At 72.3% G+C, this 451,264-nt stretch carries 440 protein-coding genes, 7 tRNA genes, 3 pseudogenes and 1 riboswitch (2 of these 451 running past the window's edge); of the genes and pseudogenes, 203 read left to right on the forward strand and 247 right to left on the reverse strand.

The annotated features are described in order from the left end of the window. From SJY14_RS13110 to SJY14_RS13120, 3 genes are all read right to left on the reverse strand, one after another. A protein-coding gene (locus SJY14_RS13110) for a sugar ABC transporter substrate-binding protein (RefSeq protein ID WP_255364182.1) crosses the window boundary here: on the reverse strand, window positions 1-1,259 show its 5' portion. The gene continues 106 nt to the left of window position 1, outside the view; only the first 1,259 of its 1,365 coding nucleotides appear in the window; its start codon is at window positions 1,257-1,259; its stop codon lies off the left edge, out of view. 132 nt (window positions 1,260-1,391) lie between these two features. Further along, the gene (locus tag SJY14_RS13115; protein ID WP_071255225.1) at window positions 1,392-2,540 is read right to left on the reverse strand and encodes a Gfo/Idh/MocA family protein; all 1,149 of its coding nucleotides are present in this window, start codon (window positions 2,538-2,540) and stop codon (window positions 1,392-1,394) included. Then, window positions 2,537-3,280 carry a sugar phosphate isomerase/epimerase gene (locus SJY14_RS13120; protein ID WP_143048581.1) on the reverse strand — a complete coding sequence of 248 codons (744 nt, stop codon included), beginning with the start codon at window positions 3,278-3,280 and terminating at the stop codon, window positions 2,537-2,539. The genes SJY14_RS13115 and SJY14_RS13120 overlap by 4 nt, the downstream gene beginning before the upstream one ends. Window positions 3,281-3,497: 217 nt before the next feature. Here SJY14_RS13120 and SJY14_RS13125 point away from each other — a divergent pair, with 217 nt between their 5' ends. Together SJY14_RS13125 and SJY14_RS13130 are read left to right on the forward strand one after the other, a co-directional pair. Beyond that, window positions 3,498-4,688 (forward strand): ROK family transcriptional regulator, encoded by a 1,191-nt coding sequence (locus SJY14_RS13125; protein ID WP_071255224.1) that lies wholly within the window; start codon window positions 3,498-3,500, stop codon window positions 4,686-4,688. Between the two features lie 89 nt (window positions 4,689-4,777). Continuing rightward, entirely contained in the window at window positions 4,778-5,512 is a 735-nt protein-coding gene (locus SJY14_RS13130; protein ID WP_396599092.1) for a YqaJ viral recombinase family protein, read from the forward strand. Here the strand turns inward: SJY14_RS13130 and SJY14_RS13135 are convergent. Next, window positions 5,494-6,135 (reverse strand): Pr6Pr family membrane protein, encoded by a 642-nt coding sequence (locus SJY14_RS13135; RefSeq protein ID WP_396599093.1) that lies wholly within the window; start codon window positions 6,133-6,135, stop codon window positions 5,494-5,496. The genes SJY14_RS13130 and SJY14_RS13135 overlap by 19 nt on opposite strands. 126 nt (window positions 6,136-6,261) lie before the next feature. Here SJY14_RS13135 and SJY14_RS13140 point away from each other — a divergent pair, with 126 nt between their 5' ends. After that, window positions 6,262-7,248 carry an NADP-dependent oxidoreductase gene (locus SJY14_RS13140; protein WP_396599094.1) on the forward strand — a complete coding sequence of 329 codons (987 nt, stop codon included), beginning with the start codon at window positions 6,262-6,264 and terminating at the stop codon, window positions 7,246-7,248. 43 nt (window positions 7,249-7,291) lie between these two features. Here SJY14_RS13140 and SJY14_RS13145 read toward each other — a convergent pair whose 3' ends face one another. From SJY14_RS13145 to SJY14_RS13170, 6 genes are all read right to left on the reverse strand, one after another. Continuing rightward, the gene (locus SJY14_RS13145; RefSeq protein ID WP_396599095.1) at window positions 7,292-7,828 is read right to left on the reverse strand and encodes a GNAT family N-acetyltransferase; all 537 of its coding nucleotides are present in this window, start codon (window positions 7,826-7,828) and stop codon (window positions 7,292-7,294) included. A 124-nt stretch (window positions 7,829-7,952) separates the two neighbouring features. Further along, the gene (gene rplA, locus SJY14_RS13150; RefSeq protein ID WP_043592944.1) at window positions 7,953-8,642 is read right to left on the reverse strand and encodes a 50S ribosomal protein L1; all 690 of its coding nucleotides are present in this window, start codon (window positions 8,640-8,642) and stop codon (window positions 7,953-7,955) included. Between the two features lie 100 nt (window positions 8,643-8,742). Then, window positions 8,743-9,174, reverse strand: a complete 432-nt coding sequence (rplK, locus tag SJY14_RS13155; protein WP_043592945.1) for a 50S ribosomal protein L11 — start codon at window positions 9,172-9,174, stop codon at window positions 8,743-8,745. 106 nt (window positions 9,175-9,280) lie between these two features. Continuing rightward, a complete protein-coding gene (gene nusG, locus SJY14_RS13160; protein WP_071255219.1) occupies window positions 9,281-10,375 on the reverse strand; it encodes a transcription termination/antitermination protein NusG in 1,095 nt (364 codons plus the stop codon). A gap of 95 nt (window positions 10,376-10,470) precedes the next feature. Then, window positions 10,471-10,752 (reverse strand): preprotein translocase subunit SecE, encoded by a 282-nt coding sequence (gene secE / locus SJY14_RS13165; RefSeq protein ID WP_043592949.1) that lies wholly within the window; start codon window positions 10,750-10,752, stop codon window positions 10,471-10,473. Between the two features lie 84 nt (window positions 10,753-10,836). Next, a tRNA-Trp gene (locus SJY14_RS13170) sits at window positions 10,837-10,909 on the reverse strand. A 232-nt stretch (window positions 10,910-11,141) separates the two neighbouring features. Between SJY14_RS13170 and SJY14_RS13175 the strand changes: the two genes are divergently transcribed. The 5 genes from SJY14_RS13175 to SJY14_RS13195 all read left to right on the forward strand — a co-directional run bounded on the left by SJY14_RS13175 (window position 11,142) and on the right by SJY14_RS13195 (window position 16,185). Continuing rightward, window positions 11,142-12,344 (forward strand): pyridoxal phosphate-dependent aminotransferase, encoded by a 1,203-nt coding sequence (locus SJY14_RS13175; protein ID WP_396599096.1) that lies wholly within the window; start codon window positions 11,142-11,144, stop codon window positions 12,342-12,344. Between the two features lie 100 nt (window positions 12,345-12,444). Further along, a complete protein-coding gene (locus tag SJY14_RS13180) occupies window positions 12,445-13,365 on the forward strand; it encodes an ABC transporter ATP-binding protein (protein ID WP_396599097.1) in 921 nt (306 codons plus the stop codon). After that, entirely contained in the window at window positions 13,362-14,171 is an 810-nt protein-coding gene (locus SJY14_RS13185) for an ABC transporter permease (RefSeq protein ID WP_071255217.1), read from the forward strand. The genes SJY14_RS13180 and SJY14_RS13185 overlap by 4 nt, the downstream gene beginning before the upstream one ends. A 74-nt stretch (window positions 14,172-14,245) precedes the next feature. Further along, window positions 14,246-15,463 carry a sensor histidine kinase gene (locus tag SJY14_RS13190; protein WP_396599098.1) on the forward strand — a complete coding sequence of 406 codons (1,218 nt, stop codon included), beginning with the start codon at window positions 14,246-14,248 and terminating at the stop codon, window positions 15,461-15,463. Between the two features lie 80 nt (window positions 15,464-15,543). Then, a complete protein-coding gene (locus SJY14_RS13195; RefSeq protein ID WP_396600279.1) occupies window positions 15,544-16,185 on the forward strand; it encodes a response regulator in 642 nt (213 codons plus the stop codon). A gap of 54 nt (window positions 16,186-16,239) precedes the next feature. Here SJY14_RS13195 and SJY14_RS13200 read toward each other — a convergent pair whose 3' ends face one another. From SJY14_RS13200 to SJY14_RS13210, 3 genes are read right to left on the reverse strand one after another with little or no spacing between them, the layout of a single operon-like run. Continuing rightward, window positions 16,240-17,331, reverse strand: a complete 1,092-nt coding sequence (locus tag SJY14_RS13200; protein WP_396599099.1) for a UDP-N-acetylmuramate dehydrogenase — start codon at window positions 17,329-17,331, stop codon at window positions 16,240-16,242. Next, window positions 17,328-17,759 carry a MaoC family dehydratase gene (locus tag SJY14_RS13205; RefSeq protein WP_396599100.1) on the reverse strand — a complete coding sequence of 144 codons (432 nt, stop codon included), beginning with the start codon at window positions 17,757-17,759 and terminating at the stop codon, window positions 17,328-17,330. Before SJY14_RS13205 ends, SJY14_RS13200 begins: the two co-directional genes overlap by 4 nt. Continuing rightward, a complete protein-coding gene (locus SJY14_RS13210) occupies window positions 17,756-18,214 on the reverse strand; it encodes a MaoC family dehydratase N-terminal domain-containing protein (protein ID WP_043592955.1) in 459 nt (152 codons plus the stop codon). The genes SJY14_RS13205 and SJY14_RS13210 overlap by 4 nt, the downstream gene beginning before the upstream one ends. A 218-nt stretch (window positions 18,215-18,432) precedes the next feature. On the opposite strand from SJY14_RS13210, the pseudogene SJY14_RS13215 reads away from it, so the two are divergent. Together SJY14_RS13215 and SJY14_RS13220 are read left to right on the forward strand one after the other, a co-directional pair. Next, window positions 18,433-18,648, forward strand: a pseudogene (locus SJY14_RS13215) (DUF3072 domain-containing protein); the annotation flags it as partial. A gap of 414 nt (window positions 18,649-19,062) precedes the next feature. After that, window positions 19,063-19,965 carry a UbiA family prenyltransferase gene (locus SJY14_RS13220; protein WP_396599101.1) on the forward strand — a complete coding sequence of 301 codons (903 nt, stop codon included), beginning with the start codon at window positions 19,063-19,065 and terminating at the stop codon, window positions 19,963-19,965. Window positions 19,966-20,062: 97 nt separating this feature from the next. Here the strand turns inward: SJY14_RS13220 and SJY14_RS13225 are convergent, their stop codons facing one another. The 5 genes from SJY14_RS13225 to SJY14_RS13245 form a co-directional block, all read right to left on the reverse strand. After that, a complete protein-coding gene (locus SJY14_RS13225) occupies window positions 20,063-21,226 on the reverse strand; it encodes an FAD-dependent oxidoreductase (RefSeq protein ID WP_396599102.1) in 1,164 nt (387 codons plus the stop codon). Then, window positions 21,213-21,995 carry a class I SAM-dependent methyltransferase gene (locus SJY14_RS13230; protein ID WP_396599103.1) on the reverse strand — a complete coding sequence of 261 codons (783 nt, stop codon included), beginning with the start codon at window positions 21,993-21,995 and terminating at the stop codon, window positions 21,213-21,215. Before SJY14_RS13230 ends, SJY14_RS13225 begins: the two co-directional genes overlap by 14 nt. After that, the gene (locus SJY14_RS13235) at window positions 21,992-23,110 is read right to left on the reverse strand and encodes a type III polyketide synthase (RefSeq protein WP_396599104.1); all 1,119 of its coding nucleotides are present in this window, start codon (window positions 23,108-23,110) and stop codon (window positions 21,992-21,994) included. Before SJY14_RS13235 ends, SJY14_RS13230 begins: the two co-directional genes overlap by 4 nt. 78 nt (window positions 23,111-23,188) lie before the next feature. Beyond that, window positions 23,189-23,262: transfer RNA gene (locus tag SJY14_RS13240), tRNA-Met, on the reverse strand. A 52-nt stretch (window positions 23,263-23,314) separates the two neighbouring features. Then, window positions 23,315-23,386, reverse strand: a tRNA-Thr gene (locus SJY14_RS13245). 126 nt (window positions 23,387-23,512) lie between these two features. Between SJY14_RS13245 and SJY14_RS13250 the strand changes: the two genes are divergently transcribed. Then, window positions 23,513-24,079 (forward strand): 2'-5' RNA ligase family protein, encoded by a 567-nt coding sequence (locus tag SJY14_RS13250; protein WP_396599105.1) that lies wholly within the window; start codon window positions 23,513-23,515, stop codon window positions 24,077-24,079. 20 nt (window positions 24,080-24,099) lie between these two features. Here the strand turns inward: SJY14_RS13250 and SJY14_RS13255 are convergent, their stop codons facing one another. Further along, window positions 24,100-25,044: an aldo/keto reductase gene (locus SJY14_RS13255; RefSeq protein WP_071255211.1), complete on the reverse strand. Its 945-nt coding sequence runs from the start codon at window positions 25,042-25,044 to the stop codon at window positions 24,100-24,102. Between the two features lie 130 nt (window positions 25,045-25,174). Here SJY14_RS13255 and SJY14_RS13260 point away from each other — a divergent pair, with 130 nt between their 5' ends. After that, the gene (locus SJY14_RS13260; RefSeq protein ID WP_396599106.1) at window positions 25,175-26,899 is read left to right on the forward strand and encodes a glycoside hydrolase family 13 protein; all 1,725 of its coding nucleotides are present in this window, start codon (window positions 25,175-25,177) and stop codon (window positions 26,897-26,899) included. Window positions 26,900-26,979: 80 nt separating this feature from the next. Here SJY14_RS13260 and SJY14_RS13265 read toward each other — a convergent pair whose 3' ends face one another. The 3 genes from SJY14_RS13265 to SJY14_RS13275 form a co-directional block, all read right to left on the reverse strand. Further along, window positions 26,980-28,131, reverse strand: coding sequence for a peptidoglycan DD-metalloendopeptidase family protein (locus tag SJY14_RS13265; RefSeq protein ID WP_396599107.1), 1,152 nt, complete (start codon window positions 28,129-28,131; stop codon window positions 26,980-26,982). Window positions 28,132-28,409: 278 nt separating this feature from the next. Then, a complete protein-coding gene (locus SJY14_RS13270) occupies window positions 28,410-29,222 on the reverse strand; it encodes an inositol monophosphatase family protein (protein WP_071255208.1) in 813 nt (270 codons plus the stop codon). A gap of 76 nt (window positions 29,223-29,298) precedes the next feature. Further along, window positions 29,299-29,380: transfer RNA gene (locus SJY14_RS13275), tRNA-Tyr, on the reverse strand. Window positions 29,381-29,739: 359 nt separating this feature from the next. Here SJY14_RS13275 and SJY14_RS13280 point away from each other — a divergent pair. Next, the gene (locus tag SJY14_RS13280; protein ID WP_396599108.1) at window positions 29,740-30,609 is read left to right on the forward strand and encodes a type IV toxin-antitoxin system AbiEi family antitoxin domain-containing protein; all 870 of its coding nucleotides are present in this window, start codon (window positions 29,740-29,742) and stop codon (window positions 30,607-30,609) included. Window positions 30,610-30,826: 217 nt separating this feature from the next. On the opposite strand, the gene cls is transcribed toward SJY14_RS13280, so the two are convergent. From cls to ubiE, 5 genes are all read right to left on the reverse strand, one after another. Beyond that, a complete protein-coding gene (gene cls / locus SJY14_RS13285) occupies window positions 30,827-32,293 on the reverse strand; it encodes a cardiolipin synthase (protein WP_396599109.1) in 1,467 nt (488 codons plus the stop codon). A gap of 33 nt (window positions 32,294-32,326) precedes the next feature. Next, complete coding sequence (locus SJY14_RS13290) at window positions 32,327-32,815, reverse strand: YajQ family cyclic di-GMP-binding protein (RefSeq protein WP_043592964.1); 489 nt, start codon at window positions 32,813-32,815, stop codon at window positions 32,327-32,329. Window positions 32,816-32,920: 105 nt separating this feature from the next. Then, entirely contained in the window at window positions 32,921-34,303 is a 1,383-nt protein-coding gene (locus tag SJY14_RS13295) for a pyridine nucleotide-disulfide oxidoreductase (protein ID WP_396599110.1), read from the reverse strand. A gap of 91 nt (window positions 34,304-34,394) precedes the next feature. Continuing rightward, on the reverse strand, window positions 34,395-35,534 hold the full coding sequence (locus SJY14_RS13300) for a polyprenyl synthetase family protein (RefSeq protein ID WP_071255205.1): 1,140 nt from the start codon (window positions 35,532-35,534) through the stop codon (window positions 34,395-34,397). After that, window positions 35,531-36,271, reverse strand: coding sequence for a bifunctional demethylmenaquinone methyltransferase/2-methoxy-6-polyprenyl-1,4-benzoquinol methylase UbiE (gene ubiE / locus SJY14_RS13305; RefSeq protein ID WP_255364177.1), 741 nt, complete (start codon window positions 36,269-36,271; stop codon window positions 35,531-35,533). The genes SJY14_RS13300 and ubiE overlap by 4 nt, the downstream gene beginning before the upstream one ends. A gap of 52 nt (window positions 36,272-36,323) precedes the next feature. On the opposite strand from ubiE, the gene SJY14_RS13310 reads away from it, so the two are divergent. Both SJY14_RS13310 and SJY14_RS13315 read left to right on the forward strand, forming a co-directional pair. Next, window positions 36,324-37,556 carry an isochorismate synthase MenF gene (locus SJY14_RS13310; RefSeq protein ID WP_396599111.1) on the forward strand — a complete coding sequence of 411 codons (1,233 nt, stop codon included), beginning with the start codon at window positions 36,324-36,326 and terminating at the stop codon, window positions 37,554-37,556. Further along, the gene (locus tag SJY14_RS13315) at window positions 37,553-38,968 is read left to right on the forward strand and encodes an MFS transporter (protein ID WP_396599112.1); all 1,416 of its coding nucleotides are present in this window, start codon (window positions 37,553-37,555) and stop codon (window positions 38,966-38,968) included. Before SJY14_RS13310 ends, SJY14_RS13315 begins: the two co-directional genes overlap by 4 nt. 24 nt (window positions 38,969-38,992) lie before the next feature. On the opposite strand, the gene SJY14_RS13320 is transcribed toward SJY14_RS13315, so the two are convergent. The 3 genes from SJY14_RS13320 to SJY14_RS13330 are packed head-to-tail and all read right to left on the reverse strand — an operon-like array spanning window position 38,993 to window position 42,000. Next, window positions 38,993-39,844, reverse strand: a complete 852-nt coding sequence (locus SJY14_RS13320; protein WP_396599113.1) for a PPK2 family polyphosphate kinase — start codon at window positions 39,842-39,844, stop codon at window positions 38,993-38,995. A 53-nt stretch (window positions 39,845-39,897) separates the two neighbouring features. After that, window positions 39,898-41,640: a 2-succinyl-5-enolpyruvyl-6-hydroxy-3-cyclohexene-1-carboxylic-acid synthase gene (menD, locus tag SJY14_RS13325; protein ID WP_396599114.1), complete on the reverse strand. Its 1,743-nt coding sequence runs from the start codon at window positions 41,638-41,640 to the stop codon at window positions 39,898-39,900. After that, window positions 41,641-42,000, reverse strand: coding sequence for a PLD nuclease N-terminal domain-containing protein (locus SJY14_RS13330; protein WP_071255198.1), 360 nt, complete (start codon window positions 41,998-42,000; stop codon window positions 41,641-41,643). A gap of 177 nt (window positions 42,001-42,177) precedes the next feature. Here SJY14_RS13330 and SJY14_RS13335 point away from each other — a divergent pair, with 177 nt between their 5' ends. After that, a complete protein-coding gene (locus tag SJY14_RS13335; protein WP_071255197.1) occupies window positions 42,178-42,468 on the forward strand; it encodes a DUF4229 domain-containing protein in 291 nt (96 codons plus the stop codon). 63 nt (window positions 42,469-42,531) lie between these two features. On the opposite strand, the gene SJY14_RS13340 is transcribed toward SJY14_RS13335, so the two are convergent. The 4 genes from SJY14_RS13340 to SJY14_RS13355 form a co-directional block, all read right to left on the reverse strand. Further along, complete coding sequence (locus tag SJY14_RS13340) at window positions 42,532-43,488, reverse strand: 1,4-dihydroxy-2-naphthoate polyprenyltransferase (RefSeq protein WP_083396196.1); 957 nt, start codon at window positions 43,486-43,488, stop codon at window positions 42,532-42,534. 28 nt (window positions 43,489-43,516) lie between these two features. After that, entirely contained in the window at window positions 43,517-44,722 is a 1,206-nt protein-coding gene (locus SJY14_RS13345; protein WP_396599115.1) for an AMP-binding protein, read from the reverse strand. Window positions 44,723-44,798: 76 nt separating this feature from the next. Next, the gene (locus SJY14_RS13350; RefSeq protein WP_071255193.1) at window positions 44,799-45,707 is read right to left on the reverse strand and encodes a 1,4-dihydroxy-2-naphthoyl-CoA synthase; all 909 of its coding nucleotides are present in this window, start codon (window positions 45,705-45,707) and stop codon (window positions 44,799-44,801) included. 54 nt (window positions 45,708-45,761) lie between these two features. Then, entirely contained in the window at window positions 45,762-46,196 is a 435-nt protein-coding gene (locus SJY14_RS13355) for a hypothetical protein (protein WP_396599116.1), read from the reverse strand. A 42-nt stretch (window positions 46,197-46,238) separates the two neighbouring features. Between SJY14_RS13355 and SJY14_RS13360 the strand changes: the two genes are divergently transcribed. Continuing rightward, entirely contained in the window at window positions 46,239-47,255 is a 1,017-nt protein-coding gene (locus SJY14_RS13360; protein ID WP_396599117.1) for an o-succinylbenzoate synthase, read from the forward strand. 45 nt (window positions 47,256-47,300) lie between these two features. Here SJY14_RS13360 and ccsB read toward each other — a convergent pair whose 3' ends face one another. Genes ccsB through SJY14_RS13385 form a run of 5 tightly spaced genes read right to left on the reverse strand, consistent with a single transcriptional unit; the run spans window position 47,301 to window position 52,171 of the window. After that, window positions 47,301-48,314 carry a c-type cytochrome biogenesis protein CcsB gene (gene ccsB / locus SJY14_RS13365; protein ID WP_396599118.1) on the reverse strand — a complete coding sequence of 338 codons (1,014 nt, stop codon included), beginning with the start codon at window positions 48,312-48,314 and terminating at the stop codon, window positions 47,301-47,303. Further along, window positions 48,314-50,152: a cytochrome c biogenesis protein ResB gene (locus SJY14_RS13370; protein ID WP_396599119.1), complete on the reverse strand. Its 1,839-nt coding sequence runs from the start codon at window positions 50,150-50,152 to the stop codon at window positions 48,314-48,316. Before SJY14_RS13370 ends, ccsB begins: the two co-directional genes overlap by 1 nt. Next, the gene (locus SJY14_RS13375; RefSeq protein WP_396599120.1) at window positions 50,136-50,900 is read right to left on the reverse strand and encodes a cytochrome c biogenesis CcdA family protein; all 765 of its coding nucleotides are present in this window, start codon (window positions 50,898-50,900) and stop codon (window positions 50,136-50,138) included. The genes SJY14_RS13370 and SJY14_RS13375 overlap by 17 nt, the downstream gene beginning before the upstream one ends. Next, entirely contained in the window at window positions 50,901-51,527 is a 627-nt protein-coding gene (locus SJY14_RS13380; RefSeq protein WP_055971224.1) for a TlpA disulfide reductase family protein, read from the reverse strand. It lies immediately after the preceding gene. After that, complete coding sequence (locus SJY14_RS13385) at window positions 51,524-52,171, reverse strand: histidine phosphatase family protein (RefSeq protein WP_071255185.1); 648 nt, start codon at window positions 52,169-52,171, stop codon at window positions 51,524-51,526. The genes SJY14_RS13380 and SJY14_RS13385 overlap by 4 nt, the downstream gene beginning before the upstream one ends. A gap of 122 nt (window positions 52,172-52,293) precedes the next feature. Here SJY14_RS13385 and aspS point away from each other — a divergent pair, with 122 nt between their 5' ends. Beyond that, window positions 52,294-53,628 carry an aspartate--tRNA(Asn) ligase gene (aspS, locus tag SJY14_RS13390; RefSeq protein WP_396599121.1) on the forward strand — a complete coding sequence of 445 codons (1,335 nt, stop codon included), beginning with the start codon at window positions 52,294-52,296 and terminating at the stop codon, window positions 53,626-53,628. A 78-nt stretch (window positions 53,629-53,706) separates the two neighbouring features. On the opposite strand, the gene SJY14_RS13395 is transcribed toward aspS, so the two are convergent. From SJY14_RS13395 to SJY14_RS13410, 4 genes are all read right to left on the reverse strand, one after another. Then, window positions 53,707-53,973, reverse strand: coding sequence for a glutaredoxin family protein (locus tag SJY14_RS13395; protein ID WP_396599122.1), 267 nt, complete (start codon window positions 53,971-53,973; stop codon window positions 53,707-53,709). Window positions 53,974-54,062: 89 nt separating this feature from the next. Further along, complete coding sequence (locus SJY14_RS13400; protein ID WP_003792170.1) at window positions 54,063-54,161, reverse strand: 30S ribosomal protein bS22; 99 nt, start codon at window positions 54,159-54,161, stop codon at window positions 54,063-54,065. A 106-nt stretch (window positions 54,162-54,267) separates the two neighbouring features. Continuing rightward, entirely contained in the window at window positions 54,268-54,462 is a 195-nt protein-coding gene (locus SJY14_RS13405) for a helix-turn-helix domain-containing protein (protein ID WP_396599123.1), read from the reverse strand. 114 nt (window positions 54,463-54,576) lie between these two features. Next, entirely contained in the window at window positions 54,577-55,113 is a 537-nt protein-coding gene (locus SJY14_RS13410; protein WP_071255178.1) for a helix-turn-helix transcriptional regulator, read from the reverse strand. A gap of 27 nt (window positions 55,114-55,140) precedes the next feature. Between SJY14_RS13410 and SJY14_RS13415 the strand changes: the two genes are divergently transcribed. Both SJY14_RS13415 and SJY14_RS13420 read left to right on the forward strand, forming a co-directional pair. Further along, window positions 55,141-56,598, forward strand: coding sequence for a TrkH family potassium uptake protein (locus tag SJY14_RS13415; protein WP_055971212.1), 1,458 nt, complete (start codon window positions 55,141-55,143; stop codon window positions 56,596-56,598). Beyond that, a complete protein-coding gene (locus SJY14_RS13420) occupies window positions 56,591-57,262 on the forward strand; it encodes a TrkA family potassium uptake protein (protein ID WP_054146335.1) in 672 nt (223 codons plus the stop codon). The genes SJY14_RS13415 and SJY14_RS13420 overlap by 8 nt, the downstream gene beginning before the upstream one ends. 6 nt (window positions 57,263-57,268) lie before the next feature. On the opposite strand, the gene proC is transcribed toward SJY14_RS13420, so the two are convergent. Further along, the gene (gene proC / locus SJY14_RS13425) at window positions 57,269-58,120 is read right to left on the reverse strand and encodes a pyrroline-5-carboxylate reductase (RefSeq protein ID WP_396599124.1); all 852 of its coding nucleotides are present in this window, start codon (window positions 58,118-58,120) and stop codon (window positions 57,269-57,271) included. 47 nt (window positions 58,121-58,167) lie between these two features. Here proC and SJY14_RS13430 point away from each other — a divergent pair, with 47 nt between their 5' ends. Next, the gene (locus SJY14_RS13430; protein ID WP_396599125.1) at window positions 58,168-59,130 is read left to right on the forward strand and encodes a cation diffusion facilitator family transporter; all 963 of its coding nucleotides are present in this window, start codon (window positions 58,168-58,170) and stop codon (window positions 59,128-59,130) included. 70 nt (window positions 59,131-59,200) lie between these two features. Here SJY14_RS13430 and SJY14_RS13435 read toward each other — a convergent pair whose 3' ends face one another. Beyond that, window positions 59,201-59,632 carry a nucleoside deaminase gene (locus tag SJY14_RS13435; RefSeq protein ID WP_043593089.1) on the reverse strand — a complete coding sequence of 144 codons (432 nt, stop codon included), beginning with the start codon at window positions 59,630-59,632 and terminating at the stop codon, window positions 59,201-59,203. 93 nt (window positions 59,633-59,725) lie between these two features. On the opposite strand from SJY14_RS13435, the gene upp reads away from it, so the two are divergent. The 5 genes from upp to SJY14_RS13460 all read left to right on the forward strand — a co-directional run bounded on the left by upp (window position 59,726) and on the right by SJY14_RS13460 (window position 65,238). After that, on the forward strand, window positions 59,726-60,358 hold the full coding sequence (upp, locus tag SJY14_RS13440; protein ID WP_054146332.1) for a uracil phosphoribosyltransferase: 633 nt from the start codon (window positions 59,726-59,728) through the stop codon (window positions 60,356-60,358). 499 nt (window positions 60,359-60,857) lie between these two features. Beyond that, window positions 60,858-61,625, forward strand: a complete 768-nt coding sequence (locus SJY14_RS13445) for a winged helix-turn-helix domain-containing protein (protein ID WP_396599126.1) — start codon at window positions 60,858-60,860, stop codon at window positions 61,623-61,625. Window positions 61,626-61,958: 333 nt separating this feature from the next. Further along, the gene (locus tag SJY14_RS13450) at window positions 61,959-62,411 is read left to right on the forward strand and encodes a MarR family winged helix-turn-helix transcriptional regulator (protein ID WP_071255170.1); all 453 of its coding nucleotides are present in this window, start codon (window positions 61,959-61,961) and stop codon (window positions 62,409-62,411) included. Continuing rightward, window positions 62,408-63,781, forward strand: a complete 1,374-nt coding sequence (locus tag SJY14_RS13455) for a deoxyribodipyrimidine photo-lyase (RefSeq protein ID WP_071255169.1) — start codon at window positions 62,408-62,410, stop codon at window positions 63,779-63,781. The genes SJY14_RS13450 and SJY14_RS13455 overlap by 4 nt, the downstream gene beginning before the upstream one ends. Window positions 63,782-63,807: 26 nt before the next feature. Continuing rightward, on the forward strand, window positions 63,808-65,238 hold the full coding sequence (locus SJY14_RS13460; RefSeq protein ID WP_396599127.1) for a serine hydrolase domain-containing protein: 1,431 nt from the start codon (window positions 63,808-63,810) through the stop codon (window positions 65,236-65,238). A gap of 48 nt (window positions 65,239-65,286) precedes the next feature. On the opposite strand, the gene SJY14_RS13465 is transcribed toward SJY14_RS13460, so the two are convergent. Beyond that, window positions 65,287-66,219, reverse strand: a complete 933-nt coding sequence (locus SJY14_RS13465) for a carbohydrate kinase family protein (protein ID WP_396599128.1) — start codon at window positions 66,217-66,219, stop codon at window positions 65,287-65,289. Window positions 66,220-66,339: 120 nt separating this feature from the next. Next, on the reverse strand, window positions 66,340-66,789 hold the full coding sequence (locus SJY14_RS13470; protein WP_396599129.1) for a DoxX family protein: 450 nt from the start codon (window positions 66,787-66,789) through the stop codon (window positions 66,340-66,342). Window positions 66,790-67,067: 278 nt separating this feature from the next. Between SJY14_RS13470 and SJY14_RS13475 the strand changes: the two genes are divergently transcribed. Both SJY14_RS13475 and SJY14_RS13480 read left to right on the forward strand, forming a co-directional pair. Then, window positions 67,068-67,853 carry an NAD-dependent epimerase/dehydratase family protein gene (locus SJY14_RS13475; RefSeq protein WP_396599130.1) on the forward strand — a complete coding sequence of 262 codons (786 nt, stop codon included), beginning with the start codon at window positions 67,068-67,070 and terminating at the stop codon, window positions 67,851-67,853. A 52-nt stretch (window positions 67,854-67,905) separates the two neighbouring features. Further along, the gene (locus SJY14_RS13480; RefSeq protein ID WP_396599131.1) at window positions 67,906-68,349 is read left to right on the forward strand and encodes a GNAT family N-acetyltransferase; all 444 of its coding nucleotides are present in this window, start codon (window positions 67,906-67,908) and stop codon (window positions 68,347-68,349) included. 119 nt (window positions 68,350-68,468) lie between these two features. On the opposite strand, the gene SJY14_RS13485 is transcribed toward SJY14_RS13480, so the two are convergent. Then, complete coding sequence (locus SJY14_RS13485; protein WP_071255160.1) at window positions 68,469-68,939, reverse strand: Lrp/AsnC family transcriptional regulator; 471 nt, start codon at window positions 68,937-68,939, stop codon at window positions 68,469-68,471. A 169-nt stretch (window positions 68,940-69,108) separates the two neighbouring features. Between SJY14_RS13485 and ald the strand changes: the two genes are divergently transcribed. The 3 genes from ald to SJY14_RS13500 all read left to right on the forward strand — a co-directional run bounded on the left by ald (window position 69,109) and on the right by SJY14_RS13500 (window position 71,797). Continuing rightward, window positions 69,109-70,218 carry an alanine dehydrogenase gene (ald, locus tag SJY14_RS13490; RefSeq protein WP_071255159.1) on the forward strand — a complete coding sequence of 370 codons (1,110 nt, stop codon included), beginning with the start codon at window positions 69,109-69,111 and terminating at the stop codon, window positions 70,216-70,218. A gap of 116 nt (window positions 70,219-70,334) precedes the next feature. Continuing rightward, complete coding sequence (locus SJY14_RS13495) at window positions 70,335-70,898, forward strand: TetR family transcriptional regulator (protein WP_054146322.1); 564 nt, start codon at window positions 70,335-70,337, stop codon at window positions 70,896-70,898. A 101-nt stretch (window positions 70,899-70,999) separates the two neighbouring features. Beyond that, window positions 71,000-71,797, forward strand: coding sequence for a dienelactone hydrolase family protein (locus SJY14_RS13500; protein WP_396599132.1), 798 nt, complete (start codon window positions 71,000-71,002; stop codon window positions 71,795-71,797). A gap of 220 nt (window positions 71,798-72,017) precedes the next feature. Here SJY14_RS13500 and ribH read toward each other — a convergent pair whose 3' ends face one another. From ribH to SJY14_RS13530, 6 genes and pseudogenes are all read right to left on the reverse strand, one after another. Next, on the reverse strand, window positions 72,018-72,518 hold the full coding sequence (gene ribH / locus SJY14_RS13505; RefSeq protein WP_071255157.1) for a 6,7-dimethyl-8-ribityllumazine synthase: 501 nt from the start codon (window positions 72,516-72,518) through the stop codon (window positions 72,018-72,020). Between the two features lie 23 nt (window positions 72,519-72,541). Beyond that, a pseudogene (gene ribB / locus SJY14_RS13510) lies at window positions 72,542-73,204 on the reverse strand (3,4-dihydroxy-2-butanone-4-phosphate synthase); the annotation flags it as partial. Window positions 73,205-73,254: 50 nt separating this feature from the next. Further along, window positions 73,255-73,890 (reverse strand): riboflavin synthase, encoded by a 636-nt coding sequence (locus SJY14_RS13515; protein ID WP_396599133.1) that lies wholly within the window; start codon window positions 73,888-73,890, stop codon window positions 73,255-73,257. A gap of 182 nt (window positions 73,891-74,072) precedes the next feature. Beyond that, window positions 74,073-74,208: riboswitch (FMN riboswitch) on the reverse strand. Between the two features lie 90 nt (window positions 74,209-74,298). Further along, on the reverse strand, window positions 74,299-74,991 hold the full coding sequence (locus SJY14_RS13520; protein ID WP_071255154.1) for a pentapeptide repeat-containing protein: 693 nt from the start codon (window positions 74,989-74,991) through the stop codon (window positions 74,299-74,301). Window positions 74,992-75,059: 68 nt separating this feature from the next. Then, a complete protein-coding gene (locus SJY14_RS13525) occupies window positions 75,060-76,484 on the reverse strand; it encodes an L-serine ammonia-lyase (RefSeq protein WP_396599134.1) in 1,425 nt (474 codons plus the stop codon). A gap of 86 nt (window positions 76,485-76,570) precedes the next feature. Beyond that, window positions 76,571-77,086 carry a MarR family winged helix-turn-helix transcriptional regulator gene (locus tag SJY14_RS13530; RefSeq protein WP_071255151.1) on the reverse strand — a complete coding sequence of 172 codons (516 nt, stop codon included), beginning with the start codon at window positions 77,084-77,086 and terminating at the stop codon, window positions 76,571-76,573. Between the two features lie 88 nt (window positions 77,087-77,174). Here SJY14_RS13530 and SJY14_RS13535 point away from each other — a divergent pair, with 88 nt between their 5' ends. Further along, window positions 77,175-79,352: an MMPL family transporter gene (locus SJY14_RS13535; protein WP_396599135.1), complete on the forward strand. Its 2,178-nt coding sequence runs from the start codon at window positions 77,175-77,177 to the stop codon at window positions 79,350-79,352. On the opposite strand, the gene SJY14_RS13540 is transcribed toward SJY14_RS13535, so the two are convergent. Together SJY14_RS13540 and SJY14_RS13545 are read right to left on the reverse strand one after the other, a co-directional pair. Beyond that, entirely contained in the window at window positions 79,277-79,873 is a 597-nt protein-coding gene (locus tag SJY14_RS13540; RefSeq protein WP_396599136.1) for a thermonuclease family protein, read from the reverse strand. The genes SJY14_RS13535 and SJY14_RS13540 overlap by 76 nt on opposite strands. Next, window positions 79,870-81,228 (reverse strand): MFS transporter, encoded by a 1,359-nt coding sequence (locus SJY14_RS13545; protein ID WP_396600280.1) that lies wholly within the window; start codon window positions 81,226-81,228, stop codon window positions 79,870-79,872. The genes SJY14_RS13540 and SJY14_RS13545 overlap by 4 nt, the downstream gene beginning before the upstream one ends. Window positions 81,229-81,437: 209 nt before the next feature. Between SJY14_RS13545 and SJY14_RS13550 the strand changes: the two genes are divergently transcribed. The 13 genes from SJY14_RS13550 to SJY14_RS13610 all read left to right on the forward strand — a co-directional run bounded on the left by SJY14_RS13550 (window position 81,438) and on the right by SJY14_RS13610 (window position 93,170). Beyond that, on the forward strand, window positions 81,438-81,575 hold the full coding sequence (locus tag SJY14_RS13550) for a hypothetical protein (protein WP_167599047.1): 138 nt from the start codon (window positions 81,438-81,440) through the stop codon (window positions 81,573-81,575). A 184-nt stretch (window positions 81,576-81,759) separates the two neighbouring features. After that, the gene (locus SJY14_RS13555) at window positions 81,760-83,775 is read left to right on the forward strand and encodes a hypothetical protein (RefSeq protein ID WP_396599137.1); all 2,016 of its coding nucleotides are present in this window, start codon (window positions 81,760-81,762) and stop codon (window positions 83,773-83,775) included. Between the two features lie 140 nt (window positions 83,776-83,915). Further along, window positions 83,916-84,902, forward strand: a complete 987-nt coding sequence (locus SJY14_RS13560) for an aldo/keto reductase (protein WP_396599138.1) — start codon at window positions 83,916-83,918, stop codon at window positions 84,900-84,902. A 227-nt stretch (window positions 84,903-85,129) separates the two neighbouring features. Further along, window positions 85,130-85,408: an acylphosphatase gene (locus tag SJY14_RS13565; protein WP_071255142.1), complete on the forward strand. Its 279-nt coding sequence runs from the start codon at window positions 85,130-85,132 to the stop codon at window positions 85,406-85,408. Between the two features lie 374 nt (window positions 85,409-85,782). Continuing rightward, window positions 85,783-86,301, forward strand: coding sequence for a methylated-DNA--[protein]-cysteine S-methyltransferase (locus SJY14_RS13570; protein WP_071255141.1), 519 nt, complete (start codon window positions 85,783-85,785; stop codon window positions 86,299-86,301). Between the two features lies 1 nt (window position 86,302). Next, on the forward strand, window positions 86,303-86,878 hold the full coding sequence (locus SJY14_RS13575; protein WP_396599139.1) for an RNA polymerase sigma factor: 576 nt from the start codon (window positions 86,303-86,305) through the stop codon (window positions 86,876-86,878). Then, complete coding sequence (locus SJY14_RS13580) at window positions 86,875-87,501, forward strand: methylated-DNA--[protein]-cysteine S-methyltransferase (RefSeq protein ID WP_396599140.1); 627 nt, start codon at window positions 86,875-86,877, stop codon at window positions 87,499-87,501. Before SJY14_RS13575 ends, SJY14_RS13580 begins: the two co-directional genes overlap by 4 nt. 50 nt (window positions 87,502-87,551) lie before the next feature. After that, a complete protein-coding gene (locus tag SJY14_RS13585) occupies window positions 87,552-88,211 on the forward strand; it encodes a DNA-3-methyladenine glycosylase I (RefSeq protein ID WP_083396222.1) in 660 nt (219 codons plus the stop codon). Next, window positions 88,208-89,200, forward strand: a complete 993-nt coding sequence (locus SJY14_RS13590; RefSeq protein WP_396599141.1) for a DNA-3-methyladenine glycosylase family protein — start codon at window positions 88,208-88,210, stop codon at window positions 89,198-89,200. The genes SJY14_RS13585 and SJY14_RS13590 overlap by 4 nt, the downstream gene beginning before the upstream one ends. Before the next feature lie 87 nt (window positions 89,201-89,287). Then, the gene (locus tag SJY14_RS13595; protein ID WP_054144909.1) at window positions 89,288-89,662 is read left to right on the forward strand and encodes a hypothetical protein; all 375 of its coding nucleotides are present in this window, start codon (window positions 89,288-89,290) and stop codon (window positions 89,660-89,662) included. A gap of 105 nt (window positions 89,663-89,767) precedes the next feature. Then, complete coding sequence (locus SJY14_RS13600) at window positions 89,768-91,054, forward strand: M18 family aminopeptidase (protein WP_396599142.1); 1,287 nt, start codon at window positions 89,768-89,770, stop codon at window positions 91,052-91,054. Between the two features lie 86 nt (window positions 91,055-91,140). Beyond that, on the forward strand, window positions 91,141-91,872 hold the full coding sequence (locus SJY14_RS13605) for an ABC transporter ATP-binding protein (protein ID WP_396599143.1): 732 nt from the start codon (window positions 91,141-91,143) through the stop codon (window positions 91,870-91,872). Beyond that, on the forward strand, window positions 91,869-93,170 hold the full coding sequence (locus SJY14_RS13610; protein ID WP_396599144.1) for a hypothetical protein: 1,302 nt from the start codon (window positions 91,869-91,871) through the stop codon (window positions 93,168-93,170). The genes SJY14_RS13605 and SJY14_RS13610 overlap by 4 nt, the downstream gene beginning before the upstream one ends. A gap of 12 nt (window positions 93,171-93,182) precedes the next feature. Here the strand turns inward: SJY14_RS13610 and SJY14_RS13615 are convergent, their stop codons facing one another. Further along, entirely contained in the window at window positions 93,183-93,812 is a 630-nt protein-coding gene (locus tag SJY14_RS13615; RefSeq protein WP_396599145.1) for an RBBP9/YdeN family alpha/beta hydrolase, read from the reverse strand. 47 nt (window positions 93,813-93,859) lie between these two features. Between SJY14_RS13615 and SJY14_RS13620 the strand changes: the two genes are divergently transcribed. Then, the gene (locus SJY14_RS13620) at window positions 93,860-94,450 is read left to right on the forward strand and encodes a DUF1990 family protein (protein WP_071255132.1); all 591 of its coding nucleotides are present in this window, start codon (window positions 93,860-93,862) and stop codon (window positions 94,448-94,450) included. A gap of 105 nt (window positions 94,451-94,555) precedes the next feature. After that, complete coding sequence (locus SJY14_RS13625) at window positions 94,556-95,665, forward strand: alpha/beta fold hydrolase (RefSeq protein ID WP_396599146.1); 1,110 nt, start codon at window positions 94,556-94,558, stop codon at window positions 95,663-95,665. Window positions 95,666-95,760: 95 nt separating this feature from the next. Here the strand turns inward: SJY14_RS13625 and SJY14_RS13630 are convergent, their stop codons facing one another. The 3 genes from SJY14_RS13630 to SJY14_RS13640 form a co-directional block, all read right to left on the reverse strand. Beyond that, window positions 95,761-97,041 (reverse strand): Nramp family divalent metal transporter, encoded by a 1,281-nt coding sequence (locus SJY14_RS13630; RefSeq protein WP_396599147.1) that lies wholly within the window; start codon window positions 97,039-97,041, stop codon window positions 95,761-95,763. A 175-nt stretch (window positions 97,042-97,216) separates the two neighbouring features. Then, window positions 97,217-97,936 (reverse strand): hypothetical protein, encoded by a 720-nt coding sequence (locus SJY14_RS13635; RefSeq protein ID WP_071255128.1) that lies wholly within the window; start codon window positions 97,934-97,936, stop codon window positions 97,217-97,219. 107 nt (window positions 97,937-98,043) lie between these two features. Then, on the reverse strand, window positions 98,044-99,570 hold the full coding sequence (locus tag SJY14_RS13640; RefSeq protein WP_396599148.1) for a hypothetical protein: 1,527 nt from the start codon (window positions 99,568-99,570) through the stop codon (window positions 98,044-98,046). 167 nt (window positions 99,571-99,737) lie between these two features. Between SJY14_RS13640 and SJY14_RS13645 the strand changes: the two genes are divergently transcribed. The 4 genes from SJY14_RS13645 (at window position 99,738) to SJY14_RS13660 (ending at window position 103,641) form a co-directional block, all read left to right on the forward strand. After that, the gene (locus SJY14_RS13645) at window positions 99,738-100,646 is read left to right on the forward strand and encodes a CoA ester lyase (RefSeq protein WP_083396192.1); all 909 of its coding nucleotides are present in this window, start codon (window positions 99,738-99,740) and stop codon (window positions 100,644-100,646) included. A gap of 164 nt (window positions 100,647-100,810) precedes the next feature. After that, window positions 100,811-101,485 (forward strand): PadR family transcriptional regulator, encoded by a 675-nt coding sequence (locus SJY14_RS13650; protein ID WP_396599149.1) that lies wholly within the window; start codon window positions 100,811-100,813, stop codon window positions 101,483-101,485. Between the two features lie 214 nt (window positions 101,486-101,699). Beyond that, on the forward strand, window positions 101,700-102,581 hold the full coding sequence (locus SJY14_RS13655) for a DNA/RNA non-specific endonuclease (protein ID WP_396599150.1): 882 nt from the start codon (window positions 101,700-101,702) through the stop codon (window positions 102,579-102,581). An 88-nt stretch (window positions 102,582-102,669) separates the two neighbouring features. Continuing rightward, complete coding sequence (locus SJY14_RS13660) at window positions 102,670-103,641, forward strand: hypothetical protein (protein ID WP_396599151.1); 972 nt, start codon at window positions 102,670-102,672, stop codon at window positions 103,639-103,641. Window positions 103,642-103,678: 37 nt separating this feature from the next. Here the strand turns inward: SJY14_RS13660 and SJY14_RS13665 are convergent, their stop codons facing one another. Further along, the gene (locus tag SJY14_RS13665; RefSeq protein ID WP_043596232.1) at window positions 103,679-104,038 is read right to left on the reverse strand and encodes a hypothetical protein; all 360 of its coding nucleotides are present in this window, start codon (window positions 104,036-104,038) and stop codon (window positions 103,679-103,681) included. Window positions 104,039-104,272: 234 nt separating this feature from the next. Here SJY14_RS13665 and SJY14_RS13670 point away from each other — a divergent pair, with 234 nt between their 5' ends. Continuing rightward, window positions 104,273-105,010 (forward strand): trypsin-like serine protease, encoded by a 738-nt coding sequence (locus SJY14_RS13670; protein ID WP_071255121.1) that lies wholly within the window; start codon window positions 104,273-104,275, stop codon window positions 105,008-105,010. A gap of 165 nt (window positions 105,011-105,175) precedes the next feature. On the opposite strand, the gene SJY14_RS13675 is transcribed toward SJY14_RS13670, so the two are convergent. The 3 genes from SJY14_RS13675 to SJY14_RS13685 all read right to left on the reverse strand — a co-directional run bounded on the left by SJY14_RS13675 (window position 105,176) and on the right by SJY14_RS13685 (window position 107,922). Then, window positions 105,176-105,700: a GNAT family N-acetyltransferase gene (locus SJY14_RS13675; protein WP_396599152.1), complete on the reverse strand. Its 525-nt coding sequence runs from the start codon at window positions 105,698-105,700 to the stop codon at window positions 105,176-105,178. Between the two features lie 40 nt (window positions 105,701-105,740). Then, on the reverse strand, window positions 105,741-107,105 hold the full coding sequence (locus tag SJY14_RS13680; RefSeq protein ID WP_396599153.1) for a peptidoglycan DD-metalloendopeptidase family protein: 1,365 nt from the start codon (window positions 107,103-107,105) through the stop codon (window positions 105,741-105,743). 376 nt (window positions 107,106-107,481) lie between these two features. Then, a complete protein-coding gene (locus SJY14_RS13685; RefSeq protein ID WP_396599154.1) occupies window positions 107,482-107,922 on the reverse strand; it encodes a MarR family winged helix-turn-helix transcriptional regulator in 441 nt (146 codons plus the stop codon). 108 nt (window positions 107,923-108,030) lie between these two features. Here SJY14_RS13685 and SJY14_RS13690 point away from each other — a divergent pair, with 108 nt between their 5' ends. Further along, the gene (locus SJY14_RS13690) at window positions 108,031-109,206 is read left to right on the forward strand and encodes a hypothetical protein (RefSeq protein WP_396599155.1); all 1,176 of its coding nucleotides are present in this window, start codon (window positions 108,031-108,033) and stop codon (window positions 109,204-109,206) included. Between the two features lie 37 nt (window positions 109,207-109,243). Continuing rightward, window positions 109,244-110,521 (forward strand): FAD-binding protein, encoded by a 1,278-nt coding sequence (locus SJY14_RS13695; protein WP_396599156.1) that lies wholly within the window; start codon window positions 109,244-109,246, stop codon window positions 110,519-110,521. 52 nt (window positions 110,522-110,573) lie between these two features. Here the strand turns inward: SJY14_RS13695 and SJY14_RS13700 are convergent, their stop codons facing one another. From SJY14_RS13700 to SJY14_RS13710, 3 genes are read right to left on the reverse strand one after another with little or no spacing between them, the layout of a single operon-like run. Further along, window positions 110,574-111,242, reverse strand: coding sequence for a histidine phosphatase family protein (locus tag SJY14_RS13700; protein WP_396599157.1), 669 nt, complete (start codon window positions 111,240-111,242; stop codon window positions 110,574-110,576). A 41-nt stretch (window positions 111,243-111,283) separates the two neighbouring features. After that, a complete protein-coding gene (locus tag SJY14_RS13705; protein ID WP_396599158.1) occupies window positions 111,284-112,003 on the reverse strand; it encodes a nucleoside/nucleotide kinase family protein in 720 nt (239 codons plus the stop codon). Then, window positions 112,000-112,734 (reverse strand): DedA family protein, encoded by a 735-nt coding sequence (locus SJY14_RS13710; protein ID WP_396599159.1) that lies wholly within the window; start codon window positions 112,732-112,734, stop codon window positions 112,000-112,002. Before SJY14_RS13710 ends, SJY14_RS13705 begins: the two co-directional genes overlap by 4 nt. Before the next feature lie 164 nt (window positions 112,735-112,898). Between SJY14_RS13710 and SJY14_RS13715 the strand changes: the two genes are divergently transcribed. The 4 genes from SJY14_RS13715 to SJY14_RS13730 all read left to right on the forward strand — a co-directional run bounded on the left by SJY14_RS13715 (window position 112,899) and on the right by SJY14_RS13730 (window position 118,507). Beyond that, entirely contained in the window at window positions 112,899-113,861 is a 963-nt protein-coding gene (locus SJY14_RS13715; protein ID WP_043593111.1) for an ABC transporter ATP-binding protein, read from the forward strand. Further along, on the forward strand, window positions 113,858-114,736 hold the full coding sequence (locus SJY14_RS13720; RefSeq protein ID WP_396599160.1) for an ABC transporter permease subunit: 879 nt from the start codon (window positions 113,858-113,860) through the stop codon (window positions 114,734-114,736). Before SJY14_RS13715 ends, SJY14_RS13720 begins: the two co-directional genes overlap by 4 nt. Window positions 114,737-114,864: 128 nt before the next feature. Next, window positions 114,865-116,382 carry a DHA2 family efflux MFS transporter permease subunit gene (locus SJY14_RS13725; RefSeq protein WP_396600281.1) on the forward strand — a complete coding sequence of 506 codons (1,518 nt, stop codon included), beginning with the start codon at window positions 114,865-114,867 and terminating at the stop codon, window positions 116,380-116,382. 640 nt (window positions 116,383-117,022) lie between these two features. After that, on the forward strand, window positions 117,023-118,507 hold the full coding sequence (locus SJY14_RS13730) for an MFS transporter (RefSeq protein WP_071255109.1): 1,485 nt from the start codon (window positions 117,023-117,025) through the stop codon (window positions 118,505-118,507). A gap of 120 nt (window positions 118,508-118,627) precedes the next feature. Here SJY14_RS13730 and SJY14_RS13735 read toward each other — a convergent pair whose 3' ends face one another. Continuing rightward, on the reverse strand, window positions 118,628-119,275 hold the full coding sequence (locus tag SJY14_RS13735; RefSeq protein WP_143048577.1) for a hypothetical protein: 648 nt from the start codon (window positions 119,273-119,275) through the stop codon (window positions 118,628-118,630). A 729-nt stretch (window positions 119,276-120,004) separates the two neighbouring features. Further along, entirely contained in the window at window positions 120,005-120,754 is a 750-nt protein-coding gene (locus SJY14_RS13740) for an NAD(P)H-hydrate epimerase (RefSeq protein WP_255364173.1), read from the reverse strand. A 603-nt stretch (window positions 120,755-121,357) separates the two neighbouring features. Here SJY14_RS13740 and SJY14_RS13745 point away from each other — a divergent pair. Next, window positions 121,358-122,155 (forward strand): alpha/beta fold hydrolase, encoded by a 798-nt coding sequence (locus SJY14_RS13745; protein WP_396599161.1) that lies wholly within the window; start codon window positions 121,358-121,360, stop codon window positions 122,153-122,155. Window positions 122,156-122,332: 177 nt separating this feature from the next. Continuing rightward, window positions 122,333-123,847, forward strand: a complete 1,515-nt coding sequence (locus SJY14_RS13750; RefSeq protein ID WP_396599162.1) for an FAD-dependent oxidoreductase — start codon at window positions 122,333-122,335, stop codon at window positions 123,845-123,847. Here SJY14_RS13750 and SJY14_RS13755 read toward each other — a convergent pair. Beyond that, window positions 123,778-124,542 carry a Pr6Pr family membrane protein gene (locus tag SJY14_RS13755; protein ID WP_396599163.1) on the reverse strand — a complete coding sequence of 255 codons (765 nt, stop codon included), beginning with the start codon at window positions 124,540-124,542 and terminating at the stop codon, window positions 123,778-123,780. The genes SJY14_RS13750 and SJY14_RS13755 overlap by 70 nt on opposite strands. 173 nt (window positions 124,543-124,715) lie before the next feature. Next, window positions 124,716-125,555 carry an aldo/keto reductase gene (locus SJY14_RS13760; RefSeq protein WP_054147010.1) on the reverse strand — a complete coding sequence of 280 codons (840 nt, stop codon included), beginning with the start codon at window positions 125,553-125,555 and terminating at the stop codon, window positions 124,716-124,718. Window positions 125,556-125,887: 332 nt separating this feature from the next. Here SJY14_RS13760 and SJY14_RS13765 point away from each other — a divergent pair, with 332 nt between their 5' ends. Then, a complete protein-coding gene (locus SJY14_RS13765; RefSeq protein WP_043596376.1) occupies window positions 125,888-126,166 on the forward strand; it encodes a hypothetical protein in 279 nt (92 codons plus the stop codon). A 148-nt stretch (window positions 126,167-126,314) separates the two neighbouring features. Here SJY14_RS13765 and SJY14_RS13770 read toward each other — a convergent pair whose 3' ends face one another. The 5 genes from SJY14_RS13770 to SJY14_RS13790 all read right to left on the reverse strand — a co-directional run bounded on the left by SJY14_RS13770 (window position 126,315) and on the right by SJY14_RS13790 (window position 135,490). After that, window positions 126,315-127,007 carry an endonuclease/exonuclease/phosphatase family protein gene (locus SJY14_RS13770; RefSeq protein ID WP_326937849.1) on the reverse strand — a complete coding sequence of 231 codons (693 nt, stop codon included), beginning with the start codon at window positions 127,005-127,007 and terminating at the stop codon, window positions 126,315-126,317. Window positions 127,008-127,119: 112 nt separating this feature from the next. Further along, window positions 127,120-128,835 (reverse strand): Ig-like domain-containing protein, encoded by a 1,716-nt coding sequence (locus tag SJY14_RS13775; protein ID WP_396599164.1) that lies wholly within the window; start codon window positions 128,833-128,835, stop codon window positions 127,120-127,122. A gap of 713 nt (window positions 128,836-129,548) precedes the next feature. After that, window positions 129,549-132,734, reverse strand: coding sequence for a S8 family serine peptidase (locus tag SJY14_RS13780; protein ID WP_396599165.1), 3,186 nt, complete (start codon window positions 132,732-132,734; stop codon window positions 129,549-129,551). A gap of 229 nt (window positions 132,735-132,963) precedes the next feature. After that, window positions 132,964-134,271, reverse strand: coding sequence for an alpha/beta hydrolase (locus SJY14_RS13785; RefSeq protein WP_396599166.1), 1,308 nt, complete (start codon window positions 134,269-134,271; stop codon window positions 132,964-132,966). A gap of 109 nt (window positions 134,272-134,380) precedes the next feature. Then, a complete protein-coding gene (locus SJY14_RS13790) occupies window positions 134,381-135,490 on the reverse strand; it encodes a hypothetical protein (protein ID WP_396599167.1) in 1,110 nt (369 codons plus the stop codon). A 70-nt stretch (window positions 135,491-135,560) separates the two neighbouring features. Between SJY14_RS13790 and SJY14_RS13795 the strand changes: the two genes are divergently transcribed. Beyond that, window positions 135,561-136,967: a mannosyltransferase family protein gene (locus tag SJY14_RS13795; RefSeq protein ID WP_396599168.1), complete on the forward strand. Its 1,407-nt coding sequence runs from the start codon at window positions 135,561-135,563 to the stop codon at window positions 136,965-136,967. 138 nt (window positions 136,968-137,105) lie between these two features. Here SJY14_RS13795 and SJY14_RS13800 read toward each other — a convergent pair whose 3' ends face one another. From SJY14_RS13800 to SJY14_RS13820, 5 genes are read right to left on the reverse strand one after another with little or no spacing between them, the layout of a single operon-like run. Next, window positions 137,106-138,119 carry an LLM class flavin-dependent oxidoreductase gene (locus SJY14_RS13800; protein WP_043595110.1) on the reverse strand — a complete coding sequence of 338 codons (1,014 nt, stop codon included), beginning with the start codon at window positions 138,117-138,119 and terminating at the stop codon, window positions 137,106-137,108. Between the two features lie 50 nt (window positions 138,120-138,169). Next, complete coding sequence (locus tag SJY14_RS13805; protein ID WP_071255088.1) at window positions 138,170-139,291, reverse strand: ThiF family adenylyltransferase; 1,122 nt, start codon at window positions 139,289-139,291, stop codon at window positions 138,170-138,172. Then, window positions 139,288-141,753 (reverse strand): FtsX-like permease family protein, encoded by a 2,466-nt coding sequence (locus tag SJY14_RS13810; RefSeq protein ID WP_396599169.1) that lies wholly within the window; start codon window positions 141,751-141,753, stop codon window positions 139,288-139,290. Before SJY14_RS13810 ends, SJY14_RS13805 begins: the two co-directional genes overlap by 4 nt. Beyond that, window positions 141,713-142,486, reverse strand: coding sequence for an ABC transporter ATP-binding protein (locus SJY14_RS13815; protein WP_396599170.1), 774 nt, complete (start codon window positions 142,484-142,486; stop codon window positions 141,713-141,715). Before SJY14_RS13815 ends, SJY14_RS13810 begins: the two co-directional genes overlap by 41 nt. Then, a complete protein-coding gene (locus SJY14_RS13820) occupies window positions 142,483-143,241 on the reverse strand; it encodes a lysophospholipid acyltransferase family protein (RefSeq protein WP_396599171.1) in 759 nt (252 codons plus the stop codon). The genes SJY14_RS13815 and SJY14_RS13820 overlap by 4 nt, the downstream gene beginning before the upstream one ends. Window positions 143,242-143,746: 505 nt before the next feature. Between SJY14_RS13820 and SJY14_RS13825 the strand changes: the two genes are divergently transcribed. Further along, window positions 143,747-144,325 (forward strand): LuxR C-terminal-related transcriptional regulator, encoded by a 579-nt coding sequence (locus tag SJY14_RS13825; protein ID WP_071255082.1) that lies wholly within the window; start codon window positions 143,747-143,749, stop codon window positions 144,323-144,325. Window positions 144,326-144,471: 146 nt separating this feature from the next. Here SJY14_RS13825 and araA read toward each other — a convergent pair whose 3' ends face one another. The 7 genes from araA to chvE form a co-directional block, all read right to left on the reverse strand. Continuing rightward, entirely contained in the window at window positions 144,472-146,001 is a 1,530-nt protein-coding gene (araA, locus tag SJY14_RS13830; RefSeq protein ID WP_396599172.1) for an L-arabinose isomerase, read from the reverse strand. Further along, a complete protein-coding gene (locus tag SJY14_RS13835; RefSeq protein ID WP_043595113.1) occupies window positions 145,998-146,711 on the reverse strand; it encodes an L-ribulose-5-phosphate 4-epimerase in 714 nt (237 codons plus the stop codon). Before SJY14_RS13835 ends, araA begins: the two co-directional genes overlap by 4 nt. After that, window positions 146,708-148,525, reverse strand: coding sequence for a ribulokinase (gene araB / locus SJY14_RS13840; RefSeq protein ID WP_396599173.1), 1,818 nt, complete (start codon window positions 148,523-148,525; stop codon window positions 146,708-146,710). Before araB ends, SJY14_RS13835 begins: the two co-directional genes overlap by 4 nt. Window positions 148,526-148,617: 92 nt before the next feature. Continuing rightward, window positions 148,618-149,607 (reverse strand): LacI family DNA-binding transcriptional regulator, encoded by a 990-nt coding sequence (locus SJY14_RS13845; RefSeq protein WP_396599174.1) that lies wholly within the window; start codon window positions 149,605-149,607, stop codon window positions 148,618-148,620. A 158-nt stretch (window positions 149,608-149,765) separates the two neighbouring features. Then, on the reverse strand, window positions 149,766-151,034 hold the full coding sequence (gene mmsB / locus SJY14_RS13850) for a multiple monosaccharide ABC transporter permease (protein ID WP_083396187.1): 1,269 nt from the start codon (window positions 151,032-151,034) through the stop codon (window positions 149,766-149,768). Further along, window positions 151,021-152,571 (reverse strand): multiple monosaccharide ABC transporter ATP-binding protein, encoded by a 1,551-nt coding sequence (gene mmsA, locus SJY14_RS13855; protein WP_071255077.1) that lies wholly within the window; start codon window positions 152,569-152,571, stop codon window positions 151,021-151,023. Before mmsA ends, mmsB begins: the two co-directional genes overlap by 14 nt. A gap of 102 nt (window positions 152,572-152,673) precedes the next feature. After that, entirely contained in the window at window positions 152,674-153,828 is a 1,155-nt protein-coding gene (gene chvE / locus SJY14_RS13860; protein ID WP_071255075.1) for a multiple monosaccharide ABC transporter substrate-binding protein, read from the reverse strand. A gap of 469 nt (window positions 153,829-154,297) precedes the next feature. Here chvE and SJY14_RS13865 point away from each other — a divergent pair, with 469 nt between their 5' ends. Then, entirely contained in the window at window positions 154,298-154,615 is a 318-nt protein-coding gene (locus SJY14_RS13865; protein ID WP_054147479.1) for a hypothetical protein, read from the forward strand. 18 nt (window positions 154,616-154,633) lie between these two features. Here the strand turns inward: SJY14_RS13865 and SJY14_RS13870 are convergent, their stop codons facing one another. The 3 genes from SJY14_RS13870 to SJY14_RS13880 all read right to left on the reverse strand — a co-directional run bounded on the left by SJY14_RS13870 (window position 154,634) and on the right by SJY14_RS13880 (window position 158,083). Next, window positions 154,634-155,698, reverse strand: a complete 1,065-nt coding sequence (locus SJY14_RS13870) for an aldose 1-epimerase family protein (RefSeq protein ID WP_396599175.1) — start codon at window positions 155,696-155,698, stop codon at window positions 154,634-154,636. Continuing rightward, on the reverse strand, window positions 155,691-156,947 hold the full coding sequence (locus tag SJY14_RS13875; RefSeq protein WP_396599176.1) for an FAD-binding protein: 1,257 nt from the start codon (window positions 156,945-156,947) through the stop codon (window positions 155,691-155,693). The genes SJY14_RS13870 and SJY14_RS13875 overlap by 8 nt, the downstream gene beginning before the upstream one ends. Before the next feature lie 74 nt (window positions 156,948-157,021). Continuing rightward, the gene (locus SJY14_RS13880) at window positions 157,022-158,083 is read right to left on the reverse strand and encodes an LLM class flavin-dependent oxidoreductase (RefSeq protein WP_071255070.1); all 1,062 of its coding nucleotides are present in this window, start codon (window positions 158,081-158,083) and stop codon (window positions 157,022-157,024) included. Window positions 158,084-158,308: 225 nt separating this feature from the next. Here SJY14_RS13880 and SJY14_RS13885 point away from each other — a divergent pair, with 225 nt between their 5' ends. Next, window positions 158,309-158,788, forward strand: a complete 480-nt coding sequence (locus SJY14_RS13885) for a hypothetical protein (protein ID WP_396599177.1) — start codon at window positions 158,309-158,311, stop codon at window positions 158,786-158,788. 82 nt (window positions 158,789-158,870) lie between these two features. Here SJY14_RS13885 and SJY14_RS13890 read toward each other — a convergent pair whose 3' ends face one another. The 4 genes from SJY14_RS13890 to SJY14_RS13905 form a co-directional block, all read right to left on the reverse strand. After that, window positions 158,871-160,316 carry an NtaA/DmoA family FMN-dependent monooxygenase gene (locus tag SJY14_RS13890; RefSeq protein ID WP_255364172.1) on the reverse strand — a complete coding sequence of 482 codons (1,446 nt, stop codon included), beginning with the start codon at window positions 160,314-160,316 and terminating at the stop codon, window positions 158,871-158,873. A gap of 168 nt (window positions 160,317-160,484) precedes the next feature. After that, window positions 160,485-161,120: a hypothetical protein gene (locus SJY14_RS13895; protein WP_396599178.1), complete on the reverse strand. Its 636-nt coding sequence runs from the start codon at window positions 161,118-161,120 to the stop codon at window positions 160,485-160,487. 5 nt (window positions 161,121-161,125) lie between these two features. Then, window positions 161,126-162,073 (reverse strand): aldo/keto reductase, encoded by a 948-nt coding sequence (locus SJY14_RS13900; RefSeq protein WP_396599179.1) that lies wholly within the window; start codon window positions 162,071-162,073, stop codon window positions 161,126-161,128. Between the two features lie 100 nt (window positions 162,074-162,173). Continuing rightward, a complete protein-coding gene (locus SJY14_RS13905; protein ID WP_396599180.1) occupies window positions 162,174-163,148 on the reverse strand; it encodes a D-isomer specific 2-hydroxyacid dehydrogenase family protein in 975 nt (324 codons plus the stop codon). A 571-nt stretch (window positions 163,149-163,719) separates the two neighbouring features. Here SJY14_RS13905 and SJY14_RS13910 point away from each other — a divergent pair. Then, a complete protein-coding gene (locus SJY14_RS13910; RefSeq protein ID WP_054147535.1) occupies window positions 163,720-164,778 on the forward strand; it encodes a magnesium and cobalt transport protein CorA in 1,059 nt (352 codons plus the stop codon). Between the two features lie 120 nt (window positions 164,779-164,898). On the opposite strand, the gene SJY14_RS13915 is transcribed toward SJY14_RS13910, so the two are convergent. The 3 genes from SJY14_RS13915 to SJY14_RS13925 form a co-directional block, all read right to left on the reverse strand. Then, window positions 164,899-165,339 (reverse strand): OsmC family peroxiredoxin, encoded by a 441-nt coding sequence (locus tag SJY14_RS13915; RefSeq protein WP_054147536.1) that lies wholly within the window; start codon window positions 165,337-165,339, stop codon window positions 164,899-164,901. Window positions 165,340-165,396: 57 nt separating this feature from the next. Beyond that, window positions 165,397-165,957 (reverse strand): MarR family winged helix-turn-helix transcriptional regulator, encoded by a 561-nt coding sequence (locus SJY14_RS13920; protein ID WP_396599181.1) that lies wholly within the window; start codon window positions 165,955-165,957, stop codon window positions 165,397-165,399. A gap of 287 nt (window positions 165,958-166,244) precedes the next feature. Next, window positions 166,245-166,805 (reverse strand): CGNR zinc finger domain-containing protein, encoded by a 561-nt coding sequence (locus SJY14_RS13925; protein ID WP_083396185.1) that lies wholly within the window; start codon window positions 166,803-166,805, stop codon window positions 166,245-166,247. A 92-nt stretch (window positions 166,806-166,897) separates the two neighbouring features. Here SJY14_RS13925 and SJY14_RS13930 point away from each other — a divergent pair, with 92 nt between their 5' ends. Further along, entirely contained in the window at window positions 166,898-168,001 is a 1,104-nt protein-coding gene (locus tag SJY14_RS13930; RefSeq protein ID WP_396599182.1) for a DMT family transporter, read from the forward strand. A 289-nt stretch (window positions 168,002-168,290) separates the two neighbouring features. Continuing rightward, the gene (locus SJY14_RS13935; protein WP_396599183.1) at window positions 168,291-169,841 is read left to right on the forward strand and encodes a serine hydrolase domain-containing protein; all 1,551 of its coding nucleotides are present in this window, start codon (window positions 168,291-168,293) and stop codon (window positions 169,839-169,841) included. Between the two features lie 32 nt (window positions 169,842-169,873). Here the strand turns inward: SJY14_RS13935 and SJY14_RS13940 are convergent, their stop codons facing one another. Both SJY14_RS13940 and SJY14_RS13945 read right to left on the reverse strand, forming a co-directional pair. Beyond that, complete coding sequence (locus SJY14_RS13940; protein WP_396599184.1) at window positions 169,874-170,443, reverse strand: manganese efflux pump MntP family protein; 570 nt, start codon at window positions 170,441-170,443, stop codon at window positions 169,874-169,876. Between the two features lie 205 nt (window positions 170,444-170,648). After that, window positions 170,649-171,578 carry an acetamidase/formamidase family protein gene (locus SJY14_RS13945; RefSeq protein WP_396599185.1) on the reverse strand — a complete coding sequence of 310 codons (930 nt, stop codon included), beginning with the start codon at window positions 171,576-171,578 and terminating at the stop codon, window positions 170,649-170,651. A gap of 274 nt (window positions 171,579-171,852) precedes the next feature. On the opposite strand from SJY14_RS13945, the gene SJY14_RS13950 reads away from it, so the two are divergent. Together SJY14_RS13950 and SJY14_RS13955 are read left to right on the forward strand one after the other, a co-directional pair. After that, a complete protein-coding gene (locus SJY14_RS13950) occupies window positions 171,853-172,386 on the forward strand; it encodes an ArsR/SmtB family transcription factor (RefSeq protein WP_396599186.1) in 534 nt (177 codons plus the stop codon). Then, complete coding sequence (locus SJY14_RS13955) at window positions 172,383-173,684, forward strand: MFS transporter (RefSeq protein WP_396599187.1); 1,302 nt, start codon at window positions 172,383-172,385, stop codon at window positions 173,682-173,684. Before SJY14_RS13950 ends, SJY14_RS13955 begins: the two co-directional genes overlap by 4 nt. Here the strand turns inward: SJY14_RS13955 and SJY14_RS13960 are convergent. Continuing rightward, complete coding sequence (locus tag SJY14_RS13960) at window positions 173,681-174,286, reverse strand: hypothetical protein (RefSeq protein ID WP_396599188.1); 606 nt, start codon at window positions 174,284-174,286, stop codon at window positions 173,681-173,683. The two genes, SJY14_RS13955 and SJY14_RS13960, sit on opposite strands and share 4 nt — an antisense overlap. An 89-nt stretch (window positions 174,287-174,375) precedes the next feature. On the opposite strand from SJY14_RS13960, the gene SJY14_RS13965 reads away from it, so the two are divergent. Next, the gene (locus SJY14_RS13965; protein WP_396599189.1) at window positions 174,376-174,696 is read left to right on the forward strand and encodes a hypothetical protein; all 321 of its coding nucleotides are present in this window, start codon (window positions 174,376-174,378) and stop codon (window positions 174,694-174,696) included. Between the two features lie 26 nt (window positions 174,697-174,722). Here the strand turns inward: SJY14_RS13965 and SJY14_RS13970 are convergent, their stop codons facing one another. The 5 genes from SJY14_RS13970 to SJY14_RS13990 form a co-directional block, all read right to left on the reverse strand. Beyond that, entirely contained in the window at window positions 174,723-176,042 is a 1,320-nt protein-coding gene (locus SJY14_RS13970) for a Y-family DNA polymerase (RefSeq protein ID WP_396599190.1), read from the reverse strand. Then, on the reverse strand, window positions 176,035-176,466 hold the full coding sequence (locus SJY14_RS13975) for a translesion error-prone DNA polymerase V autoproteolytic subunit (RefSeq protein WP_143048573.1): 432 nt from the start codon (window positions 176,464-176,466) through the stop codon (window positions 176,035-176,037). Before SJY14_RS13975 ends, SJY14_RS13970 begins: the two co-directional genes overlap by 8 nt. Window positions 176,467-176,603: 137 nt before the next feature. Then, window positions 176,604-177,071, reverse strand: a complete 468-nt coding sequence (locus SJY14_RS13980) for a MarR family winged helix-turn-helix transcriptional regulator (protein ID WP_396599191.1) — start codon at window positions 177,069-177,071, stop codon at window positions 176,604-176,606. Between the two features lie 46 nt (window positions 177,072-177,117). After that, the gene (locus tag SJY14_RS13985) at window positions 177,118-178,347 is read right to left on the reverse strand and encodes an FAD-dependent monooxygenase (RefSeq protein ID WP_396599192.1); all 1,230 of its coding nucleotides are present in this window, start codon (window positions 178,345-178,347) and stop codon (window positions 177,118-177,120) included. Window positions 178,348-178,467: 120 nt separating this feature from the next. Then, window positions 178,468-179,070 (reverse strand): TetR/AcrR family transcriptional regulator, encoded by a 603-nt coding sequence (locus SJY14_RS13990; RefSeq protein ID WP_396599193.1) that lies wholly within the window; start codon window positions 179,068-179,070, stop codon window positions 178,468-178,470. A 62-nt stretch (window positions 179,071-179,132) separates the two neighbouring features. On the opposite strand from SJY14_RS13990, the gene SJY14_RS13995 reads away from it, so the two are divergent. Then, complete coding sequence (locus tag SJY14_RS13995) at window positions 179,133-179,783, forward strand: NAD(P)-dependent oxidoreductase (protein WP_396599194.1); 651 nt, start codon at window positions 179,133-179,135, stop codon at window positions 179,781-179,783. A 4-nt stretch (window positions 179,784-179,787) separates the two neighbouring features. On the opposite strand, the gene SJY14_RS14000 is transcribed toward SJY14_RS13995, so the two are convergent. Then, window positions 179,788-180,384, reverse strand: coding sequence for a TetR/AcrR family transcriptional regulator (locus tag SJY14_RS14000; protein ID WP_396599195.1), 597 nt, complete (start codon window positions 180,382-180,384; stop codon window positions 179,788-179,790). Between the two features lie 50 nt (window positions 180,385-180,434). Here SJY14_RS14000 and SJY14_RS14005 point away from each other — a divergent pair, with 50 nt between their 5' ends. Continuing rightward, entirely contained in the window at window positions 180,435-180,905 is a 471-nt protein-coding gene (locus SJY14_RS14005; protein WP_071255036.1) for a GNAT family N-acetyltransferase, read from the forward strand. A 282-nt stretch (window positions 180,906-181,187) separates the two neighbouring features. Further along, the gene (locus SJY14_RS14010) at window positions 181,188-182,183 is read left to right on the forward strand and encodes a helix-turn-helix domain-containing protein (RefSeq protein ID WP_396599196.1); all 996 of its coding nucleotides are present in this window, start codon (window positions 181,188-181,190) and stop codon (window positions 182,181-182,183) included. Between the two features lie 117 nt (window positions 182,184-182,300). Here SJY14_RS14010 and SJY14_RS14015 read toward each other — a convergent pair whose 3' ends face one another. Together SJY14_RS14015 and SJY14_RS14020 are read right to left on the reverse strand one after the other, a co-directional pair. Next, complete coding sequence (locus tag SJY14_RS14015; RefSeq protein ID WP_396599197.1) at window positions 182,301-183,677, reverse strand: LCP family protein; 1,377 nt, start codon at window positions 183,675-183,677, stop codon at window positions 182,301-182,303. Between the two features lie 113 nt (window positions 183,678-183,790). Beyond that, window positions 183,791-184,120: a hypothetical protein gene (locus SJY14_RS14020; protein WP_071255033.1), complete on the reverse strand. Its 330-nt coding sequence runs from the start codon at window positions 184,118-184,120 to the stop codon at window positions 183,791-183,793. Window positions 184,121-184,285: 165 nt separating this feature from the next. Between SJY14_RS14020 and SJY14_RS14025 the strand changes: the two genes are divergently transcribed. Beyond that, window positions 184,286-184,570, forward strand: a complete 285-nt coding sequence (locus SJY14_RS14025) for a hypothetical protein (protein ID WP_071255032.1) — start codon at window positions 184,286-184,288, stop codon at window positions 184,568-184,570. 129 nt (window positions 184,571-184,699) lie between these two features. Here the strand turns inward: SJY14_RS14025 and SJY14_RS14030 are convergent, their stop codons facing one another. The 4 genes from SJY14_RS14030 to SJY14_RS14045 are packed head-to-tail and all read right to left on the reverse strand — an operon-like array spanning window position 184,700 to window position 189,157. Further along, the gene (locus SJY14_RS14030) at window positions 184,700-185,536 is read right to left on the reverse strand and encodes a glycosyltransferase family 2 protein (protein WP_396599198.1); all 837 of its coding nucleotides are present in this window, start codon (window positions 185,534-185,536) and stop codon (window positions 184,700-184,702) included. Then, the gene (locus SJY14_RS14035) at window positions 185,533-186,681 is read right to left on the reverse strand and encodes a glycosyltransferase (RefSeq protein WP_396599199.1); all 1,149 of its coding nucleotides are present in this window, start codon (window positions 186,679-186,681) and stop codon (window positions 185,533-185,535) included. Before SJY14_RS14035 ends, SJY14_RS14030 begins: the two co-directional genes overlap by 4 nt. Beyond that, window positions 186,678-187,925, reverse strand: a complete 1,248-nt coding sequence (locus tag SJY14_RS14040) for a glycosyltransferase (RefSeq protein WP_396599200.1) — start codon at window positions 187,923-187,925, stop codon at window positions 186,678-186,680. The genes SJY14_RS14035 and SJY14_RS14040 overlap by 4 nt, the downstream gene beginning before the upstream one ends. Beyond that, complete coding sequence (locus tag SJY14_RS14045) at window positions 187,922-189,157, reverse strand: glycosyltransferase (RefSeq protein ID WP_396599201.1); 1,236 nt, start codon at window positions 189,155-189,157, stop codon at window positions 187,922-187,924. The genes SJY14_RS14040 and SJY14_RS14045 overlap by 4 nt, the downstream gene beginning before the upstream one ends. 208 nt (window positions 189,158-189,365) lie before the next feature. Between SJY14_RS14045 and SJY14_RS14050 the strand changes: the two genes are divergently transcribed. The 8 genes from SJY14_RS14050 to SJY14_RS14085 all read left to right on the forward strand — a co-directional run bounded on the left by SJY14_RS14050 (window position 189,366) and on the right by SJY14_RS14085 (window position 197,711). Beyond that, window positions 189,366-190,313: a WcbI family polysaccharide biosynthesis putative acetyltransferase gene (locus tag SJY14_RS14050; protein WP_396599202.1), complete on the forward strand. Its 948-nt coding sequence runs from the start codon at window positions 189,366-189,368 to the stop codon at window positions 190,311-190,313. Next, window positions 190,310-191,473: a hypothetical protein gene (locus SJY14_RS14055; protein WP_396599203.1), complete on the forward strand. Its 1,164-nt coding sequence runs from the start codon at window positions 190,310-190,312 to the stop codon at window positions 191,471-191,473. Before SJY14_RS14050 ends, SJY14_RS14055 begins: the two co-directional genes overlap by 4 nt. Then, complete coding sequence (locus tag SJY14_RS14060; RefSeq protein WP_396599204.1) at window positions 191,470-193,131, forward strand: glycosyltransferase family 2 protein; 1,662 nt, start codon at window positions 191,470-191,472, stop codon at window positions 193,129-193,131. Before SJY14_RS14055 ends, SJY14_RS14060 begins: the two co-directional genes overlap by 4 nt. 349 nt (window positions 193,132-193,480) lie before the next feature. Further along, window positions 193,481-194,158 carry an Ltp family lipoprotein gene (locus tag SJY14_RS14065; RefSeq protein WP_255364168.1) on the forward strand — a complete coding sequence of 226 codons (678 nt, stop codon included), beginning with the start codon at window positions 193,481-193,483 and terminating at the stop codon, window positions 194,156-194,158. Between the two features lie 242 nt (window positions 194,159-194,400). Then, window positions 194,401-195,192: a DUF805 domain-containing protein gene (locus tag SJY14_RS14070; RefSeq protein ID WP_255364167.1), complete on the forward strand. Its 792-nt coding sequence runs from the start codon at window positions 194,401-194,403 to the stop codon at window positions 195,190-195,192. A gap of 26 nt (window positions 195,193-195,218) precedes the next feature. Next, window positions 195,219-195,575: a hypothetical protein gene (locus SJY14_RS14075; protein ID WP_071255023.1), complete on the forward strand. Its 357-nt coding sequence runs from the start codon at window positions 195,219-195,221 to the stop codon at window positions 195,573-195,575. A gap of 61 nt (window positions 195,576-195,636) precedes the next feature. Further along, complete coding sequence (locus SJY14_RS14080) at window positions 195,637-196,164, forward strand: GNAT family N-acetyltransferase (RefSeq protein WP_071255021.1); 528 nt, start codon at window positions 195,637-195,639, stop codon at window positions 196,162-196,164. Window positions 196,165-197,027: 863 nt separating this feature from the next. Next, window positions 197,028-197,711: a hypothetical protein gene (locus SJY14_RS14085; RefSeq protein ID WP_071255018.1), complete on the forward strand. Its 684-nt coding sequence runs from the start codon at window positions 197,028-197,030 to the stop codon at window positions 197,709-197,711. A 79-nt stretch (window positions 197,712-197,790) separates the two neighbouring features. Here the strand turns inward: SJY14_RS14085 and SJY14_RS14090 are convergent, their stop codons facing one another. Continuing rightward, on the reverse strand, window positions 197,791-198,420 hold the full coding sequence (locus SJY14_RS14090; protein ID WP_396599205.1) for a maleylpyruvate isomerase N-terminal domain-containing protein: 630 nt from the start codon (window positions 198,418-198,420) through the stop codon (window positions 197,791-197,793). 77 nt (window positions 198,421-198,497) lie between these two features. Between SJY14_RS14090 and SJY14_RS14095 the strand changes: the two genes are divergently transcribed. Further along, a complete protein-coding gene (locus tag SJY14_RS14095) occupies window positions 198,498-199,133 on the forward strand; it encodes an SRPBCC family protein (RefSeq protein ID WP_396599206.1) in 636 nt (211 codons plus the stop codon). Next, window positions 199,130-199,813: a DUF4166 domain-containing protein gene (locus SJY14_RS14100; RefSeq protein WP_396599207.1), complete on the forward strand. Its 684-nt coding sequence runs from the start codon at window positions 199,130-199,132 to the stop codon at window positions 199,811-199,813. The genes SJY14_RS14095 and SJY14_RS14100 overlap by 4 nt, the downstream gene beginning before the upstream one ends. A 278-nt stretch (window positions 199,814-200,091) precedes the next feature. Here the strand turns inward: SJY14_RS14100 and SJY14_RS14105 are convergent, their stop codons facing one another. Together SJY14_RS14105 and SJY14_RS14110 are read right to left on the reverse strand one after the other, a co-directional pair. After that, the gene (locus SJY14_RS14105) at window positions 200,092-200,778 is read right to left on the reverse strand and encodes a DUF6518 family protein (protein WP_071255009.1); all 687 of its coding nucleotides are present in this window, start codon (window positions 200,776-200,778) and stop codon (window positions 200,092-200,094) included. Window positions 200,779-200,965: 187 nt separating this feature from the next. Next, window positions 200,966-201,640 (reverse strand): DUF4232 domain-containing protein, encoded by a 675-nt coding sequence (locus tag SJY14_RS14110; protein WP_071255008.1) that lies wholly within the window; start codon window positions 201,638-201,640, stop codon window positions 200,966-200,968. 207 nt (window positions 201,641-201,847) lie between these two features. Between SJY14_RS14110 and SJY14_RS14115 the strand changes: the two genes are divergently transcribed. Then, the gene (locus SJY14_RS14115) at window positions 201,848-203,053 is read left to right on the forward strand and encodes a GDSL-type esterase/lipase family protein (protein ID WP_396599208.1); all 1,206 of its coding nucleotides are present in this window, start codon (window positions 201,848-201,850) and stop codon (window positions 203,051-203,053) included. 90 nt (window positions 203,054-203,143) lie between these two features. Here SJY14_RS14115 and SJY14_RS14120 read toward each other — a convergent pair whose 3' ends face one another. After that, window positions 203,144-203,320 (reverse strand): CsbD family protein, encoded by a 177-nt coding sequence (locus tag SJY14_RS14120; RefSeq protein WP_143048571.1) that lies wholly within the window; start codon window positions 203,318-203,320, stop codon window positions 203,144-203,146. Window positions 203,321-203,511: 191 nt separating this feature from the next. Between SJY14_RS14120 and SJY14_RS14125 the strand changes: the two genes are divergently transcribed. Then, complete coding sequence (locus SJY14_RS14125) at window positions 203,512-204,687, forward strand: LysM domain-containing protein (RefSeq protein WP_396599209.1); 1,176 nt, start codon at window positions 203,512-203,514, stop codon at window positions 204,685-204,687. A 101-nt stretch (window positions 204,688-204,788) separates the two neighbouring features. Then, window positions 204,789-205,475 carry an alpha/beta fold hydrolase gene (locus SJY14_RS14130; protein ID WP_071255302.1) on the forward strand — a complete coding sequence of 229 codons (687 nt, stop codon included), beginning with the start codon at window positions 204,789-204,791 and terminating at the stop codon, window positions 205,473-205,475. A 77-nt stretch (window positions 205,476-205,552) separates the two neighbouring features. On the opposite strand, the gene SJY14_RS14135 is transcribed toward SJY14_RS14130, so the two are convergent. Then, entirely contained in the window at window positions 205,553-207,277 is a 1,725-nt protein-coding gene (locus SJY14_RS14135; protein ID WP_396599210.1) for a RecQ family ATP-dependent DNA helicase, read from the reverse strand. Between the two features lie 204 nt (window positions 207,278-207,481). Between SJY14_RS14135 and SJY14_RS14140 the strand changes: the two genes are divergently transcribed. Next, entirely contained in the window at window positions 207,482-207,679 is a 198-nt protein-coding gene (locus tag SJY14_RS14140) for a hypothetical protein (protein ID WP_054146271.1), read from the forward strand. 60 nt (window positions 207,680-207,739) lie between these two features. Continuing rightward, window positions 207,740-207,982, forward strand: a complete 243-nt coding sequence (locus tag SJY14_RS14145) for a hypothetical protein (protein ID WP_071255002.1) — start codon at window positions 207,740-207,742, stop codon at window positions 207,980-207,982. Between the two features lie 17 nt (window positions 207,983-207,999). Here the strand turns inward: SJY14_RS14145 and SJY14_RS14150 are convergent, their stop codons facing one another. After that, on the reverse strand, window positions 208,000-208,851 hold the full coding sequence (locus SJY14_RS14150) for an alpha/beta fold hydrolase (RefSeq protein ID WP_071255000.1): 852 nt from the start codon (window positions 208,849-208,851) through the stop codon (window positions 208,000-208,002). 50 nt (window positions 208,852-208,901) lie between these two features. Next, window positions 208,902-210,026: an AI-2E family transporter gene (locus tag SJY14_RS14155; RefSeq protein WP_083396178.1), complete on the reverse strand. Its 1,125-nt coding sequence runs from the start codon at window positions 210,024-210,026 to the stop codon at window positions 208,902-208,904. A 173-nt stretch (window positions 210,027-210,199) separates the two neighbouring features. Here SJY14_RS14155 and SJY14_RS14160 point away from each other — a divergent pair, with 173 nt between their 5' ends. Next, window positions 210,200-211,153 carry a manganese catalase family protein gene (locus tag SJY14_RS14160; protein WP_054146268.1) on the forward strand — a complete coding sequence of 318 codons (954 nt, stop codon included), beginning with the start codon at window positions 210,200-210,202 and terminating at the stop codon, window positions 211,151-211,153. A gap of 84 nt (window positions 211,154-211,237) precedes the next feature. Here the strand turns inward: SJY14_RS14160 and SJY14_RS14165 are convergent, their stop codons facing one another. From SJY14_RS14165 to SJY14_RS14185, 5 genes are all read right to left on the reverse strand, one after another. Continuing rightward, the gene (locus SJY14_RS14165) at window positions 211,238-211,837 is read right to left on the reverse strand and encodes a DUF3618 domain-containing protein (RefSeq protein ID WP_071254998.1); all 600 of its coding nucleotides are present in this window, start codon (window positions 211,835-211,837) and stop codon (window positions 211,238-211,240) included. Next, window positions 211,834-212,268, reverse strand: a complete 435-nt coding sequence (locus tag SJY14_RS14170) for a phage holin family protein (protein ID WP_255364166.1) — start codon at window positions 212,266-212,268, stop codon at window positions 211,834-211,836. The genes SJY14_RS14165 and SJY14_RS14170 overlap by 4 nt, the downstream gene beginning before the upstream one ends. Continuing rightward, the gene (locus tag SJY14_RS14175) at window positions 212,265-213,215 is read right to left on the reverse strand and encodes a hypothetical protein (protein WP_071254997.1); all 951 of its coding nucleotides are present in this window, start codon (window positions 213,213-213,215) and stop codon (window positions 212,265-212,267) included. The genes SJY14_RS14170 and SJY14_RS14175 overlap by 4 nt, the downstream gene beginning before the upstream one ends. 238 nt (window positions 213,216-213,453) lie before the next feature. Then, window positions 213,454-213,609 carry a hypothetical protein gene (locus SJY14_RS14180; protein ID WP_157485592.1) on the reverse strand — a complete coding sequence of 52 codons (156 nt, stop codon included), beginning with the start codon at window positions 213,607-213,609 and terminating at the stop codon, window positions 213,454-213,456. A gap of 9 nt (window positions 213,610-213,618) precedes the next feature. Continuing rightward, window positions 213,619-214,071, reverse strand: coding sequence for a VOC family protein (locus SJY14_RS14185; RefSeq protein WP_071254995.1), 453 nt, complete (start codon window positions 214,069-214,071; stop codon window positions 213,619-213,621). Between the two features lie 134 nt (window positions 214,072-214,205). Between SJY14_RS14185 and SJY14_RS14190 the strand changes: the two genes are divergently transcribed. Both SJY14_RS14190 and SJY14_RS14195 read left to right on the forward strand, forming a co-directional pair. After that, on the forward strand, window positions 214,206-214,889 hold the full coding sequence (locus tag SJY14_RS14190; protein WP_255364165.1) for a GAF and ANTAR domain-containing protein: 684 nt from the start codon (window positions 214,206-214,208) through the stop codon (window positions 214,887-214,889). Between the two features lie 43 nt (window positions 214,890-214,932). Then, on the forward strand, window positions 214,933-215,646 hold the full coding sequence (locus SJY14_RS14195) for a GAF and ANTAR domain-containing protein (protein WP_071254994.1): 714 nt from the start codon (window positions 214,933-214,935) through the stop codon (window positions 215,644-215,646). Between the two features lie 256 nt (window positions 215,647-215,902). Here the strand turns inward: SJY14_RS14195 and SJY14_RS14200 are convergent, their stop codons facing one another. Next, a complete protein-coding gene (locus SJY14_RS14200) occupies window positions 215,903-217,498 on the reverse strand; it encodes an exonuclease domain-containing protein (RefSeq protein ID WP_396599211.1) in 1,596 nt (531 codons plus the stop codon). 155 nt (window positions 217,499-217,653) lie between these two features. Here SJY14_RS14200 and SJY14_RS14205 point away from each other — a divergent pair, with 155 nt between their 5' ends. The 7 genes from SJY14_RS14205 to SJY14_RS14235 all read left to right on the forward strand — a co-directional run bounded on the left by SJY14_RS14205 (window position 217,654) and on the right by SJY14_RS14235 (window position 224,781). Next, on the forward strand, window positions 217,654-218,340 hold the full coding sequence (locus tag SJY14_RS14205; RefSeq protein WP_071255296.1) for an MOSC domain-containing protein: 687 nt from the start codon (window positions 217,654-217,656) through the stop codon (window positions 218,338-218,340). Window positions 218,341-218,412: 72 nt separating this feature from the next. Next, window positions 218,413-218,769, forward strand: coding sequence for a PRC-barrel domain-containing protein (locus SJY14_RS14210; RefSeq protein WP_055970943.1), 357 nt, complete (start codon window positions 218,413-218,415; stop codon window positions 218,767-218,769). Window positions 218,770-218,927: 158 nt separating this feature from the next. Continuing rightward, window positions 218,928-219,506, forward strand: coding sequence for a hypothetical protein (locus SJY14_RS14215; RefSeq protein ID WP_083396177.1), 579 nt, complete (start codon window positions 218,928-218,930; stop codon window positions 219,504-219,506). A gap of 121 nt (window positions 219,507-219,627) precedes the next feature. Continuing rightward, on the forward strand, window positions 219,628-220,299 hold the full coding sequence (locus SJY14_RS14220; RefSeq protein WP_071254991.1) for a YcnI family protein: 672 nt from the start codon (window positions 219,628-219,630) through the stop codon (window positions 220,297-220,299). Continuing rightward, entirely contained in the window at window positions 220,296-221,822 is a 1,527-nt protein-coding gene (locus SJY14_RS14225) for a PepSY-associated TM helix domain-containing protein (protein ID WP_396599212.1), read from the forward strand. The genes SJY14_RS14220 and SJY14_RS14225 overlap by 4 nt, the downstream gene beginning before the upstream one ends. Window positions 221,823-222,000: 178 nt before the next feature. Continuing rightward, window positions 222,001-223,515 carry an MFS transporter gene (locus SJY14_RS14230; RefSeq protein ID WP_396599213.1) on the forward strand — a complete coding sequence of 505 codons (1,515 nt, stop codon included), beginning with the start codon at window positions 222,001-222,003 and terminating at the stop codon, window positions 223,513-223,515. 96 nt (window positions 223,516-223,611) lie between these two features. Then, the gene (locus SJY14_RS14235) at window positions 223,612-224,781 is read left to right on the forward strand and encodes an acyltransferase family protein (protein WP_396599214.1); all 1,170 of its coding nucleotides are present in this window, start codon (window positions 223,612-223,614) and stop codon (window positions 224,779-224,781) included. A 27-nt stretch (window positions 224,782-224,808) separates the two neighbouring features. Here the strand turns inward: SJY14_RS14235 and SJY14_RS14240 are convergent, their stop codons facing one another. Next, window positions 224,809-225,411 carry a response regulator gene (locus SJY14_RS14240; protein ID WP_396599215.1) on the reverse strand — a complete coding sequence of 201 codons (603 nt, stop codon included), beginning with the start codon at window positions 225,409-225,411 and terminating at the stop codon, window positions 224,809-224,811. Next, window positions 225,408-226,631 (reverse strand): sensor histidine kinase, encoded by a 1,224-nt coding sequence (locus SJY14_RS14245; protein ID WP_396599216.1) that lies wholly within the window; start codon window positions 226,629-226,631, stop codon window positions 225,408-225,410. Before SJY14_RS14245 ends, SJY14_RS14240 begins: the two co-directional genes overlap by 4 nt. Before the next feature lie 131 nt (window positions 226,632-226,762). Here SJY14_RS14245 and SJY14_RS14250 point away from each other — a divergent pair, with 131 nt between their 5' ends. Together SJY14_RS14250 and SJY14_RS14255 are read left to right on the forward strand one after the other, a co-directional pair. After that, the gene (locus SJY14_RS14250) at window positions 226,763-227,704 is read left to right on the forward strand and encodes an ABC transporter ATP-binding protein (protein ID WP_396599217.1); all 942 of its coding nucleotides are present in this window, start codon (window positions 226,763-226,765) and stop codon (window positions 227,702-227,704) included. Window positions 227,705-227,738: 34 nt separating this feature from the next. Then, window positions 227,739-228,527 (forward strand): ABC transporter permease, encoded by a 789-nt coding sequence (locus tag SJY14_RS14255; protein WP_218141825.1) that lies wholly within the window; start codon window positions 227,739-227,741, stop codon window positions 228,525-228,527. A gap of 70 nt (window positions 228,528-228,597) precedes the next feature. Here SJY14_RS14255 and epsC read toward each other — a convergent pair whose 3' ends face one another. The 6 genes from epsC to SJY14_RS14285 all read right to left on the reverse strand — a co-directional run bounded on the left by epsC (window position 228,598) and on the right by SJY14_RS14285 (window position 235,043). After that, window positions 228,598-229,152, reverse strand: coding sequence for a serine O-acetyltransferase EpsC (gene epsC / locus SJY14_RS14260; protein ID WP_071254984.1), 555 nt, complete (start codon window positions 229,150-229,152; stop codon window positions 228,598-228,600). 1 nt (window position 229,153) lies between these two features. After that, window positions 229,154-230,092, reverse strand: a complete 939-nt coding sequence (gene cysK, locus SJY14_RS14265; RefSeq protein ID WP_071254983.1) for a cysteine synthase A — start codon at window positions 230,090-230,092, stop codon at window positions 229,154-229,156. A 273-nt stretch (window positions 230,093-230,365) separates the two neighbouring features. Further along, a complete protein-coding gene (locus SJY14_RS14270) occupies window positions 230,366-231,388 on the reverse strand; it encodes a hypothetical protein (RefSeq protein WP_071254981.1) in 1,023 nt (340 codons plus the stop codon). Window positions 231,389-231,613: 225 nt separating this feature from the next. Next, window positions 231,614-233,311: an FAD-binding oxidoreductase gene (locus SJY14_RS14275; protein WP_369825287.1), complete on the reverse strand. Its 1,698-nt coding sequence runs from the start codon at window positions 233,309-233,311 to the stop codon at window positions 231,614-231,616. After that, complete coding sequence (locus SJY14_RS14280; RefSeq protein ID WP_396599218.1) at window positions 233,308-234,267, reverse strand: lysophospholipid acyltransferase family protein; 960 nt, start codon at window positions 234,265-234,267, stop codon at window positions 233,308-233,310. Before SJY14_RS14280 ends, SJY14_RS14275 begins: the two co-directional genes overlap by 4 nt. Next, window positions 234,264-235,043, reverse strand: coding sequence for an SDR family NAD(P)-dependent oxidoreductase (locus SJY14_RS14285; protein WP_396599219.1), 780 nt, complete (start codon window positions 235,041-235,043; stop codon window positions 234,264-234,266). Before SJY14_RS14285 ends, SJY14_RS14280 begins: the two co-directional genes overlap by 4 nt. Window positions 235,044-235,141: 98 nt before the next feature. On the opposite strand from SJY14_RS14285, the gene SJY14_RS14290 reads away from it, so the two are divergent. From SJY14_RS14290 to SJY14_RS14305, 4 genes are read left to right on the forward strand one after another with little or no spacing between them, the layout of a single operon-like run. Next, on the forward strand, window positions 235,142-235,963 hold the full coding sequence (locus SJY14_RS14290; protein WP_396599220.1) for a hypothetical protein: 822 nt from the start codon (window positions 235,142-235,144) through the stop codon (window positions 235,961-235,963). Next, window positions 235,960-238,311 (forward strand): SDR family oxidoreductase, encoded by a 2,352-nt coding sequence (locus tag SJY14_RS14295; protein WP_396599221.1) that lies wholly within the window; start codon window positions 235,960-235,962, stop codon window positions 238,309-238,311. The genes SJY14_RS14290 and SJY14_RS14295 overlap by 4 nt, the downstream gene beginning before the upstream one ends. Before the next feature lie 21 nt (window positions 238,312-238,332). After that, on the forward strand, window positions 238,333-239,160 hold the full coding sequence (locus SJY14_RS14300; protein WP_396599222.1) for a ferritin-like domain-containing protein: 828 nt from the start codon (window positions 238,333-238,335) through the stop codon (window positions 239,158-239,160). Further along, complete coding sequence (locus tag SJY14_RS14305; RefSeq protein ID WP_071254971.1) at window positions 239,157-239,504, forward strand: LysR family transcriptional regulator; 348 nt, start codon at window positions 239,157-239,159, stop codon at window positions 239,502-239,504. Before SJY14_RS14300 ends, SJY14_RS14305 begins: the two co-directional genes overlap by 4 nt. 134 nt (window positions 239,505-239,638) lie before the next feature. Here SJY14_RS14305 and SJY14_RS14310 read toward each other — a convergent pair whose 3' ends face one another. From SJY14_RS14310 to SJY14_RS14335, 6 genes are all read right to left on the reverse strand, one after another. After that, window positions 239,639-239,977, reverse strand: a complete 339-nt coding sequence (locus SJY14_RS14310) for a biopolymer transporter Tol (RefSeq protein WP_396599223.1) — start codon at window positions 239,975-239,977, stop codon at window positions 239,639-239,641. A 42-nt stretch (window positions 239,978-240,019) separates the two neighbouring features. After that, window positions 240,020-241,186: an RtcB family protein gene (locus SJY14_RS14315; RefSeq protein WP_396599224.1), complete on the reverse strand. Its 1,167-nt coding sequence runs from the start codon at window positions 241,184-241,186 to the stop codon at window positions 240,020-240,022. 431 nt (window positions 241,187-241,617) lie between these two features. Beyond that, window positions 241,618-242,826 (reverse strand): GAF domain-containing protein, encoded by a 1,209-nt coding sequence (locus SJY14_RS14320; protein WP_396599225.1) that lies wholly within the window; start codon window positions 242,824-242,826, stop codon window positions 241,618-241,620. A 133-nt stretch (window positions 242,827-242,959) separates the two neighbouring features. Continuing rightward, entirely contained in the window at window positions 242,960-243,550 is a 591-nt protein-coding gene (locus tag SJY14_RS14325; RefSeq protein WP_396599226.1) for a hypothetical protein, read from the reverse strand. Between the two features lie 151 nt (window positions 243,551-243,701). Next, the gene (locus SJY14_RS14330) at window positions 243,702-244,268 is read right to left on the reverse strand and encodes a type 1 glutamine amidotransferase domain-containing protein (protein ID WP_071254960.1); all 567 of its coding nucleotides are present in this window, start codon (window positions 244,266-244,268) and stop codon (window positions 243,702-243,704) included. Window positions 244,269-244,407: 139 nt separating this feature from the next. Further along, on the reverse strand, window positions 244,408-245,307 hold the full coding sequence (locus SJY14_RS14335) for a sugar-binding transcriptional regulator (RefSeq protein ID WP_235477807.1): 900 nt from the start codon (window positions 245,305-245,307) through the stop codon (window positions 244,408-244,410). 192 nt (window positions 245,308-245,499) lie between these two features. On the opposite strand from SJY14_RS14335, the gene SJY14_RS14340 reads away from it, so the two are divergent. Both SJY14_RS14340 and SJY14_RS14345 read left to right on the forward strand, forming a co-directional pair. Beyond that, window positions 245,500-247,245 (forward strand): FAD-dependent oxidoreductase, encoded by a 1,746-nt coding sequence (locus tag SJY14_RS14340; RefSeq protein WP_396599227.1) that lies wholly within the window; start codon window positions 245,500-245,502, stop codon window positions 247,243-247,245. Window positions 247,246-247,424: 179 nt separating this feature from the next. Next, window positions 247,425-248,084, forward strand: a complete 660-nt coding sequence (locus tag SJY14_RS14345; protein WP_071254950.1) for a GntR family transcriptional regulator — start codon at window positions 247,425-247,427, stop codon at window positions 248,082-248,084. Window positions 248,085-248,151: 67 nt separating this feature from the next. Here the strand turns inward: SJY14_RS14345 and SJY14_RS14350 are convergent, their stop codons facing one another. The 10 genes from SJY14_RS14350 to hxlB form a co-directional block, all read right to left on the reverse strand. After that, window positions 248,152-249,192, reverse strand: a complete 1,041-nt coding sequence (locus SJY14_RS14350; protein ID WP_396599228.1) for a hemolysin family protein — start codon at window positions 249,190-249,192, stop codon at window positions 248,152-248,154. Continuing rightward, window positions 249,189-250,568, reverse strand: coding sequence for a hemolysin family protein (locus tag SJY14_RS14355; RefSeq protein ID WP_396599229.1), 1,380 nt, complete (start codon window positions 250,566-250,568; stop codon window positions 249,189-249,191). Before SJY14_RS14355 ends, SJY14_RS14350 begins: the two co-directional genes overlap by 4 nt. A gap of 172 nt (window positions 250,569-250,740) precedes the next feature. After that, window positions 250,741-251,517, reverse strand: a complete 777-nt coding sequence (locus tag SJY14_RS14360) for a GntR family transcriptional regulator (protein WP_396599230.1) — start codon at window positions 251,515-251,517, stop codon at window positions 250,741-250,743. Next, window positions 251,498-253,162, reverse strand: a complete 1,665-nt coding sequence (locus tag SJY14_RS14365; RefSeq protein WP_071254941.1) for an ABC transporter ATP-binding protein — start codon at window positions 253,160-253,162, stop codon at window positions 251,498-251,500. Before SJY14_RS14365 ends, SJY14_RS14360 begins: the two co-directional genes overlap by 20 nt. After that, window positions 253,146-255,071: a gamma-glutamyltransferase family protein gene (locus SJY14_RS14370; protein ID WP_396599231.1), complete on the reverse strand. Its 1,926-nt coding sequence runs from the start codon at window positions 255,069-255,071 to the stop codon at window positions 253,146-253,148. The genes SJY14_RS14365 and SJY14_RS14370 overlap by 17 nt, the downstream gene beginning before the upstream one ends. 7 nt (window positions 255,072-255,078) lie before the next feature. Further along, the gene (locus SJY14_RS14375; RefSeq protein WP_396599232.1) at window positions 255,079-255,966 is read right to left on the reverse strand and encodes an ABC transporter permease; all 888 of its coding nucleotides are present in this window, start codon (window positions 255,964-255,966) and stop codon (window positions 255,079-255,081) included. Next, the gene (locus SJY14_RS14380) at window positions 255,963-256,916 is read right to left on the reverse strand and encodes an ABC transporter permease (RefSeq protein WP_396599233.1); all 954 of its coding nucleotides are present in this window, start codon (window positions 256,914-256,916) and stop codon (window positions 255,963-255,965) included. Before SJY14_RS14380 ends, SJY14_RS14375 begins: the two co-directional genes overlap by 4 nt. Before the next feature lie 4 nt (window positions 256,917-256,920). Beyond that, complete coding sequence (locus SJY14_RS14385) at window positions 256,921-258,627, reverse strand: ABC transporter substrate-binding protein (RefSeq protein WP_396599234.1); 1,707 nt, start codon at window positions 258,625-258,627, stop codon at window positions 256,921-256,923. A gap of 225 nt (window positions 258,628-258,852) precedes the next feature. Further along, window positions 258,853-259,611, reverse strand: coding sequence for a hypothetical protein (locus tag SJY14_RS14390; protein WP_396599235.1), 759 nt, complete (start codon window positions 259,609-259,611; stop codon window positions 258,853-258,855). A gap of 357 nt (window positions 259,612-259,968) precedes the next feature. Further along, window positions 259,969-260,598: a 6-phospho-3-hexuloisomerase gene (gene hxlB, locus SJY14_RS14395; RefSeq protein ID WP_055970883.1), complete on the reverse strand. Its 630-nt coding sequence runs from the start codon at window positions 260,596-260,598 to the stop codon at window positions 259,969-259,971. A gap of 191 nt (window positions 260,599-260,789) precedes the next feature. Between hxlB and SJY14_RS14400 the strand changes: the two genes are divergently transcribed. Beyond that, window positions 260,790-262,568: a GAF domain-containing protein gene (locus SJY14_RS14400; protein WP_143048570.1), complete on the forward strand. Its 1,779-nt coding sequence runs from the start codon at window positions 260,790-260,792 to the stop codon at window positions 262,566-262,568. 100 nt (window positions 262,569-262,668) lie between these two features. Here SJY14_RS14400 and SJY14_RS14405 read toward each other — a convergent pair whose 3' ends face one another. Next, window positions 262,669-263,499 (reverse strand): DUF817 domain-containing protein, encoded by an 831-nt coding sequence (locus SJY14_RS14405; RefSeq protein WP_396599236.1) that lies wholly within the window; start codon window positions 263,497-263,499, stop codon window positions 262,669-262,671. Between the two features lie 514 nt (window positions 263,500-264,013). Further along, the gene (locus SJY14_RS14410; RefSeq protein ID WP_071254924.1) at window positions 264,014-264,328 is read right to left on the reverse strand and encodes a hypothetical protein; all 315 of its coding nucleotides are present in this window, start codon (window positions 264,326-264,328) and stop codon (window positions 264,014-264,016) included. Window positions 264,329-264,660: 332 nt separating this feature from the next. Here SJY14_RS14410 and SJY14_RS14415 point away from each other — a divergent pair, with 332 nt between their 5' ends. The 5 genes from SJY14_RS14415 (at window position 264,661) to SJY14_RS14435 (ending at window position 270,463) form a co-directional block, all read left to right on the forward strand. After that, window positions 264,661-265,449, forward strand: coding sequence for a DeoR/GlpR family DNA-binding transcription regulator (locus SJY14_RS14415; RefSeq protein WP_396599237.1), 789 nt, complete (start codon window positions 264,661-264,663; stop codon window positions 265,447-265,449). Window positions 265,450-265,520: 71 nt separating this feature from the next. Next, entirely contained in the window at window positions 265,521-266,489 is a 969-nt protein-coding gene (locus SJY14_RS14420) for a 1-phosphofructokinase family hexose kinase (protein ID WP_396600282.1), read from the forward strand. A gap of 33 nt (window positions 266,490-266,522) precedes the next feature. Continuing rightward, window positions 266,523-268,613, forward strand: coding sequence for a fructose-specific PTS transporter subunit EIIC (locus tag SJY14_RS14425; protein WP_396599238.1), 2,091 nt, complete (start codon window positions 266,523-266,525; stop codon window positions 268,611-268,613). Between the two features lie 146 nt (window positions 268,614-268,759). Then, the gene (locus SJY14_RS14430; RefSeq protein ID WP_071254916.1) at window positions 268,760-269,536 is read left to right on the forward strand and encodes a hypothetical protein; all 777 of its coding nucleotides are present in this window, start codon (window positions 268,760-268,762) and stop codon (window positions 269,534-269,536) included. 156 nt (window positions 269,537-269,692) lie between these two features. Beyond that, window positions 269,693-270,463: a gamma-glutamyl-gamma-aminobutyrate hydrolase family protein gene (locus SJY14_RS14435; RefSeq protein WP_396599239.1), complete on the forward strand. Its 771-nt coding sequence runs from the start codon at window positions 269,693-269,695 to the stop codon at window positions 270,461-270,463. Between the two features lie 67 nt (window positions 270,464-270,530). Here SJY14_RS14435 and SJY14_RS14440 read toward each other — a convergent pair whose 3' ends face one another. From SJY14_RS14440 to SJY14_RS14455, 4 genes are all read right to left on the reverse strand, one after another. After that, a complete protein-coding gene (locus SJY14_RS14440; protein ID WP_396599240.1) occupies window positions 270,531-271,310 on the reverse strand; it encodes an SDR family NAD(P)-dependent oxidoreductase in 780 nt (259 codons plus the stop codon). A gap of 61 nt (window positions 271,311-271,371) precedes the next feature. Then, window positions 271,372-272,148 (reverse strand): DeoR/GlpR family DNA-binding transcription regulator, encoded by a 777-nt coding sequence (locus tag SJY14_RS14445; protein WP_396599241.1) that lies wholly within the window; start codon window positions 272,146-272,148, stop codon window positions 271,372-271,374. 48 nt (window positions 272,149-272,196) lie between these two features. Then, window positions 272,197-273,240 carry a 4-hydroxythreonine-4-phosphate dehydrogenase PdxA gene (gene pdxA, locus SJY14_RS14450; protein ID WP_396599242.1) on the reverse strand — a complete coding sequence of 348 codons (1,044 nt, stop codon included), beginning with the start codon at window positions 273,238-273,240 and terminating at the stop codon, window positions 272,197-272,199. After that, the gene (locus SJY14_RS14455; RefSeq protein WP_396599243.1) at window positions 273,237-274,553 is read right to left on the reverse strand and encodes a four-carbon acid sugar kinase family protein; all 1,317 of its coding nucleotides are present in this window, start codon (window positions 274,551-274,553) and stop codon (window positions 273,237-273,239) included. Before SJY14_RS14455 ends, pdxA begins: the two co-directional genes overlap by 4 nt. Window positions 274,554-274,711: 158 nt before the next feature. On the opposite strand from SJY14_RS14455, the gene SJY14_RS14460 reads away from it, so the two are divergent. From SJY14_RS14460 to SJY14_RS14505, 10 genes are all read left to right on the forward strand, one after another. Next, the gene (locus SJY14_RS14460; protein WP_396599244.1) at window positions 274,712-276,286 is read left to right on the forward strand and encodes an ABC transporter substrate-binding protein; all 1,575 of its coding nucleotides are present in this window, start codon (window positions 274,712-274,714) and stop codon (window positions 276,284-276,286) included. A gap of 2 nt (window positions 276,287-276,288) precedes the next feature. Then, window positions 276,289-277,224, forward strand: a complete 936-nt coding sequence (locus tag SJY14_RS14465; protein ID WP_043594466.1) for an ABC transporter permease — start codon at window positions 276,289-276,291, stop codon at window positions 277,222-277,224. After that, the gene (locus SJY14_RS14470) at window positions 277,221-278,231 is read left to right on the forward strand and encodes an ABC transporter permease (RefSeq protein WP_396599245.1); all 1,011 of its coding nucleotides are present in this window, start codon (window positions 277,221-277,223) and stop codon (window positions 278,229-278,231) included. Before SJY14_RS14465 ends, SJY14_RS14470 begins: the two co-directional genes overlap by 4 nt. Next, window positions 278,228-279,112, forward strand: a complete 885-nt coding sequence (locus SJY14_RS14475) for an ABC transporter ATP-binding protein (RefSeq protein WP_396599246.1) — start codon at window positions 278,228-278,230, stop codon at window positions 279,110-279,112. The genes SJY14_RS14470 and SJY14_RS14475 overlap by 4 nt, the downstream gene beginning before the upstream one ends. Next, complete coding sequence (locus SJY14_RS14480; RefSeq protein WP_396599247.1) at window positions 279,105-279,935, forward strand: ABC transporter ATP-binding protein; 831 nt, start codon at window positions 279,105-279,107, stop codon at window positions 279,933-279,935. The genes SJY14_RS14475 and SJY14_RS14480 overlap by 8 nt, the downstream gene beginning before the upstream one ends. Next, on the forward strand, window positions 279,932-280,888 hold the full coding sequence (locus SJY14_RS14485; protein ID WP_396599248.1) for an aldo/keto reductase: 957 nt from the start codon (window positions 279,932-279,934) through the stop codon (window positions 280,886-280,888). Before SJY14_RS14480 ends, SJY14_RS14485 begins: the two co-directional genes overlap by 4 nt. 57 nt (window positions 280,889-280,945) lie before the next feature. Beyond that, window positions 280,946-281,746, forward strand: a complete 801-nt coding sequence (locus SJY14_RS14490; RefSeq protein WP_396599249.1) for an HpcH/HpaI aldolase/citrate lyase family protein — start codon at window positions 280,946-280,948, stop codon at window positions 281,744-281,746. Continuing rightward, a complete protein-coding gene (locus SJY14_RS14495) occupies window positions 281,743-283,113 on the forward strand; it encodes an exo-alpha-sialidase (protein ID WP_396599250.1) in 1,371 nt (456 codons plus the stop codon). The genes SJY14_RS14490 and SJY14_RS14495 overlap by 4 nt, the downstream gene beginning before the upstream one ends. A 3-nt stretch (window positions 283,114-283,116) precedes the next feature. After that, window positions 283,117-283,824 carry an SDR family NAD(P)-dependent oxidoreductase gene (locus tag SJY14_RS14500; protein ID WP_071254899.1) on the forward strand — a complete coding sequence of 236 codons (708 nt, stop codon included), beginning with the start codon at window positions 283,117-283,119 and terminating at the stop codon, window positions 283,822-283,824. A gap of 215 nt (window positions 283,825-284,039) precedes the next feature. Next, on the forward strand, window positions 284,040-284,312 hold the full coding sequence (locus SJY14_RS14505; RefSeq protein WP_396599251.1) for a hypothetical protein: 273 nt from the start codon (window positions 284,040-284,042) through the stop codon (window positions 284,310-284,312). Between the two features lie 216 nt (window positions 284,313-284,528). Here the strand turns inward: SJY14_RS14505 and SJY14_RS14510 are convergent, their stop codons facing one another. Beyond that, window positions 284,529-285,656, reverse strand: a complete 1,128-nt coding sequence (locus tag SJY14_RS14510; RefSeq protein ID WP_396599252.1) for a Gfo/Idh/MocA family protein — start codon at window positions 285,654-285,656, stop codon at window positions 284,529-284,531. Continuing rightward, a complete protein-coding gene (locus tag SJY14_RS14515; protein ID WP_055970859.1) occupies window positions 285,653-286,456 on the reverse strand; it encodes a sugar phosphate isomerase/epimerase in 804 nt (267 codons plus the stop codon). Before SJY14_RS14515 ends, SJY14_RS14510 begins: the two co-directional genes overlap by 4 nt. A 171-nt stretch (window positions 286,457-286,627) precedes the next feature. Between SJY14_RS14515 and SJY14_RS14520 the strand changes: the two genes are divergently transcribed. After that, the gene (locus tag SJY14_RS14520; protein ID WP_071254891.1) at window positions 286,628-287,908 is read left to right on the forward strand and encodes an MFS transporter; all 1,281 of its coding nucleotides are present in this window, start codon (window positions 286,628-286,630) and stop codon (window positions 287,906-287,908) included. Between the two features lie 42 nt (window positions 287,909-287,950). Next, on the forward strand, window positions 287,951-288,913 hold the full coding sequence (locus SJY14_RS14525) for an endonuclease/exonuclease/phosphatase family protein (protein WP_396599253.1): 963 nt from the start codon (window positions 287,951-287,953) through the stop codon (window positions 288,911-288,913). 409 nt (window positions 288,914-289,322) lie between these two features. Here the strand turns inward: SJY14_RS14525 and SJY14_RS14530 are convergent, their stop codons facing one another. Continuing rightward, window positions 289,323-290,435 (reverse strand): glycosyltransferase family A protein, encoded by a 1,113-nt coding sequence (locus tag SJY14_RS14530; protein ID WP_396599254.1) that lies wholly within the window; start codon window positions 290,433-290,435, stop codon window positions 289,323-289,325. Window positions 290,436-290,577: 142 nt separating this feature from the next. Here SJY14_RS14530 and SJY14_RS14535 point away from each other — a divergent pair, with 142 nt between their 5' ends. Then, complete coding sequence (locus tag SJY14_RS14535) at window positions 290,578-291,699, forward strand: ATP-dependent DNA ligase (RefSeq protein WP_396599255.1); 1,122 nt, start codon at window positions 290,578-290,580, stop codon at window positions 291,697-291,699. A 91-nt stretch (window positions 291,700-291,790) separates the two neighbouring features. Here the strand turns inward: SJY14_RS14535 and ligD are convergent, their stop codons facing one another. Further along, window positions 291,791-292,807 (reverse strand): non-homologous end-joining DNA ligase, encoded by a 1,017-nt coding sequence (gene ligD / locus SJY14_RS14540; RefSeq protein ID WP_396599256.1) that lies wholly within the window; start codon window positions 292,805-292,807, stop codon window positions 291,791-291,793. A 179-nt stretch (window positions 292,808-292,986) separates the two neighbouring features. On the opposite strand from ligD, the gene SJY14_RS14545 reads away from it, so the two are divergent. Then, complete coding sequence (locus SJY14_RS14545; RefSeq protein WP_396599257.1) at window positions 292,987-295,557, forward strand: lamin tail domain-containing protein; 2,571 nt, start codon at window positions 292,987-292,989, stop codon at window positions 295,555-295,557. Between the two features lie 135 nt (window positions 295,558-295,692). On the opposite strand, the gene aztA is transcribed toward SJY14_RS14545, so the two are convergent. Beyond that, window positions 295,693-296,340, reverse strand: a complete 648-nt coding sequence (gene aztA / locus SJY14_RS14550) for a zinc ABC transporter ATP-binding protein AztA (protein WP_396599258.1) — start codon at window positions 296,338-296,340, stop codon at window positions 295,693-295,695. A 51-nt stretch (window positions 296,341-296,391) separates the two neighbouring features. On the opposite strand from aztA, the gene aztB reads away from it, so the two are divergent. The 5 genes from aztB to SJY14_RS14575 all read left to right on the forward strand — a co-directional run bounded on the left by aztB (window position 296,392) and on the right by SJY14_RS14575 (window position 302,160). Further along, window positions 296,392-297,291, forward strand: coding sequence for a zinc ABC transporter permease AztB (aztB, locus tag SJY14_RS14555; RefSeq protein WP_396599259.1), 900 nt, complete (start codon window positions 296,392-296,394; stop codon window positions 297,289-297,291). A 65-nt stretch (window positions 297,292-297,356) separates the two neighbouring features. Beyond that, window positions 297,357-298,625, forward strand: a complete 1,269-nt coding sequence (locus SJY14_RS14560) for an ABC transporter (protein WP_071254867.1) — start codon at window positions 297,357-297,359, stop codon at window positions 298,623-298,625. Continuing rightward, complete coding sequence (gene aztC / locus SJY14_RS14565) at window positions 298,622-299,593, forward strand: zinc ABC transporter substrate-binding protein AztC (protein ID WP_396599260.1); 972 nt, start codon at window positions 298,622-298,624, stop codon at window positions 299,591-299,593. Before SJY14_RS14560 ends, aztC begins: the two co-directional genes overlap by 4 nt. 32 nt (window positions 299,594-299,625) lie before the next feature. Next, entirely contained in the window at window positions 299,626-300,855 is a 1,230-nt protein-coding gene (gene aztD, locus SJY14_RS14570; RefSeq protein WP_396599261.1) for a zinc metallochaperone AztD, read from the forward strand. A gap of 270 nt (window positions 300,856-301,125) precedes the next feature. Next, complete coding sequence (locus SJY14_RS14575) at window positions 301,126-302,160, forward strand: helix-turn-helix transcriptional regulator (RefSeq protein ID WP_071254861.1); 1,035 nt, start codon at window positions 301,126-301,128, stop codon at window positions 302,158-302,160. A gap of 24 nt (window positions 302,161-302,184) precedes the next feature. Here the strand turns inward: SJY14_RS14575 and SJY14_RS14580 are convergent, their stop codons facing one another. The 6 genes from SJY14_RS14580 to SJY14_RS14605 all read right to left on the reverse strand — a co-directional run bounded on the left by SJY14_RS14580 (window position 302,185) and on the right by SJY14_RS14605 (window position 306,000). Next, the gene (locus tag SJY14_RS14580) at window positions 302,185-302,499 is read right to left on the reverse strand and encodes a hypothetical protein (protein ID WP_396599262.1); all 315 of its coding nucleotides are present in this window, start codon (window positions 302,497-302,499) and stop codon (window positions 302,185-302,187) included. Between the two features lie 108 nt (window positions 302,500-302,607). After that, window positions 302,608-303,060, reverse strand: coding sequence for a VOC family protein (locus SJY14_RS14585; RefSeq protein ID WP_396599263.1), 453 nt, complete (start codon window positions 303,058-303,060; stop codon window positions 302,608-302,610). Window positions 303,061-303,142: 82 nt separating this feature from the next. Beyond that, a complete protein-coding gene (locus SJY14_RS14590; protein WP_396599264.1) occupies window positions 303,143-303,442 on the reverse strand; it encodes a DUF1905 domain-containing protein in 300 nt (99 codons plus the stop codon). A gap of 9 nt (window positions 303,443-303,451) precedes the next feature. Continuing rightward, window positions 303,452-304,495 (reverse strand): sensor histidine kinase, encoded by a 1,044-nt coding sequence (locus SJY14_RS14595; protein ID WP_396599265.1) that lies wholly within the window; start codon window positions 304,493-304,495, stop codon window positions 303,452-303,454. Window positions 304,496-304,554: 59 nt separating this feature from the next. After that, window positions 304,555-305,226 (reverse strand): response regulator transcription factor, encoded by a 672-nt coding sequence (locus SJY14_RS14600; protein ID WP_396599266.1) that lies wholly within the window; start codon window positions 305,224-305,226, stop codon window positions 304,555-304,557. Window positions 305,227-305,277: 51 nt separating this feature from the next. Further along, entirely contained in the window at window positions 305,278-306,000 is a 723-nt protein-coding gene (locus SJY14_RS14605) for a phosphatase PAP2 family protein (protein ID WP_396599267.1), read from the reverse strand. A gap of 145 nt (window positions 306,001-306,145) precedes the next feature. On the opposite strand from SJY14_RS14605, the gene SJY14_RS14610 reads away from it, so the two are divergent. The 3 genes from SJY14_RS14610 to SJY14_RS14620 all read left to right on the forward strand — a co-directional run bounded on the left by SJY14_RS14610 (window position 306,146) and on the right by SJY14_RS14620 (window position 307,743). After that, entirely contained in the window at window positions 306,146-306,643 is a 498-nt protein-coding gene (locus tag SJY14_RS14610) for a DUF2231 domain-containing protein (protein WP_055970818.1), read from the forward strand. A gap of 3 nt (window positions 306,644-306,646) precedes the next feature. Next, a complete protein-coding gene (locus SJY14_RS14615; protein ID WP_396599268.1) occupies window positions 306,647-307,378 on the forward strand; it encodes a VIT1/CCC1 transporter family protein in 732 nt (243 codons plus the stop codon). Between the two features lie 65 nt (window positions 307,379-307,443). Beyond that, the gene (locus SJY14_RS14620) at window positions 307,444-307,743 is read left to right on the forward strand and encodes a rhodanese-like domain-containing protein (protein ID WP_396599269.1); all 300 of its coding nucleotides are present in this window, start codon (window positions 307,444-307,446) and stop codon (window positions 307,741-307,743) included. Here the strand turns inward: SJY14_RS14620 and SJY14_RS14625 are convergent. Together SJY14_RS14625 and SJY14_RS14630 are read right to left on the reverse strand one after the other, a co-directional pair. Beyond that, window positions 307,734-308,774, reverse strand: a complete 1,041-nt coding sequence (locus tag SJY14_RS14625; RefSeq protein WP_396599270.1) for a cation diffusion facilitator family transporter — start codon at window positions 308,772-308,774, stop codon at window positions 307,734-307,736. The genes SJY14_RS14620 and SJY14_RS14625 overlap by 10 nt on opposite strands. A gap of 1 nt (window position 308,775) precedes the next feature. Beyond that, on the reverse strand, window positions 308,776-309,129 hold the full coding sequence (locus SJY14_RS14630; RefSeq protein WP_396599271.1) for an ArsR/SmtB family transcription factor: 354 nt from the start codon (window positions 309,127-309,129) through the stop codon (window positions 308,776-308,778). 53 nt (window positions 309,130-309,182) lie between these two features. Between SJY14_RS14630 and SJY14_RS14635 the strand changes: the two genes are divergently transcribed. After that, the gene (locus tag SJY14_RS14635) at window positions 309,183-309,779 is read left to right on the forward strand and encodes a GrpB family protein (RefSeq protein WP_396599272.1); all 597 of its coding nucleotides are present in this window, start codon (window positions 309,183-309,185) and stop codon (window positions 309,777-309,779) included. Window positions 309,780-309,796: 17 nt separating this feature from the next. Here SJY14_RS14635 and SJY14_RS14640 read toward each other — a convergent pair whose 3' ends face one another. Next, window positions 309,797-310,639, reverse strand: coding sequence for a helix-turn-helix transcriptional regulator (locus tag SJY14_RS14640; protein ID WP_396599273.1), 843 nt, complete (start codon window positions 310,637-310,639; stop codon window positions 309,797-309,799). Between the two features lie 102 nt (window positions 310,640-310,741). Here SJY14_RS14640 and SJY14_RS14645 point away from each other — a divergent pair, with 102 nt between their 5' ends. The 4 genes from SJY14_RS14645 (at window position 310,742) to SJY14_RS14660 (ending at window position 313,688) form a co-directional block, all read left to right on the forward strand. Beyond that, window positions 310,742-311,422: an SDR family NAD(P)-dependent oxidoreductase gene (locus tag SJY14_RS14645; protein ID WP_396599274.1), complete on the forward strand. Its 681-nt coding sequence runs from the start codon at window positions 310,742-310,744 to the stop codon at window positions 311,420-311,422. A 163-nt stretch (window positions 311,423-311,585) separates the two neighbouring features. Next, the gene (locus tag SJY14_RS14650) at window positions 311,586-312,338 is read left to right on the forward strand and encodes a hypothetical protein (protein ID WP_396599275.1); all 753 of its coding nucleotides are present in this window, start codon (window positions 311,586-311,588) and stop codon (window positions 312,336-312,338) included. 114 nt (window positions 312,339-312,452) lie between these two features. Continuing rightward, on the forward strand, window positions 312,453-312,923 hold the full coding sequence (locus SJY14_RS14655; RefSeq protein ID WP_396599276.1) for a MarR family winged helix-turn-helix transcriptional regulator: 471 nt from the start codon (window positions 312,453-312,455) through the stop codon (window positions 312,921-312,923). 159 nt (window positions 312,924-313,082) lie between these two features. After that, entirely contained in the window at window positions 313,083-313,688 is a 606-nt protein-coding gene (locus SJY14_RS14660; RefSeq protein WP_396599277.1) for a class I SAM-dependent methyltransferase, read from the forward strand. A 91-nt stretch (window positions 313,689-313,779) separates the two neighbouring features. Here SJY14_RS14660 and SJY14_RS14665 read toward each other — a convergent pair whose 3' ends face one another. Further along, the gene (locus tag SJY14_RS14665; protein ID WP_396599278.1) at window positions 313,780-314,526 is read right to left on the reverse strand and encodes a transcriptional regulator; all 747 of its coding nucleotides are present in this window, start codon (window positions 314,524-314,526) and stop codon (window positions 313,780-313,782) included. 113 nt (window positions 314,527-314,639) lie between these two features. Between SJY14_RS14665 and SJY14_RS14670 the strand changes: the two genes are divergently transcribed. The 6 genes from SJY14_RS14670 to SJY14_RS14695 are packed head-to-tail and all read left to right on the forward strand — an operon-like array spanning window position 314,640 to window position 319,769. Further along, a complete protein-coding gene (locus SJY14_RS14670; RefSeq protein ID WP_396599279.1) occupies window positions 314,640-315,599 on the forward strand; it encodes an ABC transporter substrate-binding protein in 960 nt (319 codons plus the stop codon). After that, entirely contained in the window at window positions 315,600-316,574 is a 975-nt protein-coding gene (locus SJY14_RS14675) for an amino acid ABC transporter permease (protein WP_083396505.1), read from the forward strand. It abuts the gene before it with no gap. After that, entirely contained in the window at window positions 316,571-317,386 is an 816-nt protein-coding gene (locus SJY14_RS14680; protein ID WP_396599280.1) for an amino acid ABC transporter ATP-binding protein, read from the forward strand. The genes SJY14_RS14675 and SJY14_RS14680 overlap by 4 nt, the downstream gene beginning before the upstream one ends. Continuing rightward, window positions 317,383-318,546 (forward strand): aminotransferase class V-fold PLP-dependent enzyme, encoded by a 1,164-nt coding sequence (locus SJY14_RS14685; protein WP_396599281.1) that lies wholly within the window; start codon window positions 317,383-317,385, stop codon window positions 318,544-318,546. The genes SJY14_RS14680 and SJY14_RS14685 overlap by 4 nt, the downstream gene beginning before the upstream one ends. Then, window positions 318,543-318,959 (forward strand): Rid family detoxifying hydrolase, encoded by a 417-nt coding sequence (locus tag SJY14_RS14690; RefSeq protein ID WP_071257107.1) that lies wholly within the window; start codon window positions 318,543-318,545, stop codon window positions 318,957-318,959. Before SJY14_RS14685 ends, SJY14_RS14690 begins: the two co-directional genes overlap by 4 nt. 9 nt (window positions 318,960-318,968) lie before the next feature. Continuing rightward, the gene (locus SJY14_RS14695) at window positions 318,969-319,769 is read left to right on the forward strand and encodes an Fpg/Nei family DNA glycosylase (RefSeq protein WP_396599282.1); all 801 of its coding nucleotides are present in this window, start codon (window positions 318,969-318,971) and stop codon (window positions 319,767-319,769) included. Window positions 319,770-319,816: 47 nt separating this feature from the next. Here the strand turns inward: SJY14_RS14695 and SJY14_RS14700 are convergent, their stop codons facing one another. Then, a complete protein-coding gene (locus tag SJY14_RS14700) occupies window positions 319,817-321,565 on the reverse strand; it encodes a PHP domain-containing protein (RefSeq protein ID WP_396599283.1) in 1,749 nt (582 codons plus the stop codon). A gap of 179 nt (window positions 321,566-321,744) precedes the next feature. Between SJY14_RS14700 and SJY14_RS14705 the strand changes: the two genes are divergently transcribed. Further along, a complete protein-coding gene (locus tag SJY14_RS14705; RefSeq protein WP_396599284.1) occupies window positions 321,745-322,584 on the forward strand; it encodes a hypothetical protein in 840 nt (279 codons plus the stop codon). Window positions 322,585-322,586: 2 nt separating this feature from the next. Here SJY14_RS14705 and SJY14_RS14710 read toward each other — a convergent pair whose 3' ends face one another. After that, window positions 322,587-324,488, reverse strand: coding sequence for an ABC transporter ATP-binding protein (locus SJY14_RS14710; RefSeq protein WP_396599285.1), 1,902 nt, complete (start codon window positions 324,486-324,488; stop codon window positions 322,587-322,589). A gap of 113 nt (window positions 324,489-324,601) precedes the next feature. Here SJY14_RS14710 and SJY14_RS14715 point away from each other — a divergent pair, with 113 nt between their 5' ends. From SJY14_RS14715 to SJY14_RS14725, 3 genes are all read left to right on the forward strand, one after another. After that, window positions 324,602-325,168, forward strand: coding sequence for a GNAT family N-acetyltransferase (locus tag SJY14_RS14715; protein WP_396599286.1), 567 nt, complete (start codon window positions 324,602-324,604; stop codon window positions 325,166-325,168). 116 nt (window positions 325,169-325,284) lie between these two features. After that, on the forward strand, window positions 325,285-325,620 hold the full coding sequence (locus tag SJY14_RS14720) for a PadR family transcriptional regulator (protein WP_071257097.1): 336 nt from the start codon (window positions 325,285-325,287) through the stop codon (window positions 325,618-325,620). Next, on the forward strand, window positions 325,613-326,161 hold the full coding sequence (locus SJY14_RS14725; RefSeq protein WP_071257095.1) for an HAAS signaling domain-containing protein: 549 nt from the start codon (window positions 325,613-325,615) through the stop codon (window positions 326,159-326,161). The genes SJY14_RS14720 and SJY14_RS14725 overlap by 8 nt, the downstream gene beginning before the upstream one ends. A 60-nt stretch (window positions 326,162-326,221) precedes the next feature. Here the strand turns inward: SJY14_RS14725 and SJY14_RS14730 are convergent, their stop codons facing one another. Then, window positions 326,222-326,635 carry an SRPBCC family protein gene (locus SJY14_RS14730; protein WP_396599287.1) on the reverse strand — a complete coding sequence of 138 codons (414 nt, stop codon included), beginning with the start codon at window positions 326,633-326,635 and terminating at the stop codon, window positions 326,222-326,224. Window positions 326,636-326,786: 151 nt separating this feature from the next. Here SJY14_RS14730 and SJY14_RS14735 point away from each other — a divergent pair, with 151 nt between their 5' ends. Next, entirely contained in the window at window positions 326,787-327,710 is a 924-nt protein-coding gene (locus tag SJY14_RS14735; RefSeq protein WP_396599288.1) for a MerR family DNA-binding transcriptional regulator, read from the forward strand. A gap of 52 nt (window positions 327,711-327,762) precedes the next feature. Here the strand turns inward: SJY14_RS14735 and SJY14_RS14740 are convergent, their stop codons facing one another. The 3 genes from SJY14_RS14740 to SJY14_RS14750 all read right to left on the reverse strand — a co-directional run bounded on the left by SJY14_RS14740 (window position 327,763) and on the right by SJY14_RS14750 (window position 328,685). After that, window positions 327,763-328,050, reverse strand: coding sequence for a helix-turn-helix transcriptional regulator (locus SJY14_RS14740; protein WP_055970778.1), 288 nt, complete (start codon window positions 328,048-328,050; stop codon window positions 327,763-327,765). Window positions 328,051-328,139: 89 nt separating this feature from the next. Continuing rightward, window positions 328,140-328,295 carry a zinc transporter permease gene (locus SJY14_RS14745; RefSeq protein ID WP_396599289.1) on the reverse strand — a complete coding sequence of 52 codons (156 nt, stop codon included), beginning with the start codon at window positions 328,293-328,295 and terminating at the stop codon, window positions 328,140-328,142. Between the two features lie 117 nt (window positions 328,296-328,412). Next, window positions 328,413-328,685: a hypothetical protein gene (locus SJY14_RS14750; RefSeq protein ID WP_396599290.1), complete on the reverse strand. Its 273-nt coding sequence runs from the start codon at window positions 328,683-328,685 to the stop codon at window positions 328,413-328,415. Between the two features lie 300 nt (window positions 328,686-328,985). On the opposite strand from SJY14_RS14750, the gene SJY14_RS14755 reads away from it, so the two are divergent. Next, the gene (locus SJY14_RS14755) at window positions 328,986-329,921 is read left to right on the forward strand and encodes a nuclear transport factor 2 family protein (RefSeq protein WP_396599291.1); all 936 of its coding nucleotides are present in this window, start codon (window positions 328,986-328,988) and stop codon (window positions 329,919-329,921) included. Between the two features lie 108 nt (window positions 329,922-330,029). Here the strand turns inward: SJY14_RS14755 and SJY14_RS14760 are convergent, their stop codons facing one another. From SJY14_RS14760 to SJY14_RS14770, 3 genes are all read right to left on the reverse strand, one after another. Next, window positions 330,030-330,629, reverse strand: coding sequence for a fatty acid desaturase (locus tag SJY14_RS14760; RefSeq protein WP_396599292.1), 600 nt, complete (start codon window positions 330,627-330,629; stop codon window positions 330,030-330,032). 149 nt (window positions 330,630-330,778) lie between these two features. Further along, window positions 330,779-331,567: an ANTAR domain-containing protein gene (locus SJY14_RS14765; RefSeq protein ID WP_396599293.1), complete on the reverse strand. Its 789-nt coding sequence runs from the start codon at window positions 331,565-331,567 to the stop codon at window positions 330,779-330,781. Then, window positions 331,564-332,301: a GAF and ANTAR domain-containing protein gene (locus SJY14_RS14770; RefSeq protein ID WP_083396501.1), complete on the reverse strand. Its 738-nt coding sequence runs from the start codon at window positions 332,299-332,301 to the stop codon at window positions 331,564-331,566. The genes SJY14_RS14765 and SJY14_RS14770 overlap by 4 nt, the downstream gene beginning before the upstream one ends. A 957-nt stretch (window positions 332,302-333,258) precedes the next feature. Here SJY14_RS14770 and SJY14_RS14775 point away from each other — a divergent pair. The 4 genes from SJY14_RS14775 to SJY14_RS14790 all read left to right on the forward strand — a co-directional run bounded on the left by SJY14_RS14775 (window position 333,259) and on the right by SJY14_RS14790 (window position 336,300). After that, a complete protein-coding gene (locus tag SJY14_RS14775; protein WP_143048726.1) occupies window positions 333,259-333,504 on the forward strand; it encodes a hypothetical protein in 246 nt (81 codons plus the stop codon). Between the two features lie 72 nt (window positions 333,505-333,576). Beyond that, window positions 333,577-334,071, forward strand: a complete 495-nt coding sequence (locus SJY14_RS14780; protein ID WP_396599294.1) for a hypothetical protein — start codon at window positions 333,577-333,579, stop codon at window positions 334,069-334,071. 162 nt (window positions 334,072-334,233) lie between these two features. Beyond that, a complete protein-coding gene (locus tag SJY14_RS14785; protein ID WP_071257080.1) occupies window positions 334,234-335,559 on the forward strand; it encodes a hemolysin family protein in 1,326 nt (441 codons plus the stop codon). 444 nt (window positions 335,560-336,003) lie between these two features. Further along, complete coding sequence (locus SJY14_RS14790) at window positions 336,004-336,300, forward strand: hypothetical protein (RefSeq protein ID WP_071257077.1); 297 nt, start codon at window positions 336,004-336,006, stop codon at window positions 336,298-336,300. Between the two features lie 188 nt (window positions 336,301-336,488). Here the strand turns inward: SJY14_RS14790 and SJY14_RS14795 are convergent, their stop codons facing one another. Next, the gene (locus tag SJY14_RS14795; protein ID WP_396599295.1) at window positions 336,489-337,646 is read right to left on the reverse strand and encodes a sensor histidine kinase; all 1,158 of its coding nucleotides are present in this window, start codon (window positions 337,644-337,646) and stop codon (window positions 336,489-336,491) included. Between the two features lie 106 nt (window positions 337,647-337,752). Beyond that, window positions 337,753-338,418 (reverse strand): annotated as a pseudogene (locus SJY14_RS14800) (response regulator transcription factor); the annotation flags it as partial. Window positions 338,419-338,505: 87 nt separating this feature from the next. Between SJY14_RS14800 and SJY14_RS14805 the strand changes: the two are divergent. Further along, window positions 338,506-339,189 (forward strand): M15 family metallopeptidase, encoded by a 684-nt coding sequence (locus tag SJY14_RS14805; protein ID WP_396599296.1) that lies wholly within the window; start codon window positions 338,506-338,508, stop codon window positions 339,187-339,189. A 20-nt stretch (window positions 339,190-339,209) separates the two neighbouring features. Here SJY14_RS14805 and SJY14_RS14810 read toward each other — a convergent pair whose 3' ends face one another. From SJY14_RS14810 to SJY14_RS14835, 6 genes are all read right to left on the reverse strand, one after another. Further along, a complete protein-coding gene (locus tag SJY14_RS14810; RefSeq protein WP_396599297.1) occupies window positions 339,210-340,607 on the reverse strand; it encodes an FtsX-like permease family protein in 1,398 nt (465 codons plus the stop codon). Further along, a complete protein-coding gene (locus SJY14_RS14815) occupies window positions 340,604-341,410 on the reverse strand; it encodes an ABC transporter ATP-binding protein (protein WP_396599298.1) in 807 nt (268 codons plus the stop codon). The genes SJY14_RS14810 and SJY14_RS14815 overlap by 4 nt, the downstream gene beginning before the upstream one ends. Before the next feature lie 62 nt (window positions 341,411-341,472). Continuing rightward, the gene (locus tag SJY14_RS14820; protein WP_396599299.1) at window positions 341,473-342,018 is read right to left on the reverse strand and encodes a hypothetical protein; all 546 of its coding nucleotides are present in this window, start codon (window positions 342,016-342,018) and stop codon (window positions 341,473-341,475) included. A 181-nt stretch (window positions 342,019-342,199) separates the two neighbouring features. Then, entirely contained in the window at window positions 342,200-342,853 is a 654-nt protein-coding gene (locus SJY14_RS14825; RefSeq protein WP_071257071.1) for a response regulator transcription factor, read from the reverse strand. Then, window positions 342,850-344,157, reverse strand: a complete 1,308-nt coding sequence (locus tag SJY14_RS14830; RefSeq protein ID WP_083396498.1) for a sensor histidine kinase — start codon at window positions 344,155-344,157, stop codon at window positions 342,850-342,852. Before SJY14_RS14830 ends, SJY14_RS14825 begins: the two co-directional genes overlap by 4 nt. Before the next feature lie 9 nt (window positions 344,158-344,166). Next, on the reverse strand, window positions 344,167-344,868 hold the full coding sequence (locus SJY14_RS14835; RefSeq protein WP_396599300.1) for a DUF998 domain-containing protein: 702 nt from the start codon (window positions 344,866-344,868) through the stop codon (window positions 344,167-344,169). Between the two features lie 171 nt (window positions 344,869-345,039). Between SJY14_RS14835 and SJY14_RS14840 the strand changes: the two genes are divergently transcribed. Both SJY14_RS14840 and SJY14_RS14845 read left to right on the forward strand, forming a co-directional pair. Next, window positions 345,040-345,519, forward strand: coding sequence for a hypothetical protein (locus SJY14_RS14840; RefSeq protein ID WP_071257069.1), 480 nt, complete (start codon window positions 345,040-345,042; stop codon window positions 345,517-345,519). After that, a complete protein-coding gene (locus tag SJY14_RS14845) occupies window positions 345,516-345,755 on the forward strand; it encodes a hypothetical protein (protein WP_396599301.1) in 240 nt (79 codons plus the stop codon). The genes SJY14_RS14840 and SJY14_RS14845 overlap by 4 nt, the downstream gene beginning before the upstream one ends. A gap of 200 nt (window positions 345,756-345,955) precedes the next feature. Here SJY14_RS14845 and SJY14_RS14850 read toward each other — a convergent pair whose 3' ends face one another. Next, the gene (locus tag SJY14_RS14850; protein ID WP_396599302.1) at window positions 345,956-346,855 is read right to left on the reverse strand and encodes an SDR family oxidoreductase; all 900 of its coding nucleotides are present in this window, start codon (window positions 346,853-346,855) and stop codon (window positions 345,956-345,958) included. 145 nt (window positions 346,856-347,000) lie between these two features. Between SJY14_RS14850 and SJY14_RS14855 the strand changes: the two genes are divergently transcribed. Then, window positions 347,001-347,564 (forward strand): TetR/AcrR family transcriptional regulator, encoded by a 564-nt coding sequence (locus tag SJY14_RS14855; RefSeq protein WP_071257066.1) that lies wholly within the window; start codon window positions 347,001-347,003, stop codon window positions 347,562-347,564. Window positions 347,565-347,807: 243 nt separating this feature from the next. Beyond that, window positions 347,808-348,791: an intradiol ring-cleavage dioxygenase gene (locus tag SJY14_RS14860; RefSeq protein ID WP_396599303.1), complete on the forward strand. Its 984-nt coding sequence runs from the start codon at window positions 347,808-347,810 to the stop codon at window positions 348,789-348,791. Between the two features lie 133 nt (window positions 348,792-348,924). Here SJY14_RS14860 and SJY14_RS14865 read toward each other — a convergent pair whose 3' ends face one another. The 3 genes from SJY14_RS14865 to SJY14_RS14875 form a co-directional block, all read right to left on the reverse strand. After that, window positions 348,925-349,794, reverse strand: a complete 870-nt coding sequence (locus SJY14_RS14865) for a family 16 glycosylhydrolase (protein WP_396599304.1) — start codon at window positions 349,792-349,794, stop codon at window positions 348,925-348,927. 140 nt (window positions 349,795-349,934) lie between these two features. Next, window positions 349,935-351,710: a hypothetical protein gene (locus SJY14_RS14870; protein WP_396599305.1), complete on the reverse strand. Its 1,776-nt coding sequence runs from the start codon at window positions 351,708-351,710 to the stop codon at window positions 349,935-349,937. A gap of 188 nt (window positions 351,711-351,898) precedes the next feature. Beyond that, window positions 351,899-353,011, reverse strand: coding sequence for a hypothetical protein (locus SJY14_RS14875; protein ID WP_396599306.1), 1,113 nt, complete (start codon window positions 353,009-353,011; stop codon window positions 351,899-351,901). A gap of 209 nt (window positions 353,012-353,220) precedes the next feature. Here SJY14_RS14875 and SJY14_RS14880 point away from each other — a divergent pair, with 209 nt between their 5' ends. Both SJY14_RS14880 and SJY14_RS14885 read left to right on the forward strand, forming a co-directional pair. Further along, on the forward strand, window positions 353,221-354,501 hold the full coding sequence (locus SJY14_RS14880; RefSeq protein ID WP_396599307.1) for a hypothetical protein: 1,281 nt from the start codon (window positions 353,221-353,223) through the stop codon (window positions 354,499-354,501). A 532-nt stretch (window positions 354,502-355,033) separates the two neighbouring features. Beyond that, window positions 355,034-355,936, forward strand: coding sequence for a hypothetical protein (locus SJY14_RS14885; protein WP_396599308.1), 903 nt, complete (start codon window positions 355,034-355,036; stop codon window positions 355,934-355,936). Window positions 355,937-356,271: 335 nt separating this feature from the next. On the opposite strand, the gene SJY14_RS14890 is transcribed toward SJY14_RS14885, so the two are convergent. Continuing rightward, entirely contained in the window at window positions 356,272-356,841 is a 570-nt protein-coding gene (locus SJY14_RS14890; protein WP_071257059.1) for a GNAT family N-acetyltransferase, read from the reverse strand. Window positions 356,842-357,067: 226 nt separating this feature from the next. Here SJY14_RS14890 and SJY14_RS14895 point away from each other — a divergent pair, with 226 nt between their 5' ends. Further along, window positions 357,068-357,220: a hypothetical protein gene (locus tag SJY14_RS14895; RefSeq protein WP_156155597.1), complete on the forward strand. Its 153-nt coding sequence runs from the start codon at window positions 357,068-357,070 to the stop codon at window positions 357,218-357,220. 100 nt (window positions 357,221-357,320) lie between these two features. Here SJY14_RS14895 and SJY14_RS14900 read toward each other — a convergent pair whose 3' ends face one another. Continuing rightward, window positions 357,321-359,090 (reverse strand): MDR family MFS transporter, encoded by a 1,770-nt coding sequence (locus SJY14_RS14900; RefSeq protein ID WP_071257058.1) that lies wholly within the window; start codon window positions 359,088-359,090, stop codon window positions 357,321-357,323. A gap of 7 nt (window positions 359,091-359,097) precedes the next feature. Beyond that, a complete protein-coding gene (locus tag SJY14_RS14905; protein ID WP_071257057.1) occupies window positions 359,098-359,793 on the reverse strand; it encodes a TetR/AcrR family transcriptional regulator in 696 nt (231 codons plus the stop codon). A 212-nt stretch (window positions 359,794-360,005) separates the two neighbouring features. On the opposite strand from SJY14_RS14905, the gene SJY14_RS14910 reads away from it, so the two are divergent. After that, the gene (locus SJY14_RS14910) at window positions 360,006-360,269 is read left to right on the forward strand and encodes a hypothetical protein (RefSeq protein ID WP_071257056.1); all 264 of its coding nucleotides are present in this window, start codon (window positions 360,006-360,008) and stop codon (window positions 360,267-360,269) included. Between the two features lie 9 nt (window positions 360,270-360,278). Here SJY14_RS14910 and SJY14_RS14915 read toward each other — a convergent pair whose 3' ends face one another. Together SJY14_RS14915 and SJY14_RS14920 are read right to left on the reverse strand one after the other, a co-directional pair. Further along, on the reverse strand, window positions 360,279-360,548 hold the full coding sequence (locus tag SJY14_RS14915; protein WP_143048725.1) for a hypothetical protein: 270 nt from the start codon (window positions 360,546-360,548) through the stop codon (window positions 360,279-360,281). A gap of 97 nt (window positions 360,549-360,645) precedes the next feature. Continuing rightward, on the reverse strand, window positions 360,646-361,134 hold the full coding sequence (locus SJY14_RS14920) for a MarR family winged helix-turn-helix transcriptional regulator (protein WP_071257054.1): 489 nt from the start codon (window positions 361,132-361,134) through the stop codon (window positions 360,646-360,648). A 280-nt stretch (window positions 361,135-361,414) separates the two neighbouring features. On the opposite strand from SJY14_RS14920, the gene SJY14_RS14925 reads away from it, so the two are divergent. Beyond that, window positions 361,415-362,713, forward strand: a complete 1,299-nt coding sequence (locus tag SJY14_RS14925) for an NAD(P)/FAD-dependent oxidoreductase (RefSeq protein WP_071257053.1) — start codon at window positions 361,415-361,417, stop codon at window positions 362,711-362,713. A gap of 296 nt (window positions 362,714-363,009) precedes the next feature. Here SJY14_RS14925 and SJY14_RS14930 read toward each other — a convergent pair whose 3' ends face one another. The 5 genes from SJY14_RS14930 to SJY14_RS14950 all read right to left on the reverse strand — a co-directional run bounded on the left by SJY14_RS14930 (window position 363,010) and on the right by SJY14_RS14950 (window position 368,569). Next, the gene (locus SJY14_RS14930) at window positions 363,010-363,717 is read right to left on the reverse strand and encodes a hypothetical protein (protein WP_396599309.1); all 708 of its coding nucleotides are present in this window, start codon (window positions 363,715-363,717) and stop codon (window positions 363,010-363,012) included. Window positions 363,718-363,802: 85 nt separating this feature from the next. Further along, a complete protein-coding gene (locus SJY14_RS14935) occupies window positions 363,803-364,585 on the reverse strand; it encodes an NADPH-dependent F420 reductase (protein WP_396599310.1) in 783 nt (260 codons plus the stop codon). Between the two features lie 74 nt (window positions 364,586-364,659). After that, window positions 364,660-366,552: a hypothetical protein gene (locus tag SJY14_RS14940; RefSeq protein ID WP_396599311.1), complete on the reverse strand. Its 1,893-nt coding sequence runs from the start codon at window positions 366,550-366,552 to the stop codon at window positions 364,660-364,662. Window positions 366,553-366,651: 99 nt separating this feature from the next. Continuing rightward, window positions 366,652-367,704, reverse strand: coding sequence for a hypothetical protein (locus SJY14_RS14945; protein WP_071255792.1), 1,053 nt, complete (start codon window positions 367,702-367,704; stop codon window positions 366,652-366,654). Window positions 367,705-367,885: 181 nt separating this feature from the next. Then, the gene (locus tag SJY14_RS14950; RefSeq protein WP_071255791.1) at window positions 367,886-368,569 is read right to left on the reverse strand and encodes a TetR/AcrR family transcriptional regulator; all 684 of its coding nucleotides are present in this window, start codon (window positions 368,567-368,569) and stop codon (window positions 367,886-367,888) included. Window positions 368,570-368,941: 372 nt separating this feature from the next. Here SJY14_RS14950 and SJY14_RS14955 point away from each other — a divergent pair, with 372 nt between their 5' ends. From SJY14_RS14955 to SJY14_RS14965, 3 genes are all read left to right on the forward strand, one after another. After that, a complete protein-coding gene (locus tag SJY14_RS14955) occupies window positions 368,942-370,249 on the forward strand; it encodes an ice-binding family protein (RefSeq protein WP_396599312.1) in 1,308 nt (435 codons plus the stop codon). Then, complete coding sequence (locus SJY14_RS14960) at window positions 370,246-370,656, forward strand: hypothetical protein (protein WP_396599313.1); 411 nt, start codon at window positions 370,246-370,248, stop codon at window positions 370,654-370,656. Before SJY14_RS14955 ends, SJY14_RS14960 begins: the two co-directional genes overlap by 4 nt. A gap of 102 nt (window positions 370,657-370,758) precedes the next feature. Then, a complete protein-coding gene (locus tag SJY14_RS14965; RefSeq protein ID WP_071255786.1) occupies window positions 370,759-371,271 on the forward strand; it encodes a MarR family winged helix-turn-helix transcriptional regulator in 513 nt (170 codons plus the stop codon). 24 nt (window positions 371,272-371,295) lie between these two features. Here the strand turns inward: SJY14_RS14965 and SJY14_RS14970 are convergent, their stop codons facing one another. The 4 genes from SJY14_RS14970 to SJY14_RS14985 form a co-directional block, all read right to left on the reverse strand. Then, on the reverse strand, window positions 371,296-372,714 hold the full coding sequence (locus SJY14_RS14970; RefSeq protein WP_083396291.1) for a LamG-like jellyroll fold domain-containing protein: 1,419 nt from the start codon (window positions 372,712-372,714) through the stop codon (window positions 371,296-371,298). Window positions 372,715-372,749: 35 nt separating this feature from the next. Then, on the reverse strand, window positions 372,750-373,355 hold the full coding sequence (locus tag SJY14_RS14975) for a hypothetical protein (RefSeq protein ID WP_396599314.1): 606 nt from the start codon (window positions 373,353-373,355) through the stop codon (window positions 372,750-372,752). 184 nt (window positions 373,356-373,539) lie between these two features. Further along, window positions 373,540-375,216, reverse strand: coding sequence for an AarF/ABC1/UbiB kinase family protein (locus tag SJY14_RS14980; protein ID WP_255364222.1), 1,677 nt, complete (start codon window positions 375,214-375,216; stop codon window positions 373,540-373,542). Window positions 375,217-375,257: 41 nt separating this feature from the next. After that, window positions 375,258-375,800: a PadR family transcriptional regulator gene (locus SJY14_RS14985; protein WP_054147384.1), complete on the reverse strand. Its 543-nt coding sequence runs from the start codon at window positions 375,798-375,800 to the stop codon at window positions 375,258-375,260. Between the two features lie 386 nt (window positions 375,801-376,186). Between SJY14_RS14985 and SJY14_RS14990 the strand changes: the two genes are divergently transcribed. Further along, window positions 376,187-378,481: an Ig-like domain repeat protein gene (locus SJY14_RS14990; RefSeq protein WP_396599315.1), complete on the forward strand. Its 2,295-nt coding sequence runs from the start codon at window positions 376,187-376,189 to the stop codon at window positions 378,479-378,481. A 241-nt stretch (window positions 378,482-378,722) separates the two neighbouring features. On the opposite strand, the gene SJY14_RS14995 is transcribed toward SJY14_RS14990, so the two are convergent. The 4 genes from SJY14_RS14995 to SJY14_RS15010 are packed head-to-tail and all read right to left on the reverse strand — an operon-like array spanning window position 378,723 to window position 384,373. Continuing rightward, entirely contained in the window at window positions 378,723-381,098 is a 2,376-nt protein-coding gene (locus SJY14_RS14995) for a beta-glucosidase (RefSeq protein ID WP_396599316.1), read from the reverse strand. 41 nt (window positions 381,099-381,139) lie between these two features. Further along, window positions 381,140-382,045 carry a carbohydrate ABC transporter permease gene (locus tag SJY14_RS15000; RefSeq protein ID WP_396599317.1) on the reverse strand — a complete coding sequence of 302 codons (906 nt, stop codon included), beginning with the start codon at window positions 382,043-382,045 and terminating at the stop codon, window positions 381,140-381,142. Then, window positions 382,042-383,076 (reverse strand): carbohydrate ABC transporter permease, encoded by a 1,035-nt coding sequence (locus tag SJY14_RS15005; protein ID WP_054147388.1) that lies wholly within the window; start codon window positions 383,074-383,076, stop codon window positions 382,042-382,044. Before SJY14_RS15005 ends, SJY14_RS15000 begins: the two co-directional genes overlap by 4 nt. A 10-nt stretch (window positions 383,077-383,086) precedes the next feature. Beyond that, window positions 383,087-384,373 (reverse strand): ABC transporter substrate-binding protein, encoded by a 1,287-nt coding sequence (locus SJY14_RS15010; protein ID WP_396599318.1) that lies wholly within the window; start codon window positions 384,371-384,373, stop codon window positions 383,087-383,089. Between the two features lie 147 nt (window positions 384,374-384,520). On the opposite strand from SJY14_RS15010, the gene SJY14_RS15015 reads away from it, so the two are divergent. Genes SJY14_RS15015 through SJY14_RS15025 form a run of 3 tightly spaced genes read left to right on the forward strand, consistent with a single transcriptional unit; the run spans window position 384,521 to window position 386,951 of the window. Continuing rightward, window positions 384,521-385,528 (forward strand): LacI family DNA-binding transcriptional regulator, encoded by a 1,008-nt coding sequence (locus SJY14_RS15015; protein WP_396600283.1) that lies wholly within the window; start codon window positions 384,521-384,523, stop codon window positions 385,526-385,528. Window positions 385,529-385,587: 59 nt separating this feature from the next. Continuing rightward, entirely contained in the window at window positions 385,588-386,229 is a 642-nt protein-coding gene (locus tag SJY14_RS15020; protein ID WP_396599319.1) for a hypothetical protein, read from the forward strand. After that, a complete protein-coding gene (locus SJY14_RS15025; RefSeq protein WP_396599320.1) occupies window positions 386,226-386,951 on the forward strand; it encodes a hypothetical protein in 726 nt (241 codons plus the stop codon). The genes SJY14_RS15020 and SJY14_RS15025 overlap by 4 nt, the downstream gene beginning before the upstream one ends. Window positions 386,952-387,257: 306 nt before the next feature. On the opposite strand, the gene SJY14_RS15030 is transcribed toward SJY14_RS15025, so the two are convergent. Together SJY14_RS15030 and SJY14_RS15035 are read right to left on the reverse strand one after the other, a co-directional pair. Next, the gene (locus SJY14_RS15030) at window positions 387,258-388,613 is read right to left on the reverse strand and encodes an SLC13 family permease (protein ID WP_396599321.1); all 1,356 of its coding nucleotides are present in this window, start codon (window positions 388,611-388,613) and stop codon (window positions 387,258-387,260) included. A gap of 112 nt (window positions 388,614-388,725) precedes the next feature. Next, on the reverse strand, window positions 388,726-390,087 hold the full coding sequence (locus SJY14_RS15035; RefSeq protein ID WP_396599322.1) for a homoserine dehydrogenase: 1,362 nt from the start codon (window positions 390,085-390,087) through the stop codon (window positions 388,726-388,728). Between the two features lie 168 nt (window positions 390,088-390,255). Here SJY14_RS15035 and otnK point away from each other — a divergent pair, with 168 nt between their 5' ends. The 3 genes from otnK to SJY14_RS15050 are packed head-to-tail and all read left to right on the forward strand — an operon-like array spanning window position 390,256 to window position 392,989. Then, window positions 390,256-391,518, forward strand: coding sequence for a 3-oxo-tetronate kinase (otnK, locus tag SJY14_RS15040; protein WP_396599323.1), 1,263 nt, complete (start codon window positions 390,256-390,258; stop codon window positions 391,516-391,518). Continuing rightward, window positions 391,515-392,183 carry a class II aldolase/adducin family protein gene (locus SJY14_RS15045; protein WP_396599324.1) on the forward strand — a complete coding sequence of 223 codons (669 nt, stop codon included), beginning with the start codon at window positions 391,515-391,517 and terminating at the stop codon, window positions 392,181-392,183. The genes otnK and SJY14_RS15045 overlap by 4 nt, the downstream gene beginning before the upstream one ends. 20 nt (window positions 392,184-392,203) lie before the next feature. After that, window positions 392,204-392,989, forward strand: coding sequence for a DeoR/GlpR family DNA-binding transcription regulator (locus tag SJY14_RS15050; protein WP_396599325.1), 786 nt, complete (start codon window positions 392,204-392,206; stop codon window positions 392,987-392,989). On the opposite strand, the gene opgC is transcribed toward SJY14_RS15050, so the two are convergent. From opgC to SJY14_RS15075, 5 genes are read right to left on the reverse strand one after another with little or no spacing between them, the layout of a single operon-like run. After that, window positions 392,990-395,536 (reverse strand): OpgC domain-containing protein, encoded by a 2,547-nt coding sequence (opgC, locus tag SJY14_RS15055; protein WP_071255766.1) that lies wholly within the window; start codon window positions 395,534-395,536, stop codon window positions 392,990-392,992. It abuts the gene before it with no gap. After that, window positions 395,524-395,943, reverse strand: coding sequence for an ATP-binding protein (locus tag SJY14_RS15060; protein ID WP_143048621.1), 420 nt, complete (start codon window positions 395,941-395,943; stop codon window positions 395,524-395,526). The genes opgC and SJY14_RS15060 overlap by 13 nt, the downstream gene beginning before the upstream one ends. Then, window positions 395,936-396,268, reverse strand: a complete 333-nt coding sequence (locus tag SJY14_RS15065) for an STAS domain-containing protein (protein ID WP_055977855.1) — start codon at window positions 396,266-396,268, stop codon at window positions 395,936-395,938. The genes SJY14_RS15060 and SJY14_RS15065 overlap by 8 nt, the downstream gene beginning before the upstream one ends. Next, on the reverse strand, window positions 396,265-398,244 hold the full coding sequence (locus SJY14_RS15070) for a glycosyltransferase (protein WP_396600284.1): 1,980 nt from the start codon (window positions 398,242-398,244) through the stop codon (window positions 396,265-396,267). The genes SJY14_RS15065 and SJY14_RS15070 overlap by 4 nt, the downstream gene beginning before the upstream one ends. A gap of 29 nt (window positions 398,245-398,273) precedes the next feature. Further along, window positions 398,274-399,461 carry a PP2C family protein-serine/threonine phosphatase gene (locus SJY14_RS15075; RefSeq protein ID WP_396599326.1) on the reverse strand — a complete coding sequence of 396 codons (1,188 nt, stop codon included), beginning with the start codon at window positions 399,459-399,461 and terminating at the stop codon, window positions 398,274-398,276. Window positions 399,462-399,628: 167 nt separating this feature from the next. On the opposite strand from SJY14_RS15075, the gene SJY14_RS15080 reads away from it, so the two are divergent. Both SJY14_RS15080 and SJY14_RS15085 read left to right on the forward strand, forming a co-directional pair. After that, the gene (locus SJY14_RS15080) at window positions 399,629-399,874 is read left to right on the forward strand and encodes a type II toxin-antitoxin system ParD family antitoxin (RefSeq protein ID WP_396599327.1); all 246 of its coding nucleotides are present in this window, start codon (window positions 399,629-399,631) and stop codon (window positions 399,872-399,874) included. 11 nt (window positions 399,875-399,885) lie between these two features. After that, complete coding sequence (locus tag SJY14_RS15085; RefSeq protein ID WP_396599328.1) at window positions 399,886-400,188, forward strand: type II toxin-antitoxin system RelE/ParE family toxin; 303 nt, start codon at window positions 399,886-399,888, stop codon at window positions 400,186-400,188. Between the two features lie 56 nt (window positions 400,189-400,244). On the opposite strand, the gene SJY14_RS15090 is transcribed toward SJY14_RS15085, so the two are convergent. The 8 genes from SJY14_RS15090 to SJY14_RS15125 all read right to left on the reverse strand — a co-directional run bounded on the left by SJY14_RS15090 (window position 400,245) and on the right by SJY14_RS15125 (window position 404,672). Further along, complete coding sequence (locus tag SJY14_RS15090) at window positions 400,245-400,844, reverse strand: hypothetical protein (RefSeq protein WP_396599329.1); 600 nt, start codon at window positions 400,842-400,844, stop codon at window positions 400,245-400,247. A 77-nt stretch (window positions 400,845-400,921) separates the two neighbouring features. Further along, a complete protein-coding gene (locus SJY14_RS15095; RefSeq protein WP_083396295.1) occupies window positions 400,922-401,314 on the reverse strand; it encodes a hypothetical protein in 393 nt (130 codons plus the stop codon). A 20-nt stretch (window positions 401,315-401,334) separates the two neighbouring features. Further along, on the reverse strand, window positions 401,335-402,423 hold the full coding sequence (locus SJY14_RS15100; RefSeq protein ID WP_396599330.1) for an Asp23/Gls24 family envelope stress response protein: 1,089 nt from the start codon (window positions 402,421-402,423) through the stop codon (window positions 401,335-401,337). 96 nt (window positions 402,424-402,519) lie between these two features. Further along, window positions 402,520-403,122: a hypothetical protein gene (locus tag SJY14_RS15105; protein WP_396599331.1), complete on the reverse strand. Its 603-nt coding sequence runs from the start codon at window positions 403,120-403,122 to the stop codon at window positions 402,520-402,522. Next, window positions 403,119-403,697 carry a hypothetical protein gene (locus tag SJY14_RS15110; protein WP_396599332.1) on the reverse strand — a complete coding sequence of 193 codons (579 nt, stop codon included), beginning with the start codon at window positions 403,695-403,697 and terminating at the stop codon, window positions 403,119-403,121. Before SJY14_RS15110 ends, SJY14_RS15105 begins: the two co-directional genes overlap by 4 nt. Next, a complete protein-coding gene (locus SJY14_RS15115) occupies window positions 403,694-404,047 on the reverse strand; it encodes a hypothetical protein (RefSeq protein WP_071255753.1) in 354 nt (117 codons plus the stop codon). The genes SJY14_RS15110 and SJY14_RS15115 overlap by 4 nt, the downstream gene beginning before the upstream one ends. Then, window positions 404,044-404,232 carry a DUF2273 domain-containing protein gene (locus SJY14_RS15120; protein WP_071255750.1) on the reverse strand — a complete coding sequence of 63 codons (189 nt, stop codon included), beginning with the start codon at window positions 404,230-404,232 and terminating at the stop codon, window positions 404,044-404,046. Before SJY14_RS15120 ends, SJY14_RS15115 begins: the two co-directional genes overlap by 4 nt. Next, window positions 404,229-404,672 (reverse strand): Asp23/Gls24 family envelope stress response protein, encoded by a 444-nt coding sequence (locus SJY14_RS15125; RefSeq protein WP_071255749.1) that lies wholly within the window; start codon window positions 404,670-404,672, stop codon window positions 404,229-404,231. The genes SJY14_RS15120 and SJY14_RS15125 overlap by 4 nt, the downstream gene beginning before the upstream one ends. 178 nt (window positions 404,673-404,850) lie before the next feature. Here SJY14_RS15125 and SJY14_RS15130 point away from each other — a divergent pair, with 178 nt between their 5' ends. From SJY14_RS15130 to SJY14_RS15140, 3 genes are read left to right on the forward strand one after another with little or no spacing between them, the layout of a single operon-like run. Further along, window positions 404,851-405,486 (forward strand): RNA polymerase sigma factor, encoded by a 636-nt coding sequence (locus SJY14_RS15130; protein WP_396599333.1) that lies wholly within the window; start codon window positions 404,851-404,853, stop codon window positions 405,484-405,486. Then, window positions 405,483-406,091 (forward strand): Asp23/Gls24 family envelope stress response protein, encoded by a 609-nt coding sequence (locus SJY14_RS15135; protein WP_396599334.1) that lies wholly within the window; start codon window positions 405,483-405,485, stop codon window positions 406,089-406,091. Before SJY14_RS15130 ends, SJY14_RS15135 begins: the two co-directional genes overlap by 4 nt. Further along, window positions 406,088-406,423 carry a hypothetical protein gene (locus SJY14_RS15140; RefSeq protein WP_396599335.1) on the forward strand — a complete coding sequence of 112 codons (336 nt, stop codon included), beginning with the start codon at window positions 406,088-406,090 and terminating at the stop codon, window positions 406,421-406,423. The genes SJY14_RS15135 and SJY14_RS15140 overlap by 4 nt, the downstream gene beginning before the upstream one ends. A 90-nt stretch (window positions 406,424-406,513) precedes the next feature. Here SJY14_RS15140 and hxlA read toward each other — a convergent pair whose 3' ends face one another. Beyond that, window positions 406,514-407,137 carry a 3-hexulose-6-phosphate synthase gene (gene hxlA / locus SJY14_RS15145; protein WP_043597635.1) on the reverse strand — a complete coding sequence of 208 codons (624 nt, stop codon included), beginning with the start codon at window positions 407,135-407,137 and terminating at the stop codon, window positions 406,514-406,516. 177 nt (window positions 407,138-407,314) lie between these two features. On the opposite strand from hxlA, the gene SJY14_RS15150 reads away from it, so the two are divergent. Beyond that, window positions 407,315-408,166: a LuxR C-terminal-related transcriptional regulator gene (locus SJY14_RS15150; protein ID WP_396599336.1), complete on the forward strand. Its 852-nt coding sequence runs from the start codon at window positions 407,315-407,317 to the stop codon at window positions 408,164-408,166. Window positions 408,167-408,428: 262 nt separating this feature from the next. Here the strand turns inward: SJY14_RS15150 and SJY14_RS15155 are convergent. Then, window positions 408,429-408,501, reverse strand: a tRNA-Arg gene (locus tag SJY14_RS15155). Window positions 408,502-408,588: 87 nt separating this feature from the next. Beyond that, window positions 408,589-408,879 (reverse strand): hypothetical protein, encoded by a 291-nt coding sequence (locus SJY14_RS15160; protein ID WP_396599337.1) that lies wholly within the window; start codon window positions 408,877-408,879, stop codon window positions 408,589-408,591. Between the two features lie 210 nt (window positions 408,880-409,089). Between SJY14_RS15160 and SJY14_RS15165 the strand changes: the two genes are divergently transcribed. The 3 genes from SJY14_RS15165 to SJY14_RS15175 all read left to right on the forward strand — a co-directional run bounded on the left by SJY14_RS15165 (window position 409,090) and on the right by SJY14_RS15175 (window position 412,118). Further along, window positions 409,090-409,677: a helix-turn-helix domain-containing protein gene (locus SJY14_RS15165; protein ID WP_396599338.1), complete on the forward strand. Its 588-nt coding sequence runs from the start codon at window positions 409,090-409,092 to the stop codon at window positions 409,675-409,677. 8 nt (window positions 409,678-409,685) lie between these two features. Then, window positions 409,686-411,185 carry an MFS transporter gene (locus tag SJY14_RS15170; protein WP_396599339.1) on the forward strand — a complete coding sequence of 500 codons (1,500 nt, stop codon included), beginning with the start codon at window positions 409,686-409,688 and terminating at the stop codon, window positions 411,183-411,185. A gap of 72 nt (window positions 411,186-411,257) precedes the next feature. Beyond that, entirely contained in the window at window positions 411,258-412,118 is an 861-nt protein-coding gene (locus SJY14_RS15175; protein WP_396599340.1) for a phosphatase PAP2 family protein, read from the forward strand. A gap of 64 nt (window positions 412,119-412,182) precedes the next feature. On the opposite strand, the gene SJY14_RS15180 is transcribed toward SJY14_RS15175, so the two are convergent. Continuing rightward, entirely contained in the window at window positions 412,183-413,334 is a 1,152-nt protein-coding gene (locus SJY14_RS15180) for a VIT1/CCC1 transporter family protein (RefSeq protein WP_396599341.1), read from the reverse strand. Between the two features lie 66 nt (window positions 413,335-413,400). On the opposite strand from SJY14_RS15180, the gene SJY14_RS15185 reads away from it, so the two are divergent. The 3 genes from SJY14_RS15185 to SJY14_RS15195 all read left to right on the forward strand — a co-directional run bounded on the left by SJY14_RS15185 (window position 413,401) and on the right by SJY14_RS15195 (window position 415,264). Further along, a complete protein-coding gene (locus SJY14_RS15185; RefSeq protein ID WP_396599342.1) occupies window positions 413,401-414,270 on the forward strand; it encodes a DUF429 domain-containing protein in 870 nt (289 codons plus the stop codon). Between the two features lie 110 nt (window positions 414,271-414,380). After that, window positions 414,381-414,893 (forward strand): GNAT family N-acetyltransferase, encoded by a 513-nt coding sequence (locus SJY14_RS15190; protein WP_396599343.1) that lies wholly within the window; start codon window positions 414,381-414,383, stop codon window positions 414,891-414,893. Between the two features lie 11 nt (window positions 414,894-414,904). Further along, window positions 414,905-415,264 carry a hypothetical protein gene (locus tag SJY14_RS15195; RefSeq protein ID WP_396599344.1) on the forward strand — a complete coding sequence of 120 codons (360 nt, stop codon included), beginning with the start codon at window positions 414,905-414,907 and terminating at the stop codon, window positions 415,262-415,264. Between the two features lie 421 nt (window positions 415,265-415,685). Here the strand turns inward: SJY14_RS15195 and SJY14_RS15200 are convergent, their stop codons facing one another. Then, window positions 415,686-416,105: a YchJ family protein gene (locus SJY14_RS15200; protein ID WP_396599345.1), complete on the reverse strand. Its 420-nt coding sequence runs from the start codon at window positions 416,103-416,105 to the stop codon at window positions 415,686-415,688. 719 nt (window positions 416,106-416,824) lie between these two features. Here SJY14_RS15200 and SJY14_RS15205 point away from each other — a divergent pair. The 3 genes from SJY14_RS15205 to SJY14_RS15215 all read left to right on the forward strand — a co-directional run bounded on the left by SJY14_RS15205 (window position 416,825) and on the right by SJY14_RS15215 (window position 419,383). Beyond that, entirely contained in the window at window positions 416,825-417,220 is a 396-nt protein-coding gene (locus SJY14_RS15205; RefSeq protein ID WP_071255731.1) for a hypothetical protein, read from the forward strand. Between the two features lie 172 nt (window positions 417,221-417,392). Then, window positions 417,393-418,259, forward strand: a complete 867-nt coding sequence (locus tag SJY14_RS15210) for a metallophosphoesterase (RefSeq protein WP_396599346.1) — start codon at window positions 417,393-417,395, stop codon at window positions 418,257-418,259. A 107-nt stretch (window positions 418,260-418,366) separates the two neighbouring features. Beyond that, entirely contained in the window at window positions 418,367-419,383 is a 1,017-nt protein-coding gene (locus SJY14_RS15215; RefSeq protein ID WP_071255728.1) for an NAD-dependent epimerase/dehydratase family protein, read from the forward strand. Between the two features lie 103 nt (window positions 419,384-419,486). Here the strand turns inward: SJY14_RS15215 and SJY14_RS15220 are convergent, their stop codons facing one another. Then, window positions 419,487-420,140, reverse strand: a complete 654-nt coding sequence (locus SJY14_RS15220; RefSeq protein WP_071255727.1) for an HAD-IA family hydrolase — start codon at window positions 420,138-420,140, stop codon at window positions 419,487-419,489. A 58-nt stretch (window positions 420,141-420,198) separates the two neighbouring features. Here SJY14_RS15220 and SJY14_RS15225 point away from each other — a divergent pair, with 58 nt between their 5' ends. The 3 genes from SJY14_RS15225 to SJY14_RS15235 all read left to right on the forward strand — a co-directional run bounded on the left by SJY14_RS15225 (window position 420,199) and on the right by SJY14_RS15235 (window position 422,593). Further along, window positions 420,199-420,618 (forward strand): hypothetical protein, encoded by a 420-nt coding sequence (locus tag SJY14_RS15225; RefSeq protein ID WP_071255726.1) that lies wholly within the window; start codon window positions 420,199-420,201, stop codon window positions 420,616-420,618. Window positions 420,619-421,056: 438 nt separating this feature from the next. Continuing rightward, the gene (locus SJY14_RS15230) at window positions 421,057-421,989 is read left to right on the forward strand and encodes an aminodeoxychorismate lyase (protein WP_255364217.1); all 933 of its coding nucleotides are present in this window, start codon (window positions 421,057-421,059) and stop codon (window positions 421,987-421,989) included. Window positions 421,990-422,323: 334 nt separating this feature from the next. Continuing rightward, window positions 422,324-422,593 carry a hypothetical protein gene (locus tag SJY14_RS15235; protein ID WP_071255724.1) on the forward strand — a complete coding sequence of 90 codons (270 nt, stop codon included), beginning with the start codon at window positions 422,324-422,326 and terminating at the stop codon, window positions 422,591-422,593. A 141-nt stretch (window positions 422,594-422,734) separates the two neighbouring features. Here SJY14_RS15235 and glgX read toward each other — a convergent pair whose 3' ends face one another. Next, window positions 422,735-424,792, reverse strand: coding sequence for a glycogen debranching protein GlgX (gene glgX, locus SJY14_RS15240; RefSeq protein WP_071255723.1), 2,058 nt, complete (start codon window positions 424,790-424,792; stop codon window positions 422,735-422,737). A gap of 298 nt (window positions 424,793-425,090) precedes the next feature. On the opposite strand from glgX, the gene SJY14_RS15245 reads away from it, so the two are divergent. Next, complete coding sequence (locus SJY14_RS15245) at window positions 425,091-426,137, forward strand: hypothetical protein (protein WP_071255722.1); 1,047 nt, start codon at window positions 425,091-425,093, stop codon at window positions 426,135-426,137. A 145-nt stretch (window positions 426,138-426,282) separates the two neighbouring features. Here SJY14_RS15245 and SJY14_RS15250 read toward each other — a convergent pair whose 3' ends face one another. From SJY14_RS15250 to SJY14_RS15260, 3 genes are all read right to left on the reverse strand, one after another. Then, window positions 426,283-428,262: an amino acid transporter gene (locus SJY14_RS15250; RefSeq protein ID WP_369825303.1), complete on the reverse strand. Its 1,980-nt coding sequence runs from the start codon at window positions 428,260-428,262 to the stop codon at window positions 426,283-426,285. 131 nt (window positions 428,263-428,393) lie between these two features. Continuing rightward, entirely contained in the window at window positions 428,394-429,161 is a 768-nt protein-coding gene (locus SJY14_RS15255) for a response regulator (protein ID WP_071255821.1), read from the reverse strand. A 5-nt stretch (window positions 429,162-429,166) separates the two neighbouring features. Further along, window positions 429,167-431,740 carry an ATP-binding protein gene (locus tag SJY14_RS15260; RefSeq protein ID WP_071255720.1) on the reverse strand — a complete coding sequence of 858 codons (2,574 nt, stop codon included), beginning with the start codon at window positions 431,738-431,740 and terminating at the stop codon, window positions 429,167-429,169. Between the two features lie 300 nt (window positions 431,741-432,040). Here SJY14_RS15260 and SJY14_RS15265 point away from each other — a divergent pair, with 300 nt between their 5' ends. Further along, window positions 432,041-432,706, forward strand: coding sequence for a TetR family transcriptional regulator (locus tag SJY14_RS15265; protein ID WP_071255719.1), 666 nt, complete (start codon window positions 432,041-432,043; stop codon window positions 432,704-432,706). Between the two features lie 75 nt (window positions 432,707-432,781). Next, window positions 432,782-433,516, forward strand: a complete 735-nt coding sequence (locus SJY14_RS15270) for a phosphotransferase (RefSeq protein WP_255364216.1) — start codon at window positions 432,782-432,784, stop codon at window positions 433,514-433,516. Window positions 433,517-433,595: 79 nt separating this feature from the next. Here SJY14_RS15270 and SJY14_RS15275 read toward each other — a convergent pair whose 3' ends face one another. The 7 genes from SJY14_RS15275 to SJY14_RS15305 all read right to left on the reverse strand — a co-directional run bounded on the left by SJY14_RS15275 (window position 433,596) and on the right by SJY14_RS15305 (window position 440,726). Then, window positions 433,596-434,339: a glycosyltransferase family 2 protein gene (locus SJY14_RS15275; protein WP_071255718.1), complete on the reverse strand. Its 744-nt coding sequence runs from the start codon at window positions 434,337-434,339 to the stop codon at window positions 433,596-433,598. Beyond that, the gene (locus SJY14_RS15280) at window positions 434,336-435,766 is read right to left on the reverse strand and encodes a PIG-L family deacetylase (RefSeq protein WP_071255717.1); all 1,431 of its coding nucleotides are present in this window, start codon (window positions 435,764-435,766) and stop codon (window positions 434,336-434,338) included. Before SJY14_RS15280 ends, SJY14_RS15275 begins: the two co-directional genes overlap by 4 nt. Continuing rightward, complete coding sequence (locus SJY14_RS15285) at window positions 435,760-436,953, reverse strand: acyl-CoA dehydrogenase family protein (protein WP_143048618.1); 1,194 nt, start codon at window positions 436,951-436,953, stop codon at window positions 435,760-435,762. Before SJY14_RS15285 ends, SJY14_RS15280 begins: the two co-directional genes overlap by 7 nt. Before the next feature lie 118 nt (window positions 436,954-437,071). Continuing rightward, window positions 437,072-437,404 (reverse strand): hypothetical protein, encoded by a 333-nt coding sequence (locus SJY14_RS15290; RefSeq protein WP_071255715.1) that lies wholly within the window; start codon window positions 437,402-437,404, stop codon window positions 437,072-437,074. A gap of 166 nt (window positions 437,405-437,570) precedes the next feature. Continuing rightward, window positions 437,571-437,660 (reverse strand) — tRNA-Ser (locus tag SJY14_RS15295). 479 nt (window positions 437,661-438,139) lie between these two features. After that, window positions 438,140-439,504, reverse strand: coding sequence for an LCP family protein (locus SJY14_RS15300; RefSeq protein WP_396599347.1), 1,365 nt, complete (start codon window positions 439,502-439,504; stop codon window positions 438,140-438,142). Between the two features lie 142 nt (window positions 439,505-439,646). Next, window positions 439,647-440,726, reverse strand: coding sequence for a glycoside hydrolase family 6 protein (locus tag SJY14_RS15305; protein ID WP_071255713.1), 1,080 nt, complete (start codon window positions 440,724-440,726; stop codon window positions 439,647-439,649). A gap of 161 nt (window positions 440,727-440,887) precedes the next feature. On the opposite strand from SJY14_RS15305, the gene SJY14_RS15310 reads away from it, so the two are divergent. Continuing rightward, a complete protein-coding gene (locus tag SJY14_RS15310) occupies window positions 440,888-441,304 on the forward strand; it encodes a hypothetical protein (RefSeq protein WP_071255712.1) in 417 nt (138 codons plus the stop codon). Window positions 441,305-441,448: 144 nt separating this feature from the next. Here the strand turns inward: SJY14_RS15310 and SJY14_RS15315 are convergent. The 3 genes from SJY14_RS15315 to serS form a co-directional block, all read right to left on the reverse strand. Then, window positions 441,449-441,536: transfer RNA gene (locus SJY14_RS15315), tRNA-Ser, on the reverse strand. A 149-nt stretch (window positions 441,537-441,685) separates the two neighbouring features. After that, window positions 441,686-442,540 (reverse strand): HAD family hydrolase, encoded by an 855-nt coding sequence (locus SJY14_RS15320; protein ID WP_177174794.1) that lies wholly within the window; start codon window positions 442,538-442,540, stop codon window positions 441,686-441,688. Then, window positions 442,537-443,802, reverse strand: a complete 1,266-nt coding sequence (gene serS / locus SJY14_RS15325; RefSeq protein WP_071255711.1) for a serine--tRNA ligase — start codon at window positions 443,800-443,802, stop codon at window positions 442,537-442,539. The genes SJY14_RS15320 and serS overlap by 4 nt, the downstream gene beginning before the upstream one ends. Before the next feature lie 98 nt (window positions 443,803-443,900). On the opposite strand from serS, the gene SJY14_RS15330 reads away from it, so the two are divergent. Beyond that, a complete protein-coding gene (locus tag SJY14_RS15330; RefSeq protein WP_071255710.1) occupies window positions 443,901-444,926 on the forward strand; it encodes a diacylglycerol kinase family protein in 1,026 nt (341 codons plus the stop codon). Between the two features lie 51 nt (window positions 444,927-444,977). Here the strand turns inward: SJY14_RS15330 and pheA are convergent, their stop codons facing one another. Beyond that, window positions 444,978-445,931, reverse strand: coding sequence for a prephenate dehydratase (gene pheA / locus SJY14_RS15335; protein WP_396599348.1), 954 nt, complete (start codon window positions 445,929-445,931; stop codon window positions 444,978-444,980). A 69-nt stretch (window positions 445,932-446,000) separates the two neighbouring features. Between pheA and pgm the strand changes: the two genes are divergently transcribed. Then, complete coding sequence (gene pgm / locus SJY14_RS15340; protein ID WP_071255707.1) at window positions 446,001-447,620, forward strand: phosphoglucomutase (alpha-D-glucose-1,6-bisphosphate-dependent); 1,620 nt, start codon at window positions 446,001-446,003, stop codon at window positions 447,618-447,620. 81 nt (window positions 447,621-447,701) lie between these two features. Here the strand turns inward: pgm and SJY14_RS15345 are convergent, their stop codons facing one another. Next, complete coding sequence (locus tag SJY14_RS15345) at window positions 447,702-448,511, reverse strand: M15 family metallopeptidase (protein ID WP_396599349.1); 810 nt, start codon at window positions 448,509-448,511, stop codon at window positions 447,702-447,704. Between the two features lie 176 nt (window positions 448,512-448,687). Here SJY14_RS15345 and SJY14_RS15350 point away from each other — a divergent pair, with 176 nt between their 5' ends. Together SJY14_RS15350 and SJY14_RS15355 are read left to right on the forward strand one after the other, a co-directional pair. Continuing rightward, window positions 448,688-450,517 carry an MDR family MFS transporter gene (locus tag SJY14_RS15350; protein ID WP_396599350.1) on the forward strand — a complete coding sequence of 610 codons (1,830 nt, stop codon included), beginning with the start codon at window positions 448,688-448,690 and terminating at the stop codon, window positions 450,515-450,517. Window positions 450,518-450,916: 399 nt separating this feature from the next. Beyond that, on the forward strand, window positions 450,917-451,264 hold the 5' portion of the coding sequence (locus SJY14_RS15355; protein WP_396599351.1) for a MarR family winged helix-turn-helix transcriptional regulator. Its footprint extends 240 nt past the window's final position; 348 of the gene's 588 nt are visible here — the first part of the coding sequence; it begins with the start codon at window positions 450,917-450,919; its stop codon lies beyond the right edge, outside the window.

Raw genomic sequence — 451,264 nt, forward strand, 5'->3', positions numbered from 1 at the left:
GCGGTGCCGACCAAGGTCTCCATCTGTCCCTCGGAGGGGTAGAGGGGCATGGGCTGGGCGTGGTCCTCGAGGATCTCCTGCTTCAGCTTGATCGTGTCGGACTGGAACGCCGGGTCGTCGTAGGCACCGGTCACGACGGGCAGCGAGCTGAACGACTTGTTCAGGTAGACCTGCTCGTCGTCGCTGGTGAGGTGCTTCACGAAGTCGATCGCCGCCTCCTTGTTGTCCGAGTTCTCGAACACGCTGACGTTGATCCCGGCGACGTGGCTCTGGGTGCCCAGCAGTCCGGTGGCGTCGGCGGTCTCCATGGGCACCGGTGCCACCGCGTACCCGGTGAAGTCCCGCGCGGCGAGGTTGGCGTCAGGGGCCTGGTCGAAGAACATCGCGGCTCCACCGTCGGCGAAGGTCGCGGCCATGTCGGAGCCGTTCACGCTCTCGGCATCCGAGGGTGAGACCACCTTGTCGACGGCCATCAGGTCGACCCACTGCTTCACGCCGGTGACGACGCCGTCGTTGCCGAAGTCGGGGTTGCCCTCGTCGTCGTACAGCGAGCCGCCGTTCTGCAGGCCGCGGACGAACGCCTGGTGGGCGTTGTTCGAGATGCTCGACCCGGCCATGGTGACGCCCCACTGGTCGATCGTGCCGTCGCCGTCGGTGTCGACCGTCAGCTTCTTGGCGTCCTCGACGAACTCGTCCCAGGTGGTGGGCGGCGTGGTGATGCCGGCTGCCTCGAACATGGCGGTGTTGTAGTACAGCGAGTACGACAGGCCGTAGATCGGCACCGACGTCGGGGCCTGGCCCTCGGCACCGCCGGTCGCGAAGCTCGACTGGACGAAGCGGTCCTGGCCGCCGATCGCCTCGAGGGCGTCGCCCTCCCACGGCACGAACGCACCGCTGGACTGCAGCGAGACCGCCCAGGTGTTGCCGATGTTGAGGACGTCGGGGCCCTCACCGCTCGAGACGGCGGTGAGGATGCGGTTGTAGAGGTCGGACCACGGGATGACCTCGAGGTCGACCTTGACGCCGGTCTCCTCGGTGTAGCGGTCGATGCTCTCTTGCAGGATCTCGGCGTCCTTCTCGACCGTGGGGGCCTGGTTGCTGGCCCAGTAGGTGATGGTGTCGGCGTCGCCGCTGCCGCCCGAGGCGCTGCAGGCGGTCATCGATCCGACCGAGAGGGCTCCGACCGCGAGGGCGGCGAGCCAACGGAACTTGGTGTGCATGACTTCTCCTGGTGTCTCTTCTTCGAGATTTCTCTTCATCGAGTGAGGGAAGGGATGGTGCAGGGGGTTCGTGGTGCTGTGGTGACTCCGGTGGTGCGGGTGGTGCGCTCGGGGGTGGACGGGTGAGGAGGCGCGGTGCCGGCGTCGAGGAGGCGCCGGCACCGCACCGGGTCAGCCGAGGGTCGGGACCGAGGGGTCCCAGCTCTCGGGCAGTTCGGGTGTCGGCTCGAGGGTCGAGTCGACGCGGACGCTCTCGTCGCGTTCGGCGGACTCGGCGAGCGAGACCATGACGTCGAGGACGTGGAAGGCGAGCTCGCCGGGCACGCGCTCCCGGCGACCCTCGCGGATCGCCTGGGCGAGTTCGGCGACGCCGGTGCCGCGGGTGAAGGTCGAGCCCGTGGCCGCGACGACCGCCGGCTCGTCGGTGCCGGTGTGGACCGTCGTGTCGCCCTCGAACTCGTTCGGGTCGGGGAACACGGCCGTGCCCTCGGTGCCGGCGATCTCGACGAAGCCGGCGCGCGCCAGCTTCGAGTCGAAGCTGAAGACGGCCTGCGCGCTGGCACCGCTCTCGAACTGCAGCAGGGCGCTGACGTGCGTGGGCACCTCGACGGGGAAGACCGTGCCGGCCTTGGGCCCCGAGCCGATGACGCGGCTGTCGCGCGCCTTCGACGCCGTGGCTGTGACCTTCGCGACGGGTCCGAACACCTGCACGAGCGTGGTCAGGTAGTACGGGCCGACGTCGAACATCGGACCGGCACCGTACGCGAAAAGGAACTCCGGGCTCGGGTGCCACGACTCGGGCCCGGGCACCTGGAAGAGCGCGAGACCGGTCAGCGGCGTGCCGATGTCGCCGCGCTTCACGACCCGGAGGCCGGTCTGCAGGCCGGCACCGAGGAAGGTGTCGGGGGCGACCGCCACGCGGACGCCGGCCTCCTTCGCGGCCGCCAGCAGCCGGGCGCCGCTCTCACGGTCGAGCGCGTAGGGCTTCTCGCCCCAGACGTGCTTGCCGGCGGCGACGGCCTGCAGGGCCACGTCGACGTGGGCCGCCGGGATCGTCAGGTTGACGACGATCTCGACGTCGTCGAGGGCGAGCAGCTCGTCGACCGTGCCGCTGGCGGGGACGCCCCACTTCTCGGCCTGGGCCGCCGCGCGGTCCTGGTCGATGTCGGCGATGAAGAGGACCTTCAGGTCGGGGAACTGCGTGAGGTTGCCGAGGTACTGGTCACTGATCACGCCGGCACCGATCACCCCGACGCCGACCGGGCCGGTCTTGCCGTCGGAGGCGACGGCGGGTCGCGAGGCCGTGGTCACGTCGCTCATGCGCGGACCCCCTGGAGGAACTCGAGGCTGTCGGCGAGCGCGGTGAACACATCACCGGCGTGGTCGTCGAGCTCGACGACGGGCGTGGCCTGGCGGGCCGCCTGCAGGATGTCGCGGACGGGCATGGAGCCGCGTCCGACGGCGACCTGCTCGACGTCGTTCTTGTTCTTCGGGCCGTCCTTCACGTGGAGGAACTGCACCTTGTCGCCGAGGCGGGCGAGCAGCTCGGCGGCGTCGACGCCGCCGACCTCGACCCAGTAGGTGTCGATCTCGAGCACGACGTTCGCGGGCAGGGCCGCGGCGAACACCTCGAGGGCGGGGGTGCCGTCGATCAGGTTCTCGAGCTCGAAGGCGTGGTTGTGGTAGCCGATGGTGAGGTCGTGGGCGGCGGCCGCGTCGGCGATCTCACCGAGCTCCTTCGCGATGCCCTCGACGTCCTCGCGGGTGACCCAGCGGGTCTCGTCGATGTGCGGGTCGATGATCGTGCCGACGCCGAGGCGGGTGGCGGCGGCGAAGATCGGCTCGAGGTCCTTGCCGATCAGGCCGACGTGCGCACTGGGCGCCGTGAGCCCGGCGGCGGGCAGGGCCTCGGCGTACTCGTCGACTCGGTCGACGAACGCGTAGGGCTCGACCTGGGTGTAGCCGAGGTCGGCGATGCGCTTCAGGGTGCCGGGCAGGTCGGCGGCGATGGCGTCTCTGACCGTGTAGAGCTGGACCGAGATCGGGCTTGCGGTGGTCACCAGGGGTGTCTCCTCTTCCGAGTGGATGTGCGACGGTGACGGGCACCGTCGGGGACTCTCAGCGGTCGAGCCGTCGACCGGTCACCCCCGGAAGAGTGGCGGTCGGCGTCGACCGAGACTCACCATAGGACCGCTTCTGTCGACCCGCAAGCAAAAGTCGACGTTTTTTCGGCGATGTTCTCTCGGCCGTCGTCGGGGGCTGTGGTTTACTGCTGCCATGTCCGACACGACGCGGTCGTCCGCCCTCGGCAGCACGGGAGCCAGCGAGATCTTCCAGCTGCTCCGCGACGGCGCGCCACGCACCCGGGCCGAGCTCGCGGCGATGACCGGCCTCGCCCGGTCGACCATCGGCCTCCGGCTCGACGTCCTGGCCGAGCTCGGTCTCGTCGGCCCCTACGCCGACGCCGTCTCGACCGGCGGCCGCCCGCCCTCACGCGTGGCCCTCGTCCCCTCGGCCCGCGTCGTCCTGGCCGCCGACTTCGGAGCCGGCCACGTCAACCTCGCCCTGACCGACCTGATGGGCGTCGAGCTGACCAGCGACCGCCGCCTGATCGACATCGCCGACGGTCCCGAGACGACCCTCGGCGGCATGGTCACCGGGGCGGACGCCCTGCTCGACCGGCTCGGTCGCACCCGCGACGACCTGATCGGCATCGGCATCGGCCTGCCCGGCCCCGTGCAGTTCAGCACGGGGCGACCGGTCAACCCGCCGATCATGCCCGGTTGGGACGGCTTCGACGTGCCGGGGTGGGTCAGACGTCACCTCGACGTGCCCGTCCTCGTCGACAACGACGTCAACATCATGGCCCTGGGCGAGCGCAGCCACGCGTGGCCGGGCACCGACCACTTCCTGTTCGTCAAGGTCGCCACCGGCATCGGCTCGGGCATCATCTCGGGCGGCCGCCTGCAGCGAGGCGCCCAGGGCATCGCGGGCGACATCGGCCACGTGCAGATCCCCCGCGGGGCCGGCGTCGTCTGCCACTGCGGCAACGTCGGCTGCCTCGAGGCCGTCGCCTCGGGCCCGGCCCTCGCCCGCTCGCTGCGGGCCCTCGGCCACGACTGCGAGGGGGGCCGCCAGGTCGTCGAGCTCGTCCGCACCGGCAACCTCGACGCGGTGCAGGCCGTGCGGCAGGCGGGTCGCGACCTCGGCGAGGTGCTGACCGCCTGCGTCAACATGATCAACCCCTCGGTCATCGCGATCGGCGGCTCGATGGCGCAGGCCGGCGAGCACCTGCTGGCCGGTGTGCGCGAGGTCGTCTACCAGCGCTCGATGCCGCTCGCGACCGAGCACCTGAGCATCGTGCCGTCCCGGGCGGGCGACCGGGCGGGACTCATGGGGGCGAGCATGCTCGCCATCCACCACGCCCTCTCCCCCGCCGCGATCGACGAGCTCGCCGCCGCCGTCTGAGCACGCACACCCGGCGCGCGCCTCCTGGTCCACGACACGAGGAGGCGCGGGTGTCGTCCCCACGCCCGTCGCGAGGGACAATGGTCACCATGACCGTCGTCCAACCCATGCTCACCCTGTGGGACGACGACGAGCCCGAGACCCCCGCCGCGCCTCCTGCGCACCTGACGCGCGTGCTGGCCGACTCGTCGGACCGCATCGCGTGGCTCCGGGCCCGCAGCCAGGGCATCACGGCCACCGACGTCGCCCGGCTCTCGAGCCCGCGGGCGGTGCAGGCCGTCGTGCTCGACAAGCTCTACGGCAACGGCTTCGGCGGCAACGCCTACACCGACCACGGGCGGGCGCGTGAGCCCGAGATCGCCCGGTGGGTGCTGCAACGACACGGCATCGAGTCCAGCCAGAAGCTCTTCCACGCCGCGGGTCAGCGTCGTCACCTGGCCACCCCCGACGGCGTGACCGTCCGCACCGACGGCACCGTCGAGCTCTGCGAGATCAAGACGACGAAGAAGGCCTGGTCGTCGATCCCCCGCTCGTACCTGCGTCAGGTCGCGTGGCAGCAGTACGTGCTGGGCGCCGAGCGCACCCTCGTGGTGTGGGAGCAGCACACCGACTTCGTGCCCGTGCACGGCGACCCGCAGTGCCGCTGGGTCGAGCGCGACGAGGACGAGATCCACCGCCTCGTGGCCCTCGCGGACCAGGTGCTCGACACGCTCGCGCGGCAGGCGCCGGTCGACCCCTTCGCCCCTGGCGGCCGGGCTTCGGCGCCGCCGCCGCCCGACGCCTACGAGGCCTACGAGCCCCCGCCCTACGACCCGCTGCGCTGAGGCACGGGCCGATCCGGGTCGAGCAGGCGCAGCCGTGACGCCGCCACGACGAGCGCCCCGATCACCGTGACCGAGACGGCGATGCCCGCACACCAGAGGGCCACGACACCCCCGCCGAGGGTCGCCACGTCGAGGAACGGATACGGCACGAAGTCCGCGCCACGGGCCAGCACGACGACCACCCAGACGAGCGGGAAGGCCAAGAACTGCCACACCCGCCGCCAGGGCTGACGGTCGCGGTCGGCGAAGACGATCCAGTCGAGCACCACGTAGAGCGGGATCACCCGGTGGAAGACGTCGCTCGCCCACCCCAGCGTGTAGGGGTCGTCCGAGGGCAACCCGGCCAGCAGCAGGTTGAAGACCAGCCCGGTCAGCGCGACGTAGGTGGTGGCGCCGGCCCGCAGCGCGACCGTCCAGCGGGGCGGCGTCGCGCGACGCAGGACCGTGAACGCGCCGACCAGCAGGGCGACCAGCACGATCAGGTTGCTCTGGATCGTGAAGTACCCGAAGAAGTCGACGAACCGGTACCCCGGGTCGCGCAGGCTGTTCTCCCACTGCGCGACGACGGCGACGAGGACCGCGACCGCAGCCGCGACGCGCAGGACGGCGACCGATGCTCTCATGACCACACCGTACCCATCGTTTCCCGGTCGGTGACACCCGCGAAACACGGGTGACTCATCCGTCCCGTTGACTGGCGTCACCACCGCGCCCGAGCCACGGCGCGCACGAGCCGACAGGGGCTGCCGATGGACACGACGATGCACACGACGATGCGTGCGATGGTGATCGAGCGGACCGGGGGTCCCGAGCAGCTCGTGGCCGCCGACGTGCCCTACCCACGACGGGTCAACGCCGAGGTGCTCGTGCGCGTCGTCGCCGCCGGCGTCAACCGTTTCGACCTCGAGACCCGGGCCGGTCGCGGCGACAGCGACGCCATCCCGGCGTTCCCGGCCGTGCTGGGCCACGACTTCAGCGGCGTCGTCGTCGAGACGCCGTACGCCGCCCATCCGCTCAGTCCGGGCGACGCCGTCTTCGGCATGGCCCCGTGCCCCCGCTCGGGCGGCAGCTACGCCGAGTACATCAGCGTCCCGTCGCTCTCGGTGGCCCGGAAGCCCGCGGCCCTGTCGCACCTCGAGGCCGCCGCGGTGCCCCTCGCGGCGCTCACGGCCTGGGGAATGGTCGTGGACGTCGCCAAGGCCCACGAGGGCCAGCGCCTGCTGATCAACGCCGGCGCGGGCGGAGTGGGCCACTTCGCCGTGCAGTTCGCCTCGTACTTCGGCGCGCACGTCGTCGCGACCGGCTCGCAGGGCAACTCGGCCTGGCTGCGCGAGCTCGGCGCCGCCGAGGTGGTCGACTACGGCGCGGCCGACGTCGACCGGAGCGTCCGCCAGGTCGACGTCGTGATCAACCTGGTCGACGACGACGTCGAGGCCGATCGGTCGCTGAGGCTGCTCCGCCCCGGAGGACTCGCCGTCCACGCACCGCTCGCCTCGGGCGCCGCCTTCGCCGAGAAGGCCGCGCAGGCCGGCATCCGGTCGACCGGGTTCGCCGTCTCCCCCGACGGGGCCACGCTGGCGGTCATCTCACGACTGCTCGACTCGGGAGACGTCCGGGTCTACGTCGACGAGGTCTACGACCTGGCCGACGCCCGCGACGCCCACACGCGCCTCGAACGGTCGCACACCCGCGGCAAGCTCGTGCTGCGCGTCGCCGACGACACCGAGGCCGCCTGACCCGGCCACCGGACGGGGACGCCGTCGACCGGCGTGGGTGCGCCTAGATCCGACGCTCGAGGACGAAGTCCTGCTGCAGGTCGTCGCCGAGGGCGAAGGTCTTCGTCCCGACCCGCACGAGGCCGTGCTTGGCGTAGAAGCGCAGCGCACGCTCGTTCTGCTGGTTGACGCCGAGCCACACCGAGGAGGCGCCGGTCGCGCGGGCTGCCTCGAGGGTCGCGGCCATCAGGGTCGAGGCCGCACCGGTGCCGTGGCCCTGGGGCATGACGTAGAACTTGCTCAGCTCGACGGTCGGTCGGGACGAGACGACCGCCGCGACGTCGGCGTCGTCCGGATCGCCCGCGACCATCATGCTGTAGCCGAGGGCGCCCTGGGCCGTGGGGTCCACGGCCAGCAGGACGATGCGGGTGTCGTCGGCGAGGTACCTCGTGAAGGCCTCCTCCGACAGCACGGTGGTGACGACCCGGGCGATGTCGGCCAGGTCCGACCCGGGCGGGCACGCGAGCGGGAAGGTGACCGCGGCGACCTCGGCGAGCAGGGCGGCGTCGGTCGGAAGGGCGGGGCGCACGGTGACGGTCATCTGCCCATGGTGCCGCACCCGCGCCTCCTCACCCGACCACCGACCGGGTGACGACGACGAAGGCCGCCCCACTCGAGAGTGGGACGGCCTTCGGTCGACGCGAGGTCTTCGAGGTCGGGTGGACTTAGAAGACGTTGATGTCGAGGGGGATGCCGGGACCGAAGGTCGTCGACAGCGTGCCCTTGGTGATGTAGCGGCCCTTGGACGAGGACGGCTTCAGACGGACGACCTCTTCGAGGGCGGCGTCGAGGTTGGTGTTCAGCTGCTCTTCCGAGAAGCCGGCCTTGCCGATGACGAAGTGCACGTTGCTGTGCTTGTCGACACGGAACTCGATCTTTCCGCCCTTGATGTCGTTCACGGCCTGCGCGACGTTGGGGGTCACGGTGCCGGTCTTCGGGTTGGGCATGAGGCCACGGGGGCCGAGCACCTTGCCGAGACGACCGACCTTGCCCATGAGCTCGGGGGTCGAGACGGCCGAGTCGAACGACGTGTAGCCGCCGGCGACCTTCTCGATGAGCTCGTCGCCACCGACCTCGTCGGCTCCGGCCGCGATGGCGGCCTCGGCGGCAGCACCCGTCGCGAAGACGATGACGCGGGCGGTCTTGCCCGTGCCGTGCGGCAGGATGACGGTGCCGCGCACCATCTGGTCGGCCTTGCGGGGGTCGACGCCGAGCTTCAACGCGACCTCGACGGTCGAGTCGAACTTCTTCGAGCCGGTCTCGCGAGCGACGGCGACGGCCTCGCTGGTGCTGTAGAACTTGCCTGCCTCGATCTTCTCGGCAGCGGCGCGGTACGCCTTGGACTTCTGAGCCATGTTGGACCTCTTCGTACTGGGGACGTGGTTGCGAGCCTGGCCGGCTCTCCCACTGATGTCAGGGTCGTGCAGGCGGGTCGCCTGCACGGAGGGGTGCTGCTTAGGCGTCGACCGTGATGCCCATGGAGCGGGCGGTGCCGGCGATGATCTTCGCCGCGGCGTCGATGTCGTTGGCGTTCAGGTCGGCCTGCTTGGTCGTCGCGATCTCGCGCACCTGGTCCATGGTCAGCTTGCCGACCTTGGTGGTGTGCGGGGTACCCGAACCCTTGGCGACGCCGGCAGCCTTCTTGATGAGCTCGGCGGCGGGCGGGGTCTTCAGGATGAACGTGAACGAGCGGTCTTCGTAGACCGTGATCTCGACGGGGACGACGTTGCCGCGCTGCGACTCCGTCGCCGCGTTGTACGCCTTGCAGAACTCCATGATGTTCACGCCGTGCTGACCCAGGGCCGGGCCGATGGGCGGGGCGGGGTTCGCGGCGCCGGCGTTGATCTGAAGCTTGATCAGACCCGTGACCTTCTTTTTCGGTGCCATTGTTCTTTTCCTTCTTGTGGGGTTCGAGCCGATCGCGGTCGCGACCTGCTCTCCCGGTGGCCCGCGGCGCGGACTCCGGTGATCTGAAAACCTGGGGGGTGTGCTGCTAGAGCTTCGTGACCTGGTCGAAGCTGAGCTCGACCGGCGTCTCGCGCTCGAACAGCGAGACCAGCACGGTGAGCTTGCCGCTCTCGGGCTTGATCTCGTTGATCGTACCGGGAAGTCCGGCGAACGACCCCTCTTTGATCGTGATCGTCTCGCCGATCTCGAAGTCGACCTCGGCGGGGATGACCCGCTGGGCCTGCTTGCCGCCCTTGGCACCGCCCTTGGCGGGGGCCGGGGTCGTGTCGACCTGGACGAGGCTCTTCAGCATGTTGAAGGCCTCTTCGAAACGCAGCGGCGTCGGGTTGTGGGCGTTGCCCACGAAGCCGGTGACGCCGGGGGTGTGCCGGACGACGGACCAGCTGTCCTCGTTGAGGTCGAGACGCACGAGCACGTAGCCGGGGATGCGGACGCGGGTGACGAGCTTGCGCTGCCCGTTCTTGATCTCGACCACGTCTTCCATCGGGACCTCTACCTGGTAGATGTAGTCCTCCATGGTCATCGAGACCATGCGGTTCTCGATGTTCTGCTTCACTCGACGCTCGAAGCCGGCGTACGAGTGGATGACGTACCACTTGCCGGGCTTGCCGCGCAGCTCGTAGCGGAAGGCCTCGTAGGGGTCGACCTCGGCGGGCTCGTCGTCCTCGACCTCGGTGGCGGACACGTCGACGTCGACGTCGTCGTGGGCGATCTCGGCGTCGGCGTCCTGGACGGACTGCTCGGCCTCGGCGATGACGGCGTTCGCGGCAGGGGCGTCGCCTTCGTCGGCGGCCTGCTCGGCCTCGGAGTCGGCCTCGTCGTCGGTCGCCTCGACGGCGGCCTCGGCCTCGAAGGCGTCGTCGATGTCGAGGGCGTCGTCGACGATCGCGTCGGCCTCGGGGTCGCGCGCTTCGGCCAGCGTGTCGAGCAGACCGTCGAGGTCGCTCGTGTCGGTCGAACCGGCGTCACCCTCGTCGACGACCGAGAGGGCCTCGGACTCGGCGGGCTCGACGGCGTCCTCGTCGGCGGCCAGCGTGCCGCCCTCTTGGGCCTCTTCGACCTCGGAGGACTGCTCGGCAGCGGTGGCGAGGTCGATGTCGTCGCGCTCGTTGTCAGGCAAGGGTTCTTCTTTCGATCGGGGTTGTCGGGTGCACGTGCTCGGTGGCACGGGACCCGCTCACGTGGTGCTCGGGGAGTCGGCCTGTGGGTGGCGTGTCAGCTGCCGGTGGGGCCGTTGCCGAAGACGTAGCCGACGCCGGTGCCGAAGACCAGGTCGAGCAGGGAGACGAGGGCCATCATGATGACCACGAAGACCAGCACGACGCCGGTGTAGCTCAGCAGCTCTTTGCGGGTCGGGGTGACGACCTTCTTGAGCTCGGCGATCACCTGGCGGATGAACAACGCGATGCGGGCGAAGGGGCTGCGGCGCGTCGCACCGTCGCTCTTCGCCTTCTCGACGACGTCTTCACTGGGGACGTCAACGTCTTTTCTCGCCACTGTTCCGACCTTCCGAGCTCGGCCCGAGGGCCTGTGTCCGTATCTGTGTGTGATCACCGTGTCATGAAGAACACAGCCGGGCTGCAGGGCGGACAGGACTCGAACCTGCAACCTGCGGTTTTGGAGACCGCTGCTCTACCAATTGAGCCACCGCCCTATGGGATCGACGCCGTTCAGATGACCTCTCGGCCGGACCCGGAGGCCCTGCCTCTCGTAGCCGGCTGTTGGTGAACCGGACTGCAGAGGCGCGCTGAAGCTTGGCGCATTCGATCGCCTCGTCAAGTGTAGGCGAAGCGGCGGGCGCGTGCAAAGCCGGGCCGTGCCGCACCCGGCGCCCCTGCCCGGACCGGCCCTGTCCGGCCGGTGGCGCCCCCGCTAGGCTGACCCGCGTGACCCCGACCGTGCGCCGTCTCTCGTCCCGTATCTCGTCGATCGCCGAATCGGCCACGTTGGCCGTCGACGCGAAGGCCAAGTCCCTGCTGGCCCAGGGCCGACCGATCATCAGCTACGGCCCGGGCGAGCCCAACTTCCCCACGCCCGACCACATCGTCGAGGCGGCCGTCGTCGCCGCTCGCGACCCACGCAACCACCGCTACTCGGCGGCGGCCGGCCTGCTCGAGCTGCGCGAGGCGATCGTCGAGAAGACCCTCCGCGACAGCGGCACCACGGTGTCGACGTCGCAGGTGATCGTCACGAACGGTGGCAAGCAGGCCGTCTACCAGGCCTTCCAGGCGCTGCTCGACGACGGCGACGAGGCCCTCCTGCCCGCGCCCTACTGGACGACCTACCCCGAGGCCATCGCCCTGGCCGGCGGCGTGACCGTCGAGGTCTTCGCCGGTGCCGACCAGGGCTACAAGGTCACCGTCGACCAGCTCGAGGCCGCCCGCACCGAGCGCACCAAGGTGTTGCTGTTCTGCTCGCCGTCGAACCCGACCGGCGCGGTCTACTCGCCCGACGAGGTCGAGGCGATCGGTCGATGGGCCCTCGAGGCCGGCGTCTGGGTGATCACCGACGAGATCTACCAGAACCTCACCTACGACGGCGTGACGGCCACCTCGATCACCGAGGCCGTGCCTGAACTGGCCGACCAGGCGATCCTCGTCAACGGCGTCGCCAAGACCTACGCCATGACCGGGTGGCGGGTCGGCTGGATGATCGGCCCGACCGACGTGATCAAGGGTGCCGCGAACCTCCAGTCGCACCTCACCTCGAACGTCTCGAACGTGTCGCAGCGCGCGGCCCTGGCGGCGCTCACCGGCCCACAGGACGAGGTCGAGGCCATGCGCGTCGCCTTCGACGCCCGCCGCGGCACGATCGTGCGCGAGCTCAACCGGATCGACGGCGTCGTCACCCCGACTCCCGAGGGCGCCTTCTACGTCTACCCCGACGTGCAGGGCCTGCTCGGTCGCGAGTGGGGCGGAGTGACGCCCACCACGTCGCTCGAGCTGGCCGACCTCATCCTCGAACAGGCCGACGTCGCCACCGTGCCCGGCGAGGCCTTCGGCCCCAGCGGATACCTCCGCCTGTCGTACGCGCTCGGCGACGACGAGCTGCTCGAGGGTGTCCGTCGCCTGCAGCGCCTGTTCGCCTGACCCCTCCCGCACCACCCCGAGGCCGGGTCCACCGATTGGTGGACCCGGCCTCGACCGGTCGGGCCTGGTGCGCGGGGCCGCCACGGCGCACGCTGGAGCCATGACCCCCGATCCCGTCGTGCGAGTGCACGAGCTCACCAAGACCTACGGCACCGCCACCGCCCTGCACGGCCTCTCGTTCGAGGTGGCCGCAGGCGAGACCCTCGGCCTGCTCGGCCCCAACGGTGCCGGCAAGTCGACCACCATCGAGATCCTCGAGGGCTACCGCGACCGGTCCGGCGGCGACGTGTCGGTCCTGGGCGCCGACCCGCAGCACGGTGGTCTCGACTGGAAGGCACGCCTGGGCATCGTTCTGCAGACGTCCGGCGAACAGGGGACGGCCACGGTGCGCGAGCAGATCGCCCACTTCGCGGGCTTCTACCCGAACCCGCGCGACGTCGACGAGGTCATCTCGGCGGTCGGCCTCGAGGCGAAGGCGGGCGCCCGCATCCGGTCGTTGTCCGGTGGGCAGCGGCGCCGCGTCGACGTGGCGCTGGGTGTCGTGGGTGGTCCCGAGCTGCTCTTCCTCGACGAGCCGACCACGGGCTTCGACCCCGAGGCCCGGCGACAGTTCTGGCAGCTGATCCGGTCGCTGTCGGACGACGGCACGAGCATCGTCCTCACCACGCACTACCTCGACGAGGCGGCCCAGTTGAGCGACCGCGTCGCGGTGATCGCCCAGGGCCGGCTCGTCGCCCAGGGGCGACCCGACGAGCTCGGGGACGAGGAGGCGCGCACGCCTCACGTCACCTGGGTCGACGAGCACGGACGACACGACGTCCGCACCACCGAACCGGGCGCCCTGGTCGCCGACCTGCACGCCCGCGGAGGCGAACCCCGCTCGCTCGAGGTGATCCGGCCGTCGCTGGAGGACGTGTACCTCGGGCTGGTCGCGACCGCCGAGCGGGCCGCGGACGGGAGCCCCGGCGCGACGGGCGCCGGGGACGGGCACCGCGCCTCCTCATCCGGGGTGATCTCGTGAGGACCCTCGCGCTCGGCCTGAGCCGCACCCGGTACGAGGTCCGGGGGTACTTCCGGGCCGGCGACACCGTCTTCTTCACGTTCCTGTTCCCGGTGGTGATGCTCGCGATCTTCTCGACGGCCTTCAGCGCGTCGGGATCGTTCGGCACCCGGCCGGACGGCTCCGAGGTGGGGGCCGCCGCGTTCTACCTTCCGGGCATGATCGCGGCCGGCATCCTGCTCTCGGGCGTGCAGAACCTCGCCGTCGACATCGCCCTCGAGCGCGGCGACGGCACCCTGAAGCGGCTCTCGGGGACTCCCCTGCCGGTCGGGTCGTACTTCGTGGGCAAGTTCGGTCAGGTGCTCGTCACGAGCCTGCTCCAGGTGGCGTTGCTCGTGCTGGTCGCGCGCGTGGTCTTCGGCGTGCCGTTGCCGACCGACGCCGGGTCGTGGCTGACGCTCGCCTGGGTCTACCTGCTCGGCATCGCGACCTCTGCACTGGTCGGCATCGCCCTCTCGCGCGTGCCCCGCAGCGGCAAGAGCGCCACGGCCGTGATCGTCCCGATCACGCTGGTGCTGCAGTTCATCTCGGGTGTCTACCTGCCGTTCACCCAGCTGCCCGACTGGCTGCAGTCGGTTGCCTCGGTCTTCCCGCTGAAATGGCTGGCGCAGGGCATGCGCAGCGTGTTCCTGCCCGACACGTTCTCGGCCGCCGAGACCGGCGGCTCGTGGGACCTGCCCGGCGTCGCCCTCTGGCTGGCGGTCTGGCTCGTCGCCGGCGCCGTCGCCTCACTGCTGACCTTCCGCTGGATCAGGAAGGACACGTGACCCGTGGACGGGCACCGATCCCCGCCGACCGGCCTCGGTCCCGACGACCGGCGCCTGCCGCTAGCGTGAGCGACATGGACGACACCGGCGACCGGGCCGAGACCGGGGTATCCGCCCGGTCGGGCACCGCGATCTCGATGCGCTGGTGGGACGCCGGCCTGGCGGTCACCGTCGTCGTGATGGTCGTGCTCGCCACGGCCTCGTCGAGCGGACGGGTGACGGCGTCGTTCGTCGCCGTCGGCCTGCTGGCGCTCGTGTGGTTCGTCCTCGCCCGGCCCGTAGTCCGTCGCGACGACGACCTCCTGTCGCTCCCGGCCGTCGCGGCGGTGGCCGCCATCGTGGCCGTGGGTGGCCTCGCCGTCGCCGCCACCCCTGAGCTCGCGGTCGTGCAGGCCTTCCTCATGCCGCTGATCTGGACCCTGCTGCCCGGCACCCGGTCCGCGATCGTCGCCAACGTCTGCCTGTGCGTCGCCGTCTCGGTCGGGTTCGTCGTCAGCCTCGGCTGGTCGGCCGAGGCGCTCGCGACGGCCGCCACCAGCGAGGGCCTCTCGCTGGTGTTCAGCATCGCGCTCGGGCTGTGGATCACCACGATCGCCCGCGTCGGGGCCGAGCGCGGCCGCCTGCTCGACGAGCTGCGCGAGGCGCAGGCCGAACTCGCCGCCCGCCACCGTGACGCCGGCACGAGCGCCGAACGCGAACGGCTGGCGCGCGAGATCCACGACACGATCGCGCAGAGCCTGACCGGGGTCGTCATGCTCGCCCAACAGACCCGGGGCGCCCTCGCGGCCGGCGACCTGACGACGACCCGCGAACGGCTCGACGTGATCGAGACCGCCGCCCGCGAGGCCCTCACCGAGGCCCGCACCCTCGTCGCGGCGACCGCGTCCTCCGGCCCGGCCGGCACGGACGTCGCGGCGGCCCTGCGGCGCCTCGGCCAGCGGTTCGAGCGCGAGAGCGGCATCGACGTGACGGTCGACGCCGCCGAGGTCGAGCTGCCCCGCGACCTGCAGGTCGTGCTGGTGCGCTGCACCCAGGAGGCGCTGGCCAACGTCCGCAAGCACAGTGCCTCGACCGCCGCGCGGGTCACGCTCACGGCCACGGCCGGGACGGTGGCGCTGGTCGTCGCCGACGACGGCCGCGGGTTCGACCCGACGGTCGCCTCGACCGGTTTCGGCCTGGACGGTCTGCGCGAGCGGCTCCACCTCTCGGGCGGTCGGCTCGACATCTCGTCCGGTGGCGACGGAACGACCGTCACCGCGCAGGTGCCCCGGGCGGCGGTGACGACCCCGTGACCGGCACCGGTCCCGCCGCCGGGCCCGCGCACGACGGCGCGACGCCGACCGTCGACGGGACGTCGCCGACGGAGTCGCCAATCCACCGCACCCTCGTGGCGGACGACCACCCGATCGTGCGCCAGGGCATCGCCGCGCTCCTCGCGACGACGGACGACTTCGTCGTGGTCGGACAGGCGAGCGACGGCCACGAGGCCGTCGCCCTGGCCGAGTCGCTCGAGCCCGACCTGATCGTGATGGACCTCCGCATGCCGGGCCTCGACGGGGTCGAGGCGACCGAGGCCGTCCTGGCGCGACGCCCGTCCACCCGCGTCGTCGTGCTCACCACCTACGAGTCCGACGACAGCATCCTGCGGGCGATCGAGGTGGGAGCGAGCGGTTACCTGCTCAAGGCCTCACCCGAGGACGAGCTGGTGGCGGGTCTCCGAGCCGTGGCCGCGGGGCAGGTGGCCCTCGCCCCTGCGATGGCGGCCCGACTCGTCGGCCGGGCGCGCACCGGCGGTGAGCCCGCGACGCGCGTGAGTCCGCTGAGTCCCCGCGAGACCGAGGTGCTCGCCCTCGTGGCCGAGGGGTGCTCGAACCGCGAGATCGGACGTCGGCTCTTCGTCGGCGAGGCGACGGTCAAGACGCACCTGCTGCACGTGTTCGAGAAGCTCGGCGTCAACGACCGGACGCGCGCCGTGACGCTGGCCCTCGAGCTCGGCCACCTGCCGCGCGGCTGACGGGACGCGCGGCCGACGTGGCGCCTGGCCGACCTGCCGCGCGCGGCCTCGTCCCTAGAGCGACAGGCCGAGGAGCACGGGCTCGGGGTGCAGCAGCACGCCGAACTCGGACTGGACGCGCTGTTGCACGTAGCGGGCGAGCTCGGCGACCTCGTCGCCCGTGGCGCCGCCACGGTTGGTCAGGGCCAGGGTGTGCTTGGACGAGACGGCGGCTCGAGAGCCGGGCAGTCGAAAGCCCTTGGCGATTCCGGCGTGCTCGATCAGCCAGGCCGCGCTGAGCTTGACCTCGGCGGGCGCCCGGGGTGCCGGGGCCGCCGGCTCCTCGCCGAGCGGCACGACCCGACGCTCGGGTTCGGGGCCGGTCGGCCACCGCGGTGCGTCGGCGGGCAGGCTCGACGCGTCGGCCCGCGACACGATCGGGTTCGTGAAGAACGAGCCGCTGGACGCGGTGTCACGGTCGTCGGGGTCGAGCACCATGCCCTTGGCGGCCCGCAGGGCCAGCACGCTTGACCGCACGTCGGCCACCGACACCCGGGCCCCGAGTTCGACGCCGAGGGCCTTCGCGAGCTGCGGGTACGCGACCTGCTCGCTCGCGCCTCCGTGGTCCGTCAGGGCGAATTCGACCGCCGTGACGACGCCCCGGCGGCCCTGCTTGAAGACGCTCGTGCGATAGCCGAGGTCGAGGTTGGCCGCGGGGATGCGGACGAACTCACCGGAGTCGTCGTCGAGGAAGTCGACGGCCACGAGCGTCGAGGCGACCTCTTGGCCGTAGGCACCGATGTTCTGGATCGGCGAGGCGCCCGTCGAGCCGGGGATGCCGCTCAGCGCCTCGAGCCCCGACCAGCCCTGCTCGACCGTGTACGCGACGAGGTCGTCCCAGGGCTCGCCGGCGGCGACGCGCAGGTGGACGCGGTCGTCGTCGGAGTCGACGCGCTCGACACCGCGCGTGGCCACGCGGACGACCGTGCCGTCGAACGGTTCGTCGGAGGCGACCGTGTTCGAGCCGCCGCCCAGGACGAACCAGGGGTCGTCGCCGAGCGACGCCTCACGGACGGCCGCCAGGAGCTCGTCGGTCGTCGTCGCCTCGACGAGGCGGGCGGGCTCGCCGCCCACCTGCATCGTCGTGAGCTCGGCGAAGGTCGTCACGCCAGCGTCACCACGACCTGGGCCTTGCCCAGCACCGTCTGGCCGCCGGAGGTGACGGTCAGGTCGATGCGCGCCGTGCCGGCCTCGTCGTCGAGCTTGCCCACCTTCGCGACGACGACGATCTCGGCCCCGGCGGTCGGGTCGACCACGACGGGACGCGTGAAGCGCACCTGGTAGTCCGACACCCAGCCGAGCACGCCGGCGTCGTCGCCCGCGCCCTCGAGCCATTCGACGACCGGCTGGACGGCGATGCCCATCGTGAGCATGCCGTGGGCCAGGACGCCGGGCAGACCGACCTCGGCCGCCACGTCGTCGCGGTAGTGGATCGGGTTGAAGTCGCCCGACGCCCCGGCGTACCGCACCAGCGAGTCGCGCGTCAGGGGGTAGGTCTTTTCGGCCACGACCTGGCCGACCTCGAGGGCGCTCATGCGGCGGCCTCGTCGTCGGCGCGGACGACGAGCGTCGACACCGCGGTGACGACGTGTCGCCCCTCGACGTCGCGCATGTCGGAGGACGCCGTGACCATCGCGTTGCCGCCCAGCGTCTTGACGCTCGTGACGGTCAGGGTCGCCGTGAGCTCGTCGCCCGCGACGATCGGACGCGAGAGCGAGAAGCGCTGCTCGCCGTGGACGACGCGGGAGAAGTCGATGCCGGCGTCGGGTTCGGCGAGCAACTGGGCGAGGGTGGCCTCTTGCACGACGACGGCGAAGGTTGGCGGGGCGACGAGGTCGCCGTGGCCGGCCGCGCGGGCCGCCTCGACGTCGAGCGACAGGGGGCTCGTCGAGCCGGTGGCACGGGCGAACTCGCGCACCTTCTCGCGGCCCACGAGGTAGGGCGGGGCCGGCGGGAAGACCCGCCCTTGCAGATCAGGGTTCACGGACACGCGGTCGAGTCTAACCAGCGGGGTACGACGCCCGGCCCGGTGTCGGGGGCACGGCGTACGGTCACGGCATGAGCGACGCGAACATCGACCCCGACATCACCCCCGTCGACCCGGCAGCGGCCGAGTCCGACGAGACGACGACCACCGACACGACGAGCACCGAGCAGACCGACCAGGCCGCCACGGCCCGCGAAGAGAACTCGAACCCCGCACACGGCGAGACCCTCGGCGGGGCCCGCCCCGACGCCGGCAGCACCGCCTCGAAAGACCCCGACGACTGGGTCACGGGCGACGAGCCCATCACCGGCCCGCAGAAGAGCTACCTCGACACCCTCGCCCGCGAGGCCGGCGAAGAGCTGCCCGCGGACATGACCAAGGCCGAGGCCAGCGAGCACATCGACCGCCTCCAGCAGAAGACCGGCCGGGGGGCCTGACGCCCCACCGTCCGCCGAGGCCCGGGCCGTTGCACGAAAGACGGTCCCGGGCCTCTTCCGATCCTCCCCGCGCAGTCGTACACTCCAGTCACGTCTGGGATGGTAACTCGACGTGGGCACCCTCCTCTGGCGCGTGCCGGTACTGATCCACCTGCACCTCGAGCGCCGAGGGTGCGACGGGGTGCATCCGAGTCCTCCCCCGACTCGGGTGCACCTCTTCGCGTCGTCGGACCTGCCGCCCGGGTCCGACCATGGTCGTCCGAGACCGAGACCGGGTCCGGGGCCGAGTCCGGGTCCGGGTCCGGGGCCTAGTCCGGGTCCGGGGCCGAGTCCGGGTCCGGGGCCTGGGCCGAGTCCGGGTCCGGGTCCGACCGTGTCCGGGGCCGACGGGCTCCGCCCGTCTAGGGTGAGCGGATGACCTCCCCCGAGCCCCCGGTCTCCGCCGTCGGCTCCGGACGCCGCGACGGACCGGCCTCGTGGACCGCCGCCCTGCTGGGGTCGACGCACCCGGGGCCGACGCTCGTGGTGACCCTCCTCGCGGTCGTGCTGGGCGCCTCCTCGGGGCTGCCCCTCGGACGTCTCGTGGTGCTCGCCCTCGCGGTGCTGCTGGGTCAGGCCTCGATCGGCTTCGCCAACGACTGGCTCGACGCCGGACGCGACCGCGCCGTGGGGCGCACCGACAAGCCGGTCGCCCAGGGCCGCGTGAGCGTGTCGGCCGTCCGCACCGCCGCGGTGGTCTGCGGAGTCCTGATGCTCGTGCCGTCGTACGCGTTGGGGCCGGCCGCCGGCACGGCGCACCTCGTGCTCGTGGCCTCGGGGTGGGCGTACGACCTCGGTCTGAAACGCACACCGGTCTCGGTGGTGCCGTTCGTCGTCAGCTTCGGCCTGCTGCCCGCCGTCGCCACCCTCGCCGCGGCCCCGCCCGCGCCGCCCGCCGCCTGGGCCGTGGCCGTCGGAGCCGTCTTCGGCGTCGCGATCCACTTCACCAACGTGCTGCCCGATCTCGACGACGACGCGCGCACCGGCATCGCGGGGCTGCCGCACCGCCTCGGACGCACGGTGTCGGGAATCACCGCCTTCGCGGCCCTGGCCGTTGCGGCCGTCCTGCTGCTCTCGGGCCAGCTGGGCGGCGACTCGTCGACGCCGGGCCTCACGGCTGCGGTGGTCGGCACCGTCGTGACCCTCGGCATCGCCGTCGTCGGCGTGCGCCTCGTGCTCGCGGGACGCGTCGACCGGACCCTCTTCCGGCTGATCATGGTCGCGGCCGTGCTGCTCGTGGTGCAGCTCGCCCTCAGCGGCGGCACGATCGTCGCCTGAGACCCACGCGCCGCGGCGGACAGGCAACGGCAGGGGTGGGCAGGGCAGCGGCAGGGGTGGGCAGGGCAGCGGCAGGGGTGGGCAGGGCCCGGACGCGTCAGGCCCAGCGCATCGCGTAGACCGACGCGAGGACGTGCCTGCTCGGGGCCCGCAGCACGGCCCCGAGCGCCAGGTCGCGGGCCCGCGCCGTGCCCCCGCCGGCGGGTCGACCGAGGGCGGTGTTCCACTCGGCCTGACGGGCGGCGCGGACGGCGGCGCGGGCGCGGCCGCCCTCGAAGCGGGCGAACGTCGTCGGCTCGAGCAGCCGCCCTCCCCTCCGCTTCACCGCCGCGGCGATCACGGTCTCGAGCGCGTCTCCGTCGAGCCAGCCGAGGTTCATGCCCTGGCCGCCGATGGGGCTGATCTCGTGGGCCGCATCACCGATCAGCACGACGCGGCCGACGACCGTCCGGATGGCCAGCCGGCGGCGGACGCCGAACGCGCTCGTCATGGTCGAGGTCGTCGGGTCGACGGGCGACCCGGTGCGATCCGACACCAGCCGCGCGACGTCGTCCGCGGTGACCGAGGCGGTCGACCCGTGCACCGACCCGGCGTGGACCACGAACCGTCGCCGACCCGCGGGCAACGGGAACGACTCGACGACCCCGGTGCGCTCGAGGTGGATCACCGCGTCGGGGCCGTGGCCGGTCGTGTCGGCGAAATCGCCCATGACGTAGCGGTCGGGCAGGTCCCGGGCCCTGGTGTCGACGCCCAGGGCGGCGCGGACGGCGCTGCGCGTGCCGTCGGCCCCGACGACGAACCGGGCGGCGACGACCACCGGGCCCTCGTCGTCGACCCCCCGGACGACGACGTCCTCGTCGCGTTGCTCGAGCCCGACGAACCGCACGCCCCGGCGCAAGGCGTCGTCCCGCCGCGCGGCGAGCCCCCTCCGCAGCACGGCCTCGGTGCGGTCCTGCGGCACGGCGGCGACGAACGGCCACCGGGACGACGCCCGGTCGAACGGCACGACGCCCACCGTCCGGGTGCCGCTCCGGGCGATCCCCTTGCGGATGCGGACGGCGCCGGCGAGCAGCTCGTCCGCGAGGCCGAGCCGGTCGAACAGGTCGATCGAGGGCGGATGCACGCCGAGGGCGCGAGAGTGCGCCGGGTCGTCGACCCGCGCCTCCCAGACGACGGCGTCGAGGCCGCGATCCGCCAGCGCGACGGCGAGCATCACCCCGACGGGTCCGCCACCGACGATCAGGACGTCATGCGTCCGCACGGTCGGCACCTCCGGGGGCGTCGGCGCCGGTCTCGCGGACGAGCATCAGACGGTAGGGCCACTGCCGGACGACGCGCCAGCCGTGGGGAGCCACGTCGACCAACTCGCCGGGGGTGAAGCTGCGCCGGATGGACAGCAGTCCGTCGACGTGGACGAACGACCGCCTCCGCCACGGCCAGGTCGCGGCCCGGTAGGCGAGGTACGCCCCGCGGGCCCGCTCGATGTCGGCGTGCAACACGAGACGGGTGGCCAGACGGACGCTGTCGTCGAGCACGGCCGCCCGGGCGTCGTCGTCGAGGTGGTGCAGCACGTGGTTCGAGACGACCACGTCGAAGGTCTCGCCCGCTGCGACGAGCTCGGTGCTCGACGCCCGCCGGAACTCGACCCCGGCCGGGACGGGGCGAGACACGGCGAAGGCGTGGGCTCGGTCGTCGGGGTCGACGGCCACGACCTCGAGAGCGAGGCCGTCGCGGCGGGCCCAGCCGGCCAGGGCACGGGCCAGGTCGCCGCCGCCGGACCCGAGGTCGAGCAGCCGCGTCACCTTCTCGGCGGACAACACCGGGCGCAGGCGGCGGAGGTACACCCGACGCCATCCCGCGACGAGACCGTTCACGACGGGGAAGGCTCGGTAGGTGGCGTCGAGCAGCCCGAGGTCGCAGCCCGGGTCGTCCATCAGCTCGACGAGCTCGACGCCGCGTCGCGAGAGGTCGGGCCACCAGGGCGGCCGCACCGCGATCGACGGAGCCGAGGAGGCGCGGGTCGCGCTCACGAGACCGTGCGTCGCGTCATCAGCGCGGTCTCGACGGTCAGCCCGGGGCCGAACGCCATGGCGCCCACGCGCTGCGACGGGGCGGCGGGCCCGGCCAGCAGCTCGGCGAGGATGAACAGGACGGTCGCGCTGGACATGTTGCCGTAGTCGCGCAGGACGTCGCGCGAGGGCGCCAGGTGGGCGTCCGTCAACCCGAGCTGCTGCTGCACCCGGTCGAGGATGCTGCGCCCGCCCGGATGGACGGCCCAGAGGTCGACGTCGCCGACGTCGACGCCGCCTGCCTCGAAGAGCGGCGCCAGGGCCGAGTCGATGTGCAGCTCGATGATCTGCGGCACGTAGCTGCTGAGCACCATGTCGAAGCCCAGGTCGCCGATCGTCCACGCCATGTCGGTCTCGCCGACCGGGGTGAGCACCGTCTCGAGCACGTCGAGGTCGAGCACGACGGAACCCGACGGCGCCGGGCGGGCGGTCACCACCGCCGCGGCCGCGCCGTCGGCGAACACGGACGAGGCGACGATCGAGTCGGGGTCGTCGGAACTGCGCAGGTGCAGCGTGCAGAGTTCGGCGCAGACGACGAGCACGACCGCCTCCGAGTCGGCGAGGCAGAAGTCCCGTGCCGCGGCGAGGGCCGGGAAGGCGCCGTAGCAGCCCATGAAGCCGAGGTGGTGGCGACGGGTCGACGGTGACAGCCCGAGACCCCGCACGAGCAGGTAGTCGGGCCCGGGCGCGAAGAAGCCGGTGCACGAGACGCTGATCACGTGCGTGACGTCGTCGGGGCCGAGGTCGGGCGCCCCCGCGAGGGCGGCCCGAGCGGCGTCGAGGAAGAGCTCGGGCGACCGGTCCACGTAGACCTGGTTGCGCGCGCCCGTGCCGGGGCGGAGGATCTCGTTCGACGCGGCGTCGTAGAACGTCGGCTCGCCCTCGCGCGGTCGCCGGTCGAGCTCGTCGACGACGGTGTGCCGGGTCTCGATGGCCGAGGCGCCGAACGCGGCGCCGACGATGCGCTGCCCGAGGCGGCCGAGGCCGGGCTGGGTGGCGAAGATCTCGCGGACGTCATCTTGTCGGATGATGGTCGGCGGCACCGCGGTGCCGATGCTGCGGATGCTCACGGCCATGCCTCATCGTAGGCCCGGCGCCTGGGCGCGGCGCACCGACGACGAAGGCCCGAACTCGTGAGAGATCCGGGCCTGCGGTAGCGAGGGCGGGACTTGAACCCGCGACACCACGATTATGAGCCGTGTGCTCTAACCAACTGAGCTACCCCGCCGCAAGCTGCGGGCCCTGCCGGCATCACACCGGGACGGGACCGAGACAGCCAGAGCCCCGAGTCAGGATTGAACTGACGACCCCTTCCTTACCATGGAAGTGCTCTACCACTGAGCTATCGGGGCGTGACCACCAGACGAGCGACCCAGGCCGCTGCCGATTGGCACCAGACAAGGGTAGCAGAGCGAACGGGGTGCTGACGCCACGTGCCGACCCGGCCCGGCGAGGCGCGTCCGGGGCAGGATCGACGGGTGCACAGCCTCGAACTCCTGCTCGACCCGGCCTCCGACGAGGCCGTCCGTGACGAATGGCGCGTGTTGTCCGCGGCGGGTCTCCCGTCGCAGGGCGACCACGCGGGGACGTCGAACGCGCCGCACGTCACCCTGGTGGCACGACCCGGCATCGACCCGGCAGCCGACCCGCGCCTCCTGCCCCTGTCGGCGGCGCTGCCGCTGCCGGCCGAACTCGGCGGGCTGCTGCTGTTCGGCACGCCTCCGCGCGGACTCGTGCTGGTGCGGCCGGTGGTCGTGACCGGCGAGCTGCTGGACCTCCACGCCCGCGTGCACGAGAGCCTGGGAGGCGCGGGGGACGTCCCGCACACCACCCCCGGTCGGTGGACCCCTCACGTCACGCTCGCGTCGCGCCTGACGCCCGACCAGGTGGCCCGTGCCGTCGACGCCCTCGCGGACGCCGACGCCCCGTCGACCCGGACGGTCGTGCTGTCGCGGTTGAGGCGCTGGGACCCGAGCACGGGGACGATCGTGTCGTTGGGACCCGTCACCGGGAGCACGGGTGCGCCGGACGGCGCCGGCCGCTGAGACCGTGGGTCGGACGAGCGTCAGTCGAGCGGACGCGAGACGGCCTCGAGTGACGCCAGATCGCCCTCGGTCAGTTCGACCCGGGCGGCGTCGAGCAGGCCCTCGAGCTGCCGGGGGGTGCGGGCGCTGCCGAGTGCGCCGATGACGTTGTCGCGTGACGCCAGCCAGGCCACGGCGACGGCCCCCGGTTGGACGTCGAGCCGCTCGGCGATCTCGACGACGACCTCGAGGGTGCCCTGGTTCTGCGGGGTGATGTAGCTGAGGGCCCGGCTGCCCCGGGGGGAGTCCCCGCGACCGACCTCGTGACGGTACTTGCCCGTCAGGAACCCGCTCGCCAGGGACGAATGCGGCAGGACGGCGAGGTCGTAGTGGTCGACGATCGCCGCGACGTCGCTCTCGTACTCTCCGCGACGCACCAGGTTGTACGCGACCTGCACCAACCGGAACGGGTGCAGTCCGTCGCGGTCGGCGATCGCGAGGGCCTGCCGGAGGCGCGCACCGGTGTAGTTGGACGCCCCGGCGCAGAGGATCTTGCCCTCGTCGACGAGCTCGCTGAGCGCGCCCACGGTCTCGTCGAGCGGCGTCTCGTCGTCGTCGAAGTGCGTGAAGTAGAAGTCGACGTGGTCGGTGCGCAGACGGCGCAGCGACGCCTCGACGGCCGCGCGGATGCTGGCGCGCGACAGGCCGGGGGCGTCGGGGTGCTGCCCGCACTTCGTGCTCAGCACGACCCGGTCGCGGTTGCCCGGTCGGGCGAGCCAGCGACCGATGATCGCCTCGGACTCGCCCCCGGAGTTGCCCGGCAGCCACGCCGAGTAGACGTCGGCCGTGTCGACGACGCGACCGCCGTCGTCGGCGAAGAGGTCGAGCACCTCGAGGGCGGTGGGGGCGCCGACCGTCCAGCCGAAGACGTTGGTCCCGAGCGCGAGCGGGAACGGCCGGGTGCCGGCGGGCAGGTCGGCCGTCACGAGGTCGGTCGCAGGGTTCAGGATCGTGCCAATCGTGTCGCAGGTGCTCGTGCCCCGGAGCTCGCGCCCCGGGTGCTCTGACCACGACCGTAGCCGATGCCGCGTGGGGGGCCTGCCGTATCGTGGCCGCATGTCCACACGAGAACCGGCCGAGACCGACACGCTGACCCCGACCGCCCCGCTCGAGGGCACCTCGACGACCGCCGACCAGGGCGGAGAATGGTGGCGAACCGCCGTCATCTACCAGGTGTATCCGCGGTCGTTCGCCGACGGCGACGGCGACGGCGTCGGCGACCTCCCCGGCATCACGTCACGCCTCGACGCCCTCGGCGAGCTCGGCGTCGACGCCGTCTGGCTGTCGCCGTTCTACACCTCGCCCCAGCGCGACGCGGGCTACGACGTGGCCGACTACCGCGACGTCGACCCGCTGTTCGGCACCCTGGACGACTTCGACGCCCTCCGCGCCCGGGCCACCGAGCTGGGCCTGCGCGTGATCGTCGACGTCGTGCCGAACCACACCTCGAGCGACCACGCGTGGTTCCGCGAGGCCCTCGCGTCGGCGCCGGGTTCGACCGCCCGCGGCCGCTACCTGTTCCGTGACGGCCGCGGCCCCGACGGCGACCTGCCGCCGAACAACTGGCAGTCGATCTTCGGCGGCCCGGCCTGGTCCCGCGTGACCGAGGCCGACGGCCGACCGGGTCAGTGGTACCTGCACCTGTTCGACTCGTCACAACCCGACCTCGACTGGACGAACCGCCGCGTGCGCGACGAGTTCGTCGACGTCCTGCGTTTCTGGCTCGACCGCGGCGTCGACGGATTCCGGGTCGACGTCGCGCACGGCATGGTCAAGGCCGAGGGCCTGCCCGACTACACGCCTCCCGCCGACTCCGGCAGCATGGGCGGCGGTCAGGGCGACTCCGCTCCCCCGCCGTACTGGGGCCAGGAGGGCGTGCACGAGATCTACCGTGAGTGGAACACGGTCCTCGCCGAGTACCCGGGCGACCGGGTGCTCGTCGCCGAGGCCTGGGTCGAACCGCTCTCGCGTCTCGCCGACTGGGTGCGCCCCGACGAGATGCACCAGGCCTTCAACTTCGCCTACCTCGAGACCGGGTGGTCGGCCCCGGCCGTCCGTCAGGTCGTCGACGCGTCGATCCAGACCTTCTCGAGCGTCGGGGCCCCGAGCACCTGGGTGCTGAGCAACCACGACGTCGTCCGGCACGCCAGCCGGCTCGCCCTTACGGCTGACAACCCGCAGGGGTACGGCATCGGACCGAAGAGCGAGGGGCTTCCCGTCCCCGAGCTCGGGCTGGCCAGGGCCAGAGCCGCGTCGGCGCTCATGCTGGCCCTTCCCGGCAGCGCCTACGTCTACCAGGGCGAAGAGCTCGGCCTGCCCGAGGCGATCGACCTGCCCGACGAGTCCCGGCAGGACCCCACGTGGTTCCGCACCGACGGGGAGCGCTACGGCCGGGACGGCTGCCGCGTGCCGCTGCCCTGGTCCGCGACCGAGCCGGCCTTCGGGTTCAACGCGACCGGCGCCTCCTGGTTGCCCCAGCCCGCCGACTGGTCGACGTACGCCCGCGACGAGCAGCGGGGCGTGGCCGGCTCCACGCTCGAGCTCTACACGCGGGCACTGCGCCTCCGGGCCGACCACGAGCTCGGTGCGGGCACGCTGACCTGGCTCGACGGCTTCGGGCCCGACGTGGTCGCGTTCCGCAGCCAGGGCGTCACCGTCGTGACCAACATGGGCGACGTCCCCGTCGAGTTGCCCGTGGCCGAGGTCCTGCTGGCCACCATGGTCGTCGACGGGCCGGCCCTGCCGCCCAACGCGACGGTGTGGCTCGCGACCACGTCGTAGGCACGAGACGACGGAAGAGCCCCACCTGGCTACCAGGTGGGGCTCTTCTCGTGCGCACCGCGATGGCGGAGGCCAGGGGCTCAGTTCGTGTTGGCCTGGAGCCAGGGATACGGGTCGACGGGCACGCCGCCGATCACGATCTCGAAGTGCAGGTGGGCCCCGGTGCTGTTGCCCGTGCTGCCGACCTTTCCGATGATGGTGCCGACCGTGACGGTCTCGCCCTCGCGGACCTCGACGGAACCGGTCTGCATGTGCGCGTAGACGCTGGTGACCTTCTGGCCGTTGACGACGTGGTCGATCCACACGTTGTTGCCCAGGGCACCGGAGGGACCGTCGACCTTGCTGACGACGCCGTCGGCGATCGACTGGATCGGCGAGCCGGCACCGGGGACGAAGTCGAGACCCTGGTGGAACGTCGAGCAGAAACCGCAGTTGGCGACCTGACGCGCGCCGAAGCCGCTGCTGATCGGCACACCCGTTTGGAACGGCCACTGCACCGTGCCGTTGACGTCGTTGGAGAATGTGCTGGCACTCGTCGAGGCGTACTCGGAGACCGCCTTCATCTCGGTGACCGAGTAGCCGTCACGCGAGATGCCGGCCGTACCGCCTGCCGAGGGCGCGGCCGCCGTGTAGCTCTGCGAGTCGGCGGCCTTCTTGGCGGCCGTCTGCGTGGGGGTGTCGACGAAGAAGGCGTTGGCGGGCACCGAGGTGGCCACGAGCATCGACCCGGCGAAGAGCATGGCTCCGACGACGGTCACGCGCTTGGTGTTGCGACGGAAGGTGGCCCCGGCGGTGCGGGGGGCGCGGACGGGTGCCTCGCGGCGAGCGGCTGGGCGCTGGGTGCGGGCCGCCTCGGTGCGTCCGGCGGCAGCGGGACGGGTGCCGGACTCGGCGGCGAGCCGCGCGGCACGCCTCGGCGAGACGGGCTCGGACGCCGCTGTCGGAGCCGTCGACGTCGGGGCCTCGGCGACGAGCGCGGGCTCGACGACGGCGACCGGAGGAGTCGGCGCGGCAGGGGCCTTCGCCACTGCGGGGCTCGTCGTCACGGCGACCTGGGCGGCGCGGCGCTCGGCCTCGCGGGCTTCACGGCGGGTGAGGTAGACGGGGGCGTCGGCCACAACGGGGACGGTCGGAGCGACGCTCAGCGAACCGGTGCCCGGGAGGTCGTCGGTGGCGCGACGCGACGGGGTTCCGTCGCCGTCGGGCTCGGCGATCTGCTGGTACTTCGTCACGTGTGATGGGTCCTCGGGGTGATCGGGATCGGACGGTGGGTGCACCGTCGTCTTCACGGCCGTCACTGGTGATCGTGGCGCGGCCTCGGGGCGGACCTTCGGATGAGGAGGTCGCCGAGGGGATGCATCACGCGATGATCACGGATCAGTAACGACCTCACCAGGGTAGCCGGTCGGTGAACGAATGGCTACCCGTGTTCGGGTGTCAACGTGGATATGTATCGTTGACACACAGTATGACAACGCGCCGCGACGCTTGCGCGACGAGGGCGTTCCCGTCAGATGCCGGCCTCGACGATGAGCGCGGCGAGGTCGTGGGCGATGCTGGGAGCCGCCACGAAGGTCAGCGAATCGCTGGGTGCCTCACCGAGTTCACCTCGGACGACGGCGCCTGCCTCGGCGGCAACGAGCGCACCCGCCGCGTGGTCCCACGGCTTGAGCCCCCGCTCGACGTAGGCGTCGACACGCCCCGCCGCGACGGCGCAGAGGTCGAGCGACGCCGCCCCCAGGCGCCTCAGGTCACGGACGCGCCCGACCACCCGGACCAGCGCCTCCGCGTGCTCGACACGGCGGGCGGCGTCGTAGGAGAACCCGGTCGCGAGGAGGGACAACTCGAGGGACGCCGGAGCGTTGACCCCGAGACGACGCCCGTCCAGCCACGCACCGCCGCCGACCGACGCCGTGAAGGTCTCGCCCGACGTCGGGTTGGCGACGACCGCCGCGAGGGCGCGCCAGGTGAGCGGATCGGGGCCGCCCTCGACGACGGCGATGCTCACGGCCCACTGCGGGATGCCGTAGAGGAAGTTGACGGTGCCGTCGATGGGGTCGACGACCCAGGTGAGACCCGTGGTCGAGTCGTCGGCTTCTCCCTCTTCACCGAAGAAGCCGTCGCCGGGACGCAGCTCGGCCAGACGACTCCGGACGTGCTCCTCGACCTCTCGGTCGGTGTACGTCACGACGTCGACAGCGCTGCTCTTGGTCTCGGCGACCTCGACCCCCTCGGATCGGCGACGGGCCGCCAGCTCGGCAGCCTCACGCGCGACGACGACGGCGATCTCGAGCAACTCGGCGGGGGTCGGGGTGACGGGCACGGGTCCTCCTGGGGGTGAGGCGCCCGGTAACGCAAGAACGGACTCGACGAGCGAGTCCGTTCTTGAGGGGCAACCGTGGCAAGTGAGGGATTCGAACCCCCGAAGGCTACGCCGGCTGATTTACAGTCAGATCCCTTTGGCCGCTTGGGTAACTTGCCATGCACGCCCAGCCCGTGTGATCACCGACCGGAGGCGCCCGACAAATATACAGCCTTCCGAGCCCCCTCACGACCACTCCCCCTCGCCCCTCCCCTGCCCGCCCTCCCCTCGCCGCTGTGCAAATCGCGACAACCGGCCACCGACACGCCGCCATTCCGTGATTCGACAGGCGGTCCCGTGGACCAGTGGTCGGATTCGGCACGCTGTGGGCGGGTCCAGTAGTCGGGTTCGGCCCCCGATCGGTCGGCGACGAGGCGCGCGGCGGTTCGTCTCGCCCACAGCGGGTCGGAGGTCTTCGTCCTCCCCAGGCCGCAGTGGTCGAGACGTCTGCCCTCCCGGCGGCCAGAAGGCTCTGCAGATGACCGCCATCGTCCCCGCCACCGTGAGACGGCTCGGCTCCGTCGCCCACCGTCGTCAACTGCTTGCCGCCGGCCTGTCCCGGCGCCAGGTGGAGTCGTCGTGGGCCGCCGGTGAGATCGTCCGCATCCGTCATGGACTCTACGGACTCGTCGATCTGCCGACCGACGTCGTCCGGGCGGCGCGGGTAGGAGGCGCGCTGTCGGGAGCCTCGTCGCTCGCGCATCGAGGCGCTTGGGTTCCCCCGACTCCACGCCTGGTCGTCTCCGTTCCGCACAACGCCCGCGATCTCCGGGACCCGGACGACGCCGGGGAACGGCTCGACCCGGAGCGATCCGACGTGCTCGTCCTTCGTGACCTGTCGCGGTTCGATCGCCGCACGGAACGACTGATGGCGTCCCCGAGCAGGGCGGCGGCCCAGGCGTTCCTCCACGAACCAGCTGAGCACGCGGCAGCCATCGTCGACTCCGCCCTCCGGCTGGCCCCGTTGCAGCGGCCCGACCTCGACGAGGTCTCACGCCTCTTGGCGACGCGACGCTCAGCTCAGGGACTCGTGACCATGATCGACCCGAGGGCCGAGTCCGGGACCGAGTCCATGGCGCGCCTCCTTCTCGCTCGTGACGGCATCCGCGCCGAACCTCAGGTGTGGGTCGACGATCACACCCGCGTCGATCTGTTGATCGACGGCTGGTTCGTGCTCGAATGCGTGAGCAAGGAACACCATTCCTCGCCTGCTCACTACAACCGAGACCGTGAACGGATCGTCCACATCACCGGCCTCGGCTTCGTCGTCCTCGAGGTCACGTACCCGCAGGTGTTGTTCGATTGGCCAGCGGTTCGCCAGGCCGTCCGAATGACCCTGGGGCGTTAGCCCGGTCGACCCCTCTCGTCTCGGCCGAGGCAGTCCGGACCCGACCCGGCCCGCCCACCGGGGCGGGCCGAACCCGACCTCACCCAGTTGGCGCACCGCGCCAAACCCGACATTTCTCGGCCTCGCACCACGCCGAATCAAGATCTGCCGGCGTGTCGACGCGCAACTGTCGCGATTTGCACACGGGGCAGAGGGGGCGGGGGGCGGGGGCGCGCGGCTACTGGACGGCGGAGGTGAGGCGGGCGACGTTGTCGAGCACCTTCGAGCGGAAGGGGCGCACGAGCCAGTCGTCGAGGAACAGTTCGCGGCTCGAGTCGCGGTACGTCTGCTCGACCTCGCGCAGCCGGTCGACGAACTCGCGGCCGCGCACCATGACCGAGATCTCGAGGTTGAGGCTGAAGGACCGCATGTCCATGTTGCTCGAGCCGATGACGGCGACCTCGTCGTCGATCGAGAAGTGCTTGGCGTGCAACACCGTCGGCGAGCGGTAGAGGAAGATGCGGACCCCCGACCGCAGCAGGGCCTCGTAGTAGGAGCGCTGCGCGTGGTACACCACCGGCTGGTCGCCGATCTCGCTGACGAAGAGCTGCACCTCGAGCCCCCGCTGGGCCGCCGTCGTGACGGCGTAGAGCATCGACTCGTCGGGCACGAAGTAGGGGCTCGTGATGATGATGCGCTCCTGCGCGCTGTACAGCAGGGAGTTGAACAGCCGCAGGTTGTTCTCGCCGTCGAAACCCGGCCCACTCGGCACGACCTGGCAGTCGATCGTCTCGAGCCGGTCGGCCGTGTGCACGGGGTCGGTCTCGCGGAGCAGCAGCTCGTCGGTCTCGCTGTACCAGTCCGTGACGAACAGGGCGTTGATGCCGGCGACGATGGGCCCCTCGAATCGGACCATGAAGTCCTTCCACTCGAGGCCGCGTCGCTTGTTCTTGCGCTTCTGGTAGCTCCTGTCGACCATGTTCTGCGAGCCCGTGAAGGCCACCCGACCGTCGATCACGAGCAGCTTGCGGTGGTTGCGCAGATCGGGCCGTTGGTACTTGCCCCGCAACGGGAGCACGGGCAGCATGAGCTGCCACTGCACGCCCATCGCGTCCAGCCGTCGGCGCGCCTTGCGATAACCCGGGTACCCCCGACTGGCGATGTGGTCCATCAGCACACGGACCGTGACGCCCCGTCGACGGGCGTTCTCGAGTGCGAGGAAGAACGGCTCCGTCGTGCGGTCGAGGCTCGTGATGTAGAACTCGGCGTGGACGTAGCGGTGCGCCCCGTCGACCGCCTCGACCATGGCGGCCATGGACTCGTCGTAGTCGGTGTGCATCTCACCGGTGTTGCCGCCGACCAGGGGCATGGCACCGAGCGTGCGGTTGAGTTCGACCACGGAGTCGAGCCAGGCGGGCCACGGGTGGTCGCGCTTGACGCGCTCCATGCCCTCGGTCGTCTCGATGATGTACTTGTTGATCTCGCTCTGCTTCTTACGACGCCGCGCGGGCAACTTGGTGCTGCCGATCAACAGGAAGAGGACGAACCCGACGTACGGGATCAGGAAGATCGCGAGCAACCACGCGGTGGCCGTCTGCGGCCGCCTGTTGATCGGCACGTAGACGATCGCGAACACCCGGATCGCGATGTCGAGCACGATGCCCAGCACGGCGATCGTCGGCGCCACCCAGGCGGGTTCGACCATGGACGGGATCTCGGAGCCGTGAGCCGCGGGCGACTAGCGGAAGTTGACGAACTGCAGGTCGACGTCGAGGTCGGCCTTCTTCAACAGCGCCATGGTGGCCTGGAGGTCGTCACGACTCTTGGACTGCACACGCAGTTCGTCGCCCTGGATCTGGCTCTTCACGCTCTTGGGTGCCTCGTCCCGGATGATCTTGCCGATCTTCTTCGCCGCGTCCTGCTCGATGCCCTGCTTCAGGGACGCCTCGATGCGGTACTCCTTGCCGCTGGCGAAGGGCTCACCGACGTCGAGGTGCTTGAGGCTGATGCTGCGCTTGATGAACTTCGACTCGAGCACGTCGAGCACGGCCTTGACGCGTTCTTCGGTGGCGGCCTTCAGCAGCAGCTTCTCGCCGCTCCAGTCGACCGAGGCGCCGACGCCCTTGAAGTCGTAACGCTGCTCGATCTCTTTCTGGGCCTGGTGGAGGGCGTTGTCGGCCTCCATCTTGTCGACCTTGCTGACCACGTCGAAGGAACTGTCTGCCATGGGGACCACCTTACCGACGACCACCGAGGTCGGTGACGACCGCGCGCCTCCTCGGTTCCCCCGTCGAGGGGAGCCGAGGAGGCGCGGTGCGGGCGACCGGGGAGGTCAGGCCGGCGTCGACTCCGCTTCGACGGCGCGCGAGACGCGCACCATCTCGTCACGCTCGACGACCTTGACCCGGGCACGCTCGTGCTCGTGGGACCCGCCGAGGGCGATCTCGTGCTCGTCGAGACGGTGCCAGCCCTCGAGGTCGGTGTACTCGACGCCGCGCTGCTCGAGCAGGGCCGGGATGGCCTCGTCGGACGGGTCGACCGGTTGCCACCAGCTGGCCTGGTCGTTGATCAGGTGCTTGACGGTCTCCATCGCGTCGGACTTCGTGTGCCCGATGAGGCCGACGGGGCCGCGCTTGATCCACCCGGTGGCGTAGACGCCGGGGACGATCTGGTTGTCGTCGTCCATCACCTGGCCCTCGTGGTTCGGGATCACGCCGCGGCGCTCGTCGAACGGGATGCCGTCGAGGGGCGAGCCGAAGTAGCCGACCGCGCGGTAGATGGCCTGGATCGGCACGTCGCGGAGCTCACCTGTGCCCTCGACGCCGCCCTGACCGTCGGGCCGAGTGCGCTCGTACCGGAAGGCCGCGACACGACCGTCGGCGTCGCCGACGACCTCGACGGGCTTGGCGTAGAAGTGCAGGTGGAGGCGACGCGACGCCGTGCCCACCTCGCGCTGCCGCCACTGGTTCAGGACCTTGTCGATGACGAAGACCTGCTTGTTGGTCGCGATGGCCGTCTTCGACGCCTCGTCGTGGTCGAAGTCCTCGTCGTAGACGATCATGTCGACGTCGCGCACCTCGCCGAGCTCGCGCAGCTCGAGCGGCGTGAACTTGACCTGTGCCGGACCGCGGCGGCCGAAGACGTGCACGTCGGTGATCGACGACTGCTTGAGGCCCGCGTAGACGTTGTCGGGGATCTCGGTGGGCAGCAGGTCGTCGGCGTTCTTCGCCAGGATGCGCGAGACGTCGAGGGCGACGTTGCCGACCCCGACGACGGCGACCGACGTCGCGTCGAGCGGCCAGGTGCGGGGGAAGTCGGGGTGACCGTCGAACCAGCTGACGAAGTCGGCGGCGCCGTAGCTGCCCTCGAGGTCGATGCCGGGGATGTCGAGGTCGGCGTCCTTGATGGCACCGGTCGAGAAGATGACGGCGTTGTAGTGCTTGCGCAGGTCGTCGAGCCCGATGTCGACGCCGTAGCGGACGTTGCCGAAGACGCGGATGTCACCGCTATCGAGCACGTCGCGCAGCGCGTTGACGATGCCCTTGATGCGGGGGTGGTCCGGGGCCACGCCGTAACGCACGAGACCGTAGGGGGCCGGCAGTTGCTCGAAGAGGTCGATCGAGACGTCGAAGGCCTTCTCGGCCTTCGCGAGGATGTCGGCGGCGTAGATGCCGGCCGGTCCGGCGCCGACGATGGCCAGTCGCAAGGTGGTCACGGGTTCTCCCTAGATCTGGGGTGGCTCGGCGGGGCCGGCCGGTTGGACGTTGGTGCTCGAGGACGAGACGGACGAGGAGGCGCGGCGCCGGTCAGGCGGACCGCTCGACCACGCGGTCGGCGAAGCGGGTGAGCGCCTTCTTGACGGGCCCGTCGGGCAGCGGCGCCAGGGCCTCGAGGGCTTCGCGGGCCCAGCGGTGGGCCTCGACCCGGGTGCGCTCGGTGACCTCGTGCTCGCGGACCCGCCGGACCAGGTCGGCGAACTCGTCGTCGAGGTGGGCCGTCGCGTCGGCGAGCGGTGCCGACGAGCCGCCCTCGGCGGTCGGCTCGACACCGGACCGCTGCGCCGCCGCGCGCGTGGCGTCGACGATGCGGTCGATCTCGGACAACAGGGACGACGCCTCGAGGTCGGTCTGCGCCAGCTGACGCAGGTACAGCACCGGAAGGGTGACGACACCCGCCCGCAGGTCGGTGCCGGCCTTCTTGCCGGTCTCGGCGGGCTGGTCGGACAGGTCGATGACGTCGTCGATCAGCTGGAAGGCGATGCCGATCTTCTCGCCGAACTCGGCGACGGGCGCGAGGTATTCGCGCGATGCCCCGCTGAACATGACCCCGGCGCGAGCGGCGGTCGAGATGAGCGACCCCGTCTTGTCGGCGAGCACGTCGATGTAGTGGGCGATCGGGTCGTCGCCCTCTCGCGGGCCGACCGTCTCGTGCAGCTGCCCGAGGCAGAGCCGTTCGAAGGTCTCGGCCTGCAGCAGGATGGCCTCTTGGCCGAGCCCCGAGACGATCGTGCTGGCGCGGGCGAACAGCAGGTCGCCGGCGAGGATCGCGACGTTGTTGCCCCACACGGTCTGGGCGCTGGGAACGCCACGACGCATCTGCGCCTCGTCCATGACGTCGTCGTGGTAGAGCGAGGCGAGGTGGGTGATCTCGGTGGCCTGCGCGGAGGCGACGATGCCGGGCGTCGCGCCGTCACCCAGCTGGGCGATGAGCAGCGTCAGCGTGGGTCGGACGCGCTTGCCGCCCGCGGCGAGCAGGTACCGCGTGGTGGCGTCGGCGATGTCGTCGGCGAAGGCGATCTCGCGCAGCAACCCCTCTTCGACGAGTTCGAGCCCGTCGTCGACGGCGGCCACGAAACGCCGCTCGGTCGGCGTGGCGAACAACTTCTCGCCGAGGCCGAGCGAGCGACCCAGCGAATTGCGCTGCGCCGGATGTGCGCCGGCGTTCACGACGTGGTCCGCTTCGACCGCGAGGAGGCGCGAGAGGCACCCGAGGCCGGCTTGCGACCGCGGTGCAGGGCGACGATGCCGAAGCTGAGGTCGCGGTGGGCGACGCGGGTGAACCCGGCACCGCGGATCCACTGGCTGAGGACCTGCTGCTCGGGCCACTGCTCGATGGACTCGGCGAGGTACGAGTAGGCCGGACCGTTGCTGCTGGTGAGCTTGGCGACGAGGGGCATGCCGTACTTGAGGTAAGCACGGTACGCGGCACGCAGCAGACCGAACGGCGGGGTGGAGAACTCGCAGACGACGAGGCGGCCGCCGGGCTTGAGCACGCGGTTCATCTCGGCGAGCGCGACCTTGGGCCGATTGACGTTGCGCAGCCCGAACGAGATGGTGACGGCGTCGAAGGTGTCGTCGTCGAAGGGCAGCGACTCGGCGTTGCCCTCGACGAACTCGAGCTCGGGGTGGCGTTCGCGGCCGACCTCGACCATGCCCTTGGAGAAGTCGAGCGCGACGACCTCGGCACCCCGCTGGGCGATGGCCGCCGAACTGGTGCCCGTACCCGCCGCGATGTCGAGGACCTTGTCGGCCGGACCGGCGCCGATCGCCTTGACGGTGGCGATGCGCCACAGGACGGCGTTGCCCGCCGAGAGCACGTCGTTCGTGCGGTCGTAGTGGCGCGCGACGCCGTCGAACATCGAGGCGACCTCGTCGGGTTGCTTGTTCATGTCGGCCTTGGTCACGATGGTGGATCCTACCGTCAAGCACTGGGGGTGTCCCGAGTAGGGTCGACGAGTGAAGTCCCCCGCGTCCCGCGTTCCGTCACTCGCCGTCCGCACCACGCGCATCGACCACGTCAGCCCGTTGCTCGACGTCGTCGACCGGGCGCGTCCGCTGGTCTTCGTCCGCGGCGGGGCGGGCATGGCGGGCGTCGGTGAGGCCCTTCGTCTCGAGTTCTCCGGGCCCGGTCGCATGACCGAGGCCGCCGACGCCTGGCGTGCCGTGGCGGCCGCCGCCACGGTGCACGACGAGGTCGGCGTGCCCGGCACCGGGTTGGTCGCGTTCGGCTCGTTCGCGTTCGACGACGAGTCCGCCGAGACGAGCGTGCTGATCGTCCCGAGCATCGTCATCGGACGGCGCGACGGGGTCGCGTGGATCACGCGGGTGGACGGGGCCGAGCTGCCCGCGGGGAAGCCGGTCGGCGCCTCCGTCCGTCTTTCGCTGGTCGACGGCACCCTCGGTGCCGACGGCTACGCGGAGGCCGTGGCCCGGGCCGTCGACGCCATCGGCGACGGCCGCGTCAGCAAGGTCGTGCTCGCCCGAGACCTCGTGGGCACGTTGCCGCCCGAGGCCGACCTGCGCCTCGTCGCCGCCACCCTGCTCACCGCCTACCCCGACTGCTACGCGTTCGCCGTCGACGGATTGATCGGGGCCAGCCCCGAGACCCTCGTCAAGTCCGAGCGCGGCGAGGTCTCGGCCCGGGTGCTCGCCGGCAGCGCGGCCCGCGGCATCGACGCGACGAGCGACGAGGAGGCCGCCCTGGCCCTGGCGACGTCCCCGAAAGACCTGGACGAGCACGCCTTCGCCCTCCGCAGCCTGCTGCTCTCGCTCGGGCCGCACGCCCGCGACGTCGTGACCGGCGAGCAGCCCTTCACCCTGCGCCTCCCCAATCTCTGGCACCTCGCGAGCGACGTGCGCGGCCGCCTCACCGACGGCTCGAGCTCGCTCGACCTGATCGCCTCGCTGCACCCGACGGCGGCCGTCGCCGGCACCCCGACGCAGGAGGCGCTGGCCCTGATCCGAGAACTCGAACCGTTCGACCGTGGTCGCTACGCCGGCCCGGTCGGCTGGGTCGGTGCCGACGGCGACGGCGAGTGGGCGATCGCCCTGCGCTGCGCCCAGGTCGATCGGGACGGATCGGTGCGGGCGTTCGCGGGGGCCGGCGTCGTCGCCGAGTCGGTGCCCGAGCGGGAGGTGGCCGAGACGGCCATGAAGTTCCGCCCCGTGGTCGACGCCTTCAGCCGATGACCGCGCCCGGGTCAGCGCCCGCGACGACGTGGTCACGTCCGGTCGCCCTCGTCGTGGCGGCCGCGTTCTTCATGGAGAACCTCGACGCCACCATCCTGTCGACGGCCACCGCGACGATCGCGAACGACTTCGCGGTCCAGCCCGCCCAACTCGGGCTCGCCGTGACCGGCTACCTCGTCGCCGTGGCGGCGTTCATCCCGCTGGGAGCCTGGCTCGCCGAACGCTGGGGCGCCCGTCGGGTGTTCCTCGCGGCGGTCGTGCTGTTCGTCCTCGCCTCGGTGGCCTGTGCCGCGAGCACCGACCTGGTCGCGCTCACGGCGTCCCGGGTCGTGCAGGGATTCGCGGGCAGCATGATGGTGCCCATCGGCCGGCTGATCGTCCTGCGCAGCACCGAGAAGTCCGAGCTGATCCGGGCCATCGCCTATCTCACCTGGCCCGCACTCGTCGCACCGGTCGTCGCGCCGCTGCTCGGCGGACTGCTCACCGAGCACCTCGGCTGGCAATGGGTGTTCATGGTCAACGTCCCCGTCGGCCTCGCCCTGCTCGTGGTCGCCTGGCGGGTCGTCCCCTCCCCCGAGGTCGGCGACCGCCGACCGCTCGACCTGGTGGGTCTGGCCCTCGTGGCCGGCTCGATCGTGGCGCTGGTCCTGGCCTTCGAACTGCTCGGCGAACCCACGACGCTCGTGCCCGGCGTACTGCTGGTCGTCGCCGCGGTCGCGCTCGGTCTCGCCGCCGTGCGGTGGTTCCGCCGGGCGGCGCACCCGTTGCTCGACCTCGCGGCCTTCCGGATCGGGTCTTTCCGCGTGACCAACCTCAGCGGATCGCTCTACCGGGCCGTCGTGAACGGCATCCCCTTCGTCGTGCCGCTGCTGCTGCAGGACGGCTTCGGCTGGTCGCCCGTCGAAGCGGGTCTCATGCTCATGTGGGTGTTCGTCGGCAACCTCGCCGTGAAACCGTTCACGACACCCCTGTTGCAGAGGTTCCGCGTCGTCCCGATCATCGTCGTCGCCACGGTGGCCCTCGCGGCGACCTTCGTCGCGGCCGCGCTCGTCGGTCCCGAGACGTCACCCGTCGTCGTGGCGGGTGTGCTGCTGCTCAGCGGCGTCTTCCGTTCCGTCGGCTTCACGGCCTACAACACCCTGCAGTTCGCCGACGTGCCGGCCGAGATGATCGGCCCGGCGAACGCCATCGCGTCCATCACGAGCCAGCTCGCCGTGGGGCTCGGCGTCGCCGCGACGGCGCTGGCCGTCCGCGTCGCCGACCTCGCGGGATCGACCGACGGCCCGGCACCCGCGGCGTTCGGGTACCAGGCCGCGTTGATCGTCCTGGCCGTGCTGGCCCTGCTCAGCCTGATCGAGGGGCTGCGGCTGCCCGAGGGGACCGGCGACGCGTTGCGGACCCGCGCCTCCTAGGGTCGTCCGGCCGCCGGGGCGCGGCTACGAGGTGGCGAGCTTGGTCTTCTCGAGCTCGACGTCGAACTGCGCGACGGGCCAGTCGAGCCCGCGCGACGCGAGGGCGTCGGTCAGCAGCTTCTGAACGGCGATCCGGGCGTACCACTTCCGGTCGGCCGGCACGACGAACCACGGGGCGCTCTCGGTCGAGGTGCGACGGATCGCCGTCTCGTAGGCGTCCTGGTAGTCGTTCCACACGAGGCGCTCTTCGAGGTCGCCGGGGTTGTACTTCCAGTGCTTGTCCGGGCGGTCGAGTCGGTCGGCCAGACGCTCCTTCTGCTCGTCGGACGAGATGTGCAGCATCACCTTGACCAGGGTGGTGCCGTTCGCGACGAGCTCGTCCTCGAAGGCGACGATGTCGGCGTACCGCTGCTCGATGTCTTCGGGCGGGGCCAGGCGACGCACCTTGCCGATCAGCACGTCCTCGTAGTGCGACCGGTCGAAGACCCCGATCATGCCGGGGCCCGGCAGCTCGCGCCGCACCCGCCAGAGGAAGTCGTGCGCGAGCTCGTCGGGGGTCGGTGCCTTGAACGCGTGGTGCGCGACGCCCTGGGGATCGACGGCTCCCACGACGTGCCGGACGATGCCGCCCTTGCCGGCGGTGTCCATCGCCTGCAGGACGAGCAACACGTTGCCGATGCTGCCCCCGCTCCGGCTCTGGGCGAACAGCTTCTCCTGTAGCTCGCCCAGGGTCTCGCGGCCCGCCTCGAGCGCCTGCTGCGCGTACGCCTTGTCACCGGCGAACCCGGGCGTCGACGACGTGTCGACGTCGGCGAGCACGAAGCCCTCTCTCGCTCGGAGGGACTGGGAGGGCGGGGTCGTCCACGTCTTGGCCATGCCCTCGACCCTACGGCCGAGCGCGCCGGTCCGTTCCGCCGTGGGGCGGACGGTCAGCGGGAGAGGGGCACCTCGATCAGCACCGGGCGGTCGTACCGGGCCACGAGAGCCTGATCGAGTTCTGCCCGCGTGGCCGCCTCGACGTACTGCCAGCCGTAGGCGAGGGCGAGGGCCGAGAGGTCGACCTCGTGCGGGGTGAACTGGACGCGGGTCATCGCCTCGGGCGACGCCGTGGCCGCGACCTCGAGCCCGTCGAAGATGGTCCCGCCACCGTCGTTGCCGACGACCACCTGCAACCTCGGTTCGGTCTCGCCGAGACCAAGGAGCATCGAGCCGACGTCGTGCAGCAACGTCAGGTCGCCGACGAGCACCCGGGTGGTGCCGGCTGCGGGGTCGTCGCGCTGGCTGGCGAGTGCGATGCCCGTGGCGGTCGCGATCGTGCCGTCGATGCCCGCGAGCCCCCGGTTGGCGTGCACGGGGATCTTCTTGCCCGGCACGATCTGGTCGAGTTCACGGATCAGTCTCGACGCCCCCAGCACGAGGCGGTCGTGCGGCCAGCTGACGCGCCAGAGGGCCTCGGCCAGGGCCCGACGCGTGACCGGCCGACGCAGCAGCTGGACCTCGCGACGCAGGAACGCGGCCTGCTCGGCCGCTTCGCTCCGATCGGACGCACCCTCGACCGTGGTGGCGTCGGTGTCGTGGGCGTCCGGCCGGGCAGCCCCGGCCTCGAGCAGCCGACGGCCGGTGTGCACCCAGCGCCCCACCCACGCACGATGGACGGCGTCGTCGGTCGAACCGGACCCCGAGGAGGCGCGGGTCACCTCGACGGCCTCGACCACGCGGGCCGAGCGACTCGGGTCGTAGGCCTCGGCCCCCGCCGCACGGACGACGACGACCTCGACCCCGTCACGGGTGAGCAGCGACGGGATCTGACGGCTGAGGGTCGGGTGACCGAAGACCACCACACGACGGACCCGGCCGCCGAAGTCGGCGTCGTCGAGCAGGGCACGGTACGACGAGACCAGGTGCGGCCCGAAACGTGCCCCGCTCGACACCTCGGCCACGAGGGGGGCGCCCAGCGCCCGGGCGACGGCCTCGGCCTCGGGGCCGGCGGCGTGCCCGGCGACGACCAGGGTCGCGGGGTCGACGTCCACCTCGAGGGCGACCGGTGCCGCCGCGGGCGCGATCTCGACGGGCTGAGGGTGGGCGACGGGCAGCGGCTGCTCGCCGGACGACAGGGGCTCGCGGAACGCGACGTTCAACTGGACCGGACCGCGTGAACGCCCGAGGGCACCGTGGGAGTCGCCACCGAGGGCCTCGGCGACGGCCTCGCGGGCGAGGGTGCGGACGGCCGCGTGGTCGACGGGACCGGAGCGCGGTGCCTCGACGTCGCGCACCCAGCCGACGGCGCTCGCGAAGAGGCCCGGTTGCACCGTGGTCTGGTTCGAGCCGATCCCGCGCATCTCGAGGGGACGGTCGGCGGTCAGCACGATCAGTGGCACACCCGAGTGGTGCGCCTCGAGCACGGCGGGGTGGAGGTTCGCCACGGCGGTCCCCGACGTGGTGATCACCACGCTCGGGACGCCCGTCTCGGCGGCGAGGCCCAGCGCGAGGAACCCACCCGAGCGCTCGTCGATGCGGACGTGCACCGACAGCCGGCCGGCGGTCTCGAACTCGGCGGCGGCGAGGGCCAGGGCCTGGCTGCGGGAGCCGGGGCTGAGGACGACGTCACGGACACCGGCGTCGGCGAGGGACGCGAGCAGCGACAGGGCGTACTCGGTCGACGGGCTGGTCACTTACTGCTTGCCGGTCTTGTCGTCGTTGTCGAGGTCGAGCAGCTCTTGCTCGAGTCGACGGATGCGCTCGTCGGTCGTCTCGCGGTCGAGGTCGCTCGTCGTACGCCAGGACGTCCCCGAGAACTCGGGGTCGTCGTCGGGTGCGACCGTGCGCGGGGCGGCGGGGCGACCGTTCTTCCGGGCCCGCCCGAGCACGAACCACAGCACGGCACCGATGACGGGGAGGAGGACGATGATGACGGCCCAGAGCGGCTTGTTCAACGCCCGGAACCGCGAGGCGTCGGCGAACAGGCAATCGATGAGCGCGAAGATGACGAATGCCGCCGCGGCGACGATGCCCACGATGAAGAGCCTGACCATGGACCGAGCCTAGTTCTCGATCCGGTGCAACGCCTGATGGTCGGTCGGCCGTTGCGGAGCTGTGACGTACGACTCCCGGCGGTGCTGCACCGCGCCTCCTCGGCCCCACGGGTCGGGTCAGGGCGGGCCGTCCGCCGCGCGGCGGGCGCACACCTCGCGGACCGTAGACTCCTCGTCGTGAAACCCTGGCTCAAGTACTCGATCGTCCGCCTCGGCCTGTTCGCCGTCGTGCTGGGCCTGCTGCTGGTGCTGAGGTTCGACCCCTTCTGGGCCACGCTGATCGCGGCGGTCGTCGGCTTCTGCGTCTCGTACCTGTTCTTCGCCCCGCTGCGCCGCAAGGTCGCCCTCGACCTCGCCGACCGCCGGTCGCGCCCGGCGAAGCTCGACGACGACTCGGTCGCCGAGGACGAGGCGATCGCCGACGACGCCGACGCCGATCGCGCGCGCCGCACCGACGACCACGCCTGACCCTCCCGGGCCGAACGCCCGGGGCAGATCCCGGGGAGAACAGCCCCCGAGAAGGGCAGCCCCCTAGAAGAAGAGCGCCGCCGACAGGGCGAGAGCCCAGACCAGGGCCGTCAGCGAGGACAGCTGCAGGGCGAGGATGAGCTCGCGAGGGGTCTTGCCCGTGACGCCGATGACCGCGGCGGGCACCGCGACGATGAGCGTGAAGTAGACATAGGGCGCGTGCAGGTACAGGAACGCGAAGTACACGAGGATGAAGAACGGCAGCAGCAGGAAGAGCGCGTAGAGCGCCCGCGCCACCGGGTCGCCGACGACGACCGCGAGGGTGCGCTTGCCGGCGGCGGTGTCTTGCGGGATGTCGCGCACGTTGTTGATCATCAGGACCGCGCAGGCGAACAGTCCCGCGGCGACGCCCGCCACCCAGGCGTCGAACGGGAACTCTCGCAGCTGCACGAACGTCGTGCCCACGGTCGCGACGAGCCCGAAGAACACGAAGACGAAGAGCTCGCCCAGGGCGTTGTAGCCGTAGGGCCGTTTGCCGCCCGTGTAGAACCAGGCGGCGACGACCGCGGCGGCACCGACCGCGAGCAGCCACCAGATCTGGGTGATGATGACGACGACGACACCGGCGACGGCTGCGAGGGCGAAGAACGCGAGCGCCACCTTCAGCACGGTCTTCGGGCGGACGCTGCCCGAACCGGTCAGGCGCGAGGGCCCCACCCGGAAGTCGTCGGTGCCGCGGATGCCGTCCGAGTAGTCGTTCGAGTAGTTGACGCCGACCTGGAGGAACACCGCGACGGCGAGGCAGAGCAGCGCCAGGGTGAGGTCCCAGCCGCCGTTCGCCCGGGCGACGCCGGTGCCGAGGGCGACCGGGGCGATGCCCAGCGGCAGGGTGCGCAGGCGCGCACCGCCGATCCAGTCGCCGGCCGTCACGCGACGGACCGGCTGCTTGCCGGGCCGCCCGCCGGGTCGGCCACCGGGGCGGCCGCTGCGCTTGGGGGTCGAGGTCTTCGTCTTCGCCACGGGGTCGAGTCTAGTTCGCAGCCGGCTATCAGCTTGCCGCGAGGTCGGCGACCAGGCGGGTCAGGGCCACCCGGTCCGGCTTGCCGCTGGCGAGCAGGGGCACCGTGTCGACCCGGACGATGCGGTCGGGTGCCGCAGCACGACCGGCGACGGCCGCCACCGCGGACCGCAGGGCCGCGAGGCCGTCGGCCGCCGAGTCGTCGGCGGCCAGGTCGTCGGCGGCCAGGTCGTCGGCCGACGTCGGTGCAGGAGGCGCGGTGCCGGTGACCACGACGGGCACCTCGCCCCACCGGGCGTGCGCCGCGCGGACGACCACGGCGTCGGCGAGCCCCGGCTGCTCGCGCACGACCCGCTCGACGACACCGAGCGACACCTTCTCACCGCCCGAGACGATCACGTCGTCGAGCCGACCGCTGACGGTCAGCACCCCGTCGGACGACACCGTGCCCGCGTCGCCCGTGCGGTACCACCGCAGGCCGTCGCGCGTGACGAAGGCCGCGGCCGTGCGCTCGGGATCGTCGAGGTACCCCTCGGCCAGCGACGGCCCGCTCAGCTCGACCTGGCCGTCGACGACCTCGACGCGAGTGCGGCCCACGGGCACGCCGTCGTACACGCACCCGCCACTGGTCTCACTCGACCCGTAGGTGCGCACGACGGTGACGCCGAGGCGGCGGGCCCGCTCGACGAGGGGGGCGGGGGTCGCCTGCCCACCGACCAGCAGGGCGTCGAAGCGGCGCAGCACGTCGGCGACGGCGGGGTCGGCCTCGGCGACGTCGAGCGCCGTCGAGAGCTGGGCCGGGACGAGGGACGAGTACCGGACGGGGTGATCCAGACGCTCGGCGGCGGCGACGAAGGCGCCGACGTCGAAGTGCCCCGGCGCGAGCAGGGCCGGCTCGGTACCGGCGGCGAGCGAGCGGACCAGCACGTTCAGGCCCGCGACGTAGTGCGCCGGCAGGGCGAGCACCCACTGCCCCGGCCCGGCCAAGCCTCCGTCGGCCGCGGCGGCACCGGCGAGCACGGCGTCGGAGGACAGCGCCACGCGCTTCGGGCGGCCGCTCGAGCCGCTGGTCTCGACGACCAGTGACACCGCCTGCGGCACGACACCGGGCAGGTCGACGGGCACGCGGTCGTCGGTCCGGGGGGCGACGGCGGGACCACCCTCGAGCGCGACCCGGAGCGCGTCGAGCACGGCACCGGGGTCACGCGCGTCGACGGCGAGCAGGGGGCGGGTCACGCGCCGCGCCTCCGGACGGACCGTCGGGGGCGACCCGAGCGGTCGCCCGGCCCCGTCGGACTCGCGGACGCGGACATCAGTACTGCCAGGGGAAGGGCGACCAGTCGGGCGCGCGCTTCTCGAGGAACGAGTCGCGCCCCTCGACGGCCTCGTCGGTGCCGTAGGCGAGACGGGTCGCCTCGCCCGCGAAGACCTGCTGGCCGACGATGCCGTCGTCGGTCGCGTTGAAGGCGAACTTGAGCATGCGGATGGCGGTCGGGGACTTCGTCAGGATGGTGCGGGCCATGGCGAGCGCCTCGCGTTCGAGGTCGGCGTGCGGCACGACGCGGTTCACGGCCCCCATCTCGTAGGCGCGATCGGCGCTGTACTCTTCCGCGAGGAAGAACACCTCGCGGGCGAACTTCTGCCCGATCTGCTTGGCGAAGTAGGCGCTTCCGTACCCCGCGTCGAACGAGCCCACGTCGGCATCGGTCTGCTTGAACTTGCCGTGTTCCCGGCTCGCGACGGTCAGGTCGCAGACCACGTGCAGGGAGTGCCCACCGCCGGCGGCCCATCCGGGCACCACGGCGATGACGACCTTGGGCATGAACCGGATCAACCGCTGCACCTCGAGGATGTGCAGCCGTCCGGCCGACGCCGGGTCGGGCACGTTCGCCTGGTCGCCCTCGGCCTTGTAGCCGTCACGACCACGGATGCGTTGGTCTCCGCCGCTGCAGAACGCCCAGCCGCCGTCCTTCGCGCTGGGACCGTTGCCGGTGAGCAGGACGACCCCGAGGCGGCTGTTCATGCGGGCGTCGTCGAGCACCCGGTAGAGCTCGTCGACCGTGTGCGGCCGGAACGCGTTGCGCACCTCGGGACGGTCGAAGGCCACGCGGGCCACACGGCCGTCGACGCTGTGGTGGTAGGTGACGTCGGTCAGGGAGTCGAAGCCCTCGACGCTGCGCCACTCGGTCGGATCGAACAGGTCGGACACCTCGGAAGCCATGTCGCCAGCCTACCGACGGGGCCCGACCTCGCCCCGACCTCGCCCCGACCGGGGTCATACCGTCGAGACGAACCGCCCGATCAGCCAGACGAGCACGAACGGGTTCGACAGCGAACTGAGGACCACCGCGGCCACCCCCCACCAGCGACCACGACGCATGACGACGGCCATCAGCCCGACGACCCCGACGACGATCGAGGCCAACAGGGTGACGAGGGCGAGGACGGCGGCCGGGCTCACGGCGTCCGCGGCGAGGAGGCCCAGGGCCAGTCCGTCGAGGGCGAGCAGCACGATCGCCAGGACGAACGTGACGACGCCCAGCCGTCGGCTGCGCGGAGGCCGGTCGACCACGTCGTGACCGAGGCCGTCGAAGACCTGGAGGTCGTCGGGCTCCGACGCGTCGCGGCCGCTGCCGTCACTCCCCCGGGCGGCACGCTCGTCGGGTGACCACTCCGGTTCTCGGGCGGGTACGGGTTCGCGGTCGACCATGACGCACGACCTTACCGGGGTCGCCGGTGCGACACTGAGCGGATGCCGACCGTCGACCGTGCGCCGTCCACCGCTCCCCCGCTGCCTCCCCTGGCCGAACTGGTCGAGGACGCCCACGTCGTCCGCCTCCCTCTCCGCACGCGCTTCCGCGGGCTCGACGAGCGCGAGGCCCTGGTGGTCGAGGGCCCCTCGGGCTGGACCGAGTTCAGCCCCTTCCTCGAGTACGGGCCGGCCGAGTCGGCAGCCTGGCTCGCGGCCACGATCCACTTCGGCTGGGGCCGGCTCCCCGACGTGGGTGCCCGTCGGGTGCCGGTCAACGCCACCCTGCCTGCGGTCGCCGCCGACCGGGTGCCCGACGTGCTCGCCCGCTACCGCGGTTGCCGGACGGTCAAGGTCAAGGTCGCCGAACGCGGCCAGACCCTCGCGGACGACATCGCCCGCGTCGCCGCGGCCCGCGAGTGGGTCGGCCCCGAGGGCCGCGTCCGCGTCGACGCCAACGGCGGATGGTCGGTCGAGTCGGCCGAGGAGGCGCTGGTCGGCCTGGCACCGTACACCCTGGAGTACGCGGAACAACCGTGCGCCACGGTGCCCGAGCTCGCCGAGCTGCGACGCCGCGTCTCGGGGCTGGGCGTGCTCGTCGCGGCCGACGAGAGCGTCCGGAAGGCCGACGACCCGCTGGCCGTCGCCCGGGCCGGCGCCGCGGACCTCCTCGTGATCAAGGCCCAACCCCTCGGAGGCGTCACCGCCGCACTCCGGATCGTCGCTGCTGCCGGGCTGCCCGTCGTCGTCTCGAGCGCCCTCGACACGTCGGTCGGGCTCAGCATGGGCGCGCACCTCGCCGCCGCCGTGACGGACCTCCGCCACGACTGCGGTCTCGGCACGGCCGCTCTGCTCGGGGCCGACGTGACGCGCGATCCCCTGCTGCCCGTCGACGGGGCGATCGACGTACGCCGTGTCGACGTCGACGTCGATCTGCTCCGCCGTCACGCCGTGGACGACGACCGACGGGAGATGTGGCTGGAGCGGCTTCGCGCCTCGTACGAGGTGCTCGCCGACTGACGTCGGTTCACGCGGTTCACGGGGCGGCACCGAAGCGCCGGTCGATCAGAGACCCGAGTAGGCGTGCAGACCCTTGAAGAAGACGTTGACGACCGAGAAGTTGAACATGACGGCGGCGAAGCCGATGATCGACAACCACGACGAGCGGGCCCCACGCCACCCGCGGGTCGCCCGCGCGTGGATGTACCCGGCGTAGAGCACCCAGATGATGAAGGTCCAGACCTCTTTGGTGTCCCAGCCCCAGTAGCGACCCCAGGCCCGCTCGGCCCAGATGGCGCCGGCGATGAGGGTGAAGGTCCAGAGGACGAAGCCGACGAGGGCGATGCGGTAGGCCAGGTCTTCGAGGCGCTCGGCACCGGGGAGGGTGTCGAGGAAGCGCAGACCGGCCAGCTTGGACTGCTCACGTTTCGTCTGCACGAGCTGGGCAGCCGAGAGCCCGGCGGCGATGGCGAAGAACGCCGTGCCGAGGATGGCCACGAAGACGTGGATCACCAACCACGCCGACTGGAGCGCCGGCGGCAGCGGCGAGACCGCCACGTAGTAGTTGACGGTGCCGATGGCGAGCAGCACCAGGTTGAGGCCCATGACGTACGCGCCGAGGAACCGCAGGTTGACCACCAGCTGGACGGCCAGGTAGACGCCGACGATGATCGCGGTGCCGGTCAGCGAGAACTCGAACATGTTGGCCCACGGCACACGACCGGCGGCGAGGCCGCGCAGCACGACCGAGGCGACGTGCACGACGAACCCGAGCAGCATCATCGCGATGGCGACGCGTTCGAAGCTCGACGCCTTGGCAGACGCACCGGTGGGGGCCGAGGCCCCACCACCCGCACCGCCCGACGGTCGGTCGAGGACGACCGTGCTGCCACCCGCTGCCGAGCGCGAGACGGACGCCGTCGCGAGGGCTTCGGCCTTGGCGGCACGGGCCGCCGCCTGCTGGGCGTCACCGGACCGCTTCGCCAGGTCGAGCGCGAAGGCCACGAACGAGATCGTATAGATGGCCATCGCCGAGTACACGGCGACGAGCGAGTAGTAGGCGAGGTCGGCGGTCACCATCAGATCTTACGTCCGCGTCCACCCGCGTCGGGGCCGGGTTTCTCGACGTCGTGACGGGACGGGTCGTCGGCCACCTCGCGGGCGACGTCGGCCGGGACGCCCAGACCGCCGAGGTGCGTCTTGGCGATGTCGCCGACGGCACGTCCGAGCGTGGGGTCCTCGCCGCGGGCGAGCCCGGCGTACTCGAGCCGGACGCCCTCGTCGGTCTCGGTCGCCTTGACCCAGACCCGGCGGCGCGGCACGAACAGCGCGGTCAGCAGACCGGCGAACGAGAGCCCGGCGAAGAGCAGCACCCAGACCTGCGACGGGTCGTGGTGGATGTCGAACGAGGCGAATCGTTTGACGCCGTCGAAGGTGATCGTGCCCAGACCGTCGGGGATCGTCGCGGTCTCGCCCGGGGTCAGCTGGACGGCCTTCTCTTGCGCGTCGTCGTCGGTGCCGGCCAACGGGGTCAGACCGTCGGTGTCGAGCGTGTAGACCGACGTCGGCACGCCCGCGTCGAGCCCGAGGTCACCCGAGTAGACGTTCAGGCTGAGCACGGGGTTCGTGGTGTCCGGATCGGTGGACGTCAGGGCCCCCGTGCCGTTGTCCGCCGCGGTGGGGTAGAAGAACCCGATCATGCCGAGCTGGTCGGGCAGGGCGTCGGGCACCTTGATGACGCCGAGCGAGGTCAGGTTCGTGTCCTGCGGCAGGAACGGCACCGTGTCGCGGAAGGCGACGTTGCCCTCGCCGTCGCGCACCGTCACGTCGACCGCGTAGCCGTTGCCCAGCAGGTAGACGTTCGAGCCGCCGATCGACAGGGGCGAGTTGACCTTGATCTGCGTCTTCTCGGCGTCGCCGCCCCGCGCCCGGGCGGTGACGTCGGCGGTGAAGTCGGTGGCCATGCCGGCGGCGCCCGCGGTGTCGGGCGCGTACTCGGTCGAGAACTCGTCGAGCGCGATCGAGAACGGCGACAGCTGTGTCTCGTCGAACCAGCGTCCCGGGTTGAACGAGTCGTACGAGCCGAGGACGTTCGAGAACGTCTGCCCCTCGACGACGACGCGCTGGCCCGAGTAGCCGAAGCCGCCACCGACCCCGACGGTCAGCAGCACCCCGACGAGGGCCGAGTGGAAGACCAGGTTGCCGGTCTCGCGCAGGTAACCGCGCTCGGCGCTGACCGAGTCGCCGAAGACCTGTGTGCGGTAGCCGGAGCGCTTCAGCTGGGCACGTGCCGCGTCGACGGCACGGGCGGCCGTGATCGGATCGTCACCCGCGCCTCCTGCGGTCTCGAGGGTGATCGACCGGTAGCCGGCCAGGCGCGACAGCCGCGCGGGGGTCTTCGGCGGGCGGGCCCGCAGCGCCTCGAAGTGGTGCCGCGTGCGCGGGATGATGCAGCCGATCAACGAGATGAAGAGCAGCAGGTAGACGGCCGAGAACCAGGGCGACGAGTAGGTGTCGAAGACGCCGAGCTTGTCGAGCACGGGGAACAGGTCGGGGTGGTCGGTGCGGTACTGGACGACGCCGTTGGGGTCGGAGGTGCGCTGCGGCACGAGCGAGCCGGGGATCGCCGCGACGGCGAGCAGCATCAGCAGGAAGAGCGCGGTCTTCATGCTGGTCAGCTGCCGCCAGAAGAAGCGCAGGTAGCCCAGGGGGCCGAGCTTGGGCTGCGTGATGCCCGCACCGTCGGAAGGCCCCGGGCGGACCGAGTCGATGTGGTCGCTCGGGCGCAACGGGTCGCCGCCGACGTCGGTCGCGTCGGCGTCGGTCAGCTCGGTGTCGGTGACCCCGGTGTCGGTGCCGGCGGCGGCCGAGGAGGCGCGGGTCGCGTCGCCCCCGTCGCGGTCAGACGATCGTGCCATAGGTCGCGATCACCGCCCCGACGTGCGACATGAGGCTGGACCAGAGGCCCGTGACCATGAGCAGACCGATGAGCACGAGCAGTGACCCTCCGACGATGTTGACGAGGCGGATGTGCCGCTTGACGAACGAGATGGACCGTGAGGCCCAGCCGAAGCCGAGCGCGACGAGCAGGAACGGCACCCCGAGGCCGATGCAGTAGAAGGCCCCGAGCAGGACACCCTGCCAGGCCGAGCCCGAACCCAGGGCGAGCACCTGCACCGCGGCCAGGGTCGGGCCGATGCACGGCGTCCACCCGATGCCGAAGACGATGCCGAGCAGCGGCGCCCCGGCGAGGCCCGTCTTCGGGAGGAACCCGGGCTTCAGGGTGCGCTGCAGGAACGTGAACTGTCCGATGAAGACGAGGCCGAGCAGGATCACCACGACACCCATGACGCGCGTCACGACCTCGCGCCACTGGATCAGCCAGAACCCTGCCGAGGCGAAGGCGAGCGAGGTGCCGACGAAGATGAACGAGAAGCCGAGGATGAACAGGACGACGCCGAGCACGAGCCGGCGGCGGTCGCGACGCTTGGCACCTGCCTCGGTCGCCCCGGTGGTCAGACCGCCGACGTAACCGAGGTACCCCGGCACGAGAGGCAGCACGCAGGGCGACAGGAACGAGATGAGCCCCGCCAGCAGGGCGACCGGCAGGCCGACCGCGAGCTGACCGCCCACGACCGCGTCGAAGAAGGGATTGCCCTGGTACACCTAGGACGTCTCGGCGAGGGTGTCGGAGATCAGGGTGTCGAGTATGCTCGGCCCGTCGAGACCGCCCAGGATGCGCGCCGCGATGCGGCCCTGCTTGTCGAGGACGATCGTGGTCGGGACGGCGTTGGGCGCGATCGTGCCCGCGAGGGCGAGTTGGACGGCCCCGTCGTTGGCGTCGACGACCGACGGGTAGGTGACGTCGAAGGTGCGGGCGAAGGCCAGGGAGGTGTCGGCCTGGTCGCGCACGTTGACGCCGAGGAACTCGACGCCCTTGTCGGCGTACGACTGGTTGAGCTTCTCGAGCTCGGGCGCCTCGAGGCGGCAGGGCGGGCACGCGGCGTACCAGAAGTTCAGGACGACGACCTCGCCCTCGTGGTCGGACCGCGAGACGGTCTCGCCGGCGTCGGTCTCGGCCGTGAACGCGACCGGGTCGGTGCGGTCCTCGGGCGCGATCTCGGTCACGGTGCCGTTGCCCGAGATGTAGTTCTCGGTGGTGCCGTTGCCGTACTGCGTCGCGAGGTCGTCGGCCGTGGACGAGCACCCCGTGGCGACGAGGGCGACCACGCCGGCCAGGGCGAGGCCGCGGGCCACGAGACGGGCGCGGGTCGGGCGGATGGTCTGGCTCACACTGCTCCCAGGTCGACGGCGGACTCGTTCAAGTGTGCAGCGGGTTCCTGGTAGCCGACCTCGACGAAGCCCCCCTCGCGGCGTTCGAGCGTGGTGATGCTCGAGAGCGTGCAGCGGCGGCGGCGCGGATCGTGGAACAGGCGGGCGCCGGTGACGCTCCGGTGGACCATCCAGATGGGCAGCTGGTGGCTGACGAGCACGACGTCGCCCTCGTCGACGCTCGACCAGGCCTCGTCGATCGCCGAGAGCATGCGGGCGGCGATGCTGACGTAGGCCTCGCCCCAGCTGGGCTTCAGGGGGTTGACGATCCACGGCCACTCGGCCGGCACCTTGAGCTGCTTGGCGATGCTGAAGTCGCTGCGGCGCCCCTCGTACTTGTTGCTCGGCTCGACCAGCCGCTCGTCGACCTGCGTCTCGAGCCCGAAGGCCGCCGACCACGGCGCGGCGCTCTCGCGGGTGCGCTGCAGCGGTGAGGCGAAGACGGCACGGACGGGAACGCCCTGCTCGTGGAAGGCGTCGGCCGAGGCGGCCGCCATCCGGTGGCCGAGATCGCTCAGGCCGAACCCGTCGAGGCGGCCGTAGAGCACGTGCTCGGGATTGTGCACCTCACCGTGCCGGACGAGGTGGATCTGCTGCGCGGGCATGCGAACGAGTCTAGGTCGGGACCGCCTGCACACCTCCCACACGGGAAGCCCCAAGCTCGCCGGGGCCCCGGGCGGACGGTCCGGCGGGGCCGCGAGAGGCGGTGACTGTAAACTCGGGCCTCGTGATCGAACGCACCCTCATCAAAGACCTGTCCGCGTTGCCCGACGGACCCGTGACCGTGACCGGCTGGGTCGAGACGGTGCGTGACCAGAAGAAGGTGCAGTTCGTCGTCCTCCGCGACGAGACCGGCGCCCTCCAGCTGGTCCGCCCCCGCACGGCCGCGGACGCGCTCGAGGCCGCGGGCGAGACCGACGACGTCGCCGACGCCATCTCGTCGCTGTCGCAGGGCAGCTTCGTGACCGTCACGGGCGAACTCAAGCACGACGAGCGCGTCAAGCTCGGCGGCATCGAGGTCAAGGTCGAGACGCTCGTCATCGACTCGCTGGCCGACCCCGAGACCCCGATCGCGGCCGACAGCAGCATCGACAAGCGTCTCGACTGGCGCTTCCTCGACCTGCGCGTCCCCCGCAACGCCCTGATCTTCCGCGTGCAGACGACCTTCGAGCACGCCCTGCGCACCTGGTGGATCGAGCGCGACTACGTCGAGATCCACACCCCGAAGCTCATGGCGACCCCGAGCGAGTCGAACGCCGAGTTGTTCAAGGTCGACTACTTCGACGGTGTCGCCTACCTGGCGCAGAGCCCGCAGTTCTTCAAGCAGATGGCCCAGTCGGCCGGCTTCGGCAAGATCTTCGAGATCGCCCCGGTGTTCCGCGCCGACCCGTCGTTCACGTCGCGCCACGCGACCGAGTTCACGGGGGTCGACGCCGAGATCAGCTACGTCGAGAGCCACGAGGACGTCATGCAGATGCAGGAGCAGCTGCTGGCCTTCGCCTTCCAGGCCGTGGCCGACAAGCACGGCGCCGAGATCAAGGAGCTCTTCGACGTCGACGTCGTGGTGCCCACCGTGCCGTTCCCGCGCATCCCCCTGGCCGAGGCCAAGCGCATCGTGGCGGAGCGCGGCTACGAGGTGCCCCGCGCCGACGCCGACATGGACCCCGAGGGCGAGCGCCGGATCGCCGAGTACGTCGCGGAGGAGTTCGGACACGACTTCGTGTACCTGACGGACTACGACGCCTCGATCCGGCCGTTCTATCACATGCGTCATGACGACGACCCGCAGCTCACCAAGAGCTACGACCTGATCTACCGCGGCACCGAGATCACCACGGGTGCGCAGCGCGAGCACCGCATCGAGGTGCTCGAGCAGCAGATCCGCGAGAAGGGCATGAAGCCCGAAGAGCTCTCGAGCTACCTCGACTTCTTCCGGTACGGCGCCCCGTCGCACGGTGGCTTCGGCATGGGCCTCGCCCGCGTGCTGATGCTCATGCTGCACCAGGCCAACCTGCGCGAGGTGACCTTCCTCTTCCGCGGCCCCACGCGCCTCCAGCCGTAGGCCCGCCGTACGAACAACAGAAGCCCCGACGAGAGCGATCTCGTCGGGGCTTCTCGTCGCTGCGCCCGCGCGACCGACCTAGAGGACGGCAGCGCGGAGTGCCGCCCGCAGGCGCTCGGGCTCGACGCGCCAGATGGTGTGCACGCGACCGTCGATCAACACGACGGGGATCTCTTCGGCGTACTCGGCGGTGAGCTCGGCGTCGTCGAGGATGTTCTTCTCGTCGACGGGAAGGGCGGCATCGGCGAACTCGGCCTCGGCCAGCACGTCGTGCAGCGCGGACCGGGCGTCGTCGCACAGGTGGCAGCCCGGCTTGGTCAGGAGGGTGATTCGCGGTTCGGCCATGCCGTCAAGGGTAGCGAGGGCCGAATGCCCCCGGGCACGACGAAGGCCCCCGGCGACCGGTGGTCGGCGGGGGCCTTCGTGTCGAGCGACTACTTCTTGTTGCGACGCTGGTGACGAGTCTTGCGAAGCAGCTTGCGGTGCTTCTTCTTCGCCATGCGCTTGCGACGCTTCTTGATGACAGAACCCATAGAGGACCTCACTGATTTCTGGATTGGACCGACCGGGTCCGAAACAGAACCGCGGAAAAATGCCTCGGGTCAGTCTACTAGGACGGCCCGAGAAAGTCGAAGTGGCCTAGCCGACGTCGGCGATGCCGATGCGCAGCACGGCTGCGACGGCCGATTCCGGCACGCGGAAGGACCGCCCGAAGCGGATCGCCGGGAGCTCGCCCGAGTGGACCATGCGGTAGATGGTCATCTTCGACACGCGCATCATGTCGGCCACCTCGGCGACCGTGAGGAACCGCACATCCGACAGATCCTGCGACATGACCCTGCCTCGACTCGGGCCCCGGGGCGGGGCTGTGGAGCAGACGGGTGTTTCCCGTGTGCCTGGGGGCAACTCTAGGGGCGCGTGTGACTCGGTGTAAAGGTCGGTCGGACGCTACTGCCCGGTGCGTCCCAGGCGCTTGCGCACGGGATCGATGACGCGCTCGTCGAGGGCACCGAGCGCGCTCTGCGCGTCGTGCAGGGCCGAGGAGGCGCGGTACTGCGCCCCGGCCGCGTAGCGACCCAGCGTGCTCCCGACGTCTTCGGCGTCGGGCAGGTTCTCGGCCGCCCTCCGGAGCGGGGCGGGCACGGTGGCCCCGGCCCAGGCCGCGAACGGCGTGCTGGCCAGGGCCTCGGAGGTCAACGAGTCGGCGCTGACGAAGGGGATCAACCAGTCCTCGACGACCTCGAGCGGCCCCGGCTCGAGCGAGTAGTAGCGGTGCTGTCCCTCTTCGCGGACCCGCACGAGACCGGCCTCGCGCAGCACCCGCAGGTGCTTCGAGACCGTCGGCTGGCTGACGCCGAGCGACGTGACCATCTCGCCCACGCTGATGTCGGCGTTGGCGGAGTCGGTCGACAGCGACGCGTCGAGCAGCACCTTCAGGAGGTCTCGGCGGGTGGCGTCGGCGATCACGGCGAAGATGTCCGGCATGCGACCAGCGTAGTGACCCGGGATAGCATGACCGTCGTGACTCGCGCCCCCGTCGCCGGTCGACGCCGCCCCTCGGACCCCGGCCGCTCGCCCTGGCGCAGACTCAGCGACGCGATCGACGACATCGGTCGCAAGTCGCCCGCGCGCTTCGCCATCCTGATCTTCACCGGCCTGATCGTCGTCTTCACGCTGCTGTTCTCGCTGCCGATCTCGTCCGCCGACCGGACGATCACCCCGCTGGCCGACTCCGTCTTCACGGCCGTCTCGGTCATCTGCGTGACCGGCCTCGCGACCGTCGACATGGCCACCCACTGGTCCGTGTTCGGCCACGTCGTCATCTTCGTCGGCGTGCAGATCGGTGCGATCGGCGTGCTCACGTTGGCCTCGATCATGGGTCTCGTCGTCTCGCGGAAGCTCGGCCTCCGCGCCCGACTGATGGCCGCCGGCGACCAGAACCCGCTGCGGGTGCACGCCGGCCCGGTGCCCGAAGGTCAGGCGGTGCGTCTCGGCGAGATCGGTGGCCTGCTGACGACGGTGGCGCTCAGCTCGTTCGTGATCCAGCTCGTGATCGCCGTGCTGATGATCCCCCGCATGCTGATCGACGGCATCCCCGTCGGCGACGCCGTGCTCGACAGCTTCTACTACTCGGCCATGGCCTTCACGAACACGGGGTTCACGCCGAACGCCGAGGGACTCGCCGCGTTCGAGAACGACTACTGGTTCCTCAGCCTGATCATGGTCGGGGTGTTCCTCGGCAGCATCGGGTTCCCGGTGATCTACGCCCTGGCCCGGAACCCCCGCAACCCCCGCCGCTGGTCGGTCCACGTGAAGCTGACCCTCGTCACGACGGCGATCCTGATCGTGTTCGGCATGGTGCTCTACATCGTCCTCGAGTTCGACAACCCGAAGACGTTCGGCGGCATCGCAGCCGGACCGACGGTGTTCCAGTCGCTCTTCCTCAGCATGATGACGAGGTCGGGCGGCTTCTCGACGATCCAGATCTCCGACCTCAACGGCTCGTCCCTGCTCGTCACCGACATGCTCATGTTCATCGGCGGCGGCTCGGCCTCGACGGCCGGCGGCATCAAGGTCACGACGCTCGCCGTCCTGTTCCTCGCCGCGTTCGCCGAGGCGCGCGGCCAGCGGTCGATGGAGGCTTTCGGCCGTCGCATCCCCAGCGACGTCCTGCGCCTGGCCGTCAGCGTCGTGCTGTGGGGCGCGACGATCGTGGCGGTGTCGAGCATCCTGATCATGCACATCACGAAGGAGCCGCTCGACCACGTGCTGTTCGAGACCATCTCGGCCTTCGCGACGTCCGGCCTCAGCACGGGGCTGACCGACCGGCTCCCGGACTCGGCGAAGTACATCCTGGCGGTCACGATGTGGATGGGCCGCGTTGGTACAGTGACACTCTCCGTCGCCCTGGCCGCCAGCCAACGACGCCAGCTGTTCACCCGAGCCGAGGAGCGACCGATCGTTGGTTGACAAGATCAAGCACGACGCCCCGGTGCTCGTCATCGGCCTCGGCCGCTTCGGCGCCGCCACCGCCGGGCAGCTCGAACGGCAGGACCGCGACGTGCTCGCCGTCGACACCGACGCCGGGCTCGTGCAGAAGTGGGCCGACCGCGTGACGCACGCGGTGCAGGCGGATGCCCGCAGCATCGACGCACTCAAGCAGATCGGTGCGCAGGACTTCTCGATCGCGGTCGTCGCCGTCGGCTCGTCCATCGAGGCCAGCGTGCTCATCACGGCCAACCTGGTCGACCTGAAGGTGCCGCAGATCTGGGCGAAGGCGATCAGCCAGTCGCACGGCAAGATCCTCGCCCGCATCGGCGCGAACCACGTGATCTACCCCGAGCGCGAGGCCGGCGAGCGCGTCGCGCACCTCGTCTCGGGCCGGATGCTCGACTACATCGAGTTCGACGACGCCTTCGCGATCGTCAAGATGTACCCGCCGAAGCCCGTCCGCGGTGCCTCGCTGGCCGCGTCGAACATCCGGAAGAAGTACGGCATCACCATCGTCGGCGTGAAGAGCCCCGGGGGCGCGTTCGTCGAGGCCACCCCCGACACGGTCATCAGCAACCACGACCTGATCATCGTGTCGGGTGACAGCCGCGCGATCGAACGCTTCGCCGCCCTCGAGGGCTGACCGCGGCTAGCGGCCTTCGGCGATCTCGCGGTTGCGGGCGAGGGCGGCCTGCGTGGCCCGCTCGAACAGCTCGAGCAGGCCGCCGTCGGCGAGCTCGGCGACGGCGCGCTCGGTCGTGCCGCCGGGGCTGGTGACCCGACGACGCAGCTCGGCGGGCGCGGCGTCGGCCGGCAGGACGTCACTCGTCGCGAGCAGCTCGCTCGCGCCGCGGAACGTGCCCTGCACCATGGTGGCGGCCTGCGCGCGGGTGAAGCCCAAGGCGACCGCCGCCTCCTGCAGTTGCTCGATCAGGTAGAAGACGTAGGCGGGGCCCGAACCCGAGATCGTGCTCAGCGCGTCGATCTGCGACTCGGGGACGACCACGACGTCGCCGACCACCGCGAAGAGCGACCGGGCCAGGTCGAGGTCGGCGTCGGTCGAGCGCGAGCCGGCGCTGAGCCCGGTCACCCCGAGACCCACGTGCGAGGGCGTGTTCGGCATCGAACGCAGCACCGAGATCGACTCGGGCAGGGCCGCCTCCATCGTGGCGGTCGTGACGCCGGCGGCGAGGCTCACCACGACGGCACCCGCGTCGAGCACGGGACCGATCTCGTGCAGGAGGTCGACCACCATGTGCGGTTTCACGCCGATCAGGACCAGCCGCGCACCGACGACCGCCGAGGAGTTGGCGCTCGGGTCGGTCTCGGTCGCGAGCGAGATGACGGCGCCGTGCCGCAGCGCCCGGGCCTTGACCTCGGTGCGGTTCGTCACCCGCACACCCCCGTCGACGGTCACCTCGGGGCGCAGCAGACCCTGCAGGATCGCACCGCCCATCGAGCCGGCTCCGAGAATCGCTGTGGTGGGGAGGGTGGTGGCCATCCGGCCATCCTAGGATCGACCAGGACCACACGAGGGGATCGGAACCGATGAGCAGTCACGGCGGCAACAAGGCGATCATCGCCGCACTCAGCGCGAACCTGGGCATCGCGGTGACGAAGTTCATCGCCTGGGCCTTCTCGGGATCGTCGTCGATGCTCGCCGAGGGCGTCCACTCGCTGGCCGACTCGGGCAACCAGGTGTTGCTGCTGCTGGGCGGTCGCAAGTCCAAGAAGGCAGCCGACGCCGAGCACCCGTTCGGCTACGGCCGGGAGCGTTACGTCTACGCCTTCGTCGTGTCGATCATCCTGTTCAGCGTCGGCGGCGTCTTCTCGCTCTACGAGGGCATCGAGAAGCTGCGCGAGCCGCACCCGCTCGAGGTGCCCTGGCTGCCGGTGCTCGTGCTCGCGATCTCGCTCGCCCTCGAGGGGTTCTCGCTGCGCACGGCGATCCGCGAGTCCCGACCGAGCAAGGGCCAGCAGAGCTGGGTCTCGTTCGTGCGCCGCGCCAAGGCCCCCGAGCTTCCGGTCGTGCTGCTCGAGGACGCCGCCGCCCTGCTGGGCCTGTCGTTCGCCATGATCGGCGTCGTGCTGACCTGGATCACGGGTGACGGCGTGTTCGACGCGATCGGCACCCTCGCGATCGGCGTGCTGCTCGTCGCCGTCGCGATCATCCTCGGCATCGAGACGAAGAGCCTGCTCGTCGGCGAGGGTGCCTCGGCCGACGACGTCGCGAAGATCCGCGCGGCCGTCACCGGCGGCCCCGAGGTCGAGTCGATCATCCACATGAAGACGCTCTACCTCGGCCCCGACGAGCTGCTCGTCGGCGTCAAGGTCGCGATGCCCGGCCGCACCGTGCTGGCCGACGTCGCCAGCGCCATCAACGCCGTCGAGTCACGCATCCGCGAGGCCGTGCCGATCGCCCGCGTCATCTACGTCGAACCGGACGTCTGGGTGAAGCCGGGCCAGGTCGACCCGCCGACCGACGCGATCGTCATCCGCGCCGCCGACTGACCCCGAGGAGGCGCGGGTCGGCCAGCGGCGCCGGTGCGGTCCGGCGGTGGTCGGTTCGGCGTCGCTCGGTTCAGCGTCGCTCGGCGAAGAACGCGTCGAGCTGCGCCCGGCACTCCGCCTCGCGCACGCCGGCGTAGACCTCGGCGCGGTGCGGGAGCCTGCGGTCGCGGACGATGTCGTAGACGCTGCCCGCGCCTCCTGCCTTGTCGTCCCAGGCGCCGTAGACGAGCCGCGGCACGCGCGCGGCGAGCAGGGCCCCGGCGCACATGGGGCAGGGCTCGAGGGTGACCACGAGCGTCGTGCCGGTGAGGTGCCAGTCGCCCGTGTGCTCGGCGGCGGCCCGAAGGGCGATCACCTCGGCATGGGCCGTCGGGTCCTGGCGCAGTTCGCGTTCGTTCCGGCCCGTCGCGATCACCACGCCGTCCGCGTCGACCACCACGGCACCGACCGGCACGTCGGCCGAGACTCGACAGGCGTCGGCCTCGGCGAGGGCGAGCGACATCCAGTCGTCGAACTCGGGCGGGACGGCGATCACGGGGCCTCTGCGGGGTCGGGACGGCTCACGGAACCGGTCGACTCCGCTACCGTTGAGCCTATGCGAGTGCACGTAGCGGACCACCCCCTGATCACCCACAAGCTGACCGTGCTCCGCGACAAGAGCACGCCCTCCCCCACCTTCCGGGCGCTGACCGAAGAGCTCGTCACGCTGCTGGCCTACGAGGCCACGCGCGACGTCCGCACGAGCCCCGTCGACATCGAGACCCCGGTCGGCCCGACCACGGGTCTCGAGATCAGCCAGCCGCGACCGCTCGTCGTCCCGATCCTGCGTGCCGGCCTCGGCATGCTCGAGGGCATGACCAAGCTCGTCCCCACGGCCGAGGTGGGCTTCCTCGGCATGGTGCGCGACGAAGAGACCCTGCAGCCCACGACCTACGCCGAGCGTCTGCCCGACGACCTGTCGAACCGTCAGTGCTTCGTGCTCGACCCGATGCTCGCCACCGGCGGTTCGCTCATCGCGGCGATCGACTACCTGCTCGACCGCGGCGCCGTCGACGTGACGGCGGTCTGCATCCTGGCCGCACCCGAGGGCCTCGCCGCCGTCGAGAAGGCGATGGAGGGCCGCGACGTCCACGTCGTGCTGGGCGCCGTCGACGAGAGGCTCAACGAGCAGGGCTACATCGTGCCGGGCCTCGGCGATGCGGGTGACCGCCTGTACGGGCTCGCCTGACGCACGCCGCCCCGACGACCCGGGCCGCGCCTCCTCGACCGAAGGAGGCGCGGTTCGGCGTTTCCGGACCGCCCACGCGGTCGGAACGCGAACGTCGCTTGACATCGGGACGCGGGGTGTAACAAGATCGACCCCATGACTAACAGTGTGCTCGCCCCGACCTCTCGTGAGGCCCTCGGGAGCACCGGCATGATGATGCCGATGCACGCTGTCACGTGTCGAATGTGTGCCTGATCCGGTCACACACCTCGCCGAGTCGAAGCTGCTGACACCGCCAGCTGAGCTCGTGGCCCCACCCGGTCACTGAGCCACCGACTCCAGGATGCTCTGCGTCGCCACCCTCGACGCGCATCCCGAACGGTGCATCGCACCGACTGCTCGTGACGTACGGCACCATCGCCGGCGGGATCGAGCACCGACACACATCGAGCAGTCCCTTCGCATCCCGGCGACCCGTCGGCCAAGGGACCGCCGCCGTCACGCAAGGACCCCGCCTGTCATGTCCCTCATCCTCGACCGCCCCGTCACCGCGACCCGCACCGTCTCGCCCGCCCGCTCCGCCGCCCCGACTCCCCGCCGCGAGATCGCGCCCGCCCGGTCGGCGGCCCCGACCGCCGCGCCCGTCGCCTCGGCTCCCGTCGCACCTCGGCCCCGCGCCGTGCCCGAAGGTACCGAGGCCCGCGGCTTCGTCCTCTACGTCGGACTCGACGAACTGAAAGCCGCTGCCGACGGCACCTCGCTCGGCGACGTCGTCTCGCAGATCAAGGAACTCGTGGGTCGGATCGCCCCCTCGGCCGAGACGCACGCCGCCGTGGCGCTCGCTCCCGAGGGCGCCGGCGGCCGCGACGTCGAGGTGGTCCGCCTGGCCCTGCAGGACCCGGCCGCACTGGCGAAGCGCCGCCAGGTCACCGAGGACGATGAGCCCGGCGCCCGCGGCGGGGTCGTCGTCGACATCTCGCGCAAGCGCCTGCTCCTGGACGGCGACGTGGCCCCCCTGACGTACAAGGAGTTCGAGCTGCTGCAGTACCTCGTCCTGCGCGAGGGCCGCACCATCGAACGAGCCGAGCTGATCTCGAGCCTCTGGGCCGACGGCGACGACGAGGTGCCGAACGAACGCACCATCGACGTGCACGTCCGCCGGCTGCGGTCGAAGCTCGGCGCCTTCGAGGACATCGTCCGCACCGTCCGAGGTGTCGGCTACCGCTTCGACCGCCACGCGGACGTCTCGATCCGCCACGCGTCGACGCCGTCGCCCGACGTGTTCTGAGCCCGGCTCGCCTCACGCGAAGGCCGCGGTGCCGGCTCGGTCCGAGTTCCCAGGAATTCCTCGGGTTCACCCCTGGACCACCGTTACCGATCCGTTATAGATTGTGTCTCGCCGACGTCGTTTGCTGTGGCGGCCGAGGCGGAATGTAATTGCAGGACACTCCTGGTGCAAGGGAAGAGGGCCGGTCGCCGACAGGCGACCGGCCCTCTGTCGTGTGCCCCGACGACCTGTCGTGTGCCCCGACCATGCGGTGCGCGTGTCTCGTCCCCACCCGTGTCGGCCCGAGGTCGGCGGCCTTTCGTAGACTCGTCCTCGACGAACGTGAGGTACGACATGAGCGAGACATCGATGGCCGTGGGGGCCTGGGAAGCCCTGTTCCGGGCCCAGGTGAGCGTCATGCGCGAACTGACCGAGTGCTTTCCGACCAGTGAGATCTCGTTCAACGAGTACGACGTGCTGTTCAACCTGTCGAACCAGCCCGATCGGCGGGCCCGCATCCGCGATCTGACCCGTCACCTCTTGCTCACGCAGCCGAGCATCAGCCGCCTCGTCGACCGCCTCGCCTCGAAGGGCATCGTCGAGAAGACCTCCGACCCCGGCGACGGGCGAGGCATCATCGTGACCATGACCGACGAAGGCTACGACCTCTACCGTCGTACGGCGATCAGTCACGCCGAGGCGATCCGGCGACGCGTGGGCGGTGCGCTCGACGACGACGAACTGGCCTCCCTGGCCGACCTGTGCACCAAACTGCGCCTGGGCACTCCGGTCGGGGCGACCGCATGACGTCACCCTCGATCGTCTGGTTGCGCGACGACCTGCGCCTCGCCGACAACCCCGCCCTCGTGGCCGCCGTCGAGCGCGGAGAGCCGGTCGTCGTCCTCTTCCTGCTCGACGACGAGACAGACGGCATCCGCCCCCTCGGCGGTGCCTCGCGCTGGTGGCTGCACCACAGCCTCGCCGCCCTCGCCGAGTCGCTCCGGGCCGTCGGCGGCCGACTGACCCTGCGCCGGGGGCCCCAGGCGCGCGAACTCCCCCGCCTCGTCGACGAGGTCGGCGCCGGTGCCGTCTTCTGGAACCGCCGGTACGGCCTCGCCGCCCGCGACGCGGACGCCGAGCTCAAGTCGTCCCTGCGCGAGCGTGGGCTCGACGTGCGCAGCTTCCAGGCGAACCTCATGTTCGAACCGTGGACGATCCAGACCGGGCAAGGCCAACCGTTCAAGGTCTTCACGCCGTTCTGGCGCGCGTGCCTCGATCGACCCGAGCCGCGCCACCCCGAGGCGGCCCCCGGCGAACTGCACGGGCCTCGCACGGCGCCCGACAGCGACGACCTCGATTCGTGGGCCCTCCTGCCCACGGCACCCGACTGGGCCGCCGGGCTCCGCGACTCCTGGACCCCGGGCGAGGCCTCCGCCCTCGACACGCTCGAACGCTTCGCCACGGGCCACCTGGCCGATTACGGCCTGCGCGACGAACCGGCCCAAGAGGCGACGAGCCACCTCTCGCCCCACCTCCGGTTCGGCGAGGTCAGCCCGTTCCAGGTCTGGCACCGCATGCGGGGCGACCTCACGCCCGACGCCCGCGAGCAGGCCTCGGGCTTCTTGCGCGAACTCGTCTGGCGCGAGTTCAACCACACGGTCCTCTTCGCGAACCCGCACCTCGCCACGAAGAACTACCGACCCGAGTTCGACGAGTTCCCGTGGCACGAACTCGAGCCGGGCGAGCTCGAGGCGTGGCAGCAGGGCACGACCGGCATCCCGCTGGTGGACGCCGGCATGCGCGAGCTGTGGACCACCGGTTACATGCACAACCGGGTGCGCATGGTCACGGCCAGCTTCCTCGTCAAGAACCTGCTGGCCGACTGGCGGGTCGGCGAGCAGTGGTTCTGGGACACCCTGGTCGACGCCGACGAGGCGAACAACCCCGCCAACTGGCAGTGGACGGCCGGCTCGGGTGCCGACGCGGCCCCGTACTTCCGGGTGTTCAACCCCGTGCTGCAGGCCGACAAGTTCGACAAGCAGCGCGACTACGTGCGCCGCTGGGTTCCCGAGGTCGACGACGACTCGTACCCCGAGCCCATGGTCGACCTCAAGGCCTCGCGCCGGGCCGCGCTCGACGCCTACGAGGCGATGCGCCGCACCACCCGCACCGAATGACCCCGCCCCCCGAGAGGACCCCCTCCGTGACGACGTCATCACACCCTGCCCGTACCGGCCCACCCGCGGGGATCGACGCCGTGTTCGCCGCGCGCCCGCCCGAGCGTCGCGGGCCGAGCGCGGTCTGGGCGACCTTCGACCGCACGGGCGTCACGCACGACGGCTCGTACGGCGAGATCGCGCCCGGCGCCGCACCGGGCGTCGACACGGCGTACCGCATCGCCTCGTGCACGAAGAGCTTCACCGCGACGGCCCTGCTCGCCCAACGCGACGCCGGGCTCGTGTCGCTCGACGCGCCGATCACCGACTTCGTGCCGGCCTTCGCCGACGTCACCCTGCCCACCTCCGACTCCCCCGTGCCGACCCTGCGCATGCTCCTGACCATGTCGGCGGGGTTCCCCACCGACGATCCGTGGGGCGACCGGCAGGAGTCCCTCACCGACGACGAGCTCGACTCCCTGCTGCGGGCCGGGCTGAGCTTCGACAGCGTGCCGGGCACGACCTTCGCCTACTCCAACCTCGGCTTCGCCCTCGTGGGCCGGGCGATCGCGGCCGTCGCCGGGAGGCCCTACCGCGAGGTCGTCGAGTCCACCGTCCTCGAGCCGCTCGGTCTGACGAGCACCGGGTTCGAGGCGACCGTGTCGGCCACCGGCGGGGTCGCGATCGGCCATCGCCGCGCCTCCGACGGGGGCGACGCCCTGCCGTTCTCGGGCCCGGGCGCGTTCTCGCCGATCGGCGGGTTGTTCAGCACCGTGACCGACCTCGCGCGCTGGGCGCGCTGGCTCGGCTCCGCGTTCGACCCCGAGGGCCAGGGCGACCTCGACGGCATCCTCTCGCGCGCCTCCCGACGCGAGATGCAACAGGTGCAGCGGTTCGTCCCCGCCCGGGCCGGGCACCCCGGCGGCTACGGGTTCGGCCTGTTCGTCGAGCACTACCCCGACCACGGCCCCGTCGTGTCGCACAGCGGGGGCTACCCCGGATTCTCGGCCCACATGCGCTGGCAGACCGCGACCGGCCTCGGCGCGATCGGGTTCGAGAACGCGACCTACTCGAAGGTCTCCGAGCCGATCGGGCTCGCACTCGACGGCATGATGACCGACCGCCCCGACGCCCGTGTCGTCGTGCACCCGTGGCCCGAGACGTCGGCCGCGCGGGACGCGGTCGAGGCCGTGGTCCGCGGCGGGACGGTGCCCGACGGGTTGTTCAGCGAGAACGTCGACCTGGACCTCCCCCTCGACCGGCGCCGCGCCTCCTGGGCCGCTCTCGTCGAGTCGGTGGGGGGCTGGGACGACTCCGGCGACGGTGATCCGCTCCCGGCCGACGAGTCGTCGGCACCGTCGCACCTGGTCTGGCGTCGACGCGGTGCCCGCGGTGTCGTCCGGTTCGAGATGCGGCTCACCCCCGAGCGCCCGCCCCGGGTCCAGACCGTGCTGGTGAGCGCCGAGAGTCCGCGCTGACCCGACTCTCGCCGGGCGCTCGTCCGACGCTCGTCCGGTCCGACGTCGTCAGGCGCGCGGCCGCCCTCCGACCACCCCGGCGGCCCGGGCTGCGGCGCGGGCCCCGCTGCGTCCGGCGACCCCCAGGCTGCGCGACGTCGCCCACGCGGCGATGAACCCGGCCGAGAACGCGTCGACGAGACCCACCGAGTCGACCCAGCGCGAGGCGACCCCGTCGACCACGACCGGTGGCTGCCCCCGCGAGACCACGACGGCTCCCCCGTCGTCGGCGACGAGAGCGACCACGCCGACGTGCTCGGCGAGGGCCGTCGCGGCGGCGATCGGCTCGTCCAGCCCGGTCAGCTCGCGAGCCGTCTCGTCCGACGGGAAGAAGAGATCGGCCCCGTGGACGGCCGCGAGGAACGCCGACACCCCGAACCGGCGGACGACCGAGGCGCTGCCCGGTGCGACCGAGACGAGCGCTCCGGCCACCCGAGCCCGGCCCACCAGGCGTCGGAGGGCGACGGGGCTGCGGGACTGGGCGACCGTGTAGCCCGTGAAGTGCACGAGACCGGCCCCGGCGACGAGGTCGTCCGGAACGTCGTCGGGGCCCAGCGAGGCGCCCGCTCCCCGATCGGTGAACATGGTGCGCGACGAGCCGTCGACCGTGATCACGACCGTGCCCGTCGGGTCGTGCGCGTCGTAGGCCAGCCGGGCCACGACCCCTGCGTTGGCGAGCAGTTGCGAGTGTCGCTGCAGGTCGGCCGTGCCCACCCGACCGACGAACGAGACGTCGACCCCCAAGGACCCGAGCCACGCGGCCGTGTTCGCCGCCGAGCCCCCGGCCCGGTGCCGGATGGTGGCGGCCGTCTCGGTTCCGGTGGCGTCGCCCGCCCGAGGGCTGACGATGATGTCGTCGAGGACGTCCCCGAAGACGAGGACGGGCGACACGGTTCGGGGTCGGTCACCCGAGGGGCGGAGGCGGTCGGTGGCGAGGGTCATCGGCATCCACCCGACCACGGATCGAGGGCCGGGACGGGACGAGGAGGCGCAAATCACCCTCGCGGGGACGTCACGTTCACCCGTCCCGGCCCCGCCGACCGGGCGCGCGGTCTTCGTCGGTCAGACGGTGACGGGCTGCGAGGCCGGGGCCTCGCGACGAGCACGCCGTCCGCGGACGACCAGGGCGTCGAGGGCGAGGCGGCCCGGCCCGGTGAGCACGATCGCGATCGAGGCGACCGCGAGGACGAGGACGTACTCGAAGCCGCCGGCCGTCGAGTAGAAGCCGTTCGGCAGGTGGACGGCGACCAGGGCGACGACCGCCGTGACCGCCAGGAGGGCGGCGGCGACCCGCGTGGCGAAGCCGACGACGAGCGCGACACCTGCGGCGAGCTCGGTGACGGCCGCGACCGGGGCAGCCACCTGGGCGAGCGGGATGCCCATGCCGCCGAAGGCGCCCTGCGTCGCGGCGAGGCCGTCGACGGCGAGCTTCTGCCACCCGTGGGCGATGAAGACGACTCCGAGGACGACGCGGACCAGGAGGAGTCCGAGGGACGAGGAAGCTGACGACATGAGGTGCCTTTCGGTGGGGAACGGGGTCGTGGCACGTCGTCGGGCCCTCCGTCACGGTATGAGGTGACGCGTCACCGACCGGGGCCGTGGAGCGCCCTGCCAGGCCTTCGCCAGAACCCTGTCAGGCTCGGGTGGGGCATCCGGGGGACGCGGGGACGCCTCGCGAGGGCCGTTCGGCGGACGCCGGACGTGCCCCGAGGGGCAGTGTCGGTGGTCCCGGGCAGGATCGGTGCAGACGACGGGACGGGCCGACGCGCCCACGACGAGAGGCGGCACACATGGCGACCATCGCGATCACGGGGGGCTCGGGACGCATCGCGACCTGGGTCCGCCCCCTCCTGCTCGAGGCCGGTCACGATCTGCGGCTGCTCGACGTGGTCACGCCACCGGACGACCTCCGAGCGCACGAGACGTTCGAACACGTCGGCGTGACCGACCTCGAGTCCCTCACGGTGGCGCTCCGCGGGGCCGACCTGGTCGTCCACCTCGCGTCCCACGCCAGCGAGCGCACGTGGCACGAGATCCGCGACCTCAACGTCGAGAGCGCGTACGTCGTGCACGAGGCCGCCCGTCGCGCCGGCGTGACCCGCCTGCTCGCGGCCAGTTCGGTGCACGCCGTCGGGTTCGAACCCGGCTCGAGCGCCGCCGACCACGACGTCCCCGCCCCACGGCCCGACTCGTTCTACGGCGTCAGCAAGGTGCTGCTCGAGGCCGTCGGCAGCCTGTACGCGGACCGCTTCGGCTCGACCGTCGTGTCGGCGCGCATCATGACGGCCGAGGTCGAGCCGCACGACGTCCGCAGCCTCGGGACGTGGCTGTCGCCGGCCGACACGACCCGCTTGATCCTGGCCGCCCTCACGACGGCCCCGGCCGGGCACCACGTCGTCTGGGGTGTCAGCCGGAACACCCGCCGCGTCGTGTCGCTCGCTGCCGGCGAGGCCATCGGCTACCACCCCGAGGACGACGCCGAGGCGTTCGCCGACCGCTTCGCGGGTCAGGTGCAGCCGCCCGACGCACCCGTCGGCGGCGCCTTCACGACCATGCCGCTGGGTGAGGCCTGGTGACCGGCTCGGCGGCGGCATCCGGTCACGCCCGTGAGGCCGATAGCGTGGCTCCGTGAACCCCAGCCTGCACTCGTCGTCCGTCGCCGACATCGATCCCGTCGTCCTCTACGCGATCCTCCGCCTCCGGGTCGACGTCTTCGTCGTCGAACAGGACTGCCCCTACCCCGAGCTCGACGGGCGCGACCTCGAACCGACTGCGCGCCTCCTCTGGTTCGCCGACGACGACGCCCGGGTCCTGGCGACGCTCCGGGTGCTGCACGACGGCGACGACCGCCGCATCGGCCGGGTGGCCACGGCGGCGGCTGCTCGCGGCCGTGGGCTCGCAGCCGACCTGATGCGAGCGGCCGTCGCCGGGTGCGAGGGTCGACTGATCCGGCTCGACGCCCAGGCCCACCTCTCGGGCTGGTACTCGCGGTTCGGCTTCGTGGTCGACGGTGACGAGTTCCTCGAGGACGGCATCCCCCACCTGCCGATGATGCTCGCCGCCTCGCGCTGAGGTCGGCCCCGCCCGCCGGTGCGTCGTCGGCCGGCCGGTCAGACGGTCGGGCCGGCCAGACGGTCGGCAGGTCAGACGGTCGGCAGGTCAGACGGCCGGCAGGTCAGACGGCCGGCAGGTCAGACGGTCGGGCCGGGCTGGTGGTGCTCGAAGACCAGGCTGGTCCGGGTCGAGGCGACGGCCGGGTGCGCCGAGAGATGGTCGAGCACGAACTCGCGCACGTCGTTCGTGTCGCGGACGGCCAGGTGGATGATGAAGTCCTCGGACCCGCCCAGGAAGAACAGCTGCACCACCTGCGGCAGGGCTCGGATCTCGGCCGAGAAGGCGGCGATGCGTTGCCGGGCCGACGCGAGGATCGTCACGCTGATCAAGGCCTGCAGGTCGAGCCCGAGTGCCGACAGGTCGACGTCGGCCCCGAAGCCGGCGACGACGCCGCGCTCGACGAGCGACCGGAGGCGCGCGAGACACGTCGACGGAGCGATCCCCACCTGCGCGGCCAGGGTGGCGTTCGGGGTACGACTGTTCGCGACCAGCAGGCGGACGAGCTGTCGGTCGATCTCGTCGAGCCGAACGTCGTTCGTCGCAGCCATGTCTCGTCGCACCTCTCGTCGTCGATCGTGCGGTGAGAAGGGCTCCGCACAGAATCTCGTGCGGAGAGCTTGGCACGCTTCGGCACGAAACAGCACACTGACCTCAGTTCGGCGAACAGAGGCGTGCACCGGCCGCCCGTCGTCGAGGCCACTCCCGAGAGGACGAACCATGCGCGTCGGCATCCCCACCGAGATCAAGAACAACGAGAACCGCGTCGCCGCGACTCCGGCCGGCGTCCACGAGTTCTCGCGCCGTGGACACGACGTGATCGTGCAGGCGGGTGCCGGACGGGGTTCGGGGTTCTCCGACGACGAGTTCGTCGCCGCGGGCGCGACGGTGGTGGACGACGCGGCCACCGTCTGGGGCGAGTCCGACCTGCTGATGAAGGTCAAGGAGCCGATCGCGGCCGAGTACCCGTTGATGCGGGCCGACCAGACCCTCTTCACCTACCTGCACCTCGCGGCGTCGCCCGAGTGCACCGAGGCCGTCCTCGCCTCCGGCACGACCGCGATCGCGTACGAGACGGTCCAGCGAGACGATCGCAGCCTGCCGCTGCTCTCGCCGATGAGCGAGGTCGCGGGCCGCCTGTCCACGATGGTCGGTGCCTACCACCTGATGAAGCCCATCGGCGGCACGGGCGTGCTGCTCGGTGGCGTCCCCGGCACCCCGAAGGCGAAGGTGGTCGTCATCGGCGGCGGCGTCGCGGGCGAGCACGCCGCCGCGAACGCCCTCGGCCTCGGCGCGGACGTGACCGTCATCGACGTGTCGCTGCCGCGCCTCCGTGCCCTCGAGGTGCAGTTCGGCGGCCGGGTGCAGACCCGCGCCTCGACGGCCTACGAGATCGGCGCCCAGGTCGCGGCGGCCGACCTGGTCATCGGCTCGGTGCTGATCCCCGGCGCCCAGGCCCCCAAGCTCGTCACCGACGACATGGTGGCGTCGATGCGTCCCGGGTCGGTGCTCGTCGACATCGCCATCGACCAGGGCGGCTGCTTCGAGGGATCGCACGCGACCACGCACGACGACCCGACCTTCGCTGTGCACGACAGCGTCTACTACTGCGTCGCCAACATGCCCGGCGCCGTCCCCCAGACCTCGACCCGGGCCCTGACCAACGCGACCATGCCCTACGCGCTGGCCCTCGCCGACCGGGGGTGGCGTGACGCCGTCGCCGCCGACGCGTCGCTGGCACGGGGTGTCAACGCGGTCGCCGGGCGCATCACCAACGCCGGCGTCGCGAGCGCGGCCGGCGTCGACCTGGCGGACGCCCGCACCCTCTGACCCTCCGACGCTGCAACGGTGCCCGCCAGGACGCCTGGAGAACCGGTCGGTCCGGTAAGCGAAGACCTCGGTCCGAACCGGGTGGTCCGGTGGGGTCCAGCCCCTATGCTCTGGGCATGGCACGACGACCCACCCCTCCGCGGGAACGGCTGCTCGAGGCAGCGAGGACCGAGTTCGCGGCCCGCGGCCTCGCCGGGGCCCGCGTCGACACGATCGCGCGCGACGCCGAGGCGAGCAAAGAGCGCCTCTACGCCCACTTCTCGACCAAGCGCGACCTCTTCGACGCCGCGCTCGGTGAGAGCATCGGTCGCTGGGTCGCGGTCGTCCCCTTCGACGCCCACGACCTGCCGGGCTGGGCGAGCGCCCTCTACGACCACCTGGCCTCGAACCCCGACGACGCCCGACTGCTGCTCTGGGGTCAGATCGAGGGCGTCGCGCTGCCGAGCCCCGGCGTGCTCGACCACGGCCAGCTCGAGGCTCGCCGCGATTCGGTGCGCGCGGCGCAGGACGCCGGCGACATCTCGTCCGGCTGGGACGCCGACGAATTGCTGACCATGGTCTTCGGCGTCGTGCTGGCCTGGTTCGTCACGCCCGAGGCCACCAACATGCACACCGGCCCCCAACAGAGGCGGTGCGACGTCGTGCGACAGGCGGTGGCCCGCATCGTCGACCCGGGCTGAGACCCGGCCCGCGTCCCGTTCCGGGACCCCGGCCGAGACCTGGCCGAGCCCTGGCCGAGACCGGTCGGCGCCGTCCGACCGGCCGGGAGTAGCGTCCCCGTGTGACCACGACCGAACCCACTCCCGCCCTCTCCCCCGACCTGCAGCGCGTCCTCGACAGCGTGCCCGACCCGGGCGGCGTCACGACGACGGACGCGGTGTACGCGGCGACCGACGCCGATCTCGAGGGCTTCCTCGCGACGCCGGCCCGCGCCTCCTCGTCCGAGCTCGTGCCCGGCGTGCTCGTGCTGCACGACTGGTTCGGCGTCGTGGACCACGTCAAGGTGCGCGCGCAGATGCTCGCGCGCCTCGGCTACGTGGCGCTGGCCGGCGACGTCTACGGGCAGGGCGTCCGCCCGTCGCCGCAGGAGGCCGCAGGCGAGGCGGGCAAGTACTACGGCGACGTCGCGCTGTTCCGGTCGCGCCTGCTGGCGAACCTCGAGCGCCTGCGCGCCGAGCCGGGCGTCGACCCGTCACGGATCGCCGTGATGGGCTACTGCTTCGGCGGCTCGGGTGCCCTCGAGCTGGCCCGCGCGGGTGCCGACGTCGCCGGTGTCGTGTCGTTCCACGGCGGACTCGGCACGGGGATGCCCGCCGAGAAGGGCGCCGTGACCGCCCCACTGCTCGTGATGACGGGTGCGGCCGACCCGGTGGTGCCCGACGAGGCGGTCGTCGGCTTCGAGGACGAGATGCGCGCCGCCGAGGCCCCGGACTGGCAGGTGCTGAGCTACAGCGGTGTCATGCATGCCTTCGCCGTGCCCGGCACCGACGCACCCGACCACGGGGCGCAGTACGACGCCCGGGCGGACCGCCGCTCGTGGCAGCAGCTCGAGACCTTCCTGGCCGAGGTCTTCGCCTAGCCGGTCGGCCCCCTGCCCCGGTGTGCACTTCGCGACACCGGCCGCCCGGCACGCCGCTCCTCACTCGAGGTGAGCGGCGTGTCGTCGTCCGGCTGTCGGGTTCGGCACGGTCGGAGCGGTCGGAGAGGTCGCGAATCGCCCGCCAGGAGGCGCGGGTCGCGGACCCGGGGAGGCGCGGGTCGAGGGACCGGCGCCCCGCAGGTCCTGGAAGCCGTCGATCCTAGAAGCCGATGACGCGGCCCGAGCCCGCTCGGGCGATGTCGCGCAGTCGCACGGCCGTCGCGACGGCTGCGTGTGCCGCCTCGGCGCCCTTGTCCTCCTTCGAGCCGGGCAGACCCGCGCGGTCGAGGCCCTGCTGCTCGTCGTCGAGGGTGAGCACGCCGAACCCGACGGGCTTGCCCGTGTCGAGGGTCACCCGCAGCAGGCCCGAGGTCGCGGCGTCGGACACGTACTCGAAGTGCGGCGTGCCGCCACGGATGATCACGCCGAGGGCGACGACCGCGTCGGCCCCGGCCTCGAGCGCGGCCTTCGCGACGACGGGCAGTTCGAAGCTGCCGGGCACACGCACGACGGTGGCCGTGGCGCCGAGGCGCTCCACGGTCGCCAGCGCGCCGGCCAGCAAGCCGTCGGTGATCGTCTCGTGCCAGGTGCCGGCGACGATGGTCACGCGCACTCCCGTGCCGTCGACGTCGAGTTCGGTGGGGGCGCCTGCTCCGCTCATGCGGGGTCTCCTTCGGGGGTCCTGGTGGGGGTCGTGGTCGTGGTCGTGGTGTCGAGGGTCGGCACGCCGGGCACGGGGGCGGGATCGTCGAGGTCGCGGTCGTCCAACCAGGTGACGAGGTCGGCGATCGTCACGACCGGGACCCCCTCACGGGCACCGAAGCCGAGCAGTTCGTGCAGGCGCATCATCTCGCCGTCGTCGCCCACGATCTCGCTGATGACGGCGACGGGTCGCAGCCCTGCGGCCTTCATCAGGTCGACGGAGGCCTCGGTGTGGCCGTCGCGCTCACGGACTCCGCCGTCGCGGGCCCGCAGGGGCAGGACGTGCCCGGGGCGGTGCAGGTCGTCACGCACGCTCGTCGGCGACGCGAGCGTGCGCAGGGTCGTCGCCCGGTCGGACGCGCTGATGCCCGTCGTCACACCGGCCGCGGCGTCGACGCTGACCGTGTAGGCCGTGCCGCGGGCGTCCTCGTTGTGGGCGACCATCGGCGGCAGGTCGAGTCGATCGGCGATCTCGTTGGTCATCGGCGCGCAGACGAAACCCGACGACACCCGCACCGTCCAGGCGATCCACTCGGGCGAGGCCAGCTCGGCCGACAGGACGACGTCGCCCTCGTTCTCGCGGGACTCGTCGTCGACCACCACGACGGGTCGGCCCCGACGCAGGTGTTCGAGGGCGAGCTCGATCGGCGCGAGACGCGAGTCGACCCGCGCCTCCTCGGCAGGTGTCGACACGGTCACGGGCGACCCGTCGCGTCGGCGTCGAGCGCGTCCAGCCGCAGCATGCGTCGCACGTGACGGGCGAGCACGTCGGTCTCGACGTTGACCCGGTCGCCGACGGCCTTGCCGCCGAGGGTCGTCACGGCGAGCGTCTCGGGGATGAGGCTGACCTCGAACCAGCCCGGAGCCTCGCCGGGCTCGCTGATCGCGCTGACCGTGAGGCTGACGCCGTCGAGCGTCACCGAGCCCTTGTCGACGAGCAGGGGCGCGAGGTCGTCGGCGAGGTCGAAGCGGACCCGACGCCAGGCGTCGCCCTGCTCGATCTCGACGACCGTGGCCGTGCCGTCGACGTGGCCCTGCACGATGTGGCCGCCGAGGCGGTCACCGACGCGGGCGGCGCGCTCGAGGTTCACGGGCGTGCCGGGGCCGAACGCCCCGACCGTGCTCATGGCCAGCGTCTGCCTCATGACGTCGGCCGTGAACGTGTCGCCCTGCTGCGCGACCACCGTCAGGCAGACGCCGCTGACCGAGATGGAGTCGCCGTGCGCGGCGTCGGTCAGCACGGCCGGGCCGTGGACCGTCAGGCGGACGCTGTCGCCCTGGTCGTCGACGCGCTCGACGCGTCCGAGTTCTTCGACGAGACCGGTGAACATCAGCGCACCGCCGTGCTCGTCGCGTCGATGGGGCGGCGCGTCCGTGCGTCGGGCCCGCGGGGCGTTGTCGCCTGCGTCGTCATGTCGTCCTCCGGTCTGCCTGGCTGTGTGCCGAGGGCTCTCCGGGGGTGCGCGACGCGAGGGTCGGCATCGGCCCGGGGTCCGCGGACGGACGACCGGGCCCGCGCTACCTCTCATCCGGACTATGACCGTCGGTACCGGAGTTCCACCGGTTCAACCGGGCCGCCACCTCTCGGTGACGACACGGGTCGCGGACTGTGACCGCCGGCTCAGATTTTCACTGACCCCGGAGCGCGTTGCTCTGTCGGCGACGATAGCACCGCCGCCTCGTGCAGCCCCGACGTGTTCGGCCAGGGCGTAGCCGGGCGCAACACGGGCGGCCCGAGCTCAGCCGACGACGAGCCCGAGGTGAGCCGCCATCGTCGGGGCGAAGGTCGCCAGCTGCAGCTCGTCGATGGTCGCGCCGCGAAGCCCTTCGAAGCCGTCGATGCGCGAGAAGTCGCTGGTGCGCAGGTCGGTGTGCGACAGGGAGGCGCGGGTCACGTCGAGCGTGCCGATGCGGCAGTCGACCAACGCGACCCGCAGGGCCTGCACACCCCCGAGGTCGAGTTCGCCGATCGTGCACCCCTCGATCACGACGTCGGTGAGCCGCGCCCCGCGGAGGTTGAGGAAGTCGATCTTGCCGCCGACCACGTGCACCGACCGGAGCTCGGCGTCGAACAGCTCGGCCGACCCCCACCGGGGCCGCTCGACGCGGACGTCACGCCAGGTGCTGCGCGCGGCGGCCAGTTCGGGGGCGAACGAGTCGGCCAACACCGACTCGACCAGGCGCGCACCGCGCAGTCGAGCAGACCCGAGCCGGGGCGCCTCGAAGACGCACTCGGTGAACTCGGCCCCCTCGAGGTCGCGGTCGGTCAGGTCGGCGTCGACGTAGCGCTCGAGCTCACGGCTGTCGCGCGGACCCAGCAGGTCGGTGCCGAGGTCGACGAGCCCCTGCGGATCGACGGGGTCGAGCCGCGGGGCGTCGGTGCCGCCCGGGGTCGCGGGGCGGGACGGCGTGGGGCGGCGCGGCGGGGTCATGCGACGAGGCTAGCGGCGACGTCCGACACGACCCGCCCCTCCTCGGGTCGGGTGCCCGCCGCCCGCGGTCAGCACTCGATGACGTTGACGGCGAGCCCGGCGCGGCTGGTCTCTTTGTAGCTGTCCTTCATGTCTCGGCCGGTCTGACGCATCGTCTCGATGACGGTGTCGAGGCTGACGACGTGGCTGCCGTCGCCGAGCAGGGCCATGCGGGTCGCGGCGACCGCCGTGCCCGCCGCGATGGCGTTGCGCTCGATGCAGGGCACCTGGACGAAGCCGCCCACGGGGTCGCAGGTGAGGCCGAGGTGGTGCTCCATCGCGATCTCGGCGGCGTTCTCGACCTGCCGGGGCGTTCCGCCGAGCAGCGCGGTCAGCGCCCCCGCGGCCATCGACGCGGCCGAGCCGACCTCGCCCTGACAACCGGCCTCGGCCCCCGAGATCGACGCGTTGCGCTTGTAGAGGGAACCGATCGCCGCGGCCGTCAGCAGGTAGGTGCGGGCCAGCTCGTCCGCGGTCGCACCGTGGAAGCGCATCGCGTAGTAGCCCACGGCCGGGATGATGCCGGCAGCCCCGTTGGTCGGCGCCGTGACCACGCGCCCGCCGCCCGCGTTCTCTTCGTTGACGGCCATCGCGTAGGCCTGCAGCCACTGGGCCGGCAGGTCGGAGGCCAGCAGCGAGGAGGCGCGGCCCTGGTCGACCGCGGAGCCGCCGAGCGCGTAGGCGGTCGCCCGCTCGTCTTGCTGGCGCAGCATGGTCGCGAACTGGCGGGCGCGCCGCGGCACCTTCATCCAGCCGGGCAGGACGCCCGTGGCCTCGAGACCCGCGTCGACGCAGGCCCGCATGGCGGCCCAGCGCGAGTCGAGGCCCGCCGCGGCGTCGGCCTCGCCGTGCAGCGCGACCTCGTTGCGCCAGGCGAGCTCGGCGATCGACACGCCCTCGGCGTCGCAGAGGCGCAGCAGGTCGTCGGCGTCGGCGAAGGCGAACGGCGCCTCGGCGGTGGGCACGGCCTGCTCGTCGTCGCCGTCGCGGACGACGAAGCCGCCGCCGACCGAGAAGTAGACCTCGCGCGCGAGACTCACGCCGTCGGCGGCGAAGGCCTCGACGCTCATCGCGTTGGGGTGCCGCGGCATGCGGGTCAGCGGCGCCATCCGCAGGTCGTTGGGGGCGAAGGCGATCTGGTGTCGCCCGAGCAACCGCAGGCCGCCGCCCTGCTCGACCGCCTGCTGCATGCCCGAGACGACCGCGGGATCGCAGGTCTCGGGCTGCATGCCCGCGAGGCCGGCGAGGACGGCCGAGGGCGTGCCGTGGCCGAGGCCGGTCGCGGCGAGCGAGCCGTAGAGCACGGCCTCGACCCGGGCGACCTCGGTCAGCCGGCCGTCGGCCTCGACGCCGAGGAGGAATTCGCGGGCGGCCCGCATGGGGCCGACGGTGTGCGAGCTCGACGGGCCGATGCCGATCGAGAAGAGATCGAGGGCCGAGACGTGATCGGTCACGTGCCACCTGCCTTCCGGGGTCACGACGACGTTACCCGCTGCCGCCGACGGTCAGGGGGCGGGGCACCGAGGAGGCACGGGTCGCCTCAGGCGGGACGCCCCACCTCGCGGGCCCGCTCGGCCATCGCGCCCGACATGCCCTCGAGGAACCGTCGGACGGTCTCGAGCTCGGCCTCGTCGAAGTCGGCCATGACCCGGTCGCTCATCACGCCGAGCGGCCCGAAGAACGCCCCCGCGACCTCGCGGGCGCGGTCGGAGTAGCGGACGAGCACCCGGCGTCGGTCGGCCTCGTCACGGCTGCGCTGCACGTGCCCGACCTTCTCGAGGCGGTCGATGACGCCCGTGGCCGCCCCCGAGGTGACGCCCAGCAGCTCGCCGAGCCCACCGGCGGTCACGGGGTCGCCGTCGCGCTCGGCCTGCATGACGTGCAGCAGCGCCTCGAGGTCGATGTGGCCGAGACCGTGCCGCGAGGCGAAGGCCTGGGCGACCTTCTGCGACTCGGTGGTCAGCCGTTGCATGTGGGTGACGATCTCGTCGGCCTGCGGCGAGCGCGACGGACGGGTCGACGGGGCCGTGGGGGCCGGGTCTCTCGGGGTGGGCATGGAACCTCCTGCGTGACGAGTCTGGTCGATGCTCCTGTGATCTGCAATACTCTTAGCAACTAAGACATTCGGCGACTGAAGGATCATCATGCGCACCCTCGCCCGCATCGTCAGCGGCCACCGCACCGCCTGGGTCGTGCTCGCCGCGACGGCCGTCGCCGTCGCCCTGCTCTTCGCCGTCCTGCCGGTCAGCGAGGGCGACGCCGCTCCACCGTCGGGCGTGCCCGAGACGAGCCAGTCGGCCGAGGTGACCGAGATCCTCACGACGTTCCCGAGCGCCGAGACGACGGTGGGCATCCTGGTCTTCAGCCACGGGGGCGACCGACTCGACGCCGCCGACCTCGCCGCGGTCGACGCCCGGGCCGCCTCCCTCGCCGAGCTCTCGACGACCCCGCAGGCCGTCAGGCCGCAGATCAGCGACGACGGCACCGCGGCGATCGTCGCCGTCCCGCTCGACGCCGCGACGGCGGACGCCGACGTCGCGGGCACGGCCACGAGCCTGCGTGACGCGGCCTCGGCCGACCTGCCCGCCGGGCTGGACGCCCTGCTCACCGGGCCCCTCGGGTTCCAGGACGACATCGCGAACGCCTTCGCCGGAGCCGACTTCCGACTCCTGCTGGTCACGGTGATCGTCGTCGCCGTGTTGCTGATCGTCACCTACCGCAGCCCGGTGCTGTGGATCGTGCCCCTGGCCGTCGTCGGTGCCGCCGACGCCCTGGCCGGCCGGGTCGCGGCCGCCGTCGCCGAACCGCTGGGCATCCCGCTCGACGCCTCGATCTCGGGCATCCTCTCGGTGCTCGTCTTCGGTGCGGGCACCAACTACGCCCTGCTGCTCGTCGCGCGTTACCGCGAAGAACTCCTCCGTCAGCCCGACCGTCACCGCGCCATGCGCACGGCCGTGACGAGCGCCGGCCCCGCCATCGCGGCCAGCGGCGGCACCGTCGCCCTGAGCCTCCTGACCCTGCTGCTCGCGTCGCTCACCGGCAACCGGGCCCTCGGCCTCGCCTGTGCGGTCGGCGTCGTCGTGGCCATCGTGTTCGCCCTCGTGGCCCTGCCCGCGGCCCTGGTGGTCTGCGGTCGCGGGCTGTTCTGGCCCTTCGTGCCCCGCGCCTCCTCGTCCGAGGGGACCGACGCGACCCGCACGGACGACCGGACCGCAGGAGGCGCGGCGCACCACGCGGCACCGCGACGCGGCTTCTGGGACCGTCTCGGGCGTGGCGTCCGACGCCGTCCGGCCGTCGTGGCCGTGTCGTCCGTCGCGGGCATCGGCGTGCTCTGCCTCGGCCTGAGCGGCTACGCCGTCGGCCTGTCGCAGACCGACCAGCTGCTCGGCGCCCCCGACTCCGTCACCGCGCAGAAGGTGATCGACGAGTCGTTCTCGGCCGGGCTGACCAGCCGCACCACCGTGATCGTCCCGTCCACGGTCGCCGACGAGGCCACCGCGCTCGCGTCCGACACGGACGGCGTCGACTCGGCGACGACCGGCGAGACCGAGGGCGGACTGACCCGCGTCGACCTGCAACTCACCGCCGAGCCCGAGAGCGACGCCGCGTTCGCCACCGTCGAGCGCCTGCGGTCCGGGTACGCCGACGCCGGCGGCCGGCTCGCCGACGCGCTCGTCGGCGGCAGCGACGCCACCGCCTACGACACGAAGGTGGCCGCGCAGGCCGACATCGACCTGATCGCACCGATCATCCTGGCGATCGTGTTCGCCGTCCTGGCCCTGCTGTTGCGCTCACTCGTGGCCCCCGTGCTGCTGATCGCCTCGGTGCTGGCCACGTTCTTCGCGAGCCTCGGGGCCTCGACCTGGCTGTTCCAGAACGTGCTGGGGTTCCCCGCGCTCGACACGGCCGTGACGCTCTACGCGTTCCTGTTCCTCGTCGCACTCGGGGTGGACTACAACATCTTCCTCACCACCCGGGCCCGCGAGGAGGGCCTCGTGCACGGCACCCGCGAGGGCATGGTGCGGGCCTTGGCCTCGACCGGTGCCGTCATCACGAGTGCGGGCATCCTGCTGGCCGCCGTGTTCGCCGTCCTGGGCGTGCTGCCGGTCGTGGCCCTGACCCAGGTCGGCGTGATCGTGTGCCTCGGCGTGCTGCTCGACACCCTGGTGGTGCGCACCGTGCTCGTGCCCGCTCTCGTCTTCCTCACCGGTGACGCCTTCTGGTGGCCGAGCCGTCGTCCGTCGCGTCAGCCGCAGGCCGCCCAGAGCCCGGCCCGCGAGGCCTCGGCCGACGCCTCGGCGGCGACGAACCGGTCGCGGTAGCGGTACGCGTCGTCGTAGGTGTCCTCGCGCCCGTAGCCCTCGGCGACCAGTCGCTCGTTGAGCATCGTGCCGTCCGGCGACCAGACGTAGCGCAGCAACCGGTCGTAGCGGTCGGCGTCGCCCTGCGAGGCGTCGTCCTCGAGCCAGACCGTCGCCCCCTCGGGCAGGGTGGCCGTCGTGAAGGCGCTGGCCTCGGGGCCGAAGCAGTCGACCGGAGCGTCGGGCTTCACGGTCTCGGGGGTGTCGACGCCGATCAGGCGGATGCGCTCGCGCTCCCCCGCGACGGTGACGATCACGGTGTCGCCGTCGACCACGCGCTCGACGACGGCCTCGGCCGCCGCGGCCGGGACGCTCGTGGGCACGGGAACCGCACCCGCGCCTCCCGGGACGCCGCCCGCCGACCCGTCGCCGAGGAGGCGCGGGAACGCCACGAGGACGGCCCCCGCCACCAGCACCACGACGAGGCCGAGCAGGCGACGCGGTGTGAGGCGGCGCCTCGACGGGCGACGGCGCGCGCTCACTCGGCGAGCCGGGTGCCGCGGAGCTCGGGCAGCGTCGTGGCGGCGACGGCCCCCACGACGAAGACCGCACCGAAGACGACGAAGAGGGTGGGCGGGCCGCCGAGGGCGATCAGCGGCGGCACCGACAGCGGGGCGGCGATCGAGGCGATGCGTCCGACGCCGGCGGCCCACCCCGCGCCCGTCCCCCGCAGCGGCGTCGGGTAGAGCTCGGGCGTCACGGCGTAGAGCGCCCCCCACGCGCCGAGGTTGAAGAACGACAGCGCCATGCCCGCGACGAGGATCTGCGCGACGCTGCCGCTGACGGCGCCGAAGCCGAAGAACACGGCGGCGACGGCCGACCCGAGCAGGAAGGTCGCGAGCGTGCCCCGGCGCCCCCATTTCTCGATCAGCCAGGCCGAGGCGGCGTAGCCCGGCAGCTGGGCCAGCGTGATGATCAGCACGTACTCGAACGAGCGCACCAGCGGGAACCCGGCCGCGACGAGCAGCGACGGCAGCCAGACGAAGGCGCCGTAGTACGAGAAGTTGGTCATGAACCAGACCACCCAGATCGCGACCGTGCGGCGCGCCATGCCGGCACCGAACAACCGACCGACGGAGGCGCGGGCCGGCTTCTCGACGACCCGCGCCTCCTCGGCGACGACGGTCGGGGCGGCGACGCCCGCGGCCTCCTCGAAGCCGCGCACGGTGCGCTCGGCCTCGTCGTGACGGCCCCTCGACTCGAGGAAGCGCACCGACTCGGGCATCTTCAGGCGCACGAACACCGCGTAGAGCGCGGGGGCCGCGCCGATCAGCAGGGCCCAGCGCCAGCCGTCGTCACTGGTCGGGATCACGAGGTACCCGACGAGGGCGGCCCCGATCGAGCCCACGGCCCAGAACGCCTCGAGCAGCACGACGACGCGACCACGGATGCGCCGGGGCGAGAACTCGCTGACGAGGGTCGACGCGACCGGCAGCTCGGACCCGAGGCCGAGGCCGACGACGAAGCGCAGGACGAGCAGCACGCCAACCGACCACGACAGGGCCGAGAGCCCGGTGGCGAGCCCGTAGAGCAGCAGGGTCAGGGCGAACACGGTCTTGCGGCCGAGGCGATCGGCCAGCGAGCCGCCGACGGCCGCGCCGATCGCCATGCCCGCGAACCCGGCCGAGGCGACCCAGGCCAGTTGACCGGCCTGGTCGCTCCACACGGTCATCAGCTGGGCGATGACGAACGAGAGCAGACCGACGTCGAGCGCGTCCAGGGCCCAGCCGATGCCCGAGCCGGAGAGCAGACGGCGGTGCTTCGAGGTGAACGGCAGCTCGTCGAGACGCTCGCTGCGCGTCGGGGCGGCCGGGGTCGAGGTGGGGACGGGGGTCATCGGGGCCTGTCGTCTCTGCGGGTCGTCGGGGTCGGGCGGGTGGTCGGGGTCGGGCGGCTGTGGGGCGGGCACGGGCACCTCGGGCGAGGCGGATCGGGCCACTGGGCAGTGTAGGAGCCGTGAAGATGGTCGCCGCTACAGACACCGGGGCCGCGGCACCGTAGCCTCGGGCGGACCGGATCATCTCGGTCCGCGACGGAGGCACCACCATGGCAGAGAAATCAGCGAAGAAAACCACCGCGAAGGTCGCCGTGCGCTCCTTGAAAGAGAAGCGCGCCGACAAGAAGGCCAAGGGTGCGACGGGCAGCCACTCGGAGGACATCGTCTCGAACGTCAAGAAGCGCTGACGCGCGACGTCCCCGAAGGGGCGCCGTCCTCTGCACCGGGCATCCCGGTCGCGAGGCGGCGCCCCTTCGTCGTTCCGGTGCCGTGGCGTCGTCCGTGACGGTCGACCGTGCGACAGGAGACCCAGATCTGACAGAACCTCGATCTCAGGCCCGCGATCAGGAACGGGCACGGAGGGACGACGACATGGTCAACAGACGCGTCAGGGCGTGGGCGGCGACGGGGGTGACGGTCGTCATGACCGGCGCGCTGGCACTCGGAGGCGCGACGAGCGCCTCCGCGGCCGGGCCGGGAACGGTCGGCTGGGCCGACTTCACCGTGGACGGGACGGCTCGTGCCTACGCGGGCACGATGACGCTCCCCGGCGACTTCCCGCAGGCGACGTTCACGTCGACCTCGCGCCAGGCGACGATCCCCAGCGGGTCGAGCACCTGGCAGGGCACGGGCACGCCGGTCGGCGCCGAGTACGACTCGAGCCGCGGACGCCCGTACCTCAACCTCCGTCCCGCCCAGGACTCACCGACGGCTGCCGCCGCGTCGGTCACGACCTACACCTTCGACCGGGCCACGCCCGCGAGCGACTGGTCGTTCGTGCTCGGCGACGTCGACGCCGACCAGGTGACCGTCTCGGCCACCGACGCCGCTGGCGCGGCCGTGCCCGCGAGCGCCCTCGGCTTCCAGAGCACCTACAACTACTGCCGCACCGCCGGTGGACCGTCGCCGTCGTGCGACGCCGCGGGGCTGCGCGACGTGCCCATGTGGAACGCCACCACCGGCGTTCTGACCGGCAACTCGACCGCGGCCGACACCGAGGGGGCGAGCGCCTGGTTCAGCCCGACCGTGCCGCTCTCGACGCTGACCTTCACGTACCAACAGCGTTCCGGGTTCCCCGTCTACCAGACTTGGTTCGTGACCAAGACGTTCACGGCGAGCGGCACGGTGACGAGCGACGGCACGGCCTACCCCGGAGCGGTCGTGACGGTGGTCGACCCGGCGACCGGTGAAGTCGTCGGGACCACCACGACGGTCGGCCCCGACGGCACCTGGTCGGTCCCCGGCCTCGTCTCGGGCACGCCCTACGAGGTCGACGTCACGACGCCCGACGGTGCCACCGACCTGCCCGCTCGATCCTTCACCGTGACCGGCGACGACTCCCCCGGCCTCGACTTCGCCTTCGCGGGCGCCGTGGCCCCGGCCGACACCGCGCCCCTCACGGTGACGGTCGCGCAGGCCGACGGCACGCCCGTCGCCGACCGTCCGGTGAGCATCGTCGTGCCCGGCCAGATCGACCCGGTCGCATCCGGGACGACCGGCACCGACGGCTCGATCACCTTCGAGGGGCTCGATCCCGCCGCGGAGTACAACGTGGTCGACGAGGTCACGGGAATAGCCCGGGGGCCGGTCACCACGGCCTCGGGTGCCTCGATCACGCTCGACCCGACCGTCGAGATCACCACCAGCATCGTGAACCCCGACGGGTCGGCGCCCGCGACCGGGTCGACGGTCGACATCGTGCCGGTGGGCGAGACCACCCCGGTCGCGAGCGTCGAGACCGGTGCGGGCGGCTCGTTCACGGCCGACGGCCTGACCCCGGGTGAGCAGTATGAGGTGATCCTGAACGAGGACGTCGACTCGGCCGTCACGATCACCGCACCCTCGACGAGCGGGACCATCCCGCCCGTGCAGATCGCCGCTCCCGACACGGTCGACGTCGAGGGCACGGTCGTGAACGCCGACGGCACCCCCGCCGCGGGCCTGCAGCTGCAGGTGATCGAGGCCGACGCCGCCGAGCCCGAGCCCGTCGCCACCCCGACCACCGACGCGGGCGGCGTCTACCGCGCCGAGGGGCTCGTCCCCGGGACGGACTACGCGGTCGTCCTGGACGGCGAGGTCGTCGGCACCTTCGCCGCACCGTTCGCCGACGGCACCGTCCCGACGATCACCCTCGCCGCGCCTCCCGTCGTGACGCCCGTGCCCGACCCCGTGCCCAGCCCCGATCCCGCCGTGTCGCCGGCGCCGGTCGTGCCCGCGGCCGACGGGTCCGGCACCGGTGGCTCGGGCAGCGGCGTCTCCGGCCGACCGCTCGCCTACACGGGTAGCGAGCCCGGTCTGCCGCTCGGGATCGGCGCCGCCGCGCTGGCCCTGGGCCTCGCGCTCGTCACCGGCTCGGCCGTCGTCCGGCGCCGGGCGGAGCGCCGCTGACGGCGGTGACCGCCGGGTCTCGAACCCTGCCGGCCGAGGAGGCGCGGTGTCCGTCCGACGGGCGCCGCGCCTCCTGCGGTCCGCCCGGCCGCGCACCGGGCCTGTGCCGTCGCCGGGTGCGAGGGAGTTGGCTCGGAGCCATGAAGAACACCACACTCGGCCAGGTCGACGGCGGTCTCGACGTCGGCCGCCTCGGCCTCGGCCTGATGGGCATGTCCGCCTTCTACACCGGCAACAGCACCGACGACGACGAGTCGGTGCGCGTGATCCACCGGGCGCTCGACGTCGGCGTCACCCTGCTCGACACCGCCGACATGTACGGCCCGCACACGAACGAGCAGCTGCTCGGCCGTGCCCTCAAGGGCCGCCGCGACCAGGCCGTGGTCGCGACGAAGTTCGGCAACGTCACCGACCCCGAGGCCCGCGCCGAACGCACGGTCGACGGTCGCCCCGAGTACGTGCGCCGCTCGGTCGACGGCTCGCTGCAGCGCCTCGGCATCGACCACATCGACCTCTACTACCAGCACCGGGTCGACCCGCTGGTGCCGATCGAGGACACCGTCGGCGCGATGGGCGAGCTCGTCACGGCCGGCAAGGTGCGGTTCCTCGGGCTGTCCGAGGCCGCACCCGAGACGATCCGCCGCGCGCACGCCACGCACCCGATCACGGCCCTGCAGACCGAGTGGTCGCTGTGGAGCCGCGAGCCCGAGGCCGAGATCCTGCCGACCGTCCGCGAGCTCGGCATCGGCTTCGTGCCGTACTCGCCGCTCGGTCGCGGGTTCCTCACCGGCACCATCCGCTCGGTCGACGAGCTCGCCGAGGACGACTTCCGCCGGTTCGCGCCCCGCTTCTCGGGCGACAACCTGCAGGCCAACATCCGCATCGTGCAGCAGGTCGACGAAGTCGCCCGGGCCGTCGGAGCCACGCCCGGTCAGGTCGCGCTCGCCTGGCTGCTCGCCAAGGGCGAGGGCATCGTGCCGATCCCGGGCACGAAGCGCCGCGCCTACCTCGACGAGAACGTCGCGGCCAACGACGTCGTGCTCGACGCCGAGCAGATGTACCAGCTCGACGACGTGGCCGCGCCGAAGGGCGACCGCTACGCCGACATGTCGACGGTCGACAAGTAGCGAGGCGACCGACGTCGGCTCGGCGGTCGTCCTGTCCGTCGCCCTGCGTGAGCCGTCGCTCCGCCACCCGCCACGCCGCCACGCCGCCACGCCGCCACGCCGCCACGCCGCCACGAAATGAACATCCCGCCATGTCTTCTCCTGGCGGGATGTTCATCTCGTGGCGGGGTGAGACGTAAGGGCGAGTGACGAGGGCCAGGCCGAGGAGGCGCGGGTACGGTCGAGCGATGGACGACGTGATCAGACGCCGGGCCCTCGTGCACGGCTCGGTGCAGGGCGTGGGTTTCCGTTTCTCGACCGAGGGCGAGGCGGACCGACTGGACGTCGGCGGCTTCGTCCGCAACCTGCCCGACGGGACGGTCGAGGTCGAGGTCGAGGGACGGCCCGACCGGGTGGCGCTGCTGCTCGAGTGGCTCGACGAGGGGCCCCGTGGAGCCAGGGTCGACCGGGTCGACGTGAGCGAGATCGCCCCCGTGGGCGAGAGCGAGTTCAGCACGCGCCACTAGCTCGAGGGGCGGTCACGAGCTCGAGCACCCGTCACCAGCTCGAGCACCCGTCACCAGCTGGAGCGTCGGTCACGAGCCGTCCGGGGGAGTGGGAGACGAGGAACCCGGCCCAGACGCTCACACACACCCGACAGTGTGGAGTGCCCGGACCGGGCGTTTAAGGGTACCTGCTCGTCGACCCGTCCCGATCACCCGGACCGGTTCGGTCGGTCCGCGCGGCCTGGTGGCCCGTCGGCCCGTCGGCCCGGTTGGCCCGGTCGGCCCGGTCAGCCCGGTCGGCCCCGCGACTCCGGTCAGTTCGACCGGTGACCTCACATCCGGTGACGCTGCCGCGTCTACGGGGTGAGTACCATCGCCGAGAGCCAGGAGGCACCGTGAGCGTCCACACCACCGTCGACACCCCCGTCGGCACGCTGACCGTCGTCGGGGTCGAGACGGGCCTCGTCGGCCTCTACTTCGACGAGCACCGCCACCTGCCCGATCCGACCGGCTTCGGCCCGATCTCGCGGGACGGTGTCGGGCTGAGCGACTTCGCCGAGGTCGAGCGCCAGCTCGGTGGGTACTTCGCCGGCGAGCGCCGCTCCTTCGACCTGCCGCTGGCACCGCGCGGCAACGACTTCCAGGTGCGGGTGTGGGACCTGCTGCGCGACATCCCCTTCGGCGAGACGCGCAGCTACGGGCAACTCGCGACCGCGCTCGGCGGCGTCGGCCTGGCCCGGGCGGTCGGCGCCGCCAACGGGCTCAACCCGCTGAGCATCGTCGTGCCCTGCCACCGCGTGGTCGGCTCGGGCGGAGCCCTCGTCGGCTACGCCGGCGGGCTCGACCGCAAGCGGTTCCTGCTCGGGCTCGAGGCCGACCAGCCGTCGGGCCCCGAGTCCGGTCGGCTCTTCTGACGTGGAGCCCTTCGAGCGCGTGGTCGCCCGGCACGGTCGCACGGTGTGGCGCGTGTGCCGGGCCGTGCTCGACGAGCACGACACCGACGACGCGTGGAGCGAGACGTTCGTGGCCGCCCTCGTCGCCTATCCGTCGCTGCCCGCGTCGACGAACCTCGAGGCGTGGCTGGTGACCATCGCGCACCGCAAGGCGATCGACGTGCTGCGGGCGCGGGACCGTCGCCCCCGACCGGTCGAGACGGTGCCCGAACCGCCACCCGCGCCTCCTCTCGACGAAGCCGTGGCTCGCGCGGACGAACTGGACGGGGCGTTGCGGACCCTGCCGCCGGGCCAACGCCGTGCCGTGGTCTACCACCACCTCGTCGGGCTCTCGCACCGCGAGGTCGCCGAGGTCACCGGCATCAGCGCGGACGCGGCCCGGCGCGCCTCCGCCGATGGGATCGCGACGTTGCGCCGGCTGCTGGCCGAACCGGCGACGCCCGGACCGACCGGCACCTCGGGGCGGGTCGCCCGCCGCGCCTCCGTCCCGTCCGCCTCCGTCCCGTCCGCCTCCCCCGAGCCGAAGGGCACCCGATGACCACCTCCCCCGCCGACACGTCGGCCGACCCGCGCCTCCTGTTGACCGGTCTCGACCCGGCCCACGACCGTCTCGCCGCCCTGCACGCCCGCTTCGCCGAGGCCGCCCTCGACGCCGGGGCGGTCGACGTGGCCTACCGCACCCTCGACTCCCCCGTCGGGCGGCTGCTCGTCTGCGCGACCGACGTGGGCGTGCTGCGGGTGGCCTTCGAGATCGAGGGGCACGACACGGTGCTCGACCGCCTAGCCTCGACCGTCAGCCCCCGCATCGTCGAGGCTCCGTCGCGGCTGGACGCCGTGGCACGCGAGCTCGACGAGTACTTCCGCGGCGAGCGCCGCGCGTTCGACCTGCCGCTCGACCGGCGTCTGTCGAGGGGGTTCCAGCGAACGGTGCTCGAGCACCTGCCCGACATCGGCTACGGCGCGACGGCGAGCTACGCGGCGGTCGCCCTCGCCTCGGGCAGCCCCCGGGCGGTCCGGGCCGTCGGCACGGCCTGCGCGACCAACCCGCTGCCGGTCGTCGTGCCCTGCCACCGGGTGGTGCGGAGCGACGGGACCGCCGGCAACTACCGTGGGGGCATGGCGGCCAAGCAGATCCTGATCGACCTCGAGGCGGGCGCGTGAGCGACGCGGTGCGCCCCGGCGTGGTGCCGTCGGGCGGGGTGCCGTCAGGCGTGGCGCCGTCGGGCCCGGCCGGCACGGGCGTCGTGGTCGGTGACGACGGGCTGGCCCGGCCGGTCTGGGCGTCGACCGATCCGCTGCTGCGCGACTACTACGACACCGAGTGGGGCCTGCCGGTCCGCGACGAGCGCGGCCTGTTCGAGCGGCTGAGCCTCGAGGCGTTCCAGTCGGGGCTGTCGTGGGCGACGATCCTGCGCAAGCGGCCGGCGTTCCGCTCCGCGTTCGCCGACTTCGACCCCGAGGTGGTCGCCCGCTTCGACGACGACGACCGAGAGCGCCTCATGGCCGACGCGGGCATCGTCCGCAACCGGCTGAAGGTCGACGCGACGATCCGCAACGCGCGAGCGACGCTCGACCTGCGCGCCGACGGCGGGCTCGTGGACTTCGTCTGGTCGTTCCGGCCCGCCGAGACGCCCCGGCCCCGCACGATGGCCGACGTGCCGACGACGTCGCCCGAGTCGCTCGCCCTCTCGAAGGCGCTCAAGGCGAAGGGGTTCACCTTCGTGGGGCCGACCACGATGCACGCCCTGATGGAGGCCGCGGGCATCGTCGACACGCACCTCGTCGACAGTCACCGACGCGGGTCGTCGGGGGTGTGGGGCGAGGACGGTCGGCCCGTGTCGGACGGCGGCGGCCGGGCGGCCGGGTCGTGACGGAGGCCCCGCCCGACGCGGCGGCAGCCCACGGGGCGGCACCCACCGGGGTAGCACCCACCGGGGCGGCACCCACCGGGGCAGCATCCGACGGGGCGGTCGCGCGCTTCGTCGTCGAGCCCGTCGGCGCCTGGGACCACGCCCACGCCGTGGGGTTGCTGGCCGCGCACAGCGTGCCGGGGGCCGAAGCCACCGACGTCGCCGCGGCGTCGCACGCGCGACTGGTCGAGCTGGGCTCGGGGGCCGCTCGCGCCTCCTACCGTCTCGACCTGTCGTTCACGTCGACCGGGGTCGACGTGACGGTGACCGGGCCCGACGGCGTGCTGCCGACGCAGGCGACGGTCGACGAGGCCCGACGCCTCGTGCGGACGTGGCTCGACCTCGACACCGACCTCGACGACGTCGAGCGGGGCTTCGCCGACGACCCGGTGCTCGGGCCGCTCGTCGCGGCGCGTCCGGGCATCCGCGTGACGGGCAACCCCGACGGGTTCGAGACGGCTGCGATGACCGTGCTCGGGCAGCAGGTCTCGCTCGCCGCGGCGCGCACCTTCACCGGGCGGCTCGTGGCGGCCTACGGCGATCCGGTCGCGGGGACGGGCCTCACGCGCTTCCCCCGGGCCGAGCGACTGGCGGCCGCCGACGTCGACGAGCTGCGGGCCGCGGTCGGGGTGACGAACAGTCGGGCGCGGACGATCCACGCCCTGGCCGAGGTCGTCGCCGACGGGCTCGTGATCGCGCCCGACGTCGACCACGCCGACGCGCGTCGACGCCTGCTCGCCGTGCCCGGCATCGGCCCGTGGACGGTCGAGTACCTCGCGGTGCGTGCCCTCGGCGACCGCGACGCCTGGCCCGCGGGCGACCTCGTGCTGCGGCGCGTGATGGGCGGCCTGACGACGAAGCAGGCCGAGGTCGCCGGGGCGGCGTGGTCGCCCTGGCGCGCCTACGCCCTGTTCCACCTCTGGGCCGCGGTGCTGCCGACCGCGCCGTGACGCGTCCGGCCGCCACCTGCCGACGCCGTCCGGACGAGGAGGCGCGGTGCGCCTAGCCTCGGAGGCCCACCACGAGAGGACTCCCCGATGAGCGACGCCCGCACGAACCCCGACCCGCACGGACCGGACGACGAGCTCGGCCACGGCGACGCGCTCGACCAGGCGGCCGTGGAGGCCGCCGCGATCGAGACGCACCGGGCGACCCACGGGTCGGGCCCGACCGACACGCAGGGAGAGCCCGCCGGGTCGGGCGACGCGACACCCGACGGCGACGTCACGCAGCCGCTCGGCGGCAGTCACTCGGGCGAGGACGGGTACGTCGCCGTGAGCCCCGGGGGCGTCTCGGGCGAGCAGGACGCCGCCCTGACCGTCGACGACGAGGACCCGCACTCGGCCGATCCCGAGGCGAACGCCCACCGCGGCGACATCGGCGCGAACCGCGGCGGCAGCGGCGGCCGCTGACCTTCGGCGAGAGCCTAGGAAGTCACCGAGACCCCTATGCGCGCGCCGGGGTCTCGGCGACTTCCTGGGGTCTCAGCGGCGACGGGGTGGTGCATGCTGGTGGGGATGACTGACACGCGCCCCCACCTCGACGACTTCGCCCGCTTCATCCAGGCCTCTCCCTCGTCCTTCCACGCCGCGGCCGAGGCCGCCCGTCGGCTCGACGACGCCGGGTTCACCGCCCTCGACGAGACCGCCGAGTGGCCCACCGGCCCGGGGCGTCGCTACGTCGTGCGTGACGGCGCGGTCATCGCCTGGATCGAGCCCGCCACGGCGACGGCCACGACGCCGTTCCGCGTCGTCGGGGCGCACACCGACTCCCCCGGCTTCAAGCTGAAGCCCAAGCCCACCACCGGCACCCGCGGCTGGCTGCAGGCCGGTGTCGAGGTCTACGGCGGCCCGTTGTTCAACTCGTGGCTCGACCGCGACCTCGAGTTCGCCGGTCGGCTGGTCAGCCGCAGCGGCGAGACGCACCTCGTGCGGACCGGGCCGCTGCTGCGCTTCCCGCAGCTCGCCGTCCACCTCGACCGTGGCGTCAACGCCGACGGCCTCAAGCTCGACCCCCAGCGCCACCTGAACCCCGTGGTCGGGGCGGGGCCGCTCGACGAGGCCGACGTCCTCGGCCACCTCGCCGGGTTGGCCGGGCTGACCGGAGCCGACGTGACCGGGTACGACGTGGTCGTGGCCGACACCGCGCCTCCTGCGGTCCTGGGGCTCTCCGGCGAGCTGTTCGCCGCCGGCCGCATGGACAACCTGTCGTCGACCCACGCCGGTCTCGTGGCGTTGATCGAGACCGCGACGGCGGGCGTCGAACTCGACCACGTCGCCGTGTTCGCGGCGTTCGACCACGAAGAAGTCGGGTCGGCCACGCCCTCGGGTGCCGCCGGGCCGCTGCTCGAGGACGTGCTCGCCCGGGTCTCGGCCGGTCTCGGGGCGACGACGACCGACCACCGCCGGGCCCTCGCCGGGTCGTGGTGCCTGAGCGCGGACGCCGGGCACGCCGTGCACCCGAACTACCCCGAGCGTCACGACCCGGTCAACCAGCCGGTCGTCAACCGCGGGCCGCTGCTCAAGATCAACGCCAATCAGCGCTACGCCACCGACGGGCTCGGGGCGGCCGAGTGGTCGCGGGCGTGCGAGCAGGCCGGTGTGCCGTTCCAGGAGTTCGTCTCGAACAACTCGGTGCCGTGCGGCTCGACCATCGGGCCGATCACGGCGACGCGGCTCGGCATCCGCACGATCGACGTCGGCATCCCGCTGCTCGGCATGCACTCGGCCCGCGAGCTGTGCGGCGCCGACGACCCGGCCTACCTGTCACGCGCCGCTGCCGCCTTCCTCGCGCCGGACGCGTAAGCCCGGCGACGACGACCACGGCCCTGCCCCGCTTCAGGCGGTTCGTCGTGACATGACGGTTTGACATGTCACGGTAGGTTGGTGTGATGCACGAGGCGAATCGGCTACGGCTGGCGGACATCGAGATCCGGTACGGGCGCCGACTCGTGGTGGTCGCCCCCACGCTCGAGATCGCCAGGTCGTCCACGACGGCTCTCGTGGGCGCATCCGGCAGCGGCAAGAGCTCTCTGCTCCGGTGCCTGACGGGCCTCCAGTGCCCTTCCTCGGGCCGGGTCTTCGTCGACGACCTCGATCTCACCTCCCTGTCCCCGTCCCGGCTCGCTCGCCGACGGCGTGAGCTGTTCGGCATCGTCCTGCAGGACGGCGGCCTCGTTCCGTCGTTATCGGCCTTGGACAACTTGCAGGTCGCCCTCGACCTCCGCCGCATCCCGAGGTCGCGATCCACCGCCCGGTCGACCCTCGCGGACCTCGGCCTGACCCGACTGGCAGACCGACGACCCGACGAGCTGTCCGGCGGCGAGCGGCAGAGAGTCGCTTTCGCCCGGGTGCTGGCCCAGCGAGCACCCTTCGCGACGTTGGACGAACCGACCTCGAGCCTCGACGCCGAGAGCCGCGCCGACGTCGTCGACGGCATCCGCGCGCTCGCGGCCGCGGGGTGCGGCACGGTGCTGGTCACCCACGATCTCGAGCTCGCCGCGAGCGTCGACGCCGTCGCGGCGATCACCGAGGGGCAGGTCGTCACGCATCCAGGCCCGACGATGGCGTCGGACATCCGCCGGCGGATGCGAGCCGTGCACGACGCTCAGAGCGAGAGATGATCGGCCTCGCTCGTCTCGTCCGGGCATTCCTGCGCACGCTCGTGACCGACCGGGGCACCTGGTTCGCCTACGCCGCCGTCGTCCTGGTCACCACCGTCGTCGCCGGCCTCACCCTGACCGGTGTCGAGTCGGCCGGCGGTGCGCCCGCCCCCCTCGGAGGCATCGTCCGCTCGTGGACCACTCCTGCGGCGTTCATGGCCGTCGTCGCCGGCACGACGTGCCTCGCCGCCGTGTCACGGCTGACCCAGTCACAGTTCGACCCGACCCGTCTCGCCTTGGTGCCCTTGGGCGTCCTGCCGTGGCAGGGGCGCACCCTCATCGCCCTGGAGACGGCCGTCGTGACCGTCGTGGCCACCACCGGGGGTCTCGCGATCGTCATCGTCACCGCCACGGCCCTCGACCCGCTGACCACCCCCTGGGGTTCCCTCGCCCTCACCACGGGTCCGCTGGTCACCGTCGGTACTCCGGTCGTCGTCGCCCTGTCGCTGACTCCGGCGCTGGTCGGCGCGACGAGAGGCTTCCCGCCGCGTCCGCGACGGGCGAGGCTCGGCCGCGTGCTCGGTTGCGCGATCCCCGCCGCGGCCGTCGTGGCGCTCCTGGCCCTGATGCCGTCCACTCCGACCAGGGACGACGACGTGGCCGGGCTGGTGCCCTGGTCGCTCCTCCTCGTCGTCCTCGGCTCCGTCGCCGCGTCGACGATCGGTCCCGCGGCCTGCCGCCTCGTCACCGCCGGGCTCGATCGGGCCCTGACCGGCACTCGGTGGAACGTCCCCCGACTCGCCTTCCGGGCCGTCGCGGACGGTGTCCGCCGAGACGGGGCCGGCCTCTCGGTGCCGATGGTCGGCGTCGCCGTCCCCGGCGGGCTCACCGCCGTCTTCCTGGCGGGCGACGAGGCGCTTCGCACGCTCGGATCGCTCACCTCGTCGGACGCGACGATCAACTGGTCGGCCGTGACCGGTCTGGCCGCGGCGCCCGCCGTCCTCGCAGCGGTCGCGGGTGCACTCCTCTTCAGCCTGTCGTCCCCGATCCGCCGAGACGCGGGACGCGCACTGCTGGCCGCGGGAGCCACCCCGGCGACCCTCCGGGCGATCGCCTCATCCGAGGCCGTCCTCCTCTGGGCCTCGGGGACCCTGGGCGCCGTCACCGTGGTCACGGTCTCGGCCTCTCCGCTCTTGTCCGCCGCCCAGGCCGACCTCGGCACGTGGGCGGCCGTGACCCTGAACCCGGTCATGCTGTGCTGTTCCGGGCTCGCCCTCGTCGCGCTGCTGATCGGCAGCTCCGTCGGCCGCCGGTCGTGACCGCACGGCGGATCAGCCGAACGCCTCCGCCGCGGGCACGCCGAGCGCCCAGGCCAGCACGGCCGGCCACTCGCCGTAGCCCGAGTCGGGGGTGAGGTGACCGCCTCGGGGCACGACGACGATCGGGGCGTCGACCCGCGCCTCCCAGGTGTCGACCGGGCCGAGCGGCAGCCACTCGTCGTCGTCCCCGGCGACGACGACCGCCTCGGCGGACCCGCCGGGCGAGAGCCGACCTCCGTCGAACAGGTCGCCGGCCACGAACGCGTGGATCGGCTGCCCGGCGATCAGCTCGGGCGAAGGAGGCGCGACGAGCGCGACCCGGTCGGCCCGCGGAGGTGCGTCGCCGGCCTGCAGCCTCAGCCAGAGCAGGCACGAGAGGCTGTGGCACAGCACCGTCAGCGGCACGTCCTCGGGGAGGCCGTCGAGCTCGCGTCGCACCGCAGCGCCCCAGGCGGCGGGCGTGGGTTCGTCGGCGTCGGGCAGCTGCGGGTAGCGCACGACGTGCCCGCGGGCCTCGAGCTGGCCCGCGAGCCACCGCTGCCAGTGGCCCTCGGGGCGGTGGTTCTGCCAGCCGTGCAGGATCAGGTAGGCCGTGGGCGGAGTCGAGAGCGGGGTCGGCGTCGGGGCGGTCGCGTCGGTCACGGTCCGATCATGCCCGGCGAGAGCCCGGGACGTGGCAGGGTCGACCCATGACGTCACACCCGTCCCGGTCGCGACCGTCCCGATCGCGATCACCCCGGCCGCGCCCGACCCGCTCACCCCGGGGCCGCTTCGGCGACGGCTACGCCTTCGACGGCGAGCCGACCCTCGACGGCCCGCCGCCCGCCGGGTTCCACGTCACGACCCGCAGCCGGGTGATCGGCCACGGCCGGGCCGCCTTCGACGCCGCGGGCGACGCCGTGCTGCACTGGCAGGTGCATCGCGGCTCGGGCTTCGTGCCACTCGAGGTGCCCGACCGGGTGACCGTCGGCGCGACGAGCGTCTGGGGCGTCACCTTCGGCCCCCTGCACCCATCGGTCGCCTGCCGGGTGTTCGCCGTGGTGCGGTCCGAGACCGAGATCGGCTTCGGCCACGCCGCCCTGGTCGGCCACCCCCAGCGCGGCTGGGAGAGCTACCGCGTGCGCCGCCACGACGACGACCGCGTCACGCTCGACATCCGCGTCGTCTGGCGCCCCGCCGCCTGGTGGATGCGTGCCGCCGGGCCCGCGTCGGCGCTCGCCCTCTCGCTGATCCTGCGGCGCAACCTGCGTGCACTGGACGGCGTCGTGGCCTCCGTCTGACGCGAGGCGCGGCCGGGCGGTGCCGACCCGATGCGCCCGCTCGGCACGGGAGCGGACGCCACGCCACCGCGTCGGGCTCCGAGCCCGCCGTGCCACACTGATCCGATGACCCCTCGACGTCGCCACGCCGGTTCGGCCCGCCGCGCGGCCGCCCGCGACGCCTCGCGCTCGGGCGACGTCGACACGAACGTCACCGTCCGCCGCGTCGAGCGGGACGACCTCTACGTGCGGGTCAACACGATCGGCGACACCGGCGAGCGTCCGTTCGTGCTCGTGCCGGGCATCGGCGTCTCGTCCGACTACTTCGAACGCCTCGCGCCGAACCTGAACGAGTTCGGCCCGGTGCACGCCCTCGACCTGCCGGGCTTCGCCGGGGTGCCGCACCCGGGCCACGCCCTCACCATCCGCGAGTACGCCGACCTGGTCGGCACCGCGATCGACGAGCTCGGGCTTGACGACCCGGTCGTCGTCGGGCACTCGATGGGCACGCAGATCGTCGTCGACCTCGCCGCCCGCCGGCCCGACCTGTCGACCGTCGTGCTGATCGGGCCCGTGATCGATCCGGCTCACCGCCACGTGCTCGAACAGGCGGTGCGATTCGCCCGCGCCGCGTGGCACGAACCCGGCCGGGTGAAGTTCCTGGCCCTGAGCGCCTACGTGCTCTGTGGGGTGCGCTGGTTCTCGCGCATCCTGCCCAAGATGATGACGTACCCGATCGAGCAGCACCTGCCGCAGATCGCCGCCGACACCCTGGTCATCCGTGGTGAGCACGACGCCGTCGCCCCGCGCGAGTGGGTCCGCCGCGTCGGCGAGCTGCTGCCCTCGTCCCGCCTGTGGGAGATGCCCGGCGCCGCCCACTCCGTCATGCACGCCCACGCCGAGGAGGTCGCCAAGCTCTGCGTCGAGCACGCCCAGCAGCCGATCCGACACGACGAGGGCGACGAGCTGCACCACTACGTCGACGCCGGCGACGGCGACGAGAGCGACGACTTCAGCCCCAGCCCCGCCGACTTCGTCAAGGCCGTCGGGGCGCGCCTGCGCTCGACCGCGGCGACCATGCGCGGTGACGACGAGGCCCTCGCGAAGGCCAAGACCGACCACGCCGAGTCGATGCAGGCGGCCTTCGACCGTCGTCAGGCCGAGAAGGCCGCGGCCGGCGACGAGCCCGACGACGGCCCGCACATCGAGTCCACCACCGGCGACGCCCGCCGCTGAGAGCGCCGGTCGCGTCGAGGACGCAGGAGGCGCGGGCGGGGTCGAGAACGCAGGAGGCGCCGGTCGCGTCGACCCCGCCCCTCACGCCCTTGCCTTCATGCCCCCGAGACGGTCAGCCCGATCAGCACGAGGTTGAGCGCGACGACGACCACCACGGCCGCCCATCCGGCGACCCGCGTCCCCACGGCGTTGACGCCCGTGCCCATGAGTGACCGGTCGCTCGTCGCGACGACGAGCGGTACCAGCGCGAAGGCGATGCCGAAGCTCAGCACCACCTGGCTGAGCACGAGCAACCAGGTCGGGCTGATGCCCGTCGCGAGCAGCACCAGGGCCGGGATCAGTGTCACGACCCGCCGGACCATGAGCGGCACCTGCACGTGCAGCAGGCCCTTCATGATCTCGGCACCCGCCATCGCCCCGATCGAGGTGGACGCGAGACCCGATGCGAGCAGGCCGACGGCGAACAGGACGCCGATCACCGGCCCCAGAGCCGCGGCGATCGCTCGCTGCGCCCCGGGGATCGTGTCGGTGCCGTCCTGACCCGAGAGGGTCGAGGCCGCGAGCACGAGCATGGCAATGTTCACGCCGCCGGCGACCAGCAGCGCGAGGACGACGTCCCAGCGCGTGGCCTTCAGGACGCGGGCCCGGTCGGCGCCCTCGGCGACGACTCCGTGATGGTCGCGGGTGAGGGCGGAGTGGAGGTAGACCGCGTGCGGCATGACCGTCGCGCCGAGCATCGAGGCGGCCAGCAGCACCGCCGTGCTGTCCTCGAAGCGAGGCACGAGACCGGCGAGCATGCCGCCCGCCGAGGGCGGGGCGAAGAGCAGTCCGGCGCAGAAGCCGAGCGTGAGGACGGCCAGCAGGGCGATGACCACGGTCTGGAAGACCCGGCCGCGGCGGTACCTCGTGAGCATCAGCAGGCCGAGGGAGACGAGACCGGTGATCAGGCCGCCGACGACGAGCGGCACGCCGAACAAGAGCTGGAGCGCGAGGGCGCCACCGATGATCTCGGCGACGTCGGTCGCGGCCGCCACCAGCTCGGCCTGCCCCCAGTACGCGAGCCGGAGGGGCCGACGACGGAGGCGCGTGCCCATCACCTCGGGCAACGAGCGCCCCGTGACGATGCCGAGCTTGGCCGACAGGTACTGGACGAGCACGGCGATGGCGTTCGCCAGCACGAGCACCCAGAGCAACGTGTACTGGTACGACGCCCCCGCGGTGAGGTTCGCGGCGACGTTGCCCGGGTCGACGTAGGCGATCGCGGCGACGAACGCCGGGCCGAGCAGGGTGCCGCGCGGCCGCGCGTGGACGACCTGCGGGGGACGGCCGTCGCGCGGCGGGTCGGCGTCGGCACGGCGGGTGTCGGTCGAACTCATTCCTCGACCCTAGCAAGGTTTCGGCAGCCCGAAACTTAGTTGTCGAGGTGTCTCAATCCTGGCTGGTGCCCAAAAACCCGGTTTCGAACCATGAACCCAGAAGAAACTGGGTTCATGGTTCGAAACCGGGTTCGAGGCTGATCCGGTACGTACCGGATCACGCCGTGGTTCGGTTCTACTCCGTCGCGGCGGTGATCTTCGCGACGCCGACGAGCATCTCGTCCTGGACGGCGTCGGTCTTGAAGGTCTCGTTCAGCAGCTCGGCCGCGTCGGGGCTGACGTGGACTGTCGTGCCCTCGAGCACGGCGTTGCCGTCGACGACCTCGAGGGGCTTCAGGGTGCCACCCCAGAGGTTGAACAGGTAGGCGTCTTCGGCGGCGACGGTGCCGTTGGCGGTGACGGTGCCGTAGAGCTTCGACTCACCCGGGTCGATGCGGAAGTCGGTGAGTTCGACGACGGTGCCGTCGGCCGCGGTCAGCGAGAGGCCCGAGCCGTCGTGGTCGATCTCGCCCTGCACGTAGGGACGGATCTCGCTGTCGGGGCCGAAGTAGTCGACGTGTCCGCCCGTGATCGGGAACGAGAACGTGCCGTCGGTGAACGTCGCGGTGCCGACCACGCCCGGCGTGAGACCGAGGGTCGTGAGGGCCTCGACGAACGACGCGTCGACGGCGACCTGCGTGTCGACGCCGTTCGACAGGTCCGGGATCGTCGCCTGGGGCAACAGGCTCTCGCCCGGGCCCGGTTCGCGGGTCTGGTTCACGGGGTGCGTCGGGGCCGTGTTGTTGCTCTCGGAGTCCGAGGTCGAGGCACAGGCCGCGAGCGAGAACACGAGGGCTCCGGTGGCGACGACGCCGAGGACGCCGCGGCCGAGGGGGGAACGGTGGGGGGTGCGCATGAATGGTCCTTGTCTGTGCTGCCCGGCGGGGTTGATCGGTGTTCGACGCCCGGGCCGCGTCGGATGGGGCGAGGGGGCGACCCGGAAGGGACGCCCCCTCGCGACGCTCAGTCCTGTTCGGAGAAGAAGCGGTCGACCTTGCGGTGGTACCGCTGGCCCAGCAGGCCGCCGAGGACGGCACCGGCGAAGCTCAACACGACCACGAGGGCGAGGCCGATCAGACCGGCGAGGGACGACGACTGCAGGTCGTCCATCGAGGGCACGAACGGGTTCGGCGACGACGAGTCACCGGACTGGGTCCCGACGACGCCCACGACGATCGCCAGGACGATCGTGATGACCACACCCCAGAGCCAGGTCGCGAGCCCCTGCTTGAAGCCGCTGAAGCGGGCGATGCGCGACGCCGTGTACCCGCCGATGAGGTACCCGAAGAAGATGATCGCGAGCACCACTATGCCCGAGGTCAGCGCCAGCACGTCGGCGTTGTCGGCCGTGAAGCTGCGCAGGTCGGTCATCGCGGTCGAGCCCGAGGCGACCCCACCCCAGGCCGCGAGGACGCCGCCGAAGATCGTGATCATGACGAGGCCGAAGCCCGTCGCCGCGAACCAGCCGAGCAGGCCGGCGCCGAAGCGGATGCCGCCGAACTCCTCTTTCTGCTGGGCGAGCAACTCACGGCGCACCGACACGTGGTCGATGCCGGAGTCCTTGATCAGGGGGTAGGCGTGGGAGCCGGTGTCGCGACCGGCGGCGGCACCCGCAGCCGCGCCTCCTGCTGCTGCGGCGGTGGGCGCGACGGCGGTGGGTGCGTCCTGACCGAACGAGGGCTGACGCTCGGCCGCGGCGCGGTCGGTGGCGTCGCGCTCGGCGTCCGAGCGGTCGTCGACCCACCCGTCGTGCGACGACGAGGAGGCGCCGGTCGCCGCGGCCGCGGACGCCGCGGTGGCCGTGTCGTCACCCCGGTCACCCGTGGCGGGGTCTCCGGCGCGGGCGGCCTCGGCCGCGCGAAGGGCCTCGTCGTCGTGCAGCGGACGGCGCGTGCCGTCGGTGGAGGCGGACCAGGCCCGCTGGGCGGGCTCGGTCGGAGCCACCATGGGGATCGCCTCGGTGGGACGGCCGGCCGAAGCCGCGTCCCGGTCGGACTCGGAGAGGACCTCGGTGTCGCGCCCGTCGGCGTCGGTCGACGAGTCGGCGTCGGCGGGTCGGTCGGACGCCGTGTCGCCGGGGACGTACTCGGCGGGCACCGACTCGGGCAGCGCCTCCTCGTCGGACGGGGCGGGAGCGCCGGACGCGTCGCCGGTCGCACGGGTCTCGGCCACGACCGGGCGGTCCTCGGCGTCGGCGATCGGGGCCTGCTGCGTCGGGGCGTCGGAACCGAAGTCGACGGCGGGCTGCTGCTGCGTCGGGGCGTCGGAACCGAAGTCGACGGCGGGCTGCTGCTGCTGCGTCGGGGCGTCGCCGCCGAAGTCGACGGCGGGGGGCTGCTGGGTCGGCACCTCGGAGCCGTAGGGCACCTCGGTCTGCTCGACCGTCTCGCCGGTCTCGTCGGACCGCGGGGCGTCGTTCTCGTCGCCGTGCCGGGGATCGCGTCCCTCGTGGTCGGGGCGGTCGCGCCGCGGATCGTTCGCGTCGGTCATGGCTCACTCCTGTCGGTGGGGTCGTTCCCTGGATCTGTGATCCTCCTGAACGTTACGCCCGAACAGCACCCCGGGCCGGGAGCCCCCGCCCTCACCCGGAGGACTCACGGGACCGGGCGAGCCGGTAGCGTGGACGGGACCGCCGAGCGACGAAGGACGACGACGTCATGACCGACACCAGCCAGATCCCCTCCGACCCGACCGCGACCGACCCCGCGGCGACGGCCCGCCGGGCCCCGGCGGCTGGCCGCACGCGACCCAAGCCCGACATCGCCCGGTCGTGGCTGCTGGTCCCCGGCACCGCGCCCGACCGCTTCGACTCGGCGCAGGCGTCACGCGCCGACCAGATCGTCCTCGACATCGAGGACGCGGTCGACCCGGCCCGCAAGCCCGCGGCACGTGACGACGTCGTCGCCTGGCTGAAGGGCGGCGGCGAGGCGTGGGTGCGCATCAACGACCGCTCGACCGACTTCTGGTCCGACGACGTCGACGCCCTCATGGGCCTGCCCGGACTGCACGGCGTCATGCTCGCCAAGACCGAGGCCCCCGAGCACGTCACCGAGACCTTCGACCGACTCGGAGGTGCGGTGCCGGTGCTCGCGCTCGTCGAGTCGGCCCTCGGCATCGAGGAGAGCCCCGCCATCGCCAAGGCCCGCGGGGCGTTCCGTCTTGCGTTCGGCAGCGGCGACTACCGTCGCGACACCGGCACCAGCGCCGACGACCTGGCCATGGCCTACCCCCGCTCGCGCCTCGTCGTGGCCAGCCGCATCGGCGGACTGCCCGGCCCGATCGACGGCCCGACGGTGGGCAGCAGCCACCCCGTCCTGCGCGAGCAGTCCGGGGTCGCCGTCGCCCTCGGCCTGACCGGCAAGCTCTGCCTCGACGTCGAGCAGTTGCCCGTGATCAACGAGGTCATCAGCCCCACCCCGTCCGACGTCGCCTGGGCCCAGGACTTCCTCGCCGACTTCGAGGGCCGCGGCCGGGTCATCCGCGACGGCAGCGACCTGCCCCGCCTCGGCCGGGCCCAGAAGATCGAGAAGCTCGCCTCGGCGTTCGGGGTGCAGCCCGCGAGCTGACCTCACGACCGAAGGAGGCGTATCCCACCCGGGATGCGCCTCCTTTCTTTTGCACGAGTTCTCGTCGCGGTCTTGACTCGCGATAGTCAACGACATATCTTTGACACATCGCGACAGGACGTCGTGATCTCGACTTCTTCCCCCTGACCCGAGAGGAGTACCCCATGGGTACCGACTTCACCCCCGAGAACCACGGCGACCCCCGTCGCCAGCACCACGACTTCACCGACGCCCGACGCGACCTCCCCGGCCGCGGCGAGGGTCACGGCCGCTTCGGCCGTCCGTTCGGCCGCGGGTTCCGCCCCGGCCCCGGCTTCGGCGGCTTCGGCCCCGGTTTCGGCCCCGGCGGCCCGGGCTTCGGCCCCGGCGGCTTCGGGCCGGGCCGCGGAGGACGCGGCCGGGCCCGACGCGGCGACGTGCGCCTCGCCATCCTCTCGCTGCTGTCCGACGCCCCGTCGAACGGTTACGGCCTGATCAAGGCGATCGCCGAGCGCACCGACGGCGCCTGGAAGCCCAGCCCCGGCTCGGTCTACCCCACGCTGCAGCAGCTCGTCGACGAAGAACTCATCTCGTCCGACGAGGCCGCGACCAAGAGCGTCTTCACGCTGACCGAGGCGGGCCGGGCCTACGTGGCCGAGCACGCCGACGAGATCGAGAAGGCCTGGGCCGCGACGGCCGACGACGCGAGCGACACCGACCGCGAGTTCCAGACCAGCCTGATGAAGCTGATGGGCGTCGTGAAGCAGTTCCACCACGACGGCAGCGAGGCCCAGCGGGCCGCCGCCACCGCCAAGCTCGACGAAGCCCGCCGCGCGCTCTACACGATCCTGGCGGACTGAGTCCTCGCGGGCTGAGCACTCGCCGGCCGGCGCTGGCGGGCTGAGCCCTCGCTGGCCGGCACCGGCCCGACGGCCGACGTGAGCACCCGAGGAGGCGCGGTGCGGGTGACCCCCGCACCGCGCCTCCTTCGCGTTGTCGCGTCGCCGACCGGACCGATGTCAGGGGTCGTGGGCAGGATGGCCCCACGAGAACGACGACCTGCCGGAGGCGCCCATGAGCACCACAGACGACCCCACCACCGCGAACCCCGGCGGGCTCGACCGTGCGGGGTACGATTCGTCGTTCCTCACGGTCGACGTGCCCCTGCCGGCCCTCCACGCGACCGTGCGCGAGCTGCCCTACGTCCACTTCACGGTGTTGCTCGACCCCGTCCGGCGGTTGGCCGCCCTGACGGCGGTCAACATCGACGGGTCGTCGCTGCTCGACCTGGGCCGAGGCGACGACTGGCACCTCGACGAGCGCGTGCCCGACGACGAGCAGACGGGGCCCGAGGTCTACGCCTCGAACGACCTCGACCGGGGGCACCTGGTCCGCCGGCGCGACCCGGTCTGGGGCGAGCCGGCCGTCGCGGCCCGCGCGAACGTCGACACCTTCAGCTTCACCAACGCCGCACCGCAAGCCGCCGAGTTCAACCAGTCGAAAGAACTCTGGCTCGGCCTCGAAGACCAGGTGTTGCGGTACGCCTCCACGCATCGGCAGCGGCTGACGGTCTTCACGGCGCCCGTGCTGCTCGACGACGACGCCCCCTACCGTGGCATCCGCCTGCCGCGCCGGTTCTTTAAGATCGCGGCGTGGACGACGTCGGACGGTGGTTCGTTGCGCACGGCGGCGTACCTGCTCGACCAGTCCCCCGAACTCGAGGGCGTCGACCTCGAGGCCGCGTTCGCCCGCGCGCACGAGCAGGGCGACCCACCGCCCCTCGGGCCGTACCGCACCTACCAGGTGCCCGTCCGCGACATCGCCGAGATGACCGGCTTCGACCTCGCGCAGCTCGCCGAGGCCGACACCCTGCGGCCCGTGCCCACGATCGAGCCGCCGGACGGCATCCGCGAGGGGTGGGTGCCGCTCACGTCGGTCGACCAACTGTCGTTCTGACGACCCTGCGACCCCGGCTCGTCCAGGCGGCTCGTCCAGGCGGCTCGTCCAGGCGGCTCGCATCGAGCCGTGCCAGCATTCTCTGGCCATGGCACCGAACGACCGAGACCCCGTCGACCCCGCAGACACCCCGGCGAGCCTGCCGCCCGAGATGCCGCGCAGCCTGACGATCCTGCGCGACGAGGACGCCCCTCCGGTCCGGGCCGCGCCCTGGCGAGAGGTCCGGGTGGCCTTCCTGGTGCCGACCACCTCGACCGACGCGGCCTCCGGTGTCCGGCACCTGCTCGATGAACCCGAACTGCACTTCTCGCCCGGGCTGCGCCAGGGGACGCTCGCACTCATGCCCCGCCGATCAGCGCTGCTCCGTGTCGTGCTGGAGTGGGAGTGGTCGGTCGAGGCCGCGTCCTTCTCGGTGAACTCCTTCGAGCCCGAGCCCTTCACGCCCGACGAACGCGACGCTCTCGAGGCCTGGTTGCGGGCGACGGCCCGACGACTGCAGCTGTTCGAGGGTGCGCTCGCGCGGGCCGTCGCCCGGGTCGACCACGACGTGGTGCGAGGCATCGACACGAGCTCTCCCGAGTCCTCGCTGGCCGGCGCCGCGGCCGTGGCGCGGGCAGCAGGTGCGGTGACGAGCGCTTCCGGTCCGGACGAGTCGCGGCCCGGGGGCGCCCGAGCCGCCGATCTCGCCACGGCAGGCCCGGCCGCCACGACGATGCGGACAGCCACCCTCGGCACGAGACTCGCCTCCCCTGCCCACGGCGCCCCCCACCCCGTGGTGGACGTCACCCTGCCGGACGCGAGCGATCCCGGCTGGGAGGTCTTCGTCGACGCCACGAGCCGCCAGACCCTCGGCTACCGTCGGACCCTCGACGACGACGGCAGCGCCTACGCGTTCAGCTACCTCGTGGCCGACGACATCGACGACGTCACGCCCGACGACCTGGTCGACTGGCACGACCAGCACATCCAGCGCCAACTGCTCGTCGAGGACGCCCGCCAGGCGTACGTGCACCTGCTCGCCGGGCTCGAGCCGCCCGTCTCGGTGCAGTACACGGTCTGACCGACCCGTGCCGCGCCTCCCGGGCAGGCCGCGCAGGTCAGGGGGCGACGTCGACGATGGCGACGAAGCGGGTGCCGACGCCGTCGACCTCGGCCCGCACGACGCCCGGCTCGGGCTCGGGCAGCTCGTCCGCCCCGTGGTCGTCACAGCTGAGGTAGGTGTACTCGGGCCACCACTTCTTGGGGCGAGCCGCCTCGTGGTAACCGCAGACGACGCACTCCAGCTCGACCCAGACCGGCTTGCCCGTGCGGTTCGCGCGGGACTGCACCAGCCAGGGCGGCGGCGTCCGTTCCATGGCGACGAGCTCGTCGACCGTCATCTTCGGCGGCAGGCCGTGGCGCTTGGCCATCTCGAGGGGGATGTCCAGTCGCAGGGCGGCGTCTCGTCGCGTGATCACCCGCACACGCTACCCGCCCGCCCGCATCCGCCGCGAGCAGCACCTCTGTTGCCACGAGCAACACCCGACGTCAAGTCGGCCAGAGTGCCGACTTGCCCCCGAACGAGGGCCAGGCGGAAGCTCGACCCAGGCGGCACGTGCCCGATCCACCGGGTCGGCGATCACCGGACCGCCCGGCCGGCACCGCCCGGCCGGCACCACCCGACACGCACCACCCGAACCAAGGGGAACCACATGAAGAAGTTCGTCGCCGCCGCCCTGACCGCCGCGGCCCTCGCCGTCGGATCGCTCGGAGTCTCGACCTCCGCCGTCGCCGCCGGCCCCGACAACACGATCCGGTCGACGGACATCGTCGGCGGCCAGAAGGCACCCACGACGCCGTGGGCCGTGCAGCTGGTCTTCCAGACCGGAGGCACCGCGAGCTACGCCTGCACGGGCGAGCAGATCAATGCCAGCTGGGTGCTGACCGCTCGCCACTGCATCGACGGCGTCACCTCGATGCAGGTGTACCACTCGAACAGCACGGCGAACCCGGGCACGGCGATCGCCGTCGACCGCGTCGCCGCCGCCCCCGCGGGCGACATCGCGCTCGTGCACCTGAGCCAGTCGAAGACCCTCGGCAGCTACCCGTCGCTGAACCTCGGGTTCCAGGCGACCTCGTCGGGCAGCGGCACGATCATGGGCTACGGCCTGCGCGCGAACTCGGTGCAGTCCGACGGTCTGTACCAGGCGACGGTCGGCCTGACCGGCCGCAGCACCGACGCCTACGGTGGGGTCGCGCAGCACCTGAACGGCACCACCGGCGCGGCGAACCACGGCGACTCGGGCGGACCGCTGATCGTGAACGGTCAGATCGTGGCCGTCTGCTCGACCGGCGACGAGGCCGACCCGGGCGCGAACACCCGCGCCGGGTCGAACTACGCCGTGCTGTCGCAGAGCGCGAGCTGGATCCGCTCGACGGCCGGCCTCTAGTCCGCGAGCGGGCCGGTCCGTCGGCTCCGGGCGACCTGGGACGCCCGGCCCCAACGGGCCCGCCCGCCCACGAAGCGCAGGAGGCGCGCCCCGGTCACGCGACCGGGGCGCGCCTTGCGTCGTCGTGTCGACCCGCGCCTCCTCGGGGGCGTCGGCCGCCGGACGTCAGACGATCGGCTTCTCGAAGCAGATCGACTGCGGGATGGTCGTGACGTAGGGCTCGTAGGTCGGGATGCGGGTGAAGCCGATCTTCTCGTAGAGGGCCACGGCGTCGGGCTGGCGGTCCCCGGTCTGCAGGATGAGACGGCGTGCACCGCCCTCGCGGGCGACCGCCTCGAGCTCGGCCATCAGCAGACGGCCGATGCCGCGGCCGCGTTGACCGTCCGCGACGATCACGCGCTTGACCTCCCATTCGCCGTCCCGGCTCTGCACGAGGGCGTGGCCGACGGGCGTGCCGCCGTCGGCACCGTCGTCGGCGACCACCAGCACGGTGGCCAGCACGTTCGACGGGTGGACCGTGAGGGCGGCGTTCCGCGCCTCGACCACGGCGACGGGCTCGACGACGTCGCGGTGGTAGCGGACGGTCATCTCGGCGTCCATGGCGTCGCGCAGGGCGACGGCACGGGGGTCGTCGAAGGCGACGCGTTCGAGGTGCAGCGGGGGCAGGGCGGAGGGGGCGGTGTTCGTCACCAGACGATTCTGCCCCCTCGGGCGGGACCCGACGGACGTGCTACAGACGGACGCCGCGTGCCGACATGAACGGCACGGGGTTGGTCGAGGCGCCGCCCACGCGGGTCTCGAAGTGCAGGTGGCAACCGGTCGAGTTGCCGGTCGACCCGACGAGCGCGATCAACTGGCCCGCGACGACGCTCTGCCCGCGGGACACCTTGATGCCGCCGTTGACGATGTGGCCGTATGCGGTGGAGACGCCGCCGCCGTGGCTGACCTGGATGTAGTTGCCGTAGCCGCTCGCCTGACCGGCGAACGTCACCGTGCCCGAGGTCGCGGCGTAGATGGGGCTGTTGCAGCCGGGGGCCAGGTCGATGCCGTCGTGCATGCGGTAGACGCCGGTCACCGGGTTGACGCGCATGCCGTAGCCGCTCGACATGTAGCCGGCGCTGGGTCGCACCCAGCCCGAGCCGGTCGAGGCACCGCCACCACCGGACGAACCACCGCCGGTCGACGGAGCGGGTGCGGGAGCGGAGGGCGTCGAGGGCCGGGCAGCGGCGGCAGCGGCAGCCGCGGCGCGCTGCTGACGGAGGGCCTCCGCCTGGCGGGCGGCCTCGGCGGCCGCCGCGGCCTTGCGGGCCTCTTCGGCCTGACGTGCGACCTCGACGCCGGTGGCGTAGTCGGCCTCGGTCTGCAGGCTCTGGTCCTGCAGCACGGCGAGCTGACCCTGGAGGCGGGACTCGTTCTCTTGCTGGGCGGCGACGGCGGCCGCGGCGGCGTCGGACGCGGCCTGCGCCTCGTCCATCGACACCTGGGCGGCGCCCTGCAGCTTCACGAGCGCGTCCGAGGCGACCTTGGCCTGGTCGGACAGCGACTGTGCCACGTTGCGGTCGTTCACGGCCTGCTGACGGATGCCGTCCGTCTGCTCGGTGAGCTTGCTCATCGCGCCGAGTCGGTAGAGCAGGTCGTCGGCCTGCTCGGTGTCGCCCACGAGCTGCGACGACACGTTGCCGCCACCCGTGCGGGCGAGCTGGGCCGAGACCTGACCGGCGCGCTGCTCGCTGGCGTCGGCCACCGCGGCCTTCTCGTCGGCCTGCGACTGCAGTTCGGCGAGCTTGGCGGCGCCGGCGTCGGCATCGGCCTGGGCCTGCTCGAACTCGGCCCCGAGACGCTCGGCCTCGGCCTGGGCGGTGGTGGCGTCGCTCGCGAGCTGGTCGAGCAGCCCCTGGATGCGGCTGACCTCGGAAGCCTTCGCCGACTCGCTCGACCGGGCGGCCTGGACGTCGTCCCACGACGGGTACGAGGCGGCCTGCGCGGGCGAGGCCCCGAGCACCGTGCCCGACACGACGAGCGTGAGGCTGAGCAGCACCGTCGCCACGGCGGCGGCGGCGCCCTGTCGGCGGGGCAGGGTCACGGGCGAAGTCACGGAAGAGCACCTATCTGTGGTCGGCCCCGAGCCCGCAGGACGCGTCGGATCGACGGTCGTCGGGGGTGGGGAACCTGATCAGCCTACGGGCGGAACCGGGAAGGGTAAACCCGCACATCAAGGTTTCTCGTCATCGGCTTGTCCCCAGTCGGGGGTTCACAGGGGGATGCACGACATGACTCCAGTCACACGCGTCACACGATCTGTACCCCGAATGACGAGGAGGCGCGGGTCGGCGACACCCGTCGCCCACGACGACAGGCATCGCGCCAGCGTGCCGGCACCCGCCGCCCGGGACCTGGCCCGGGCGACGACGCGGACGGGCCCCGGACGGGCTCGGACGCGGAGGCGAACAGGCCCGGACGCGCCGTCCGGGTCAGTCGACGAACGCCGAGTTGAGACGGTGCAACGCCGCGGCGAGCGCGTCGACCTCGGCGGCCGTCCACCCCTCGAGCCGGTCGGCCAGGGCGGACCGGTTCGCGTCGACCGACCGGGCGAGCAGATCACGGCCACGGGCGGTCAAGGTGAGGGCCTGCCCTCGTCGCCCCTCGACCGCGGCCTCCTCGCCGGGCTCGACCAGGCCCAGCTCGACGAGTCCGCCGAGCTGGCGCGAGACGGTCGAGCGGTTGAGGCCGAAGTCCGCCGCGATGTCCGTGGCCCGGCAGCCGGGGTGGGCCGCGATGAAGGTGACGAGCGAGTGCTCGACGAACGACAGCGGGGCGCTCTTGTGCCGGGCGCGGGCGACGGCCCGCCGCGACACGGTCTCGAGCTCCGAGTAGACCGTGTCGATTCCCCGCTGCCCCCGCTGGTCCGTCACGGGGTCAGCCTAACGGCGGACGGTCGGGAACACCGAGGGGATCGTTTGTGTTGCATAATGCAACTGTAGACCCGACGGGCAACGGCGCCCCCGACCACGAGGAGCCCCGTGACGACCACCGACCTGACCCTGCACCGCCCGGACGACGGCGCGCGCCCCGACCACGGCTCGTTCCGTGAGGACTCGCTCCGGGGGCGGGACGACCGACCCGACCCGCGCCTCCATCGCGGTCACCAACACGCCGGGCCCACGACCGCGCGCCGCCCGCGCCCCGACGCCGCGGCCTGGCGGTCCCTCGGCCTCCACGTGCTGATCCCCCTCTTCCTGGCCACCGGCATGGCCCTCGCCTACCTCGGCGCCTTCGGCCACCCGACACCCCACCACGTGCCCGTCGCCGTCGTCGGCAGCTCGGCCGAGAGCGAGGTCTTCGCCCAGCAGCTCAACGACGCCGACCCGGACGCCCTCGACGTGCGCACCGTCGCCGACGCCGACGCGGCGCGCAGGCTCATCACGGACCGCGAGATCTCGGGTGCGTTCGAGGTGGGCGCCACCGACGCGACCCTGTACGTTTCGTCCGCGGCGTCCGACACGACCGCGAGCGTCCTGCAGAAGGTGTTCGGCCCGGTCGCCTACCGGCTCGGGCTGCCCCTGAAGGTCGACGACGTCGTGCCGAGCGGCGAGGGCGACCCGACGGGACAGGGACTGTTCTTCCTGCTCGTCGCCCTGAGCGTCGGCGCGTACGCGAGTGCCGCGGCCATCTCGGCGGCGAGCGCCCGGCTGGGACTCGGCTCGCGCCTCCTCGCCGGTGTCGTCACGGCCGCCCTGATCGCGGCGATCGGCACCGTCGTCGTCGGCCCCGTCTACGGCATCGTCACGACCGGTTTGTGGGGCGTGGGGCTCGTCAGCTGGTTGTACGTGACCGCCGTCGTGGTGATCGGCATCGGCCTGCACCCCCTGCTGCGCCACTGGACGACCCCCGCCCTGACGATGCTCTTCGTCATGCTGAACTTCACCAGCTCGGGCGGCGTCTTCTCGTCGCAGCTCGTGCCGCCCTTCTTCGGGGCGTTGGGTGCCTTCTGGAACGGTTCGGCCTGGCTGCACGCCACCCAGTCGATCGTGTACTTCCCCGGCCAGGGCTGGGGCCGGGCCGGCCTGACGCTCTCGCTCTGGCTCGCCGCCGGGCTCGCCCTCGCCGGACTGACCCACCTCTGGAGCCTGCGCCGCACCCGGCTCGCCGACGAACGCGTAGCCGTCCGCGAGGACGAGGAGGGCATCGCCGCCTGACCCGACGGGCGTGGCAAGCGCGTGCGAGACTCGACCGGTGACGACGACGCACGAGACCCTCCGTCCACCCCGACGCGACGAGCGCAACTGGGCCGACAGCTTCAGCTACGGGGCGACCCGGGTCGTGCAGCCGAGCACGGTCGACGAGCTGAGCGAACTCGTCGCCGGGGCTCCACGCATCCGGGCCCTGGGCACGCGCCACTCGTTCAGCGACGTGGCCGACGGCCCGGGCCTGTTGGTGTCGACCACGGCATTGCCCGCCGACCCGGTGATCGCGGACGACGGACACAGCGTCACCGTCGGCGCCGGCACGAACTACGCCGTCGTCGCGCAGCACCTCGACCGGCACGGGCTCGCCCTGCTGAACATGGGCTCGCTGCCGCACATCTCGGTGGGCGGCGCGATCGCCACCGGCACCCACGGCTCGGGGCTCGGCCTCGGCAGCCTGTCGAGTGCGGTCTCGGCCCTCGAGATCGTCGGGCCCGACGGGTCCGTCCGGACCGTGCGTCGCGGTCAGCCGGGGTTCGACGGCAGCGTCGTGGCCCTGGGCGCCCTCGGCGTCGTGGTCCGGGTGACCCTGGACGTGCAGCCCGGGTTCCGCATGCGGCAGGACACCTACGTCGACCTGCCCTGGTCGAGCGTCGACGATCACCTGCTCGACGTCATGAGTGCCGGCTACAGCGTCAGCTTCTTCCACGAGTTCGACCACCGCATCCGCGAGGTGCTGGTCAAGTCGCGCGTGCCCGAGGGCCTCGCCGACGTGTCGATGCCCCGTGACCTGTGGGGTGCCCGCCCCGCCCCGGTCGACGAGCACGCCGAGGTCACCGGCACGAAGTCGACGCCGATGGACGGCAGCGTGGGGTCGTGGGCCGACCGGCTGCCGCACTTCCGCATCGACGCCACCCCGTCGGTGGGTTCCGAGTTGCAGAGCGAACACTTCGTCGCCCTCGAGGACGGACCGGCCGCCCTCCGCGCCGTGCAACGCCTCGGCGACGAGCTGCGCCCGCACCTCTACACCTGCGAGACCCGCACCGTCGCGGGCGACTCGCTCTGGTTGAGCCCGACGCCGCAGGACAGCCTGGGCATCGCCTTCACCTGGAAGAAGCACCCCGCCGAGGTCGCCGCCCTGGTCCCCCGCGTCGAGGAGGCGCTGGCCCCGTTCGCCCCGCGCCCCCATTGGGGCAAGCTGTCGGCCCTGCCCCACGCGGCGATCGTCGAGGCGTACCCCCGGTTGGCCGACTTCGCCGCGCTCGTCCACGAGGTCGACCCCGACGGCAAGTTCGCCGGGCCGGCACTCGAGCGCCTGCTCGCCTAGCCGTGCCCGTCAGCCGCCCGATCGAAGGTCGGGCGGAGGGTCGGGCGGAGCGTCAGTAGGACTCGCCGGTCGGGTCGGGGGCGTCGAGGTCGAGCAGCCCCGCACCGCCGACGGGCAGGCCCTGCCAGGTCTGGAGTCGCCAGCCGCGGTCGAGGGTGCCCTCGAGCGTGACGACACCCGTGTTCTCGAGCAGGTGGTGCCGGATGAACTCGTCGTCGGCGTTGACCGCCCGCGAACCGACCCAGGCGCGGATGGCCGCACCGTGACTGACGGCGGCTACCGTCTCGTGACCGTCGCGCTCGCCCGCGGCGATCAGGTCGGCCAGCGCCGCGTCGTAGCGAGCGAAGAACTCGTGCCCGTCTTCCGAACCGGGCACCCGCACGTCGAGGTCGCCCGCCGCCCAGGAGAAGACGCAGCCGATGTAGGCCGTGACCGCCTCGGCGTCGCTGCGGCCTTCGAGATCGCCCGCCTTCACCTCGCGAAGCCCGTCGAGCACCGCCGGCGTCCGTCCCGTGGCGGCGGCCAGAGGAGCCGCGGTGAGCTGCGTGCGCACGAGCGTGCTGACCGCGAGCGCACCGATCGTCTCGTCGGCGAGGGCCACGGGCAGCGCCTCGGCCTGGCGCCGACCGAGGTCGGTGAGCCCCACGCCGGGGGCGACGGTGCCGAGCTCGCCCTCGACGTTGTCGGGGGTCTGACCGTGGCGGATCAACAACAGGCGCATGGTCGTCCACCCTAGGACCGACCTCCGACACCGGGGGTCGGTCAGGCGTCGGGCCAGAGGCGGCCGGCGTCCACGACGACGTCGGCCCGGGCGCGGGTGGCCCGGACCAGCCGGGCGTTCGCCTCGTCGGGACCGGCGGCCCAGGCCTCGGCGGCCTCGGGCGTCATGCCGAAGCGGACGTGGCGGGCGACGAGCCAGCGGCGTCGGAGCCCGGCCGGGGTGTCGACGAACCACACCTCGTCGAACGCCGAGCGCACCTCGGGCCACGGCGCGAGCTCGGCCAGCAGGTAGTTGCCCTCGCTGACCACGACCTCGACGGACGGGTCGACCTCGATCGCCCCGCCGATCGACTCCTCGACGCCGCGGACGTACTCGGGTGCCCACACCGTCGTCGACCGGGACCGCAACCGGACGAGCAGGGCCAGGTAGCCGTCGGCGTCGAAGGTGTCGATGGCTCCCTTGCGGTCGAGGCGGTCGACTCGGGCGAGGGTGGCACCGGCGAGGTGGAAACCGTCCATGGGGACGACGGCGGCGCGCACCCCGACCCGCGTGAGGCCCTCGACGACGGACGCGGCCGCCGTGCTCTTGCCGCCACCGGGCTCACCCGCGACGCCGATCAGGGTGCGGACGGGCGTCGGGGCCGACCCGGCGGCCGAGGCGAGGTGCACGGAGGAGCCGAGCCGCGCCTCCTGCGTCCGGGCGTGGACCGCCAGGGCCCGGGCGACGAGCTCGTCGACCGAGCCGAGCGGCGTGCCGGTCACTCGGGGCGGCCGGCCGAGCCGGGACGGGTGCCTGCGTCGTCGCCGACGTCGGCGGTACGAAGCTCGGTCAGGGCGGCCTCGCGGCGCGACCGGCGCCAGGCGAGCAGGGCGTGCAGGGCGATCGGCACGACCGACAGGACGACGAGCACGACGGCGAGCACGTCGATGTGGTCGCGGATGAAAGGGATGCCGCCGAGCAGCGAGCCGAGCACCGTCATGCCCACGGCCCAGAGGAAGGCGCCCGTCACGTTGAAGAGCAGGAACTTGGGGTACCGGTAGCCTGCGGTCCCGGCCGCCAGCGGGACGTAGGTGCGGACGATCGGGACGAACCGACCGAGGATCAAGCTCGTGCCGCCGTACTTCGCGAAGAAGGCCTCGGCGCGCTCGAGGTAGGCCGTCTTGAGGATGCGCGCGTCGTCCTTGAAGAGGCGGCGGCCGAAGCGGTTGCCGAGGAAGTAGCCCACCTGGTCGCCCAGCACCGCGGCGACGAAGGCGCAGAGCGCGATCACCCAGACCTGCAGCCCCAGTGCCTCGTGCAGCACGCCGGCGGTGAAGAGCAGCGAGTCGCCGGGCAGGAAGGGGAACAGCACGCCCGACTCGATGAAGACCATCAGCGAGATGCCTGCGAGGGCCCAGGGGCCCAGGGCGGGCAGCAGCTCGTCCGGGTTGAAGAGGACGAACCCCCCGCCGGTCGAGGCGGGCAGGGCGGCGAGCAGGGTGTCGGCGATCACGAGGGACGACTGTAACGGGTCGACCCCTGGACGAGGCGTCCACCGAGCGGACCATGCCGTCATCCGCAGGTCTCGGCCGGGCGGGGGATGCCCCCGGACACACCGCGCCCCTAGCCTGGGGCGATGCGGACACCCCTCAGCATGCCGACGACAGGACGCACGCGATGATCGAAGCCCGGAACCTCACCAAGATCTACGGAGACAAGCGCGCGCTCGACGACGCCACCTTCACGGTCCGCCCCGGTCTCGTCACCGGGTTCCTCGGCCCGAACGGCGCCGGCAAGTCCACCACCATGCGCATGATCGTGGGGCTCGACCGCCCCACCAGCGGCAGCGTCACGGTCAACGGCAAGCGGTTCGCCGACCACGCCGCCCCCCTGCACGAGGTCGGCGTCCTGCTCGACGCCAAGGCCGTGCACACCGGTCGCAGTGCGCACGACCACCTGCTGGCCATGGGTGCCACCCACGGCATCGGCAAGAAGCGCGTCGACGAGGTGATCGCCCTGACCGGCCTCGAATCGGTCGCGAAGAAGCGCGTCGGCGGGTTCTCGCTCGGCATGGGGCAGCGCCTCGGCATCGCCGCCGCGCTGCTCGGCGACCCGGCCACCGTCATCCTCGACGAGCCCGTCAACGGCCTCGACCCCGAGGGCGTCGTCTGGGTGCGCACCCTGGCCCGCTTCCTCGCGAGCGAGGGCCGCACCGTGTTCCTCTCGTCTCACCTGATGAGCGAGATGGCACAGACCGCCGACCACCTCATCGTGCTCGGGCGGGGCAAGGTGCTCGCCGACTCCCCGATCTCGGACGTCATCTCGCAGGCCTCGGGCGACGCCGTCCGCGTCCGCAGCCCGCATGCCGACCACCTCGTCTCGCTGCTGCAGGGGCCCGACGTCGCCGTCACGGCCGTCGAGCCCGGCGTCGTCGAGCTGCGGGGCATCACCGCCGAGCGGGTCGGCGACCTCGCCGCCTCGTCCGGCGTCGTGCTGCACGAGCTCACCCCGCTGGTCCGCTCGCTCGAGGACGCGTACATGACCCTCACGCAGGACTCCGTCGAATACCACGCAGGAGGCGCGGCGCGAGGCAGCCACGTCGCCCCCGACACGCAGACCCCCCAGGGAGCGACCCGATGACCGCCACGACCCCCACCCGCCACCGCGACCGGCCGGCCCGCCCGACCTCGAAGCTCACCTTCGGCGGCGTGCTGCGCAGCGAGGTCATCAAGCTGCGTACCCTGCGCTCGACCTGGTGGTGCCTGTCGATCATGGTCGTCATCATCGTCGGCTTCGGCGCGCTGTTCGCCCTGAGCGCGGGCCTGTTCGAGGCCGGCCAGGCCAGCACCGAGCAACAGCAGCAGATCGTCGCGCAGTCCGTCTCGGTCGGCGTGGTCTTCGGCCAGCTCGTCGCGTCGATCCTGGGCGCCCTGGTGATCACCGGCGAGTTCGGCACGGGCATGATCCGGTCGACCTTCTCGACGGTGCCCAAGCGCCTGCCCGCGGTGATCGCCAAGCTCGTGGTCATCGCGGTGACGCTCTTCGTGGTGTCGCTGGTCGCACTCGTCCTGACCCTGCTGATCAACAGCGCGATCCTGCCGTCGAACGACATCACGGTCGACTTCGGCGACGATGCCCTCTGGCGCAGCGTGCTCGGCGCCGCGGCATCGATCGCCTTCACCGGCATGATCGCCTTCTCGCTCGGTGCGATCATCCGCAACGGTGCCGGCGCCATCGCGGCCTCGGTCGGCCTGGTCTTCGTGCTGCCGATCATCGTGCAGATCTTCACGGCGTTCGTCGACGCCGCGTGGGTCTACACGCTGGCCGAGATCATCCCGCCGAACGCTGCCGCCCGGCTCTACGACTACGTCGTCTCCGGCCAGTCGGCGATGACGCTGCCGAGCCCCGACGGAGCCCTCGTCCTCGAACCGTGGAGCGCCCTGCTGGTGCTCGTCGGGTGGGTCGTGGTGCTCTTCGGCCTGGCGCTCGCGCTCGTGAAGCGACGCGACGTCTGACCGACCCGCACCGCGCCTCCTCGGGGTGACGGCGGGGCGTTCGTGACGGATCGGGAAGAACCGGACCGTCTCGTACGTTCGGTCGCACAGGCACACCCGCCGTCACCTCCGAGGAGCCCCATTTGAGCATCGACCCCTCTCCCCCGACGACCGTCGGCGACAGCCGATCCGGCGACGGCCGATCCGGCGAGACCGCGACAGCGGGCGCCGACAACGACCAGGCCGGCACCGAGGCCCGCAACAAGCTCGTCATCGGGCTGCTGCTCGTCTCCGCCTTCGTGGTGATCCTGAACGAGACGATCATGGGCGTCGCCCTGCCGAGCCTCACGCGCGACCTCGACATCACCGTCACGGCCGGTCAGTGGCTGACCACGGGCTTCATGCTCACCATGGCCGTGGTCATCCCGATCACGGGCTTCCTGCTGCAGCGCTTCAACACCCGCCCGGTGTTCATCGCCGCGATGAGCCTGTTCAGCCTGGGCACGGCCATCTCGGCGATCGCTCCCGGCTTCGGCGTGCTGCTGCTCGGACGCGTCGTGCAGGCCTCGGGCACGGCGATCATGATGCCGCTGCTGATGACCACCGTGCTCACCCTCGTGCCGCCGGCCACGCGCGGCCGCACGATGGGCAACATCTCGATCGTCATCTCGGTCGCCCCGGCCATCGGTCCGACGATCTCGGGCGTCATCCTGAGCGTGCTCGAGTGGCGCTTCATGTTCATCCTCGTCCTGCCGATCGCCCTCGCCGCGCTCGCGCTGGGCGCCGCCCGCGTCAAGAACGTCACCACACCGAAGAAGGTGCCGCTCGACGTCACCTCGGTGATCCTGTCGGCCTTCGCCTTCGGCGGCATCGTCTTCGGGCTCAGCTCGATCGGCGAGGGAGCCGAGGCCGCCGTGCCCGCCTGGGTGCCGCTCGCCGTCGGCGTCGTCGCCCTCGTCGCCTTCGTGCTGCGTCAGCGCTCGCTGCAGCGTCGCGACCGCGCCCTGCTCGACCTGCGCACGTTCTCGTCGCGCACCTTCACGATCTCGGCGTCGGTGCTCGGCGTCGGCATGATCGCCCTCTTCGGCACCCTGATCGTGCTGCCGATCTACCTGCAGAACGTGCACGGCCTCGACCCGCTCGCCACCGGACTGCTGTTGCTGCCCGGCGGTCTCGTCCAGGGCCTGCTGTCGCCCGTCGTGGGACGCCTGTTCGACAAGTACGGCCCGACCGTGCTGCTCGTGCCCGGCACCACCCTCGTCAGCGCCGTGCTGTGGTTCATGTCGACGGTGTCCGAGTCCACGCCGATCCCGATGGTGCTCGGCGCCCACGTCGCCCTCAGCATCGGCCTGGCCTTCATGTTCACGCCGCTGTTCACGTCGGGCCTCGGGTCGCTGCCGTCCCACCTGTACTCGCACGGCAGCGCCATCGTCGGCACGGTGCAGCAGCTGGCCGGCGCCGCCGGCACGGCCGTGTTCGTCACGGTGATGACCCTCGCGGCCACCGCGGCCGCCAGCCAGTCGGGCGCCGGAGCCGCCGCGACCGGAGCCGGCGTGCGCGCCGCGTTCCTGGTCGGGGCGATCATCTCGGTGTTCGCCGTCGCGGGGTCGTTCTTCGTGCGGCGCCCGCCGGTCGTCGAGGGCGCCGAGCCGGTCGTCGCGCACTAGCCGGTCGGGTCGCGGCCGCGCGACGCCGCCGCCGTCGCGCGGGCCGCGCGTCGCGGCCGCCGTCGCGCGGGCCGCGCGTCGCGGCCGCCGTCGCGCGGGCCGCGCGTCGCGGCCGCCGTCGCGCGTCAGCGCCCCCGCGTATCGCGTCAGCGCCCCATGTCGCGAGTCGCGCGCTGCGCGTCGCGGCTGCCGAGCTGCCGAGCTGCCGAGCTGCCGAGCTGCCGATGGTCACGACTTCCCACTCCGGGAGGCGCCGACCGTCGGCAGTTCGTCGTCGTGACGGTGGGCCGAGAGGACGTGGACCGTCGCACCACCGACGGCCGTCGAGCTGACGGTTCTGCGCAAGCGACTGTGCGACGGCGCCGGCGTCGTGATCTCCGCCCCCGCGCCTCCTCGACCTCCGCGGCTGTGGGCAACTCCTGCCCGGGGGTGCGCCCCGCGTCCGGGTGCCTGTCTTCTCGGCCCGCGCCTCCCCGGGAGTCCTGAGTTGCCGACACGCCACTCCTCGGGCTGCCTGCTTCCTCGACGTGCACGCCGACCCGGACACGGGCTTCGAGCACGAGTAGCGTCCGTGCACGTGCAGATCATGCACAGTTGCAGACTGCGCACTCGTCGTCAGGCACCACCGGGAGGCCGACCCATGACCAGCTCACCCACCACCTCGCCGAACGGCGCCCCGGGCGGAAGCACGCGCAGCCTCGTCCCGGCCCGGATGGACCGTCTGCCGTGGACGAGGTTCCACTGGTCGATCGTCGTGGGCCTGGGGTTCTCGTGGGTGCTCGACGGACTCGAGATCCAGATCGTCGCGTCAGCCGGGTTCCAGGCCGACCTGGGGCTCACCGCGGCCGAGGTCGGCCTGCTGGGCACGATCTACCTCGTCGGCCAGGTCTTCGGGGCCTTGATCTTCGGACGCATGGCCGACAGCCTCGGGCGCAAGAAGCTGTTCATCCTGACCCTCGCGATCTACCTCGTGGCGAGCGCCATCGCCGGTCTGTCGCCGAACTTCTTCTTCCTGGCCGTGTTCCGGTTCTTCGCCGGGGCAGGCATCGGTGGAGAGTACGCCGCCATCAACTCGGCGATCGACGAGCTGATCCCGTCGAAGTACCGAGGCCGTGTCGACATCGCCATCAACGGGACGTACTGGGGCGGTGCGGCCCTCGGGGCGACGGCCAACATCTTCCTGCTGAACCCCGACCTGTTCGCCGAGAACGTCGGCTGGCGCATCGGGTTCTTCATCGGCCCGGTGCTCGGGCTCGCGATCATCTACCTTCGGCGACACATCCCCGAGAGCCCCCGATGGCTGATGACCCACGGCCGCGAGAAGGAGGCCGAGGCGACCGTCGACGACATCGAGGCCCGGGTCGAACGCGACAAGGGCACCGACCACCTCGAGCCCGTGTCGGACGACCAGGCCATCGAGGTCGTCGCCGCAGGGCGGATCGGGTTCGGGACCATCGTCCGGACTTTGGTGCACGACTACCCGAAGCGCACCTTCGTCGGCGCCGCCATGATGATCACGCAGTCGTTCCTGTACAACGCGATCTTCTTCACCTACGCGCTCGTGCTGCAGAACTTCTACGGCACGAGCCCCAGCAGCACGCAGTACTTCTTCTTGATCTTCGCCGTGGGCAACTTGCTCGGACCGCTCGTGCTGGGGCCCCTGTTCGACAGCTGGGGTCGGCGTCAGATGATCTTCCTAACGTACGCCGTGTCGGCCGCCGTGCTGGCCGTGTCGGCGATCCTCTTCCAGGCGGACGTGCTCAACGCCGCGACGCAGACCGCGTTCTGGAGCGTCTCGTTCTTCTTCGCCTCGGCAGGCGCCTCGTCGGCGTACCTGACGGTGAGCGAGATCTTCCCGCTCGAGCTCAGGAGTCAGGTGATCGGGTACTTCTTCGCGCTCGGCCAGATCGTCGGCGCCGTGGCTCCCAGCCTGTACGGCGCCCTCATCGGCGACGGCAGCGACCGAGGGCCGCTCACGGGCGGGTACTTCCTGGGTGCCGGTGTCATGCTCGTCGGCGGTGTCATCGCACTGATCTTCGGTGTCGACGCGGCTCGCAAGTCGCTCGAGACGATCACGACTCCCCTCTCGGTCGTCCCCTCGTCGAAGGAGCCGCCGCGGCGCTGACGTGGCTGTGTCGGGCCGGGCCGGGCCGGGCCGGGCCGGGCCGGGCCGGACTGGGCTGGGCTGGGCTGGCCGGGCGGGGCTGGGCTGGGTCCGGCGGGGCCCGGATGGCCGTCCCCCGGTTCACCCCGTCGGCATTTCCTGACCGGTGAGCCGTCGAGGAGCCGCCAGCCGCCACAGCCTGCGGCCCCGGGGCCCGAGCACCCGCGGCAAGGAGGAATTGCCGACATCCTCGACCGGACGCGGACCGCCCGCAGTGTGAACCAGTGCATCGATCGCCTCGGCCGTGGAACGCCACCTGTCCCGCACCATCTTGGCGCTCGCCCGGAACGGGACCCGACCGTCACGGGCGATGTCGGCGTCCTTGACCCGATCCTCGTCGAAGCGCCGCTCGTGGTGTGCTCTTCCGTCGGTCTCGAAGCCGATGATCCCGTCGACCACCATGTCGATGATCTTGCTCGTCCCCTCGATGGGAACCTGACGCACGACATGTCGTCCTGCGCGCCGGAGTCTCGTTCCGGCGGCGCTCTCGAGGATGCTCTCCGCGCCTCCTTCGCTCCATGCGACGAGGCCGGCAGCGTCCGCCCTCTTGCGGGACAGCACCTCGGCGGCATCGTCATCGTCATGGACTATGCCCGCATCCCTCGCCCAGTCGACGAGGATCACCGCGTCTTCGAAAGTTCGCGCCTCGACGACCGCCCGAGCCAGGGCGTCGCGAGGATCGACCGCCCATGTCGAACCCCGGCCGCTCAACTCGACGGGGTCCCACACGACTCGGACCCCTCGACGCCTCCGGAGGCGCGAGGCCGTCTCGGGCACCGACACCGTGACGGGTGGTCGGCGCGACGACCACGACCACGCACCGAGCAGGTGGAGGGCGGACGCACCCGTGAGCCGACCACCGACGGCCACCGCGACGTAACGGGGGTCGTGGGACGACCACGCGGAGTACCACCCCCGCCGAGGTCTGCTCACGGTGCGAGATCGAACGGCGGCGGTGAGGTGTCGGTCCGTCGCCCCGTGGGCGACCAGGTCGCGTTTGTGGAGCAGCCCTCCGGCGGACGAGACCAGTTCGGTGATGGTGGTCATGTCCACGAGCGTGTCCGAGTCTCGGGCACCGTCTCGTCCAGGTACCTCGTGCCGGGGACGGACGGCGGATGCAGCCCTCTGGGGACGAGACGACTCCGAGCCGGTGCGACCTTCCACGGTCTCGGCGGGCATGTCGTCGCGAACTCCTGGCCCTTGCCGAGCCCGAGCGCGGTCGGCGGGAGCCGGCGGCCCGGCGCCGCACGTCGACAGGAGTCGCCGACCGTGCCGGGGAGGTGCCGGGAACTCCTGCGTGAGGCGCGCGCATCGTGACCGGACCGCGACCGGACGACCTCGGGACGGCAGCAGTCAGGAGTTGCCACCCAGGGTCTGAGGCGGGAGGCGGGAGGCGGGATGAAGGGCGGAACAGGACAGGACAGGACAGGACAGGGACGAGAGGGGACGGGACGGAGGTCAGACGATCGAGACCGCGGGGGGCATGCGCGCGAGGTCAGCGCCGATGCCGATGTCGACCAGCACGATGCGCCCCGCCCACTCCGCGCCCGGGCTCACGAGCAGTCCGACCTTGTGGCCACCGAACGTGACCGTGACGTCCGCCGGCAGCACGAAGACCGGATCGGGGAGCGTCCCGTCGTCCACTCCGATGCCGCTCGGAACGTCGACGGCGACCACGCGGGGCACAGGCGCCGCAGGGGCGCCCGTCGATCCTGCGCTTCCACCCGGGTGCGACCCCGCCTCCGCTCCGGCGCCCCTCCCCGGCGCCGGAGCCGCACCCGCACCCCGCGTCGCACCCGCGACCACCGGCAGCACCGCCCGCACCGCGCGCAGCGCGTCCCCCCGCAGCCCTACACCGTTCGAGCCCGTCCCCACCAGCCCGTCGAGCACCACGTCGTACTCGGGCAGAGCTGCCGCCACGACCGCGGGATCGCACCACGCTTCGACGTCGTCGGGGACGACCCCTGCCGCGAGCGCTGCGGCCAGGGCGGCCTCGTGCACCCGCGACCCCACCGGCACCACGGTCACCGCGCCGCCCTGCGGCACGAGCTCGCGGGCGAGCGACTCCCCGGCGTAGAGCGTGTCACCCCCGTTGTTGCCGCTTCCGACGAGCAGCAGGACCCGACCCGCACGACCGTCCCGAGAACGCGAGGAGGCGCGCACCATCTCGCGCACGACGTCCGCGAGTCCGTCGGCAGCCCGCCTCATCAGAGGTTCCCCCGCCTCCAGGTGCGGGCGCTCCGCCTCGCGGATCTGAGCCGCCGTCCATGCCTCGACCATGCGTCCAGCCTCCTCTCCTCCCCCTCCGGAGGGCCGGGCCTGCGTCGTCGCAGCCCACCCCCGACCGAGCCGAGGGCCCCGGCTGCCCCGATACCTCCATCGGGTACGACGTCGGACCCGCCCGCGCGGCACCGACCGGGTCGGCAACTCCTGTGCCGGGATGCCGCCGCGGCCGGTGGTGACGCTCAGGGGAGGCGCGGGCGGCATCGAGGAGGAGTTGCCGACACCGAACGCGACACGACGCCTCGGACGAACCCCCACCGCGAGCAGCCTCGAGACGGCCACGGCGGGAGCAGAACGAGCGCAGCGCACAGAACGCCTCAGCCCGCTCAGCGCGCCGAACGCGCACAGTCAGCGCAACATGCCGAACGCACACAGTCGGCGCAGCACGCTGAAGGCTCTCAGTCAGCGCAGCACGCCGAACTCACAGAGTCAGCGCAGCGCGCGCAGCGCGCAGAACGAGCAGAACGAGCGCAGCGAGCACTACGACCACAACCTGCACGAGCTGCACGGCGCTGCCAGACTGTCGGGATGCGTGCGACCACCCCGAACCCCGTCGACGGCACCGAGATCGCCTACGAGGTCGACGGCGAGGGCCCGCCCCTGCTGCTCGTGCACGGCTCGGGCCTCTCGCGCGGCACCTGGCGGGGCCTCGGCTACCTGCGCGACCTGCAGCGCGACTTCACGGTGGTCGCCCTCGACATGCGCGGCCACGGCAAGAGCGGCAAGCCCCACGACTCCGAGTCGTACGCGATGGACCTGCACCGCGGTGACGTCGGTGCCGTGCTGGACGCGACCGGCCTCGAGCCCGCGCACTACATCGGTTACTCGTTCGGCGCCCGCATCGGGCTGTCGATCGCGGCGCACGAGCCCGAGCGCCTCCGCACCCTGACCACCATCGGCGGCAGCTGGGCCCCGATGAACGGCAACATCGGTGCGACCTTCACCCCCGACTGGCACGACGCCCTGACGACGGGCGGCATGGCCCGCTTCGTCGACCGCTGGGGCGAGACGATCGGCCGTCCGATCGACCCCGAGACCCGTCTGGCCTTCATGCAGGACGATCCGATCGCCCTGGCCGCCTTCTTCACCGCGGCCGAGACCGGTGGCGGCCTCACGATCCCCCAGCTCGACTCGGTCGAGGTCCCCACGCTGCTGCTGGCCGGCACGCGCGACGTCGACCGCCACCGCGAGTCCCAAGAGGCCGCCCGCCGCATGCCCGCCGCCGTCTTCTACTCGCTGGTCGGCCAGGACCACGCCTCGTCGCTCCTGCCCGTCGACCAGGTGACCGATCTGCTGCGCACCTTCCTCGAGACCGTCGACGCCTGACCTCCTCCCCGCCCGGGTCGTCGACCGGGAGGCGCGGCGCCAGAACGCAGGACCACCCCGGGAGGCGCGGCGCCAGAACGCAGGACGCCCCGGGAGGCGCGGCACGAGAACGCAGGACGCCCCGGGAACGACCCCCGGCGCGCGCCCGCGCGCGGCGGCTGCGAGAATGGACGCACCATGGGCATCAGTCGGCGAGCGTTCTTGACGGGATCGGTCTCGGGGGCCGCAATCCTCGTGCTGTCCGCCTGCACGACCGGGTCCCCCGCGCCGACGGCCAGCCCCACCCCGTCCGCCACCACGCCGACCCCCACCCCGACGCCGACCGAGTCCGGCACGGTCGTCCCCGCCGCCTTCCGCCGCAGCTCGTGGAGCGACGACCCCTACTCGCTCGGGGCGACGAGCCACCTCACCCCCGGCACGTCCGACGCCGACCGCCGGTTGCTCGGCACCCCTCTCGACGACCGGCTCTTCTTCGCCGGTGAGGCCGTCGCCTCGACGATGGGCGGCACGGTCTACGGTGCCCGCCAGTCGGGCTTCGACGTCGCGGCACAGGTCGCCGAGGTCGCCGAGGCCGACGAGCGCATCGCCGTGATCGGCGCCGGCATCGCCGGCGCGACCGCGGCGCGTTCCCTGGTCGAGCGCGGCTACGACGTCGTCGTCGTCGAGGCCCGCGGCCGGGTCGGCGGCCGGGTGCACAGCGTGCACGACGACGACTGGCCCTACCCGGTCGAGCTCGGCGTCGGTCTGCTCGAGGGCCCCGAGTCGGTGGCCCTCCAGGCCGCACTCGCCCTCGCCCGCGTCCGGACCCGACCACTCGACGACACCGTCGAGGTGCGGACGCCCGACGGCGCGGTCGACTCGCTCGGCGACGTCGCCGACCGTCTCGGCCGGGCCGCGTCCTGGGCCGACGCTCGTTCCACCACGACCGACGCCGACTCCGGCACGAGCGTCGCCGACGCCCTCGCCGGGTCCGGGGCCGACCAGGCCTCGGCCCTGCCCGGTCCCGACGGCGTCTCGGACGCCGACCGCCTCGCCCTCGTGCTCGACGACCTCCTCCCGGCTCGCTGGGGCGCCGAGGCCGACGACCTCGCCGCCTCGACCCTCGGCGACGACCCCGCGCGCGACCTGCTGCCCACCGGCGCCTCCGTGGTGACGGGTGGCCTGTCGGGCTTCGTCGCGGGCCTGCTCGACGGCCTCGACGTCCTCCGCGACAGCAACGTCGTCCGTGTGCAGTACGGCGACCAGGGCGTGGGGCTGAGGCTCGCCACGGGCGAGTCGCTCTCGGTCGACCGCGCCGTGTCGACGATCCCCCTGGGGGTGCTGAAGACCGGCGTCCCCGAGTTCTCCCCCGAGCTGCCGTCCACCCACGCCGACGCGATCGAGGCCCTCGGCGTCGGCACGCGCGAGGTGCTCTGGCTGCGCTTCGACGAGGCCTTCTGGTCCACCCAGGCCACGGTCTGGGCCGTGCTCGACGACGACGCGCCCTACCGGCTCTTCGTCAACCTGATGCCGGCCACGGGAGCCCCCGTGCTGGTCGCGCTGACGGGCGGCGACGCGGCGGCCGAGGTCGACGCCCTCGACGACGACGCGGCGGTGGCGGCGGCCATGCAGAGCCTGGCGCCCTACCTCGACCTCGTGACCGCCGGGTCCCCCGCGCCCACCGACGAGCCGACGGCCGACCCGACGTCCTGACCCGCGCCTCCTGGTCCCTCGACCGCAGGAGGCGCGGTGCGCGTCGTCGACGCGGCCCCGCCACCCTGCCGGGCCCGTGCGTGCGGCCGCACGTGGCTGAGTGCCACGAGTGCGACGAGCACGCCGACGATCGTGCCCAGTGCTATGCCGTTGTAGAGCAGGAACTCGCCCGGCCAGGTCACCTGGGCCGGGTCGAGGAAGAAGTACGGGTACCAGCCGACGTCGGCCCCGCGGACGATCGTGAACACGCCCCACACGAGCGGGAAGACGAGCACGACCGACAGCACCCGCCAGCGCACCCGCGTCCGGTCGGGCCCGAGCACCCAGTCGACGAGCACGAACGTCGGGATCACGAAGTGCAGCAGCTGGCTGGACCAGGGCACCTCGATGCGGTAGTTGTGGCTGGCCGACTCGGCGACGATGATGCCGAACACGATGCCCGACACGATGACGTAGGTGCTGACCAGGGCGTGCACTCCCGCGAACCAGCCGGGTTCCCGGCGCCCGCGCAGCAGCAGGACTCCCGCGACCGCGAGCACGACGACGTTCGCCATGTTGCTCTGCTGGGTGAAGTAGCTGAAGTAGTTGATTGAGCTGAAGGTGCTGAACCCGAGCACGTAGACGAAGTCGGCGACGAGGGCGACGACGCCGACGGCGGCCGCGAGCAGGCGTAGGACGCCGACGATCCGTCGCACCGTGTCACGCCCTCCGGATCTGGTCGGCTGTGGTCTGGGGAAACGTCGATCGTACTAGGCGCCCACCGGACGCCCGACGTGACGAGGCCGGGCCCGTACGTCGCGACGACGTACGGGCCCGGCCTCGGTGCCTCGGCGGCGCACCGCAGTGCGACACCGTGCCGATCAGGGGATCAGCTGGGGATGTAGTTGAACTCGTCCGGGTTCGGGCCGGTGCGCTCGTCCTTGTTGAGGGCGGTGATCGCGGCCACGTCGGCGTCGGTCAGCTCGAAGTCGAACAGGTCGAAGTTCTCTTCGACGCGCGACCGGGTCACCGACTTGGGGAAGACGATGTCGCCTCGCTGGATGTGCCAGCGCAGCGTGACCTGGGCGGTCGACTTGCCGACGCGCTCGGCGATCTCGGTGATGGTCTCGTCCTTGAGCACGCCGCCCTGGGCGATGGGCGACCAGGCCTCGGTGTGGATGCCCTTCGAGACGCCGAACTCGCGCAGCGCGTCCTGCGTCAGGTACGGGTGCACCTCGATCTGGTTGACGACGGGGACGACCGAACCCTCGTCGAGGATGCGCTCGAGGTGGGGCTGCTGGAAGTTCGAGACGCCGATCGACTTGGCACGACCGCTGGCGTGGATCTCTTCCAGGGCCTTCCAGGTCTCGACGTAGTCGACGTCGATGCCGGGCAGCGGCCAGTGGATGAGGAACAGGTCGACGTAGTCCTGCTTGAGGGCGTCGAGCGTGCCGTCGAACGCCTTCAGCGCGTCGTCACGCTTGTGGAAGCCGTTGTTGAGCTTCGAGGTGACGAAGATCTCGCTGCGGTCGATGCCGCTCTCGGCGATCGCCTCGCCGACGCCCGCCTCGTTGCCGTACATCTCGGCGGTGTCGATGTGGCGGTAGCCGACCTCGAAGGCGGTGAGGGTGGCGTCCTTCGTCTCGGCCGGGTCGACCTGGTAGACGCCGAACCCGAGCTGGGGGATCTGGATTCCGTTGTTCAGGGTGATGGTGGGGATCGTGGTCATGTGTAGAGCCAACCACTCACCCCCGTCACTTCTTCCGAGGAAGCACTGGTGCGCGTACCCCGGGCGTGTTACAGTCATGAGTCGCTTGGGGCTCTCTTCTCACAGAGCTCCCGTGCGGTGCCGACCGAGTCCACACCGGTGCACCGCCCGAAAAGCCTCGCAAGACGAGTTCGCCGGATGCGCACGATGACCACCGATCATCGTTGCCCTACTTCTCCGGCCACCGTCACCGCAGGCCCGACCACCGCCGTCAGGCGGACCACGAGCGCCCACCCGGCGCCTCGTGCCACGGATTCTGTCGCAACACAGAGCACACATCGAAATCGAGCATCATGAACGACATCATCAGCATCACCGGCACGGTCACGACCGCGCCCACCCTGACCACCGCCCGCCTCGTCGAGTTCGTCGTCGTCGACGACCGCGGCACCGAGTTCGCCGTCCGCGCCTGGCGCGACGACGTCACCGCCGCCGTGCGCGTCGGTGCGTCCGTCGTCGTCGACGGCGCCGCCGGCTGGGTCATCCCCGGCCGCAGCTGGCGTCACGAGCCGAGCCGCACGATCGTGCAGGCCTCCTCGGTCGAGGCCCGCGAGCTCGCCCTCGCCGCCTAGTTCGCAGCGCCTCCGGGCGCGGTGACCCGAGGAGGCGCGGTGAGGCTGTCAGCCGCACCGCGCCTCCTGCGGTCCCCGGCACCACGACGACGGGCCCGGCCACCGAGAGGTGACCGGGCCCGTCGTTCGCTGTTCGGGGACGGCGGGGTCAGAGACCCTGGGCGCGGACCAGGATCGGCCGGTGGTCGCTGACGCCGGCCGGGAGCGTGACGACGTCCTCGATCTTGAGGTCGTAGCTCGTCGCGAAGTCGAAGTGACCCTTGACGTACTTGTAGCCCAGGTAGGTCGGGGTCGAGCTGCGGGTCAGCACGAAGCCGTCGCGCTCGATGTGCTTGCGCAGACCGCCGTGGAACCACGGGTAGTTGAAGTCGCCCACCATCAGCATCGGCACGCCCGGAGCCAGCGCACGCATCAGGCGGTGCGCCGACTCGACCTGCTTCTTGCGCAGGGCGTTCGTGGCCGTGAGCGGGGCGGCGTGGAACGATCCGATCAGCACGTCGCGTCCGCTCTGCCGGTCGGCCAGGTGCATGGCCAGCAGACGCTCGTGCGCCGGCGACATCACACGGTCGTGCATCGACTTCTTGAGCGCGTAGACGTTCGTCCCCAACAACTCGAACCGGGAACGGCGGTAGTAGGCCGCGAGCCCGAGACGGTTGTTGTGCGTCGACGCCGCGAGGGCGAACTCGCCGAACTCGTCGGGGATGTCCTTGGTGTCGGCCTCTTGCAGGCAGAGCACGTCGGCGTCGTTGTCCTCGGCGAGCGACCGGATCTCGCCCTTGGCCGTGTGCTCGCGCAGGTTGTAGCTGACGACGCGCATCGTGTGTCCGTTGTGTTCTGTCACGAGTAGCGAACCTAGTCCACGTCTGTTTCGGGCATGTGCAGGTTGGACGAACGGGGGGTGCCGGATGCGGCGGACCGGACGTCCGCCGCACCCGGCACCCCCCGTCGAACGGTTACTCGCCGCGGTGGTTGCGGTCGGCGTCACCGGTCAGCGCTGCGCGGGCCGCGCGGCGACGGGTGGTGACGACGAGCGCGGCGCCGAGCAAGGTGAGCAGGGCGGCCAGCGCGACCGGGCCGGCCAGCTCGGCTCCGGTGAAGGCGAGACCGGTCGTTGCGGCGGCGGGTCGAGGCGTCGACACGGCCGGGGCGGATGCGGCCGGGGCGGTGGGACCCGCCACGGGAGCGGCGAGCGCGGCAGGGTTCGTCGTGGGCGAGGCCGACGGCGTGGTGGGCGTGCCGGCCGCGGCGGCGACTCGGGCGAACCAGGCGTTCGAGGCGGACACGGCCTCGCCGGACTCGATACCACGGGCCGTCACGGTGCCGACGTCGTGGTGGTCGACGTCACCGGTCGTGACGCCCGTCAGCGCGGCGGTGCAGTCGAAGGAGGCTCCGACCGCGAACGGCCCGGCCCACGTGACGCCGGTCGACGGGCCGCCGAGGGGCGAGAAGTCGCAGCTGAGTCCGTCGACGGTGCCGTTGGCCAGGACTTCGTCCGAGACCGTAACGTCGGCGAGCGCGTCGGCACCCGTGTTGGTCACGCGGTAGGCCAGCGAGGCGGTCCCGTCGGAGAGGACGACGGCGGCGGCGGCCGTGTCGGCCGCGTTGCCCGCGGCGTCACCCTTGGTGATGGTCACGGCGGAGACGGGGACGTCTCCGCTTCCCGTTCCACCGGCCGAGGCCTGGGTCTTGGAGGCGCTGACCCGGCTGGGGGCAGCGACACCGGCCCGGACGGTCGACGCCGTCGCGAGGTTCGTGAAGGTCTGCGGGGCCGTGGCGGTGCCGGTGGGAGCCGGAAGGCTCACGGCGACGGCTGCACGGTACTGCGCGGTGCCGGTCTGCGCGCCCCACGAGACCGTGTACCCGGCGGCAGAGCAGTCGAAGGAGGCGGGGGTCACGACGACCGGAGCGGCGAGGGTGCCGTCGGTCTTGGTGCGGATCTCGGTGAACACCGCGGTGTCGCAATCGAAGGCCCACGTCTGCCCGGCGGGGACCGAGTCGCTCACGGTCGCCGAGTCGAACGGCCCCATCGGCGTGTTGACGCTCCAGACGAGGAAGTCGTCGGCCACGACGCGGCCCTGGTCGGCAGCGGTGTAGGTGCCGAACTTCGTCACGACGTCCGAGCCGCGCATCACGCCGGTCGGCGTGACCACGGTCGTGAAGTCGCGGCCGTCGTTCGTGGTCGACGTGAACGGCGTGGGGACACCCGAGGGGGTGGTGCGACCTTCGAAGTCGGACTTGACGAAGGCCTTGCCGCTGACGTTGAGGTGGCTCTCGGCGTAGCTGGTCATCGTGAACGTGACCACGGAGGGGCGCGTCCCGACGACGGTGGCGTCCGCCACGACCGCACCGGTGGCGGGGTCGCGGAGCGCGAAGTCGGTGGGCAGGTTCTTCAGGTGCTCGCTGAGCGTCAGCGTGAAGGTGTCACCGGTCTTGGTGTCGTCCGGCACCTCCCAGGCGATCGTCGTGGTGAGCTGGGTGCCCTGTCGCGGCGCGGTCGGGGTCACCGTCACGTCCGTGATGGCACCGTCGATCTCGGCGGCCCGGGCCGGAGCCGCGGTGCCGGTCAGGGCGGCGGTGCCGGCGAGGGCGAGGGTGGCGAGCAGCGCGGCGGACAGGCGCAGGGCCCTCCGCCCGCGACGGGGAGACCCCGCGAGGGTGAGCGAATGCATGGTGGTGCCTTTTTCGGGTGGGGTAGACGCGCGCCTCGACCTGCTCCCCCGGCGCCGTGTTCGGGTACGGCGCCGGGGTCGGGTGAACAGGGATCGTCACGTCTCGGGTGACACCCAAACTAGGGCCGGGGCCCTGACAGTGTCCACCATTCGGGGGACAGATCACCCGGACGAGGAACGGGCGACGCCGAGGGTCCCCCGAGCCACCCGCTGCGGGGGACGCCCGGCCCGTGACGGGGGGGCGCCCGTCCCTGGTGCGGGCGTCTTGCTTGCTGGCAACTCCTGCCTGCTGTCGCACCGCGGGCCGGGACACCTGGGCGGGCGAGCCGCGCCGCAGCACCGGGCAGGAGTTGCCGACACGGACGCCGCACCGCCGGCAACTCCTGCCTCCTGGCACACCGCGGGCCGGGACACCTGGGCGGGCGGGCCGCGCCGCAGCACCGGGCAGGAGTTGCCGACAAGGACGCCGCACCGCCGGCAACTCCTGCCTGCTGTCGCACCGCGGGCCGGGACACCTGGGCGGCCGAGCCGCGCCGCAGCACCGGGCAGGAGTTGCCGACACCGACGGGCGAGCATCGGGGCGGGGCAGGAACGGGACGGGACGGAGCGGGTGCGGGGACGCGGCGGGTGCGGGGACGGGAGGAGGCGGTGGTCGCCTTCGCGGGGAAGGTGACCACCGCCTCCGGGTGGGTCAGGCCGTCAGGCCGCGGGTGCTAGCCGCGCCACGGGAACCAGCCGTGGAAGAGATCGCCGAGGGCGTTCCAGATCCACTGCAGGATGTCGCCGAGGCTCCAGCCGCCGGGGTGGCCCGGCTGACCGGGCCCGGGGCCCGGATCGGTGGGCGTGGGCGTCTCGGGCTCTTCGCCCGAGGCGACCGTGAGGTAGGTGACCTGCCCGGTGTCGCCGTACGCGATGCGACCGAGGAAGGTCTGCTCGTAGGGCAGGCCCGTCCAGGACGCGGTCAGCGTCGCCGTCTCGCCCAGCCCGGCCGAGAGGGTGGCCGGGTCGACCGTGAGGCCTCCGACGGCCGTCGCCGGGTCGAGCAGGTACGAGGTCAGCGTGTAGTCGAGCTGCCCGGCACCGCTGTAGAAGTCGACCAGCAGGACGTACTCGCCCGCCGCGGGGGCGTCGAGGTCGATCTGCTCGTCGGCCGAACCCGTCGCCGAGGAGGCCGCGAGCTGGTCGGGCGCACCGTCGGCGCCGGCCGTGTACAGAAGCAGGTCGAGGTCAGCGGTGTCGTCGGCACTGTCGAGGACGAAGCGCGCGTGGGTGGTGCCCTCGGCGATCGTGACCGGCGTCTCGGCCGCTGCGGCGCCCGCCGTGCCCGAACCGGACGTGACCTGACCGGCGGCGAGGCCCTCGGTCGTGAGCGGCAGCTCGAGAGCGTCGCCGGCCGTGACGTCGAACGCCTTCTCGCCCGTGGCACCCTCGCCGGCCACCTCGGCCGGGGCCTGCAGCTGGACGGGGCGCACGGCGAGCGGGCTGCGCACGTCGTGGGTCCCGTCGGACCAGGTGAGGTAGCCGGTCGCGAACTGGTCGAGGGCGGCCGTCGTGCGGGTGAAGGTGACCGTGTAGTCCTGCTTCTCGCCCGCGGCGCCGAACGTCAACGTCGAGGGTTCGACCGTGGCCGTGACGCCGTCCATCTCGATCGGGGCGACCGTGTAGGTGCCCGCCCCGGTCGAGGTGACGGTGCGCGTGACCTGTGCGGTGCCGGCCAGCGAGCCGACGCTGATCGACGCGAGGTTGAGCGACGAGTCGGTGCCCTCGACGGTGTCGATCGAGTCGACGTAGGCCTGCCAGTCGGCCGGCCCGTTCTCGTAGAGCAGCCCCGGTTCGAGGAACGCGGTCGGGTCGACGTGCCCGGCGCCCTGGGCGAAGACGTCCTGGCTCGGAGCGCCGTCCTCGCCGACGAGGTCGTAGGCGGTCGTCATCATGGCCGATTTGACCTCGTCGGGGGTCCAGTCGGGGTGCACGCTCTTCGAGAGGTAGAGCGCGGCCAGACCGGCGATGTGCGGGGACGACATCGACGTGCCCGAGAGGAACTCGTACGTGCCGGGCTCACCCTTCGCGTTGGCGCCGTCGGCGAGGATCGCCACGCCGGGGGCCGAGATGTCGGGCTTCAGCAGGTTGCCGCCGTCGGCGGTCACCGGTCCGCGCGACGAGAAGCCGGCGATCTGCGGGGTGGCGGGCTCGGGCAGGGCGCCCGGGTTGCCGTCGAGCAGGGTGACGGTGGCACCTTCGGTGTCGGCGTACGCGTGGATCGCGTCGTAGTCGTCGGCGTCGAGGTGGACGGTGGGGACGGCGTGCTCGTCGAGGTCGACCGAGCTGCTCGTCGGGTTGACGAGCACCATGCCGATGCCGCCGGCGCGCTCGACCTCGGCCGACTTGGCCGTACGGTCGTAGACGCCGCGGTCGCAGAGCACGATCGTGCCGGCGGCCTTCGCGGGGTCGAGGGTGTCCGGGGCACAGAGGGTCACCGCGGTGGCGTCCGCACCGGCGGCCGCGACGGCGGTCGACGAGACGAAGCCGCCCGTCAGGCCGTCCGTGCCGGTCGGCACGGTGATCGAACCGCCCAGGTAGTCGGTGCCGTCGGCGGTCTGCACGGTCGCGCCGTAGCTGGGGATCGTCGACGCCGCGACCGTGGTGATCCAGGGTGCGGCGTTGTCGGCGGTGGTCGCGGTCGGGCCGTCGTTGCCGGCCGAGGCCGCCACGAAGACGCCGGCCGAAGCCGCGCCGAGGAAGGCCTGGTCGGTGGCCGAGAAGGTGCTCGTGGCCCCGCCTCCGCCGATCGAGTAGTTGATGACGTCGACGCCGTCGGTGACCGCGGCCTCGATGGCGGCGATCAGGTCGAGCGTGGCGCAGCCGTCGTCGTCGGTGGCGACGCGGTCGGGGCCGTCCCAGCAGACCTTGTAGGCCGCGATCTTGGCGGACGGGGCGACGCCCGAGACGGTGCCGAACGAGCGGTCGCCGATGGTGGCCTCGACGTCGGCGTTGCCCGCGGCGGTCGACGCCGTGTGGGAACCGTGGCCGTTGCCGTCACGGGGTGACAGGTACTCGCCCTGCTCCTCGGTGCCGATGTTGCCGACGCCGAAGCCGTCGACGAAGTAGCGCGCACCGATCAGCTTCGTGTTGCAGTCGCCCGCGTCGAACTGCACGCCGGTCTGGCACACGCCGGTGAAGGTCCCGCCGTCGCCCTTGGCGAAGACCGTCCGGTCGCCGTCGAGGTGGGGCTCGGTGTCGCTGGCGGACCCCAGGGGGTCACCGGCGAACGAGGCGTTGCCCGCCGCGATGCCCGAGTCGATGATGCCGACGACGACTCCCTCGCCGGCTTTCTCGCGTCCGCCGACGGCATCCCAGACGCCGCCGTTCCCCTCGGTGTCGCCGAGGCCGAGGAACTCGGTCGAGGGCGTCGCCTGCAGCTTGAGCAGCTCGTTCTTCGAGACGGCGGCGACCGAGGGGTCGCTCGCGAGCTTCGCGGCCTGGGCGGCCGTGAGGTCGGCCGCGAAGGCGTTCGTCGTGATGGCGTAGCTCGCCTCGACGGTCGCGCCGGCCGCCTCCGCGACGTCCTGTTGGACGCCCTTCAGGTGCTCGGCGTAGTCCTGCACGGGGGCGCTCTGCGCGTCCAGGTCGCTGCCCTCGGGCACGGCGGTGCGGGCGAGGCCCGGCTGGCCGCCCTCGTAGGTCGCCGCCGCCGGCTCGCGCAGCGTGACGATGTACTTGCCGTCGGCGAACTGGCTGTCGCCCACGACGGCCGGGCCGTCCGCGGCGAAGGAGGCGGTGGCCGGCACCGCGACGAGGCCCGCGGCGACGACGCCGGTGGCCAGCAGGGTGGCGAAGCCGCCACGGAGACGGGTGCGGGGCGGAGCGGTCGGCCTGCGTCGGCCCGATGGTGTGATCACGGATCGCCTTTCGATGCACGCCGTGCGGAGCGTGCTGTCGGGGGTGCGCCGCAGCCCCGGGCTGCGGTCGATCCATAAGAACTACCTGTGAATGTCCGTGGCCCTCTAGTGGGGGCCATGGCCGAAACCGGCCACTGACCGGCTTCGGCCAGAGAGTTCACACGAGGAGGCGCGGGTGGGGCACCGACGTCGTCCCCCCTTCGGCGGACGGTCGCCTCGCCGCTCCCCGCTACGCCCTCGTCAGCCCGAGCCGCGCCGCCGCCCACGCGGTCCCCGTGCCGAGCCCACGGGACGCCGTGGCCCAGTCGTGGCCGCTGCCGGGTACCACCTCGCGGGTGACGTCCATTCCCGCGGCCCGGGCGGCCGCCGAGACGACGGGCATCACGGGCCCGTAGCGCGCGTCGGTCTCGCCGACCGCGAAGAACCCGGCGCTGTCGGAGTAGGGGGCTCGTGCGGCCAGCACGGCGAGTGGCTGGGCCGCGGCGTAGGCCGCCCGGTCGCCGCCGAAGCCCCGCTCCACCGTCGCCCGCGCTCCCCCGTCGAGCCGCGGCCCGATCTGCCCCGAGACGTCGACGAACGAGGCGAAGAGCTCGGGATGACCCGCCGCCAGCTGGAGCGAGCAGGTGCCGCCCTGCGAGAAGCCCGAGACAGCCCACGCCCGGCCGGGTGCCTGCACCGAGAGATGGCTCGTGATCCAGCGGGGCACGTCGACCGTCAGGTAGGTCTCGCTGTGACCGAGCGGCCCGTCGACGCACATCGGGTTGTTCGTCGGTCGCTCGAGCTGGTCGGGCATGACGACGATCGGCGCGAGGCCGTCGTGCGCGCGGGCGAGGGTGTCGAGCGTCGCGACCATCCGGCCGGCGTCGACGAGGTTCTCGGGGGCCGCACCCGGGCCCTGTCCGGACAGGACCACGTCGACGGGCAGGGGCGGCGGATCGGCCACGAGGGCGGCGGGCGGCAGGTAGACGAGGGCGTCCCGCGCGTCGAAGTGGGACACGGTGCCCGGGACGGCGACGCTGCCGAGCCGTCCTCGCGACGGCAGGTCGGCGGGTGCCCGCCAGGTGCGACCCAGGTCGAGGGCGGCCGGGGTCGACGTCCGGCCGGCCCGCACCGCCGCCGTCTGCGCGGCCGGGACGACGAGCGCCGGGACGTCCGAGATGCCGAGCAACGCCCCCGCGGTCGGGAAGAGCCCGCCGTCCCGGTTGATCGCGAGTCCGGTGGCGAGGACCATCACGACGACCGTCGACGCGGCGAGGACCCGGCGGCCGGCGCCTCCGCGGACCAGGGCGACCACGGCCGTGCCGACGACCGCCAGCAGGGCCCCGACCCAGAGTCGGTCGACCCAGGTGGGCGAGACGTCGAGGACGTCCTCGACGTCTCCGAGCCACCAGGTGACCAAGGCGCCGAGCCCGGCCCCCAGGGCGGCGGCTCCGGCGATCCACCGCCACCAGGTGCGTGCCCGGCGTGGGCGACGCAGCGTCCGGGCCACGAGCGCGCCCGCCACCGCGTAGACGGCGGCGAGGGTGGCTGCCGACACCAGCGAGAGCCTCAGCACGATGGCTCGGGACGGCGCAGATCGGTCACGTCCGGGACGCTACCGAGGCGACCCGATGGGTGAGCCGTGAGCAGGCTGGGCGTCGGCCGACTCAGACCCAGCCGCGGCGGGCGGCCTCGACACCGGCGTGGAACCGGTTGCTCGCGCCGAGCTCGTCGAAGAGGGCGTGCAGGCGCCGCCGGAGCGTGCGGGACGAGATGCCGAGCTGACCCGCGATCACCTCGTCTGTCGCCCCCGCCGCCACGAGGGCGAGCAGGTCGCGCTCGGCGGGGGTGGGGGGTCGCATCGCGAGCCGCGCCTCCTGGTCCCGGGACGGGGTGGCGACGCCGGACGGCGACGTCACGGTCGACGTCGACGACGCCGCCAGTCGCGCGGCCACCGAGGCCCAGTCGACGGCGGCACGACCGGCCCCCGGCGTGCCCGGCACGGGCAACGCGCTGCGCCACCGGGCCTCGAACAGGTCGTGGAGTGCGGCGACGAGCGGCTCGGACTCGGTCACGAGCGCCTCGGGCCGGGCGGGGTCGTGGCCGATCGAGACGAGGGCGACCCGGCGGTCGGCGACGGCGAGCTTGACCGGCAGGTCGTGCGTGATGCGGGCCTCTTCGCCGTCGGCGCCGAGGCGGTGCACGCCCTGCCAGCTACCGTCGGCCGAGATGCTGGCGACCGTGTAGACCGCCCGCCACCGCACCCCGCGCCCGAGGGCCACCCGCTGGGTGGACTCGTTCGACGCGACGACGTAGGGCGGACGGTCGAAGGCGACGAAGTCGGTGGTCGCGCGGTGCTCGAGCCGTGAGTACCAGTCGCCCACGGCCGCGTGACCGACCACGACCCGGGTCAGCTCGTCCGCGTCGCGCGGGCGGCGGCCCTCGTCGAAGAGCGCCCCGAGTTCGGGCACCGCCGCGCGCACCTCGACGAGTGCGTCGGCCCGCGCCGCGACGACGGCCGGGACGGCCACGCGGGGGTCGACCGCGCCGTAGCCGTCGCCACCCGCCGACCGCTGGACGAGCCCGAGCTGACGGAGGCGCTCCAGGGCGGCCAGGGCCGTCGCCTCGTCGAGGTGCACGGCCCGTGCCACGGCCTCGGGCGTCGGCCCGGCCGCCGTTCCCGCGGAGTCCGCCACCCCGGCCCCGGCGACGACGTGACGGTAGACCGCGACCGCCACGTCGTCGATCCCGAGGGCGGCGAAGGACGGAAGGGGCACGGGTCGATCTTGCCCCGTCCCAGCCGACTCTTGGTAGCGTCGTCCAGATGACCGGACACGGGGCGGGGCGGTGAGCCGCGAGACGATCGCGTCGCCGTCGGCGGCGAGGCTGCGCCGACCCGCTTTCTCGGTCGATCTCGCCGGTCGGCTGTCGGGCAGCTGGCGCAGCGTGCTCGTCGTCTACCTCGCGTCGCGGCTGTTCTCGACGAGCGTCCTGTTCGCCGTCTACGAGGTCGCGAAACTGGCCGGGGCGACCTTTATCACGCCGGGCAGCGACCGCAGCTTCCTCGACTTCACGTCGTCGTGGGACGCCGACCGGTACCGCACCATCGCGTTGCACGGCTACCCGTCGACCCTGCCCACCGACGCCACGGGCGAGGTGCTGCCGAACGAGTGGGCGTTCCTGCCGGTCTTCCCGTACGTCTGCCACCTGCTGATGGTGGCCACGGGCATGGACTTCACCGTCGCCGCCCCCCTGCTCGCCACCGTGTTCGGGGCGGGTGCGGCGATCGTCCTCCACCGCCTGCTCGTGACGAAGGTCGGACACACCGGCGCCCTCTGGGCCGTGCTGCTGTTCTGCTTCGGGCCGATGGCCTTCGTCATGTCGGTCGGCTACGCCGAAAGCCTCTTCCTGCTGCTGATGTTCGGCGGCCTGCTCGCCATGCAGCGGCGGAACTACCCGCTCGTGGCGGCGGCGGGCATCGTCGCGTCGTTCGTCCGCCCCGGGGCGCTCGCCCTGGCGTTGGCGCTCGGCATCCACCTGATCGTGCGCTGGCACACCGAGCGGGAACGGCCCGAGGCCCGGCCGGTGGCCTCGGAGGCGGCCGGCGCTGCGACGACGCGGTCGACCGGGGTCGCCGGGACGCGACGGATCGCCGGGATCGGCACCGCGCCTCCTGCGCTCGTCCTCGCCGCCCGCACGTCGGCCCGCCGTGCCTGGGCCGGTCTGCGCGAGTTCGTCGTCGGCGGCCGGATGCCGACGCGCGAGCTGACGACGATCGTCGTGGCGGGGCTGGCGATGGCCGCGGCGGGACTCGCGTGGCCGGTCGTCGCCCACGTGGTCACGGGACAGTCGGACGCTTACCTCGAGACCGAGATGGCCTGGTGGGTCGACTACGTCGGCCGCCCGGCGTTCGTGCCGTTGACGCCGTGGTTCCTGCTTGCCGGCCGCTGGTTGGGCATCGGGGGCATCGTGCTCGTGCTGGCCATCATCGCGTCGTTCACGTTCTGGATGACCCGCCGCTCGACCCTGCGGCTCGGCCACGAGGTCGTCGCGTTCGTCGCGGGGTTCTTCGCCTACCTCGTCGCGGTGTTCCTGCCGCAGCAGAGCCTGTTCCGGCTGCTCATGCCGCTCAGCCCCGTGCTCGGCACGCCCGCGATCTCGTCGCGCCCGTGGTTGCGCCGCACGATGCTGCTCGGCGGGGCGGCCCTGCAGCCCGTCGCCGTCGTTTTCGTCTTCCTCTTCACCGCGCCGTAGCCACCGCGGCGTGGCCACGGGCTGCTCCGACGAAGACACCGCCGAGCGGACAGGACATCGTCGCATCTCTCGGTGTCTCGTCCACCCGGCGGTGTCCGGCAAGCGGGGCGCAGCGCGTCTCGCCCGGAGGCGAGGCGGCTACGCGGCGGCGGGGGCCAGCTGCATCGCGTCGGCGAGGAGCGCGACCGACCGGAGGCGCGCCTCCGTCGACGAGGCCGCGTGCGCGACGATCAGCTCGTCGGCCTGGGCGGTGCGGGCGAACTGCTCCATGTACTCGCGGGCGTCACCGGGCGTGCCGACGGCCGTGTAGGTCGTCATGGTCTGGACGTGCTGGCCGACGGGGGTGCGGAGCAGGTGGTCGAGTTCGTCGTCGCCGAACTCGCGCGTGGGGTCGATCTGGCCGCTCTGGCGCAGCAGCATCATCAGACGTTGGCGCTTCATGGTGGCGAACTGGGCGTCGGCCTCGTCCGCGTCGTCGGCGACGACCGCGTTGACGGCGGCGAGCACGTACGGCTCGCTCAGCTGGGTCGACGGCTGGAACTCGCGGCGGTAGGCCGAGACGGCGTCGATCAGGTCGCCGGGCGCGAAGTGCGAGGCGAACGCGTAGGGCAGGCCGAGGGCAGCGGCGAGCTTCGCGCCGAAGAGCGACGAGCCGAGGATGTACAGCGGCACGTTCGTGCCGGCACCGGGGACGGCCTGGACGCCGGCGACGCGGGACTCCCCCGCGAGGAAGGCCTGCAACTCGACGACGTCCTGCGGGAAGCGTTCGGACGACGAGGGGTCGCGGCGCATGGCGCGGAAGGTGGCCTGGTCGCTGCCGGGAGCGCGGCCGAGGCCGAGGTCGATGCGGCCCGGGTGCAGGGTCTCGAGGGTGCCGAACTGCTCGGCGATGGCGAGCGGCGAGTGGTTCGGCAGCATGACGCCGCCGGAGCCGAGGCGGATGGTCGAGGTCTGGCTCGCGATGTGGGCGATCAGCACCGACGTCGCGCTCGAGGCGATGGAGGCCATGTTGTGGTGCTCGGCGTACCAGACCCGCCGGTACCCGCTCGCCTCGGCCTGCTGCGCCAGGGCCACGGAGGCCGCGAAGCTCTCGCGCACGGTTTGACCGGGTGCGACGGGGGCGAGGTCGAGGATCGAGAGGGGAATGCTCATGCGGGGGTGAACAACGACGGGCGTCGCCGTATGCCCGGTCTCGGCGATCGTCAGGTCGAACCGGTCGTCTCGGACGATGGAACGCATCCGCATCCGAGACGTGGTGGGATCGGACGCCAGACGCTGTCGAAGCTGGCGAGATCGACCTCGCGGACACCTCCGGCCAGTGCCGGTGGCGCTCCGAGCAGAATCCGGAGCGCCTCCCATGCCGTCATGTTCCCCACCACGCCGGCCAGCGGGGCGGCTGAACCGCCGGGCGATGAGCCCTTCAGCGTTCGCGCGGCACGTCCGTGGTCGTCGGCTGTCGCGGCACGGATGCACGACCAGCACGTCGTTCGGCCGGGCAGGACGGTGACACCCGGCACCCCGAGCAGGGCGCCGTACGCGCCTCCGACGATGTGCGGGACACCGACCGCGGTGCTCGCCGTCGCCACGACGTCGGCCACGACGGGCACCGAGGGCTGGTCTGCGCAACTCACGACGAGATCGGCGCCGGAGAGCAGGGTCGCGAGCTGTTCCGGGGTGTCCACCCGAATGCGCCGGACGTCGACGGCGATGTCCGCGTCGATCTCGGCGACTCGCTCTGCGGCTGCGTCGACCTTGACTCGTCCGATGTCACCGGAATCGAAGAGCACCTGCCGGTTCAGATTGGAGAGTTCGACGAGGTCGGGATCGATGAGCACGAGCTTTCCCACCCCCGCCGAGGCCAGCGATTGCACGACCCACGAACCAGCGCCACCGACGCCGACCACGACCACGCACGCACCGGTGAGCCGGCTCTGGATCGTCGTGGCGTCGTGTCCTCGAGCAACTGCGGACAGTTCACCGGCCGAGATCATCTCGTCGAAGAGTTGCAGTTGACGCGAATGCCTCGTGGCACGATCGGTGGACGACACCTCCGACGCCAGGAAGCGTTCGGATTCGAGGACCTGCAGCACGTTCTCGAGCGCTCCGCGATCACGCAAGGAAAGCGTCTGGGCGAGCTGCACCGGCGTGCGAGTCCCGTCGAGCAGCGGGACGAGGTCCGCTACCCAGGGTTCGACGGAGAAGGTCGACACGACCCGCTCGTACGTGGCCCTGAATTGCAGACGGCCGTCGGTGAGCTGGACGACGACGATGCTGTCTCGCAGACGGGGGCGAGCGGTTGAGCCCGATCTCGCATCACCGCTCATGACGTGCCCCTCAGAATCGTCAGGGGCTCCGTGCGGGAGGCCCGCAGGACCGGACCCACGGCGGCGAAGGCGAGAGCGATCGCCGTCACGCCGACGATTCCCGCGGTCGTCGCAGGTTCGACCGCCGGGTCGACCCCCACGCCGAGGAGCCTCGAGACGATCCGTGTCCCGAAAGCACCCCCGAACGAGCCGAGGAGCAGTCCCGCACTCAGCGACGCCACGGCGATCACGGTGGCATCCCAGGCGACGAGAGCACCGACGCCGCGACGTCGGCACCCCACGGTGCGGAGCACGGCGAGTTCACCGCGCCGCGCTTCGACGTCGAGGCTCAACGTGCTGCTGGCGCCCAGCGCCCCGAGGGCCAGCGTCACCGTCACCGCGGCGAAGAGTCCTGCGGTGAGGGCTGCCGTCTCGGAGGCGGCTCGATCCCTCGTCGCCTCGGCAGTGATGACGTCGACACCGGGCACACCGACCACCTGAGCGGTGATGCGGTCTGACAAGTCGGCGACGTTGACCCCGTCGTTTGCCGACACGTCCCACCGAGAGACCCCCGTGACACCGAGTTCCCGCGCCGTCCTGCGGTCGATGACGACCTGTTGCCCCGTGGCCACCGAGGTGAAGAGCCCGACGACTTCGAGGGGCACCTGGGTCCCCCCGGCCGACACGACGACCTCGTCGCCCGGGGCCACCGTCAGGGACTCGGCGACCCCCCTCGGCAGGGCGATCCCCCCACCGGCCCTCAGCAACTCGACACCTCTCGATCCGCCGCCGGCGGACCACGCGAGCCCCGACACGTCGAACCAGGTCTCGGGGTCGACGGCCTGGAAGGGCACGTCGAGTTCGGCGGACGCGGACCGGACGGTGGCCTCTCCGGACACCGACCGCGCGACGTCCCGGACGCCGTCGACGGCGATCGTCGGCTCGGCGTCGTCCGACAAGGGCACGACCGAGGTGACTTGCACGTCGGCCCCGAACTGCCGATCGATCTGTTCCCCTGTCGCGGAGGCGACGGCACCGACGGATGTGGCGAGCGACACCGCACCGAAGACGACAAGGGTGAGGGCCCCGGTCACCGTCGACCTGCCGCGGGTCGGTCGGCGACGCGCCAGGTCGGCTGCCCACTGGAGCCTGGCCGCCAGTGCAGCCAAGGGCGCGATCGCGAGGCGGGAGAGCGCCAGCGCGCAGGCTGCCAGGGCGACCAGGCCCAGAGCGTCGAGGAAGGCGCCTGTGTCGAGGGCCCAGATCACCATCGCCGAGAGCGACGCGACCACGACGCCCGCGACGGCTCGTCGCCGCGGCAACGATCCGGTCGACCCGTCTGCGGGGTCGACGCCCCTCACGACGAACGCCGGCGAAATTCGACGGACGTCGGCGACGGCTCGGCGGGCTCCGAGCACGGCGGAGATCGCTCCGGCCAGCACACCGAGACCGACCGAGAGGGTGAGAGTCGACAGAGACGGAGTCGCCCCGTCCGTCCGACTCATCACCACCGCAGCGCCGGCGACGCCGACCGCGACGCCCACGACCGTTCCGGCCGCTGCGACCATGGTGACCTCGGCGCCGACCGACGAGACCAACCACCGCGTCGACGCGCCCGTGGCCAGCATCACACCGTAGGTGCGGCGCCGTGCCCGGACGGCAGCCGTGCTCGCCAGTGAACCGAGCAGTGCCGACACGGCGAGGGCGACCAGAGCGAGCCCTGCCATGACCGTCGTCACGGCCGTTTCGATGGGACCGAGGCCGTCTGCCACGGCCGACGTGTCCTGGAAGACGGCTCCGGCCGGGAGCGCCGCTCGGTGTTCTGCTGCCCAGGTGGACGCGACTGCAGGATCGAGCTCGAGGTCGAGACGGGTGAGGTCACCCTCGAGCCCGAACGCCCTCTGGACCACGTCGAGGTCGGTGAAGAGGTTGTCCCGGGCGAAGACACCCAACGACCGGGGGTCGACGAGCCCCACCACGTCGAACGAGCGGACGCCCGAGGGAGTCGTCAACGAGATCCGACTCCCCAGGGAGGCGCTCATGCGGTCTGCGACATCGGTCGGCACCAGGAGCTCGTCCGAGCCCGGCCGAGGAGCTCGACCGTCGGTGACCACCCGGGAGGCGAGCGAGTCCGGCCCGGCCGGGGCACCGGTCAGGAGGAGGGTGTCCGCCTCACCCGTCGTGCCGACGGCGACCGTCTCTCGACTCAGGGTCGGGAGCGACGACACGACACCGGGATCGGCGGCGAGTGCGTCCACGAGACCCTCGTCGACGAACTCGCGATCGACCGCGGGGACGATGCCGACGTCCCCGAACGTGAGCAATGAGTCGATCCCGTCGACGACCGTCTGGCGCGCCGTCAGCCCGGTGACGAGTGCTGCCGTGAGAAGGGCGACCCCCAAGGCTGCCGTGAGGGCGGTGAGCCCCGCCCGCCGCCGTCCGTCAGCGATGTTCCGCCAACCAAGCGCGAACGCGTTCTTCATGGGCCCTCCCCTCGGCGCTGTCGGTTGTGGCCGCCGGTGTGAAGCGTTCGTCGGCGATGACTCGGCCGTCTCGCAGGACGATGATCCTGTCGGCGATGCAGGCGGTCTCGAGGTCATGGGTGACCACCACGACCGCTGATGCCTGGTCGTCCACGACCACGGCCCGGAGCAGCCTCAGGACATCCCGTGAGGTCGCACTGTCCAGCGCGCCGGTCGGTTCGTCCGCGAGGACGAGAGACGGACGGGAGAAGAGCGCGCGAGCCAGGGCCACACGCTGGGCCTCTCCGCCCGACAAAGTGGCCGGACGAGCCGGCCCGAGACCGTCGAGGCCGAGTTCATCGAGTAGCGCGTGCGCTCGATCCGCCCATTCCGAGCGGCGTCTTCCCGCGACGAGTGACGTGAGCGCGACGTTCTCGAGCACCGACAGGGTCGGGACGAGGTGGGAGTCCTGGAAGACGAATCCGATGCGATCTCTACGCAGGACGGTGCGCTCCGCCTCGGAGAGGGAGGAAAGGGTCATTCCGTCGAAGACGATCTGTCCGTGATCGGGGGTGTCGAGGGCACCGACCATCTGCACCAGAGTCGACTTGCCCGAGCCGGAGCGACCGACGATCGCGACGATCGCGCCCTCGTGAAGGTCCAACGAGACACGGTCGACGGCGGGCGGTCTCCCGCCACGGCTCTCGAAGAGCCGTGACACTTCTCGGATCTCGACGAGCGGAACCGTGGTCACGCCGCCGACTCCGTCCGCATCAGATCGAAGTCGGTCCACATCTCCCAGTCGCCGGCGCGGCCGTCGAGGATGAGCCTCTCGATGAGTCGCCACAACGCGACCGTTGACCCCTGGACCTCGACGTCATCTGTCGGGGCCGGAATCGCCGGGTGGAACGTCAGGACGAACTGTGCTTCTCCCGTCCGGTCGAGGTGCATCGGGAGCATGGGTGCGCCCGCGGCACGACTCATGAGGGCCGGCCCCTGCGGCGCGAAGACGGAAGCCCCCAGGAACGGGACGACGGTGTGGTGACGGCCTCGGCCTCTGGGGTCGAACTCGGGGAACATCGCGAAGACGAGTCCATCTCTCAGCGCCTGGAGCCCATTTCGGAAGGTCGCGTCGTCGTCGACGGCGAAGGCGTCGACATCGAGAGAGGGAAACGCCCGATCCCGGAGCTCGTCGAAGTTCATCCTGTTGAAGACGAAGCGCGTGGGGTGTCGGTGCGCGACGATCGGCGGGACGACGTAGGACGCCCCGAAGTGCAGAGGCAGGGCCAGGGCACCACGGCCGTGCTCCATCGCCTCGTCGAGGTGCTCGCCGCCACGAACCTCGACGACCTCGTCCAGCCGAGCTCGGTCGTCGAGCCACAGCGTGACGAACGTCGACTCGAATTGCATCCGAGGCCCGTAGTCGCCGTATCGTCCAGCTGCAGCGTCGATGTCGACGGAGGCGAGACCCGGCAAGCCCCCCATGGCGGCACGGGCCTTGGCCGCCATGCCGGCGCTCGTGTCGGACGGGTCAGCGATCGAGTCGTAGGCGGGCAGGTCGAACCGGGCGATGTCGTTCATGAGTCGCCACGCTGCAGCGGGCCCGGCGGCGCGGAGCGCCGACCAGAGACGTTCGTATCGGACGACCTCGAAGAGGGTGAAGACGGGAAGGGACATGTCGACTTTCGGGAGATGCGGTCACCGGACTGACAGAGAAGGCGGACCGCCCGACGGGCGGCCCGCCTCGGCTGTCAGGTGCAGAGGCACCCGCCGTTGCAGCGTGCTGCGCTACCCGGCTTGAGCGTCGTGCTCTCGATCTTGTTCATGCGTTCCCTCCTCCCACGTCGAATCGACTGGACACCTCCGAGTCTCGGCATCGGCAGCTCGACTGGAAAGTCACGGCCGTCACGAAATCACTACGCATGCGTCACGTCGACGTCATGAGACATACTGGTCATGAATTCGACGACGAGTGGGGGATGCCTTGGCACACGACGGAACGATCGGAGTTCGCGTGGTCGCCGACGATGTGCTCACGCGGTCGGCGATCGAGGCGTGCATCCGTGTCACGCCGGGGCTGACACCCGTCACGATGCACGACCCCGCGAAGCCCGCCTCCGAACCGGGGCCTCCCCCCCGAAGCGTGCTGGTCATAGACGCCGACGACCACCCCGACGTCGTGGACGACGCCCGGCGACTGCGCCAGGGGCACGATGCCGTCGTGGTCCTGGGTCGCCGCTTGCCCGCCGTCCTCGTCCGTCAGATCGTCCGGTCGGGCATCGGCGCGGTCGTCTCGAAGCGGGCCAGCATCGACGAACTCCTCGCCGTGGTCCGGCGCACGGCTGCCGGAGAAGACCACGTCGACCCGAGGTTGGCCGCCACGGTCCTCCGCGCCGAGGCGTGCCCGCTCACGGCACGCGAGCGTGACGTCCTCCGCCTCGTCGACCGGTCGCTCTCGACCCGACAGTGCGCCGCCGAACTGCACCTCGCCGAGGGCACGGTGCGCAACCTGATCTCGTCCGCCGTCCGCAAGGTCGGGGCGCCCGACCGCGGACGGGCCGCCTCGGACGCGCGAGATCTCGGCTGGATCTAGACCCGCGCCTCCTCGGGGCCAACGCCCGACGAGCGGGCCCGGCCATCGCAACGACGAGTGGTCCCGGACCGTCGTCCGCCGTCGGGCGAAGGACGATCCGGGACCACTCGATGCGCGACCTGCGCGAGACGCGCGAGCCGCGAGGCCTACAGGCCGCGGGCGAGGCGGTGGTACGCGGCGTTCCAGGCGACCTCGTGACGGAAGTCGCGGATGCGGGTGTCCTCGTCGATGACGAGCAGCTCGGTCTCGACGATGCGCGCGAGGTCTTCGAAGGCCTCGAGCCCGACCGCGGTCGACATCACCGTGTGGTGGGCGGCGCCGGCCGTCAGCCACGCCTCGGCCGACACGGCGAACGACGGCCGGGGCTTCCACACCGCGCGCCCCACCGGCAGGTTCGGCAGGTCCTCGTCGGGGTCGACCACGTCGACCACGTTGACCGTCAGGCGGAACCGGTCGCGCACGTCGCTCATCGCGACGACGACGGCCGGGCCGGGGTCGGCCGAGAAGACCAGGCGCACCGGGTCGTCCTTGCCGCCGATGCCGAGAGCGTGCACCTCGAGCGAGGCGCGCCCCGACGTCAGCGCCGGGCTGACCTCGAGCATGTGGGCCCCGAGGATCTTCTCCTCGCCGGGCACGAGGTGGTACGTGTAGTCCTCCATCAAGGAGGCGCCACCCGGCAACCCGGCGCCCATCACGTTGGCCGCACGCACCAGCACCGAGGTCTTCCAGTCACCCTCGGCCCCGAAGCCGTAGCCCTCGGCCATCAGGCGCTGGACCGCGAGGCCGGGCAGCTGCTTCAGGGCGCCCAGGTCTTCGAAGTTCGTGGTGAAGGCGCTGAACCCGCCGGCCTCGAGGAACGAGCGCAGACCGATCTCGATCGCGGCACCGTCCCGCAGCGACTGGTGACGCTCGCCACCGGCGCGCAGCGCGGGCACGACGTCGTACTCGGCCTCGTACACCGCGACGAGCTCGTCGATCGCCGTCTCGGACGCCGCGGCGACGGCCTCGGCCAGCTCGTTGACGCCCCAGGTGTTGACCTGGACGCCGAAGGCCAGCTCGGCCTCGGTCTTGTCGCCCTCGGTCACGCCGACGAACCGCATGTTGTCGCCGAAGCGGGCCAGCTTGAGCGAGCGCATGGCCGAGGCCCCCGCGGCGGCGCGCATCCAGGTGCCGACCTGCTGCTGCACGCGCGGGTCGCTGACGTGGCCGACGACCGTCTTGCGCGGCACGCCGAGACGGGTCTGCATGTAGCCGAACTCGCGGTCGCCGTGGGCGGCCTGGTTGAGGTTCATGAAGTCGAAGTCGATGTCGGCCCAGGGCAGCGCGACGTTCGCCTGCGTGTGCAGATGGAGCAGCGGCTTGCGCAGCGCGTCGAGGCCGCCGATCCACATCTTGGCCGGGCTGAACGTGTGCATCCAGGCCGTGACGCCGATGACCGAGTCGTCGAGGTTCGCCTCGAGCATGGTGCGACGGATCGCGTCGGCGTCGGTCAGCACGGGCTTCCAGACGAGGCGCACGGGCACGTCGGAGGCGGCGGCGAGTTCGTCGGCGATGGTACGCGACTGGTCGGCGACCTGCTTCAGCGTCTCTTCGCCGTAGAGGCCCTGGCTGCCGGTGAGGAACCACACCTCTCGCGAGGCGAGGAAGGCGGTGGGGTCGAGGGTGTCGTTCGTCACTTCAGTTCTCCTGCGGGTGCTTGTCCGTAGACGTTCTGGTACCGGTCGAAGAGGGCGTCGATGCTCTCTGCCGGGATGGGGATGGGTTCGCCGAGCTGGCGGGTGATGTGGACGGTCCGCGCGACGTCCTCGGTCATGACGGCGGCCTTGACCGCGTCGCGGGCGTCCTTGCCGATCGTGAACACGCCGTGGTTCTGCATGAGCACGGCCCGGCTGCGGTGCCCCTCGAGGGTCGCGACGATGCCGCGGCCGATCGAGTCGTCGCCGATGATGGCGAACGGCCCGACGGGGATCTCGCCGCCGAACTCGTCGGCCATCGCCGTGATCACGCACGGGATCGCCTCGCCGCGGGCGGCCCAGGCCGTGGCGTAGGTCGAGTGCGTGTGCACCACTCCCCCGACGTGCGGCATGGTGCGGTAGACGTAGGCGTGCGCGGCGGTGTCGCTCGACGGGCTGCGGTCGCTGCCCGGAGTGCCCTCGACCACGGTGCCGTCGAGGCGGCAGAGGATCTGGTTCTCGGCCGTCAGGTCGTCGTAGAGCACGCCGCTCGGCTTGATGACGAAGAGGTCGGTGCCGGGCACGCGACCCGAGACGTTGCCGCCCGTCCAGACGACGAGCCCGTAGCGCACGAGTTCGGCGTGCAGCGTCGCGACGTCTTCTCGGGTCGCGTCGATGGCCGCCTGCGTCGAGCGGTCGATCCAGCCGGTCATGCGGTCACCTGCGCTTCGCTCGTGGCGGAGGCGGTGGCGTCCTGCTCGACCGCGTCCGTGCCCCGGACGCTCCCGGCGGTCGCCGAGGGACCCGAGGAGGCGCGGGTCGCCTCACGACGCATCGCGCGCAGGCGGTGCATCACGTCGTTACCACCCCGACCGAACCAGTCGTGCAGCAGGAGGTACTCGGCGTAGAGCGCGTCGTACGCGTCGGCGGCCGCCTCGTCGGGCACGTAGGTGGCCCGGTCGACGCTGCCCATGGCGTCGGCCGCCGACCGGATGTCGGGGTAGGCGCCCGCGGCGACGGCGGCGTGGATGGCCGAACCGAGGGCGGGACCCTGCTCGCTCGTGATGGTCGAGATCGGCAGGCGCAGCACGTCGCTGTAGGTCTGCATGAGGTGCGCGTTCTTGAGCAGGCCGCCCGCGGCGATGAACTCGGTGACCGGCACCCCGGACTCTTCGAAGGCCTGCACGATGCGGCGGGTGCCGAACGCCGTGGCCTCGAGCAGCGCGCGGTAGCCCTCTTCGGGCGTCGTGCTGAGCGTCTGGCCCACGATGACGCCGCTCAGCTCGTGGTCGACGAGCACCGAGCGGTTGCCGCTGTGCCAGTCGAGGGCGACGAGGCCGTGGGCCCCGACGGGCTGCTCGTAGGCGAGGTCGGTGAGGTGCTGGTGCACGCTCTTGCCGGCCGCCGCGGCGGCGTCGACCGACGACTGCGGCACCTGGTTCTTCACGTACCAGGCGAAGATGTCGCCGACGCCGGACTGGCCCGCCTCGTAGCCGTAGAGCCCGTCCACGATGCCGCCGTCGACGACGCCGCACATGCCGGGCACCTCGGCCAGTTTGTCGCCGTTCATGACGTGGCACGTGCTCGTGCCCATGATGGCGACCATCTGGCCGGGCTGGGTGGCCTTGGCGGCCGGGGCGGTGACGTGCGCGTCGACGTTGCCGACGGCCACGGCGATGCCCTCGGGCAGGCCCGTCCAGCCGGCGGCCTCGGCCGTCAGCGTGCCCGCGACGTCGCCCAGGGCGCCGATCTCGTGCACGACCTTGGTCTCGGCGAAGTCGGCGAAGTCGGGGTTCAGCGCGGCGAGGAACTCGCGGCTGGGGTACTCGCCGTCCTGGTAGATGCCCTTGTACCCGGCGGTGCAGGCGTTGCGCACGTACCGGCCGCTGAGCTGCCAGACGATCCAGTCGGCGGCCTCGACCCAGTGCTCGGTCGCGGCGTAGACCTCGGGGTCCTCTTCGAGCAGCTGCAGGCCCTTGGCGAACTCCCACTCGCTCGAGATGAGCCCGCCGTACCGGGGCAGCCACGACTCTCCGCGCTCGGCGGCCAGCTCGTTGATGCGGTCGGCCTGGCCCTGGGCGGCGTGGTGACGCCACAGCTTGACGAAGGCGTGCGGTCGGTCGGCGAAGCGGTCGAGCTCGTTGAGCGGGGTGCCGTCGGCCGTGGTCGGCACCATGGTGCAGGCGGTGAAGTCGGTGCCGATGCCGACGACCGCGGACGCGTCGACGCCCGACGCACGGAGGGCCTCGGGCACCGCGTTCTTCAGAACGTCGACGTAGTCGGACGGCACCTGCAGGGCCCAGTCGGCGGGGAGGCGCTCGCCCGTGCCGGGGAGGGTGCGGTCGACGACGGCGTGCGGGTACTCGAACGTGGCACTGGCCAGTTCGGCACCGTCGAGGACCCGCACGACGACGGCCCGGCCGCTGAGCGTGCCGTAGTCGACGCCGACGACGTACGTGTCGGCCGAGCTGCCGGCGGGGTCGGGGGCCGCGGGCGACGAGTCGGAGGGGATGGCGGTCTCAGCCATGGAACGTCCTTGTCCTGATGCGAAAGTGAGCGCTCACATTCTCACATGAGCGAGTGCGACCGTGCAATCTCGCACGGCCTGGTCGGAGCCCGTCAGCGGGCGGGGACCGCCGTCGACCGGCGGACGACGAGTTCGGGGTCGAGCGCCGCCACGGGCGCCTCGTCGCCGGCGAGCACGGCCTCGACGGTTGTCATGAGACGGCGTCCCAGCGCCTCGAAGTCCTGCCGCACGGTGGTCAGCGGCGGGACGAAGTGCTCGGCCTCGGGGATGTCGTCGAAGCCGACGATGCTGACGTCGCGCGGCACGACCCGACCGGCGTCGACGTAGGCGTGCACGACGCCGAGCGCCATCTGGTCGTTGCCGCAGAACACGGCCGTCACGTCGTCGCGGACGGCGAGCTCGCGACCGATGCGATGACCCGAGCCCGGCGTCCAGTCGCCGCGCAGCAGCACCGTCGAGTCGACGCCGAGCCGGGCGCAGGCCTCGCGCCAGCCCCGCTCGCGGTCGCGGCCGTCCATCCACCCGTCGGGCCCGGCGACGTGCGCGATGCGACGGTGACCGAGGGACACGAGGTGCTCGACGGCGGCCTCGGCCCCGGCGGCCTGGTCGAACGACACCGTGTGGTGGCCGTCCTCGGCCTCGCTGTCGGCCGTGACGAGCGGCACCGACACCCCGGAGCGCCGCAGCACCTCGAGCGCCTCGGCGTCGGGGGCGATGAGCACGATGGCCGCCACGTTCTGGCCCACCAGCGAGTCGAGCGCCTGCCGCATGCCCTGCCGGTCGTCGACGTCGAGGGTGGCCATCGACACCTGGTAGCCGGCGCGACGGGCCGCGCCGTTGAAGCCGTGCATGGTGCTCGACGGCCCGTAGAACGGGAACCCCGTGCTGATCACACCGAGCGACTTCGTCTTGCGGCTGGCCAGGGCGCGGGCGGTCAGGCTGGGCCGGTAGTTGAGCTCTTCGATGGCGACGTCGACCTTGGCCTTGGTGGCCGGCCGGACGGTGGGGTCGCCGTTGACGACCCGCGACACGGTCTGGTGCGAGACGCCGGCCGCGGCCGCGACGTCGAAGAGGGTTGCCACGAGGTGATCCTAGTTCGGTTCGGTTTTCGGGACGTCGGTGTCCTGCGCGGCCGGCCCGCGCCTCCTGCGGCCTGGTCGGTGCCCGCCGAGGGCGGGGAGACGAGGAGGCGCGGCTCCCGTGACCGGGAACCGCGCCTCTCGCGGATGGTTGCGACTCGTTACTTGCCGGACGAGGCGGCGCGACGCTTGTTGAAGACGTCGAACGCGACCGCGGCGAGCAGCACGAGGCCCTTGATGAGGGACTGGTACTCGGTGCCGACACCGAGGATCGACATGCCGTTGTTCAGGATGCCGATGATCAGACCACCGACGATGGCGCCGGTGACCGTGCCGATGCCGCCGGTGACGGCGGCGCCACCGATGAAGACAGCCGCGATGGCGTCGAGCTCGAACCCGTTGCCCGCGCTGGGGCTGGCGAGGTTGAGCTGACCGGTGAAGACGACGCCGGCCAGGGCCGCGATGACGCCCATGTTGACGAACAGCAGGAACGTGACGCGCTTGGTCTTGACGCCGGACAGCTCGGCGGCGTGCAGGTTGCCACCGATCGCGTAGACGTGACGACCGAACACCGAGTTCTTCATGACCATCGAGTACGCGACGACGAGCACGGCGAGCACGACCAGCACGATCGGGGTGCCCGAGTAGCTGGCGAGCAGGAACCCGATGTACATGACGAGGGCGACCGTGAAGACCATCTTCGTGATGAACCACAGGAAGGGCTCGTCCTCGAGCTGGTACTTGCGACGCGTCGCGCGCCCACGGAGGCCGGTGCCGATGAGGGCCAGCGAGGCGACGGCGCCGAGGACGAGCGTGAGCGGCTCGTAGCCGGTGGTGCCGAAGGCGGGCAGGAAGCCCGATCCGATGTCGCGGAACCCCTGGGGGAAGGGCGAGATCTGCTGGCTCTGGAGGGCGATCTGGGCGGCGCCGCGGAACGCGAGCATGCCGGCCAGGGTGACGATGAACGCCGGGATGCCGAAGTAGGCGATCCAGAAGCCCTGCCAGGCTCCGACCAGGGCGCCCAGGACGAGGCAGAGCACCACGGCGAGCGGCCAGGGCAGGCCCCACTGCGTGATCATGACGCCGGCCATGGCACCGGTGAAGGCGACGATCGAACCGACCGAGAGGTCGATGTGGCCGGCGATGATGACCATCACCATGCCGATGGCGAGGATCAGGATGTAGCTGTTCTGCACGACCAGGTTCGACACGTTGATCGGCGCCAACGTGATGCCGTTCGTGGTGATCTGGAAGAACAGCACGATCACGATCAGCGCGATGAACAGGCCGATCTGGCGCAGTTGACCGCCGAGGTACGAGACCGCACCGACGATCGGGTTGCCGCCCGAGCCGGACTGCGGCTGACGGGAGGTGGGTGACCCGCCCGTGGGCTTCGGGTCGGTGGCCTGGGTGGGGCTAGGCGCGCTCATTGACGGGGCTCTCTCGTTCGAGGGTCATGTACTTCAGGAGGAATTCGGGGGTCGCCTCGGCGATCGGCACGTCGGCCGTGATGCGTCCCTCCGAGAGGGTGTAGATGCGGTCGCAGATGCCGAGCAGTTCGGGCAGCTCGGACGAGATGACGATGACGCCCTTGCCCGCGTCGGCGAGCTGGTTGATGATCGTGTAGATCTCGTACTTGGCACCGACGTCGATGCCGCGGGTGGGCTCGTCGAGGATCAGCACGTCGGGGTCGGCGTACATCCACTTCGACAGCACGACCTTCTGCTGGTTGCCGCCCGAGAGCTTGCCCGTCACCGACGCCACCGTGGGCGCCTTGATGTTCATGCTCTTGCGGAAGCGCTCGGCGACGGTGCTCTCTTCGGACCGGTTGACGAAGCCCCAGTTCGCGAGCTTGCCGAGGGCCGAACCCGAGACGTTGCGCGTGATGTCGTCGATCAGGTTGAGGCCGTACTTCTTGCGGTCCTCGGTGGCGTAGGCGAGACCCGCGGCGATGGCCTTGCTGACCGTCGACGTGTCGATCTTCTGCCCGCGCTTGTAGACGGTGCCCGAGATGCCGGTGCCGTAGCTCTTGCCGAAGACGCTCATCGCGAGTTCGGTGCGCCCGGCGCCCATCAATCCCGCGATGCCGACGATCTCGCCCGCCTTCACGGTGAGGTTCGCCTGGTGGATGATCTCGCGCGTCGCGTCGAGGGGGTGGTGGACGGTCCAGTCCTCGATGCGCAGCAGCTCCTCGCCGACGGTCGACTCGTGGGCCGGGTACCGGCTCTCGAGGTCGCGGCCGACCATGCCCTTGATGATCCGGTCTTCCGACACCTCGTCGGCGTGCATGTCGAGGGTCTCGATCGTCTTGCCGTCACGGATGATCGTGACCTTGTCGGCGATCGCCTTGATCTCGTTCAGCTTGTGGCTGATGATGATCGACGTGATGCCCTGCCCCTGCAGGCTCTTGATCAGGTCGAGCAGGTGGGCCGAGTCGTCGTCGTTCAGCGCGGCCGTCGGCTCGTCGAGGATGAGGATCTTCACGCGCTTCGAGAGCGCCTTGGCGATCTCGACCAGCTGCTGCTTGCCGACTCCGATGTCGACCACCTTGGTGATCGGGTTGTCGCGCAGGCCGACGCGGGCCAGCAGGCCGGCGGCGTCGAGGTTGGTCTTGTTCCAGTCGATGAAGCCGTTCTTCGACTGCTCGTTGCCGAGGAAGATGTTCTCGGCGATCGACAGGAACGGGCTGAGCGCCAGCTCTTGGTGGATGATGACGACGCCCGCTGCCTCGGAGTCGTTGATGTTCTTGAAGTCGACGGGCTGGCCGTCGAGCAGGATCTGGCCGTCGAACGAGCCGCTCGGGTAGACGCCCGAGAGCACCTTCATCAGCGTCGACTTGCCGGCGCCGTTCTCGCCGCAGATCGCGTGGACCTGGCCGCGCTCGACCTCGAGCGTGACGTCCTGCAGGGCCTTGACGCCGGGGAACGTCTTGGTGATCTCCCGCATCTCGAGGATCGTGTTCGCCACGTGTTCCTTCTTCCGTGTGTCGGGTGGGTGCCGCTGGGGAGCAGGGAAACGAGGAGGCGCTGGTCGGCGACCGGCGCCTCCTCGGTTCTCGGGTGGAGGGACCTACTTGAGGTCGGCCTCGGTGTAGTAGCCGCTGTCGATCAGGACCTCTTTGTAGTTGTCCTTGGTGACGATGGTCGGCTGGAAGAGGAAGGTCGGGACGACCTTCTCGCCGTTGTCGTACGTCTTGTCGTCGTTCGTCTCGGGCGTCTTGCCGGTGAGCAGGTCGTCGGCCATGATCACGGACTGGTCGGCGAGCTGACGGGTGTCCTTGTAGATGGTCGAGTACTGCTGACCCTCGATGATCGACTTGACCGAGGCGGCCTCGGCGTCCTGGCCGGTGATGACCGGCAGGGCGTCGCTGGAGTAGCCGGCACCCTCGAGCGCCGAGATGATGCCGATCGAGATGCCGTCGTAGGGCGAGAGCACGCCGTCGAGCTTGGTGCCGCCCGAGTAGGTCGAGGCGATCAGGTTCTGCATGCGGGCCTTGGCGGTGGCGGGGTCCCACTGCTGCGTCGCGGCCTGCGTGAACTGGTCCTGGCCGGAGCCGATGGTCAGCGAACCGTCTTCGATGTAGGGCTTGAGGGTGTCCATCGCGCCGTTGAAGAAGAAGGTCGCGTTGTTGTCGTCGGAGCTGCCGGCGAAGACCTCGATGGTCTTGGGCGAGGCGCCGTCGACCTTCTTGCCGTCGGCGTCGGCGAGGCCGAGACCGGTCAGCAGGCTGGTGCCCTGGTCGACGCCGACCTTGTAGTTGTCGAACGACACGTAGTAGTCGACGTTCTCGTTGCCCGTCAGCAGACGGTCGTACGAGATGACCTTGATGCCGGCCTTGGCGGCCGAGTCGAGCTGGTCGCTGAGCGAGCCACCGTCGATCGAGGCGACGATGAGGACCTTCGCGCCCTTGGTGATCATGTTGCTGATCTGCTGGACCTGCTGGGGGATCTTGTTGTCGGCGTACTCGAGGTCGACCTTGTAGCCCTTGTCTTCGAGGGCGCTCTTGACGGCGTCGCCGTCCTTGATCCAGCGCTCGGACACCTTGGTGGGCATCGCGACGCCGACCAGCGCACCGGCGTTGTCGCCGCTGCTGCTGCCACCGGCGTCACCGCCGCGTCCGCCGCCGCCGCCGGAGCAGGCGGCCAGGGAGAATGCCATGCCGACGGCGACGATGCCGACGAGGAGCTTTTTCTTCACGGTTGTTCCATTCGTGTCAGGTGTCATCTCGACGGCGTCGTCGATGACGGGTGATGGTGCTGTGAGGGATCTCTGTGGTGCTGGCGCTCGACGGCTCGGGTGGCCGGGGACGCGCCGGGCCGACGGGTGCGCGAGGCCTGCCCGTCGGGGCTGAGGGGGACGTCAGACCGGGGCGACCGCGAGGAGGTGCGGGGCGGGCGACGTACGGACGGCCGGTCGTGCGGCCGGGCGGCGGAGGGAGGAGCTGTTCACGGTTGACCTCTTCGTCAGGAATCGTGTGGCTGGGGTGTCGCGGAGTGGAGCGGGATGGCCCGTCGCGAGGACGGTCGAGCGCTGACCTGAGAATGTGAGCGCTCACATCGGGTGGTGCTGGGCAATACTGAACGAGGTCCAGGTGCTTGTCAAGTCGGATCGCGTCCGGCGTGTCGCCGCATGATTTACACGTTCGCCACACGCCGTTCACGCGCGTGAGCGGTCGTCACGTCACAGTGTGGCCATGATCACCGCGACCGCGACCGTCCACACGGCTCACGACGCAGCCGGCCTGTTCTGGTTGTCGCGTCGGCTGCTGGCCGAGCACCGGGCCGCGCGGGTCGAGGTGGGCCAGTACCTCGTCCAGCTCGCCGACGCCGGGACGGTCCTGCTGACCGAGCTGCCCGAGGCCCTGCGGTTCGACGTCGTCGTGCGGGACGAGCTGACCGCACGCCGCACGCGCCGCGCTCTCGAGGCCGCCCTGGAGCGCTGCCTACCCGGCACCGTCTCGGCCATGACCTGGCAGACCGAGCCGCTCGGCGCCGAGGCCGGCGTGGCCTGACGCCTCGGCACCGCGGGGCTAGAAGGCCGTGATGGTCCAGCTCGCCGTGTGGGCCTCGCCCGGGGCGAGGAGCACGAGGTCGTCGCCCGAGTTGAACGCGTCCGGCGGGCAGGTCATCGGCTCGACGGCCAACCCCACGCGGTCGTTCTCGGGCTCGGGGCGGTCGGCGGTGTGCACCTGCACCCAGGGCAGCTCGGCACCCCAGGACATGGTGACGCCGTGCCCGTCGCGCGCGGTGACCGTGGCGGTGACCCGCGCCTCCTGACCGGGGCCGTCCGGGCCGTCGCCACCGTCGGCGCCGTCGACCGGGGCGAACGCGAGGTCGGTGAACGCGTGGTCGACGAAGAGGTCGCCGATCGGGTGCCCGTCGCGGAAGTCGAAGCCGTCGCGATCGCCGACCGGCCGCGTGCCGACGGGCACGAGGCGGTCCTCGGTCACCTCGAGGTAGCTCGCGGCGGGCAGCGCGAACGACCAGTCGTCGACACGGCCTTCGCCGGCGACGAGGTAAGGATGCGGAGCGGTGCCGTACGGGGCGACGCCCGTCCCGGCGTTGCGGGCCGTGACGGTCGTGGTGAGCCCGTCCTCGCCCAGCTCGTAGACGACCGAGAGCGCCAACCGCCAGGGGTAGCCGTCGCTCGGCACGAGCACGAACGAAGCCGAGGCCCGCGCGGCCTGGGCCTGGTCGATCGTCCAGTCGGCCCAGTGGGCCAGGCCGTGCAGGGCGTGGCCGCGTTCGACCTCGTTGAGCGGCAGCTGGTGCTCGACCCCGTCGCGCTCGTAGCGCCCGTCGGTCACGCGGTTGGGCCAGGGGGCGAGCAGGGCACCGCGGAATCCGGGCCGCACCTCGTCGGCGGCGAACGGCACCACCAGGTCGCGACCCTCGAAGGTGAGGGTGCGCAGCGTGGCGCCGACACCGGCGACCTCGGCCCGGTAACCGGCCCGCTCGAGCACGACCTGCGCGCCCGAGACCGGCACCGGCGACGTGACGAGCCTCGCGGTCGGCGGGGCACCCGGCGCGGGCTCGACGACGGGGGGCGTGCTGCCGGGCGGCGGCACGGGGGCGACGGGGGCGGGCTCAGACATGCGCGGGCTCTCCGAGGACGGATGCGGACAGGAACGGGTTGCGGAAGCGCCCCTCGGGGTCGACGGACTCGACGTGGGCGGCGAAGTCACCGAGACGCGGGAACACCCGGCGCAGCTCGGCGTGCGTGGCGGTCGAGACCTTGCCCCAGTGCGGGCGGGCGTCGAACGCGCCGAGCACCCGCTCGATCTCGGGCAGGACGGCGAGCACCTCGTCGGGACGCCGGTGCCAGGTGAAGTGGAAGGCCACGCTCTGACGTCCACCGCTCGGGCTGATCCACGCGTCGTCGGGGGCGATCGTGCGGATCTCGCTGACCATCAGCACGTCGGCGAAGGTGTGCGCGATGCCCCGGAGCCCCTCGATCGCGGCCGCGGCGTGCTCGGCGGGGATCAGGAACTCGCTCTGGATCTCTTCGCCGGCGCTCGGCGTGAAGTCGAACCGGAAGTGCGGCAGGCGGTCGAGCCAGGGACCGGCCACGCCGCCCTGCTGCGTCACGGCCGCGGTCTCGGCCCCGGGGATCATGTGCGTGGTGGCGTCGGCCCGCACCGCACCGAGCTCGCGGAGGTCGAGACCGACCTCGTCGCCGACCCGGTGCTTCGACCAGACCTGGTCGACCCCGTCGCCGTCGTACCGCGTGAAGAAGCTCAGGCTGTAGGCGCCGGCGAGCACGGCGTCGAGGTGCTCGAGGGCGGCCGCCCAGGGCAGGTGTTCGTGGATGGTCTGCTCGACGTCGAAGGTCGGCACGGTGTCGAGTTCGAGGGTCGTGACGACGCCCACGGAGCCGAGCGAGACGACGGAGGCGCCGAACGCGTCGTCGCCGCGGCGGACGGTCTCGAGGCTGCCGTCGGCGCGCACGAGCTCGACGGCGCGGACGCCCGCCGACAGGGCGGGGTTGCCGACGCCGGAGCCGTGGGTGCCGGTCTGGACCGCACCGGCGACCGAGATGTGCGGCAGCGAGGCGAGGTTGTGCAGGGCGAGGCCGTGACGCTGCAGCTCGCCCGCGAGGGCGGCGTGCGTCGTGCCCGCACCGACGCGGACCGTGCCGGCGGCCGAGTCGATCTCGACGGGGGTGACGAGGGCGTCGAGCGAGACGAGGGTGCCGTCGGTGTCGGCGGCGCGGTTGAACGAGTGACGCGAGCCCAGGGCCTTGACGCGACGGCTGCCGGTGACGACGTCACGCAGCTCGTCGAGGCTCGTGGGGCGACGCAGGTCGGTCGTCGAGTACTCGACGTTGGCGGCCCAGTTCTGCATGGAGACTCCTTCGGCTCGGGGTGCTGCGTCGAGTCTAGGCGAGCGGCCCGACGGTGAGTGAGCGCTCACTCGGTTCAGGCGAGGGCCTGCCAGCCGAGGAGGGGGCCGAGGCGCTCGGCGGCGTCGGTCAGCACCTGCGTGTACTCGGCGAGGCCGAAGTCGAACGGCAGCTCGACGATGAGGTCGTCGACCTCGCGCATGGCGGCGTTCTCGTGGAGCTGCTTGGCGATCCACTCGGACGGGCCGACCAGGTCGCGGTCGAACATCATGCCTCGGGGACCGTGGGCCACGGTGGTGCGGTCGCGACGGGAGGACGCGTAGGCCTCGTACGCCGCACGCTGCTCGGCGGTGGCCGTGTCGGTGGGCAGGACGACCGCGCCCTTGGCGACCCGCGCCTCCTGACCCGAGGGGTGGGCCGCGCGGAAGGCGCGGATCTGCTCGAGCTGCGACGCGGCGAAGCGCGTGGGCTCGATCGGCCCGGGCCCGCCGGCGAAGCTGACGTTGCTGATCAGCATGCCGAGGCCCTGCCGGCCCGCCCACTCGGCCGAGCGCGGGCTGCCCGCGCCGTACCAGACGCGGTCGGCGAGACCGGGGCTCTGCGGCTGCACCCGCCCGGTGTAGACCTCTATGCCCTCGGTGCCCTCGAACGCGCTGACCTGCTCGCCCCGCACGAGCGAGAGGAACTTCTCGACCCGGCCGTACGAGAAGTCCTGGTGGTCGGCGGCGTCGCCGTAGAGGTGCGGGGCGATCTCGTCGTAGCCGCGGGGTTCGCCGACGCTGACGCCGAGCTGCAGTCGGCCGCGCGAGAGCACGTCGACCGTGCCCCAGTCCTCGGCGAGCCGGAACGGGTTCTCCCAGCCGAGCGGCATCACGGCCGTGCCGAGGGTCAGGCGCGAGGTGCGCTGCGCCGCGGCCGAGAGGAACGCGACGGGCGACGAGATGCCGAACTGGAGGTGCCGCGTGCGGGTCCAGCCGCCGTCGAGGCCCAGCGCCTCGGCCCGCTCGAACAGCTCGAGCCCCTGCTCGAGGCCGACGGTCGGGTCGTCGCCCTCGAAGGCGCCGATGGTGAGGAAGCCGAGACGGCGAAGCGGCCTCGCGGCGGCGGACGGGGCGGGCGACGAGGAGGCGGTGGTCACCGTCCGAGCCTAACCAGACGACGCGAGGTCCCCGGCCGGTGTCCCCCGGCCCGTGTCCCCCGATCCGCGTCCCCCGGACTGGGGACCGCCCCACCCCCGTACTGGGTGGCCGTGCCCTGTTGTCCCCCGGGCCGGGGTGCGGTTCGCTGGACGGAGCCGTTCGAGAGTCACGTCGACGACGACACGACCACGCACGACACCACGACTTCAGGGGAACAGACCACGATGGACACCGCAGAGCCCGACACCGGACGCCCGGGCCCGACCGACCCGTCGGACGCCGCGACCGCGCTCGACCCCACGACGACCGTCGGGGCCGCCCCGGCGACGTCGACCCGCCCGGCGCGCCTCCGCCGCGAACGCACCACCCGCCTGCGGCGACCCGCCACCTTCGTGCTGTCCTGGCTCGACCTGCCGAACGACGGCAGCGACCCCACGCTGCCCCTCGGCACCTGCCTGGTGCTCCGCACGGTCGGACGACCCGCGCGCGACGTGCTCGTGGACCTGCCCGGCGGGCCCGTCCGTGGTCGCGACAAGCTGCGCCCCGGGGCCCCGCTCGGCATCGCGACCCCCGTCGAGCTCGACGCGGTGGTCGCCCTCGGCACCGTCTTCGTCGAGTGGTCGGACGCCCGGGGCGTCAGCCGGACCACGTGGCTCCGCGTCCCGCCGGTGCCGGCGCGATACCGCAGCCCCGCCGCTCACTGACCACGTCGGTGTGACGAGCTGAGCCCGGTCGCTCACCGGAAGGACGCGAGCGACGCATCGGGCCGCGCCGCGCCTCCCGGGCTCAGCGGCGGTAGGCCGCCGCCGGGTGCGTCTCGGGCAACCGGGGCCCACCGCCGGTCAGCCGCTCGCGCAGCGTCTCGCCGGGCACGTACGCCTCGCGCAGTCGACCGCGACGACGCAGCTCGGGCACGACCAGCTCGACGAAGTCGGTCAGCGTGTCGAACGAGTGGTACTGGCGCAGGTTGATGCCGTCGATGCCCTCGTCGTCGAGCCAGCGCTCGACGGCGTCCGCCACGACCGTCGGGGTGCCGGCGACGAAGAACGTGCCGCCCCAGGCCTCGTCGACCGAGTCGATCAGCTGGCCCACCGTGATGTCGAGCGGCAGCGCGGCGGCTCCCGGGTGGTCGAGCCGCCCCTCGGCCTCGAGCGCCTCGCGCACGGTGCGGTCGCGGGGGTGGGACGGGGCGTCGAACGGGATGCTGCGGTGGATCAGCTTGCCCTGCTCGCTGGCGAACGAGCGGTAGAGCGCGAGCTTCTCGGCGACGACCTCGTCGGTCTCGCCCGTGATGACGCCGGCCTGCACGATGAACGACACGTCGTCGGCGGAGCGTCCGGCCGCGACGGCCGCCTCGCGCGTGGCGGCGCCGACCGCCTTGACGGCGGGCCCGCCGGTGAAGACGACCTCGGCGTTGCGGGCCGCCTGCTCGACGCCCTTCGGCGACGCGGTGGCCAGGAAGAGCACGGGGGTGCGCTGCGGCGACGGCTCGCTGAGGTGCGGACCGGCGACCCGGAAGTGCTCGCCGACGTGGTCGATCGCGTGCACCTTCGCCGGGTCGGTGTAGACGCCCGAGCCGGGCTCGAGGCCGTCGGCGGTCGGGTCGGCGACGACGGCGTCGTCCTCCCACGAGCCCTCCCACAGCTTGTAGAGCACGTCGAGGTACTCGGCGGCGCGGGCGTAGCGCTCGGCCTTGGGGATCTCGGCGTCGAGGCCGAAGTTGCGCGCGGCGTTCGGCAGGTACGACGTGACGACGTTCCAGCCGACGCGCCCCTTCGTGAGGTGGTCGAGGGTCGACATGCGGCGCGCGAAGGCGAACGGCGGCTCGTAGCTGGTCGAGAAGGTGATGCCGAAACCGAGGTGCTCGGTCACCGCGGCCATGGCCGGCACGACCATCATCGGGTCGTTGTTCGGCGCCTGGATGCCCTCGAGCAGGGCCGGCGCCGGGCTGTCGCCGAACACGTCGTAGGCACCCAGCACGTCGGCGATGAAGATCGCGTCGAAACCGCCGCGTTCGGCCAGGCGGGCCAGCTCGAGCCAGTACGCCAAGTCTTTGTACTCGCTGCGGTGGTTGTGGGGCAGCCGCCAGAGACCGTGCGTGATGTGCCCGACGCAGTTCATCTCGAAGAGGTTGAGGATCAGCTTCTTCTTCGTGGCGGCGGCCCCCGCGTCGACGGCGACGGAGGGGACGGAGGCGGACGGGACGGGCGCGGGGGTGTCTGCGGTGCTCACGCGTCCTACTGTGCCGCACCGCGCCTCCTCGTCCACCGGGCGGTGACGCCGTGTTGCACTGCGGGAAGGGCCGGGCGGCACCACACCGCACCGCGTTTCGTGCACGACACCGCGACGAGACGAGGTGCGGTGCACGGAACGCGGTGCGGTGCGGTGCGGTGCGGTGGGTCAGCGCTCGCGGATCGTGGTGGTCACGTCGACGAGGCTGGGGTCGGCGGGCGCCGAGCCGAAGCCGAACCGCACCGGCGGGTCGAGCGGGGCCAGTGCCCCGAGTCCGCGACCGTCGAGACGGGCGTCGACCGCGACGATGCGACGGGCCAGCGTCACGCCGTAGTACTCGCGACGGCCGCCACCGGCCGTCCCCGCCGTGCGGGCACCCCGCACGATCAGTCGTGCGACCGGGTCGATCAGCGTGAGCCAGCCGGGCCGGGTCGCGAACGCCCGGGGCACGAGCCGCAGCAGCCGGCCGAGCGGCGACACGGGCCCGATCTCGAGCGACAGGTCGAGCACGTCGCCGCCCGCGTCGTCGGAGCCTGCCGAGACCCGCAGCGTCCGGTCGACGCCACGCCACGAGACGGGCTGCACCCGCACCTCGTCGAACGTGTAGGTCGACGAGACGTAGTCGGCGACGGCCTGCGAGGGTGCCAACAAGGTGCGGTGACCGTCGGCGTCCTCGACCATCACGTCGACGAAGCGGCCGAGCGGCGAACGGTTCCACAGCCCGACGACGACGCGCGTGCCGGACTCGGTGCCGAAGCCGGCGATGCGTCCGTGGAACCGCTGGTCGGGAGTCGTGCTGCCCATCGTCGCTACTCGGCCACCCGGGCCGAGACGGTCTCGAGGGCGGCGAGCTCGTCGGCGCTGAGGGCCACGCTCGCGCTGGCCAACAGCGCGGGCAGCTGCTCGAGGGTGCGGGCGCTGGCGATGGGGGCGACGACGCGAGGCTGGGCCTGCAGCCAGGCGAGGGCGATCGTGGCGATCTCGACCTGGTGGGCGCTCGCGATGTCGCTCAGGGCGGCCACGACGTCGAGCCCTTCGTCGCTGAAGTAGCCCTCGATGTTGCCGCTGCGCGCCCCGGCGATGTCGTCGCGGGTCTGGTACTTGCCGGTCAGGAAGCCCGCGGCGAGCGAGAAGTACGGCGTGACGCCGAGCTGGTTCAGGGCGGCGAGCGGAGCCAGGTCGCGCTCGTAGGCCTTCCGGGTCACGAGGTTGTAGTGCGGCTGGAGGGCGACCGGGGCCGCGAAGCCCTCGCTACGGGCGATCTCGACCCACTCGGTGATGCGCTCGGGCGAGAAGTTCGAGATGCCGACGTGCCGCACCTTGCCGGCTTTCTGCAGCGCGTCGAAGGCCCCGAGGGTCTCGGCGAGGTCGTCGCCGGTGTCGAAGTGCGCCCAGTACAGGTCGATGTGGTCGGTCTGCAGGCGGGTGAGCGAGGCGTCGGCGGCGGCCACGACGTTGGCGGCTCCGAGCCCGGGGAACTCGGGGTGCTGGCTGACCTTCGTGCCGAGGACGACCTGGTCGCGACGCGAGGCGCCGCCCTGGGCGAGCCAGGTGCCGATGACCGTCTCGGACTCGCCGCCCGAGTTGCCGTCGGCCCAGGCCGAGTACACGTCGGCCGTGTCGACGAAGTTGCCGCCGCCGGCGACGAAGGCGTCGAGCACCGAGTGCGACTCGGCCTCGTCGCTGGTCCAGCCGAAGGTGTTGCCGCCGAGGGCGAGGGGGAAGACGTCGAGGTCGGATGTACCGATGAGGGGCATGCGGGGGTTCCTTTCGCGAACGTCGCGTCGGGTCGGCGCGGCGACTACCCTGGTCTAACGCGTCGGGGGTGGGTTCGTTCCCAGGTCGGCGGCCGGCGGGTCAGTAGCCCTGCTCGACGTCGACGACGCCCTCGGGGTCGCCGCCCTCGGACAGCGCCCGGATGTTCGCCTCGACGCGGGCCTGGAAGAGCGGCTCGGTCATCGCGTTCGTGTTGGCCTGGTGCGGGGTGATCAGGGCACGGGGCTCGGCCCACAGCGGGTGGCCGTCGGGCAGCGGCTCGGGATCGACGACGTCGAGGCCCGCCGCCCCGATCCGCCCCTCGGCGAGCGCCGTGACGAGCGCGTCGGTGTCGACGAGCGGCCCGCGGGCGATGTTGACGAGCACGGCCGTGTCCTTCATGGCGGCGAACTCGTCGGCGCCGAGCAGGCTGCGGGTGCCGCCGGTGAGTGCCGCGGCGACCACGACGACGTCGCTGGTCGGCAGCACCTCGGCCAGACGGTCGACCGTGATGGTGCGGGCGGCGCCCGGGACGTCCTCGTCGGTGCGGCGGACCATCGTCACCTCGACGTCGAACGGCTGCAGCAGGCGCAGCAACTCGGTGCCGATGCCGCCGGCCCCGACGATGGTGACGGTCGCCCCGTTCAGCGAGATGCCGCGCTGCTCGCGTTCCCACGAGGAGGCGCGGGCTCTGATCTGCAGGGAGCGCAGGGTCGCCAGCGTCAGCGCCAGGGCGTGCTCGGCCACGGGTGCGCTGTAGGCGCCCTTGGCACTGGTGAAGGTGAGTCCGTCGCGGGCGGTGGCCTGCATGGTCTCGACGTAGGCGTCGACGCCGGCGCTCGGCAGCTGCACGACGCGGACGCCGGGGTGCTGCTCGATCGCGGATCGCAGCTCGGCCTGGTCGACGCGGCCGCCGAGGACGATCATCTCGGTCTCGTCGCCGAGCTCGACCAGGCGGGCGCCGGTCGCGTCCACCGCCCGCTTCGCTGGTGCGACGCCCCAGGCGTCGCCCGACGACCCCTCGGAGTCGGCGGTGGCTGAGGTGGCGGGCAGGACGGTGACGGCGACGGTGCTCATCGATCCACCGTATCGATCAGGTCACGAAAGCGACTCAGGCTCGTGTCCTGGCCGTCCCGGTGGCAGAGTGACGCCGTCTGCAGGTCGCGAAACCCGATCGTGGACGCGGGAGGCACGGGTCAACGGCGACACGCGCCTCCTTCCCTCCGACTCCCCCGGACGCCCGGCGGCCACCGGTCGACCCCGGGTGCCCGCAGGGGTACGCTGTCCCACGGCCCAGGCGGGCCCACGGCCCCACCGGGCCCGGCGGCAGCACGACGGAAGGCAGGTGAGCGGCGATGGCTGGTGACAGTACTGGCGCCCCGCGGCATCCCTCCGTGGTCGCGCCGTCCGCCCCGCTCGTCTGAGCACCGGGCCCGACCGACCACGAGCGATGCCCACGGGCACCGACGTCTCCCGTCGACGCACGTCGTCGACGACTCAGCACCCCCCGGTGTCGCGTCGTCGCCCGTGTGCGTCGGCCCGGCCCCACCGCACACCCGCCGTCCGCACGGTCGTCGTGACCACCACCCGGCACGACCCCGTCCCTCGACGGACGGTCGTCGCACCACGAACGGCAGGAGCGCAGACCATGGCACTCATCGACAACGGCATCTACGTCGCGGGGCACCGCACCGACAGCCCGGCGAACCTCGACGAGACGTTCGAGCTGCTGCACGAACACCAGGGCATGGCCTGGATCGGCCTGTACCGCGCCGACCCCGACGAGGTGCGCTCGATCGCGCAGGAGTTCGAGCTGCACCCGCTCGCCGTCGAGGACGCGCTCAAGGGTCACCAGCGCGCGAAGCTCGAACGCTTCGGCGAGACGCTCTTCGTCGTGCTGCGCTCGGCCCGCTACCTCGACGCCGAGGAGACGGTCGAGTTCGGCGAGGTGCACGTGTTCGTCGGCCCGGGCTTCGTCATCACGATCCGGCACGCCGAGAACCCCGACCTCGGCCGGGTGCGCCGCCGCCTCGAGTCGAACCCCGAGCTGCTCGCGCTCGGCCCCGAGGCCGTGCTCTACGCCGTGCTCGACCAGGTGGTCGACGGATACGGCCCGGTCGTCGCCGGCATCGAGAAGGACATCGACGAGATCGAGGACGAGCTCTTCGGCGGCGACCCCGAGGTGTCACGGCGCATCTACGAGCTGCTGCGCGAGGTGATCAGCTTCCAGCGCGCGACGAGCCCGCTGCGCGGCATGCTCGAGAACCTGCTGCGCGGGTCGGACAAGTACGGCGTCGACGTCGAGCTGCAGCGCTCGCTGCGGGACGTGCTCGACCACGTGCTGCGCATCGGCGAGCGCGCCGACACCTTCCGCGCGCTGCTCGAGAACGCCCTGACGGTGCACTCGACGCTCGTCACCCAGGCGCAGAACGACGAGATGCGACGCCTGTCCGAGGCCGGGCTCGCCCAGAACGAGGAGACCCGGCGCCTGTCGGAGGTCGGCCTGCAGCAGAACGACGAGGTCAAGAAGATCTCGGGCTGGGCGGCCATCCTGTTCGCCCCGACCCTGGTCGGCGGCGTCTACGGCATGAACTTCGACAACATGCCCGAGCTGCACTGGCAGTTCGGCTACCCGATGGCGGTCGCCGCGATGGTCGCGGTCGGCGCGAGCATCTGGGGCGTCTTCAAGTGGAAGAAGTGGCTCTGACACGGTCGGGGTGCTGACGGGGTCGCGCTGTCGGGCCGGTGATGCGGAGAACGCAGGAGGTGCGGGTCGGGTGACCCGCGCCTCCTGCGTTCTCGAGGGGTGCGGTGCTGCGGCTCAGGCCTAGGCCTCGAGCGCGGCGTCGAGGGTGATCTCGACGCCGGTGAGGGCCTTCGAGACCGGGCAGGTCTCTTTGGCGTTCTGGGCGGCCTCGAGGAAGGCGGCCTCGTCGATGCCGGAGACCTCGCCGCGGACGGTGAGGGCGATGCCGGTGAGCTTGAAGCCGCCGGCCGAGTCCGGGCCGAGCGAGACGTCGGCCTTGACGTCGAGGGCCTCGACGGTGCCGCCGGCCTGGCCGAGGACGGCCGAGAACTGCATGGCATAGCAGGCCGAGTGGGCCGCGGCGAGCAGCTCTTCGGGGCTGGTGGCGCCGTTGGCGTCGTCGGCGGCACGCTTGGGGAACGAGACGTCGTAGGTGCCGAGCTTGGAGCTCGACAGTTCGACCTGGCCTTCGCCGGTCTCGAGGCTGCCGTTCCAGGCGGTGCGTGAGGTGCGAGTGGGCATGTGGTGCTCTCTTTCGATGGGGAGGGGGTGCGGTATGCGGTGGGTCGGTGGGGCGGGTCAGGAGGGGGTCGGGGCCGGCGCCGGTGCGGGTGCCGGTGCCGCGGGGGGCGTCGGGCCGGACGCGTCCGCCAGCACGGCGGTGTTGGCCAGTGCGGCGGTGTTCGCCCGGACGGCTGCCGCTAGCGAGGCGATGTCACCACGCAGTGCCTGCAGGTCGTCGAGGTCGAGCCCGGTCGCGCCGCAGATGAGGTCGGGGAACCCGGCGGCCCGGGCACGGAGGGCGTGACCGGCCTCGGTGAGGGCGACCTCGACCGAGCGCTCGTCGGCGGCGGACCGCGTGCGGGTGACGATGCCCTGAACCTCGAGGCGCTTGAGCAGAGGCGACAACGTGCCGGACTCGAGCTGCAGCTCGTGGCCGAGCGCCGAGACGGTCGTCGTGCCGCCCTGCCAGAGGACGAGGAGGACGAGGTACTGCGGGTATGTCAGGCCCAGTGGAGCCAGCAGGTCGCGGTACCGAGCCGTGACGGCCCGGGACGCGGTGTAGAGCGCGAAGCAGATCTGCTCGTCGAGACCCGAGGCGGGGCCCGGGGTCGTCGCGGTGTCGGCTGCTGCGGTCATGAGGACGACATTAGCACATCGCGCACGATTTAGTTGTGCACAACTTGATGGCGTTGCGAGGTCAAGTGCGCCTCCCCCCGTTGTTCCCCTTCGCTTGATCCGGTACGTGACGGATCGAGCTTTTCGCCCCCCCTGGAAGCTTCTGGTCTTGATCCGGTACGTAACGGATCACGCTTTTCGGCCCGGCAGGAGGGCGCGGCGGGGCAGAGCGGGGCGGGTCAGCGCGGGGCGGGGTCGGAGCGGGGCGGGGTCGGAGCGGGTCAGCGCGGCGCGCGGCAGGCGGCGGGTCAGCCCGGGGCAGGGTCGGCCCGGCGCTCCCGGAAGGCGATCATGTTGACGCGGTTGCCGCAGCGGACGCTGCAGAACCGCTTCGAGCCGTTTCGCGACAGGTCGACGAAGACCCCGTCGCAGTCGTCCGCCGCACAGGCCCGCAGTCGGCCGGTCTCGTCGGTGCGGATCACGTCGACCAGGGCGAGGGCGGACTCGACGCGGATGCGATCGGCGAGGGGCGCGTCGTCGCTCGTCGCGTGCAGGTGCCAGTCGAGGGCGTCGTGCCGCACGAGCCGGGGCGACGAGACACTGTCGGCCAGCATGCGGTTGACCTCGGCGGCGAGCAGGTCGCGCTCGAGGGTCCAGATGCGTCGCAGCTCGGCCCGGACGCCCTGCACCGAGGCCAGCTCGGCGTCGTCCCGGTCGAAGCGGCCCGAGAAGGCGAACGAGTCGAGCAGGGCCTTCAGCTCGGCCCGGGTCGAGAGCTCGTCGTCGCCGGAACGACTCGCCCCGGCACCGGTGTTGACCAGGGCGACGTTGAACTCGAGCACGTCTTCGGTGTCAGGGGCGAAATGCAAGTTGACTCCTTGTCAGAGGCGGTCGTACGCTCGCGACAGAAGCGGCGCGTCACCACCCATTGTGCACGACGGCCCTGACAGAAGGAGTCTTCGTGAGTACCGGTGCGACCACGACCACGTCCACGACGACACCCCTCGCCGCAGGGCGCCCCGCCTCGACCACCGCAGGCCTGCTCGTCGCGCTGCTCGCCGCTGCGTCGTTCGGCTTCTCCGGGCCCTTCGTCAAGCCGCTGCTCGAATCGGGGTGGAGTCCCGTGGCCGCCGTCACCGTCCGCGCGCTGATCGGCGGGGTGGTACTCGCACCCGTCGCCCTCGTCGTCCTCCGCGGTCGGCTCGGCCCGATCTGGCGGGCCCGCTGGCGCGTGCTCGGCATGGCCGTGATCGGCGTCGCCGGCACCCAGGTCTTCTACTTCGCCGCGGTCGTGCGCATCCCGGTCGGCACGGCGATCCTCGTCGAGTACCTCGCCCCACTGTTGCTCGTCGGCGTGGCCTGGGCGACCACGCGGCGCGTGCCGCAGGTCGTGGTGCTCGTGGGCTCCGCGATCGCCTTCGCGGGCCTCCTGCTGGTCGTCGCCCCGAGCGGCGGCGTGGCGCTCGACCCCGTCGGGCTCGCCCTGGCCGGCGCGGCCATGGTCTGCTGTGCCGCGTACTTCGTGATCGCCGCCCGGCCGAGCGGCGACCTGCCCCCGGTCGCGCTGGCGGCGTCGGGCCTGCTCGTCGGCGCCGCCCTTCTCGGCCTGCTCGGCCTGACCGGTCTCGTGCCGTTCACGACCTCCGCGGCCGACGTGCCCCTGTTCGACGCGATCGTGCCGTGGTGGGTGCCGATGCTCGTGGTCGGCGTCGTCGCCACGGCCGTCGCCTACGCCACGAGCATCACGGCCAGCAGCATGCTCGGCTCGCGCCTGGCGTCGTTCGTCGGCCTGCTCGAGGTGGCGGCCGCCGCGCTCTACGCCTGGCTGCTGCTCGGCGAGGCCCTCACCCCGCTGCAGCTTGGAGGCGGCCTGCTGATCGTCGTGGGCATCGGCTTCGTCCGGGCCGAGCGCACCCGCGAGGCCGTCGTCGTGGCGGACGCGGTGGCCGAGACGGTCCTCGCCGACGCGGTGGCCGAGGCGCCTGCCGCCGACACGCTGCCCGCGGCGTCCGGAGCCTCCTCAGGGGGCCGAGGGGCCATGGCGGACCCGACCCGCGCCTCCTGAACTCCGTCACCGCTTCGAGGAGCCGAGGCTCCGTCGCCGACACGACCCGCGCCTCCTGAGCCCTCACGGGTCGGGGCTCGGCTGGTCGCCACGGGCTTTCCGGCGTCGAGGCAGCGTCGCGGGCCGAACCCGACCTGCCAGAGCCCGGGCGGCGTACCGAACCCGACAAAACGCGTGCGACACGCCGCTCGCCACCGTCCATGACGAGGCTCGCGCTGGCAGTTGTCGCGATGTGCACACGGGGGCCGGGCGAGGCCGAGTGAACCGGGGGCGGGCATAGGGTCGGGGGGTGACTCCGACGACGCTGCCGCGCAGCACGCCCTCCGCCCAGAACGTCGACGCGGCGGGCATCTCCGCGTTCGTCCACGCCCTCGAGACCACCGCCGGCGTGGAGCCGCACAGCATCATGCTGCTGCGCCACGGGCAGGTCGTCGCCGAGGGCTGGTGGGCTCCGTACTCGGCCGACCGCGCGCACCTGCTCTACTCGTTGAGCAAGAGCTTCACCTCGTCGGCGGTCGGGTTCGCCGTCGCCGAGGGGCTGATGGGGCTGAACGACACCGTGCTCGGCCACTTCCCCGAGCTCGACGCCGAGGTGACCGACCCGCGCAGCCGGTCGATGCGCGTCCGACACGTGCTCGCGATGGCCAGCGGACACCGCGCCGAGACCCTCGACCGGGCTCTCGCCGTCGACCCGGTGGACGTCGTCCGCGGCTTCCTGCTCACCCCGCCCGACGACGAGCCCGGCACCGTGTTCGCGTACAACCAGCCGTGCACCTTCGCCGCCGGCGCGATCGTGCAGCGCGTCACGGGCCAGTCGCTCAGCGAGTACCTGCGCCCCCGCCTGCTCGACCCGCTCGGCATCGGCGCGGTCGGCTGGCAGCGTGACGAGTCCGGCCGCGAACTCGGCTTCAGCGGACTGCACGCCACGACCCACGCCATCGCCGCCCTCGGCCAGCTGTACCTGCAGCAGGGCGAGTGGGACGGCACGCAGCTGCTGCCGCGCGAGTGGGTCGCCGAGGCCACGCGCTCGCACGTCTCGAACGCGGGCGAGTCGAACCCCGACTGGGCCCAGGGCTACGGCTTCCAGTTCTGGATGGCCCGCCACGGCTACCGCGGCGACGGCGCCTACGGCCAGTTCGCCGTGGTGCTGCCCGAGCACGACGTCGTGCTCGCCCTGACCGGCCAGTCGCTCGACATGCAGGCCGTGCTCGACGCGGCGTGGGCCCACCTGCTGCCCGCCTTCGGCACGGACGCGGCTCGCATCGGCGACGCCGCGGCCGACGACTCGCTGGCGACCCGCCTCGCCGACCTGACGCTGCCCGGGGTGGCCGGTCCGACCGAGCACGACGCCGCACCGGTCCGACCGGCAGCCGAGGAGGCGCGGGTCGGCGACCAGCACTCCCCCGGCACCGAGCGACTCGTCTCGTTCACCGCGGCCGACGGCAACGACCAGCCCGGCCTCAGCGTGGTCGAACTGCGCGCCTCGGCCGACGCCGCGACGACGCTCACCCTCGTCGAGGGCGACTCCCGTCTGGTGGCCCGCGTCGAGGCCGAGGACTGGGTCGTCACCGACGGGTCCGACGACGGCTCCGTCGACGGCTCCGGTGAGATCGTCGGTGTCGGTGTCGGTGTCGGTGTCGGCGACGGCCCGGCTGCGGCACCGGTCGCCGCGAGCGCCACCCGGTCGGCGGACCTGTTGCACGTCGACCTCGTCTTCGTCGAGACGCCGCACCGCCTGCACCTCACGCTCGACGAGGCCGACGCGACCTTCACGGCTCTGTGGGAGACCCAGCCGCTGCACGCGCCTCGACTGGCCGAACTGCGCATGCCGCGCGACTGACGCAGCGGCGCACGCCGAGCGCAGCGCGGGGATTAGCCGAGGACGCCCGTGTGCTCGAGGACGATGTTCACGCCGATCAGGATGAGGATCACGCCACCGGCGATCTCGGCCGGCTTGCCGAACCTCGCACCCACCCGGCGCCCGACGAGCACGCCGACGAAGGTCAGCACGGCGGTCGTCACGCCGATCAGCAGGATCGCCCAGCCGATCGACACCGGCAGGAACGCCAAGGTCACGCCGACCGCGAGAGCGTCGATGCTGGTCGCGACGGCCAACACGGCCAGTTCCCGGAGGTTCAGCCGGTCGGTGTCCTTCTCCCGGTCCTCGTGCGACGAGAACGCCTCGTAGAGCATCTTGCCGCCGACCAGGGCGAGCAGGCCGAGGGCGACCCAGTGGTCGAACGGCGCGATGTACTGCGCGAAGGTCGAGCCGAGCAGCCAGCCCAGCAGCGGCATGAGCGCCTGGAACGCACCGAACGTGATCGCGATGACGACCGCGTGCCGCGCGTTGAAGCGCGTCATGTGCAGGCCCTTGCCGAGGGCGACGGCGAAGGCGTCCGCGGAGACGCCGAGCGCGATGAGGAAGAGGGCCCAGAACGACATGGGGGCAGCGCCTTTCGAGACGGTCGGGTGGAGACGCCGGCGTCTCGGAACCTGACGATCCTGGCATGCCGAGCGCGCCTCCTCGACCCGAAAAGTGCTGATCAGAGGTATTCGGCACGCCGAATTCGGGGTGTCGTCGAACCGTCGCGCAGGGCGCTGCGAGCCGAACGCCGACCCGGTCGACGATGAGGAGGCGCGGCGCCGCTCAGGCGGGGACGAGCACGTCCCGCGGCAGCACCGCGTGCACGCCCCAGGTGCGGTTGGCGACCTGGGTGACGCGCAGGTCGACGACCGTGCTCGCGAAGGCGAGGGCCGTGGCGGCGTCGACCGCGTAGAGCTGCTGCATCCAGGTCACCATCGCGGCGAGCGCGTCCCCGCTGGCGACGTTGAGGTCGGCGTCGAAGCCGAAGGTGATGCGAGCCTCGGGGGTCTCGGCGTGGATCGTCGTGAGCGGGCGGTCCGTCGCCAGGCCGACCCGCGCCTCCGTCGTCATGCCGGTCTCGATCGCGGTGCCGCCGACCTCGCCGTCGCCCTGGGCCGCGTGCCCGTCACCGAGGTAGAGCAGGGCGTCGTCGACCGCCACCGGCAACCAGAGGGTCGTGCCCGCGACGAGGTCGCGGCAGTCGATGTTGCCGCCCACGGAGGCGCGGGGCGGGATGGTCGAGTGTTCTCCGGCCTCGGCGGGGGCGAGTCCCATCACGCCGAGGAAGGGGGCGATCGGGCGACGCAGGCCCCGGCTCTCGGTGGCCGTGCCGGCGTCGCGGTCGATGCTCCAGAGCAGCCAGGCGGCCTCGGCGTCGACCAGGCCGAGGTGACGGGTGATCGGGGTGTCGGCGGCCGCGGCGACCGTGAAGCCCCAGTCGTCGGGGGTCAGCGAGAGCAGGTCGAGCTGCAGCATGTCGCCCGGACGGGCCCCGCGGACGGCGATCGGACCGGTCAGGGCGTGGCCGCGCCGGGTCGGGAAGAGGTACGGCGTGACCTCGCCGGGCACGGTCTGCGGCTCGAGGTGGCCCGAGGCGTCCAGCGAGCGCACGACGACGGTGTCACCGGGGTCGATCGTCAGCACGGGGGCGTGGTCGCGCGAGAAGACCTCGTGGGCGGTGTCGGTGCTGGGGTCGAGGTGGTGGGTCGTCATCGTCCGAGCGTAGGCCGCGGCCCGGGCACCCCGCCGGACGTGCCGCGCCCAGGGGCGCTCGGTACGATGGACGCCTGTTCCGCCTCGACCCGCCGCACCTGCTCACAGAGAGACCGACACCCCATGGTCCTGTTCTTCCACGTCCTCATCATCGCCATCTCGGTCGTCGGCGCCGGCCTGATCTCGGCCGCGCTCGTGGGTCTCGCCACCTCGAAGTAGCCGACCCCCAAAGACCCGTTTGACGGTCGGGTGCCGGGGTCTGCACGATGACCTCATGTCCGCACTCGACGAACTCCGCGCCACCGCCCACCCGATCCGGCTGCGCCTCCTCTCGCTCCTGACGGGCGTCGCGATGAGCGCCGCCGAGGCCGGTCGCGAACTCGGGCTGTCGCAGGCCACCGCGAGCTACCACCTCCGGGTGCTCGAGCGGGTGGGCCTCGTCGAGGTCGTCGAGGTCGTCACGATCCGCGGCGGCGAGGCCAAGCGGTACCGGCACCTGTCGTCGGCCCAGCCGTTCCCGGTCGCCCCCGGGCCCGTCGACGGCACCGACGGTGACGCCGACACTGAGCGCGCCCGCTACGTCGAGGCCCTGACCGACGAACTGCGCCGCCGCTCCCCCCGGCGGGTGACCGGGCCCCAGGTCTCGACGGACGCCGAACTCTGGGTCGACGCCGAGACCTGGCAGCGGGTCGTCCGCCATGTGGGCCACGCCTCCGCCCTCCTGCACGCCGCCGCGCAGCGGCCCCGGACGCCGGGCACGAGCCCGGTGTCGATGACGGCCGCACTCTTCCCGATGAGGCGACCGTGACCGGGGACGCAGGAGGCGCCTCCTCGGTCCCCCAGGCCACGAGCGACCGCCGCGGCCCCCTTGCGCACGGCACGTTCCGATGGCTGCTCGCTGCTCGGACGACGGGCGTGCTCGGCAACGCCGTCGCCCCGATCGCGCTCGCGTTCGCCGTGCTCGACCTGACCGGGTCGGCGGCAGACCTCGGACTGGTGGTGGCCGCCCGATCGATCGCCAACGTCGCGGTGCTGCTCTTCGGCGGCGTGATCGCCGACCGGCTGCGGCGCGACGTCGTGCTCGTCGGGACGTCGCTGGCCGCGGCCGGGACGCAGGCCGTGGTTGCGACGCTCGTCATCACGGGGTCGGCGACGATCCCGCTGCTCGTCGTGCTGAGCGTGCTGAACGGTGCGGTCGCGGCGGTGAGCCTGCCCGCGGCGGCGGCCCTCGTGCCCGAGACGGTGCCCGACACCCTGCTCCGGCCCGCCAACGCCCTGCTGCGCCTCGGCCTGAACGGCGGCAGCGTCGTCGGGGCATCGGCCGGGGCGGGCATCGTCGCGGTCGTCGGGCCGGGGTGGGGTCTGGTGATCGACGCAGCCGGCTTCGCGCTCGCAGGGGTCCTGTACTCGCGCCTGCGGCTGCCGATCCGGCGTGACACCCCGTCGCCCGACGGCGAGGAGCCCGGCTCGGTCTCGGGCTCCGGCTCGTCGGTGATCTCCGACCTGCGCGAGGGGTGGCAGGAGTTCACCCGGCGTTCGTGGGTGTGGACCGTGGTGGCGCAGTTCGCCGTGCTGAACGCCGCGTTCGTGGGGGCGACGACGGTGCTCGGGCCCGTCGTGGCCGACGGGTCGTTCGGGCGGGCGGCCTGGGGGCTGGTCGTGGCGGCCCAGACCGTCGGCCTCGGCATCGGTGCCGTCGTCGCGATGCGCTGGCGGCCCCGGCACGGCCTCGCCGTAGGCGTGGGGCTGATGGCCGTGACGGCGGTGCCCGTGGCGACGCTCGGGCTGGCTCCGGCGGTGCCCGCGCTCGTGGTGGCGTTCCTCCTGGGCGGAGTCGCCCTCGAGATCTTCGCCATCTCGTGGGACCAGTCGTTGCAGAGCCACGTGCCCCGCGCCTCCCTGGCCCGGGTCTACTCGTACGACATGGTCGGCTCGTTCGTCGCCGTGCCGCTCGGCGAGGTCTTCGCCGGCCCGGCGGCGCAGCAGTTCGGCACACGGCCGACACTGCTCGTCTGCGCCGCGATCATCGCGGCGGCGACGCTCGCGGCCGTCGCGACGCCGAGCGTCCGCCGGCTGACGACCGAGGAGGCGCGGCGAGACGTCTAGGGGCGGGGTGCGGTCAGGACGTTCTGACCGTCGTCACCGAACCGGACCGTGACCTGATCCGCCGCGACCTCGAGCCGGTACATCCCGAACTCGGCCTGCGGGTCGCCCGCGCCGTCGTCGCCGATCGCGGAGCCGGACGCGGCCGGGTCGGGCGTGAAGAGCCATCCGTCGCGGTAGCCGAGCGACGCACCCAACCCCGCCAGGGAGCGGTACTCGGCCACCATGACCGTTCGCCCGTCCACCGTGCCCACGTCGACGTACTTCACGGAGCCCAGAGCGCCGAGCCAGGCGACCACACAGAGCCCTAGACCGATGACCACCGCGAGGAGCGACGCGGCGGACCGCACGAGGATCTGCGGCCAGAAGCCCGACCGACGGGTGAGCCACCAGGCCACGCCGAGGACCAGGACCACCAAGGCGACGCCCGCGACGAGCACGGCCAGCACGATGAGCGTCTGGCCCCCCAGGGGTCCCAGGACGAAGGCTCGGCCCTCGGTGGCGACGCGCCGAGCGAGGACGGCCGTGCACACCGATGCCACGCACAGGGCTGTCGCGGTCGAGAGCACGACACGTGTGGCGGTCGTCTTGGTCGTGGCGGTCACCAGCCCAGCATGGTGCGTCTGGAGGGGTTCAGCGGTGATGCCGCCCATGCGGGCGACACAGATCAACCCGGAGACCGACAGGACACGACATGATCGAGCCATGCCACCCCGCGCCACGCCTCCGTCGCGTTCCTGTCGCGACCGTCGTGTGCCTGTCCGTGGCCCTGCTGGTCGTGCTCGGCCTGCTCTTCGTGCCGTTCCCCAACCCGTACGTCGCCGGGTACCTCCGGTTGGCGGGAGTGCTCTTGGTCGCCCCGCCGCTCCTCGGACTCGTCGGCGCGGTGGCCGCGCTGCTCGATCGCCGGCTCGAGCGGTCGTACCGAGCTGCGTGGGCGATCGGTTCGGGGGTGGCGGGCTTCATCGGCGTCATGGCGTTCTTCGTGCTCGGCACCCTGATCTTCGGGCCGTGATTCCGTGAAGGGGCGGCCCGACTTCGTCAACGGGCCCTGACCGTCGCCAGCTCGTCCCAGTGGGTGGTCGCGCGGGACGACACCATGTCGCGCTTCATCGACCAGCCGCGCCGGTGGCGGAGACCCGCGATGCCGAGCCCCAGCGTGTCTTCGCCGAACTTGCCGGCGATGCGGTCGATGACGGCACCGTAGGCGGGTGGTGCCGCGTCGGCCTCGTCGAAGACGTCGAGGCTGGCGTGCTCGTCGCGCGGGGTGAGTTCCATCAGGGTGACACCGGCTCGGACGTAGCGCTTGCCGGGTTCGAGCTGCGGGCCGAGGGCGGCGATGGCCGAGCGGTACAACAAGGCGGCGTCGTCGGTCGGCTCGGGGAACGCCACCGACACCGAGTGGTTCGTGTGGGCGGCGCTGTCGGAGAACGGCGAGGTCGCGGTGAAGCACCGCATCAGGCGCGTCAACGAGCCCTGCTTCCGTAACCGGGCCGCCGCTCGCTGCGTGTAGACCGAGAGCACCTCTTCGAGTTCGGCGACGGTCGTGATGGGCACCGCGAACGACCGGGAGTGGTAGATCTGCTCGCGCTCGGGCTGCACCTGCTCGATCGGCAGGCAGTCGACGCCGCGCAGCTCGTGCACGACCCGGGCCTGCACGACGCCGAAGCGCGTGCGGATGCGGGCGGCGTCGGCGTCGCGGAGATCGGCCGCGGTGTGGATGCCGAGAGGCGCGAGCTTCTTCGCCGTGCGGCGGCCGATGCCCCAGACGTCGCCGACGTCGACGCTCGCGAGGATCGCGGTCTGCTGTTCGGGGGCGTAGCTGCCCAGGTGGCAGACACCGGCGAGAGCGGCGTTCTGCTTCGAGCCGCGGTTGGCCAACTTGGCCAGGGTCTTGGTCGGCGCGATGCCGATGCTGACGGGCAGGCCGATGAGCTTGCGCAGGGCCCGGCGGATCTCGCGAGCCTGGGCGATCGTGTCGTCGAGCGAACCGGTCAGCTCGATGAACGACTCGTCGATCGAGTACACCTCTTGGTCGCTGGTGTACCGGCTGAGGATCTCGGCCGACCGCGCCGACATGTCGCCGTAGAGCTCGTAGTTGCTCGACACCGCGACCACGCCCTGCATCGCCGCGATCGGAGCGATGCTGTGCCACGGCGCAGCCATGTCGACGTTGAGCGCCTTCGCCTCTTGCGAGCGGGCGATGACACAGCCGTCGTTGTTCGACAGCACGACCACCGGCCTGCCCTCGAGCGCCGGGTTGAACACGCGCTCGCACGAGACGTAGAAGTTGTTGGCGTCGACGATGGCGACGCTGCGCTCGGACGTGGTCGACCTGGACGTCGTGGCGGACTCAGACACGGTGCAGGCACCTCGTCACGACGCCCCAGATCGTCGCCTCGTCGAGTTCGGACAGCACGATCTCGGGGTAGGCCGGGTTCTCGGGGCTGAGCACCATCCGCCCCTGTCGGTACGAGAGACGCTTGACCGTCAGCTCGGCGTTGACGACGGCGACGACCACGTGCCCGTCGTGCGCGTCGAGGCCCCGGTCGACGACGAGCTCGTCACCGTCGAAGATGCCGGCTCCGGTCATGCTGTCGCCGCTCACCCGCACCAGGAACGTCGCGGTCGGGTCGCGCATCAGGTGCCGGTTGAGGTCGACCGGCCCGTTGTAGTACCCCTGCGCCGGCGAGGGGAAACCGGCGTGGACGGCTTCGGCGGCCTGTTGCGGCAGCAGGTGGTCGGGGCGTTCGTCGCCGCCGACGGGACCGATGACGGCGGTCACCGTGTGCCCTCGCGCCCGGCCCCGGGGTCGACGAGGAGGCGCGCGCCGGTTCGCGCGGACGGCTGCCGGTGGTCTTTCATCACGCCTCCCACCGAGGACGCTACGACACCCCACCGACACTGTCGGACCCGAGCGACTCACCGGGGGCGTCGGGCGCCGTCCTGATCGGTGCCCGGCAGGACCGCGGCCAGCTGCACGAGCACCGAACGGACGGTGTCGAGCGTCACGTCGTCGTACTCGTCGAGGGCCGCTTCGAGGGCGGCGGTCGAGGGGTCGAGGAAGACCGCCGCACGCTCCCGGGCCGTCTCGGTGGTGCGGAGCGTGACGACGCGGCGGTCGTCGCTCTCGCGACTGCGCGAGACGAGCCCCAGCGCCTCGAGCCTGTTGATGAGGGCGTTGGTCGCGCCCGACGTGAGGCCCACGCGCATCGAGAGTCGACCGGGCGAGAGGGGGGCGCCGTCGTACTCGGCCCAGAGGATCTCGCCGAGGGCGGTGCCGTCCACCGTCGGCAGGTCCATCCGGCGGGCGAGCTCTCGGGTGGACTCCTGGTAGCTCAGGGCGTAGTGACGGAGCGCCTCGAGCAGGTTCCGTCTCGGGGTCGTCATGCTCGATCCTCTCATCGACGGGCGGGGCCGGCTGCCCCCGCGGGGTTCAGGCCCGGAGGTGCGGGTAGTCCGCCAACACCGGGACGTGCTTCTCGCTCGTCAGCAGGTTCGCCTGGAAGAACGTCCGCACCGGCCTCGACGCCGCGACGCGGTGCGCCACCCGGACCGCCTTCCGTCCCACGGTCGACGAGGGGTGGAACGCTCGGGCCCCGCCGCGCGGCAGGCCCTGAGCGCTGTCGGCGTAGCGGCGCATCTGCCGTTCGTAGCTCGCGAAGGCGCGCGCGGGCTGGTCGGGGGTCGCGGCGAGCTCGCCGGCGAGGATGTGTGCGCCGACCAGCGAGAGCGTCGTCCCCATGCCCGTCGGGCCCGACCCCCAGGCGGCGTCGCCGACGAGCGCGACCCTCCCCCGGCTCCAGGTCGACATGACGACCTGCTCCATCCGCTGCGTGTAGAACTCGTCGGGACGTGCCGAGAAGCCGTCGAGGATTCGCTCGGTCTGCCAGCCGGCACCTCGGAAACGTGCCCGGAGCAGCTGCAGCTGGGCCTCGACGGGCAGCTTCTCGAAGCCCATCGGCTCGGACTCGAACGACATGCTCGCCCGGATCGTCCCCTCGTTGTCGAGCCGCACGGAGGCGACGCGTCCCCGCGTACCCGTGAACCAGTCCCAGGTGTCGACGTCGTCCGGGTGCCGGTCGAGGGTGCCGTAGGTGATGCTGACGCCGAAGTCGCGCAGCTCGGTCTCCTCGGAGAAGAGGAGGCGCCGGGTGCGCGAGCTGCGTCCCTCGGCCACCAGGAGCAGGTCGAAGCGCTCCTGGGCGCCGCTGTCGAACGTGACGTCGACACCCGTCCCGTCCTGCTCGACCCCGGTGACGAAGTCGCCGTGGCGGCGCTCCACCTCGGCCGGGACGACGTCGACGAGGATGCCGGCGAGGCGACCGCGCAGGATCTCGACCTCCGCCGTCGGCCCGTCCTGCCCCTCCTCTCGGGGGAACACGGCGTAGGGGCGTCCGTCCTCGTCGACGAAGCGGGTCCCCTCCTCGCCCGTGAGGTTCGCGAGGACCGTCTCCTCGACGCCCATGCGCGTCAGGATCTCGCGACCGAGGCCGCGCACGTCGATGTTCTGGCCCGTCTCGCGAGGAGCGGCGGATCGCTCGAGCAGGACGACGTCGAAGCCGGACTTCGCCAGCCCCCAGGCGAGAGCGGGACCGGCGATGCTCGCCCCGGTGACGAGGACGCGAGGAGTGCGATGCGGGGTGGGACGCGGGGTCGTGGACATGGGAAGCCTTCCGTCGGTGGTGCGTCCTGTCAACCTACCTCGATCGCTTCATCATGAAGTCACTTCACAGTGAATCGGAATGTGGGCGAGCAGTCGCACCGTACGGCGGGCATCCCCCCGTCAGCGAGGGGTGACCACGCGGCGCCCCAGCTCGGAGTCGAGCAGCGTATCCATGGCCGTGCCCACGAGGCGGTCCCCGAGGGGTCGTTCGATGCGACCGGAGGCGACGAGCGCCGCGATCCCCTGCATCGTCGCCGCGAAGAGCATCTTGAAGTGATCCCGCGACTCGTCGACCGGCGCCCCGGACGCCGGCGACCCCAAGGCGCCGTCGAGCACGGTGAAGAGAGTGCCGGCCGCCTCGTGGACGGCCTCGGGCTTCGTGGTGACCTTGGTCTGGAACATGAGCTCCATGAGGGCGGCGTCGTCGACGGCGAAGTCGACGTAGGCGCGGGCGACGCGATGGAGGCTTTCCGTGCGACTCCCCTCGCCGTCGAGCGCACGCCGGACCGCGGTGGTGAGCCGCTCGAACCCGGCCTCGGCGAGTGCGTCGAGCAGCGCCTGCCGATCGACGAAGTGGCTCCTCGGGGCACCGTGGCTGACACCGGCCCGGCGCGCGAGGTCGCGGAGCGACAGCCCGTCGACGCCGGACTCGCGCAGGACGCCCACCGCTTCGTCGAGCAGCACGGCCCGGAGGTTCCCGTGGTGGAAAGGCCGTGGGGTCATGCCCTCATCCTAGTCCGCGACTAGTCATTGACTACTTTCTAGACACCGCCTACATTGGGGCCATGACGAATCGACAAACCCTCCTGGTCCTCGGCGCCACGGGGCAGACCGGGCAACACTTCACACGACTGGCCCTCGACGCCGGCCACCGGCTCCGCGTCCTGGCGCGGACGCCCGGCAAGCTCGCGATCGAGCACGACGACCTCGAGGTCGTACAGGGCTCACTCGACGACGACCTCGACCTCGACGCCCTGCTCGACGGCGTCGACGCCGTCGTGATGATGCTCGGGGACGCGGCTGCCCAGCGCGAGCGGCAGGTGAACACGACCTTCGTCCGATCGCTCGTGCCCGCCATGCGCCGCAGCGGGACGCGGCGACTCCTGTACCAGGCAGGGGGCCTGAGCGCGGCGCCGGGAAAGTCGCTCGCGCCGGCGCTGCGGATCGTCCGCAGCACGATCGCCCGTGGGTACATCGGGCAACACGAGGACAACGAGGCCGTGATGCGCTACCTCGACCAGGAGGCCCGCGACATCGAGTGGATGGTCCACCGGGCCGGCATCGGCTCCGACGGCCCCTCCAAGGGCGAACTGCGCCGCTCGCCCTCGATCATCAGCATCGGGACGTTCGTCGACTGCGCCACGTACAACCTGCACATGCTCTCGGACCACTCGGCCGTCCACACCTGCGACGGCAGCCGCTACCGGCGACGCTGACCGGTCATCGCGGCGGGCCCGACGGCGCGGCGGCGGCGAGGACGAACTCGAGCGCCTGCACCTGACGCGCCGTGGTCCACCGGTCGGGGTCGCCCGCCGCCAGGCTCGAGACCCCCTCCACGGCCGCGACGAGGGCCGCCGCCCGGGTGACCGCCTCGTCGTGACGGCCGGGATCACCGATCTCGAGCAACCGGGTCAGGCGATCGGCGAAGGCGCGGCTGTTGCGGGCGTGCCGTTCGGCCAGGACGGGATCGTCGAGCGCTGCCGCCAGGAACCCGACCCACACGCGCGCCTCGGCGAGCCGCTCGTCATCGGTCGGCAGGGTCCCCAGGACGACGGCACGAACGGCCGCGACCGGATCGTCCGCATCGCCCTCGAGGGCGTCCGAGCGCTCGCGGGTGCGCTCGTGGAGCACGTCTCGGGCATGGAGGAGCAGGGCCTGCTTGTCGCGGAAGGTGTGCAGGACGAGGCCCGTCGTGCATCCGGCTCGTTCGGCGACCGCCCGGAGCGTGAGACCCGTCGGCCCCCGCTCGGCGAGGGTCGTGAAGACGGCGTCCGAGAGACGCCGCCGGGTGTCGGTCACATCTCGCGATCTGCTCATCCAGGCATCGTAACGCCTGTTACCGTAACGGTTGTCACGAAAGGACCCCCATGAGCTGGACGATCAGTGCGACCCCCTTCGACCACCCGGATGCCGACCGCCTCCGCCGCGCCCAACGCGTCGAGTTGGACGCCCGGTACGGAAGCGACGACCACGAGCCCGGCACACCGCCGTCGGCAGCCGACGTCCCGGTGTTCCTCGTCGCCCGGGCGGACGACGGCCGCCCGATCGCGTGCGGTGGTCTGCGCCCCCTGGCGGACACGGTGGTCGGGCCGGCCACGGCCGAGGTCAAACGCATGTACGTCTCGCCCGACGCGCGGGGCTCCGGGGTGGCGGCCGCCGTCCTGCATGCCCTCGAGGACGCCGCTCGCGACCTCGGCACGCGGCGGATCGTGCTCGAGACGGGCATCCTCCAACCGGACGCGATCCGCTTCTACGAGCGGGAGGGCTACGAGAGCATCCCCCTCTTCGGCCCGTACGTCGGATCGGCCGAGTCGGTCTGCTTCGGCCGGGACGTCTGAGCCACGACACCCCGCCCCGACCCCTCGAGCGTGCAGGCCCTCAAACCCTGAGGCCCGCTGTCCCGCGGGCCCTCAGGCGATCTCCTGGCCGGCGGCGGGACACGTCCGCCGGAGTGGGGCACGTCTTCTGGGGTAGGGACAGATGCTCGCCGATGCGGCATCGTGGCCGTCAGACCTCCCGTCGGCGATCCGTGACGAACTCTGCTCGGCCCTCGTCCCCATTGCTGAGGCCACGTCTCACCAGCGTGCGTCCGTGAACGAGAGGAGGACCAGGAGATCACCGTGCCCACCACCTACATGCCCGCGACCGGACCGTCCTCGGACGAGCGCGCACCCGACGAGTTCCGTCGGGACACGTGGTCGAGCGACGACGCCGAGGAGGCGCGTGACTGTCTGCAGACGGTCCTCGCCGGCCGGGACTTCCGCGCACGCCTCGGCCCGGAGCCGTTCGCGTTCCGTTTCGCCTCCGCCGGGGACGCCCGACTCGCCCTGCAGACCGGCACCTTCACCGGCCACCTCCAGGGCACGATCCCCTGGTCCCGTGACTACGTCGTGTCCTGGTTCCAGCAAGGCTCCGTGACCGTCGACCACCCCTCCGGTCAGTTGACCAGCGTCGGCGCCCGGCCCTTCCTGACCCCGACGGAGACGTCCTTCTCGTTCGCCATGACACCCCACCGGCACGGCATCGTCCACATCGACGGCGCCTTCCTGGAGGAGGTCGCCACCGAACGTCATGCCGGACCGGCACAACGGATCGTCTTCGACTACGCCGCCGTCCCGAGCGAGGTCGCCCTCGCCGCCTGGCACCGGACCCTCGGCACGGCGACCCCGACGATCGTGGACCCGCGGACCCCGCCCCTCGCCCGGCACTCCGCCCAGACGGCGATCGTCAGGACGCTGCTGGACCTGTTCCCCTGGCGGGCGGTCGACGTCCCCGACACCCTGCGCACCGAACGCACCAAACGCCTGAGGCTCGCCGCCGAGTACGTCCACGCCTACGCCGATCGGGCGATCTCGTCGGCGGACATCGCCACCGCCGCCGGCATGCACACCCGGACCCTGCAGCAACTGATGAACGAACACCTGGGCTCGAGCCCGTCGAAGTACCTCCGACACGTCCGCCTCGACCGGGTACGTCAGGACCTCCTCGCGGGTGATCCGGGGACGACCCTCGTCTCGGACGTCGCCGGCCGCTGGGGGTTCGGGAACATGGGTCGGTTCTCGGCCGCCTACCTGGCCCGCTTCGGCGAGCATCCGAAGGACACCCTCGCGCACTGATCCGGCAGGCGAACCGTCCGGACGCCCACGTCACGATCGAGGGCGACATCGCGACCTCGTTCCCGGAGCACCAGCCGAGTTCCCGTCCGACCGGACCGCAGCACGAGACGGCCGGAGTCAGCGCTTCGCGGCGCAGGTGACCTGGTCGGCGGACTGACCCGAGACGTCGTCGGGCAGTGCCGCGGCCGTGGGGGCGGCCGAGGTCGGCACCGGAGCCGCTCCGTCCGTCGGCACCGCGTCCGTCGCGGGCGTCGTGGGCTCGTCCGGGACCCCGGTCGACGGCGCCGCCGGCGAGCTCGGGGCCGCCGCGTCCGGATCGAGCACCGCCGACCGCCCGAGGCTGTCCGCCGACAGGGCCAGCGGCAGGTCGCGCTGCAACGCCTCGTTCAGGATCGACGCCGACGCCTCGTCGACCAGCACCCGGTTGCGGTCCGCGGGGTCGTCCACCGCCGGGTACTGCACGAACACCATGTTCGACAGCCCGACCGTGTTCACGGCGAGGGCGAGCTTGGCGAGTGTCGACGCGTCGCCCAGGGTGTCGCTTAGCGTCATGTTCGCGAACGCCACCCGCGCGATCGCCAGCACCTTGGTCGGGTCGGTCAGCGTCCCCGCCGACACCGTCTGCCGGGCCAACGCCGACAGGAACGTCTGCTGGTTGCTGATGCGCCCGAGGTCGCTCGAGTCCCCGACCCCGTAGCGCGACCGGAGGAACGCCCCGGCCTCGGCTCCCGACAACGTCCGGGTGCCGGCCGGAAGGTCGAGCGCGGGCTGGACCTCGGTGTCACGGATCGGCGTGGCCAGGCACACCTCGACGCCGCCGACGGCGTCGGCCATCGACACGACCCCTTCGAAGGTGATGGACCCGGCGTAGTCGATCTGCAGCCCGGTCAGCTGGCCGATCGTCTGCGCCACGCACGAGAGCCCGTTCTGCGGTCCGCCCCGGCCCAGCGCGGTGTTCAGCATGGCGCCCGACGTCGCCGGACTGGTCGTGCCGTCGTCGTTCGGGCAGGCCGGCATCGGCACGATCAGGTCACGCGGGAAGCTGACGACCGCCATGTTCGTGTGGTCCTCGGAGATGTGCACGAGCACCGTCGAGTCGTTCTTGCCCGCCCCCGAGCTGGCCTGCTGGTTGGCGGCGTCGTCGAACCCGGCACCCAGCCCCTCACGGGTGTCGGTGCCGATCAGCAGCAGGTTCACCTCGCCGGTCTGTGCCGTCAGCTGCGGCACGGGCGAGGCGGACGACCCGTCGGGCCCGGCGAGCCTGACGGTGGGCGGTGCTCCCTGCAGCACCTGCCAGGTGGCGATGGCCGCGACCGAGGCCGTGCTGACGAGCACGACGGCCAGCGCGGCCGCCGTGACCTTCGCGACGAACGCCGCGGGGTGCCCCCGGCGGAGGCGACCGTGGCGGGCGATCCCGCCTTCGCGCACCGCGCCTCCTCGGCTCACCGAGCCGTCGGCGTCGTCGGGTGCTCGCTCCGTGCGTCCGTCGGTCATGCGCGCCCCCTCGGCGAGCAGGGGCTCGGGCGGCCCCCGTCGAGACGAAGCATAGGAGGCGCGGGCCGGGAAACCCCGGAGGTCGCCTCGGCGGCGACCCGGGCCGGCATCGGTCAGGCGGTCTCGCCGAGCGTGGCCGGCGCGACCGCGGGCAGGACGTCCTCGGTCCAGTCGACCCGCAACGAGCCGGAGCCGGACCAGCCGCGCAGCTCGGCACCGACCGTGTCCCGGAACGTGGCCGCCTCGTCGCGGTCGCCCACGACGACGTCGAGCCGCAGCCGCGCCAACTGTTCGGTGACGCGGACGGGCAGGCCCCAGGCCTGCAGCACGAGCACCTCCGACGCGGCGCTCAACGCCGGGAAGTGCCGCCGGAGCTTCTGCTCGACGACGTGCAGCACGGCCACTTCGTCGGTGGGGTGGATCACTCCGGTCAGCGAGATCATGCCTGATGGTCCGCCCGGGAGGTTACGGCAGTGTGGCCGCCCGCTGTGAAAGCACCGGGCCGCGCCTCCTCCGGGCGCGCGGCTCGTCCCCCGACCGGTCCCCCGGCCGGTCCCCGCCGCCGTGACCGTGTTGGCAGATCGGCCCGGGGTGGGCATGATCGTCACATGGCGAAAAAGCTCAAGACTGCCCACCGCGACCTCGTCGAGGCGCTCGACCACCACCTCAAGGTCATGCAGGAGAAACCGCTGTCGAGCAAGCGCGCAGGGCGGGCCACCGCCAAGCTGCGTCTCGCCGTCTCGGCGTACTCGGCGGTCGTCGCCGACAAGACGGGCCAGCCCGACCCCTTCGTCGACTACGACGCCCTCGACCCGGCCACCGTCGCGTCGCTCGCCGCCGAACGCGACGCCATCGCCCACAAGAAGTCGTCCGACCAGGGCAAGCTCGACTGACCCGACCGCGCCGCGCCTCCTCGGGGTGGTGTCGCACCGCCGGATGAACGTCGCACCGTCGATGTGGGCGGTGCGATGTTCAGTCGGCGGTGCGACTCCGGTGGGCCGAGCCGGGCCGGGCCCGGTACGTCAGCGCGGGACGGGCGCGCCCTCGACGAGCGCCCAGCCGCCGTCGGTCGTGCGACGCACGGCCCCGGCCCGCTCGAACGCGTCGAGCCAGCCGCCCATGGGCCACTCGCCCCATCGATCGGCGAACAGGCCGCCGTTGCGCACGACGTCGGCCAGGTGCCGCCACGGCGGTGACGAGGTCGGGTGGTGCTGGTGGTACGCGTGGGCGCCGCCGACCCAGACGAGTGGCACGTCGAGCGAGCGAGCGGTGAACGCGAAGTCGGTGTCCTCGCCGCCGTAGCCCTCGTATCGCTCGTCGAAGCCGCCGATCCGTGCCCAGGTGTCCGGCGTCACCGCGAACGAGAGCGACCAGAACAGCGGGTAGTCCGCGGCCTCGGCGACGACCGTCGAGCCGGCAGGAGGCGCGGGTCGCGCCGCGTGCGGAGCGGTCGCCCCCTCGAGTCCCTCGCCCGAGCCGAGCACGAACCCCTCGGGCAGGTAGGTGACGGGACCGCTCAGCAACGCCCCCGGGTGGTCGTGGGCCGCCCGCTCGTAGAGGCGGAAGAGGTCGGTGCCGGGGACGCAGTCGGCATCGAGGAAGACGATCAGCGTGGCACCGAGGCCGACGGCCGCGTCGGCTCCGCGGTTGCGCCCCGCGGCGAGGCGCAGGCCGTCGGGACCGGGCGGCACGTGCAGGGTCGTCACGCCGACCAGGGCGGGCACGTCGGGGGCGGGGGTCTCGTCGAGCCAGACGACCACGTGGCCGGCGTCGGGTGCGACCTGCCGGACGAACCGCAACTGGTTCGCGACGTGCTTCATGCGGGTGGCGGACGCGAGCGTCACGACGACGACGGTCACGACGCGACCCCCGCGAGGTCGGTGCCGACGGCGAGGTCCGTGCCCACGGCGAGGTCGTCGCGTGCGGGGCCGACGCCACGCGCACCACGACCGGTCACCTCGGCGACCACCGCGGCGGCGCGGGCGGCAGCCCCCTCGACCTGCCACGTCGACCAGTCGGGCTGCAGACCCCGAGCCCGCTCGATCAGCGTCGGCCAGTCGTCGTCGGCCGGCCAGGACGACGCCACGACGGCGAGGCCCGACCGGTCGAGCGCCCGGGCGGTCGTCAGCTGTTCGTCGAAGGGTCGGGTCTGCGGAACGACCACGGCGCGGGCGCCGAGGGCGGCCAGGTCGGCGACGGTGTTCTGACCGGCCCAGGTCACGACGACCTCGGCGGAGGCCATGGCCGCCCACGGGTCGTCGACCCAGGTGTCGAGGCCGAGGGCCGACCAGGTCGTGCCGGGTGTGGCCCGGGCCGCCCGGGCGACCGCGGCCGCGAGGTCGTCGTGGTCGCTGCCACCGGCACCGCCGACGAAGAGGACGCTGCCGGGCACGACGGCCGGGGTGGGCACCGACGCCCGACGGCCGTCCTGCCGCGAGATCCCGCCGACCCAGCGCACCTTCTCGGCGACGCGGTCGAGCGCCGACGAGTCGTGCGTCCCGGCGGGCCAGGGGGCGATCACGCGCGACGCCGCGTCGTACGCGAGTCGGTGGGGTTCGTCGGTGCGGTCGCCGGGCTGCGAGACGACGACGACCTCGACGCCGAGCAGCCGGACGAACAGCGTCACCTCGACCGAGACGTCGACGACCATCGCGTCGAGGGGGCGCCCGGCGGCCGCGGCCCCGGCGATCGTGGCGGCGATGCGGCCCAGACGGGCGGTGTGCCCGGGGTGCGCGACCGGAGCCCAGTGCAGCAGGCCGCCCACGGTCGGCGACGCGTCGGCCGGGTGACGGACCACGCCGTCCGGGCCCGTGGTCGGGGCGTCGTCCCGCTCGAGCTCGACCCAGGTGGTGTCGGTCGGCAGGTCGACGGGAGCGGCGAGCGAGCTGAAGACGACGACGTCGGCGTCGAGGTGCGGCCGGACGGCCGAGAACCGGGTGCGGTGCCCGGCACCGTGGTGGTGTACGTACCAGCCGACGAGCGGGCGGGCGGCCGTCGAGGTCACGCCGTCACGACCTGTCGTCCCGTGCCGGCCGGGCGCACGGCCGAGAGGCCGCCGGCGAGGGACGAGGAGGCGCGGTGCCGACCGCCCCCGACGGTCGCCTCCGCCGCGGCGACGGCAGACGGGGCGGGCACACGGACGTCCGAGGCGACGACGTCGGCGTAGAGCTGCTCGAGCACGGCGGCCCGGGCTCGCAGCGAGAACCGGTCGACGGCGTCCTGCCGCACCGTGCGGCGGGCGTCGGCGTCCGTCCCGACCCGGCGCAACAGGTCGTCGGCCGCGCGCGCCATGCCGTCGAGGTCGCCGGCGGGGACCAGGGCGGCCCCGACCGAACCCGCCACGACCTCGGGGACTCCCCCGACGGCGAACGAGACGACCGGCGTGCCGGTGACCAGCGCCTCCGCGATGACGAGACCGAAGGGCTCCTCCCACACGGGCGTGACGAGGGCGCAGCCGCTGTGGCCGACGAGGGCCGCGAGCTCGGGCTGGCGCAGCTCGCCGACGTAGTGGGCGGTGACGCCGAGGTGCGGGGCGACCTCGGTCTCGAAGTAGTCGACGTCGCCGATGCGACCGGCGATGACGAGGCGACGCCCGGCACGACGGGCGACCTCGAGGGCGAGGTGCAGCCCCTTCTCGGGGACGATGCGACCGGACCAGACGAGGTCGTCGCCGCCCGGGCCGAAGCCCCAGCGTTCGGTGTCGACGCCGTTGGGCAGCACGGTCGCCTCGACGCCCTCGGTCGCCCACGCGGCGGCGGTGTGACCGCTGACCGCGACGAAGCGGCTGCGCGGGCCGTCGGACGAGCGGTGCGCGGCGAGCATGTCCGGCAGGGTCGGCGTGTGCAGGGTGCTGACCATCGGCACGCCGATGCGGTCGGCCCGGGCGAGCGGGACGCCGTGCAGGCTGTGGTTGTCGACGAGGTCGTAGTCGTCGGCGTGGTCGGCGACGTACTGCAGGGCGCGTTCGAGGGCCGGCAGCGCACGCTCGAGGTAGCCGTCGGGGTAGGTCGTGTCCGTCGCCTCGGCCGGGTCGTCGAAGACCACGGCGGGCAACACGAACTCGGGCGGGCTCTGGTCGAGGTGGTCCGACCCCTCGGTCGCGATCAGCGAGACGCGGTGACCGCGCTCGCGCAGGGTGCGCACCTGGTGGTGCACCGACGACTCGAGACCGCCGGCGAACGGCTCGCGGATCGGGTAGCGCAGCGGCGCCACCACGACGATGCGCAGGGACCGGGAGGCGCGGGTCACGCCGTCACCACCGCGACCGTCGCGAGGGCGCGCTCGTACACCGCGAGGTGGGCGGCGGCCACGTCGTGGCGCTGTCGTCGACGCACGGACCGGCGCTGCTGCTGCAGCACGGCACGCTGCGGGCTGCCGCGACGCGAGGCCGGCACGCGGGCCGGGTCGTCGTGCGCGTCGGCCGTCTCGTCGACGGCGTGCGGGCTGGCCAGGGCGATCACCGCGGCGGCGAGCGACGCGGGGTCGTCGAGGTCGAACGAGGCGGTCGTGCCGGGCTCGGGGTGCTGCGCGGCGGCGTGGCCGACGCGGGGCGCGGCGACCGGCACGGCGAGGTCCCAACACAGCTCGACCCAGCCCGAGTGCGTGCCGTGGCGGTAGGGAAGCACCGAGACGTCGAGGTCGGCGAGCGACCGTTCGAGTTCGGGGTCGGTCAGGCGCGGGTGCTCGGCAAGGGTCGCCGACGGGCCGGCGGCACGGACGAGCTCGCGGATGCGGTCGGCCTGCTCGGGGTCGCGCACGCGCTCGTTCAGGTCGACCCGCGCCTCCACGGCGGCACCGGTGGCGCGCAGGGCCGCGACCGCGGCGAGCAGGGTGCGGACGGTCTCGAGACCTGCGACGTTGGGCCGCAGGTCGCGCAGGTGGACGCCGACGACGACCGTGTCACCGGGTGTGCCGACGGGCAGCTCGGCGTCGGGGTCGGCGATGGCCGGGTGCGCGATGACGGTCGGGCGGCGCCCCCAACGAGCCTCGATCTCGTCGGCGGCGGCGTCGGTCAGGGTGATTAACTCGTCGGCGGCCGGGATCAGCACGTCGAGGTGCTCGAGGTGGGGCGCCTGGTCGACGAGCTGCGGATTCGTCAGGTCGTGCACCGTGTACACGAGCGGGAGGCGCAGGTCGCGCAGGGTCTCGACGACGGCCGCGAGGTGCTCGGCCGGGTACGACTCCGTGCCGAAGTGCACGTGCAGCAGGTCGACCTCGTGGGCGTGCGCCCGCAGCCAGTCGGCGTCGAGCACGACCGGGGGCCACCAACGGGCCGGCTCGGCGGGATCGGGCAGCGGGTCGGCGAGGTGTACGACGCGACCGGCGGGGTCGTGGGGGTCGAGCAGCGAACGGACGTACGGGTGGCCGGCCGGGACCGACGCGACGCGGATCGGGGCGACCGGGGCCACGGGGGCGACGACGACGGGCACGACGGACGTCGGGGCCGTGGTCGACGGCGACGTCGGGGCGTCATGGGTCATCGGGGCCTCCTCGGCGTGATCAGGTCGCTCGCCGTGCCGGACGGGCACAGGGCCTGTCTCGCGGGACGACGAGCACCCGCGACGATGCGGGTGAGGTGTGCCGGGGCTGGCGGCGGGAAAGGATGACGCGACCGGGGAAGTCGCTGTTGACTCAACATAGGCCCGCGCGACCCCCTTTGTCCGTTCCGAGTGCGGGCCGGAGGGAAGCATGTCCGAACAGCGAACCGAACCCGACGGCCGCACCCGTCACTACGGCGACTTCTACGGTCTGAGCGAGCCCGAGGGCGACGGGGCGATCGCCCTCGTGGTGGGCAACTGCCAGGCCGAGTCGCTGCGCATCTTCCTCGACGGCGCGGGCCTCACGACCGTCCGCATGCCACCCGTGCACGAACTCACGACCGCCGACCTGCCGCAGCTCGAGCGGTGGCTCGGCCGGGCCGGCCTGCTCGTCTCGCAGCCGGTGCGCGACGACTACCACGACCTCCCGCTCGGCACGGCCCAGCTGGCCGCGATGCTGCCCCGGGAGGCGCGGGTCGTCCGGGTGCCCGTCGTCCGGTTCGCGGGCCTCTACCCCGCGCACGTCATCGTCCGCCCGCCGAGCGACGTCTCGCTCGTCCCGCCCGTGGTCGAATACCACGACGTCCGGTTGATCGCCGAGGCCGCCGGGCGGCCGCTCCCGGCCGACGCCCTGACGCCCGCCGTCGTGCGGTCGGTCGCCGAGCTGTCGCTAACCGAACTGCGGAAGCGCGAGGTCGCCCACGACACCGTCGTCGCCTCGGACCTGTTCGAGGTCGGTGCGGGCACCGACGGCACCGGCACGCCGCGCTTCGACCAGATGCGCACCCTGAACCACCCCGGCAACCCGGTCTGGACGGCCCTCGCCTCGCGCGTCCGTGAACGCCTCGGCCTGCCCGAGCACGTCGTCGACCCGGGCCGACCGGTGCTGGCGAGCGTGCACGCCCCGCGTGAGCAGGCCGTGATCGACGCCTGGGGCCTCGACGACGAGCCGACCGACCACTGGGTCGTCGGTGGCGAGCGCGTCGACGCCGACGAGGTCCGTCGCGCGCACCTCTCCTGGTACGCCGAGCACCCGGACGCGGTCGAGGCCGCGCTGGCCCGCCACGCCGACACGTTCGCGCTGTGGGGTGCGTCGTGAGCGGGGCGGCGGTCGACCCCTCGGCCCGCGAGGCGACCGCGCGCGACTCGGCCCGCTCGACCGCGCGGGACGGCGCGGCGGCGACGAGCGGCCTCGCCGAGCTGCCCGTGGTGGTCACGCACCACGATCCGCAGCACGGCGTCGCGACCTACGCGGCCCAGATCGCCGCGACGGTCGAGGCCCGCACCGGGCGGCACCTCTCCCTCGACGTCGCCGACCTGCTCGAGGTGCCGGACGCCGACACCGTCGAGGTCACCGTGCCGCGGGCGCACCTGCAGTTCACCGACCGGCTCTGGGGCCCCTCTCCGTCGGCCGCGGCCGACGTCGTCGAGGACCTGGCCGACGCGACGGCCCTCACCGTCACCCTGCACGACCTGCCCCAGCCGTCGGACGGCGAGCGCAACCTGAGGAGGCGCGGCGAGGCCTACGGTCGCGTGGTCGCCGCCGCGCGAGGCGTCGTCGTCAACAGCGAGCACGAGCGATCCCTCCTGCGCGAGTGGGTCGGCTTCGACGGCCCGGTCGAGGTCATCCCCCTGCCCGTCGACCGGCATCCGCTGACGGGCCCCCGACCCGAGCCCGACGGCGACGTGGCGGTCATCGGGTTCTTCTACCCGGGCAAGGGGCACGCCGAGGTCGTGGCGGCCGTGGCCGGACTCGGGGCCGCTCGGCACGACGCCGGCGACCGGGACGGCAGCGGGGCGACGCGACCGGAGTCGGACGCGACCGGCGTCGTGGCGCTGGGCCGCGCCTCCTCGGGTCACGAAGCCGAGCTGCAGCAGCTGGTCGACGAGGCCGCCGCGCTCGGCGTGCCGTTCGGCGCGACGGGCTACCTCGACGACGCGACGCTGCTCGACCGGGCCCGGCGGGCATCGGTGCCCGTGGCGGCGCACCAGCACGTGTCGGCCTCCGGATCGATCGCGACCTGGATCGCGGCCGGGCGACGACCGCTCGTGCCCGACACGAGGTACTCGCGCGAGATGGCGACGCTGCGGCCGGGCACGCTCACGCTCTACCCCGACGACGGGCTGGCGGCCGCGATCTCCACGGCCCTGGCCGACCCGGCGTCGACCTGGCTCGACGACGACGCCCGCACCCTGCCCGGCCTCGACGAGGTCGCCGACGCCTACGCGGCGTGGTGGGCCGAGGGGGTGCGCTGGTGAGCCGCGACGCCGGGTCGCCGGTGTCCGACGCGACCGGCACCGCGCCTCCTGCCGGCGGGCGGTTCGTCGTCGGCAACGCGTGGGACGCCCTCGACGGGATGTGGCCCGAGCTGCCGCCGCTCGTCTCGGTGGTCGTCGTCCACTACCGGCAGCAGGCCGAGCTCGACCGGACGCTGGCGGCGCTCGCCCGCCAGAGCTACCCGGCCGAACGGCTCGAGGTGATCGTCGTCGACGACGGGTCGCCGACCGCACCCACGGTGCCCGACGGGGTACGGCTGATCGTGCAGGAGGACCGCGGATTCCGTCTCTCGGCCGCCCGTAACGTCGGGGTCGCCGCGTCGTCGGGGTCGGTGCTGTGCTTCGTCGACGCCGACACGTCGCCCGAGCCGGACTACGTGCTGCGGCTGACCCGGCTGCCGGCGCTCGCCCCCGAGGCGGTCACGGTCGGACAGCGGAAGCACGCGGACTTCGCGGGGGTGCTGAGCGGTGACGGCGGCAGTGGGGCTGGCGGTGGGACTGGCGCTGGGGTTGAAGCTGGTGGCGACGTCGCCGTGCCGGTGTCCGAACCGGTCGAGGTGGCCGGGCCCGCCCACGAGCTCGAGCAGCCGCGCTGGCTGCAGCAGGCCTACGGCTGGTCGGCCGACCTACTGCACGCCGACGACCGGTCGTACCGCCACCTGATCGGGGCGGTCACCTGCTGCACCCGCTGGTTCTTCGACCAGGTCGGCGGCTTCGACGAGTCGTTCACCAGCTACGGCGGCGAGGACTGGGAGTGGGCGCACCGCGCCTGGCTCGCCGGCGGCGTCTTCGCGCACGTGCCGGGTGCCGTGGCGTGGCACGACGGGCCGGACTGGGCGGGGCGCTCGGCGGGTGCCGGTTCCGGGTCGGCGGGCTCGGCGGGCTCGGCGGCCTCGGCGGGCTCGGCGGGCTCGGCGGGGTCGGCGGCCTCGGCGGGCTCGGCGGGCTCGGCGGGCGCGGCGGCCTCGGCGGGCACTCGCGAGGACGAGGAGGCGCGGCGCCAGGCCGAGAAGAACGGCGAGACCCTGCGCCTCGCCGACCTGATCGCGGTGCGTGGCTCCCGCGGGTTCGGGGTGCGGAGTCGCGCCGTGGACGTGTGCGTCGAGCTGGTCGCCGCCGCCGGGACGCCGATCTCGGCCGGTGCGGCGTTCGTGGCGGTGGACAGCGTGCTGGCGGCGATGCCGGACGTGACTGTCGTGGTGCCCGACGACGTGGCGACGGTGTTCGAGGCGGACCAGCGAGTGCTCGGCCGGTCGACGGGCGCGGCGGCGGCGGGGCTGGGGAGCGCGCGGGTGGTCGTGACGTTCCACGGGCCCGTCCGGGTGCTGCCTGCGGTGGAGGCCGGCGGCTCGGACGACGCCAGGGTGCAGGCGCTGGCCGCGGCGGTCGGGCTCGGGGACGACGTCGCCCGGGACCTGCGGACGACGACGGACGCGGTCGGCGTCGGGTCGCTCGGTACGGTCGAGCTGGTGGACCCGTCGGGCCTCGCGCTCGTGACGGTGGAGTCGCGTCGCGCCGCCCTGCGCGCCCGACGCTGGGGGGCGGGCGTCGCGTTCGTCTCGCACCGCGCCTCCGTGGACTGGCTCACGCCCGTGGCGGGCGAGCCCAGCGTCGCCGCCTACCTCGGCGGCTGGGGCTGACCCCGCGCCCGCCCGCCCGCGCCCCCGCCGCCTGATCGCCCCCCGCGCGCTCCTCCCGGCGCTGCGCTGCCTGCAGAGTGGGCGGTAGGTGCTCTCCGTTCGTGGATGAAGGACGACACCTGCCCACTCGATCGCGGGTGAGTCGTTCTTTCGTCCTCGGCGTCACCCGATGCCCGCCCGAAAAGCGAAGAAGAGCAACTCTCGGCTCTGTCATCATCTCGACATGACCACACCCGATACCGGTGGGTACGGAGCCTCAGGGCCCTACCAGACCGACCCGAACCAGCCTTCCGCGGACCCGACCGCCTACCCCACGGCCACCGCGACCCTCCCGCCCCAAGGCCCACCTGTGAAGAAAGCCGCGGGTCTCGCGATCGCGGCGCTCGTCGTCGGCATCGGCGCCTTCCTCTTCGGCCTCGTCCCCGTCTTCGGCGCCTTGGTCGGCATCGCGGCCATCGTGCTCGGGGTGCTCGCCCTTCGCAAGCAGCAGTCGAAGGGCATGGCCGTCACAGGCGTCGTGCTCGGCGCCGTCGCCACGATCGTGTCCGTGGGCGTGACCTTCGGCCTCGGCGCAGCCTTGAGCGGTGCGTCAGATGATGCCCCCGTCGCTGCTGCCGTCGAGAGTTCGGCTCCCGTGGAGGACGTGGCAACCCCAGCCCCCAGCGAGACGACGGAAGCAGTCCAGGAGACGCAGGCACCCGAGCCCGTGGCCCCCGCGGTGCCGGTCGAGTACGCCTCTGCGCTGATCCAGGCCGAGAGCTACTCCTCCATGCTCAACATGAGCAAGGCAGGCATCTACGACCAACTCGTCTCCGAGTACGGCGGCCAGTTCACGCCCGAAGCCGCCCAATACGCCATCGACACCATCCAGGCGGACTGGAACGCCAATGCCCTCGCCAAGGCGAAGTCCTACCAAGAGACCATGGCGATGTCTCCCGAGGCCATCCGCGACCAACTGACGAGTGAGTACGGCGAGAAGTTCACGCCCGAAGAGGCGGACTACGCGGTTCTGAACCTCGCCAGCTAGGCACACCTCCGGTGGTGGTCGAGTGGTCCCGTTCCGTCTGCCGTCGAACGACGACGGACGATTCGGGACCACTCGATCGTGTTCAGGGGGTGGGCGCGACCGATCGAACGACGGGGTCGTCCTCGGTGCTGGACCGCGCCTCCTGGTCCCCCGGCATGCCGTCGTCGTCCGGACGACGGGGCGAGGCGGCGCCTCGATAGGGTGGCGGGGTCGCGGTGGGCGGCACGGACGAGGGGGATCTCATGACCGACAGGAACGACGGAGCGGACCAGCAGGACGGGGCGGTGCCGCCGTACGGGCAGCAGGCGCAGGGCGGGCAGCCCCAGGGCGGGCAGCCCCAGGGCGGGCAGCCCCAGGGCGGGCAGCCTCAAGCCGGGCAGCCGACGCCTTCGCCCTACGGGCAGCAGGCGCCGTACGGGTCGCCCATGCCGCCGCCGATGAACTACCCGCCGCAGCAGCCGCAGCAGCCGCCGACCGGGTACCAGCAGCCCGGGTACGCACCGCCCGCCCATGGCCAGCCTTCGTACGGTCAGCCCTCCTACGGTCAGCCTTCGTACGGCCAGCCGCCGCAGGGGTCCGTCTCAGGCCAGGGAGGGGGCGTCCCCCTCTGGGCGCCTTTCTACGGTGCCGGACCGGTCGCCGCGGTGAAGCGGTTCTTCCAGAAGTACGCCGACTTCTCGGGGCGGGCGAGCCGGAGCGAGTACTGGTGGGTCGTCCTGGCGAACACGATCCTCTACATCGTGCTCGGCATCGTCGGGTTCCTCGCGGGCATCCCCGGAAGCACGACGGACTACGACGGGACCATGAACCCCGGGCCGGGCTTCATCCCCTTCGGCTTCGTCTTCGCGGTCCTCCTCTTCGGGACGATCGTGCCGTTCCTGTCCCTCGGAGCCCGACGACTGCACGACATCGACCTCAGCGGGTGGTTGCAGCTGATCAACCTCGTGCCCTACCTCGGCGGATTCGTCCTCTTCATCCTGTCGCTGCTCGGCCCGAAGCCCGCCGGTGCCCGCTTCGACCGGCCCAGGGCCTGAGGGCCTGAACGCCGAAAGCATCGACCGTGGTGAGGGGATTCCGCGGGTTCCCGCGCCGACGGGACGCGAACGTCGGCGAACCGCGCCGCAGCCAGGCCTGGCGGGACCTCGTCGACCGCGTACTCGTCGAGTTGAACGCACTCGACCCGTACGGACTGGAGCCCGGGGCCGAGGACGGCGCTCCCTGGGACGAGTACGAACTCGAGGCCGTCCCGATGGTGCGTGAGCTGATCGTGGCTCGAGGCATCACCGGCGACCGGGTCGACGCGATCTGGACGGTGTGGTTCGGCGAGACGCTGAGTGGGCGCACGGACCCGTCCCGGTTCGAGGAGTTCCTCGCCCGGTTGAACGCGATGGGGCCGTGGCCTGACGAGCGCTCGTAGCGCGTCGACTCCGGCGGCGTCGAGGCCCGTCGCCGTCGTTCGCCGGCGGTAGCGTGAACCGATGTCCTCCCACCTCCGCCTGATCGACCCGCGAGACGCCCCCGAGCTGGCACGAGCGTTGACGCGCAACCGTGAGTTCCTGGCTCCCTGGGACCCCGTGCGCGGTGACGCCTACTTCACGCCCGAGGGGCAGCTGTCGGTCATCTCGTCGCTGCTGGCGCAACGGTCCCGCGGCGAGGCGCAGCCGTTCGTCATCGTCGACGAGGGCGCCGTGGTGGGCCGGCTGACCCTCAGCGGGATCGCCCGTGGCCCGTTCCGGTCCTGCGACCTCGGCTATTGGCTGTCGGAGGACCGCAACGGGCGGGGCATCATGACGTCGGCCGTCGGCGAGGCCGTCGACTGGGCGTTCGGCGAGGCCGGTCTCCACCGCGTCCAGGCGGGGACGCTCCGTCACAACGTCGCCTCGCAACGGGTCCTGCGGAAGTCCGGCTTCGAGCAGTACGGCATCGCCCCGTCCTACCTCGAGATCGCGGGCCGCTGGCAGGACCACGTGCTGTTCCAGCGGATCGACGACTCGCCAGCACGGTGATCCGTGAAGGACAGGCTCGGCCGTTCCCTTCGAGGATGCGACCCCGCCATCCGTTCGCCAGCCTGATCCGTTACGTACCGGATCAGGAGACGAGCGAGGCCCCCAGGGTCGAAGAGCGGACGCAGCCGACGCTGCAAAGGCAGCAGACGCAGCTCATGCAGCCCCGAGGATCGCGGTGATCGCAGTCCATGCCCGCACGCCGAGCCTGGCTCGCCTCGCGCGGCTGCGGCATCGTCCCGGCGGCAAATCCTGACTCCTGTCGCGGCCGCGCCCGTCCCACGGCGATCCCGGCACCCCGCCGCAGCACCAGCCCGGAATTGCCGACACCGACACCGACCTCGAACCCGGGTCGTCGATGGCCCCGGCCTGCGCCCCGGTCGCGACGCGGCCGACGGCGGCTGCGTGCGCGAGCGTTGACCCCGGCAGTCACGACGCCACTCAGGGCCATGCGCTGAGCACGGCGTCCACGACGTGCGCCAGGCCCCGCCCGATGCGGTCTCCGAGTCGGCGCGCCAGGGGCCTCGCCCGGTCCCGCTCCCGTGGGGTGAGACGCGCGAACATCGCATCGGGTACCGTCAGCCGACAAAGCGCACGATCGACCGGCACCTCTCCGTGGTCCCGCTCGTACTCGCATTCACCGCAGACCTCGCCGGCTCCGACGTGACCACCCGGGTGTTCCTCCCACGCGTGCCCGCAGGCAAGGCACGTCGTCTCGCGCAGGCGACGGCGAACGGCCCGCCCCAACCCGACCACCTCGCCCGCCACGTGTTCAGTATCGGGCACATGCGAGCCCGTGCCGTCGTGCGCGTCATGAAGCGCGGAGCCGTGGCATCATGTCGCAGCCCCCCATCGGAAGGCGACCCGTGTCGACTCGATCGAGCAGCGACGTCATCGCGCGTGCGACGGCGCAGTTCGACGACGGCAATCACCGCGGCGCATGGGACTCGCTGCTCGTATGGGCCCGGCGAGAACCGCGCGAGATCGCGTACCGGGAGGCGCTTCGCGACCTCTACCGCCGGGCAGGCATGCCCGACCAGGCGGGTCGATGGGGCGCGCACGACCCCGACGAACTCGACGCTCGGGAGCGCCGAAGCCTCGAGAAGTCCTTGCGAGGGTTCGAGACCGAGCGTGCCGTCCGTCGCTACCTGGTCCTGCCCGACGAGGTCGACGACGACCTCCTCGGCCATCTCGGCTCGCGTCGTCACCAACGGCTGCTCCGTCTGGAACCTCTTGCCGAAGAACTCGTCTTCACGGCCGGCATCGTCGCCGGGTTGTTGGGCGGGATCGCCATCGTCGCCGGCGTCGTCCGCACGCTTGCCGAGACCTTCGTCGGCGGCCCCGACACCCAGTCCCTGGCCCAGGTCACGGTCTGCGCCGTGCTCGCCGACGTCCTGGTCGGAGGGGCGCTCCTCGCGGTCGCCAACGGCCTGCGGGAACGATGGATCTCGGCAGCATTCTTCGCCGCGGCCGGCGTCGCCGCAGCCGTGGGCATCGCCCACGCCGATCTGACGACACCCTTGCCGTTCGGCTGCTGGTCGGCGTGCTGAACCCCAGGGGCCAGGCCCTGACGCCGGGTCGGCGACGGCCGTTCAGCTCGACGCGTTCCGCGGCAAATCGGCAGCGCCGTCAGAGCACCGTGTACCCGGCGGCGAGCGCCGAGCGACCCGTCAGGGCCGTCAGGAGGCGCGGTGCGTCAGCCGACGGAGCATCGGCCACGAGGGCGCCGAGCACGACCAGCGCCTGACGACTCGCGACCTCGGGGGCCGGCCCGTCGAGCCCGCCAACCGTCCGGAGGTCGCTCGTGTGGACCACGAGCTCCAGGACGCGCGTCGGCAGGTACGCCTCGAGCCGCCACTCGCCGACCGGCGTCTCCACCCGTGCGTCCGCGGCCCGACCGGCCACCAGACGGGTCACCCGTCGCACCACCACGTCGACGCTCTCGGGCAGGTCGACGCCGAGGTCGCGTCCCGCCTGCCGACCCCTCTCGGCGACCTCGTCCGGATCGGCGCGGCCGCCCCGGACCGCCCGGTGGTAGTCGACGCTCCGGCGGTCGGAATCCGACGACCCGGGCCGCAGGTACTGCTCGACCGTGAGCAGGGCTCTCGACGTGTGCCCGACGAGGTCTCGGCGGCTCCACTCGCCGAGGGCCGGGGCCTCCCACGGGGCCGGGGGCCGGTCGAGCTCGTGAACCGTCTCGGCGAACCATCGCGCCGCCGCCCCGAACGCGTCACGGACCGTCTCGAAGCTCTCGTCCATGGGGTGAGCCTAGAACCGGCCACGACCCGCGTACCGGGGCGTTCCGCCGGCCGTCACCATGCCCTAGCCTCGCCCTCGTGGGGAAACGCCAGATCTACGTCGAGACCGTGATCGACGCCGACCTCGACCGGGTCTGGGCCGCCACGCAGGACCCCGCGCAGCACGTCCGCTGGGACGTCCGCTTCTCGAGCATCACCCCGGGGCCGCCCCGAGCCGACGGGTCGACCCCGTTCCGTTACGTCCGTCGCACGCCCGTCCACACCGTCGAGGGCACCGGCGTCAGCATCGGCGAGCGCCACGGCGCCGACGGTTCGCGCACCTCGGCCCTGCGGTTCGCGACCGACGACGTCCTCTCGCCGATCCGGGCCGGGCGCGGCTACTGGCGCTACCTGCCGACGGCCGACGGGCGGACCCGCTTCGTGACCGGGTACGACTACGACTCGGGCTGGGGTCCGCTCGACCTGGTCGTGCGTCCGCTGCTCGGTTGGGCGACGGCGTTCAGCTTCGACCGCCTGCGCCTCTGGCTCGAGACCGGCCACGAACCCGAGCGGTGGCCGCTCGCCAGCGCCCTCGCGTTCTGGCGTCGAGACCGCCCCCGCGCCTCCCGCACCCTTCGTGCGCCCGCGGGCGGCACGCGCGCGGGCGACCACCTGCGGGAGGCGCCGGTCACCCTGGCCACGCTGCCCGACCCCGCGAGGCGGTCACCCCGATGACCTCGATCTTCGAGCAGGCCCTCGGCGACGAGTTCACCCGCCTGCACCCGATGATGCAGCGGCGCTTCGGCGTCGGCCTGGACTCGGGCGAGGCCTGCGTGGGCCGGGGCGTCATGTCGTCGATCCGGCGGGGCCCGTGGTGGACCGTGCCGTTCCTGCAGATCGGGCGGTTGCGCAACATCCTCGTGCCCGACGTCGGCCACGACGTGCCCTTCGTCATCGAGAACTACCCGTACCGCGACGGGCTCGGACGCGAGACCGTCACCTTCGTCCGCTCGTACAGCGTGCCGCGTCGGCGCGCGGGCCGACGCCCGGTCCGCTTCGACGCGACGATGGTGCTCGACCGTGGGCGGGTGCTCGACTACCTCGGCACGCACCAGCACCTCGCGGTCGACCTCGACCTGACGGTCGACGACCGCGGCGGCCTCGTCCTGCGATCCGAGGCGCAGCGCTTCCACGAGGGGCCCGTCTCGTTCCGCTTCCCGATGCTGTTCAGCGGTCGGGCCGAGCTGCACGAGTGGTGGTCCGACGACGACGAGTCGTTCCACGTCGACCTCGAGGTGCACAACCACCGCTTCGGGTTCCTGTTCGGCTACCGCGGCACCTTCACCTGCGAGTGGGTCGCCGCCTCCGACGCGCCCGACCGTCTGAAGCCGCGACGCACCGAGGCCCGCCTCTAGGTCGTGGGCCGTACCGGTCGGACCCCGTGGCGCGGGCCGGTCGTGAGCCCACCCCGCCCCGGCACCGACCCCGTCGGCAGATCCTGACTCCTGTCACGGCCGCCCCCGTCCCACGCCGATCGCGGCACCCCGCCGCGGCACCGGCCAGGAATAGCCGACTCCGACACCGACACCGACACCGGCGTCGGGCCCGGGCTTCGGCCTCGGACCCGGGCCTCGGCGTCGTCGGCCACCCAGGAGGCGAGGGTCGAGTCCCGTCGGAGAAACGACCCGGCCGGTCACATCAGCAGGCGAGGAAGGGCCGTGTACGCGACGACGAACAGGATCGACAGGGCCACCACCGACCCCGCCGTGACGACGGGCACCCACGTCCGGGCGGACGACCGGGTGCGGATCGCACCCCAGGCGAGGAAGGCCGCGCCGAGGACCAGCTGGATCACCCAGTAGATCGCCCCCGGTCCCTGGTCGAGGACGACGAGCCCGTAGAGTCCCTCCCCCACGAGCACCGTCGAGAGCGGTGCGACTGCCAGGGTCCGCCAGGTGGGCGACGACGATCGGAGGAGGGCGGCGCCGACGCCGATGACCGGGCCCACGAGGAGTCCGAGGATCGTGAAGACGTTCTGGAACGGCTCGTCGTAGGGGAAACCGCGCCACCCCGACACGAGGCGGTATCCCTCGACCATCAGCACGAACGCCACGGCACCCAGCACTGCCGACAGGGCCGGACGGGCCCGCGCGGTCACGACCAGCGCGAACACGAGGATCGACCAGCCACCGGACGAGTTCGCGAATCCTCCGAGCCATTCGGGCAGGAAGCCCTGCGCGGGGCTGGTCAGGCCGCCGAGCACCAGGGCTCCGGCCGCCACCACCGCGACCCGACCGGCGGCGCGGGCCGCCGTCCCGGCCCGGGCCCCCTGCCGTCGGGCGGTCGGCACGGTGGGGCGGTCGAGTCGGGTCTCGGTCATGGCAGCTCTCCTTCGAGGAGGTGCCAGCGTACGAACGCCCGGCGTCGCCACGCGTCCTCCGCGGGTCGCAGACCGTGCCCCTCGAGGATGACCTCACCCGTCGAGGGGACCCCGAGACGTCGAACCGTCGCCCACGGGAGGACGATCCGCGTCTTCTCGGATGGATGCCGGCCGGACTCCTGCGGCGTCAGAAGGTGGCCAGCGCGCTGACCGTCATCTGCTGCACCTGCGCGTTCGCGCACGCCTCGTAGCTCGACCCCGACGCGGGGACGAAGATCGACTCGAGCGAGCCGGGCGGGTAGACACGGAACCCGTCCGTCGCCTGCGGCCGGCACTCGGACGCGTCGTAGTTCCCCGTCTGGGCGATCCGCACGATCGTCTGCACCTCCCCACCGGGGACGAGCGTGTGGGCCTCGTGCGAGGACGAGCGGTCGAGCGCGGCCGAGGCACCGATCTGGGTGCCGTTCCCGTCGCCGACGAACGAGACTCCGGGCCAGCCCTGCAGGGTGCAGGAGCGCTGGCCGCTGTTCGTCAGGATGATGGCGACGCCGTAGCTGCCGGCCGCGCCCCCGCCCCCGTCGGCGATCTCGGCGGTGAGTTCGCCCACGGTGCACCGCGAGGACGCGTCGCCCGTGGCGTCGTCGCCCAGGTCGCCACCGCCTCCCGAGGCCCCGTCGGGGCCCGGCGTCGCCGTGGTGGCGGCGGTGGGTGTCGACGTGCCGGGCGTCGGTGAGGCCGTGACGGTCACGGTGGGGGTCGCCGTCGTCTCGGGGCCGCTCGACGACGAGCAGCCCGAGACGACGACGGCGAGGGACGCCACGACGACCGCGGCGGGGACGAGGGAACGGAACGAGCGGTTCATGCCTCCACCGAAGCACGATCGGCCTGCGTTTTGCACACTCTGCACGATTCTCCGCGAAGCGCGTTGTCAAGCCCCCCGCCGTCGGGATGCGCAGGAGGCGGTCCCTGCCTACGCTCGGTCGGACCAGGCCAGCATCGTCGATCGCGTGACGGGGGGTTCTTCGAGCCGTCCCCGTGACGGCATCTCTCCCGCCGATGCGAGGCCTCCATGCTGTCCGCCGTCACCCACGCTCTCGCCCGCCCTCTGATCCGGACCTGGCTCACCGCGAGCCCCCACTCGTGGGAGCGCCACGTCGTCGCGACCGATTCGCCCCACCTGCACGCGCCGGGCACCGACCCCGATCGCGTGCTGCTGGTGGGTGACGGAGTGGCCACAGGTCGTGGGGTCCGGACCCACGAGCTCGGCCTGCCCGGTCATCTGGCCCGCAGCCTGTCGGCGCTGACGGGGCGGGCGACGGACGTCGACATCGTCGTCGACGGTCGGATGACCGTCCGGCAGGGTCCGGCGGCCGTCGCCGAGATCGACCTCGCGCGCTTCGACGCCATCGTGTTGTCGTTCGGCGCGAACGAAGCCCTGTCGCTGATCGACGTCGCGACCTGGGCCGACGACCTGTCGGCACTGCTGACGGACATCGCGAGCCGTGCTCCCACGGCGACCACCACCTACGTGCTCGGCATCCCGTCCTTCACCGTGAACCCGCACTTCCCGCCGCGACTCGGTCGCCTCGTCGACCGGAACTCGGTCCGCCTCAACGACGTGATGCGGCGGGTCGTGGCCAGCCATCCCTCGATGGTCTTCGTGCCCGAGGCCGAGGGCCACGCCTTCGAGGCCGAGAGCGCTCCCGTCTACGCCCGGTGGGCCGCCCCGATCGCCCTGCACATCAGTGACGGTCTCGACCCGGCGCGCCCGGCGGCCGAGGACACCGTGCAGGCGGACGAGAAGGCCCGCCTCCGCTCCCTCGACCGACTCGAGCGACTCCGCGGAACCGACGACGACCCCGAACTCGACCAGCTCACCGACCGGGCCCGACAGCTCTTCGGCACGACCCTCGCGGCGGTCACCCTGATCGGCAGCGACACCCAGGAGATGAGATCGGTGTCGGGGACGGACGCCCTGGCCTTGCCCCGTTCCGAGTCGTTCTGCGACACGACCATCCGACGCACCGGTCACCTGGTGATCGAGGACGCCAGCCTGGACTCGCGCTACGCCGACTACTCGGTCGTCGCAGGCGAACCCGGCATCCGGTTCTACGCCGGCTACCCCCTCGAGGCCCCGGACGGTCAGCGCGTCGGCGCGCTCTGCGTCATGGACACGGAGGCGCGGCGCTTCTCGACCGAGGACGCCACGGCTCTGAGGGCGCTCGCCCTCGCGGTGCAGCGGCACCTCTTCCGGCACGAGCCGGACGCCGGCTAGGCCCGCGTCCAGGACGCGGGCGGACGACGAAGGGCCCGACATCCGCGGATGTCGGGCCCTTCGGGGTGCCGACCGGGGTCGGCGGGACGATCAGCTCTGGCCGAGGTCGTCCTTGGCCTTCTCGGTCTCGAGACGCTCTTCGCTCATGTGCTGGTCCTTCTGGCCCTGCTTCGTGAGCTCTTCGTCGTCCGTGCGCTTGCCGACGGCCTCTTCGGCCTTGCCGGCAGCCTTCTGGACGAAATCTTTTGCCTTGTCGCCAACGGACATGACGTACCTCCTGGTTGTGGGTCGACCGGACTGACCCGGTATTACCGTGACGGTAGGCCGGGCATCCGCCCACCGCCGGGGTTCACAGGCTGTTCCAGGCTCGTACCCGCCCCGGTGCCGGCACCGGCACCGGACCGATCGGTCTCGACCCGGCCCACCCCGTCCCCTAGGATCATCGCCGAGGGGGCACCATGGCACGACACGCACCAGGGGCGGGCGACGACGACGTCACGCCCGGCCACGAATTCTTCGCGCCCCGCGCGTCCGACACCGGCGACGACACCGGCGACGACCCCGCCGCGGACCACGCGCCCGACGGCACCGAACCCCGGCTCGTCGCATGGTCGCACCGCGGCGCCGCAGGCACGGCCGGTGCCGCGGCCGCGTCGTCGGCCGACCCGGCGAGCGCGACCGACGACGACCAGGACGACGGACCCGCACCCCGGTCCGGGCGCCGCCGTCTCGCGATCATCGGTGGCGTCGTCGCCGCCACGGCCCTCGTCTCCGTCGTCGTGAGCGCAGTCCTGTTCACGAGCGACTCGGCCCCGCTCGCGGCCGGCGCCCCGACCGAGTCCACGCGCCCGACCACGGTCGCCCGCACCTCGACGCCCACCCCGAGCGCGACCCCGTCGCCGACCCCGACGGCCTCCGCCACGCCTTCGCCCCGGGCGGCCACCCCTCCGCCGCAGGACGCCGCCGTGCCGGCGCCCTTCATCACCCCGGTCGCGGCCGGCACGGTCGTCGCCGAGGGCGACCTCGCCTCCCCCAAGGGCAGCATCCACCTGCACTACCGCGTGGTGGCCGGAGGCGACGACACCTACGCGACCGAGCTCACGAACGCCACCTCGAGCCTGCCCGTCCCGGTGGGGGTCGCGTTCTACCAGGTCGCCCCGTCCGTCGGCGACGGCGTCACGTACGGCGGCGACGGGGGCGTCGAGCTCGGGGCGTCCGTCACGACCCCGACGGCGGCCTCGGGCAGCTTCGGCTCGATCAGCCAGCCCTCGTACCTCTCGACGCTCGTCGTCCACTCGACCAGCACCTCCTCGGACGTCCCCGTCGAGATCTCGGCCGGCAAGGTGCTCGCCGTCGCCCCGGTCGCCTGGTCGGTGCCACCGCGGCAGACGAACATCGTCCCGGTCGACTCGGGTGCGGTGGCCTTCGCCTCGGGGACGCTCGAGGCGACCACGGCGTCGGGGGCACCCAAGCGGTACACCGTCGCACCCGACGACCTCATCGACGTCGTCGCCCAGCGCTTCGGCATCTCGGTCTCGGCGCTCCTCTTCATGAACCAGGGCCTCCAGGTCATCGATGACGCCCAGCACCTGTTCGAGGGCACGACGCTCGTCCTCGACCCCGACAGCGCCTGACCCGACCGGTCGAGATGTCACGACGTGCCGCTCACCTCTACAGGTGAGCGGCACGTCGTGACATCTCGGCACCCGGCCGGGTCCGGGCCTAGGGTCGGGTGGTGTCCCACCTCCGCGTCCTCGTCCGTCACGCCGTGTGGTGGGTGCAGGACTACGCCTACGCCGCCGTCTGGCAGCTGCGCGCCGTCACGAGTCCGCGCGACCCCGACCGCTACCTCGGCGGCACCGGTCGGCCCGTGCTCGTGATCCCCGGCGTGTGGGAGACCTGGTCCTTCCTGCGACCGATGATCGAACGCCTGCACGCCGAGGGCCATCCCGTGCACGTGTTGGACGACCTGCGCTGGAACAGCCGTCCGGTCGAGGCCACCGCACGCGACGTCGCCGCGTACCTGCTCACCCACGGACTCACCGACGTCGTGATCGTCGCCCACAGCAAGGGCGGCCTGATCGGCAAGTACGTCATGGCGCTGCTCGACGAGACCCGGCGGGTGCGCTCGATGGTCGCCGTCTGCTCGCCGTTCTCGGGGTCGCGCTACGCCACCTGGCTGGTGCTGCCCGCGCTCCGGGCCTTCTCGCCCCGTGACGCGACGACGATGCTGCTCGCGCGGGACGAGTCGGTCAACGGCCGCATCACCTCGGTCTTCGGCGAGTTCGACCCGCACATCCCCGAGGGCAGCGAACTGCCCGGCGCCGTCAACGTCCGCCTCCACGCGGGCGGACACTTCCGGGTGCTGGCCCACCCCCGCACGATCGCCACGGTGCTCGCCGCCGCGGCCGAGCCCGTCTGAAGGCCCGTCCCGCCTGACGGCCCGTCCCGCCTGACGGCCCGTCCCGCCCCGCCAGACGACCGGTCCCGCCGGACGGGTCAGGCCGGCGTCAGCAACTCGTGCGCGAGCACGTCGGCGACGGCCAGCACCTTGTAGCCCTCGCTCTCGAAGAACACCGTCATGCGGTCGGAGTCCGTGCTCATGACGGTGCCCTCACCCCAGGTCGCGTGCACGACGCGGGCGTCGGTAGCGAACGCGGGAGGCGCGGTGTCGGTGACGTCGTCCTGCCCGCCCTGGTGCGCCTCCTCGGGGTCTCCCGCCTTCTCGGCGGCCCGGCAGCCGTCGCAGTTGCCGCAGCGCTCGGGCGACTCCTCGCCGAAGTAGCCGAGCAGGAAGTGCCGTCGGCAGCCGGGAGCCTCGGCGAAGGTGCGCATCATCTCGATGCGCGAGCGCTCGACCCGGTCGCGCGTCTCGGCGACCCCGCGCGCCGCCTCGGCCGCGCTCCGGGCGTCGAACCCGTCGACCGGCTCGAACCCCTTCGACGACTCGGACAGGGCGCCGCCCTCGAGCAGCAGGTCGACGAGGCGCGAGACCGTCCGGGCACCGAGTGCCAGCTGGTCCGACACCTCCGACCGCCGGACCGGCCGACCGGCCGCCGACAGCGCGGTGAAGACGCCCCGCAGGTCCGCGCGCCCGGGCAGTCCCGAGGCGAAGAACGACCGCAGCGACAGGTCCTCGGGCCGGTAGTGCAGGGTCGCGGTGGCGGGGTCGCCGTCCCGCCCGGCCCGACCGATCTCCTGGTAGTACGAGTCGAGCGAGTCGGGCACGTCGGCGTGCACGACGAACCGGACGTCGGGCTTGTCGATGCCCATGCCGAACGCGCTCGTCGCCACGACCACGTCGACCTGGCCCGCGTGGAACCGCTCGTGCAGCTCTCCCCGCTCGGCCGACCGTTGACCGCCGTGGTAGCCCACGACGGTGCGGTCGGGGCAGCGCTCGGCGATGGCCGCGGCGTAGTGCTCGGTCGCCTTGCGGGTGGCCACGTAGACGATGCCCGGCGTGGTCGAGGCCGCCACCTGCTCGACCACGGCGCGGGCCTTCTCGTCGTCGTCCTCGTGCCGCACGACCTCGAGGGCGAGGTTGGGTCGGTCGAAGCCGTGGCTCAGCACGAGCGGGTCGTCGAGGCGCAGGCGCTCGACGATCTCGTCGCGCACCGGGCCCGACCCGGTCGCCGTCAACGCCAGCACGGTCGGGCCGCCCAGGCGCTCGACGACCTCGCCGAGGTGCAGGTAGTCGGGCCGGAAGTCGTGGCCCCACGACGACACGCAGTGCGCCTCGTCGACGACGACGAGGGCGACCCCGGCGTCGCGCAGGCGGTCGACGGTGTCGTCCCGCGCCAACTGCTCGGGGGCGAGGAAGACGTAGGTGACCTCTCCGGCGGCGAGACGGCTCCACCCCTCCTCGTTCTCGGCGTCGGTGTGGCCCGAGTTGATCGCGACGGCCGGCGGGGCGTCGGGTCGGCCCACGAGGCCGGCGACCTGGTCCGCCTGCAACGCGATGAGGGGCGAGACGACGACCGTCGGCCCGTCGAGCACCGCGCCGGCCACCTGGTAGATCGCAGACTTGCCGAAGCCGGTGGGCATGACCGCGAGGGTGTCCCGTCCGGCGACCACCGCCTCCAGGGCCTCGAGCTGGGCGGGGTGAAGGTCGGTCCAACCGAAGAGGTCGGCGGCGGCACGGATGATGTCGTCGGTGCGGTCGGTGCGGTCGGTGCGGTCGGTGCGGTCGGTGCGGGTGGGTGCGGTGCGCGTCGTGGTGCTCATGTGGTCCTCGTTCCGGTGGGGCAGAGGTCCATCCCAGGCACGTGCGGGGCGACACGCGCGGGCCTGCCAGCCGATGCCCGGCCCCTGCGTACCCCACCCGTCGCGGGCCGCGCATGCTACCCCCGACGTCCGTGCCGAGTCGTCGGTCACGGCAGGAGGCGCGGGTCCGGTCGGCGCGGACCCCCGGGGCGTAGCGTCCGGTCCATGAGCGACGAGAAGCAGACCGAACCCGTCATGGACGGCGCCACCGAGGCCACCGACCACGAGAAGCTGAGCGGCCTGATCGAACAGGTCGAGGCCGACCACGGCGACGAAGGGGCGGCCTCGATGGCCGACCACCTCCGCGACCGCATGGACGAGACCGCGCAGGCGGACGAGAGCCCGGCCGACGCCGAGGAGTGAGTCCCGGGGCTCCATCGCGAGGTGGAGCCCCCGGCCGCGGTCGTGACCTAGCGTCGAGGGATGTTCTCCAACGGCTTCTCCCTCGTCGGTGTCCTCTACCCCGTCTTCTTCGTGGTCGTGTTCGCCCTGGCCGTCACGCTGGGGGTGCTCCTCATCCGCACCCTGCTCTGGGTCATCCGGGCGTTGACGGTCTACACACGTGAGCGCGAGCTCCGCATCGACCTGCTGCTCGCCGGCGACGACGACCCGGCCGGCCCCGTCGACCCGTCGGCCCCTCGCGTGCCGGGCGGCCCTGCGGTCTGACGACCAGGAGGCGCGGCTCAGTTCCCGGCGCCGCCGACCACCTCGCGGACGAGGTCGGCCACCAGACCGGGTCGCTCGAGTCCCGGCAGGTGCGCGACGTCGGGCAACACCCGACCCGGCCCCTGCCCGAGGCGCCGGGCCGTCTCGACGTAGAACGGCTCGTCGGCGGGGATGTCGAGCGCGCCCCAGGTCGCCAGGACCGGCGCCGTCACGCTGTCGAGTCGACTCCAGGTGTCGAGCCCGGCGTCACCGGCCCCGTCCGGCGCGGCGACCTCGAGGATGCGAGCGTTCATCCGCTCGAACAGTTCACGGGGGGCACCCGTGACCCGCCCGGCCTCCGCTGCGGGCCCGTCGAGCCAGAGGCGGGCCAGCAGGCGGACCTGCGCGTCGACGTCGCCGATGCCGGACGCCTCGTCGAGCTCCTCCATCACGGGACCCGACGCCGGGTCGGGCGTCCAGTCGAAGGGCGTGTCCTCGTCCGTCATGCCGCTGACCGCTGCGCCGATCAGCAGGACACCCGCCACGCGCTCGGGTGCGGTCACGGCCAGGTCGAGGGCGAGCGCACCGCCCATCGAGTTGCCGACGAGGAACGCCCGCTCGACGTCCAGCCGGTCGAGCACCTCGACGAGGTCGCCGAGATGGGTGGCCGGGCTGCCGTCGGGCGCGGCCGGGCTCTCGCCGAACCCTCGGCGGTCGTAGGCGACGAGATCGAGACCGTCGGCCGCGAGTGCGTCGCCCACGGCCGTCCAGCTCCGTCGGTCCGCGACCCCGGCGTGCAGCAGGACGACCGTCGGCCCGTCGCCCGGCCACCGGACGGCGGCCAGGGTGGCTCGGTCGGACAGGACGACGTCGACTCGTTCGGCACTCATGCCGGCCACGGTAGCGCCGTGCCGTGCGTCTGCCCAGACCCCGCGGCTGCCTAGACCCGCTGCTGCCTCGGGACGACGACACGTTCGAAGACGACCACCCCGGCCGTCGCGATCGGGATCGCGACGAGGGCGCCCAGGACGCCGCCCAGTGCCCCGCCGCCGAACGCCGCCACGATGACGAGGGCCCCCGGCACGGCCACGGCCTTCGACATCACCCTCGGAGTCAACACGTAGGCCTCGACCTGCGCGTAGACGAGCAGCACGATGCCGACGACGACCGCGGTGACCGGTGAGACGGTGATCGTGGCGGCGATGATGATCGCGTAGGCCACGACGGTGCCGACCACGGGGATCAGTGCCCCGAGGAAGGCGAGGGTCGCGAAGAGCACCGGCACCGGCCCGCCGGCGATCGTCAGGACGACGAAGACGAACACGGCGTTGACCGCGGCGAGCGCCACCTGCCCGGCGACGTAGCGGCCGACCGACAGGAAGATCTCGTCCGAGATGCTCATGACGTTCTCGCGGTGGCTGCGCGGCACGGCGCGGCTGAGCGAACGCAGCATCTGGGGCAGCGTGATCGCGAAGTAGAGGGTGAGGATCGCGACGACGATCACCGCGGTGACGGCGTTGGTGATGCCCTGACCGACGGCGAGCAGTCCGCCACCGAGGGCGAGCAGCTGGTCGGGGTCGAGCAGGTACGACGTGACGGCCCCGACCGCGTCGTCGACGTCGACGTCGAACCCGACGGTCTCGACGGCCTGCTGCACCCACGGTTGACGTGACAGGTCCTGCAGGGCGCCGGGCGCGGTCTGCACGACGTGCCCGATCTGCTCGATCAGCGCGGGTACCACGGCCGCGACGATGCCCACGACGATCCCGACCACCAGCACGACGGCGACGATCACGCCGACCCAGCGTGGGGCGCCGGCGCGTGCGAGGCGTCGGACGACCGGCTCGAAGGCGAGTGCGAGGAAGAACGCCAGGCCGATGTAGACGATGATCGTCGACAGGGCCATGAGGGCGACGATGATGCCGACGCCGAGCCCGCCGCCGAGCGTCGCGATGAGGCCGAACCGGAAGGCGCCGGGGCGCTGCATCGGGCTGGGCGGGGTGTCGCTCTTCGTGGCCGTGGCGGCCGAGCGACGCACGAGACGGGCGCGGGGTGACGAGGGCATCCGACCATCCTGACGCGTCGGGCGCGCCGAGGGCCGACACCGCCGAGGAGGCGCGGGTGCAGACAGAGGGGTACATGTCACCTGGCAAGGTGGCCCGCCCACGACCGTGCCCCCCGAAGAGGGCGCAGCCTGAGGTCGACGGCAACGCGTCGCCAGAACACCGAGGAGGCTCCATGTACTTCCACGCACAGACCTGGATCAACGAGATCGCCGACGGCGAGCCCGACCCCGCCGCCGCCAACGCCCTGCAAGAGGGGCTCGGCGGCCAGTTCGGCGAGATGCGCACCATGATGCAGTACCTCTTCCAGGCCATGAACTTCCGGGGCCCGTCGGCCAAGCCCTACCGCGACCTGATCCAGGGCGTCGGCACGGAGGAGATCAGCCACGTCGAGCTGATCGGCACGACCATCTCGCGTCTGCTCGACGGCAGCCCCGAGTACACCGGCAAGCTGACCGACCCGCTCGACACCCCCGGTGCCGGTGGAGCGACCCCGCTGAACATCGCGCTCGACACGGGCAACATCCACCACTACCTCGTGGGCGCCCAAGGTGCCCTGCCGGTCGACTCGGTCGGCAACCCGTGGAGCGGCAGCTACGTCTACAACTCCGGCAACCTGCCGCTCGACCTCCTCTACAACGTCATGCTCGAGTCGACCGGGCGTCTGCAGAAGTGCCGCATCTACGAGATGACCGACAACGCGGTCGCCCGCAGCACCCTCGCGTACCTGATCGTCCGCGACCAGGCACACGAGAACGCCTACGCCAAGGCGCTCGAGTCGCTCGGGGTGAACTGGAACAAGCTGCTGCCGATCCCGAAGACCAACGCCGAGAAGTTCCCCGAGGTGAAGAAGCTGCTCGACCTCGGTCTGCAGAGCAAGCAGTACAGCTTCGATCTCGACGGCAAGAGCGAGGCGAGCAAGATCTTCCGCGGCCCGTCGCCCTCGAACGACGGCACCGAGCTGACCGCGACCGAGCAGGCCCCGCAGGGCGTGCCGTCGACGATCAGCCCCGAGCGCCTCGAGGAGTTCTCACCCGGCCTCGACGCCGACCTGCTCGAGCTGATCCAGGCCACCGCCGACCTCGAGCTGCAGGAGATCGAGTCGTACTACGGTCCTACCGCGAGCTGACCCGTCCCGTCACACGGGAAGGCCCGCCCCGACTCTCGTCGGGGCGGGCCTTCCTGCGTCCGGGCCGACGCGTGCGGGGTGAGGTCAGGCCCCCTGCACGTTCTCCTTGGACTGCTGGGCACTGTCCTTGACGTCGCCCGCGGCGCTCGAGGCGTCGTCCTTCACGGTCGAGGCGGCGTCCTGCGCCGTGCCCTTGACCGACGCGAAGGCCTCCTGAGCCGGTTCCTTCAGGTTCGACGCCACGTCCTGGGCCGCACCCTTGACCGAGTCGAGCGCCGGGCCCGCCGCGTCCTTGGCGTCGGAGACGAGCTCCTTCTCCTTGTCCGTGGCGGGGATCAGCGACGACACGAGCCAGCCGGCACCGAAGGCGATCAGGCCGACGGCGAGCGGGTTGCCCTTCGCCTTCCGCACGGCCGCCGACGAGGCGTCCGAGACGCTGCCCGCGGCGTCGTGACCGGCACCCGAGGTGTTGGAGGCCGCGTCGTGCGCCGCCCCCATGACGGACTCCTTGACGCCCGAGAAGCGGCTCTTCACCTTCTCGGTCTGACGGTGGGCGATGCTGGACGGGTTCACCTTGTCGGCGAGTGCGTCGACGTCGTAGCTGAGCCCGGCGCGGGTGCGCTCGATCTCGGCACGGATCTCGTCGGGCGTACGGCTGCTGCCGTTCTGGTCGGTGGTGCTCATGCGGTGCCTCCAGGCGTCATGGTCTCGGGGATCTTCTTGAGGGAGTCGACCGTCTTCGGTGCCCCCTTGATGCTCTTCAGTTCCTTCCGCCCGCGCAGGAACAGCACGAGGGCGACGATCGCGTAGACGACCGCGATGACCAGCGACGACCAGCCGAGGCCGATCAGCGAGCCGAGGCCCCACATGGCCGCCAACGAGACGAACAGCAGGGCGAACAGGCCCGTGAGCCCGGCCCCGCCGAACATGCCCGCGCCCTTGCCGGCCTTCTTGGCCGACTCGGTCAGCTCGGCCTTGGCGAGCTCGACCTCCTGGCGGAACAGCGTCGAGATGTCGCCGGTCACGCCCGTGAGCAGGTCGCCGAGCGACGTCGTCGCGGCCTTCTCCTCGGGTGCGGGCGGCGTCGACACGGGCTCGCGGAACGGGTCGCTCACGCGCGCGTCCCCGAGGTGCCGGGCCACGTGGTGGGCACGCTGGTGTCGGGCGTGGCCGTGCCGAAGCCGGGGACGTCGCCCTCGGTGACGACGTCGTACTCGCCGGCCACGGGGCCGACGTCACCGACGAGACGGCTCGGCGTGGTGGACGACGCAGGAGGCGCGGGCTGGCTCGTCGCGCCTCCTGCGTTCTCGGCCGTGGCGGCGTGCTCGTCCTTGGCCTCGGCCGTCAGCGACTTCACGACGCGTCCGGCGAGCAGGCCCGAGATCGCGGCGATGGCGATGAAGGTGCCGGGCTTTCGGGCCGCGTACGACTTCACGTCGTCGAGCAGGCTGCCCGGGTCGCGACCTTCGAGCCAGCCGGCGACGCCGTGGGCGCGACCGGACAGGTTGCGGACGAGCTCGCCCGCGACGCCGCTGTCGGCCGAGTCGGCCATCGAGCCGAGCTGCTCGCCGACCTGGCGGAGGCCGGCCGCGGCCTTCTCCTGCTGGGCGCCGGCCTGCTCCTTGAGCTCGCCGGTGGCCTGGCCGAAGAGCTGCTTGGCCTGGCCTGTGGCCTCGGAGGCGACCTTCGAGGCCTGCTCCTTGGCGCTGCCGGCGACGTCGGAGGCCGCCGACTTCGCGTCGTCCGCGACACCTGCCGCCTCGTCCTTCGCGGCGCCGGCCTTGGCCTTCGCGGTGTCGGCCGCGCCCGAGCCGGAGCCCGTGGACTCGTGGGCCGGGTGCTCGACGACGACCGGGGCCGCCGTCGCGCTGAAGTCGCTGGCCGTGGCATCGGGGTCCGTGATGTCGGCGTACGCCCCGACCTGGTCGCCCAGGTCGGTCACCGCGTCGTCGCGGCGCAGGTGGTCGTGGCCCGAGGCGACGCCGGGCTGCGGCTGCCCCTCGGTGGTGCGGTCGAAGACCGGGGTGGACGGGTCTCCGTCGTAGCGCTTGTCGTCGCTCATGTCGTGCCTCTCGGATCGTCGACGACCGCTGGTGACGGTCGTGATCGGGGTCGGACCTGTCACTCTCTCCCCCTCGCGGGGGACGGAGGCCGCACATGGTGAGAACGCCTCAGGGGGTTGACTTCCGTGGCCGGAGAGGGAGCGGCTCGAGGGCGGGCCCGCCGAGAAGACACGACATGCCGCTCACGTTCGTTCGTGAGCGGCATGTCGTGACATCTCGGGGCCGAGGCCCTGGCGACTAGCTGTCCTTGCCGTCCGAGACCTCGCTGTCGTCGCTCTCCTCCGAGTCGTCGACGAGTCCCTGCTTCGACCCGTCGGCCAGGTCTTCCGTGTACTTCTTGTCGTCTTCGGTGATGTCGGTCGAGCCGTCGGGGATGCCGTTGTCGTTGGTCATGCCCGCACGCTACGCCCTGCCGTCGGGGTGCGGTGCGGCGAGCTCGAGGTTGACGTCGTCGGGGTCCTGCAGCGACAGGACGACCAGTCCGAACGCCGGCAGAGGCGTCACCTCGCCGTGTTCGACGCCCGACTCGTCCAGGCGCCGGGCGGCCTCGTGCAGCTCGTCGACCGACCCCACCGAGAAGCTCAGGTGATCGAGCCCGACACGATCGGGGTCGAAGCGGTCCCCGGCAGGCGCGACGGGTCGGAGCCCGAGCGTCTGGCCAGCGAACGTGAACGAGCAGCCGCCGTAGGTGCGCTGCGGGTCGTCGTGGATCGTCGGGTCGTCGATCTGGTCGCTGAAGTCGCTGCCCGGGGGCATCCCGAACAGCCGTTCGTAGAAGGCCTTGCTGCGGTGGATGTCGGTCACGGTGAGCCGGACGTGCGAGAAGCCGCGGGGCGTGACGATGGGGTCGCTCATGGCGTCATCCAACCCCCTTCCGAGGCCCGCCCGACCCACTAGAGTCGACCCGATGGCCCCCGGGGCCCCAGGGGAGGAACCCGTGCACCCGTCTCCACCGCCCTCGTCGTCGTCCGACGTGCCCAGGAACCGACGTGGCTGAGCCCGTCGCGGTGAGGGCCGCCGCCGCCGCCCTCGTCCGGGCGACCGGTCCGGGCGGCGACCTCTGCCGCCCGTTCCTCGACGCCTTCGGTGTCTCGGGCGCGGCGATGTCCACCCTCGGAGGCCCTCTCGGCACCGGCGCCGTCTGCGCCAGCGACCCGCTCTCGGCCCGTCGGGACGAGATCCAGTTCGATCTCGGAGAGGGCCCTTGCTGGCAGGCGCACAGCACGAACCGTCCCGTCGTCGAGTCCGACCTCGCCACGACCCCACCGACGGCCTGGCCCGCCGCCGCCGCCGCCCTGACCGAGGCCGGCGTCGCGAGCGTCGCGGCCTTCCCCCTCTCCTACGGCCGACTCGACCTCGGCGCGGTGGACCTCTACAGCGACGACCGTCGTGAACTCACCGACGTCGAGGTGGACCAGGCCGAGACGCTCGCCTGCATCGCGGGTCGGGCCGTCCTCACCCGGGCGCTCGACGCGCTCGAGGCCGGCGACGACAGCCTCTTCCCCACGACCTTCACCCGCGAGGTGCACCAGGCCTCGGGCATCGTCATGGTGCAGCTCGGCGTCGGCGTCGACGAGGCCCTGCTCGTCATCCGCGGACACGCCTGGTCGAGCGGGCGGCCGCTTCGCGAGATCGCCAGCGAGATCGTGCTTCGTCGTCTGGACTTCTCGTGACGCCGGACCCCGGTCGACACCGACACGGCTTAGGCTGGCGCCCGTGACCGACCGCGAGAGAGAGACCCAGCTCCTGCAGACGTTCGTCACGCTCGCGGACTCGCTCGTGACCGGCTTCGACACCATCGACGTGTTGCAGATGCTCGTCGAGCGCACCACGGCCCTCTTCGACGCCGCGGACGCCGGCATCATCCTCGCCGGCTCGACCGGCGACCTCGAGGTGATCGCCTCGACCAACGAACGCAGCAAGCTCGTCGGGCTGCTGCAACTCCGTGCCGGCGAAGGTCCCTGCGTCGAGTCCTACACGACGGGCTCGGTCGTCTCGGTCCCCGACCTCGGCGACATCGACGACCGCTGGCCGGTCTTCGCCGACCTCGCCCGCGACTCGGGCTACGGTTCGGTGCACGCCATCCCGCTGCGCCTGCGCGATCAGACCCTCGGATCGTTGAACCTGTTCCGTGACACGACCGGCATCCTGAACCCCGACGACGCCACGGCCGCCCAGGCACTCGCCGACGTGGCGACCATCAGCATCCTGCAGGAGCGCGCGCTCCGAGAGATCGACTCCACGCGCGATCAGCTGCAGCGCGCCCTCGACAGTCGCATCGTGATCGAACAGGCGAAGGGCGTCGTGTCGTACACGCAGTCCGTCGACATGGACGAGGCGTTCCAACGCATCCGCCGGTACGCCCGGGCGAACCGGCTCTCGTTGGTCGAGGTCGCGTCCGACGTGGTGGCGCAGCGCCTGACCGTCTGACGGGTGGGCTAGGCGCAGCCCTCCGAGGCGCGTACGGTGGGACTCGGCAGCCCCAGACCCCGGTCGCCCTCCTCTCGCACTTCGCGGAGGCGGCCCGAGTGGAGCCCCCATGCACCCTGATCCGACGGAACCGATGCCCCGCAATTCGTTCGACGAGACAGCACCCGACCAGCTACCCGGGTGGCCGTCACTCGACACCGAAGACCATCTCGAGGACGATCCCGCCCTCTAGGAACGGTCTCGTGCCTCCTGAGCGTCAGGCCGCGGTGCGCGAGCGCCGCGAGCGGGCCAGCACGAACGGCAACTGCGTCTCGTCGACCACGGGGACGCCGTAGCGCAGGGCCTTCCGCACCTTGCCCGACGGCCAGGCGACGTCCGCCGCGACGACCAGCGACGTCTCGGTCGTGACCGCCGGCCAGACCACCAGTCCGGCCCGCTCGAGCGTCCGCGCGAGGGCGTCCCGGCCCTGACTGAGCGATCCCGTGAGCGCGACGTGCGCGCCGGGTGCCAGCGGACCGACGTCGGGGCGGGCGAGGCTCGGCGTGCGGGGCTCGGACGGTGCGCCGAGGGACTCGTCGAGCCCCTCGATGACCTCGAACTCGTCGAGCTCGTCGTCGTCCGCCGGCCGGGGTGCCCGCTCGAGCACCGACGGCACGAGGGCCGCGTCGCGGCGGTGCGGGGCGATGCCGAGCATCTCGGCCACCGCGTCCACCTGCCGACGCTCGTCGTCGGAGAGCACGTCGCGTGCCCACACGGTCGAGACGAGCGAGGCGAAGTAGCGGTCGTGCAACACGATCCGTGACGGCTCGTCGAGGTCGAGTTCGGCGGCGAGGGTCGCGAGGTTGCCGGCCTCGTCCGTCGAGAGGTAGCCGTCGGACAACGCCTTGTCGAGCATCGCGGCGTACTGGTTCTGCCGACGGTCGAGGTCGAGCTGGGGCAGCAGCTCGGTCGCCCGCTCGAGGAACCGCGGTTCGGCGGGCGCCGGCTCGACGGACAGGCCGTACACGTCGCGGTCGAGGTCGAGGTCGACCGGGCCCGTGAGGTGCGTGCCGCCCGTGGGACTCGCCGGGGGCACCGCCGCAGGAGCGGCCGGCGTCACGGCGCCGGAGGCCGAGAGGACCGCGCCTGCCGAGGGGACCGGCGCGAGCTCGGGCACGCGGGCGACGCGGCGCCGGGACCGCCAGGCCGCGCGGCCGGGACCGTGGCCTCCGTCGTCCGCCCCGCCCGCGCCTCCTGCGTACCGGGGGTGCGGGGTGGACCGCGGCGTCTCGGCCGTCGGCCACTGCTGCAGGGCGGCGTAGCGGCCCCAGTCCTGCCACCAGGCCGACTGGGCGTCACCCATGCGCAGATAGGCGGACACCAGGCGGGCCGTCGCGATCGCGTCCGCGAGCGACTCGTGGGCGACGGAGAGGTCGACGTCGATGGCCGCGCAGCAGTCGGCGAGCGTCCGGCCGGCACCGGGCAGGTAGGTGGGCGCGAGCTTCATCGTGCAGAGGGCGCCCGCACCGTCGGGCCCGAGCGGCGAGACCAACCCGAGGCGCGCGAACTCGGCCGCCAGGAACTGCGCCTCGAAGCGGGCGTTGTGCGCGACGACGACTCGCCCGCGCAGGCGGTCGCAGAGGTCGTCGACGACGTGCTCGAACCGGGGCGCCCCGCGCACGTCGGCGCTGCGGAGTCCGTGCACGTGGATGGGTCCGAGGTCACGCGAGGGGTCGACGACGGTCTCGAACGACGCCTCGACCTCACCGTGGGCGTCGAGGTGCACGATGCCGATCTCAATGACCCGATGGTGACGCCCGGGCCAGAGTCCGGTCGTCTCGACGTCGATGACCGCGTAGCCGCCGTGAACCATGTCATCCCTTTCGTCGGGGCGAGCCTGGCAGGTTGCCCGATGGGCAGCCAGCCCGCAATCGGGTGACACCCGTCGTGGGGCGGTGGGGGGACGCGGGGTCAGGAGGCGCGGGTCGGCGCTTCCCGTCGGTCGCGTCGTCCGCCACGATGGAGGACATGACCGCCGCCCCCGCCTCCGTCACCGCTGCGACCGGCTCCGTCACGGCCGTCTGCCGGGTGTCCGCCCTGCTGCCCGACTCGGGCACGATCGGCGTGACCGCGATCGACAAGCGTCCCGTCGACGGGCCCGTGCACGTGCGGCCGCTCGGCCTCCGCGCCGACGTGCAGGCCGACCGCAAGCATCACGGCGGTCTCGACCAGGCGGTGTACGTCTTCGCCGACGAGGACGCCTCCCACTTCGCCGAGTTGCTCGGCCGCGAGGTGACGCCCGGGCTGTTCGGCGAGAACCTGCGGACGTCCGGGATCGACGTCACCGGCGCCGTGATCGGCGAACGCTGGGCCGTGGGCGAGACCCTCGTGCTCGAGGTCACCAAGCCACGCGTCCCGTGCGGCACGTTCGCCCGACGCCTGGGCGAGAGCCGGTGGGTCAAGCGGTTCTACGCCGAGGGCCGTCCCGGCACCTACCTGCGGGTGGTGAAGGCGGGGCCCGTCCGGGCGGGCGACGGGGTCGCCGTGCTGTCGCGGCCGTCGCACGGGGTGACGATCGGAGAGGCCTTCACGGGGCTCGAGCCGGACCGGGCCGAGGCCCTGCTCGCGGCCGTCGACGGACCCGACCGCCTGCGGCTCACCGACGAGGTCCGGGGCTTCGCCGAGAAGGCCCTGCGAGGGCGCGTCCCCGCCTGAGCGCGGAGGGACGCGCTCCACTACCCTCGACGACGAGGGCCCGGACGGGGCCCGCGCCAGAGGAGGCACCCCATGTTCGAAGCCGAGAACATCCGCGACTGGATCGGCATGCCCGTCGTCGACCCCGACGGCGACAAGGTCGGCTCGCTCGAGAGCATCTACTTCGACACCGCCGCCGACCAGCCCGCCTTCGCCACGGTGACGGCCGGCATGCTCGGTCGCTCGCGCCTGGTCTTCGTGCCGTTGCAGGGCGCAGTCGTCGCCCCGAAGCACCTCAAGGTGCAGTTCGCCAAGAAGCTCGTCAAGGATGCCCCGTCGATCGAGACCGACGGCGAGCTCGAGGCCGCCCGCGAGCCCGCCGTGTTCGAGCACTACGGCCTCGTGTACCAGACCGGCGCGGCCGGCGAACGGCGCCTCGGCCGCCGCTGACCGCGGCACCGTCTCCGCCCGAAGGGCCCCGCCGAGTCGGCGGGGCCCTTCGGCGTCCCCGGCCCGGCCCGGTCCGGCCCGGTCCGGTCGCGCCCGACGCGTCCACTACCGTGAGAGGGATCGTCGGGAGGACGCAGGTGCAGGGACGTCAGGAGCGCATGGCGCGCGCCGTGCTGTCCGCCGGCGTCGGCACGTGCGTGACGGCCGCCGCCCACGCCGCCGGGGGCGGGACGTTCCCGCCGCCCCTCTTGTTCCTGCTCGTCTTCGTGCTCGGCGTCCTCGCGTGCTTCGGCCTGGGCGGGCGCCGGGTCACCCTGCCCCGCCTCGTGCTCGCCGTCGGCGCCGTGCAAGGCCTGCTGCACGCCCTCTTCTCGATGGCCGGCGCCATGGCAGCGCCCACCACCTCGGCGACGACGGGCGGTCACGGGCACCTGCACGATGCGGCCATGGTCATGCCCGGCGACCTCGGCGACCACGACGGCTCGATGGTCGGCTCGCACGTCGTGGCCGGTCTCGTGACCATCGCGTCGCTCCGCCTCGGCACGGCGGCGGTCCGGCAGCTCGGGCGGGCCCTCCTCGTGCGACTCGTGACGCTCGTGGCCTCCGTCGTCGCCCTCGAGATCCCTCACCGCCCCTCGGGCGTGCCCCGCGTCGACGACGCCCCGCGACGCCCGGTCTCCCTGCGGCTCGCGACCTCCCGCGTGCTGCGTGGGCCCCCGGCCGCCGCGACGACCTAGCACCCGCGCACCCTCCGACGGGCGTGCGCGGTCTCGACGTCCGACTGCGCCCTCCGAGGGTGCGGTCCGTCGCCTCCCGCCACCCGCGTGGTCCCGCCACGCCTGCTCGAAGGACTTCCCCATGCGCTCCCGCGCCCTCGCCACCACCTGCATCGCCGGCGCCGCCGGCCTGACCCTCGCCCTGACCACCCCCCTGTCCGCCTCCGCCCACGTCGAACTCGACGCCTCGGCGACCACCCCCGCCACCCTCAGCGTCCTGACCTTCGCCGTCGGCCACGGCTGTGCCGGCTCGGCCACGACCTCGCTCGCCATCGACTTCCCCGCCGGGGTCCAGGCGATCACGCCCACGGTCGCGCCGGGGTGGACCATCACCGAGACGAACGACGACACCGGCTCGACGGTCACCTACACGGCCGACGTCCCCCTGCCCGACGGCTACCGCGACACGGTGCAGGTCTCCGCACTGCTTCCCGTCGACGGGGAACCCGGCGACGTCGTCGCCTTCCCGACCCTGCAGACCTGCGAGGTCGGGTCGACCGCCTGGGACGAGCTGCCCACGGACGGCGTCGAGCCCTCGTCGCCGGCCCCGGCGCTGACGCTGACGGCCGCCGAGCCGGCGACGGACACCTCGGCCGCGGACGTGTCCGGCACGACCGACGTCGTCGCGGCGGCCGCCGACGCCCCCGTCGACTCCCTGGCCCGCGGTCTCGGCCTCGCGTCCCTCGTCGTCGGCGTGGTCGCCGTCCTGCTGCTCACCGTCGCGCTGCGTCGTCGGGGCGGTGACGCCCGATGACCGCCACCGGCCACGCACGGCCCGCGGCGGCGTCGACGGCGGACCCGACGGGCGAGCCGTCGTCCGCGAACCGGCCCGCGCCTCCTCCGGTCCCGACGAGCGCGCCCGCGCGAGGTGGCTGGTTCGCGCCGATGCTGCTCAGGTTGCACTTCTTCGCCGGGGTCCTGGTCGGGCCGTTCGTCCTGGTGGCGGCGCTGACCGGCGCCGCCTACGCCCTGACGCCGACCCTCGAGCAGGTCGTGTACGACCGCGAACTGCACGCCCCGGTGTCGGGGGACGCCCTCCCGCTGGCCGAGCAGGTCGCCGCGGCCGACGAGGCCGTCGGCGACGCCGGAACGCTCGTCGCGGTGAGACCGGCCCCCACGCCCGGCGACACCACGAGGGTGATGTACACCGGCGACGACCTGATCGAGGGGCAGACGCGGGCGATCTTCGTCGACCCGGCCACCGCCGAGGTCCGTGGCGACCTGCCGGTGTACGGCACGAGCGGCGCACTGCCGTTGCGCACGACGATCAGCGACCTGCACCGCAGCCTCGGGCTGGGCGATGCCGGACGGCTGTACAGCGAGCTCGCGGCCAGCTGGCTCGGGATCGTCGTGCTCGCCGGGCTCGGACTGTGGATCGGTCGCTGGCGGTCGGCCCGGAGACGGGGCCGGACGACCCGCGACCTGCTCCGGCCGGCACCGCGCAGCTCGGGTCTCCGTCGGACCTCCTCCTGGCACGCCTCGACGGGAGTCTGGCTGACGGTGGGCGCCCTGTTCCTGTCGGCGACCGGCATCACGTGGTCGCAGTTCGGCGGCGCGAACGTGACCTCCCTGCGGTCGGCGCTCAGCTGGACGGCACCGACGCTGCCGACGGCGGTGGGCGAGTCGGTCGCGGACGGCGCGGCAGCCGGGAGTGCGGCAGCCGGGGGTGCGAGCGACCCGCACGCGGGCCACCACGGTGCCGCGACGCCCGGCACGGCAGCCGTCGACCCCGCGTCCTTCGACGCCGTGCTGGCCGTGGCCCGCACGGTCAACGTGAACACCGGTCTGGTCGAGATCGAGCCGCCGGCGGACGCCGCGAGCGCGTGGACCGTGACCGAGATCCAGCGGAGCTTCCCGACCGAGGTGGACGCCGTGGCCGTCGACGGCGCGACCCTCGAGGTCGTGGGGCGCACCGACTTCGCCGACCACCCGTTCATGGCGAAGCTGGCCCGGTGGGGCGTCGACACCCACATGGGGTCGATGTTCGGCCTGCCGAACCAGCTGCTCCTCGTCGCCACGGCGCTCGGCATCGCGGCCATGGTGGTCTTCGGCTACGTGATGTGGTGGCAGCGGCGGCCGACGCGGGGTGGCTCCTCACGGGCGCTGGTCGGTCGACCGGCCCCCGCAGGAGCGCTGACCCGGGCGCCGTGGTGGGGGCTCACGCTGGTCGTCGCCGCCGGGGTCGCGGTCGGGGTGTTCCTCCCGCTGCTCGGGGCGAGCCTCGTCGCGTTCGTCCTGCTCGACGCCATCGTCGTGGTCGCGCGCACCCGGAGCTGAGCGACGGGGGTGCGCGCTCGAGTGCAGAACGTGCAAAAATCAGGAGGCGCTGGTCGGTGACCAGCGCCTCCTGCGTCCCGCGCACGCCCCGACGCCGCCGTCACGCGCTCCGGCCTCGTGCCGCCCCACGCCCCTCGCCTCGCCTCACGGCCCGTGCCGCTGCCCGAAAGGCTCCCCCATGACCGACGCCTCCGCCGCTCCCTCGACCCGCGCCTCCTCGGCGTCCTCGCCCGGGGCCGGCCCCGGCCAACCCGCCGGCGTGCCGCGTCACGCCTGGTACGCCCTCGTCGCCCTGCTGCTCGGCATGTTCATCGCCCTGCTCGACACGACGATCGTCAACGTCGCCCTGCCGACGATCCGCACGACGCTCGACGCCTCGGAGTCGACCCTGTCGTGGATCATCTCGGGGTACGCCCTCGCCTTCGGCCTGGCTCTGATCCCCGCCGGACGCATCGGCGACCGCATCGGGCACAAGTGGGTCTACTTCACGGGCGTGCTGCTCTTCACGCTCGCGTCCCTCGCCTGTGGCCTCGCCCAGGACGACACCCAGCTCGTCGTGTTCCGCGTCGTGCAGGGTCTGGCCGGCGGCATCTTCGTGCCCGCCGTGACGGCGTTCATCCAGTTGCTGTTCCCCGGTCGCTCGCGCGGCAAGGCCTTCGCCATCATGGGCGCCGTCATCGGCGTCTCGTCCGCGCTGGGCCCGATCATCGGCGGCCTCATCATCCAGGCGTTCGGCGACGAGAACGGCTGGCGTCTCGTCTTCTACGTCAACCTGCCGTTCGGCATCATCACCCTGATCGCCGCCGCGGTGCTGCTGCCCAAGCGCGACGAATCGGTGCCCCGCCCCGACCGCGGACTCGACTGGATCGGCCTCGTGCTGGTCTCGGGCGCCTTCGTCGCCCTGCTCGTGCCGCTGATCCAGGGGCAGGACGAGGGCTGGCCGCTCTGGACCTACCTGACCATCGCCGCCGGCGTCGTGCTGCTCGCCCTGTTCGGCCTGTGGGAGGTCGTCTACACGAAGCGCGGCAAGACCCCCCTCGTCCCGCCGAAGCTCTTCGCCCACCCGTCGTTCACCGGGGGCGTCGTGCTCGCGCTCGTCTACTTCGCGGCCTTTACCAGCATCTTCTTCACGATCTCGCTGCTCTGGCAGTCCGGACTGGGTCACAGCGCGCTGGCCTCGGGCGCCGTGGCGATCCCGTTCGCGGTCGGCAGCATCATCAGCTCGTCGCAGAGCAACCGCATCGCCGCCCGACTCGGGCGCGGCGTGTTGATCCTCGGCACGGCGCTCGTCACCGTCGGCCTCACCTGGATGTGGCTCGTGCTCGTCACGGTCGACGCCTCCGACCTGACCAACTGGATGCTCTTGGTGCCGTTGCTGCTCGCCGGCCTCGGCAACGGCTTCTTCATCGCGCCCAACGTGCAGTTCATCGTGGCGACGGTCGACCGGCAGGACGCCGGCTCGGCCAGCGCCGTCATCTCGGCCATCCAGCGCATCGGCTCGGCCGTCGGCATCGCCATCATCGGCAGCGTGCTCTTCGGGACGCTGACCATCTCGGGCCGCACGCCCGCCGACGTCGCCACCGGGTTCACCGACGCGGCCGCCCACGCCATGCTCGTCAGCGCGATCTTCGCCCTGGCCTCGTTCGTGCTGGTGTTCGCCCTGCCGCGTCGCGTCCCGCAGCAGCGCGGATGACGCCGTCGGGGAGCTGACCACGAGCGGGTGGGGCCGGGATGCGAACCCGGCCTCCTCGTTCGGGCGGCACCAAGAAACGTGAGGCACACTGCAACGATGCCCGCAGCCCTGCCGACCACAGAGCCGACCGTCCGCCCCGTCTCGACCACCCGTCGAGACCGGGTCCTGCCGCTCGACGGCCTGCGCACCCTGGCCATCGCCCTCGTCGTGCTGTACCACCTGCACGTGCCGGGTTTCGGCAGCGGGTTCGTGGGCGTCAACGTCTTCTTCGTGTTGTCGGGCTACCTGATCACCACCCTGCTGCTGCGCGAACACGCCTCGACGGGACGCATCCGGCTCGGCCGGTTCTGGGTCCGTCGCCTGCTGCGGCTCTACCCGACGTTGCTCGCCGTCGTCGTGGTCGGCGTCTCCCTGTGGTGGCTCGTCGGAGACTACCAGGGCTCGACGCTCGGCCCCGTCGGGGCCGCCGTGATCGCCCTGACCTACTCGGGCAACATCGCCCGGGCCTTCTTCGACACCTCGCAGGGCGTCTTCGCGCCGATGTGGAGCCTGTCGATGGAAGAGCAGTTCTACCTCGTCTGGCCGCCGGTGCTCGTGCTGCTGCTCGCCGTCGCGGTCAGGCGGAAGGCCCTGGTCGCCGGACTCTCGGTCGTCGTCGTCGCCTCGGCCGTCGCGACCTGGTTCCTGTACGACCGCCCCTCGGGCAGCGCGACCCCCGACATCTACTTCAGTCCCGTCCTCAACGTGGCCCCCCTGTTGATGGGCTGCGTGCTGGCGATCGTCCTGCGGTCCGACCGCGTGCGGGCCGCCCTGGCCGGCCGCTGGGGTGCGCTGGCCACCTGGCTCGGGCTCGCCGGAGTCGTGGGCTCGTTGTTCGTCATCGGATCGGGCTGGCAGCAGAACGTCCTGACCTTCGCGGTCGCCCTGCCCGCGGTGGGCCTCGCCTCGATGCTGTTGATCGGCGGGCTCGTCACGGCGTCGTCGCCGGTCGCCTGGGTGCTGTCCCTGGCCCCGGTCGCCTGGTTCGGACGTGCCATCTCGTACCCGCTGTACCTCTGGCACGTCGTCTTCATCGCGCTCGTCGAGCCGTACGTCCAGGGTGCCCTCGGCGTCGTCCTCGTGCTCGCGGCAGCGATCGGCACGTCGGTGCTCTCGCACCACTTCGTGGAGAAGCCCGCCCTGAAGCTCAAGGGGCGATTCGAACCTCGCGAGCCGCGCCGCGCCTCCTCGTCCGTCGCGCGCGACCGCGAGCTCACGAACGCCTGACCCGGGGGCCGCACCCGGCACCGAGTGTCAGAGCCAGCCGCGCTCGCGCGCGACCCGGGCGGCGGTGTGCCGGGACGAGCTGCCGGTCTTCTGCATGGCCGACGACAGGTAGTTGCGGACCGTGCCGGATGCGAGGTGCAGCCGGGCGCTGATCTCGCGAACCGAGAACCCGTCGGTCGTCAGGCGCAACGTGTCGAGCTCGCGCTCGGTCAGCGGGCAGTCGTCCATCATCGCCGACGCCGAGATGTCGGCGTCGATGTAGCGACGGCCGCCGTGCACCTGCACGATCACCCTCTCGAGTTCGTCGGGATCCACCGACTTCGGCAGGAATCCCCGCACCCCGGCTCGGAGGGCCCGCCGGAGCACGCCCGGACGACCGTGACGGGTGAGCAGGACGACCGCCTGGTCGGGTCGTTCACCCAGGATCGCGATCGCCGCGTCGATGCCGTCCATGCCGGGCATCTCGAGGTCGAGCAGCACCACGTCGGGCTGGTGGAGGGCGGCGAGCGCCACGGCATCGGTGCCGTCGGCCGCCTGGGCGACGACCTCGACCGTGTCGCTCAGGTCGAGCAGGGCGGCGATCGACCGACGCAGCAGGGTCTCGTCGTCGGCGAGAAGCACCCGGATCACGCGCGCGACCGACCGGTCGACGTCTCCCGTGCCGCGCCCGACCGCGTCGTCGCCGTCGCCGTCGCTGTCGCCGTCGGTCGAGCCGCCTCGGCGGCTGCCGCACGGGCCTCGACCCGGAAATCCCCGCCGGCGAGCCGGGTGGTCACCGTGCCGCCGACCGCGCCGAACCGTTCGCCGAGGCGGGCCAGGCCGCTGAGCCCTCGCATCGGTTCGGCCGCGCCGTCGTTGACCACCTGGACCGACTCGGGGCCGAGCACGATGGTGACGCGTTCGGCCTGGGCGTGACGCAGCAGGTTCGTGGTGGCCTCGCGCACGACGTGACCGAACAGGTCGTCGGCCGGGTGTCCGACGGGAGGGACGCCCGTGACCTCGAGCTCGATGCCCGCAGCGCGGATGAGCTCGGTCGAGTTGGCCAGTTCGCCGGCGAGCGTGAGGGTGCGTTCGCCGTAGGCCAGACGGCGGGTCTCGGCGATGGTCTGCGCGATCAACTGCTCGGCCTCGCGGAGGTGCTGGCGCGCGGCGGCGGGGTCGCGGTCGAGCGTCTTGTCGGCCAGCTGCAGCTGCAGGCGACTGACGTGCAGGGCCTGCCCCTGGATGTCGTGGAGATCCACCGAAAAGCGGTACCGCTCGCGCATCACGGCGAGCTCGGACTGCGTCTCGCGGGCGAGGTCGATCTCGAGGTACAGGTCGAAGGCGTACCGGTTCAGGCGACAGACGCCGTACATCGCGAGCACGGCGAGCACGACGGCCACGATCTGAGCCACCAGCACGGGCGGATCGTCGGCCGAGGTGAGCACCACCGGCACCAGGGCGAGCACGAGGCCGGCGACGAGCCAGCGCGGCGCGGCGAGCGGCGCGGTCGTGGTGACGTAGCCGAGCGTGATGCCGAAGAAGAACAGCACCACGAAGTTCTGCCCGCCCAGGAGCACCGTCAGCCAGAGACCATACGACGTGAACAGGGTGGAGACGGTCAGCCACCACGGGCCTCGGCGCTCCCAGAAGAACGACTGAGCGGTGACCAGCGCACCCACGGCGCCGACGGCGGCCACGAGCGTGGGCGAGGCCCCCTCGACGACCAGGATCGTGCCGAAGACCACCGTGTAGAACGCGGCCAACCCGACGAACGACCAGGTCACGTATCGCCGCATGCGCGCCAGAGGTGGCAGTCGGGAGCCCGTGACGAGGCTCGCGGTGCGAGCGGGCAGCGTACGGCGGGGCATGGACCCACGCTAACGGAGTGCCCACGCGGACGGGCCTGCCCGATGTCACGCCTGCACGTGACCGATGTCACACGGAACTGGTGGCGCGGTGGCACTACGACGGCTGCGCCGAACGCGAGATCGTCGATGCCATGACGAACTCCACCGACACCACGCCCCGACCGGCCGTCACCCGCGATCCGGCGGAGGAGGCCGACACCGTGATCTCGACGCGGGGCCTCACCTGCTCGTACGGTTCGTTCACCGCGGTCGACGGCGTCGACCTCACGGTGCGTCGAGGTGAGCTGTACGCACTGCTCGGCACCAACGGAGCCGGCAAGACCACGACCCTCGAGGTGCTCGAAGGTCATCGTGAGGCCACCAGCGGCACCGTCCAGGTGCTGGGGAGCGACCCGACCGACCGTCGCCGCACGCGCCCCCGCATCGGCATGATGCTGCAGGACTCCGGCCTCGCCCCTGAACTGACCGTCCGCGAGAGCGTCCTGCTGTCGGGGGCCGTCTCGGGGCGCGACGACGACGTCGACCGGGTGCTCGGCCTGGTCGGCATCGACCACAAGGCCCGCGCCCGTGTCGCCCAGCTGTCGGGCGGCGAGCGCCGCCGCGTCGACTTCGCCGCCGCCGTCTGGGGCACCCCCGAGCTGGTCTTCCTCGACGAGCCGACGACCGGCCTCGACCCGGCTGCCCGCGACGCCCTCTGGGCCGTCGTCACCGGACTGCGGGAGGCGGGGGTCACCTTCGTCCTGACGACCCACTACCTCGAAGAGGCCGCCGAGAACGCCGACCGCATCGGCCTGATGCACGCGGGCACGATCCGCCGCGAGGGCACGGTCGCCGACCTGACGGCCGGGAGCACGACGAGCATCCGGTTCGTCGCCCCCGCGGCGATCGACGACCTGCCGTTGCCGATCACCCGCACCGAGAACGATCTCGTGGTCGTCGAGACCGACGACGCCCAGCGGGACGTCGCGACGCTGCTGCGCTGGGCGGCCGACGCCGACCACACCCTGGCCCGCTTCACCGTGCACGAGTCGGGACTCGACGACGTGTTCCGTGACCTCAGCCGCGCCTCCTGAACCCCTCGATCCGCCGTCCCCGAAAGGACTCCTCATGACTTCCGCCGTCACCGCCTCCCCCGCCTCGACGGGTCCGACCGGGCCCGTGGGTACCTCTCCCTCCGGCTCGAAGCGGTCGGGTCCGGTCGCCATCGGCGTCGCCGAGTTGCGCATGCTCGTGCGCAACCGCACCGTCGCGCTCTCGGCCCTGCTGTTGCCCTTGGCGTTCGGAGCCGGCACGTTCCTGTTCGACGTCTACGGCACGGGCGGCATGCTCGCGGGCGTGCAGATCGTGGGCATGGTCGGCCTCGGCGTCTACATCACCGCGACGACGACGCTCGCGGCCCGTCGACAGTCGCTCTACCTGAAGCGACTGCGCAGCGGCTCGGTGGGCGACGCCGGCATCATCGGCGGACTCGTGCTGCCCGCCATGGCGGTCAGCCTCGCGCAGCTCGTGATCGTGCTCGGGGTCCTCGCCGTGCGCGAACCACCGGTGAACCCGGCGTTGGTGATCGCCGCCGTGATCATCGCCGAGGTCATGTTCGCCGGATTCGCGTTCGCGACGGCCGGCTTCAGCACCTCACCCGAGCACGCGCAGTACACGACCATGCCGATCTTCATGGTCACGCTCGGCGTCGCCATCTGGTGGACGCTCACCGGTGCCGACGACCTGCTCTGGCTGAAGCGGCTGCTGCCCGGAGGCGGACTCATGGAGCTCGCCGTGCTCGCCTGGAACGGCGGCGACCTGTCGGTCGTCCCGGTGCTGCTCGCCCCCACGCTGGTCTGGGCCGCGCTGGCCGTCGTCGCGGGGATGCGACTGTTCCGCTGGGAGCCTCGCCACTGAGCCGGACTCGCCGTTGAGGCGGGCTCGACGCTGAGGCGGGCTCGCCGCGCAGGGCCCGGTCGGGGCAGGCTCAGGCCTCGGCGCGCGGCCGGGCGATCGCGGGCACGCCCACCGCGACGGACCCGGGCGGGACGTCCTTCGTCACGACGGCGTTGGCCCCGACGACGCTGCCGCTGCCCACGGTGACGCCGCCGAGCACGGCGGCCCCGGCACCGATCATCACGCCGTCACCGACGGTGGGGTGTCGGCGGCCGAGCGCGCCTCCTCGTCCCTTGCCGCCGAGGGTCACGCCGTGGAAGATCGTGCAGTCGTCACCGACCACCGCCGTCTCGCCGATCACGACGCCCATGCCGTGGTCGATGAACAGGCGGGCCCCGAGGCGCGCCCCGGGGTGGATCTCGACGCCGGTCAGCGTCCGGGCCACCTGCGAGAGCAGACGGGCGACGAACCGTGAGCCGAGGAGGCGCGGTGCCGGCCCCGCACGCCACAGTCGCGAGGTCACGCGGTGCGCCCACACCGCGTGCAGGCCCGAGTAGACCAGAGCGGTCTCGACGCGTCCTCGGGCAGCCGGGTCGCGCCTCCGGACGGTGTCGAGGTCTTCGCGGAGGCGGGCGACCAGCTGCACCCTAGGCGTCCGCGAGGTCCTGGAACAGCACGGTCGACAGGTAGCGCTCTCCGGTGTCGCAGACGATCGCGACGATGCGCTTGCCGGCGTTCTCGGGCCGCTTCGCGATCTCGAGTGCGGCGTGGACGATGGCGCCGGACGAGATGCCCGAGAGGATGCCCTCTCTCGTGGCCAGGTCGCGCGCGACGCGCAGGGCGTCGTCGAGCTGCACGGGGAACACCTCGTCGATCTGCGAGCGGTCGAGCACCTCGGGCACGAAGTTCGCCCCGATGCCCTGGATCTTGTGCGGCCCGGCCTTGCCCTCGCTCAGCAAGGGCGAGTCGGCGGGCTCGACGGCGACGACCTTCACGCCGGGGACCTTCTCGTGCAGCACCTGGCCGACGCCCGTGATCGTGCCGCCCGTGCCGACGCCCGCGACGAAGAAGTCGATCTTCCCGTCGGTGTCGCGCAGGATCTCGGGTGCGGTCGTGCGCCGGTGGATCTCGGCGTTGGCCCGGGTCTCGAACTGCTGCGCCCAGATCGCGTTCTCGGTCTCGGCGGCGATCTGCTTCGCCCGCTCGACGGCGCCCTTCATGCCCTCGGGGCCGGGGGTCAGCACGATCTTCGCGCCGTAGGCCTTCATGACGGTGCGTCGTTCGACGCTCATCGTCTCGGGCATCGTGACGATCACCTGGTAGCCGCGGGCGGCGCCGACCAGGGCCAGCGAGATGCCGGTGTTGCCGCTCGAGCCCTCGACGATCGTGCCGCCGGGCTTGAGGTCGCCGGACGCCTCGGCCGCGTCGACGATGGCGACGCCGAGGCGGTCCTTCACGCTGGCACCCGGGTTGTAGAACTCGAGCTTGGCCAGCACCTCGGCCCCGCCCTCGGCGGGCAGCGAGTTGAGCTTGACGAGCGGGGTGTTGCCGAAGGCCGAAGTGATGTCGGCGTGGATTCCGGGCATGCGCGGGTCTCTTCCGTGAACGGGTCTCTGCGGACGGATCGATGCTCATCTTAGGCAGCCGCCCTGCGCCGTCCCCCTGTGCGTCCTCGAGCGACCTGTGCGTCCCAGCCCGCCAGCCCGCCAGCCCGCCAGCCCGCCACGATGTAAACATCCCGCCACACAATCCGATGGCGTTCTGTTTACTTCGTGGCGGCGTGCTTCCTTCCCCCCGGCCCGCCCTGGCCCGACCCGGCGCAGCCATGCCCCGCCCCGCCTGGCGCCGCGCACCGCACGTCATGACCGACGCCGCAACGACACACCGAGGTCTCGCATGATCTGCGCGAGTGGTGCGCGCTCCCGGACGTCGTCGGCGTCGCATCGGCCGATGCGAACGACCTCGCCCGTGCGGGTCAGCCGCCTCTCTCGTGCCTTCTCCGCCTTCACCACCGCTGACGGAGCCAGACCGCCTCGCACCGCCGCGTGGTCGTATTTGACCTTGCCGTCGAACTCGAGCACCGAGCTGCCGAACACGAAGTCGCATCTGCCGGCCAGGCCCTGCGCATCGTGGAACTCGACCTGCAGCGACGGAGCCGGGGCTCCGATCTCGAGCAGCGCGACACGGCACAACGACTCACCACCGTTCTCGGCCCAGGGCGAGGCGAACGACGTCACTCGCCGACCGGCCTCGAGCCCACGCACCCCGGCCGCCGAGTCCAGGCGCGACGAGAGCTCGTCACGGACGGCGGCCGCAGCGAGTTCGACCCGGGCACGGTGCTCCTCGTACGTGTCCCGGGTGCTCGATCCTCGCCACCCGAAGCATCCGGCCCGCTCAGCCGCTCGACGGAGAACCGCATCGGCGCACAGCACACCGTCGGCGAACGGACGGCCACGGGCGATGTCGACGGTCGTGCGCGTCTCGGACGTGGTCAGCACGCCCTCGACCTCGACGACGTCCTCAGCGTTCGTCGGGCCCGGATGTCGGACCACGCGCTCGCTCGTCCGCACCCGATCCCGACGCGGGTCCAGGACGTGGACCCGCGTCCCCGCACCTCGGACGGAGGGCAGCCCGAGGACTGCCACGGCCGACTCGTGCGACACGACGGTGCCCGGAGGCATCCCCGCCAGGACGGCACGGACCCTGACGAGCTGACGGTCGCGCGCCGACAGCTGGGTCCAGTCCTCGCTGGTCACGTAGGCCCCGGGATGCACCCGGACGGCAAGACCCCGCCGGGCGTCCCGCCTGAGCGCTTCGGCCTCGCGACTGTGGGTGCCATGGGTCGACACGAACGTGATGGCGGGCAGCGGTTCCGACGACATGCCCCGAGCGTCACGCACCGATTGTTGGCCCGCTCGTGAGCGCCCGTGGCCTGTGGAGGCATCACGCCGTCCGACGTCTGTGCCCGAGGTGTCGCCGACACCGCCTCGTGCATCACCCCGCCACGAAGTAAACAACCCGCCACACGTTTGCGTGGCGGGTTGTTTACTTCGTGGCGGGGTGGGCCGGCGCGGGAGGCGCGGCAGCGCGGGAGGCGCAGCGCGGGACTACGCGCCCGTCACCTTCCCGGGGTTGAACACGCGTCCCGGGTCGGCCGAGTCGAACAGCCCCTGCATGACGGCCACGCCCTCGGGCGAGACGTCCTGCGCGAGCCACGGCTGGTGCTCGAGCCCGACGCCGTGGTGGTGCGAGACGGTCGCCCCGGTGTCGATGAACGCCTGCTGGATGGCGTGCTTGACCACGTCGTACTCGGCCTCGGCGTCGTCACCGTGCTCGAACGCGAAGGTGAAGTACAGGCACGCCCCCGAGTGGTACGAGTGCGACAGGTGGCCCATGATCCAGCCCTGCTTGCCGATGCTGTCGAACGCCTGGTTCGCCGCGGCGTAGACGCGCGACGAGACGAGGCGCAGCTTCGACCAGGGGGCGGCGGTCTCGGAGACGTCCGCCGCGCCTCCGTGGTCCATGAAGAAGTCGCGCAGGTAGGGCGTGTCGAACTTCTTCTGGTCGTAAAGCTTGCCCGGCCCCTTGCCGACGCTCATGCCCTTGTTCGCCTTGACGATCTTGGCGACGGCCTTCTGGGTGTGGGCGACGTGCTCGGGGCTGCCCTCGTAGCCGATGAACGACAGGCACATGGCGTCGACGTCCCAGCCCTTGGCCTTCAGGATCGTCGGCAGCAGGTCGGTGACCTTCTGCGAGATGCCCTTGCCCGGCTTCGAGGTGGCGAACGAGAACGCCGTCTCGTGTGCGTCGCTGACGCGGGTGACCGACGGGTGCGCGTCGCTCTCGGCGATGGCCTGCATGGCGGCGAGGCCGTCGTGCCACGACGGGAACAGGTAGGCGAGGATCTCGCGCTTCTCGGGCAGGCGGTGCACCTGGGCGGTGACCTCGGTGATGACGCCGAGACGCCCCTCGCTGCCGATGATCATCTCGCGCAGCGACGGACCGGTCGACGCGCTCGGCACAGCGCGGATCGAGAGCACGCCACCGGGGCGCACGACCCGCAGGCCCTTCGTGATGTCGGCGATGTCGCCGTACTTGTCGCTCTGCATGCCCGACGAGCGGGTGGCGACCCAGCCGCCCATGGTCGAGTGGGTGAAGCTGTCCGGGAAGTGCCCGAGGGTCCAGCCGCGGGCGTTCAGCTGCTCTTCGAGGTCGGGGCCCTGGCCACCGGCCTGGATGCGCGCCAGCCCACCGTCCTCGTCGATGTCGAGCACCTTGTCGAGACGGCCCATGTCGAGCGAGACGACCGTGCGCTCTTCTGCGGGCAGGGGCTCGAGGCTGCCCACGATGTTGCTGCCGCCGCCGAACGGGATGAGCACGACGTCGCTGGCGACGGCCAAGTCGACGATCTGCTGGATCTCGTCCTCGTCGGCGGGGTAGACCACGACGTCGGGCACGCGGTCGAGACGCCCCGCACGGATGCGGATGAGGTCGCGGATGCTCTTGCCGTAGGTGTGGACGACCCGGTCGTGGTCGTCGGTGACGACCTGGCCGTCGCCCACGATCTGGACGAGCGAGTCGAGCACCTCGGTGCCGGCCCGGGAGGCGGGCACGTCGAGGTCGTCGAACGAGAGGCCGGTGTCGTGCCCCTGGGACAGCTCGACGCCCACGATCTTCTTGACGAAGGGGGCGAAGGCGGGCTTGTCGTCGTGGTGGAACGCGACGCCCTCGACGCCCCAGCCCCACCACTTCATGTGCTTGACGCCGTCGACGGCGGAGCTCTTCTTCTGTTGGACGTCGGTCACGGGCGTTCTCCTTCGAGCGGGTCTGACGAGCCCAGGATGCGGGCGGTGTTGGCGTCCTTCAGACGCAGGATCTCGGTGCGCACGCGCGTCGAGAAGTCGGTGACGGACTCGCCGTCGTGGGGCCGCATCGGGTCGCCGAACGCGACGCCGACGGGAAGTCGGCCGGGCCGGGGCCAGCTGCGCCCTCGGGGCTGGGCGATGTTCGCTCCGATCAGGGCGAGGGGGACGACCGGCACGCCGCAGGCGGACGCGAGCGCGGCGGCACCGGGCTTGAACGCGGCGACCGTGCCGTCCTTCGAGCGCGTGCCCTCGGGGAACACCAGCACGGGGTAGCCGCGCTGGAGCAACGACCGAGCGCTGACGGTGGGCTGCCCCTGGCGCCCCCGGGCGGCCGCCTTCGCCGCGGCCCGCCGACGGGCGGAGCTCTGCGGCGTCGACCCCGCCGACGCACCGGACGAGGAGGCGCGGGTCGCGTCGACCGCGGAGGCCGGCGTCCCCGAGCCCCGCTGCACCGGGAACGCGTTGAAGAACAGTTCGGTCAGCTGACGGCGCCAGGGCACGTCGAAGAAGTAGTCGGCCGCGGCGCCGGTGGCGAGGTACCGCGCCAGCTTGCGGGGCAGGGCGCCGAGGATGAGCGGGGCGTCCAGGTGGCTCGAGTGGTTGGCGACGACGATGAAGCCGCCGGTGAGCCCCTCGACCCGGTCGCGGTCGATGACCGTCACGTCGGTGATCGACCAGATGGTCGGCTTGAGCAGCATGCGCTGCGCGACGTAGCGGGCCATCGCGTGCCGCCGCGAGCTGAAGCGGTCGCGGACGTCGCTGGCCACACCGCCGGCGCGCTGCGCGACGTCACCGGCACGGTGGGCGACGTCGGCGCGGACGTCGTCGACCCGCTGGGCCACGGCGTCGAGGCGGGCGTGCTCGCGGCGTCGCTCCCCGTCGTTCTTCGCGCTCACTGCTCCACCGGCTTGCGGCGGCTCGACGAGATGGCAGCCGACGCGGCGCGGACGGCGCCCTTCGGAGCGTGCCGGACCAATCCCATCAGCACCTTGTACCGAAGCGTGGGCATGGAGATCACCTTGCCTTTGTCGACGTCGCGCAGGCACGCGACGACGAGTTGTTCGGTGCTGAGCCACAGGGCGTTGGGTATGGACGACGACTTTATGCCGGCCCGCTGATGGAACTCCGTCCGCACCCAGCCCGGCAGCAGGGCCGTGACGCCCACCCCGGTGCCCTTGAGCTCGACCGAGAGGCCCTCGCTGTACGACGTCACCCACGCCTTGATCGCGGAGTAGCTGCCCATGGCCATCAGGCCCGCGGTGCTCGACACGTTGACGATGCGGCCGCGGCCGCGCTCACGCATGGACCGGGCGGCGGCACCCGAGAGGACGAGCACGGCCCGGCACATGACCTCGAACGCGAGGTCGTGCGCGGCGACGTCGGTGGAGGTCAGCGGGGTGTGCATGCCGAAACCGGCATTGTTCACCAGCAGGTCGACGGGGCGGGTCGGATCGGCCAGCCGTTCGGCCACCCGGTCGACGTCTCGACGGTCGCCGAGATCGGCCGCGAGCACCTCGACGTCACGGCCGAGCGCGCGCAGAGCGGTCGCCGTCTCGTCGAGTCGGGTGAGGTCACGCGCGACCAGGACGATGTCCCAGCCGCGCACGGAGAGTTGGCGGGCGAATTCGGCTCCGATGCCGGACGTGCCCCCGGTGACGAGCGCTACAGCCATGCCGCTTACGATACGGTGCTGAGAGCAGACTGCGCGCATCGAGACCCGTTCGAGGCCCTTCTCGCCTCGTCCATTTCTGCCCCGGAGGTCCACCTGTCATGACGACCAGAGATGCCCCGCGCGCCGACCCCGACTTCGACATCCGCGAGTTCACCAAGACGGCCCAGGGCAACTGGCGTCCCGACCTCGACCTGTCCGGCTTCGCCGACACGCCCCTCGGCCCCGACGCCCTTCGCCTCGTCCGCCACCTCGGCCGGCTCGAGAGCGCCACGATGGAGAACCTGCGCAACCTCCTGGTCACGGCCACCCACAAGGACACGAGGGTCACCGCGTTCCTCGTGACGTGGGCGTTCGAGAAGTTCTGGCTCGCCGACGCCCTCGACGCGGTCCTCGAGGCCCACGGCGAGCCCCGCAACCGTGACGTGCCCGAGGGCCCGAAGCGGCACGCCGCCTCCGAGGCCGTCGAGCGCCGTGGCCCGATCACCCGGGCCCTCCAGGCGATCACCGTCGGGTCCCCCATCGTCGCCGTGCACACGACGACGGGTGCCGTCGACGAGTGGGTGCTCCGAGAGGCATACGACCGCCTCGTCGAGCTCGCGGCGCACCCCACGCTGACCACCGTCGTCGATCGTGTCCGGGTCGTGAAGGCCCGCCACGAGCAGTTCTTCGCCAGCGAGGCCGACTGGCGTCTGCGCGACTCGCGCCGCTCGGTGAAGATGACCCGCGCCTCCCTGCTGACGGCCGTCTGGCCGATCGGCGCCGTCGAGCGCGCCGACTCCGAGCGCACCTTCTTCGACGCCACCGTGTTCGGCGGGGCCGAGGGCCACCTGCGTGCCGACCGCGTGGGGGCGATCGTCGCCGACCTGCCGGGCCTGGACGCCACCGTCGGCGCGGCCGTGACCAGAAAGCTGACCGCATGAGCTCCTCCCCCGGCCTCGCGCTGCCCGACCAGACCCCGGGCGCCACCCGCGTCGACCTCGGCGGTTCGCACGTCCTGCTGACGGGCGGCACCGGTTTCGTCGGCCAGGCGATCCTCGAGCGTCTGCTCTCGTCGCACCCCGGCACGACGGTCACGCTCCTCATCCGCCCCAAGGCCGGCACCTCGGCCGAGGGGCGTCTGCGGCACCTGCTGAAGAAGCCGGTCTTCTCGTCGTGGCGTGAGGCGGTCGGGCCCGAGGGCGTCGAGAAGGCCCTCGCCGAGCGGCTCCGGGTGATCGAGAGCGGTCTCGGCGACCTGCCCGACCTTCCCGGCGACCTCGACGTCGTCATCCACAGTGCGTCCACGGTGTCCTTCGACCCGCCGATCGACCAGGCCTTCGAGACCAACGTCGGCGGAGCGGTCGGGCTGTACGAAGCCCTTCGCAAGACGGGCACCGACCCACACGTCGTGCACGTGTCGACGGCCTACGTCGGCGGCATCCGCAAGGGCGTGTTCCCCGAGGCGTCGCTCGGCCACACCGTCGACTGGCGTGTCGAACGGGCCGCCGCCGGCGATGCGCGCGCCCGTGTCGAGGCCGCCTCGCGCCAGCCCGAGACGCTGCGCACCTTCCTCGCCCAGGGTCGCGCGGCGCACGGCAAGACCGGCCCGCAGGCGGTCGCCGCGGCCGCCGAGGAGGCGCGGGTCGCCTGGGTCAAGGCCCGTCTCGTCGACTACGGGCGCACCCGGGCCGAGACGCTCGGCTGGACCGACGTCTACACGCTGACCAAGGCCTTCGCCGAGCGCGCCGCGGAAGAAGTCTGGGCCGAGGCCGGGCACCGCCTGTCGGTGGTCCGACCGGCGATCGTCGAGAGCGCCCACCGACACCCCTACCCCGGCTGGATCGACGGCTTCAAGGTCGCCGACCCGCTGATCATGTCGTACGCCCGCGGACTACTGCCCGAGTTCCCCGGGGTGCCCGACAGCGTGCTCGACGTGATCCCGGTCGACTACGTCGTCAACGTCATCCTCGCCGTCGCCGCGAACCCGGTCGAGGCCGGCAGCCCCCAGTACTTCCACGCCAGCTCGGGCGGCAGCAACCCGTTCTCGATCCTGCGCATGTTCGAGAACCTGAAGGCGTTCTTCACGGCGAACCCGCTGCCCCGCGACGAGCACTCGTCGATCGAGGCGCCGCACTGGAACTTCCCGGGCGTGCGCAAGGTCGAGGGCGCCATCCGCACCGCGAACCGCGTCAACGACGTCCGCGAGGCCGTGCTCACCCGGCTGCCGAGCACGCTCCGCACCCGAACGGCGCTGGCCGGGGTGCAGACCCGTCGGGCCGACCTCGAGTCGCTGCAGAGCCTGACCGACCTCTACCGCCACTACGTGCAGTCCGAGATCATCTTCGACGACCGCCGCACGCGGGCCCTGCACGCCGGACTCCCGGCGGGCTCCCCCGCCGACATCGGCTTCGACGTCACCGACGTCGACTGGGAGGCCTACTTCCAAGAGGTGCACTTCCCGTCCATCACCGCCATGACCCGGGCGTTCTCGGTGCGACCCGCCGCGTCGGCCGCCGTCGCCGACACGCGGGCCCTGCCGCGGCGCGACGACGTCGTCGCCGTGTTCGACCTCGAGGGCACCGTCCTCGACAGCAACATCGTCGAGCAGTACCTCTGGGTGCGCTCGGCCGGGTTCCGCAAGGCCGCCTGGCCCGGCGAGGTCGCCAGCCTGCTCACCTCGCTGCCGCGCTACCTGCGGGCCGAGGGTCGCGACCGCGGCGAGTTCATCCGCACGTTCTCGCGGCGGTACGAGGGCATGCCCGTCGCGCGGCTCTCGGGCGTCGTGCGGTCGCGCGGCTACGCCGACACGGTCCTGCGCCACACCCTCCCCGACGCCCTCGCCCGCCTCGCCGAGCACCGCGCCGCCGGGCACCGCACCGTGCTGGTCACGGGCTCGACCGACACCCTGACGACTCCCCTGGCGCACCTCTTCGACGACGTCGTCGCCAGCACGATGCACCAGCGCAGCGGCGTCTACACCGGCTACCTCGCACAGCCCCCGCTGGTCGACGAGGCCCGCGCCGCCTGGCTGCGCCAGTACGCCCAGGCGAACGACATCGATCTCTCGGGGTCGTACGGTTATGGTGACTCGTTCGCCGACCTCGCCTGGCTCGAGATGGTCGGGCACCCGAACGCGGTCAACCCCGACAGCAATCTGGCACGCGAGGCGCTCCGAAGAAGATGGAGCATCCGCGATTGGACTCGCAGCGGCCCCCACGGCAGAAGCGGCACCAGCACCACGAGCGGCACCAGCAGCACCACAGCGAAAGGAGACGGAGGCAGGGTCTGAACCCGCGCCTCCTGACATCACATGGCCTTCGACATCGACAAGTTCGCCGCGACCTCCGAACGACTGAGCTGGGACGACCTCGACCTCGACCACTTCCGCAAGAACCCGCTGTCGGCGGACTCGCTGCGGACGCTGCGCTACATGGCCGACGTCGAATACCACACGGTCTGCTACACCCGTGACCTCCTCACGACTCCTTCTCACAAAGAGAACGAGATGACCACGTTCATGACGATGTGGAACCGCGAAGAGTTCTGGCACGGCGAGGCCCTCGCCGCCATCCTCGAGGTGCACGGCATCACGGTCGACTACGACCAGCTGCGGGCCAACCGCCTCAAGCTGGGCTGGCGCGAGCGCCTCGACCCGGTCAAGCAGGGCCTGCTCGGCAAGATCGTCGGCTCGGACTTCGTCGCCGTCCACATGTCGTGGGGTGCGGCCAACGAGTACTCGGCCGTGTCGGCCTACAAGCGGATGGCCGAGCTCGAGCAGGACCCGGTCCTCGCCGAGTTGCTGAAGCGCATCGCCAAGCAAGAGGCCCGCCACGTCGCGTTCTACGTCTCGCAGGCCCGTGAGCGTCTGCTCGCGAGCAAGAAGGCCCAGAAGCTGACGCGCTTCCTGCTGTCGAAGGTCTGGGCCCCCGTCGGCTCGTCGATCATGGAGGTCGACGACGTCAAGTTCGTCTTCGGCCAGCTAATGAGCGGCGAGGACGGCCGCAAGGCCGCCGTCAAGCTCGACCAGAACATCTCGAACCTGCCGGGCATGAGCGGTCTGACGATCTTCCAGAAGGCCCTCGACGGCCTGGGCATCCGCGCGGACTCCTCCGCCGGCGGTTCGGTCGCCACGGCGTGAAGACCAGCCACCTGAGACACTTCCTCGTCGCAGCCGACGTGCTGCACTTCCCGGTCGCGGCCGACAAGCTCGGCATCTCGCGACAGAAGCTCGAGTCGTCCATCGAGGCGCTCGAGCTCGAGTTCGGCGCGAAGCTGTTCGACCGCGACGCCACGCCCTACCGCTTGACCAAGGCCGGCAAGGCGGCGGTGGTCGTCGCCGAAGACGAGTTGGCGAGCCCGTCAACCCCGACGCCGCCGCCACCCCCGCCGGCCGGCGGCAAGGCCAAGGCGTCCAAGGGCAAGGGCCGCACCCCCGCCGTCAAGGGTCAGCCCAAGCCGTTCAAGAAGCGCCAGGGCCGCTAGCCGCGCCCGCGGCGGGCCGACCGCCGCCCGCCACCGCATCACACGGCACCACACCACGAAGTGGACACCGCACCGCGTTTTCTCGTGGCGCAGTGTCCACTTCGTGGTGCGGAGGGCACCTCGCGGCGCAGTGTTCAGCTCGTGGCGGCGTCGGCCTCGACGCCGGCGAACCAGTCGGCGTAGCGAGTGTTCCGCGCCATGCGGCGGGTCTCGTCGGGGGCGTCGTCGTCCCACCACACCGGTCCGCGTTCGCCGAGCGACGTCTTGGCGGCGTCGACCCGGGCCCGGGCGTCCTCGACGGCGCCAGCGTCGTCGGCGGCCAGCGCCGTCTTCTTCGCGCGCCGCGCCTCCATCAGCTCGTGGACCAAGGAGGCGCGGGTCGCCTCGTCGAGGCGCGGATCGGTCCGGCGCCACAGCCGGCCGCGGACCACGAGGTACCGCCCGTCGGGCGTGACCAGCGGTGCAGCACTCATGGTCCGAGTCTGCACCGCCGGCCCCGCCTGCGGGCGCCGGTGTCAGTCGCCCTTGACGTTGACGATCTGCCGCAGCGTGTGGCGGATCGTCACGAGCGACGCGGCGTCGGCCATCACCTGGTCGATCGGCTTGTACGCCGCGGGGATCTCGTCGAGGAACGCGTCGGTGTCGCGGTACTCGATGCCCGTCATGGCCTCGCGCAGCTGCTCGTGCGTGAAGGTCTTCCGCGCGGCGCTCCGCGAGTAGGCGCGACCCGCACCGTGCGGGGACGACTGCAGGGCGACCGGGTCGCCCCGTCCCTCGACGACGTACGACGCGGTGCCCATCGACCCCGGGATCAGCCCCGGCTCACCGGCGCGAGCCGAGATGGCGCCCTTCCGCGACAGCCAGACGTCCTTGCCGAAGTGCCGCTCCTGCTGGGTGAAGTTGTGGTGGCAGTTGATGCGCTCCTGCTCGTCGACGGGTGCTCCGACCCAGTCGGCGAACTGCCGCACGACGCGGTCCATCATCTCCTCGCGGTTCAGCAGGGCGAACCGCTGGGCCCACCGCAGCTCGGCGACGTACCGGTCGAACTCGGGCGTGCCCTCGACGAGGTAGGCGAGGTCGGGGTCGGGCAGCGTGATCCACCACCGCTTCATGACCGCCTGGGCGACCTTGATGTGCGTCTGGGCGATCTTGTTGCCGACTCCTCGGCTGCCCGAGTGCAGGAAGAGCCACACGGCGTCGGTCTCGTCGAGGCTGACCTCGATGAAGTGGTTGCCCGAGCCGAGCGAGCCCACCTGCAGCTGCCACGTCTTCGCGTACGACGACGGGTCGAAGCCCGCGGCCTCGGCCAGGGCGGTCAACTCGGATACGCGCGGCTCGGCCGTCGCCACGACCTTCGCGTTGGCGCGACCGGCCGAGGTCGGGACGGCGCGCTCGATCGCCTCGCGCAGGGGCTTCCGGTCGGCGGGCAGGTCACCCGCGACGAACTGCGTCTTCACGGCGATCATGCCGCAGCCGATGTCGACGCCGACGGCGGCCGGCATGACGGCGCCGAGCGTCGGGATGACCGACCCGACGGTGGCGCCCAGCCCGAGGTGGGCGTCGGGCATCAGGGCGAGGTGCGGGTAGATGAACGGCATCGTCGACGTCGTCCGTGCCTGCTGCTCGGTGTTCGCCTCGAGCAGGCTTGCCCAGCTGAACAGCCGGGACGTGATCTTCTCCATGGTCCTTTCGATTCTGTGAGGGGGTCGTCGTCCGGGGCGGGCGGACGTTCCCTCGTGCCGCGGCCGTCGAGCCTGCGGTGTCGAAGAGACGGGAGAACGCCCCGGGCCTCGTGGGCTCGGGGCGTCGGGTGACGTCGTCGGGCCTAGCGGAGGGGGTCGAGAGAGAGCCAGCGTCGCCCGCGGAGGGGCGTGCCCTCGACGGGCTTGCGGTCGCATGGCTGCTGGTTCAGGAGGCGCGGCGTGCTTTCGTACGACATCGCGGCCTCCTCTCGTGCTCTGTCTCGTCGTTCCGACGTGTCCGCACCGTCGATCGGCGCGGAAGACCGAACCTACATCCCGGGCGTGTCGCGTGTCCAGTGCCTGTCAGCCTCGAGCCGTCGACCGGTGCTGCCGGACGAGCAGAAGGTGTACATCTTCGTGTACACAAAAGGTCAGGCGCGGGCGACGGCCTGCTTCGCGAGCTCGCGCTGCACGCTGAGGGCGAGCTCGCGCAACATGACGAGGTCGACGCTCTCGACCGTGCGCGGTTCGGGGTCGGCGACGCAGAGTGCACCGATGCGGACGCCGTCGGGACTCTCGACCGGGTAGCCGGCGTAGAACCGGGCCGGCGCCTCGACGCCGAACCGTTCGTCGGCCCAGGCGTCCTCGACGACGAACGGCTGGCCGCCGGCGACCGTGTGGGCGCAGAACGACAGGGCCATGGGCATCTCGCGATCACCGCCCCCGGCGAGGGCCTTGTTCCAGTGGCGGTCGGCGGTGACGAGCGAGAACGCGGCCCCGCTCGCGCCGAGCAGTGTCCGGGCCCGCTCGACGATGTCGTCGAAGCGTTCCTCGGGGTCGGTGTCGAGGAGGCCGAGGGCCCTGATCGCCTCGACTCGGTCGACCTCGGCCTGTGGGGCGTGTCGGCGCGCCCGCGCCACGCCGCCGCCGGCCGACATCTGCGCGTCGAGCATGGGCGCGAGCATCTCGGCCTGCGCCTCGCCCCAGCGGGCGTACTTGGCGATCAGCTGGTCCCGGTCGTCGTGGCCCGAGAGCGGCGACGGGGGCATGAGCACGTGCACGCGGGGATGCGTCGAGCAGACGTCGTGGATGATCGCGTTCACCTCGGCCGCGTGGCGGTCGACGAGCCCATCGCCGGCGATGTGGAACACCGTCACCTCGCTGGGCGCCTGGACGCCCGTGACGAGGACGGGGCTGCTCGCGCCTCCGGTCTCGGTCTCGATGTGGACGAGCAGGTCGACGAACGCCCGCCGCCACTTCGTGAGGTCGGTCATCTCGAGGGCGTCGTTGATGCCGGTCACCACGACCACGGCGTCGTAGCGCGTGAGGTCACGGTCTCCGAGCACCCGCCGAGCGTCCGCCGTCCTCATCGCGGGGTCGGCCACGACGTCGACGTCGACCCCCCGGCCAGTGGCCTGCGAGACCGCTCGCGCGAGATGACCCGCGAGTCCCAGGTCGTGGCTGCGGACGCCCCACCCGACGGCGGGCCCGCTGCCGAACAAGAGCACGCGATCGGGGCCGACGCCGGGGGCGTGGGCACGCGCGACGCCCTCGGGCCGGGGCAGTCCGAGGCGCCGGTCGAACCAGCGGTTGCGCTGTCGGATCACGCCACGGACGAGCGGGCTCACGAGACGGTTCATGCCGGGTTCCTCCCACAGCGGTGGCCTGATCGACGAGGGCTCCACGTGGTGAGGGCCGAGCGGTGTCAAGACATCGTCTCGTCTCGGTGCCGAGCCGGGACAGCCCCAGGTCGGGGGCCGACGAGCGCACCCGTCAGGTCGGGCACGGTGCATCCGACCCCGGTGGGGGCTGGGCGATCAGCCGCGCGAGGTCCACCTCGACGAGATCACGGAGGCGCTGGTCACGTTCGTCGGGATACGCCGGGTCGACCGCCTCGACCGCCGACACCTTCGTGACGATCACGGCTCCGACGTCGCCCCACGCCCGGTCCACCGCCGCCGCGACGATCCCGCCCACGAAGTCGTCGTCGGACTGCAGTTCGTCCAGCCTGTCGGCCACGGCCGTGTAGGTCTTCTCGCGGAACCACAGGGTGTCGTCGTCACCGCGCCGGTAGTCGTGCTGGTGTCGCGACCGCCCCTTGGCCTTAAGGGCCTTCGCCCGTTCGCCGCCGATGCGTTCGTTCTGCTCGCGTTGTTCCGCCGCGAGGCGACCGAGGACGGTCCGCACGGCCTCGCGGGTGCGCTCGTGGTCGAAGTGCTCGTCGTCGCGGAGGGCACGGATGACGATCGAGTTGGCCACCGAGACCACGGCGGCCGCACGCGAGATGAGGACACCCTCGGCGACGGCCCGCTCGAGGGCCGCGGGATCGGGCGTCGCGGGTTCCGAGGGGGTCTTGCGCGTCATGCCGAGTTTCACCGCGCCTCCTTCTCGACCGGATGGGCGCCGGAGCGCCGGGGACGGACCGACGTCGGCCCGACGTCCCATTAAAGACCCGCGGCGGGGTCCGTCGCCCCGGATCAGGACGACGGACCCCGCCGCGACGGAGGACGACGGATCAGGCCGTGGCGGCCAGGGCCGTCGAGGTCTCGCGGACGAAGTCGTCGAGGTCGTCGGGGTCACGCGACGTGACGAGCGTGAAGCCCTGCTCGACGTCGGTCACGACCGAGCGGTCCACCCACGTGCCGCCGGCGTTGCGGACGTCGGTCTGCAGCGAGGCGAAGGAGGTCAGTTCCTTGCCCGTGACGAGGCCCGCCTCGATGAGCGCCCACGGGCCGTGGCAGATGGCCGCGATCGGCTTGCCGGCCGCGGCGAAGGCCTTGACCAGGTCGACGGCGTCGCTCTCGGTGCGCAGGGTGTCGGCGTTGATGGTGCCGCCGGGCACGAGCAGGAGGTCGTGGTCGGCGGCGTCGACCTCGGCGATGGTCGTGTCGGGGCGGACGGTCTGGCCCGGGTCCTTGTCGCCGACGAGCGTCTCGATCGGCTCGGTGGAGACGCCGGCGACGACGACGGTGGCGCCCTGCTCGCGCAGCTTCGCGACGGGGACGACGAGCTCGTCCTGCTCGACGCCGTAGTTGGTGACGATCGCGAGAACGCGGCGTCCGGTGAGTTCGGTGCTTGCCATGGTGATGCTCCTCTCGGGGCCCCTCGAGGGCCCGGTGTGCGACCGCTCCCGTCTACGCGGGCGGGCTGGGTCGCGGCTGGCGTGATGTACCCCACCCGCGCCGCCCCACCCGCGCCTCCTCGTCCGGGCCGAGACCGGCTCAGCTGGCCAGCAGCGCCCTGGCGGTCCCCTCGTCGAGGATCAGGTCGGTGACCAGGCCCGCGGCGAGCGCACCGCGGACGCTGACGACCTTGGCCTCGCCGGCGACGACGCAGACGCGACGCGGCGTGCGCCGGATGGTCGCCAGGTCGGGCCCCGTGGCGCGCTGGTTGAGCTCGATGTCGGCCGACGAGCCGTCCTCGCGGAAGAACACGGTCGCGACGTCGCCCACCACGTGGTCGTGGCCGAGGCTGTCGTGGTCGCTCTGCTCGAGGTACCCGCCCGAGTAGACGTGGCTCGGCACGTGCGCCTCGCGCGACCCGACGCCGAAGACGACGAGGTCCATGGCGCCCTGCAACGAGAGGACGCGTCGGGTGCTGCGCTCCCGCCAGAGGGCGCGCTTGGTCGCCGGGTCGTCGAAGAACGCCGGCACGGGGAACTGCTGGATCAGGGCGCCGTACGCGTGACCGAACCGCCGCAGGATCTCGCTGGCGTACTCGATGCCCGTGGTGCGGGTGTTCGCCGCACCGTTCAGCTGGACGAAGACGGTGTTGTGCGTGGCCTTGGGCACCAGGTACCGGCTGACCGCGCTGACGGTGGAACCCCAGGCGACGCCGACGACCATGTTCGAGTCGACGTACTGCGTGAGCGTTCGTGCAGCCGACAGCGCGACCCGGTCGAGTCGGTCGACGTCACTCGTCTGGTCGGGCACCGGGACCACGTGCGCCACCACGCCGAACCGCCGGTGCAGCCCCTCGCCCACGGCCGTCGGCTGGTCGAGGGGTGACTTGATCTGGATGTCGACGAGGCCGGTCTCGCGAGCCGACTTCAGGAGGCGCGAGACCGACGACCGGGACGTCTGCAGTTCGTGCGCGATCGCCTCCATCGTGAGGTCCTGCATGTAGTACAGATGCGCGGCACGCAGGGCCTCCTGCGTGCGTTCGGACGTGTCGCCAGCGGCCAACGGGACCTCCTTGCACGTTCGTGCAGATCCGTTGCACCCTGTGTGCATCGGGACGACGATGAATCTACCGGCCCGCAGGACGAGTCGGTCACCACCACCTGACATCGCATCTCGAAAGAAGCAGTGACCATGTCGAAGAAGACAGACTCGATCCGTCCCAACGTGCAGCGCATCGTCGACCGCCCGACGGCACAGGTGCTCGTCGTCGGCGGTGGCATCAACGGCATCGCGACCTTCCGCGACCTCGCCCTCCAGGGCGTCGACGTCGTGCTGGTCGAACGCGCCGACTACGCCTCGGGCGCGTCCGCCGCCTCGTCGCACATGATCCACGGCGGCATCCGCTACCTCGAGAACGGCGAGTTCCGCCTCGTCCGCGAGAGCGTCGAGGAGCGCAACGGGCTGCTGAAGATCGCCCCTCACTACGTCAAGCCGCTGCAGACCACGATGCCGATCTTCTCGACGTTCAGCGGCATCATGAACGCCCCGTTGCGCATGCTGACCCACAAGCAGCGCTCCACCAAGGAGCGCGGCGCGTTGCTGATCAAGGTCGGCATGACAATGTACGACTCGTTCTCGCGCGACGGCGGCTCGGTGCCGCGTCACAAGTTCCTCGGTCGCAAGAAGGCCCTCGCCGAGATGCCCCACCTCAACAAGGCGCTGAAGTACACCGGCACCTACTACGACGCGTCGGTGCACGAGCCCGAGCGTCTCGCGCTCGACGTGCTGAAGGACGGCCTGGCCGCCGGCGACAACGCCCGCAGCGCGAACTACCTCGAGGCCGTCGGCACCGCCGACGGCGGCGTGACCCTCCGCGACGTCGTCAGCGGCACCGAGTTCACGGTCCGGGCCGACGTCGTCATCAACGCCTCGGGCCCCTGGACCGACCTGACCAACAAGGCCTTCGGTGCCGAGTCGCAGTACATGGGCGGCACCAAGGGTTCGCACATCGTCGTCGACAGCCCCGAACTGCTCGAGGCCACGAACGGTCGTGAGATCTTCTTCGAGAACAACGACGGCCGCATCGTGCTGATCTACCCGCTCAAGGGCCGGGTGCTCATCGGCACCACCGACCTCGAGGCCGACATGTCCGAGCCCGCCGTCTGCACCGAAGAAGAGGTGGACTACTTCTTCGACCTCGTCAAGCACGTCTACCCCGACATCGCGCTCGACCGCGGCCACATCGTCTACCGCTACTCGGGCGTCCGCCCGCTGCCGAAGCACGACGACCTCGCCGCGGGCTTCGTGTCCCGCGACTACCGCATCGTCGAGACCGAGGTCGCCGAACTGCCCGGCACGACCGTCCTCAGCCTCGTCGGCGGCAAGTGGACCACGTTCCGCGCCCTGTCGGCCCACCTCTCGACCGAGGCGACCACGAAGCTCGGCGTGAAGCGCTCGGTCGACACGACGGGCATGGCGATCGGCGGCGGCAAGGGCTTCCCGACCACCGACGGCGCCCGCACCACCTGGGTCGCAGCCCACGCCGACGGGCTCGACCGCGACCAGGTCGACCGTCTGCTGACCCGGTACGGCACCCGCGCCTCCGACGTCATCGAGGTGCTGCTCGACCAGCCGTCACAGGCCCTCGAGGCCGAGCCGACGCTGACCACGGCCGAGATCGCCTTCTTCGCCGAGCACGAGGACGCCGTCCACCTGGCCGACGTCGTGCTGCGCCGCACGAACCTGGCGTTCGTCGGTGGCGTCACCATCGAGCTGCTCACCGAGATCGCCGACGTCATGGCCGGCTCGCTCGGCTGGACGACCGAGCAGCGCGACGACGAGATCGAGCAGACCCTGACGACCCTGCGCGACTCGCACGGCGTCGAGGTCGCCTCACAGCACGTGCCCGCAGCGACCTCGGCCGCCGCCGCGAAGTAACCGCGCCGACCCGAGTCGCGAAGCCCCGCCCCCGTCGAGGAGGCGGGGCTTCGTCGTGCCCGGCCCTCGGCGGGTCCGCCGGAACTGACATGTGAACTTCGCTGCCCAACGGGCAAAATGCCACGTTTTCGTATTAGGATGCTGGCCGGGCACACGCCCGCGAGCATCTAGGAGGCCGCATGCCGATTCCCGTCACTCCCCCTGCCGCCGAGCGACAGCTGCTGCGAGACACGGTCCGCAGCCGCATCCGTGACGCGATCATCGACGGCACGCTCGAACCCGGCGAACGCCTGCACGACGACGAGTTGATCGCCTGGCTGCAGGTGTCGCGCACCCCGATCCGCGAGGCGCTCGGCGACCTCGTGCGCGCCGGCCTCGTCGAGATGGCACCGAACCGCTACACGAAGGTCGCGATGCCGAAGGCGGAAGAAGCCGTCGAGGCGGTCCAGACCCTCGGCGTGCTCTTCGGCGGAGCGGTCCGCCTGGCGGTGCCCGACCTTCCGTCCGCCGTCAAGCGAGAGATCGTCCGGGCGATCGACGTCTGCCTCGACGATCTCGACCGAGAGGACGGCCCGGCCCTCAACGCCCACGCCATCGCGCTCTTCTCGACCTACGTCGACCACTGTGGCAATCCGGCCCTGGTCAAGGTCTGCACCGACGTCACCGACGGCCTCGCCTACAAGCTGCGCGTGCCGAACATCGTGCAGGTGCTGCACTGGGACTCGATGGCGGCCTCGTTCGTCGCCCTGCGCGAGGCGACCGAGGCCGGCGACCCCATCGCGGCCGAACTCGCCGCCGAAGACCTGCACGCCCTGCCCGGGCACCGCCCCGTCGACTGAGCGTCCGCGCCCGGTCGGTCGGGCGCGGACGCCCGACCGACCGGCGGTCCGTCAGACCGCCGACCCGTCAGACCGCCGAGACGTCGTCCACCTCGCCGACGAGCTCTTCGATGATGTCCTCCAGGAACAGCACCCCGGTGGTGACGCCCTCGGGCGAGACGGATCGGGCCACGTGCGCGCCGACCCGACGCATCGAGGCCAGGGCGTCCTCGAGGTCGGTGTCGCGGCTCACGGCGCCCAGGCGGCGGATGCGCTTCGCGGGCACCGGTGCCTCGAAGGACCCGTCGTCGGTGAGGTCCATGACGTCCTTGAGGTGCAGGTAGCCCGTGGGCTGACCGTCACCGTCGGTGAGCACGTACCGCGAGTACCCCCGGGCCGCCACGGCACGCTGCACGTCCGCCGGCGTCGCCCCCGGTGCCAGGTGCACCATCTCGTCGAGGGGCACCTCGACGTCGCGCACCTTGCGGGTGGTGAACTCGAACGCCGCCGACAGGGTGCCCGACGAGTCCATCAGCGTGCCCTCGCGGGTCGACTGCTGGACGATCGTGGCGACCTCGTCGAGGGTGTACGAGCTCGTCGCCTCGTCCTTCGGCTCGACCCGGAAGAGCCTCAGCACGCCGTTGGCGACCGCGTTGAGCGACCAGATGACCGGCTTGAAGACCGTCGCCACGAAGACGAGCGGCGGCGCCAGGACGAGCGCGGCCCGGTCGGGCACCGAGAACGACAGGTTCTTCGGGATCATCTCGCCGACGACCACGTGCAAGAACGTGACGAGCACGAGCGCCACGACGAACGCGACCACGCCGATCGCCTCGGCCGAGAGGCTGGTGAGGCCGAGCGGGATCTCGAGCAGGTGGTGGATCGCCGGCTCGGACACGTTCAAGATGACGAGCGAGCAGACGGTGATGCCCAACTGGCTGGTGGCCAGCATGAGCGTCGCGTGCTCCATCGCCCAGAGGGTCTTCTTGGCGGCCTTGCTGCCGGCCTCGGCACGGGGCTCGATCTGTGAGCGGCGGGCCGAGATGACGGCGAACTCGGCGCCGACGAAGAATCCGTTGACGACCAGCAGCACGACGAGCCAGACGATGCCCGGCAGGTACTCGTTCATCGGGTCACCCCTTCTCTCAGCGAGGCGACGACGCGGTCGTGCTCGCTCGTGGGTGCGACGGCGCCGAGGTCGTCGTCAGGTGGGGCCGGAACGAAGCGCAGTCGCTCGAGGCGTCCGTTCGCGACGCGTTCGACCCGCAGGCTGCCGCTGCCGCTCTCGAGGGCGACCTCGTCGCCCACCTCGGGCAGGCGGTCGAGGCGGTCGATGACGAACCCGGCCACCGTCTCGTAGTCGCCGTCGTCGGGCACGCGGATGCCGGCCCGGTCGGCCAGTTCGTCGGGCCGGAGGGCACCGTCGAAGAGCACGGTGCCGGCCTGGCGCACGATGCCCACGCGGGCGCGGTCGTGCTCGTCCTCGAGCTCGCCGACCAGTTCTTCGACGACGTCCTCGAGGGTCACGAGGCCGGCGGTGCCGCCGAACTCGTCACGCACCACGGCCATCTGCAGGCCGCCGTGGCGCAGCAGACCGAGCAGTGAGTCGGTGCCCATGCTCTCGGGCACGAAGCGCGCCTCCTGCATGAGCGCGGTCGAGCCGACGGAGGCGCGCTCGGCGAGCGGGACGGCGAACGCGTGCTTCACGTGCACGACGCCGACGATGTCGTCGCTGTCGTCGCCGATCACGGGGAACCGCGAGAAGCCCGAGGCCAGGGCGGCCTCGACGATGTCGGCGGCCGAGCCGGTGGAGGCGATCGTGGTCATGCGGACGCGCGGCGTCATCACCTCGGAGGCGTCGTGCTGCGAGAAACGCAGGGTGCGCCCCAGCAGGGTCGCGTGGTCCTGGTCGAGCTGCCCCTCGAGGGCCGACCGGCGCACCAGCGAGCTCAGCTCTTCCGCCGAGCGGGCACCCGAGAGCTCTTCCTTGGGCTCGATGCCCATGGCGCGGATGGCGGCGTTGGCGGTGTTGTTGAACAGCAGGATGAGCGGCTTGAACACCGTGGTGAACGCCGCCTGGAACGGCACGACGAACTTCGCGGTGGCGAGCGGCAGCGCGAGGGCGAAGTTCTTCGGCACGAGCTCGCCGACCACCATCGAGAAGAGGGTGGCGAGCACGATGCCCGTGATGCTGCCGACGATCGGCACGACCGTCGCCGGCATGCCGAGCGAGTCGAGCGGGCCGCTCAGCATCGAGCTGATGGCGGGTTCGAAGGTGTACCCGGTCAACAGCGTCGTCAGCGTGATGCCGAGCTGCGCGCCGGAGAGGTGCGTCGAGGTGATGCGCAACGCCTTGATCGTGGGACCGAGACGTTTCTCGCCCCGGTCGCGCCGCGCCTCCAGCTCGTTGCGGTCGAGGTTGACCAGCGAGAACTCGGACGCGACGAAGAAGCCGGTGCCGACGGTGAGCACGAGGCCGATGCCGACCATGACCCAGTCATCCATGTCGCCCCTCCCCGTCTGTGACGACCGCACGGGCGGTCAGGCGTGGGAGAGGCCAGGGCATGTGAGAGGGAGGTTCGTCCATGACCGAGAACAGTAAGGAGACCCGCCGACCGATGCCTGAGAACGTGCACCCGCTGCACGCCCCTGTGGGGGCGAGCCGAGGAGGCGCGGGTCAGGTCGTCGGGATCGTCGGCGTCGGGATCGTCGGCGTCGGGATCGTCGGCGGCAGGGCGGGCGGCGTGGCCCGCAGGTCGGCCACCCGGTCGGCGGGCTCGGTGCGGGCGAGGAACCCGATGCGCGACTCGCGGACGTGCCAGCCCATCAGCTCGGCGGCCCCGGCCTCGTCGCCCGCGTCGATCGCCGCGAGGATGCGGCGGTGGTCGGGCCAGAGCCGCTTGCCGCGCGAGAAGGTGTCGAGCGCGTACAGCCACTCGATCTTGTTCGACAGCTGGCGCAGCAGGGTCGCCAGCGTGGCGCTACCGCTCAGCTGCGCCACACCGACGTGGAACCGGTCGTTGAGCTCGACGAGTCGGTCGAGGTCGCCGGCGTCGACGGCGGCGTCCCCGTCGTCGAGCAGTTGCCCGAGCACGCGCCGGGTCCGCCACCAGTCCTCGGGCGGGCGGGGCTCGCCGAACAGCTCGCGCGCCCGCAGGGCGGCCCGTCGGGCGGTCGAGATCTCGAGGGCCTCGCGGACGGCGAAGAGGTCGTCGGCCTCGTCGACCGGGATCGCCGCGACCCGACTGCCCACGTGGGGCGTCGACTCGACGAACCCTTCGGCCTCGAGCGCCCGCAGCGCCTCGCGCACCGGGACCCGCGAGACGCCGTGGCGGCGGGCGACCGAGGCCTCTGTGATGCGCGTCCCCGGCACGAGGGTGCCCTCGACGATCTCGCGACGCAGGGCGTCGACGAGGACGACGGGTGGTGGGCCCTCAGAGGGCGAGGCTGGCACCGGGGATGGCTCCCAACAGTTCGGTCGTGTACTCGGCACGGGGCGACAAGAAGATGTCGTCGACGCTACCGCGCTCGACCACGGCGCCCTTGCGCATCACCACCACGTCGTGGGCGATCTGGCGCACGACCGCCAGGTCGTGCGTGATGAACAGGTAGCTGAGGCCGAGCCGACGCTGGAGGTCGCCGAGCAGCTCGAGGATCTGCTCCTGGACGAGAACGTCGAGGGCCGAGACGGCCTCGTCGCAGATGAGCAGCTCGGGCTCGAGCGCGAGCGCCCGCGCGATGGCCACCCGCTGGCGTTGACCGCCCGACAGCTCGTTCGGCCGGCTCTGGGCGACCGACCGGGGCAGGGCGACCTGGTCGAGCAGCTCGGCGACCCGCTGCCTGCGGGAGGCCCGGTCGCCGACGCCGAAGATGCGCAACGGCTCGTCGATCAGCCGCTCGACGCTGTACGACGGGTCGAGCGAACCGTAGGGGTCCTGGAAGACGGGCTGCACCCGGCGACGCAGCGCACGCCGGGACGCACCCCGGCTCGCCGTGATGCTCTCGCCGTCGATCAGCGCCGACCCGCTCGTCGCCGACTCGAGGCCGAGCACGATGCGGGCCACGGTCGTCTTGCCCGAGCCGGACTCTCCCACGATCGCCGTCGTGGTGCCGCGCGGCACCTCGAACGAGACGTGGTCGACGGCCCGCACCTGCTCACCACGGCGACCACGGAGGCGGAACTCCTTGACCAGGTCGGTGACGGTCAGGATCGAGTCGACCCGCGCCTCCTTCGCGTCCGTCGCGTCGTCGAGGACGGCCTCGCCGCGACGGAGGGCGGTCGCCGAGGCCAGCGTCGGCGCGGCCGCGACGAGGCGCTTCGTGTACTCGTGCTGCGGGCGACGCAGGATCTGCTCGGGCGTGCCCTGCTCGACGACGCGACCCTCGAGCATCACGACGATGCGGTCGGTGCGGTCGGCGGCGAGCCCCAGGTCGTGCGTGATGAACAGCAGCGACGTGCCACGGCTCTCGACCAGCGTCTGCAGGTGGTTGAGGATCTGCCGCTGCACCGTCACGTCGAGCGCGCTGGTCGGCTCGTCGGCGATCAACAGCTGCGGCTCGCGGGCCAGGGCGATCGCGATGAGCACGCGCTGGCGCATGCCGCCCGAGAACTCGTGCGGGAACTGCCCCGCCCGGCGCTCGGCCTCGGGGATGCCCGCCTCGGTCATCAGCGCGACGACGCGGCGCTGTACCTCGTCGTGGCCGCGGAGGCCGTGGGTGCGCAGCGCGTCGGCGATCTGGGCGCCGACCTTCATCGACGGGTTCAGGTTGGTCGACGGGTCCTGCGGCACGAGGCCGATGCGCGCCCCGCGCACCTGGCGCATGGGCGCCTCGGTCGCCTGCGCGAGGTCGAGGGTGCTGCCGTCGGGGCTCGCGAGCTCGATCGTGCCGCCCGTGATGTGACCGGCCCCGGGCAGCAGGCGAAGGATGGCCGCGACCACCGTCGACTTGCCCGAGCCGGACTGGCCGACGATGGCCACCCGCTCGCCCGGCAGGACGTCGAGGTCGACGCCGTGCACGGCGGGGGTGTCGCCGAACGAGACGCGCAGGTCGCGCACGCTCAGCAACGGGGAGGTCGGGTTCTCAGCGTCCTGCGGCATAGGCCTGGGCTCCTCGGGGGTTGGCGGCGGCGGAGAGCACACCGGTCTCGGGGTCTCGCGAGACGCTCGACAGCCGGCCCAGGGACCAGCCGCCGGCGCGGGTGACGACGTGGCCGCGGGCGACCAGCGCGTCGATGACGTCGTCGCCCAGGCGGTCCTCGACCACGACGCCCCCGGGCTCCCAGGTGCGGGGCCAGAAGCTGCCGGGGAACGACGTGGTGTGCAGCGCGGGGGCGTCGATCGCCTGCTGCGGGGTGTACCCGCCGACGATCGTGCGCAGCAGGTAGAGCAGCTGCCACTGGTCCTGCTGGTCGCCGCCGGGCGAGCCGAGCGCGACGACGGGCTCGCCGTCCTTCAGCACGAGCGTGGGCGTCAGCGTCGTGCGCGGGCGGGTGCCCGGCTCGAGGGTCGACGCCGTGCCCTCGTCCAGCCACGACATCTGCAGCCGGCTGCCCAGGCAGAAGCCGAGCTCGGGGATCGTCGGCGACGACTGCAGCCATCCGCCCGACGGGGTCGCCGAGACGATGTTGCCCCAGCGGTCGACGACGTCGAGGTGGCAGGTGTCACCCCGCGTCTCGCCGGTCGGCTCGGTGAACGGCTCGGCCAGACGGTCCGCAGGAGGCGCGGTGCCGGTCGGCGGGGCGTCCTCGGCCGGTGCGGCGGGGGCGGCGGCGGGGGCCTGTGCCCGCCCGGGGGCGGCGACCGTGGGCTCCCCGACACCGGCGGGTGCCTCGCTGAGCGCGGGAGGCAGGTACTCGGTGCGCATCGTGGGCAGGGCGAACGGCTCGCGCCCGGGGACGTCGCCGGGTCGCAGGTCGTGCGACGCCCGGTCGCCGATCAGCGCGCGGCGCCCGTCGGCGTAGTCCGCGGACAGGAGGGTCTCGAGAGGTACGTCTCCGGGGCCGTACCAGGCCTCGCGATCGGCCATGGCGAGCTTCTGCGCCTCGACGATCGTGTGGGCGCCGTCCGCGGTCGAGGGGTCGAGCAGCTCGTCGTCGAGCGGCTCGAGCAGCGCCAGCACCTGCAGCAGGGCGGGACCCTGGCCCCAGGCGCCGGTCTTGGCGATCGTGTGACCCCGGAACTCGATCGTCGTCGCCGGCTCGGTCGTGGCGCGGAACGCGGCGAGGTCCGCGGCCGTGACGACACCTGCGTGGTCGGTGCCCGACGAGTGACGGTGCGGAGTGCGGACGAACTCGTCGATCGCCTGCGCGACGTGTCCGCTGCCCCACTCGACCCGCGCCTCCTCGATCTTCGCCTCGCGGGACGCGTCGGGGCCGAGGGCCTCGCCCGCCGCGACCAGCTCGTCGAGGACGGCCGCGTAGGCCGGGTTCGTCAGCAGGTCGCCCTCGCGGGGCACCTCGCCACCGGGCATCCACTGCGCGGCCGAGGTGGGCCAGTGCTCGGTGAAGAGGTCGGCGACGGTCTGGATGGTGGAGGCCACGCGCGCCACGATCGGGTGGCCGTCGCGGGCGTAGCCGATCGCGTAGGCGAGGACGTCGGCGAGCGACCAGGTGCCGTGCTCGGCCAGCAGCTTCAGCCAGGCGTCGACGGCACCGGGGACTGCGGCGGCCAGGGCTCCCGACCCGGGGACGAGCTCGAGGCCCTCGGCGAGATAGTGCTCACGGGTGGCCCCGGCCGGGGCGGGGCCCTGACCGACCAGCACGGTCGGGACGCCAGGAGCCTCGGCCGTCGCGTAGATCGCCGTGAGGTCGCCGCCGGGGCCGTTGAGGTGCGGCTCGACGACGTGCAGCACGAAGGCTCCCGCGACGGCCGCGTCGAAGGCATTGCCGCCGCGCTCGAGGACCGACTGGGCCGAGGCCGTCGCCAGCCAGTGCGTCGACGACGTCATGCCGAACGTGCCGCGCAGGTCCGGGCGGGTGACGAACTCGTCGGGGGTGGTGTAGGTCACGAGGGGGTCACTTCCGGTCGCTGGCGGTGGGATCGAGGGCGTCGCGCAGGGCGTCGCCGAACAGGTTGAAGCCCAGGCAGATCACGGCGATCGCGAGACCCGGCACGACGGCCGCGAACGGCGCCTTGGCCAGGTACTGCTGCGCGTCGCTGAGCATGATGCCCAGACTGGCCGTCGGCGGCTGGATGCCCAGCCCGAGGAACGACAGCAGGGCCTCGCCGATCACGGCGACGGGCATGATGACCGTCGCCTGCACGATGATCGCCGAGACGCAGTTGGGCAGGACGTGCTGGAAGATCACCCGCAGGCCCGTGGCGTCCATGGTCGTCGCGGCGAGGACGAAGTCGGTCGACTTGATGCGCAGCGTCTCGCCGCGCACCACGCGGATCATCGTCGGCACCTGGGCGATGCCGAGGGCGACCACGGCGTTCGTCAGGCTCGGACCACTGATCGCGGCGAGCGCCACGGCGATGATCAGGAACGGGAACGCCAGCATGACGTCGGTCAGGCGCGAGATGACGCCGTCGAGCCAACGCCAGTAGCCGGCCAGCAGCCCGAGGGGTGTGCCGACCACGACGGCCAGCAGCACCGAGAGCACGCCGACCTGCAGCGAGACGCGGATGCCGTACACGGTGCGCGACAGGATGTCGCGGCCGAGGTCGTCGGTGCCGAGCACGTAGCCCACGGTGCCGGGCACCTGGAACGGCAGCTCGAAGTTGACCCGGGTCGGGTCGTACGGGGCGATGAGCGGCGCGGCGAGGCCCGCGACGAGGACGACGAGCAGCATGACGCCGCCCGTGACGCCCAGCTTGTTGCGGACGAGGCCGCGCCAGACGCGTCCCCGCGCCGAGCCGAGCCCCGCCCCTGCGGCGGTGGGTGTCTCGATGACGGTCACGATGCGCCTCCTACCCTGATGCGCGGGTTGATGACGGAGTACAGGACGTCCACCGCCAGGTTGATCACGATGTAGCCGACCGTGATGATCAGCACGACGGCCTGGATCACCGGGTAGTCGCGGGTGAACACCGAGTCGAGCGTGAGCTTGCCGAAGCCCGGAAGGGCGAAGATGCGCTCGGTGACGACGGCGCCCGAGATCAGGCCGCCGAGCTGCAGGCCGACGATCGTGACGACCACGATCATCGAGTTGCGCAGGCCGTAGCGCATCAGCACCCGGCCGCGACCGAGACCCTTGGCCCGCGCGGTGCGCACGTAGTCGGTCTTCATCGTCTCGATCATCGAGGCGCGGGTCTGCCGCATGATGACCGCGGCGAGGCTCGTGCCGAGGATCAACGCGGGCAGGGTCAGGTGGTAGAACGCGCTCGCCGGGTTCTCGGCCACCGGCACGTAGCCCGACGCGGGGAACAGCCCGAGACCGGCAGCGAGCCAGAGGATCGCGAGGATGCCGAGCCAGAAGTTCGGCACCGAGAGCCCCACCAGGGCGGCGGCGTTGGCCATCCACTCGGGCCAGCGGCCCCGGTACCGCTCGGCGACGACGCCCAGGGCGACACCCACGACGACGGCGACGACGATGGCGTAGAGGGCGAGCCACAGCGTGACCGGCAAGGTGGCGCCGATCAGCTCGGTGACCGGGGTGCCGGTGCGGGTGGACTCACCGAAGTCGCCGCGGACGAAGTTGCCGACGAACCGGCCGTACTGCACGAGCAGCGAGTCGTCGAGGCCGAGGTCGGCACGGATGGCGGCGACGCGCTCGGGCGTCGCCTCTTCGCCGGCGAGCGCCAGGGCCGGGTCGCCGGGCAGCTGGCGCACCCCCCAGAACACGACGATCGAGGCGATCACGAGCGTGACGGCCGACTGCCAGAGCCGGGTGAGCAGGTAACGGGTCATCGGGTCACTCCCCCTCGACGAAGGCAGCGTTGCTGAGGCGCACGACGCCGTCGGCGTAGGTGGACACCCCGGCGACCTCGTTCGTCAGCGCGGTCAGGCTGCGGGTGCGGTACAGGTAGATGAGCGGTTCATCTTCTTGGACCTGCGTCACGGCCTCGCCGTAGAGCGCCGCACGCTCGTCGACGTCGATGGACGCGGCCGCGTCGGCCAGCAGCTCGTCGACCCGGGGATTGCTGTAGCCCGAGTAGTTGTTGCCGCCACCGGTGCGCAGGAAGTTGACCATGTTGCCGTTCGGGTCGACGCGACCGGACCAGCCGAGCTGCAGCGCGTCGAAGTCTCCACGCGACTGCACGTCGAGCAGGGTCGAGTACTCGACCGGGGTGATGGACAGGCGGAACCCGCCGTCGGCGACCTGGGCCTGCAACGCCTGGGCGAGTCGCAACGTGTCGGCGTTGTTGCTGGCCTGGATCTCGATGTCGTAGGGCGTGTCAACGCCCGCCTCCTCCAGGAGGCGCTTCGCCCCCTCGGGGTCGTAGCCCGGGCAGGCGTCGCTGGCGTCGGTGGCGAACGGGCTGCTCGGCGGGATCGGCGAGCAGGCGGTGTCGTTCCACCCGCCGAACACGCTCTGGACGAGCGCATCGCGGTCGATCGACATGGCCAGCGCCTGACGGACGCGCACGTCGCTCGCCAGGGGGGTGTCGATCTGCACGGGGTCGGTTCCGACGCCGTCCTGGTTGCCGATGTTCACCGTGATGCCCTGGTAGCCGAAGGAGCCGACCTGCAGCACCGTCAGGCCGTCGTCGGCCATGAGGGAGTCGACGTCCATCGTCGACATCGAGTCGGCGACCTGCACGTCACCCGCCCGCACGTTCGCGGCCCGGATGCTCGCGTCGGTGATGATGCGGTAGGTGATCGTGTCGAGGTGCACGTCCTCGGCGTCGTAGTAGAGCGGGTCGCGCTCGACCGAGATCGAGGTCTGCGGCACGCGGTCGACGAACTTGAACGGGCCGACGCAGACCGGGGCGTCGCCGAAGTCGTCGCCCTCGGCCTCGAGTGCCGTCGGCGACATGATCATGCCCGCCCGGTCGGCCAGGGCCGCGGTGAGCGGGGCGAAGGGGCGCTCGTAGGTCAGGCGCACCGTGTCGTCGTCGAGGGCCTCGACCCCGGTGACGGGGCCGAGCTCACTGGCCCGCGACGAGTCGGGCTTGTCGAGGTGGCGGCGCAGCGTCGTGACCACGGCCTCGGCGTCGAGCGGGGTCCCGTCGGCGAACACGGCGTCGGTGCGCACGGGGATGTCGACCGTCAACCCGCCGTCCGACAGCGTCGGCAGCTCGGTCGCCAGCAACGGCACGAGGTCGCCCTCGGCGTCGATGTCGTACAGCTTCTGGCAGACCGTCTCCATGACGTACCGCGTGTAGAGCGACGACGACGTGGTGGGGTCGAGGGCGTCCGGCTCGGCCGACAGCGCCATGACCAGGTCGCCGCCCTCGACGATCGTCTTGTCGCCGATCGGCGCGGTGGTGACGTCGGTCTTGTCGGGCGGGTTCGTGCCGGCGGGCTGCTGCGGGACGCAGGCCGTCAGCGCGAGCGTCGCGGCGGCGAGGGCCGGGAGCGCGAGGGCTCGGCGCAGGCGGCGACGGCCGGCCGGTGCGCTCGGGGTCGCGGCACGGGACGCGCTCGCGGCACGGGTCGGGCGGGGTGGGCGGGCCATCGGGCCTCCGATGCTCGGGTGGTATCGGTCTGTGCGGTGTGGATTGCATACAATCCTGCCGCAAGCCCCAGTTTTGTATACGAATTGTTTCGCGCGGGTAAAACGTGTGGCAGACGCACCGCCCGGAACCATCAATGCGCCGTCGAACCACGCAGGTGGAAGGTTCGACGGCGCATCGGTGGTGTCGTCCCGGTGCCGACACGCAGGACTACCGGCCACGGGGCGTCAGCCCAGGGGCAGTCCGGCTGCGCGCAGGTTCATCGCGAGGCGCGGCGGGTGCATGACCTCGTCCCACACCGTGCGAGCGAATCCGACGACCTCGGGCCGGTTGCGGATGCGGTCCTCACGAATCTTCTCGTCCACGACGATCTGCTCCGGAGAACGCCCCTTCCGCCACCGGCCCTTCGCGTACTTGATCCGCCCGTCGAACTCGAGGACGACGCCGAACCGGGGCCACCAGAAGTCGACCACGTCCACGAACTGACCGCGATCACCCCAGCGGAAGCTCTTCTGGAGAACCGGAGGAGGCGCACCCAGCTCGTGCAGGACGACCCGCGTCAGCGATTCCCCGGGGGACTCGGCCGCCGACGTCGCGAAGGCCACGGCACGACGAGCGCCCGTGCGGCCCCGAGCCGTCGGCCGTGCATCCAGCAACCGACCGACCTCCTCCCGCGTGGTCGACCGACGGCGGAGCAGCTGGTCGAGGGCGACGACGGCCTCCCGGAAGGTCCACGACAACGCGAGATCGGCAGCCGTGCGTGCCGGCGAGGTGACGGGCACCCCGGACTCCTCCCGCGCCTCCTGGGGCAGGAGAAGTCCGGCGTGGCGGACGACCGTCGGCGTGGACTGCGTCGTACGACGAGCGGGGTCGACGACGTGGACGCGGTCCGGCCAGTCACCCAGGATCGGGGCACCCCAGACGGCCGCTGCGGACGCGTGTGAGGCGGCGACCCGGCTCGACAGCTTGGGCAGGAGCGCGACCACGCGGAGGAGATGGCGTTGCCTCGGCGTGGCAGCCTGCCAGGCCTCCCGCTCGACGGCGACACCCGGGCACAGCCGGAGGAGCTCACCACGGTCGATCCGGCGACGGACCGAGGAGGACTCTCGCGTCCCGTGGCCCAGCTGGGACGAGCGAATGACGGGCGGTAGGGAATCGATCATCCCCACACCTTGCCGGTCGTGACCGCGCCCTGTCGTAGTTCTCCACAGGACCTTCACCCTCTGCGTGAGACGAACCATCGATGCGCTGTCGAACCATCCATTCGGATGGTTCGACAGCGCATCGACGGCGTGACGCTGAGCGCGCGGCGCGAAGGGCGCCGCGCGCGGAGGTGGGGGCGGCTACTCGAGGTTCGCGTGGCGGGGCCAGAGCTCGTCGGCGTCGGCACCCGAACGCTTCCATAGCGCGTGGAAGACGGCGTCGCCGAGCAGCACGACCGTCTGCTCGAACAGGCCGCCGGCGTACTGCGACGAGGCGGCTCCCGAGCGGTCCTGCTTGTCGGCGGCGGGGACCACGAGCACGGCCTCGGCCAGGTCGGCCAGCGGCGAGTCGGCGGCGGTGGTGATCGCGGCCACCCGGGCCCCGGCGTCGACGGCCGTGCGGGCCGCGGCGACGATGCCGGACGTCGTGCCCGAGCCGCTCGCGGTGAGCAGCACGTCTCCGTCGGCGATGGCGGGAGTCGTCACCTCACCCACGACGTGCACCTCGAGACCGAGGTGCATCAGCCGCATCGCGGTCATGCGCAGGGCGAGCCCCGAGCGACCCGCCCCGTGGACGAAGACGCGCTCGGCGTCGTCGAGCAGGTCGGCGAAGGCGTCGAGCTGGCCGGAGGTGTCGGACGAGTCGTCACCCCCGGCGTCGGCGTCGAGGACCGCCGAGACGGCGGCGTCGACCTCGTCCGCCACGAGCTCGAGGGCGGTGGCGACGGAACCGTGGTCGTCGTCGGGGGACGTGCTGTCTGCGGGAGTCACGCGTACCAGCCTGCTCGCCCCGCGCCTCCTGCGTCCAGGTTCGGGTGGACGCCCCCGGAACGACGGGGCTGCGCAGGGGTGCGACCAGAAGAGGGGCCACCGCGGACCCGCACTGGGGGCAGCCCGGCGCACGCCCGCTGCCTAGCCTGGGACGGGGGACGACACACCGAGAGACACCCGAGGAGCACCACGTGACCAGGACGGTCGACACACCCGCGCACCCGACGCGCAGCTACGAGCGGCTGAGGCCTGCCATGCGCCTGTTCTACCTGTGGACGCTCTCGCGCTCGCGCCACGTGCCCTCCCCGCGCGGCCGGCCGACCTACCGGGCGGACTCCCCCGACCCCGACACCGTGCTGCTGATCGGCACGGGCCCGACCCACGGCTTCGGCGTGACGAGCCACGAGCAGGCACTCACCGGCCAGATCGCCAAGGAGACGTCGAAGAACACCGGACGTGCGTGCTCGGTGGACTACATCGGTGACGAGATGATGAACGCCGGGTCGGCCCGCTCGTGGATCGGCGACCACGACCTCAGCCTGTACGACACGGTCGTCGTGATGCTCGGCCTCAACGACGCCGTCATGCTCACTCCGCTGGACAGCTGGCAGCGCGACGTCACGGCGCTCGTCACCGACCTGACGCGCCGCGTCCACCCGACCGCCCGCATCGTGTTGGTCGGCGTGCAGCCCGTGCGCTCGGTGACGCGGTTCGACAACCCGTTCGGATCGGTCGCCGACCGGCACGCCGCGCGCATGAACGAGATCACCGAGCGGGTCGCCTCACAGCACCCGTCGACCTCGTACTTCCGGCTGCCCCCGGGCGAGCTGCAGCCCGGGCGCCCACACGGCTGCGAGACGATGTACCGACAATGGGGCGCCGTGGTCGCCGACCGGGTCGCCCCGACCCTCGACGTGGTGCGCCGCGGCGAATCGGTCGAGCACATCCCGCGCACATCGGTGGCCCCCCTCGTGCCCGAGCGCGTCGCGGCCCAGCTCGAGGTGGCCCGACTGGCGGCGTCGGTGGCCGCGCCGGCTCCGGTCGACCCGGTCGTCGCACGGCTCGAGGCCGCACGGGCGGCCGTCGCCCGACTCGAGGCCGAGCAGGCCGTCGCGGCGCGCTCGGCAACCGCACCCGCACCCGCACCGCTGCCGACACCTGCCACGACACCGACGCCTGCACCCGTGACCGCCCCCGGAACCGCGCCCGTCCCGCCGACCGGCACCGCGCCTCCTGCCCGTCCGCGGCGGGCACTGCCCGAGCCGACCTTCGAGTGGTCGGGTGCCGAGACGCTGGTCGAGCTCGCGAGCACCGGCGGCTCGGACACCCTGCAGGACCTCGCCCGCCGCGCCGAGAAGGAATTCGGCGTCGACGTCGCCGTCGTCTCGCTGCTCGACGGAAAGAAGCTGTACTACGCCGTCAACACCGAGCTGCTGCCGGTGTCGATCCCGCGCGAACTGACCTTCTGCGACGTGACCGTGGCGGCCGACGCCCCCGTGATCGTCGAGGACGCCCGCAAGGACGACCGCTTCAAGGACAACCCCTACCTCGACCTCAACCACGGGTACTTCTACGCCGGACACCCGATCCACTCGTCGACGGGCGAGGCGATCGGCACGTTCTGCCTGCACAACACCCGCCCCCGCAAGGCGAAGAGCGTGTCGTCCGAGAAGCTGGCCGAGTTCGCCCGCCTGGCCGAGATCGAGCTGCAGAGCTACGAGACGGCCGACGGGGGCCACGACCTGCCGACGATGTACGAGACCCGGGAGGCGGCGGTCGCGGCGGCCGTGTCGGGTCGCGCCCCGCAGGCGGCCTCGCTGGCCCAGGACGTGGCCGACGCCGTGGGCGCGGTCCCCGTGGGCGCCGTCCCCGTGGCCGCCGTCGCTGTGGCCGCCACCCCCGTGGCCGCCGCTGCTGCCGCTCCGGCCGCGCCGGCCCCCACGCGCGTCGGGCGCCACGCCGCCCCCTGACGCGACCCGCGAGCGAGGACGCACCACGTCCGCGTCGTCGAACCACCCGGACCACGGTTCGACGACGCGACGGTGGTGCGACCGTCACGTCGTCACGCCGTCACGCCGTCACGTCGTCACGTCGTCGCGGCCCCTTCCGCTGCTTCAGCCACAGCACGAGCATGAAGCTGAAGATCACGAGAACCATCCACGAGCCGATCTTGCTGGGGTGCACGAGGCTCCAGCCGTCGGCCTGCGAGGCGTAGGTCCAGGCGCCGAGCAGGGTCGCGGCGTTCTCGGCGACCCAGATGAAGAGCCCGATCAGGGCGAACGAGACGAGCAACGGCATGCGGCGGTCGAGGCCCCGCACGCGGAAGGTCACCGACCGTCGGGCGATCAGCAGCGCGGCGACGCCGAGCAGCACCCAGCGCAGGTCGGTGATCCAGTGGTTCGTGAAGAAGTTGACGTAGAAGCCGACCGCGACGGCCATGGTCGCCACCATCGGCACGGGGTCGACGCGCAGGTCGAGCCGTCGCCACGCCTGGCAGATGTAGCTCGCGACGGCCGCGTACATGAAGCCGCTGTAGAGCGGCACGTCACCCAGGCGCAGCACGCCGGGCTCCGGGTACGACCACGACCCGATCGCCACCTTGAACACCTCGAGCCCGAGGCCCAGGACGTGGAAGACGCAGATGACGAGCAGTTCGTCCCGGGTCTCGAGCCGCGTCGCGACGAGGACGACCTGCACGAGCAGGCACCAGATCAGCAGGGCGTCGTAGCGCGGGATGCCCACGTCCACCACGCGGGTCACGGCGAGCCCGGCGAAGATCGCGACGGCGAACGCGCACGAGAGGGCCTGCGCGCGGCCGAAGGCCAGCAGGTCGAGCAGGGACTCGCGCGTGCGGGCGGCGCGACCCGGGCGGTGACGCGGGACGATCTCGACGGCGGACACCGCGCCTCCTCGGTTCGTCGTCGGCGCGGGCCGGGTGGCCGCACCGTCGCCCCGACGGGTGCGACCTCGTCCACGCTACGAACCCCGAGGAGGCGCGGCGTCCGCCCCGAGGACCACTCGCCTCCCCCGCGGGTGGCGTCTTCGGACACGCGAGAGCCCCCTCACCGGGGTGAGGGGGCTCTCGTGGGGTGCTCGTCGGCGTCCCGCGCTGCGGGCCGCTGGTACGCACCGTCGACGGGCCGGGCGTCAGCCCGTCCGAAGTCGTGCACCGGGCCGGGGCCCGGGACGGTCAGATCTGGTCGTCGTCCACCAGGCCGGCCACGAAGGGGTAGCGGTCGGCCACGTACTCGTGGAGGTCGGGGTGGACAAGGGTGTCGAGCGAGGGAAGCGAGGGGGTCATGGTCGGGCCGTTCAGTCGAGGTCGTCGGTGTCGTCGAGAGCCGTGTCGAAGTACGACACGTGGTCGCCGACCTGATCGGCGAGGATGCGCTGCGCGAAGGTCATCGTGCCTGCCTCAGGCCGACATCGCGTGGGCCGGGGCGGCCACGAGGAAGTCGGCGTAGGTGGGCTCGTCGACCCGGGCGACGGCCGAGACGGCTGCCGAGATCGGTGCGGCGAGGGCGACGGCCGCGACACGCGCCCGTCGACGACGGGGGTAGGTCTCGATTCGGACGGCCGGGACGCGCGGGTCGCGGCGGTAGAGGCCGGCGTCGACGCGACCGGTGGTCGGACGGGCCGCCGAGGGGCGAGCCGAACCGACGGTTCCGCGGACGAGGGAGACGAGCTGCTCGTGGCCGAGGCCCTGGAGCGAGGTGCTGCTGGTGTTCATGTTCTTCTCATTTCTGGTGACCCTGCGCCACCTGAGGAACCTGCTGGAGCTCTGGCACCGCCCGTGAAGTCGGTGCCCGTACCGCCGTGAACCGGTACGTCCATCACTGTGACAGGTGGATAGCTAGAGGAACTAGCCAGATCGCCAAGAGTGCGCATTGCGGACATGGCCGATCGTCGCGGGTGCGCGATCTGCGTTCTTCTTCGTTTTTCTGGTTTTGTCTTGTTTTCTCTGTGGAAGCGTCGTACAGTCGGCCCACACGGCACGGAACACCGACGACGGACACCAGCAGCACCGGCAACAGCAGCACCGCGAGACGACGAGGAGGTCGCATGTACGCCACCGAACGGCACGAGTCGATCGCCGAAGCCCTGCGCTCGGCCGGTCGGGTGTCGGTCAGCGATCTCGCCCTGCGCCTCGACGTCACGGCCGAGACGGTCCGCCGCGACCTCGACGCCCTCGAGCAGGCGGGCCTGCTGCAGCGCGTGCACGGCGGTGCCGTCGTCGCGGGCCGCTCCAGCGTCAGCGAGCTCAGCCTGAGCGAGCGCGAGACCCGACACAGCCCCGAGAAGACGTCGGTCGCCCAGGCGGCCGCGCACCTCGTGCCCCCGACGTTCACGGGGTCGATCGCCCTCGACGCCGGCACCACCACGGCCGCCGTCGCCGCCGAGCTCGCCCGCTGGGCCCCGGCGACGCCCGGCACCGTCCTCACCGTCATCACGAACGCCGTCCCGATCGCGGCGCTGCTGCAGCACAGCCCCCACGTCGACCTGCACCTGCTCGGCGGACGCGTCCGCGGCCTGACCAGTGCGGCCGTCGGCACGAGCACGGTCGAGCAGATCCAAGCCCTGCGACCCGACATCGTCTTCGTCGGCGCGAACGGCCTCAGCGCCGGCTTCGGGCTGTCGACCCCCGACGAGTTCGAGGGCGCCGTCAAGTCGGCCTACGTGCGTGCCGGACGCCGCGTCGTCGCCGTGGTCGACCAGACCAAACACGGCGAGGAGGCGCTGGTGCGGTTCGCGCGCCTGGCCGAGATCGACACCGTGGTCACCGACGCACCCCCCGCCCCCGACCTGGGCGAGGCGCTCGAGCTCGCCGACGTCGAGGTGATCGTGGCATGAGCACCTCGACCCCCGCGCCCCGCCCCGTCGTGGCCCCGCTCGACACCGCATCGCTGCCAGGAGGCACCCGCATGATCCTCACCGTCACCGCGAACCCCTCGCTCGACCGCACGATCGAGCTGCCGGGCACCCTGCAGCGGGGTGCCGTGCAGCGCTCGGTCAGCACGACCGACGAGCCCGGCGGCAAGGGCGTCAACGTGTCCCGGGCCCTCGCGGCGTCGGGCGCCGAGACCGTGGCCCTGCTGCCCGGTGCCCTCGACGACCCGGTCCTCGTCGCCCTGCGCGAGCGGGGCGTGCCGACCGTCAACCTGCCGATCGACCAGCGCCTCCGGGCCAACGTCACCCTGACCGAGCCCGGCGGCACGACCACCAAGATCAACGAGCTCGGCCCCGACCTCGGCGCCCACGTGGACGAGCTCACCGCGCTCGTCGTCGAGCACGCGGCCCTCGCCTCGTGGCTGGTGCTCGCGGGCTCACTGCCCCCCGGCCTGCCGACGACCTGGCTGGCCGACGTCGTCCGGGCCGTGCGCGCCTCCTGCGGTGACACCGCCCCGCGCATCGCGGTCGACTCGTCGGGCGAGCCGTTCGCCGCCCTGATCGCGTCGGGCGTCGGCATCGACCTCGTCAAGCCCAACGCCGACGAACTCGCCGAGATCGTCGGCGGCGACCCCGAGGCGTACGAGGCCGACCCGGCCTCGGCCGTCGCCGGGGCCCGGCGCCTGCGCGAACTCGGCGTCGAGACCGTGCTGCTCACCCTCGGCAGCGCGGGCGCCCTGTTGATCGACGACGAGGGGTCGTGGTTCGCCGCCGCACCCGTCATCACCGCCCTGAGCACGGTGGGCGCCGGCGACTCGTCGCTGTCCGGCTACCTGCTCGCCGAGACGGCCGGGGCCCCCGCCCCGGCCCGCCTCGCCCAGGCCGTCGCGTCCGGGGCCGCCGCCGCGGCCCTGCCCGGCAGCATCGTCCCCCGCCTCGATCAGACCTTCCCTGACGACATCGACGTCGTCCCGGTGGCCCCCGCGGCCGTCGGGCACCTCTGAGCAGCGTCGCCCAACCCCAAGGAGCAGAACAGCATGTCATCCCTCATCAGCACCGACCTCGTCGGTCTCGACGAAGACCTGGGCGGCACGTCGACCGACGTCATCCGCGCCCTGGCAGCGCGCGTCGCCGCCTCGGGCCGCGCCGGCTCGGCCGACTCGCTCGCCGACGACGCCATCAAGCGTGAGGCCTCGGTCGGCACCGGCGTCCCCGGCGGCATCGCGATCCCCCACGCCCGGTCGGCCTCGGTCACCGAGCCCACCCTCGCCTTCTCGCGGCTCGCCCGCACGGTCGGCTTCGGCGCCCCCGACGGCGACGCCGACATCGTCTTCATGATCGCCGTGCCCGAAGGCGCCGACGGCGACCACATGACGGTCCTCTCGACCCTCGCCCGCGCCCTCATCCGCGACGACTTCACCGCCGCCCTCCGCGCCGCGAAGACGCCCGCCGACATCGTGAAGCTGGTGGACGACGAGGTCAGCGGCGAGGTCGCCGAGACGCGCGGCGCCACCGCGACCACCGCGGCCGGCGCGACCAGCGCCTCCTCGTCCGGGGCCGACACGGCGGGCGACGGCGCCCGTCGCCCGAAGCTCGTCGGCGTCACCGCCTGCCCCACCGGCATCGCCCACACCTTCATGGCCGCCGACGCCCTCGTCGCCGCCGCGAAGCGCCTCGGTGCCGACCTGCAGATCGAGCCGCAGGGCTCGGGCAAGGTCACCCCGCTCGACCCGGCCGTCATCGCCGAGGCCGACGCCGTGATCTTCGCCGTCGACGTCGACGTGCGCGACCAGGGCCGCTTCGCCGGCAAGCCCGTCGTCCGCGGTCCCGTCAAGCGCGGTGTCGACGCTCCCGACGCCATGGTCAAGGAGGCGCTGGCCGCCGCCAAGGACCCGAACGCCGCCCGCGTGAGCGGCACGGCCGCCGGTGCCGCCGGTGCCGCCGCCGGCTCGACGACCGAGAAGCAGGGCTTCGGCTCGTCGCTCAAGCGCTGGCTGCTGACCGGCGTCTCGTACATGATCCCGTTCGTCGCCGGTGGCGGTCTGCTGCTCGCCCTGGGCTTCCTGCTCTCGGGCTACGAGATCGCCGGCAACGCCGCGACCGTGCTGACCGACTACTCGCTGTTCAACCTGCCGCCCGAGGGCCTGCAGTACTTCCTCGGTGCCGCCGCGTTCCAGATCGGCAACCTGTCGATGGGCTTCCTCGTCGCCGCCCTGGCCGGTTACATCGCCTACGCGATCGCCGATCGACCCGGCATCGCCCCCGGTTTCGTCGCCGGCGCCGTCGCCGTCTTCATGGGCGCCGGCTTCATCGGCGGACTCGTCGGTGGTCTGCTCGCCGGCTTCGCCGCCTACTGGATCGGCAAGCCCGACGTGCCCCGCTGGCTGCGCGGCCTGATGCCCGTCGTGATCATCCCGCTGCTCGCGTCGATCTTCGCCTCGGGTCTGCTCGTGCTCGTGCTCGGCGGCCCGATCGCCGCCCTGACCGTCGCCCTGACCGACTTCCTCAACGACCTCAGCGGCACCGGGGCGATCGTCCTCGGCGTCATCCTCGGCCTCATGATGTGCATCGACCTCGGAGGCCCCGTCAACAAGGTCGCGTACTCGTTCGCCGTCGCCGGCCTGTCGGCGGGCTCGATCAGCGACAACCCCGCTCCGCTGATGATCATGGCCGCCGTCATGGGCGCCGGCATGGTGCCGCCGCTGGCCATGGCCCTCGCCTCGACCGTGCTCTACCGCAAGGGCTTCTCGCAGGTCGAGCGCTCCAACGGCACGGCCGCCTGGCTGCTCGGCGCCTCGTTCATCTCGGAGGGTGCCATCCCGTTCGCCGCGGCCGACCCGCTGCGCGTGATCCCCGCGAGCATGGTCGGAGGCGCGGTGACCGGAGCCATCTCGATGGCCGCCGGCGTCACGTCGCAGGCCCCCCACGGCGGCATCTTCGTGTTCTTCGCGATCGGCAACCTGGGCATGTGGGCGCTGGCGATCGTCGCCGGCACCGTGGTGAGCGCGTTCGTGCTCGTCCTGCTGAAGAAGTTCGTCCGCCGTGGTGCCGCCACCGGGGCCGACGCGTCGGCCGAGGCCGCCGAGGCCGGTTCGGTCGTCGGCCAGCGCAGCCCCGTCGCCGCGTAGGCGCGGAGGCGCGTCGCCGCCGAGGCGACCACACGAGGAGGCGCGCTCCGGGGAGTCCCGGAGCGCGCCTCCTCCGCTGTGGACGGGCCGCGGACGGGCGGTCGCGTCCTCTACCCTGGCGTGAGCAACCGATTGGACCCCACGCCGTGACCGACATGAGCCTGAGGCTCCCCACCACCCATTTCCGTGCCGTGCTCGACCTGGGCCAGCGCCCGGCCGCGCAGACACCGCTGCCGACCGCGCTCGGCAAGCCGAACCTCTACGCCGAGTACGACGACGACGACCTGATCACCGCCCTGTACGTCGGCTACGAGACCGGACAGGTGCACCTCGAGACCACGCCCTCCGGCGACGTCGAGCACCACTTCCACCTCGCGAACGGCGACGACAGCGACCTCAGCCCCTTCGGCGTCGCCGACACGCGCGCGCTCGTCGAGTGGTCGACCCGGCTGATCGTCGACCTGCACCGCCGCATGCCCGACCTGCTCGACGAGGTCGACGAGGCCGCCGCCTGGCACGACGCCGGCTTCGACCTCTACGTCTGCGAGGTCGAGGAGCCGCGCAAGCTCGACCTGATCGAGGTCGACATCGAGGGCGAGCTGCTGACCCTGCCGTGGCTCGGCTCGGGTGCCGTCGAGCACGACCACATCGAGGGCGACGACCACCCGATCGCGCTGAGCTGGACGCCGCAGGGCGCGTCCGACGCCGTGCCGATCGCCGAGGCCTGGCTCGACCCGCGGACCGACCAGCCCCTCACGAAGGCCCTGCCCGGCATCGACTGGGACGCCGTCGGCTGGGGTCGTGACGAGGTGCTCCCCTGGCTCGAGGCGATCTACATGAACCACCACGTCCTGCCCGACGCGGCCGGCACGATCCTCACGGGCGTGCTCGAACGGCTCGGCGGGATCGACGGCACCGACTAGCGACCCGTCGCGCCCGGCTCCGCGCCGCGTTTCGTGCACGGCACCGGGTCTCGTCGCGGCGCGGTGCACGAAACGCGGTGGGGTGCGCGGCGTGCGGCCCGGGCCGCGGGGGCCGCAGGGGCCGCGGTCGCGGCGCGACGCTGCCAGGATGGCGCGATGAGCGACTCGCCGGCACCGCGCCTCCTGAACCTGTTGGTCCTCGACGTCACCGACGAGGCCCGCGACGACCCGGCGTTCGAGCGCGAGCTCGACGACCTGTCGACCTCGGTGGTCGCCGCCGCCGAGCAGGTCGGCTTCGCGGTGCGCCGGGTGCCCGCGAACCGGCTCGGCGACGTGCGCACCGCCCTCGCCGAGGCCGACGCGGTGCTCGTCACCGGCGGTGAGGACGTCGACCCGAGCCACTACGGCGGGCCGGCCGACTACCCGGGGCGGGGCCAGACCTTCGCCGACGCCGACCGGGTGCAGTTCGAGGTGGTGCGCGGGTCCGTGGAGGCGCGGGTGCCGCTGGTCGGCATCTGTCGCGGCATGCAGGTGGTCGACGTCGCCCTCGGCGGCGACCTCGTGCAGCACCTGGAGCACCCCGGCCACGTGAACCCGGACGACGTCTCGGACAGCATGGTCGACCATCCCGTCCGCCTCGCCGACGGCAGCACGCTCGCCTCGATGCTCGGCACGACGTCGCTGGTCGTCCGCAGCTCGCACCACCAGGCGGTGGGACGCCTGGGCGAGGGCCTGCGCGCGGTGGCCTGGGCCGACGACGGCACGGTCGAGGCCGTCGAGCACGACACGGCACCGGTGTGGTGCGTCCAGTGGCACCCCGAGGACCGCGGCGCGACCGGCACGGTGCTGACCGACCTGCTCGTCGCGGCACGCGACGCCGCCCTCGCGCGGACCCCCGGCGATCGGTCGCGTCGCACCGCCAGCTGAATGTCGCACCACGCACTTCGGCGGTGCGACGTCCATTTCGTGGTGCGACGCGGGGCGGCGCCCGGGCCTAGCGCTCGCGGACGACGAGGGCCGAGGCCGCGGTCACGAGTCGACGGGGCAGGAAGCGGTGCGCCTGGGCGCCGATCGCGTTGCCGAGCCCGCTGACCACGACGGCACGGCGACGGCGGACGGCCCGCAGTGCCGCGGTGACGACCTGCTCGGGCGTCTGCCGACCGCTCGTGAGGAAGTCGCTTCCGGTCGCGGCGAAGAACCCGGTCTCGGTCGCCCCCGGGCAGAGGGCCGTGACGGTGACGCCCGACCCGCGGACCTCGGCGTGCAACGCCTCGCTGAACGAGAGCACGAACGCCTTGGTCGCCCCGTAGACCGCCATCGTCGGGATCGGCTGGAACGCCGCGGTCGAGGCGACGTTGACCACCGTGCCGCGTCGGCGGGCCACCATGCCGGGCAGCAACGCGCGCGACAGCGCGACCACCTGCGAGCAGTTGAGGTGCACCTGCGCCTGGACGGCGGCGGGGTCGGACTCGGCGAACGCCCCGTGCGAGCCGACGCCGGCGTTGTTCACGAGCACGTCGATCGTGCGGTCGCCGACCGCGGCCAGGACGGTCTCGACCCCCTCGGGCGTCGACAGGTCGGCGACCACGGCCGTGAACGACCCGGAGGCGCGGGTCGCCACGAGCTCGGCCCTCACCTGCTCGAGGCGGTCGCCGCTCCGTGCCACGATCACCACGTCGTGGTCGGGCGCGAGTCGCCGGGCGAACTCGGCGCCGATGCCGCCGGACGCGCCGGTGACGAGGGCGGTGGGCAGGGACGCGGTCGGTGCGGGCATGCCGTCCATCCTGCCCGACGGGGTGCCGGCTCTCCGACGAGGTCGCGCCACCGCCGCGTCGTCAGCCGGCGGGCGCGACGACCACGTCGACGCCGGCGGCCGCGAACTCGGCCAGCGCCTCGGGCGAGGCCGTGGCGTCGGTCACGAGCGTCCAGCCCTCGGGCAGCGCCGCCCGGGCGTGGAACGTCGCGCGACCGAGCTTCGAGCCGTCGGCGAGCACGTAGACGTGCTCGGACTGGCGGCACATCAGCTCCTTCAGCCGGGTCTGCACGAGGTCGGCCTCGACCACGTGCCCGGAGGCGAGCACGCCGTCGGCGCCGAGGAACACCCGGTCGAAGGTCAGGCGCTCGAGCGCGGCCTCGGCCAGCGGCCCGACGAAGCCCTGGCTGGCCGGGCGCAGCGTGCCGCCGAGGCACTCGAGGTGGATGCCGTCCGAGTCGGCGAGCTGCTGGATGACGGCGATCGAGGTGGTGGCGACGGTCGCGACCAGACCCGAGCGCGCCTCCCGGGCGAGAGCTGCGACCGACGAACCGGCGTCGAGCAGCAGCGTCTCGCCGTCCCGGACCAGCGTGCGGGCGTGCCGGGCGATCTCGGCCTTGGCCACCCCGGCCTCGAGGTTGCGCTGACGGAAGGTCGGCTCGGCACCGGGGGCGCCGAGCGGCATGGCCCCGCCGTAGGTGCGGGCGATCTCGCCGCGCCGGGTGAGCTCGGCGAGGTCGCGGCGGATGGTCGACGGGGTCACCTCGAAGCGACGGCTCAGCTCGTCGACGCTCGCCAGGCCCGTGGTGTGGGCCAGGTCGACGATGTCGCGGCGTCGCTCCCGTGCCGTGGTGCTCATGCGCTGGTGCTCATGCGATGGCCGTCCTGATCGGTGTGGCGGGCGACGTCACGCCGACGGCGCACCGACCTCGACGGCGTCGGCCGGGCTGGGCGACATCTCGACCGCCTGGCGCAGCGCCTCGATCATGCTACCGACGGCCACGACGCCGGTGCCGGCGATGTCGAACGCGGTGCCGTGGTCGACCGAGGTGCGGATCACGGGCAACCCGACGGTGATGTTGACCCCCGCCTCGATGCCGAGCACCTTCACCGGCCCGTGGCCCTGGTCGTGGTACATCGCCACGATGAGGTCGTAGTCGCCACGACCGCCGAGGAAGAACGCGGTGTCGGCCGGCAGCGGCCCGACGGCGCGGATGCCGTCGGCCTGCAGCACCTCGATGGCGGGGGTGATCTTCTCGGCCTCCTCCCCGTAGCCGAACAGGCCGTTCTCGCCGGCGTGCGGGTTGATGGCGCAGACGCCGATGCGGGGGTCGTCGACACCGGCGCGGCGCAGGGCCTCCCAGCCCCGGCGCACCGTGCGCTCGACCAGGCCGGGCTCGATCTTCGCGATGGCGTCGATCAACCCGATGTGGGTGGTGACGTGGATCACCTTGATCTTGGGCGTCGAGAGCATCATCGACACCTCCCCGACGCCCATGAAGTGCGCCAGCAACTCGGTGTGGCCGGGGAACACGTGACCGGCCTCGTGCAACGCCGCCTTGTTCAGCGGCGCGGTGCAGATGCCCTGCACGAGACCGGCCATGCCGAGCTCGCACGCGATGCGGATGTACTCGTACGCCGCATGGCCGGCCTCGGCCGAGACGGCGCCCCAGGGCAGGTCGGCCGAGAGCAGGTGCGGGTCGACGACGTTGATGCGGCCGGGACCGAAGACGGCGTCGGCGGGGCCGTCGACCTCGACGATCTCGACCTCGAGCCCGAGCGCGGCGGCTCCGAGCCGCAGCCGGTGGGCGTCGCCGACGACGATCGGGCGGGCGTCGCGGTAGGCGGCCTCGTCGAGCAGTGCTCCGACGGTCACCTCGGGTCCGACGCCGGCGCCGTCGCCCATGGTGACGGCGATGAACGGCCGCGTGTCGGGTGTCGTCGTGGTCATGGGGTTCTCCGTTTCGTGGGGGCGCCGGACGCGGCCGACGCGGTGAGGTCGTGGGGGTCGGCCCCGGCGCGGGTGCGGCGCACCAGGTCGACGAGGTCGGCGAGCACGGTCGGGCCGCCGAAACTGCCGGGCTTGGTGGCGACGAGCCGGTCGTCGCCCGCGAGACCCCGCCCGTCGCCCGTGAGGCCCCGCCCGTCGCCCGCGAGGCTCAGGACGGCGCCGTGCTCGACCTGCGCCAGCGGCCGCAGGGTGGTCGTGGCGAGCCGGTCGAGCACGGCCCGGGCGGTCTCGCCGCCGGTCAACACGAGGTCGAGCTCGACGTCGCGACCGATCCGGGCGACGACCTCGGCGAGGGCCACCGACCCGACGAGCGGGTCGGGCAGGCGCCGGGCGGTCACCGTCAGCACGGCGACGGACGACCGGGACAAGGAGGCGCGGGTCACCTCGACGAGGCGGCCTGCGTCGTCCTCCGGGTCGAGCACGTGCACGTCCGCACCGGTCGCGGCGAGCGAGTCGGCGTGACCCCGGGCCACCTCGGCGGCCGAGCCGACCACGACGAGGACGGGTCGCACGGGCCCGACCCCGCCACGGGGCCCGACGTCGTCGGACGCGAGGGCGGGGACCCCCGGGGTCACGGCCGGAGCCACCGCGTCGGCCAGGGCGGCGGCGAGCGCGGCGCTGCCCGCGAGGGCGATCGGCCGACGGACCCCGGGGCGGACGGACAGCCGGAGGGCGGCCTCGACCACCGCCGCGAGGTCGTCGTCGGTCTCGGCGTCGACGAGGGCGAGGGCTCCCCCGACGAGTGCGTCGTCGAGGCGGGCGGCGAAGGCGGCGGGGTCCGAGCGCACGACGTCGAGGCCGACGAGCACCGAGGGGTGGTCGACCAGGTCGGCGAGGCTCGACGGGGCGTCGTGTGGCTCGAGGTGCCAGAAGGGCGTCTCGGCCAGCGGTCGCCCGTCGACCAGGGGCCGCCCGCCGACGACCGTGCGCCCGAGGGCGGGCAACGCCCCCGCCACGACGACGTCGTAGCCTCGCCCGGTCAGGGCCTCGAGCTCGGGCCCGACGTGACCACGCCACAGCGAGTCCGTCTTCTTCAGGACGAGGCTGCCGTCCGGCAGAGGCAGCGTGTCGATGGCGACCCGCGCCTCCTCGGCGGTGCCGGCGCGGGTGCCGACGTCGACGACCGTCACCCCGGCGGTCCGTCCCGACGGCACGCCGAGCGAGACCGTGGTCTCGTGACCGCGCAGCCGGAACTGCTCGGCGGTCTCGGCGGCGCCGGACAGGTCGTCGGCGATGACGGTGATCGGGGTCATGATGCGGCCATCCTGACACGACTGCGCGTTGTGCGCCAATGGTCTTGCGCGAAACGCGCAGCACTGGCACAGTGTCATCCAGCCCGGACGAGGGCGTCGCAGCGCTGCGGGACCGGGCGCCGTCGACCTCGTCGAACCCCTGGATCGAGAGGTCGATGATGACCGTTCCGTTCGCGGACCACGAGATGTCGCGCCGCACCCTGCTCCGATGGGGTGCCGCGGCCGGACTCTTCGTGACCGCCACCAGCCTCGCCGGCTGCGCCGGTCCGACCGGACTGCCCGGGCCCGGCACGCTGACCCTGGCCCTCAACCGCTCGCTGGTCAGCCTCGACAACAAGCTCAACCAGTTCGACGCGGCCGTCACGGTGCAGCGGGCGGTGCGCCAGGCGCTCACGCAGATCGGCCCCGACATCACACCCGAGCTCGTGCTCGCCGAGAGCTTCGAGCCCACGAGCGACACGCAGTGGACGGTTCGGCTGCGCGAGGGCGTGCGGTACTCGGACGGAACGCCGGTCACGGTCGACGACGTCGCCACCGCGCTGCAGATGTACGAGCAGGTGCAGGGCTCGTTCGTCGCCAGTTTCTTCCCCGAGTTCCCGACCGTGACCGCGATCGACGAGCGCACCTTCACGCTCGACTCGTCGCAGCCGATCCCGGTGCTCGACGCACTGATGAGCAACATCCTCATCACCCCGGCCGCGGCGAACAAGCCGGAAGAGCTGCAGGACGGGGTGGGCAGCGGCCCGTTCGTCGTCACGCGCTTCAACCGCGGCGCAGGCACCTACAGCCTGACCCGCAACGAGCAGTACTGGGGAGAGGCCCCCGGCGTCGACCGGGTCGAGGTGCGGTTCCTGCCCGAGGAGTCCAGCCGCGTGATCGCCCTGCGCAGCGGCGAGGTCGACGTCATCGACTCGATCACGCCCGACTCGGCGACGCAGCTGCAGGGACTGCCCGGCATCGCCCTCGACGAGGCCTCGAGCCTGCGCATCAACCAGATCTTCTACAACTTCCGCAAGCCCGGGGGGCATCCACTGGCCGACGCCCGGGTGCGCGAGGCGCTCAGCCACGCGATCGACGGGCGAGCCCTCGTGCGCGACGTGCTGACCGACTCGGTGACGCAGGCCGACGGCGTCGTGCCGCCGAGCCTGCTCGGCTACGCGAAGACCGGCGAGTACAGCTACGACCCCGACCTCGCCCGGCGCACGCTCGCCGACCTCGGCGCGAGCGATCTGACGTTGCGCATCATCTGGGAGACCGGCGAGTTCGCCGGCGACACCTTCATCATGGAGGCCCTCGTCGAGATGTTCGGCGCGATCGGCGTGCGGACCACCCTGCAGCAGTTCGAGCCGGGCGGCGACATCCTGCAATGGCGCCAGGGCAAGGCCGGCGACTGGGACCTGCTCGGCAACGGCTTCTCGGCCCCCACCGGACTCGCGTTGACCATCTTGCAGGGCATGTACGCGGGCACGGCCGAGAAGGAGCAGACCCGCGACACCTACCAGGGCTACGTGCAGCCCGACGTGGCCGAGGCGATCGCCCGGGCGTCGACCGAGCCCGACGCGACCCTGCGACAGCAGCGGCTCGCCGAGGCGCAGCAGGCGGCCTGGGACACCTGGCCCTGCGCCTGGGCCTTCGTGCCCAAGTCGGTGCTCGCCCGTCGCGAGCGCGTCGAGCGGCTCTCGCTCGCGTCGTCGAACTCGTACCCGCTCTCGAGCGTCCGACTGGGGGCCTGACCATGGCGACCTACATCCTCAAACGCCTCGGCCAGGGCCTGCTCACCGTGTTCCTCACGGTGTCGACGGTCTTCGTGCTGATCCGCCTCGCCCCCGGCGACCCGGCCGTGGCCTACGCCGGGCCGCTCGCGACGAACGAGCAGCTCGCCGCCGTGCGCGAGCAGTTCGGCCTGGACGACCCGCTGCTGCAGCAGTACGGCGTGTTCCTGCAGCAGTTGTTCACGGGCAACCTGGGCACGTCGTACTCGTTCCAGGCGCCGGCCGTGCAGGTCGTCCTCGAACGGCTGCCGTACACGCTGACGCTCTCGTTCGCGGCGATCCTGCTGGCGGCGGTCGTGTCGATCCCGCTCGGCGTCTGGATGGCCCGCCGCACCGACACCCGCAGCGAGACCGGCGTCAACGTCGTCGCGATCGCGGGCCAGTCGATGCCCGACTTCTGGACCGGCATCCTGCTGCTCAGCGCCTTCGCCGTCGTGATCCCGATCTTCCCGGCCTCGGGCTTCGCGACCTGGGGCGGCCTCGTCCTGCCGACCGTGACGATCGCCATCCTGCAGGTGGCCCTCATCTCCCGGCTCGTGCGACGCGAGATGGCGACCAACTTCTCGGCGCCCTACCTGACCGTGGCCCGGTCGCGCGGCGTCTCGGAGCGGGCCCTGACCTGGCGCTACGCCATGGGCAACTCGGCGATCCCGGTCTTCACGGCCCTCGGCACCCGCTTCGCGGCGATGCTCAACGGCGTCGTCGTGGTCGAGGTCGTGTTCGCCTGGCCCGGCGTCGGGTCGCTCATCGTGCGGGCGCTCGAGACCCGCGACTATCCCCTCATCCAGGCGACCGTGCTGGTCACGTCGCTGCTCGCCGTCGGCGTCCAGCTGCTGATCGACCTCGCCTATCCCCTGCTCGATCCGCGCGTGCGGCTCGGAAAGGCGAGTGCCGCATGACCCACACCGACACCACCGGACGCCCGTCCGGCCCGGCGACCGCCGGCCCGTCCATCCGGACCCCCGAGGAGGCGCGACCCACCGCGGTCACGCCGCGCCTGCTGAAGAGGTCGGAGGCGGCCCGACGGACCTCCGCCGCACGGGTCAAGCTCTGGGTCGGCGCGATCTCCGCCCTCGTGGTCATCATCCCGATCGTGCTGGCGCAGGCCCTGCCGCTGCCCGACGCGAACGGCCAGGACCTCGGCAACCGCCTCGCGCCTCCGTTCACCGCCGGTCACCTGTTCGGCACCGACCAGCTCGGCCGCGACCTGCTCTCGCGCGTGCTGCACGGCGGCCAGGTCTCGCTCGCGATCGGCGTGCTCGCCGTCCTCGTCTCGGGGGCGATCGGCGTCGTGCTCGGCTCGATCGCCGGGTTCTACGGGCGCTGGGCCGACACGCTCATCAGCCGGCTGCTCGAGGCCCAGATGTCGCTGCCGCTGCTCATGATGCTGCTGCTCGTCGTGGCGCTGTTCGGCCCGTCGATCCCCGTGATCACCTTCGTCATCGCCATCGCGCAATGGCCCGAGGTGGCCCGGCTGACCCGCTCGCTCGTGCTCGTGGAGCGCGAGAAGCCGTACGTCTCGTCGGCCCGGACGCTCGGCCTGAACCGCTTCACGATCCTTCTGCGCCACGTCGTGCCGAACGTCATCAAGCAGGCGACGCTCGTCGTGCTGCTGCTGCTCGCCCAGGCCGTGCTGCTCGAGAGCGCCCTGAGCTTCCTCGGGGCGGGCCCGCAGCGGCCGTTCGCCACCTGGGGCCGCATCATCTCGGACGGCCAGGACTACGTCACGACGGCCTGGTGGATGGTCACGATCCCGGGCCTGTTCATCGTGCTGCTCGTCGTCGGGGTGAACCTGCTGGGCGACGCCCTGCGGGACCGGCCGCGCCGGACGGCGGCCTCGCGCCTCCGTCGGTTCGTCGGGCTGCGCCCGTCGGCCTCGGCCGAGAAGAAGGGATCGATCGCATGAGCCTCGCCACCGACGACACCGTCGAGCCCGACCTGCTGCTCGAGGTGCGTGACCTGCAGATCGAGCTGATGACGACGAACGGCATCGTGCGCGCCGTCGACGGCGTCTCGTTCCACATCGCCCGCGGCGAGACCGTCACGATCATCGGCGAGTCCGGCTCGGGCAAGTCGACCACCGCGATGGGCGTGCTGCAGCTGCTGCCCGCCGACCTCGCCGTCGTCTCGGGACACGTCCGCATCACGGGCCTCGACGTGCTCTCCTCCGCCTCGGCGGTGCGGAAGGTGCGGGGTCGGGCCGTCGCGCTGATCCCGCAGGACCCCATGACGGCGCTCAGCCCTGTGCGGTCGATCGGCTCGCAGCTCGGTGAGGCGATCCGCATCGCCGGGGCCGCCAGCGGTCGAGCCGCCGTCACGGCCCGGGCGGTCCGTCTTCTCGAACAGGTGCACATCCCCGATCCGGCGGCCCAGCTGAGGAAGTTCCCTCATCAGCTCTCGGGCGGCATGCTGCAACGCGTGCTGATCGCGATCGCGCTGGCCTGCGAGCCGCAGCTGATCGTCGCCGACGAGCCGACCAGCGCCCTGGACGTGACGGTGCAGGCCGGCATCCTCGACCTGCTGCTCGAACTGCAGGAGCAGCGCGGCATCGGCCTGCTGATGATCACCCACGACCTCGGCGTCGCCCGCCTGGTGTCCGACCGCATCCACGTCATGAAGGCCGGCGTCTTCGTCGAGTCGGGCGACGTGCGACAGATCGTCGAGCATCCGGCCGAGCCCTACACGCAGGGGCTGCTCGCCGCAGTGCCCACCCTGGGCGCCTGGGACGAGACCCCGACCCCGCCCGCCACGACCAGCACCGACCGACCGGAGGCCACCCGTGTCTGACACCATCCTGGAGGTCGACGACCTCGTCGTCGACTACGGCAGCGGCGGGGCCGCGCACCGCGCCGTCGACCACGTGTCGTTCTCGGTGCGCCGCGGCAGCACCTTCGCCATCGTGGGCGAGTCCGGCTGCGGCAAGTCCACGATCGCCAAGGCGGTCATGCGACTGCTGCAGCCGACCAGCGGGCGCATCGTGCTCGACGGCACCGACCTGGCGACCCTGTCGGAGGCGCGGTTGCGGCCCCTGAGGCACCGGTTCCAGATGGTCTTCCAAGACCCCTACGGCTCGCTCGACCCGCACCTGAGCGCCCGGGACATCGTCGCCGAGCCGCTGCGGTTGAAGGGTGTGCGGTCGGCGCAGGACCGCGCCACCGAGGCGGCCCGCCTGATCGACCGCGTCGGCCTGCCGTCGACCGCGCTCGACCGTCGCCCGCACGAGTTCTCGGGTGGCCAGCGCCAGCGCATCGGCATCGCCCGGGCGCTCGCCTCGAGCCCCGACCTGCTCATCTGCGACGAGGCCACCAGCGCGCTCGACGTGTCGGTGCAGGCGCAGGTGCTCGAGCTGCTGCGCGAGATCCAGGTCGACACCGGCATCACCTACGTCGTCATCTCGCACAACCTCGGCGTCGTGCAGCAGATCAGCGAGAGCGTGCTCGTCATGAAGCAGGGCGCCGTCGTCGAGCAGGGCGCCACGGCGCAGGTGCTCACCTCGCCCGCCGAGGACTACACGCGGCGGTTGCGCCGGGCCGCCCTCGACCCCGCCACGATGACGGGCGTGAAGCCGCGCCACGTCGTCCGCAGCCTCTCGTTGGGAGCCACCGCATGACCCGCACCGCGCCTCCTCGGCTCGTGCTCGGCACGATGACCTTCGGCGACACCGTCGACGAGGCCACCGCCGCCCGCATGTTCGACACCGCGCGCGACACGGGCGTCACCTGGATCGACACGGCCAACGCCTACGTCGGCGGGACGACCGAGACGATGCTCGGCCGTTTGCTCGCGGGCCGACGCGACGAGGTCGTGCTGGCCTCGAAGGCCGGCATGCCGCACGCCGACGCGGGTGGACTGCCACCGCTGTCGGCCGTGGCCCTGCGCGCGAGCGTCGAAGCCAGCCTGCGTCGACTCGGCACCGACCGGCTCGACCTGTTCTACCTGCACCAGCCCGACCGACTGACCCCGCTCGAGGAGACCCTGTCGACGGTCGCCGCCCTCGTCGCCGAGGGCAAGGTGCTCTCGCTCGGCGTCTCGAACTACGCCGCCTGGCAGATCGGCGACGTCGAACGCGTGGCCGACGCCGTGGGGGCTCCCCGCCCGGTCGTCGCGCAACAGCTGTGCAACCTCGTCGCCCGGCGTCTCGACGACGAGTACCTCGAGTTCGCGAGCGTCCACGGGCTCGAGACGATGGTCTACAACCCGCTCGGCGGTGGCCTGCTGACCGGGAGGCACCGCTTCGACGAGACGCCGGCCGACGGACGCTTCGGCGACTCGGCCCTCGCGGAGATGTACACGAAGCGCTACTGGGACGCCGGCCTGTTCGCCGCGATCGACCGACTCTCGGGCGTCGCGGCCGAGGCCGGGGTGACGCTCGTCGAACTCGCCCTGCGCTGGGTGGCGTACCGACCCGAGGTCGGCTCGGTGCTGCTCGGCGGGTCGAGGCCCGAGCAGCTGACCGCCAACGTCGCCGCGATCGCCGACGGGCCGCTGCCCGACGAGGTGGTGGCGGCCTGCGACGAGGTCGGGCGCTCGTTGCGGGGGCCGATGCCTCCGTACGCGCGCTGACCCGCGCCTCCTGATCTCCCCCGACCGAACCGCACGCACCGCACGAGAGAGAGCACCATGAGCACCGCCAGCGACTTCGCCCGCACGATCCGCCGCCGCGAGAGGGCGGTCGGCTACTGGATCACCCTCGACGCCCCGCCCGCGACCGAGCGCATCGCGCGGCTCGGCTACGACTACGTCTGCCTCGACGCGCAGCACGGTCTCTTCGGCTACGCGGGCATGATGACCGGCCTGCTCGCGATCGACGCGGGGCAGACCTCGGCCGGCCTGGTGCGGGTCGAGGCGAACGACATCACGCCGATCGGCAAGGCCCTCGACGCGGGCGCCGCGGGCATCATCGTGCCGCTCGTCGACACGGCCGAGGACGCCGCGTCCGCCGTGCGCAGCGCGAAGTACCCGCCGCACGGCCGCCGTTCGTACGGACCCATGCGGTCGAGCCTGCGCATCGGCCCCGTGCCGGCCGACGCGAACGACACGACGATCGTGCTCGCCATGATCGAGACGCCCGACGGGCTCGCGAACGTCGAGGCGATCGCCGCGACGCCCGGGCTCGACGGCCTCTACGTCGGGCCGAGCGACCTGTGCATCGCGGTCGGCGGGGCCTTCCCGGGCGACCCGGCCGTGCAGGAGGCCTTCGACGCCGCCCTCGTCCGCGTGGCGGCGGCGGCCGAGGCGGCGGGCATCGCCGCCGGCATCCACACGCCGCACGGGGACGTCGCCCGGCAGCGGCTCGCCGCGGGCTACACGTTCGCCACGGTCGCCGGTGACCTCAACCACCTCGAGGCCGCCGCACGCGACCACCTGCAGCGGGCGACCGCGACGGACGAGCCCGACGCGACCGCAGGAGGCGCGGCGTGAGCACGCAGGACACCGCGGCGGATGCGGGCGCCGCGGTCCCGGTCGACGCGGTCCCGGTCGGCGCAGACGGCGCGGACGACGTCGTCGCCGACGGCCGACTGCGACCCGACGCGGCGGGACGCTCGTGGTCGTACCTGCCCACGGCGACGGTGCAGTCGCACGCGGCCAACCTCGCCGAACTGCCCGACGGTCGCCTGGCCTGCGTCTGGTTCGGCGGCACGCAGGAGGGCGTCTCGGACATCCACGTCTGGTTCTCGACCCTCGACGGCGAGGTGTGGTCCGAGCCCGTGCGGCTCAGCGACGATCCCGCGCGCTCCGAGCAGAACCCCGTTCTCTTCACGGCCCCCTCGGGCGACGTCTGGCTGCTCTACACCGCTCAGCGGGCGGGCAACCAGGACTCGGCCGAGGTGCGCCGCCGGGTCTCAACCGACGGAGGGGCGACCTGGGGCGAGCCGTCGACGCTCTTCGCGGCCGACGAGACCGGAGGCGTCTTCGTGCGGCAGCCGCCGATCGTCACCCGGGACGGCGACCTGCTCGTGCCGGTCTTCCGCTGCGTGACCACCCCCGGGCAGGCGTGGGTGGGCGACCACGACACGAGCTCGGTGATGACCTCCCGGGACGGCGGCAGCACGTGGGGTGAGGTCGCCGTCCCGGGCAGCACGGGGGCCGTGCACATGAACGTGCACGAGCTGCCCGACGGCTCGCTGCTCGCCCTCTTCCGCAGCCGCTGGGCCGACGCCGTCCACGAGTCCCGCTCGACCGACGGCGGCCGCACCTGGACGGCGCCCGCGCCGACCGAGATGCCCAACAACAACTCCTCGGTGCAGTGGGTCCCACTCGCCGACGGGCGCCTCGCGATCGTCTACAACCACCGCCGCGCGGACGCCACGACCCAGCGCCGCCTCGGGCTCTACGACGAGATCGACGAGTCCGGCATCGTCGAGCAGGCGATGCTGCCCGGCGCGGACGCGGACGTCGACCAGGAGGCGCGGGCCGGGTCGACGACCTCGGCGGGCGTCCCGGCCGGGTCGCCCCGCGCCTCCTCGGCCGTCGGTGCCGCGGACGACGTGACGACCCCGGACCGCACGGCGTTCTGGGGCACGCCCCGGGCTCCGATGTCGCTGGCCGTGTCGACGGACGGCGGTCGCAGCTGGCCGCACCGCGTCGACCTCGAGGACGGCGACGGCTGGTGCCTCTCGAACAACTCGCGGGACGGGCTGAACCGCGAGCTGTCGTACCCGAGCATCACGCAGACGAGCGACGGCGCCGTGCACGTGGCCTACACCTGGCACCGCCGGGCGATCCGCCACGTGCGCCTGTCGCCCGCCGACCTGCCCGGGCTGCCCGGCTCGGACGCCGGGGACTGAATCGTGGTCGGCGACGAGACACGGGGCGGGGCCGGGGCCGTTCGGCACGCCGTCGTCACGGGCTGCAGCTCGGGCATCGGGCGGGCGATCGCCGGGTTCCTCTCGGCCGAGGGGTGGCGGGTGACCGGGCTCAGCCGGCGCCCGGTCGACCTGGGCGAAGGGTTCTCGTGGCTCGGCTGTGACCTGTCGGTGCCCGGTGGCGTCGCGGCGGCGGTCGCCGACGTCGAGCCGGTCGACGCGATCGTCCACGCGGCCGGGTTCCAGGTCGCCGCCCCGCTCGGCCGACTCGATCCCGCCGCGCTCGAGGGCATGTTCGCCGTGCATGTGGGGGCCGGGGCCGCCCTCGTCGACGCGCTCGTCGACCGACTGTCCGACGGCGGTCGCATCGTGCTGATCGGCAGCCGAACGGCCGTCGGTGTCGCGGGCAAGAGCCAGTACGCGGCGACGAAGGCGGCCCAGGTCGCGCTGGCCCGCAGCTGGGCGGCCGAACTGGCGCCGCGGGGCATCACCGCCAACGTCGTGGCGCCGGGGCCCACGGACACGCCGATGCTCGCCGACCCGGCCCGCGCCTCCTCGGCTCCGGTCGTGCCGCCGCTGGGCGCGCTCGTCGACCCGGTCGACGTGGCCGCGCTCGTGGCGTTCGTGCTCGGGCCGCACGGACGGAGCATCACGGGGCAGGCGCTCGTCGTCTGCGGCGGTGCCTCGCTCTGAGAGAGGTCGGGGTGCGGCGTCCTGTCCGGAAACCGAGGATCGGCCCGCGTTGTTTTGAATCATTCAAAAGAAGGCGTATGGTGGTGTCAACGCCGACGGAGGCCAGGGCCACCGTCGAACGTCTCGGCGCAGCCCTCCCCGCCGGTCACCGCCCGCTCGATCCCACGATCGCGGGCCCCCGACCAGCACGATCCGCCCAGCCCCGAGGAGTCACCGTGAACACCACCGCCACGACCACCCGCACCGCCGTCACCCCGCTCGGCGGCCGCTACGTCAGCACGACCGCCGAGCCGACGGTCGGATCCTACGTCGGCTCGCCGGCCGCCGACGTCGCCCCCGGCTCGTACGTCAGCACCCCGGCTCGCCGCGACCTCTCGATCGGCCGCTACACCGCCAGCGCGCTGCGTCGCCTCTCGGCCGCCACGGCATCGGTCCGGACGGCCACGGGGTCGATCCACACCGCCACCGGTTCGATCCGCACCGCGTAGTCGTCCGGCCCGGTCGGGGTCGCCCCGCCCCGACCGGCCCACCTCGGCGGCCCGGAGAGGCCCCCGACCAGACCCGGGCCCGCCGCGCGACCTGAATCCGCGCGGCGGGCCCGTTTCTGTCGAGACGTCACGAACGGCCGCTCACCTGTCGAGGTGAGCGGCCGTTCGTGACATCTGGGCAGCCGAGCCGGACCCGACCCGGCTCGGCCCGCCGGACTAGAGCGTCGCGGCCGAGGGGTCCCAGCTCTCGTCGAGCGGCACCGGCTGCTGCACGGCGGACTCGACCGCGACCGGCGCACCCTGCTCGGCGGCGGACGAGATCGCCAGCAGCACGTCGAGCACGTGCGAGGCGACGGCCCCGCTGGCGCGCTCGGCGTCGCCGCCGCGGATCGCCCGCGCCAGGTCGAGCACGCCCGAGCCACGGCCGTAGGTCGACCCCGCGGCGGCGAGCGTCTCGGGCTCGTCCTGGCCGAAGCGCCACAGGCTCGAGTCGCCCTCGAACGTGTTGGGGTCGGGCAGCACGAGGGTGCCCTCGGTGCCGCTGATCTCGACGAAGCCCATGCGGGGCAGCGCGTTCTGGAACGAGAACGTGGACTGGGCCGACTGCCCGCCCGCGAACTCGATGAGCGCCGCGTGGTGGGTCGGCACCTCGACCGGGAAGGTCTGACCCGCGCGCGGGCCGCTGCCGATGGTGCGGGTGTCGAACGACTTCGACGAGACCGCACTGACGCGGCTGGCCGAGCCGAAGGCGTGCACCAGGGTCGTCACGTAGTACGGCCCCATGTCGAAGAGCGGACCGGCTCCGAGTGCGAACAGGAAGTCGGGGTTGGGGTGCCACGACTCGGGCCCGGGCACGTGGAACATCGTGGTCGCCGTCAGGGGCTGGCCGATGTCGCCACGGGCGATGGCGCGCATCGCCGTCTGGATGCCGGCTCCGAGCACGGTGTCGGGCGCACACGCGACGCGCACGCCGGCCGCCTCGGCGGCGGCGAGCAGGTCGCGCGCGGACTCGTGGTCGAGGGCGAGGGGCTTCTCGCTCCAGACGTTCTTGCCAGCGGCGATGATCTGACGCCCGACCTCGGCGTGCACGGCCGGGATCGTCAGGTTGACGACGATCTCGATCTCGTCGATCGCGAGCAGCTCGTCGACGGTGCCGTGACCCGGGACGCCGTAGGTCTCGGCCTGCGCCTCGGCACGGTCGAGGTCGAGGTCGGCGACGAAGAGCACCTCGAGGTCGGCGAACTTCGTCATGTTCTCGAGGTAGGTGCCGCTGATGACGCCCGCGCCGATGACGCCGACGCCGACGCGTCCCGTGCGACCGGCGGTCGTGTCGACGCCGCTCACTTGTCGTTCTCCTGCAGCCAGGCGAAGGACTCGGCGACGCCCTCGAAGACGTCCTTCGCGTAGTCGTCGAACTCGACGACGCGCAGCGCGTGCGGCGCCGCGGCGAGCACGGCGGCGACGTCGACGTCACCCTGGCCGGCGGGGGTCTGGTTCTTGAAGGCGGCGGCGAGCGCGTCGGGCACCTCGAGGGCGCTCTCGCTGCTGGGCAGGGCGGTCGCGATGTCGCCCGAGATCTTGCCGTCCTTGACGTGCAGGAACTGCACGCGGTCACCCAGCGAACGCAGCAGCGCCGGGGTGTCCATGCCGCCGACGGTCGACCAGAAGGTGTCGATCTCGAGGACGACGTCGTCGTTCAGGCGCTCGAGGAAGAAGTCGTAGACGGGACGGCCGTCGACCTTGTTCGCGAACTCCCACTGGTGGTTGTGGTAGCCGAACTTCAGGCCCGACGCCGCGGCGAGGACCTGCAGCTCGTTGACGCGGTCGGCGATCTTCGCGGCGTCGTCCGCGGTCTGCCAGCGGTCGCTCGGGATGAACGGGTCGATCACGGTGCCGATGCCGAGCTGGGCCGCCGCGGCGAAGGCGCGCTCGGGCTCGTCGGAGTCGATCACGGGGGCGTGGCCGGAGGGGGCGGTGACGCCGGAGGCGGCGAAGGCCTTCTCGAACTCGTCGGCACGCTCGACGAACGAGTAGGGCTCGACCTGGGTGAAGCCGATCTCGGCGATGCGGGCGACGGCGCCCTGCAGGTCGGCCGAGACGGCATCTCGGACCGTGTAGAGCTGAACGGAGGGTGACGAGGTCATGGGATGACTCCTTTGTCGTGAGGGGATCCGGTGGTCTGCGCCCAACTCTGTCACTTATGTCGACCGATGACAAAAGTTTGTCCCAAATCGACGCAATGGCTTGCCCGGGCGACACCCGCTGTGTATTCTGCGAACACCTAGCGCGACTAGGTTTTGACTCGAGGAGGCGTCATGGCCAACCCAGGCCCCATCGGCACGCAGGGCGTGCTCACCCAACCCGTCAGCACCGTGAGGGTGTCGCGGGGCTACATGATCGCGCTTGGGCTGGCTCAGTTCGGCCTGTTCGCCGCGCTCATGGCGCCCGTCTTCGTCAGCATGCAGCTGAAAGCGCAACAGCTCGTTCCCGCCGACCCCGAGGGGGTCATCGGACAAGTCCTTCCCTTCGGCGCGTTCGGTGCACTGCTCGCGAATCCCCTGATCGGTGCCCTGAGTGACCGCACCCGCACGCGCTGGGGTCGGCGCCGTCCGTATCTCGTCGGTGGCGTCGTGGCCTTCACGATCGCCCTCGCCTGGCTGGCCTTCGCCCCGAGCGTGCTCCAACTCGGCCTGGCCTGGGTGCTCGCGCAGGTCGCGGCCAATGCCGTGCTGGCCACCTTGACCGCGAGCTTCGCCGACAACGTTCCGCAGTTCCAACGAGGCAAGGCCTCGAGCATCATCGCCCTCGCCCAGAACGTGGCCATCCTGGCGGGCATCTACCTCGCCGTGCTCTTCGTCGACGACCTGCCGCTGCTGTTCATCGTCCCGGGCATCGTCGCGATCGTCTTGATCCTCGTGTACTGCGTCGTCGCCCGCGACGACCTCCCCGAATACGAGCTCAAGCCCTTCACCTTCGTCAACCTGATCAGTTCGTTCTGGACCAACCCCATCAAGAACCCCGACTTCGCCTTCGCCTGGTGGTCGCGCTTCCTGATCATCCTCGCGACCTTCATGTTCACCACGTACCGCCTTCTCTACATGGAGAACCACCTCGGCATCGACGACAGGGCCGAGGCCACGGCCGCCGTCGCCTTCGGCGTCCTGCTCTACACGATCGCGTTGATGGCGAGCGCCGCCCTCTCGGGCTGGCTGAGCGACAAGCTCAAGATGCGCAAGGTCTTCGTCGGAGGCTCGACCGCCCTCTTCGCGGTCGGCCTGATCCTGCTGGCCCACGCCGAGACGGTCACCGGCTTCTACGTCGCCGAGATCGTCATGGGCTTCGCCTACGGCATCTACGCCGCCGTCGACACGGCGCTCGTCGTCGACGTCCTGCCGAACGCCGACCGCCCGGGCAAGGACCTCGGCGTCATCAACATCGCCAACGCGCTGCCCCAGTCGCTCGCGCCCGCCCTCGCCCTGTTCTTCCTGGGCATCGGCAACGCCGGGTCCGACAACTACACGGTCATGCTCTGGGCCGCCGGCGCGGTGGCCATCCTCGGCGCCCTGGCCGTCATCCCCATCAAGCGCGTGCGCTGAGTCGGGCGGTGGCGTGTGCGACGGCCTACCGTCGCACACGCCATGACGCCCCCGACCGACACCTCCGCCGCCACCCCCGCCACCACCGGTCCGGGTGACCACAGGGTCGTGCCGACGGTCGGCCCGGTCGTCGCCCCCGACCTGCACCTCATGACCTACAACGTGCGGCGGCGCATGCCGCAGGTGCTGGGCACCCGTCACGCGCTGGCCGACCGGTGGTCGACCCGCCTGCCGGCACTGCGCCTCCTGCTCGAGGCCGAGCGCCCCTCGGTGCTGGGCACCCAGGAGGCGCTGCCCGACCAGTCCGCTCAGCTCACGGACGCGCTGGGCTCGGACTACGCCTCGGTCGGCACGGGTCGCGACCGCGACCGCGGCGGCGAGCGCGTCGAGTTGCACGTCGACACCACCCGGCTGAGGATCGTCCGTCACGAGGCGCTCTGGCTCTCGGCCACCCCCACGGTTCCGGGATCGCGCTCGTACGGCAACATGATCCCGCGCACGGCCGTCCACGCCGAGCTCGACGACCTCGCGACCGGGGCCCGACTGCACGTCGTCGTGACGCACTTCGACCACCTCTCGGCCCGCTCGCGGCGGCACTCCGCCGTGCAGCTGCGCACCTTCACCGACGCCCTCGACGGGCCCGTCGTCGTGATGGGCGACTTCAACGCCGGCGTCGGCTCCCCCGCGCACCGCGAACTGACTCGTGGTCGCCTGGTCGACAGCCGCGAGGTCGCCGACGAACGCCTCGACCCCGGCTGGGGCTCGTACTCGAACTACGGCCCGCCACGCACCGGCGGCCGTCGCCTGGACTGGTTGCTCGTCGACGCCGGGGCCCACGTCGATCGCGCCGGCGTCGGCGGGGTCCGTCCCGGCGGCGTCGCCCCGTCCGACCACGACCCGGTGCACGCCGTCGTGCGCTGGTCGATCGGGCGCGCCGAGCCCCGTCCCGCCGAACAACGCGCAGCCGCACAGCGCCCCGCCGAGCACCGCCCCGAGGAGTCCTGAGATGTCCGCCGTCGCCGAGACCTTCCTCCGCCGCCCGCACGGCGTCCTCGAGTACGTGGCCGACAGCGTCCGCGTGGTCGCCGCCCTGAGCGTCGTCGTGGTCGGCGTCGGCTGGGGCGTCGTCGAGATCGCCGTGCTGATGCTGGCCCTGCTCGGCACCCTCGTGCCCCGCATGCTCGGCCTCCGGGCGACGTTCGACCTGATGGTGGGCGTCGCCGCGCTCGGCGCCGCCTGGAGCAGCGTCTTCGAGCTCTACACCCGCATCGCCGGCTACGACACGGTCGTGCACTTCGTGCTCAACGGCCTGCTGGCCGCGGTGTTCGTCGTTCTCGCCCACCGCGCCGGCTGGGTCGTGTCGCCGGGCCACGGCGACGGACGAGGAGGCGCGGGTCGCTCGGCCCGCGTCGGCTCAGTCCTGGTGACGGTCGCCTTCGGCCTGGCGGCCGGCACCCTGTGGGAGATGGGCGAGTGGGCGGGCCACACCCTCGTCGACTCGGCGATCTTCGTCGGCTACGACGACACGATCGGCGACCTCGCTGCGGGAGGCCTCGGCTCGCTGCTGGCCGGGCTGGCGCTGCCGTTCCTCGTGGGAGGCGACGTCCGCGGCCGGGCCGCGCGCGCCTCCTCGTCCGGAGCCGGTGTCGACGGTGCCGACGGACACGGGGTCGACGGACCGGGGGTCGACGCCGTCGGCCACGGCCGCCCGCGCATCCACCACCGCTGAGGGCGCCCAGCCGAGCCGCGTGAAGAGGCCGGCCGGGTCGGCGCGCAGCCAGCGGGACCACGGCAGGCCGTCGGTGCCGTGCACCGTGAACGAGTGCAGCGCCCGGTACGTGCGCAGCCACGGGGCGTTGCCCGGGTCGAGCGGACGGGCCGAGATGCCCGTCACGACGTCGCGACGGTAGGCGATGCGGCCCCGGCCGGCGAGCTGGCGGTCGCCGAGGTGCAAGGCGAGGTCCATGTCGTCGTGCAGCAGGGTCTCGTGCCGGTGCACCTCGTCGCGCACGTCGAGCCAGGCGGTGCGGCGCATCATCATCGTCGAGCCGAACAGCGGCCAGTGCGCCAGGGCGGCCCCGATCACGAGGTGGTACGCGCCGACGTAGAGGGCCGAGAGCAGGCGTTCGGCCCCGACGGGCGCGTCGTAGAAACGGGCGTTCGTGCTGACGGCGAGCACGTCCGGCTCGTCCACGAGGGTGCCGACCAGGTCGGCGACCCAGGTGCGGGGCAGGACGCTGTCGGCGTCGACCCGCCCGATCAGGTCGGCGGGTGCGGGGGTGCCCGCCTCGGAACCCACGCCGGCGGCGGCGTCGTAGCCCGTGCTGGCGGCCGCGGCGATGCCGACCTCGGTCTCGGTGACGACGCGCGCGCCGTGCCGCAGGGCCACCTCGACGGTGTCGTCCGTGCTGCCGTTGTCGACGACGATCACCTCGTCGGGCACGCGGGTCTGCCGCGCGAGCGACCGGAGGCACGCGTCGAGCAGGGCTCCGTCGTCTCGGACGGGGACGACCACAGAGACACGCACCCGCCCATCCAACCCGGTCGCGGGCGTTCCCGTCGATCGCTCACACCCCAGGAAGTCGCCGAGACCCTTCGGCGCGCACGGGGGTCTCGGCGGTTTCCCGGGGTCTGGCCGCACGGGCGCCCGGCGAGAGCAGACTCGGCGCATGATCCCGACCGCCGCCGAACCGATCGTCCCGATGCTCGCCAAGGCCGTGGCCGACGTGCCCGAGCCCGACTCCGTCGAGGGCGGGCTCGTCTACGAGCCCAAGTGGGACGGGTTCCGCGGCATCGTCTACGCCGAGCGTGCCGCCGACGCCGGGCCCGACGGCCCCGACGCCGCCCCGCTCACGATCGAGATCGGCAGCCGCGGCTCGAAGATGCTGACCCGGTACTTCCCCGAGCTGGTCGAGGCCCTCGCCCGCCTGCTGCCCGGGCCCTGCGTGCTCGACGGCGAGATCGTCGTGCGCACCGGTGAGCCCGGCGACGAACGGCTCGACTGGGACGCCCTCGGTCAGCGCATCCACCCGGCCGCGTCGCGCGTCGCGAAGCTCAGCGTCGAGACGCCCGCGATGTTCGTCGCGTTCGACCTGCTCGCCCTGGGCGACCGCGACCTGCTCGACGCCCCGTTCGCCGAGCGCCGAGCGCTGCTGCTCGACACGGTCGGCACCGACGGCGAAGCCGCCGGCACGGCAGGAGGCGCGGCTCACCCCCTGCACGTCAGCCAGGCCACCGACGACGTCGCGACCGCACGTCGGTGGCTGACCGAGTTCGAGGGCGCCGGGCTCGACGGGGTCGTCGCGAAGCCGACCCGCGCCTCCTATGCTCCGGGCAAGCGGACGATGCTCAAGGTCAAGCACCACCGCACCGCGGACGTGGTGGTGCTCGGCTACCGCGTCCACAAGAGCGGCTCGGGCGTGGGGTCGCTGCTGCTCGGCCTGTACGACGCCGAGGGCGAACTGCGCAACGTCGGAGGCGCGTCCGCGTTCTCGGACGCCCGTCGCCTCGAGCTCGTCGACGAGTTGGCACCGTTCGTCGACCGCGACGACGACGGCGAGGTGCGGCACGCCGAGACCGAGCGCACCCGCTTCTCGTCGGGCAAGGACGTGTCGTTCGTCCCGCTGCGCCCCGAGCGCGTGGTCGAGGTGCGGTACGACCAGATGGAGGGTTCCCGGTTCCGCCACACCGTGCAGGTCGAACGGTGGCGCGACGACCGCGAGGCCCGCTCGTGCAGGTTCGACCAGCTCGAGGTGCCGGCGGCGTACGACCTGGGCGAGGTGCTCGCCTAGGCGACCCGCGCCTCCTCGGGCACAGGGCACCGCGCTTCGGGCATCGCCCGCCGACGAGACGCGGCGCCGTGCACGACACGCGGTGTGGTGCTCAGTCGGCAGTGGGCTTGCGCGCGCGGCTGGGCTGCACGCGGGGCGGCTCGCCGGGCATCTTGGGGAAGTCCGGCGGGAAGGGCAGCTCGCCGAGGCCGTCGGCGACGTCGCGCTCCCACCAGGCGAGGAGCGTGTCGATGCGCCCGGGCGACTCGTGCATCGCCGCCCACGGGTCGCCGTGCGTCTGCAGCCGCTCGGGCACCGTCAGCACGGTGTGCTCGGCGGGGTCGACGCCCGGCAGGTCGTCCCAGGTGACCGGCAGGGACACGGAGGCGCGGGGCAGCGCCCGAGGAGACCACGCCCCCGCCATGGTGCGGTCGCGGTTGGCCTGGTTGTAGTCGACGAAGAGGCGGTCGCCGCGCTCCTCCTTCCACCACGCGGTGGTGACGCGGTCGGGGGTGCGGCGCTCGAGCTCCCGGGCGGCGGCGATCACGGCGTGCCGCACCTCGAGGAACTCGTGCGTCGGCTCGATCGGCGCGAAGACGTGCAGGCCGCGGTTGCCGCTCGTCTTGACGAAGGCGGTGAGGCCCGCCTCGTCGAGCACGGCCCGGAGGTCGAGTGCGGCGGTCACGGCGTCGGCGAAGCCCGTGCCGGGCTGCGGATCGAGGTCGATGCGCAGCTGGTCGGGCAGGTCGGGCTGCTCGGCCCGCGACGCCCACGGATGGAAGACCAGGGTGTTCATCTGAGAGGCCCAGACCGCGGCGGCGGGCTCGTCGATGACGAGCTGGGGGTGCACGCGGCCGCTCGGGTAGGTGACGTCGACGGCTCGCACGTAGTCGGGGGTGCCGCGCGGCGGGTTCTTCGAGAAGTACTGGTCACCGTCGACGTCGCCACCGAAACGCTGCAGCGAGATCGGGCGGTCTCCGTTGGCCGCGACGAAGGGCGTGCCGACCTCGGCCAGGTACCGGGCCAGGTCGAGCTTCGTGACGCCGAGGTCGGGCCAGAGCACGCGCGACGGACTGCTGATGCGGACGTCGCGGTCGCCCACCCGCAGGGTCGTCGCGTCGGATGCCATGTGCGCGACGCTAGTCCTGCCGCGCCGTCGCGGGTCGGGCCGGACCTGTGGGGTCGGGCTGAACCGGCCGAGGCGGGCCGGACCGGCCGGGGCCGGGCGGTCCCGTTCACGGGGTGTTCACCCGGGCGTCGCTTCCGTCCGAGATGGTTCGGTCCACACCCGACCGAACGGACCCCCGCATGCGCACGCCCCTGCTCCGCCTCGGCGCCCTGACCCTGGCCGGCTCGATCGCCGCCGCCGGGCTCGTGGCCACGAGCGCCCTGCCCGCCCTGGCGGCCGACGCCGACGTCGTCGTCAACGAGATCGACACGACCGACGACTGGGTCGAGCTGCTCAACACCGGCGCCACCCCGACCGACGTCTCGGGCTTCGTGCTGCGCGACAACAACGACACGCGCACCCTGGCGTTGCCCGCGGGCACCGTCCTGGCCGCCGGAGCACGCCTCGTCGTCGACGTCAACGACGACGCCGTCTGGGGCACCGCCGCCTACGGGCTCGGACGCGACGACGCCGTCCGCCTCTACGCCGCCGACGGCACGACCCTGCTCGACTCGTACGCCTGGACGCAGTTCCCGACGACGACCTACGGCCGCTGCGCCGACGGCACCGGCGAGTTCGCGACGACGGCCGCGGCAACGCGGGGCACCGCCAACGAGTGTGCGACGACACCGGCGCCGACCGACCCGACGAACCCCGATCCGACGACCCCGGCACCGGCTCCGGCCGAACCCGCCACCACCGACATCGTGATCAACGAGGTCGAGTCGAACGGCGACGACACCGACTGGGTCGAGCTGACGAACGTGGGCACGGCGCCCGTCGACATCTCGGGCTACACCTTCCGCGACGAGGACGACGTCCGCACCCCCTTCACCCTGCCCACCGGTTCGGTCGTGCAGCCCGGCGCCTTCTTCGTGATCGACCAGGCCTCGGGCTCGAACCCGGTCGGCTTCGACTTCGGTCTCGGCCAGCCCGACTCGGCACGCCTGTTCGACACGGCGGGCACGCTCGTGGCGTCGTACGCCTGGACCGTCCACAGCACCGTCAGCTACGGCCGCTGCCCCGACGGCTCCGGCGCACTGACGACGACGACCGCGACCACGAAGGGCACGGCGAACGACTGCTCGTCGCCCGTGCGCGTCAACGAGGTCGAGAGCCAGGGAGGCGCGCCCGGCGACTGGGTCGAGCTCACCACCGTGGGCACCTCGTCGGTCGACCTCGGCGGCTACGTGCTGACCGACTCCGACCCGACGCACCGCTACGTGATCCCGGTCGGGACCGTCGTGGCCCCCGGCGGGTTCGTCGTCCTCGACGAGCAGACGGCCACCTCGGCCGGCTTCGACTTCGGGCTGGGCGGCGCCGACTCGGTGCGCCTGCTGCTGCCGGACGGCACGACGGCGGCCGACGGCTCGACCGTCGCCGACGAGTACTCGTGGACCTCGCACGCCGCCACCACCTACGGCCGTGGCCCCGACGGCACGGGCGACTTCGCCGTCACGTCGGCCGCCACCAAGGGAACGGCGAACACCTTCGCCGGCGTCACGGTGCCCCTGGCCTGGCCCGGCGGACCCGACGAGGTCCCCCTGGACGCCGAGGACACCTTCACGGGCGACCTGAGCGGACTCGACTACGAGCCGACCGGCACCGCGACCCCCGGCACGCTCTGGGCCGTGCAGAACGGCGACGGCCTGCTCTACCGCGTCGTGTCCGACGGTGCCGGCGGCTGGGCTCCGCAGACGACCGACGGCTGGGCCGCCGGCAAGAAGCTGCTGTACCCGAGCGGCGTCGTCGACGCCGAAGGCGTCACGGTCGCCGACGACTCGTCGGCCGGTGGCGTCTACGTGTCGACCGAGCGCAACAACGCGTCCGGGTCGGTCAGCCGCCCCTCGGTGCTGCGGTACGACACCACGGCGTCCGGCTCGGCCACCGCGCTCGTCGCGACCGACGAGTGGAACCTCGCTGCGGACTTCCCCGGACTGGGAGCCAACGCGGGCCTCGAGGGCATCACCTGGGTGCCCGACTCGTGGCTGACCGAGGCGGGGTTCGTCGACGAGGCGACCGGCGCCTCCTACGATCCGGCCACCTACGCCGGCCACGGTGACGGGCTGTTCTTCATCGGCGTCGAGGGCACCGCGAGCGTCTACGCCTACGCCCTGATGGACGACGGTTCGTTCGAGCGCGTCGCCACGATCGCGACGTCGTTCGCCCTGGTCGCCGACCTGCAGTTCGACGCCGACCTCGACGCGCTCTGGGTCGTCTGCGACGAGGCCTGCTCGGGTCGCACGGCCCTGTTCTCGGTCGACGAGTCGGGGACGTTCGCCGAGGACGTCGTCTACGAGGCGCCGGCGAACGCCGACCGGGGGCTGGCCAACGAGGGCTTCGCGATCGCTCCGGCGGCGACGAGCGTCGACGGCTTCCGTCAGACGTTCTACGCGGACGACAACGACACGGACGGGTTCTCGCTGCGCGCCGGGACCTTCCCCGGCCTGGCGGCCGAGCCCGGCACGCCCGGTGACCCCGGGACGCCCGGGACGCCCGGTTCGCCTGGTACGCCTGGTGCGCCCGGCTCTCCCGTCGACCCCGGCGCGGGCGTGACGCCGATCGGTCAGGGTCAGGGCCCGGCGGCGGTCGACGGGCAGCTCGCCTTCACCGGTTCGGACGCCCGGTGGGCAGCGGCTGCGGCCCTGCTGCTCGTGCTCGCCGGAGCGGGCACCCTGATCGCCCATCGCCGTCGACTCACCCGCGACTGAGGCACGACTGAGGCGCGACGCCCCACGAACCCCGTTTCGAACGATGCACCCGGAAGCTTCCGGGTTCATCGTTCGAAACGGGGTTCATCGTCGTGCGGCGCCCGGGCGACGGCGGTCCTCGACGCCACCTCCGCCTCACACGACGCGACCGGCCTCGAGCCGGACGACGCGGTGTGCCGCGTCGAGCAGCAGCGGATCGTGCGAGACACCGAGGACGGCCGTGCCCCGGGCCGCCTCGTCGAGCAGCGTCACCCGGATGCGTTCGGCGCTCACCGCGTCGAGCCCGGTCGTGGGCTCGTCGAGCAGCAGCAGGTCGGCCCCGCGCGCCAGTCCGTGGGCGAGGAGCGCGCGCTGCCGCTGACCCCCTGAGAGCGCGGCGAACGGTCGCGGCGCGAGGTCGGCGACGTCCAGGCGCTCGAGCGCCTCGTCGACGGCCGCGCGGGCCCGACGGTCGAGGGGACGCCACCGGCCCACGCGGCCCCAGGCACCGACCGTCACGACGTCGCGCACGGTGACCGGGAGGCCGTCCGGGATCGACGTGCGCTGCGGGACGAACGCGATCGTCGCGGCCACCGACCGCGTGCCCGACGTCGGCTGCCGGACGCCGGCGACCACCTCGAGCAGCGTCGACTTGCCGGCCCCGTTCGGCCCCGCCACCACCGTGACGGCACCGGCGGGCACGTCGAGGTCGACGTCGGCCAGGGCCGTGCGCTCACCGAACGAGACGCCCACCCCCAGGAGGCGCGCCAGGGTCGTGCGAGCGGCGGCGGTGTTCGTCGTCATGCGACCACTGTAGTTGATAAGCGTTCTCATTCTCAGCTACGGTCGTGTCTCGTGCCCTTCCTCTCCACCGCCGTCCTCGAGCCGTTCTCGCTCGACTTCGTCCAGCGCGCCCTCGTCGGCGGCGGCCTCGTCGCGGTCCTCTGCGGGGTCGTCGGCACGTGGGTCGTGGTGCGCGGCATGGCCTTCCTCGGCGAGGCGCTCGCGCACGGCATGCTGCCCGGCGTCGCCCTCGCGACCGTGCTCGGGGCTCCCGTCCTCGTCGGCGGGGCGCTCAGCGCCGTCGTCATGAGCCTGGGCGTCGCGGCGCTGCAACGACGCGGTCGCCTGTCGTACGACACGAGCATCGGCCTGCTCTTCGTCGCGATGCTCGCGCTCGGCGTCGTCGTCATCTCGCACTCGGGCAGCTTCGCGACCGACGCCACGTCGATCCTGTTCGGCGACGTCCTCGCGATCACCTCCACGGACCTCGGCCTGCTCGCCGGCGCGACGATCGTCGGCGTCGGCCTCGCCGCCGCCTTCCACCGCCCCCTGCTGGCCCTCGCCCTCGACCCGCGGCTGGCCGCCGTGCTGGGGCTCGGTCCTCGCTCGGCCCAGGCCGTGCTCGTGGGCCTGGTCACGCTCGCCGTCGTCGCCTCGTACCAGGCCGTCGGGTCGCTGCTCGTCGTCGGGCTGCTGCTCGCGCCGGCCGTCGCCGCGGGCCACTGGACGACGCGCCTGCCCACGCGGATGGTCCTCTCCGCGGCGATCGGCGTGCTCGCCGTCGCCGTCGGGTTGCTCGTCTCGTGGCACGCCGCCACGGCCGCCGGGGCCTCGATCGCGGCGACGGCCATCGCGTTCGCCGCCCTGTCGGGCGTCGGCCACGCCGCCGTGGGCCGCCGCCGGAAGCGACGGGTCGACACCGCCGCCCCGAGGTCCGCGAGCACGGCACCCGTCGTGACCCGCGCCTCCTGACCAGCCCGCACTCCCCCGCCCACGCCCACACCCACACCCCCACCACGCCCACCCGGAAGGACCGCATGCGATCCCCCCTCCTCTCGACCTGCCTGCTCGGCACGCTCGCCCTCGGGCTGACCGCCTGTTCGACCGGCACCTCCCCGGGTGGTGACGGCGCCGGCCGGGAGTCGTCGACCGACTCGAGCGACACCACCGGCGAGGGCCACGGCGCCGTCGCCGGTGCCGAGGAACTCGCCGAACCCCGCCTCGGCCTCACCACGATCGACCCGTCGGGCACGGTCGCCCACCTCGACCTGCTCGACGAGAGCGTCGTCGAGCTCGGCTCGGTCGAGGCCCCGACCGCCGTGGAGACCGACGGGCGGTACCTGTTCGCCGAGACACCTCGCGGCCTCGAGATCGTCGACAGCGGGGTCTGGACGTGGGACCACGTGGACCACTTCCACTACTACCGGGCCGACCCGCGCCTCCTCGGCACGGTCGAGGGCGACGGCCCGGTGACCGTCGCGACCACGAACCTCTCGACCTCGGGCTCGACCGGCGTGCACTTCGCCGGCTCGGGCGACGCCGTGCTGCTCGACACCGAGGCGCTGTCACGGGGCGAGCTGCGGGAACGGTTCCGCCTCGACGGCGAACCCGGTGCCGGCCTCGTCGTGCCCGTGGGGTCGTACGCCCTGGTGACCGAGGGTCGCGGCGAGGCGACGACGCTCGTCGGACACACCGCCGACGGCGACGAGACGGGCCTGCGCGAGGCCTGTCCGGACGCCTCCGGCACGATCACCACCCGCGTCGGGGCCGTCGTCGGCTGCTCGGACGGCGCGCTGCTCGCGACCGTCGACGACGACGAGCTCGTCGTCGAGCACATCCCCTACCCGGCCGGCACGGCCCTGTCGTCGGGAGGCACGGCGGCCCCGGCCACCGCGTTCGACAACCGGGAGGGGCGACCCACCGTGGCGGGACTCGCCGGCTCCGAGGGCGTCTGGCTGCTCGACACCCGGGCCCGGGCCTGGACGCTGCTGCCGGCACCGACGCCGCTGGTCACGGTGACCGCCGTGGACGACGCCGACCAGCGCCTCCTGGCCCTCGCGCAGGACGGCCGGGTGCTCGTCCTCGACGGCACCACCGGCCAGGTCGTCGCCGAGACCGCGCCGCTCGTCGCGGACTCGCTCGCCGCGGGCCGCACGCCGACGCTGATCGCCGACCAGCAACGCGCGTACCTCTCGGCCCCGGTCGAAGGGCGGCTGTACGAGATCGACCCCGCCGACGGCGCCCGGATCGCCCGCAGCTTCGAGACGGCCACCGAGCCGGCCTTCGTCGCGGAGACCGGGCGATGAGGGCACCGTCGACGGCCCGCCACCGGTCCGGGCTCGCCACCGCCCGACCCACCGCCGCCCGCACCGCCGCCCGCATCGCGGCCGTGACCGTCGCGGCCGCGCTGGCCCTGACCGGCTGCGCGCCCGCCGGCGACGACCGCCCCGTCGTCTTCGTGTCGACGAACATCCTCGGCGACGTCGTCGGCGAACTCGTCGGCGACCAGGCCGAGGTCGTCACCCTGATGAAGCCGGACGCCGACCCGCACTCGTTCGAGATCTCGGCGCAGCAGGCGGCGCGGATGCGGGCGGCCGACCTCGTCGTCTCGAACGGCCTCGGCCTCGAGGAAGGGCTGCAGCAGCACCTCGACGCGGCGGTCGACGCCGGCGTGCCCTCGTTCGTCGCGGCCGACGCGATCGACGTGCTCGACTACCGCGAGGGCGACGCCGCCGGCACCCCCGACCCGCACTTCTGGACCGATCCCGGACGCATGCTCGACGTCGTCGACGCCCTCGAGCCGGCACTCGCCGAGGTCGACGGCGTCGACAGCGCGGCCCTCACCGCGCGCACCGCCGACTACCGGGCCGAGCTCGACCGGCTCGACGCCGAGATGACCACGGCGTTCGCCGCGATCCCGGCCGAACGACGCGCGCTCGTGACGAACCACCACGTCTTCGGCTACCTCGCCGACCGCTTCGACTTCGACGTCGTCGGGGCCGTGATCCCCGGCGGGACGACGCTCGCGGCGCCGTCGGCCTCCGACCTCGCCGACCTGGTCGACGCCGTCGAGACGACGGGCGTCCCGACCGTGTTCGCCGAGTCGTCGTCGCCCGACCGGCTGGTGCAGGCCCTGGCGAGCGAGGCGGACGTCCACGTCGACGTCGTCGAGCTGTTCACCGAGTCGCTCACCGCGACCGACGGCGACGCCCCCGACTACCTGACCATGATGCGCGTCGACACCGAGCGCATCGCCACCGGGCTCTCGCCCTGAGCGCCCACCACCCACCAGAAAGAGGAACACCCATGCGCACCCCCCACCTGCGACGAACCGGCGGCACGCTGCTCGCCCTCGGCGTCGCCGCGACCCTCGTCGCCTGCTCGACCGGCGGACCCGGCACCGCGACCGACGGCACCGACGGCACCGACGCGACCGGCGCCTCCTCGTCCGGCCCCCGCCTCGCGGTCTCGTCCGAGGGCCGCGTCGTCGTGCTCGACGGCGAGACCCTCGAGACCGTCGGCGAGTTCGACTCCGAGGAGTTCACCCGTCTGAACCCCGCCGGCGACGGCCGCCACGTCATGGTGACGACGAGCGAGGGCTTCCAGGTGCTCGACACCGCGGCGGGCAGCTCGGACGAAGCCGCCCTGACCGACCTCGTCTTCGACGCCGACACCGCGGGCCACGTCGTCCGCCACGGCGGCAAGACGATCCTCTACGCCGACGGCACGAGCGACACCACCGTGTTCGAGTCCGGCGACCTGACGACCGCGGTCGCGGACGGCGAGCTGCCCGCGGTCGAGACGATCGAGGGCGTCGAGCCGCACCACGGCGTCTCGGTCGTGCTCGAGGACGGCACCTTCCTGACGACGGTCGGCGACTCCGACGGCCGCACGGGCATCGAGGTCCGCGACGCCGACGGCACGGTCGTCGCGCAGAGCGACGAGTGCCCGGGCGTCCACGGCGAGGGCACCGCGGCCGACGAGGCCGTCGTGTTCGGCTGCGAGGACGGCGCGCTGGTCTACCACGACGGCACGCTCACCAAGCTCGACTCCCCCTCGCAGCCCTACGGCCGCATGGGCAACGCGTGGGTCAGCGAGACCAGCCCGATCGTCGTCGGCGACCACAAGGACGACCCCGACGCCGAGGGCTACCTGCTGCACGCCGTCACCCTGATCGACACCGCCGCCGACACCCTCGACGTGGTCGACCTGCCCGAGGGCGTCGAGTACACCTTCCGTGGCGTGGCCCGCGGCCCGGGCGACCTCGCGTACCTGATCGGCACCGACGGCGCCGTGCACGTGCTCGACCCCGCGACGGGTGAGCTCACGGCCTCGTGGCCCGTCGTCGCCCCCTGGGAGGGCCCGGCCGAGTGGCAGGACGCCCACCCCGCGATCGTCGTCGCGGGTGACGTCGGCTACGTCACCGAGCCGGCCACGAACAGCGTGCACGCGGTCGACCTGAGCACCGGCGAGGTGCTGTCGTCACGCGAACTCGACGTGACGCCGAACGAGATCGCGGTGGCCACGGCCGACTGACGCGACCACCCCGGGGACGAGGAGGCGCGGTGCGACGGCACCGCGCCTCCTTCGTCGTCCGGGGCTGCGCACGGCTCGCCGCGCGGCCCCCGGCCCGCCCGCCGTCGGCCCGCGGACTGGGGGCACCTCGAGCCCCGTCGCCGCGTCACGCCGCACCGAAGAACGGCAGAGTCCGACGATTTCGTGACGTTTCGCCCTCGGGCATCGTCTCCATCGTGTGCCGCCCTTCACCGCGGCGGTGCAGCAGGACAACGGATCGAGAGGAACACCATGCCGAGCTTCTACGTCAGCGAGCCCGACGGAGAACCGGACCCCACGGGCGGCGTCACCTCGCACCCCGTCGACCTCACAGGCGGCACCGCGTCGACCTACCGGCGCGTGCAGGACGGCGGCACCGACCTGCGCGAGGCGACCCGCCGACTCGAGACGCACTACCGGGGCCGGCGTTTCCGGGCCCAGCCGGGCGGCACCCCCTTCGAGTACTCGTACGTGCTCGCCGGCGACCACCGTCTCGTGCTGCAGACCTCGTCGTTCGCCGCCCCGATGCAGGGCGAGATCCCCTTCCCGGGGCAGTACATCGTCGCGTGGAACCGCAGCGGTCGCACCACGCTGCACCAGCGCGGCCACACCTTCACGAGCGAGGGCTCCACGCCGTTCCTCATGCCGGCGGAAGAGGCCTTCTCGTTCGAGTCGACCCCGCGGACGAACAGCATGGTGCAGGTCGGCAGCGCGTTCCTCGAGCAGACCGCCGCCGAACGCCACGGCGGACCGTCGCAGCGCATCGTGTTCGACTACGCGGTCACCCCGCGACCCGAGGCGGTCGCGGCCTGGCGCGCCGCCGTCGGCTCGAGCGCCGCGGCCGTCGTGGCCGAGCAGGCGTCCCCGCTCGTGCGGCTCGAGGCCCAGCTCGCCCTCGCCCGGGCCATGCTCGACCTCTTCCCGTGGCGGGCCGTCGACGTGCCGGTCGGCCTGCGTACGCAGGAGGCCGCACGCGTCCGGCACGCGGTCGAGTACATCCACGCCCACGCCGCCGAACCGATCACCCCCGCCGACATCGCCGAGGCGTCGGGCATGCACACCCGCACCCTGCAGACGTCGATGAAGGAGCACCTCGGCACGTCGCCCGCGGCGTACCTGCGGCAGGTGCGGCTCGACCGCGTCCGGGACGACCTGCTCGCGGCGGCGCCGAACGAGACCCGCGTGTCCGACGTCGCCCGGCGCTGGGGCTTCGGCAACTTCGGCCGCTTCGCCGGCGCCTACGCCGAGCGCTTCGACGAGTACCCGCGCGACACGCTCGCCCGCTGAGCGCCCGGGCGACCGGGTGACTGGTCAGTCCGTCGCGCGGGGCGGCGCCGGCGCGAGGGCGGTGGCGTCGAGGTACCCGCGGCCCTCGTAGCTCGTCGTGACGAGGGCCCGCACCACGGTCGAGTCGATCGCCCCGACGGGCTCGTCGTACCGGAACACCAGCGGGATGCCCGGGGCGCACCAGAGGCTCAGACGGCCCGAGCCCTCGTCGGGGCTCAGCCGCCAGGTCAGCAGGAAGCCCTCGCCGTTGCGCAGCTTGCCCGCCAGCGCGCGTTGGACGTGACCGAGGGTCCGGTCGTCCATCGAGATCGCCTCGGCGCCGTAGCGCAGTGTGCCCACGCCGCCATCATGAGCCATCCTCGGGCTTCGCGCACGGCGTCACGACGTCGAGGGGGCAGGAATCGTCCTTCCCGGTCGCTCGAAGGACGACTTCTGCCCACTCGATCGTCAGGCGCCCTGCGGGTCGGCGCCCTGCTGCTGGGCGTAGGCCTCGGGGCCCTGTTCGGCGGCGGCCGGTTCCATCCAGCCGAACTCGAGGATGTTGCCGTCCGGGTCGGTGAGCTGGCGCTGGTACATGAAGCCGTAGTCGGTCGCCGCGCGCGCCTCCGTCCCTCCGGCGCCGAGGCCGGCGGTGACCGTCGTGTCGACCTCGTCGCGCGAGTCGAGCATGACGGCCGTGGCGACCGAGGCCGCGGCGGTCGGGTCGCCGATGGGCAGGTCGGTGAAGGTCTGGAAGAAGTCGCGCGTGAGGATCATGAACGCGCTGTGGCCCTCGTCCACGACCACGCAGGCGGCGTTCTCGTCGGTGAAGAGCGGGTTGATCGTGAACCCGAGCGCCGTGTAGAACGACTTGGCCCGGTCGAGGTCGGTCACGGGCAGGTTGACGAAGATCATGGGCACGGGGTTCTCCTTCGAACGGTCCACGAGTGGTGAGCCACACAGTGGACCCGTCCCGGAGCGCCGTCAAGGCCTCCGTGAACCCTCAGAAGTCGAGGAGGCGCAACCTCACGGCGACGGTGTCGCCGACCCCGACGCCCTCGGCGTCGCGCACGGCCCGCTTCACGGGCAGCGCGTAGGCGTTCTCGTCACCGAGGGGGAAGACCGACGTGGCGAACGTCGACGAGCCGACCCGCGCCTCCACCCGGACGGAACCCCAGCCGCGCAGCAGGTCGCCGGCCACCATCAGGACCTGGTCCTCGACGTCGGGCGGCAGGCTGACGAACGTGTAGAAGGCGCGTCGGCTCTCCCATCGCCAGAGGTCGGCGTCGAAGCGGAATTCCATCCGGCCTGTCTACTCCGTACCCGTCGGGCTCGACGCGACCGGCAGGACGACCTCGATCGTCGTGCCCGCGCTCGAGGTCGACGCGACCCGCACGTCACCGCCGTGGCGGCGGGCGATCTCGCGGACGAGCGCGAGACCGATGCCGAAGCTCGGGCGCGCGGAGGCCGGGGCCGGGGCCGTCGGCTGGTCGGCCCGGGCGAAGCGGTCGAAGACGCGCGCGGGGTCGATCCCGGTGATCCCGAGCCCCTGGTCGGCGACCGCGATGACCACGGTCGCCGCGGTGCCCCGACCGTCGACGCGGACGGTCGTCACGACCGCCGATCCCGCGGGGGCATGGCCGACGGCGTTGTCGACCAGGGCGAGGACCGACCGTCGCAGGCTCGTCCGCGGCACGGCGACCCGCGCCTCCTCACCGCCGGCGACGAGCTCGAGACGGACCGCCCGTTCGTCGGCCAGCACGGCCATCGACGAGAGCACCTCCGCCACCACGGCGTCCACGTCGACGGCCCCGGGGGCACCCCCGGGGTCCTCCACGCCACCGGCGGCCTCCAACAGGTCGCCGACGATGTCGATCAGGGCACGGGAGTCGTCGCGGAGGTGCGCGACGTCCGACGCGACCTGCGCGTCCGCCGACACCGCGCCTCCGGAGATCTTGCGTTCGAGGGCCTGGAGGCGCGCGTCGAGGACGGCCAGCGGCGTGCGCAGCTCGTGGCTGGCGTCGGCGACGAACCGGCGTTGCAGGCGCAGGGCGTCGCCGAGCGGCCGGACGGCCCGCCGGGCGATGACGACGCTCACGACCCCGGCGAAGACCACGCCGGCGAGTCCGAGCACGACCAGACCGGCCACGACGTCGGTGGCACTGATGAAGACCTCACCGCGGCGGGCCGCCGCGACCTGCTCGAGCCGCTCGCTCGGCACCGTCTGGTGCAGCACCCACGCGATCGTCAGCGCGAGGGCTGCCACGACCACCACGGCCGAGACGAGCACGATCTGGCGACCGACCGACCGCGCCGCCCCGTAGAGTGCCGCCGCGTCGGGGTCGGGCCGCCGCACGGTCGGCGTCGGGCCGGGGGGACGTCGACCGAGCCGTCCCGGCCGGCGGGGTCGCCCGGTCACAGTGCCCCGATCCGATAGCCGCGCCCGCGCACGGTCAGCACGACGTCGCGGTCGAGCTTGCGCCGCAGGTAGCTGACGTAGGTGTCGACGGTGCCGAGCTGCTCGCCGTGCGGGAAGACCGCAGCCAACAGCTCGGCCCGGTCGAAGGTGTGGTCGGGCCGCTCGGCGAGCGCGGCCAGCAGCCCGGCCTCGCGGTCGCTCAGCACCACCCGACTCGACCACGGCGTGACCACGATGCGGCTCTCGGGGAAGAACCGCCCGGCACCGACGTCGAGCCACGGCTCGTGGGACGCGAACGACCGGGTGAGGGCGCGCAGCCGCGCGAACAGCTCGTCGAACTCGAACGGCTTGACGAGGTAGTCGTCGGCACCGAGGTCGAGGCCCTCGACCCGGTCGGCCGTCGAGCCGAGAGCGGTGAGCATCAGCACGGGCGTGGTCACGTGCTCGCGACGCAGGGCCGCGACGAGGGCGGTGCCGTCGAGCCCGGGCAGGCGTCGGTCGACGACCAGTACGGCGTGGACGCCGGTGCGAGCGACGTCGAGCCCTCGACTGCCGTCGGCCACGAGGTCGACGCGCCACGCCTCGGCGAGCACGTCGGCGACGATCGGCCCCAGCGCGGGGTCGTCCTCGACCAGCAGGAGGCGCGGGCGCGGATCAGGATCGGTCACCCAGGGCCTCCTTCCGCCGTCGTGTCCCTGCCGATCGTCGCACGGCGGCGATCACGACGGGCCCCCGTCGACACATCGCCGGTCGAACCGGTCGAGGACTCGACGCCGGAGGGGCAGGGCGAGTGCGACGACCGAGCAGCCGAGCACGACCGACGCGATCGTGTCGGTGGGGTAGTGCACGCCGATCCAGACCCGCGACGCCGCCACGACGACGACGCCGAGCGCGACTGCGACGGCGACCAGGCGCCGCCCGCTCCGTCCTCGGACGACGATCACGATCGCCAGCGCGAGACCGGTCGCCAGGGCGGTGTGGCCACTGGGGAACGAGAACGAGTGCGCTTCGACCAGCAGGGGGTCGACGAGGAGGCGCGGGTCGGGTCGGTCGCGTCCGACGATCACCTTGACCGTCTCGGCCGCGGCCCACGGCAGCACCGAGACGCCGAGGACGGTCAGCGCTTCGGCGGCCCGCCGCGTCGTCACCCACACGGCGACGGCGAACAGCAGGACGAGCGCCGCCCCGAGCTGCGGTCCGAGCAGACGGTCGATCAGCAGCGCCGCCGCGTCGAGCGGAGGCGAGTGCATCCGACTGACGCGCTCGACGACGGCGAGGTCGACGGCCGCGACTCCCCCCGCACCCGACGTGATGACGAGACCGGCCGCGTTGACCGCGACGATGCCGATCCCACCCGCCACCGCGATCCCGACGTCGCGGCGGACCGGCCGACGAGCAGGATGAGGGGCAGGAGGCGCAGGTCGTCCTCCCGGGGACGTCACCGGGGGTCTTCCGTCGAGAGCGGTCATGGCCCGAGGCTCGTCGCGGCCTTCCCAGAAACCGCCCAGCGGCGGGATCGAGCCGACCCGCGCCTCCTCGATCCGCTGTCTGGGGGGTTTCTGGGACGCCCCCGATCAGGATCACGCCATGGACTGGCAACTGAACGGACTCCCCCTCCACCCGCTGATCGTGCACCTCGTCACGGTCGCCTTCCCGACGGCCTCGCTGCTGATCGTGGCCGGCGCCGTGTCGACGCGGCTGCGCCGACGACTGGGCATCATCACGCCGCTCGTCGCCCTCGTCTCGCTCGTCGCGGTGCCCCTGGCGACGTCGTCGGGCGAATCGCTCGAGGAGCGGGTCGGCCACAGCGCCCTGCTCGAGACGCACACACAGCTCGGCGACACGCTGTTGCCCTGGGCGATCGCCGTGTTCGTCGTCGCCGTGGCGCAGTGGGCCTGGCAGCACTACGTGCTGACCCCGGACGCGAAGCGACCGCATCCCACCCTGAAGAAGGGCACGCGCACGATCGTCGGGGTCGCGCTCACCGTGGCGGTCGCCGTCGCCGCGATCGGCGGCATCGTCACGACGGTGCGCATCGGGGACTCGGGCGCGAAGGCTGTCTGGTCGGACTCGAGTGAGGGCTGACGGGTGACCGACGTCTCCTCCGTCCTGCCCACGCACCCGGACGAACCGCACGCCGGCAGTCTCGCCGGGCGTCTCAACTGGCTCCGCGCCGGAGTGCTCGGCGCCAACGACGGGATCGTGTCGGTCGCCGCCGTCGTCGTCGGCGTCGCGGGTGCGACCACGTCGACGTCGGCCGTCGCGACGGCCGGGGCCGCGGCACTGGTCGGCGGCGCCATCTCGATGGCCCTCGGCGAGTACGTGTCCGTCAGCAGCCAGAGCGACAGCCAACGAGCCCTGATCGAGAAGGAACGCGCCGAGCTGGCCGACGACCCCGAGGCCGAACTCGCCGAGTTGACGGCTCTCTGGCGCGCACAGGGACTCAGCGAGCAGACGGCGTCCCTCGTGGCGACCGAACTGACCGAGCGCGACGCCCTCGCGGCGCACCTCTCGGCCGAGTTGCACATCGACCAGGACGACGTCGCCAACCCGTGGCACGCCGCCCTGTCGTCGGCCGTGGCCTTCCTCGCCGGCGCGATCCTGCCGCTGCTCGCCGTGCTGCTGACGCCCGAGGGGCCGCGGATTCCGGTGACGGTCGCGGTGGTCCTGCTCGCGCTGGCGGCGACCGGCGCACTCGGGGCACGCCTCGGACGTGGGGCCGTCGGCCGTGCCACGCTCCGCGTCGTCGTCGGCGGTGCCCTCGCCCTCGCGGCGACCTACCTCGTGGGCAGCCTGCTCGGCACTGCGGGCATCGGATGACCGACACCTCGCCCCGTCGTGGCACGACCGCCCCGAACCGCCGACCAGGAGAGATCGAGGACAGCATGACCCAGATCACCGTCGACCGGTTGGCCACCCTCCCGGCCCCGTTCGTCGTCGACGTGAGGAGCGCCGACCGGTTCGCCGAGGGCCACCTCCCCGGCGCGCTCAACCTGCACCCCTCGCAACTCGCCGACCGGCTCGACGAGATGCCCCACGGAGTCGCCGTGTACCTCGTCTGCCAGGGCGGGATGCGGAGCGCCCGCGCGGCGCTGGTCTTGAGGTCTCGCGGCATCGACGCCGTCGACGTCGTCGGAGGAACGACCGCCTGGGCAGCGGCAGGACTGCCCCTCGTTCAGTCCTGAGGGGCGACCCGGGCGACCGGTACCGGGGTGATCGTGAAGGCGTCGAGGTTCGGGAGCGCCCCTCGGACGTGTAGGCAGGCGTGGTCGGCGATGCCCGACGTGACGACAAGGTCGTCGGTGGCGACCTCGACGGTCGCCGAGCCCGTCAGCCGGTGCCCGATCCACCGGAGGCGGAGGTCGCGCACGGCGACGACCCCGGCGGCGTGCTCGAGCGCGTGCTCGACCCGGTCGAGCAGGTCGGGGTCGACGGCGTCCATCAGGCGGGCACCGACGGACTTCACGGTGCCCCACAACAGGATCATGATCGACACGGCGATCAGCAGGCCGATGATCGGGTCCGCGAGGGGGAAGCCGAGCAGCACACCGACGGCCCCCAGCACCACCGACAGCGACGTGAACCCGTCGAGGCGAGCGTGCACGCCGTCCGCCACCAGCGCGGCCGAACCGATCCGGCGGCCGACCCGGATGCGGTAGATCGCGACCACCTCGTTGCCGGCGAAGCCGACGACGCCGGCCAGGACGAGCAACCAAGGCGCCTGGACGGGCTGCGGGTGGACGAGACGGTCGACCGCCTCCCACCCGGCGACCACGGCCGAGAGGGCCACGACGATGACGATGAAGAGACCGGCGAGGTCCTCGGCGCGGCCGAAACCGAAGGTGTGACGGCGGGTGGCGACTCGTCGACCGAGGACGAAGGCGATCCAGAGCGGCACCGCGGTCAGCGCGTCGGCGAAGTTGTGGATCGTGTCGGCCAGGAGGGCGACGGACCCGGTGGCCACGACGAGGACGGCCTGCAACACCGTCGTCGCGAGCAGGACGAACAAGCTGATCTTGACCGCTCGGATGCCCGCCGTCGATGCCTCGAGGGCGTCGTCGACGGAATCGGCGGAGTCGTGCGTGTGCGGGACGAACAGGTCGTAGAGCCAGGCCTTCACCCGGCCGTTCGGGTGCCCGTGCTCGTGCTCGTGCTCGTGCTCGTGCTCGTGCTCGTGGCTGTGTTCGTGCTCATGGCTGTGTTCGTGTTCGGCCACCTCACTGCCCCCCGGCGTGGTGGGGTGCGTTGCCGACGACGTGCTCGGCCTGTCTCACGGCGTCGCTGACGAGCTCGGACGCGTGCTCGTCCGTCAGACGGTAGAACGCGGTCGTCCCCTCGCGGCGCGGCTGCACCATGCGGGCGAGTCGCAGCTTGGCCAGGTGCTGTGACACCGCCGCCGGGCTCTTATCGACGATGTCGGCGAGGTGGTTCACCGACAGCTCTTCGGCGTTCCGCAGCGCCAGGATGATGCGGATGCGGGTCGCGTCGGCGAGCATCGCGAACACCTCGACGGCGAGTTCGACGTACTCGGAATCGGGGTCGAGTCCGCAAACCTTCTTATCTACGTGCATGCGCAGATATTAGTACAGGGTCGACCGGTTCCGGCGTCTGGCAGGATCTCCTGATGCCTGCCGACCGAACGCCCCGCCGACCCGACGTCACGACCACCGAGATCGTGGGCGGTGCCGAGGCCGTCCACGTCGAGCTTCACGACTACGACGAGCGCTGGCCGACCGAGTTCGCCGAGCACCGACGCCGCATCCTCGAGGCCCTCGCACCGTCACGTCTCGAGGTGGACGTCGAGCACATCGGCTCGACGTCGGTGCCCGGCCTGGCGGCGAAGCCGATCGTCGACATCGTGGTCGCGGTGCCCGACATCACCGCCGAGGAGGACTACCTCGACCCGCTGCTCGCCGCGGGCTACGAGCTGCGGGTGCGTGAACCCGGGCACCGACTCGTGCGGACGCCCGAGCGCAGCGTCCACGTGCACGTCTACGAGCAGGGCGCCGACGCGATCGACGAGTACCTGCTGCTGCGCGACCATCTGCGCACCGACGCCGCCGACCGCGAGCTCTACGCGAGCGTGAAGCGCGACCTGCTCGGCCGCGACTGGGACGACATGAACGACTACGCCGACGCCAAGACCGAAGTCATCACCGCCGTCAAGGCCCGGGCGCGCGCAGCCCGGGACGCGGCCCGCGAGTCGGCCCGCGAGGACTGACCCGAGCACGAGCGGACTCAGGCGACCGGCGTCGCCGCCATCGACTGCAGCCCGGTAACGCGCAGCAGGTCGAGTCGCGCTTCGTCGTCGGAGCCGGGTGCGACCGTGTAGACGACGATCCGTAGGTCGCCCGGTGCGGTCAGCACGTCGCAGTCGATTGTGATCGGGCCGGCCGGCGTGTTCGTGACCGTCTTGCGGCTGGCCCGGTGCTCGGCCACCTTGGCCTCGGCCCAGCGGCGCGCGAACTCGGGCGACGTCTCGAGCAGGCGCGACACGAGGTGGTCGAGCGAGCGGTCCGACGGGTAGCGCCCCACGGCCGCCCGCAGGTCGGCGGCGAGGTCGCTCGCGAAGTCCTCTTCGTGCTGCGCGTCGAAGTCGGTGCCCGCGTGGCCCGACGTGAAGTGCCGCCAGACGAGGTTGCGCTCGAGGCCGACGAGACGCGACGGGTCGCCGTTCACCGCGGCCCAGAGCGGGTTCCACAGCAGGATGTCGTGGGTCGCCGAGAAGACGGCCAGGGGCACGTCGCCGAGCCGGTCGACGATGCGTTGCACGCCGGGCCCCACGTGCCGCGGGACGACCCCGGCGGACGGAGGCGCGGCGCCGGCCGAGCGGTAGAGGTGGTCGCGTTCGTCGTCGCTCAGGCGCAGGGCGACCGCCAGGGCGCGCAGCATCTGCGGTGACGGGTTGGTCGCCCGCCCTTGCTCGAGGCGGACGACGTAGTCGACGCTCACCTCGGCGAGCGCTGCGAGCTCTTCGCGGCGCAGGCCCGTCGTGCGACGTCCGGCCCCCGCCGGCAGTCCCACGTCGGCGGGCCTGACCCGGTCACGCCACGACCGCAAGACATCCGCGAACTCGCTCATGCGCCCATCCTCTCCCGGTCCGGTCGCCCGAGGGTGGTACTGCCGGTCCTCCCGTCGTGCGGGGCCTGGGTGCCGGAGCGGGGTCGGGCGCAGCATGGACCCATGACCACCACACTCATCACCGGGGCCAACAAGAGCCTCGGCCTCGAGACCGCCCGCCGCCTCCTCGAGGCGGGCCACACCGTCTACGCCGGCATGCGCGACCTCGAGTCGGGCGACGCCGTCCGGGCCCTCGGAGCCCATGCCGTACAGCTCGACGTCACCGACCAGGCGAGCGTCGACGCGGCGCTCGCCTCCCTGCCCGAGCTCGACGTCCTCGTCAACAACGCGGGCGTGCTCGGCTCGTCGTTCGGCGTCGACGACCTCACCCCCGAGACGATGCAGGAGGTGCTCGACGTCAACGTCGTCGGGCTCGTCCGCGTCACCCAGGCCGCGCTGCCGCTGCTGCGCCGCTCCGACCGTCCCGTGATCGTCAACGTCGCCTCGGGCGTCGGCTGGCCGCGCTGGCTGAGCACCGAAGGCCACGACGAGTACCCCGTCGCCGCGGTGCCCTACGCGTCGTCGAAGGCGGCCGTGATCGCGCTGACCGTGCAGTACGCCAAGAACCTGCCGACCTTCCGGGTGAACGTCAGCGACCCGGGCTACACCGCCACCGACTTCAACGGTCACGGCGGCCACCAGACCGTCACCGAGGGCACGGACGCCACGGTCGCCCTCGCCCTGCTCGGACCCGACGGCCCGACCGGCGAGTTCCACGACCGCCGGGGCCGCATCGACTACTGAGCGGCGACCGCAGGAGGCGCGGTGCCGGTCCTCGAGACCGGCACCGCGCCTCCTGCGTTCCGGGCCGGGCCGGGCGGCCCGCACGCGTGTAGCTTCAGCCTCATCCGGACATCGAGGGCGTGCCCGTCGGGCGGCCCGGCGACGCGACGACGCAGGAGGTCCGATGGCGAGCAACCGACGCCTCACGGCGGTCGCCGGACGCGTCGAGGAGTTCGGTTGGTCCGCGCTGAGGCCGGTCCTCCGGCTGCGACTCGCCTACTTCCGGCACGTCATCCGGACCGGGACCTTCCCGCCCCGGCGTCCTGAGGCGGTGACCTGCGCGGCCGACCACGTGGGCTACCTCGGCAGTGCCGCCGCGGCGCGTTTCGGCGTGCTCGACGACGACCTGACGACCCTGAGCCGGGTCGCGTCGCAGGTGGGGGCCCTGCGCGGCAGGCCGTTCGCCTGGATCGAGGTGGCTCCGGGAGTGCTGACGGTGCACGACGCCGCCGAGTCGTCGTCGTCCCTGGCGGAGGCCGACGTCGACGCGGTGGTCGTGGCACTGGGCTTCAGCGACGTGCTGTTGATGACCTCGGCGCGGGCGTGGCAGCGCGACCTCGACCGACTGCTCGATCATGCGCGACGTCCGGGCCGGGGGCTCAGCCCGGTGATCGTGGCGGGCATCCCGCCGATGCACCGCTTCGCGCAGACCGCCCGACTGGGCCGGGGTCGGATCCGACGCCAGGTGGCTCGTCTCGACGCCGCGACCCGGACCGTCGTGGGTCGCCGCGGGGACTGCGTGTTCGTGCCGTTCCCCGATCCGGACGACGGTGCCGCCCGGGTCGGACCCGAGTTCTACTCGTGGGCGCAGGTGCACAAGTCCTGGGCCTCGGCCCTGACCCCCGAGCTGGCGCGCCTGCTCGACACGCACGCCTGACGGCCGCCGTGGGCCCGCGGCACCGACGGCGGCGACCGTCACGGCCCCGAACGGGGTCATCCGTTTCGCTCCGCCCTGGCGACACCGGGGGCGACGCTCGAATAACCTGCTGTCGTGAGCCCCGACCTTCCTGCCACTCCGGAGAACCACCCGGAGTCCGTCCGGCGTCTCGCCGCGACCCTGCAGAGCCTGGACGAGGCGCACCGCCGCTACCGACTCCACGCCGCGAAGGTCGTCGGCATGGGCCACACCGAACTGGCCGCGCTGCTCGCCGTCGCCGACGCCCCGGGGCTCACCCCGGGCGCGCTCGCCCAGGAGCTGCTGCTCAGCACGGGGGCGACGACGGCCGTGGTCGACCGGCTCGAGAAATCGGGGCACGTCACGCGCAGCCGGCACCCGGGCGACCGCCGCAGCCTCTTCCTGCACCTGACCGCGCAGGGCGAGGACACCACGACCACCCTGCGCGAGGCCTACCAGTACGTCCTCTCGACCACGGGCACGGACGAGACGATCGCCGAGGCCCTCCCCCAGCTCGACAGCATCGCCGCGGCGCTCGACGCGGCCGCCCGCGAATCCGCGTCCTGACCCGCGCCGCGCCTCCTCGAGGTCGAGGTCGAGGTCGAGGTCGGGGTCGGGGTCGCACCACCGATGTGTCGTCGAACCACGGAACACGATGGTTCGACGACCCATCGATGGTTCGACTGCGAGTCCCGACTGCGCGGCAGGCTTCGTAGGATGCGGGACATGACACCGGAGGTCGGGGCACGCTACGCCGCGCGGGCCCGCGAGTACGTCGACCACCTCGGCTCGATGTCGTCGGTGCACCCGGCCGACGAGCACCTGGTCACGTCGTGGGCGGTCGCGGTCGCGGGCCCCGTGCTCGACGCGGGGTGCGGGCCGGGCCACTGGTCGGGGCACCTCGCCGCGCGGGGCGTCGACGTGCGCGGTCTCGACCAGGTCCCGGCCTTCGTCGAGCACGCGCGCCGCGCCCACCCGGACGTCTCGTTCGACCTCGGCGACGTCGACGCCGTGCCCTACGAGCCCGGCGAGTTCTCCGGCATCCTCGCCTGGTACTCGCTGATCCACCACGACCCGAGCAGCATCCGGCGCCCCCTCCGCGAGTTCGCGCGCGTCCTCCGACCGGGCGGCGGGTTGCTCGTCGGGTTCTTCACCGGGTCGACCGTCGAACCGTTCGACCACGCGATCGCGACCGCGTGGCGCTGGGCACCCGACCTCCTCGCGGACGAGCTGCGCGCCTCCGGGTTCGACGTGCTCGAGACCCACACGCGGACGGGTCCACCGTCCGGGCCGAGGCCCCACGGCGCGATCATCGCCCGTGTCGCACCGTGAACTGAGCATCGCACCGTCCATTTCCGCGGTGCGACGTCCAGTCGGTGGTGCGACTTCCGCGTGACCGACGCCGAGGCCGGCGCAGCGCCCGTCAGCCGCCCTGCCGGACCTGTCGCACGTACCGGTACACCGTCGGCTCGGACACGTGCAACGCCTCGGCCACCTGGGCCACCGCCCCCTTGAGCAGGAACACCCCCGCCCGTTCGATCTCGCGCACCGCCGCGACCTTCTCGTCGGGCGTCATGCGGTGCGGCTCGACGCCCTGGGCGGCGACGATGCGGGCGACCCCGTCGAGGGCGAGCTCGTCGACGTTCATGCTCAGTCGCTCGGCGACCGGCCCCGACGACGACGACGACGCCGAGCCAGGGCCCGCCTCGGAGCCGGAGCCCAGGGTCGCCCCCTTGACCAACCCGGTCGTCGCCGTGATGGCCGCGAGCAGGTCGCGGGCCCGGGTCAACGGCTCGTCGTCGATGTTGAGGCACAGCATGCCGACGACGTCGCCACCGGCGTCGCGGATGAAGAAGGTCGACGAGCGGAACGTGCCGCCGGTGCGGGACTCGGCCAGGTAGTTCGCCAGGTAGTCGCGGTCGTCGTGCTCGTGGTTCTGCAGCACCTTGAGCACGAGGTCGGTCGCCGGCCCGCCGACGCTGCGACCGCTCACGTGGCCGTTCGTCAGGGCGACGATCGACCGGCTCAGGTCGCTGGTGTCGTGCAGCACGACCTCGGTCCGAGGCCCGAGCAACTCGGCGAAGAAGTCCATGAGCGGCAGATAGGGCTCGAACTCGGCACGCAGGACGCGGCTCGCGTCGACCACGGTGGCGCTGCTGGCTCTCGACATGGGTCCAGGTTACCGGCATGTAACGAAATCGTCGCACTGTGATAATTTCTTCTCACCCGGCCGATCACTCGGCTAGCTTGCGATGACCGACGATGCTCACGAAAGGCTCGACCATGACCCGAACCCGCTCCCGCTCCGCCCTCTGGGGCACCGTCGCCACGGGCGCCGTCCTGGCCCTGGGCCTGACGGCGTGCAGCGGCCCGAGCGCGCCTCAGCCCGGCGACGCCTCGTCGTCGTCGTCCTCGACCATCCCCGACACGAGCGCACTGCTCGACGCCGTCCAGGTCGACGACGCCCTCGCCACCCAGGTGCCCGCGGACATCAAGGACAAGGGCACGCTCGTCGTCGGCTCGAACGTCCAGTCCGCGCCGAACAACTTCTACGCGGCCGACGGCTCGACCGTCATCGGCTCGGACCACGACCTCATCACCGCGGTCGGCAAGAAGCTCGGCCTCGACGTCGAGTACCAGAACCAGGACTTCGGCTCGCTCATCACCAGCCTGCAGTCCGGCCGCGTCGACGTGACGATCGCCGCGATGAACGACACGGCCGAACGCCAGCAGGCGATCGACTTCGTCGACTACCTGACCTCGGGCATCACGCTGATGGTGCAGAAGGGCAACCCCGACGACATCACCGGCCCCGACGCGCTCTGCGGCAAGTCGATCGCCGTCGTCACCGGCACCAGCCAGCAGGAGTTCGCCGAGGCGACCAGCACGCAGTGCGAGTCCGACGGCGACGAGGCGCTCGACATCACGGTGACCGACAGCGACAGCCAGAACCAGACGCAGCTGCGCACCGGCCGCATCGACGCCATCGTCAACGACCTGCCCAGCGCGGTCTACATCTCGAAGACCGCCCAGGACGGCCAGGCCTTCGAGGTCGTCCCCGGCGACGTCATCGACGGCGCCCCCTACGGCATCGGCGTCAACAAGGACGACGCAGCTCTGCGCGACGCCATCGCCGCGGCCCTCGACTCGCTGATCGACGACGGCACCTACGGCGAGGTGCTCGACGCCTGGGGCATCACCTCGGGCAGCGTCACCGAGGCCACCGTCAACGGCGGCAAGTAGGTGGCGACCGCACGACCGACGGGAACCGACCCGGGCGACACGACCCGCGCCTCCTCGGGTGCTCGCGAGCTGCTGCCCCAGGTGCGCCTGAAGCACTGGGGCCGCTGGGTCAGCGCCGTCGTCATCGTGGTGTTGCTCGTCGCCCTCGTCTACGGGGCGTCGCAGGGCGACATCTCGTACCGCGACATCCCGTACTACCTGGTGTCGCCGATCATCCTGCAGGGCCTCGTCGGCACGATCGTGCTCGCCGTGGTCGCGCAGGTGAGCGCGGTGGTGATCGGCGTCGTCATCGCCCTGATGCGCATCTCGAAGAACCCGGTCGCGCAGGCCTTCGCGGCCGGCTACACCTGGCTGTTCCGCGGCCTGCCCGTGCTGCTGCAGATCCTGCTCTGGTACAACCTGGCGCTGATCTTCCCGCGCCTGACCGTCGGGGTGCCGTTCACCGACGTGGTGTTCCTCGACGTCAGCACGAACGACGTGATGACGACCTTCGTCGCCGCCTTCCTCGGCCTGGCCCTCAACGAGAGCGCCTACATGGCCGAGATCGTGCGCGCCGGGCTGAAGAGCGTCGACCGCGGTCAGATCGAGGCCGCGCAGTCGATCGGGCAGACCCCGATGCAGCGCATGGCCCGCATCGTGCTGCCCCAGGCGATGCGCATCATCATCCCGCCGACAGGCAACGACTTCATCAACATGCTCAAGGGCACGGCGATGGCGTCGGTCATCGGCTACCTCGAGTTGATCAAGGCGGCGAACAACATCGCCTCGTTCAACCTGCAGGTGATGGAGACCCTGATCGCCGCGGCCATCTGGTACATGGTCATCGTCAGCGTCGCGAGCGTCGGCCAGTTCTACCTCGAGCGCAGCTTCGACCGGCAGGACCGCCGCCCCGGCGGGCCGCCGAACGCCCGCGCCCTCCGCCGCAAAGTCGCCGCCGACCTCGGCCGCGCCCCCCTCGTGAGGAGCACCCCGTGACCACGACCGACACGACGAACGCAGGAGGCGCGGGTCCCGCCGCCGAGGCAGCCCCCGTCCTCGAGGCCATCGGCATCGGCAAGTCGTACGGCAGCCACGAGGTCCTGCGCGACGTCTCGATGACGGTGCGCAGCGGCGAGGTGGTCTGCATCATCGGCCCGTCCGGCGCCGGCAAGTCGACGTTCCTCCGCACCCTGAACCGGCTCGAGGAACCCGACGCGGGCGAGGTCTGGGTCGGAGGCGAGCCGATGGGCTTCGAGCTGCGCGACGGCAAGCTGCACGAGCTCAGCGAGCGTCGGCTCTCGGCTCAGCGGGCACGCACGGCCATGGTGTTCCAGCACTTCAACCTGTTCCCGCACCTGACGGTGCTGGGCAACGTGCTCGAGGGCCCCGTCCGCGTGCAGCGCCGGTCAGCGAAGGAGGCGCGGCGCGAGGCCGTCGAGATCCTCGAGCGGGTGGGCCTCGGCGACAAGGTCGACGCCTACCCCGGCCAGCTCTCGGGCGGGCAGCGGCAGCGCGTGGCGATCGCCCGGGCCGTCGCGATGAAGCCGCTGTTCCTGCTCTTCGACGAGCCGACCTCGGCCCTCGACCCCGAGCTGGTCGGCGAGGTGCTGAAGGTGATGGGCGACCTGGCCCGGGACGGCATGACGATGCTCGTCGTGACCCACGAGATCCAGTTCGCCCGCGAGGTCGCCGACCGCGTGGTCTTCATGGCCGACGGCGGCATCGTCGAGCAGGGGCCGGTCGAGCAGGTGCTCGGCGCCCCGCGCGAGGCCCGCACGAAGCAGTTCCTGCAGCGGGTGCTGGCGTGACGTCGGGCACGGCGACGGGTTCGGGCCCAGCGACGGCCCCCGGCTCGGCGCTCGACGCCTACCTCGCGTCGTTCGCCGAGCCGGTCGGCTACCTGAACTTCGGCAGCTACGGGCCGCCGTCGCGGGACGTCGTCGAGACGATCGGCCGCCTCGCCTCCGCGGCGAGCGCCGGCGTGCCCTCGTCCGGGCTGCACGCCGAGGACGAGCGTGCCCTCGCCGCGGTCTCGCGCCTCACCGGGTTCGACCGCGGCGCGGTGGCCCTCACCGGCAGCACGTCGCTCGGGCTGATGCAGATCGCGTTCGGCCTGCCCCGGGGCGAGGTCGTGGTCAGCAGCGCCGAGTTCCCGTCGAACCTGTACGCGTGGTGGCGCTCGGAAGAGGCAGGGCTCACGACGGTCCGGCCGCTGCCCGTCGTCCCGAGGCAGCCACTCGCGCCCGTCACGCCCGAGCGCGTGGCCGACGCGGTCGGGCCCGACACCGTGGCCGTCGCGGTGAGCGCGGTCGACTTCCGCACCGGCACCGTCGCCGACCTCGCCGGGCTGAGGGAGGCCGTGGGCGACCGTCTGCTCGTCGTCGACGGCATCCAGGGGTTCGGCGTCCTCGACGCCGACTGGACCCTCGCCGACGCCCTCGTCGTCGGCGGCCAGAAATGGCTGCGCGCGGGCTGGGGAACCGGGTTCGTGGCGCTGTCCTCGCGGGCCCTCGCGCGCCTCCGTCCGGTCCTCGGGGGGTGGACGGGCGTCGAGGGTGCCTCGCGCTACGACGGCGTGCCGCACGCCCCGCTGCCCGGGGCGCAGCGCCTGTCGGTGACGAACGGGTCGCCGTTCGCGTCGGGGGCGTTGGCCACGGCGCTGGAGCAGCTCGAGTCGGTGGGGGTCGACGTCGTGGCGTCCCGCGTGGCGGACACGGCGGGCGACCTGGTCGGCCGACTCGAGGCCGCCCGGGTGCCCGTGCTCTCCCCCGTCGACCGATCGCGGCGGGCAGGACTCGTCGTGGCGGGCGTGGCCTCGGGTGAGGCCGCCGCCGTCGGCGCGCGACTCGAGACCGCCGGCGTCACGGCGACCGTCCACGGCGACGACCGCGTGCGCCTCAGCGTCCATGCCACCACCACCCCGGCCGCGATCGACGCGGCCCTGACCGTCCTGGGAGGACGACGATGACCCTCGACCCGAACCCCCTCCGCGCCGTGCACACCGACGCGGCTCCGGCCGCGATCGGCCCGTACTCGCAGGCCGTCCGCGTCGGCGACCTCGTCTTCGTGTCGGGCCAGCTGCCGATCGACCCGGCCACGGGCGAGTTCGCCGGGCCGGACGTCCGCGACGAGGCGGCCCAGTCGTTGCGCAACGGTGCCGCCGTGCTCGAGGCCGCGGGGTCGGGCATCGACCTGGTCGTCAAGACGACGGTGCTGCTGGCCGACATCGCCGACTTCGCCGTCGTGAACGAGGCCTACGCCGAGGTGTTCGACGGTGGGGTGCTGCCGGCCCGCGCCGCGTACCAGGTCGCCGCCCTGCCCAAGGGCGCCCGGGTCGAGATCGAGTTCGTCGCGGCGGTCGCCCCGGGGCACGCCGCGTAGCATCGCGGCATGCCCGAGGGTGACAGCGTCCACCTGCTGGCGGCGCGCCTCCGTCCCTCGCTCGTCGACCGCGTCGTCGTCGACGGCGAGCTGCGGTCGGGCGGCCGGGCGGGCGAGTCGCTCGCCGGTCGGCGCATCGTCGAGGTCGACACCCACGGCAAGCACCTGCTGACCCGCTTCGACGACGCCACCACCCTGCACACGCACCTGCGCATGCAGGGGTCGTGGACCCTCACCCGACCCGGCCGAGTCCTGCCGTCGCGACTGCAACGGCAGGTCCGCGTGCGGGCCCGGCTCGACGACGGGCACACCCTCTGGGGCGTCGACCTGCCGGTCGTCGACCTGGTGCCGACCCGCGACGAGCACGCCCTGATCGGCCACCTGGGCCCCGACCCGCTGCGCCCCGACTGGGACCCCGAGGAGGCGCGACGTCGCCTGGCCGCACTGCCCGGCGTGACGGTCCGTGCCGCCCTGCTCGACCAACGTCCGATGGCCGGCCTCGGCAACCTCTGGGTCAACGAGGTGGGCTACCTCCGCGGGGTGCACCCGGCCACGCCGATCGGCGAGGTCGACCTGGTGAAGCTCGTCGACGTCGCCGCGCGCGCCCTGCGCTTCTCGGCCACGACGCCCGGCGCCTACCAGGTCACGACGGGACGGACCCGCCGCGGCGAGACGCACTGGGTCGTCGGTCGCGCCGGACGCCCGTGCCTGCGCTGCGGCACCCGCGTGGAGGCGCGCGACGACCCGCCGACGCCGGACGGGCGCACGCGTCGGGCCTGGTGGTGCCCGCGGTGTCAGCCCGCGACGTGACGTGGGTCGGTCGCGACGACGGCCCCCAGGGGTGAGCCGCGGTCGGCTCAGCGCACGCTGACGAAGATCGGGTTCGCGTAGAGCCAGGTGTCGGCCCACGGGTCGGCCGGGGCGACGGGGTACGGCTGGGGCGCGCGGGGGTCGACCTCGGCGCCGAGCGGGCCGACGCCGTGCACCCGGCCGTCGCTGCCGCGGAGGCGCACGTAACCGTCCTCGGTGGCGGGCTCGAGCGGCACCACGACGCGGAACGGAGCGGCGGAGCGGTCGGCGACGTCGAGCAGCTCGACGACCCGGGTGCCGGGCGCGCGCTGCTCGTCACGGTCGGCCACGGGCCCGGTGACGCGGCCGCGGATCACGTCCAGGTGGGCGAGCCGCGGGACGGTGCCCCGCGAGGTGGGCGTCGTCGTGGGCACGACGTCGACCACGAGCTCGAGGGCGGTGCCGCGCGGGACGGTGAGGGTCCCGCCCAGGGTGGCCTGCGCCTCCTGACCACCGGTGGCCCGGAGCACCACCGAGAGCCCGGCGACCAGGTGCCCGTGGTCGACCCAGAGCCGTCCGGCACGGATCGCGTCGAGCAGGGCGGCGGACGACCGGTCGACGGCGCCGACGTGGTTGCGGGTGAACTCGCCCGGCCAGAAGTCGGCGCCGTTCTGGGGCGTGGCCGTGGTGACCGGGTCGGGTCGACGGCCGGCACGGTCGAAGTTGGCGAGCGTGGCGCCGGCCTCCCAGCCGGGCCCGGTCGGGAAGTCGCCGACGCGCGTCGAGTCGGATTCCTTGAGGTGGAGGTCGCTGTTCGAGGTGACCCACCAGCGCCGGCCCTCGCTGAGCAGCGAGTCCCACACGCCCCCGACGACCGCCGTCGTCCAGTCGAAGCCGCCGTGGGTCAGGTAGGCCGCGGCGGGGTAGCCAGGGAACGAGAACTCGCTGGGGGCGTTCTCGTACTCTCCCCGCCGCGAGCGTTCGGTGGCGTTCGCGGCGATCGCGCCGGCCTGGGCGCCGGGGGCGCCCTCCATGCCGACGAAGACCTCGGGGTCGGCGTCCTGCCAGGCACGGAGCTCACCGGGCGAGTCGATGCCGAGGCGACTCGGGTGGTTCGCCAGGACGATCACGTCGTCGACGACGCCCGCGCTCTTCTGGGCGCCGAGCCAGGCGATCGCGTCGGTGGCGTGCACGAGCCACTCGGCGGCGTCGTCGGTGCCGGGGCGCGGCTTCTCCCAGCCGTTGAGCTTGCCGTCGTGGTCGAGCTCGAAGCGGCGCAGCACGCGGGTCGTCGCGGGCCCGGGAGCGACGAGCACGGTGGCGTGCTCGGCGCCGGGGATGTACCACTCGAGCCCCTGCAGCACGAGCAGGTCGGGGCGCGCCGCCCGGGCGGTCTCGATCTCGCGGGCGGCGTTGAACACCCCGCCGACGTTGGCGTGGCCCTTGTTGCTGTGCTCGGTGAAGGCGATCGCGTCGACCCCGAAGCGTTGCGCCTGGTCGAGGATCGTCGTCATGGGGTACTTCGCGTCGTGCGAGTAGACCGAGTGCACGTGGTGGTCGAACACCAACCACGAGAGCGCGGCCGGGTCGACGACGGCGGGCGCTGACGGCAGCGGCGCGGCCTGCGCGGCTCGGGCAGGGGCCGCGGCCCCGAGCCCCTGGGCGGTCGCCCCCACGGCGACGGTCGCGGCGACGGACGCCCCCAGGAAGGTCCGGCGCGAGACGCCCGACCGGGTGGCTGCGCTCCGGTCCACCTCGGGCAGGGAGGACGCGTCACCGGTCGGGGCGGACTGCTCGGGGCGGGGGTCGAGGGACATGGCATCACTTTCGTCGGGCGGGCGTTCCGACCGTAGGCAGCGGGTCTGAACCGCAGGCCAACGGTCGGGGACGCGTGCGACACCCGGCGTTCACGACCCGTTCCCCCGGGTGCGCGACAGTCCTGGCGTCGCCCCGCGCTCCCCGCCGTGGGGGCCCACCGCACCCACCGAAGGTCCCGATGCCCTCCTCCGTCCCCGCCGTCCGTCGTCTCCCCTCGCGCGCCTCCGTCCCGGCCGTCCGTCGACTCCCCTCGCGCGCCTCCGGACGGGCCCTGCTCGTCGCGGCGGCCCTCGCCGCCGGCACGGTCGCGGGCCTCGCCGGACCCGGTTCCGCTGTCGCCGCCCCGGCGCCGGCACCCGCCGAACCCGCGCCGCTCGTGCTGCGCGACGCCGCCGGCACCGCGATCGTGTCGGGCGACGCGCGCGCCGATCCGTCGTTCGCCTCGGCACTGCTCGCCGCGGGCTGCCCGGCCGACGCGGACGACGCCGCCCGCCTCTCGGTGACGTCAGGAGGCGCGACGGTCGTCACGTCTCCGAGCGTCGCGGTGACCGCGGGGCAGCCGGTCGAGGTGCCGATGGCGATCTCGTTCGAGGAGGTCGTGGCCGGCGGAGTCGAGGAGGGCGGAGCGACGCTCTCGCTGGAGTGCCTCGTCGTCGAGTCGGGCATCCCGTCGACGGTCGTCGTGGCGGCGACAGTGCCGGTGACCTTCGCCGCGGGGACCTGGTCGATGCCCGGGGCCGAGGTCGACCCGGGGCCGCCGTCCGACGACCCGACCGCGGTGCCGACCGACCCCGACACGGCGCCCTCCCCCGCACCCACGGACGGCGCCGGAGCGGGGGCGGGCTCGACGCCGCGCCCCTCGGCCACGACACGACCCGCCGCCGACGGTGACCTCGCCTTCACCGGCGGACAGGTCGCCGGCGTCGGCGCGCTCGCCGCCGGCCTGCTCGCGGGCGGCACGGCACTCGTGCTGCGGCGGCGCCGGGCCGCACCCGTCGACGGGCCGCCCGCGGAGTAGGGCTACCGCCCGCTCGGCGCCTGCTCGTCCGCCGCGACGTCCTTCTGCACGGCGAACTGCGTGCGGTGCAGTTCCTCGTAGCGTCCGGCCGCGGCCAGCAATTCGTCGTGCGTGCCGCGCTCGACGATCGAGCCGTCCTCGACCACCAGGATCTGGTCCGCGCTGCGGATGGTGGACAGGCGGTGCGCGATGACCAGGGCCGTCCGCCCCTCGAGCGCCTCGCTGAGGGCCGCCTGGACGGCGGCCTCGGACGTCGAGTCCAGCGCCGCGGTCGCCTCGTCGAGGATGACGACGCGGGGCTGCGCCAGCAGGAGGCGCGCGATGGTCATCCGCTGACGCTCGCCTCCCGAGAGCCGATAGCCGCGCTCTCCCACCATCGTGTCGAGCTGGTCCGGCAGGGACCGGATCAGGGGCTCGAGCCGCGCACGGCGGATGGCGTCCCACACCTCGTCGTCGGTCGCCTCCGGCCTCGCGAGGCGCAGGTTGCTGAGGATGGTCTCGTGGAACAGGTGGCCGTCCTGCGTCACCATGCCCAGGGTGTGACGCATCGAGGCGAAGGTCACGTCGCGGACGTCCGTGCCCGCGAGGCGCACCGCGCCGCTGTCGACGTCGTAGAGACGCGACATCAGCTGCGCGATGGTGGACTTGCCGGCACCGGACGTGCCGACGAGGGCGACGGTCTGTCCCGGCTCGATCCGGAAGGACACGCCGTGCAGCACCTCCTCGCCGCCACGGGTGTCCAGGGTGGAGACCTCCTCGAGGGAGGCGAGTGACACCTTGTCGGCGGACGGGTACGCGAAGCGGACGTCGTCGAACTCGACGCTCACCGGGCCCTCGGGGACGGAGGCGGCAGCGGGCTTCTCCTGGATCAGCGGTTCGAGGTCCAGGACCTCGAAGACGCGCTCGAAGCTGACCACCGCGCTCATGATCTCGACCCGCGCGTTCGCGAGACCGGTCAGCGGCACGTACAGGCGGGTGAGGAGGAGCGCCAGGGTGACGACTTCTCCGGTGTCGAGCTGACCGGCGAGCGCGAGGGCACCGCCGAGCCCGTACACGAGCGCGAGGGCGAGAGCGGAGACGAGCGTCAGCGCCGTGACGAAGACGAACTGCAGCAGCGCGGTGCGGACCCCGATGTCGCGGACGCGGGCGGCGCGGACGCGGAACTCCTCGGCCTCTTCGTCGGGACGGCCGAACAGTTTGACGAGGGTGGCGCCGGGCGCGGAGAAGCGCTCGGTCATCTGCGTGCTCATCGCGGAGTTGTGGTCGGCGGCCTCGCGGCGGAGGGCCGCGAGACGGCTGCCCATGCGCCGCGCGGGCACGAGGAAGATCGGGAGCATGACCACGGCGAGGACGGTCACGAGCCAGGACGTGCTGAGCATGACGATCAGGGTGAGGACGAGGGCCACGACGTTCGTGACGACGCCCGAGAGGGTGCCGCTGAAGGCCTGCTGGGCGCCGATCACGTCGTTGTTGAGGCGGCTCACGAGGGCGCCCGTCCGGGTGCGGGTGAAGAACGCGATCGGCATCTTCTGCACGTGGTCGAAGACGGCGGTGCGGAGGTCCAGGATCACGCCCTCGCCGATGCGGGCCGAGAACCAGCGGGTCACGAGCGAGACGCCGGCGTCGGCCAGCGCCACGACGGCGATGAGGACGGCGAGCCGCACGATCGTCGCGAGTTCGCCCTGCGCGACGATGACGTCGACCACCCGGCCGGCCAGCACGGGCGTCGCGACCGCGAGGAAGGCGCCCACGACGGAGAGGGCGATGAAGATCACCAGCTTCGACCGGTAGGGCACCGCGAACGTCATGATCCGCCGGACGGACTCGCGCGAGATGCCGTGCCCTCCGTCCCGGGCGGACGAGATCTTGTAGAGCGAGCTCCAGGCCGCGCCTTCCATGCTCATGGGGGGGTTCCTTCCGTGGGGGCCTGGCCCAATGTAGACGGCAGGCCGCCCCGGGCTCGCAGCCGCAGCATCCGTCGGGTGGTCGTGACCGGTGATGCGGGAGGATCGAGGTCATGGACACGGACACGCTGGCGTCGACTGCCCGGTTGACCCTCCGCCTGCACCGGGAGGGCGATCTGGGTCGACTCGTCTCGATCTACTCACGACCGGACGTCGCCCGGTACCTCCTGGAGGAGCCCTGGACGGTCGAGTCCGGGCGGGCACAGCTCGCGCGGCGCCTGGGCCGGACGGACCTGGCCGAGCCCGTGGCGGCACTCGCGCTCGTCGTCGAGCGGGAGGGTTCGGTGATCGGCACGGTGTCGCTGTGGCGCACGGAGCAGGAACGGCGCACGCTCGAGATCGGGTGGACGCTCGATCCCGAGCACGGAGGCCGGGGGTACGCGGGCGAGGCGGTCGCGGCCGCGCTGCAGCTCGCCTTCGCGCGCGACGACGTCCACCGCGTGACCGCGCAGATGGATGCCCGCAACACGTCTTCCGCACGCCTCGCGGCCCGGGTCGGCATGCGGCAGGAGGCGCACCACCGGCAGGACTTCTGGAGCAAGGGCGAATGGACCGACACCCTCGTCTTCGCGATGCTCGCCGACGAACGTCTCCCGCAGCAGGGCGAGACGGGGAAGTGACCTGATACGCGCCTCGGACGCGTTCCACCATGCACGCGTCACGGGCCGCGCCCTCGGCGGCCGTCCGACACCGGAATGCCTTGACTTGTCTTGCACCGCAAGGTAGCTTGTGATGCATGACAGCGGATGTGGGAGCCCAACTGCGCAAGGGCGTCGTCGAGTACTGCATCCTCGGACTGCTCGACCGTGAGCCCATGTACGGCTGGCAACTCTCCGAGCAGCTGGTCGAGGCCGGCCTCGTCGCCAGCATCGGCACGCTCTACCCCGTCCTCGGTCGCCTCCGGGCCCAAGGTCTCGCCACCGCCTTCGACCAGCCGTCCACGACGGGCCCCGTCCGCAAGTACTACCGGCTCACTCCCCTCGGACGCGACCAGCTCAGCGCTTTCCGCCTCCAGTGGGCCCCGTTCACCGCCTCGGTCCACCGACTCATCGGAGAAGACACCCGTGACTGACAACACGCCCGAAATCACGACGGCCTACCTCGCCCAGCTCGACACCGAGCTCGGCCAGCTCCCGGCGGAACTGCACCGGGACATCGTCACCGGCGTCACGGAGGAACTCCGGGGTCTCGACGCCGAGGCCGCGGCTGCTCGCATCCAGCAGCTCGGCGATCCCGCCTTCATCGCGGCCGAAGCGCGCGCCGAGACCGCCACCGAGGCTCCCCTCGTCAGCCAGGACGCGCCTCCTCCCGGCCGGACGTTCTCGATCGTCGCGGTGGTCGTCCTGATCGCCGGCTCACTCCTGGTGCCGGTCGTCGGCGCACTCGCCGGCCTCGTCTTCGTCAGCCAGGCCCGGGCCTGGACCCGACGGGAGAAGGCAGCCGCCTGGCTCGCCTGCGCGGGCGTCGCCCTCCTCGCCCTCGCGGCCGCGACGGTGATGGCCTCGGCGGGACTCGGCGGCACCCACCTCGTCGTCCTGGTCGGCTACCTCGTCGTCCCCGTGGTCGGCATCGTGTTCGCCGTCCGAGCGCAGCGCCGGGGCTGGCGCGCCTGAGGCGGGACGCCGCCGCGCGCGGGGACGGCTCCTCTCCGCGTGCGGCCGCGATCCGATCCCCTAGCGGCCGCGAGGGAACCGCTCGTCGAGCAGCGTCGCCAGCCGATCGAGGTCACCGCGCACGAGGTGAGCGTCGGACGCGAGGTCAGCCTCCGACATGCCGTCACGGCGGAAGAGGGTGAAGACGGCCTCGCTGCCCTCGTCGTTGGCCACGACACGGAAGGGGTTGCTCACGACCGATCCGTCCGGCAGGGTCACGTCGTGGTCGAGGATGCCGAGCTCGACCGGCCCGGTGAACGCGACCTCGACGACCCCCATGGGTGAGTCCGTGATCCACCGCCCCTCGTCCTGACGGATGCCGGCACTGAGACCGGCCGCCCACGCGGGGAGGTTCTCCGGGTCGCCGGCGACGCTCGAGACGGCGGCGACGTCGTGGTCGAACGCGCGCGAGATGTGGACGACGGGCCAGGTCATGCAGGGAAGCTAGCAGCGTTCCGTTCGGCGAGCGACCCTCACGACGTCGAGTCGGGGTCGGCGTTCCGGGACCGCTCGGGTTGCAGGTGCCGCAGCGTCATGTGGTCTGCTCGAAGCACGTTCCGCCTCGTCCCGCATCGAAAGGCCCGCCATGCACTCCATCCCCGTTCCGCCCCGTCAGGTCCTGATCGGTGACGCTGCGGCGTTCGTGGGCATCACTCCCCGGGCGATCCGCCATTACCACCAGATCGGCCTGCTGCCCGAGCGCGAGCGGGGTGCCGACGGCAGGCGCCGCTACGGCTACGCCGAGATCATCCGGCTGCTGTGGATCCGACGGATGGCCGACGCCGGGATCGCCCTCGAGGACATCCGCGACGCGTTCGCCGGGGCCGCGTCGGGCGGGGCCGACGGCGCTCACACCGGCGTGTCCGACGGCACGGACGAGGTCGCCGCCGTTCTGGCCCGACTGGAAGACGCCCTCGAGGCGCAGGAGGACGAGCTGCGCCGGAAGCGGGACTCGGTTCGGCGCATGCGAACGCTCGGCAGTCGTCTGGGGCTGCTCGACGACATCGTCTCCACCCGTCTCGAGGCCGCACCCGAGGGCTCCCTGCGCGAGGACGACCTCGACACGCTGTTGGTCACCGAGCGGATCTTCGGTCCGCTCGGTGCCGTCCTCCAGGCGAGCCGGTTCCTCGTGCTGGCCCTCCATCCCGAGCTCCGCGCCGAGTCCGACCGCGTCGACGCCGCCGAGGAGGCGCTCGACGACTCGGTCGCCGTCGACGATCCCCGGGTCGCGCAGGTGGCGGCCGAACGTCATGCCTTCGACACCAGGCTGCTGGGCATGATCGAGGAGTCCGGCCAGCCCGACGAGGACGACGCGATCTTCGACGCCTGGGACGAGAGGCACCCCCTCGAGGACGCCGACGCGGCACCGGCCCCCGAGACGGCAGGGGACTCCCGCGCGAGGAGCGCCGGGGACATCATCCGGAGCATGCCCTACGACTTCTCCCCGGCCCGACTGCGCTGCATGGAACTGGCACTGCAACTCGCGATGGACGAGACGGCGGCATCCTGAGCGGAGCCTTCAGGTGTCCGCATCAGAAAACCCTTCGGCCCGCGTCGCAGCTCTAGGAGTTCTCGCCGACGTGTTCGACGGCGTCGTCGACGATGTGCGAGACGTGCCGGTCGCTGACGGAGTAGATCGCCTCGCGACCCACACGGGTGACCTCGACGAGGCCTGCCGATCGGAGGACTCGCAGGTGCTGCGACACGAGCGGTTGCGCCAGGCCCGAGGACTCCACGAGGGCTGTCACCCCAGCCTCGCCCTGCCCGAGGCGACGGAGGAGGCGGAGCCTCGACGCCGATGAGAGAGCTTTGAAGAGCTCCGCGGCGGACTCGAGGGCATCGGTGCTCATGACGGACACATTAGCGCCGACGAATGTGACCGAGGGCCCCACCAGCCGGTGGGGCCCTCGGTCACGCGGTGCCGATCGGCGCCCGACGATCAGTGCTCGTCGTAGTGGTCGCCGTGCTGGGCGTGCTTGTGGTCGCCGTGGACGTAGTCGACGTGGTCGTCGTGCGTCACCGTCTCGTGACCACAGGCGCTGCCGTGCTCGTGCTCCGTGACGGTGTGCTCTGCGTGGACTTCGGTGTCAGCCATGGTGATGCCTCTCTCAGCGGGTGAATGGGTCCATGACACCAGATGCATGCACGTATGGCAATGCGTTGACGTAATCGATGTCGATAACCGGAATCACCGACCTCGCCGGTCGCCGCGTCAGGGCCGGCGGCGCACACCCCGTCGGTAGCCGAGCCATGCGGCGAGCACGAGCAAGCCGAGGACGAGGACGCCCGCGCCCACGAGGCTCGCGGTCGAGAACAGGTGCACACCGTCAGGGGTGAACGTCGTGTCCGACGAGGGCGCGTACGCGAACCACCCGAAGGACACGGGTCGCGTCGAGGCCACGGCGAGGACGACGACGCCCACGACCGACAAGGCCGAGCCAGCAGCCAGGACGAGGCGGGAAGTCCGGAAGGCACGACGCGTCATGCCCGGACCCTAGCGCGCCGTCGGGGTCGGTCGGTGCCGTGGCGGCCGCGCTCTGGAGGGTCGTGCGGACGCAGAAGTCCGCCTGCGATCTCGGACCGGTTCGTGACGCGTGTGAGCACTACTCGCGTAGGACACGCCGCACGGAAGCGTTCGCGAGCGTCCCGATCCTGCGCGGGCGGTGCAGGCGGTCCCACGATTCCGACATCCACGTGAGTGGCTTACGAGAAAGTGCGTACCTCCGTTCGACGGGCCTTGCTGCGATGCTGCGATCACCCGCCGACCATCGCTGAAGGAGCCTTCATGTCCGTCGCATCCAGCCGCCTCGCCCGCGGCACGGCCGTCCTCGCCGGAGCCGCCCTCCTCGCCGGACTCGGCGTCTCCACGCCGGCAGCCGCTGCTCCCGGGACCACACCGAAGCCGACCGTGACGGCTGCCGCCGACCGGCGGGACACCACCACCGAACACCGCAATGCCTGTGCCGTGCGGACGCTCGTCACTCAGACCTTCGCCGATCCCGACAGCACGTCCTCCCGGCAGCTCGCGGCGCGGTTCGTCTCACCGAGCGCGGTCGCGCACGGAGCAGGGACCACCGCCGGGCCGCAGGGACTCCTCGCGCAGTTCGCGGCGGACCGGACCCGCGTCCCCGGTGCTCACGCGGTGATCAAGCGCGTCGCAGCCGACGGAGACCTCGTCGCGGTGCACTGGCAGATCACCCCTGACCCGCGCAACGAACGACGCGGTGACGCCGCCGTCGACCTGTTCCGGCTCGATCACGGCCGGATCGTCGAGCGCTGGTCGCTCGAGCAGCCCGTTCCGACCGGCACACCGGCCAGCGGGAACACGAACACCATGTTCAGCGACCTGTACCGGCCGGCCCGTCCGACCGCCGCGCCGTCGGAGCGTCAGGAAGAACGCAATCGCGTCCTCGCGGTGTCGGCGTACGACACGCTGTTCCGTGACCACGACCCGTCGGTCCTCGACCGCGCCTTCGACCCCGCTTACCTGCAGCACAACCCGGTCGCCCCGAACGGGACGGCGGCGCTGAAGCAACTGTTCGGCAGCGGTGCGCAGTTCCCGGCGCAGCAGTCCGTCCTCTCACTCTCCGACGGCGACATCGTCTGGACCTTCTCCCAGGCGGTCGGCGCGAAACTCGGCGACCCGCTGCTCGCTGCCGACCTGTTCCGCGTCGACGACGGCCTCATCCGCGAGCACTGGGACGTGGTCCCGACGAACTAGCCGCGACGGTCTCGGTGACGGGGGCTCATCGAGGTCGTAGCCGGGTCGCGGCCGGGCAGTCGAACACGTCGCCCCCGGTCGCGAGCCCGACCCGGTTCAGGTACCGGATCACGATGCCGTAGGCAGGAGGATCGGGAAGAACGCGTACCCCTGGCGGTGCGCGAACCACCGGGCGACGCCGGTCTTGCCGACCGCGTCCTCTTCCCGGAAGACGATCACGTCGGGGGCGATGTCGGGGTCCTTGCCCACCGTGTTGGGATTGCCGTGGTGACGGGTGTGCTTGCTCATCCACCAGGCGTACGACATGCCGACCACGCCCGCGGCGAGCACGCGACCGACCCGCTCGCTGGCACGGCCCGATTCGAACACCTGCTTGTGCGCCGTCTCGTGGGCGAGGAACGCGTACTGGGTGAAGATGACGCCGAGGGCCGCCGCGATCAGCAGCTGGAACCAGCTGTCTCCGAGCAGGGCCGACCCGGTCACGGCGGCTGCCAGGCAGACGGTGACGAGCACGAACGCCGTCACGTAGAAGCCCGTCCGCCGGCGCATCAGCCCGGCGTCGCGCACCTGGGCCAGGAGGGTCGTATACGTGCTCACCGGCGTCGACGGCGTGCCGGCCACGGTGGGTCGGAGCCCGGGAGGCGCGTGGCCGTCCGCCGGGACGGGTCCGGTCGCGGACAGGGTCGTGGCCGTCGTGGTGGTCGTCATGGTGCCCGCCTTCCGCTCGCGTGGTCAGCCGACGTCGAAGGCGGGAGGGCGGAGGGCGCGCTCGCCCGGACGGGGGCTGCGACGGCGCCCGCCGAATGCGGGACGGGCCGTCAGATCGCGGCCTGGGTCTCGGGGCGCTGATGTCGAGGCTAGACCCCGGACCCTTCCGTCCGCGCCGGTGCGGGCGCATTGTCAGCTCGAGGCGGGTCGGTCAGCTCGAGGACCTGACCGTCCTCGACGATGGCTCGGGCGACCTCGGCGATCTTGGTCTGGGTCGTGCGGGCCTGGTGCCTGATGAGCCGGTACGCGGCTTCCATGTCCAGGTCGTGGGTGTGCGCGACGAAACCCTTCGCCTGCTCGATCAGGACGCGACTGTCGAGGGCCCGCTGCAGCTGCTGCTTGGTCACCGACAGATCGGAGACGACCCGCTCCTGCAGGATGCTGATGGTCGCGACGTCCGCCAAGGCCTGCGCGGCGACGGCGTCGGCGTCGTTCAGCCCGCCCTCGTGGTCGCGGAAGAGGTTCAACGAACCGATCGTCTCGTCCCGCAGCCGCAACGGGATCGCGTGGACGGAGACAAAGCCGAGCCCTTCGGACATCGCCGCGAACGCCGGCCACCGCTCCTGGATCTCACGGGGAGAACCGACGGACACGACCCGCGCCGAGGTGATGGCCTCCACACACGGACCCTCCTCCGCGCGCAGCTGCATCAGCCCGACGAACTGGCTGCGCTCGCTCGTGGACGCGACGACGTCGTACCCGTCGGAGGCGTTGCCGAGGACGATGCCCGCCGCCGACGCGTCGAACAGCCCGATGGACCGGTCGACGAGGGACTGCAGCAGGCCGATGAGGTCGTAGTCGTGGACGAGGCTGTCGGCGACCGTGACGAACGCGTCGACGAGGCATCGTTCTCGGTGGGTCTGTCGTGTGGCGCTCATGGGACGGGGCCCCCTCGGGGTGTCGTGGGCTGGGTGAAGGTCAGGGTGCGGTCAAGGACCCGCTGGGCGGCTTCGTCGACCGTCGTGCCCGTGCTGTACGCGTGGCTGCGGAGCATCAGGAGGGCGTCGTCGGGCGAGACGGACGCCTGGGCGATCACCATGCCGGTGGCCTGGTGGATCTCGCGACGGCTGAAGGTCGCAGGAGGCGCGGCGGCGTCGCCCTGCGTGGCCGCCTGTTCGATCCCCCGGACGAGGAGCGTCCTGCCCACCATCGCGGCCATCCGTCGGACGTCGGACGTGTGGGCGAGGTCGAAGGTGTGGGTGGTGTCGTCGTAGAGGTCGAGCACCCCGATGGGGATGGTGCCGACCGAGAGCGGGAAGGAATACACCGCGGAGAGTCCCTCGGCGATGAGCGCGGACAACGCGAACGGCCAGGCCTCGCCGGCTGCCGAGCGCAGATCGGGTTCCAGGACCGCCCGGTGGGAGGCGGCGGCCTGCCACGCCGGCCCTTCCCCGAGGTCCAGCTGGATCTCCTCCCACCGGGCGGAGCGGGCATCGGAGGCCGAGAGGGTCTCGACACCCAGGGGATCGCCGAGAGACGAGACGGCAGCACCGGTCACCCCGAAGGCCGCGACGAAGGGCGAGGTCAGATCCGAGGCCCTGTCGGTGGGCTCGTCGCCGGCCGCCCGGGCGAGGGCGACCAGTCCGGCATCGGTGCGGGACAGGTCAACCATGAGCCGACGGGGGTTCGTTGAAGGTGTGCATCAGGACCGATCTCGCGGTGTCGCTGACGGGGTCGCAAGGTCTTGGCGAGAGCCGATGGCCCCAGAGCATGACACATCGACGTCGCCGACGGGAAGCCCCTGATCACCCGTTGTGCAATCCCCCCCGCCTGATCGCTCCTCGACGTCCTGCCCGCCCCCTTCCCGCTCCGGTGAGGACGAGAGAGGGTTGCGGTCGTGTGGTCATCGGCCCTACCGTGAAATTCGGCCACCCCAGACCATAGGCAGCCGGCACCCCCCGAGCGCGAGCCCTGCCCGAATCACGGTCTGAAGTCACCTTCCTCCGTTCTCGAGTTGGGCCACGACCGGCCCCGCCCCGAACAGGCCTGAACGACACCCCGACGACCGGTGCCCCGGCATCAGGCTCCGGTCGCCCCTGACTTGCACCCTCGTGATCTCACCCGTTGGTCTCGAGGATGCAAGCGGTCCTCCCGACGGGACTGCACCCGGCGGGTGCCTGGAACCCGAACCTCCAGGCACCCGCCACTCCCCTTCCCCGTTCCACCCGCCGGCCAGAGAAGGATGCCCATGGGCCACCTCCACGACGGCGACCGCTCGCGCGGTTTCGACGATCGCGCCCTCACCGATCCCGCTCACAGCGGGGGGTGGTGTGCTCCTCGCGGCCGAGCCCGGCGAAGTCCCCATCGACGCGGGGGTTCGTTGCCGCTAGGGTCAGGTCGTCGGCCGAGACCCCGCTGATGGCACGTCGCACTGTGTTGCGCTCCCCGGGGACCGGTTCTGCCTCTTCTCGTGGTCGCTGCCACAGCCGTACCGCCTGGCGGTCGAGCAGACGAGAGCGGGCATCCGGCACCTGAACCGCCGGATGCCCGCTCTTCTCGACGGCGAACCGCGCCTCCCCCGCAGGGCGCCGCCGCTGCGTTCGACGACCGATCGGATGACGAGGTCCATATGACGAACGGTTCTCCTGCAGCGAAGCCACTCCGTCTGGCGGCGGCTGCCGTGCACTGGGTCGAGTTCTTCTTCCGCCGAGCCGACCGCTCCGGTGACATCTACCCGGACGACGAGCCGTACGGGCAGGTCCCGGGGGCGGACCCGGACCGGATCATGGTGATGGGTGAACGAGGCGAGATCAGCCTCGGGGTCGTGACCCCCGAACTCTCGATCGCCGGATACATCGCTCGAGAGCACCACTAGCGAACGGGACGGGGCTGCGCATGGTCGGTCGCCACGCTTGCCGGCGACCACATCGACGACGGACGAGCCTTCGTGGGCAGGCATGCCGGCGACATCGCGAAGACCGATCTCATCGTCGTCCTGGCCGGGATCTCCGACTGCCTGACCTTGACCTCGGCGGCGCGGTGGCACCGGGGCCTCGACGAGATGCTGACAGCCCTCTTCGACCACCTTCCCCTCGATGCACACGTCGCGGTCGCGGAGATCCCCCCGCTCGAGAACGCCGGCAGTCTGAGCCGATCAGCCCGCCTCGCAGCCGGATACCGCTCGACGCTGCTCAACCACCGGACGAGGAAAGCCCTCCGGTCCCACCCGCGCGCGACGGCGATCCCGTTCCCGCCGGAGCTCACCGACCGACTCTGGGTCCCCCAGTCGCGGCAGGAGCGGTACACCCGCACCTATTCCCTGTGGAGCCGGAGCCTCATCGCGGCGTGCCTCGAGGCACGAGAGCTCGTCGCCCCTTCCGCACCTCACTCCTCCCTGCGCTACCCCCCACCGGTCCACGACCCGGACCGTGAGGTTCGGTGAGGAGCCCGTTCGCACCGTCACGGGCGTGCTCTTGGGTCGGGCACAGGAGATGGGTGCGTAATCTCGATTCATGACGCGCATCTCAGATCCTTCGTCCGACTGCCATAGTCCGGGCGCCCGGACGACCCCGGGCACCCCCCGGCCGATCGACCTCCCCGCCCGATGAACGGCGACCTGCTCCTCAACATCGTCCTCGTCGTCGTCTTCGTCCTGGTCGGCGGTGTCTTCGCCGCCACCGAGATGGCGCTCGTCACCCTCCGCGAGAGCCAGGTCAACGCGATCGCCGCGCGCGGCAAGCGCGGTGAGAAGGTCGCGGGCCTCGCCCGCGACCCGAACATGTTCCTCGCCGCCGTGCAGATCGGCGTCACCGTCGCCGGGTTCGCGTCCGCCGCCTACGGCGCCTCCTCCATCGCCCCGTCCGTCACGCCCCTTCTCGTAGGCTTCGGACTCGGCGAACAGGCCGCCTCCACCGTCGCCACCATCGTTCTGACACTCCTCATCGCCTACCTCTCGCTCGTGCTGGGCGAGCTGGCACCGAAGCGGCTCGCGATCCAGCGGAACGCCTCCTTCGCCTACGCCGTCGCCCCCGTCCTCGCGGTGTTCGCCGTGCTCATGCGCCCCGTCATCTGGTTGCTGTCGATCTCGACCAACCTCGTGGTCCGCATGCTCGGCGGCGACCCGCACAAGACGGGCGAGGAGATGACCGAGGAGGAACTGCGCGACATCGTCTCGAGCCACGAGGGCCTCCCCGAGGACGAACGCCGCATCCTCGACGACGTGCTCTCCCTCCGGCACCGGCAGCTCAGCCAGGTCATGCGCCCCCGCCCCGAGGTCACGGCCGTCGACGGCACGGGGAGCGTCAGCGACGCCGCCCGCGAGGTGCACGACCAGCCGTATTCGCGCTACCCGGTCATCGACCGGTCCATCGACGACATCATCGGCTTCGTGCACGTCCGCGACCTGTTCGAGGCGATCACGAAGGACCCCGCGACACCGGTCCGCGACATCGTGCGGACGATCTCGTACCTGCCGGCCACGGCGCGCGTCCTCCCGACGCTCACCTCGATGCGGGCGGACGGCCACCACATCGCCGTCATCGTCGACGAGTACGGCGGAACCGACGGCATCGTCACCCTCGAGGACCTCGTCGAGGAAGTCGTCGGCGAGATCTTCGACGAGTACGACACGGAGTTCGCGGCCGCCGACCTCGAGGCGGGCGGCGGGATCGTGGACGGCCGTCTGAACTTCCAGGACTTCGAGGAGGCGACGGGCATCCACCTGCCCGAGAGCGCCTCCGACACCGTCGCCGGCTACGTCATCGAGACCCTCGGGCGCTTGGCGGCCGTGGGCGACGTCGTCGAGATCGACGGCGCCCGCCTGCAGGTGACCCAGATGGACCGACGCCGCATCTCCGAGCTGCTCGTCATCCCCGACGTCGACGAGACACCCGCGGACGACGCGAGCACCCCGGAGGACACGCGGAACTGAGCCCGGGCCATCGGAGGCCATTCGCGTCCTTGCCCAGCTGTGGCCGCTGCCGGCGGCGGTGTCCTCGACAGCTTGGTCACTGCTCTCGGTGATGCCGGCGCTGCCGACCGGGGCAGGTCCGGCACCGGGAACCGGTCGGCAGCGGCGCGCGACGGCCACTCGTCCATGTCGAAAGGCCTCCTCCTGTACGGACTGATCATCGTTTCGGCGATTTTCCGGGGGCCTTGACAACTGCGCCAGGATCGGTTGGCAACGCGCGGACTTCTCTTCGGGTGCGGGATGCCCGAAGATCCGCGTTTCTCGGTGTCCGAGATGTGATCTGCTGACCTGCCCGGTGCGCAAGCAGCTGAACCGATCAGGTCGTGTGACCTGTAGCGCGGGTTGCGTCGTGGTCACGCCCGGACGGCCGTTTCGTCGTCCGAGGGGAACCCGAGGAGAAACAGCATGAGCAACAACACCACCGGCACCGCCCGCAACGGCCGCACCACCCGCCTGTCCACAGAGACGAAGGCGGCGTTCAAGACGACCGAGTTCATCGTCTACGTGGTCATCCTGGTCGGCATGTTCATCGCCGCCGCCGTCACCGACAACGGCGACGACGGACAGGGCTTCGGCGCCGACCAGGTCTGGCTCTACGCGACGATCCTCACCGTGGGTTACATGATCGCCCGTGGCCTCGCCAAGTCCGGCAGCCGCGAGTACTACGACAACGACGACCACGCGGACCACGACCACCGCTGATTCGTCGTCCGCGCACCGCGCGGCACACGAAGGCCCCTCGCCTCGGGAGGGGCCTTCGGCCGTGCCGCGCGTCCGTTCACCCTCCCGGCCCCGACGCCGACCGTGCTCACCAGACCCCGAGGAACGGATGCCTGCATCCGACACGACCTGTCAGCCGCGCGCTGTCGGCCCGCCGGCCCGCCTGCCCGTCAGACCGACCCGGCGGGCAGCTCGATGGTGACCCGCAGGCCGCCGCCGACCCGGGCCCGCACCTCGAGCGTCCCGTCGTGGGCGCGCACGATCGCGTCGACGATCGCCAGACCGAGCCCGGAGCCCTGGTGGTCGCCCCGCACGCGGGCGTCGCCGCGCTGGAACGGCTCGACCAGCGTCGCCACGAGATCCGGCGACACGACCGGCCCCGAGTTCTCCACGACCAAGACGGCCCCGGCACCGCGCGGGGCCGCAGCGACCGACACCCACGCCGCCGATCGAGCGGCCACCGACCCGACTTCGGGCGCTGAAACCGCCGACTCCGCCACCCCGGAGCCCGCCCGCTCCCCCGCCACGTTGTGGACGATGCCGTTGTGCACGAGGTTCGTGACCACCTGACGCAGCAGGGCGGGTGACCCGGCCGTCGGCGCCACCTCGCCCTCGACCTCGAGGGCGACGCCCCGTGCATCGGCGACAGGCGCGAGCAGCTCCACGGCCTCGTCCGCCAGCAGCGACAGGTCGACGGGCGACCGGTCGAACGACCGCTGGTCGGCCCGGCTCAGCACCAGCAGCGCCTCGGTCAGGTCGATCGCCCGGTCGTTGACCTCACGCAGTCGACCCGCGAGCACCCGAGCGTCCGCCGCCGGGTCGTCGTGCGCGACCTCGAGCAGGGTCCTCGAGATGGCGAGGGGCGTGCGCAACTCGTGCGAGGCGTTCGCCGCGAACCGGCGCTGCGCCGAGACGTGGTCCTCGAGCCGCTCGAGCATCGTGTCGAACGCGTCGGCGAGCTCGCGGAACTCGTCGGCCCGGCCGGGCAGAGCGATGCGGTGCGACAGCGGCCCCTCGGCCGCCCGTCGCGCCGCCCCGGTCATCCGGTCGAGCGGTGCGAGCAGACGCCCCGCGAGCAGCCAGCCGCCCAGCAGCCCGACAGCGAGCAGCACGACCAGCGCACCCACGGCCCGCGGCAGGAACGCCCGGGTCAGGTCGCCCCGGTTCGGCACGAACCCCGCCGTGACACCCGAGAGCGACTCCTGCGGGACGTAGCGCAACAGGAACAACCACACCACGCCGAGCAGCAGCACCCCCGTCACCACGACGACCGCGGCATAGCTGAGGGCCAGACGCAGGCGGACGCTGGGGCCGCGCGTCCTACCCACGACCCCGCGCCTCCTCGACGTGGTCGACACCGACGGGGTCGACACCGACGGGAGCGACGCCGACGGGGTCGACACCGACGGGAGCGACGCCGACCGGAGCGATGCCGACCGGCTCGGCCTCGATCCGGTAGCCGACGCCCGGCACCGTCGCGATCACCCAGGGCTCGCCGAGTCGTTTGCGCAGCGCCGAGACCGTGATGCGCACGGCGTTCGTGAAGGGGTCGGCGTTCTCGTCCCAGGCCCGCGCGAGCAACTGCTCGGCGCTGACCACGCCGCCACCCGCCGCCACGAGCACCTCGAGCACGGCGAACTGCTTGCGGGTGAGCGCCACGTAGCGACCGTCACGGTGCACCTCTCGACGGAACGGGTCGACGCGCAGGCCCGCCAGTTCGGTGACCGGCGGCCGATGATGCGCCCGTCGCCGGTCGAGCGCGCGCAGCCGCAGCACCAGTTCGCGCAGCTCGAACGGCTTGGTGAGGTAGTCGTCCGCCCCCGCCTCGAAGCCCGAGGCCTTGTCGTCGAGGCGGTCGGCGGCCGTCAGCATGAGGATCGGCGTGCCGCTGCCGGTCGCGACGAGGTGCTCGGCGATCTCGTCGCCCGACGGCCCGGGCACGTCGCGGTCGAGCACGGCGACGTCGTACTCGTTGACGCTCAGCAGCTCGAGGGCGGTGTCGCCGTCGCCCGCGACGTCGGACGCGATGGCCGCGAGACGGAGTCCGTCGCGGATGGCCTCGGCCAACAGGGGCTCGTCCTCGACGATCAGCACACGCACGTCCCGATGCTACGAGCCGGGCCGTATCGTCCGCGTATCGAGAAACGCATACGGGCCTGCGACGGTCGATCCCGTCGACTGAGGGGCATGCGAAACCTCGATACGTCGCCCTCCACGCGTCCCGTCCCCGCCCGGTACCGACGACGCCCCGCCGTCGTCCTGGCCGTCGTCGCGGGCGCGCTCGCGTTCTCGCTCGTCGTCCTCCTCGCGATGGCCGTCGCGGTCTCCCGCGCCGCGACGGTGGACGGACCAGGAGGCGCGGGCCGGCTCCTCGGCACCGCCGCGGTCGGTGCCGCCCTCGGTCGGGACGAGGCGACCGGCGAGGCGGGCGGCGTCGTCCCGCCCGGGACCTCGCCGTTCGACGAGGACGTGCCGGCCGTCTCGGGACTCGACCCGCGCCTCCTCGACGCCCTGCAGCGCGCCACGACGGACGCGACCGCCGCCGACGTCGTGGTCGTCGTGAACGGCGGCTGGCGGTCGGCCGCCTACCAGGAGCAGTTGTTGGACGACGCGGTGGTCCGGTACGGCTCGCGCACCGAGGCGGCCCGCTGGGTCGCGACCCCCGAGACGTCGGCCCACGTGCACGGCGACGCGGTCGACGTCGGCTCGTGGGACGCGACGTCGTGGCTCTCGGGGAACGGGGCCGCGTACGGCCTCTGCCAGATCTACGAGAACGAGTCGTGGCACTACGAGCTGCGCCCCGAGGCCGCCGACCAGGGCTGCCCGCCGATGTTCCGCGACCCGACCGAGGACCCGCGGATGAACCCGTAGGCGGTCGGTCCGCGCCCGGGTCAGCGGGCGGCCAGCGCCTCGACGGGGGTGACCGAGGTGGCACGGCGGGCCGGGACGAGGGCGGCGACCCCGGCCAGCACGGCGGCCGTCACGGCCAGCCCGAGCAGCAGCGGCACGGGCAGCGTCGGCGCGATGAGCAGACCCTGGTTGGCCGAACCGAGCAGCGCCTGGGCTCCGGCCCAGCCGTAGGCGACGCCGAGCACGACACCGACGACGATCGCCGTCAGCGCCATCTGCGTCGCCTCGAGCAGGATCATGCGACGCACCTGACCCGCGGTCGAGCCGATCGCGCGCAGCAGACCCAGCTCGCGCCTCCGTTGCATGACGCTCAGCGACATGTCGTTGACCATGCCGACGGCGGCGATCACGGCCGAGAAACCGACGAGGGCGGCGACGATCAGCAGCGTCGTGGTGAACATCTGGTCGAGCTCGGCGGCGTACGACGGGTCCTGCTCGATCGAGTAGATGAAGGTGCGCAGCGTCTCGAGGGCGACCGACAGGGTGGTGACGAGCGTCACGCCGATGACGATGCCGATCGTCGCCCGGGTGCTGCGCTCGGGCTGACGCACCGCGTTCTCGGCGGCGAGGCGTGCCACCTGGCTCGTGCCGAAGGCGCGGCCGACGGCGCTCAGCACGGTGGGCATGAGAGCGTGGGCGCCGACGACGACCCCGGTGAACGACAGCACGCCACCGAAGAACGCGATCAGCACGCCCATCGCGTCGGCGAGCCCGACGACGACCCCGGCGACGAGCAGCAGACCGCCGCCGACGACGAGCAGAGCGGCGAAGACCGTCCGGACGACGCGTCGTGACCGGGCCGCGACGGGCGCGTCCTGCGCGGCGTCGGTCGCCTGCAGCGGCGTCACCTGGAGGACGCGGCGCGAACCGACCCAGGCCGCGGCGACCGTGGTCAGCACGACCGCGACGGCCGGGACGAGACCGCCCACCGAGGCGTACGAGTACGCGAGGTCGGGCAGCTGACCGCGGCCGACGAGCACCCGCACGGCGACGACGACGAGCGCCAGGCCGGCGAGCGTCCCGAGCACGGCCCCGGCGACGCCGACCAGGAGGCCTTCCCGGGCGACGGCCCGACGTTGGTCGCGAGCGGACGAGCCGAGCAGGCGCATCAGGGCGATCGTCGGCGTGCGACCGGCGACCACGGTGGCGAAGGTGTTGGCCGTCACGATCGCGCCGACGTAGAGCGCGAGGCCGACGAAGACCGCGGCGACGAAGCCGAGCATCGTCGAGACCGTGCCGCTCGTGGCGACCGCGGCGTCGGAGGCGATGACCTGCTCGAGCACGTGGGTGACGCCGAGCAGCCCGACGCCGAACGTCGTGCCGAGACCGGCGACGAGGATGCTCGGACGGTGCTCGACCAGCTGGTCGCGGGCGCTCACGCGACACGCTCCAGATCGAGCATGACGCCCGAGATCTCGGCGGCACTGCTGCGGTCGATCTCGTGCACGATGCGGCCGTCCGCGAGGAACACCACGCGGTCGGCGTAGCTCGCCGCGACCGGGTCGTGGGTCACCATCGCGATGCTCTGGCCGTGGTCGGTCGACGCGGTGCGCAGCACGTCGAGCACGTCGCGGCCGGCCTTCGAGTCGAGGTTGCCGGTGGGCTCGTCCGCGAAGATCAGGTCGGGCCTCGTGGCGAGGGCGCGGGCGATCGCGACGCGCTGCTGCTGCCCGCCCGAGAGCTGGTGGGGGCGGTGGGTCAGCCGGGCGCCGAGGCCGAGTGTTGCGACGAGCCAGTCGATCCACTCCCGCTCGTCGGCGGTGGCGCGGCGGCCGTCGAGACGGAACGGCAGCTCGATGTTGGCCGACACGTCGAGGGTCGGCACGAGGTTGAACGCCTGGAAGACGAAGCCGATCCGGCGGCGGCGCAGCAGCGTCAGCTGCGTGTCGTCGAGGCCGGTGATGTCGGTGTCGCCGAGCAGCACCTGCCCCGAGGTGGCCGAGTCGAGGCCGGCCGTGATGTGCATCAGGGTCGACTTGCCCGAACCGCTCGGGCCCATGACGGCGGTGAACTGCCCGGCCGGCAGGTCGAGCGAGACGTCGCGCAGCGCGTCGACGCGGCCGTCACCCTGGCCGAAGGACTTCGTGACGTTCCGGACGCGGGCGACGGGGCCCGCGCCTCCTCGGGTCGGGTCGGTGGGACGTCGGGACGGGATGCCCTGGGGCTGGTCGGGACGGGACATGGTGGTCTTCCTGTTCGTGAGGCGGGAGCGTGAGGCGGGAGCGGGCGGTCTGCGTCGGACGATCAGCGGCGCAGCGTGACGCTGCCGTCGTCACCGGGCACCGCGTCGACGGTGGTCCAGCTGGCCCAGCGACCATCGACCTGGGCGACGACGCGACCGTCGCCGCAGCTGACGAGTCCCGAGGTGGGCAGGGGTTCGGGCAGCGTCTTCGGGTCGAGGGCCGGTCCGCCGAGGTCCCCGTCGACGGGGGTGCACGCCGCGAGGTCGGGGCCGGTCTCCGACGTGAACGAGAGCTCGTAGCCGGGGTCCTGGGTGTCGAGGCGCACGTCGATGTCGCGGGCGTCGGAGGGCACCCAGTCGGGCAGGAACCAGGCGAGGTCGGTCGAGTCCGCCGAGCTCGGTGCGTCGGCGAACGAGTCGAAGTGACGCTCCTGCACCTGCTCCGCGCCGAGCGCGCTCTTCGCGGCGTCGACCGCGCCCGAGCAGCCGGTGAGCGTAACGGCGGCGAGCGCCGCGAGGCCCAGCCCGGCGGCGAGGGCGCCGCGGCGGCGGGTGGTGGTGGACGAGGAGGCGCGGGTCGCGATGGTCGCGGAGGTCGTGTCGTTCATGTCTACGATCCTCGCCGCGGGCCCGGAACCGGAACATCACGTGCACCCACGGACCCACTCGGGGGTTATCCCCCGCTGCTGTCCCGCCGATCCGACGAGGGCCGCCACCCGCACGTCTCGGCGGCGGGGCTCGCGCCCGGACGGCGGCGCTGGTCGACCGTCACGTCGTGGTGGAGGCGCGTCAGACCGAGCCGGACTCGTAGGCCGCGATCACGATCTGCACCCGGTCGCGCAGGTCGAGCTTGGCCAGGACGCGCCCCACGTGGGTCTTCACCGTCGACTCACTCAGGACGAGCTGCTCGGCGATCTCGGGGTTGGTGAGCCCGCGGGCCACCGCCGTGAAGACCTCACGCTCCCGGTCGGTCAGCTCGTCGAACCTCGGGGGCGCGCCCGTGCCACCCCGCGGGAGCCGCGGGACGGCCATCTCGAGGACGGCACGTGTCGCACGCGGCGACACCACCGCGTCCCCCGCCGCGACGGACCGGACGGCGGCCACCAGCTCGGCCCGGGGCGCGGTCTTGAGCAGGAACCCGCTCGCCCCGGCGCGGAGCCCCCCGAAGGCGTACTCGTCGAGGTCGAACGTGGTGAGGATCAACACGCGGCTCGACGGGTGCCCGCGGACGATCCGCCGCGTCGCCTCGATGCCGTCCGTGCCGGGCATGCGGACGTCCATCACGACGACGTCCGGCACGAGGGTCGCGGTCAGGTGGACCGCCTCGTCACCGTTCGACGCCTCGCCGACGACGACGAGGTCGTCCGTCGAGTCGAACATCATGCCGAGGCCCCGACGGACCAGCTCCTGGTCGTCGACCAGCAGCACCGAGATGGGGCTCATCGCTGCTCCTCGACGTCGGGCAGCTCGGCGGCCACCCGCCAGCCACCTCCCGGCCGGGGCCCCGCCTCGACCGAGCCTCCGTAGAGACGGGCCCGCTCGCGCATCCCCACGAGTCCTCGACCCGAGCCGAGGGGGGCCCGACCCTCGACGGGCCCGTGGCCGTCGTCCGTGACCACGACGTGGACGGGTGGCCCGTAGGCGATGGCGACCCGCACCTCCTGCGGTGCGTCGGCGTAGCGGAGGGTGTTCGTCAGCGCTTCCTGGACGATGCGGTGGACGACGGTCTGCACGCCCTCGGAACGCGGCGGGATGCCGGACGTTTCGAGGACGACCGGCAGACCGGCCGCACGGCAGCTCGCGACGAGGGCCGGGAGGTCGGCGACGGACGGTGCCGGACCGAGGTCGGTGGTCGCTGCGTCGTCGTCTCGTCCGAGGGTGCCGAGCAGGCGGCGCATGTCGGTCAGCGAACGTCGGCCGACGTCGCCGATGTCACCGAGGGCCGCGCGCGACCGTGCCGGGTCCTTCTCGGCCAGGGCGTCCGCACCGTCGGCGAGCGAGACCATGACCGAGATGCCGTGGGCGACGATGTCGTGCATCTCGCGGGTGATGCGCGCCCGCTCGGCAGCCGTGGCGAGGCGCTCGCGCTGGTCGCGCTCCCGCTCGAGGCGCTCGGCACGGTCGACCAGCGCCGCGACGTAGCGGCGGCGACCACCGACGGCGACGCCGACCAGGACGGCCACCAGCATGACGAGCACGGGGATCGGGCTGATCACCGGCACCCCCGCGCCGGCACCGCCGTCGGCCCGCACCACGGCTGCCACGGGGACCACGGCGGCCCCGACCGCGACCACGGTGCCGAATCCGGTCCACGCAGCGCGGGACGAGCGGTGCACGGCGAGGGCGTAGAGGGCGAGCGACGGTCCGACGGGATCGATTCCGGGGGCGGCGACGGCCGAGGCCACCGTCGCGACGAGGACGACCACGAACGCCGTCACGGGTCGCCGTCGCCGCCCCAGCAACGCCGCGGTCGAGACGATCAGTGCGAGCGTGAGGGTGACGTCGACCTCGAGCGGACGCCCGACACCGGTGGCGAGGTAGGCCGCGGCGAGCCCGAAGGCGGACACGACGAGGTAAGCGGCGGCGACGAGCGCGTCGACCGCGGTCGGATGCCGACGCAGCAGGGCCCGTGCGGGGCCGGGCGGCCGCGGGGGCCCGGACGTGGCCGAGGGCGCAGGCGTCGGCGGGGGCGCGGGCGTGCACGTCACGGCGGCGGTCGTCTGGCCGTCAGGACGTCGGTCGGGCATGCCCCGACCCTACGCAGACGCCTGGGCCGACGTGCGTCGCCCCCGTGCCGGGGCGCCGACCGCGACCGCGCGGACCGGACCCCACGCCGTCGTGGCACCGAAGACGATCAGCCACGAGACGGCGATCGAGGTCGCGACCAGTTCGAGCACTCCCCCGACGGCGGTCGCGACGCCGACGAGCGACAGGATGCCGCCGGTCGCGGCGATCAGGGCGACGGCGACGCCGCAGACGACCGACAGGAGGCGCAGCGCGCGTCCCGCGGACGCCGACGCCGCCTGCAGCATCGCCACGCAGGCCGCGGCGAACGCGACCACGGCCGCCCCCGTGTGCACGGCGTCCTGTGCCGTCGCGGCCGGCCCCACGGGAAGGGGGCACCCCGCCGTGCACGGCACCTGCGACGCCACCAGGAACAGGCCCGCCGCCGCCCCGACCGACGTCGAGACCGTCCACGCCCTCAGCCCGGGCAGAACCGAGCGGACCCCCCGCCCCGCCCACGCGACGCACGCCCCGGCGACCACCACGAGCAGCAGGGCGGCCTCGAACAGGGCGGCCGTCGGCTCACCGTCGGCACCGAGTTCGCTCACGTACACGGGCCGGTCGACACGGCTGCGGGCGAGCCAGACGAGAGCGAGCCCGAGCGCCGCCAAGAGGCATCCGACCAGGGCGACGGCGGAACGGAGGCGGTCGGCGACGACGGTGCGGGAGGTCATGTTCCGACGCTAGGAACGCGGCACCGCACGCCACGTCCGGCCGTGGTCCCGTCCGGTCGACGGCGTGGTACCGCGGTACGACAGGACCTAGGGTGGACGGCAGGTCCGGCACGCAGACGTCCGGGCGGACGACGGGTGGGTGGACTGCCATCCGGGAACGAGGGGGACATCGTGACCGACCACCGAGGACTGGGACAGGGCGACACCGGCATGGGGGCGGCTGCGGCCGAACCGCGGATCGCCCTGACGGCGACCCCGTTCGTCACCGCGATCGCGCTCTCGCCGATCATCGTGATGGGCCTCGTGGTGGTGACCGTGCGACGCGCTCTCGAGCTCGCGATCCCGGGCCGGACGGGCGTCGACGCCGGCGACCTGATCGTCGTGCAGATCGCCTCGCTCGTGCTCTGGCTCGGGATCGTGCTGCTCGCCTGGCTCGACCACCGCACACTGCGCGACCGCGGGCTCGAGCGGCCCTTCCCCTGGGCGTGGGCTCTGCTCGGGCCCCTCGTCTACCTGATCGGTCGCAGCGTCGTCGTGCGCCGCCGGGTCGGTGGGAGCGCCGCACCGCTCTGGCTCTACCTCGGGTTGTCCGTGCTCGGGTTCGCCGTCGCCATGATCATCGTTGTCTCGTCGGGGGTGCCGACGCCGTGAGCATCGTGGACGTCAGCACCGTCGTCGTCGTCAGCCTGATCGTCGCCGTCGGCGTCCTGGCCGCCGTCGGCGTCGTCCGGCGCGGACGCCGTGATCGGGCGATCGCCGCCCGCCTCGACGGCACGGACCCCGGGGCCGGCGTCCGCGCCCAGGCCGAGTCCGAGCGCCGGCTCGAGGGCCCTCGCGGCGAAGCCGGCGGCATGTCCCGCTCGGCCGGCGGCAAGAATTCGGCCTGATCCGCGACGTCCTGGGAACACGATCGGCGGCGACCGCGTAACGTCACACCGGTCGAAGGCGTTTCTTGCGTCTTCATTGGCCGGTGTTGCTTGCATCCCTGCCCGTGAAGCTCATGCGACAACATCGGCATCTGGGGCACGGCTGCGGACTCTTCCGCGGCCGTGCCCCTCTCTCGTCTCCGACCGACGTGTCGCGACGCTCAGCGGCTCGAGCCGTACGCCCCCGCGTCGAGGTCCTCGAGCAGGGTCGGTCCGGTCGGGGTCCATCCGAGCAGCCGACGCGTGGCGTCGGACGACGCGGCCAGGTCGAGGCCGAAGAAACCACCGATCCAACCGAAGTGGTCGGCGACCCGCTCGGCCGGCACCGACTCGACGGGCAGGCCGTACGCCCGACCGATCGCCTCGGCGACGGCCCGGGTCGGCACGCCCTCCTCGGCCACGACGTGCAGCACGTCGCCCGCCGCGGCCTTCTCGAGACCGAGCGCGACCGCGCGCGCGGCGTCCGACCGGTGCACGGCCGGCCACCGGTTGGTCCCGTCGCCCGGGTAGGCCGAGACGCCCTTCTCGCGGGCGACGGCGACGAGCGACGCGACGAACCCGTGGTCGCCCGCCCCGTGCACCGTCGGTGCGAAGCGGACGCTCACCGTGTGGACTCCCCGCTCGGCCGCGTCCAGGGCGAGGTTCTCACTGCCGCCGCGCGGGGCGTCGGGACCACGGAACGACGTGCGGTCGGCCTCGGTGGCGAGTCGACCCTGGGCGAGCCCGGCGGTGCCCGAGGCGAGCAGCAGGGGACGGTCGCTGCCCTCGACGACCGCGACCAGCGCCTCCACGGCTCCGCGTTCGGCGCGGTTCGACGCCGCCATGTCGGACCAGTCGTGCTTGTTCGCCAGGTGCAGCACGGCGTCGGCGTCGGTCGCGCCCGCGCGGATGGCGTCCAGGTCGTCGAGGTCGCCCCGTCGGACCGAGGCGCCCTTCGCCTCGAGCGAGGCCGCGGAGGCGTCGGATCGTGCGAGGCCCGTGACGCGGTGGCCCGCGGCGAGGAGTTCGTCGACGACGGCCGACCCGATCCAGCCGGAGGCTCCGGTGACGAAGACGTTCATGAGTGCTCCCTTTCTTGCCTGCCGACCGTCGGAACGACGCCCCGGAGTCGGCATGATGTCAGCGACTGTCATCAGCCACGACCGTGACGCTACACCCGATGTCAGTGACTGACAACACTCCGCCCGGAACCCGTAGACTCTCGCCATGGTCCGCTGGCAACCCGACACCCGAGCCCGCCTGCAGGCGGCAGCGCTCGAGCTGTTCGTCGGCCGCGGCTACGACGAGACGACGGCCGCCGACATCGCCGACGCCGCAGGCGTCACCGAGCGCACCTTCTTCCGGCACTTCGCCGACAAGCGCGAGGTGCTCTTCGACGGGCAGCAGTTCTTCTCCAGGGCGTTCCTCGACGGCGTCCAGGCCGCCCGGCCCGACGATGCGCCGCTCACGGTCGTGGCCTCCGCCCTCGACGGGGCGGCGGCGTTCTTCCCCGACGAACGGCGCGAGTGGTCGCGCAGCCGTCAGGCGATCATCGACGCGCACCCCGCCCTGCAAGAACGCGAGCTGCTCAAGCTGTCCGGGCTCGCGATCGAGGTGGCCGCCGCCCTGCGCGCCCACGGGGTCGCCGAGCCCGCGGCCACGCTAGCCGCCCAGTCGTGCCTCACGGTGTTCGGCGTCTCGTTCGCGACCTGGATCGCCGACGGCGAGACCCGCCCGTTCGCCGAGATCGCGCGCGACACGCTCGCGCAGCTGCGAGCACTCGCCGGCTGACGCACCCCCGCGGCGGGACGCCTGAGACCCCAGGGAGTCGCCGAGACCCTTCCGCGCGTGCGGGTGTCTCGGCGACTTCCTGGGGTCTCGGCGGCCACGGAAGGAGGCGCGGTGCGAGCAGGTCTCGCACCGCGCCTCCTTCATGGGCCGTTCATCGGAGGCGCAGGGGCGGGTCATCGGGACGGGCGTCAGGCTCACGGCGATCCCATCCGAGGCGACCAGCCCCGAGCCGAGAGCGTGACCATGAGCGAACCCCGTCCCACCCGCATCCCCGAACCCGACCGCACCCCCGAGGGCCCCGCCTACGAGGGCCGACTGCTCGACCGCGTCGACGACGAGGTCGTCGACCAGGGCGTCGCCTTCGACCTGCGCACGCTGGTCTCGCGCCGCAGCGTGCTGAGCCTGATCGGGCTCGGCGCGGGCAGCGTCGTGCTCGCCGCCTGCACGTCGGCCACGGGCACGGGCGGAACCGGCGCCTCCTCGTCCGCCACGGCGACGCCGAGCCCGAGCGCCTCCGCGGGCACGGCGACCACGCTGCCGGCGGGTGAGATCCCCGACGAGACCGCCGGGCCCTATCCGGGAGACGGGTCGAACGGCGCCGACGTGCTCGAGCGGTCGGGCATCGTGCGCAGCGACATCCGGTCGAGCCTCGACGGCGGCACCACCGCGGCGGGGGTGCCGATCACGCTGAGCATGACGGTGCTCGACATGGCGAACGGCGACGTGCCGTTCGCCGACGTCGCCGTCTACGTCTGGCACTGCGACGCGGCCGGCGGGTACTCGATGTACTCGGACGGCATCACGGACGAGACCTACCTGCGCGGCGTGCAGGTCGCCGACGCCTCCGGCACCGTGACCTTCTCGTCGATCTTCCCGGCCTGCTACTCGGGGCGGTGGCCGCACATCCACTTCGAGGTCTACCCCGACGTGGGGTCGATCACCGATTCGACGAACGCGATCGCCACCTCACAGCTCGCCCTGCCCGAGGACGCGTGTCGGACCGTCTACGCGCTCTCGGACTACGACGGGTCGACGGCCAACCTCGCGCAGGTCAGCCTCGCGAACGACAACGTCTTCAGCGACGACAGCGGGGCGCTGCAGCTGCCGACGGTGACCGGCGACGCGACGTCGGGTTACGCACTGGCCCTGACCGTCCGCGTGGACACGGGCACGGCGCCCACCGCCGGCGCCGCACCCGGTGGCGGCGGCGCCCCCGGGTCGCGCTGAACCGCTGAGACCCCAGGAACTCGCCGAGACCCTTCCGCGCGCGTGGGTGTCTCGGCGACTTCCTGGGGTCTCGGCGGCCACGAAGGAGGCGCGGTGCGAGACCTCCTCGCACCGCGCCTCCTCGGGTCGTCGCCTACCGGTAGACGCGCACGTAGTCGACCTTCATCTGCTGCGGCAGCTGGGTGCTGCCGTCGGGGTAGCCGGGCCACGCACCCCCGACCGCCACGTTGAGGACGAGGAAGAACGGCTTGTCGAAGACCCACGGGTCGCCGCCGGTGCTGGCCGGCGTGACCTGGTGGTAGACCTGGCCGTCGACCGACCACGTGATCGAGCCGGGGGCCCAGTCGACCGCGAAGGTGTGGAAGTCGTCGGCGATCGACCAGCCCTGCGGGTGCTGCCAGGTGCTGGTCAGGCCCTCACCGCCCGAGTAGCCGGGGCCGTGCACGGTGCCGTGCACGCGGTGCGGTTCGAAGCCGACGTTCTCCATGACGTCGATCTCACCCGCGCTCGGCCAGGCGTTCGTGGGCAGGTCGGCGCCGAGCATCCAGAAGGCCGGCCAGATGCCCTGACCACGCGGGATCTGGATGCGGGCCTCGACCCGGCCGTACTGCGCCGTGTACTTGTTCTGCGTCGTGAGTCGGGCCGAGGTGTACGACCCGTCGCCCTCGCGCTTGGCGGTGATCACGAGGTTGCCGTTGCCGTCGAGCGCCGAGTTCGAGCGCGACGACGTGTAGTTCTGCAGCTCGCCGTTGCCCCAGCCGCCCCCTCCGGTCTCGAGGTTCCAGACCGAGGGGTCGGGGGCGGTGCCGGCGCCGCCGTCGAACTCCTGCGACCAGACGATCGCCTGCTGGGCCGAGGTCTCGGCCGAGGCCGGGGCGGGCGCGGCGGCGACCGTGGTCGCGGCGAGCGCGGCGGCGGCCGCCAGGCCGACGCCGGTCAGGCTGCGTCGCGTCAGGGTGCGTCTCGTCAGGGCGCGTCTCGTCAGGTGCCGGTGGGTCCTCATGATGTCTCCGCTCGTCGTCGTGCGTCGATCCGTGTCGGTGCGTGGGTCCGTGTCGGTGCGTGGGTTCGTGTCGCTTCTTGGGTCCGTGTCGCTTCGTGGGTCCGTGTCGCTTCGTGGGCCCGTGTCGATCGGGCGTGCGCTCACGGGTACGTCACCACCCGACTCGGGACGGTGTTGCCCGCGGGCGTCGGCACCGAGCCGCCGACGCCGTTGATGACGCTCGAGATCGTGCCGACGTCACCGAGCGAGACCGTGAAGACGCCGTGGGCTTTCACGCCCGACGTGCGGGGCACCTCGAAGGCCTGCGCCAGGCGCACCTGCGGGTTCGCGTTGAAGAACGAGTAGACGCCGCCACCCCAGATCTCGTGGCTGGTCACGTCGTCGGCGACCTTATACGCCGCCCAGCCCTCGCCGGTCGGACTCTGCCACGAGGCGTTGTCCGGCACGTCGTACGGCAGCTCGTTCTGGAAGAAGATCGTACGACCGCGCTCGCCGTTCCACACCACCTGGTACTGCTGGTAGTGCTCGACGAACAGGCCGGTGGCCAGCACGTCGTCGCCGTTCACCTCGACGCCGGTCGCCCCGCGGTTGACCGTCCAGCCGGTGGGGGCGCCGCCGTGGTCGGCGCGCCAGGCCCAGATGTGGTCGACGATCGTGTCGTCGCTGTTCACCTGCAGCGTGGTGGTCGCGTTGCCCTGGATGCTCGAGCCGACGCGGAAGTACACGTCCTGCACGCTCTGCGGGTTCGCCGCGTGGTCGACGTGCGAGCCCGCGGTGCCGAGTCGCATCAGCTGGTCGCTGTTCTGCGTGCCGGCATCGACGACGAGGCCCGAGACGGTCACCCCGGCCACGTCGGCCGTGGTCAGCACCGCGTTGCCGCTGGTCGGCACGAGCGTCGGGAAGCCGATGCCGGTGACGACGGTGTCGGCCCGCGTGACGTCGATCGCCTGGTCGAGCTGGTAGGTGCCCGGCGTGAAGAACAGGTTCAGGCCCTGGGCCAGGGCACCGTTGAGGGTCGCGGCCGAGTCGCCCGGGTGGGCGACGTAGAAGTCGCGCATCGGCAGGTCGGTGCCGGCCGTGTCGGGCCAGCTGACCCCGGCGGAGTCCCGCTGCAGTGCCGGGACGAACACGTGGTAGTCACCCGCGTCGTCGACGTAGAGGTACGGCTTCTCGCGCGTGACCGGGGTCGTGGCGAGCGTCGTGTAGCTCTTCGAGAAGTCGTTCGCGGGGGCTCCCGGCACGCCCGAGAAGGTCATGTTCCAGTTGCCGCCCTGCCACGCGCCGAGGGTCGAGTCACGGGTGTACCACTGCTGCTGCGAACCCGAGGTGACGGTGCCGTCGACCTTGCTGTCGGCGATGTACCCGCCCGACGAGTAGCCCTGTCCGCCGTCCTGGTTGGACGGGCCCATGGTCAGGTCGCCCTTGATGTGGACTCGGCGCATGGGGGCCGCCTGCGACACGGCCCAGCGGTCGACGCCCGACTCGGGCTCGACGGCCAGGTTCTCGACCGACCGCCAGAAGTTCTGTGTGGCGTTCTTCTCGTCGCCGTAGTTCCAGCCCGAGTCGACGTTGACGGCGCCCTGGATCGTGACGTCGTCGGGGTTCTTGCCGAGGCCCTGCAACGCCGTGTAGAAGCCGAGGTTGGCGAAGACCCGGCCGTAGGTGCCGGGCTCGAACAGGAAGGCGTGGCGCTGGTCGCCGAACTGCGCCGTGGGGTTGCGCAGCTGCGCGTCGAAGGCCGCGTCGATGTCGGCCTGGATCGTCGAGGCCGGCACGCTGGGGTCGTACACGGTCACGTTCGGCCCGAAATCCGGCCGGTCGCTGGTGGTCACGGCCGGTGCCGGCTGCGCAGCGAGCGCGGGCACCACCGCCCCCACGACGCTCGCGGCGACCCCCGCCGCGATCAGAGTCCTCATCCGTCTGTGCATGATCTTCTCGTCTCCGGTGGCGTCGTTGCCACCCGATCCGGACGCTACGCCCGCCTCGACGACGAAACAAGACCCCCCTGTCCAGTACGCGAACGGGGGGTACGAGAAAAGTGCGGAGACTGCAGGAGGCGCGGTGCCGGTCACGCCGACACCGCGCCTCCTCGGGTCCCTCGGGTTCAGGCCGAGGCCGCCGCGCGGGCGACGTAGCCCTCGGCGAGCCGTCCGCTGGCCGCCTCGGCGTCGGGCACGGACGACGTGTCCACGGTCAGCCGAGCCCAGTCGTCGCCCAGCACGAGGTCGGTGACGCACGTGGTCGCCGAGCACGACCGGTACGCCCGGTCGCCGTCGGCGAGCCCGGGCACGGTCACGGCCGTGTCGGGATCGACGAGACCGAACTCGAGGCGCTGGTCGAGCGCCCACGCCCCACCGGCCAGGACGCTCTCGCCGCTGTAGGGCGTCGTGTCGGCGAGGATCGAGCACGACGTGGCGACCGCCCGGCTCCAGGCCGCGGCGTAGATCGACCAGCCGCCGCCGGGGGTCAGCACGAACAGATCGTCGCCCGCGCCGAAGGCGTCGCGTTCGAGCGTGGCGTCGGCCACGCACGACCACGGCCGGGCCGGACCACCGAGCGGCCAGGGGTCGTCGGTCACGTCGGCCGACGACACGACCTCGGTCACCTCGGCGACGACCGGTGCGAAGCGTTGCTCGGGCGTGGCCTCGGTGGAGGGTTCGAAGTTCGTCGCGATGATCGACACCCAGGTGTCGCCGACCAGCTGGTCGAAGCTGCAGCCCCGGAAGGTCTCGTCGCCGAAGCACCGGCCGTCGGGGTCGTCGCCGTAGATCTCGACGAACTGCGGCCAGGTGTCACCGGCATGCGGGAGCGCCTGGACGAGCAGGCCGCTGTAGCCGCTCTCGCCCGTGGCGTTGTTCTTGCCGTCCGAGGACGCACCGTCGTTCCAGGTGCACGAGAGCCCTCCCTCTTGGGCGATCGCGTAGTCCGAGGGCATGACGTCGTCGCGGTCGTAGTAGTCCCGCGGGACCCACGACGCGTCGAAGGCGCTGGCGACGTCAGCCGACAGCAGTCCGGCACAGTCCACCCCGAGTTCGGTGACCGGCGAGTCGGCGGCCGGCGGTGGCGTCGTCGCCGGCCGCGAGGTGACCGGCGTCGTCGGAGTCGACGGGTTCGTGCTGTCACCGCCCGCGCCGCCACTCGTGCACGCCACCAGCAGCATCGTCACCGCGAGTGCCGACGCGAACGCCGCCCCCACCCGATTCGTCGTCGTCCCCATGCGTCGACGCTACCGAGCCGAGGAGGCGCGGGCCGTCTCGATCGTGCATCGTTCGTACCCGATCACCGCGGGACGGGGGACAACTGCATCACGGTCTCATCACGGCGGACCCCGTGGACGATCCGCCCCCTCGATCGGTCCGACCGTGCTGTCTACAGTCGACCGACCGCGCTCGCCCGACGCGCGGCACCACTCGTCCCGGGGGAACCATGTCCAGATCACGCCGCCTCGGCGCCGCCACCGCCCTGCCCGCCGTCGCCCTCGCCGCGGCCCTCGTCCTCACGCCCGCCACGGCCTTCGCCGCCGAGGGCGACCCCGTGGCGGCCGATGCCACGACCTCCACGGACGCGACCACTGCCGTCGCGCCCACCGAGACCACGGTGACGCCTGCCACGACGGATGCCTCCGCCGCGCCGACCGGCACCGACGAGACCGTTCCCTCCGACGGGGACGCGACCAGCGCCTCCGGGTCCGAGACGGCCCCCGTCGACGCCGACGCGCCCGTCGACGCCCCGACTCCGGCCGACGCCGCGCCGGTCGAGACCGCCGCACCGGCCGAGGTCGCTCCTGCGGACGAGGCTCCGGTCGCCGACGTCCCCCAGGTGTCCTCTTTCGACGGGGCCGTCCGCCCCGGTCAGGGGACCGACGTCTATGCCGAGGGCTTCACCCCCGATGACCTCGTCCACGTCACGGTGACGGCCGACGGCGCACCGATCGACGACGACTCCGTGTTCCTCCTGAAGCCCCGCTTCGACGAGTTCGGCTACGCCCAGTTCACGATCCTGTTGCCGGAGGACTTCCCCACGGGTGGCACCCTCGCCGTCACCGTCGCGGACGACAACGGCCGGTCGGCGGCGTCGGACCTCGCCGTCCTCGAGTACGTCCCGGCGCCCGTGCTCGACGTGCCGGTCGGCGCGACCGCAGGCGTCGTCACCGTGAACGGAGTCGGGGGCATCCCCGGGGGCTATGCCCTCGTCGAGGTCTTCGACGGTGACACACCGCTCACCGACCAGTTCACCGGCGACCCGGCCCACGACGAGCAACTGGGGACGGAACCCGACGTGTCGGCCGACGCCCCGGGGTTCGACGTCGACGTCGAACCCGTCCCGTACGAGACCTCGGGCTACGCGTCCGCGGTCGTGCCCGTCGACACGGCCGGTCGGTTCTCGGCGCGGTTCCTCCTGCCCGCAGGCGACTTCGCGACCGACGCCCTCACCATCGACGCCGACCTCGTGAACGAGAGTGATCTCTCGGGCGCGCTGGCGTTCTCGGTCGCCCCGGCCGTCACCGTCCCCACCGCCGCGACCCCGGGCACGGTCGCCCCGGCCGCACTGCCGGTGCGTCCGGTCGCCGCCGTGACGCCCGCCCGCGCGACGTCGCTCGCCTACACCGGGTCGGAGCCCTCGGGTGCGCTGCCCTGGGCCCTCGGTGCGGTCCTCGCCGGTGCCGGCGCCCTCGTCGCCGGACGTCTGCGCCTGCGTCGCCGCTGAGTAGAGCCCGACCGATACGCGGCCGTCACGCCGCCACGATGTGAACAGCCCGCCACGAGATCTCGCGGCGGGCTGTTCACATCGTGGCGGGGTGGGTCGTGGCGGCGTGGGTCGCGGAGGCATGCGCCCGGGGCCGCCGATCGTCAGGGCCCGGGCTCGCCCGGCGCCGGCGGGTCGCGGACGACCCGTTCGGCCCCGTCCTTGTCCAGCGTCCCCGGGAAGTTGAACCGCCCGAACTTCCCCGTCGGGTCGTGCGGGCTGACCGGGCGTGCGATCGAGGAGGCGCGGATCACCTCGATCAGCAGGTCGCGTCGGGCGTCGTCGAGCGCGGGCGTCGTCGAGCGCGGGCGTCGTCCGCTCCCTCAGCAGCACGGACGCCGTCGGCCCCCGACGTCGGCCGATCTTGAGCAGCAGGCCGGCCTGGTCGCCGTCGCTCAGCCCCACGAGCTCGGCCCGTTCGACCTGGTCGAACGGCACCACGCGACGGCGGATGCGCAGTCGACGACCCTCGAGGTCGATCGCGAAGGGGGCGTTGAGCCACAGCACGACGTTCCACCCGACCGCGGCGGCGGTCGCCCAGAACACGAACGAGATCGGCACGGCGATCGGGCCGAACAGATCGACCAGCGACTCGCCGCCTCGAGAGAAGAAGGCACCGGCCGTCCCGAGGATCACGATCGCCGGCAGGAAGACCCGCATCGCCCGCACCAGCACCCGCTGCTTCGGCTCGTCGTCGAACACGACCCAGGTCTCGTCCGGCATGCCGTCACGGTACCGGGCGGCGGCTCCGGAGGCACCGAGATGGTCCCGCCACTCCCCCTGGTGTAGACAATCCCTCATGGACAAGGCCGTGCCCGACCCGCCTCGCCCCCGTTCCGAGCGGAAGCTGCGGGGCGCCCAGGCCTGGATGGTGAGCCTGTACTCGTTCCTGACCGTCCTGTTCGTCGCCCAACTGGTGTGGCGGGCCCAGTCCGAGGGGCGGGACGGCTCCTGGTTCGTCATGCTCACCGGTACCGCCTTCCTCGCCGCCGCCGTCGTGGGGCTCGCCCTCCGCACCCTCGCCCTCTCGTCCTGGCGAGGACTCCCCGTCGGGCCGGGCGAGCGCCTCCTCTGGGGCACCTTCGCCGACCGGGTCCTCCCGACAGGAGGCGCGGCCTACCCCGGTCGTTTCGCCCTGTCGACGACGCGGTTGCGCTACCTGCCCGACCCGATCTCGCGCCTCCGCGGGGTGACGGGCGAGGAGTGGCCCGCCACCGCCCTGCACGACGTCCGTGTCACTCCGGTCGACGAACGTCGGCGCCGCCGCGGTGGCCGCTGGGTGATGGTCGACGTCGACGGTGGCGCCTCGATCACGCTGATGTCGAACGAGGCGCACCTCGTCGCCGACGAGCTCTTCGAGGCGCTCCGCGTCGCCTCGCCGGCCACCCGCGACTGACGCCCCCGACGGACACGCGCCGCGTACGAAGCGGCCGCACTCGCGGTAACCGTCACCGGCGCCGGCGCCGGCGCCGGCGCGGACAGTCGTTCCCCCTGCGCTTGATCCGGTACGTAACGGATCACCCCGCCTTGATCCGGTACGTAACGGATCACCCCGCCCTGATCCGGTACGTACCGGATCAGAAGGAGAGAGGAAGCTCCGCGGGCGAGCGCAACCCCGAGTCCGAGCCCGAGCACAGGCACGAGCACAGGCACGACACGGGCACGACCGTGGGCACGAGCACGAGCACCGGCACAGGCACGGCCGCGGGCACGAACACGCGACCCACCCGCTCAGGCGAGCCGCGCCTCCAGACCGGCGCGCACGTCCGGCCATTCGGCACGCACGATCGAGAAGTAGGCCGTGTCGCCCACGGTGCCGTCGGCGGCGACCCGGTGCGACCGGAGCACCCCCTCGGGCACGGCGCCCAACCTGCGGATCGCCGCCGCACTCCGCAGGTTGCGGGCGTCGCAGCGCAGCGCGACCCGGTTCAGCCCGAGGGTGTCGAACGCGTGCTCGAGCAGCAGCAGCTTCGTCGCGGGGTTCGTCGGTCCGCCCCAGAACGCACGGGCGTACCAGGTGCTGCCGATCTCGACCCGCCCCTGCGCCGGCACGAGGTCGTAGAGCGTCGTCGTGCCCCGCACCTCGCCGTCGTCCGCGCCACGCACCGTGAACGCGTGGGTCGTCGGGTTCGCGACCTGCGCCTCCACGTGCTCGGCGTACGCCTCGACGCTCGCCGGACGCGGCGTCACCATGCCCGCCCACAGCGCGTCGTCGGTCATCAGCCAGAGAGCTGCCGAATCGGCGACCTCGAGCGGGTCGAGCCGCACGCCGTCGCCGGCCAGCCGCACGTCGTGGATCACCGGACTCCGCCTCGCGCACTCATGCGCACGATCCTAGGGAACGGCGACGAGGAGGCGCGGTGCCGGTCGTCGTCCGCCGGTCGTCGATCGCCGGTCGCGCCGCCTCGTGCGGATCGGCTACGGTGATCGATCGACAGCCCACGAACTGGGGGCCGCGGCACGACCCCACCGTGCCGCACCATCGTCTGACGCGTCCGACCCGACGGGCCCGCCCGAGGAGACACCCATGAGCACCCACAGCACCCCCACGCGCCTGCGCGAGGACGACGTCGACGGCGTTGTCTGGGACACCGCCCAGGAGGCGCGACTCGCGTCCGCCCCCGCCCGCACCTCGACCGCGGCCGCGACCCTGCCCGCTCAGGGCCCCGCCGCCGTCTGACCCGGCGCGCTCCCCACCTCGACGAGGGACACCGCCGAGTGGATGGGACACCGCCGCACGACGCGGTGTCCCGTCCACTCGACGGTGTCCTCAGGACCGGCTACCGCCGGTCGGCATCGTCTCGCTCGTCGCGGTCGTCGATTCCGTCGCGGTCGTCGACCCCGTCGAGCGGCGCGACCGGAGCCCCGGTCGCCACCGCGCCGGCGGTCGCGGCCTCCGACGCCGTCGCGGCACCGCGCCTCGCGGCACGCCCCGCGCCACGACCTGCGGCTCGCTCGGCCGCCTCGAGCTGCTCTGCCTCGTCGCCCGAGACCGCCTCGCCCCGCGACACCATGCCGGCGACGTCGGAGAGCTTGATCTGCGGCAGGAAGAGCGACAGCACGAACGCCACCGCGATGAACGGGATCAGGTAGGCGAACACCGGCGCGAGCGAGTCCGCGTAGGCCTCGACGACCAGGCGACGGATCTGCTCGGGCAGCTGGTTCAGCGTCGCCGGGTCGAGGGTGGCCGTCGCCTGCGAGGCGTCACCCGCCGAGGCTCCGGCCCCGGTGAAGACGTCCGTCAGGTTCGAGGTGAGCCGGCTCGTGAACAACGCGCCGAAGATGGCGACGCCGAGCGCGGCACCGACCTCTCGGAAGTAGTTGTTGGTGCTGGTCGCCGTACCGACGTTCTGCGCGTCGACCGAGTTCTGCACCACGAGCACCACGACCTGCATGATCAGGCCGAGGCCCGAACCGAAGAGGAAGAGGAACACGCAGATCAGCCAGAGCGGGGTGTCGGCGGTCAGGGTCGTGAACAGGGCCATCGCGATGCCGGTGAGGATCGTGCCCACGACCGGGAAGACCTTGTACTTGCCGGTCTTGGTGATCAGGTTGCCCGACAGGATCGAGGTGCCGATCAGGCCGACCATCATCGGGAGCAGCAGCAGGCCCGAGACCGCCGCCGAGGCGCCCGACGACATCTGCAGGAAGGTCGGCACGAACGCGATGGCCGAGAACATGCCGATGCCGAGCACGAAGCCGACGGCGGTGGCGAGCACGAACACCTTGTTGCGGAAGAACGACAGCGGGATGATCGGGTCGTCCGCGCGCGACTCGACGAGCACGAACAGCGACGCCGCGATCACGACGCCGGCGCCCCACAGCCAGGTCTCGGGAGCACCCCAGCCGTGGTCGTCCTGACCGCCGAACTCGGTGAAGAAGATCAGGCAGGTGGTCGCTGCCGACAGCAGCACCACGCCCAGAACGTCGATGCGCTTGGTGGCCTTCTTGCTCGGCAGCGTCAGGGCCGCCCAGGTGATGACGAACGCGGCGATGCCGACGGGGATGTTGATGTAGAACGCCCACTGCCAGGTGAGGTGGTCAACGAAGAATCCGCCGAGCAGGGGCCCGCCGATGGCCGACAGGCCGAAGACCGCGCCGAGCGGGCCGAGGTACTTGCCGCGCTCCGAGGCGGGCACGATGTCGGCGATGATCGCCTGGGACAGGATGATCAGACCGCCACCGCCCAGGCCCTGGATCGCGCGGAAGACGACGAACATCCAGAAGTCGGTGGCGAAGGCGCAGCCGATGCTGGCGAGGGTGAAGATGGCGATCGCCGCGAGGAACAGGTTGCGTCGACCGAGGACGTCGCCGAACTTGCCGTAGATCGGCATGACGATGGTCGTGGCGAGCAGGTACGCCGTGGTGATCCAGGCCTGGTGCTCGACGCCGCCGAGCTCGCCGACGATGGTCGGCATGGCCGTCGAGACGATCGTCTGGTCGAGGCTCGACAGCAGCATGCCCGAGATGAGGGCGCCGAAGATGATCCAGATGCGCCTCTTGGTCAGGAGGAAGGACGCGTCGGCCTTCGCTGTGGTGGTGGTCGTCATGGCTGGGTCACAGCGCCTTTCGGTCGTGGTCGGCAGGGAGGGTCGAGGAAGCAGAGGGGGTGAGGGGGCCACGAGGCGTGGCGGCCGACGTGGCGAACAGGTCGCGGGCGATGACGACGTGCTCGTCGAGGACCGCCTCGAACCGCTCGTCGTCCCGCCCCTCGGCGAAGAAGAACCGTTCGAAGGCCCGTTGCACGAGCCCGGTGAGCAGGGTCACCGCGACGTCGATGCGCGGATCGCCCTCGTCGAGCCCCTCGTGCGCGGCGACGGCCGAGACGAGGCGGCGGCGCTGCTCGTCGCCCTGGTGCATCATGGCGCCGAACAGGCGGGGCTCGCGGTCGAGGGCGGCCTTGAAGTCGGCCGCCCGACCGCGGGTGAGGCCGACGTTCTCGACCCGCTCGACGACGAGCGCACCGAGATCGTCGAAGACGGTCGACAAAGGCGGGAGGCGCGGGTCGCGTCGCGAGGACGCGTACCCGTCGAGCGTCTCGTCGTCCTCGTCGAGCGCGACGCCGACCACGACGTCGTCCTTCGAGGCGAAGTGGTTGAAGAAGGTGCGGCGCGAGATGCCGACCGAGGCGCACAGCTCTTCGATCGTGAACCCCGCGAGTCCGTGCTCGGCGGTCAGACGCCGGGCGACCGCGGTCAGCTCGGACCGGGTGCGCGTCCGACGCTGGGCCGTCTTGCCGGTGGTCGTGACCATCGCGCGCCTCCTCGTCTCGTCGCTCGGTGTGATCGGCGACGTCGCCGGGGCCTCGTGGCCGAAGACGATGATTGCACTTTGAGCGCCAGAGTGCAATCCTGCTTCCCGTGAACCCGCTGAGCCGCAGGGCAGGCTGAGGGCCACGCGGCAGAACGATCCGCGTCCCCTGAGAACGCCGTCGCCGGACGGCAGGTGTTGCCTACGCTGGCCCGATGAGTGCACCGAGAGCCCGCCGCGTCTGCCTGTCGGTCGCCGGTTTCGCCCTCGTGGCGATCGGCCTGGCCGTGCTGGCGTTCACCTTCGACTGGGACGCCCCGACGATGTTCGGCCTGCCCGCCGGTCTCGCCGGCTTCTCGCTGATGATCGCGGGCGCGATCGTCGCCGAGGTCGGCTTCCGCGGAGCGGTCAGAGCCCGGAGGCGCGAGGTCGCGATCCGTGGGCGCTCCCAGGTCACCGACCTCGAGCGCACCTCGTAGCGGTGACCGTCAGACGGTCAGCCACTTGATCGCCGGGTAGAGCACCCGGGCGATCTTGCGAGGGCACGGGAACGACGTGCTCGTGCCGTCGTGCTCGTTCAGCGTGATGACGGGCCGGTCGCCGACGGTCGAGTAGTCGACGGTGGCGAGCGATCCGGCCGGGATCTCACGGGTCGTGGGCCGCCCGGCGGTGTCGCGGAGGACGTAGACGAGGCGGTCGTCATGCACCTGCATGCCGTGCTGCGCGTTGCCTGCCGTCCAGGTCACCGAGAGTCTCACGAGCCGACCCTAGCGGGTCGCCGCACGGCAGGGCCGAGACCGTCGACCCCCCGCCCCCGCCCGACCCCGGGACGAGGAGGCGCGGTGGCGGCCGCCGTCACCGGGCCAGCGCCCGTAGGGCGTCGCCCAGGTCGCGGAAGACCGCCTCGGCGACGGGCCTGCGGGACGCGGGCAGCGCCTCCTGCACGGCCCGGCCGTAGGTGGCGCCGGCGTCGTTGACACCCCGCGCGCCCTCGTCGGTCAGGGCGAGGACGAAGCTGCGACGGTCGGTGGGGTGCTGCAGCCTGGTCACGAGACCCCCCGCCTCGAGGCGGTCGGCGAGGGCCGTCATCGCCCCCGACGAGAGCCCCAGCGCCTCGCCGACCTTCTTCGGCGCGGTGTCGCCCTGGACCGACAGGTGCACCAGGGCGAGGAAGTCGGTCGCGCCGACGCCGATGCGCTTGGCCATCTGGTCGTTGACGAACGCGATCTGCGACCGGAGGTGCTGCAGTGCGATGAGCACGGCGGCGACGTCACCGGACTGCGGCTCGGAGGGAGCGTCGGGGGTGGACTCGACGGTCGGGGACGTCTGGGGCGCGCGGGTCATGGGGTCTCCGGAAGGATCGGGACGACGGCGATCGGGCTCGGCTGCCGTCGGGGGCAGATGTCACTTGGACGACGAGCAACTCGATCAGCAAGTAGTTCGACGAACGTAACATCCGACGGACCTCTCGACAAGACCCCCAGCCGGGGCGAGGGGCATCGATCAGGGAGGTACGGACGGACTCGCGAGGCGAGTAAACTCGCCGCGGACTCGCCGCTCGGGTCCGGCCAACCGGGGTCGACGACGATCCGACGACACGATCGACACCGCAGGAGCAACTCCCATGACCGCAGACCCCCGCCCCCACGTCGTCATCGTCGGCGGCGGCTTCGCCGGCATCGCGGCGATGAGGTCCCTGCGAGACGCCGACGTCCGCATCACCCTCATCGACCGCCACGTCTACAACATGTTCCAGCCGCTCATGTACCAGGTCGCCACCGGGGGCCTGAACGCGGGCGACGTCACCTACTTCCTGCGCAGCCTGCGGTCCAAGCAGTCGAACGCCGAGTTCCGCCACGGGCTGCTCACCACGGTCCGGGCCGACGAGCGCATCATCACCCTGCGCGACGGCGAAGAGATCGCCTACGACGCCCTGGTCCTCGCCAACGGCGTCAACACCAGCTACTTCGGCACCAAGGGTGCCTACGAGTACGCCTACTCGATGTACTCCCGCTCGCAGGCGCTGCGCATCCGCGACGAGCTGTTCACGCAGCTCGAGAACGCGGCGGCCTCGGTGGGCAGCGGCGAGGTGCGCGTCGTCATCGTCGGGGGCGGCGCCACGGGCGTCGAGATGGCCGGCGCCCTGGCCGAACTGCGCGACCAGGCGTTGAAGGACGCCTACCCCGAGATCGACGCGTCGAGCATCACGATCACCCTCGTGCACCGCAGCGGCGAGTTGCTCAAGCCCTTCTCCCCCCGTCTGCGCAAGTACGCGGCCAAGGTGCTGCGCAAGCGCGGCGTCGACCTGCGGCTCGACACGGGTGTCGAAGAGGTCCGACCCGACGGCGTCGTCGCCGCCGACGGCGAGTTCATCCCGGCCGAGCTCGTCATCTGGGCCACCGGCGTCGCCGCGCACGCCGAGGTCGCGTCGTGGGGCGTGCCGCAGACCGACGGCGGACGCATCCAGGTCAACGACGACCTCACGGTCAAGGGACTCGACTGCATCTTCGCCGCGGGCGACATCGCCGCGACCGACGAGGCCCTCGCGCAGCTCGCCCAGCCCGCGATCCAGGGCGGCGAGCACATCGGCGAGCAGATCGTCCGCCTGCTCGCCGGCAAGAAGCTCCTGCCGTTCAAGTACCACGACAAGGGCACCATGGCCACGGTCGGCACCAACGCCGCCGTGGTGCAGCTGCCCAACGGCTTCACGATGACCGGCCCCGTCGCCTGGCTGCTGTGGGTGTTCGTCCACATCACGAGCCTGCTCGGCAACGGCAACCGGCTCTCGACCCTCACGCACTTCTTCGTCCGCTACCTGTGGGCGCTGCGCAAGCGGGCGATCCCCATCGTGGGCGACGTCCGGCCGGTCCGCCCGAACGGTGACCGCGCACCCGAGAAGTGGCAGACCGAGAAGGTCGAATAGCGAGTCCTGGTCGCCGGGTCGCGTCGTCGCGGTCTCGCCCGACTGCGCCTCCTGACCGAGCCGCCGGGTCGGGTCGTCACGGTCTCGCCGGACCGCGCCTCCTGAAATGGGGAGCTTCCGCCTGCCGCACGCCGAAGAACCCCGTTTCGAACCATGAACCCGGAAGAAAGTGGGTGCATGGTTCGAAACGGGGTTCGGGGGTGATCCGGTACGTACCGGATCAGGCCGCGGCGGGCCGGGCCGACGGGTGGCCGGCCCGGGTGGGCCGGGCCGGCGGTAGCCGGCCCGGGTGGGTGTTACTCCGTGGCGGCGGTGATCTTCGCGACGCCGACGAGCATCTCGTCCTGGACGGCGTCGGTCTTGAAGGTCTGGTTCAGCAGCGAGGCGGCGTCGGGGCTGATGTGGACGGTGGTGCCCTCGAGGACGGCGTTGGAGCCTTCCATCTGGATGGGCTTCAGGGTGCCGCCCCAGAGGTTGAAGAGGTAGGCGTCCTCGGCGGCGACAGCACCGTTGGCGGTGACGGTGCCGTAGAGCTTGCTCTCGCCCGGGTCGATGCGGAAGTCGGTGAGTTCGACGACGGTGCCGTCGGCCGAGGTCAGCGACAGGCCGGAGCCGTCGTGGTCGATCTCGCCCTGGACGTAGGGGCGGACGTCGCTGTCGGGGCCGTAGTAGTCGACGTTGCCGCCGGTGATCGGGAACGAGAAGGTTCCGTCGGTGAAGGTCGCGGTGCCGACGACGCCGGGGGTCAGGCCGAGCGAGGTGATCGCGTCGACGAAGGACTGGTCGACGGCGACCTGGGTGTCGACGCCGTTGCTGAGGTCGGCGATCGACGCGGCGGGCGTCGACGCGGCGCTGGGCTCGGAGGACGACGAGCTCGACGAGGACGACGTGTCGGACGACGAACCGGAGTCCATCGAGCAGGCGGCGAGCGAGAAGACGAGGGCGCCCGAGGCCACGAGGCCGAGCGTGGTCTTGGTGATGTTCTTGCGGGTGAAGGCGTTCATGGTGAAGCTCCTTGTCTGTTGGTCCCGGTGGGGATGTACAGGGTTCGCCACCGTCGACGAAAAGGATTGGAACGCATCGACTTCGTTACCCCGCCGTGACCTCCACCGTCTCGGCGGACCCGTCGGCGGGGCTCGTCATGCCTCGTGCCCGAGCCACCGCGAGCCCGCGTTGCGAGGTCCAGAAGTCGCGGACCGTCTCGCGGAGTTCGGTCGCTCCGACGTCTGCACCGAAGGCCAGCGATCCCGGCTCGAGCGCGATGCCGTCGGCCAGGGTGGGCAGGGCGACGGGATCGAAACCGATGGCGTCCACGAGACCGGCGACGACGTCGAGCGCCTCGCGATCGTCGGACGCGAGGGCGATCGCGCTGCGCCCGGGGTCTCCCGCCGGCAACGCTCCCTCGTCGAGGTCGTGGTACCCCATGTGGTTGAAGCCCTTGACGACGCGTGACTCGGGGAGGTGCTGCTGCACGAGCTCGCTCGTCGAGGTGCGGACGTCCGAGAGGTCGTCGCGCAGGCCGTCGGTCTCCCACCAGTAGTTCATGGCGTCGACGACGACCTTGTCGGCCAGGGCGTCCACCGGCACCGAGCCGAGTTTGCCGAGGGGCAGGGCCAGGACGACGATGTCGGCCTCCTTCGCCGCCTCGGCCGACCAGACCGCTCGGGCTCCGGGGGCGATCACGTCGACGATCAGGCGGATGCGTGCGGGGTCTCCCGAGCCGGCGAGCAGGACGGGGTGGCCGGCGGCGTGGACGAGGCGGGCGAGAACGGTGCCGACCTTGCCTGCGCCGAGGATGCCGATGGTGGGTGCGGACGTCATGTGTCGTGCAACCCGCGAGGGCGCCCGTCGATTCCGGACGCGGCGGTGCACCGCAGGCCCCTGAACCAGATCTGCGGTGCACCGTCGGTGTGGAGTCGCTCAGAAGCGAGCGACGGGGGTGACCGTCAGGCGCGAGCCGTCCGGCGGCGGGCCGCCACGAGCAGGCCGAGCCCCGCGAGCAGAACCAGCAGGCCACCCGCCAGCGGGGCCGTCGCGTCGCCGCCGGTGAAGGCGAGCGACGAGTCGGCGGCGAATGCCGAGGAGGCGCTGGTCCCCGAGGCGAGGACGCTGCGGTCGGTCGACGCAGCGGTCACGAGCACGGTGCCGGTGGTGCCGGTGTTGCCGTCGAAGCCGTCGATGCCCGCGGTGCCCTCGGTGTCCGGCGTGGTGGTGCCGTCGTCATCCGGGGTGGTGGGCGTCGTCGGGTCGACCGGATCGGTCGGCTCGAACGGCTCCGCCGGGTCGACGGGGATCGTCGGGTCGACGGGGATCGTCGGGTCGGTCGGGTCGGTCGGGTCGGTCGGCGTGGTGGGGTCGGTCGGCGTGGTGCCGGTCGTCCCGTCCGTGACGTCGCTGTCGCCGATCACCGAGACGGCGTTGCCCGACAGGTCGATCGGCAGCGTGATCGAGGGGACGACCTGCGTGCCGCCGAGGATGCCGTCGTCACCGCTGGTGGTGCCACCGGTCGAGCCGGTGCCGGTGCCGGTTCCGGTGCCGGTGGTGCCGGTGCCGGTCGTGGTGCCCGTGCTCGCCGAGTCGCCGACCACCGAGATCGCGTTGCCGCCCACGGTCACGGGCAGGCCCGCCGACGGCACGACCTGCGTGCCGCCGAGGATGCCGTCGTCACCGCTCGTGGTGCCACCGGTCGAGCCGGTGCCGGTGCCGGTGCCGGTCGTGGTGCCGGTGCCGGCCGAGTCGCCGACCACCGAGATCGCGTTGCCGCCCACGGTCACGGGCAGCCCCACCGACGGCACGACCTGCGTGCCACCGAGGACGCCGTCGTCACCGCTCGTGGTGCCACCGGTCGAGCCGGTTCCGGTGCCGGTGGTGCCGGTGCCGGTCGTGGTTCCCGTGCTGGCCGAGTCGCCGACCACCGAGATCGCGTTGCCGCCCACCGTGACCGGAGCGGTCACAGCCGGGATCACCTGGGTGCCCCCGGCGATGCCGTCGTCACCGCTGGTGGCGGCTCCGTCCGTGGTCGACCCGGTGCCGGAACCGACGGCCGGAGCCGTGGACGAACCGGTGCTGCTGCTGTCGCCGATCACGGAGACGGCGTTGCCGCCGACCGTCACGGGCAGCTGCACCGACGGCACGACCTGCGTGCCACCGAGGATGCCGTCGTCACCGCTGGTGGTGCCGGTGGCCGAGTCGGCGGGAACGGCGTCAGCCGCGCCTCCTGCGGGGGCTTCGGTCGGGGTGCCGGTGCTGGCGGAGTCGCCCAGCACCGAGATCGCGTTGCCGCCGACCGTGACCGGCAGGGTCACGTCGACCAGGCCCTGGGTGCCCGAGCCGATCGAGTCGTCACCCGACGTGGTGGCCGGTGCGGGCGCCACAGGGGCGGCAGGGGCTGCCGGGGCTGCCGGGGCCGGGGCGGGAGCCGCGGCGGCCGAGTCGCCGAGCACCGAGATCGCGTTGCCACCGACGGTGACGGGCACGTCGACCGAGACGATGCCCTGGGTGCCCGAGAGCACTCCCGAGTCACCGCTCGTCGTGGTGACCGGCGCGGCAGGCGCGGCCGGTGCGGCAGGTGCCGCCGGTGCGGCAGGTGCCGCAGCCGGCGCGGCGGGAGCAGCAGCCGGGGCAGCAGGTGCCGCGGCCGTGCTGCTCGATTCGCCGAGGACGCTGACGGCGGTGCCGAGGGCCGAGACCGGGGCCTCGACGACGGCGCCGACCTGGGTGCCCGAGAGCAGCCCGTCGTCACCGGTGGTGGTCGCCGCGTTCGCGGCGGTCGTTCCGAGGGCCCAGATGCCCCCGACGAAGAGCGCTCCCATGAGCCCTCTCGAGACGTACTTGTTCATGGTCTTCTCCAAGAGATGAGGTGTGTGGTGCCGCGTGGTCGCGGCGGGGTCGCTGATGTCGCCGGCAGCCGGAACGCTGCAGGGGCGACGCGACCGGCCTCAGTCGGGGGAAGAGTCGGTGTCGTACGCAGGCGTCGACGGGAGGTCGTCGTCGCCGTCCGCGGACCCCGCCGAGACGGCGAGTCCGGGAAGCTGGGAGGCGCGGGTCGCGTCGAGCGCGACGGCACCGCCGGCCGCTCCACCGCCCGAGGCCTGACCGTTCGCGCCGCCGCCGGTGCTCGAGGGCAGGGCGGGCGTGCCGTGGTCGTCGCCGGCGGGACGCGGCGTGGGGCCCGGGGTGGGCGCCAGAGGCACGGTGGTCGTGTCGGAGGCCGAGGCCGAGGCCGCACCGGCGGCGATCTGCGCGCGCAGGGTGGTGACCGCGTCGGTCGCGTCCGTCGCCTCGGACGCCGCGTCGGCGAAGGAGGCAGCCGGGATGACGTCGGCTCCGGCAGCGCCGAGGGCGTCGATGCCGTCGGCGTCTGCGGCCGCACCGGTGAGCGCGTCGCTCGCGGGAAGCGTGACGCCGGGCCGGGGCGTGACGCCCTCGGGCACGACGGGCGGGAGGATCGGCGCGGCGGGGGCCGCCGCCGAGTCACCGACGGCGGCGAGGCCACCGTCGACGACGCCGGTCAGCGGGTCGGTCACGGTCGAGACGGGTGCCGGGCCGGTGACGGCGGACACCACCGGGACGGCCGCGACGACCTGGTCGACGGTCTGCGCGACGGGAGCCACGACGGACGAGACGGGCGCGACGGCCGTGACCTGCTGGACGGCCTGCGGCACCACGGGGGCGGCGGCCTGGACGACGTGCTGCACCGGCGGGGCGACGGCCGTGGCCTGGACGGCGACGTCCGTGACCTGCGACACCGCGCCTCCTGCGGTCTGGCCCACGGCGGCCACGGGGGCGTCGAGCGATCCGGCGACCTGGCCGACGGCCGAGGTGACACCGCCGAGGAGCGACGAGGGAGCCTCGTCGGCCGAGGCCGACGTCGACGAGAAGGCGAGTCCGAGACCGACCATGCCGATCGCGGCGAGACCGGAGAAGCCGAGGAGGCGCGCGAGACGGAGCGGGGCGGGTCGCCTCGTCGTCGTCTCGGCCGTCTGATCCACGGCGTACCTTCTTCGGTCGCAGTTCACGCCGGACTGGTGGGTTCCGGCGTCGGGGTCGTGCCCCTCATCACGCTGGTGAGTCGCGATGTGCCGTCTTTTCTACGCCGCCGGATCCGGAATGTCCATGAGTCTGCCTCAGATGTACCCCGATCGCCCCGGTCCTCCCCGCTCGAGGGGCGGGTCAGACCAGCTCGAGGTCCCAGGCCGGCGGCACGTAGGCGGAGCCCCACCCGGCGCGCAGACGGGTGACGGCGCGGTCGAACGACTCGAGCACGTCCATCTCGCGGCGGACCATCGACTGGAGCTGCAGCCCCTCGTACAGGGCGACCAGTTGCTCGGCGCCCCGGGCCGGCTGCATGGTCTCGGGCTCGCGCCCGAGCTCCACGTCCTGGGCGAGGGAGGTGTGGATCAGCCGGTAGAACTGCAACCACTGCTCGTACAGGGGCCTCGCGAGCGGGTGGCCGGGGGTGGCCGCGACGTTGACCGTGGCGCTCAGCAGGCGCATCAGCGCGGGCTCGGCGGCGTTGGCCTTGACGATGGCCCGCAACAAGGCGATCGTGCCGTGGGTCCGGGCGAGGGGCAGCAGGGGGCGGGTGCGGCGGCCGACCCAGAGGTCGACCGTCGCGAGCACGAGCCCGTTCCAGTGGGTGAACTCGTCGGTCACGACCTTCACGGGCAGGCCGGCGGCCCGGGCGACCAGCGCGAACGACGCCTCGTGGAAGGCGTGCTCGGTGAAGACGCGCATGGCCGCCTCGACGATGGCGATGCGTCGCTCGACGGCGGCGGAGGGGGCTCCGAACGGGATGACCCGGGCGGTGGTGGCTGCCGGGGCGTCCGCCGGCTCGGGGTGGGTCTCGTGGATCACGGATCGACGTTACGGACCGTGAGGGGTACCGGTCGACGCCCAGTCCGGGGCACAAGGCACCACTGCGCCGGCCGCGTCACCGAGGCGACGCGACCGACGGGGCCGGAGGGGGCGCGTACCCGAACGCCGCCGCCCTCCTTGCCGCACGACACCCGATGGGTCGTGGCCGGTCCTCACCCGAAGAGGACCGGTGTGGCGTGTCCAAGTAGTACGCCAGGCGTGCCCCGATCCCTATTCTCCCGGGCAGATTGTCAGGAACTAGATTAAACATTGTGTTATCAGCTTGAGCCGCGTATACCTCAGGTAACGGGGAACGCTCGCACGTACCGACACGTGTGTCCAGGTGGCTCCTCTTCTCAGTCAGGTGGCGCCATGCCCCGTTCGACGCCCACCTCCCTCCTCGCCCGCTCGGGGCTCGTCCTCGGCGTCGCCGCAGCCCTCACGGTGGCCTCGGCCCTGCCCGCCAGTGCCGCGAACGTCATCGACGGCCCCGTCGACCTCGGCTCGGCCTCGACCTACGCCGTGCTCGCCTCGTCCACGGTCACGAACACCGGGACCAGCGTCGTCAACGGCGACGTCGGCCTCAGCCCGGGCACCTCGGTCGTCGGATTCGACGCCGGCGGCCCCGGCGTGATCGTCGGCGGTGTGCAGCACGTGAACGACGAGCCGGCACAGCTCGCCCAGCAGGACCTCACGACGGCGTACGACGTGGCCACGGCCCTCACCCCGCAGGAGAGCAACGTCATCGACCTGGCCGGTCGGTCGCTGACCCCGGGCGTCTACTCGGGAGGCGCGGTGCAGGTCACCGACAACGGCGCCCTCGCGTTCGCCGGCAGCGCCGAGTCGGTCTGGGTCATCCAGGCCGCCAGCACCCTGACCATCGGCTCCAACACCACGATGACCTTCTCCGGTGGCGCGAGTGCCTGCAACGTCTTCTGGCAGGTCGGCAGCTCGGCCACCCTCGGCAGCGCGGCGCAGTTCCGCGGGACGATCCTCGCCCAGGAGTCGATCACGGCGACGACGGGCGCCACCGTCATCGGACGCCTCCTCGCCCGCACCGGCGCGGTGACCCTCGACACGAACACCATCACCGTCCCCGCAGCCTGCCCCACGGTCGGCACCCCGTCCACGACCGTCGCACCGACCATCACGTCGGGCAGCCCGACGACCGCGACCGAGGGCACCCCCTACTCGTTCACCGTCACGGCGACCGGCACCCCGGCCCCGACGTACACCGTCACCACCGGCACCCTGCCCGCCGGCCTCACGCTGAACGGCACCACGGGCGAGATCTCGGGCACACCGACCACGCCGGGTGACACCACCGTCACCATCACGGCCGACAACGGCACCACGCCGCCCGACACCGCGGACTACACGATCACGGTCACACCGGCCGACGTCGTCACCCCGACCCCGACCCCGGGCGAGGGCGGCACCCCTCCCGGCACCGTGACTCCCCCCGGCACGACCACGCCGCCCGGCACGACCACCCCGCCGACCCCGGTGGTCCCCGTGTCCGACCGGAACGGCAACGGCCCCCGCGGCGACCTGGCCTACACCGGTTCGGACAGCACGCTGCCCGCGATCGGTGCCGGCCTGGCCCTGCTGCTCGGTGCCGCGCTCGTCGTCGTCACGGCGATCCGTCGCCGTCGACTCACCGCACGCTCCGGACGATGACCGTCCTCGGGCCCCGGCCGGCACCGGCCGTCGGCCCGAGGCGGGCACCGGCCGGTCCGGTGACCCGGCCCGTCCGGACCCGACCCGCCCGATCGCCCTTCACCCTGACCTACCTCGACGCTCCGACCACGGTCGAGACGCCGGGCGTCCCGACCGGGACCTGCCTCGTCCTGCGGAACACCGGTGGCCGCGCCCTGCGCTGGGCGAGCGTCACCCCGGTCGACGGGACCGTCGGCGCCCGGGTCGGACGCCCCCTCCCCCGCCACGGCGACCTGGGCCTCGGCGGACGCGAGGACGTCGCCCGCCTCGCCGCCGCCTCGGACCTCTTCGTCGACTGGGTGGACCAGGCCGGGACCGACCGCTCCACCTGGATGCGTGTGCCTCCCGTGCCCGCCCGCTACCGCTGACCTCGCGGGGCCTCGACCCGAGCGTTCGGATGTGCTTCGATGGGACTCTGCGGATGTTCTCTGTCACCGGACGGATGCTCGCGGACCACATGAGAGGTCCTGATGAGCCAACCCCCGCCGATCCCTGTCGACTACGTCCACGATCCCGACTCCAACTCGGGCCGCGTCGTCGACGCGATCTACGCCCTGCAGGACGCCGAAGCCCTCTTCCGGGCACGACTGCGGTCCAAGTTGGGCATCGGGGCCAGTGAGCTGACGACCGTGCAGTTCCTCGCCCGGCTCGAGACCCGCCGCATGTCGGCCAGACCGATGGACGTCGCGGCGCACCTCGGCATGACCAGCGGCGCCGCGTCGATCATCGTCACCCGCCTCGTGACCCGCGGCTACGTCGTCCGGCGGACCAACCCCCGCGACGGTCGGGGGCAGCACCTGCAGCTGACCGAGGCCGTGCACCGCGCGGTGACCCGAGCCGCGGGCGGGGGCCGACTCGGGGCGCTCGAGGGGGTCCTCGGCCTCTCCGACCGGGAGTCGCGACGCGTCGTGTCCCTCCTGTCGGGCGTGACCACCGGCTTCACGGACGGTGCCTCGACGGACCGACCCGCGCCTCCTGTCTGAGGCCGTCCGACCCGGTCGTGGGTCTCACCGACCGGCGGCGTACCTCGCGCTCACCTCGGCCGCCGTCGAGGCCACGTCCAGGACCGTCGTGTCGTCGAGGTCGCCGCGGTAGTACTTGCTCGTCGGGGACGACGGCCACGAGATGCTCACCGCGTCGTAGCCGATCCGCCAGTAGCCCCGGGCATTCTCGGCGGCCGCCTGGGTCGACGAACCGACCCGCGTGCCGTCGACGTAGAGGGCCATGCCCGACGGGCTCAGGGTCGCCGTCGCCAGGTGCCACGCACCGTCCGTGTAGGTCGCCGGGCTCTCCACGCTGAAGTAACCGCCGCTGTAGACGCCGAAGATCAGCGTGCCCCTGTCGGTCAGGTAGAGGTGGCGGTCGTACTGGCCCGACGCGCCCGCCTGGCTGTTCCCGAAGCCGATCAGCTTGCCGCCCGTCGTCGTGGTCGTGCGGAACCAGGTCTCGACGGTGAAGACCTGCGGGCCGTCGATGACCTGCCCCGTCGTGACCTGGCCGCTCACGCCGTCGAGCCGCAGGTAGGGGCCGTCGCCGGCGGCGCACGTGCCGCTGCCGATCGTGGCCCCGCGGGTGAGGGTCCCCGATCGCCCGTTGCCACTGCTGTCGCGCGCGGTCGTGCCGACGCCGTCGTTGAACTGGTAGGCGAACCGCGCCTGCGCCGCCACCGGTCGGTCGAGGCAGGTGAACCGGGCCGTGGCGAGTGAGCTGGACGCCGACGTGGTGGCCGAGAACGCGGCGTGACTCGAACCGACGACGAGGAACAGCACCGCCACCCCGGCGACCACGGCCAGCAGGAGACCCGAGATCCGGACGGCGCGGGACCGGCCCGTCGGGTGCGTCGGTGCGCGGTGGCGGGAGAGGGCGAGGGGGTCGACGACGTCGTCGCTCGCCGGCTCCAGCCGGGTCGCCGCGAGCAACAGCAGCACGACGAGGGACACGACGAGCACGCCCAGGACGCGGTCGCCGCCGTGCCAGAGCATCGACGATCCGATCGACGGGACGAGCAGGACCCCGACGCCGTGCACGGCCTCGGCCGACACGAGGCTGGAGTCGACCTGGGCATTGGCGTCGCCCTTCAGTCGCAGCGAGCCGTCGTCGGTCGTGTCGACCAGTCGGTGCAACCGCAGTTCTCCGGCCCGGTCCGGGTCGTCGACCAGCAGCACCTGCCCCGCATCGAGGTCGGCGGTGTCCACGGGCATCGCCACCACGACGTCCCCGGCGGCGATCGCGGGCGCCATCGACCCCGAGACCACGGTCGTGGGCGACCAGCCCCAGAGGGCCGGGACGGCCGCCCAGAGCAGGAGGCACACGACCGTCGTCAGGACGACCCGCGCGACCGTCGCCAGGCACAGCGCACCCCAGAACGACAGGTCGGAGCGGACCTGCGGGGTGGTGGCGACGGTGGAGGTCGCGACGGTCGTCATGAGGGCGTGTTCCGGCTCGGGCGTCGACTCCCGCGTCAGCGGGTCTGGGCCTCCCAGGTGAAGGCGATCGCCGCGCGCGAGTCCTGAACGGTGTTCGGGGTGGACTGGCTGAGCGTGTACGAGAACTTGAACGAGCGGGACTCGCTGGTGGTCCCGGTCGGCGACCAGGTCGGGGCGCCGTTCGCGTAGCCGGTCCGCTGGCCCGCGAAGTCGGCCAGCGTGCCCGAGAAGACCTGGGCACCCTGGCTCGCCGGGGTGAAGCCGTCACACGAGGCGCTCGAGGCTCCCGACCCCTGTTGGATCGTCAGGTCGAGGTACGACGACAGCGAGTTCGTCGTGGTCGCGGCGGTGCCGTAGAGGCGGACGGCCGAGGGCAGGCTGCCCGTCGAGGTGACCGTGATGCACTTCGTCCCGGCGTCACCGGGCATCAGGTTCGAGGCCGAGAACAGGGCGACGCCGGAATCGTCGTCCGTGAGCTGCACGGTGCCGGTCGACCAGTTGCTCGTGGGGTTCGAGGTGGTGGCCGAGAAGGCCGAGTACGACGCCGTGGAGATGATGGCGCCGGAGGCGATGACGGCGACGGGCACGGCGGCCCAGCGGGCACGGCGCGTCCAGCGGGCGCGACTGATCGATCGGGACATGTCGGGGAGTCCTTCGGGTGGGGGGGCGCCGAGGCCCCCGTGGTGCCTGTCGGGAGGGGGCTCGGACGTCTCGGCACGGTGCCGATGGGGCGAAGGTACCGACGGAACGTCATCTCGGTAAGGGGCGTCGTGTCCCCAGTGAGGGGGATCGCCACGTACCCCGCCGGATCGTCCCGACCCCGCCTCAGCGGCCGCGACCCGCGACGAGCGCGTGCAGCAGCGGGACCGCCGAGGTGACCATCAGCACCGTGCCGACCACGTCGTCCCCGCTGCGCAGGACCGCTCCGGCGATGAGCAGGGCCGCGAAGAGCACGGCCGAGACCACGCGCCGGGCGGTCCGCTCGATGCGGGTCAGCTGACGTTCGATCCGGGGGCTGCCCACCTCGAGCGTCCCGTCTTCGAGGCGCGTGACGAGGTGGTCGAGTCGGCCGGGCAGGCGCACGGCCACCGTGGCGGCGTCGAGGGTGCGGCGCGTGACGTCCTGCACCGCGTTGCCCCGTTCGTCGCGGATCAGCTGGGCGGCGTACGGCTCGACCGAGTCCCACAGGTTGAAGGCGGGGTCGAGCGCGCTGGCGACCCCCGAGGTCAGCGTCATCGCCCGCAGGACGAGCAGGAAGTCCTCGGGCAGCTGGAACGGCAACGACCGGATGAGGTCGCCGAACTGGCCGGCGAACTCGCGGTACTCGCGCGGGTCGACCTGACGGAGCTCGGCGAACCCCATGCCGCCGAACCGGGCGAAGGTGGCGGTCACGGCCCGCTCGAGCCCGAGCGTGTCGGCGCTCGGCAGCAGGACGCCGAGGTCGCGCATGGCGTTGACCATGCCCGAGCCGTCGCGGGAGGCCGCCGCGATCAGCAGCTTGCGCAGGCCCGTCCGGGTGCCCGTCGGCACCTCGCCCATCATGCCGAAGTCGATGAAGGTGAGCTTCCACGGGCGCTGCCCGTCGACCGCGTCGGGCACGGGCGTGACGAAGATGTTGCCGGGATGCGGGTCGGCGTGGAAGAACCCGTGGGTGAAGAGCTGGTCGAACATCACCTCGGCGAAGACGGGCGCGACGTCGGCGGGGTCGATGCCGGCCGCGGCGAGAGCGTCGACGTCGGTGATCTTGATCGCCGAGACGTCGTCGAGCACGAGGACGCGACGCGTGGTGCGCTCCCACACGACGTCGGGCACGCTCACGCGGTCGTCGTCGGCGAAGTCGGCGGCGAACCGGGCCGAGTTGGCGGCTTCGTTCAGGTAGTCGATCTCCTCGAGGCTGGTGCGCGCGAACTCCTCGACGAGGGCGGGGGCGTCGACCCGGTCCGACACCAGCCGGACGTGGCTGAGCCAGCCGCCGACGCGACGGAGTGCCGCCAGGTCGACGTCGACCACGGCGTCGATGCCGGGCCGCTGCACCTTGAGCACGACGTCGGTGAGGCCCGTGTCGGCGGCGTCGGCGGGCCCGAGCGTCGCGCGGTGCGCCTGGCCGAGCGACGCGGCGGCGATGGGCGTCTCGGCCACCGTCGCGAAGACCTGCCCCAGGGGTCGGCGCAGTTCGGCCTCGGCCAGGGCGCGGATGCCGGCGAAGGGGACGGGCGTGACCTCGTCCTGCAGCCCCTCGAGTTCTTTGGTGATCTCGGGCGGCAGCACGTCGAGGCGTGACGACAGGTACTGGCCGACCTTGATCATCAGGCCGCCGAGGTCGAGCGCGAGCGCGTGGAAACCTCGGGCGAAGCGCCGCATGCGCCGGGCCCGGGTCCGTTCGGCCAGACGCCGCAGACCGAAGCGGGGCAGGACGAGTTCGAACCACCAGGTGACGGCGAGATGCCGCGAGGCGAACCGCAGGATGCGGCGGTAGCGCGCGCGGCCGGCTCGGTCACGCACCGGTGGACTGGACGCGGAGGGGTCGGTCGACGCCACCCTCGTCAGTCTCGGGCGAGGATCGAGTAGATGCGACGACGGGCCTCGTCGAGCACCGCCACCGCCTCGTCGACCTGCTCGGGCGAGCCCGTGCGGCCGACCTGCGCCGTGGCGCGGGCCAGCTCGACGCCGGCCTTCGGCAGGGCGCGGAAGCGGTCGCCGGTGGCGGAGCGCTCGGGCTCCCACGGTGCCGACGGGTCGACCCCGGCGGCGGCGCGGCCGGCGTCGGTCAGCGAGTAGACCTTGCGACCGTCGGTCTCCTCCGCGGCGACGAGCCCCTCGTCGGAGAGCAGCTGCAGGGTCGGGTAGACGGATCCGGCGCTGGGCTTCCAGTCGCCGCCGCTGCGCTCGTCGATCTCGCGGATGATCTGGTAGCCGTGCATCGGGCGTTCGGCCAGCAGCGCGAGGATTGCGGCACGCACCTCGCCCCGGGGGGCGCGGGTGCCCTCGCGGCGGTCGAAGGTCGAGCGGAGCTGCTCCATGGCCTGCCACATGCCGTCGAGGCCGGTGCCGAATCCGAAGGTGCCGGGTGCTGACGTGCTGCTCATGGTGTTCTCCTTCTCGAGGGTGGAGCGCGGTCGAACGATACCCGGACGATATACCCCGTCCCCCGGTCCGTCAGGGCTGACGCCCAGGCAGGAGGCGCGGCCCCGGAGATCCCGAACGGTCCTGTTCTGGGGGTGCCCGCCCACTCGTACGGGGGGTCCGCGAGGGCGGACGGGGGTGGTTGAGTTCCATTCGTGGGTATGAACCCCCACCGACGGCTCGCTGCCGTCACCTCTCCGGCGTTCCCCGACGTCCGCCGGCGAGCCCTGCCGCCTCGACGTTCCCCGACGTCCGCCGAGGCGGCAGGACCTCCGTCGTTCCCCGACGTCCGACGGAGCATCACATCCTCGGTGACGACTCGCGCCTCCGAGACCTCTTGGAGTCCTGCATGCCCTCGTTCCCGACCGGCCGCCTCGCGGCCACCGCCGCCGCCGCGGCCCTCGTGCTCACCGCCCTGGTGTCCGCACCGGCCCAGGCCGCCGCCCCCTCGTCCCTCTCGGCCGGCACGGTCCCGGTCACGACGGCCGCGGCCTCGACCACCGCGTCGACCTCCGCCGCCTCCACCGTCACCGCGGGCGTCGCGGCCGACCTGTCCCGCGACATGGTGAAGGTGCCCGCCGCGCCCCTCCTCAAGGCACAGACCGACGACGCCGTGTCGCCGGCGGCCGGGGTGACGAACCACCCGGTCTACGTCAGCATCGCCACGGTGACCGCCGCGACCTCGGACGACTCCGCCACGCCGCCCGACGACGCCTCGATCCGCACCGCCGTCACGCAGCTGCACGACTACTGGTGGGAGGAGTCGGGCCACACCGTGAACGTGACGCTCGCCGGCATCGAGACCCGCCCGCTCGACCAGGCCTCGTGCGTCCCCGCCACCGTGCTCAACACGGTCCACACCTCGGCCTTCGGGGGTCGGTTCGCCAAGTACGCCTGGGCCGGGACCAACGAACACCTGATCGTCCTCAGCCGCGAGACCTGCGGCACGACGGCGACGGCGTTCGGCACGGTCGGCGGCGACGGCGGCGAGGTCTTCAGCTCGTACGGTGCGGGCACCGCGCTCGGCGTCCCGGTCCTGCTCCACGAGTTCGGCCACAACCTCGGCTTCGGCCACGCCGGCGCCGGCATGTGCCGCAGCACGACCTCCTTCGACGGGGCCGCGAGCGACTACCGCTACGCCACGTCGACCGACACCCCCGCCGCCTGCCCCGTGCTCGAGTACGGCGACTTCCTCGACATCATGGGCTACTCGGTCTCGTCGGCCCGACCCCACCTGTCGTCCGTCCAGAAGGTCCGTGCCGGTTACCTGACCGACGTCACCACGCTCAGCGGGGCCGGCACCACCCGGCAGGTCACCGTCGCCTCGCTCGACGGCACCGCCAAGGGCCGCGCCCTCAAGGTCGTCGATCCGCTCAGCGGGCAGGATTACTACGTCGAGTACCGCACCGCCACCGGCACGGACGCGACCAGCGCCGAGTTCGGCGGCCGGGCGGCGTCCTGCGCACTCGTCGCGTCGGGCTTCACCCGCTGTGCCCTCACCAGCGACAAGACGACCGGCAGCGTCCGCGTGCTCCGACCGCTCACCCTCTCGGGCAGCACGGTGTCGACCGTCGCCCTGGCCGTCGGCCTCGACGCGAAGCGCGACCCCAGCCGCCGCGACACGCACCTCGACGCGGGCGAGTCGTTCACGAGTGCGAACGGTGGCTTCACCGTGTCGGTCCGCTCCATGACCCCGTCGGGAGGCGCGGTGCTCGACGTCACGTTCGCCGGCGCCGCGAAGAAGGCTCCCGCCACGACGACCACGAGCGCGCTGACCGTCGACCGGACCCGCCAGACCTACGGCTCCACCACGCTCATCACGGCCACCACGCAGGTCACCACGGCCGACGGGTCCGCCCCGGCCGGCACGGTCACGCTGCGGGACGGCACCACCGTCGTCGGCTCCGTGCGGGTCGGGGCCGGCGGACGCGCCGCGGTGACCCTGCCGGGGACGACGGCCGCGGGTGCCCACTCGCTGCGCGCCTCCTTCGTCCCCGACACGGCCGCGCAGGCCGCGTCGGACTCGACGGTCGTCCCCGTCACGGTCGACAAGGCGGCGTCGGCGACCTCGCTGACGCTGAACCGCAGCACCCAGGCCTACGGCTCGACCCCCGTGACGGCGACGGTCACCGTCACCGGCGTCGCCGGGGTCGTGCCGACCGGCACGGTCTCGGTGTCGCTCGACGGCACCCGCGTGGCACAGGTCGCCGTCTCGGGCGGCAAGGCGAGCTACGCGCTGCCGTCGACGACGACCGTGGGAACCCACCGCCTCGTCGCGACCTTCACCCCGGCCGACGCCTCGCTGACGTCGTCGACGAGCGTCACGGCCACCATGACCGTCACGAAGGCGACGTCGACCAGCGCCCTCGTGCCCGGCTCGACCGCCGTCAAGAAGAACACCGCCTCGAGCGTCACCGTCACGGTCTCGGCCGCGGGCGTCCCGAACCCGACCGGCACCGTCACCGTGACCGCCGGCGGCAAGGTCGTCGGCACGGCGACGCTGTCGGCCACGGGTTCGGGGCGGGTGACCGTCGCTCTCGCGAAGTTCGCGCAGGCGGGGACCTACTCGCTCTCGGCCTCGTACGCCGGGGCGAGCACGGTCGCGACCAGCGTCTCGAAGCCGGTGCAGGTCACCGTCCGCTGACGCCCGCCGCGCCTCCTGCCTCGCGCGACCGCCCCCGCACTGCCGTTCCGCACTGCCGTTCCGCGACGAACCCCGTTCCGTGCGATGAACCACGAAGGTTCGTGGTTCATCGCACGGAACGGGGTTCACGGGCAGAGGAGGCGCGGGTCGGCGACCAGCGGAGGTGCGGGTCGGCCACCCGGGGAGGCGCGCGTCGGCCACCCCGGGGGAGGCGCGGGTCGGCCACCCGGGGAGGCGCGGATCAGCCGCCGGGGCTCGTCGCGATCTCGACGCCGACGATGCGCTCGTCGGCGATCGTCACCGGGTACGCGTCGCCCGTCAGGCGCACCGCCGCCTCGGTCTCGCGCTCGGCGCACGAGCCGCCGACCCAGAGCTCGACGTCACCGGGCTCGACGACCCGTCGGTGCTGCCGGTCGCTCAGCGCCAGACGGGTGGTGGGGACACGGAAGGAGACCCGCGCCTCCTGACCGGGGTCGAGCGCGACGCGCGCGTAGCCGAGCAGCTGCGCGACGGGCCGGGTGACCGAACCCACGACGTCGTGCGCGTAGAGCTGCACGAGGTCGGTGCCGGGGCGGTCGCCCGTGTTGGCGACCGTCACCGACGCGACGAACGAGCCGCCCGCCGGCACCTCGGCCGAGTCGACCACCAGGTCGGAGCGTCGCCACGAGGTGTACGACAGCCCGTGCCCGAACGGCAGCACGGGCGTGCTGTCGGCGCTCGTCACCTCCGACGGACCGCCGAGCACCGGGTGCAGGTACGAGAACGGCTGCGCCCCGGCCGAGCGCGGCAACGACACGGGCAGGTGCCCGGACGGCTCGACACTGCCCGTCAGGACGCCGGCGACCGCGGCACCGCCCTCCTCCCCCGGGAAGAACGCCTGGACGACGGCGGCCGGCGCCCCCGCGCCCGACACCGCCCAGCCGATGGCGTACGGCCGCCCCGAGAGCACGACCATGACGGTGGGAGTGCCCGTGGCGACGACGGCCTCGACGAGCTCGCGCTGCACCCCGGGGAGCTCGAGGCTCTCGACGTCGTTGCCCTCACCGACGGTGCCCCGCCCGAACAGGCCGGCCCGGTCGCCGACGACCACGACGGCCACCTCGGCCCCGCGGGCGGCGTCGACCGCGGCGGCGATCCGAGACCGGTCGTCGCCCTCGACGTCGCAGCCGGCCTCGACCACGACGTCGGCCATGGACAGCTCGGCGCGCAGGGACTCGGCGACGGTCGGCAGCTCGATGCCGAGCGGCACGCCGGGGTGGTGCGCCAGCACGTGGTTGACGAACGAGTAGCAGCCCATCAGGGCTTCGGCACTGTCGCCGTTCGGGCCGACCACCGCGACCGAGGCCGGGCCGGCAGCGGCACCGGCACCTGCATCGGCACCTGCAGCGGCAGCGCCCCGCACCAGCGGCAGCACCCCGTCGTTGGTCAGCACGACGACCGACTCGTCGGCGAGGCGTCGCGCGACCGCCCGGTGCTCGGCCGAGTCGAGGTCGATCGAGGTCGGTGGCGGTGTCTCGAAGGTCTCGTCGAGCAGCCCGAGCTCCTCCTTCTCGGCGAGCACGCGCAGCACCGCACGGTCGACGAGCGCCTCGTCGACCTCTCCGGCACGCACGCGCTCGGCGAGGGGCTCGAGGTAGGCGTCGCCGGTGGGCAGCTCGACGTCGATGCCGGCCTCGAGGGCCAGCGCCGCGGCCTCGCCCCGGTCGGCCGCCACCGCGTGCATCACCTGCAGGAACGCCACCGAGAAGTAGTCCGACACGACGACCCCGTCGAACCCCCAGCGCCGGCGCAGCACGTCGGTCAGGTACGACGGCGTCCCGGCGACCGGCACCCCGTCGATCTCGGCGTACGAGTTCATCACCGAGCGCACCCCGCCGTCGAGCACGGCCATCTCGAACGGCGGCAGCAGCACGTCCTCGACGAACCGCGGCCCGACCTGGGCCGGCGCGTGGTTGCGCCCCGCCGCCGAGGTCGAGTAGCCCACGAAGTGCTTGAGGGTCGCGTGCACGCCGGCCGCCTGCAGCCCCTTCACGTAGGCGGTGCCGATCGTGCCGACGACGTAGGGGTCCTCGGCGATGCACTCGTCGACCCGACCCCACCGGGTGTCGCGGATGACGTCGAGCACGGGCGCGAGGCCCTGGTGCACGCCGAGGTCGCGCATCGAGCCGCCGATGAGCCGGGCCATGCGTTCGACCAGTTCGGGGTCGAACGACGCACCCCAGGCGAGCGGCGTCGGGAACGTCGCGGCCTGCCAGGCGGCGAGTCCGGTCAGGCACTCCTCGTGCACCAGCGCGGGGATGCCCAGCCGGGTCTCGTCGCGCAGGCGACGCTGTTCGCGCCACAACCAGGAGGCGCGCTCGACCGGGTCCACCGGCCTGGTCCCGTAGACCCGCGTCAGGTGGCCGAGCCCGTGCCGGGTCGCCTCGACGTAGTCGCCCGACGTCGCCATCTCGCCCTGCATCGGGGCGACGTTCTCGGCCCCCTGGTCGACCCACCAGCCGACCAGCTGGGCGAGCTTCTCGTCGAGGGTCATCTCGGCCAGCAGCGACGCCACCCGGTCGGAGGCGCGGGGTTCGCCGACCGTGAGGGCCTGCGGTCGGTGAGCGGTGTCGGTCATGTCGGCTCGCGCCTCCTGGTCTGTGACGGTGTCGGTGGCGGTCATCCCTTGACCGCCCCGGTGAGCCCGCCGACGATGCGGCGTTCGAAGAGGCTGAAGAAGATCAACGCGGGCAGCATCGACAGCGCCGTGAAGGCGAGCACGCGGGCCGTGTCGACCGAGTACTGCGACGAGAACGCCTGCACGCCGAGCGGCAGGGTGAACGTCGACGGGTCGTTGAGGATGAACAGCGGCAGCAGGTACGAGTTCCAGGCGCCGATGAACGCGAGGATGCCCACGGTGATCACGCCGGGCAGCGACAGCCGCACCACCATGCGGAAGAAGAAGCCGAGGCGGCTGCAGCCGTCGATGAACGCGGCCTCCTCGATCTCGTCGGGGATCGCGCGGAGGAACGGCACGAGGATGATGATCGTCGTCGGCAGGGCGAAGGCGATCTGCGGCAGGATCACGCCGGCGAGCGAGTTCGTCAGCCCGAGGTCGCGGATGACGAGGTACAGCGGCGTGATCGCGACGGTCATCGGGAACATCAGCCCCGCCGCGAAGAGCGCGTAGAGCACCCCGCGACCGGCGAAGCGGTACCGGGCCAGCACGTAGCTGGCGGCCAGGCCGAGCGCGACCGTGCCGATCGTGGTCGCCCCGGCCGAGATCAGCGAGTTGCCGACCTGTCGCCAGAACGTGCCGCCGGTCAGGACGTCGAGGTAGTTGCCGACCTGCCACGGGCTGGGGAACCCCGACGGGTCGGTCGTGATCTGCGCGTTGGTGCGGAAGCCGCCGATCACGATGAACGCGACGGGCGCGAGCATCGCCACGATGACGACCGCCGCGACCACGTACGCGACGCCGCGTCCGGGATCGGCGATGCCGCGCCTCCTGCGCTCGGGCGGTCGGTCGCCGGTGGCGGCGGGCCCGCGGCCCCGAGGAGGCGCGGTGAGGGTCGAGGCGGTCATCGTTCTTCTCCTGCGGTGGTCGCCGAGGTCGTGACGGCCCCGGCCGTGTCGCGTCGCAGCACGAAGCGCTGGTAGACGAGGGCGACGACGAGCGAGATGAGGAACAGCACGACCGCGACGGCGTTGCCGTAGCCGTAGCTGCCCGAGGTGCGGCCGTTCGCGACCATGTAGGTCGCCATGGTCGAGGTGCCGGCGGTCGCCGCGATGTACTGACCCCAGATGATGTAGACGAGGTCGAACAGCTGCAGCGAGCCGATGATCGACAGGAACGCCCAGATGCGCAGGGTCGGGCCGAGCAGCGGCAGCGTGATGCGGCGTTGGATCTGCCACCAGCTCGCGCCGTCGATGGCCGCGGCCTCGCTGAGCTCTTCGGGCACGCCCTGCAGCCCGGCGAGGAAGAGGATGACGGCGAAGCCGACGTACTTCCAGGTGATGATCACCAGCAGCGTCCAGATGGCGATGCTGGGGTCGGCGAGCCAGTCGGTGGCGAGCGAGCCGAGGCCGACCTTGGTGAGCAGGTCGTTGACGGCGCCGCTGCCCTGGAGCATGAGGCTCCAGCCCGTGCCGACGACGACCTCGCTGATGACGTACGGCACGAAGATCAGCACGCGGATCAGCGACTGACCGCGCAGCTTGCGGTTGAGCAGCAACGCGAGACCGATGGCGACCGGCCCCTGCAGCACGAGCGAGAGCACGACGATCGTGGCGTTGTGCCGCAACGCGTCGAGGAAGGTCGGGTCCTGGAAGATCGTGACGTAGTTGCGGAACCCGACGAAGTCGGTGGGCGGGCCGAAGCCGGACCAGCTGAAGAAGCCGTAGTAGGCGGCCATCACGATGGGGAAGACCACGAACGCCAGGAACACCACGAGGGCGGGGCCGACGAGCAGGGCGATCTCGAGGCCGCGGGCGCCACGCCCCTTCCGGGACACGGCCCGGGAGGCCGCCGGGGGCGAGGCGAGCGCCTCGCCCCCGGCGGTGGCGTGAGGCCGCGAGGGTGCGGCGGGCCGCACGGAGGGTTCGCGGAGACTCACGATCCGACCTCTACGCCTTCTTGGCGGCGGCGTCGACGGCGTCGACGAACTGCTGCGGCGTGCCGTCGCCCGAGAGCAGGTCGACCACGGCGACGTTCATCGCGTTGCCCACGTTCAGGCCGTAGACGGTGTCGAGCCACTGCGAGACGAACGGGGCGTCGTTGTAGGCGCTGAGCACGTCCTGCAGGTAGGGCTCGGTGACGGCCTCCTGGGCGACCGTGTTGACGGGAGGCGCGTTGAAGGCCTTGTAGTAAGCCGTCTGCACGTCCGGGGTCGCCAGGTAGTTCAGGAAGTCGACGCACGAGTCGGGAGCACCGGCCGAGCACGAGTACCCGTCGACGCCGCCCATGATGGCGCCGGTCTCGCCGTCACCGCCGTCGACGGCGGGGAAGGGGAACCAGCCGAGGTCGGCCAGCGGCTGCTGGTCGGGCGTGAGCGAGGCGATGACGCCGGGGTTCCAGGCCCCCATGAGCTCCATGCCCGCCTGGTGGTTGGCGATGAGGCCGGCCGAGCTGCCGGCGCCCTGCTGGGCGGCAGTCGTGAGGAACCCGTCGTTGAAGGGCTCGGTGTCGCGGAAGTCGGCGAGGTCCTCGGCGGCCTTGACCCAGCAGTCGTCGCTGAAGTCGCGGTCGGCAGCGGCCTGCTCGAGCACGTCGCTGCTGCAGGCGCGCAGGGCGAAGAAGAAGTACCAGTGGGCGGCGGGCCAGGCGTCCTTGCCGCCGAGCGCGACGGGCGAGACGCCCGAGCCCTTGAGGGCGGTGACGGCCTGGTCGAGCTCGTCCATCGTCTTCGGGGCCTCGGTGACGCCGGCCGCGTCGAAGAGGTCCTGGCTGTACCAGAAGCCCCCGGGCAGGACGGCGACGGGCATCGAGTAGACCTTGCCGTCGACCGAACCCGACCCGAAGGTGCCCTCGCTGATGTCCTGCTTCGCGTCGTCCGAGATGACGTCGGTGAGGTCCTTGACCTGTCCGGCCGAGACCATCGCCTGGAGCTTGCCGCCGCCGCGCTGGAGGAACACGTCGGGGGCGTCGCCCGAGTTGAGGGCCGTCTGCAGCTTGCTGTCGAAGTCCTCGTTCTGCACGGTCTGGACGTCGATCTTCACGTCCGGGTTGGCCTTCTCGAAGTCGGCCGCGGTCGCCGTCCAGAAGTCCTGGCCGGGGCCGGTCGTCGAGTTCTGCCAGAGGGTGAGCGTGCCGTCGTCCGACCCGCCTCCGCCTCCGGTGCTGCAGCCGGTCAGCAGTCCCGCTCCGATCAGCAGGGCCGCAGACCCGGCCAGGAGCCGTCGAGATGTGGTCATGGTTCCACCTTTTCCTCTTCGTTGAGCGGCCGTGGTCGGCCGAGCGTGCCGTGCTCCGATGCGCGGCATGGCCTCAGTGTCAAAAATGTCCGGGGCGGTGTCAAACGTTTTCGAAAACCATTTCCGTCGGGCTAGGCTGCCGACGTGATGACGGCACGGGTGACGATCCACGACGTGGCACGGGCGGCCGGGGTGTCGGTCGCGACGGTGTCGAAGGCGGTCAACGGGCGCTACGGCGTCTCGGCCCGGGCGATCGAGCGCGTGATGGCGGCGGTCGACGAGCTCGGCTACGAGTCGAGCCTGGTGGCCAGCAGCATGCGGGCCCGCCGCACCGGCGTGATCGGGGTGCTGGTCGCCGACTTCGAGCCGTTCAGCTCGGAGGTCCTCAAGGGGGTCGGGGCGGCCGTGCGGTCACGGGGTGCCGAGTACGACCTGCTGGCCTACAGCGGGGCGCACCGCGGCGAGAACACCGGGTGGGAGCGTCGATCGCTGAGCCGGTTGAGCGGCACGTTGATCGACGGGGCGATCCTCGTCACGCCGTCGGTGCTGACGACGGCCGCGAGCATCCCCGTGGTGGCCGTCGACCCGCACACCGGACGCACCGACCTGCCGTCGGTCGAGGCCGACAGCCGCGGCGGCGCGTTGCTCGCCGTCGAGCACCTGCTCGGCCTGGGCCACCGGCGCATCGGCTTCCTGGCCGGGCGCCCCGACCTGCGGTCAGCGTCGTTGCGCGAGGCGGGCTACGTGCAGGCGCTGCGGGCGGCCGGCATCACGCGCGACCCGGGGCTGACCCGCAACGGCGACTTCGAGCTGACGGCCTCGCGACAGGCGGCCCGCTCGCTGCTGACCAGTGCCGACCGGCCGACCGCCGTCTTCGCCGCCAACGACCTCTCGGCCATCGCCCTGCTGCGCACCGCCCTCGACCTCGGCCTGCGCGTGCCCGAGGACCTCAGCATCGTCGGGTTCGACGACATCCCCGAGGCGTCGCGCGAGTCGCCGCCGTTGACGACCGTGCAGCAGCCCATGCAGCGACTCGGCAGCGCGGCGGCGGGCATGCTCTTCACGATGCTGGAGGGCGGCGAACCGGCCGCGCCCGAGGTGCAGCTGCCGACCCGGCTCGTGGTGCGCGGGACGACGGGGCCGCCGCCCGGGTGAGGCCCGCGACTCCGGCCCCCTGTTTACACTTCCATACGTCTCGGCGTACCCTTGTGTGCATGCCCGAGCAGAGTGTCGCCGACTACGCCGCCAAGAACGGCCTCTCGGTCCGCCGCGTCCAGGCGCAGGCGGCGTGCGGCGCACTTCCTGCGCGACGGGTCGCGGGGCGTTGGCTGATCGACGATTCGCTCGAACACCGGGCCGTCGCCCGGCGCCCTCTCGGCTTCCGCATGCAGCAGGCCCTGTCCGCACGACTGGACGGTCTCGACGACGGGTTGACGCCCACCGAGAGAGTGCGCCTCACGAGACACCTCGACGAATTGAGGTCCGACGCCGACCCCGCCGATCTCGTCTGGGCATGGTTCCGCCCCCGGCGGCCCCTGCGACTCGACGGGCTCCCGAGCGATGTCGCCGACCTCCCCGCCGACGGCCGCGTCGTCCCCTCCGGGTTCAGCGACCCCCGTGCCGGGATCGCAGCCGCCGGGATGCTCGAGGCCCACATCGGCGCCGACGACCTCGATGCCGTGCTCGACGAGTTCGTCCTCGAACCCTCCGACCGGCCCACCGTGCTGTTGCACGTCGACGACGTCCGCCCGAGTGATCCGGTGCCGCTGGCGGTCCTGCTCGTGGACCTCGCACAGAGCCCCGGGCCACGGGAGCGGGCCCAGGTCGGCCGTCTCGTGGCCGAGCACCTGGCATGACGATCGTCGCCCCCGTCATGACGCCGGCCCAGGCGGCCGCGTGGCATTCTCTCTTCGCCGTCCACCGGCGACTGCCGACCGGTTGGTGCCTCGTGGGTGGCCAGATGGTCCACTCGCTGTGCTGGGAACACGGGATCACCACATCCCGCCCCACCGAGGACGCAGACGCAGCACTGGACGTACGAGCCCATCCCCGGATGCTCTACGACTTCACCAGCAGCCTCGCGGACCTCGGCTACGGGCCGGACGGTGAGTCGTGGACCGGCCACCACCATCGATGGGTGAACGGCCGAGCGCAGATCGACGTCCTGATCCCGCGCTTCCTCGGCGAACGAGCGGATTCCCGACGAGGCGCCTCGGGCGGGACGACGATCGCGTCCGCGGGCGCACAGGGGGCGTTGAACCGGGCAGAGCCGGTGCAGGTCGAGGTCGCCGGTGTCGTCGGAACGGTTCTCCGACCGACGCTGCAAGGCGCCCTGTTCGCGAAGGCGGCCGCTCTCGTCAACGACGACCCGAATCCCGACCGTCATCTCCTCGACATCGCCTTGCTCGGCACAGCCGTAGGCAGGACCGTCCGCCTCGGCGACGGCGCGACGGCCGTCGAGAGGCGTCGTCTGCTCTCCGCGTTGGCACGGCTCGATCGCCGCCCGACCCTGACGGCCGGACTCGAGCGCGGGCCTGGTGTGACTCGTCGACTTCGGCTCGCACTCGACCGGACCTGACCTCGACCCCCGCAGACCCCGGTGTCGCCCTTGACACCAGAGTCCGTGCCGGGAATTCGGGCTCCCGACGGTGCCGGCGGTTCGGGCCGCCGACGGTGTCAGCGGTTCGGGCCGCCGACGTCGTGCCGCGACGGGCTCGGTCGGGCACGGGGTGCCCAGGGGCACCCGGGCATGTCTTCGGAGCGGCACGCCTCCCCCGTTTGGGTGACGTCGCGAGAAAATCGAAAACGCAGGAGGCGCGGGTCACGTGACCCGCGCCTCCTGCGTCCTCGAGGCCGTCAGGCCCGACCGATCAGGCCAGACCGGTCAGGCCCAGAGGAACGGCACCACGAACGCCAGCAGCGTGACGACCGGCCCGATGACCACCATCGAGAGACCCCATCGGGTCAGGTGGCGGTAGAGGCGGGGCCGGTCCTCCTCGACGCCCGAGGCGACGATGGTCGCGCCGGTCGTGCCGAACGGAGCGCAGTCGACGAGCGAGGCGGAGATCGCCAGGGCGTAGATGAAGCCGGTCATCTCGAGTCCGCCGCCCGGGACGAGCAGGGGGACGGCGAGCGGGATGAGCGCACCCAGGATGCCGATGGTCGAGGCGAAGGCCGACACGAGGCCGGCGATCACGCAGATGACGAACGCGGCGAGGAGCGGCGACGAGACCGAGCGGGCGACTTCACCGAGCTGGTCGATGGCGCCGAGCCGCGTCAGGACGCCGACGTAGGTGATGATCCCGCCGAGCAGCAGGATGGTGTTCCAGTCGATGCGCGCCAGCGACGCACGTCCGACGTCGGGCTTGAGGAAGGCGAGGAAGACGGCGAGCGTCAGCGCGACCGCACCGAGGTTGAGGTCGACGTCGAGCAGCGTGATCGTGAAGAAGCCGACGATCAGCACCGGGATGCTCACGAGCACGACGACCTGGTAGGCGCCGAGTCGGGTGGCGGTGGCGGGCTCGGCGAGGACGGCGGTGCCGCCCTGACCGTGCCGACCAGCGGTGACGGAGGTGCCGCCGGTGCCGCCGGTGCCGCCGGCCGCCACCGTGGCCCGGGCGACGCCCGCCGCCCGGGTCCGGGCGATGAGCTCGCGACCACCGAACAGGAAGAACGCGACCAGCACGACGAGCGTGTTCACGCCGACCGAGAGGCCGAACATCAGACCCGGGTTGTACGGGATGCCCGAGGCCCGCGCCACGGTCATGACCGTGATGCCGTTGATGCTCGTCGGGGCCAGGGCGCCGCCGACGATGGCCGAGCTCATGACGATGCCCATCATCGTCGAGTGGATCTTGTGCTTGTGCGCCAGGCTCATCGCGATCGGGACGATCGTGAAGGCGGCGTGCGACGTCCCGAGGCACGCGACGAGCGTGCCGATGACGAACATCGCCCAGGGGATGAGTGCCACGCGGTCGCCGATCAGACCGACCGAGCGGTCGACCAGCCAGTCCACGACGCCGGTCTCGCGGGCGATGCCGAACAGGTAGGTGATGCCGAGCAGGATCAGCAGGGCGTCGACCGGGAAGCCGCCGAGGACGTCGTCGAGGCTCTCGCCGACGACGAGCACGCCGACCAGGAGGGCGGCGACGAGCGCCAGGGCGCCCATGTGCACGTTGCGGATCGCCGAGAGGGCGAAGACGGCGACGAGGACGATCAGCGCGACGAGCTCGACGCTCATGAGGTCGCCGCCGGGGTCGGGTCGGTCGGGTCGGGGGTGAGGGGCATCGTCGTCGATCTCCTGGTTCGGGGTGTCACGGGGTCGGGGGGAGGGAAAGCCGAGGAGGCGCGGGTCAGCGACCCAGCGCGAGCCCGGCCCGGTAGGCCGCCAGCGCCGCCTCGGGCACGTCGGCGAGGTCGTCCAGTCGCACGAGGGCGCCGGGGGCCACGTCGGCCACGAGTCGCGCGCCGCCGAGCAGGTAGTAGGGGGCGATCCCGTCGTCGTCGGGATCGACGATCACGGGTGCGACACCGGCGATCTCGTGGTGGTGGCCTTCGACGCGGAAGGCGGTGCCGGCCGACAGGGCCTCGCCGGCCCGGGCCGCGAGGACCGTGTGCTGCCGGGGCTCGGGCAGGCGCGACGTCCCGTCGACGGCGGCGACGATGCTGAGCGGGGTCTCGACGCCCATGAAGTGGTACGGCCAGTAGATGCAGGCGTGACGGCCGTCGCGGCTGACGACGTGGCCCTTGCCCCGCAGCGTCTCCCAGGTGACGGGGTCACCGGTGCGGACGATCACGAAGACGCCGCCGGCGAAGCTGGCCTCGCCCGGCAGGCGGAGCATCGAGAAGACGTCGACGACGCCGGTGCGACCGAGCAGACCGCCGTCCTCGCGTGCCGTGTACAGGTCGGCGAGCTCGTCCGGGCGGGCGACGGGGTAGTGCATGGCCTCGACGTCGGCGCGGGCGCCGGTGTAGAGCGAGACGACGTTCATCTCGCACGAGTCGGCGGCCGCCGCCCGCTTGAGGCCGGCGACCGCGGCGGCACGCGCCTCGACGGTCGCCAGGGGGTCGTCGCCCAGGTCGAGCAACGACGCGAGGGCCGGGGCGTCCACGGTCGTGCCGGCCTGGTCGACGACGCCCGTGGCGGGGTCGAACGCGAGGTCGTACTCGCCCGACTTGCCGAGGGCCACGACGTCGAAGCCGCACTCGAGAACCCACGAGACGAGACGCAGCAGGTTCGCGGGCTGGTCGCCGTCGCCGGGCAGGTACCGCAGGCCGGCCGCGCGGGCCTTGGCGCTCAACGCCACTCCGGCCACCGACTCGACCTCCTTGCTGACCATGACGACGTGCACGCCGCGCTCGAGAGCGGTGTCGGCGTAGCGGTGGCCGGCCTCGATGCGACCGGTGGCCTCGACGAGGACGTCGACACCGTCCCAGTCGACGGCCGAGGCGTCCGCGATCACGGCGACCGAGCCGGCCGACACCGCCTCGGCGGTGGCCGCTGCCGTCGACGGCGTCGCGACGGACGAGGCGGGCACTCCGAGTTCGTGGAGCATGGCCGTCACCCCGGCGACGTCGGGGTCGACGAGCTGCGTGGCCGTCAGGTCGGGCAGACGGCGCAGCTGGTCGAGCAGCGTGCGGCCGTACCCACCGTTCGCACCGGTGAGGAGGACGCGGACCGGAGTCGCGCGAGACGTCGTCGAGTGGAGGATCACCGTTGTTCCCGTTCGTTCAAGAGGCCAGGAGCGGCCCGGGCGAGCATGGCAACTGTAGCGAGACTTATCAAATTGTCAAACATCGCACCAAATAGTCACATAGACTGTCCACGCTCGCGGCGCCGACACGGCAGCACCGCGAGCCCGCCCGCCACCGAGAGGTCCCGCATGTTGATAGGTGCCGTCGCCGACGACTTCACCGGAGCCACCGATCTCGCCTCGGGGTTCCGCCGCCGCGGCCTCGAGACGGTGGTCGTCGTCACCCCCGCAGCCGTCGAGCCGGCGACGTACGCGGGCGTCGACGCCGTCGTGGTCGCCCTGAAGACCCGCACGGCCCCCGTCGACGAGGCCGTCGAGCGGTCGACCGCCGCCCTGTCCTGGCTGGTCGAGGCCGGCGCCGAACGATTCGCCCTGAAGTACTGCTCGACCTTCGACTCGACCGACGAGGGCAACATCGGGCCCGTCCTCGACGCCTTCCGCGACCGGCTCGGGGTCGACCGGGCGATCGTCGTCCCCGCGTTCCCCGCGAACGGCCGCACCGTCCGCGACGGTCGTCTCTTCGTCGGCGACGACCTCCTCGAGGACTCGTCGATGCGCCACCACCCGTTGACGCCCATGACGCGCTCGAGGCTGCGCGACCTCCTCGCACCCCAGACACCGACCCCCGTGACCGAGGTTCCCCTGGACGACGTCCGCGCCGGGGTCGACGCGCTCCGATCGGCCCTCGACGACGCGCCGTCGGGCTACCTCGTCGTCGACGCCGTGGACGACGCCGACCTCGAGACGATCGGTCGGGCGACGGCACACCACCGCCTCCTCAGCGGCGGAGCGGGCCTGGGCCTCGGAGTCGGTGCCGACGACGCCCCGCCACCCGCCCTGCCCGCCGAGTTCTCGCACGTGACCGGGCGTCGCCTCGTCGTGTGCGGATCGGCGTCCGCCGCCACCCGCGGCCAGATCGCCCACGCGGCGGCCACCCACCCCACGCGCAAGGTCGACCTCTCGGCCGCCACGACCGACCCCGCGGCCGAGATCGCGGCACTCGCCGACTGGGTGCGAGGTCTCGACGCCGATTCCGTCCCCGTCGTCTACTCGGTGGGCGACCCGTCCGACGTCGTGGCGGCGGGCCCCCGCGGCCCGTCGACCTCGACTCCACAGGCCGCGTCCGTGGTCGAGTCGGTCCTGTCGACCCTCGTGCACGACCTCGTCGCCGACGGCACGGTCGGGCTGGTCGTCGTCGCCGGGGGCGAGACCAGCGGTGCCGTCGTGACGGCACTCGGGGCACCCGCCCTGGTCATCGGGCCACCGCTGGGCCCGGGCGTCTGCTGGAGCGCCGCGACGACGAGTGACGGCCGACCGGTCGCCCTCGTCCTGAAGAGCGGCAACTTCGGTGCCGCCGACCTGTTCTCGACCGCCTGGGAGGCCCTCTCGTGACCGCAGTGACCGCACGGACCGCAGTCGAACGACTCGTCGAGGCCGGGCGGGCCCTCGTCGCCGCCGGCCTCAGCCCCGGCAGCTCGGGCAACGTCAGCGTCCGCGACGGCGACCGTCTGCTGATGACCGGCACCGGCACCATGCTGGGGTCGCTCACCGACGGCGACCTGTCGGTGCTCGCCCCCGACGGCACGCTGCTCGCCGGCCCCAAGCCGTCGAAGGAGGTCGCGCTGCACCGAGCGATGTACCTCAAGAACCCCGAGCACCAGGCCGTCGTCCACGTGCACTCCCCGTCCGCCGTCGCCCTGTCGTGCCTCGAACCCTGGTCGGAGCACTGCGCCGTGCCCCCGCTGACGCCGTACTCGCTCATGCGGGTCGGCCAGGTGCCGCTGCTGCCCTTCGTCGCCCCGGGCGATCCCGCCATGGGGTCGCTCGTCACCGACAGCCCCCTGCCGTTCCGGGCCGCATTGCTGTCCAACCACGGCAGCGTCGTCAGCGGCGAGGACCTCGACCGCGCGGTCCTCGGCGCCGTCGAGGTCGAGGAGGCCTGCCGGATCGCCCTGCTGACCCACGGCGCCGACCGGCGCCTCATCCCCGCCGACCAGGTGCTCGCCATCACCGCGGCCTCGGGCATGCCGTGGACGGGCCCTGCCGCACTAGGCTGACCGACGCGAGAAAGGCCGACGTGTCCCCCACAGCCCCCCTCATCCCCGAGCAGCGGCGCGAGAGCATCGTCGAGCACCTGCAGCGCGAGCGCGTCCTCAGCTACCGACAGCTGACCGACCTGCTCGGCGTCAGCCAGATGACGGTCCGACGCGACGTCGCGACCCTCGAGGACGAGGGCCGCGTCACGGCCACGCCCGGTGGCGCGAAGTTGACGCCGAGGCTGCTGGTCGAGGCGAGCCGTGACGTCAAGCAGGACGTCGACGTCGCTCAGAAACAGGCCATCGCCCGCGAGGCGGCCGCCCTCGTGCGCGACCACATGACCGTCTACCTCGACGCCGGCACGACCGTGCAGGCCATGCGCGAACACCTCGACGACGTCACCGGCCTGACGGTCGTCACCAACGACCTCGCGACCGTCCGGTCGTTCTTCGACCACCCGGACGTCGACCTCATCGTCGTCGGGGGCCGTGTCGACAGCGCGAACCAGTCGACGCTCGGGCGGCTGACCAGGTTGACCCTCACCGAGCTGTCGCTCGACCTGGCGTTCATCTCGTCGAGCTCGTGGGACCTCGCGCACGGCGTCACCACGCCCGTCGAGGCCAAGGTCGAGGTCAAGCGGGCCGCGCTCGAGGTCGCCGAGCGCTCGGTGCTCGTCGCGGACAGCTCGAAATACGGGCGCTTCGGCAAGTACCGGGCCCTCCGCCTCGCCGAGCTCCAGACCATCGTGACCGACGACCGGCTCGAAGACGACGCGACGCAGGCCCTCCTGGACGCCGGACTGGACCTGGTGGTCGCCGCCCCGTGATCAGCGGGGGACGACCGAGAACAGGAACTTCTTCTTCACCATCACCCAGAGCAGCATCACCGAGGCCAGGTGGACGATCGTGCCGACGATCACGCTCGAGCGGTCGAGACCGGGGATCGACGCGACGGCCAGCACGAAGAAGACCTGCCAGATGAACACGTACAGGCTCGCCTGCCCGAGGGGGACGTAGAACCAGCCGAACGCGGTCGAGATCGGCTTCCAGAACACGGTGAGGATCGCGTAGACGCAGACGACCACGAGCGCCACGTCGACCAGGCGGCCCCACTGCATGTCGACCCGCTGGTAGCCGGTCGCGTACAGGGTGTCGTACAGACCCGACGGGATCGGCCCCGGGCTGAAGCCGTAGGCGTGACCGGCCCAGATCAGCGCGAGGAACCCGGCGTAACCGACGACCCCCACGCCCACCAGGACCTTGCCGAGCCGGGTGGTCAGCGCCGCCACGATCTGACGCCGGTACCAGCCGATCACGAGCCCGTGGGTGAAGAGCACCTGCCAGGCGAAGAGCGGGAACACCGGCTCGAACTGCGACGGCAGCAGGTGGAAGTCCGGGAAGACCACACCGACGGCGTAGAGCGCCCAGCTCACCAGCAAGACGGCCCACCAGGCACGTCGTCTGATCGCCCACATCAGCGCCGGGATCGTCAGGCTGAGCACGACGAACAGGCCCATGATGTTGAACGGCCACGGCCCCATCTCGAGCAACAGCAGCTGGCGCACCGCGTACCACGGCGGCGGGTAGTCGAGCAGGCGGTCGACGTTCGGGTAGAGGTCGTAGACGCGTCCCTCGGCCGACGTGCCCGTCATGCCCGTGCCGCGGTCGGTGAAGGTCGTGATCGCGGCGGTGTTCAGGAACGGCACGAAGCTCAGCGCGAAGACGATCAGGATGACCGCGAGCGTCACGACGTATTGCTTGCGCGCCCGGACGAACGCGCCGATCGCCGCGGCCTTCTCTCCGTATTTCTTGACCCCGAGCGGGTAGACCATGCCGAGCACGATGCCGCTGAGGAACACGAACATCTCGGCGCCCGTGATCGCCCCGACGGCCTTGAGCGTGACGAACGAGAACGGTCCGGCGACCTCGATGTGCGTGATGACGACGGCCAGGATGATGAACCCACGGAACAGGTCGATGCGCAGGTCACGGGCGGGTGAACCGTCGTCGGGGTAACGCCAGCGGGGCAGCAGGCGTCCCACGACTCCGCTCACCAGGAAGGCCAGGGCGAGCGCCCCGGCACAGGCCACGATCCAGCCCATCTCGTCGCCACCGCCGTCGCGCACCTGCACGGTCGCGGCGTCGCCGTCGGTCGAGGTCACCCGGTCGGTGACCGGCCCGAGGTCGATGCGGTCGCTCGCCTCGAGGTCGGTGCGCAGGGCCCCCGCGATTCCCGGCTCGGCCGTGGCCCGCCAGTCGACGGGTCGGTCGCCGGCCTCGGCCTCGTCGCGTTCCACCTCGAGCCAGGTGACGCCGGCGATCCGGTCGTGGGTCGGCAGGGCGTCGAACACCTGGCGCCACCAGCCCTGCTTGACGTCGAGTTCGGACGCACCGTCGAACTCGTCGGCGTAGAGGGCGCCCGTGTCGAGCAGCATCGGCCGGTCGCGCCCCTCGGCGAACCGCTCGTAGAACGTCGAGGGCTGCGTCTCGGTGTAGCCCCAGGTCTCGTCGAAGCGTCCCTCGACCTCGCCGGTGGCCGGGGCCTGGTTCTCGACCAACGGCACCGACGTGCCGGCGGCCGTCGAGGCGCTGCCCTTGGCGAAGTAGAACATCGACTGGCCGACCCAGTCGACCGCGTCGTCGCCGGGGTAGTACGGCCCGTAGGGGTCGTCGGCCTCGGTCACGCGCCCGTCGTCGTTCGTGTCGAGCAGGTCGACGTCGCTCGAGGGGGTCTCGGTGAGGCGGCCGACGGCGTCCGAGAACGGATAGCCCGCACCGTACGACGGAGCCCAGACCATCCGTGCCCGGGAGTCCCCCGCGTGGACCACGTCGGCCAACGTGCGGAACGCGCCGACGAACGCGGTGGGTTGCTGCCCCCACCGCTGCCAGTTGCCGTTCATCTCGGGCGCGAAGCGCACCAGCTGCAGCGTGCCGTACTGCTGGTCGATCTCGGTCAGCAGGTCGTCGGCCCGACGCGCGTCGGCGGCGTCGAGGTCGCCGAGCCGCCCGGTGGGCTCGAGGCTGACCACGAGCACGGCGCCCTGGGCGGCCGCGGCACGGGCCGACCGTCGCCACTCGTCGGCGGCCCGGCCGTCGAGCGGGTAGTCGATGTTGACGCCGTACAGCGACGGCGTCGCGCCGAGTCGAGCGGCATAGCCGTCGGGGCCGTCCGAGCCCCAGTCGAGGTCCGGACCGAACCACGTTCCCGAGGGTCCAGGAGGCGCGGTGGCGGCCGACGCGGACGTCGCGTCCCCGAGCACCACCGGTCCCAGCGCCACCGGCACGAGGGCCGCGACGGCGAGCAGGGCCGCGCCGATCCGGCGGGCGAGCCGCCGCCGCGGCGCCGGCGCCGACGGGTGGTTCAGCGTCGGCACACGAGCGTCCACACGTTCCGGCCGTCCTCGTGGCGGTAGTCGAGACTCTCGAGGCTGAGCAGCGCCAGGGCCAGGCCGCGGCCGTCCTCGTCCTCGAGGTCGGCCATCGAGACGGCGCTGAGGTCGATGTCGCTGGGCATGCCGTTGTCGTGGAACACGGCCGTCAGGCGGTCGTCGGTGGCCGACAGCTCCAGGGTGAAGCGTCGGCCGAGGTCCGCCTCGGAGCGACGGGAGTGCTCGATGACGTTCGCCGCGATCTCGACGATCGCGGTCTCGAACGAGAAGCGCGTCTCGAGCGAGTCGTCGCCGAGCGAGGTCCACCAGGACTCGAAGGCGTTCTGCACCAGGTCGATGCTCTCGGGTTCGACGGCCACGTCGATCACGACGGGGCCGGGACGCTCAGTCATCGAGGGCGGCCGCGACCGAGGCGCGGGGCTTCAGGATGCGGTCGAGGTTCGTCAAGCGCAGCACCATCGAGACCTGCTCGGTGGGGGCGACGAGCCGCAGGTCTCCCCCGGCCTGACGCGCCGACTTGAGGCACGACACGAGGGCTCCGAGGCCCGACGAGTCGACGAAGGTCGTGCCCGAGAGGTCGACGACGATGAGCCGGTCGCCGGCGGCGAGGCGCGCCGCCACCTCGTCGCGCAGTTGGGGTGTCGAGACGACGGTGAGACGCCCCTGCGGTGAGAGGACGCAGCCGCCTTCGACGGCTTCGACGGTGACGGTCATCATGATGGTTCCTTGTCGTGGGGTGCCGAGGGCCCCGGATAGAGGACGGCCCGGACGATGATGCTGAAGATCACCAGGTCGAAGAGCACCCAGGCGATGTTGACGAGCGGCGCGATGCCCTCGGCCTGCCCGGTGGCGTAGCGGACGCCGACGAGCACGAGCGCGGCGACGAGGCAGGCGGCGGCCCAGATCTGCGGGCGGACGAGGTCCCACCGGGGGCCGGTGGCCGCCTGCTTGGTCTTGGGGGTGACCGAGAACCCGAGCGCCCGGCCGCGGTAGACGTTCTGGAAGGCCGTGGTGACCGACGCGATCCAGACGGGGAAGAGCGCCAGCGAGTACTGCTGCCCCCGCCAGGTCGGCCTGCCGGCCGCAACCACCCAGAACAGCACCTGGTTGAGCACCAGGAAGGGGATCAGGCGGGCGAAGAAGTCGACGCTGTAGGCCTGCACCGGGACGACGCCGAACGACAGGCACAGCACGGGCGCGGCGATGTAGACCACGGCCGCGAATCCCGAGAGGTAGCTCCACATGGTGGAGAAGTACATGAGACGCTGACCCCACGACAGCCCCTTCTGCACGAGCGGGTTCTCGCGGAAGAACACCTGCATGGTGCCCTGGGCCCAGCGCAGACGCTGCGTCATCATGGTGGCCAGGTCTTCGGGGGCGAGCCCGATCGCCAGGGTCTCGTCGTGGTAGACCGACCTCCAGCCCAGCCCGTGCAGGCGCATCGCGGTGGCCATGTCCTCGGTGACCGAGATCGTGGCCAGGGGCATGATCGCCTGGGCCTCGGAGCCGCGGTCGACGTCGAGCGCGCCGACGAGCAGCGAGATCGACTCGATGGCGGCCAGCGGCGAGGACGACCGCTGCGCGAGCAGGTCGAGGGCTGCCTCGTCGAGGGCGTCGAACGTGTCGGGACCGAGCGACATGGCGGCGAGATCGGCGAGGTCGCCCTTCATGGCCGCGAGGTCGGCGTCGGCGAAACGGAAGGCGATCGTGTCGATGCTGCGCTGGAACCGGTAGGTGACGTCACCGATGGACTCGCCCGCGGCGAACTCGGCCCGGGCCCGCTCGACGACGGTCTCGGCGTCGTCCAACGCCTCGAGCACGCGGGGCTGGTCGACGGCTTCCTCCCGTGCCCGGACGAGCAGTTTGCGCGAGGTGCGGACGGCCCGACGCACGGCGGCCTCGACCTCGGTGACGTACCGCGCGACGCCCAACTGCATCAGCGCCTCCCGACGGAGGACCGCGTTCGATCCGCAGAAGAACGCGCTGTTCCAGCCGTCCTTCGACTGCTGGATGGGCCCGTAGAACAACGGCGCCTGGCTGCCCAGGGGGTCGGACTCGGGCACGTTCTCGAACCACTGCGGCGTCTGCACGAGCGCGATGCGGTCGTCCTTGAAGTAGCCGAGGGTGCGATCGAGGATCTCGGGCTTCGGCACCTGGTCGGCGTCGAGGATCAACAGGAACTCGCCCTCGGTCGAGAGCAGCGCGTTGTTGAGGTTGCCGGCCTTCGCGTGGCGCGGCCGGTCGGCCCAGTCGTCCGACCGGGTGATGACGCCGATGCCGGCGGTCTCGGCGGCGGCCCGGATCTCGGGGCGACCGCCGTCGTCGAGTATCCACGTCGTGTGCGGGTAACGGATGCGCTGCGCCGCGAGGGCGGTGCGCATGACGAGGTCGACCTCTTCGTTGTAGGTGGTGACGAAGACGTCGACCGTGACCCGCGTCTCGAGGGTGTCGGGGTCGGGTGCGGCCGGCGGCTCGCCGCGCTCCCGCAGCCGCCAGGCACCGAGGCCGAACAGCAGGGAGTCGATCACGCTGTAGGTCTCGGCGAGGATCAGCGGCACCGCGATCCACCACGACGACCAGTTCACCGACGCGGCCCACCGCCAGACGATGTAGTTCAGGCCGGCGAGCGACGCCAGAAGCACCACGACGCGGATCGCGACGATGCGGCGACCGGGTGTGGTGCGGTCGAGCAGCCGCTGGTCGCGGCGACTGAGGGTGTCGGTCACGCGCGACGGTCCATCACGACGACGGTGACGTCGTCGCGTGAGAGTCGTCGGTGTGTGAGGGCCGCCATGGACTCGAGCAGGCCGGGCCCGTCGGAGCCGCCCGCGCGGGGCTGCGTCGCGAGCCGCCCGACCTCGAGGGCCCAGTCAGACTCGTCGTCGAGGACGTCGAGCACTCCGTCGCTCATGACGATCAGCTGGTCCCCGACGCCCAGGCGGGTCGTCTCGGTGACGTGCTGCTGCTCGTCGAGCCCCAGGGGCAGCCCCGTGCCCGCGAGGTGCTGGACGGTGCCGTCGGCTCGGACGATGACCGCCAGCCCCGACCCGGCGTCGACGAACGACAACTCGTCCGTGTCGAGGTCGAGGACGGCGTGGAAGTAGGTGACGAACGACCCGGTGCGCTGCAGGTCGGTCTGCACGGCCCGTTCGATGCGGTCGACCGCGAGGCCGAGTTCGCGTCCGGCGGCGACGTGCGGTGAGGCCGCCCGGCAGGCCGCCCGGACGGACGAGCCGATGATGGCCGCCCCGACCCCCTTGCCCATCACGTCGCCGACCGCCATGTGCACGAACCTGCCGATCAGCCCGTAGTCGTAGTAGTCGCCCCCGACGCTCAGCGACGGCAGGCAGATCCCCTCGACGTGGACGCCCTCGACCTCGAGGGGCTCTGCCGGCAACAGCGCCTGCTGCGTCGACCGGGCGGCCGAGGCCTCGGCGTCGGCCAGCAGCTCGACCTGGGCCCAGGCGGCCAGGTCGCGGAACTCGGCCATCTCGTCGTCCGAAAGCTGCCGGGGCTCGGCGTCCATCAGGCAGAACGAGCCGACGACGTTGCCCGAGCCGTCGCGCAGCGGGTGCCCGACGTAGAAGCCCAGCCCGTTGTCGTTGAAGGCCCCGAGGTCGGCGAACCGCGGGTCGACGCGGGCGTCGTCGGTGGTGATGATCTCGCCCGTGTCGGTCACGAGGCTGCACGGGGTGTCGGTGCGCCCGGACTCGGGGTCGTCGAAACCGGCCCGGCCGACGTAGAGCGCGCGCTCGTGGTCCATGACGGTGACGGACGACAGCGGCACGCCGAACACCGCACGGGCGACGCGGGTCACGCGGTCCAGGCGGTCCTCGTGGCCGGACTCGACGATGCCGAGGCTCTCGACCGCCCGCTGTCGACGTTCTTCGCGGGCTTCGTCCCTGATCACGCGGCTCCCCTCAGTGGGCGCGCCTGGTGGGAGCGTGCCGTTCTCCGAACGGCTCAACGATGCCACAGACCCCCCTCGTCGGTCATGCCCACAAAAAGGGGGACACAGAGGAGGCGCGGTGCCGGAGGGCGCATGACAAACCTTGCCATCGCGTTTAGGATCAGCGCATGGCCACCATGAACGTCTCCCTGCCCGATGGGCTCAAGCACTACGTCGAGGCCCAGGTCGGCGAGCGGGGCTTCGGCACGAGCAGCGAGTTCATCCGCGAGTTGATCCGCCGTGAGCAGGCACGCACGCGCCTGCGCGACCTCGTGGTCGAAGGCATGGCGTCGGGCCCCGGCTCGGACCTCGACGAGCAGTACCTCGACGGCCTGCGTGACCGCGTGCACCGCGCCCGGGCCGACCACGCGTGAGCCGCCGCGTCGTGACCTCGCGGCGCGCCGACAGCGACATCGATTCGGCCGTCGACCACTACCTCGACGAGGGAGCCCCCGAAGCCGCCCTCGACTTCGTCGACGCCCTCGACGACGCCCGATCGCTCATCTCGGCACATCCCACCCTCGGCTCGTCCCGATTCGCCGTCGAGACGGGCATCGACGGCCTGCGCAGCATCGCGCTCCGTCGCTTCCCGTTCGTGATGCTCTACACCGACGACGCGGACGCCGTCAGGGTGCACCTAGTGCTGCACACGAGCCGGGACCTCCCGGCCGAGTTCTCCGGACCCTGACGGCCGAGGAGGCGCGGTGCCGGTCGACCGGCACCGCGCCTCCTCGAGGGCTAGCGTCAGCGGACGAAGGCCACCGTGGCGTCGACCATCTGCTCGATGTCGAGTCGGACAGGGACCCCCGTGGGGGCGGCCGTGAGGACGCCCACGGTGCCGTGGGGCGTGACGACGACCGCACCGCCTCCGGCCACCGGGCCGTCGGCCGTGGCCGAACCGGTGAAGAGCCGACCCCCGAGGGAATCGATCCTGTCGTCCTCGACCCGTTCGAGCGAGAGGCCGTCCGAGTCGGGCACCGCGTCGTCCATCTCGGCCTCGGTGTTCTCCTCGACCTCGGCGTAGAAGCCGACACGCGTGCCGTCCGCCTCGTTGGTCCACGTGCAGGCCGCGCCCCCGTCCTCGACCTCGGAGGTCGTCGCGTCGAGCGTGAGGCCCTCGACGGCCTGGCCCAACACGGTGGCGACGGTGTCGCAGTCGGCCGGGAGCGCGATGTCGCCTCGACCGGTCTGCTCGGCGGCGTCGGCCGTGGCCGTCGCCTGACCGGTCGACGACCGACCGGCGTCACCGGAGTCGTCACCGCCGCCGGTGCAGCCGGCGAGCAGCAACGTGAGCGCGACGGCCCCGGTGACGGTGGCGAGTGCTGGTGTGGTGGTGAAGCGCATGATGATCCCCCGATGGTGCGCCGGACCCCTTCCGACGACCGCCTCAGCCTAGACGGGTCGGTCCACCTCGGGGCCGGTCAGTTGCCGGGCCAGAACCGGGCGATCAGGTCCTGGATGAACGGGATCAGGTCCTGCACCTGGTCGACACCGGCGATCGCGACGGCCACGAGGGGCCACAGCGATACGACGAGCGTCGAGATCACGGCCGCCACCCCGAGCACCCAGGCCAGGGCACCGTTGCGCACCTTCACGATGAGCAGCAGCAACACCAGGGCCAGGACGTAACCGATGGCGATCCCCGCGGCGATCGAGCCGACGGGCACGTCGAGGGCGCCGGCCGTGCCGCCGTCCGCCGCACCGATCAGGGTGAGGACGGGCAGCAGCACGCCGACGACGATCAGCACGCAGAGGACGACCGAGGTCACCAGGGCGGCCCAGACGGCCCGCGGCCGGGGGCGTCGGGTCGTCATCGAGGTGCGCCGCCCGAACATCACTTCTCCGTCGTCGAGACGGCGTCGCCGTCGACGACGACCTGCGCGTCGCTGTCGGAGTCGACCTCGACGGTCACCGTGCCGCCGTCGACCGTCACGGTCACGTCGCCGCCGTCGGCGTGACGGCCGTCCGAGGAGGCGCGGGTGGCGTCGCCGTCCGAGGCCCGGTTCTCGTCCACCGCGTCGGCCACGCCGTCCACGGCGTCGGCAGCCTTCTCGCGGGCACCGGCGACGACCTCGGACGTCTTGTCCAGTGCGGCGTCGGTGGCGTCGGCGGTCGTCGAGCGGGCGTCCTCGCTGCGGTCCGCCGCGGAGTCGCGGGCGTCGGCAGCAGCGTCCTGCGCCTGGTCGGCCACGTCGCGTGCCTTGTCGGCGACGTCGTCGGCCTCGTCGGCCGCCTTCTCGCCGACCTCGGCCGCGGTGGCCTTCGCCTGCTCGGCGACCTCGCCGGCCTTGTCGCCCAACTCGCGGGCCTTGTCGGACAGGTCGCCCGCTGCGGCCGCGGCCTTGTCGGACAGGTCGCTCGCGGCGGCCCCGGCGCGGTCACGCGCCTCCGTGGCGGCGGCCTTCGTCTTCTCGCCAGCCTCCTTCGCCCGGTCGCCGGCGTCCGAGGCGGCGGCGCCGACCTTGTCGCCCGCGTCCGAGACGGCCTGCTTCGCCTTGTCCGCCGCGGCGTTGACCTTGTCGGCGGCGTCCTCCTCGGAGTCGAACGGGCCGTGCACGTCCGTGACGGTCACGTTGACCGTGACCTCCTCGCCGTCGAGCTGCCCGACGGCGTGCTGGACCTGCGTGCGGACGGTGTCGGCGAGCGTGGTGACGTTGGTGGGGTACTCGGCGACGACGGCGATGTCGACCACGAGTCCCTCGTCGGTGGTGCCGGCGCGGACGCCCGGCACGGAGCCCGTGCCGATGGCCGTGCGCAGGGCACCGGCCAGCCGCTGGGGTGCGCTGCCGAGAGCGTGGACGCCCGAGACGCCGAGGACGGTGACGCCGATCGTGTGCTCGAGGACCTCCTCGGGCGAGCGGGCCTGGGTGGACGCCGCGGCGTCGATGTCGATGGGTGTGACGTGGTGGGTGGACTCGTTCATGAGACCGGCCTTTCATCGTGGAACGTGGGTGGTGCGACGGACGGCCCCCGTCCTCGGTCGAGGGCGAGGGCCGTCCGCGCGGTGGGGCGACGGGCGTCAGTCGAGGCGGGTGGCCGACGACATCTGGCTGCGGAGTCCGCCGTTGATCTGGATCACGACGGGGGTCTCGGTGCCGAGGACGCCGTCCCAGTGGGCGACGGCCTTGTCGATGCTCCGACGGATGTCCGTCGGCGAGACGCCCCGGCGGGCGTTCGCGGTGACGCGCAGGACCGACTCGCGCTTGACGCGGAAGGCGGTGACGTCCACCGAGACGATGCCCGGGGTGTCGGCCAGCGCCTCCTCGAGGACCTGCTCGGCGACCTTCGCGTCGATCACCAGGCGACCACCGGTGGTCTGGTCACGACGCGAACCCTCGTCGACGGTGAGCAGCGTGCCGGTCTGGCCGTGCCCCTGTCGCAGGGCGAACCAGGCGAGCAGCACGATCAGCACGAGGGCGGCCACCGCGACGACCCAGAGGATCCACGGTTGCTCGGTGAGGGCGTCGGTGGTCGGGCCCTTCACGTCGGAGGCACCCTGCGAGACGGTCTGCTGGACGTCGGGCAAGAGGGCGCCGACGGCGACCGCTCCACCGGCGAGCAGCAGCACGAGACCGATGACGAAGACGACGATGCGGTTCAGAGCGCGATTGGTGCTGTTCATGAGCCGACCGTTCCTTTCTCGGACAGCTTGACCTTGTGACGCAGGGCCGGGCTGAAGTCGTAGGCGTCCAGTTCGTCACGGACGGCCTCGTCGATGCTGCGGACGTCGGTCTGACGGCCGGAGGTGCGGGTGACCTCGATCAGGGCGCTGCGCTTTCCGACGCTGACGCTGACCTGCGAGGGGTCGACGTCGCCGGCGTAGCTCGCGGTGCGGGCCAGCGAGCGGGCGATGACCCGGTCGTCGACCACGGCCACGGTGCGCTCGGCCTTGCCGCCACGGCGGCCACGACGGCCCGGGGCGAGCGACACGACGATCAGGACGAGCCCGATCAGCGCGACGACGACCGCGACGGCTGTCAACACGCCGACTGGCGCACTCGCGGCGTCCAGGGTCGAACCGACGAGGTCGGTCGGCGCCAGGAGCAGCGGAGCCGTCCCGACGGCGGCGAGGACCGCCTCGGTGCCGATCCACGCCAGGGCGACGATCAGCAGGACGGCGAGCGTGATGGCGATGCCGGCCCGGGACGAGTGCGTCTCGCGGCGCACGATGCGCTTGTAGAGCGATGCGGTGCTCATGCGACGCGCTTCCTCTCTCGGATGTCGGCACCGGTGATCTGCAGGTCGACCTTGTCGATGCTCGACCCGGTCAGCTGCAGCACACGGTCACGGATGGTGGACTGGGCCGTCGTGAGGCGGTCCAGCAGGGTGCCCGAACGATGTCCGGAGACGCCCAGGGGCGAGACCCGGATGGGGGTCTTGGCGATCACGCTGAGAGCGCCGTCGTGGTCGGCCAGCTCGACCGACACCTTCGACGCGGAGACCTCGAGGGCCTCCGCGGTGACGGCCGAGACGACCCGACGCACGGCACGTGACGTGATCTTGTTCCGGCCGTGGAGGGCCTGGTCGGCCGTCACCGCCGCGGTCACGACGACCGCCGCCCGCGGAGTGCGTCGGCCAGGCCTCGGATGTCGAGCTTGCCCTCGACGACACGACCCACGCCGTAACCGACGGCCATCGCGATCGCGACGAACACGAAGGCCCAGAAGCCGAAGGCCACGGCGGTCAGTGCCAGGACGGCTCCGACCAGGATGCCGGTGGTCGTGGCGGTCACTTGACGCGGCTGTCGTTGTCGTCGTCGTTGTCGTCCTCGGAGGGGATGTAGACGTCCGAGATCGTGACGTTGACCTCGGTGACCTCCATGCCGACGACCTGCGAGATGGCGTCGGTGACGGCCTTGCGGACGTCGTCGGCGACACGCTGCAGCTCGACCGGGTACTCGGCGACGATGACGATGTCGGCGGCGACCTGCTTCTCGCCGACCTCGACCGAGACGCCCTGGCCGCGGTCCTGCTGGTTGATCACGTTGCGGATCGCGCCGATGGCACGAGCGGCACCGTTGCCCAGGTCGTGGACGCCGCGCACCTCGCGGGCAGCGATGCCGGCGACCTTCGAGACGACGCCCTCTGCGATGGTGTTCTTGCCGGCGGCGTGCGACGACGTGTTCTTGGCAGCAGCGGTGCTGGTGCTGGTGGCGGGGGTCACGTTGCTCATGATTTCTCCTTGTGCTGAGGCCGGGTGTGGAGCGGCCGATGTGTGAGTGCCCGTGAAGCGGGTCACATCATTCAGACGCATCGGTCACGACCGGTGTCATGGTGGGTCAGCCAGCTCTCAGTGAACGATCCGCGACCACTCACTTTTCGGCCATCACGTCCCCCGATCCGGGCACGGGGTGGTAGTCAAGGAGGCGCAGTGCGGGCCACCCGGCCCGTGCACCAGGTCCCGCCCCGTCCGATCGCAGGAGGTCGTCATCACCACCGACGACCCCCTCCTCGACGCCGCGGACGCGACGTTGGCCGTCCGGGCGCGCGACGGCGACGTGCACGCCTACGAGGTCATCGCCCGTCGTCACGGACCGCTGATGCGGGTGTACGCCGCGCGCCTGCTGGGCTCGGACCTCGAGTCGGACGACGTGGTGCAGGACGCGTTCCTCACCGCCTGGCGGCGCCTGGCCGACCTCGACGACCCGTCCCGGGTCCGCAACTGGCTGATGCGCATCGTCAGCAACAGGGCGGTCGACCGTCTGCGGGTCCGGCGCGACCACGACGACGTCGACCGGCTCGAGGTGTCGGCCCCGCGGCACGAGACGCCCGAGCGCGTGGTCGAGGCCCGGCTGCAGCTCGACGCCATGTGGTCGGCACTCGACAAGCTCCCCCTCGACCAGCGACGGTGTTGGCTGTTGCGAGAGACCGCCGACTACTCGTATGCGGACATCGCCGAGGCCCTCGACCTGCCCGTCTCGACGGTCCGGGGCAAGATCGCGCGGGCCCGGGCGTTCCTGATCACCGAGATGGAGGCGTGGCGATGAGCATCGACGACCACTCCCCCCTCGACGTGCCCGAGACCGACGACACGGTCGACGGCATCCCGGTCGACCGCCTCGTCGACTACCTCGACGCCGGGCGCACCCCCCGCGACCCGGCCATCGAAGGGTCCGCCGCCTGCCGGCTGTACCTGCAGTCGCTGGCCCGGGTGCACGAGCTGTCCCGTGCCTCCCTCGAGGACCGGGCCACCCGGGAGCCCGACCGCGACGGCGCCTGGATCGACGGCCTCCTCGACTCGATCCGACTCGAGGTCGTCGGCGGACGCGAGATCCCGGTGACGCACCCCGACCCCTCGGTGCGGTTGAGCGTCACCGAGGCCGCGGCACGCGGACTGGTGCGCCGCGCGGGCGACGCACAGCCCGGCGTCGTGCTCGGTTCGACGGCCTTCGAGGGCGACCTGACGACGGCGGGGGCCGACGTGGCCGTCCGGGTGACGGCCGCGGCCCGGTACGGACTCGACCTCGGCGCCGTCGCGGACGAGCTGCGGAGCCGCATCACCGAGACGTTGACCCGGCACACCGGGCTGACCGTCACGAGGGTCGACGTGCTCGTCGACGACGTCTTCGTGGCGAGGGAGGACGACCGATGAGCGACGACGCGCTCTCCCGTGACCTGACCGAGGCGCTGCGCGGCGTCGGGGGCGTCGTGGACGTGTTCGACGCGCACCCGGTCGTCGAGGGGGCGGTGCGGGTCGTCGCGGCAGGACTCGATCTGGCGGGCTCGACCGGCCTCGTCGAGATCTCGCGCGCACCCGGGTCGGTGTCCGTCACCGCCCACGTGGCGACCGCGCTGGACTCCCCGACGCCCGAGACGCTGGCACGGGCGGCCGACGCACTGCGTGGACGCCTGGCCGCCTGCGGCCTCGCGGGCGACGAGGTCGTGGTGTCGGTCTCGGCCCGCCTGGTCGACGCGCCCCGCTGACCGACGGACGACGAGGAGGCGCGGTGCCGGTCCGACCGACACCGCGCCTCCTGCGCATCGCAGCTCTCTCGCGAGCTGCTGCGTGTGCTGCTACTTGATGGCGGCGCGGATCTCGGCGGCCGCACCGGCGACGTCGTCGGCCGAGTAGATCGCGGCACCGGCGACGGCGACGTCGGCTCCGGCGTCCTGGACCGAGCCGACGGTGGCGGCCTTGACGCCACCGGCGACCGAGAACGGCACACCCGACGCCTTGCCGGCCTCGAGCAGCTTCTCGAACGTGAAGCCCTCTTCGGCCTGCTCGTCGAGCCCGGCGTGCATCTCGACGAACTCGGCACCGAGCGCGACGACCTCCTTGGCGCGGGCGGCCTTGTCCCCGACGCCGATGAGGTCGACGACGATGCCCTTGCCGTGGGCCTTGGCGGCCTTGACGGCACCGGCGATGGTGCTGTCACCGGCGACGCCGAGCACGGTCACCAGGTCGGCGCCGGCCTTGAACGCCTCGCCCGCCTCGAGCTCGCCGGCGTCCATCGTCTTGAGGTCGGCGAAGACGATCTTGTCGGGGTGCGCCTCTTTGATGGCGGTGATGGCACGGAAGCCCTCGGCCTTGATGAGGGGCGTGCCGAGCTCGATGATGTCGACGCTCGGCGCGGCGGCGGCGGCCAGCTCGAGGGCGGCGTCGGTGGTCAGGGTGTCCATGGCGAACTGCAGCTTCATGTGGTGCTCCTCGTGGGGGCGACGGGGCCCGATCGGGCCTCTGGGTACGTCGTCGATCCCGTTGCCTTCGATCCTGGTCCGACGACGCTGTGAGGGCAGCCCCTCGACGGGGGCGTCCCACCCACCCGTTCGGGTAGGGACGGTGGCGACGGGTAGGTGGACGCCTAGGGTGGGCCCATGAGTCGCACCCTGCACGACGGCCCCACCCGAGCCGGTTCCGACACCCTCGCCCGGACGTTGGCGTCCGAGCACGCGCGGGCGACCGCCGACCTGGTCGACCGGCACGCGATGACCCTCGAGTCCGTGCTGGCCGCCCTGCGCTCGCGACGCCTCGACGACCGGGCGGCGCGGGCCGAGGCCATCGACGTCGCCGCGAGTGCCCTGGTCGCCCTGCGGACCGGTTCCGACCGCGACCGGGGCACGACGCTCGAGCCGGTCGTCGGGGCCTTCGCGCGCCTCCGGTCGGACCTGCGTCCGCTCGTGCGCTTCGGCGACCTGGACGTCCAGTTCGTCGAGCCACCGGCGACGGGCCGGGCCCTGCCGGGTGACGTGGCGCACGTGGCCCGAGCCGTCGTCCGGAACGCCGTGCTCACCTTCGTGGACGCGGGCGACGCTCGTCGGGTGCGCATCCAGTGGGACTGCGACGGCCTGAACCTGCTGATCGCGATCCGGGACGACGGCGCGGGCGAGTTGACGGCGCACGACGACGCCCTGCGGCCGATCACCGAGCAGGTCTCGGGGGTCGGGGGCGAGCTGACGGTGGCGTCGACGGTGGGGTGGGGTTCGGAGTTGACGGTGCGTCTGCCGCTCGACCCGCCGCCGTCGAACGAGCCGTGGGAGTTGGTCGCCGCCCTGAGCGAGCGGGAACGCGAGGTCCTGCACCGTGTCGCCGCGGGAGACCGGAACCGCGACATCGCGTCGGCCCTCGGCATCAGCGACAACACCGTGAAGTTCCACGTCTCGAACCTGTTGCGCAAGCTCGGGGCCCGCAGCCGCACCGAGCTCGCCGCCCTGACGTCGTCCCCCTGACCCGGAGCCCCAGCTCCGCCCTCTCGGCCCCCTGCGGCCGGTCGAGTGGGCAGAAAACGTCCTCCAGCTCGACGGGAAGGACACCTTCTGCCCACTCGACCGGCGAACGTGGGGACGCGGGACGGATGACGGGTGAGGCGCGAAGCGCCAAGCCTCGTCCCGTGCAAGTTCGCGCCGAAGGCGCACGCCGCCGGAGGCGGCCAGACAAGCACCCAAGACGAGAAAAGCCCCTGCCGTGTAGGGCAGGGGCTTTCGAGTCGTGTGCGCCTGGAGGGACTCGAACCCCCAACCTTCTGATCCGTAGTCAGATGCTCTATCCGTTGAGCTACAGGCGCATTTCTCCGGCCGATTGGCCAGAGGAAACACTACACGAGGGAGGCGCGGGGCGCGAATCGAGCCGACCCGCGCCTCCTCGGGTCGTGTCAGTAGGTGTGTTTGCCTTCGCCGTCGCCCTTGTAGTCGCCGATCAGCTCGTCGACCTGGCTGGCCTCGGCCTGGCCGGGCTGGCGGGTGGGGACGGCGTCGTCGGCCGGTCCGTCGTCGAGCGTGCGGGAGCCGGTGCCGCCGTCGGGGTGGTTCTCGCTGGTGATCTCGACGGGGCGGTCGTCCCGCTCGCCGACGGTGTGGTCGCCGTGACCCTCGCCGCTGCTGTTGCCGCTGCGCTCGAGTTCGGTCTCGTCGGTGCCGTGCGGGTCGTCCGGGGTCTTCGTCATCGGGTTCCTCCTGCGAGCCGGGCTGTCCGGCGGTCGTGCTCCGAGCATGCGCCGCGGGCTCGACCTCCGCCCGCGACACCCACCACACTCACGGCTCGACCGGTCGAACCGCTCGTCCCTGCACGAGCCGACATCACGATCTTCCAGCCGGCACCGTCAACACCACAACACATCTTGCGCAACACCTCTTGCGCACCTAGGGTCGACCACATGACCCCGCGTGAGACCTCCCGCAGCACCCTCACCGACGCCGCCTCGATGCGTGTGCTCGCCCACCCGACGCGGTTGCGCCTCCTCGGTCTGCTGCGCGAACGCGGCGCGCAGACGGCCGCCCAGCTCGGCGACGCCGTCGACGAGGCCCCGGGGACGATCAGCTACCACCTGTCGAAGCTCGCCTCGATCGACCTGATCGGCCCGGCCGAGCCGCAGACCACCGACCGTCGTGAACGCTGGTGGCAGGCCACCGCCCAGCTCACCAGTTGGGAGCCCGCCGAGCTGCTCGACGACCCCGACCGCCTCGTCGCGTCGTCCGCCCTCGAGAAGTCGATCGGCCAGGCCTACGCCGCGCGCTTCGGCGAGTACGTCGACGCGATGCCTACCCTGCCCCGCGAGTGGGTCGCGGCCGGGGCGAGCGGCGACCGCAGCCTGCGCCTCACGGCGACCGAACTGGCCGCACTCCGCCGCGACCTCGAGGCCGTCGTCGACCGCTGGCTCGACGCCAGCGCCGCCCACGACCCGGCGGCCGACGACGGCGCCGAATCGGTCGCCCTCGTCTACCAGGCCTACCGCCGCCCCTGAGGCCCGTCGTGAGCGAGAGCAGGCGAACCGAGGAGGCGCGGGTCACCGACAGCGCCCCTCACCTCGGCCGCACCGACCGGCCCCGCAGCGGGCGCCCTGGCCGCCCCGGGCGCCCCGCCCGCGTCGCGCTGTCGTCCCTGGTCGCGGCCCACGCGATCTCGCAGACCGGCAACGTCGTGACGGCGTTCGCCGTGCCCTTCTACGTCCTGGGTCTCGGCGGGTCGGGGGCCGAGGTCGGGCTCGCGGCGGCCTTCGCGACGGCCCCGGTGATCATCGGCGGACCGCTCGGCGGCGTCGTCGTCGACCGGGTCGGGCCCCGGAGGGCCGCGATCGTCGCCGACCTGGTGAGCGGCACCTCCGTCCTCGCGATGCCCGTGCTCGCCCTCACCGTCGGGCTGCCGTTCTGGGCCCTGCTCGCCCTCGTCTTCGTCGGCGGACTGCTCGACAGCCCCGGGCAGGTGGCACGCCGGGTGATGCTGCCCGGGCTGACCGAACGGGCCGGGGTGCGCATCGAACGCAGCGTGGGGCTGATCGACGGGTCCGAGCGCTTCGCCAAGCTGATCGGGGCGTCGATCGCGGGACTGCTCGTCGCCGCCGTCGGGCCGGTCGCGTCCCTCTTCGTCAACGCCGCCACCTTCGCCGTCTCGGCCGCCCTGACCGGGGCGCCCGTCCCCGCGCCCGATCCGGTACGTACCGGATCACCCGGCTCCATCACCGCTGCTCCCCCGCCCGACGATCCGGTACGTACCGGATCACCGAATCCGAGAGACGACCACCCGGCCACCACCGCGGCACCGACCGACGGCGCAACCGCCGCCGACCACCCGACCGAGCCGACCGACTCGACCGAGCCGACCCGCGCCTCCTACCGGGCCGACCTCGCCGAGGGCGCCCGGTTCGTCGTCCGCGATCCCCTGATGCGGCTGATCGTCGCGCTCGTGCTGGTCACGAACCTGCTCGACGCCGCCCGCGGGTCGACCCTGCTGCCCCTCTACGCGAACGACCGACTGGGAGGCGCGGCCGCCCTGGGACTGCTCGTCGCCACCATGGGCGGGTGCGCCCTCGCCGGCAACGTCGCCTTCGGCTTCGTCGCCCACCGGGTGCCGCGCCGCGTCACCTTCGTCGTCTGCTTCACCCTCGCCGGTGGGCCGTCGAGCCTGGCGTTCGCCCTCGGGGCCCCGCTCCCGGTGCTGGTCGCCGCGACGGCACTCTCGGGACTGGCCGCCGGCGCGCTCAATCCGATCCTCGGCACGGTGCAGCTCGAGCGCACCCCAGAACGCCTACGCGGACGGGTCTTCGGGCTGGTCACCGCCGGAGCCTGGGCCGGCATCCCGATCGGCGCCCTGCTCGGTGGGGTCGCCGCCGACACGATCGGACTGGCGGTCGCGTTCGGCATCGTCGCCGTCGTCTACACGACCGTCACGCTCGCACCCCTCACCGGTGGCGCCTGGCGACTGATGGAGCGACGACGTCCGCCCGGCGGCCGATCCCCTGCACCCCCGCTGTGAGTCCCGTCGGCCACGGCGCATCGGCAGGTCGGACCGAGCCGGTTTCCAGGCGACGTGTAGTTAGCTCGTCCGGTGACTGCTCACCCCACCCTCTCGACGGCCCCGACCGTCCGTCGACGGGCCACGGGTCGCTGGGTGGTCGCGTCGTCGGCGTCGCTCGTCGTGCTGGCGGGCGTGTACACGATCGCCGTCCTCACCGAGGCGGGCCAGTCGATCGAAGACAGCATCCTCCGCTCGGTCGACGGCACCACCCTGCTGCAGTCCGGGGTCGCGCTCGACGCCATCTCTCCCCCGGCCGTGCTGCTGGTCGTCGCCCTCACGATGGTGGTCGCGTTCCTCCGTCGCCGGCCCGGCTCGGCCGTCCAGGCGGGCGTGCTGATCGTCGGCGCCACGGTCACCACGCAGCTGCTCAAGCAGCTCGCGCCCCGTCCCGAGCTGACCGGCGAGCTCTACGGCAACAGCTTCCCCAGCGGGCACGTCACCGTCGCCGTCGCCGCCGTCCTGGCGATCATGACCACCTTCGGTCGGCACGCCCGGCCGCTGTTCTACATGATCGGCGCGGCCTTCGCGGCCGTCGTCGCCGAACAGACCGTCGCCTTCGGCTGGCACCGGTGCAGCGACGTCGTCGGCGCCTGCGCCGTGGCCCTGCTCTGGCTCGGCATCGTGCGCATCGGGGCCGCCCGCCTCTCGCGCGACCCTCGCGGCCGCGACGACGTCGGCCCGCGGTCGCACGGTGCGACCTCGGTGGTGCTCGGCCTCGCACTGGTCGTCTGCCTCACCCTGTCCGGTGCGATCTGGAGCATCGGCATCGGCTCCGACATGAGCCTCACGACGTCGACCGGACAAGGGGTGCTGATGGGTGCCCGCCTGGCTGCAGCCGGTGTCGTGCTCGTCACGTGCTGGATCGCGTGGAAACTCGACCGCAAGGCCTGACGCCTCGACCCGCCCGACCGACCGGCTCAGCCCGCCGAGACCGGTTCAGCCCGCCGCGCCCGGCTCAGCCCGCGGCGCCCGTCCCGAACAGCAGCCCGAGCAGGTACGTCACGGCGGCCGCCCCGAACCCGATGCCGAGCTGGCGCAGGGCCCGCTTGACCGGGCTCGCCCCCGACAGCAGGCCGACCACGGCGCCGGTGCCGAGCAGGGCGACGCCGACCAGGGCGGACGCCACGACGACGGCCGCGAGCCCGGACAGCCCGAAGAGGTAGGGCAGCACGGCGATGACGGCCCCGGACGCGAAGAAGCAGAAGCTCGAGGCGGCAGCGCCGAAGGCCGTGCCGAGGGTCTCGTGGGTGGTGGGTTCGTCACCCGAGCGCGCCTCCTGGTCCGGGGCGTCCGCCCAGCCGGCCGTGGCGGCGCCCGGCGCGGCCCCCGCAGGAGGCGCGCTCGGCGACGAGGCACCTCGCCCCGCGCCCGCGAGCACCTGCCGCGCGTGGGCCTCGGCCTCGTCCGGCGACATGCCTCGCGCCCGGTAGACGAGCGCCAGCTCGTTCGCGTCGACGTCGAGGTCGGGCAGCACCTGTCGCGCCGTCGGATCGGGGGTGGAGGCGTCGAGCAGCTCGCGCTGCGACCGCACCGAGACGTACTCGCCCGCACCCATCGACAGGGCGCCGGCGAGCAGGCCCGAGAGCCCGGTGAGCAGCACGACGTGGTTCGCGACGCCGGACGCGCTGATGCCGAGCACGAGCGCCAGGTTGCTGACGAGCCCGTCGTTCGCCCCGAACACCGCCGCACGGAACGACCCCGACAGGCGGTTGCGACCCCGCTCGGCGAGGCCGCGCACGACCTCGCCGTGGATGCGCTCGTCGGCGGCCATCGCGTCGGTGGCGTCGGCGTCGGTCGCGTAGGGCGACCGCGCCTCGGCGCTCTGCACCAGCGCGAGGACGAAGATCGAGCCGAAGCGCCGGGCGAGCACCCCGAGCACGCGGGTGCGCAGGTCGGTGCGGGCCGGGCGTCCGACGTCGTCGCCGAGCAGGTCGACCCAGTGCTGCGCGTGACGGCCCTCGGCGTCGGCCAGCGCGAGAAGGATCGCACGCTCCTCGCCGTCGCGGCGGCGGGCGAGGTCGCGGTAGGTCGACTCCTCGGCGCGTTCGTCGGCGAGGTAGCGCCGCCAGCGGCGCAGGTCGGCCGGGGTGCGGGTGCTGGTGGGCATGGGGACAGTATCGTCCGGCACACGCGACGGGGTCGGGCCGACCGGCCGCGCGGGTACGGTCGACCGGTGACCCCGCCCGACGCCGCGACACCGACCGCGCCCCGCTACCTCGGCGTCGACCTCGCCTGGCGCGACTCGACGCCCGAGCGTCCCGCGAACGAGACCGGCCTGGCCGTGATCGACGCCGACGGCACGGTGCTCGACGCCGGTTGGGCCCGCGGGGTCGACGAGGTCGAGGCCTGGGTCCTGCACTGGTCGACGCCCGGTTCCGTCGTCGCGATCGACGCCCCCGTGCTCGTGCCCAATGCCACGGGCATGCGGGCGAGCGAACGGCTCGTCGCGCGCGCCTACGGTCGGTGGCACGTCTCGGCCAACGCGAGCAGCGCCTCCTTGCCCTGGCTCGGCGGACGCACCCTCGGCGAGCGCCTCGAGCGTGCCGGCGGCGTGTACGACGACGGCGTGCTGCCCGTGCCGGTCCAGGCGGTCGGGCACTTCGAGTGCTACCCGTACACGACGCTGGTCGGGATGAGCGAGCTCGGCTACGACGACAAGCGCCCCCGCTACAAGCGGCCCGACCTCACCCTGCCGAAGGAGGCGCGGCGCGAGGCCCGCGCGGCGGCCTGCGACGAGCTGCTGCGTCGGTTGGCCGGGCTGGCCGAAGCCGCAGTACCGGTGCGTCTCGACTCGCACCCCGTGTCGGCGGCACTGCTCGACGAGCCGTCGCCGCTCGTCGACCGGGCCTACAAGCACCGCGAGGACCTGCTCGACGCCCTGGTCTGCGCCTGGACGGCGGCGCTGCGCGCCCGCACTCCCGAGCGCCTGCAGGTGCTCGGCGTCGACACCGAGCCGGACGACCGCGGGAGGCGCGCGACGCTGATCTCACCGGCTCGCCCCGAGCAGCGGCTCGGCCCCGCGCCCGTGGCGAGGGTCGGCTGAGACACGACCCGCGCCTCCCGACGTGACACCCTCGGGGCGCGACCCGGCGCGCTGACGCGACCCGCGCCTCCTGCACCCGCCTCGTCCCGCCCGTGTGGCAAGGTGGCGACATGCCCGCACGACCCGTGACCGTCCGCCGCACGACCGCCGACGACTGGCAGTACGTCCGCGACCTGCGCCTCGCGATGCTCGCGGACACCCCGATCGCCTACGGCGAGAAGCTCGCCGTCGCCCGACGTCACGCCGAGGCCGAATGGCGGATGCGCGCGGCCCGGGGCGAGGCCGAGCACGGCACCTCGCTGGTCGCGATCGACGACGAGACGGGTGACTGGGTCGGCGCCATGGGCGGTTTCCTCCAGGCACCGGGGCAGCCCCTGCTGGTGGGCGTGTACGTCGCCCCGACCCATCGGGGGCGCTCGGCCGGCGTCACCGACCTGCTGCTCGACGGTGTCGAGGCCTGGGCCGCGACCGAGGGCGACGCCCTTCGACTGCACGTCCACGAGCAGAACGAGCGGGCCATCGCGTTCTACCGCCGACGCGGGTACGAGCCGACCGGCCACACCAACGCCTACGCCCTCGACCCCACGGCGCAGGAGCTCGAGATGCTCGCGCCGCTGCGCTGACCGCCGCGCCGGTGGCGAGCACGCACGACGTCTTCCTCGAGGGCCCGCACGACGAGTCGCGGCACCTCGTCGAGCAGACCCTGATCGATCACGGCTTCACCCTCTCGCTCGCGCCCGACGGCAGCACCCGGGCCGTTCGGGGCACGCTGGCGTCCACCCTCGCGTTGCGTGCCTTCGCCGGGCGGGCGCAGTTGCTGACCCTCGACGTGCAGTGGTTCGTCGACGACCGGGGACGGCTCGTGGCGCGGGTCGTGCACGAGGCGGCCCTGTCGGTGCTGGGCGGGCCGGTCGGTGTCGTGCGGGCGCAGCGGGTCGTGGCGGAGGTGGTCCGGGCGCTCGAGGCGGTCGCCGTTGGACGCGGGGCTCCGTGACGGCAGGGCCGGCCGTGCGGTCGGCCGTGCGGTCGGTCGCGGGTCAGGCCGTGCGCCCGGCCGTGCGTCAGGCCGTGCGTCAGGCCGTGCGCTCGGCCGTGGATCACCCGTCCTGTCCCCCGAAACACGCGTCCCGTCGCCCGTCCCTGTGAGGAGCGTCCACGTCTGAACCGGACCAAACCGTGCGGCCTAGCGTTCGTCGAGATGAAGGGCGCAAGCCTTGCATCGGTGTCGTCCGGACCGTGGGTCCCTGCCCGTGAAGCTCTCCCTGCGGCCCGGCGGCGTCACGGAGAGGATGCCGGGCCCGACGGACCCGCCGTCCTCTTCGTGACGCCCGATGCCGATGTCGACGGCGACGCCGTGTGCTCGCGGCGCCCCCCGTCCTCTCGGTTCGGCGGCTGCCTGCCTGGTTCGGTCCGCGTCAACCCGCGACGCCGTCGACGTAGAGCCATCGTCGGTCGACCCTCACGAACCGACTGACCTCGTGCTGTGACCCGGCCCCCTCGGCGTCACGGAAGTGCGCCTCGAACTCGACCGTCCCCTCGGCGTCGAACGGCCCGCCCGCCTGCGTCCGCACGACGTCGAGCCGGAACCACCGCGTGGCCGGGTCGACCTCGAGCGCCGCCGGGCGCGTCGTCGGGTGCCAGGTCTCGAGCAGGTAGGAGGCGCGAGCGAGCGCGAACGCCGAGTACCGCGAGCGCATCAACCGTTCCGCGGTCGGGGCGGGCGTGCTGCCCCGGTGCAGCGGTCCGCAGCACGACCCGTAGGTCTCGCCGCTGAGGCAGGGGCACCGGGCCGAGTCGTCCAGGTCGCGGCCGTGGAGGGGAGCAGCAGGAGGCATCGTGCAATTCTCCGGCACGTCCCGACGCACTGACACCCCCGTCCATCGTCCCTCTCCCTCGTCCCCACCCCGCCCCGCCCCGCCCCGCCCCGACGGCAACTCCTCCCCCTTCCCGCCACCCGGCCCTGCCCTCCCCCGTCGGCAACTCCGCCCCCGTCCCGCCACCCCGCCCGGCCCTCCCCCGTCGGCAACTCCTGCCTCGTGTCACGGACCGCCCGCGCCAGGCCCGCCCCGACACCCCGACGCTGCACCACCCCGGAATTGCCGACACCAGCCGCGCCGCGCCCCGCCCCGCTCCGCCGCACCCCATCCCACCCACACCCGCACCCGCCGCACCTCCCCGTCGGCAACTCCTCCCCCGTGTCACCGACCGACCGCGCCACGCCCACCCCCGCACCCCCGACGCGGCACCACCCCGGAATTGCCGACGCCAGCCGGGTCCCGCCCCGCTCCACTCCGCCGCACCGCACCCGCACCCGCCGCACCTCCCCGTCGGCAACTCCTGCCTCGTGACGCCGCCCGACCGCGCCACGCCCATCCCGGCGCCCCGCCGCGGCACCGACCCGGAATTGCCGACACCGGCCACGCACGGCGGTCCGAGGTACACCGTCGGCGGGCGCCGGGCGCGCCGAGTCGGCTCCCCAGTCCGGGTCGCACCCCAAGGGGCCGCCCCCGCACTGGGCGTCGCCCCGGGCGCCTCGACCTGCCACGGTGATGAGGTGACGATCTCGCCGACCTCCGCCTCGCACCCCGTCCACGAGCAAGAGCTCGTGTTCGCCCACGTGCGTGCGGTCCTGGGCGCGGCGGAGGCCAGCCCCGTGCTTCCCCGGCTGTCCCGTCGCAAGACCGCGCGTGCCCTGGCGTCGGCCGGCTTCTGCAACCTGACCGGCGAACCCGTCCGGGCGTCCGCCCTGAAGCAGGACGGGACGCAGTTCTTCGACCGCTCCGAGACCGTCCTGGTCGAGTCGCTCACCAGGGGTCGGCGCTTTTACGGCCTGTTCGTCGAACCGACTTCGCCGACCCACGAGGACTGGGCGACGATCACCGACATGTTCGCCGAGCTGGGGCGCCGCGTGCACGGCCGCCTCGCCCCCGCCGACCAGTTCCGCGGCTGAGCCCGCCCGCCACGTCCGGGGTCGCCACATCCGGGGTCGCACCATCGATGTGCTGTCGAACCACCCATCTGCGTGGTTCGATGCCCCATCCGTGGTTCGACTCGACCACCCGAGCGGACCGAGCCACCCGAGCACCGTGCCGCTGCCACCCCGCACCCGGTAGCGTCGCGGCATGCACGTCCTGCCGCCCGGAGCCCTCCGCATCGTCCACCTCAGCGACGCCCACCTGCTCGCCGACGGAGCCCTGCACCAGGGTGTCGTCGACACGGCCGAAGCCCTCGACCTCGTGCTGGCGGAGGCCGCGCGGGTCGAGGGGGTGCGACTGCTGGTGGGGTCGGGTGACCTGTCGGACGACGGGACCCGCGCCTCCTACCGGCACCTGCGCGATCGCACCGACGCCTGGGCCCGCGCGGCCGGCGCCGAGGTGGTGCTCGTGCCGGGCAACCACGACGTGCGCGAGGGCTTCGCCGAGGTGCTCGGCGGCGACCCGGCCCGACCACTCGACCTCGTGCGCGACGTCGACGGGTGGCGGGTGATCGGGCTCGACACGTCCGTGCCCGGGGCCGGCTACGGCCTGCTGCGATCCGAGCAGCTCACCTGGCTCCGCGACGAGCTCGCGACGCCCGCCGGGCGCGGCACCGTGCTCGTGCTGCACCACCCGCCGGTCGCGGCGCCGACCACCCTGCACGAGTCGCTCGCCCTGCAGGACCCGGAGGCGCTGGCTGCGGTCCTCGAGGGGTCCGACGTCCGCGTCGTCCTCGCCGGGCACTACCACCACCACGTCGTCGGCCACCTGGCGGGCGTGCCCGTGGTGGTCGCGCCCGGGGTGGCCAACGACACGGACGTGCTGGCCGCCGTCGGCACCGAACGGGCCGTGCGCGGCTCGGGGTTCGCCGTGGTCGAGGTGTCGGCCGACGGGTCGGTGCGCTCGACCCCGGTGCCCGTGCGCGACCCGCGCGACGGCGACGAGGTGTTCGCGCTCGACGAGGCCGCCGTCGCCCGCATCTCCGCCGAGGCCGGCCCTCCCCCCGCCGCCTGACCCGGGCCGGACCCGCGCCCAGGGGCCGCGCGTAGGCTCGGAGCAGGCCTGCCGCCCACCCGGGGCCGGCGAGAGGCCGATCGTCGAGTCGTGAAAGTGAGACCCCCATGCGCGTGGTCGTCGTCGGAGCCACGGGCAACCTGGGCACCGCCCTGCTCACCCGCCTGCAGGCCGAACCCGAGGTGACGTCGCTCGTCGGCGTCGCCCGCCGGGGTCCGCGCATGGCAACGCCTCCCTACGGCGAGGTCACCTGGTTCCCGATCGACGTCGGGGCCGACGACTCGCCCGTTGCCCTCGAGCACGCGTTCGCGGGGGCCGACGCGGTCGTGCACCTCGGCTGGGCCCTCCAGCCGAGCCACCGTAAGGCCGTGATGTACCGGACGAACGTCCTCGGCACCTCGCACGTCCTCGACGCCGCTGCCCGGGCCGGTGTGCCGCACGTGCTCGTCGCTTCGTCGGTCGGCGCCTACTCGCGGGGCCCCAAGGGCCGCCGGGTCGACGAGACCTACAAGACCAAGGGCGTCCGCCGCTCGAGCTACTCGAAGCACAAGTCGATCAACGAGCGCGTCATGGACGCCTTCGCCGAGCAGCACCCCGAGGTCACGCTGACCCGCATGCGCCCGGGTCTCGTGTTCCAGGCCGCCGCCGCGAGCGAGATCATCGGCCTCTTCGCCGGCCGCTGGGTGCCCACCCGCTGGATGCAGCGCGTGCGCCCCCCGTTCCTCCCGCTCGCCCCGCGCTTCGTGTCCCAGGTCGTGCACGCGAGCGACGTCGCGGACGCGTTCTGGCGGGCGATCGACCGCCGTGCCGGTGGGGCGTTCAACCTCGCCGCCGAGCCCGTGGTCGACCCCGACCGCATCGCCCGGGCGTTCGGCTCCCGCCTGCTGCCCGTGCCCTACCGCCTGCTGCGCGCCGTCGTGCAGCTCACCTGGTTGGCCCGTCTGCAGCCGACCGAACCGGGCTGGCTCGACATCGCGGCCAAGATCCCGGTCATGTCGACCGAGAAGGCCCGCACCGTGCTCGGCTGGGCGCCCCGTCACACCTCGGACGAGACCCTGCGCGAGTTCGCCCACGCACTCGCCCAGCGCACGAACCACGAGGGGTCGCACCCGCTGCACGGCTGATCCCCTGCCGTCGGTAAGACCGGCAGAGTCCGTACGGCTCGCACGGCCAGCCCGGTCCGCACGGCTCGCCCGGTCCGCCCGGCCAGCCCGGTCCGCCCGCCCCCTACGGCAGCGTCAGCTCGAGCAGTCCGTCGTCCCGCACGATCACCGACACGCCCTCGTACCCGGTGACGCGCGGCAGCCCGTCGGCGGCCGGCCCGTCGTGGTCCCCGACCACGACGACCGAGGCTCCGGAGGCGCGGGCGGCCTCGAGCCCCGCCGCGGCGTCCTCGAAGACGACGACCTCACCGGGCTCGACCCCGAGCAGCTCGGCAGCCAGCAGATAACCGTCCGGGGCGGGTTTGCCCACCGCCACCTGCTCGGACGCCAGGACGACGGCCGGCCAGGGCACCCCCGCCTCGGCCATCCGTGACCGCGCCAACTCGTGGTTCGCGCTCGTGACCAGGGCCACCCGGTCGCCCGGCAGGCCCGCCAGGAAGGCGGCCGCACCCGGGATCTCGACGGTCCCGTCCCTCGTTCCGGCCTCGACGGCCTGCAATCCGTCGGTCAGCGCGCGTGCCTCGACCTCGGACGACCCGGGCAGGAACCGCGTGACGGTGTCGTGGGTCTGCCGTCCGTGCGCGAACGCCAGCAGCTCGACGACGTCGAGCTCGTGTTCGGCGGCGAAGTCGCCCCAGATGCGTTCGACGACAGCCGTCGAGTCGACGAGCGTGCCGTCCATGTCGAACACGATCGCGCGGCAGGTGAGGGTCGTCATGTCGTCAGTCTGCCCCGGCGCACATGCGGCACGCACCCCCACGGCGTACCGTGCCCGCATGCACGAAGACGAGCACGAGACCCAGACCGGCACCACCCCGCGCGACGCGTCGTCGACCACGGGCGGCGTCGGCTACGCCGGAACCGCCGACTCCGCGCCGGACCGTCGCGACGCCGACGACCCGACGGCCGACTTCCCGCGCAGCGAGGCGACCACCGCCGAGATGCAGCGATCGGCCGTCGAGGACTCCCCCGCCGTCGACGAGGACACCGACCTGGACGCCGTCCAGGCCCTGCCCGGTGAGGGCGGGCCGGACGACGGCGGCGACATCGAGGTGGACCCCGACGACCTCAACCTCTCGGGCGACTCGATCCCCGGGCACCCCAAGCCCGGCGAGCCCGATCCCGCCGGCGACTCCACGGGTGACGGCGCCGCCCCGTCGCACCCGAAGCCGGGGCCGCCCAAGCCCCGAGGCTGACGCCTCCCGAGGCTGACGCCTCCCGGGGCCGGCACCTCCGGGGGCCGTCGCGTCCGGCGACCGACGCCTCCGCACCGACCACGAAGGGCCGCACCGTCTCGACGGTGCGGCCCTTCGGCGCGTGTGGTGTGGTGCCGGGCGGGCCGCCCCGTGAAGAAGCTCCGGCCCACCGGGCACCACGCGCCCACCATGGGCGGGCTCGCTCACGGTACCTCCGCAGTCTGGGCACGCCAAGAACGCATCGCGTGAAAAACCCCTGTTCAGACGCAAAAATTAGCTAGACTGCCTAGCCAGCCGAGCCATGGGGCTCCCGAGGCCCGCCCTCGAGCAGCGAGTTAGCCGCCCCGGGTCGCGAGAGCGTCTAGCCTCTCGACGACGAGCAATTCTCCACAGCCTGTCCACAAAGCGAAAACCCGGGCCCGAGGTACGGTCGAGGGCGTGACCGACACCGCTGCCGCTGCCTCCCCCACGACCGACACCGCGCCTCCTGCCCCCGTGCTCGTGGTGATCGACCGGGCCCGGATCGGCGCCCGAGGCGAGGGCCCCGGGTGGCACGTCGCCGACGCGACCGAGCCGACCGTGAACGTCGTCGACCTGGGCGTGACGCGCGGCGACGGCATCTTCGAGGCGTTCGGCGTCGTCGACGGAGCCGTGCAGGCGCTCGAGCCGCACCTGCGCCGCCTGGCCCGCTCGGCGGCGCTCCTCGACCTGCCCGACCTCGACCTCGACCTGATCCGCGAGGCGGTGCTCGCCTCCGCTGCCGCCCACGCACCCGTGCCGTTCGCGTTGACCAAGTTGATCGTGACGCGCGGCCTCGAGGGCGTGCCCGACAGCGAGCCGACCGCCTGGGCGCGCACCGAGGTGTACGAGGACCACGCCGCCGAGCGACGCGACGGCATCCGCGTCGTGGCGCTCGACCGCGGCTACCGGCACGACGTCGCCCAGACCTCGCCGTGGCTGCTGCAGGGCGCGAAGACCCTCTCGTACGCCGTGAACAAGAGCGTCCTGCGCGAGGCCGCCCGCCGTGGCGCCGACGACGTGCTCTTCGTCAGCAGCGACGGGTACGCGCTCGAGGGGCCGTCGGCCTCGCTCGTCGCGCGCTTCGGCGACCGCTTCGTCACGCCACGCACCGACCAGGGCATCCTCGAGGGCACGACGCAGGCCGCCGTGTTCGACGCCCTGGCCGACCTCGGCCACGAGACCGCGTACGAGCTGCTGCCCCTCGCCCGCGTGCACGAGGCCGACGCCCTGTGGCTGCTGTCGAGCGGGCGCCAGATCGCCCCGGTGTCGGACCTCGACGGGCGGCCGTTCGCGATCGACCACGAGCTGACGACGACGCTCGTGGAGGCGCTCTGGGCCCGTCGCGACTGAGCCCGTCGCGACTGGGCCCGTCGCGGCTGAGCCCTGCTCACGGCTCGGGGCGGGACACAGCGCACGGCGACGACCGTCGTTCGAACGAATGTCCACCTTGCGAACGATGCGTCGACCGATGGTGGCGATCGATCGGTGACCTGCGAGAGTCGGGAACGCGTCGATTCACGGCGACGCGACCCGCTCCACCCCGTTCCGCACGCGGTCGCAGGGCCGCAGAGATGAGCAGAACAATGAACATCGTCCACGCCTCCGGGCATCACCCCCTCGCGCACGACCTGGCTCCCACCGAGCCGATCGACATCAGCGCACTCCTCCTGGCAGAGGCCACGGCATGAACGCCGCCGACCTCTCCCGTCTCAGCCACGACCAGCTCGTGGCACACGTCCGTCGCTCCGTCGACGTGACCGGTCACTACGTGGCCGACCGCCGGGTGCCCGCCGCCCGCATCGAGGTCTACCCCAAGCGTCGACCCTCCGTCCGTGCCGACCGGGCGCAGGCCGACCGCGAGCCCGTCGTGTGCGGCACCGTCGTCGACATCACGCCGGGCCCCAGCTACGCCGACTTCTTCGCCCCCGCGGCGCAGCAACTCGCCACCGCCTGATCCCGGCCCGGCCTCGGCCGGACCACGCGACGACCGTCGTCCCCTCGGGGCGGCGGTCTTTTGCGTGCCTGGCGGACGCAGGAGGCGCGGTGCCGGTCCCGAGGACCCGCACCGCGCCTCCTGCGCTCGCGTCGTCGACGCCTAGGAGGCGCGGCTCCGCAGCAGCGTGAAGCTCGCGTCGCGCACGAGCAGCGTCGTGACGGGGCCCTCGACCTGCTGGCCGGGGTCGCTCGACGAGGCGAGCTCCCACTCGCCGTGGGGTGCGTCGGGCACGTTGAACTCGACGACCGCGGTCGACCCGTTGACGAGGTAGGCGAACGCGTCGGCGTCCTTGTGCGTCAGCACGAAGGTGATCGCCTTGTTCTCGCCCTGCTGCCAGTCACCGCTCGAGAACGAGTGGTCGTCGGCACGGCGCACCTGCACGTGGTCGTCGCTCTCGACCTCGGGGGCGTAGCGGAACCAGTCGGGGCGCAGGGCCGGGTTCTCGCGGCGCAGCGTGATGAGCTCGGTCGTGAAGGCGAGCAGGTCGCGGTCGGCGCGCTCCCAGTCGAACCACGAGATCTCGCTGTCTTGGCAGTAGGCGTTGTTGTTGCCGCCCTGGCTGCGCGCGATCTCGTCACCACCGAGGATCATCGGCACGCCGGCGCTGAGCAGCAACGTGCCGAGGAAGTTGCGGCGCTGACGGTCGCGGTACTCGTTGACCGCGGGGTCGTCGGTGGGGCCCTCGGCGCCGCCGTTGAACGACTTGTTGTCGCTCTCGCCGTCCTGGCTGTCCTCGCCGTTCTCCTCGTTGTGCTTCTCGGCGTAGCTCGTCAGGTCGGCGAGGGTGAAGCCGTCGTGCGCGGTGACGAAGTTGACGCTCGACAGCGGCGACCGGCGGTCGCCCTCGTAGACGTCGGGGCTGCCGAGCACGCGGTCCGAGAACGTCGACAGGACGCCGGGTTCGCCGTTCCAGAACTCGCGGACGTCGTCACGGAACTTGCCGTTCCACTCGGACCAGTCGGCCGGGAAGCCACCGACCTGGTAGCCGGCGGTGTCCCAGGGCTCGGCGATCATCTTGACGCTCTGCAGCACCGGGTCCTGGTGGATCAGCGTGAGGAACGCGCTGTGCTCGCTGGCCTCGCCGCCCTGACGGGTGAGGGTCGTGGCGAGGTCGAAGCGGAAGCCGTCGACGTGCATCTCGGTGACCCAGTAGCGCAGGCTGTCCATGATCAGGCCGAGTGCCGCCGGGTGGCTGACGTTGAGGCTGTTGCCCGTGCCGGTCGTGTCGAAGTAGTTGCCCTCGTCGCCCTCGACCAGGCGGTAGTAGGCGGCGTTGTCGATGCCCTTGAACGAGATGGTCGGGCCCATGTGGTTGCCCTCGGCCGTGTGGTTGTAGACGACGTCCATCCACACCTCGAGGCCGGCGGCGTGGAGGTCCTTGACCATCTGCTTGAACTCGGCGACCTGGCCGCCGGCCGTGCCCGCGGCCTTCGACGCGTACTCGTCGTGCGGCGCGAAGAAGCCGATCGAGTTGTAGCCCCAGTAGTTGCGGAGGCCCTTCTCCTCGAGGTGGCTGTCCTGCACGAACTGGTGCGTGGGCAACAGCTCGACCGCCGTGACGCCCAGGTCGGTGAAGTGCTTGATCGCGGCGGGGTGACCCATGCCGGCGTAGGTGCCACGGATGTCCTCGGGCACGTCGGGGTGCGTCTGCGTGAAGCCCTTGACGTGCACCTCGTAGACGACCGTGTCCTCCATCGGCGTGAGCGGACGCCGGTCGTCGCCCCAGTCGAAGTCGCGGTCGGCGATGACGTTGCGAGGCATGGCGGCGGCGGAGTCGGTGTCGTCGCGCGTCTCGGGCTCGTTCATGTCGTGGCCGAAGACGGCCTGGCCCCAGTCGAACGTGCCGTCGAGGGCGGTCGCGTAGGGGTCGAGCAGCAGCTTGTGCTCGTTGTGGCGGAGGCCGGCGGCCGGGTCCCAGGGGCCTGCGACACGGAGGCCGTAGCGCGAGCCGACCCGCGCCTCCTCGACCACGGCGTGGAAGACGTGACCGGTGCGGTTCGTCAGCTCGAAGCGGCGCTCGGTGCCGCCGTCGGCCTCGTCGTCGAACAGGCAGAACCAGACGTGGTCGGCGGTCTCGGAGTACACCGCGACGTGGGCGCCGCCGTCGGGCAGGGGCGTCACGCCGAGGGGGTAGGGCAAAGAGCGGGAGTCGGTCATGCTCCCAGCAGTACAGGAGGAGCGCTGCCGGCGGCCAAGCTGAGCGCCGTACCCCGCCGAAGTGTCCTCCCCACCCCGCACCTCCCCGCCCCCGCGTCCCGCCCCGCCCGCCCCTCCTCCTCCTCCCCACCCATGAACCCGGTTTCGAACGATGCACCTGGAAGCTTCCGGGTGCATCGTTCGAAACCGGGTTCATCGCGATCGCGTCGCCTCCTGCACCGTCCGGCTCCAGGACGAGTTCTCCATAGGCAAGGAGGCGCGGCGCCGGCCCCGGGACGGCGTTCGAGACCATGGCCCCGTGGACCACGCCGACCCGATGAGATGCGAACTGCGGTTCGCGGCGACGCACGGCGACGGCGCCCCCGAGACGGTCGCCCTGCGTTCCGGCGTCGCCGACGGCTCGCTCGTGCGCATCCACCGTGGCGTCTACGCGACGGCATCGGACTGGGAGCAGCTGGACTCCCGGGGGCGGCACGTCCTCCTGACGCGAGCTCTGGCAGCCGGCCCCGCGCGGAACTGCGTGGTCTCCCACGTCTCCGCCGTGGCCGCGCTCGACCTTCCCCGCGTCCACGACGATTTCGACGACACCGTCACCGTCACGGACCGGCGCCGAACCTCGACCAAGACGTCCTCCCACCTCCTCCGACGCCCAGGGGAGGTGCTTGCCGACGACGTCGTGCATCTCGGCGACTCGTCGGTCACCGGACTGCGACGGACGGCCGTCGACGTCGCCCGGACGGCCTCCTTCGCCGATGCCGTCCTGTGCTCGGACGCAGTCCTTCGCCGACTGGTCCTGCCGAACGGACATCGGACCGGGCCCGTGGTGGCCGCCACCCTCCGAAGAGAACGCGAGGCCTTGCTCGGCAGGCTCGGTCCCACCACCCACCCGGGAAATCGCGCAGCACGCCGTGCCTTCCAATTCGCCTCGCCGTTCGCCGAGAACGGCGGCGAATCGCTCCTCCGCGTGGCCCTGTTCGAACTCGGCCTCTCGAACGTCGAGCTGCAATGGGAGTTCCGCCTCGCGGACGGGCGGATCGCACGGTGCGACGTCTTCCTTGCTGCCGACGGTGTGGCCGTCGAGTTCAACGGCCTCGTGAAGTTGACCGATCCACGCATGCTCGCCGGCCGGACGCCCGCCGAGGTAATCCGCGACCGGACACGACGTGATCGGGCCCTGTGCGAACTGCCCGAGGTGCGCGCCGTCGTCAACTGCGAGTACCTCGATCTCGTGGCGCCCGCTCGACTCGCCGGCCTGCTCGGTGACGCCCACGTGCGACTCGACCCCCGCCGTGTCACGGCCGCCGCCCGCGAAGCCGCTCGTCGCTTCCGCGGTGACGCCTCATGAACCCGGTTTCGAACGATGCACCCAGAAGCTTCTGGGTGCATCGTTCGAAACCGGGTGCGAAGTGGGGCGGGGGGGGGCAGAGCGGGCGGGGAGGCGCGGGGCGCGGAACGGGACCCGGACGGGCGCGACGGGAGGGACGGGGCGGCTAGCTGACGTGCACGTCGGGGCGGCGGCTGCGCGAGGGCTCGGCCCGGCGCAGCACCTCGCGGGTCACCGGCGCGACCTCGCCCACGCCGGTCAGGAAGAACCGTCCCATGTTCGACAGCGGGTTGCCCTCGGTCCACTCGAAGTAGATGTCGGGCACGACGCCGGTCTCGTCGCGGATCGCCAGCAGCACGCTGGCCACGGCGTTCGGCACGGCACCGCTCGTCGTGCGCAGCACCCGGTAGCCGTGCAGGGCATGCCCGGTCACGACGAGGTCTTCCTCGAAGTTCGACGAGTCGCCCTTGTGCACCTCGAGGAAGATGACCGGCGAGCGCTGGGGGATGCCGCTGTACTTGCGCTCGGCCGACAGCTTCTTCTTGTAGATCTCGGCGACCTCACGCCCCGGTTCGTGGGCGATGACGCGGATCGTGCCGTATTCGTCGGCGTCCTCTCGTACGTACGAGAGGGCGGTGTCGTCGAGGGTGACCGACGTCGCCCGCAGTTGGAACGAGCGCTGCACCCGCGAGACGAGCGACACGGCGATGATCCCGATGATGAAGATCGCGGCGATGCGCACGCCGTCGGGGCGTTCGACGACGTTGGTGACGGTCGTGTAGACGAACACGAGGGCGACGATCCCGAAGCCGATCGTGCGCTTGCGCTGGCGCGCCCGTCGCGCCGACAGCGTCACGGCCACGGAGGCGCTGGTGATCAACACGAGCACTCCCGTCGCGTAGGCCCCGCCCTGGGCGTCCACGTCCGCCTCGAACACGATGGTGATGATGAATGCGATCACCGTGAAGACCAGGACGAGGGGTCGGACGGCTCGGGCCCACTGCGGCGCCATGCCGTAGCGCGGCAGGTAGCGCGGCACGAGGTTGAGCAGCCCGGCCATGGCCGACGCTCCGGCGAACCACAGGATGCAGATGGTGCTGACGTCGTAGAGCGTCCCGAAGCCGTCGCCGAGGTACTGGTGCGCCAGGAACGCCAGGGCGCGACCGTTGGCCGACCCGCCGGCCTGGAACTCGGCCTGAGGGATCAGCAGGGTCGTGACGAAGCTCGACAGGATGAGGAACGAGCTCATGATGATCGCGGCCGTGGCGAGCAGGCGCCGGGCCCCACGGATGCGTCCGACCGGTTGGGCCGGGGTGTCGGTCGGGTCGCCGGTGATCTGCGGCATGACCGCCACCCCGGTCTCGAAGCCCGACAGGCCGAGGGCCAGCTTCGGGAAGACGATCAGGGCGATGCCGACCATGACGAAGGGGTTGCCGTGCTGCACCGTCAGGGCGTCCCACCAGTTGCCGATCACGACCGGGTTCTCGCCGATGTGGAAGAGCGAGACGGCGATGACGACGAGGTTGAGGGTCAGGAAGATCGCGACGAGCACGACCGCGATGCCGATCGCCTCGCGGAACCCACGCAGGAAGACGGCGGCGAGCAGTGCGACGAGCACGAGCGTCAGCGGCACCTCGGCCCCGTGGAACCAGGACGGCGCGAACGGGTTCTCGACCGCGTGCGCCGTGGCGTCGGCCGCCGACAGGGTGATGGTGATCATGAAGTCGGTGGCGGCGAAGCCGAGCAGCACGAGGACGAACAGCTTGCCGCCCCACCAGGGCAGCAGCCGCTCGAGCATCGCGATCGACCCCTCGCCACGAGGGCTCTCACGAGCGACGCGGCGGTAGACCGGCAAGGCGCCGAAGAGGGTCAGCAGCACGAGCACGATGGTCGCGAGCGGCGAGAGCAGGCCGGCCGCGACGGCCGCGATCGCCGGCTGATATCCGAGGGTCGAGAAGTAGTCGACGCCGGTCAGGCACATCACCCGCCACCACGAGTGGGTCTTCTCCGGGGTCTCGGCGTGCGGCCCCTGGTGGGTGCCCGCGGTCTCGGTGAGGCCGTGCAGCAGCCAGCTGCGCATCCGTCGTGTAGTCGCGTGCGGGGTAGGCGGTTCGACCCTGGCGGGTGACTCGGGCTGCGCGGTCACGGGTTCCTCTCGGACGTGCGGGGCGCACCGGCCGGGAGGCAGGCACGCGCCCTGTCACGTTAGGCCTCCCGCGCCTCCCGGTGGTGTCGTCCGGCGTTAGGAAACCGTCAGGATCTCGGCGGCGACCGCGGTCACGACCCCTGGACGGCCTGCGCGTCGGCGTCGGCGCCGGCGTCGGGCACGAAGCGGTAGCCCATGCCGAGCACCGTGACGAGGTGCCGGGGGGCGGCCGGCACGGGCTCGAGCTTCTTGCGGAGTTGGGCGAAGTAGAGCCTCAGGTAGCCGGTGTCCTTCGCGTGGAAGGGGCCCCAGACCTCGGTCAGGATGGTCTCGCGCGTGATCAGCTTGTCGGGGCTGTGCAGCAGCAGCTCGAGGATCTTCCACTCGGTCGGCGTCAGTCGCACCGACTCGCCGCCGGCGCCTCCGCCCACGCCCGCCCCCGCAGCGCCGCGGGCGCCAACCCGACGCACCACGGTCTTCGCCGAGAGGTCGACCTGAACGTCGCCGAAGGCCACCACGGGCTGTTCGTCGTCGGTGCCCGACGGCAAGCGGCGGGTCTGCGCCCGGATGCGGGCGAGCAGCTCGTCCATCGAGAAGGGCTTCGTGACGTAGTCGTCGGCTCCTGCGTCCAGGGCCTCGACCTTGTCGGCGGCGTCGGTGCGGCCCGACACGACGAGGATCGGCACGGTCGACCAACCACGCAGGCCGGCGATCACCTCGACCCCGTCGAGGTGCGGCATGCCGAGGTCGAGCATGACGAGGTCGGGGTGCTGCGTCGCCGCCAGGTCGAGCGCCTCGCGCCCGTCGCCGGCCGTGACGACGTCGTAGCCGCGCGCCCCGAGGGTCACCTTGAGCGCCCGAAGGATCTGCGGGTCGTCGTCGGCGATCAAGATCTTCACGGCACTCACGTGGCCGACCGTACCCGATCGTCCCCGGCCGCCCCCGCCGCCCCGGCCGCCCCGGCGGGCCCGGCCCCCGAAGGCCCGGCCACCGGCAGCCCGACCACCATGGTCAGTCCGCCGCCGGGGGTGTCGTCGAGCGCGAGCGTGCCGCCCATCGCCTCGACGAATCCCTTGCTCAGCGCCAGGCCGAGTCCGAGCCCCGTGCCGTTGTCGGTGTCGCCCAACCGCTGGAACGCGACCATGATCTCGTCGCGCCGTTCGACCGGGACGCCGGGGCCGCGGTCCACCACCCGCAGCTCGACGCGGTCGCCGAAGGCACTCGTCGAGATGCGGACGCTCGCGTCCGGCGGCGAGTGGCGCAGGGCGTTGTCGAGCAGGTTGACGACCACGCGCTGCAGCAGCACGGCGTCGGCCCGCACGGGCGGCACCGTCGCCCGCAGCGCCAACTCGACGTCGGCCGGCCCCAGGCCCAGCTCGTCGAGGGCACCCAGCACGACCTCGTCGAGGTCGACGTCCGCCGGCGTCACGGCGAGCGCCCCCGCCTGCACGCGGCTGACGTCGAGCAGGTCGGTGACGAGGGTCGAGAGCGAGTCGAGGCTCTCGTGGGCGGTGGAGAGCAGCTCGTCTCGGTCGGCGTCGCTCCAGGCGACGTCGGTCTGCCTCAGTCCGCTGACGGCGGCCGTCGCCGCGGCCAGCGGGCGGCGCAGGTCGTGGCCGACGGCGGCGAGCAGAGCGCTGCGCATGCGGTCGACCTCGGCGAGCGGGGCGACCTGGCCGGCGGCCCGGCTCAGCTCGGAGTGCTCGAGGGCCGCTTCGACCTGCGCCGCGACGACGTCCAGAAGGCGCCGGTCGGCTGCCTGCAGTCCGGGTCCGGTCAGCTCGAGGGTCGCGTCGGTGCCCGCGGCGATCGACGTGGTGGTCTCGGCCGGGGACCCGGCTGCGGGACGTCCGTCGTCGGCGAGCCGCGCCTCCCCGATCTCGACCCCGCCCTGGACGACGCGCACCCGGGTCATGCCCAGGGCCTCGCGGGTGCGGCCGATCAGTGCCTGCAGGGCGTCCTGGCCGCGCAGCACGCTGCCCGCGACGGTCGCGAGCAGCTCGGTCTCGGCGAGTGCCCGGGCGGCGGCGCGACTGCGGCGGGCGGCTTGGTCGACCACGTAGCTGACGATGGCGGCGTTGAGCACGTACAGCACGAGTGCGGCCAGGTGCAGCGGCTCGGCGATGGTCAGCTGGTAGATCGGCGCGATGAAGAAGAGGTCGAGCGTCACGCCCGAGAGCAGCGCCGCGAGCAGGGCCGGCCAGATGCCGCCCGTGACGGCGACCACCACGACCAGCAGCTGGAAGACCAGCACCGTGCCCGCGATGCCGTCCTCGGAGCGATGCCCGGCCAGGAGCCCGGTGAGCAGCGGCCCCGCCACGAGGGCGAGCACGAAGCCGGCGATCACTCGGCGCCGCGACAGGGCCCCGCCGAGTCGCGGCAGCACCCGGTCGCGACCGGCCGAGGCGTGGGTGACGATGTGCACGTCGATGCGACCGGACTCGCGGATCACGGTCGAGCCGATGCCGGGCCCGGTCAACGCCGCGGCCAGGCGCCCCCGCCGGCTGACGCCGATCACCAGCTGCGAGGCGTTCACCCCACGGGCGAAGTCGACGAGCGCGCGGGGCACGTCCGAGCCGACGACCTGGTGGTACGTGCCGCCGAGCTTCTCGACCAGGGCACGCTGCGCCGCCAGGGCTCCGGGCGCTCCCTGCCGCAGGCCGTCCTGGGCACTGACGTGCACGGCGACCAGCTCCCCTCCGGACGACCGTGCGGCGATGCGGGCGCCCCGGCGGATCAACGTCTCGCCCTCGGGTCCGCCGGTCAGGGCGACGACGACGCGCTCGCGGGCCTCCCACGTGCTGTCGATGCCGTGCTCGTCGCGGTAGGCCTTGAGCGCGCTGTCGACCTCGTCGGCCAGCCAGAGCAGCGCCAGCTCGCGGAGTGCCGTGAGGTTGCCCAGACGGAAGTAGTTCGAGAGCGCCGCGTCGACCCGGTCGGCCGGGTAGACGACGCCCTCCGCCAACCGGTCGCGCAGGGCCTGCGGGGCGAGGTCGACGAGTTCGACCTGGTCCGCCGCCCGCAGCACGGCGTCGGGGACGGTCTCGCGCTGGGTCGCCCCGGTGATGCGCTCGACCACGTCGGTGAGCGAGTCGACGTGCTGCACGTTGACGGTCGAGACGACGTCGATGCCGGCGAGCAGCAGGGCCTCGACGTCCTGCCAGCGCTTCTCGTGGGTGGAGCCGGGGGCGTTCGTGTGGGCGAGCTCGTCGACGAGCGCGAGCTGCGGGGCCCGCGCGAGCACCGCCTCCAGGTCCAGTTCGTCCAACGCGACGCCGCGGTGGACGACCGCCCGGCGAGGCACGACCTCGAGGTCGCCGACCAGTGCCGAGGTCGCGCGCCGCCCGTGCGTCTCGACGACGGCCACGACGACGTCGACGCCCTCCGCTCGCAGCCGTGCGCCCTCTTCGAGCATCGTGTACGTCTTGCCCACTCCGGGTGCCGCCCCCAGCAGCACCCGCAACCGCCCTCGCTTCATGGGCTCAGCCTGTCACTCCCGCGGACCTGACCGTGCCGGACGGGGACCACTCGCCGGGCACACGGGAACGCCCCGTGACCACGGGGGCCACGAGGCGTATGTCTCGAAAGGACCGGGCCCCCTCTGTGGTTCAGCTGGAGGGTCGCACCCGACGCGACCCTGCGCGATCTCACAGGGGGTTGTGTGCCTGGTGTCTTTCGAGGCCGTCCGACCCGAATCGGACTCTTGAAGGATACGCGATCTCGAGGCCGTTGCCCAATGGGCATGCAAATTCTCAGAAAGTTTCGGCACCATGGTCCGATGCAGCAGACCCCAGCGCGTGGCGACCTGACCCGGTTCGCGACGGAAGCGGTCGGCGGGCGCGACGAGAAGCGTCGGGCGACGAGCCGCGGGCTCGCCGACGCGGCCTTCCGCCTGGCGTCCGAGAAGGGTTTCGACGGCTTCGTCGTCGAAGACGTGACCGCTCTGGCCGGTTACTCGAGACGGACGTTCGCCAACCACTATTCGTGCAAGGAAGACGCCGTGGCGTCGGTGCTGCTCAACAAGGCGGGCGCGGCGGTCGACGCCTCCGACCTGTCGATGCTGGCGTCCTTCGACGGCACCGACATCGATCTGCTCGAACTCTTGCTGCTGTCGGCCGTCGACACCCAGCTCGTCGACTACATGATCAGCCTCCGCCACCTGCTGAGGACGCACGAGCCCCTGCTGCCCTACGTGCTCGCCGTCGGCGTCCCCATGACCGAGCGCATCGGCGACGTCATCGCGCTGGCCGTCGGCCCCTCGCGAGACACCCTGACCACGTCCCTGCTGATCCACTCGACCTGGGGTGCCGTCATCGCCGTCCTGCGCGGCGTCTACGACCCGTGGGCCGACGCGACGACCGACGACGAACGCGTCGAGGCCCTTCGCGCCTACTGGGTGACGACCTTCGACCGCTTCCGCACCGGCTTCGGCCCCGTGGCCTGAGTCGTGGTCGGCCCGGTCCCGGCAGGTGAATTACCGGCAGGCGGATTCTCGGTAGGCGAATCCCCGGCAGGCGAGGTGCCGACCGGCGAGGTCCTCGCCGGCGGGAACATGAACGCGGTCGTCCGACAGGGCGACACCGTCCTCCGTGTCGCCGGCCCCTGGACCCCCACCGTCCACCGCCACCTGCGGTACCTGTCCCGCGCGGGTGTGGAGGGCATCCCTCGGCCGTTGGGCATCGAGGGCGGTCGCGAACGACTGAGCTTCGTCGACGCCGACGTGCCCGTCTACCCGCTGCCCGACCACGTCTTCACCGACGAGGCCCTGGTCGAGGGCGCCCGACTGCTCCGCCGCCTGCACGACGCCAGCATCGGCTTCGGCCTCGACGGTGCCGTCTGGCAGGCCCCGGCGAAGGTGCCGTCCGAGGTGATCTGCCACAACGACTTCTCGCCGCACAACCTCGCCTACGACGCCGCAGGGCACGTCGTCGGCGCCATCGACTTCGACTTCGCCTCGCCCGGCCCGCGCCTGTGGGACCTCGCCTACTACGCCACCCGTGCGGTCCCCCTCACCGACCGCACGCCGCCGAACGCCCCCGGCATGGCCGACGCCGAGCGGCGGGTGCGGCTGCTCCTCGATGCCTACGGCAGCGCGGCGACCTGGGCCGACGTGCTGCGGGTCGCGATCATCCGGTTGCACGACCTCGCCGAGATGAGCCGCGACAAGGCGGTCGAGCTGGGCAACCCCCAGCTCGCCGACGACGCGGACGGGTACGAGCGCGAGGCCGCGTACCTGGCGACCCTGCGCCACTGACCCGCGCGCGCCTCCTGCGGTCGTCCGCGACGGCGTCGACCGCACCGCCCCGGGACGAGGAGGCGCGGTGCCGGTCGCGTCAGGCGAGCAAGTCCACGGCGAGGTACCCCGCGTAGCCGCCCGACGTGCGTCCGTCGCGACGCCCCGAGGTCAGCACCTCGCCGACGTCCGAGGCGACGAGGGTCGCCCCGGCGTCGCGCAGCCGGTCGACGAGGACGTTGTCCTCGTGCAGGTCGACCGGGGCGAACCCGCCGACGGCCCGGTACGACGAGGCCCGTACGCCGAGGTTGGCGCCGTGCACGTGGCCGTTCGGCCGCCCGGGCGTGTGCCGGGCGGTCCAGGCCGCGATCTGGCGCGGCGAGAGGTCGGCGAAGTCCGGGCGGACGGTGCCGATCACGACGTCGGCACCCGACGCCGCGCGGTCGAGCTGGTCGTCGATCCATCCCGGCGGCACGACCGAGTCGGCGTCGGTGCAGGCGAGCCACACCGCGTCGAGCGGCCGGTCGCCCGAGGGGACGCCGAGCTCGTCCAGGGCGACGTCGACTCCGACGGCCCGGGCGACGCCGACCCCGCGGGCCTCGATCTCGACGACGGCCACGCGAGGGTGCGCACGGGCGGCCGCGACCGTGCCGTCGGTGCAGGCGTCGGCCACGAGGACGACGACGACCCGCACCTCCGGACGGGTCCGGGCGGTGTGCCGTCGGGCCAGGTCGATGCCGTCGAGGGCGCGCGAGACGAGTTCCTCCTCGTCGTGCGCGGGGACGACCACCGCGACGGCCCGCACGGGGCGGGTCGGGCTCGTGCGCACGCGGGCGTCGCTCATCGCAGCCCCGTCCGCTCGGCGACCGACCGGGCGTCGCGCGAGAAGACGTCGAGCACGAAGTCGCCCTCGACGTGGTGCGAGACCCGGTGGAGGCGCGGGTCGGCCCCCAGCCGGGCGTGGACGTCGTCCGCGCTCTGCCGGAAGTCGCCCTCGGGCTGGGTCCAGTGGCAGGCCACGACGTCGCCGTCCTCGGCCAGGCCGTCGACGATCGCGTCCACGAGCCGCCCGAACGCGTCGGGGGCCAGGTAGTAGCCGACCTCGCTGAGCACGACGAGGTCGAAGGTGCCCGACGGGTAGTCGGCGGCGGCGTCGGCCTGCTCGACCGTGACGTGTGGCAGGTTCGCCAGCCGTTCGCGCGCGGCCTGCACGGCCACCGACGACACGTCGAGGGCCAGCAGACGGTCCGCCGCGGGGGCCAGGTCGCCGGTCAGCACGCCGATCGAGCAGCCCACCTCGAGCACGCGGCCGTAGCGCTCACGCGGCAGCGACGCCACGGTGAGGGCGCGCTTGCGGCGCTCGTACCAGCGCGTCGTGACCCGCCACGGGTCGGCGCGGCGGGCGTGCGTCCGGTCGAACGTGGCCTCGGTCGCCGGGCCCGCCGCCTCACCCGACGCCGCAGCGCCCGCGACCGGGCCGCCCGCGGCCGGGCCGCCCGACCCCGGCTCGGCCACCACGAACACCTCGCGCCCGCGGGCGAAGTGCCGTTCGAACACCGGGTGCAGCACGGGGGCGTCCTCGGGCGCGCCCGAGAGCGGTCGACGTTGCGAGACGTACGCCGCGAGGGCCGAGCGCTTTGCGGCGTCGGCGACGGCGTCCAGGGACGACAGGCGCAGCGCCGACCAGGGCACGTCGGGGTGGTCGGGCGACCCCCAGTGCCACAGCCAGATCGGGTACTCGAGCAGCGTCGTGGCGGCCTGGTCCGCCTCGGCCACCAGCTCGGCGGCGATCTCGCCGAGCACACGGTGGTCCCGGTGGCCGTCCCCGCGCCAGGGCGCCACGAGCAGGCCACCCGGTCCGGGCAGCAGGGGCCGCAGCCGCTCGGTGATCTCGGCACGGGCCTCGCGGACCGCTCCGTCGGCGATGCTCCACTGCACCAGCTCGACGTCGGGACCCAGCAGGTGGACCGCGATCCGCGCCTCCTCGGCCCTCGTCGCGACGAGGTCCTCGGCGCTCGTGGTCGAGCCGGGGTGCGAGGCGGCGCCGTCGGTGACCACGACGACCGTGACCGGGACGCCGCGGGCGGCCGCGTCGGCGATCAGCCCGCCGGCGCCGAGGGTCTCGTCGTCGGGGTGGGCGGCCAGCACGACCAGACGTGACACCGCGGACGGGTCGACGGTGCCGTCGAGCGACGGCAGGGCGAGGAGGCGCGGGTCGGCCTCCCAGGTCTCGACCGGGGTGCCCGGCGCGCGACCGTCGAAGCTCACCACGTGGGGAGCCCGTCGCGGACGGCGTCGCGGAGCACCGTCTGACCCAGCGACGCGTCGTCGCGTTCGCCGTGGTGCTGACGGAGGTAGAGCTCGAGGTCGGCGACGCGCTTGGCGTGGTCGGCGTCGGTGGCCAGCGGCGCGGGGCCGAGCGCACGGGACGCCCGGGCCAGCACCTCGTCGCAGGCGTGCGCGACCGTCCCGCGGACGCGCTTGGCCAGCAGCCGGCCCGCCTCACCGGTCGCCTCACCGGCGTCGACGAGGTCGGCGGCCTCGACCAGCGCCCGGCGGGCGTCGGCCAGCCGCGTGTCGACGAGGCCGAGGGCCTGCAGGAGGTGCGGGTCGGCCGGGCGCTCCGGCGCGCGCGACGAGGCGGTCACCGCCGCGGCGAGCAGCGTGCGCGCCACCCCGACCGCGCCGCCGTACCAGCACGCCGCGACGCCGATGCCGCCCCACGAGAAGCCGGGACGCTCGAGGTACCAGCCGGGAGCACCGACCTCGTGCGCCTCGACGTCGTCGAAGTCGACCGGGCCGGACGGGATCTCGACCAGGCCCCGGGCGTGCCACGCGTCGGCCGTGACGGTGACGCCCTGCTGACGGAGGTCGACGGAGAACAGCCGACGCTCGTCGCCGACCCAGGCGGTGACCAGGGCGCCGTCGACCGTGCCCGCGAGCGAGCACCAGGGCTTCGTGCCCGTCAGCGACCAGGCCCCGGATGCGGCGGGTGCGCCGGGGCGGCGTGCGCCCTCGAGGCGGACGCCGGGGCCCTCGGCGGCGAACACGCCCCAGGTGAAGGAGTCGTCGGTGCGGGCGCGGGCGGGCAGCGCGGAGCCCGCGCCGTCGTCCTCATCGGGCAGGGTCTCGGGGGACGTCGCGGCGACGTCCTCGGCGTGCTGGTCGAGGATGGCGAGCGCGTCGAGGTGCGGCTCGACGGCCCGTGCCGCACCGAGGTCGTGCGCGGCGAGCGTGGCCAGGGCCTGCCAGAGGTCGGCCGTCGATCCGAGTCCGGGCAGGGCGCCGTGTCGACCGAGCTCGACGGCGAGGTCGAGGGCCTCGTCGACCGTCGGCGCCTGGCCGGATCGCAGCTGGTCGACGGCGAGAGCGGTCGCGGTCCCGACGACGGGACCCGCGCCTCCCAGGGTGACCGGGACGACGGTCCCGGCGGGGCGCGCAGGCGCAGGAGTGCTCATGTTCCCGACGGTAGTCGGTCGCCCGGCCTCACGCGGGGCCTTGACACCGAGCTGGCGACAGGTGTCGTCCACGCGTCGGGTGTCGTCGCGGCGGCGGATGTCGTCGCCGCGGCAGGACTCAGAACTCGTCGGCGTCCAGGGGGATGCCGTCGGTGGGATCGCTTGTCTGGGGTTCGACGCGGCGCAGCCGATGGATGCGGGCCTCGATGTCGTCGACCAGGTGGTCGTCGTCGATCTCGGCCTCGTCGGTCTGCTCTTCGGAGACGAGCATCTGGCTCGCCGGGCCGAGCAGGATCTGGAATCGCTGGTGGACGCCACCACGGTCCATGCCCGGCAGGTCGACCATGTCGGACTTGTTCTGCAGGGCCAGTGCTCGCGCGTACTCGACGACGGCCGCCGCGATCTCGTCGCCGGTGACCAGGTACTCGTCGGCGTAGTGGATGCGTTTCACCGGTGGTTCTCCCTGCAGTCGAGACGACTCGTCGTCACCGGTCACGTTACGCCGCAGGCGTCTGGGAGAGCACCGCCCCGGGGGACGTCGGGGTGCCCGGGAGCGGGCAGAAGAAAAGCCACCCCGGAACATCTCTGGCGAGAGAGAGAACCGACGTGGCTTTCCGCGGAGCCGGTGGGATTTGAACCCACGGTTCCCACAAAGGGAACTCCACCTTAGCAGGGTGGTGCACTAGGCCGAACTATGCGACGGCTCCATGCGGCTCGCGAGCGAACGCGCAGGGACCAGCATAGCGGCCCGAGAGCCAGATGCCGAAACCGGGCCGGGGGCCGGTCCGACGTCGGGCGCAGAGGGGCGTGCACAGAACCACCCGTGCCCCACCCGCTCTGGGGGGCGTGATCGGCTTGTCGGCATTTGTGCCGACACATAGAGTACCCCTGACGCCGACGACGGCCGAGGGGCAGTGGCTCGACAGCACGAGCCCGTTCACCCTTGCCGAACACGCCCCCCGACAGTCGTCGCGTCACGTGCCCCACCATCGAGCGCCGCACCCGAACGGCTGCGTCCGAGGGGCTCGCCGCCGGCATCGACGCCGGCCTCCACACCCCCCACGGTGCCGCACCCCTGATCCCGGCATCGCGGGGTTCTCATGCGTGCCGGTTCGGGCCGCCGCTTGAGGTCACCGGTCGTCCCGGCGAGCTGGTTACTCGCCGGGACGACTTCTCGGCCGTGCGCCTAGTTCGAGCCGAACGCGACCGAGCAGGTCTGGTCGGCCGCCGTCTGACCCGTGAGCCCCTCGATGACCTCGGTCGTCGGCGGCGTGGTCGCCGCTCCTGCGCCCGGGTCGGTGGGGGCCGCCGTGTCGACCGGTGCGGCCGTCTCGGCCGGCGCGGCCGGGGCCTGGCTCGCCGCCGATCCGTCACCCGTGGCGGTGCTCTCGGAGCCGATGCCGGTGCTGCCCTCGGGGATCGAGAACGGAACGTCGTTCTTGATCGCGTCGAAGAGCTGCGTCGCCACGGCCTTGTCGGGCTGCACCTTGCCCTTGTAGACGCCCGAGCCACCGGTCGTGCCGGGGTACTGGACGAAGTTGACGGAGTCGAGCGGCAGGTCTCGCAGCGCGAGGCCGATCTGCACCATGGTGTCGATCTTCGTCAACTGGTCGGACAGGGTCATGTTGCTGGCCGCGGCACGGGCCAGCGAGTAGAGCTTCGTGGGGTTGCTGAGGGTGTCGCCGCTCTTCACCGTCCGCAGCAGCGACGAGAGGTAGACCTGCTGGCTGCTGATGCGGCCGAGGTCGGACCCGTCGCCCACGCCGTGGCGGGTGCGCAGGAAGGCCAGGGCGTCGGCCCCGGACAGCACGGACTCGCCCGCCGGGATGTCGAGACCCGTGTAGCGGTCCTTGATGGGGGTCGCGGCACAGACCGGCACACCGCCGATGGCGTTCGACATCTCGATGACGCCGTTGAACGAGATCATGCCGGCGAAGGGGATGTCGAGACCGGTCAGGCTCGACACGGTCGAGGCGACGCAGCTCAGCCCGCCGTACGAGTAGGCCTCGTTGATCGGCCGGGCCGACATCGCCGAGTAGTACCCCGACCCGTCCTCTTTCGCACACGACGGGATGGGCACGACCATGTCGCGCGGGATGCTGACGGCCGTCGCGTTGCTGTGGTCGGCCGAGACGTGCAGCAGGATGTTGACGTCGTTCAGGGTGGCATCGCGTTCGCCGAAGGCACCCTGGTCTTGGCCGGCGTCGTTGTCCGTCCCGACGACGAGGATGTTGAAGCCGCCCTCGTACTCGCTGATCGACGGGGGCGCGGGCTTGGTCGTCTCGCCCTGGGCCGCCTGCAGTTCGACACCCGTGCCGAGGTCGCTGCGCACCTGGTAGGCCGCGATCGCACCGACCGAGGCTCCGCTGACGAGCAACACGGCCACGGAGGCGGCGACCACCTTCGTGACGGCCCGCACCGGGCCTCCGCTCTTCAGCCGACCGTGACGGGCGACTCCCGTCGTCGCCGGGGTGGCACGGCGACCGAAGGCGGTCCCCTCGGGTCGGGCGGCTCGGCGGCCACGGCCGGATCGGTCGCGAAGGTCGCTCACGCGGTGTCCTCTCGGTCATCGAAGGCACTGGCCGCTCGCTCGGACTCGAGAGAACTCGTGGATCGAGCGGGCGGACGTGCACCGTTCGGTGTACGGGCAGAAGGAGAGTCTACGCAGACGGTCCTGGACCGCCCCCGGGGACTCAGCCGACCTTGCGGTTGGCGACGAGCTGCACGGCGTACGACGCGAACCACTGGCCGGCCGCCGGTCCGGCGTTGCACTGTCCGTCGCTGGCCCCGGGCGTCTTGATCCAGAGCAGGGCGTCCAGCTTCGTCGAGCCGGTCTGGACGGACGGTGCCGACCCCAGGCCTGCGCCGGGGGCGTTGCACCACGTGCCCTTCCAACCGCGACCGTTGCGTGACGTGTCGATCACGTAGCGCGCGCCTCCTGAAGCCTGCGACACCTTCTCGGCGTACGCCCGCTCGGACTCGACCGGGTAGTAGTTCGAGACGTTGGTCGCGAAGCCCCGGGCCCGGTCGACGCCCGCGGCCTTGAGCCGTGCGGCCATGGTCTGCGGCGGCACCCAGTTCGAGTTGCCGGCGTCGATGTAGGCGGGAACCCCGGCGTCGGCGAGCGCCGCCACGGCCGCGGCGATGGTGGCCTCGCGTCCGTTCGTCTGGGTGGGGCAGTTGCTGATCAGGGCGAGGGCGTCGGGTTCGACGATCACGGCGGCCCGGTGGCCGGCCAGGCGCGAGGCGACGAGCTGGTTCCAGCGGAGGTAGGCCGCGTTGTCGGCGGAGCCGCCGGCCGAGTGGCTGCCGCAGTCGCGGTTGGGGATGTTGTACGTGACGAAGACGGGGGTCGTGCCCTTCTTCTCGGCGGCGGCGACGGTGACGTCGATCTTCTGCACGAGCTGCGCGTCGGTGAACCAGCCGCCGAGCCACGTGGCGACGGACTGCTGGGCGATCGTGCGGGCGGCCGATGCCTCGGCGGTGCGTCCCTGCGACGTGAGCGTCGTCGCGGCGCGGGCGGCCTCGCCGTTCGTGTCGACGAACAGGCCGCCCTTGTAGAGGGTCGCGCTGCTCGCGGTGCGGATGGTCTGCGGGGTCGTCGTGGCGGTCGTGCGGGGTGCCGACGCCGACGTCGACGTCGAGGTCGGGGTCGAGGTCGGGGTGGGCCCGGCGGCGTGGGCGGCGGCCGGGGTGGCCGCGAGGCCGGCCACGAGGGCGACGGCGGCGCCGATGACGAGGGCGGCGCGGGACGTCGGGGTGATGTGGGTCATGGGTGTGGGTCCTGGGGTGTCGGAGGCCCGGGCGGTGTTCGGCCCACCCGGGGTGCCGACCGCTGCGGGGCCGCAGAGGGAGGCTCGAACAGTGCAACACGGGGGCGTCGTCGCGTTCAGTCCCTGTTCGGGGGGACGGGGCGTTCCCCTTCGGGGGTCACTTGCCACCGCGCACCGTCGCCGGGACGGCCCTCGCGGCGGCCCTCGAGGCGACCGACCTGGGACACTGGACCGGCGGTCGCGGACGCTCCCGCACGCACCAGGCCCCGGAGGACCACATGAACGGCGAGACCAACCGAGACGCGTGGCGGGACTCGGTCGAGACCTGGCTCAAGGGCGACGAGCGCAACGACGTCTTCGACGGCTACCTCGACTGGTACGGCGCTCCCGTCATCGCCGACACCGACGACTGGACCCGCGACTTCTACGTGCTCCCGGCCGTCGGCTCGGACGTGCTCCACAAACACGCGGGCTTCGTCGACGGCGACTCCGCCGTCTCGGTCGACGACACCACCTGGCGCGAGCTCAGCACCCTGATCGGCGAGGCCTTCGCCACCTACGCCGCCGCCAAGGCCTAACCCCGTCCACCTCAGGAGGCGCGGGCCGGTTTCCGGCCTCGCCTCACCTGGCGGAGGGCGTGGGATTTTAACCCCGCGGCGCGCCAGCGATGCGTCCGCCCGGTCGGCGCCCTCCAGGGCGCGGTGCGGAACGCGCAACTCGTCTGGCGGAGGGCGTGGGATTCGAACCCACGAGACATCTCTGCCCACTTGTTTTCAAGACAAGCTCCATCGGCCGCTCGGACAGCCCTCCCGGTGGCCTGGCGAGCTACGCCGCCACGATGTGGACAAAACGCCACGTTTTATCGTGGCGTCGTGTTCATCTCGTGGCGGGATGCGCACCGGCAACCGGGGCCGAGTCTAGCGGACACCCCCGGCCACGTGCCGGGGCGAACAGCCGGCTCAGAGTGTCGCGAGCACCTCGGCGAGCCCGTCGTCCAGGTCGCTCGACGTCTGCTCGTTGGCCACGGCGGCGACGTCGTCGGGCGCCTGGCCCATGGCGACCCCGCGCCCCTCGCCGGCGGCCCAGCGCAGCATGTCGATGTCGTTGCGCCCGTCACCCGCGGCCAGCACCTGCGACCGCGGCACGTCGAGCCACTGCCGCACACGCTCGAGGGCGGTCGCCTTCGTGACACCGTCGGGGGCGATGTCGAGCCAGGCCGTCCAGCCGACGTTGTAGTTGACGTGCTGCAGGCCCATGCGCTCGACGGCGGTGAGGAAGTCCTCGGTGTCGTGGTCGGGCGAGACGACGACCACGCGCGTCGCCGGCCGGCCGACGAGGTCGTCGAACTCGACCTTCTCGGCGTTCAGCGCCGCGGCCGCGGCGGGGAACGACCCGCAGTACCGCAGCAGGCCCTCTTGGTCTTCGACGGCGTAACCGGCCCCGGCGTCGGCCAGGGCCTCGCGGATCGTGGACAGCACCTGGGTCGGGTCGAACTCTTCGACGTGCACTCGGCGGTACCCCGTCGGGGCCGACTCGTCACGTCCCAGGGTGATCGCGCCGTTCGCGCAGACGACGTAGTCCGAGACGAGACCGAGGCGCTCCATGACGGGCAAGGTCATCGACACCGACCGCCCGGTCGCGATCATGACCTGGTGACCCTGGTCGTGGAGGCGCGTGATCTCGCCCAGGACGGCCTCGGAGATCGTGCCGTCCTCGGGCATGATCGTGCCGTCGACGTCGAGTGCGACGAGCCACCGGTCGGCGGCGGCCACGGGCTCGTCGTCGGGCCGGGGTGCGGCGGCGGCCTGGCTCATGCGACCGGCTCGATGATCTCGAGGCCGCCGAGGTAGCCGCGCAGCGCCTCGGGCACGACCACCGAACCGTCGGCCTGCTGGTGCGTCTCGAGGATCGCGACGAGCCACCGCGTGGTCGCCAGGGTGCCGTTCAGCGTGGCCACCGGCGCGGTCTTGCCGCTCTCGGTGCGGTACCGGGTGTCGAGGCGACGGGCCTGGAAGGTGGTGCAGTTCGACGTGCTGCTGAGCTCTCGGTAGGTGCCCTGCGTCGGTACCCAGGCCTCGATGTCGAACTTGCGCGCGGCGCTCGAGCCGAGGTCGCCGGCCGCGACGTCGATCACGCGGTAGGTGAGGCCGAGGGCCTGCAGCATGGCCTCTTGGAAGCCCACGAGCGCGTCGTGCTCGGCCTCGGCCTGGTCGGGGTGCACGTAGCTGAACATCTCGAGCTTGTTGAACTGGTGCACGCGCAGGATGCCCCGGTTGTCCTTGCCGGCGGCCCCGGCCTCGCGGCGGTAGCAGGTCGACCAGCCGGCGTAGCGGATCGGGCCCGCCTCGACGTCGAGGATCTCGTCGGAGTGGTACCCGGCGAGCGCGACCTCGCTCGTGCCGGTCAGGTAGAGGTCGTCGGCGGGCAGGTGGTAGACCTCGTCGGCGTGCGACCCCAGGAACCCGGTGCCCGCCATGACCTCGGGTCGCACGAGCGTCGGGGTGATCAGCGGCGTGAAGTCGTTCTTCAGGGCAAGGTCGAGGGCCATGTTCATCAGGCCGAGCTCGAGACGCGCACCGATGCCGCGCAGGAAGTAGAAGCGCGAGCCCGACACCTTCGTGCCGCGCTTGATGTCGATCGCGCCGAGCTTCTCGCCGAGGTCGGCGTGGTCGAGCGGCTCGAAATCGAAGGAGGGGCGGGTGCCGTGCTCACGGAGCGTCACGAAGTTCTCTTCGCCGCCCGAGGGCACGCCGTCGATGATGAGGTTGCCGATGCCGCGCGCGGCCGTGTCGAAGGCCGCATCGGCCTCGTTCGAGGCGACCTGCGCCTCCTTCACGCGCGCAGCCAGCTGCTGCGCCTGCGCGACGAGCGCCTTCTTCTCGTCCTTCGGCGCCTTGGCGACGGTCTTGCCGAAGGCGTTCTGCTCGGCGCGCAGGTCTTCGAAGGCGGCGATCGCGGCTCGGCGGGCCTGGTCGGCCGCCACGGCGTCGTCGACCAGCGACTCGGAGTCGCCCCGGGCCCGCTGGCTCAGCTTGACGAGGTCGGGGGATTCACGGAGCAACTGGGGATCGATCACCCGCCCATCCTAGGCAACGGCACCTGCCCGGCCGACGTTCTGCACAGAGCCTTCGTCTTCTCGTTACCTCACGGAGGTGCGTCCAATACGCTCGCCCCATGACCGCCACCTCCCCCTCCCCCGCCGAGCACGCCTCGGCGCCCGAGCCCGAGACGGCTCGCCAGACCGCCGCGGTCGTCTACAACCCGATCAAGGTCGACCTCGACGCGATCAAGACGGCCGTCCAGCGCCACGAGTTCTCGAACGGCTGGGGCCCCACGGCGTTCTACGAGACCAGCAAAGAAGACCCGGGCGGCGAGGTGACCAAGCAGGCCCTCGCCGAGGGCGTCGACATGGTGATCGCCGCCGGTGGCGACGGCACCGTGCGTGCGGTCGCCGAGGCCCTCCAGGGCACCGACGCCTCCCTCGCCCTGCTGCCCTCGGGCACGGGCAACCTGCTGGCCCGCAACCTCGAGCTCTCGCTCGACAACCTCGACGACTCGATCGCGACGGCGTTCAGCGGTCGCGACCGCGACATCGACCTCGGCGTCGTCGACATCGAGCGTGAGGACGGCTCCCGCGAGACCAAGGCGTTCGTCGTCATGGCGGGCGTGGGCCTCGACGCCAAGATGCTCGCGAACACCAACGACGAGCTGAAGAAGCGCGTCGGCTGGCTCGCCTACGTCGACGCCATCGCCCGGGCCCTGCGCGACGACAACCGGATCGACGTCCGCTACGAGCTCGACGACCAGGGCCGCAAGTCGATGCGCGCCCACACGATCATCGTCGGCAACTGCGGGCTGCTGCCGGCGAACATCATGCTGCTGCCCGACGCCGCGATCGACGACGGCATCTTCGACATCGTCGCCCTGCGCCCCGAGGGGTTCTTCGGCTGGGTGCAGATCTGGGTCAAGATCGTGTGGGAGAACGGCATCCTGCGCCGCACGCACGTCGGTCGCCGGATCCTCGCCGCGAACAGCCGCGAGGTGCGCACGCTGCGCTACAACAAGGGCAAGAAGCTCGTCGTGCGCCTCGACTCCCCCCAGGACTTCGAGATCGACGGCGACTCGGTCGGCAAGGCCGTCGCCCTGCGCGCGGTCGTCGACCCGGGCGGCCTGACCGTCCGCGTGCCGGCCGACTCCTGATCAGCGCGCGCCGCTGATCAGTGCAGGCCGCTGATCAACGTCGGCTGTCGATCAGCGCAGGCCGCTGATCAACCCGCTCAACCAGTCGCGGGCCTCGACGAAGACCTCGTCGTCGTACCGCGGCGAGACCTCGGCCGGGGCACCGTCGGCGCGCGGGTACGACCCGAGGAACATCACGCTCGGGCTGAACCGCTTCAGCCCGAGCAGGGCGTCCGCGACGCGCTCGTCGAGCACGTGCCCCTCGAGGTCGATCACGAACCGGTAGCGCCCGAGGGCGTCGCCGATCGGCCGAGACTGGATCAGGCTGAGGTTGATGCCGCGGGTCGCGAACTGCTCGAGCATGTCGACCAGCGCGCCCGATCCGTCGGTCGGCAGCTCGACGATCAGGCTCGTCTTGTCGGCGCCGGTCGCGGGCGGCACGGGCACCGTGCGGCTGACCAGCACGAAGCGCGTGACGGCCTGGTCGTTGTCGCCGATGTCGCGGGCGAGCACCTCGAGGTCGTGGTGGTCGGTGATGCCGGGAGGCGCGACCGCGGCGTCCGCGGAGCCCCCGACCCCGCCCTCCTCGAGCAGCGACGCGGCGGCGGCCACGTTCGACGACGCCGGCAGGTGCCCGTGGCCGGGCAGGGCGCGCTCGAGCCAGCGGTGGGTCTGCGCGTAGGCGACCGGGTGCGCGTTGACGACCCGCACCTCCTCGATGCGGGTGCCCGGCCGGGCGACGAGCACGAAGTTGACGCGCACCAGGTACTCGCCGACGATGCGGAGGCCCGGCACGGTGGCGAGGGCGTCCTGGGTCGCGCTGACGCCGCCCTCGACGCTGTTCTCGATGGCGATCATCGCGGCCGTGCTGACGCCCGAGACGACGTCGGCCAGGGCCTCGCCGACGTTGTTGACGCTCTTCCAGGTGGCGCCGACGGCCTCGGGCACCTGCTTGAGTGCCGCCTCGGTGAAGGTGCCCGCGGGCCCGAGGTAGCTGTAGGTCGTCGAGGAGGCGCGGGTCGGCATGACGAGGAGCCTACTGAGAGCCGCCCCGGCACCGCGACGAAGGTCGGCGCCGGGTGCCAGGATGTCCCCATGACCGACCGTGCCGGAACCCCCGCAGAAGCCAGCGACCTGATCGACCCCGAAGAGGTCTCGGCCGCGTACTACGAGCTCGTCCCCGACGTCAGCAAGGTCGAGCAGAAGGTCGTCTTCGGCACCTCGGGCCACCGCGGCTCCTCGCTCGACGCGGCGTTCAACGAGACCCACATCGCCGCCATCACACAGGCGATCGTCGAGTACCGGGCAGGCCAGGGCATCACCGGCCCGCTGTTCATCGGGCGCGACACCCACATCCTCAGCGGCCCGGCCGAGCGCACCGCGGTCGAGGTGCTCACCGGCAACGACGTGAAGGTGCTGGCCGACGCCGAGGGCGGCTACGTGCCGACGCCCGCGCTCAGCCACGCGATCCTGGTCTACAACAACGACCCGGCGAACACCGACAAGGCCGACGGCATCGTCGTCACCCCCAGCCACAACCCGCCCCGCGACGGCGGCTTCAAGTACAACCCGCCGCACGGCGGCCCGGCCGACAGCGACGCCACGAACTGGATCGCGAACCGTGCCAACGAGATCATCGCCGCCGGCAACGTCGACGTGAAGCGCGGCGTCGGCACGCCCGGCCGCCACGACTTCCTGCGCGGCTACGTGGGCGACCTCGTCAACATCATCGACATCGACGCCATCAAGAAGGCCGGCGTGAAGATCGGTGCCGACCCGCTCGGTGGCGCGAGCGTCGAGTACTGGGGCGCGATCCGCGACGTCTACGGCCTCGACCTCACCGTCACGAACCCCGGCGTCGACCCGACCTGGCGCTTCATGACGCTCGACTGGGACGGCAAGATCCGCATGGACCCGTCGAGCCCCTCGGCCATGGCCAGCGTCGTCCACCGCAAGGACGAGTTCGACGTGCTGACCGGCAACGACGCCGACGCCGACCGCCACGGCATCGTCACGCCCGACGGCGGCCTGATGAACCCGAACCACTACCTCGCGGTCGCCATCGACTACCTCTACACGCACCGCCCCGAGTGGCGCGACGACGCCGCGATCGGCAAGACCCTCGTCTCGTCGAGCATCATCGACAAGGTCGCCGAGTCGCACGGGCGTCGCCTGTGGGAGGTCCCGGTCGGGTTCAAGTGGTTCGTGCCCGGCCTGGTCGACGGCTCGGTCGCGTTCGGCGGCGAAGAGAGCGCCGGGGCGTCGTTCCTCCGCAAGGACGGCACCGTCTGGACGACCGACAAGGACGGCATCCTGCTGGCCCTGCTCGCGAGCGAGATCATCGCCGTCACCGGCAAGACGCCCTCGCAGCTCTACGCCGAGCTCGTCGAGAAGTACGGCGACCCGGTCTACCAGCGGGTCGACGCGGCGGCGACGAAAGAGCAGAAGACGCGTCTGGGCAAGCTCGACGGCGACGCCATCGAGGCGACCGAGCTCGCCGGTGACCGCATTACGGCGAAGCTCAGCAAGGCTCCGGGCAACGACGCGGCCGTCGGCGGCGTCAAGGTGGTCACCGACAAGGCCTGGTTCGCGGCCCGCCCGAGCGGCACCGAGGACGTCTACAAGATCTACGCCGAGTCGTTCGAGGGCCCCGAGCACCTCGCCCGCGTCCAGGCCGAGGCCAAGACGATCGTCGACGCCGCGCTCGGCGCCTGACCGACGGCCCACACCCCAGGAAGTCGCCGAGACCCCCACCCGCGGGTGGGGGTCTCGGTGACTTCCTGGGGTCTCGAGGGGTCAGCCGGCGTAGTCGGGGGCCGCGGGCAGGCCGAAGAACTCCTCGAGCGTGGTGACGCCCGTGTCGTGCATCTCGGTGGCGAGCGGCACGCCCACGTACCGGAAGTGCCACGGCTCGAAGGTGAAGCCGGTCACGGCCACCTTGTCGGCCGGGTAGCGCAGCAAGAACCCGAAGCGCCACGCGTTGGCCGCCAGCCACTGCCCCTGCGGCGTGTCGCCGAAGCAGGCCTGCAGCGCACAACTGAGCGGCACGGGACTGATGTCGAGGGCGAGACCGGTCTGGTGCTCGCTGAAGCCGGGGCGGGCGCTCTGGGCGTCGGCCTGTGCCTGCCCGAGGCGCTGCACCCAGCCGGCGTAGACGCTCACCTGGGTGTCGTACGAGCGGTACGCGCTCTGCACCTGGAACGCTCCGGCTCCCTCGGCCTCGCCCGCCTGGAACATCGCGACGACCGCGGCGGCGGCCTCGGCGCGCAGGGTCGGCGGGTTCTGGTGTGTCACGTCGGGCGTGACGAGGTCGGCGGGCACGTAGTCGACCGGGTCGAGGGGGCGCAGCTTGTCGCTGACCACCCAGAGGCTGGCGGGGTCGTCGACCGACCGGGCCGCCTTGTCGAACGCGGGTGTCGTGGGGGACGTAGGAGGCGCCTCCTCGGTCGGGGTCGGGGTGGGGGTGAGCGTCGGCGAGACGGTCGCGGCCGACGTGGTCGGGCTCGGCTCGGGCGCGCCCTGCGAGCACGCGGCCAGCAGACCGGTCGTGAGGACGACGGCCAGGACGGTCGTCGCGGGGCGGGGCAGGGAGGGGCGTCGAGACATCGCGTCGAGCCTAGTCACGCGCGTCGGCCCGGCACGGTCGGCCGTCGCCTGACGTCGAGGACGGACGATTCCTCTTGTTGTCGGGATCTTGCTCGTGAAGTAACTTTGCGTACTGCGCAATGTCGAGTCGCGCCGTCACCACCAGACTGACTCCCCCACCAGACAGAAGAGACACCATGTCGAGCGCTGCCCCAGCCCCCACGACCACGGCCCCCGCCGAGCGCGAGGGCCTGATGACCCACCGCCAGATCCTCTACGTCATCTTCGGCCTGATGGCGGGCATGTTCCTCTCGGCCCTCGATCAGACGATCGTGGGTACCTCGATGCGGACGATCGCCGACGACCTCGACGGGCTCAGCCTGCAGGCCTGGGTGACGACCGCCTACCTGATCGTGTCGACCATCTCGACGCCGATCTACGGCAAGCTCAGCGACATCTTCGGGCGTCGGCCGCTCTTCCTGATCGCCATCACGATCTTCCTGCTGGGGTCGATCGCGGCCGGCTTCTCCGAGAGCATGTACCAGCTCGCGATCTTCCGGGCGATCCAGGGCATGGGCGCCGGTGGCCTCATGGCCCTGCCGCTGACGATCATGGGCGACATCCTCGCCCCGCGTGAGCGTGCCAAGTACCAGGGCTACTTCCTGGCCGTGTTCGGCATCTCGAGCGTCATCGGTCCGCTCGTCGGCGGGCTGTTCGCCGGAGCCGACCAGATCCTCTTCGTCACCGGCTGGCGCTGGGTGTTCCTGATCAACGTGCCGATCGGCATCGCGGCACTGTTCATCGTCGTGCGGTTCCTGCACATCCCGGGGCAGAAGCGACGCGAGAACGTGCGCATCGACTGGTTCGGCGCCGCGGCGGTCATCGTCGCCGCCGTGCCGCTGCTGCTGGTGGCCGAGCAGGGCCGCACCTGGGGCTGGAGCTCGCCCGGGGCCTTCGCCTGCTACGTGATCGGAGCCGTCGGCATCGTCGCGTTCGTCGTGATCGAGCGGTCGATGGGCGACGACGCCCTGATCCCGCTCAAGCTGTTCCGCAACCCGACCTTCTCGATGGCGACCGTGCTCGGCGTGCTCGTCGGCTTCGGCATGTTCGGCGCCCTGCTGACGGTGCCGCTGTACCTGCAGCTCGTGAACGGTGCCACGCCGACCGAGAGCGGCTTCCAGATGCTGCCGATGATCGCCGGCCTGATGATCTCGTCGATCGTCGCCGGCCAGCTCATCTCTCGCACGGGCAGGTACAAGATCTTCCCGATCACGGGCACGGCGTTCATGGCCGCCGGGTTCTTCTGGTTCACGAACCTCTCGTACGACAAGCCGTACTGGTTCATGATGGTCGGCATGCTGCTCGTCGGCCTGGGCCTCGGCCAGCTGATGCAGACCCTGACCATCGCCTCGCAGAACTCGGTCGGCGCCCGCGACATCGGCGTGGCCACGTCGGCGTCGACGTTCTTCCGGCAGATCGGCGGGACGCTCGGCACGGCCGTGCTGTTCTCCGTGCTGTTCAGCCGCATCCCCCAGACGATCGCCGCCGCGTTCGCCGACTCGAGCCTGCAAGGCCGCGCCCAGGCCGCCCTCGCCGACCAGTCGGTGTTGACCGACCCGGCGAACGCCTCGATCCTGAAGCTCTACCAGGCGGCCGGCAGCGGTGACACGTCGCAGGTGAGCGGAGCGCTCGACGGCAACACGTCGTTCCTCAACACGGCGGACCGACGCCTGGCCGCGCCGTTCCTCGACGGCTTCGCGAACGCGGCGGTGACCGTGTTCTGGGTCGCCCTGGCGGTCGTGCTGGTGGCCTTCGTGCTGAGTTTCTTCCTCAAGGCCACGCCGCTCCGGCAGAAGTCGGCCATCGACGAGGCGGCCGACGACGCGCGAGCCGCCGTGGCCGCCGACGCCGCGCTCTCGGCCCAGGCCGCCGCCGCGCAGACCGGCTCGCTCGTCGCCCCCGACACCGGCTCGATCGACGTCGTACCCCCGCGCGAGCGGCGTGACGACACCCCGCCACGGCCCTGATCGCGCGCACGTCGGGGTGACCGCCCGACCACGGATGCGCCCGAGCTGGTGTCGCGACACGGCACGTGTCGGGTAGCGTTCCCTCGACGGTGCTTCGGTGCCGAACGGTTCGTCACGTGTCCGGCGTTCCCTGCCCGTGAAGCTCACGCGGGAGGCGAGACGACCGAAGGCCGCACACCCACGGGGTGTGCGGCCTTTCTTCGTCACCGGACGTCCCACCGGATCGATCCCCTGCGTGAAGCTCCGATCGACACGGCGGGACGTCTCTGCCCACGCGGGGCGGACGAGATGAGCCTAAAACGGGTGCGACCGGAGGGACAGGGGTTGACAATCGCGAAACTCCTGATCAGCCTCGTTTTTTTAGCTAGACGACCTAGCGACGTGGTCTAGACTCGCCGCATGCCCGATCAGCACGCCACCGCCGCACCCTTCGACGCGTCCGGCTATTGGTACAGCAGCAGCACCGAAGAGCGTGGCGTCACGGTGCTGAATACCCTCCGCGCCTACCGGGCCGCCGAGGTCGCGATGCGGGCCCGCACCCGCAAGTCGATGAAGATGAACGACACCGACCTCGCGGCCCTCCGTTTCCTCCTGCGGGCGCAGCGGCTCGGCGACCCCGTCAGCGCGAAAGAGTTGGCCGCCCAGCTGAAGATCACCTCGGCCTCGACGTCCGTGCTGATCAACCGCCTCGTCGCGAGCGGGCACATGCTGCGCCATCCGCACCCGACCGACAAGCGTGCCGTGCTG

Source organism: Frigoribacterium sp. R86507 (assembly GCF_044597695.1).
GTDB lineage: Bacteria > Actinomycetota > Actinomycetes > Actinomycetales > Microbacteriaceae > Frigoribacterium.

Coding starts and splice junctions, on each gene's coding strand:
- SJY14_RS13990 (WP_396599193.1), bottom strand. CDS start 179,070: ATGACCCCACGGCCTTTCCACCACGGGAACCTCCGGGCCGTGCTGCTC.
- SJY14_RS14335 (WP_235477807.1), bottom strand. CDS start 245,307: ATGCAGGACCTCACGATGGAGGCGATCGCGCACGAACTGCAGACGTCC.
- SJY14_RS13485 (WP_071255160.1), bottom strand. CDS start 68,939: ATGGCTGCGACGAACGACGTTCGGCTCGACGAGATCGACCGACAGCTC.
- SJY14_RS13775 (WP_396599164.1), bottom strand. CDS start 128,835: ATGCATTCGCTCACCCTCGCGGGGTCTCCCCGTCGCGGGCGGAGGGCC.
- SJY14_RS15060 (WP_143048621.1), bottom strand. CDS start 395,943: ATGACTGAGCGTCCCGGCCCCGTCGTGATCGACGTGGCCGTCGAACCC.
- SJY14_RS13530 (WP_071255151.1), bottom strand. CDS start 77,086: ATGCCCACCCCGAGAGACCCGGCCCCCACGGCCCCGTCGACCCGTCCG.
- SJY14_RS15080 (WP_396599327.1), top strand. CDS start 399,629: ATGGCCACCATGAACGTCTCCCTGCCCGATGGGCTCAAGCACTACGTC.
- SJY14_RS13520 (WP_071255154.1), bottom strand. CDS start 74,991: ATGACCCCGCCGCGCCGCCCCACGCCGTCCCGCCCCGCGACCCCGGGC.
- hxlA (WP_043597635.1), bottom strand. CDS start 407,137: ATGAAGCTGCAGTTCGCCATGGACACCCTGACCACCGACGCCGCCCTC.
- SJY14_RS14020 (WP_071255033.1), bottom strand. CDS start 184,120: ATGATCTCGCTGACCGGAGTGATCCACCCCACCGACGAAGTGGCCGTG.
- SJY14_RS13885 (WP_396599177.1), top strand. CDS start 158,309: ATGGACACCGCAGAGCCCGACACCGGACGCCCGGGCCCGACCGACCCG.
- SJY14_RS13905 (WP_396599180.1), bottom strand. CDS start 163,148: ATGAGCACCGTCGCCGTCACCGTCCTGCCCGCCACCTCAGCCACCGCC.
- SJY14_RS14100 (WP_396599207.1), top strand. CDS start 199,130: ATGACCTCGATCTTCGAGCAGGCCCTCGGCGACGAGTTCACCCGCCTG.
- SJY14_RS14870 (WP_396599305.1), bottom strand. CDS start 351,710: ATGAGGACTCTGATCGCGGCGGGGGTCGCCGCGAGCGTCGTGGGGGCG.
- SJY14_RS13260 (WP_396599106.1), top strand. CDS start 25,175: ATGTCCACACGAGAACCGGCCGAGACCGACACGCTGACCCCGACCGCC.
- SJY14_RS14730 (WP_396599287.1), bottom strand. CDS start 326,635: ATGACCTGGCCCGTCGTCCACATCTCGCGCGCGTTCGACCACGACGTC.
- SJY14_RS15305 (WP_071255713.1), bottom strand. CDS start 440,726: ATGACCCACATCACCCCGACGTCCCGCGCCGCCCTCGTCATCGGCGCC.
- SJY14_RS13600 (WP_396599142.1), top strand. CDS start 89,768: ATGACTGACACGCGCCCCCACCTCGACGACTTCGCCCGCTTCATCCAG.
- SJY14_RS14090 (WP_396599205.1), bottom strand. CDS start 198,420: ATGGACGAGAGCTTCGAGACGGTCCGTGACGCGTTCGGGGCGGCGGCG.
- SJY14_RS15180 (WP_396599341.1), bottom strand. CDS start 413,334: ATGCCCACCAGCACCCGCACCCCGGCCGACCTGCGCCGCTGGCGGCGC.
- SJY14_RS14925 (WP_071257053.1), top strand. CDS start 361,415: ATGACCGCAGACCCCCGCCCCCACGTCGTCATCGTCGGCGGCGGCTTC.
- SJY14_RS14525 (WP_396599253.1), top strand. CDS start 287,951: ATGACGCCCCCGACCGACACCTCCGCCGCCACCCCCGCCACCACCGGT.
- proC (WP_396599124.1), bottom strand. CDS start 58,120: ATGGCCACCACCCTCCCCACCACAGCGATTCTCGGAGCCGGCTCGATG.
- SJY14_RS13760 (WP_054147010.1), bottom strand. CDS start 125,555: ATGACCACGATCCCCACCATCACCCTGAACAACGGAATCCAGATCCCC.
- SJY14_RS13560 (WP_396599138.1), top strand. CDS start 83,916: ATGAAGAACACCACACTCGGCCAGGTCGACGGCGGTCTCGACGTCGGC.
- SJY14_RS14755 (WP_396599291.1), top strand. CDS start 328,986: ATGTCCGTCGCATCCAGCCGCCTCGCCCGCGGCACGGCCGTCCTCGCC.
- SJY14_RS13205 (WP_396599100.1), bottom strand. CDS start 17,759: ATGAGCGCCCTCGAGGTCGGCCAGGTCGTGGCCGAAAAGACCTACCCC.
- ligD (WP_396599256.1), bottom strand. CDS start 292,807: ATGGCATCCGACGCGACGACCCTGCGGGTGGGCGACCGCGACGTCCGC.
- SJY14_RS13445 (WP_396599126.1), top strand. CDS start 60,858: ATGTCCCTCATCCTCGACCGCCCCGTCACCGCGACCCGCACCGTCTCG.
- mmsB (WP_083396187.1), bottom strand. CDS start 151,034: ATGAGCGCGCCTAGCCCCACCCAGGCCACCGACCCGAAGCCCACGGGC.
- SJY14_RS14775 (WP_143048726.1), top strand. CDS start 333,259: ATGACGAACGGTTCTCCTGCAGCGAAGCCACTCCGTCTGGCGGCGGCT.
- SJY14_RS14790 (WP_071257077.1), top strand. CDS start 336,004: ATGAGCAACAACACCACCGGCACCGCCCGCAACGGCCGCACCACCCGC.
- SJY14_RS14210 (WP_055970943.1), top strand. CDS start 218,413: ATGTTCGAAGCCGAGAACATCCGCGACTGGATCGGCATGCCCGTCGTC.
- pgm (WP_071255707.1), top strand. CDS start 446,001: ATGACCGACCGTGCCGGAACCCCCGCAGAAGCCAGCGACCTGATCGAC.
- SJY14_RS14315 (WP_396599224.1), bottom strand. CDS start 241,186: ATGGAGAAGATCACGTCCCGGCTGTTCAGCTGGGCAAGCCTGCTCGAG.
- SJY14_RS15265 (WP_071255719.1), top strand. CDS start 432,041: ATGCAGCAGACCCCAGCGCGTGGCGACCTGACCCGGTTCGCGACGGAA.
- SJY14_RS13555 (WP_396599137.1), top strand. CDS start 81,760: ATGGTCAACAGACGCGTCAGGGCGTGGGCGGCGACGGGGGTGACGGTC.
- rplK (WP_043592945.1), bottom strand. CDS start 9,174: ATGGCACCGAAAAAGAAGGTCACGGGTCTGATCAAGCTTCAGATCAAC.
- SJY14_RS13290 (WP_043592964.1), bottom strand. CDS start 32,815: ATGGCAGACAGTTCCTTCGACGTGGTCAGCAAGGTCGACAAGATGGAG.
- SJY14_RS13985 (WP_396599192.1), bottom strand. CDS start 178,347: ATGTCCACGACCCCGCGTCCCACCCCGCATCGCACTCCTCGCGTCCTC.
- SJY14_RS15110 (WP_396599332.1), bottom strand. CDS start 403,697: ATGAGCACCGCATCGCTCTACAAGCGCATCGTGCGCCGCGAGACGCAC.
- SJY14_RS14835 (WP_396599300.1), bottom strand. CDS start 344,868: ATGACCTCCCGCACCGTCGTCGCCGACCGCCTCCGTTCCGCCGTCGCC.
- SJY14_RS14420 (WP_396600282.1), top strand. CDS start 265,521: ATGATCCTCACCGTCACCGCGAACCCCTCGCTCGACCGCACGATCGAG.
- SJY14_RS13745 (WP_396599161.1), top strand. CDS start 121,358: ATGCGTGCGACCACCCCGAACCCCGTCGACGGCACCGAGATCGCCTAC.
- SJY14_RS14955 (WP_396599312.1), top strand. CDS start 368,942: ATGCCCCGTTCGACGCCCACCTCCCTCCTCGCCCGCTCGGGGCTCGTC.
- SJY14_RS15140 (WP_396599335.1), top strand. CDS start 406,088: ATGAGCGACGACGCGCTCTCCCGTGACCTGACCGAGGCGCTGCGCGGC.
- araB (WP_396599173.1), bottom strand. CDS start 148,525: ATGGCTGAGACCGCCATCCCCTCCGACTCGTCGCCCGCGGCCCCCGAC.
- SJY14_RS13870 (WP_396599175.1), bottom strand. CDS start 155,698: ATGTCTGAGCCCGCCCCCGTCGCCCCCGTGCCGCCGCCCGGCAGCACG.
- SJY14_RS14785 (WP_071257080.1), top strand. CDS start 334,234: ATGAACGGCGACCTGCTCCTCAACATCGTCCTCGTCGTCGTCTTCGTC.
- SJY14_RS14645 (WP_396599274.1), top strand. CDS start 310,742: ATGACCACCACACTCATCACCGGGGCCAACAAGAGCCTCGGCCTCGAG.
- SJY14_RS14045 (WP_396599201.1), bottom strand. CDS start 189,157: ATGACCCATGACGCCCCGACGTCGCCGTCGACCACGGCCCCGACGTCC.
- SJY14_RS13820 (WP_396599171.1), bottom strand. CDS start 143,241: ATGGCGGCCAAGGCCCGTGCCGCCATGGGGGGCTTGCCGGGTCTCGCC.
- SJY14_RS14080 (WP_071255021.1), top strand. CDS start 195,637: ATGTCCTCCCACCTCCGCCTGATCGACCCGCGAGACGCCCCCGAGCTG.
- SJY14_RS13475 (WP_396599130.1), top strand. CDS start 67,068: ATGGCGACCATCGCGATCACGGGGGGCTCGGGACGCATCGCGACCTGG.
- SJY14_RS14975 (WP_396599314.1), bottom strand. CDS start 373,355: ATGTCCCGATCGATCAGTCGCGCCCGCTGGACGCGCCGTGCCCGCTGG.
- SJY14_RS13715 (WP_043593111.1), top strand. CDS start 112,899: ATGATCGAAGCCCGGAACCTCACCAAGATCTACGGAGACAAGCGCGCG.
- SJY14_RS13145 (WP_396599095.1), bottom strand. CDS start 7,828: ATGACCGTCACCGTGCGCCCCGCCCTTCCGACCGACGCCGCCCTGCTC.
- SJY14_RS14150 (WP_071255000.1), bottom strand. CDS start 208,851: ATGAGTGCCGAACGAGTCGACGTCGTCCTGTCCGACCGAGCCACCCTG.
- SJY14_RS13435 (WP_043593089.1), bottom strand. CDS start 59,632: ATGTCGCTCGCCCTCGCCGAGGCCGACGCCTGTCGAGTCTCGGCCGAC.
- SJY14_RS14180 (WP_157485592.1), bottom strand. CDS start 213,609: ATGACCAACGACAACGGCATCCCCGACGGCTCGACCGACATCACCGAA.
- SJY14_RS14630 (WP_396599271.1), bottom strand. CDS start 309,129: ATGCACGTAGATAAGAAGGTTTGCGGACTCGACCCCGATTCCGAGTAC.
- SJY14_RS13140 (WP_396599094.1), top strand. CDS start 6,262: ATGGACACGACGATGCACACGACGATGCGTGCGATGGTGATCGAGCGG.
- SJY14_RS15105 (WP_396599331.1), bottom strand. CDS start 403,122: ATGAACAGCACCAATCGCGCTCTGAACCGCATCGTCGTCTTCGTCATC.
- SJY14_RS14970 (WP_083396291.1), bottom strand. CDS start 372,714: ATGACGACCGTCGCGACCTCCACCGTCGCCACCACCCCGCAGGTCCGC.
- SJY14_RS14720 (WP_071257097.1), top strand. CDS start 325,285: ATGACAGCGGATGTGGGAGCCCAACTGCGCAAGGGCGTCGTCGAGTAC.
- SJY14_RS13405 (WP_396599123.1), bottom strand. CDS start 54,462: ATGTCGCAGGATCTGTCGGATGTGCGGTTCCTCACGGTCGCCGAGGTG.
- SJY14_RS15135 (WP_396599334.1), top strand. CDS start 405,483: ATGAGCATCGACGACCACTCCCCCCTCGACGTGCCCGAGACCGACGAC.
- rplA (WP_043592944.1), bottom strand. CDS start 8,642: ATGGCTCAGAAGTCCAAGGCGTACCGCGCCGCTGCCGAGAAGATCGAG.
- ccsB (WP_396599118.1), bottom strand. CDS start 48,314: ATGGTGACCGCCGACCTCGCCTACTACTCGCTCGTCGCCGTGTACTCG.
- SJY14_RS14920 (WP_071257054.1), bottom strand. CDS start 361,134: ATGACCCGCGCGCCCCAGACGTCCCCGACCGTCGAGTCCACCCCCGAC.
- ald (WP_071255159.1), top strand. CDS start 69,109: ATGCGCGTCGGCATCCCCACCGAGATCAAGAACAACGAGAACCGCGTC.
- SJY14_RS14960 (WP_396599313.1), top strand. CDS start 370,246: ATGACCGTCCTCGGGCCCCGGCCGGCACCGGCCGTCGGCCCGAGGCGG.
- SJY14_RS14155 (WP_083396178.1), bottom strand. CDS start 210,026: ATGCCCTCGTCACCCCGCGCCCGTCTCGTGCGTCGCTCGGCCGCCACG.
- SJY14_RS15220 (WP_071255727.1), bottom strand. CDS start 420,140: ATGACGACCCTCACCTGCCGCGCGATCGTGTTCGACATGGACGGCACG.
- SJY14_RS14750 (WP_396599290.1), bottom strand. CDS start 328,685: ATGACGCGTCGTGCCTTCCGGACTTCCCGCCTCGTCCTGGCTGCTGGC.
- SJY14_RS14940 (WP_396599311.1), bottom strand. CDS start 366,552: ATGAACAAGTACGTCTCGAGAGGGCTCATGGGAGCGCTCTTCGTCGGG.
- SJY14_RS13645 (WP_083396192.1), top strand. CDS start 99,738: ATGACCGACACCAGCCAGATCCCCTCCGACCCGACCGCGACCGACCCC.
- SJY14_RS15330 (WP_071255710.1), top strand. CDS start 443,901: ATGACCGCCACCTCCCCCTCCCCCGCCGAGCACGCCTCGGCGCCCGAG.
- SJY14_RS15025 (WP_396599320.1), top strand. CDS start 386,226: ATGACGATCGTCGCCCCCGTCATGACGCCGGCCCAGGCGGCCGCGTGG.
- SJY14_RS14325 (WP_396599226.1), bottom strand. CDS start 243,550: ATGACGCGCAAGACCCCCTCGGAACCCGCGACGCCCGATCCCGCGGCC.
- SJY14_RS13625 (WP_396599146.1), top strand. CDS start 94,556: ATGACCCCTCGACGTCGCCACGCCGGTTCGGCCCGCCGCGCGGCCGCC.
- SJY14_RS15095 (WP_083396295.1), bottom strand. CDS start 401,314: ATGACGACCCGACGCCCCCGGCCGCGGGCCGTCTGGGCCGCCCTGGTG.
- SJY14_RS15165 (WP_396599338.1), top strand. CDS start 409,090: ATGACCCCGCGTGAGACCTCCCGCAGCACCCTCACCGACGCCGCCTCG.
- SJY14_RS15235 (WP_071255724.1), top strand. CDS start 422,324: ATGAACGCCGCCGACCTCTCCCGTCTCAGCCACGACCAGCTCGTGGCA.
- SJY14_RS14160 (WP_054146268.1), top strand. CDS start 210,200: ATGTACTTCCACGCACAGACCTGGATCAACGAGATCGCCGACGGCGAG.
- SJY14_RS13865 (WP_054147479.1), top strand. CDS start 154,298: ATGATCACCGCGACCGCGACCGTCCACACGGCTCACGACGCAGCCGGC.
- SJY14_RS14410 (WP_071254924.1), bottom strand. CDS start 264,328: ATGAACACCAGCAGCACCTCGCTCCAGGGCCTCGGCCACGAGCAGCTC.
- SJY14_RS14175 (WP_071254997.1), bottom strand. CDS start 213,215: ATGAGCGACGACAAGCGCTACGACGGAGACCCGTCCACCCCGGTCTTC.
- SJY14_RS13330 (WP_071255198.1), bottom strand. CDS start 42,000: ATGGTCAGGCTCTTCATCGTGGGCATCGTCGCCGCGGCGGCATTCGTC.
- SJY14_RS14670 (WP_396599279.1), top strand. CDS start 314,640: ATGACCCGAACCCGCTCCCGCTCCGCCCTCTGGGGCACCGTCGCCACG.
- SJY14_RS14490 (WP_396599249.1), top strand. CDS start 280,946: ATGAGCACCGCCAGCGACTTCGCCCGCACGATCCGCCGCCGCGAGAGG.
- SJY14_RS13370 (WP_396599119.1), bottom strand. CDS start 50,152: ATGGCACGATCGTCTGACCGCGACGGGGGCGACGCGACCCGCGCCTCC.
- SJY14_RS15000 (WP_396599317.1), bottom strand. CDS start 382,045: ATGACCGCCTCGACCCTCACCGCGCCTCCTCGGGGCCGCGGGCCCGCC.
- SJY14_RS14535 (WP_396599255.1), top strand. CDS start 290,578: ATGATCCCGACCGCCGCCGAACCGATCGTCCCGATGCTCGCCAAGGCC.
- SJY14_RS13605 (WP_396599143.1), top strand. CDS start 91,141: ATGCACGAGGCGAATCGGCTACGGCTGGCGGACATCGAGATCCGGTAC.
- SJY14_RS14515 (WP_055970859.1), bottom strand. CDS start 286,456: ATGACCTCGTCACCCTCCGTTCAGCTCTACACGGTCCGAGATGCCGTC.
- SJY14_RS14910 (WP_071257056.1), top strand. CDS start 360,006: ATGAGTGCACCGAGAGCCCGCCGCGTCTGCCTGTCGGTCGCCGGTTTC.
- SJY14_RS14125 (WP_396599209.1), top strand. CDS start 203,512: ATGGCACGACACGCACCAGGGGCGGGCGACGACGACGTCACGCCCGGC.
- SJY14_RS13470 (WP_396599129.1), bottom strand. CDS start 66,789: ATGTCGTCAGCTTCCTCGTCCCTCGGACTCCTCCTGGTCCGCGTCGTC.
- SJY14_RS14520 (WP_071254891.1), top strand. CDS start 286,628: ATGGCCAACCCAGGCCCCATCGGCACGCAGGGCGTGCTCACCCAACCC.
- SJY14_RS14930 (WP_396599309.1), bottom strand. CDS start 363,717: ATGAACGCCTTCACCCGCAAGAACATCACCAAGACCACGCTCGGCCTC.
- SJY14_RS14025 (WP_071255032.1), top strand. CDS start 184,286: ATGGCGAAAAAGCTCAAGACTGCCCACCGCGACCTCGTCGAGGCGCTC.
- SJY14_RS15200 (WP_396599345.1), bottom strand. CDS start 416,105: ATGCCTCCTGCTGCTCCCCTCCACGGCCGCGACCTGGACGACTCGGCC.
- SJY14_RS14110 (WP_071255008.1), bottom strand. CDS start 201,640: ATGAACCGCTCGTTCCGTTCCCTCGTCCCCGCCGCGGTCGTCGTGGCG.
- SJY14_RS13125 (WP_071255224.1), top strand. CDS start 3,498: ATGTCCGACACGACGCGGTCGTCCGCCCTCGGCAGCACGGGAGCCAGC.
- SJY14_RS13940 (WP_396599184.1), bottom strand. CDS start 170,443: ATGTCGTTCTGGGCCCTCTTCCTCATCGCGCTCGGCGTCTCCGCGGAC.
- SJY14_RS13895 (WP_396599178.1), bottom strand. CDS start 161,120: ATGGGCAGCACGACTCCCGACCAGCGGTTCCACGGACGCATCGCCGGC.
- SJY14_RS13515 (WP_396599133.1), bottom strand. CDS start 73,890: ATGTTCACCGGTCTCGTCGAAGAACTCGGACGCGTCGAGCGCGTCGAC.
- SJY14_RS14985 (WP_054147384.1), bottom strand. CDS start 375,800: ATGAGCAGCACGTCAGCACCCGGCACCTTCGGATTCGGCACCGGCCTC.
- SJY14_RS14660 (WP_396599277.1), top strand. CDS start 313,083: ATGACACCGGAGGTCGGGGCACGCTACGCCGCGCGGGCCCGCGAGTAC.
- SJY14_RS13920 (WP_396599181.1), bottom strand. CDS start 165,957: ATGACCGCAGCAGCCGACACCGCGACGACCCCGGGCCCCGCCTCGGGT.
- SJY14_RS14560 (WP_071254867.1), top strand. CDS start 297,357: ATGCGATCCCCCCTCCTCTCGACCTGCCTGCTCGGCACGCTCGCCCTC.
- SJY14_RS14700 (WP_396599283.1), bottom strand. CDS start 321,565: ATGTCCCTCGACCCCCGCCCCGAGCAGTCCGCCCCGACCGGTGACGCG.
- SJY14_RS13995 (WP_396599194.1), top strand. CDS start 179,133: ATGACGAATCGACAAACCCTCCTGGTCCTCGGCGCCACGGGGCAGACC.
- SJY14_RS14635 (WP_396599272.1), top strand. CDS start 309,183: ATGCCTGCCGACCGAACGCCCCGCCGACCCGACGTCACGACCACCGAG.
- SJY14_RS15215 (WP_071255728.1), top strand. CDS start 418,367: ATGCGCGTGGTCGTCGTCGGAGCCACGGGCAACCTGGGCACCGCCCTG.
- SJY14_RS14145 (WP_071255002.1), top strand. CDS start 207,740: ATGTTCTCCAACGGCTTCTCCCTCGTCGGTGTCCTCTACCCCGTCTTC.
- SJY14_RS15015 (WP_396600283.1), top strand. CDS start 384,521: ATGACGGCACGGGTGACGATCCACGACGTGGCACGGGCGGCCGGGGTG.
- SJY14_RS14880 (WP_396599307.1), top strand. CDS start 353,221: ATGTCCAGATCACGCCGCCTCGGCGCCGCCACCGCCCTGCCCGCCGTC.
- SJY14_RS14485 (WP_396599248.1), top strand. CDS start 279,932: ATGACCCGCACCGCGCCTCCTCGGCTCGTGCTCGGCACGATGACCTTC.
- SJY14_RS14340 (WP_396599227.1), top strand. CDS start 245,500: ATGTCGAAGAAGACAGACTCGATCCGTCCCAACGTGCAGCGCATCGTC.
- SJY14_RS13635 (WP_071255128.1), bottom strand. CDS start 97,936: ATGCGCACCCCCCACCGTTCCCCCCTCGGCCGCGGCGTCCTCGGCGTC.
- SJY14_RS14330 (WP_071254960.1), bottom strand. CDS start 244,268: ATGGCAAGCACCGAACTCACCGGACGCCGCGTTCTCGCGATCGTCACC.
- SJY14_RS14205 (WP_071255296.1), top strand. CDS start 217,654: ATGACCGCCGCCCCCGCCTCCGTCACCGCTGCGACCGGCTCCGTCACG.
- SJY14_RS13180 (WP_396599097.1), top strand. CDS start 12,445: ATGACCCCCGATCCCGTCGTGCGAGTGCACGAGCTCACCAAGACCTAC.
- aztA (WP_396599258.1), bottom strand. CDS start 296,340: ATGACGACGAACACCGCCGCCGCTCGCACGACCCTGGCGCGCCTCCTG.
- SJY14_RS13950 (WP_396599186.1), top strand. CDS start 171,853: ATGTCCGCACTCGACGAACTCCGCGCCACCGCCCACCCGATCCGGCTG.
- SJY14_RS13805 (WP_071255088.1), bottom strand. CDS start 139,291: ATGAGCGGTGATGCGAGATCGGGCTCAACCGCTCGCCCCCGTCTGCGA.
- glgX (WP_071255723.1), bottom strand. CDS start 424,792: ATGACCGACTCCCGCTCTTTGCCCTACCCCCTCGGCGTGACGCCCCTG.
- SJY14_RS14575 (WP_071254861.1), top strand. CDS start 301,126: ATGCCGAGCTTCTACGTCAGCGAGCCCGACGGAGAACCGGACCCCACG.
- SJY14_RS13835 (WP_043595113.1), bottom strand. CDS start 146,711: ATGACCGGCTGGATCGACCGCTCGACGCAGGCGGCCATCGACGCGACC.
- SJY14_RS14440 (WP_396599240.1), bottom strand. CDS start 271,310: ATGCCCGCACCGACCGCGTCCCTGCCCACCGCCCTCGTCACCGGCGCG.
- SJY14_RS14815 (WP_396599298.1), bottom strand. CDS start 341,410: ATGTCCCGTCCCGACCAGCCCCAGGGCATCCCGTCCCGACGTCCCACC.
- SJY14_RS14745 (WP_396599289.1), bottom strand. CDS start 328,295: ATGGCTGACACCGAAGTCCACGCAGAGCACACCGTCACGGAGCACGAG.
- SJY14_RS13410 (WP_071255178.1), bottom strand. CDS start 55,113: ATGCCGGACATCTTCGCCGTGATCGCCGACGCCACCCGCCGAGACCTC.
- SJY14_RS13700 (WP_396599157.1), bottom strand. CDS start 111,242: ATGCGCCTGTTGTTGATCCGCCACGGTCAGACCCCCGACAACGTCGAG.
- SJY14_RS14470 (WP_396599245.1), top strand. CDS start 277,221: ATGACCCACACCGACACCACCGGACGCCCGTCCGGCCCGGCGACCGCC.
- SJY14_RS13315 (WP_396599112.1), top strand. CDS start 37,553: ATGACCGCGCCCGGGTCAGCGCCCGCGACGACGTGGTCACGTCCGGTC.
- SJY14_RS13465 (WP_396599128.1), bottom strand. CDS start 66,219: ATGACCCTCGCCACCGACCGCCTCCGCCCCTCGGGTGACCGACCCCGA.
- SJY14_RS15285 (WP_143048618.1), bottom strand. CDS start 436,953: ATGAGCACTCCTGCGCCTGCGCGCCCCGCCGGGACCGTCGTCCCGGTC.
- SJY14_RS13750 (WP_396599162.1), top strand. CDS start 122,333: ATGGGCATCAGTCGGCGAGCGTTCTTGACGGGATCGGTCTCGGGGGCC.
- SJY14_RS15125 (WP_071255749.1), bottom strand. CDS start 404,672: ATGAGCAACGTGACCCCCGCCACCAGCACCAGCACCGCTGCTGCCAAG.
- SJY14_RS14895 (WP_156155597.1), top strand. CDS start 357,068: ATGAGCACCCACAGCACCCCCACGCGCCTGCGCGAGGACGACGTCGAC.
- SJY14_RS15100 (WP_396599330.1), bottom strand. CDS start 402,423: ATGAACGAGTCCACCCACCACGTCACACCCATCGACATCGACGCCGCG.
- SJY14_RS14765 (WP_396599293.1), bottom strand. CDS start 331,567: ATGAGCGCCACACGACAGACCCACCGAGAACGATGCCTCGTCGACGCG.
- SJY14_RS14235 (WP_396599214.1), top strand. CDS start 223,612: ATGCCCGCAGCCCTGCCGACCACAGAGCCGACCGTCCGCCCCGTCTCG.
- SJY14_RS14350 (WP_396599228.1), bottom strand. CDS start 249,192: ATGAACGAGTACCTGCCGGGCATCGTCTGGCTCGTCGTGCTGCTGGTC.
- SJY14_RS13875 (WP_396599176.1), bottom strand. CDS start 156,947: ATGCAGAACTGGGCCGCCAACGTCGAGTACTCGACGACCGACCTGCGT.
- SJY14_RS14865 (WP_396599304.1), bottom strand. CDS start 349,794: ATGAGGACCCACCGGCACCTGACGAGACGCGCCCTGACGAGACGCACC.
- SJY14_RS15345 (WP_396599349.1), bottom strand. CDS start 448,511: ATGTCTCGACGCCCCTCCCTGCCCCGCCCCGCGACGACCGTCCTGGCC.
- SJY14_RS14290 (WP_396599220.1), top strand. CDS start 235,142: ATGACGACCAGAGATGCCCCGCGCGCCGACCCCGACTTCGACATCCGC.
- upp (WP_054146332.1), top strand. CDS start 59,726: ATGCGAGTGCACGTAGCGGACCACCCCCTGATCACCCACAAGCTGACC.
- SJY14_RS13765 (WP_043596376.1), top strand. CDS start 125,888: ATGAACGACATCATCAGCATCACCGGCACGGTCACGACCGCGCCCACC.
- SJY14_RS14380 (WP_396599233.1), bottom strand. CDS start 256,916: ATGACCCGTTACCTGCTCACCCGGCTCTGGCAGTCGGCCGTCACGCTC.
- SJY14_RS14230 (WP_396599213.1), top strand. CDS start 222,001: ATGACCGACGCCTCCGCCGCTCCCTCGACCCGCGCCTCCTCGGCGTCC.
- SJY14_RS15190 (WP_396599343.1), top strand. CDS start 414,381: ATGCCCGCACGACCCGTGACCGTCCGCCGCACGACCGCCGACGACTGG.
- SJY14_RS13550 (WP_167599047.1), top strand. CDS start 81,438: ATGGCAGAGAAATCAGCGAAGAAAACCACCGCGAAGGTCGCCGTGCGC.
- SJY14_RS13395 (WP_396599122.1), bottom strand. CDS start 53,973: ATGGCCGAACCGCGAATCACCCTCCTGACCAAGCCGGGCTGCCACCTG.
- SJY14_RS14215 (WP_083396177.1), top strand. CDS start 218,928: ATGGCGCGCGCCGTGCTGTCCGCCGGCGTCGGCACGTGCGTGACGGCC.
- SJY14_RS14005 (WP_071255036.1), top strand. CDS start 180,435: ATGAGCTGGACGATCAGTGCGACCCCCTTCGACCACCCGGATGCCGAC.
- SJY14_RS14855 (WP_071257066.1), top strand. CDS start 347,001: ATGGTCCGCTGGCAACCCGACACCCGAGCCCGCCTGCAGGCGGCAGCG.
- aztD (WP_396599261.1), top strand. CDS start 299,626: ATGCGCACCCCCCACCTGCGACGAACCGGCGGCACGCTGCTCGCCCTC.
- SJY14_RS13740 (WP_255364173.1), bottom strand. CDS start 120,754: ATGAGGCGGGCTGCCGACGGACTCGCGGACGTCGTGCGCGAGATGGTG.
- SJY14_RS14185 (WP_071254995.1), bottom strand. CDS start 214,071: ATGAGCGACCCCATCGTCACGCCCCGCGGCTTCTCGCACGTCCGGCTC.
- SJY14_RS14225 (WP_396599212.1), top strand. CDS start 220,296: ATGACCGCCACCGGCCACGCACGGCCCGCGGCGGCGTCGACGGCGGAC.
- SJY14_RS14415 (WP_396599237.1), top strand. CDS start 264,661: ATGTACGCCACCGAACGGCACGAGTCGATCGCCGAAGCCCTGCGCTCG.
- SJY14_RS13415 (WP_055971212.1), top strand. CDS start 55,141: ATGACCGTCGTGACTCGCGCCCCCGTCGCCGGTCGACGCCGCCCCTCG.
- SJY14_RS13565 (WP_071255142.1), top strand. CDS start 85,130: ATGGACGACGTGATCAGACGCCGGGCCCTCGTGCACGGCTCGGTGCAG.
- SJY14_RS14050 (WP_396599202.1), top strand. CDS start 189,366: ATGTCCGAACAGCGAACCGAACCCGACGGCCGCACCCGTCACTACGGC.
- SJY14_RS13545 (WP_396600280.1), bottom strand. CDS start 81,228: ATGACCCCCGTCCCCACCTCGACCCCGGCCGCCCCGACGCGCAGCGAG.
- SJY14_RS13900 (WP_396599179.1), bottom strand. CDS start 162,073: ATGCCCCTCATCGGTACATCCGACCTCGACGTCTTCCCCCTCGCCCTC.
- cls (WP_396599109.1), bottom strand. CDS start 32,293: ATGGTCGAACCCGCCTGGGTGGCGCCGACGATCGCCGTGCTGGGCATC.
- SJY14_RS13355 (WP_396599116.1), bottom strand. CDS start 46,196: ATGGTCGACCGCGAACCCGTACCCGCCCGAGAACCGGAGTGGTCACCC.
- SJY14_RS14310 (WP_396599223.1), bottom strand. CDS start 239,977: ATGAGTGCTGCACCGCTGGTCACGCCCGACGGGCGGTACCTCGTGGTC.
- SJY14_RS13630 (WP_396599147.1), bottom strand. CDS start 97,041: ATGAGTTCGACCGACACCCGCCGTGCCGACGCCGACCCGCCGCGCGAC.
- SJY14_RS14740 (WP_055970778.1), bottom strand. CDS start 328,050: ATGAGCACCGATGCCCTCGAGTCCGCCGCGGAGCTCTTCAAAGCTCTC.
- SJY14_RS14590 (WP_396599264.1), bottom strand. CDS start 303,442: ATGGAATTCCGCTTCGACGCCGACCTCTGGCGATGGGAGAGCCGACGC.
- SJY14_RS13945 (WP_396599185.1), bottom strand. CDS start 171,578: ATGACGACCCACCACCTCGACCCCAGCACCGACACCGCCCACGAGGTC.
- SJY14_RS15010 (WP_396599318.1), bottom strand. CDS start 384,373: ATGACCACATCTCGACGGCTCCTGGCCGGGTCTGCGGCCCTGCTGATC.
- SJY14_RS14965 (WP_071255786.1), top strand. CDS start 370,759: ATGAGCCAACCCCCGCCGATCCCTGTCGACTACGTCCACGATCCCGAC.
- SJY14_RS15350 (WP_396599350.1), top strand. CDS start 448,688: ATGTCGAGCGCTGCCCCAGCCCCCACGACCACGGCCCCCGCCGAGCGC.
- SJY14_RS13280 (WP_396599108.1), top strand. CDS start 29,740: ATGACCGCCATCGTCCCCGCCACCGTGAGACGGCTCGGCTCCGTCGCC.
- SJY14_RS13610 (WP_396599144.1), top strand. CDS start 91,869: ATGATCGGCCTCGCTCGTCTCGTCCGGGCATTCCTGCGCACGCTCGTG.
- SJY14_RS13385 (WP_071255185.1), bottom strand. CDS start 52,171: ATGCCCGCGCAGCAGATCCACCTCGTCCGGCACGGTGAGGTGCACAAT.
- SJY14_RS15210 (WP_396599346.1), top strand. CDS start 417,393: ATGCACGTCCTGCCGCCCGGAGCCCTCCGCATCGTCCACCTCAGCGAC.
- SJY14_RS14250 (WP_396599217.1), top strand. CDS start 226,763: ATGACGAACTCCACCGACACCACGCCCCGACCGGCCGTCACCCGCGAT.
- aztC (WP_396599260.1), top strand. CDS start 298,622: ATGAGGGCACCGTCGACGGCCCGCCACCGGTCCGGGCTCGCCACCGCC.
- SJY14_RS14465 (WP_043594466.1), top strand. CDS start 276,289: ATGGCGACCTACATCCTCAAACGCCTCGGCCAGGGCCTGCTCACCGTG.
- SJY14_RS14220 (WP_071254991.1), top strand. CDS start 219,628: ATGCGCTCCCGCGCCCTCGCCACCACCTGCATCGCCGGCGCCGCCGGC.
- SJY14_RS14705 (WP_396599284.1), top strand. CDS start 321,745: ATGCCCTCCTCCGTCCCCGCCGTCCGTCGTCTCCCCTCGCGCGCCTCC.
- SJY14_RS13190 (WP_396599098.1), top strand. CDS start 14,246: ATGGACGACACCGGCGACCGGGCCGAGACCGGGGTATCCGCCCGGTCG.
- SJY14_RS14015 (WP_396599197.1), bottom strand. CDS start 183,677: ATGACCGACGGACGCACGGAGCGAGCACCCGACGACGCCGACGGCTCG.
- SJY14_RS15275 (WP_071255718.1), bottom strand. CDS start 434,339: ATGAGCGACGCCCGCGTGCGCACGAGCCCGACCCGCCCCGTGCGGGCC.
- SJY14_RS13655 (WP_396599150.1), top strand. CDS start 101,700: ATGAGCACCACAGACGACCCCACCACCGCGAACCCCGGCGGGCTCGAC.
- SJY14_RS14455 (WP_396599243.1), bottom strand. CDS start 274,553: ATGACCCCGATCACCGTCATCGCCGACGACCTGTCCGGCGCCGCCGAG.
- SJY14_RS14345 (WP_071254950.1), top strand. CDS start 247,425: ATGCCGATTCCCGTCACTCCCCCTGCCGCCGAGCGACAGCTGCTGCGA.
- SJY14_RS14650 (WP_396599275.1), top strand. CDS start 311,586: ATGGCGAGCAACCGACGCCTCACGGCGGTCGCCGGACGCGTCGAGGAG.
- SJY14_RS13430 (WP_396599125.1), top strand. CDS start 58,168: ATGAGCAGTCACGGCGGCAACAAGGCGATCATCGCCGCACTCAGCGCG.
- SJY14_RS13580 (WP_396599140.1), top strand. CDS start 86,875: ATGACCACCTCCCCCGCCGACACGTCGGCCGACCCGCGCCTCCTGTTG.
- SJY14_RS14365 (WP_071254941.1), bottom strand. CDS start 253,162: ATGCCGCAGGACGCTGAGAACCCGACCTCCCCGTTGCTGAGCGTGCGC.
- SJY14_RS14850 (WP_396599302.1), bottom strand. CDS start 346,855: ATGAACGTCTTCGTCACCGGAGCCTCCGGCTGGATCGGGTCGGCCGTC.
- SJY14_RS14200 (WP_396599211.1), bottom strand. CDS start 217,498: ATGGTTCACGGCGGCTACGCGGTCATCGACGTCGAGACGACCGGACTC.
- SJY14_RS14610 (WP_055970818.1), top strand. CDS start 306,146: ATGGACTGGCAACTGAACGGACTCCCCCTCCACCCGCTGATCGTGCAC.
- SJY14_RS15020 (WP_396599319.1), top strand. CDS start 385,588: ATGCCCGAGCAGAGTGTCGCCGACTACGCCGCCAAGAACGGCCTCTCG.
- SJY14_RS13620 (WP_071255132.1), top strand. CDS start 93,860: ATGACGTCACACCCGTCCCGGTCGCGACCGTCCCGATCGCGATCACCC.
- SJY14_RS14990 (WP_396599315.1), top strand. CDS start 376,187: ATGCCCTCGTTCCCGACCGGCCGCCTCGCGGCCACCGCCGCCGCCGCG.
- ribH (WP_071255157.1), bottom strand. CDS start 72,518: ATGAGCGGAGCAGGCGCCCCCACCGAACTCGACGTCGACGGCACGGGA.
- SJY14_RS14320 (WP_396599225.1), bottom strand. CDS start 242,826: ATGAACCGTCTCGTGAGCCCGCTCGTCCGTGGCGTGATCCGACAGCGC.
- SJY14_RS14770 (WP_083396501.1), bottom strand. CDS start 332,301: ATGGTTGACCTGTCCCGCACCGATGCCGGACTGGTCGCCCTCGCCCGG.
- SJY14_RS14135 (WP_396599210.1), bottom strand. CDS start 207,277: ATGAGCACCACGACGCGCACCGCACCCACCCGCACCGACCGCACCGAC.
- SJY14_RS13130 (WP_396599092.1), top strand. CDS start 4,778: ATGACCGTCGTCCAACCCATGCTCACCCTGTGGGACGACGACGAGCCC.
- SJY14_RS14165 (WP_071254998.1), bottom strand. CDS start 211,837: ATGAGCACCACCGACCAGAACGGCAGCAGCCGTACGCCCGACGAGATC.
- SJY14_RS14995 (WP_396599316.1), bottom strand. CDS start 381,098: ATGACCGACACCGCTCACCGACCGCAGGCCCTCACGGTCGGCGAACCC.
- SJY14_RS14460 (WP_396599244.1), top strand. CDS start 274,712: ATGACCGTTCCGTTCGCGGACCACGAGATGTCGCGCCGCACCCTGCTC.
- pheA (WP_396599348.1), bottom strand. CDS start 445,931: ATGCCGACCCGCGCCTCCTCGACGACCTACAGCTACCTCGGGCCCGCG.
- SJY14_RS14445 (WP_396599241.1), bottom strand. CDS start 272,148: ATGAGCACCACGGCACGGGAGCGACGCCGCGACATCGTCGACCTGGCC.
- SJY14_RS13965 (WP_396599189.1), top strand. CDS start 174,376: ATGATCGAGCCATGCCACCCCGCGCCACGCCTCCGTCGCGTTCCTGTC.
- SJY14_RS15090 (WP_396599329.1), bottom strand. CDS start 400,844: ATGCGCTTCACCACCACACCAGCACTCGCCACCGTCACCGGGGCCGTC.
- SJY14_RS13450 (WP_071255170.1), top strand. CDS start 61,959: ATGAGCGAGACATCGATGGCCGTGGGGGCCTGGGAAGCCCTGTTCCGG.
- SJY14_RS13640 (WP_396599148.1), bottom strand. CDS start 99,570: ATGACCGACGCGAACGATCCGCGGCGCGACCGCCCCGACCACGAGGGA.
- SJY14_RS14385 (WP_396599234.1), bottom strand. CDS start 258,627: ATGGCCCGCCCACCCCGCCCGACCCGTGCCGCGAGCGCGTCCCGTGCC.
- SJY14_RS14070 (WP_255364167.1), top strand. CDS start 194,401: ATGACCGACAGGAACGACGGAGCGGACCAGCAGGACGGGGCGGTGCCG.
- SJY14_RS13235 (WP_396599104.1), bottom strand. CDS start 23,110: ATGGCCGTGAGCATCCGCAGCATCGGCACCGCGGTGCCGCCGACCATC.
- SJY14_RS13730 (WP_071255109.1), top strand. CDS start 117,023: ATGACCAGCTCACCCACCACCTCGCCGAACGGCGCCCCGGGCGGAAGC.
- SJY14_RS14715 (WP_396599286.1), top strand. CDS start 324,602: ATGGACACGGACACGCTGGCGTCGACTGCCCGGTTGACCCTCCGCCTG.
- SJY14_RS14435 (WP_396599239.1), top strand. CDS start 269,693: ATGAGCGACTCGCCGGCACCGCGCCTCCTGAACCTGTTGGTCCTCGAC.
- SJY14_RS14690 (WP_071257107.1), top strand. CDS start 318,543: ATGACCCTCGACCCGAACCCCCTCCGCGCCGTGCACACCGACGCGGCT.
- SJY14_RS14805 (WP_396599296.1), top strand. CDS start 338,506: ATGCGAAACCTCGATACGTCGCCCTCCACGCGTCCCGTCCCCGCCCGG.
- SJY14_RS13720 (WP_396599160.1), top strand. CDS start 113,858: ATGACCGCCACGACCCCCACCCGCCACCGCGACCGGCCGGCCCGCCCG.
- SJY14_RS13535 (WP_396599135.1), top strand. CDS start 77,175: ATGCGCACCCTCGCCCGCATCGTCAGCGGCCACCGCACCGCCTGGGTC.
- SJY14_RS13670 (WP_071255121.1), top strand. CDS start 104,273: ATGAAGAAGTTCGTCGCCGCCGCCCTGACCGCCGCGGCCCTCGCCGTC.
- SJY14_RS13350 (WP_071255193.1), bottom strand. CDS start 45,707: ATGGCTTCCGAGGTGTCCGACCTGTTCGATCCGACCGAGTGGCGCAGC.
- SJY14_RS14000 (WP_396599195.1), bottom strand. CDS start 180,384: ATGAGCAGATCGCGAGATGTGACCGACACCCGGCGGCGTCTCTCGGAC.
- SJY14_RS14245 (WP_396599216.1), bottom strand. CDS start 226,631: ATGCCCCGCCGTACGCTGCCCGCTCGCACCGCGAGCCTCGTCACGGGC.
- SJY14_RS14820 (WP_396599299.1), bottom strand. CDS start 342,018: ATGAACGACACGACCTCCGCGACCATCGCGACCCGCGCCTCCTCGTCC.
- SJY14_RS14105 (WP_071255009.1), bottom strand. CDS start 200,778: ATGACCGAGACCCGACTCGACCGCCCCACCGTGCCGACCGCCCGACGG.
- SJY14_RS15225 (WP_071255726.1), top strand. CDS start 420,199: ATGCACGAAGACGAGCACGAGACCCAGACCGGCACCACCCCGCGCGAC.
- SJY14_RS13495 (WP_054146322.1), top strand. CDS start 70,335: ATGGCACGACGACCCACCCCTCCGCGGGAACGGCTGCTCGAGGCAGCG.
- SJY14_RS13220 (WP_396599101.1), top strand. CDS start 19,063: ATGACCTCCCCCGAGCCCCCGGTCTCCGCCGTCGGCTCCGGACGCCGC.
- SJY14_RS13135 (WP_396599093.1), bottom strand. CDS start 6,135: ATGAGAGCATCGGTCGCCGTCCTGCGCGTCGCGGCTGCGGTCGCGGTC.
- SJY14_RS14875 (WP_396599306.1), bottom strand. CDS start 353,011: ATGGGGACGACGACGAATCGGGTGGGGGCGGCGTTCGCGTCGGCACTC.
- SJY14_RS14760 (WP_396599292.1), bottom strand. CDS start 330,629: ATGACGACCACCACGACGGCCACGACCCTGTCCGCGACCGGACCCGTC.
- SJY14_RS14295 (WP_396599221.1), top strand. CDS start 235,960: ATGAGCTCCTCCCCCGGCCTCGCGCTGCCCGACCAGACCCCGGGCGCC.
- SJY14_RS14620 (WP_396599269.1), top strand. CDS start 307,444: ATGACCCAGATCACCGTCGACCGGTTGGCCACCCTCCCGGCCCCGTTC.
- SJY14_RS13650 (WP_396599149.1), top strand. CDS start 100,811: ATGGGTACCGACTTCACCCCCGAGAACCACGGCGACCCCCGTCGCCAG.
- SJY14_RS13660 (WP_396599151.1), top strand. CDS start 102,670: ATGGCACCGAACGACCGAGACCCCGTCGACCCCGCAGACACCCCGGCG.
- SJY14_RS13800 (WP_043595110.1), bottom strand. CDS start 138,119: ATGAGCATTCCCCTCTCGATCCTCGACCTCGCCCCCGTCGCACCCGGT.
- SJY14_RS14640 (WP_396599273.1), bottom strand. CDS start 310,639: ATGAGCGAGTTCGCGGATGTCTTGCGGTCGTGGCGTGACCGGGTCAGG.
- SJY14_RS14545 (WP_396599257.1), top strand. CDS start 292,987: ATGCGCACGCCCCTGCTCCGCCTCGGCGCCCTGACCCTGGCCGGCTCG.
- SJY14_RS14900 (WP_071257058.1), bottom strand. CDS start 359,090: ATGACGACCACCACCACAGCGAAGGCCGACGCGTCCTTCCTCCTGACC.
- SJY14_RS14860 (WP_396599303.1), top strand. CDS start 347,808: ATGAGCGAACCCCGTCCCACCCGCATCCCCGAACCCGACCGCACCCCC.
- SJY14_RS13915 (WP_054147536.1), bottom strand. CDS start 165,339: ATGCCCACTCGCACCTCACGCACCGCCTGGAACGGCAGCCTCGAGACC.
- SJY14_RS14735 (WP_396599288.1), top strand. CDS start 326,787: ATGCACTCCATCCCCGTTCCGCCCCGTCAGGTCCTGATCGGTGACGCT.
- SJY14_RS14120 (WP_143048571.1), bottom strand. CDS start 203,320: ATGTCCGTTGGCGACAAGGCAAAAGATTTCGTCCAGAAGGCTGCCGGC.
- SJY14_RS14255 (WP_218141825.1), top strand. CDS start 227,739: ATGACTTCCGCCGTCACCGCCTCCCCCGCCTCGACGGGTCCGACCGGG.
- SJY14_RS14115 (WP_396599208.1), top strand. CDS start 201,848: ATGCTGTCCGCCGTCACCCACGCTCTCGCCCGCCCTCTGATCCGGACC.
- SJY14_RS13360 (WP_396599117.1), top strand. CDS start 46,239: ATGCCGACCGTCGACCGTGCGCCGTCCACCGCTCCCCCGCTGCCTCCC.
- chvE (WP_071255075.1), bottom strand. CDS start 153,828: ATGACACCTGACACGAATGGAACAACCGTGAAGAAAAAGCTCCTCGTC.
- SJY14_RS14905 (WP_071257057.1), bottom strand. CDS start 359,793: ATGGTCACGACCACCGGCAAGACGGCCCAGCGTCGGACGCGCACCCGG.
- SJY14_RS13910 (WP_054147535.1), top strand. CDS start 163,720: ATGGCACTCATCGACAACGGCATCTACGTCGCGGGGCACCGCACCGAC.
- SJY14_RS13455 (WP_071255169.1), top strand. CDS start 62,408: ATGACGTCACCCTCGATCGTCTGGTTGCGCGACGACCTGCGCCTCGCC.
- SJY14_RS14695 (WP_396599282.1), top strand. CDS start 318,969: ATGCCCGAGGGTGACAGCGTCCACCTGCTGGCGGCGCGCCTCCGTCCC.
- SJY14_RS14825 (WP_071257071.1), bottom strand. CDS start 342,853: ATGAGCCCCATCTCGGTGCTGCTGGTCGACGACCAGGAGCTGGTCCGT.
- SJY14_RS13595 (WP_054144909.1), top strand. CDS start 89,288: ATGAGCGACGCCCGCACGAACCCCGACCCGCACGGACCGGACGACGAG.
- SJY14_RS14140 (WP_054146271.1), top strand. CDS start 207,482: ATGAGCGACGAGAAGCAGACCGAACCCGTCATGGACGGCGCCACCGAG.
- SJY14_RS14475 (WP_396599246.1), top strand. CDS start 278,228: ATGAGCCTCGCCACCGACGACACCGTCGAGCCCGACCTGCTGCTCGAG.
- SJY14_RS13115 (WP_071255225.1), bottom strand. CDS start 2,540: ATGAGCGACGTGACCACGGCCTCGCGACCCGCCGTCGCCTCCGACGGC.
- SJY14_RS13980 (WP_396599191.1), bottom strand. CDS start 177,071: ATGACGACCCCGAGACGGAACCTGCTCGAGGCGCTCCGTCACTACGCC.
- cysK (WP_071254983.1), bottom strand. CDS start 230,092: ATGCCCGGAATCCACGCCGACATCACTTCGGCCTTCGGCAACACCCCG.
- SJY14_RS15160 (WP_396599337.1), bottom strand. CDS start 408,879: ATGACGAAGACCCCGGACGACCCGCACGGCACCGACGAGACCGAACTC.
- SJY14_RS15030 (WP_396599321.1), bottom strand. CDS start 388,613: ATGAGCGTCGAGCTCGTCGCGCTGATCGTCCTCGTCGCCGTCTTCGCC.
- SJY14_RS14830 (WP_083396498.1), bottom strand. CDS start 344,157: ATGCCCGACCGACGTCCTGACGGCCAGACGACCGCCGCCGTGACGTGC.
- SJY14_RS14270 (WP_071254981.1), bottom strand. CDS start 231,388: ATGTCGTCGGAACCGCTGCCCGCCATCACGTTCGTGTCGACCCATGGC.
- SJY14_RS14710 (WP_396599285.1), bottom strand. CDS start 324,488: ATGAGCATGGAAGGCGCGGCCTGGAGCTCGCTCTACAAGATCTCGTCC.
- otnK (WP_396599323.1), top strand. CDS start 390,256: ATGTTGATAGGTGCCGTCGCCGACGACTTCACCGGAGCCACCGATCTC.
- SJY14_RS14285 (WP_396599219.1), bottom strand. CDS start 235,043: ATGGCTGTAGCGCTCGTCACCGGGGGCACGTCCGGCATCGGAGCCGAA.
- SJY14_RS14355 (WP_396599229.1), bottom strand. CDS start 250,568: ATGGATGACTGGGTCATGGTCGGCATCGGCCTCGTGCTCACCGTCGGC.
- SJY14_RS13810 (WP_396599169.1), bottom strand. CDS start 141,753: ATGAAGAACGCGTTCGCGCTTGGTTGGCGGAACATCGCTGACGGACGG.
- SJY14_RS15260 (WP_071255720.1), bottom strand. CDS start 431,740: ATGAAGCGAGGGCGGTTGCGGGTGCTGCTGGGGGCGGCACCCGGAGTG.
- SJY14_RS13320 (WP_396599113.1), bottom strand. CDS start 39,844: ATGGCCAAGACGTGGACGACCCCGCCCTCCCAGTCCCTCCGAGCGAGA.
- SJY14_RS14665 (WP_396599278.1), bottom strand. CDS start 314,526: ATGTCGAGAGCCAGCAGCGCCACCGTGGTCGACGCGAGCCGCGTCCTG.
- pdxA (WP_396599242.1), bottom strand. CDS start 273,240: ATGACCACGACGACACCCGACACGCGGCCGTTCATCGCCGTCACCATG.
- SJY14_RS14300 (WP_396599222.1), top strand. CDS start 238,333: ATGGCCTTCGACATCGACAAGTTCGCCGCGACCTCCGAACGACTGAGC.
- SJY14_RS13400 (WP_003792170.1), bottom strand. CDS start 54,161: ATGGGTTCTGTCATCAAGAAGCGTCGCAAGCGCATGGCGAAGAAGAAG.
- SJY14_RS15065 (WP_055977855.1), bottom strand. CDS start 396,268: ATGATGACCGTCACCGTCGAAGCCGTCGAAGGCGGCTGCGTCCTCTCA.
- SJY14_RS14425 (WP_396599238.1), top strand. CDS start 266,523: ATGTCATCCCTCATCAGCACCGACCTCGTCGGTCTCGACGAAGACCTG.
- SJY14_RS15320 (WP_177174794.1), bottom strand. CDS start 442,540: ATGAGCCAGGCCGCCGCCGCACCCCGGCCCGACGACGAGCCCGTGGCC.
- SJY14_RS15150 (WP_396599336.1), top strand. CDS start 407,315: ATGAGTCGCACCCTGCACGACGGCCCCACCCGAGCCGGTTCCGACACC.